A 461,373-nucleotide genomic window follows, 5' to 3' on the forward strand; every position below is an offset into this window, starting at 1 on the left:
GGCACAGGATTATATATCATTAAAGCTGAAAGTGCAGGTGCAAGCAAACTGTTCAAAGTTGTAAAAACAAACTAGAATTATAAAACAGTGTATTTGAAAGGGTTGCCATCAGGCAACCCTTTCTTTTTTCAGTACGTCGTCGTTTTTTAAAATAATTGTTAGTTATTCTTGTTTTTGTTTTATTAATTTTCTCCTGAATTAGATACTTTTGAATAAGCTTAGCTTAGGGGCAATTTTTACTAAATACATTCATGTAATATGAAAATACATTTTTCAGTTAACAGTGTTAAGTATGTTATATTATCAGTAATAATATCATCATCTCTGCTTCAGGCATGTAACAGCGATAAAATTGAAGAAAAAAGTTATTACACCTTCACAGGTGAGCTTGTGGGGCAGTATTTACAGGCACGTCCGGATGTTTATTCTGAATTTGTAAGGCTTCTGGATACAACAAAAGTAATGAGTTTATTGAATGCCTATGGTGAATATACCTGCTTTGCACCTGACAACGAAGCCATGTGGGCATTTTATAAGGAGAAAGGCCGAACAGATTTGTCTGAATTCCCATTGGATACCCTGACTAAAATAGCGTACGATCATATTATAAATGGTTTTGTTGTGCCTACCGATTTGTTCGTGGAAGGTCGCCTGACCCAGAAAACGATGAGTGACAGGTATATTTCAATTACCTACGCAAGCTTTAATACAGGTGATCTCACCATTAAGGTAAATAAAACATCACCTATCCTTCAGCCAGATATTGAACTTCATAATGGTGTGATTCACGAAATTGGGGAAGTGTTGAAGCCAAGTGAAAAAACGCTTGTTGAAGCCTTATCTTCAGATCCGAAATTCAAGTTGTTCTACGCGGCGCTGGTTGCCACAGGTCTGGATGAAAAACTTACTCCTGTGGAAGATGAATCATATGATCCGGATGCTTTTTATATTGATCAGTCAGCAGCAAATGTCCGGGTCCCTAAAACCAGGAAATATGGGTTTACAGCTATGGTGGAAAGTGATTCAACATATGCGACCTATGGAATTACAAATCTTGATGAACTCTCTGCATATGCAAAACAGATATATGATGTAGTATATCCCGGTGATGCCGGAATAACAGACATAACGGACCGTAGAAACAGTCTGAACCGGTTTGTGGCATACCATCTCATAAACAAGGAAATAAACTATGTAAATTTCATTATTCACTGGGATGAAACTGATCATTCCATTAAATCCTATAATATGTTCGAGTATATCGAAACCATGTGCCCGAATACATTGATGGAAGTACGGACTAACAGAGGGACAAGTGAAACGAACCTTTTCAATATGGTTGATCCGGACAATACACAAAGTGCTATACGACTTAATCCGAATAATTACGATAATGATGCGATAAACGGGGTGTATCATGAAATAGATAAAATTCTGGCCTATGACTTTCAGTTTGCCGGTTATATTTCCAGTAAGCGTCTGAGAATGGATGCGGCCAGTTTTTTCCCTGAATTCATGAATAATAATATCAGAGGGAAAGTGAATGTGGCCGGCATTAATTCTGAACTGTGGAAATTCCCACCGGGATATATTGAAAGGGTCCAGGTTTCCGAAGGAACCGAATTCGGGTATTTTAATGCCGACAACCGCTATCTCGATTATCAGGGTGATGAGGTTTATTTAAGAGGATTGTACGATTTTACGATTACTACACCATGTGTCCCCGCAGGAACGTATGAAGTGCGGTTTGGATGGAAAGTTGAAACCAAACGTGGTGCAGCTCAACTTTACTGGGATGGAATACCCTGTGGTATCCCACTTGATCTTAGGATATTCGCAACAGATCCGACCATCGGATATGAGCTGCCCGGATCAAATTCAGCTGATCCGCAGGGGTTTGAAAATGATAAGATGATGCGAAACAGGGGCTATATGAAAGGCCCTGCCAGTTTTCAGGCGGCAAATACGACATGGTTTACCGGAAACGCCCGTGTGAATGATGGGTATTTGAGAAGAATTCTTGGAATATATACCTTTAAAGAAGCAAGTACACATACATTTTCTGTTAAAGCTGCCCGTTCAGGAGAATTTATGTTCGACTTTCTTGAATTTGTTCCGGTTGAAGTGCTGGAAACAGAAGGAATTGATTAGGGTAATAATTGCTTTTATTTCCGGGGATCAGGGTAATGAAGTGTAATGTTGCGTGTAAGTTGCGCTAAACGTCTTATCATCACATAGTCCATTATCGATTCACAGGTATCATTAAAAACTAATAATAACTATATATGAAACTTAAATTTTTACGCAAAACTCTTGCGGCTGTATTAATGTTAACAGGTTTACTGTTAGCTGTAGATTCCGGCGCACAGGATAATTATGGCATTTATCTTCCCGGTGGAAACGGAACATCAAGCAACGTTGATATTTCAGGTCTGAATCTGACCACACTACCATTTACCGTTGAAATGTGGATAAAACCTGAAGGTACACAGGTCGCTTATGCCGGCCTGTTTTATCACAGAGGTGCCTCAAATGCCGGTCTTTACTATGCGGCAGACTGGGAAGGCGTTAATATGCTCAGACTGGATTATGGTGGCGATAAGGTTGTAACTCCAGCTATATCAACAGACGAATGGCATCATGTGGCTGTTGTTGTTACCTCCGGTTCAAAAACAATTTATGTGGACGGGGTGTCTCTTGCATCCAACACAACGGCAAATTCACCTTACGATTTTACCGGTGGTGAGCTTTACCTTGGGTATGATAAAGCCATAATAAGCAGAACCTTTAAAGGAATAATGGACGAAGTGAGGGTTTGGAATACTGAACGCACGCTTCAGGAACTTGAAGATAATAAAACCAGGACTCTTAATGGCGATGAACCGGGACTGGTTGCATATTATAACTTTAATGATCAGGCGGCTGAAGCAACAGACCTGACCGCCAGTCATAATAACGGGACCATAACCGGCGGTACCTATGTGCCATCACTGAGTCTGGCAGATGATGACGGGGATGGTATTCCGGCCTATCAGGATAACTGTCCGGATGTATATAATCCGGAACAGTTTGATTTCGATAATGACGGAATCGGTGATGAATGTGATGATGATCTGGATGGTGACGGTATTGTAAACGATCTAGATAATTGTGTGGATCTGCCTAATCCTGATCAAACCGATGTGGATGGTGATGGGATAGGTGACGATTGCGATCCGGTAGTTCCGGAAGGATTGAATTATGGCCTTACCTTCCCCGGTGATGGTAATGCAAACAGTAATGTTGATATGTCAGGATTCGATTTGAAAACCTTACCGTTTACGGTTGAAATGTGGTTCAAGCCTAATGGTAACCAGGTGGATAATGCCGGCCTGTTGTTTAATCGTCCCGGAAACTTCGGTTTACAGTATGCTTCCGGATGGCAGGGCTCCGGAAGAATTCGTTTTATAACCGGAGCGGATATGATCCCCGGAACTTCTGAAGTTGATTACGGCACAGTATCCGAAGCCACCGTTACACCAAATGAATGGCATCATGTAGCGTTTGTTCTGACTGATTCAACACGCCTGTTGTATCTGGATGGTGCTCTTGCTAAATCAACACGCGCAGGAACAGCGGATTCAAAATATACGCCCTTCGATTTTTCTACCGGAAATCTCTTTATGGGATGGGATAGTGATGTAGCCAGCCGAACATTTAAAGGCATGGTCGACGAGGTCAGGATTTGGAAGTCAGCCAGGACTCCGGAGGAAATTGAGGCCAATAAACTTGTAGTACTGAATGGCGATGAACCGGATTTGTTTGCTTACTATTCCTTTGATGACCGTGGTGGGATATTCGGGGCAAATATTACAGATGTAACTGCTAATGATAATACATTCGACAGAAGTGAAGCCACATTCTTTTCTCTGTCTGATCTGTTCAGTCAGATGGAATTCAAAAGTTCTGATGCTTCTCAGCCTGCTAAATACGTAAATACGGCTACACAGGATAATGTGGTGATGTGTGTAGAGGTTGTTACGCAAAATATGTTTAATCCGCTGTCTCTTGGTAAAATGTATCTTTCCACAACAGGCACGACATCTTTGTCAGATATTCAAAATGTGAAGATATACGCTACAGGAAATGATTCAACATTCAGTGCTGATGCATTGGTTGCAGAAACAGGTTCAGCACCGGGCACGTCTGTAGAACTTGTTGCTGATTATCAACTCGTAAAAGGTAATAACTACTTTTGGATCACTTATGATATCAGTTCATCGGCAAGCAAAGGTGATATTCTGGATGCAGTATGTGACTCCATACTGATTACCGGAGATGTTGAAGAAACGTATATTCCTGAAACAACAGATCCCGACGGCGCATTGGAGATTAATCCGGATATCTTTATTCATTTTGTGAAGGAGCCAATTGACGTGATCACAACCAATGGTTTTGTGACGGCTAACGGATCAAACTTCGTTTCATTTCAGCAGGATGCGGTTACAACGTATAAAGGTTATCAATATGTTGCTTACTGGAATAAAGCTAAACATGTATGCCTGGCACGCAAACAACTGCCTGATGGGAACTGGGAGGAAATTGATTTTACAGACTATACTTCAGGGCATGATTTAGGGGATAATCATTATACCATATCTTTCGGAATCTGTGAAAAGGATGGTTCCATTCATATTGCATTCGATCATCACAATGATGCACTTAAATACAGAGTGTCTGATCCGGGTTTGGCCAATGATCCGGAAACAGCAGACTGGAGTGCATCTTCATTTGGTTCCATTCAAAATTACCTCGTGAATGGACAACCGTTAACGGATGCGACATTTGCCGGTGCAGTCACCTATCCACGTTTTATTTCTGAACCAAATGGTGATCTGATGTTTGAGTGCCGAACCGGATGGAGCGGTGATGGAAATTCGCATCTTTGGGAATACAACGGAAGCTGGAGTTACATTGGTGAATATCTTCACGGAAGAGAAGATGGAATGCCTGCTGGTTATACAAGTAAATGTGGATATATAAACGGTTTGCATTACACACCGGGTGGCACACGATTGCACGTGTCGATGGTTTGGCGTGAAACACCGACAGCATCAACGAATCATGATGTTTCATATGCATATAGCGATGATAACGGACGTACGTGGTATAATGCAGAAGGCACAAAGATTGCAACAACCGGTACAGATCCGCTGAATTACAATAAATCAGGGTTTAAAGTTTACAATGTAGGTGAAAACAGGGGATTAATTAACCAGGAAGCTCAGGCAGTAGACAGTAAAGGCGGAATACATATTCTGCAATCCTATATGCTCGATTCTCAGCCGGATAACAGTGCATGGCCGGGATCACGGCAGCCTGCCTGGTTGCGTCATATTTACCAGGATGAATCCGGTGTTTGGCAAAGTGATCTTATTGCCTCAGTAATGGTTGACAGAAGTGATATTGCTGTGGATGCGAATGACAACCTATATGTGGTTACACCCGGGTATAGGGTCTATTTTGCTTCTGCTGCCGATAAGTGGCAGACATGGACCGAGTTTGACGTTTCAGAGAGTAACACCGCGACGGCTGAAGGCCTGATTGATCGTGAGTTATTGCTGAATCAGAATATACTCTCATTTGTTTTCGCACACAAGGATCTGGATGGAAAACTGATCATTCCGTATTATAAACTGGGAACAAACACATCGGTAGATAAGGTGTTTTCAGAAAAGAATCTCAATGTGAGGTGTTATCCCAATCCATCAGAATCAACCTTCAGTCTGGTGTTGAAAGGCGCTTTCACTTACCAGGTTTATGATATTAATTCACGATTGGTAGAGGATGCTGTAGCAAAAGATCAGTGTATTATTGGATCTGCCCTTGAAAAAGGACTCTATATTGTAAAAGTGGTTCAGGATAACCAATCCACAACTAAGATGATAATAAAGAATTAGGATAAAACAAACGGATATAAAAAAGGGATCTTCAAAAGCGAAGATCCCTTTTTTGCGTTATAATGTTTTGCTTAATCAAGCAGTTCATTTACTTTCCGTACACCTTCAGCAGAAGACGTCAGTTTTTCTTTCTCTGCTTCGGATAATTCGATTTCAACGATTTTTTCAATACCGTTTTTACCCAGTACACAAGGAACACCCAATGAAATGTCATTCAGTCCGAATTCGCCTTCAAGAAGAGCAGAGCACGGGAACATCTTTTTAGAATCCTGTGCAATGGCCCGTACCAGCTCTGATACTGCTGCTCCCGGGGCATACCAGGCACTTGTACCTAAAAGTTTGGTGAGCGTAGCGCCTCCGACTTTAGTCGCTTCAACAACTTCCGACTGAACATCTTCACTCAGGAATGCTGAAACAGGAATGCTGTTGCGTGTTGCTTTTTCAATTAATGGTACCATACCGGTATCACTGTGTCCGCCAATTACCATGCCTTCAACATCAGATGAAGGACAGTCAAGGGCTTCAGCCAGTCTGTATTTGAATCGGGCGCTGTCAAGAGCTCCTCCCATGCCGATAATTCTGTTTTTAGGTAATCCAGTAGCCTTATGCGTAAGGTAAGCCATGGTATCCATCGGGTTACTTACAACAATGATAATAACCTCCGGTGAAAACTTAATCAGGTTTTCAGCAACGGTTTTTACAATACCGGCGTTAATACCGATTAGTTCCTCCCTTGTCATGCCGGGTTTACGTGGAATACCACTTGTAATGACTGCTACATTACTTCCTGCTGTTGCCGAGTAATCATTGGTTACACCAGTTACCTTGGTGTCAAAACCATTCAACGATGCAGTCTGCATCAGATCCATGGCTTTACCTTCTGCAAAACCTTCCTTGATATCAACCAATACAACCTCTTCTGCGAAGTTTTTAATTGCAATGTACTCAGCGCAACTCGCACCAACGGCACCTGCACCTACTACTGTTACTTTCATCTTTTTTTAGTTTTTATAGTTTATTATTTTCGTTTGTTTTCAGGAGTCGCAAATATATAAATTATTTTAATTACAGAAATATTTCCTTAATTGGAAATCGCTCTGCAGGCTATTTTATAAACATTACAAATAAAACAACAAATGCTCCGTTAAGTTTCATCCTTATTCCTGTTTTATAACAGATTAGTGTGATCATTTAAACCAGATCGGAGGTTAAAATTACTAAGCCCTTTTAATTACTGCAAAATTGTTAACTATTTTAAGTATTCGTGTTAAAAAAAGATATGAAACACTACTTTTGCAAAAAAATTAATTCATAAAGGAATGGCATTACAGTGTGGAATTGTAGGATTACCGAATGTTGGGAAATCAACCCTGTTTAATTGTTTGTCGAGCGCAAAGGCTCAATCGGCAAATTTCCCGTTTTGTACCATTGAACCGAATGTTGGTGTTATTACGGTTCCTGATGAGCGGTTGAACAGACTTGCTGAACTGGTAAAACCGAAACAAATTGTTCCCGCAACAGTTGAAATTGTTGATATTGCAGGTTTGGTAAAAGGTGCAAGTAAAGGCGAAGGACTGGGCAACAAATTCCTGGCAAATATTCGTGAAACAGATGCTATTATCCATGTGTTGCGTTGCTTTGATAATGACAATATCGTTCATGTGGACGGTTCAATAAATCCGGTTCGCGATAAAGAAGTAATCGACACAGAACTGCAGTTAAAGGATCTTGAGACTGTTGAGAATCGCCTGCAAAAGACAGAAAAAATCGCCAAGGTTGGTAAGGATGCTGATGCAAAACGTCTGGTTGAGGTACTGAAAAGATATCAGTCAGCTTTGCTCGAAGGTAAATCTGCCAGGACTGTGGAACTATCAGATCCGGAAAAGGCAGTGGTGAAAGACCTGTATCTGTTGACGACAAAACCGGTTCTGTATGTCTGTAATGTAGATGAAACAGCGGTAAAAACCGGAAATAAATATGTAGAGGATATTAAAGAAGCCGTGAAAGATGAAAATGCGGAAGTTATGTTGATCGCTGCCGCAACAGAATCCGATATCGCAGAGCTGGAGGATTACGAGGAGAGAAAAATGTTTCTGGATGATCTCGGGCTGGACGAACCCGGTGTTTCCAAACTAATTAAAAAAGCCTATTCTTTGTTGAATCTGAAAACATATTTTACAGCAGGGGTCCAGGAGGTGAGAGCGTGGACATTCCACAACGGTGATAAAGCCCCCCAGGCAGCCGGCGTAATACATTCTGATTTCGAAAAGGGTTTCATCCGTGCTGAGGTCATAAAATATGAGGATTATGTCAGTCTGGGTTCGGAAGCAGCCTGCAAGGAAAAAGGGAAAATGGCCATCGAAGGAAAGGATTATGTCGTTCAGGATGGCGATGTGATGCATTTTCGGTTCAATGTTTAAATCTTTATTTAGAATTACTTACGGGTAAGAATGGAATAAAATGTCTGTTCAGTATGTCAAATAATGTTCAGGCATTGACAATTAAAGCTTTTTCGGCTGATACTTTTTGGTGTTGTTGAACGTTATAATTTAGAAAGACTTAGACTAAACAGAAATTTGATTTTTTTAAGAAATTTTAATAAATTACAGGTAAATTAATTAAACTTGAAACACGCGTTAAGAACCATATTACTGGCACTTATAGTCATCCTTTTTGCTTGTGAACGTGAAGATGTGAATCTGGATCCCAATGCCAGGTTACAGTTTTCCGTTGATACACTCTCTTTTGATACTGTGTTTACTACCGTAGGTTCAGTAACCCTGAATTTTCGCATATACAATCCTTATAATAAAGACCTTGAAATTTCAGAAGTTGCATTAAGCGGAGGTGAATTGTCGCCTTTCCGGATAAACGTTGATGGTTACGATGGTGGTATAGATCAAAAGGTGACCGATGTAATAATCCGTGCAAAGGACAGTATGTACGTATTTGTTGAAGCTACACTGGATGCAAATAATGGAAATCTTCCTTTGATTATTACCGACTCATTATCTTTTATTACCAATGGTAATCAGCAATTTGTTCAGCTGGTGGCTTACGGGCAGGATGTTCATCATTTAAACGTTGAAAATGCAGAACGTACCATCGATATCCGTTTGAATGATGTCGTAACCAAAGCAATTCTACTGAATACAACAGAACTGACGAATGACAAACCATATCTTGTTGAGGATCATATTGTGGTTGATTCCCTTGAAACACTCACTCTGAACGAAGGTGTAATATTGTACCTTGAGAAAAATGTAAGCATTTTTGTTAAAGGTACCTTTAAGGTTAAAGGAACCCTGGATAATCCGGTCCAGATCCGTGGTGCCAGGCTTGATGAATTATTTGAAGGACTGCCATATGAAAAGGTGCCCGGACAATGGGGCTATATTCATTTACTGGCTGGCAGTAAGGATAATGAAATTGATAATGCCAGAATCCGTAACGGAATCATTGGTATTCAGGTGGATTCCGTAGTTACACAAAACAAACCAACCCTGAAGATTTCTAATTCTGTAATCCAGAATATGACAGCAGCCGGAATTTATGGTTTAGGTTCTGTGATTGAAGCCAGTAACTGTGTGATTTCAAATTGTGGACAATTTAATGTCTATTTGGGTATTGGGGGAAGCTATAGTTTTCTGCAGTGTACCATAGGAAATTATTATACCTGGGGCAGAGATAAAACGCCTGCAGTCGTTTTGAAAAATTACTATGAATCTGCTGATAAACAGATTGTTGCAAGAGATTTGAAAAGGGCGGATTTCATTAACAGTATTATTTACGGGACTCTGCAAACGGAAGTCGCTTTGGTAAATACCTTTGATTATGAGCCTGTGGATGCGGAATTCAATTATCTTTTCGATTATTGTATTATTAAAGGTAAAACAGACCTGGATACCTTGGATGGTACTCATTTCAGACATGTTATGTGGGACAGGGATCCTATGTTTGTCAGTCCGTCAGAAAATTTTGATTTCAGTCTTGATTCCTTATCTCCCGCTGTCAATGCCGGTAATGCGGAGTTTTTGACTGAAGACACTGAATATGATATTTTTGGAAATTACCGCTTAAAAGATGAAGCACCCGACCTTGGAGCCATTGAATTTGTTCCTAAGTCCAAAAAGGAATAAAACCCTTTTACTGATCATTCTTTTTATTACTCCCGTTCTGGTAAATGCTCAGAATGAAAAGGAATGTAAAGTCATGTTTTATAATGTGGAAAACATGTTCGACCACATGAATGATTCCCTGACTAACGATGGAGAATTTACGCCTGAGGGGCAAAGACACTGGACGTCATATAAAGCAACACAAAAGATCAATAATATTGCCAGGGTAATAATTGCGGCCGGAGGTATGAATCCTGTGGATTTGGTAGGCCTGGCGGAAGTTGAAAACCGGTATGTTTTGGACAAACTGACCAGGTATTCTCCACTTCAGAATTTAAGGTATGCTGTTATACATAAGGAATCTCCTGACAGAAGGGGGATAGATGTGGCCTTGCTTTATAAGAAAACTTCTTACAGTCCTTTAATAAACAGGTACATTCCGGTCACTACTTCTGATCCGGAATTCAGAACACGGGACATCCTGTATTCCAAAGGAATACTTAACAGGGCAGACACAGTGCATATCTTTGTTAATCACTGGCCATCCCGCTATGGCGGCGTAGTTGCCTCAAGGCCTCTTAGATGTAAGGCTGCAACTATCTTAAAATCCATGACAGATTCCATCCTGAGCAGCAACCTTAACAGTAATATTATTATCATGGGCGATTTTAACGACTATCCCTGCGATGAAAGTATTACCAAATGTCTCGGTGCCGGTAAAAAGGGGAGGCTGGTTAACCTGGCCTTGTATTCCGATGATGACGGATCGTATAAATACCAGGGCAGGTGGGGCTTTTTGGATCAGTTTATAGTGAGCAGTTCCTTATATGAGCGCAAGTCCAACGGGCTGATATTGCTTAAGTATGAATCTGTAATCAGTTTTCCGTTTATGCTTGAAAAAGATGATAAATATACGGGAGATAAACCATTCAGAACCTTTAGCGGGTATCGGTATAACGGCGGATTTTCGGACCATCTTCCTGTGATGATAATTTTGAAATAAGCGCTTATTATCGTTATTTTACTTCATGTTTAGATTTCTGTGTATAAGTTTACTTGCATGTATTTTTCTGTCCTGTTCTGCACAGGACCTGGATGTTTATTATGCTGAAAACTCAGAAGAAATTCTGGATTCCATATTAGTCAATCAAACTTTTACTTCTCCGGAAGATGTTGCGCTTTCCTTGGTAGGAATGCCGTATAAATCGCATTCTTTAGAAGTTCAGGGAAAGGAACGGCTGGTGGTTGATTTAACCGGTTTCGATTGTGTTACTCTGGTGGAAAACAGCCTTGCACTTTATATGGCAAATGGATCAAAAGCATCTTTTTTAAAGAATTTACAAGGGTTAAGATATAGAAATGGTGAAATTATTGGCTATTTAAGCCGGCTTCATTATTATACCGACTGGATTTTAAATGCAGAAGAATCCGGAATTTTATATGATGTGACTGATAGATTAGGAGGCCTTGAGTATAGTCCATCCGTATTTTTTATGAGTTCACATCCTGATTTATATCCTAAACTACAACGATTAACACAGATAGATTCATTAAAACAGCGTGAACAGATTTTAAGTAATACACACCTGTTGTTTATACCAAAGCAGAGACTTACCCCGGTAGCCACCGGTATTAAAAACGGTGATGTAATTGCCATTGCAACTAATATAAAGGGACTGGATTTTACGCATGTTGGTTTTGCATTGCGCAGGAACAACAGTTTGTATTTTTTACATGCATCTTCACAACATCATAAAGTAATGGTGTCAGCCGAACCTTTATCTGCTTACCTCGGGCAACATAAGCACATGTTGGGGATTGTGGTTTTAAGATTGAATGATTAGAGGTTATATTTCTGTAAATAAAATCGCCAGTGTAAATATTTTATTAATATTATGTTAAAATCGATAAAAATTCGTAATTTGCACAAAAATTCTACCTATGCATAGAATGTACAGAGTATTAACGCTGGCCATACTTTTTGTATTCAGTGCTTATATTAAGGGTCAAACCGTTTCTGAAAATGATTCATTGGCTCTGGTTGCTTTGTATAACTCTACCGGTGGTGAGAACTGGGTGAAGTCGGATAATTGGTTGACCGGTAATGTTAATACATGGTACGGGATAGTCTGTGAAGACCAGAAAGTTAAAGCCATTAATCTGAGTGGAAATAATCTTAAAGGGATATTGCCTGATGAGATTTATGCCTTAACAGATTTACGATATATTTACATATCGTTTAATCAGGTGAGTGGAACACTAAAGGAGGATCTGGGTAATCTGAATATGCTTGAAGTGTTTTGGGCTTCAAATAATCAGTTGACAGGACATATTCCCGGCGGAATTGGATCTGTGGACAGTCTAAAAACCCTCTATCTGAATAATAATCAGTTTGATGGTTCTGTGCCTGCAACGATTGGATCACTGCAGAATCTGGAAAATATCAATCTTAGTACAAACAGTTTTTCCGGTGCTTTGCCTCATAGCCTGGGAGATCTGATAAACCTTCGGTATTTGATTCTGGATCATAATGCATTTACGGATTCTGTTCCTGATGAACTGGTTAATCTGACAAAGTTGAAAACATTAAAGCTTGATAATAATTATTTTACTTATGTGCCGGATCTCACCAGTCTTACAAGACTTGTAAATACGCCCTTGAATGTCGTTTTTACCTTGCACACCAATTATTTTTGTTTTGTAGATCTGAAAAAGAACCTTAGTATTTCGGGTGATGAATCCAACTATTATCCTCAAAGAATATTTCCGTTGACCACGCTTAAGAATTTACATCCCGGCGACTCAGTCTATGTAAACCTGCCGGCATTAAGCTTTGTTGATACCAGCGATAGCAAAACTACTTTCAGATATCTACGTGATAGTAAGCTAATACAAGACTGGTCCGCTAATAGCGGATATTCAGTTCATTCAGCTACTTATGCGGATAATGGTTCCTATGTTTGTGAGGTGCATCACGAGGATTTTCCTGATATGACACTAAAAATTAGCAATGTAAGACTTTTACCGCCTTCTGGCTATTCATGGCTGTCGTTCGGTGTAAAAATAGATGGTCCGTTACTGGATACCATTGATTACGACATTGTGGCATTGAAAAAAACAGATGGTGTGTTTAATTCTGTATCCGTTAAGGATACGACTATGAACCAGAGAAAGGAATTCTTAATACCTACCGGGACATATCTGTTTAACCTGATTCCAAAAGGTAATGACTCGGTGCTGATGACCCGCTATCATAAAAACAGCATTCGTTGGGTTAATAATCAGGAATCGGTACTGGGTAACCGTAAAGATTATGCATTTAATGTGAGTTTTATTCCTAAGATATACGCTCAGGGTATAGGATCAGTTGCGGGTACAGTGAATGAGATTGATGCGATGTCCTCTGATGCAGGCGCTTCGGGAAGAGCAGGAAAGTTGAATGCCATGGTATTGCTGTATTCGGTTACAGATGGCAGATGGATAAATCAGCAGCTTACAGATGTGAATGGTAACTACAGGTTTGCCGGTTTGGATGAAGGTGAATATTCAGTATATGTGGATTTTCCCGGATTCGCTCAGGACGAGGTATGGAAATATAATGTTACTGCGGAAAATCCTGATTTTGAAGGGATAAACTTTACGATGTATTTGCAGGATAATGTGATTACTGATATTATAGTACCTCAGTTTACCCAGTCTGATTTGAAAGATATTACTGTATTTACAGATAATTTGGGGCAGGTACATGTACAGTCTGGTTTACAGTCCGGCAAAAATGCAGCGGTGTATATTTTCGATTTATCAGGAAAAAAGATGTATGCGCAACACGGTGAATTGAGACATGAAACCATACTTCCGACTCAATTGGAAAAAGGCATATACATTTTACAGATCGTTTCAGGCGAAAATAAAACAGCCAAAAAATTTATGGTCAGATAAACTCTGAATGGAGCAACTGATTAAAAGATACTGGAAGTTCGGATATGTATGTCCGGACTTCTTTTGTTATGGGATGTTCAAACTGCAACGATGAGGCATGAAGCAACAGTCGGCTGATGCCTGTTTTTTCAGCGATAATCTTGTTCAGCATCCGGTCTCCATGGTTATTATCCCCGATAATATCGAACCGTGCCTGTGCAAAATGCTGCCTTATCTGGTGCCAGCGACCGGTTTCGGGTGTAACTTCAACCAGACTCAGAGAGACATTCTCAAATTCTTTGTAGCAGATAGTTGTGGAGACCGTTTTCATGGTATTGTAATGTGTGACAGCATTTTTTGAACCGCGTTTGCCCTGGTTTTTTACCTTGTTATCAAATGTTCCTGAACCCGGATTTTCCCTGACAATGGCATGATAAGTCTTGGTTATTTTCTTTTGTTCAAACAGCAGTGTTAATTCATGTGCAATTTCGGGACTTAATGCCAGTAGTACAATCCCTGAAGTTTTGGCATCCAAACGGTGCACATTATAGACAGAACAACCCAATTGTTTCCCGATAACTTTGGTCAGGTAATCCGCATCGTGAGGCATTCCCTGTGTCATATGTATGGGCAAACCTTCCGGTTTGTCGACAACGAGCAAATAATCGTCTTTATACAGAATATCAATATCCATAATTGGTACAAAAGAACATAAATTATATAGGTTCAGAAAGCTGAACCAAAAATCTTTTGTAAATTGCTTTTTTTAAGACGAAAGATATAAGACACAAGACAAAAGATTGTTCTATTTATTAAAATAGTGCGCTCTTAAGTCCTCCTTTTTTATCCCGAAGCTTCGGGAGAGGTTTCCTGACCGAAGCGTCAGTACGGAGGATTTCTCGAAAAATCTTGTGTCTTACGTCTTGATTCTTACATCTTTTAAATATAACCCAATGAAACGAAAAGGCTTAAAAATCACAGGTGCTATTATTTTACTGATCTTGGTAGTTTATGCATTTCTTCCCCGCTATGCACAAAGAGCATTAATCTATCTTACCGTAGATATTGATGATTATAAAATATTTAATAACAGGGAAGTGGTGGCAGCTGATCCGGAACCATGGGAGAAAGCTCCGTCGTATGGCGAGGTGAAAATTCCGGATAACTGGGTAGATAGCCTGGCTCAGTATAACACTGTAGCCTATGCCATCATTAAAGACAGTATGTTGTTTTTGGATGAATACTGGATGGGCTATTCTGATTCAAGTTATTCCAATTCTTTTTCTGCAGGAAAAACCATTGTCGGATTTTCAATATTGTCTGCTATTGATCACGGATTTATTGAATCACTTGATCAGCGGGTATCAGATTTTGTGCCGGAATATGATAATCCTGAGAACAAGGATCTGCGCATCAGGGATGTAATGACCATGTCGTCCGGATTGAACTGGGTAGAGAGTTATGGTGGTCTTTTTAATACAACCACGGAATCCTATTATGGATCAAACCTGATGAGTCTGATAACAGGCTTAAAAGTTGAGGAAGAGCCGGGAAAGGTATTTAAATATAAAAGTGGAAATACACAGTTGCTCTCGCTGGTACTGGAAAATGCAACTAATATGACCATGTCGGATTATGTGGGCAAGTATTTTTGGACACCTATGAATGCACAGTACGATGCCCTTTGGAGCCTGGATAAAAAGAACGGTGTTGAAAAAGCCTACTGCTGTTTTAATTCCAATGCAAAGGATTTTGCACGTTGGGGCGAGTTAATGTTGAGCAATGGCAACTGGAACGGGAAACAGTTGGTATCGAAAGAATTGATGACCGAAGCCATGACTCCGGCAACATATCTGGTTGGTGAAGATGGCGATCCGGTGGATTATTACGGCTATCAGTTATGGATCCTGAATTATAAGGGCATGCATATCCCTTATATGCGCGGTATTCTTGGCCAGTATGTGTTTGCTATTCCCGAAAAGAATATGGTGGTGGTGCGCCTGGGAGATAAACGCAGCAGAACATATATCAACCACCATCCTAAAGATGTGTATACCTACATTGATCTGGCATTGGAGCTGACAAAATAATTACCGTATACAAATCCGGTAGGACATTACATAAATTACCAGAAGCACTGAACATGATTTTTATGGAGATTCGTAGTGAATCTTTAAATGTGAATGTATGAAAAATTACCATGCTATTGTTTGTATTTTAATTCTATTCATTCAGTTATCTGCTGTAAAAGGACAAAATCAAAATAACCAGTTTAAACCCGGAGATTGGTTTGAATGTGAAATGGAATTTGAAGATGTACCTGTATTTCGTAATCATACGGTTCACCAGGGAAGTGAACCTAAAAACACCCAGTTAATTTCACTCCGTTTTACCTGTTCTGAGATTGAAGACGGACAACCGGTAAGGTGGAGCTACAAAGTATTGCGCTATAAAGAAGTTGGTCCTACTTTTAGAATGAAGAGATATAGAAAAATGGACAATGTTTTTGACTTTGACTCATGGTATCCTGATTTTTTTATGGAAGATATAGATAGTATTAGAAAATCATTAACTGGAACAATAAGCATAGATGATCATGGTACTATTCTTCATGATTATAGGTATGATGTTCAATTTAATCTAAGAAATTTTCTTCCTTATAAATCCGGTAGTAGGGGGTTAGTCTCCTATTATGTAACAAGAAGTATTCCAAATAACAACAATACATTCCCAATGTTGATCGAAAAGACCTCCAAAATTATTTTTAACGCTAAAAATTATAGAAAAGAAGTATCAGATACTTCAGGATTAAGACAGTTGGATTATCTCGGGAATGCTATAAACTCAGAAAGGAAATATTTCATTAGAGGCATGAAAGAGTTTGGTCGTACTGTTTGTACAGCCTATTTTTTATCCAATGATTTACCTTATGCGTTTATGGATCAACACCAGCATAAAGTATTTGCCATTACCAATGCCAGTTTCCCTGTACCCACGATGGCTAGGGTGAAAATAATTGATAAAAGAACAAAAGCATCTCAAAAACCCAACAGATTTAATAATGAGATTCATATAATTCCGGGAAACTCTGCATTTATAATGGATGAATCAGGAAATCCTGGAATGATTTTGCTAGATTCAACTGCAAGCGAAAAAACATATGCATTAAAATGTGGTATTGGCTTTATTTTTTACACCGGAAGTGGTCAGAATTTTAGATTATTTATTGAGCCGGGCGATTCTATCCAGGTAACACTTAGGGATGACAATGTTGTAATCGGTGGGAGTCAAAACAGCAGTTGGTGGAATGATAATTCAGAGTTAAATGTAAAGGTGATTGAAGCAGCAGCTATTGATGCCGAATTTAAAAGTTATTTGCAGCTTTTACTGCTGCTAAAAACGAGATATTTTGCGTTAGACAGTCTTGAACCAGAGCAGTTCAAAACATCTATTCTGGATTTTTTTACGTTGAAATCCTATTACTACACTGGCCTTCCCGGTCAAGGTATGCCGGGAATATTCCATTTAGTAAGGCAATATAATAAAAGAAAAGACTACCTGATTAATGCTGTAGGTTCACCAACAAAAAAGGGGTTTGATTACGAGTATTACAAAAGTATTATTCAAAATACAGATTTTCCGCTCTACTTCGAATTGTATAGAACTTTAACGCGTGACGATAGCTATAATCAAATTGGTAAGGATATAAAGAAGTACGAAAATTTTAAAACAGTATGTGGTGATACCATATTAAAGAAGTATATTACCCAAATTCTTAATGGATATAAGGCATTACAGGTTGGTGAGATGCTACCCTTTCAAGATGTATTAACAGAAAATAATCAGAAGATAAGCATCCTTCCTGCCAGAGGTAAGTACGGTCTCGTATTTTTATACAGAGAAACAGATAGGGTAGATGAGTTTAAACTGCTTGTGGATAGTATTCCGGATTTTGTGCAAACAGTCTCTTACCGTGTAAATCATGATCTGTTGAAATTTTCAGATGGACTTCTTTCTTATAAATCTTTGAATGACGCGGATCATCTGGAACTCTATGGACACCCTTCACAAACCCGAAAGCTTGATAAATATATTATCGAGTCCCAACGTCCGATGCTGCTACTTTATAATGATAAGGGCAGGATTCTGTTAAATGAAAGTTTTGAAAGGGTGTACGGAAATGATATAGGATCATACAAAACGAAAATAGTAAATGCTATTGATGACTATAAAGACCAGTCAAAAAATGAGACAGCAGGTATATTGCTATTGATTGGTTTATCGGTACTGGTAACCGGACTTCTGGTAATGATGATCTACCGGATAGGAATTAACCGATTGAAGAAGCGCAATGCACAACAACAATTACTTCAGGAGCTTAAATTAAAATCGGTTCAGTCGCAGTTAAATCCCCATTTTATTTTTAATGCACTGAACTCTATTCAGCAACTTATAAATTCAGCGCAATCTGAGCTTGCTAACCAATACCTGGTTGGTTTCTCAAACTTACTTCGCGGTGTGTTGAAGAATGCAGATAAGAAACTGGTACCATTATCTGATGAACTTGAAATGGTCAGGAGTTACATGGAACTTGAAAAATTAAGGCTTGATTTTAAATTCCGTATTGATGTGGATTCCGACGTTTCAACAGAGCTGACAGAAATTCCGTATATGTTGTTTCAACCCTTAATTGAAAACAGCGTTAAACACGGGATTTCTAAAATTCCGGAGAGAGGAGAGATCAGCGTAAAGATTGAGGAAATTGAATCTGATATTGTGATAAGAATCCAGGACAATGGTCCGGGATTTGGCCATTTAACTCTGGATCAGTGCACGGAAAAAGGGAAGGGCCTGGTTTTAATTCAGGAAAAAATTGACAATATTTACGGAAATGATGGTCGGCTTGAACTTTCTTCAGGAGAATCGGGGAAAGGGGCAGAGGTCATAATTACGCTTAAAATCGGTTAGGAAGCATGATACATTGCGTCATTATAGATGATGAGGTCAGGGGCAGGGAAAATCTTGTCACTCTGGTAAAATTACATTGTCCTGAAATAAGTGTTGCCGGAACTGCAGATGGTGTTTCTGACGGATTTGAACTTTTGAATCAGACAAAACCGCAGTTACTGTTTTTAGATATTGAAATGAAGGATGGAACCGGCTTTGATCTGTTAGCCAAATTTAAAAATCCGGCGTTTGAAGTCATATTTGTTACTGCATTCGACCACTATGGTTTAAATGCGGTAAAATTCAGTGCTGTTGATTATATTTTAAAACCCATTGAGTCGAATCAACTCGTTAAAGCAGTTGAAAAGGCTAAACAACGGATTCAGCTAAAAGAAGAAAATATACGTTTGCAGAATCTGTTGCATAATATCTCACAGCCTGACAGAAATAAGAGAATCGCTCTTCCATTTGTTGATCATATTGATTTTGTGGAGGTAAAGCATATCATACGTCTGGAAGCCGATGGGAGTTATACCAGATTTATCACAACAACGAATAAGGAACTTCTGGTGTCCGGGAGCCTGAAAGAATTTGATGAGATTCTCTCGGTGCATGGTTTTATACGCACACATCAGGCCCATCTGATTAATCCAGAATTTGTTAAGACTTTAATAAAATCGGACGGTGGTTACCTGATTATGATGAATGGGGATAATGTGCCGGTTTCCCGGCTGCGGAAAACAGATGTAATACAAAGTTTAAAAGGATAATTTGATTATAATCAATAGGAAATAAGCTGACGATGAAAATACACAAACATAAAACAGGTGAAGGACATATTGCTGAAGTCGAATCAGAAGGTATCGTAATTTATTCCGCTGAAGATGCACTGGATTTGCTTGGCAATATGTATTACCAGGGCATAGAAAAGATCATCCTGCATCAAAAGAATATTACCCATGAGTTCTTTAATCTGAGAAACGGGATGGCCGGGGAAATACTGCAGAAATTCTCAAATTACCGGATGCGGCTGGCCATAATTGGTGATTTTACCAAATATGATAGTAAGAGTCTGAACGATTTTATTCGCGAAAGCAACAAAAACAGACACATTAATTTTGTTGGTTCGCTGGATGATGCACTTTCGGTATTAAACTAAACAAACTTTTGAAGCACTGTTCCGATGACATTTTTAGTCCGCTGCGATGTAAGGTTATAAACTGAACAAACGGTTTATCATCTAACATCAAGGCTAATGAAATACTTAAAAGGTGAAAAGCGTCTTCTACTGCTGATTTCGGTAGTATTCATTTCAATAAACAGTCTGGCACAATACTGGAAAACAAGGGACCAGGCTCAGCTGAAAAATTCTGTCAATTTAGGACTGAATGGTTTTTATACATCCTCGCTGTATATTAATTATGGAAGGATGATATGGCCAAATCATGAAATAGTTATCGGTATTCCGCTCGTTTCAGTGCCTGATTATCCCGAAAAAGGGTTTTTTCTGAATTACCGCTATCATTTTAAACCTAAAGTCAATGCGCTGTTTGCAGGACTGTTTTATAATTATTCCCAAATTGATGGTATCGTCAACCATTCCACGTATAATGGTGATATCCTGACGTCGTCACATGATTATCCTCATGTGACTTCCAACAGATCTTTTGGCGTTAATGTCGGTAAAAAATGGGTAACCAAGCCCGGAATCTGTTTTACAGCGAGAATAGGTTATGGTTTTAATCAGTTTGAAGCGGAGTGGAGTGAAGGCTATCCTGATATTGAATTTATGAATGATACAGATAATACGATGAACGTTCTGGGGCACATTGATTTTGAGCTCTCTGTAGGGTATGCCTTTAATTTTGTGCGGAAATAATGTAAAGGTTATTCAGGACAAATAAAAATGGACGTCATTTTCTGATGACATTATCCCATGCTTTCGATGTAATGATGTAATCACTTAATTTTTTGTTATGAAACGCATTCAGTTTATACTTATATCAATCCTCGCGCTTCTTGCTGCATGTAATGGAGGCAGATCGCAGAATACTACAGAAAACGGAGCGGCAACAGAACAGTTTGGTTCAGATGCCAAAACAGAAAAAACAGGTTGGTTTTCCGGATCGAACAAAAAGCAGATTCATGAGTTTAAGGATGCCCGAACCGGACTGGTGGTTTATACCGAAGAGTTTCCATCAAAGTGGCAGGTGATCAGCAAGCCCAGTTATACCATGGATCAGAAATTGCCAATGTTTCTGCTGCAGATTCAGGGGCCTGATAATCTGAAAGTGTTTAATACGCCGGTTAAAATGTATTTTACGTACGATAATCCCCAGATGAACCAGTATCTGATGAATTCGGGAATGGCACAAATGGTAAGTCCCGAAGTATCCAATCAGCAGATTTTACAATATGAAGTTCAGGGAAGAATGCAGAAAAGTGGATTTACGTTTAAAGGAGAACGGAACCTGCCGGAGCTGGCATCTTTTATACAGGGAAAGCTAAGTGAAATGAACAATCCGAACTTTCATTATAAGCTTTTAAATACGGAGTGGACCAATAATAAGGGCGAAAAAGCATTGGTTATCATAACAAAATTTATCCTGAAGCAACCCGATCCGTATTCCGGAGGTTCTACCGTGTGGTACTACTCAACAGAGTATCTGTTTTCCAATGAAGCCGTTTATGAAGATGCTGTGAACCACCGGATTCGTTCTGCCATCAGTATGAAAGACAATCCAAAATGGGTGCAATACCGTAATTTATTGACCCAGCAACGTATGCAGGAATCCATGCGCCAACATCAGGCCAATATGCAAAGCAGGCAGGCTGCCTTTGAAGCCCATCAACGAAAGATGAAGGGCATCTATGCGGCACAGGATGCCAATCATAAATCATTTATGAACCGGAACTTTGGTAGCGGAAGCGATAATTCACAACGGCAGTATCTTAATATGATCAACGAACAGGAAACGGTTTATGATCCTTCATCTGGTAATAATTACCAGGTAGATGCCGGTTCCACGGAATACTGGATGGACAGCCAGGGCAATTATATTCAGAACGATGACCTGTTTTATAATCCTAACGGCGATATCAATCTGAATGACCGTGAATGGACAAAGGCTCAAATTGTTCCCTGATAAGTTGTCAAATGAAACAGATTTAGTTAAACATAAATAGCTTTCAATTTTATACCTGTTAGCCTGAATTATCTGATATAACACGTGATTTACACAGTGACTCATCCGGAACATACGTTTCGGATGAGTTTTTTAGGTCTGCAGGCTCCAAGGGGTGGTGAAACTGTTTCTTATTAGCGTTCCCGGGCTCTTTAAGAGTGAAAGGAATACAATTCGGATTGTCTCCCGTTGGTCGCTGATTTTCCGTGGGAGAGATGCTCAAACAAAATCCCTGATTCACCTTCGTGAATCTCATTTTATTTTGTGTGAAATGAATCATTCGCAAATAAGGTGAATGAAGTCCGAAGGACTGACATTTTTGTAGAACATAGTTTGTGTAAAAATCACAGAAACTCTGAAGGAGTGAAAGAATGTTTTACCGGATTACCTTCCGTTGGTCGGTCATCCGGTATTGGGAGAGATGCTCAAACAAAATCCCCGATTCACCTTCGTGAATCCCTTTTATTTTGTGTAAAATGAATAATTAGCAAATAAGGTGAATTAAGTCCGAAGGACTGGCATTTCTGTAGAACATCGTTTGTGCAATAATCACAGAAACTCTGAAGGAGTGAAAGAATTTATTTATCGGATTACCTCCCGCTGGTCGGTGATCCGGTAATGGGGTAGATGCTCAAACAAAATCCTGAATGCTACGCATTCTTTAATTTTTTATTTATCTCCTTCCTCAAATAAATTTGGGATGTAAATAAATAAAAAATCCTTTCGCATTGTGAAAGGATTTTGTTTGTCGGGGTGGCCGTCCCGACATGAAATGTCGGGAGAACCGACGACCTCGTCGTAATAAATAATAAAAAAGGTGATCCGTATTTTTGGATCACCTTTTAAGTCGGGGTGGCCGGATTCGAACCGACGACCTCGTCGTCCCGAACGACGCGCGCTACCGGGCTGCGCTACACCCCGTACTCTTTTCCGGGCGCAAATTTATAAAAAAATAGTTTGGTACGGATTTAAATTTCTGTTTTTTAAAATAAATATTCCCCAAATTTTAAATCTTAAGTCTTATGTCTTGCGTCTTGTGTCTTATGTCCTGATACCTGATACCTGATACCTGATACTTGTGTCTTATAAAATAACCATCGTTGCCCCAAACCCGTATTCCCTGAACGAGGCATCCTGGTGCCGCATTTTTTTGCGGTCCAGTTCTTTTCTTAATTCTGTTTTTAACGTGCCGTTACCGATGCCATGAATAAACACAATGCGTTTACCTCTTATATCTTTATTTGCTTCAAGCACTTCCCTGAATTTTGCCATCTGGTAATTCAGAATATCAGCGTTGCTTAATCCCGAAAGATCATCCAGCAATTCATTAATGTGCAGGTCAACTTCCAGGATGGCATTTTTATCCTGAACCGGCTTAGTTTCTTTCTTAGGTGTAAAATCTTTTTCCCGCTTTACATTTTCAATACTTTTTTCCGATAGCTGTTCCAAACCCTCATAAAAATCATTCTTAATAATCGGATTGATCACCGCAGGTTCATCAAAATAGTCATTTGGTTTAAACCGTTTCGGTTCAAATTTTTCCGGTTTCAGGGTGACCGCAAAATCAACAATCCGTTTCTTTTCAAAGGGCTTGTCAATCTTGAAAAACTGTCCGTTAATCCAAAGCCTTTGATGTTCAAGTAAAACCCGCTTTTCGTACGATTCCAGCAGAACCTTTGTGTTCGGTTCAATTACACCATGATCGACAAGATTTGATTTACTGCCCTTCGTCGTGGCGCAGGTAAACTGACAAAAATAATTGCTGTCGTTTACAAGATATAAATCAATGTCATCGATTTCAAGACTGTTCATATCTTCCGGGATCCATGCAAAAAGAAGGTTCAGTTGTTCACTTTCAGGAGAATTTATTTCAGTGTACTGGTACGTCTCTTTTTTGGGGGCCGGTGCCGGTTGACGGACCGGAGCTGCAGGTTCGGCAGACTCAACTTTTATACATTCATTTATCAGAACAGGTACCTCAAATCCATCATCCTGAAGGATGACCGCTATTTTTTTATCCCTGATTGCAATTACTTTTCCACCGCCAACATCGTTCAGATACTTGATCTCATCTCCAACTCGGATATTCATGATTAATATTTTAGACTATTTTTGTAGCAAAATTAAGATAAATGAGTGACCCGCAAAAAATAGATATCAACTTATTCGATTATATTCTTCCGGATGAAAAAATTCCAAAATATCCTTTGAAGGAAAGGGATTCTTCCAGACTATTGCTCTATAAGGGCGGACGAATATCAGAAACCGTTTTTAAGCAAATCGGAGAACATCTTTTACCCGGATCACTGTTGGTTTTCAATAATACAAAAGTTATTCATGCCAGGTTGCATTTTCGTAAAGCTACCGGAGCGCTTATCGAGGTTTTTTGTCTGGAACCTGTTCATCCTACCCAGCATCTTCTGGCCTTGCAGGCAACGGGAGAAGTAACGTGGAATTGCATTGTTGGGAACCTTAAAAAGTGGAAGTCCGGTGCATTGAAAATGGAACTTTCTGTTGAAGGAAAAGCAACAGAGTTGAATGCCGAAATTGTAGAGCGTAAAGAAGGCTCAGTTGATGTGAAATTCTGGTGGAACAACAATGTCGCTTTCTCCCAGATTCTGGAAGTGGCCGGTAATATTCCCATTCCACCTTATCTTAACCGTTCTTCTGAAGAATCGGACAAAAATACCTATCAAACCGTGTATGCAGAAATAGACGGCAGTGTGGCTGCTCCAACAGCGGGTTTGCATTTTACAAAAAATGTATTGAATGATCTTTCTAAAAGAGGATTTGAGCAGGCAGAGGTGACCTTACATGTGGGAGCCGGAACGTTTCAGCCAGTGAAAAGCGAAAAGATAGGCGATCATAAAATGCACAGGGAGACGATCTTTGTATCTAAAAATGTTATTGAAAAACTGATTAAAACCACAGGTCCTGTTATTGCTGTTGGTACAACTTCTGTCAGAACACTGGAGTCATTATACTGGCTCGGTGTAAAAGCCTTGAAAGAGCTGGATGTTGATGTGCTTGGCCAGTGGGAACCGTATGAACTGGATAATGAAATAACAGTGAACGAAGCATTATCCGCTTTATTAAACCATATGAAGTTAAATGATCAGGAGTTTATTTCGTCCTCAACCGGAATAATCATTGCGCCTGGTTACAACTTCAGAATTGTGCAGGGTATCGTGACTAATTTTCATCAGCCCCGCAGTACCTTATTACTTCTTATTTCCGCTTTTGTAGGTTCGGATTGGAAAAATATCTACGATTATGCCCTGAATCACGACTTCCGGTTTTTAAGTTATGGCGACAGTTCATTGCTGTTGAAATAATGTAAGAACTCCCTTCCCGGCGAATAGGTATCTTCTGTTTTCATCCTTATATTTGCTTTTTATCAAAAAATGGGGTTGAGAACGCAACATATAGATACAGATAACAAGGAGTTTCAACAGGCGCTTCAGATTATTGAAAAAAGCAGTCAAAGTCTTTTTTTAACGGGGAAAGCCGGTACAGGCAAATCCACGTTTCTGAAATATATATGCGAGAAAACCCGGAAGAAATATGTGGTTTTGGCACCTACCGGAATTGCTGCCATCAATGTCGGCGGTCAAACAATCCATTCTTTTTTTAAAGCACCTTTCAGGCCTGTATTGCCGGATGATCCGGACTTGTCGACTGTAAAGGGTCGGATTTTTGATTTTCTGCGGTACCGCAAAAAACATAAAAAACTTATTAAGGAACTGGAGCTGGTGATCATTGATGAGATTTCAATGGTTAGAGCAGATCTGGTGGATTTTATTGACAGGGTTCTGAGGGTCTATTCACAGAATATGCGGATTCCGTTTGGTGGCAAACAGGTCTTAATGGTTGGAGATGTATTTCAGCTTGAACCCGTTGTACGAAGGGACGACTGGAATATTCTCGGACGGTTTTATACCTCACCGTTTTTCTTTTCTGCCAATGTGTTCAGTCAGATTGACCTGGTATCGGTGGAATTGAAAAAGGTTTACCGTCAGAAGAATGAGAATTTTGTTAAACTTTTGGATTCTGTTCGGATTAACAATTTGTCAGAAGAAGCGCTTGCTGCACTGAATAAAAGGGTTAACAGCACGTTTGAGCCGGACGAACGGGCTAAGGAACTTTTTATTACACTGGCCACACGCAAGGATACCGTGGATTATATAAACGAGAAAAACCTGAAAGAACTGCCATCCGTAAGTTTTGAATATACAGGTAAAATTGAGGGTGAGTTTAACGAAAATAATCTGCCGACTTCACTGAACCTTGAGTTAAAAGCAGATGCGCAGGTGATGTTCATAAAAAACGATCCGGAAAAGAGGTGGGTAAACGGTTCGCTGGGCAAAATCACACATCTTGATAAGGAAGACATCGGGGTGTTGCTTGAAGACGGGAATGAAGTGTTGGTTGACAAAATGGTTTGGCGTAACATTAAATACGAATACAACGAAAAAGAAAAGAGAATTGAAGAGAAGGAGCTTGGACATTTTGTGCAGTTCCCGTTGCGTTTAGCCTGGGCAGTTACCGTACATAAGAGTCAGGGTCTTACCTTCGATCATGTAATTATTAATATGGGACAAGGTGCATTTGCTGCGGGACAGACATATGTGGCACTTAGCAGGTGTACATCACTGGAAGGGATCGTATTACGGCAGCAGCTGAAACGAAAGGACGTTTTTGTTAAAAAGGAAGTAGCCGACTTTTCCAGGCAATTCAATAATGAGCAGCTTATAAAGGGGAGCCTTAAAAAGGCAGAGTCCGTTGAGAATTATCTGAAAGCGCTGAACGCATTTGATGCCAATAAATTTCAGGAAGCATTCGAGTTGTTTCAAAAAGCTCAATCGCAAAACGATATTACACATCAGCCATTAATTAAACGATTTATAGCCATTAAACTCGCCGGACTTGCTGCATATAAAGAGAAGCTAAAAAAGGAAAGTCTGAAAAAAATGGATTTAATTTCTGACTTCTCGGCGATGGCGAAAGAGTTTTATGTGATGGGGAATGAATGTGCTGCAAAATTCAAAGATCACAAATCTGCTCTGGCTAATTATAACAAGGCTATAAAGCTGAATCCGGTGTTTTATGATGCATACATCCGTAGGGGAGATACTTACATAAGTTTAAAAGATGTCCACAGGGCGGAAGAAGACTTTTCAAAAGCCATTCATCTCAAGCGTAAGGAGTTTAAAGGATACTTTAACCGCGGGAAATTGTTTTTAAGCCAGAACAGATTCGATGCAGCCATAGATGATTTAAGAGAAGCCACATATCTTAAGCCTGATCACAGACAATCCTACAGGTTGTTGGGCGATGCATACGCCAAAAACGGCGATCCCGTATCGGCTGCAGAGGCCTGGCAGAAAGCTGAAAATTTATGATTGCATCTCCAAAACATGACAAATATCATTGAAATTTTATCTGTCTCTATGTTTTGACATTTTGATAGTTAAATTTCTATTTGTAAGTTTCTTTTATTTTAAAATTCGTTTATCTTTGACACATATAACAACATAAATGTTTGTTGTGATTTATAAGCTAAAATATAATTTTTAACAAATTTGGTTCTTAGTTAATATTTTTTAACTTTGCTTAATTAGGGTTCAAAATTTCAATGTTGATGTATTGTTTGGTTAGTTGATTAAAAATAGACATTAAAAGCTTTTCAAAATTTTAAAATTTACATATTCAGTGCAAGAAAATTTCAAACAATCTGTCCTGAAAAGATGTTAAAAAGAAATTGTTTTTAATCGTAATTTTTAAAACCAAACTGTCAAAATGTAAACACATGAGTTTCAGACAAGATTTTTACACAGTCTAATAATTTTATTTTTAGTAATTTAATAATTAAAATCAAGTTTTATGAGAAAGCTATTACTAATGTTTACCTGGTTGTTTTGTGTAGTGGCTCTGGTTAGTGCACAAACCAAACAGATTACAGGTACTGTTTATTCTTCTGAAGATGGCGGTACCCTTCCTGGTGTGACTATCCAGGTGAAAGGAACAACTTTAGGTACTATCTCTGATGCAGATGGTAAGTATTCTATTCAGGTTCCTGATGATGCCACAACCTTAACATTTTCATTCGTTGGAATGGAGACACAGGATGTTGAGATTGCTGGTCAAACCACAATTAATGTAACGATGCAGCCGGGATCATTATCGATCGATGAGTTGGTTGTTACAGCTCTGGGTACAAGCAGATCAAAAAAATCACTTGGATATGCTGCACAGGGTGTTGACAGCGAAGAGATAGCCGCTGCTAATCCTGTAAACCCGATCACCGCATTGTCAGGTAAAGTAGCTGGTCTGCAGATTTCAGGTCAGAACTTCTCTGGTTCACAGAATATCCTGATCCGTGGTGCGAGTTCATTCAGTCAGAATAACCAGCCACTGTTCGTTGTGGATGGTGTTCCGGTAAGTAATGAAAACTTTAATACGACTGATACTCAGACAGGTGGAGGTGGTTATGATTATGGTTCAATGATTAACGACCTTAACTCTTATGATATTGCAAGTATTGATGTATTAAAAGGTAGTGCTGCTTCTGCATTGTATGGTAGCAGGGGACAGAATGGTGTTATCATGATAACAACAAAATCTGGAAAAGCCGGTAAAAAATCATTTTCTATTGAGGTCAATACTGGTGTTAATTTCGAGAATGTTTCTATTCTTCCATTGCAACAGAACATGTATGGTGGTGGTTACGGCGATTTTGAAACTGCTACTATTGCAGGTCAGGAATATTTGATTCCGGCATTTGCGGTTGATGAAAGCTGGGGCCCAAAATATGAAGGACAGCAGGTTTTACAATGGTGGGGTGTATCTGATTATGAACAAGGTATTACTTCTACTCCACAGACCGGACCATGGCAGGCTCCTAAAAATGGAGTGAAGTCATTTTATGAAACTGGTGTTTCATATCAGAATTCAATAAATGTGATTTCCACAAGTGAAAATTCTTCATTAAGAGTTGGATATACCAATGTTAATATGACAGGTATTGTTCCGAATTCTCAACAGGATAAAAACAATTTTAATATTAACGGTAAAACCAATTTATTTGATGATGTAGTTGAATTAACGGCCAATGTAAATGTTGCACGGGAAGCCACAATGGGACGTCCACAATCCGGTTATGGTGATAATTCACAATCACAGAAATTCTTCCAGTGGGGACAACGTCAGTTGGACTTTGGTAAACTGAAAAATTATATCAATCCGGATGGTACACAAAGAGTATGGAACAGGACTTCTTTAACCAATCCAAGACCGATTTATTCTGATAACCCTTATTGGACTGCTTATAAAAATTATCAGGATGATGACAGAACGCGGATATTCGGTAAGTTTGGAATGAAAGTTAATTTCACTGATTATTTAAGTGCTTCAGGAAACCTGTATTACGATACATATACTTTCAATCAAAGAGAAAGGGTAGCCAAAGGATCTCAGGCTTTATCAAGTTACCTGCAGATCAACAGACAGGCTAGTGAAACCAACCTTGAAGGAAAAATCGACTTTAATCGTAATGTTAATGATTTCAGTATCCTGGCAATGTTGGGTGCAAATACGCGAATGAATGACTACGCCAGATTTCAGGGTGAAACCAACGGTGGACTGGTTGTTGACGGACTCTATAACCTGAATAACTCTGCTAATGCTCCGCTGTTGGATGATTTCAAACGATATGAAAAAGTTAACAGTTGGTTTGGTTCTGCCAGTGTTGGTTATAAGGATATGGTTTATGTAGATGGAACATACAGAAAAGATTATGATTCATCGCTTCCGACGGGCGAAAATGAATATTCATATTCTTCCTTCTCCGGTAGTTTCCTTGTGTCAGAGTTATTGGATGTAGCTATGCTGGATAACCTGAAGTTAAGGGCAAACTATGGTGAGACTGGTAACGGTACCGGTGCTTATCAGGTCTTCAATACCTATACTATCAGCGATCCATTTAACGGAAATCCTCAGTTTACAAATGATGTAAGGTTGAAAAATCAGGAGCTAAAACCTGAGATAACAAAGGAAATTGAGTTTGGTATTGAAGCTGCACTGTTTAATAACCGATTCGGTTTTGATGTAAGTTATTACAACAGAAATACAGAGAACCAGATTGTTCCTGTTGAGGTTAGTGGTGCCAGTGGTTATACAGAACGTGTGATCAATGCCGGTAAAATTAATAACAAAGGTATTGAAGTGCTGGTATATGGTACGCCTGTAAGAACCAAAGATTTCAGCTGGGATCTGACGTTTAATTTCGCAAAAAATACAAACGAAGTTTTGGATTTGCCAGAAGGACTTGATAAAATCCAGTTAGCCAGAGCACCATTTGGTGGAGCGTATATTAATGCTGTTCAGGGTGCGACTTTCCAGGAGATTTATGCATATGATTTTGTATATGATGATAATGGAAATAAAGTTGTAGGCGAAGACGGTATGTATATCACCAGTGGTGAGTTAAGTTCTGTAGGTTCTGTACTTCCTGATTATACAGGTGGTTTAAGAACTTCATTTAAATATAAGAGTATTGACCTGAGTGCTTTAATTGATTTTTCTAAAGGCGGTAAATACTATTCTTTAACTCATATGTGGGGAATGTATTCAGGTATGGATGCAGGAACAGCTATTCCAACTTCAAACGGGAATACAATAAGAGAAGATGGTATTGTACTCGATGGTGTGAATGCCGACGTAACGTATAATGATGATGGTACATATACTGTGACCAATGCAACCACAAATGATATTAATTTATCTGCAATTGATTGGGGTGAATTGCATTATCATGGTTATGGTACTCCAAGTGCAACCAGTATTTACGATGCATCTTATTATAAATTAAGAGAAGTAACCTTAGGCTACACATTGCCAAAATTAACAAACGCCATTGAAGCGATCAGACTGTCTGTTTACGGACGTAATCTGCTGGTTTGGGGACTTGATAATGAGGGTATTGATCCGGAAACTGTAGTAGGTGGTTCTGGTAATATTCAAGGACTTGAAGGTGGTATTATACCTGCAACCCGTTCTTATGGTTTCAATGTAAAAATTACTTTCTAATATTAAATTAATCAGAATATGAAGACAATTAAATATATCATTTTAATATTAGTTGGGGGAGTGTTTTTCGCTTCATGTCAGGTGGACTATTACAGTGACCCGAATAGTCCGGAGATAGCCCCGACTTACGGTATAATGAACCGAGTACAGAAAGAACTTATGGATAACACCCGTGATGAGTGGTTTTCCGGAAGACAGATGTTATTATGGGTTCAGTACTGGAATCAGGTTAACTACACAGAGGAGGACAGATTTCAATACAGAGAAACAGTTAATCAGAACGGATGGGATGATTTGTACAAGAATGCCCAGGATCTGGTAGATATTATTACCTTGAATACTGACGAAGCAACAAAAGGTGATATGGCTCAGTATGGTCCGAATGAAAATCAGATTGCTGCTGCCAGAATAATGTTGGTATACACTTATCTTCAGGCCGTGGAATTGTGGGGAGATGTTCCATATTATTCTTTTGGTAATGATAATGAGTCATTTCAGGCCAATAAGCTGAAATCCGATGGAATTGATAAACCCGCATATGCTTCTCAGCAGGACATATATGTCGATATGCTTAATGTATTGGATCAGGCTCAGCAAAATATTATCACAACTGAAAACATGATTGATGGTGATAATTTCTTTGATGGCGATGCTGTTAAATGGAAGAAATTTGCTAACTCTCTGAGACTGAGAATTGCAAACCGTATTAAGGATGTTTATTCAGGTGCTCAGGCGCATATTACAGCAGCTATTGCAGCTGGGGTAATGGAATCAAATGATGACAACGCTGGTGTAACTTACGAATCAAATGCGGTAAATGGTGCTCCTATGTACCGTGCATTTGTGGTTCAGGCCAGAAATGACTTCGCGCCATCGATGCAGTTTGTTGAATTACTGCAGGGTAAGCGCGGTCCATTTGGTGTTGTTGATCCACGTCTTGATATCTTCGTAGCAGATAATGAAGACGGAAATAAGGTAGGTGTACCTTTAACTGATGCCAATGGTACTGTAACAAAATTTACATGGGAATCTATGCCTGGTGATGCTATTCTGGCACCAAATTATACTGAATACTATATGGAGTATGCAGAAGTTTGTTTCATTCAGAGTGAATTAAATGGTTGGGATCAGACATGGTATGAAAATGGTGTAAAGGCTTCAATGGAAAAATGGGGTGTAGCCTCAGCTGATATTGATGCATATGTAGCCGGTTTACCTGCTGCAAGCGAAGAAACCGTAATGATGCAGAAATACATTGCGCTTTACATGCAACCAATGGAAGCCTGGAGTGAATACAGAAGAACAGGATATCCAAATACGATTGTTAGAGCTAATACACCTTACAACTATACATGGCCGATTGCCACTGGTGATACAACTGCTACTTTTGTTTTCAAACCAATTGGTGGATTGACCGATGTTCCCGGTCGTAATAAGTATTTGCTCAATGAAGCAAGTATTAATAAAGAAAATGTTAAAGCGGCAGCTCAGGCTATTGGTGGAGATGAACAGGATACCAAACTTTGGTGGGCTAAGTAAGTTATTAAATTAATATCCATATTTAAAACTGTCTGAAATTATTTCAGACAGTTTTTTTTGTTTTATACCAGTTTTTTTGGGTATTTAATTAATAATATGTTAAATCCTGCATATAACTTTCATAATTATGCTATGCAACATGGAGAATAACTAATTTTTATTAAATTTGCTTAAAGTCGTTTAACTAAACAAGGTAATTTATTAATTAAAATCAAGTTTTATGAGAAAGCTATTACTAATGTTTACCTGGTTGTTTTGTGTCGTGGCATTTGTAAATGCACAGACCAAACAAATTACAGGTACTGTTACATCCTCGGAGGATAATGCTCCTATACCCGGTGTAACTGTTTTGGTTAAAGGAACTACAATAGGTACGGTTACCGATCTTAACGGTAAATACGCTATCAATGTTCCTGAGGATGCAGCAACTCTTTCATTTACATTTGTTGGAATGCAGGCAATTGATGTTGCAATTACCTCAAACAAAATTGATGTTGAAATGAGTCCTTCTGACGTGGGACTGGAGGAGGTGATGGTTGTCGCCTATGGTACTTCCACGAGGGAGGCAAAAACTGGTTCGGTAACTCAGGTACAGGCCGAACAGCTTGCAGATGTGCCCGTTTCAAGTTTTGATAAAGTTTTAAGTGGTAAGCTTGCCGGTGTTTCTGTAACTGCAACTTCCGGTCAGCCTGGTGCTTCTTCACAAATCAGGATTAGAGGTATCAGTTCTATTAATGCAGGAAATGAACCACTTTATGTTATTGATGGTGTACCTGTAATGTCTGGTGATCAGAGTTATTTTACAAATACCAGTAACGCACTGTCAATGCTTAACCCCAATGATATTGAAACCGTAACAGTTCTTAAAGATGCTGCTGCTGCTTCAATTTATGGTTCCCGTGCAGCTAACGGTGTGATCCTGATTACGACGAAATCAGGAGGTAAAGGTCAGACAAAATTTACAGCAAGAGCAAAAATTGGTGTTTCGCAACTTGCCAATGATAATGGTTATGGAACAATGAATCCGCAGCAGTTGTGGACATATTTGCGTCAGGGTGCTATTAACGGAGGTTTTGATCCTGACGATCCAAATAATAATGGTGATGCTGCATACTTTCCAAAAGAAATTTTGTCACGTCCAATGACAAACTGGATGGATGAGTTTACACGATTAGGAAATACAGAAGAATATGAGATTTCTGCAACGGGCGGAAATGAAAAAACAAAGTATTTCGCATCTACATCATATCATAGTTCGGAAGGTGTTTTTTATGGTGTGAGTTTCGATAAATTACAGTTCAGAACCAATGTTGATCATAAGATTAATGATAAGCTGACATTTGGATCACGTGTAAATGCTGCTTATACTGAAAGTAACGACGTTGCCATGCAAAGTCTTTATTATGTTAACCCTGTTTTTGCAGGCGTTCTTATCCTTCCCTGGACTCCGTTATATGATGAAAACACCGGTTTGTATAATATTAATATAACAGAAAATGCACAAACAAACCCGAAGGCAACTGCGCTCTATGATGATCAGTGGGAAAAGCAGTACCGTTTTCTGGGAACAATGTATCTCAATTGGGAACTGGTAAAAGGTTTAACTTTCAAAACCACTAATTCTGCTGAGATTACTTCAGGTGAGGGTAGAAGATACTGGTCTCCGGAAGCACAGTACCAGGCTGATCCTGAAGATGTCAGATTGCAGGTTTCGTCAACTCTATATCGTCAGTTGACAACGTCAAATACATTGAATTATAATAATGTATTTAATGATGTTCACAGCCTTCGGCTTTTAGCTGGTCAGGAAGCAACAACGTATGACTACTGGTCTTACTATATAGATGCTCCTGGTGTTGATCCTGATATGCCTTATATTAATACAGCAACCTCAGACAATGACGATGCTGATTACAGTAATGCTGCATGGACCTTGTTATCATACTTTGGAATACTGGATTACAATTTTGATGGTAAATATTACCTGCAGGCCAGTTATCGTAGAGATGGAAGTTCAAGATTTGGTTCCGATACCAAATGGGGTAACTTTTATTCAGTTGGTGCATCATGGAACATACATGAAGAGAATTTCATGGATAATGTTGAATGGGTGGATCTGTTAAAACTTAGAGCAAGTTACGGTATAAACGGTAATAACAACATTGGTAATTACGATCAGTACGGTGTTTATGGTGCAAGACAGTATAACGGTGTTGCAGGTCTAGGCCCGGATAACCCTGCAAATCCTGATTTGAGCTGGGAGTTAAATACAGCTTATAACCTTGGACTTGACTTCAATATTTTCAGAAGATTATCTGGTAACATTGATGTTTATAAACGTATCACGTCAGATATGTTGCTGGATAAACCACTTTCCAGAACATCAGGATTCTCAAGCATAACTACCAATATTGGTGAAATTGCAAACAGAGGTATAGAATTACAACTGGAGGGCAATATCATTGAAGGTCCTTTTAAATGGAATATGAGTTTCAATATTGCGAAGAATATTTCTGAAGTACTCGACCTTGCAGGTAATGATCAGATTCAGTCTGATTATAGCAGCCGTCTGTTTTATGTAGTTGGTGAGAGACTGCTTACCTACTATCTGTATGATTATGCAGGAGTTGATCCTGTTGATGGTAATGCATTATGGTGGACCGAAGATGGAAAACTGACAAATAATTACAGTAATGCAAGAAGGTATTTCGCAGGAAGTCCTGAACCTGACTGGTACGGTGGTTTATCAACTAACCTGTCATGGAAAGGCTTAGCACTGAATGTTGCAATGGAATATAAGATTGGAAATGAGGTTCTGATTGAAGAAAACAGGTATGCAAACTCAGACGGTTATAACTGGGATAGTAACCAGGCAAATACCGCTTTGAATTACTGGACCACACCCGGTGAGGTTGCTGCCAATCCGAAACCAATTTACAATAACCCTACAAATTCAAGTGGATTCAGAAACACTCGCTGGATGCAAAGAGGGGATTATTTAAGACTTAAAGACGTAACACTTTCTTACACAATTCCTAAAATGCTTACAAGTAAATTAGGTATTGGTTCAGTTAAAGTTTATGGTAGTGGATATAATGTATACACATTCCACGATGTAGACTTCTGGGATCCGGAAAGAGGTGTAGACGGTATGGGATTTGGTATATATCCGATGACTAAGACATTCGTTTTGGGTCTTGATGTTATGTTTTAATCGAAAAAATATTGAATGATGAAAACAAAATTAATATATGTAGCTGGTTTGTTGCTTTTTTCTGTTGCATTTACTTCGTGTAACAAAGACTTCCTTACAGAAGAACCGATATTGCAACAAACAAACGAATTTACCCTTTCTACATTTAAGGGGTTAAATCAGGCAACATTGGGAGCATATACTCCTTTTGTAGATGTTGCTTGGTACGGAAGAAACTTTATCCTTGCATCTGATTTAAGAGGAGGTAACGCTAAAATCAGTCCTAAATCTTCAGGACGTTTCAGAACTGAATATCAGTGGGGTTATAATGAAGGTACTGCACCCGGATTATGGACAACTGCTTACGATGCCATTGCAAGAGCAAACAATGTAATTAATGCAATTGAAGATGGCTTTTCTGAAATTGAGGTTGAGCAACAGGAAATTGATAATGTAAAAGCTGAATGCTTGTTTATCAGAGCAATCGGACATTTTGATATGGTGAGACTTTATGCACAACCATATGCTTATGGTAAAACAAGCTTAGGTGTTCCTGTGATTTTGAAAACAGAAATGGGATTGCCGAAACGAAATACAGTTGAAGAAGTGTATGCACAGGTTGTTTCTGATTTACTGGAAGCTGAGTCGTTAATGTCTCCTTCTTATGTAAGAGATGGTGGAAATGATGAGAGAGCATTTGTTTCACTTCCTGCAGTACAGGCATTATTGGCAAGGGTTTATCTTTATATGGAAGACTGGCAGAATGCTGCAAATTATGCCACTAAAGTTATTAAAAGTGGAAAATTCCAGATGTACACTGCTGCTGAATATACTACGTATGACAATGGTGGTGTATTTGGTTTAGAGGCTGCTAAAGTTCCTGGAGAAGTAATCTTCGATGTTTACGGTTCTGAAGGAAATTCCGGTAATGAGGGATGGGATGTAATTTCATATATGCTTTCACCGGATGGATATGGTGACGTTGGTGCATCTATGGACCTGGTAACATTATATGAGGAAGGTGATGTAAGAGGAAATCTTTTTAGAACTCACCCTGATTATGGTGACGCCCTCTGGTCTTTAAAATACCCCGGTAAAAACGGAAACCTCAGAGAAGATAATGTTCCTGTATTAAGGTTGTCTGAAATGTATTTAATCAGAGCTGAAGCAATTCTGAAAGGAGCAATTGTTTCAGGTGTCACAGCTGTTGATGATTACAATATGATACGTACCAATCGCGGCTTAGCAGCGGCTTCAACAGTGTCAATACCTGATATTTATACTGAAAGAAGAAGGGAGCTTTGTTTTGAAGGTCACCAGTTTTTTGATCTTGCCAGAACTGAACGTAGCCTGGAAAGAACAGATTATGCTGGTTCTATCAACCAAAATGTTGCATTCCCGGATTATAAATGGGCAGCACCTATTCCGTTAGGAGAAATTGATGCCAATGAAAATATGGAACAAAATCCTGGATATTAATAATTAAATTAAGATATGATTATGAAGACTTTAATAAAATATATTTTAATGAGTTTGACAGGCATTGTTCTTTTATCTGCCTGTGAAAACCTTAATCAACCGGCGGAGATTAGTCAGGGAGATGCATTTGTGGCATTTACAATGACTTCTGCAGTGGTTAGCGAGGTTAACAGCGAAATAAATATTCCTGTTAAGGTTTCTGCGTTTAAAGGCGCACAATCAATTGAAGTAACGTTCGATTTTGATACTGCTGGTGTAGCTAATCCGGCTATTGAAGGTGAAGATTTTGTACTGCTGAACAGTTCAAAGAAGTTAACTGTCAGCGATGGATATGGATATGATACGATTAAAATCAAGACCATTGACAATGATCTTTTTACCGGACAGAAAACAGTTAAAATCAATCTTGTTTCCAATTCACTTGGTTATAATTTTGGTGCAGACGATGTACTGGAATTAGGTATCAGGGATGACGACCACCCACTGGGTTGGATGTTAGGTGACTATGATGTTGCTGTAACACAAACAGCAAATGGTAGTAACAGTTTTTCAGCTACAATTGTGCCTGTTGAAGGGGAAACATCGTTAGTTAAGATTTATGGTCTTTGCGGCCCTCCTTACGGACCAACGGCAGAACCTCCAAAAACTGCAGATGACTTTGATTATTCATTGCAGGGAACGGTGAGTGATGATTTTACAACTATTACAATTAAAACAGGTCAGGAATGGGATTCCTGGGGTTACGGTCCAACCAGTTTTACTGCATGGCAGGATGATAATGGTGAACTGGATGAAGTTGAAGAACTGGTAGGAACTATCAGTACTGATGCTGGTGTTGTTATTACATTCAGCCAACAGTTTACATTTATGATTACAAGTGGCAATAACGAAGGTCTTGGATTACAATGGGCATGGAATGATGATGCTGAAACCAACAGTCCTACTGCTATTCTGACATTGAAATAGTAAAACATTATGTTATTATTCAAAATGCAAACAATAAAAATGAACATGATGAAAAAAATATTTATAAATATAATGGCAGTTCTCTTCCTGGGTGTTTTATTTACCGGATGTGAGAACTGGGAACAATATGATAGCATATCTGTTACGCCAGCTCCATCATTATCACTGAACCTGGTTTCAGTAATGGACTCTAGTGTATCAGTTACAATGCAGTCGAGTGCTGCTGGCTATCTCACATTTTTGATAACCGCTGATACAGCAATGACTACCCCTGACGGAACTGATTTACTGGTTGGTAATTCTTCAGGTCTGGAGGAAATTAATGTAAAAGTGGCTGCTTCTCAGACAGTGGAATACACTTTTATGAGTGGTCTAGAACAAAATACACCATATTTGGTGTACGCAGTTTCATCAAATGCCGATGGTGTTGTTAGTGATGTGAAAAGGCTGGAAGTATTAACAGATGATAATTACAAACCTGTACTTGTTTCTGTTTCTCCATCAAGATCATCTACTGCAAGTCAGGAAAATTCATTTTCTGTTGATCTTACATTCTCAGAACCTGTGCAGCTGGTTGATGCTTCAAAATTCAGTTTCACATATTACTATGACGATACAGTGGTTACAGTGATGCCTGAAGATATTTCCGTTGATGGTGACGTTGTTACTGTATCTCAAAGCAGAACGCCTTATGATGGTGAATATGTTTTCCTTTCATGGGAAGCTGGAGCGGTATCCGATTTTCTTGCAGGATCACCCAATATGGTTGATGCCAGGGTAAGCGGCGTTATTGATGGAGAACTGGCCGGTTTATACTGGAGAGTTCAGCATGTTCCTTTCGATATGGGTAACGGCGGTTTTATTCCGGAAACAGGTACAGCAGTTACAGATAACGGTTTCGATATAATGTATGTATTCCCGTTTGAAGTTTCTCTTAGTGAAGACTATGAAGCAGGAATGGTAAATGTTACGTTCTGGAGAGAAGGTAAATCTGTAAATCTCGAAATTCCTGCGGATTATCTGGCCGTTGATGGTGATACCCTTTTCATTAGTCTGACTGAAGCAGCTGAATATGGCGACTGGGTGTCTGTTAATATGGAAGAAGGTGTTGTTCAGGATATGTATGGAAATCCAAATGCAGCATTTGAAAGCGGAAGTGATTTTGGTGGACACTGGTTGGTATCTTATGGCAGGGACATTAATGTTCTAGCGGGTTCTTATAAAGTTTCAGGTACAGAATATTTCTCTGACGCTGCTGAGGAATACGATGTAAAAATTGAGATTGATCTTGTAAATGCTGGTCAGGTACTGATAACAGGTTTATTCGGATCAACCGATACAATTGTTGGTACATTTAACTCGGATTTCTCAACACTGACTGTAATGGACGAGGAGAGTCTTGGGGAAGTTAATGGAGCCGGATCAGATGTCGTATTTGCAAATCCATTCGGAGATGGTATGTCTGTTGGTTTTGTTGATGCTTCCGGAAATACATCAATGCCTATCGGAGCTTATGATTATGCAGCAGGTGGATGGTTTAAAGCAATGCTTTCATCCACATGGACAAAACAGTAGTAAAATTTATTAATTAATATTAAAGGGACCCTGATTAATTTCTGGGTCCCTTATTATTTGAACAACTTTTTGTATATTGTTGTTAGAAAGAATTGTATGTCAGATATGAAGCGAGTATATTTAATATTATCAGGATTGTTAGTGCTTATCTCCGCATTTTCAGCGAAGGTAAACAGGGAAGTTGCATCTGATGTAGCCATGAAGTACATGACCGGAAAGTTTGGTTCAAACTTCCAGGTTGAGCGTATTTATGAAATAACAAATGAAAACAGTGCTACACAATATGTTATTAATCTGGCGCCGGAAGGATGGATTGTTATTGCCGCAGACGACAGAGTAAAACCGGTTTTGGCATATTCTGATGAAGGAACGTTTAATTTGTCTGATAACCTGTCTCCGGAAGTTAAATACTGGATGAATGAATATAAAGGTCAGATTACTTCTGTAATTCGGGATAACAGCAAACCTAAAAACGCTGAATGGGATAAATTACAGCATGATGGTTATTCAACAACCCGTTTGAAATCTGTTCAAACTGCTGTTTCCCCAATACTGGATATAAAATGGGATCAGGGAAGTGGTTGGAATGCTTTATGTCCGAAAGATGATGAGGGACCTGGTGGACACGCTTATGTAGGGTGTGTGGCTGTTGCCATGGCACAGGCCATGTACAGTGTGAAACTGGATGCCCCTTTGGCCGGTGAACACAGGTATACACACGATAAATATGGATCGATATATCTGAATTATGCAACGAAGGATCCATTTGACTGGGACGCGATGTCAAAAACTTCCGCTAACGCTGAAAATCAGAGATTACTTTATTACTGCGCTGTGGCTGTAAGCATGGATTTTGGTCCCGATGGATCCGGTTCATACTCAAACAGGATTGTTAGTGCGCTAAAGGAACATTTTGGTTACTCCGGGGATGTTAAGTATTATGAACGTTTTGATGATGATAATGAATGGAAAGATCTTATCAAATCGGAACTGGATAAGGGGCATGTACTTGTCTATGCCGGTGATCCCGGGACAGGTGAGGCAGGGCATTGTTTCAATATAGATGGATATGATATCAATGATTACTTTCATTTTAACTGGGGATGGAGCGGAAGATATAACGGTTATTATTCAATTGAAAACATAAACCCGGGTACGTATAAGTTTAATGTAAATCAGGATTTAATCGTTGGAATTGCCGAAACGTATTATGGACCTACGGATATTACGTTATCATCAAGTGAAGTTGATGAGGGCTTACCCGTTGGAAGTTTTGTTGGAAAAGTGACAGTTAAGGATAATTCTTCTATTGATTTGTTTACCTATACCCTTGATGGAGGACCTAAATTTCCATCCGGGGTCAAAGAAGCCGCTTTTTACATTGAAAATGATAGTCTTAAAACCAAACAGGAGTTTGATGCATCTGTTAAGAATGAATATATTCTGAATATTCATGTAAAGGATCTGCAACAGTACACCTATTCCAAGGAGTTTATTATTAAGGTTCTTCCTGCATCCAATACTGCAACACCAATTCAAAAAATCCCTTCAGATGATGTGAACGTTTATTACAGTAGTGTTCTTAAGAGTATTGTTGTTGAGAACCAGGATAATACAGGTCATGTTAAACTTGATATCTTTGATTTAAATGGGAAGATGATTCGTTCTGAAGAAATTACAGGAAGAGGAACTGTAGATGTTGGTTCCGGCTCCAGGGGTTTATATATTCTAAAAATAGCTTCTGATAACGGTAAGCCACTGTTTAAAAAAATACTTATTAATTAAGAGAATTGATAAAACTGAATAGTTTAATAAGATCCGGTTCATTTTTGAACCGGATCTTATTATTTTTAATATAAACTGCTACTGTTTTTTTGTTGTCTCTCAAATATCTGTTTAAAGCCCGTTTATTTAATGGTATCAGTGACTTACTGTTTTCCGGACCGGTAAAATAGAATCTTTTCAATATGCGAAAAGCTTTTCCATTTTCATCATTATCAAATGTGGTATAGGAATTATTTCTTCCCTGTACAATATTTATACCCGATGTATTTTGTTTAGAAGCGGATGATCCTGGTTTGCCATAATCATTTGCTGATTCAGATATATCAAAACTGTTTCCGTAGATTTTTTTATAGAGGTTAAACTTATTATGCCGGTTTAGCTGCATATAATATGCTTCATTAAAAGGAACAAAAGTGTATTTTTTAAATGACACTTTTACAATACTTTTTTTATTGACTAGCGTAAGAAGATTTTCGTTGTTAAGAAACTGGATTTCACCATTAAGAAGGTTGAAGTTTGCTGTGATCTTATTGGTTCCTGCAAAAGTTGATAATACAGAACATTCGCTGAATTCTTCAAAAAGAAATGGCCAGCCCGTGTCTGGTTTTTTATTTAGTTCCTGACCAGCAATACTTAATGAAAATAAGATTAACACAAGAGTCAGATCGATTCTTATATGCATCTTTATACCAGTTGTTTAATCTTTCTAATTTGCTAGTCCTTTACCATGGTATTGATGAATTTGCTAAATCGCTTTAAATCAGTATCATCTTTCAGACTTATTTTTTCTGATTTTAAATATGCCGATATCTCACCTTTATTTTTACTGAATGCCTTTAAGATATTTTTCTTTTTTAATGGAGTGAGTTCAGAATCATTTGCCTGTTTGAAATAATACTGCTCATTTACCCGGAATGTTTTTCCTTTATCTCTGTCAAGTGTCAGTTGTTGCATATTCATGTTGTTAACGCCTCCGATATTTAAGTCGGTTTGTTGTTTTACCGAAGCTGTTGTTGTTGATGAACCGTATGCACCTTTACTCTCCATAATATCATTAAAATTACCCTTTTCTTTTTTCAAAATTTTAAAATCCGAATTAGCATCACCAATTACGATCAGAAATCTTTTATCATCCGGAATTAATGTGTATGATTGAAATCTGACATGTAAAATATCATCAGGATTTGATAGCGTTTTAATCTGGTCTTTGTCCATAAATTGCAACTCTTCACTTAGTAAATTGTAATTTGCATTTACTTTACTGATATTACTATCCTTATGTGCAATAATACATTCAGAAAAATCATTGAACAGATAAGGCCAGTTTGAGTTAGGCGCGTTATTTAATTTTTGGGCTGTTAAGGAAACCGTAGCTATTAAGAGCATTGCTGAAATTATAACCTGCTTTTTCATATTATTCAAATTTTATATTAGTTTTTCCAATATTAAGTAGTCCATCGGTTATCTGTGGGTTTCTTCCTGCACTTTTAAAGTATACACCTGTATGAGGTCTCAGATTTTTACTTTTTGTCTCTGTTAAGGGTTCACCGGTAATTAGACTTACAGCTTTGGCAATCATCTGATCCCTGGTGTCTCCTAAAGGATACTCAATGTAATCTTTAATCTCATAATCCGGCGAAAGTCCATCTTCAAAATCTGTCAAACCATCTGCATTTGAGTATTTTAATACTATAGGTTGCAGTGCCCAGATTGAGTCATCATCAGGAATAGTTATAGAAGCTGCATATTTACCATGTGTACTCTCACCAATTGTTATAACATCCATATATGGTTCCAGTCCGGTAATGGTTAGCTCGCTGGCTGATGCTGTGCCCCGGGTCGTCAGAATATATATCCGGGGAAGGTTCATATTGATTTTTGTGTCATTGATGAAGTTGATGTATAAGTTATAATCTGCTTCTAAATCTGTGTATGCCTGCTGCACATAGCTATTCCAGTTAAAATTAACGAGTCTTTTACTACTTGTGACATCAGATTCAGGAACAATACTACTGCATAAATAATTTGCTGCACCAAGATCTCCTCCGGGATTGTAGCGTAAATCCAGAATTAATTCCTTAACATTATTCTCTTTGAATTTGGTGAAGACTTCATCCAGCTTATCGTTGAAATTACTAATAAAACCTACATAAGCAAGATAACCTATTGATTTACCTGAAAACGTATATATGGTATCTTTGACTACCGGATTTTCATCAATATACTGAGAACTAACACTTATTGTTTTTTCGGAATTTGTATATCCCGTACCTGTGTAATCCAAATATCCTAAGGTTTGATTATCCGTGTAGAATAATAAATCGATATAGTTATCATTGTTTAATACCTGTCCGTTCACACTTCCGATAATATCACCCCTTTTTATACCTGCACTTGCTGCAGGAGTATTAGGATATACAAATTCTACATATCCAACAACATCTTTCTGTTCAGCATCCTTGTAATAAAGAGCAAGAGAATAGCCCATTGCTTTTTCTCTCCCCTGAAAACTATTTATAAGCTCCCGGTAATTATCTGTGATAAAACTCCATTTATCTTTTGCTGTATATAAGAGCGAATTGAAATAGGTAGTGGGATCAATATCTGTTCTTTCATAGGAGGGCATATTACTGGTCCACAGATACCATGTGTTCATTTCTTGCCATATCCATTCATTTACAGAGGCTACCTTTTCGTCAAGTTTATTTTTATTACACGAGGTTGCCACAAATAATAATGATAAAACAGGTATTATAAAATATTTAATTTTCATGATTTAAAATTTTTCGCGAACTAAATTACAAAAAAAATGCAATTAACGAAGTTAAATAAGGTGAAGCAAAAGTCATGCCTGTTTGTAAGATTTATAAGGATGGTTAAATTTGTCACAATAATCTTAAAATAAGTTCTTTTCATGCAAGAACCGGTTATAGAATTCGCAAAAGAAATACGGAATGCTGTTCCTGATTTGATGTTGGGTGATATCGTATGTGCCGTAAAAAACACGGAGTTTAATCCCGAACTGTGGAACGAAATACAGGATTATGCTTCTGAGTTGAGAACAAGACTAAGAATAGAGGATGTGAAGAATATACCGTCAATTCATGCTACACGTTTTGCTTACAAAGCATGCGGCAAAGATCCCAACAGATACCGGCCATCTGCTGAACAGTTGCATCGCCGGATTCTACAGGGAAAGGACCTTTATCAGATTTCAACACTGGTGGACCTTATCAATATGGTTTCCCTCAAAACAGGCTATTCAATTGGTGGTTTTGATTATGATTCTGTTGCTGGTAAACTGCAATACGGTATCGGTATGCCGAATGAAAAGTATGAGGGAATTGGTAGGGGAGAACTTAATATTGAAGGTTTACCGGTATTAAGAGATGAACTTGGTGGAATAGGAACACCTACCAGTGATGAGATGAGAACCAGAATCAGGATTGATTCAAGGTATTTGCTCATGAACATTAATGCATTTGACGGGGATTCTGAGAAGTTAAAGAATGCTGTAGACTTATCAGTATCACTTCTGGAAAAATACGTATCTGCTGAAATATACTTTATAACGGTAAACCGTTAAAGCTTTCTAACTGAAGAAATAACGGAAAACAGGTATGTTCACTTTTATGGTTTTCCGTGAAAAATAATATAAAAAAAGGTTGTAAGTTTGGAATATCAATTAACACCAGATACCCTATACTTAAATGTAATAAAAGCGCCACCAGTAAGTGATGGCGTTTTTATTTTTATTCATAATGCTTAATTGCAGTCCTGATCGTATCCGTCACTATTCCAGCAATGCCAGTCTTCATCGTTAAAGAATGATGGTGATTTTACCTGACCATCAAATACGGAACGATTCCACCGAATGTTGACATCTACAAAATCTGATACCTGATCATTAAAAATATGGATGTCATAATAGGCGTTGTAGTATTCCTGTGTTCGGCCATGGTGTATATATGCTCCTGAATTCTTTTCCGGTTGTCTTTCATCATTTAATTCGCGTACAATGGTGAACTGTATGTCACCAACCTCATCGTCTTCGTATTTCCAGTCAATACGCAGCATCTTTTCAGGGAATTCATTATTCCGGTTTAAAACCCAATAGCCGCCGCTTCTGTCTGTTGCCGATTTTCCGCTGTACCACATAAATTCATTAAATGCACCGATTCCTGTTTTTGTAATATACATTTTCCACTCCACGGAATCCGTTATAATTTCTCCTGTTAACCTTGCGGTATACGCTCCGCTGAAGCCTTCAACAGTGTAAGTCCATTCCCACATTTTTTCACCTGTTTTGACTGGAATATGGCTGAATGCAGTTTTGAAAGACGCGACCGGCACGGCAAGATTTACATAAAGAACGGTGTTCCAGAATGCAATGTTTAATCCGGCATATGCATGATTTATAATTGTTCCTTCTGTTATTTCTGCTGATTTTGTTGATGTAAATGAACTGAAATCCATTTCCATACTATTTTCCGGTGGCAGAACCAAAGCATCTTCCTTTTTAGTACAGGATGCTATGATAAGCGCTAACAATAAAAGTAATGTTAATTTTTTCATGACACGACGTATTTATTGATATTAATTTAAACAAAATTAATAAATAATTTACAATAAAACTAGTGGTCTGTCAGAAAAGGTTCGCCGTTTATGGAGATCAGAGTTTTTAATTTAGTATCAATGATCTGGTTTTTTTGAGTTGCCCGTGCACTGATAACAGGAATGTAATGCTCTCCGTATCCATTAAATCCTTTATTTGAGCTTGTCTCTGTTAAAACTTTTTCTGTTTTGCCGATAAAACGTTTCAGGTAATTCAATTTGTTTTCATCGGATAAGTCACGAATAATCTTACTGCGTTCTTCTTTTAATTTTTCGTTAACATGATCCTCCATGCGATCCGCACGGGTTCCGGTCCGCCGGCTGTATTTAAAGGTGTGAATATGACTAAATTCTGCCTGACGGGCTACGGCGACTGTTTTTTGAAAATCTTCCTCATTTTCGCCTGGAAAGCCAACGATGATATCTGTCGTGAAATTGAAATCCGGATATTTTGTTTTAAACGATTCTATCACTCTCATATATGTGGATATATCGTACATTCTGCGCATCCTGAGTAAAACCTTATCTGAGCCACTTTGTAAGCAGAGATGGAGGTGGGGCATCAGTTTTTCGTGCTGGAACAGATTAGCAAACCGTTCTGTAAAGCCATCCGGTTCCAGTGATGAAATTCTGAGTCGAAAGTCTTCCGGCATATCCAGAATTTTTTCGATCAGATCTTCAAAGGTATTTCCTTCATATGAATATCGGCCAATATTGACGCCGGTCAGCACAATTTCTTTAAACCCGTTTTCCAGATTTTGTCTGATGTTATCAATAACTTTTTCAGGTGCGCGGCTTACAGCTCTTCCTCTTACCGCAGGAATGATACAAAAGGTACACATGTTGTCACATCCATCCTGTATTTTAATCATGCTTCTGGTGTGAAACATCTGTTGGGCTGAACCATATGAAAAGGTATCCGGTTTCAGGTATTGCTCAGGAAAGATTTCACCTCTGAAATGTGCATCAAGCAAATTGGGAATGCTGGTTTTATTTTCATTTTTAACCAGGTATGAAATTACATCTTTCTCTTTTAAGCGTTCTTCATGATTATTGACCATACATCCGGTTACTACCAGTACAGGCTTATTTTTGTGTTTGCCTGCACGATTAATGTAATAGCCTGATTTCTGGTCACTCTGCCCTGTTACAGTACATGTATTGATGACATAGGCATCTGCAGCATGATTAAAATCAACCACCTCATATCCTTTTTCATTGAATGCCGTGGCCAGTGCTTCTGTTTCATACTGATTCAGACGGCATCCAAGTGTTTTGAATGCTACTTTCTTCTGCATTGTGTTTGGTTTGATCCGGATGTCCTATCCGGCAATAAGTGCATTTATTAGTTCTCCTTCAATTGAGAAAGCCCTGGAAGATGTTACTTTAACGGTAACGATAGAACCGATCATTCCCGGATCATCTTCTTTTATCTGGACATTGATTTTTCCCTCTGTCAGTCCGGTCATGTATCCCTCCCTGCGATGTTTTCCGGTAATCAGAACATCAACAGATTTACCTTCAAGCGATTTATTGTACGTTTCACTTACCTGTTTCAAATCTTCAGATAACTGATGAAGTCTTTGTTTTTTTATATCAAGCGGGATGTCGTCCTGCCATCTGGAGCTAACAGCTCCCGGACGCGGTGAATACATGGCAATATAAGCCATGTTATATTGAAATTCTTTAAGAATTGCACGGGTGTTTTCAAACTGTTCATCTGTTTCACCCGTAAAGCCAACGATAATATCCGTAAATAATGTTGCCTGCGGGATAACCTTTTTTATTTCATTCACCAGTTTCCTGTATTCTTCCACACTGTGCTTTCGGTTCATTTTAATTAAAACCTTGTCATCGCCTGACTGGACCGGTAAATGTACCTGTTTGGCAAGACACTTATATCTGGCCATAACATGAAAAACATCAGCTTGCATATCCCTTGGATGCGGAGATGTAAAATAGACCCAGAATTTTTTGCCGGATGCATCTCCCATTTTACCAATTTCTTCCAGAAGCTGAGCAAAGGACAATTCATCTCCTTTTTTGTCAAGACCATATGAATTGACATTCTGTCCCAGAATTGTGATCGATTTGTAATTATGGTCTATTAAATATTTTACTTCATCGAGTATTTCCTGCGATGGTCTGGATACCTCCCGTCCCCGTGTATATGGTACAGCACAGAAAGTACAAAACTTGTCGCAGCCATTCTGAATCGGTACAAAGGCTTCATATGCAGACTTATAGTTCGGTTCGATATGCCAGAATGTGGAGAGATTGTTATTGACTTTGAATGCAAAGTTTGTATTTAAACTTGCAGGTGTAACAATTCCATATTGTGAAATAATTTCAGGAAGCTTTGGAAGCTCACTCATCTGGAAGACAATATCGAAAAGATTCAGGAATTTCTCCTTGTCAGAAGGAAGTATACAGCCTGATATAAAAGTGATCAGGTTTTTGTGGTTCTTCCACTTGTTCCATTTATGTATCCTTGAATAGACCTTGTCAATTGCTTTTTGTCTGACAGAACAGGCCAGAATTCCTATTACCTGGGCATCCTCTTCCTTATCCGTCCATTGATAGCCCATCTCCTCAAATACTGCCGTGACCCTTTCACCATCGGAAAGGTTCATCTGACAACCCAGCGTTTCTAAATGAAATTTCATTATACGTTAAAATAATCTGTAAAAGACACAGACGAAATTATTGGTGTTTGTTTTCTATGATAAATTAAAAAAGTGTTATCCGTCACCTCAGATCAAAAATACACTTCTGTGTGAATCTGTTCCTGGCTTACGCCCTTATCTTTAAGGATATCAAATACGTCGTAAATCATATTTGAATTGCCACATAAAAAGTATTCAGAGTTTTTATCTGCACCATGTCTGCTGAGGTAATCTGTTACCCGACCGTAAAAGTCCCCTTCAGATTCCCTTGATGTACATTGTATATAGCGGTAAGGATGATAAGCATGCCGGTCGAACGACTCAAAACTGTATTTTACGCCATGCAATACCATGTAATCCAGTTTGGGATTGCTCCTTATTAGACTGTGGCACGGTGAAATGCCGGTTCCCGATGCAATAAAAATTATTTTTTTGTCCCGGGGAGTGCCATTCAAAATGAAATGTCCATATGGTCCCTCTATCTCCACCTCATCTCCGGGCTTTAAGCGATGTAGTTTTTTTGACACATCGCCTTCGAGAACTTCTTTGACCAGAACTTCAAGGTATTCATCATTTTCACCACTGTAGATTGAGTATTCTCTTTTCTGAATGTCGTCTTTTTTGCCTAAAGCCAGATATTGTCCGGACTGAAATGTAAATCCGTTCCGTTCAACCCTTAAAACATAAACAGTATCAGTAATTTCCCTTACTTCAATTACGTTATGCAAACTCCCTTTGTTCATCTGTTTTTAATTATTATTTAGACTACATCTAAACATTTGGCAAAAGTAATTGTTCAGACTCATAAATGCAAGTTGAGTAGCATTTTAAACCAGTTTTAGAAAACAGAGATGAGCTTAAAAAACGATACAATACGCCTTCCAAGATGGATGAAGGTGCCTATGCCCAAAGGGACAAATTATTCTCAGGTAAAAAACCTGATTCGCGAACATGATTTACATACCATCTGTACCAGTGGTAATTGTCCCAATAAAGGTGAATGCTGGAATGCAGGAACTGCTACATTCATGATTCTTGGTGATAAATGTACCAGGAATTGCCGGTTTTGTTATGTGGACCTGCAAAAACCGGATGAGGTGGACTGGGCTGAGCCATTGCGTCTGGCAAAAAGTATTCAGACCCTAAAACTGAAGCATGCTGTTATTACTTCCGTAGCTCGGGATGATCTGAAGGATGGTGGCGCAGAGTTCTGGGCACAGACTATCCGTGCAGTGAAACATCATAATCCTGGTTTAACCATGGAGGTTCTCATTCCCGATTTTGATGCCAAACCGGAATTGCTTGATATTGTGATCAAAGAAAAACCGGAAGTTATATCCCATAATATAGAAACTGTTGAACGTATTTCTCCGCACATCAGAAGCAAAGCTACCTACGAAAGGAGTCTGCGCGTATTGCGGTATATCGCTGATTCGGGATTAATTGCAAAATCAGGCCTGATGCTAGGGCTTGGTGAGACCGAGGAAGAGGTTATGCAGGCATTGCATGACATGCGGGAGTCTGGTGTTAACGTTGTGACAATCGGACAGTATCTGCCGCCATCGGAAAGGAATACCAAGCTGGTGGAATATGTAACACCTGAGGTATTTAAACACTATGAAGAAGTTGGCCTGGCAATGGGTTTCAGACACGTGGAAAGCGGACCGCTGGTGCGCTCTTCCTATCATGCAGAAAAGCATGTTTTATAAAATCAGAAGCTGTATTTAAAGCGAATATTAACCAAGTGTCCGATATTACCGAATTCGGCATCTGATGCGCCGTCAAATAGCTGTCCGATAAAGGAAAAATCAACATTCTGTGCCATGTTCCATGTTACGGAGGGGCTAAGGAAGAATGAACCATCAATGGGATTGATCATCCCGGACAAATCTGCATTAACAATAGGCGATAGGGGATAGCTGACCTGTCCGAAAAGAGACCAGCGCGCAAAGGATAATGTTTTCGGTGATAAATCCGTATTCAGTAGATAGTTTATATCCCCAAAAGAGCCCGTCCTGCCTTTGGAATTGTATAACAGTGCGGTGTGTACATAGAGACTGTTCGAAAACATATAGTCCAGGCTTATTGATCCTACAAACTGTTGTGCTGCAGATCCTGCAGAGTCCGGAGTGTAAAAAAAAGTTCCTTCGCCACGAAAACCTGCACCGTTGATGTCACCTGACCAGCCTCCACCCAACACAAGGTCCTGTCGCATTTTACCACTCAGGATCTGGAAATCGTAATTTAAGGCATTGAACCGGTACAAACCGGCTATGGACATTTTTTTGAAATTCTCCTCCATTTGGTATACCAGTTCAATTGAAGAAGCATAGCTGGTATAGTACTGAACCCGAACGGCATCAATGCCCGGCCGCTCTTCATAATCAAAATCGAAAAACGAAAAGGCATTAAAAATATCGTTTGGATTCCATACCAGGTTAACACCCCAGTTAATACGCTGTCTGCCGACTGTTACCTGCCAGTTCCCCCGGGAGTAATCCAGGTATAGCCGGTCAAGTGTAGTGTTTAGTATAAAATCAGGTGACTGGTCAATAACATTCCATGACATTTTGAAATAACCGTTGTCAGCTTTCATGATATTGGCATAATTAAAGCCTGAACCTATGGCGTACGAATCCCCGAGTTTAAGGAAGTCTCCCCATGTAAGACGGTTACGCATACCGGCATGGATAGTGAGGTATTCGTTGGCATAATAGTTGAAATTCAGCCGGTTATGAATCAGGCTGTTGGAAATTAAAGGAATGTCTTTAACTTTCCACAGGGTCTGCATATCCTTCAGATAGCCGTTTACTGTAAATTGCTGTGCTTTAATGATGCTGAATGGCAGGATCATCAGCACAATTATTGGTATAATCCGGTTATTGAACGTTGTTTTCACAAACACCTGGTATTTTATTTTTCCATATAAGCACCGGCCATATCCATTACACACATATGTCCATAATATGGGTGTGGTCCGTAAGCCACTCCAATAGCTGAAAAAGCATCGTTCATAATGTTTTTTCGGTGACCCCGACCCGGAACACCATCATCAATAAGCAGGGAGAGGACGATCCATCTTGCCGTGTTGTTGCCATAATCCACATTTTCTGCTGCTGTTTTCTGCCATTCACCATAGCGTTTCATTCGTTCAAACGGATTTGTGCCATCCCCGCCGGTATGGCCTACCTTGCCGGATTTCCCCTGATCGCGCATCAGGTCCTGCGAGGATCGTGTAAGTCCTTTTGAAGGATAAAGAACATCAACGGAATCCGCTTCATTCAATGCGTCCACACAGTCCAGCAGGGCGGATTTTCCTTCGGCTGTTATGACCGGAACCTGTCCGGGATACCTGAAGTAGAGACCTTCGTAAAACTGTAATAACGGCTTTACATATATTTCTGCGTACTTCTTTGGGTGGGTCCTTACCATGTTAATTTCAAGGATCACTTCTTTTTCGAGCTCCGATAAGTATTTTGCCGGTTCAGCTGTGTTCAGCTTTTTGATATCCCAGGTTGCCCTGGAGTTAACCTGTGCAAAAAATGAATCGGAAGGCATTAAAATTGACATCATAATGATTAGGGTTTTTGTTATGTTACTTCTACTTTTTTTCATCGCTTACAATCTTCCCGTCGTCCAGAACAATAACACGCCGGGCTTTGTCAACCACACGCTGGTCGTGTGTACTGAATATAAACGTTATATTTTCATCTTTATTTAACTTTTCCATGATTTCCAGTAAATTTCTGGTGGATTCTGAATCGAGGTTCGCTGTTGGTTCATCCGCAAGTACAAATTTGGGTTTTGAAGCCAGGGCTCTGGCGACGGCTACACGTTGTTGCTGACCACCGGACAGCTTATTCGGTCTGCTATCCAGGCGATCACCGAGGCCAACGGCTGAAAGCAGTTCCTGTACTCTTTTGTCACGTTCCTCTTTGGGTTTCTTTTGCAGATGCATGACAAATTCGGTATTTTCTTTTGCGGTCAGAACCGGAATAAGATTGTATGCCTGGAACACAAAGCCAATATTACGTAACCTGAAATCCACCATTTGCGATGGTGACAGACTTCCAATATCAGTACCGCCAATTCTGATATTACCGCTTGTGGGTTTGTCAAGCCCTCCCAGCATGTTCAGAAAAGTGGTTTTTCCGGATCCGGAGGGCCCGACGATCGCTGTAAATTCACCTTCCTCAATCTCAAGGTCGACACCTCGTACGGCGTGAACCTTGATTTCTGAATCATTGTATATTTTTTCGAGTTTCTTTACTTCAATTACTTTCATGACCAGTGATTTAAAGGTGTTACATATCTATTCTTAAGGCATCTGCCGGTTTTAGCTTAAGGGCTTTGCGCGCAGGCATAACTGAAGAAAGGATTGCTGTAAGGATTACCATAAGGGTAATGCCAAAGAAAAAATGCCATTCAATGCCCGGATAAATGACTGCTGCCCAACCCATGGCCTCCATACCCTCACCAACACTGCTGAGATTGATGCCTGTTCTTCCTGTAATATAAATAACTACCGCTCCAAGGATCATTCCGGCGATGGCGCCTACCAGTGTTAGAAAGATGGTTTCCAGCATAATCATGCTGAATACTTTTCGTTTGTTCATTCCGATGGCCAGAAGCATACCCAGTTCTTTCAATCGCTCAAGTATGGCCATCAACATGGTATTAATGATGCCAAAGGCCAGGGCAAAAAGGATAAATCCCATAATTATGTAATAGTAAAAATTCATATACTGAGAAAGCATCCCTGCATCGGGCGCCAGTTCTTTCCAATCCAGAATGCTCAGATCACTGAATTTATCCGTTAATGCATTTTTAAACTGTTTCAGATCGTTACCATTGTTAAGTATAACGGCTGTCTCGTGAAAAACGTTACTGTTAAAACCTGCTAAATCTAAAAGATCGTCATACCGCACATAGGCATTCATCTGATCGAACATGGTGTTTGTGGTTTTGTAAATGCCGCAAACACGGAAAGCCTGATAAACCATCTGGCCATCTTCCCCTGTGAATGTGAATACAATTTTTGTTCTAAGCCTGTAATGCCGTGATGTTTCAGTAATAACCCTCCCGAATTTATTCTGATCCTTCTTTGATAAAATCTCTTCCAGCTTACTTTGAAACAGTTTTTTTGTATTATATCTGGTGCCTTTTATGGTTTCAAGAATTGAGATTGCAGATGGTGGTACCTCCAGTTTATTCAGGCTGTCAAGCACTTCATCTGTTACAGTATAGGTTTTAATCCTGAGCTGTTCAGCTGTTTTATCACTGATCACCACCCTGTTTTTCTGATCCGGTTGCAGAAATGTTCCGCCGTCAGGCTGAATTTTCTGGTAAATGTCTGATACAGCTTCCTCATCCCGGAGATGGACACCCTGAAGTTTTAACCCCGTATTTCCTAAAGAGGTGGAAGCCATAGCCATAATTTTTAATCTGTTGGAATAAGCTTTTACTTCCGGCGAATTCTGTAAAAACTGTATGAGCTTATCCGGATGAGGCACAGTGTATTTGAGTTCCTCATTGATGAGATAATTTTTATTGTGAATCTGAAGGTGTGAAACTTCAGTGAAGATGGCAGATTTGATGCGTTGGTCTACCCAGCCTTTCATCAGACCGGCAGTAAAAACGCCTGCGATGGTTCCGATGGTAACTGCAATGATGACTACCAGGCTTCTTCGCTTACTGCGCCATACGTTTTTCCATGCTATTGACCAGATCATCTTTTCCTGTTTAATTTCTTAATGCTTTTATGGTGTCCAGTTTTAGGATACTTCTTACCGGGAACCAGCATGCCAGAACTACCATAATTATGATAATGATGCCCTGCATGTAAAAGTATTGTCCAAACCATTCCATGGGCATCACCGGATCCCATCCCATATCCTCCAGCATTTTTGCCATATCACCTCCAAGTTGAACCGGATGGTAATAGCCGGTTAAAATAACCGGAATACTGGCCAGCATGCCGGATGCTGCACCAATAAATCCCAAAAATGCCATTTCGAAGGCCAGAATTCCCGCCAGTTTGGATCGTTTCATGCCAATGGCTACAAGCATGCCGAACTCCCGTTTGCGTTCAGCCACCATCATGAGTACCGTTCCGAAAATGCCAAAAAACACTATAGCATACAGAATGCCCAGCATGATCTGCCCGCTTACGTTGTCACCTTCTATCTGTTGCTTGATGACCGGTATGAGCTCTTCCCAGTTTTTAACCACATAATTCTTTTTACCAATTTTTTCCTGAATAGCCAGCTGAGTCTTCTTCATCTCATCAGGATCCTTTAGGTTGATCGCCAGTGATGTTATATTTCCCTGCATCCCGAGGAAAGAATTGGCCTCTTTAAGGCTCATGTAAATCAGTTTATTATCCAGATCGGGAGAGGGAATACTTACAATCCCGCGTACCGGATAGACGCCAGCGGCACTTACTCCGTGATAACCCTGACCAAGCAGTACAACGGTATCTCCAACAGTGGCCTTCAGGTATCTTGCTAATCTGTCTGAAAGTAAAACTCCATTGTCCTCCTCTGTCAGATAGGAAGATTTGAAAGCTGTGGTTCCGGTGATGATATGCAGGTACTTTTTGATGTCTTCCTTTGAAAGCTGAAGGTCAAGTTCAATTCTTGAGGTTGTGGCATAAGAGTGATTTTTAAATTTTGCAATGTTTTTTTTGAGGTTATCAGGGAGCTGTTCTGTTTGCATTAGTTTGTTTACGGCATCAGGGGTGAAGCGATAATGAACCAGTTTTTGTTTCGGATTCGATAGTAATAATTCCTTTTCTGGTGAAATACCGATCAGCATAACCCCTTTGGACTGTGTGCCGTTTGAGGCCAGTGCAAACGATTCAATACGCGGTACGGAGGTCTGAACGTTCTCTATGCGGTTGATTTCATCGGCCAGGGTATCGGTATAGGTAAAAGAGTGATTGATGTTTGGATCGTTGAAATATTCCGGCTGCTGTATCTGCAGATATCCGGAGAATGATTCAATGCTTTGCTTAATCATATGGCCGTAGGTTCCCAGCTGAAATGAACGCATTACAATGGCAATAAATATTGAAAAAAAGATGGATGTGGCAGTAATCATGGTCCGCCGTCTGTTTCGCCATAAATTTCGCCATGCCAGTTTTATTATGTCATTCATAAATGATCATTTTATAATGTCACCTGATGCGTTTCATGTTTTGCTGAGAGAAAAAGTTGTTTTGAATCGGAATGTTGAATTCAATTTTTGTCAGTTCGACTACGGTTTTCTGATTGTCCTTGTCGGCCGGAATAATCTCAAAGCGGGTTGGGATAATACGACCGTCCATTTCCTTAATGTCGTATGCCAGTTCACTTCTTACCAGGTAGTTGTCTTCATCAAAATACTCCGTTTTCATCTGCAGATATTCTTTTTTTGATATCCATTGTACTACTTTACCCCATACAACAGCCGCATCAGGATTTGGAATCATTTCTATCCTGTAGCAGGCATGATTGTCAATGGTATCTTCACCAATTATATTGTGGGAATAATCCACTACGATGGAGGATTCCTTTAATATATCATCATTCGTGTAATCAGATCCCATCCAGCCCTGCGACATCATGGATGGTGGCAGTTTAATTAAGCGGCTTATTTTAGGATTCCAACTCCACATCTCATTGCCTTTTTTCATAAAAGCCTGTCCTTTTTCCTGTGCCGGGCCGGTGATGTATGTCAGTGAATTCTCTGTCCCTTCTGTCCAGCTCTTAAATTCAATAGTGCGTTCATACGTTGGACGCTGAATGGTCATCTTCATTTCAATGTAACTGGATTTCTCCCCTTCCATTTTGTCGTTGGCCTTTTTTACAATCGCTTTGGCATCCTGCGAGAAACTGTTGATGCAAAGTGAGGCCAAAACCGGTATAATCAGAATGCTGTGTTTCATGATGCTGGCTTTTTGCAGTATTTTTGAATTATCTCTTCCACAATTTCATCAATAGGGAACATGGCGGGGTTAAGCACATAATTAAAGGTGATCCCATCCAGTAAAGACCCAAACATTACAGCTTCAACCTGCGGGTTTTTAAACCCCATATTATGAAAATACCTCATCAGGCTGTGCATAAAGGTGATGATCATTTCTTTCATCTTAACCTGCAGTTTGTCTATTACGTCGGGTTGGATACTGACCTGAAAATAAAGTTTCCAGAAATTTGTATTTGCTTTTATCCTGTTGAATATTTCACGGATAAAGTACTCCATTTCATGAATTTCAAGTTCGCCATCCTTGTTGAGGTCGTATATTTCATTGATTTCTTCAAAGCCGATCTGCAGAATGCTTTCAAGCAGCTCATCCTTACTTTCAAAATAGTTGTAGAGCAGTCCTTTGGATATTCCTGCTTTTTTTGCAATCATGCTGATGCTGGTGTTGGCATATCCTTTATCTGCAAAAAGTGTGAGAGCAGCTTCAGAAATCAGTTTTATTTTTTCTGAACGTATCTCTTTATATTGATCCGGTGTTCTTGGTGACATTATTTTATTGACTGAACGGTTGGTCAAAGGTAAAGGCAATTTTTAAGAATAACAAAAAATCAGGAATAATTCTGATTTTGAATAAGGAGTCACCTTTTCTCTAAATGGTTGTACCGGTCATGATTTTCGTACGGCAATTTAAAAAATACCGAAAAAAACAGGACTAAGTGACAGGTTGTGAGTTGAGATAGTGCCATAATGACATGTTTTCATGCTTATTATTGCAATTATTACCGGTTTTTTAATTTGGCGTCAGATTTGAAAAAGCTAAGACAAAACATTAAAACTGAATATAAACAAAAACAATAGGAGGATTAAATTATGACACTCGTAAGATTTAACAACAACCCGGTAAGAGCATCATTTCCTGATTTTTTTAGCGATGTAATGGAAAATATGTTCAACAGTAATGAAATGGATACACCTGCATTTACAAAACCTTTATGTAATGTAATGGAAGACAAGGAAGGTTTCAGTATTGAATTTGCACTGCCCGGTTTCAGTAAAAATGATGTAACAATCGATGTTGATAATAATGTACTGACTGTAGCCGGTAAAAAGGAAGAAAACAAAAAAGACAAAGAACAGAATTATACCAGAAGAGAATTCTCCTATGGTGAATTCAAACGATCGTTTACCTTACCTGAAACAGTGGATCAGGATAAGATTAAAGCAACATTCAGCGATGGAATTTTAAATGTTGAAATTCCTAAAAAACCGGAATTACAGCCAAAATCGCTGAAGATCAATATAAACTAATCAATAATCTGGTTGATTTACAAAAGGGTAGCTTAACGGTTACCCTTTTTTTTATTCGTGATCCATATCAATGTCGGGTATTATCACCGGCCGATGTTTTTGTATAACTGCCTTTTTTCGCCATGTGCCCATTCGATGATAGACCACAGAAAGGACCAGGCCGATGAACCAGGCAATTGGTATGGCCCACCAGATGCCTTTTGAGCCCCACATGCTGCTTAGCCACCAGGCTAGTGGAATGCGGGCAATCCACAATGATGCGAGGGTGATAAACATGGGAACAAGTGTGTCGCCTGCACCACGAAACAGGCCATGATAAGTAAACATGGTTGCAAATATGACATAAAACGAACAGACTATGCGTAGATATTCCTTCCCGGCCGTTACGACTTCCGGAGAATTTGTAAACAGTTGCATCAGCTGGTCATCAAAGAGAATAACCAGCAGCGAAACCCCGACAGATATGCCACCTGCCATAATCAAAGTCGTTACATGGCCCTTATTTACACGATCCATACTTCCGGCTCCCACATTCTGACCTACGAATGAAGAAAGTGCTGATCCGAAAATCATGGCCGGCATTGAGGCTATGGCATCAATGCGTCCGGCCACCGTGTAAGCCGCCAGAACACTTGTCCCGAACTGACTGACAATTGTAATTAACGCAGCCATCCCCAATGCGACAAAGGTCTGTTGGAAGCCTGTCGGCAAGCCAATTCGTAAACTCTGGCGGAACAGCAGTTTGTCGAAAACCATCTCCTTGATTTTGAATGAGATAAGCTCATGTTTCCGGTTCAGATAGATAGCCGCACTGATAAACGCCGTACCGTGTGCAATAATGGTTGCCAGTGCCACACCACTAACCCCCATTTTAAAAACTACAACAAAAAGAAGATCAAGTGTTATATTCACACCTGTGGCAAGAATTGTGAAAAAGAGCGGGGTTCTTGAGTCCCCGAGTCCTCTTAATACAGATGTGACCCCGTTGTAGCCAAAGAAAAACAGCTGGCCTGCAACATATATTCTGAAGTAAACGGTGGCGTCATCAAAAACATTATCCGGTACATTTATCAGTCTGAAGAGTGGTTTGCTGAGTAATATACCCAGAACAGAGACTATGATAGCGGCAAAAAACAGAAAAATAAAAATAGTGGAAACAGCTCTTTTTACCTGGTCATTCTCTTTGGCACCGAAATACTGGGAGATGACTACAGAAGCACCGCTTCCCACACCAATCACCATGGCTATTAAAACATATATTACAGGAAATGATGATCCAACGGCTGCAAGGGCTTCCTTTCCTATAAATTTACCAACAACAATACTGTCTACGATAGAGTAGAGTTGCTGGAAAACATTCCCCAGTACCATGGGGAGGGCGAACATAAAAATTTGTTTGCTCACAGAGCCTTTGGTGAGATCTCTCATAAATGAATCACTATTGCCTATGTCTGCAAAATTGCAAAGGTGTGAGTTTTCAGGAAAAGAATAAAATTAAGGCTGAAAAATTGACGTTATTTAATAGGTGGCTGTTTGCTGTAAGCCTCTTCCATTGAAATGATTGTTTCAGTTGACGATATCCCTTCGATATTCTGAAACTGATCGTGTATAATGCTTAGCAAATGGCGGTTATTTTTAGCATAAACTTTCAGGAACATGGCATATTTACCGGTTGTATAATGCACCTCAACAACTTCAGGAATTTTATTGAGTTCATCAACAACGCTGTGAAATAAAGATGCTTTTTTTAGAAACACGCCAACAAAACCGCAGGTTTCATAACCCAGAGATGCCGGATTGAGAATAAACTCAGATCCTTTAATGACCCCCATATTAATAAGGCGTTGAATACGTTGGTGAATGGCAGCACCTGAGACATCGCATTCCCTGGCAACTTCAAGAAAGGGAATACGTGCATTTTCACAGATAATAGATAATATTTTCTTGTCAAGTTCGTCTAATTCGCGGTGTGCCATAGTTTTATATGTGTTATGATATTGGATGGATATTCAACTCTCCAAACAACAAATCTAATATATTAATTATAATTTGTAAGCAAAAAGGCCAAAAAAATATCAGATTCTAAGGTTTTTAAAATCCGAACCGGTCGGAGCCTGGAATACCCTTAAGCCAAATTCAGGAATTATAGCCAGCACATGGTCAAAAATATCAGCCTGGATAGCTTCATAGTTTGCCCATGCCTGATCATTGCTGAATACATAAATTTCCAGGGGAATTCCTTTCTCATTAGGCTGAAGCTGTCTCACAAGGAACGTCATTTCCTGATGGATTTTAGGGTGTTGCTTCAGGTAGTTTTCCAGGTATTTTCTGAAGATACCAAGGTTGGTCATTCTGCGACCGTTGAAAACTTCATTTTCGCCAATATTCAGTTTTTTATTGTACTGCTCAATTTCTTTCTCTTTATCGTTCACATAGTCTTTGAGCAAATGGAATGTTTTAAACTTTTTAAGCATCTCAGGTGGTGCAAACATCACACTGCTCATGTCTATATTGATGGACCGCTTAATTCTTCTTCCGCCGGATTCACTCATGCCACGCCAGTTCTGAAAAGAATCAGAAACCAGGGCATAGGTAGGAATTGTTGATATGGTTTTATCCCAGTTCTGCACTTTTACGGTTGTCAGATTTATCTCTGTGACGTCGCCATCGGCATTATACTTGGGCATTGAAATCCAGTCGCCCGGCTTCACCATATCGTTTCCACTTAGCTGAACACTGGCAACAAGTCCCAGTATGGTGTCTTTAAAAACAAGGATAAGGACCGCAGCAAGAGCACCAATACCGGTAAATATCCGGGTCATATTTATGTTGAACAGGATGGATATGATGGCCAGGAAAGTGAAAATGTAAAATATGATTTTAAATAACTGTACATAACCTTTAATGGATCTGTTCTGAGAAATCGGAAACTGGTTATATATGTCGTGCAATGCATCAATAAAGGCAATCAGAACAAATAAGATGTTGAGTGCTATGAATATAAAACAGATATCTTCAAGGAATGACAGAAAGAGATTGGATCCCGGAAAAGCGGTCGGAAGCAGATAGTATACCACCAGGACAGGAGCAATATGGGCCAGCTTACTGAATACCTTTCGTTCCAGTAGAATATCATCGTATTTGTTTTTTGTTCTCTTAATGATCCGGGCAACAATAGAGATGATAATCTTTCTGAATACAAAATCGACAACAATACTCAGCAGGATGATCACCGCAATGATGCTGATTGTACGGAGGGTTTCTGCTGTGGTTTCAGCAATGCCATGACTGGTGAACCATGTGAGTATTGTGTTGCTGAGCTTCTGATAAAATTCAATATCCATTTGACTTAAAATTACTATTATTGTGAAAAACAAAATTATAATAAAGACAGATGAAAAAAAATGGTCTGATGGTACTCTTGTTATTATTCAGTGTAATTGTTTGTGCTGAAGTGAATTATAGCGAGTATTTTACCGGAAATGTTCTTCGTGTAGATGTATTACTGGCAGGTAACAGTTCTTCACAAAAGGCTTCTGTTTCTCAGATTTTTAAAGAAAAAGAGTGGGGAGGCAGAAAAAACAGGCTCGATGAATTCCAGGGCAAAGGTGCTTATAAATTCGAAATATATGATTTAAGTACCGGAAAACTGATCTACACGGATGGGTTTTGTACGCTTTTCCAGGAATGGCAGACTACTGAAGAAGCTGATAATATAGATCGCTCGTTTGAGAATACGCTTTATGCCCCAATGCCTAAAACAGATATCAGGTTTGTGCTTATTCACCGGAACGATGGTTTTCTTACAGATACGTTGCTTAATTTTAATCTGGATCCCAAAGGTGAAATTGTTCGTCCCTCTGAAACTCCGGATTCTGAAACACGCGATATTCTAATAAGCGGAAATACGGAAGCGTGTATTGATATAGTTCTTATTGCAGAAGGTTATACAGAAAATGATAAATCACTTTTTTTTAAGGATGCCCGGAATTTTGCGGATGGGTTGTTTACTTCAAAACCCTTCGCCGATAATAAGAGCAGGTTTAACATCCGTGCTGTAATGTCTTACTCAGAGGAGGCCGGAGCCGATGATCCGAGACAGGATGTCTATGTGAAGACGGCGCTTGATGCGTCCTATAATACGCTTTACAGTGATCGTTATCTGATGACAAATGATCTGTATGATGTCAGCAATTACGCCTCCCTTGTGCCACATGATCAGATTATTATTCTGGTAAATACGGAGAAATACGGTGGGGGCGGTATTTACAACTTTTACAGTATTAATTCAACAAGGGGGAGGAAAAACCAACAGGTGTTTATCCATGAATTCGGCCATTCTTTTGCCGGTTTGGGCGATGAATACTATACGTCAGATGTATCGTATAACGATTTTTATCCGACTGATATTGAACCATGGGAGCCGAATCTTACAACACTTGTAAATTTTGAAAGTAAATGGAAGGATATGCTTGATCCTGAAACCCCTGTGCCAACGCCTGCAAAGGAAAAGTACAATACCACTGTTGGTGTATTTGAAGGAGGAGGCTATGTTGCCAAAGGTGTTTACCGTCCGTATATTGACTGCAGGATGAAGACCAATGAGGCCGAAGATTTCTGTCCGGTCTGTGCAAGGGCCATAGTCCGCACCATTAATTTTTATACAGAGGCGGAATAAATTCTACCAGAAATTATCAGGAGATTCTGATTTTGTCCCGGTTTCATCCTGCGCAGGTACTGTGAATTTATCACAGTCCAGTTCTGTATTAAAGCCGGCCGGTTTTTCAAAGTCTTCCATGGGATCATAACCCAGTGTGGAATCGGCATATACACTCTTAAGATACAGCGCGAAAATAGGTAAGGCCATCTCAGCGCCCTGTCCATTTGTAATATTGTTGAATCGAATAGACCGTTCTTCTCCACCGACCCAAACTCCTGTTACCAGGTTAGGCAAGACACCCATGAACCAGCCATCGGACTGATCCTGTGTGGTTCCGGTTTTACCTCCGATAGGGCCTCTAAAATGATACTTAAACCTTAATCTGCCACCAGTACCACCGGGCGTATCAACAACACCCTGCAGAAGATTAAGCATCAGATATGCGGTATTTTCATGGATCACCTCTTTTTTATAAGGTGAGAAAGTGGCAATGATGTTGCCATCCTTATCTTCAATCCGGGTTACAAATACCGGATCGGTCATAACGCCATGGTTGGCAAATACTCCGTAAGCTTTAACCATTTCCTTAACAGAAAAATCCGGCGTTCCCAAACACATGGACGGTACGGCATCAATACTGCTTGTAATGCCCATGGAATGGATCAGATCTGCCAGTGTTTTAGGCTTAAACTCATTCATTAATCTGGCAGAGATAAAGTTGTTGGATTTAGCCAGACCCCACTTCAGGGTAACCATCTCGTTCAACCTGTCATCGTCACTGTTGTCCGGCGTCCATGGCCGGCCCAGATCATCATATATGGTTATTGGTGCATTTAGAAAACGGGAACATGGTGTGTAACCTTCCTGCATTGCCAGAGTGTAAAGGAAGGGTTTAATGGTTGAACCAACCTGACGATGGCCGAGTGATACCATATCATACTGAAAATAGGAATAATCAATGCCACCCACATAAACTTTTACATGGCCGTTCAGCGGATTCATAGACATCATGCCGGATCGCAGATAGTATTTCATGTAGCGTATGGAGTCCATAGGACTCATTACCGTATCAATGTCTCCGTTCCACGAGAACACGGTAGTACTTACCGGTGTATTAAAGATTTTAAGAATAGAATCCCTTTTAACACCTGCAGCTGTTAACCGGCGATACCTGTCGGTATTTTGCATGGCGCGTTCCAGAAATTCGTGCATCCGTTCTATTCGTTCTTTGTCACTGCTACCTATTTTACCGGAGTAGGGAGCATATGGACTGTTGGCTTCCTGTTTGAAGAATTTCGGCTGGACATCTTCCGATAAGTGTTTATACATGGCCTGCTGGGCATATTTCTGCATGCGCGAATCGATGGTTGTAAAGATTTTTAAGCCATCGGTATACAGGCTGTAATTTGATCCATCGGGTTTGAAATTTTTATTACACCAGCCATAAAGCGGATTTGTAGCCCAGGATATACTGTCGGCAAGGTATTTGCCGCTTCTGATATCCCATCCTCTGTAGTTCTTTTTAAGTGGCTTTTCAGCCGTCATAAACTGACGGATAAATTCTCTGAAATAGGGTATGGGCCCCACTTTGTGATCAACCTTATGATAATCCAGTACGATGGGTAAGGTCTTGAGTGAATCAAATTCTTCGGTCGAAATATAATCGGCATTTTTTAACTGCCCAAGTACTATATTTCTTCTTTTTTGTGTTTTTTCAGGAAAGCGTTTAGGATTGTACAGGGTGGGGTTTTGCAACATTCCCACAAGCATAGCTGCCTCCTCTATTTTCAGATCTTTGGGCGTGGTATTGAAATATACTCTTGCGGCCGTCTGAATACCCGTTGCATTATTGTTAAAATCGAACTTATTCAGATACATTGTCAGGATTTCCTCCTTGGTGTAGAAGCGTTCCAGCTGAACTGCGATCACATATTCATTCAGTTTCTGAAAAATACGTTTTATAAAACTCACATTGTAGGCATTTTCTGTGTACAACTGCTTTGCCAGCTGCTGTGTAATGGTACTGCCACCACCTGAATTTCTTCCTGTTACAACGCCTGTTACAGCACGTAATATTCCTTTGGCATCGATACCGGAATGCTTGGCAAATCGAATGTCCTCTGTTGATATAAGTGCATTGACGAGATATGGAGAAAGATCATTATAATTTATTTTTGTCCGGTTTTCCCCCTGGAAATAGATAGATCCAAGGACAACGTTATCGGATGATATCAGTTGTGTTTCATATTTGTTTTTCGGACTTTCAATTTCCTGGATTGGAGGAATATAACCAAGATATCCCTTTGATATTGCCCAGAACAGTGTGATAACCGCTGCAATACCCAGGATAAAAATCGACCAGAATAATAGTACGTATTTTTTGTAACTGGTTGGTTGTTTGGATTTTGTCTCCTTCATTAATGTGAATTTTAATGCTGATACAGATCAGTGCAAAGGTAAAATATACTTTCTAAATACCAATTTTATAAAAACGTTGTTGTTCTGTAATTATTGGCTCGGGATATTAATTTACCTTTGCAGCTGAATTTTTCAGATGGACAAAACTAAAGCACTCGAAAACGAAGCGATTGGCAAACTGATGTGGCGGTTTTTCGTGCCTGCATTCATTGGTGTAATTGCCAATGCACTGTATAATATTGTTGACAGGGTATTTATCGGACAGGGCGTAGGATCACTGGCACTATCCGCTATCGGGGTAATCTTTCCTGTAATGCTTATTGTAATGGGATTTGGTATGTTGATTGGCGTTGGTGCCGGCGTACTGGTCTCCATCCGTTTGGGAGAACGAAACAGAGAGGGTGCTGAGCAGGTCCTGGGGACAACCCTGCTATTGATTTTAATTGTTTCCACCTTTATCGTACTGGTTGTTTTTCTCATAAAGAAGCCCTTGCTGGAATCATTTGGCGCTACAGCCGAGACACTTGACTATGCCAACAGCTATCTGAATATAATATTGCTTGGAACCTTTTTTACCATGCCCGGATACTCTTTAAATAATATGATCCGGAGCGAGGGCAATGCAAGAATAGCCATGTATTCCATGTTGCTTAGTGCATCGGTGAATATTGTGTTGGATTACCTTTTTATTATGGTTTTTAAGTGGGGCGTTGAAGGGGCTGCATGGGCTACCGTTATTTCCATGTTTGTTTTATTTGCGTGGGTATTCATACACTTCAGAAGTTCCAGAAGTGTGATCAATTTCAGGCCGGAACTGGTGCGTTTCGACCGTACCATTGCAAAAAGCATTATTGCCATAGGAATGGCACCTTTTGCCATGCAGATTGCTTCCAGTGTGGTTCAGGGACTCGCCAACAAAATGCTGATAAAGTATGGCGGGGATATAGCCGTTGGTGCTTTAAGTATTGTTATCAGCGTGGTCAGTCTTGTGGTTATGTCTGTGATTGCAATCAACATGGCGGCTCAACCAATTATTGGCTTCAATTTCGGTGCGAAAGTTTTTTCACGGGTTAAAAAGACCCTCCGTATCGCACTGATCTCGGCCACACTGGTGAGTATATTTGCCTGGATATTTACCCAGTTTTTTCCGGAATATATTATTATGCTTTTTAATGATGAAGATCCCCTGTTGTTGGATATTACACTGAGGGCGATTAAGATCATCACGATGACCTTTCCCATTATTGGTTTTCAGATTGTAGCCGGTAATTATTTTCAGGCTGTTGGTAATGCAAAAACAGCAATTTTTCTGACCCTGCTTCGTCAGGTACTGGTGTTGATTCCATTGCTGTTTTTTCTACCCGGTTATTTTCAACTTGACGGTATCTGGTTCAGTTTTCCGGTTTCAGATGTGGTATCTGCACTTGTTGTGTTGGTTTTTATGATCAGGGAATGGCACAGGTTAACGCAACTTTCTGCTCCTGCCACTTCTCCTGAATCTATTCGTCTTTGAGCAGGTCAGGTCTGAGGCGTTTTGTGCGTTCCACAGACTGTTCAAATTCCCATTCACTTATTTTTGCTTCATGACCCGAAAGGAGGATATCCGGAACCTTCCATCCCCGGAATTCAGCAGGGCGTGTATAAACCGGTGGTGACAGCAGGTTATCCTGAAAACTGTCTGACAAAGCCGATTGTTCGTCAGAAATAACACCCGGTATCAGTCTTACCACCGCATCGGATATGATGGCCGCAGCCAGTTCACCACCTGTAAGGACATAATCACCGATGGAAATCTCGCGGGTAATAAAATGATCACGAATGCGTTGATCAATACCTTTATAATGGCCACAGAGAATAATGATATTTTCATATAACGACATGCTGTTAGCCATTCTCTGGTTCAGCAGTTCGCCATCGGGTGAAGTATAGATTATTTCATCGTATGTACGCTTTTCCTGAAGTTCTTCTATCGCTTTTGCAACAGGTTCAATCTGAATAACCATGCCTGCACTGCCCCCAAAGGCATAATCATCCACACGTTTGGTCTTGTTGGTTGAATAATTCCTTAGGTTCACCACATTGAATTCTACCAGACCTTTATCCTGTGCCCGCTTTAAAATTGAAGTGTGGAGCGGACTCTCCAGAAGTTCAGGCAGAACAGTAATGATATCTATCCTCATGATGTAGTTTTTGGCAAAAATAAAAAATACAAGTGGCAATGGACCCTAAATCTTTAAGATAATTTAAATTGATAGTAAAATTAAAAATGCGTAATTTTAATCTAAGTCTGAGAGCTTAAACGATAAAAGGACCATCATGAAAGATAAAATGATCACTGTAGCCACACATAGTTATGAAAAAGCCCAGTTCATAAAAATGGAACTCGAAAGGGAGAATATAGAATGCTATCTTAGTAATATAAACCTTATTCAGGGATCATTTTCAGGTGGCGTTAAGGTCAGGATTGACGAGGAGGATCTTGATAAAGCCCTGAAAATAATTGAACGTATTAATGAAGTATATTTTAAGGAAGAGAAATTACCAGAATTTCCCAACAGGGTACTGGTGCCTGTAGACTTTTCCGAATATTCCTATAATGCATGCGTATTTGCCATTAGTCTGGCCAAAACCATTGGCGCAGAGATTGATCTTATGCATACCTATTTTAGTCCGCTGATCAATACCTTGCCATATACCGAAACTTTCTCATACGATTTGAATGTAGATAAAACACTGAAGCAGATTGAGGATAAGGCAAAGACTGATATGGATAAGCTTCATGCAAGGCTGAAAAAGCAAATGAAGGAGGGAACTCTTCCAAATCTTAAAACAAAAACCATTTTAAACGAGGGTGTCCCGGAAGAGGAAATTCTGAGTTATGCTAAAAAATACCGTCCACAGATTATTGTGATGGGAACCCGGGGTAAAAACCGGAAGAATGATGATTTAATAGGGAGTGTAACTGCCGAGGTGATAGAGAGAGCCAAAGTTCCGGTTCTGGCTATCCCTGAGGATACCCCGTTTAACAATATCAGCCAGGTAAAAACACTGGCTTACGTTACCAGTTTTGCAGATAGCGATCTGGAAGCTATTGATAAGCTTATAAGGATCATTGGTAAAAATGATGTTAAACTGCATTGTGTTCATCTTGGACATGAAGGTGAAGACCCTTGGGATGAAGTCCAGTTGAATGGGTTGCAGGATTACCTGAACAAGAAGTATGCCGGTAAAAATATTGAATGCGAACTGATGGAAGGAGATGATTTACTGGTTTCAATGGATAAACTCATCAGAGAAAAGAATATTGATATCATAACATTAATAACCAAACGGCGTAACATTATAGCCAGAATGTTTAACCCGAGTATTGCCCGAAGAATGATCTTTCATACAGACACTCCATTGCTGGTATTTCATGCTTAATGCATTTTGTTGAAACCCACAAATAAAGGACTATGAACACCCTGACCTTTAAGGAAGTATATGATTATATACTGGATAACAAACTTTACAGGGACCCAACGCTCACACCATCACGGCTTGCGCATAAGCTTAATATGCCAACGACAGATCTGAAAAAACTGTGCGTTGAATATTGTGGAAATGACTTTACCCGGTTCATAACTGAGCTGCGTGTCAGGGAAGCTAAACGAATGATTGAAGAGAGTTGTTACAGCGGATTTTCCATTGATGCAATTGGCCGGATGGCAGGTTTTAACTCTAAAAATGAATTCGTGGCCAGCTTTAAAGAGTTGGTAGGACGCATGCCCTGTGACTACAAGGCAAGTTATAAGTATATATTCTGAATTGGATCCGTAAAGATTGGGAGCTGGCTGATTCGTGGATCAGGCTAAACAGGAGATTATTGGTCCTGATTAAAATGGGTTGTATTTCTTAAGTTTCTAATAGTGAGTTCTATATAAATTGAAATTCGCCGTAGTACAACAACTACGGCGAATTTTATTTGGACTTTATCAGCCCTTTTTATGATGAATATTGCTTCTAAAAGCCGGATTATTTATCACTTTTTTCAACCGGACAGGTCCTGTCGTATTTGCAACAAGCCGGCAGGTTATTATACGTTTCGTCCTTTGCCTTATGCTTTCCGGTATCATGTCCTGCTTTGGCTATGGCTGTCTGGATTTTATCCTTATCCGTTTTGCTGTCATCAAATTTGACTTCCATCATTTTGGTTTCCTTGTTCCAGTCTGCAGAAGTAACACCTTCCACTCCATTGGCTGCTTTTTCAATGCGTTTTTCACACATGCCACAATTCCCTGATACTTTAAATTTCTCTGATTTGTTTGCTGCAAATGATGTTAACGATACAGTCAACATCACTGCTACTAAAATTAAAAAGTTACGTTTCATATTAATTTGTTTTTATTGGTTATTAATATAGACCTATGACATAAGATATAAGACCCAAGACTTTTTTTCTTGTATCTTGATTCTTGTGTCCTGATTCTTGTGTCTAATAAATCATTGTTTTCTCAATCGTAATGCATTTGATATGACCGATACCGAACTGAAACTCATGGCGGTTGCAGCAATAACCGGCGACAGTAAAATACCGAAGAACGGGAAAAGAATTCCTGCGGCAATGGGAACACCCAAAGCATTGTAGACAAAGGCAAAGAACAAGTTCTGCTTAATGTTTCGCATGACTTTATGACTCAGTTCCCGTGCCCTGACAATACCGTTAAGATCACCTTTTACAAGGGTTATTTCAGCGCTCTGCATGGCAATGTCAGTTCCTGTTCCCATGGCAATACCGATGTTGGCCTGGGTCAGGGCAGGGGCATCGTTAATGCCATCTCCGGCCATGGCTACGATATGGCCCTGTTCCTGCAGTTCTTTCACCTTGTTGTATTTGTCATCCGGCAGACATTCGGCGGTATAGCTGTCCAGCTTAAGTTCTTCGGCAACGGTTTTGGCCGTAAACTGATTGTCACCGGTTAACATATGTATTTTAACACCCATTTGATGCAATGCTTTAATCGCTTTAGCCGTAGACTTTTTAATGGAGTCGGCAACACTTATGATGCCTTCAACGTTATGGTCTGTTACAAGGTACATCACTGTATGTCCTTCCGATTGCCATCTTTCCACAGTATCTTCAACTGTTTTGTCCGGTTCGACTCCAAATTCCTTAAGAAAACGTTGGTTACCTAAACCTGTTTTCTTCCCCTTATATACGGCATGAACGCCTTTTCCCGATACGGACTCAAATTTCCCGACTTCAAAAAGTTTTATGTTTTTGTCTTTTGCACCATTGACAATAGCATCTGCAAGTGGATGCTCACTGTTGGCATCTATAGAGGCTGCCAGCTGAAGAACATCTTCATCGCTGAGTTTGCCAAAAGATTTATACCGCTGCAGTTTGGGTTTTCCTTCAGTTAGCGTTCCTGTTTTATCCACAATCAGGGTATCCACTTTATTCATTTCTTCAATAGCCCGCGCATCTTTAACCAGAACACCGGATTGAGCTCCGCGTCCGGTTCCTACCATAACCGACATCGGAGTTGCCAGTCCCAAAGCGCAGGGACATGCAATAATCAATACGGAGACTGCATTGACAAAGGCATATACATAGGCCGGTTCAGGTCCCCATATGGCCCAAATGGCGAAGGTAATTAACGCCACAGCCACAATGATCTGCACAAAATACTTTGCAGCTATATCTGCTATATTCTGTATTGGTGCCCTTGTCCGGCTGGCCTGGTTGACCATATCAATAATTTGTGATAGCAGGGTGTCTGATCCCACTTTTTCAGCTTTCATCCGGAATGTGGTCTTCCCGTTGATTGTTCCACCCGTGACTTGATCATCCACTGATTTGTCTACCGGAATGGATTCTCCCGTAATCATGCTTTCATCAATTGTGGCTTCACCTTTGATGATGGTGCCGTCTACAGGAACCTTTTCACCCGGTTTTACAATTAAAACATCTCCGGCCTGAACCTCTTCAAGCGGAATCTCTTCTTCCTGATTCTGATGTAAGATGTGTGCAACCGGAGGCACCAGGTCAAGCAAGGATTTTAATGCCGAGTTGGTTTTATTATGGGCTCTCAGTTCCATCACCTGACCAATTAATACCAGGGTCAGTATCATGGCTGAAGCTTCGAAGTACACATGCACATTACCCTGATCATCTTTGAACTGATCCGGGAAGATTCCGGGCATAATCAGTGCAAGAACGCTAAAGATATAGGCAGCACCGACGCCGATGGAAATCAGGGTCCACATGTTGGGCGAACGTCTACGGATGGAACTGTAACCCCGCTTGAAGAAATCCCATCCTGCATAAAATACCACCGGTGAAGCCAGGGCAAATTCTATCCAGGACCACACTTTTTTCGATGCAAGGCTTTCCAGATTCAGAAAGCTAACCATGCCCGACATGGCAATGATAAAAACAGGAATGGTGAAAGCCAGTGCAATCCAGAACTTTCTGGCCATTTTAAGATAAGCCTTTTCAGTATCGCTTTTTTTCTGCTGTTTTTCAGGAACGAGATCCATCCCGCACTTAGGGCATGTCCCCGGATGATCCTGTTTTACCTTAGGATGCATCGGACAGGTATAAACCGTTTCAGTTTGCGTTGATTTTGAAGCCGATTCAATCTTATTCAGGTGCATGCCACAAACCGGGCAATCACCGGGCTTGTCGTAAGTTTTGTCTCCTTCGCACTGCATCGGACAATAATACTTTCCTGCATTGTCTTTTTTATGCACATGAGGTTTATGTTCCGGCATTTTCATTTCTTCGCCAACCGGAATCAGATGCATGCCACAAACGGGACAGTCGCCCGGTTCATTGTAGGTTTTATCGCCCTCACACTTCATTGGGCAGTAATAGTTCTGATGACTCGTATCTGCTTCCTTATGGATATGGTGCCGGTGTTCATGATGCGCATGAGCCCCGGAGTGAGAATGAGCATGTGCTTTGGATCCCACAGGAACTAGGTTCATGCCACATACAGGACATTTGCCTTTTTCGTTGTATGTTTTTTCACCTTCACACTTCATCGGACAGTACCATGCATTACCGTTATTTTGGGGCACCATGCTAAATGACGGTTTACCTTCGGATGAAGCTTCAGTTTTTGTTGCCTTCAGGTTCATACCGCATACAGGGCATTTCCCGGGTTCATCATATGTTTTGTCTCCTTCACATTTCATGGGGCAATACCAGGCTTTATCCTGATCCTTTGGAGCCATTACAAAGGCGTTTTTATGTGTATGCATTGCTGAATTTTGCGAATCCTTCTTAACAAGGTTCATTCCACAGACCGGACATTTTCCGGATGAACCATATGTTTTGTCTCCCTCGCATTTCATTGGACAAAACCAGGTGTCGTTGCTGTTGTTATGTGCGTGATGTTGCGCCTTACTTTGAACTTTTTGTTCAGCGCTGTCAGCGACAAGATGCATGCCACATACAGGACAGTCACCCGGACTATCATATGTTTTATCACCTTCACATTTCATCGGGCAATAATAGGTCTTAATATCTGTGTATTCCATATCCAGAATGTTTTAACGCTCCTTAATGCGTTTTGCTTTTTCTTCGTATTCTTTATCGTCTATTTCTCCCCTGGCATATCTTTCATTTAAAATATCCAGAGCTGATTTACTGCTTTGGGAAGTCATATTCGGGCCTCTGTTCACAGTTCTGGAAATGATCCAGATGATCAGGATCACCACTATGATCCCAATGATCCAGCCAAATCCCATTCCCCAATTCATTCCTCCATAACCGTGCATGATAAGTTGTTTTGTATTAAACTAAATTCTGTTTGTTCATATGCCAACTGAAAATCAGTTGCTTTGAGAGTTCATCTGCATATGATGATTCTGGTTCATCATCATGCCATTGCCGCCGTTACCCATGTGTCCCTGATGATTCATCATATACATCATTTGCGGATATTGCATCATCTGGTTGACCAGGTGCTGACTCATTACAGTATCAGTGGCACTTACATTCACCATATTTTTCATCATCAACTGCATCATTTGCGGATTATTATGCATTAAACTCATCATCTGGCTTCTGTTCATCATGTACTGCTGAGCAGAATCATTCATGGTCCCGTTCTGATGCATCATATGCTGTCCGTTCATGTTGCTGTTCTCATTGTCGCCGTTCATTTGTGCATTGTTCCACATCATCATGGCGTGCTGGTTGCCATGCATGTTCTGCATGAACTCTGACATGAGCTGATGATCGTTCTGTATGGCATTAAACAACTCCTGTTTGCTCTCTTTATTTTCAAGCAGTTTATTGATCGTTTTTGTCTGTCCGAAACTGTTCATTGTCATCAGGGCAAACATTGAAATTATTACCATTAATGTTTTCATGACATTGAATTTTTAAGATTAAAACTATTAAATCATCGTGTTGATACGATATATGTTATACTGTGCTTTCACACTTATAAGGGTGGTACATCTGTCAATTATTTTCAACATACCGATTTTCTGTTACTTCGATTGATCCTTGATCAATTCTGATTTTTTCTCAAACTCCCTGGTTCCGATTTCACCTTTGGCATACCTTTCTTTTAAGATGTCCAGGGCAGATTTCCTGTGCCTGCTTTGGGGATATGTTTCAGGTTCAATTACCCGGAATATAATCCATGCTAGGATGACCATCAGGATGACTCCGGCAATCCAACCGTATCCCATCATTCCCCAATACATTCCATTAAAACCGTACATTTTAACCTCCGTTTTTAATTATCATAAAGTTACGTCCCTTTAAGCCCGGAAACATTACACTATTTTTAGTTTGTGTTACATCATTTTCAGGTTTCCTGTTGCTCTTCAGGACATTCTGCTCCATCTGTAATATCACATTTATTGCAGTTCCCGCTGTCATCCATAGCACATGACCGGATATTGATTTTGGCATCTTTTCTAACAAACAGCTTAAAACTGAATAGCAACATTAAAACAGCCAGAAGCAAAACTGATAATATGATTGTTTTAAATATCATTTTAATATGCTTTGAATATTCAATGTCTTCATTATCAATAACATTATGAATGCTTAAATGCTTAGATATTTCACCTTATTTAGTGTAAAAAAGTTTAAAACTGAGTTTACACGAACAGTTCATACCTTATCAATGGATTGACGTTTCTGATCTCCCAGGTTTTTAAAATATGAAGGTGTAAACCCTGTAACTTTTTTAAACTGCCCGGAAAGATGTGCCACGCTGCTGTATCCCAGTTCAAAGGCTATCTCACTTAATGTCATTTCATCGTACACCAATAGTTCTTTCACCCGCTCAATTTTAAGACTGATCAGATGTTTTTCTATGGTGGTTCCTTCCACAGATGAGAAAAGCGAACTCAGATAATTATAATCCAGGTTTAGCTTATCTGCCAGGTAGTCAGAGAAATTCCGGGTTTTTTCGCCTGTTTCTTTATATACATATTCAATGGTCAGCTTTTTAATCTGTTCTATCAAACGGCTGCGTGCGTCACTAATCAGTTCAAAACCGGTTTCATTCAACGCTTTTTCAATGTCATGCATTTCTGCATCAGATATTTCTGAATCAATGGTCACTTTGCCCATTTCAACCCGGGCATTACCGTAACCTGCATCGGAAAAGATACCGGAAACAGCCATGATGCATCGGTTACAAACCATGTTTTTAATGTAGATTTTCATGGTATTTTATTTTAAAACTTCTTCTGTTGCCCCACAGGTCAGCATATCCTCACCAAAATAGGGATTTCGAATATCTTCTGAATTACTGAACCAGAAGGCGCCTTTGTCATTGTTGGCCATTGGACAAAACTGATAATAAGTTGTAATATCCTTTAAATCAAATGTTTTAACTGTTTTATAGAATGTTTCATTAAAACCAACGAATGCTGCACGCTGTTTCTCTAAATCATTTGAACCGGAAATGTCAGAAAGTTTCTGTTTCAAAACTTTTAGCTGATTCATCCACACCATATGGCTTTCACCTTTTAACAGTTCCATGTCAACCTTCCCCATGGCACTTATAACATCTGCAGCCTCTTTACTTATCAATCCAGGGTCTGATGCCACAAACGCATCTTTCATTTTCAGATATGAATGGTAAACTGTTATCAGTTGGGACTGAAACTCAGGATCAGTAGTTTGGGGCTGAATAACATTGTTATTCTCCTGGCTCTTCGTGAGGGTTTCACTTTTATTAAGGCCCTCACCCGTGCTTCCTGGATTCATCATGCTTTTTGCTCCCTGCAGCTGTGCCGCTGCATCAATTTTAAATACACCGTTCACCGCAATTTCTTCTCCGGCCGTCAGTCCACTGGCCACGACATAAAAATTACCCGCTTCCGGACCAAGGTCAATTTGCCGGTATAAAAAGGTTGGATTTTCACGCTCGGGCACTTTAACATAAACCACAGCTCTTTTACCGGTCCATAATACGGCAGATTTTGGAATCAGAAGGTCATTACTGCTGGCTGTAAACTCCGATTCCACTGTGCCGTTAACAAACATCTCGGGTTTTAATGCATCTTCCTTATTGTCAACATTGACCCTGACTCTGGCCACACGCGTTGAACTGCTGATAAACGGATCTATATAACTGACTTTTCCTTTATATGTCTTTCCGGGAAGGGCCTGAACCGTAAAATTAACCATATCACCTTCTTTAATCCACGGCAGATCGCTTTCATAGGCATCAAATACAACCCACAAATGTGAAAGATCTGCGATACGGAACAGTGGATTACCTTCCTTTACATAATCTCCAAGGGCCACATGCCGCATCATAACGGTTCCTGAAATAGGAGATAATACGTTGAAATTTAGCTGTGGTTCTCCTTTCTCCTCAATTGCCTGAATCTGATCATCGGTGAGATCCCACAGTTTTAGCTTTGACTTTGCCGCATGGTATATGGCAGGTCTCGATGTTTTAAAGCTAATGGCTTCCAGAAGTTCCCGTTGAGCAGCGATCAGTTCCGGCGAATAAATGGATGCCAGTTTTTCTCCCTTACGGACTTTCTGCCCTGTAAAGTTGATAAATAACTTTTCTATGCGTCCACCATAACGAGCGGTCAGCTCGGCAATATTGCGTTCATCCACCTGTATCTTGCCCTGAAGATAGATGGTTTTCTGAGGTGTTCCCCTGGTGACCGTCATGGTTTGAACATCGGCCAGCTTTATAGCAGATTCAGTCATGCTGATCTCATCAGGATTAACACTTTCGTCTGCCTGCAGAGAGCTGAGCGGAATAAGATCCATGCCACAGATTGGACATTGTCCCGGTTTGTCGCTCCTTACCTGAGGATGCATGGAACAGGTCCAGATGGTGGTCTCCTCTTTATGGGAATGTCCTTCGTGAATTTCCTGTCCGGCCGGTGCTGTACTTTGTTTATTTCCCTGATGGAAAAACAGCCACCCTATGAAGAGTCCTGCTATCAGGGTTCCTAAAATCAATTTGTAATTTTCCTGTATCTTTATAAATATCTGTTTCATGATTTCCGGTATTAATTGCCCATTAAATAGTTGATAAATGAAATCGATGCCTGTTTATCTGTTTTAGCCTTTTCCAGTTCAAGATTATAGGCCAGAACTTTGCGTTCCATGCGAAGGATTTCTTCAAAATTACGGTTACCCGTGGCATAGTCTGTTTCCAGCAGTGAAAGTGATTTGTGTGCAAGATCCAGCTGTGTACGATAAAGCTGAATGCGACGCTTAGCATCCCTGTAATCTTTCCAGCTGTTTTCAAATAGTACAGTTAACTGGTTCTTTTTTCCTTCTTTCTCACTTTCCTTAGCCGATTCCTGATAATTGACCTCTCTTATCATCGCTTTATACTTGCTGCGGTACAAAGGAATGCTTACACCAACAGTCGGAAACATAAATGCATCCGTGCCGGCAAGATTGTTTTCCCCCTTCCCGATTATGGTGTAGTCAAGCCCGATCTTAAAGGAGGGTTTACCCATATCTGAAGCTAATTCTTTCCGGTAGTCCAGCGCATTTTGTTCGTAGCTGATCGCGGATATCTGATGGTTGCGTGTCAGAACTGAATCCAGCGCTGTCTCACGACTCAGCGGGAAGTCATTCAGCCAAAGCGAATCCGGTACCTCAATTAAAAACGTACCTTCGTCATTAAGTAAGCTGTAAAACGTTGTTTCAAGAACATGTTGTTTATCATTTAACAGGGCCAGCTGATTTTCCAGATCATTGATCTCTATCGTAATCCGGTATTCATCGAGCGAAGAAACCAGCCCAGCCTCAACCTTTACGGTTGCAAGTTTTCTGAAGCTTTCCAGAATGCCGATGTTCTCTCTGGTAATGGCAATAGCCTTCCGGTTCAGATAGAGATTATAATAGGTATTCCGTACATCGTTAAATAATCCGGACTTCGCATCTTCAAAAGCCTCGTATTTTGATCTGGCTTTCTGTAGAGCCACATTTTCCCTGTTCCCTAATGTTCCGAACCACGGAAACATTTGCGAAGCAGACAGCTTTAAACGTTGTGGTCCCACCCGCGTTTCAACGGGTTGCACAAAGTAAGCGAAAGCCACCTGTGGATCAGGCAAAGCCTTTACCTGGGGAGCCACTTCAAGCGCCGCCATGTAAGCATTGAATTTCATCTTCAGATTCGGATTATTTTCAGCTGCCTTCTGCAGATATCCATTCAGTGCACTCTGGGCCCATACTCCTGAAGTAAGCATCAGGAAAAGGATTCCTAAAATGATTCTATGCTTCTTCATGTTTGTTGTGTTTTATTGATTTTAGTTCCTTTTTTACACGTTTTTCCTGCCACATGCTGTAGAATACCGGTACAACGAACATCGTCATTACCTGAATGATCATACCTCCAAACAGCGGTATAGCCATAGGGACCATGATATCGGATCCTTTACCTGTGGATGTCAGGACCGGTATCAGGGCTATAATGGTAGTCGCTGCAGTCATCATTGCGGGCCTTACCCGTTTGGATCCGGCTTCGAGTACCGACTTTCTCACTTCTGCAATGCTTAAGGGTTTGTTTTTTTCAAACACCTGTTTCAGGTAGGTTCCAACAATAACACCGTCATCAGTGGCTACTCCAAACAGGGCAATAAACCCTACCCAGACAGCCACACTCAGATTAATGGTCCCCATCTGAAAAAGCTCATGGATGTTGGTTCCGGCGATACTGAAATTCATAAACCAGGGCTGGCCGTAAAGCCAGATCATCATAAATCCACCGGAAAATGCCACCAGAATACCTGAAAATGTCATTAAAGAGACAATGACAGACCTGAACTGGAAGAATAAAATCAGGAAAATAATGACCAGCGAAACCGGCACAACAATCATTAAGCGTTTTGTCGCTCTGATCTGGTTTTCATAATTCCCGGTAAATACGTAGTTCACATTGGCAGGGATTTTCAATGATCTGCCGGAAATCAAGTTGTTGAGGTGTTTTTGTGCATTCTCAACCACATCTACTTCGGCATATCCCGGTTTTTTGTCAAAGATGACATACCCTACTAAAAAGGTGTTTTCACTTTTAATCATTTGAGGACCCCGGACGTATTTGATATGAACCAGTTGCCCCAAAGGTATTTGTGCCCCCGTGGGTGTCGGGATAAGAATTTTTTTCAGGTCCTCAGGATTGTCCCTGAATTCACGTGCATAGCGCATTCGTACAGCATACCGCTCACGACCTTCAACTGTAGAGGATAGTTTCATACCACCCACAGCGCCACTCAGTACGTTCTGGAGTTGTTGTATGCTGAGTCCGTACCTGGCTACAGCATCCCGGTCGATTTCCATCTCCAGGTAAGGCTTTCCAACCACACGGTCGGCGAAAACAGACATGGGTTCCACACCATCCACTTGCTTTAGTGCATGTTCCAGTTCCAATCCTGTTTTTTCGATGGTTTCCAGGTTTGGACCAAATACCTTAATTCCCATTGGTGCGCGCATACCGGTCTGTAGCATGATCAGCCGTGTTTGTATGGGCTGTAGCTTTGGTGCCGATGTTAATCCCGGAATAGTCGCTTTTTTTATGATTTCATTCCATATATCATCAGGTGTCCGGATTTCATCACGCCACTGTCTGAAATAGTCTCCGTGTTTATCCTGAATAAGCCGCGATTTATCAATGCTGCGAAAACCATCCCTGTCCTGTTTATAGGTTGAACCATCCTTCAAAATAAAGGCATCATCCTTGTCGGTTTTGAACCGCATCCGGTGTCCGTCCTCATTCAGAATATATTCCGGTTTGTAATTGATGATATTTTCGTACATAGAGGTTGGTGCCGGGTCAAGGGCTGAGTTTACTCGGCCCCATTTTCCGACAACATTTTCCACTTCAGGAATAGAATTGATTCGTTTATCAAGAAGGGCAATCACTTCCAGGTTTTCAGCTATTCCGGAATGAGGCATTGTAGTAGGCATTAACAGAAAAGAACCTTCATCAAGTGTGGGCATAAATTCTTTTCCAACACCGGGAAATGTGCTTTCTGCGGACTGCCATACGGACGTATTTTTTAATCCATCAGGCATGAAGCCGAATACTTTACCAAATCCCTGCCATACCATAATTCCGAATATGACCACCAAAACCGGTATGGATAGAAACTGCCACTTATGGCTCAGGCACCATTTCAGTATTACGGGGTAAAAATGAACAATGGACATAAGTGTGCCCAGGATGATCCCTACCAGCACAATGGCAAACAGATAGTTGACAAAGAAACTGGTCTGTGCACCAAGTGGCATCCAGATTTGTGTAAGATAATAGATGACGACGAACAGGGTAAGGATTACATTGATCAGGTTCACGTATTTGCGTTTATCTTCCGGCCAGCGGTTTTCATACAGATTATTTACTCCAACGGCCATAAGGATAAGCGCAATCAGATTTCCAGTAAAAACGGCCAGCAGTAAACCGGCTGCCGCCAGAATGATATTAAAGATAAACCGGATCTTCTTTTTATCGAACCGTATGGAAAAAATCATATTGGCCAACATCGGAATGAATACGATTCCGATGAAAAGTGCCGATAACATGGCAAAGGTTTTGGTGAACGCGAGGGGCCGAAACAGTTTACCCTCGGCCGCCTGCATGGCAAATACCGGTAAAAAACTGACTACAGTAGTCGCAAGCGCAGTGATAACGGCACCGGCTACCTCAACTGTAGCGTCGTAAACCACTGTGAGCAGTCTTCGTCCTTTAGCACCCTTATTCTCCGGCATGTCCAGATGCCGGATGATATTTTCAGTGAACACTACACCTACATCCACCATAACCCCAATGGCAATGGCTATTCCCGAAAGTGCCACGATATTGGCATCTACGCCAAAGCGACGCATAATGATAAAGGTCATCAGTACACCGATGGGCAGCAGACTGGAGATCAGAAAGGATGCCCTTAGGTTTAACACCAGCACAATCACTACAAGAATACTGATCAGAATTTCAAGGGAGAGCGCTTCTTCCAGTGTGCCCAGGGTTTCTTTTATCAGACCTGTGCGATCGTAAAACGGAACGATGGTTACTTTCGAAACGGTGCCGTCTGAAAGTGTTTTGGAAGGCAGACCCGGTGCAATTTCGGCGATCTTATCCTTTAGGTTTTCAATGGTTTTCATGGGATTAGCACCATACCTGGCAACAACAACACCACCGACCGCTTCGGCGCCTCCTTTATCGAGTCCTCCACGACGGGTTGCAGGTCCGTAATTGACTTTAGCCACATCTTTCAGACGAACCGGCACATTGTCCCTTGTGGTAACCACACTTTCCTCCAGATCATTAATATTCCTGATGTAACCCAGTACCCTGACAAGATATTCCACACGGTTGTATTCAATGGTCCGTGCACCGATATCCAGGTTGCTGTTTTTAACGGCTGCCATAATCTGGGCCACATTCACCCCATAAGCTTTCATGGCATTCGGGTCAATATCCACCTGGTATTCTTTTACAAAACCACCTATGGAAGCTACTTCGGAAACTCCTTTGGCTGAAGTAAGGCCGTAGCGGACGTAAAAATCCTGGATGGTACGCAGTTCCTGAGGGTCCCATCCACCTGCCGGATTTCCATCTTTATCGCGCCCTTCAAGGGTGTACCAAAACACCTGTCCCAGCGCAGTGGCATCCGGTCCCAGGGCAGGAGAGACATCCTGAGGCAGAGTACCCGCAGGCAATGAGTTCAGCTTTTCCAGTATCCTGGTCCTGCTCCAGTAAAAATCTACATCATCATCGAAAATGATGTAGATACTGGACAATCCGAAAATGGAATTACTTCGAATGGTTTTTACACCAGGAATGCCAAGCAGAGCCGTGGTAAGAGGATAGGAAATCTGGTCCTCAATATCCTGCGGTGAACGACCGGCCCACTCTGTATATACTATTTGCTGGTTCTCGCCGATATCCGGAATGGCATCTACGGGAACCGGATCGGAAGGGAGAATTCCTGTTTCCCAACCGAACGGAGAATTAATGATTCCCCAACTGATGAAAACAAGCAGTATTAAAAATGTAACCAGTTTGTTTTCAAGAAAAAAACGAATGATTTTATTAAGCATAATTTACCTGTTATTGTTCCGTAATGTGTTGGTTAACCCATTAAAACAATATGGTAAATCAAATAATGAAAGTCTGTAATTCAGAAAGTCTGGATATTGTTTTAGCCGGTGGTGGTCCGGTATCCAGTTCAGTGAAATAGTGTGATTCCGGTTCTGTTGATACTTTCTGTAAGAATAAAGCTGTATTGAGATATAACTGGATCACATTTAAAGGCAAGGATGCCATTACATCGGGTCCTAAAAAATTATCGGTAACCTTGTAAGAGGAAACTTCATCTTTACAGGAGTTGCAACCTGTATCACAGCATTTGTCAGAATGATGGTTAACAGAAACATCAACCAAATGGTTATGGCAGTAGTGTTTGGATATAGTAATTCCTGTTGTGGCAACTATCATCATCAGACTGACTGCTATGTTCACTATTAATCGCATACCCTTAAAACGTGCTGCAAAGTTAAATGTTTATTTATTATCAGGAACTTAAATAATCTAAAAAATGCTATTAAATTTATAGGATTGGTATTTTTAAATTCTTAAGTTTCTCTAATGCAGACCTGTAGCCGAGATTGAAAAGTTTATCTGTATCCTTAATCTGCAGGATGTCGTATTTGTTCAGTTCACTTGGCTCAATGATAACATCACAGGCTTTTTTACTCTCCCTGGTATTGGATTCCACACTTAAATGAAATGTTCTGACAGCAACCTGAAACAGATTCTCCAGTTTTTGTTTACTGATATGTGGTTCAAGATTTACAGCAATAATCTTTTTACAGTCATCTTTAATCGGGGCTACCGGTAAGTTATCATATAAACCGCCATCGACATATACAGCACCATTCAGCTTAACCGGTTCAAAAATAACAGGTATACTTGACGAAGCCATAACCAGTTGATAGATTGATCCTGTATTATAGTATTCAACTTTGCCTTCTGTTATATTGGATACGGCTATCCAGAAATCGATCGGGAGGTCTTCAATATTTTCCTGTTTGATCTCTTTTTTTAGAAGTTCAGCCAGTCCGGTCAGTTTGAAAAGTCCTGTTTTTGGTACAATTATTTTCGAGAATTTCAAAAATCCCCACTCTTTTATCAGTTCGTAAACATGTTCCGGATCCAGACCTGCAGCTAAAAAGGATCCTGCTATGGATCCTGCACTGACCCCGGAAATAACATCGGGTTTTAATCCCAGTTCATACATGGCTTTGGCAACACCCAGATGGGCGATCCCCCTGGCTCCACCACCACCTAAAACAAGGCCTATTTTGTACTTCTCAAACATAGTTTAAAATGTTAAACGAATTCCTGCCTGCATATTTCTGGGATCACCAGGATAATAATACCGTGGTTCATTGCCATTAAACGATGGTGCATTCACCAGTATCATAGATGCATAACGGGTATCTAATATGTTGTTTACGTGTCCAAATATAGTAATTTTCAGACGTATTTGCTGGTAGAGCAAACAGGATATTTGGGCATTTATTACCGAAAATCCGGCAGCTTTTCCTGCGTTATCGTCGTTAAGATACTGGGGCCCTGAAATGAACCAGTTTGAGCTTAGGGTCAAACGTTGCTTGTACGAAATTTTAAGTTTATTATCAGAAGTAAATCCCGGAATCCCCGGTAATTTATTTCCAGAATAATCCACATTGTCATCAGCAAAACTGGTAAAGTAATGATTGGATAAGGATAAACTACCGGTATAACTTATACCAAAACCATCTTTCTGATCCACTATCTTCTGGTGTAGCAAGAGTTCGATACCCTGATGTTCCGTTTTACCTGCATTCACGGCATAAAACACATCCTCGGTTTCACGTTTGATCACTAAGAGATTATTCAGATACACTTTATACACGGTAAGCTCTGCATATGTTAAACCGCGAAATAAATTCATGCGCAGACCGGCTTCTATATTGTAGCCCTGTTCCGGTTTAAGATTTGGATTAACCGTTCCTTCAGGAAGCAATGTTTCTTCGAGAGATGGATGTGAAAATCCGTGCCCGGCAGAGAGATAGAATGAAATTTCTTCAGATGTGGTATATGTCAATCCTATTTTCGGAGATAAAATGGGTCTATACGTATAATTTCCACTGACATCCATGTTGTCCTGAACGTAATTGTCTGTCAGGCTGTAATTCAGAATATTCAGATTCAATCCGGCATCAGCTTTTAAACCGGATAAAATATCATACGAAGCATAGGAGAAGAAATTAATGTATTGCCTGACTTCGTTATTTGAATTTTTTAATCCGTTTTGTTCTCCTTCATTCGTAAAAAAGAGGTCGTAGCCATATTTTTCTCCATAATATTCTGTGCCAAGCAATGCTTTAAACTTATTATTTTCATAGATAAGACGTTCCCTGAATCCCCAGAATACAGACTTATCACTTAAAATATCAAACGGACGTGATTCATACTGATTAAAAGTGCCGCCATATGCACTGGCTTTGTTTGTCCAGTGCTTACGTATGTTCGTTGTTGCTGATATCCCGCCAAGAAGTTTATGGTACTTTTCGTAACCTTTTACTGCCTGCCAGTTTGAAGCCGCTGTTTCAGGATGGTTTTTGTAATCTTCATACGTAAGGGAACTTGGAATCTGTGCATTGAGTTTAGTGTAAATCATATGCAGCGAAAGATGGGTTTTGCCGCCGTGGAAATTTGAATTCAGAAAAATATTGTGTCGTCTGTACTTATTATTCTCTCTAAAACCGTCAGAGGTGAGGTTGCTGTAATTAACCATTGTATTAAAAGTACCTTTGGAATAGCCTGCTGTTGCACTGTGTCGAAAGGTGTTAAAGGACGCGGCTGATGATTGCAGGTTAAGGCCGTTGTATCTGTTATTCTCAGGCACAATCCGGATGACTCCTCCCAGACCGGAACCGTAGATTGCTGATGCGGGACCTTTCAGGATTTCTATTCTGCTCATACCACTCAGATCCAGATCTTCGATAACAGAAACACCATCACCGTTTGAAAGAGGGATATCACCAAAATATGTTTTGATCCGGTTTGTGGCATAAGGCGTTCTGGAACCGATGCCACGAATGGTGATCCTGCTGGTATTTAAAGTTCCCTGCTGAACATAAATTCCCGGCACCTGATTAAGCAGACTGACCGATGATAAATCCGACTGTTTTTCAATGGTACTAACCGGAATAATGAAGTTACTGCCGGAAGTTTGTTTAAGTGGATCGTTAAAAGGGGTGATGCTTATCCTTATTTCAGGCAGGAAAGCAGGTTCAGCAGATAACGATATAACCAGGTTAGAAGCATTATTCTGTATAGCTACAATCTTATCCTGATAACCAATAAGACTTATTTTCAGCGTATCAGAGGAATTACTTAACGCAAAATAACCGTCCCGGTTTGTGGCAGTATACCGGGAACCGGAACCGACTATTGCACCTTCCAGTGGTTGTTGTGTATCTTCATCAATGACCAGACCAGTAACCTGTGCAAAAGTCAGATAAGGGAAAAGTATAAATAATGCGAGTAATAACTTCATGTTCAGAGCGTCATACTTTAATGTTCTGAGGTCAAATGTGCTAGTAAAACAGAATGTGTTCAATATTGGTTCAGGCAGGAGTTTAATCTTTTCAATAAAAAGCCCTCCTGAACAGATCAGGAAGGCTGAATAACTAAGCTGTATTAATGAAGAGAATTGCTGTTAACTCTGTGTGTTATTATTCCTCGTCTCCAAAAACCTCTTTTCGATCAAGGTAGCCATCGGCAATCACAGTCATTCTGATATTGCCTTTATGTACCTGTATCATTGATGGTAACAGTAACGCCGGGACCATAGCCTCCCCATTGTTCATCGTCACAAACGAATTGGGAACCGGTTCATCTTTGGCCATCAGCATAGCGATATTAGCTGTGGAATGGGCCAGTGATTCAATGTATTTGTACACTGTCATCGTTTGCTTCCCTTCGGCAATCCGTTTGCAGGCATCAGCCTGAGCATCCTGTCCTGACAGGAGTACGTTTCTGCACAAATCATGCTCTTCCAACGCTCGTGATGCACCCTTTGCTATTTCATCGCTTGACGCTATAATGGCGTCCAGTTCTTTGCCCTGATTGAGATAGTTGTTAATAATTTCGTAAGCATTGTCCGCATTCCAGTCGGCCACAAATTTATCCAGAACTATCGTAATGTCACCCTTGGTAATCAGCGGCTGAAGAATATTCATCTGGCCCAGTTTGAGTAGCTGGGAATTGTTGTCTTTAGGCGATCCGCCGAGTATGGCATATTTCCCTGTCGGTTTGATCCGGGTTAAATAGTCCGCCTGTAGTTCACCAACCTTAATGTTGTCGAAGGAAACATAAAAGTCGAGATCACAGTTTTTGATAATTCTGTCGTAGGCAATGACCTTCAGGTCCGGATATTGCTGCTTGGCCTCATTAACAATTACACCACAGGTTTCACTGTTTACCGGTGCAATAATGAGCACATCAATATTACTTTTTAACAAGTCCTCAATTTGTTCTGCCTGCACAGTTTCATCATTTTGAGCTTCTTTTACCAATACTTTGGCACCTGCATAATCCAATCGTTCAGTCATCAGATCCAGGTCTTTTTGCCATCGTTCCTGGTTAGGTCCTAAACTAATGCCTATTACCACATCTTTTTTCTGGGTACATCCAGCAAGAAAGATAACAGACATACTGAAAATAATAATTTTGCGTAAAGTAGTTTTCATACTTAATCTGTTTTGTTACAATCCCGAGATGTTTATGTACTAAATTTATAAAAAACAAGTGACTAATATGAAATATGAAAAGTAGTTGTTGGACATGTTTTTAGGGTGTAAATCATACATTTAATCCATTACATTTAGGTTGTACGTAAGTTTATGAAATCTGAAATTGAACTGCCGTTATTCGGATTCCTATAGTTTAAAGATTTTTTTGGTATTTACGGAATATTGCTATAATTTTACAAACCAAACGGTCGGTTTATGCAGGACACGAAATCATATATATTAAAAACTTCCCTGGTGTTGTTTCTTCAAAAAAGTTTTAAAGAGGTCACCATGAATGAAATTGTTGGTAAGACAGGTTTATCCAAAGGTGCCTTTTATCATTACTTTAAAAGCAAGGAGGAGTTGTATAAAGAGATTGTATCCATGTTTTTCAGTTTGGGATCTGTTGATTATGCTTCATTTGATCAGGGTTCTCTTTACCATTTCTGTACAGATTACATAGAGCATACAGAAGCATCATTTAAACAGATATATGCATTAACGGGAATTGTTGAAAAAGATGATGTAAACCTGAATTTCATGATGATTATGTTTGAAGCCATTAAGAAATTTCCCGAATTCCTTAAAATGGAATATGCGCTTTATGAAAAGAGTAGTGCGGCATGGATTACTGTTATTGATAAGGCTAAAAAAAGTGGTGAAATCAAATCGGATACGCCATCAAAAATTATTGCAGATACCTTCCTTTATCTCACTGACGGGGTTTTTATAAGGTTCATTAACAGTGATAAATTTGATAGCTATTCCGAAGGATTAAAAGAAGCTTTTAATGCGGTTTATGAAAATTTAAAGGCGTAAAAAATTTTACAAAACAACCGACCGAACGTTCGGTATAAATATTATGAGATGAAAAGTATCATTCAAACCGGTTCACTTGCAAAACGTTATAAGGATGTGGTTGCTGTATCAGAATTGGATCTGGATATAAAAAAGGGTGAGATTTTCGGCTTTCTGGGTTTAAACGGGGCTGGAAAAACAACTACGATCCGAATGCTGCTGGGATTAATTAGTCCTTCTTCGGGAAGCGTTTATTTAAAAGGACAAAGAATGCATCCCGGGTATGCCGAAGGTTTAAGGTTAACCGGCAGTCTGGTGGAGATGCCGCATGCGTATCCGAATCTTTCGGTCAGAGAGAATCTGGAGATTATTAGAAGACTGCGGTTCATAAAAGACAGAAAGGCAGTAGATGCCATATTGAAATTACTGGAACTGGAAAAATATGCCAACCGGAAAGTAAAGAATCTTTCTTTAGGCAATGCGCAGCGTTTGGGACTGGCAAAGGCACTGATTCATCAACCGGAAATACTGATACTGGATGAACCGGTCAACGGACTGGATCCGGAAGGCATTCATGATATTCGGGAAATGCTGAAGACTCTGGCAGCGGATCGTGGTGTAACCATCTTTATTTCAAGTCATATCCTGGGCGAAATTTCTTTAATGGCTAAGCGGATAGGAATTATTCACGAAGCAAGGCTGATCAGTGAATTCAAAACAGCTGAATTGAACCGGTTGTGTGAAAAATATATGAAGGTTCAGACGGCGGATAATGCGCTTGCGGTAAACATTCTGAAAAAAAATGGCATTCAAAAGTGTAAGCTTGCTGATGGAAGTATAAAAATAGAAGATCAAGGTGCCCTGGAATCACCATCAGATATTGCAGTAATTCTGGTAAATGCAGGTTTGCCTCCATCTTTGTTAAAAGTAGAAGAGGAGAACCTGGAATCCTATTTCTTAAGAACCATTAATGCAAAAGGAGGTCAGCAATGAAACAGTTTAAAGCAGTTTTTATTACAGAATGGTTGAAACTCCGGCATGCCAATTTATTTTGGATCACCATCTGTTTCTTTATTTTCATTCCCTGTATGATGGGTTTTATGATGTACCTGAGTCAGCATCCTGAGATTATTGCCAAAATGGGAATTGTAGGTGCCAAGGCTAAATTCTTTGAGGATAATTCGTGGCAGGGGTATTTTGATATTTTAAACCAGTCCGTGGCGGCCATAGGCCTGATCGGTTTCGGTTTTGTGATTTCATGGGTGTTTGGCAGGGAGTTCACGGAAAAAACAATAACCGATGTCATGGTGATGCCGGTCAACAGGGCATTGGTTGTGATGTCGAAATTTCTGGTTGCCATGCTTTGGAATCTGTTACTGATTATCGTGTTCTTTGCGGCATCCATTTTAATCGGACAGTGGATGAATCTGCCAGGATGGTCGGCACAGCTATTTAATTCAGCACTTTTAAAATTTACATTTACCGCACTGTTGACCTTAATGGTCACAACACCGGTGGCATTTATTGCCGCTGCCGGAAGAGGCATCGTTTTACCAATCGCCTTTGTTATTCTGGTGCTCATTCTCTCACAATTTCTGGCAATGGCAGGTTTCGGGCCTTATTTCCCGTGGGCCATTCCGGGTGTCTTTACCGTGTCAGATCCGGAACAGGGACTGGCGCTGGTAAATACAAGCTATGTTATTTTGTTCTTAACCTTTGTGCTGGGAATTACCGGAACTGTTTTGTGGTGGCGTTATGCAGATCAGAAGTAATTTTATTTTACTAGCACGCATATTTATCAGTGCATTTTTACCCTGTTTGATAAATGTGATTGATTCATTACTTTTGGGTATGAGTGACGTAGTTGAAAGTTACGCCTAACATGGCTAAATCTGAATAGGAATGAAGAATTTTACTTATTTAATATTATTATTGATTATATTTTCTTATTGCAAGAAAAAGGAGTCCGGTACAATTGAAACAAAATACTCCATAAAAATTGAATATAATAGCTTGCCGGTTTTTGACACCCGTAAAATGGTAGATGATTCATTAACAATTGTATTCCGAGGATCTTTTATTGAAGATACGTTTTCATTAGATATTAATCAAAACTATTCTAAAGATCTTATTCTGACAACAGATGAAAGAACTGGTTGGTCAGGTGATATTAAGCCAATGAAATATAAGGATGTCAAAAGTATTGAAATACGTATAAATAATGGTAACCTTATTTATATTGAACCTCCTTCAAGACATTATAATATTCAATTACTTTATATTGATAGTACAGCTACAGTTAGTTTTCATAGAAGGCTTCCTGCATAAAGTTAATATTAATGAACCAAATAAATAATATGCAAAGTTATATTTATAGTCTACTTTATGTTATTGCAATTCTAGGTATGATATTTAGTATTATTTTAAGTGAACATTTTGAAGGATTGATTGATATTTTATTATACCTGTATTGTATCCCATTTGTATTACTAAACTTATATAAAAATGTGAAAAAAATTCATTTGAATTGGTTGGTCAGCATTTCCATTGTTAAGTTTAAGAAATATAAACTAGAGGTTTTAAATGTGGATAAGTTATTTGGAGGTATTTTTTTTGGAGTTTTTATGATCGTGTATTATTATAACAGTTTGGATATTTATCAGTTAATCTCTCTTCTTTTTTTATCACTGTTATTGGTTAGTACTTTTCAAATAAATAGATTAAATTAAACCGGGAGAATAAAAACCCTTAAGTCGATATTTATTATGACATCTATGAATAAAGTAATATTATTCATTACATGGCTTAGATTTTGAGTAAATTGAAGATCCGTCTAAACCTATAATCTACCTCATCCTGAACATAATCCATGACTATAGAGTTCTATATGCAATTCACCGTTGGTTTTGGAAGAATTAGACAAAAAATATTTACGCTGGGTGCAGATGGTACAGTGGGAAGCATTTTCGTTGTACTGGATGTCGAACCTGATCCTGTGGTTTCCCTGGAGTTTTAGTCCGCATTTGGGAATGATACTGATGCTCACATTAGGAACGTTCATCTGGGCGTGGGGCGGATTTCATGCAATTAAACGGTTTCCCGGAGAATCACTGTACAAAGCAGCACTGATTGTGGCCATCCTGTTTGTCTCCATATCGGTGTTTATGGATTACATTTTCTTTGATGTGATCCGCAATGCTGCTGAAGATCTGTATCAGCCCACTACGTATTATGGTTATGCGTTTGTTGCAGCCATCCCTTTCCTTGAAGTTCTGATGCTTAATAAACACTTACAAGTTAAAAAACTCGTCCTTAAAAAAGGATTAATACTTTATGGTGTGCCTGGCATCATAAGCATTATACTTTTGGCACTGATTATCCTTCTGGATATTAAGCTATGATCTTGATCGTAATAAAATTTTTAGAAAGGCACAGATAAATATCTGAGCCATTAAGGATTTGGTATAGCATCACACTAAATGGTAAAATAAAACCAAGTTGGCGCGGATATTTATCCGCGCAATTATTCTCAGAAGTTATTAACTTTGTTAATATAACTACCTAAATATGAGCCGAAAGTATAAATTCCATAATCCTGAAGGTATTTATTTTGTGAGTTTTGCTGTACAGAACTGGATATATGCACTTACACGAGTTGAGTATAAAAATATAATTGTTGAAAGTTTACGTTTTTGCCAAAGGCATAAGGGACTGAAAATTTATGCCTGGGTAATTATGACAAACCACGTTCACCTGGTAATCAGTTCTGAAGGACAATTAACCTTATCAGAAATCTTACGTGATTTTAAGCGACATACAAGTAAACATATTATAAAGGCTATTCAGGACAATCCGGAAGAAAACCGCAAAGAGTGGATGCTCAGGCAATTCTCAACTGAAAAAGGTTGGCGATTTTGGAGAGGAGACAATCAACCAATTGAATTATGGAGTAACTCCGTTATTGATCAAAAGATAAACTATGTACATATGAATCCTGTCAAAGCCGGATTGGCTTTCGTACCGGAAGATTATATGTATAGTAGTGCCGTTAATTATGCGGGAGAAAAAGGATTGTTGGATGTAGAAGTTGTGCTTTAGCTTTTCGCGGATAAATATCCGCGCTAGTTTTAAAATAGAAATCTATGTAGATAAAGGAGTTAATTATGACGTAGGCTGTAGCTAACACCGAACTATATGTAGAAGTTGTTTTTTAATTTAGTGCAGATGAATATCTGCACTAACAAAGGATATAAAGATTTGATCGTGGACTAAACAAAAAAGCGGCAATTGCCGCTTTTTTATTATACTGTTAAAACTTCTTTTTCTTTCTTTTCAACCAGGGCATCTACCTCTTTGGAAAATTTATCGGTCAGTTTTTGAACCTGGGCTTCAGAATCCTTTTCTATATCTTCAGATAGGCCGTCTTTAACCAGTTTCTTCAAATGATCGTTGGCATCACGTCTGGCATTTCGAATGCTGATCTTAGCTTCTTCACCAGCATGCTTAACCTGTTTGACAAGATTATGACGTCTTTCTTCAGTCAAAGGTGGAATATTGATCCGGATCATTTCACCGTTGTTATCGGGATTGAATCCCAGATTAGCCACCATAATGGCTTTTTCAATGTCGTTAATTAAACTTTTCTCCCAGGGTTGAATAGCTATGGTTTTGGCGTCGGGAGTGGAAATGTTGGAAACCTGACTCAGCGGAGTCATCACACCATAGTACTCTACCATAACTGAATCCACCAGTCTGGTATCAGCTTTTCCGGCACGGATATGCACCAGTTCCTGATCAAGATGAGTTACGGCGTTTTGCATGCTTTCTTCAGCTTCCGCAATTATTAATTCTACATCGTCGTTCATGGCGATAAATTTTTTGTTTAAACAAAAATAATAAAAATTCAGAATATTCAGGGATGGACATAGGTCCCTATATTTTCTCCGGTAATTACCTTGTACAGGTTTCCGGGGGTGTCCATATTAAAAACTACGATCGGCAGATTGTTCTCCTTGCACATGGTTGTTGCAGTGAGATCCATCACTTTCAGGCCTTTATTATATATCTCATCATAAGATATGGCATCAAACTTCACCGCATCCGGATCTTTTTCAGGATCAGCGGTATAAATCCCGTCAACACGGGTTCCTTTGAGCATGACATCGGCTTCAATTTCAATTCCCCTCAGCGATGATCCTGTATCGGTAGTAAAATACGGATTACCTGTACCAGCAGAATAGATGGAAACATAACCGTTATTCAGGTATTCTATGGCTTTATCTTTAGAATAAAACTCCCCGACAGGTTCCATACGGATAGCAGTCAAAACTTTTGATGGAACGCCCATGGCCTGCAGCGCGGAATTCAGTGCCAGACTGTTGATCACCGTTGCCAGCATACCCATCTGATCACCTTTAACACGATCAAAGCCTTTGGCTGATCCGCTCAATCCACGAAAGATATTTCCCCCACCAATTACAATACCAACCTGAACCCCCAGATCGTGTATTTCCTTAATCTGCTTTGCATAGCTGTTCAAATGATCCGGATCAATACCATACTTCTGATCGCCCATCAAGGATTCCCCGCTCAGTTTCAGCAGGACCCGCTTATATTTACTGCTCATTGTCTGTTAACATTAGGTTTTTGCGGCACTAAAATACGAATAAATGACGGCTTTTGAAATATGACCAGGAATGAGTGTATAAAATACATGTTTTCTAACACCTCTTGAAAACGTTTACATCGTTGACTTTATCGGATGTTCTTCTTAAATTTGGATGACTTTCTAAGGTAATTTTTTCATAGGTTAAGGTTTAGGTTTATTAAGAGAGGATAATACCCGTTATCCTCTCTTGACTTTTTAAGGCCTTTGTTTAAAAGACTTTTAGCGTTATACTTATGTTGGTGAAACCACTTGAAAAATCCTCTAATTTAGTTTCATTATTCGTAAGGTTCGTATTACATTTGCAGCAATTCATTTTAATTAGATAAAAAATTCTTTAATTGAAATGATACACCTCTAATAATCGCAAATAACAAAAATTAAATACAGATGAAGACTATCAAATTTGTTTCACCGGAAGAAGCCGTAAAGGTTATTAAATCCGGAGACCGTGTTCATTTAAGCAGTGTGGCTGTTACACCTCATACGCTTATAAAACCAATGGTTGCGCGAGGAAGGAATGGCGAAATCTATGATGTTAAAATCCAGCATATTCATGTAGAAGGAGAGTTGGAATACGCCAATCCTGAATTTGAAGGAATATTCCTGGCCGAGCAGTTTTTTGTGGGTGGTAACCTAAGAAAACAGACTCAGGCAGGATATGCCGATTATATCCCTGTTTTCCTGAGTGAAACACAGAAACTTATTCGCGATGGTTATCTGAAGGTAAATGTTGCCATGGTGATGGTTTCTCCTCCTGATAAGCACGGATTTGTATCTCTTGGAACTTCTGTGGATGCCACCAAGGCAGCCATTGAGTGTGCTGATACTGTCATAGCGGCTGTAAACCCGAATGTGCCACGAGCATGGGGTGATGCACAGGTTCATGTTAATGATATCGACATTTTTGTAGAAGATGACATTCCGTTGTATACACACGATATGGGCGTTTTGTCTGACATTGATACGCAAATTGGTAAAAATGTAGCAGAGCTGGTTGAGGATGGTGCCTGTCTGCAAATGGGCATTGGAGGAATTCCAAATGCAGTGCTGGCTCAGTTAGGTAATCATAAAGATCTTGGTATTCACACCGAAATGTTTGCTGACGGTGTATTGCCACTTGTAGAAAAGGGTGTGATCACTGGTAAACATAAATCCATTGACCGGGGTAAAATGGTGGCGTCCTTTCTGATGGGGACACAGGAATTGTATGATTTTATCGATGATAACCCGATGGTGGCCATGATGGATGTTGCGCATACCAACGGCGTACATGTTATCCGTAAGCTGGACAAGGTAACAGCTATCAACTCTGCACTGGCGATCGATCTGACCGGTCAGGTTTGCGCCGACTCCATCGGAACAAAACACTATTCCGGTGTTGGTGGACAGATCGACTTTATTCGTGGTGCAGGTCATTCAAAGGGTGGTAAACCAATTATTGCCTTACCTTCGATAACTGCCAAAGGCGTCTCAAAAATATCGCCCATCCTGTTGCCGGGTTCCGGCGTGGTCAGTACACGTGCCAACATGCACTGGATTGTAACCGAATACGGCGCTGTTAACCTTTACGGTAAAACCATGCAGGAGCGGGCTAAACTGATTATATCCATCGCACATCCGGAGCACAGGGAGTCGCTTGACCGTGCTGCTTTTGAGCGCTTTGGGCCGCACTACCATTTTGTAAGCAAGAAATAGCAAAAGACCCTGTCTTTTACAACTCGTAGTTATTAACCCCGGCAGATGCCGGGGTTTTTTATTTTCAGTTTCTAATCGGGATTGCGTTTAATTACGCGTAAAAAGCTGGAAATGATATCGTATGTCTGTTGGAGGTCGTTAAAGTCACTTATTTCATCATTTCGTAACCTGAGGTATGAATGATTTTTTTATTTTTGTTAAAAACATAGAACATGCCCTTTATCAATTCTTTATTTTCATGGATCAATATCAAGCGATTGAACCAGATCGATGAAATGCGTAAGGACCCGGTGTTTTTTCAACACGAGGAATTCAACAAACTGATTAAAAAAGGAGAACGAACCCAGTTTGGTAAAACATACGATTTTGAATCCATCACCCACATTAAAACCTTTCAGGAGCGGGTACCCTTACATTCATACGATGACTTGAAACCATATATTGAGCGCATGATTAAAGGGGAGTCAAATGTGTTGTGGCCCAAAGAGGTTAAGTGGTATGCCAAGTCATCAGGAACAACAAGCGATAAAAGTAAATATATTCCCATAAGCAAGGATTCTCTGGAAGATTGCCATTTTAAGGCAGGTAAGGATATATTTGCGCTTTATACCAATTACCATCCTGACAGTAAAGTGTTCTCGGGTAAGAGCCTCACACTTGGCGGAAGTCACCAGGTGAGCCCTTTCAGCGATAAATCTCAGGTTGGCGATTTGTCTGCCATCTATATACAGCATGTGCCTTTCTTTTTTGATTTTCTAAGAACACCGGATGCTTCAATTGCACTGATTGATGAGTTTGAGGAGAAGATCAATAAAATTGCAGAGGTTTCCGTGGAGGAAAATGTAACCAGTATTGTGGGTGTTCCATCGTGGAACCTCATCATGTTGAAACATGTGCTGGAAGTAACCGGAAAATCGAATATTCTGGAAGTATGGCCTAATTTTGAGCTTTTTGTTCATGGCGGAATCAATTTTGAACCGTACCGCGAGCAGTTCCGCCGCATCATACCGAAAGATGATATGCACTATATGGAAACATATAATGCATCCGAAGGTTTTTTTGCCATACAGGATGACCTGAGTTCACCGGATATGTTGCTGATGATGGATTACGGTATCTTTTACGAGTTTATTCCAATGGAAGATATTGAGCTGGATAATCCAAGGGTATACACCGTTGATGAAGTTGAAACAAATAAGAACTATGCCGTTGTGATAAGTACAAACGGTGGCCTTTGGCGTTATGTCATTGGGGATACTGTTCAGTTTTCTTCCTTATATCCGCATAAGCTTCGCATCAGTGGAAGAACCAAGCATTATATCAATGCCTTTGGTGAAGAACTGATGGTTGACAATGCAGAAAAAGCGCTGAAGGAGGCCTGTGAAAAAACCGGAGCCATCGTACAGGAATATACAGTAGCTCCCGTGTTTATGGACGACAAAAGTAAAGGCCGGCATCAGTGGCTGATAGAGTTTGTACATGATCCGGAGAACATGAAATCATTTTCTGAAATTCTGGATCAGGCCCTGCAAAAAGTTAATTCCGATTATGAGGCCAAACGCCGGAAAAATGCCACACTGGAACCGCTGGAGCTGGTTGTGTCGCGTAAGGGCCTTTTTATGGAATGGATGAAGAAAAGAGGGAAGCTTGGGGGCCAGAATAAGGTACCCCGACTCGCCAATTCCCGCACTTATATGGACGAACTGCTTGCCATGAACCAATAGGGTTTTTGAAGCGTTTATTCATTGTTTTTTGCTATTTTTGATCCAATTATTCAAAACATAACGATATGCATATTGCTGTAGCCGGAAACATTGGAGCAGGAAAAACCACACTAACATCTTTACTGGCAAAACACTACGCCTGGACACCACATTATGAATCTGTGGATCAGAATCCTTATCTGGATGATTTTTATGAGGACATGAAACGCTGGTCCTTTAATCTGCAGGTTTACTTTTTAAATTCCCGTTTTGGTCAAATGCTGAAAATAAGGGAAACAGGAGAAGATGTAATTCAGGACAGGACAATTTATGAGGATGCCCATATATTTGCACCTAACCTCAGGGAAATGGGGTTAATGACAAATCGCGATTATGATAATTACGAATCATTGTTCCAGCTGATGGTAAAGCTGATCCAGCCACCGGACCTGTTGATTTACCTGAAAGCCTCGGTTCCAACGCTGGTGAATCAGATCCAGAAAAGAGGACGCGAGTTTGAAGCATCTATACGGCTTGATTATCTCAAAAGTCTCAACGAACGATATGAGGAGTGGATCAAGAACTACGATTATGGCAAGTTACTGGTTATTGATGTGGATAAGACCAATTTTGCCGAAAATACCACTGAGCTCAGGAGCGTTATCAATAAAATTGATGCAGACCTGCACGGCCTGTTTTAAGCTTTTTTCATGAAACACATTACAGTTGTAAAGGTAGGAGGGAAGGTAGTTGAGGATAATGACTCGCTGCAAAAACTGCTAAAGGGTTTCTGTGCCATTGAAGGTCATAAATTGCTGGTACATGGCGGCGGACGAATGGCGACTACCATTGGCGATCAGTTGGGGATTGAAAGCAAATATGTAAATGGCCGCCGTATTACAGATGAAGAAACACTTAAAGTGGTGACTATGGTTTATGGTGGTCTGGTCAATAAATCCATTGTGGCCCGGCTTCAGGCAATGGGTTGTAATGCCATCGGACTGACCGGAGCCGATATGAATGTAATAGAAGCGCACAAGCGTCCGGTTAAAGATATTGATTATGGTTACGCCGGTGATATCAACCGGGTGAATGCCGGATTACTGGCAGACCTGATTCATAAGGATGTGGTCCCGGTGATGGCCCCACTGACACACGATCTGAATGGTGGGATGCTGAATACCAATGCAGATACCATAGCATCGGAAGTGGCCAGGGCACTGACTGCCTATTACGACGTTTCTCTGGTTTACTGTTTTGAAAAAAAAGGAGTGCTCCTGGATGAACAGGATGACGATAGTGTCATTTCAAAGCTGACAAGGGATTTGTATAAACAGTATGTGGATGAAGGCCGGATATCAGGAGGAATGATTCCCAAACTGGATAATGCATATGCTTCGATCGATAAGGGCGTGAAAGAGGTCATTATAACGCGTTCAGATTTGTTGCATACGAATTCAGGAACTACAATTCTGTAATTATGAATGCAGAAAAAGCCATTGAGATTTTAAAGAAACTGATTTCGATTGAGTCATTCAGCAGGAACGAATCTGAAGCTGCTGATGGTCTTCAGGCAGAAATCGAAAAACTCGGATATGCGGTTGACAGACAGGATAAAAATCTTGTAGTCAGGTCGAAGCACTGGGCTGATGCCAAGCCGGTCCTGCTTTTTAATTCCCATATTGATACCGTAAAACCTTCGGATAAATGGACTAAGGATCCCTTTACACCGGTGGTGGAAAATGGTATACTTTACGGCTTGGGATCGAATGATGCAGGTGCCAGTGTGGTATCTCTGCTAATTTCTTTTATGATTCTTGATCAAAAGGAACAACCATACAATTTAATCTATGTGGCATCGGTTGAGGAGGAAATCTCAGGGCTGAATGGCATTGCCAGTTTGATTGAATATCTGCCCAAAGTAGATTTTGCAGTGGTAGGTGAACCAACCCAGATGCATATGGCTACGGCAGAAAAAGGACTGATGGTTCTGGATTGCACCGCTATGGGCAAATCGGGCCATGCGGCCAGAAAAGAAGGACTGAATGCCATCTATGAGGCTCTGCCTGATATTGAATGGTTCAGGACGCATGAATTTAGCAGGGTATCTGAATTTCTTGGTGAAGTAAAAATGACGGTGACGCAGATTGAAGCCGGAAGGCAGCATAACGTTGTTCCCGATAAGTGTACATTTGTGGTCGATATTAGGTCGAATGAGCTTTACAGTAACGAAGAACTGCATGAGATTATTCAGAGCCATGTAAAATGCGATGTTGCCCCACGTTCATACCGGTTGAACTCATCTTCCACACCAATGGATCATCCTGCAGTTGTAAAAGGGCAACAGATGGGACGTCAGACTTATGGAAGCCCGACCACCTCGGATCAGGCGGTGTTACCCTATTATTCTGTGAAAATGGGACCCGGAGATTCTGCTCGTTCACATACTGCCGATGAGTATATCTTACTCGATGAGATTCGCGAAGGCGTCAAGATCTATTGCGAATTATTTGATGGACTGGAAATCGGAAAATAAACATTAAATCACAAAACATTTTCCTGGTATTGGTTTTTAGCAACAAAAATCAGCGAGGCGATACCTTGTCCCGACATTGCAGTTTTTAAGTTTGCCTTGTTATTTGGCTCAGTTAAAAACACCTCACAAAGCGGCGCTGCGTTACCGAAGAGTTACGCAGATGAACATTACTCTGCGAAAATCAGCGAAAAAAATCTGCGGTAATCAGCGAGAACCACAACAGTATATGCAGGACTACGATGAACCAATTTTCTGACAGAGAATTTCATTATCTTTCAGGATTTCTGTTTAACCCAAATTAAGATTAATAGACAGTTTTTGTCTTCATTCAAAACCGGAAATTTCTAAATTGCTTTAAAATAACGTGATGATGTTGATCTCTGTTGTTATTCCGGCATATAACGAGGCTGATTATCTGGAGGAAACCATCCTGAATATTCAGGATAGGTTCACTAAACTTTTGCCCGAAAAAGGTCTATGGGAAATTATTGTATGCAATAATAATTCAACGGATCATACAGGTGAAGTTGCAAAGCGTCTTGGTATCCAGGTCGTTTTTGAACCTGTCAATCAGATTTCAAGGGCAAGAAATACCGGAGCGCATTCAGCCAAAGGGGAGTGGATTCTGTTTTTGGATGCAGATACGCACCCCGGAATGGAATTAATGAAAGATGTACTTGACATCATCCGAAGCGGACGTTATATTGGTTGTGGTGCCACGTTGCAAATTACCGGCGGAACAAAATTCAATAAACTGAGGTTGGAGCGGGTCAACCCGGTTATACGCTGGTTTAAACTTGCTGCAGGTTCATTTTTACTGTGTCGCAGGGATATGTTTGAAGAAACCGGAGGATTTAGTAAAGATTTATATGCCCTGGAAGAGATTGATTTTGTATTCCGGTTAAAACGTATCGGCAGGAGGGTGAATAAGAAATTCGGGGTGATTTATAAACATCCCGTGTCGACATCCGGTCGGAAAGATGAGTTATCTGTCTCATCAATGTTCAGACTGTTCTTTTCTAATTTTATGGCAATTTTTTTATTTGTACTACATTTTATTCTGCCATCAAAACTAAACAGGTTTTTGGGGACAAGGCTGTTGGGATACTGGTACAAAAGACGGAGCTGAGTCTGTTATTTTTCCACATAATGTTTAAAATTATTCAGTATGGCCTGCCAGCCTTGTCGTTGCATGTCAATGGGATTGGTTTCTTCGGCTTCAAAAGTCTCTATCACCGTTGTTCTGTCTTTGTGCGCCCTGAATTCCACAATCACCTTTCGGTCGTCATCAATGGTATAACTGATCAGCTTATTCGGCACAACTTCGGTGTACGTGCCGCTGAAATCAAAGCCTGCACTTTTATCTTTGGCTTCCATCCGGTAGACGAAACGACCGCCTGTTTTCAGATCATTTTTGGCCCGTGGTGTATGCCAGTCGTCACTCGCAGTATTCCATTGTTTAATATCTTCCGGTGTGGTCCAGTTTTTCCAGACGTCTTCCACCGGCACAAAAATTTCAGCCTGTACCGCTATCGTTGTTCCATCCATAACAGATTCTGTTTATTTTTTCTCAGCGCAGTTAAACATCCAGCAAATACCAAATTTATCAATGCATGTCCCAAAGTAATCACCCCAAAACATATCCTGTAACGGCTGGGTGACTTTCCCTCCTTCTGAGAGGGCCACAAAAAGCTTGTCCGTTTCAACCCTTGTTTCCGGTTCCAGGTTTATATTCATATTATTTCCTTTGGTAATGGTGAATCCAAGTGTTTCCGGAGCATCGGCACCCATTAGTTTGAATCCGTTCAGGATGGGAAGAGAAACGTGCATCACCAGATTTCCTTCCTTTTCTGGTAAGGATGGCATGTTCTCATCTTGTGGTACATCTTTGAACCGCATAATTCCGTCACCTTCAAATTCTGCACCAAATACACGCTTATAAAACGTAAATGCTTCTTCAGTCTGATCTCTGAAATTCAGATATAAACTTACGCCTGACATAGTATACGACTTTGTTATTTAGATTCAGAACAAACAGTTAGCTGGTTTTGTTTGATTATTGAATGAACAAAAACGTGAATTTAAAGGATTTAACACTTGATATCCTATAGCTCGGCCGGAACAATTTTGGCAAAGTCACTCCATGAATCAGAGTTGACAGAACCGGTATAATTAACGTTGTAGTAGATGTCCTGTTTCACATCCCGGTAGTCCTGTTCGGAGATGTTTTTTTCCTCAATCACAAAAAATTCGAAAGACTCGTTCTCCGTGAATTCAATGGTGAGATTCGATTTGATGTCTTCCAGTGTTTTATTGAATAATCTGCGTTCCCGTTTTTTAATGAATGCCAGTGGCCGGTTAATGGTAACATGAATATCAGATTGCTTCGAAAATTGTTTAAGCCGATAATTGTCACCGTTCTTCTCGAAATAGATCGATGCTTTGAACATATTTTCGGTGTACCCAACACCTAATAACTGAATTGACTTCCCCGTTTTACCGGGGGCATATTCATAATCTGCCCTGAGCAGGGCATAGGTGTCGGATGTAATATACATGCGTCCTTTGTATAATCCTCTCTTTTTGGGTGTAAAGCTTATGATATACGCATATTCATTGCCAATGACTGTTCCTCCCTCCAGTTTAAAATTATACTTCCCCGGATCGTATAAAAACTGCCAGAGATCTTTATCTGAGAAACCGGTATAGCCCAGGTTGAAGTTTATATTTTTAAGAAGCAGAACGAGTGGCTCCCTGCCCAGTGAATCATTGAGTCTGGTTTTTTTTACAGTGTCTCTCGGAACTGATTTTCGGTCATCTTTCAGTTCAATTCCGATTATACCCGTTCTCATTTTCCAGTATTCTTTGGTATCCACATCCAGAAAGGAGAGATTTGTGATGGAGTCTGCCACAAGATTTAGTGCATTCATATCGGGATTTAATCGCAAAGCATCCGTGGATTCCAGTTTGGTTTTCACTGTATCTTCCTTGTCTGCCGTTGTATAATAAGTGCCTGTAAAATCAGTATAGGAGATGAATTTCCGGTTCATCATCGTATTGATGTTTTTTGCAATTTGTTTTATCGGTTCTGCCGTTCTCTTTCTCAGATCAATATCAAAATCGTTAAAGTCGGTTACCGATCTTTGACGTACAAAAACCTTTTGTTCTGATGTTATTGCCTTATAGTTTAAGGCTTTGTTTTGCAGCACTTTTTCTACTATACTCCTGGGGTCAAATTTATCCGGAAATACCGTTACCTCACTGATGTTAAATGTATTACTTTCGAGATAAACATCAGGATGCCGAAGAAGTATGCGGAGAGGAATTCGTTTGGTTTTATACCCGATATGCCTGAAACAGATTGTGTCATCCGGTACTGCATTGAGTTCAGCCGGAGCATAGCGTCCCTGTTCGTTACTGATTATACCGTCATAGGTTCTTACTTCGAAAATATTGACATAGGGCAGGGGCTCCTTTGTTGTGGCATCTGAAACGGTTCCCTGGATCTTTATCCTATAAGATACGTCCTGATTATTCTGGGATGAAATGAGTTGCAGGCTGGAGGTAAAAAATAATAGAAACAAGATGGTTTTCATGCGCGGCATAGATAATCTGATGAATTGAAATTAGACCTTTCTTATAAAAACGGGACTAAGGTATTTTAGTTACTTTATAAACCTTATGTTGTCCCCGGGTTGTTACTTTCAGTATGTACATGCCATTGGCATAATCAGAAAGATCAATCTTTGAAATATTGTGATATGAAGCCAGTTTATCACCATTCGAACCATACAGCGCTGCATTAAATTCAATCGGCTCATTATGTTCAAGCTTTACTGCATCGTTTGTTGGATTTGGATAAACCCTGAACCCATTTATAGCGTCGATCTCATTTTTACTCAAAAATGACGTACAACCTTTAAAATTGATTACCTTGTCCCAGAAATCAGATTTTTCTGATCGCACACCACACTGACTGCCATTTGGCGTGGCTTTAATCTCCAGGTAACAATCTTCAGATGCAGCATATTCCGGCCAGGTGGTTAGGCCGTTTGTATTCGGGTTTCCGGTTCGTGCAAAATTGGTCCAGTAATGCAGCATGTTGTATTGCATACTGTCATCCTGCGGTTTAAATAAGAAACTGCTGCCCAGCGTTGCATTTTCCCAGTTATTGAACACGTAAAACAGTTCCATTCCGTGGTAGGAACCAAATGATGCAAGTTGCGCCACAGAGTGAGTGTATGTAAAAAAGTAGCGCCACACCGGTTCAGCCTGGTTCAGTTCGATGCATTGTGCCGTTCTTCGCACCGAAGCGGTGAACTGTGCATCTGTCAGGATCTGAACATAAGCGTTTCTGGCTTCATCCTGTGTCGACCCGGGCGGATAAAGCGACAGGGCTTCCGGCCTGAAAATTGCAGGAAGGTAAAGCGATACCAGGGCATTTACCATGGAAGGATAGACCACCAGTGGCGCGCTCAGGCTCATCTCATCAGAATTTGAACCGATGATTAACGGCATGTGGTTGAACCGGCCTGACTGTATGATGCTTTCCGGATTATCTGTAAATAACACATCATCAATTACAGGACGCCAGCTTTGCTGTACGATACCGCCGTTGATAGGTATATTCAGGGTTTCAGACAGGCTGTCTGCCGGAATCTTTCGCATGGCGGCTATTTTTTCTTCATCTGTACCGGAGCTGACAAAGCTGTTAACAAGGTTAGTACTCTTCTCAGTTGCCTCAGCATAATCCTCAAGACCCGGTATAGCACTTTGTATGATGGCTTTATGAAAGAGGTCTCCGGCTTCGTCCGTAAGAAGCAGGTTTCCTGTATTTACACCACCGGCACTTTCACCGAACAGCGTTACATTTGTTGGATCACCACCGAAGGCTGCAATGTTGTTTTGTATCCAGTGCAGGGCCAGAATCTGATCCAGTACACCATAATTCCCGGAGATACCTGCCGTATTTTCAGCTTCCAGTCCGGGATGAACCATATAACCCAGTATGCCCAGGCGATACTGGATGGTGACCACAACCACATCACCACGTTCGCTAAGGTTTTTACCATCGTACAGTTTTGTTCCACCTGTTTCCTGACCGGTTGAGCCCTGCTGGTTCCCGCCGCCATGAATGAACACCATCACCGGAAGCCCGCCGCTTAGGTCAGGACTCCAGACATTAAGATAAAGGCAGTCTTCATCTCCCATGATCGTAGCAGTAGTATCACCCTGTTCAAAGTTTTTCTGTGGGCAGGCCGGAGGATAATGCATAGCCCGCAAAGTATCGGTATGATTTTCAGGGGGAACCGGGGCCCGCCAGCGTAGTTCATCAACAGGAGGTGAGGCAAACGGAATGCCCAGAAATTCAAATACATTGTCGCTTTTATTGCCCGACACAGGTCCATATGCCGTTGTCACAACCTGCGACCTGAGGCAGTTGCTGTAAACAAATAAGATAAAAATGAAGAATATAATGCTTTTTAAGCGCATAAAATCTAATCCCTTTAATCTTTCGTATAACGAAATTCGCCACCTCCCTGTTTTAGTACCATGGACTTATTTTCAGGATCAAACTCCATGACAATGCCGGCCTGATCGAAGTGAAACACATTGGGTGCAGTTTGCTCCAGCGGAAAGGATGACTGTCCGGTTGCCTGTGCCTTTAGTTTATTTCCTTCGGTAAAAACCTTTATCTTCAGGGCAATCTGTGTGCTGGAGTATTCCCCGGTATATTTTTGCAGATCAGCTTCACTTGACTCAATGGTATTGAATTCGGGGATTCTGAAAGGTATGTTGTAATAGCTGTTCAGTACATCAATCATGATGGAATTCATATTGTAATTCATGCCGTTCGACGTCATGGCAATACTGACTTTATCCTCAGGAATATAACCTAAATTTGAACGGAAACCATCAATGCCTCCATTGTGGCCGTATCCTTTTTTGTCTCCGAACCCGTATTCAAACATGCCCATTCCATAGTTTTCTTTCATGGTTTTCATTTGATCCAGACTTTCCATCGAAATAATCTTCCCATCGAATAGTCCTGTAATAAAACGGCACAGATCAGACGGTGTTGAAACAAGGGCACCGGCTCCTACAGGTATTGACATGTCTGTCTCCGGGGCCTTAACCCAACCCTGGTCATAATGGTAGGAATAACTGTCCCCTTTTTTCGGGTCGGCCGGACCACCATATGCGGTGTGCTTCAATCCGAGCGGTTTTATAATATAGGTTTCAACCAGCTCTTTGTATGGTTTTTTATAGGCTTTTTCCAGAATAAAGCTTAGCAATACATAGTTTGAATTACTGTATTCTGCTTTGCTGTCAGGTTCAAAGTCGCTTTTAAATCCTGAAATCAGATCAATTAATTGCTGCTCGGTTCGAGGTTCTGTTTCCCATTCCTTGTAATCCGCTTCACCCGTAAAGTTATGGATGCCACTGCGATGGTTCAACAGGTAACGGATTTTTATCTTATCTGCATTGTCAAGTTTTGGGAAATATCCCTTTATAGTCTGATCCAAATCCAGAATGCCTTTCTCTGCAGCCTTAAAGGTGAGAGCGGCCGTAAACATTTTAGAGATGGAACCTATCCGGTATTCCGTTTCAGGAGTGGCTGCAATAGAATCTGTAAGATCGGCAAACCCGACTGCTTTGGTGTAAATAAGCGTTCCATCATGCGATACAGCGATGCTGCCCATGAATTTATCATTCTGTTCCAGAACAGTGAGAAGGCTGTCCAGTTTGGCGCTGTTCATCTGCTGCGCCGGTATTATTGGACTTAATGATACAAGGAACGTAAAAGCCAGTAAGATTCTTTTCATGATGTTTATTTTTTATTGGTAAATACGATGTCTTTTCCTTTTTTCAATGTGATCTCACCATGCCATTCGGTGTAAAGGTATTGTTTGTTGCTGTACCGGATTCCTGAGGCCGTGGTGTCCTGGTGTAACAAAAGGGTATCGCCGTTGTGAACCAGCTTGCATGTACCAGCCTGATTATCATATTTCAGTACCAGTGAATCTCCATCCAAATTAAATACGGTGGTTTTGACTTCCTGCCGGACGGGGTCTGTTTTTTTAGAGGCACATGCCGTAAATATCAGGATCAGAACAGGGATAACTAAAAACGGCTTGGAAATGGTTCTTATTTTATTTTTGCGCATTTTGACATGGTTTAAAATTGTTGCCAATTTACGAAAAGGCATAATGGATGTCAATTAATTCTTTTTAATAGATTAAAATGGGATAAGCATTTCCTTTTTAATCGGAAACCACTAATTTTAGCATCTGTTGTCAACGCTGGCAGTGTAAACTTTTTACAGATTAAGTTGTATTAATAGTATCATGTTGCATTTACTGGAAGAAATCAGGTCGTGGCTCGACACCGTACTTTTAACAGGCAAGGATTATACAATAACCATACTGAACCTGTTGATTGCCCTGCTAATTATCCTTATTACCCTAATCGCTTTAAGGTTAATTAAAAAAGGCTTTCGCCGCTATTTTAAAAAGAAAACGCCACAGGAAGCGTCCTCTTTCTGGTCTGTTTTTCTCATCATTAAATACTTTATCTGGGTTATTGTCATCATCCTTATTCTGGATTCATTTCACGTCAAGATTTCAGTCTTCCTGGCAAGTTTTGCCGCCTTACTGGTAGGTGTTGGACTTGGTATTCAACAGGTGTTCGGTGATGTGGCAGCCGGTATTATACTCATTATTGAACGCAACCTGATGATTAATGATGTGATTCAACTGGATGACGGAACCGTGGGAAAAGTGACAGAAATAGGACTGAGAACCTCCAAAATAAAAACCCGTGATGATATCATTACCATTGTACCGAATTCCAAGTTTGTAAACGATAAGATCATTAACTGGAGCCATATCGATTTTAAAACACGTTTCAGTGTGGGGGTAGGTGTCGCTTATGGTTCCGATGTGGAACTGGTAACCAATATTCTGCTGGATTGTGCCAATCAGGTCAGTCTTATTGCTGATGTTCCGAAACCGTTTGTCCGCTTTGAAAATTTCGGTGATTCATCGCTCGACTTTAAGGTCTATTTCTGGGTAAATGACTCTTTTCATGTGGAAAATGTTAAAAGCCAGATGCGCTATAATATCGACCGGGAATTCAGAGATAATAAAGTTACCATACCATTCCCACAGCGCGATGTTCATTTTTTTAATCCGGCCGCAAATGAAAAATAAGCTATTCATTCTTTTCTTCATTTTAACCATCACCCTGACGGGCCAGAATTTTACACCTGAGCAGGCTGAAGTGCTCTGTCAACCTGCATTAAAATGTATTCAGAAACTGTATCCCTACAAACCGGGTAAGGTGCTGGGTTCCGATGCTGATGTAGTGGCACCAAAGGTGGATCATCCAGCTTTTTACGGCTGTTTCGACTGGCACTCGTCGGTTCACGGACACTGGACATTGGTACGCTTGCTGAAATCCTATCCGGGTTTACCGGAAGCAAAACAGATCAGAACCATGTTCGAGGAGAACCTGACATCAGAACATATTCAAAAAGAGATCGCTTTTTTTGCTGATCCCAACAATAAAACATTCGAACGCACCTATGGTTGGGCATGGCTGCTGAAGCTGCAGATGGAACTGCGTACATGGGATGATCCGTTGGGAAAGCAACTGGCCGCAAACGTGCAACCGCTGGCTGATACAATTGTAAGTAAATACAGCCATTTCCTGGATAAGCTGAATTATCCCATTCGTGTGGGAGAACATACCAATACAGCATTCGGTCTCACCTTTGCCTGGGATTATGCCAACGCCTTTGGGGAGACTGTGTTGAAGAATAAGATAGAAGACAAAGCGCTGCAGTTTTATGAAAAGGATAAAGATTGTCCCATATCATGGGAACCGGGTGGATTCGATTTTCTCTCACCCTGTCTGATTGAAGCGGACCTTATGACCCGTGTAATGAATAAAGTGGATTATATGCTTTGGCTGCAGAGCTTTCTGCCCGGATTGGGCGATGATGAAGGCATAAAGCTCGAACCGGCTGTGGTTAGCGACCGTACGGACGGAAAACTGGTGCATCTTGATGGACTGAACCTGAGCCGTGCCTGGTGTCTGTTCAATATTGCACGTAAACTTCCCGGCGAGGATGAGGATATTATTGCCATGGCCAAACAGCACCTGAATGCTGCCCTGCCTCATGTGACCAGCGGCGCTTACGAAGGCGAACACTGGCTGGCCTCATTTGCCGTATATGCACTGATGTGTGAATAGTCTGTGAGCAATTCAGCAGATCAACAAAATTCTGTATGTTGATGTTTAAAGGTGAGCGGAGCTAAATCGTACGGAAATAAACAATTCCCAAAACAACAATAACATTTCACTTCATGAAAAACAGTGTCAGGGATCTGGAAGAACGTAAAGTATCCAATGAAATGAAATCATTTCTGATCTTAGATCGTGAAATACTAAGTTTTCAGAAGTTAAGGGATGATGTGGTGGCTCAGGAAATCCACATCAAGGCTGGTTATGAATTTATATCCGGAAAGTTTTTCAGACACGATATACCGACATATGATGAAACGGATTATGCTATTAATCATATTGAGGATCAGTTGATGATACATAAATCCCGTATCCAAAGCAGCAGGGTATTGTATACATCAGATGAAGCACTTAAAAATGTATTCAGAAAAAATGACCTTTATGAGAATTCGTACTCCCGCGAAAGTATTGAAAACCTATTTAGTAGTTATGCCCGCGTAATTATGGGTGCACCAATTTCAGAGCTAAAAGAAGGCATCGCTAAAAAAGATTATGCCATAGTTCTGCTGTTACGCGAAATAATGCACCACTTAGACTTTGAATTTTTAAACTTTGTGAATTAACATACTGTATATTAATATTATAGTATGTTTGACTGAATTGTTTGTTGGCGTTTCTCGATTCCTTATTCTATTGTTCCTCTAGTAATAATGAACACCCGCTGTCAAAAAGCGGTTATATGTTAACTGACAGCTAATTAAAGCATTTGTATTTTATAAATAAATGGCAGATTACCATAGATCTGACAAATTAAATTATGGTAATACTAAAATCATGACATCATGGGAATAGCAGCAGGTATAATGATCATTTTAATCAGTATTGCACACAACGTGTATGGTGAAAAGAAACAGGTCCCCGAACTTAAAAAGATAACCAGTAACCCTGTCATGATTGGTTCATTACGCATCATGATCTTCCAGGGAGGGCTGTTGTTACTGGCCGTCGGAATCATTCAGGTACTGGTTTCGGCCGGAATCGTTCACCTGCCAGGCATATCTGCCTATTTCCCTGCAGGAATTGTGCTCATCAATTTCATCACCAGTCTGGTCATAGCTGCGCTTATTCACAGGGAAGTTTTAAAAGTCGCCCTGCCACAGTTTGTGTTTTTTGCCGTCATCATTGTGCTGCAGTTTCTTTCGCTATCCTGAACCATATCATTTAGTTATTCGTGATTTTCCTTTGTGTTGCTTTGTGTTTTATTTTTACCACAAAGGGCACGAAGAAGGCACAAAGTTCACGGAGAATATACCTTTAAACGGACACAGGAAATCTTCAATCAGTATTAAGTTTCTTTTTGTCCCGTTAGGGACAAGATACAGGTAGAAAGAAACAAATAGAAGGTTAATGAGTGCCGTAGGTACGATATTAAAACTGCAATGTTTTGTAAAGACGTATACTCATTGTAGTGTTCTTAGTGTACTTAGTGAATTTCCTTTGTGTTGCTTTGTGTTTTATTTTTACCACAAAGGGCACAGAGAAGGCGCAGAGTTCACGGAGAATATACCTTTAAACAGATACAGGAAATCTTCAATCAATAATAGGTTTCTTACTGTCCCGTAGGGACAAGATACAGGAAGAAAGGATCGTATAGTTTAGAAATATGTGCCGTAGGTACGATATTAAAATTACAATGTTTTGTGAAGACGTATAATCATTGTAGTATTCTTAGCGCATTTAGTGATTTTCCTTAGTGTTGCTTTGTGTTTTATTTTTACCACAAAGGGCACGAAGGAGGCACAAAGTTCACGGAGAAAACACATTTAAACGGACACAGAAAATCTTCAATCAATAATAGGTTTCTTACTGTCCCGTAGGGACAACATACAGGTAGAAAGAAACATATAGATGGTTAATGAGTGCCGTAGGTACGATATTAAAACTGCAATGTTTTGTGAAGACGTATAATCATTGTAGTATTCTTAGCGCATTTAGTGATTTTCCTTAGTGTTGCTTTGTGTTTTATTTTTACCACAAAGGGCACGAAGGAGGCACAAAGTTCACGGAGAAAACACATTTAAACGGACACAGAAAATCTTCAATCAATAATAGGTTTCTTACTGTCCCGTAGGGACAACATACAGGTAGAAAGAAACATATAGATGGTTAATGAGTGCCGTAGGTACGATATTAAAATTACAATGTTTTGTAAAGACGTATAATCATTGTAGTGTTCTTCGTGATTTTCCTTTGTATTTGCTTTGTGGTTTATTTATTACATAGGGTACAAAGGATAGCAAGCATACTACAGCCTGAATTTTCAATGCTGCAGATGCGTTCCATATTTTAATGACGATCCTTGAGGCCGGATCACTATATAAGCTGACTAAATTCGTTTAATACTTTATTGACGTTTGGTAACTGAAATCTTATATGCGTTTTTGCCCTGACGAACAATGTAAACGCCGGTTGGCAGATGGACCGATGATAATCTGCCATATGCAACTCTAATTCCGGACAAATTGTACACCTCAGACACAGCGTTATAATCGATGCCGGCTTTAACGGATACATTTCCGATACCGGTAGAGGTTCCGTTTTTAACTTTGATGTTGTCAATGCCTATGGTTCCTGTACCACGACCGGCAAGAACCCAAAGCCCTTTAAGGATTCCATTCCCGTTTACTGCAGTAGTACCGCTGTAGATCGTGCTGCCGGAAGAACGGTTGATTACTGTGACATCGGCTGTCTTCGCGTTGACATCAACTTTGCCACTTATGGTGACCCAGGTGCCGGATGCGATAGAGAGGGCTGACGACGCTGAACCATTGACATACCAAATGCTACCATTGCTTCCGTTATAAGTCGGAGTTACAAGACGGAATATGTAGCCGGAATTTGTGAGGCCGTTGTTTGAATTGTTGTTGTCTGTACTTATCACTGCAACTTCACTCGCTGAACGATCAACCACATTGCCGGGAGTCAGTTGCACATCAAATGAGAAATGATAACTCTGAAGGTCGCTGACACCGCTGAATGTATTCATTGCACTGCGATTACCTGTACCACCGTTGGTACTTACTTCAACATAGTTGCTCTCCAGTGACTGGTCGTATAAGCTGGATACAGCGCCATTGGGACTTACCCAGGATGAGGCCAGACCGGCATAGTCATAGTCTTCATAGAATACATAGCCTGATAAATCGAGTGGTTCGTATGTTGACAGGTCAAGGTCGGCTGCATAGCCCAGGACGATATTCTTCACATCATAATCAAATACCAGTTTTTTATTGCGATAGTAGCTTAATACAGCAGATACAATCTCGGCAGGAGTTGTTCCTGATCCGTAGCTTGGCGTTACAGAGGCCGGGAATGTGAGCATCAACACCCCGTCTTTGTAATATGCAATGGTTCCGTCAGTATTGTACGATACTGTCACATAGCAACTGGTATTCAGAAAAATTCTCCAGGCCGTCGATGATGAATACCCTGCCGATATGGCTGCAGTTGATAAGGTGGCCTTAGCCTCATAGAAATCAGCACTGTTAAAGCGTAATACGGAAAGAAATAAACTGTACATGTTGTCCGTAGAATGGGCTATTAAATCCCAGTCGCTTGTAATGTTATCCAGATAAAAACTCAGCGACATACCTGTCCGGGAGTTGATACGGCTGCTTGGTGCTGCTGCATTATATTCGCCGATATCAGCATACGATTCCAGTATAGCTCCTTCTTCTATGGGAAGGATGTCAGCAATGTTATTGGCTGATAACTGAATAGATGATGTTCTGGTATAAACGTAATTGCCGCATGTTATGGTTAGTGTCAGAACCGTTGAGGTATTGGATGTCAGATCCTTCACTACACCTTCAGAACTGATCAAGGAGGTATCCCAGTTCCATGCATACGTGGCTCCGTAGTAACCTTCGGTAGGTAAGGAAAGTTGCGAACCACTGTAGGCTTCTGAGGGAACGGTACCATTCATATTCATTACATTGTAGGCGACCGTTGCATCTTCGGGAAACGGCTTTCCTTCTCCTGCCATCTTATAGCCCCACACTGACATGTCGCTGCCGACGGCACTGAAACACAGGGTGCTGTAATCCAGTCCTTCCATCTTTTGGGTCAGCAACACACCCTGAAATGTCACATTGTTGATGCTTATAGTAATATACGGACCATCTGATGCCTGTGACCATGAGCCGGTATAGGCTCCTGTAACGGAACCGTCTGAATTCAGTTTAATCTCTTTCTCTTTTACACATTCCAGGTTGGCATAATCGGTGCCGGAACCGTGATAAAGGATGCTGTAGCTTCCTGTTACATCATTTGCAGAATAAGGTTCTGTGGCGAGGGTTTCACCGGCATTCTGGAACGGTGCTGCCGTAATGTATCCGTTTTTAGTCTGGAAGAGTTGATGCACTCGTACCTGGTGGCCTTCTGTTCCGTTGTCGAAACGGGTGTGGTAGACAAGAAAGCTTTTCCCGTCTTTGTCGGTAAATGCTGAATTATGGCCCTGAGCAGTGTAGCCGTCATCCATCCAGCTCCACTTATAATACGACATCAGGCGCAGTCCTACCTGTCCGTTTACTTTTCCAACACCGGTGTTCGTTGAAGAGTAGCGGGCATCCTGTCCGGTCATATCAACATAAGGTCCGGTAGCCTGATCTGAGGCAAAAACACGCATGTTGTAACCACCTGCAGCGGTTAGGCCTCCGTTGGACATAAACAGGTAGTAGGTATCATTGATATACTGTATATATGAACCTTCACCGGATACATGATTGCCTCCGGCAACTTTGATGCCCTGGTATTCATCTGATTTGGCATTGGCGGCAGTCCCGTCGTTGGTGGTGTAAGTGTAGGTATAATCGCGCAAGCCGGTTTCAGCATCCAAACGCAGCATATAAATTCCACCGAACCATGATCCGTAAGACATCCACAGATTACCGTCTTCATCGTAAAATACACAGGGGTCAATGGCATTTACACCATAGGTGTGGTTACCATTACGGACGATGTTATAGCGTGATGGAAATCCCTCTGACGGGTTGATTACATCATAAAAATCGGTTTCAGCGGCCTCGCTCTGGTTTGTAAAACCTGAATATACCACCGGGCCTGCATAGGTCCAGTTACCATCGAGCGTGCTTGCCGTAAGTAAAACAATGGAACTGTACCAGCTTTCCCCATTGATACTCATATACATGCACCACTTCTGCATATCCTTGTTCCAGATAACATCGGGTGCCCACATGTTACCACTCACATTGTAGCTGTCGCTTCCTTTGGCAGACCAGGCAGCCGGTGTGGCAAACATAGTTGCATACGAATTGTTAATGTTGTTTCTGAATGTACTCCAGTTTTTCAGATCAGCTGAATGTGCCCAGGCTCTGTGTGAACCAAAAATATAATACACCTCAGTGGCATCTGCTGAATATTCACCGGAAATCGTGCTTCCCGTTTTATAGCCAACAACAACCGAAGGGTCATGTACGGACACATAATGGTACGATTCAGCATTAAAGTAGGTGTTGTATAACGATGTTATTTCACTGGTTGAGAGTGTATCCGAAGCAGTGGCATTAAAACTTAAAAAGGTAAGGACCGTAATCAGTACAGAAGTTGTCAGCTTTATTATTCTCATTAGTATTTAATTTGAAGCAGGATTCTACGTTTTTAATTCGTCATTAAAAATATACAAATATTCAACAAGGATACCTTTTATAGTCTAAATTATTGATTCTGCTGGTTTCGCTGCTGTATTTTTATAACAATATAAAGGAAGAAGATAATAGTTCGGCAATGTGTTTCAATAGGTAGAATGGTTGATATTTACAAGCAGGATCGTGTTGGCCAATATCCATCGTCACACTCACACTCCTTCATGCTATCATTGCAATCTGAAGCTTTATGCGAAAGATTGGGGTTATATTCGCTTCGCTCAATTAACCGGGGCTACAAATATATCAGCCCTACTGGGTTATGAAGATTTAATAGGGTTTTAAATGCAGGTTGGCAGTGTGATGAAGCAAGCTTTTTTATGTTACATTCTGTAACCAATCTCCAAAGAACACCTAAGGTTCTAAACAATGGTAGGCCGGTTAATAGGAAGACATTCAATGGACTAAGGAAGTTCAAATCAACGTCATACTCCCACTGTCTTTAAAAGTTTTGCAACGCTAATGCACAACCACCCGTTCGTGCCACATCTCTTGTTTACTCTGCAGGTTCAGGAGGTAAATCCCAGGTGCCAGATCTTCCGTATTGGTTTCGTTGGTGCCGTTTTTCAAATCTGGATAGCGCTTAACGACCTGCCCGGTAGAATTTATCAGTGTTGCATTTAAATCTGGATAAGGGTCGCTGTTAACCTGAATGAATAAGGTATTGCTGGCCGGGTTGGGCCAGATTTTGAAAAACACATTTGCTACGGGCTTATTATCAGACAGTGTCTCCTGGTAGGTGAACTTTAATATTGTGCCCGGATTTTGCATATCCCTTAAGGTGTTCATTCCCGATGCATCTGCTGTTTTACCGGTATTATCTGTAATTATGTAAAATGATTTTCCGTCGGGATCAATGGCGATATCGCGGTACCTGTTTGTGGTATAAAAATACGGTATTGGTTCTCCAATAACGCTGGTTCCGGTTTCATCCAGCTGTACTTTGTAAACCCTTCCCTTTTTCAGACTGGTGAGCAACAAGGCATTTTCCCAGCCCGGTATTTTATCGTTCTCATAGATGGCAATGCTGGATGGTGCAATGTTGGGACGGCACATCCATGCATCATTACAGGACGGCTCTTTTTCGGTATCAGGTGTAAACAAGGATAACAGTGGATCCTGATAGTTTGGATCTGTAAATGACGTTTCGTTGGAATGACAGCCATCATTGTCATACACCAGATTATCTTTGATGCCAGCCACATAAGGCCATCCGTAATTCTTTCCCGGATCAATAATATTGATCTCGTCATCCGAGCTGGGGCCATGTTCATCAGAATACAGGATTCCGTTGTTGCCAAACACCAACCCCTGGGGATTCCGGTGACCATATGAATACACGTGGCTTTTTACCCCGTCAATAACCGGGTTGTCTTCAGGAATGGAGCCATCTGTGTTCAGGCGTAGCACTTTTCCCGGATACCGGGACCAGTCATTATTATCAATCTGCTGTTGTGTTGGTAAAAATTGTGCCAGGTTATTGTCACAGACTTTTACTCCCTGGTCTCCAATAGTGTAATATAGTTTGTTGTCCGGTCCGTATAGGAGTCGCCCCGACTGATGGTCGTTTGATGACGGTAGCCCGTCCAGAAGCACCACAGGCGAGGATAGCGAACCATCATTTCCGTTAATACTATATGTAAAACGTACCAGTTTCTGTCTGCGTTCACCCGACAACAGATGCGTATACGATACGTATATATACGGACTATCACTCTGAAACTTTTCATGAAAGGCAAAACCCAGCAGGCCGTCCTGTCCACCGGAAGACGACAGGTCAGAGAGATGAATGAGTTCATCCCTTTCGGCTGTTTCGGGGTTGACCCGTAGTAGCACCCCGTCATGTTTTTCAGTGATCCATAAATACCCGTCAGGACCATATTGAAGATCCCATGGAGTATTCAGCAGATTATCGGGGCCGATCTGGTTCGTTATAAAGGACTCATCCTGTGCGCTGGCCAACCGGCTGAATTGGATAAGAACTAATATAGTAACCATGCATATGGTGGAAGAAAAATTCATTTATTACAGTTTTAGAATTGTTATGTAGCAATTGTTATATAAACAAACAATTATTGACTTGTTTTGATCAATAAAGGTGGGGTTAGATAACACAGATCACGCTTGCTATCGCACGCACGCTTACTCCAAAACTGTTGTGGGTACAAACTCAGCACAGTGTATTAAACAGTAACTCATTGATTGAAAATCAGTTTTACCCCGGCCCTAAGGGGAGTCTGATTTTCAAAAGGCATTACTTGCGGTTTAGAAATTCTTATTCACTGTCACTGTCACTCTCAAATTCCTTCATGCACTATCTGCCGGTTTTACATGCGGCCTTGATAAACTTACAACTTCGTAGCGGGGGTATTGATCCGGCCTTGATTTAGATGATGCTTAACTCCGGGTAACATTCGCTTCGCTCATCTACCCGGGGCTCAAATATACCACCCCTATGGGGTTGTTGTCATTCAGCATTGTTTTAAATGCGGTTAGGCCGCTCGAAAGTGCGCGGATTAAAGCAATGGAAATCTTACGTTATGAAAGTAGTGGGTGGGTTGTTGCGGTTCTTTCGGGCAAGCTTTTTTTTGTCTGCTTTTTGACGCATCAAAAAGTAGAAAAAGGATGAATTTTTAGCAAAGCGAAAAAGCAGGTGTTAAAACCCTCCATTCGACGCATTATCCTAAATAGCACCGTTGGAGTAACCTCAGGCCTAGCAATGTTCTCAAAAGTTCTGACGCAGGATAACTCTTACACCTCTTCTCTCACACTGTTGCTCACACTGCTTTTTATCCCCGATTGGCGTAGTTTTTTGCACCATTGCACTTAATGTATTTGTTTTATTAAAGCACCGTAGGTGCGAAACTATGGTAGCCCCGGCATTTATGCCGGGGTATATTGAATCGTGCAGATTCATGGCCGCGCAGTGGCGTTTACCATATGTGGAATGATCATATCGGCCATTGGAATAGCGTTCATCATAGAACCATCCGGCAGGACTTCGTTAACTAAGTAACTCATTGATTGAAAATCAGTTTTACTCCGGCCCTAAAGGGAGTCTGATTTTCAAAAGGCATTACTTGCGGTTTAGAAATTCATATTCACTCTCACTCTGTTGCTCACACTCATTTTTTTCGTATCCAAATTCTCAAGGAGTGGTTCAATATTTAGTACTTGACAGAAAAACGTTAACTTTAAACCTGTAACTGACAGATACATCAGATTTGAATTGATGGTAAAATGTCATGATGCCTGAATATCGGGTCACATTAAAAAGCTGTGGTAGACTTAAAATGGACATATTCAAAACATTTATAGAAAGACATACGCCTTTACCTGCGAAAGACTGGGAAACCATACAACGGGCTTTTACAAAAAAGGAAGTCTTAAAGAATGAACTGATCCTGAGCGAAGGTGAGATTTGTAGGAACTTTTACTTTTTAGAACGGGGTCTTCTGCGGTATTTTTACAATATCGATGGAAAGGAAGTGGTTAAAACTTTTACGATTCCGCCGTTCTGCTTTACCTCAAAAATCAGCTTCCGAAATCAACGTCCGGCGCAGGAAAGTATCCAGGCACTGGAGGACTCTGTGGTTTGGCAAACCAACTATGTACAGTACCGCGAACTTGAAAAGATGGAAACCTGGAATAACTTCATCAACAGCCTGCTTAATGAAATTGATGAATTCTCAGATATGATGATGATACAGTCCAAAACCTTAACGCCCGATCAACGCTACCAGTGGCTCACGAGAAATTTCCCGGCAAGCGTATTGCAACGTATTCCACAGAAAGACATCGCCTCATTCTTAGGCATCGCGCCGCAGTCTTTGAGCCGGATCAAACATAATATGCTTAAAAAAAGATGAGGTGCACCCTGTATCCGGATGCACCTCATTTAACCTAAAAGCTTAAAACTTTTTGCCGATATAAAAGGCATAGCCGTAGTACTGATTGTACTTTCGGTACAACGTTTCCTGGTGCCTTTCAGTGGCAATAAACCCTTCAGCAAAGGTATTGCCGGCATTGTTTTTCAGAAAGTTTTCCCTCGCCAGTACCTGCTGGTCGTAAAAGTGCTCTGTCCAGCAGTTGACAGGCAAAACAAAAGTTGCAATAGGGAGATACCCTGCCTTCTGCATTTGTGCCAACTTGTTAGGTATGGTGTCAATGCCCGGATAGGCATCCATCCAGAAGTCTTCAATTTCGGCCGGACGCTCGTCCGTGAACCAGCTTGCTTCTGAAACTACAACGTATCCATCGTTTTTAAGGAAGCTGCGCCAGTATTGAAGGCCCTTTTCAAAACCAATGTTGTAAATAGCCCCTTCCGACCAGATAAGATCGAGTGATTCCGGCTCAAATGAGAGGTCGTCCATTGAGCCGACAATGCCCTTTACCTGGTTCTGAAGATGCAATGTTTTGGCGTTCCGGTTAAACAGATCCACAAAGGTTGGAAACAGGTCAACGCCCGTTATCTTTCCATTGGTATGCTGTGCCAGAACCATGGTCTGTCCACCGGTGCCGCAGCCCAGGTCTGCAATGTCCGGCTTGTCAGGTAGATGTTCCAGAAAGCTGAGTGCTCTTAATGTCATCTCGGGACTGCCCGGTCCCTGGCGTTCTGTGCCTGAATAATACTCTACGATTAGGTTTACATCGAAATCGTGAATTGAATTTGTATCGTTACTCATGATGTTTAAATTTAATGTAAGGCCTGATTAGCGATTTAGTCACACTTTATCAAACCAGTTTGTACGTATATGTATGTGAAAATAACTCCGGCAGGAATCTGCCTGAGTGTGCTAAGGGATAATCAAAGTCCTGAAAGACTATGATTATTTACAATACCGAATCCAATTTTAATATAAACATCCAAAGATTTTACGGTTTCAAAAGTATATATATTTTAAAACAGAGGCGCAATTCTCTTCATATTTTCTAATAAAAATGAAAGAAATTAACATAGGTGAATTTTATTGCCGCTTAAAAGCTGAACCTTTGTTGAAATAATAAACGAAACCCAATGGCAGGTTTTAAAGCAAAAATCATCCTGTATCTTTTAAGACACAGGTATGTTTTAAAGGGAAAACTCAGACAGAAAGACTTTGAACAAAGTGTTGAGGCGGTATTGAAGTTCAGGGAAACATGTGAGCAAGGCGGCGAACGCTTTGGTAAATTACCGGCGAATGTAATGATAAAGCAGGAAATCATAAACCTGGTACGGACCGAATGGATTGTTCCGGATCATGCACCCAACCAGATGCTGTTGTTTTATGTGCATGGTGGAGGATACGTATCCGGTTCATGCAACGACCACCGTTCAATCGTGTCAAAGCTGACCATGAAAACGGGCATCACGGCAATATTGTATGAATATGGCCTGGCACCGGAACATCCATATCCGGCTGCACTGGAAGATTCCATCAGCACTTACCGCGAAATACTGAAAAAGGGATACAAACCGGAAAATATCGTTGTTGTAGGAGAGTCGGCAGGAGGCGGACTGGCCCTGGCTTTATTGCTGGCACTTCGTGATAAAAATATTGGTCTGCCCAAAGCAGCGGTAGCCATCTCGCCGTGGACAGACCTAAGCTGTTCCGCTTCATCATATAAAATAAAAGGCAAAGTCTCTCTGGCTCCGCCCAATAGCTGGAATGTATTCAGCCATTTTTATGTGGGAAAGTACGATGTGAATGATCCGTATATTTCGCCCTTAAACGGTAACATGGAAGGTCTGCCTCCAATATTTATAAATGCAGGAGACGCGGATGAGCTCTTCGATGATGGCCTGATGTTTTATGAAAAAGCCAAAGGTGCCGGAGTCGATATCACATTCAGGAACGGAAAAGGAATGGTGCACTGTTATCCGCTTATGGCACCGTTGTTTAAAGAAGCTACCGAGGCCCTGGATGAAATAGCAGAATTTATTAAATTAAAACTCATCCCCTTAAGATGACCACAAAGGAACTATACACAAAACTTACAGAGGCCTATTCCGATAAAAACCTGAACCGGATAACAGCGAAGCTCATATTGCTGTATAAAAACAGAAATTACGGCAAAATCAGCGAGATGGCGAATAAAATATCCCGGATCATTGCTATTGATGAAGAAAATGATGCGCGCTGCTTTTCAAGGCTCATTATGCTATACCATCCCGATAAGGGCGGGCAGATCAGAAGTGCGATAGAGCGCCAGTATGCGCAAAATGATGAAGCAGCATTGCGTGCCTTTTCGCATATCTTATTGCTGGGTGATCCGGACCTTGTTGTGGTCGAAGACGTAGCAGAAGATGTGGATTACCATCCGGAATACATGTGGGATGTGGACATGAAGGATGGATTTGGGTATGATGATCCTGATGGTGACGTTGAGGCATCCACTGAAGTGGATTATGAAAGATCATTTTACAACCTTATTAAGATATGGGAGTACGGGGATGTGAGCATTGAATTTCCGTCGTACTATCTGGAGGACTTTGAGGAGTTTGAAATGGCATACAGCGGACTGGAATCTCTGGATGGCGTGGAGTACTGCATTCATGCCAAAGTCCTTGATTTGTCGGATAACCGGATAAGCGATATTGGAAACCTGTGGAACCTGCAACATTTAGAGGAACTGTACCTGGGAAATAACCGGATTGGGTTTATCGACAGCTTAAGTAACCTGACCAGCCTGAGGGTGCTCGATCTGTCCGGAAACAGAATTGATGATGTTTCTCCCCTGATGAACCTGGAAAATCTTGAATTGGTTAACCTCATAGGTAATCCCGTTCCCGCGACCCAGATTAAACAATTAAATGCCAAAGGCATCATCGTTATGACCGGTAAGGTGTAGCCATGGGATAGTTTTTTATTCGTGCCTTGTTCTCCGAAGTCCTGATGAGGGAGAACCCATATACCTCGTCTTTTACACCTCTTCTCTCACACTGTTGCTCACACTTATTTTTCCCGGTGTTAATCCTCTAATATCTAATCTGAAAATCAGTTTTACCCCGGCCCTAAAGGGAGTCTGGTTTTCAATAAACGTTAGTTGCATTTTAGAAATTTGTATTCGCGCTCACTTTCACTCTCAAATTCCTTCATGCACTATCTGCCGGTTTTACATGCTGACATGATAAACTTACAGCTTTGCCGATGGATTATTTCTCCGACCTAGATTTACATGATGTTTTTTACCTTCATTGCAATCTAAAGCTTTATGCGAAAGAATGGGGTTACAAACATATCACTCCTACGGGGTTGTTGTAATTCAGTATTGTTTTAAATGCGTTTAGACTGCTCGAAAGAGTGCGGATTAAAGCTATGGAAATCTTACGATGTGAAAGGATCAGGAAGGTTGAGTCGGCGATTAGTTGCGTCTCTAATTTTCATTCAACCTGTTTGCATTTAATGTCTTAATTGTTAATTTTAATGCGTTGATAACCAGTCCGGAAAGCTTCTGGTTAATTGAGTCCATTGAATGTCAGTTTTTCATTTTAAAATCGATGATAAAGTGGAATAACATGCAATACATTAATTGCTAATCGTAAATAAACTTTTACCGGGAAATACTATAAATGACATGGAAGATTTTTGGGAATCGATGTTTAAAAAGGAAAAAACAACATGGGGATTTGAACCATCTGATTCCGCTATTTTATCAAAGGATTTCTTTCTGAAAAAAAGGGCAAAGGAAATCCTGATTCCCGGAATAGGATATGGGAGAAATGCCCGTATATTCTGTGAGAACGGAATTAATGTAACCGGAATAGAACTATCGGAAACAGCAATTGATTTGGCAAAGAGCACGAACAAACTCAATATAACAATCCACGAAGGTTCGGTAACAGATATGCCTTTTGATGCCAAAGTATATGATGGGATATTTTGTTACGCCTTGATTCATCTTTTAAATCAAAACGAGAGAAGAAAGTTTTTAAAGGACTGTTTTCTTCAACTGAAGCCAAACGGATATATGATTTTTACGGTTGTTTCAAAAAAGGCTTCAATGTATGGAAAAGGAAAACAATTAAGTAAAGATAGATTTGAAGTAATGAAAGGAGTAAGTGTGTTTTTTTATGATGCAGCTTCAGTAAACAGAGAATTTGGGAAATATGGACTGGTAGAATGCTCGGAAATTGATGAACCAATAAAACATATGGAAAATGAACCTGCATTAAAATGCATCTTAGTGAAATGTAAAAAATGCCTGCGACCGGTATGCTGATAGAGTATATTCCGTTGGTTTCAGGACTATACCATACCCTTATTCAAATTTTCGGCTCTTGCAACATCGCATGTAATGCCTCACCTTTAAAACAGCATCGCCAATGCAATTGAGAAATCTATTCTCACATTTGGTCTCGCGCTCAAACTCTTTTTCTTTTGTTTGATTAATCCCCTGAAATACTTACCTTTAACCCTTTGATAATCCGTGCAGTATATTCAGAAATTGTAATATATCCAAATACAGTTTATTTAAACCGACAAAATGTTTTCCAGAATCAAAAAACTGAAACCCACCGTTCCCGCAAAAATAGGACTGTCAATATTTTTATATTTCTTTATTATAATGATTTTAAATGTGTTGACATTCAGTAATATATGGATCGATTTTTTGTCACCATATCCACAACCACCGGGACATATAACCGGTGATTTATTTGTATACATAATCGGATTACTCTACATCCTTCTGGGAATTGCCGGCATGCTTGTCTTTTTTATTACTGAAAGAAATGCACCGTTTGTTTTACAACTGTTTCTGTTTTTTACGGGTTTAACCGGTTTGATTACAATTTTTGATATAAAATCAGCCGTTGGCAATCAGCTGATGTTTAAAGTGATGGACCTGGTATGGGCTCTTTTAAGTATCGCCGGCGTTGTTTTACTGCAATGGGATAATGGAAGAAAAAAACAGATCAAACCTTAATTAACTGAAGTTCATGAAGCTGGAATCACAACGATTACTCCTCAGGCCCGTAACTCCGGACGATAAAGAAGACCTGTTTGAATATCGACGGGATAAGGAGACAAATAAGTACCAGGGATGGATCCCTGAAACAATTGGGGATGTGGAAAATTTTATAGGCAGGCTGTCAACACAGATTAACGTTCCTCAATCCTGGTTTCAGTTTGCGATCATCGAAAAAACATCTTCGAAAATTGTGGGTGATTTAGGCATCCATTTTATGGATGTTGAAAATAAGCAGGCAGAAATTGGATGTACGCTGCATAAGAACTTTCATAACCGGGGGTATGCTACGGAATCTGTAAATTTGGTCATTGACTATCTGTTCAATGATTTAAATAAACACCGGATTATTACTTCAATTGATCCTGATAATATAAATTCTGTCAGGCTTGTTGAACGGATAGGATTCAGAAAAGAAGCTCATTTTGTAAAGAGTTTATGGCTTAACGGGGTGTGGTTAGATGACATGATATATGCAATGATTGAATCAGACTGGGAAAAGATAAAGGCATGATGGTTTGTCCCACTGCTTACAGAAACAAAAAAGATTGAAACCGGATGAAGTGATTTTGAGTAAGGGTCGTAAAAGAAGCAGACGATAATTTCATTAAATTGCAAAACAGGGCCAGGACATGTATTCGTCCCTTTATAAATACAGGTAATTTTGATGCCTGTAACCGGTGTCTGTCTGCGATTGTTTACTGTCGTATTGTATGAAAAATGTGGAAACAGGCTGATGGATTGCAGTGGTACGGTGTGATGAATGAGTAAAACTGAAATGCATAAAAATGAATGGATTAAATAACGAAGTCACTGGATTTCTCAATACCCTGGATCATCCTTTAAGAGAAGAAATAGAACGTTTAAGAGGGGTTATTCTGGATGTGGAAGAGGCATTGACAGAAAATGTAAAGTGGAACGGGCCTAACTATTGCTGTGGTGGGGCAGACCGGATAACCATGAGGATTCATCCACCCAAACAAATTCAGTTGATATTTCACCGGGGAGCCAAAAAGCAGGAGCAACCGAAAGAGAGGTTGATTCCCAATGCCGGAAGCTTGTTTGTGTGGAAAGAAAATGACAGGGCTGTCATCACATTTAAAACCATGCAGGATATAGATAACAATAAGGAGGAACTGCGGAGACTGGTAGTTGAATGGATAAAGGTGACAAAATGAACCTGTAAGTTGGCAATGAAAACGGTTAAGCCTGATGATAAAATACCGTTAATTCAGGCTGGTTAATACTTTGCGTTAATCTTAAACTATCGGTTAAATGGACAAACAGGAATATCGTATGAACCTAAAAGATTTAGGTTATGATGAAAAACTGGAGCGCTTTCGAAATGAGCAGGGATATGCATCATTCGGTGTTGGCCGTGTCATTTCCGAACATAAAGAAAGATATAAGGTTAAAACCGCTGATCATGAGTGTGATGCTGAGATTGTAGGAAATCTTCGTTTTTCTGCTCAAAGCAGATCCGATTTTCCAGCTGTTGGCGACTGGGTTGCTGTTTCGGAATATGATAACGATAAATTGTTGATTCATGCGGTTTTTCCGCGGAAAAATATGCTGGAACGGCAGGCTGTGGGGAAAAAGGGCGAAACTCAGATTATTGCAGCAAATATCGATTATGCATTTATCGTGCAGGCTGTAGACAGGGATTTTAACCTGAACAGAATAGAACGCTACCTTACCATTTGTAATACATCCGGTGTGCGTCCTGTCGTTGTTTTGAACAAAACTGATCTGTTGGACGAAACCGCAGTAACGAAGCTTATTTCTTTGGTCAGGGAACGCATTGCACTGGTTCCTGTGCTTGCCATAAGCAATGAAACACTGCAAGGCATCAAAGAATTAAAAGCAGGCATGGAGAAGGGGAAAACATATTGTCTGCTGGGTTCTTCAGGCGTAGGAAAGTCAACACTTTTAAATCAACTTGCAGGTCATAACCAGATGAAGACGGGTTCTATTAGTAGTAGCACCAGCAAGGGAAGACACATCACCAGTCACAGAGAACTGCATGTGCTTGAAAACGGTGGTATTCTGATCGATAATCCGGGGATGAGGGAGGTTGGGATGACAGATTCAACGCGGGGGCTGGAAATGACCTTTGACGATATCATACGCCTGTCAAAAGATTGTAAATATAAGGACTGTACACACACCACAGAAAAAGGTTGCGCAATTATTGCGGCTGTTGAAAATGAGGAGATTGACAGATCATCGTACGATAATTATATAAGAATGGAACGGGAGAAAGCGCATTTTGAATCCACTGTAGCAGAAAAACGTAAGAAAGATAAAGACCTGGGCAAAATAATCAGGGACTATAAGAAAAACAAAAAGATGCGGGGTCTTTAAATCTTCAAAGGATTTTTCCGCATTTTGTCCGCTGCTTATAACAGGAAGCAGGTCGGTATTGAGCATAGTTTTTATCAGCTTTGCTTACTGATGCTCTTATCTTATTAAATCCCCGGATGTGACGGTTTGGTTTTAATTATATAATTCGCTAATTTTAAGGCAATAATAGCTAAACTAAAAACCACCTGTATGCAGCATAATAAGAAGCAGGAAAAGCGTTTTATTGTTTCGGCAGTATGTGTCCTTTGCTTTGCAGAAGGTTTTGTGAAGTTACGACCAGTAGTATAAACAGATACGCTTGGAATGCCATTTGAGATTGACAGACAGACTATTCGTGATTTGGATATTTTTACCGGTGATGGAGGATCAAAAACAATAATTGACTACTTTGATTCAACAGTAACCCCGGGCGGTAAAAAGTATCTCTATAACCTTATGAATAATCCTGTCACTGATATACAGGCTATAAAAAAACGCACAGAGGCAATACAGTTTTTCCGGAATGAAAATACAGCTGTAAATCTCATACCAAGGCAGTTCTATTATATTGAATATTATTTAAAATTAACACGTTCTGTTTTGCATCCTAATGTGTTAGATGCATGGTACAATAAGATTTCATATTTTATAAAACCCGATAATGACTACTACTTAATCAAAACAGGAATTGAAAACTTAATTGATCTGTTCGTCAGTTTAGCAAAGTATATTACTGCTTCGGCGAAGCAAAATCCCCCTGAATACATAAAAAGTCAGTTGGATTATATTCAACGGTTTTTGGATATCCCTGAGCTGAAACCGATATTCAGCAGAAAGCCGGTTAAGGTATCCGCCTTCCGCTTAAACTGGCTGGACCATCGGTTTAGAAAGAAGTATGCCGAACAGGTTAAAAAAATAATTGAAATTCTCTATGCTTTCGATGTTTTTCTGGCACTGGGCAATACATCCAGAATAAACAACCTGTGTATTCCTGAATTTGTAGCGGTATCCACACCGGTATTACGGGTTGAAAATCTTTTTCATCCCCTGGTGAAAAATGCAGTATCTTATAATGTTAAAATTGATCAGTCAGCAAATCTCTGTTTTCTCACAGGTCCCAATATGGCAGGCAAATCCACTTTCCTCAAGTCCATAGGAATATCTGTTTATCTGGCTCACCTTGGATTTCCCGTACCGGCATCAAAGATGCAACTTACGCTTTTTAACGGGCTTATAACAACCATAAACCTTACAGATAATTTAAACAAGGGATACAGCCATTTTTACAGCGAAGTAAAACGGGTAAAGGAAACAGCTTTAAGTTTGAAAGAAAAGAGCAACCTGGTTGTGATTTTTGATGAATTGTTTCGGGGTACCAATGTTAAAGATGCCTACGATGCCTCTCTGTTTATTATAACTGCTTTTGCAAGAGCCAGGACCAGTTGTTTTTTTATATCAACACATATTACTGAAATTGCTGATGAACTTAAAAACATACAAAATGTACAGTATAAATACCTTGATTCAACCCTGGTCGATAACAGACCTGTATTTAACTATAAAATATTTGATGGTATTTCACATGAGAGACTTGGAATGCAAATTGTTAAAAATGAGGGGATAGAGGAAATTCTTAACTCAATATAAAATGGAAATAAATGAAGACAACATTAAGCAGTAAACGTATAAAAATGAGATCGGTTTATCGTGTTTTTAAATTTAAAATTATGAAGATTTTACCCGTTTTAGTTCTGATTTCTTTAGTCTCATGCCATATGCGTGAGGTAAAACCCAAAGATGGCGTAAAGCCTGTTGAGATCAGTGTGACAGATAATGGTGCCGTTTCACTCAATGGAACAGCTGTGGAAATTGACAGCATTGGGCCGTATGTTTCCAGATTATTTTCAACATATTCAGATGAACAGAGAAGTAAAGTGGTTGTAAACCTGACGATTGAAAAAAATGTAAAAGCAGGAGTCATCTCTGACATAAAATACCAGTTAAGAAAGGCTAAGGCTCTGAAAATGAATTATCGGGTTGAATAAAACAAGGATGCAGGTTTTCTTTTAAGCTTCTTTAGTATAGCTGGAATTTAACCATGAGAAGAGTTCTGATTTTAATAATTTCGGTTTTAATATATAACAGTGCTTTTTCAAATGATACGGAAATTGCTTTTGTTGATAGTATATTGAGGTCAGAGAGGTATTTTAATTTGATTACATACCATCTGAATTCTTTTTCAGATCTGAATCCGGTCGGATTTCTAGGCAATAAGAACTTCAGTGACTTTAAAGTTTTATGTTGTAAGGAAGAGAAGGATTCGAATGATTATACCGTTTTTGCTTTAGCCCAATGTGAAAATTACTATGTTATTGAAGATTCAATATTTCCGCAAAAGTCTAAAGTTGGTATTTTGGTAATTAATTTACAAAGGGGTTATTCTAAAGGATCTAAAGAATACAGGTATGGATTTCAAACCGAATGGATTCTATCAGTTGATAAAAATGAAATAAGTGCAAAAATAATATTAGATACCTTGGATAGTATCATATCCTGTAACATTATAACTATGCATATGATAACCGAACGTCTGGATAATTTAGATCATGATGTTTATCAGACCGCGTATAATTACTTTATCAATGAAAAATATATAGAGGAGAGTGGATATACTAAAAGATTTACAGTGAATGGGCCAAAGGTCTTTGTTGATATTGATTTTATCCAGATTATTGGTGGTGATATGGCATACAGAAAAGCAAAAGAAAAAGGCATAGATATAATGTATGACATGCTTATTCTCAATGAAAGCATGAAAATAAGGACGTATGAATTATCGGATACGGTAAAAATAAATTTGGTATATCCATATGGTCATGTTGAGCCGGCTGAGTTTAATTTAGAAGGATTTTTTAAAATCAAAGCTGATAATCCGGCATATAACAGGGATATACTTGCCAATTTCAAAATTAAAAATGGCATTGTGGTTCAAATAGATGAGATTTATACCCCTTAATATTCACACATGTGACAATGATATTTTGAACACTAATACTATTCAGAAGTCATCCAATCAATCTTAACCTCATTAATCATGGTGGTAGCGCCACCGTTATACTCGATCCCAAAACTTCCTTCCCGGGTAGGCGAAACAATTGCATTAAGATCCACATGATCTTTTACTATCGGTGGATAACCGGCTTTGTAATAGTCATTCAGACAGGACGCATGTACCGATAGCTGATCACCTTTTAGTTCAATGGTGATCCTGCACTGTGGTCTGAAACAACTTGTTGGCACAGCCTCTGTTATTGGGGTGACACTGCCATCTTTGTACTCAATCAAAGCGGCATCCACTGTATTCGCATACCTGGTTTTTCGGATGAACCGGACGCCATAACCTGTTTTTGTTTTTGGATTATATTTTATCAGTACATCCATGTAAAGTGGTGCTACACTAAATCCCTGCCCCGCTGTTTTGAAAGGCGTTACGGTAAGTTCAACGCGCATATCACCAAATGTCGGGCCAACAGGTGTGTAACTCATGGATGCATATCTGCCGGTTTGTAGTAATCCGGTCATGCCTTCAGAACCTCCGCTACCCTCGCCGACATACCAGGCATCACGTTTGGTATGTTCTGTGGCCGAAGTATCGAAAGGAGCAAAGCGCCAGAAACCCGGAATCACTTCCGGCTGGTTTTTTACGCAGATATTCATAAAATTAGTCTGCAATTCATCCGGATCAGATTTGACATCTTTCTGCCGTATTGGCTTCCGGAGTACATAAGATACAGGCTGACCTGCATCACTGCGCAAATGCCTGGGTGCTACTTTTACCTTGATAAAATATCCGATGTCACCTGCCGATAATTCGTACTGCTGCATAGGTATATTCATTCTCGAGACAGCAGTCTCTATGGGATGACTGCCATTTGCATCCGTACATCTGTACCAGCTCACCAACGATTGATCCTCGTATTTCATTTTTTCGAGCCTGTATTTTACAGATAATGTCCCGTTGGAATTCTTTTTAATTTCAGGCAAGGCCTCAAATTCCGGTGATGATAGCTTTTCCGGTTTAATATAGAGTCTGCATGCACCTTCCAGTCCCGAAGAGGTGGAGGCCGTCAATAAAACCTGTTGGGTACTGTCACTTTTATTTCCGGGAATGACATTGCAAATGCGTCCATTCTCCAGAATCTCGGTATGAATAAAAATGGTATCTCTGTCTGAAATCTTCCAGTTAACGGTTTCTTTTGAAGCGTCATAATTCCCGAATCGGAACAGGTCAGCTTTAAGTACAGAAGCATCTTTGCCGGTTTCAATAGTCACGGCCGTAGGTGTGATTTTAAGCTGAACCGGCAGACTGGTGTATTTTGTATGGTTAGTTTCTTCGGCCTTTAGTACAAGATGTTTTATGCCTTCCGGATCCCAGTCGTCATTACCTCTCAGCAGGTTATAGGTATTGTAGATAACCTTGCCCCGGTAATTGAATTTATAAGCCTTCAGCTCCGGTAAGTCTGTGATATCAACGGTACTTTCCGGATCATCTTTACTGATGGTAATAGGGTGTCCGTTGAGGGTAACATTGCTCTGGTAATTTTTTATGGATGGTGGCGGAAAATCGCGCCAGCCGATATATTCTACTGAGCTGGAATGAAAACGTGTATCGATAACCGCGACCTGTCCGTTCGCTTTTGTGAAGTATTGATTTCCACGTGTGAAAGACCGGATATCACAATTCAGAAAAACTGCGCCGGTTCCGGTGGTGTGATAAAAAGGTTTTGAACTGTAAAAATCAAAGGTACAGTTCTTATAAACACCTGTGCCACATAGTGCATCATCGGTACATTCCATATGGCACCTGTCGAAAAGGATGCGTTTGGCACCTACAAAATTACACAGGTTCAGGCGGCTTATAAACCGGGAATTTCGGGCCGTTATTTTGTCGCCGTTGCAATGAATCAGCTGAGCCTGAACAATAGCATCGGATCTTTTTTTTCTATTCAGTTCCGGATTTAGCGGATAGTCCAGATCCACGTTACAATAATTACCAAAGGTGATATTTTCAGAAGAAATTCCGTCTCCCATAATCAGAAACATGGTAAAATTACCTTTGGCACCAAGCGTTTGGCCGCGGTTACTGGCCAGAACAACATTTTCAGGATTCCGGTTCAAACCGTAAAATGATAACCATTTGCATTCAATGACCAGGCCGTAAGGTACAGAGCCATCACCCGGATTGCGGACTTCAGGATCATCCGGATCATCTATCCAGTACACCCAGGGTGCGATATATAGTACCATCGGATCAGTCTCACTACCGTTAGTGAGATGTTGTGCTGCCGTATTTATGCTGTTGAAAACAAAAGGATTATCCGCTATCTCGTCTGAATTAAACCGCCCGTCGATAAAAAATGCTTTTGGGCCGAGAATTATGGTGTCGTTGTGATATACGATATATTGACCGAAATACTGTATCGGGTCATTGGTGTCCAGAGGAGCGTAATTCTCACTTTGTACCTGTCTGCTCATGAAGAGGACCAGGAATAATATAAGTTTTGCGGGTTTCTTCATAACTGAACATTTGAAGATTAGTCATGTAAATATAGTTGAAAATGTGGGCTTTAGAGGTTTTATAAGCAGGTAAAAAAGCTTTAAAAGGGAATTAAAATTTATAATTGCTTTAATTTCAGCAGGTAAGGTGTTATATTTGTATCTGGTAAAGGTGATTGTGTTGTCTGGTGGATATTCTTTCCCTGCATTCACACATGAAGGAAATCTCAAAACAGGTTATTTAAAGATGAAAAAATACGTACTTATTTTGTCCATGCTATTGGTATCTTTTGTCAGTAATGTCTGGAGTCAGACCCATTGGGAAAGCATAGTAACTGAAGCGGATGCGTTTAAATACCTTGCGCCGGATGCAGCACCTTCCCAGGACTGGATCCAGCTGAACTATGACGATTCATCGTGGAGCAGTGGTCAGGGTGGTTTTGGTTTCGGGGACCAGGATGATAATACCATTATAGAAACCGGAACTTCGTTTTATCTCAGAAAAAAATTCACTCTGCCGGCAACAACAGAACTTTTCAATCTTTTATTCGATATTGATTATGATGATGCCTATGTGGCTTTTCTGAACGGAATTGAAATCGGGCGTTCTCCCAATTTGCCGGATGGTGCTATCGGACTTACCAGCAGTATGAGTACCGATCATGAGGCACAGCTCTATTCCGGAGGTATGCCGGAAAGGGTCACACTGAACCCGGATATTCTGGTTGATGGCGAAAATATACTGGCTGTCCAGATTATCAACTGGAGCACTTCCTCATCGGACATGTCGGCCAGGGTTTTTCTTAATGCAGAGATTAAGGGAGATGCCATACTTTTTCACCCGGTTCCTGACTGGTTTCAACCTCCAGTGGAACTGGCACAGAGTAATCTTCCACTGATAAAATTTGATACACAGGGCAACGCTATTCCGGATGAACCCAAAATAATGGCTGAAATGCAGGTCATTAACAATGCCAGCGGACTGAATAGTTTCAATGATACGAATTATGAATACAATGGCTGGGTCGGCATAGAGATCAGGGGAAATACGGCTCAGATGTTCCCTAAAAAAAGTTATACGGTTGAAACACGCCTGGAGGATGAATCCAATAACAATGTTGAACTGCTTGGCATGCCGGAGGAAAACGACTGGGTATTACATGCACCATATTCAGATAAAACACTGATGCGAAATGTTCTGGCCTATCATATCGGCAACAGCATGGGTAAATGGAATCCCCACACCAGGTTTGTGGAGGTAATGCTAAATGGCGAATACCGCGGTGTTTACGTTTTTGTTGAAAAAATAAAGATTGATAAAAACCGGGTTGATATTGCTACTCTGAAGCCGGAAGATATTACCGGGGATGAACTGACCGGAGGCTATATCATGAGTATTGACAGGAATCAGGATGGCAGTTTTGATTCACCGTATATCGGACGTACAGGTACCTATCCGGTTACCTTTTCTTATGTTGATCCCAAATATGATGAGATTAACGATACACAACGCAATTATATAAGAGATTACATCTTTAGTTTTGAGGATGCCCTGAAGAGTGACGATTTTAAAGATCCTGATATGGGTTACAGAAAATATATCGATGTAGTATCATTTATCGATTATTTTTTAATTACTGAATTGAGTAAAGATATTGACGGCTATCGTGTAAGTGTCTATTTTCATAAAGACAAGGATAGTAAGGGGGGCAAGCTTACCATGTCTCCTTTCTGGGATTATAATCTTTGTTTCGGGAATGCGAATTTTTACGGTGGCGACATTACCACCGGCTGGACATCGGATGACAAGCCAAATGGCATCGGTTCAGGTGACCAGGGGAATGAGATTCCTTTCTGGTGGGATCGGTTCAGGGAAGACCCTTATTTTGAAACCCTGCTGAAGTACCGCTGGGAAAAACTGAGAAAAGGTGTTTTAAACAAAGATTCACTTAATAATTTTCTGGACTCCTGTGCCTATGAATTAAGGGATGCCCAGGTACGGAATTTTATCAAATATCCTATTCTTGGCACTTATATTTGGCCAAATCCTTATGTCGGTGGAACCTATGAGAATGAGATAAGCCATCTTAAAACATGGCTAAGTGACCGGATTGACTGGTTGGATACGCAGATTAATGCCATTGAAGCGGCATTCCCAAATGGTATTGAAGAACAGTATGTACCTGAAAATAGTGTGGCGGTTTATCCGAATCCGTTTAAGGACAGATTTACTATTTCATTTGACTTGCAGTCTGGTGCTGATGCCGTCGTTGTGATCAGGAATATTCTTGGACAAGTCGTTTCAGAACAACGCAGATTCTGTACATCAGGGAAAAATGCATTTGATTTTTCAACTAAGAATCTGGGATCAGACGGTAATATTTTCTTTTATTCCATCAGGGTAGGAGACCAGATGCTTAAAACAGGTAAAATAATAAGGCAATAAAAAACCGGACAGATTTGTTTCTGATAGCAACAAACTGTCCGGCATATATTATACTGGAATTTATATACTTTTATCTCTTCGTTGTTTGCAGCTGTTTGGCCATCGCTGCACCAATCAAACTTTCCAGTGGTGTACCGCCTTTTGCATCACCGGCCATTATCATGGTTTCAGGAAATTTAATTTTTGCAATTTCAGCGGCAACCTTTACGTCCCGGTCCAGTTCCATCTGCAATTTGACTTCAGGTGTTATACCTGCACTTACTTTTCTGGAAATCTCGTAGGCTTCAGCATCCGCTTTGACTTTTATCTTCTGTGAAGCAAGTTTTTCTGTTTCAAGCTGAATAGCAGCCAGTTTTTTATTGGTTTCTTCCTGCTTCAGTTTTGTTTCAATGGCAATCAACGTTTTAACCTGCTCTTTTTCCTGTTTTACCCTTTCCTCAGCCTTGTCTCTTTCACCTTCAGCAATAATCCTGGCCTGGGCATCCTTAGCTGTTTTAATCTTCTGCTGTTCTAACTGTCTTTTAGCTGATTCATCTCTCTGTGCTTCCAGTCTTTGCTTAAATGTGGTTTCAAGGAAAATGTCATCGACAATAACCTGGGATACAATAATTCCGTTCTTTGTTATTTCGTTTGGTATTCTCTCAGGCACGCCATTCTTTAAAACTTTCTTAACTGTATAATTTGTTTTGATGCCCTGAATTACCCTGTTTTCCTCTGGTTTGTCTATATCGGCATAAATAGTATCGTACGACGTAATCTTATTTACTTTGTAAGAGCCGCCACTCAGCTGTTCTTCAAATGTAGTCCTGAAGTTCTGAGCTTCACCTGAGATATAGTCCTGGGCTGCAAACATATAACCGGTATTCGACATTACCTCTTTAACCGTCGGAATTAAAGTGGTTTGTATAAGATTGTCCAGACTTTTAAATTCAACGGCCAGCGAAATAAACTGCTCCGCTGATTTTGGAAGCTGAAACCTTGCAGATACCTTGGCTGTTGCTGTTACCTGGTCAATGAACCTGATGGGTATGGGTTGCATGATACCTTCAATAGCATCAATGTCTTTCATGTCAGATTTCTCATCTACGACTTTGACATCGATGTATTTATCCCATCTGTCTATTTTAGCAAAACCTCTCCATTTAATGCCCTGGTCCATTTCGGCATTCATTTTACCACTGGGATAAACCAATAAATAGTTGTAACCTCTGTCTGCAAAAAAGAAAAGGGATTTTAACAACATTAAAAAAATACCTGTGACAATAAGAAAATAAGCAGGTCCTTTCCTGATGCCTTTTAACCATCCCGGCAACTTTTCCTGCTTTTCAAGTTTTGAAAGTACCAGGGCGGACAGGCCAGCCACCAATACAATAAATCCTAAAAACGTGATCATAGTTAGTTAATTTGGTTAATAATAATATTTAGTTGATAGTTTTTAACAGGTTAAATATCATTCAACAGATAATCTTATCATTCGGTCACTAAAATAATCCAAATTTTATCAGGTGGTGACACGGATAAATAATTTATTCCCGTTTTAAATAAGTGGTTCTGTTCTTTGGCGTTTGCTCCGGGCAAGTGCGATATGAAATATGTTGTAAAAGTTCCTTAATGCTTTTTGATAGCCTGGTTTAAGATGCCGAGTTTGTAAAAATCAAAAAGAGTAAGACTGACATAACCATGGGTCAGTAAAAAACGGATAAGCGATTGGCTTATGGTGAAAAGCAGCGATATAAGGAAGCTGAACTTTTTCAGTTTTTCATATACGTTTAACAGTTTTATGTCCCTTATGAGTTCCGGATCGTTTTGGGTAAAGGCCATTACATGGATCAGATTTTGCACCGCTTTTTCTGTTTTATCAAGGTATTCCCGGTTATATTCAAGATCGTTATTCAATATGGCATTTTCAATATGTTTGATTTGAATCCCTCTTTTTTTCAGTTCAAAACCAAACAGGGTGTCTTCGTGCCCGTATTCCTTAAGTCTTTCATCAAATTGAATCTCCCGAAACAGCTTTCGGGTGATCACAAAATTATTGGTCATGAAAGATGCATTGGGATGCTCTGAACGGCTCGCTGCCGGTTTGCTCTCTTTTTTGATTCCGTATTTCCATCGCAACATTTTGGACCGGTCCGGTTTTTTATCGCCATACACACGTCCACCACAAATAATATCGGGATTGGAATGCTCAAATTCAGCTATATAGTTTTTTAGAAAATCATCTGAAATGATCATAGAATCACAATCCAGAAACAGCAGATATTCATTCTGCGCATGCTTAAGAAACAGGTTGCGTATGGCCGATCTGCCAACATTTTTTTCGAGCATAAGGTAGGTATGCTTGTTGCAGCATTTCCCGTTCTGCATCCGGAATATATCCGAAGAACAGTCATCAATCAGAATGAGCTCTGCGGGTACATCAAGTTGTTCCACCTGCACAGATAGTGTGCGTACCAGATCACACACATTAAAATTATATATGGGAATGCAAACCGAAAGCATGATACATAGAAAGTCCGAAAGATAAGGAATTATATCATGTGCATCATCACGATATGCTTACTTTGGGCTTATCGGGTTCCTTAGTGTAGGAGCCAAGCCCGATACCTTTTAAAATATAACCAATTATAGGTTTGTTGAGTAAGGCTTTCCGATCTGATATGTTCTCTGCTTCCAGCCATTCTCCAAGTATATCCATATCAGCACTTAAACAGGCTCTGTGTGTGTTGTAGGCAATGGATTGCTGATCATCAAGATACTGTATCCGGTCTTTTTTTTGCATTTTCCGGATATATCTTCTGTAGCGCAGAACAGGTCGTGCGTACTTAAACAGGTGCTTAACATTATCGGTATTAAATGCAAATTGTCCACAATCATCGCAAATGCCTGTTTTTATACCATGAAATTCCTTTTGTTTGGTTTTAATGGTCTTATCGCAGTGATTGCAATACAGAAATACAGTTTGATCTGCTGTTTTAAAGGATTCGCCGCTTAGTTTTACTCGGAACTCTGAAAACCCAAGTGCTGCCCTGAGTACCGTAAACTGTAAAATGACCAAAGCTATAAATATAAACCGGAAAAGGAAATTCAGTTCATGATGGAACAGTACGCCATCGTAGAAGCCATGAGCGAATGCAGCGACGATAACTGAAAAAATAATACCGGTGTAGTTTTTATGGATCCTTTTATGAATGTAAAAAGCAATGCCCATATAACCGGAAAAGGAAATATGACCAATAACCGCATATATTGATCGTTGGAATAAAATGGTAAATGGGGATTCATAGCTTAAAGCATACATAATATTCTCAATAATCGCAAATCCAAGCGATATTGCTGTTATGTAAATCAACCCGTCAACAATTTCGTTAAACTCCTTTTTTATAGCGAAATAAACAATGATAAGGGCTAATAATTTGGAGAGTTCCTCAATAATTCCGACTTTGAATATGGCGTCAAAGAAATTATATTGTACGGGTGTGAAACTGTAAAAAACAAATGAGCTGATAACAGCAATAAATCCCCCTGCGAACATCACGAGCAAAAGTTTTGAAAGGGGTTCCTTTTCATAAATGTCATAACTTCTTACCCGCAACAGGTATGCAATTCCAATGAGTGTGGCAAGTGCAATAATGGCAATGGTCTGGAGATTCATTACAGATTAAGGTTAAACATGGTTAAAGGGCTCAAGGTATTTATTTTTTGTCAATCAGTGCCGGAAAATCCTGAATTTTCTGGTTGAATGAGACAGATTAATCGTAAAGATGAGATCAAGAAACAGTAAGTGTGTGTAGTGTACATTAAACTCATGGCGATCCCAGTTAAACATTGAAGGGTAATAATTCAACCCGATATTAAAGTTTGGCGACATCCTGTAGTATCCGGTTAATGCGGGACCAATACTGTTTTGTCTTTCTATGTGGTATCCGTAATTGATCAGGTCAGGGGCAATTTCCACGATTTCACTGCGCCGGAAATAGGATTGAAAATAATGCATGCCGATTCCGTAATGGAGCCTGTAAAGATCTCTTGAAATGGTAAAATCGCTGAAAAAAGCGGAAACATGTTGTGTTGGCCCGTATTCGTCATAAGGAGCCGGGAAAGGTAATATAAAATCACCTAAAACTCCCACCTTAGCATTAACTGCTTGCTTGTCCCTGAAATAATATTCAAGTCCGAGTGATAATCCCAGGAAGCCTTTAAAGCTTTTGTAATCACTTCCGGAATAAACATAAAATAAATTTCCTTCAGGAACAGAAAGCAGGAAATTTAATTCATGCTTTTCAGGTTTATATAAAATGTGATAACCTTTCCCACCTGGTTTTTCCAGATCAATTAAGAGATGATCAAAATTAAACTTTGTATCAAAATCATCGTGTATTTTAATGTTTCTTTCTACAGAATCATCTTTTGCTGTTATGCGTAAGGGCGTTTTATGCCTGTTAAATTCAATAAAAGTTGGTGTTCTTTTCCAGTTTGAAGTATCGTTGTTCACCTTTATCCATATTGAATCAGGTTTTGACTCAACATTCATCAGGGTATAGCCATCAAACAGCAGACCCGCACAGGAGTTTAGCATTATGCCTGCTATGATGAAGAGTAAGGCTGTATTTTTCAAAACAAACAGTTTTAGAACAACAAAGGGACAGTTTTTATTGCCGTTGATTTACCCGCAATGGATCAGACTAAAAGTAATAATAAGATGCATCAGTTGCAAGTATATTTCATTTTGTGTGCTTTTAGCTACATTTCCAGGGTCACAATCCTACTTTGATTACTCTCCCTGCCGTACTTGTCGACAGCTGTGATGAAATAAAAATAAAGCACATCTTGTTTTACATTCTTATCCATAAAACTCAGCGTTTTGGAATCTGTCTCTTCCAGTATAAAAGGTTTGGTGTTTGTCTCATACCTGTAAATGCGATAGTGCTCAATGTCAGGATTGTTAACGGCTCCCCATGAAATTAAAATGGCATGATCACGGGTTTGCAATTCCGGCATGGAAGGAATTCCCGGTTTTACATCCCGGAATGTTGTTGTGGCTGAATTACTGTATGAACTGGTGGCACCAAAAAGATTGAACGCCTTAACCGCATAAGTATATTGATGACCCGGAATGACGGTTGTATCCATATAATAGTTCATTACGGTTCCTGGAGACTGTTTGTAAATCAATTTAAATTCTTTATTTAATGCGTCTTTTCTGAAGACCTCATAGCCGCCAAGCGCATTTTCACGCTGTGTAAGATCTTCCCAGCTGAGTGATATGCCATTTTTCATTTCACTTAACATCAATCTTCCCGGATTGGCTATGTGTGTCGGAATGCCCGGACGGACCATGATTTTTTCAGTAAATTCGCTGGTTTCATATACATCGTTTACACTTTTTACCGCATAGGTATAACTAAACTTCCCGGAAAGTGACCTGCTGCTGTCAATGTAAGTTGTGAATGAATCGGTTTTTAAAACCAGATCCGAAATTTGTTGCAGGGTATCCATATAGCCTGAAGCACGGTACACATAAAATCCACTCACATTTTCTTCATCGCTGGTAAAGAATAATTTGACACCTCTACTTACTGGTTCACCATAAAAAATCTGGGGAGGTAAAGGTATGTCGGAACCTTTGTACAGACCCGAAAACCTGATTCCGGGATGACTTTCGCCAATGGCGGTATTTACAGTAAGATAATAGTAATAGTTTTCCATAGCCGTTGTCACATAATCCGTATAACCGGTGTCCTGCACCGGTATTTCGGCTAGTCTTTCGTAGTTTCCATCGTAATCCTGACTTCTGTAAATGCAGATACTTCTGGCTAAAGGAACCGGATCGAGTTCCCAGCTCAGCCGTATGCCATATCCCTTTTTCAGGGAAACAGCCTCTAATTTCCGAAAGCTGATATCCGGTACTTTTTGAAAACTGTTGGCCATGACCGGCTTGCAGCTTTTCCCCGTTTTCCCGAATAGATCCACCGGAGCAACCGTATATTCATACATCGAATTGGGTACAATGCTTGTGTCAGTGAGTGTAACAAAAACGGTATCACCTTCTATGTTGCCTATTCCGGTTGTGCCCTGAACGGGAAGAAACTCACCCTTTCCGTAAATGCGCCTGAAGCTGTTAAGTTTGGCCATCTCGTTTTTATGTTGATCACGAAAAAAATACCAGGTTATTTCAATCCTGTCATCTGCTTCATTTATACCGTAATAGTTCAGGGAGACAAACTCCGGAACCTGTTTCGGATCAACCGAAGTGCTGGTTTTTGCTTCTTCTGAGTTTCCGTTTGTATCCTCGTAATGAACCCGGTAGCGGTATGATTTTCCTGGTTCAGTCTCAGCATCAAGAAATGCTACACCAAGGGTCAGCAATGCAGCAGGATAGACCTTATACCTGAACATTGAGATGTCGCTGTGTGTATCGGGATAGTTGAAGACGGAATCGCTGTATACCATTAAAATTTCCGAAAAAACGGGGAAAAGTGAGATATTCTCACGAAGTTTATCGTTTAAGTCCTGTCTGTTGCCTGAAAGTTGTACTTTCCCAATTGTTGTAAATCTTTCTTCGGTTCCTTTACTTCGTTCAACGATGTATTGCCCCTGAACCGGTATTTTATCGCCCAGAAAAATAAAATTTCCCTGTGGCGTTGGTGTGACAAAATCAGAGTCGGATTGTCCGTTCATGTACGAAAAGCTATTCATAATCAGCAGGACAAGCGTTAAAATAGAAACCTTCATTATTCTCAGCATTTTATAGTGTCTCATTTTCATGATGTTATATCGTTGAACTATTTGCAATTTCCCCTCTTCACATTATTACCGCTGCAGGAACCCCAGCCAAGGCTGTAGTCCGCTCCGGATCCTGAATTAAAACTGACATTGAGTTTTAGGGACTCTGAAATATCAATGTTCAGACAGGGATCTATACAAATCCCAACACCGAACTTTTTAGCCCCGGTACACTGGCTGACATGTGTATTCAGATTTAAACTGCCACAGCCATTGATGCCGAATGTGCCTGATCCGGTGTCAAACCAGCCGTCAACGCCCATTTCAGCAACGGTACAAAAACTCAGATCGGTGCACAACATGGAACTGGCCGTAAAATAAGCTTTGGCAAAAGCCATCACACCGGCTCCAAAGATCATATTATCATTAAAACTCATCCAGAGCCGTGCATCCAGTCCCGCTTTTGCGCCGAATGAAACAGATCCTACAAGTAGTTCAAGGTTGTATGACGGAATAGGTACCTGGATGGATTTCTGACCAGTGAAGAAGAACCCGTTTACACCATTTACAAGAGTGGACGGCAGATGTTTATTGTAGGCATACTGCATCAGGTTATCTTCCATAAGCGGGGTAAACTCAGCATAACTTCCGATGATCATTCCTGCTTTAATATTACCGATAGGTTCAGGAACACCGAAATCACCACCACCGGTGAAATACCATCCTTTGGAGTCTACCAGCATTTCGAAGTTGGCACTTTCAATCCCAAGTCCGCCAAATTTTTTACCTTTTACATTCAGGCTACCATGTAAGCGCGAGGCTTTAAAATCGTAGGTAATTTCAATATTCCCAAACGGGAGATCCATATTGCTGACACCCAGTTGCTGGTTGTCGGCTTTTACAGCGCCAAAAGCAGTAAAGGTGAGTCTTTTGTAGGCATCTGTAATTCCGGGTGTGCCTTCAAGATCTCCATTGAACGTAAAGTAGCCCCAATCCGTATTTGCCGCATTGACGTGCATATTCCCCAATACATCTTCAAGACGGGTTGTATTTCCGCTTCCTATGGCAAGCTGTTGCCCGGGAATCACATCAATCTTTGTGGTTGCACCTTTCTTTCTGTATATTTTGGCGTTCAGACTGAACAGTTCGGGATCTGTGACTTTACCGTCTGCGATAAAGCCGTTTTCATTCAGGGTCTGATTATTTCCTGCAATGAATTGTACATGTCCCTTGCCTTCGAAATAGAATGGGATAGGATGCAGGTTAAGTTTAATATCCGTTCCGGGTTTGGAAATATCCATGAGTGCTGTGTATCCTGTACTGAGTTTTGGAATACCCAGATTGACACTGCCGTTCAGCTGAAAGAAATTATCATAAACAGCAATGCCGATAGGCGTAAACTTAAATACATCATAAAAAATTACAGGATTTGTAGTCATTCCAAAACCCAGCATTTTTTCGCCATTACTCAACAGCTTAATGGACTGCAATGTAAATTTGTCATAAGGTTTCATGCCCGGGAGACCACCAAAGGTAGCAGCCGGTGCATCGTATTTCCCAATCAGACTCATAGCGTAGTGTCCGGTTTTATTTTCTCCCACACTGCCATCATAACCAAAATTAAAGTTAACAGTGTTGTTGTCGATGTTCAGGTTCACAACCTTGGATAAGGTGAAGTTATCAAGTACAGCCTGACCGATATCCAGTTGTCCGGGTTGTATCAGCAGATCTTCAACCGGAATATCCAAAATCTCCGCATTAATAATTCCTTTTGGGGCTGTTATTCCACCTGAGGAAGATGTAAAATACCATTTGTCAATTTTTAACTTCCATTTCTCAAGGGGTATTTCCAGCGGTGAGCTTCCATCCAGAGGGAAGATCTTTTCATGTGTCATTTTTAATTCTCCCAGGTCAATAGTCGGATTTCCGGATAAGGGAAGATTCAGTTTCATTTTTAAAGGCAACGTGATATGATCATCCAGGATAACAGATGTGGTATGATTGGCTGTCACATCAAATCCAAATAGTTTAAATGCCAAATCCTTATTATCCGCGGTTGCTAAACGGTATCCTTTTTTCTCCGGAGCTGCTGCATATTTTGAACGGAACATCCTGATGGTTTGGGAGGTCGATCCCTGGTTTCCCAACCATAAATTATCAGTAAAGTTTCCTTCAATATCTCCCTGGTCAAGACTAAAGGATTGTTTCAGTAATTTAACCTTACCGTCAATATACCCCAATCCTGTATTATCGGAGGATACTTTTACCAGGTTTCCGCTTACCGGTTTGCCAACACACATAAATGTGTGATAAAGATCGGTATACAATTCAGGCATTTTCGTATTTACCTGTCCGCCAACCGGTTTGGCATAGGGGATATTCAGGCTGTCCATCCTGGTATCCGGCATGAGTTTTGTCCACCCGAATGGTAATATTTCCGGATCATTACTAAAACTGAAATTATCATTTGAAGGCAACGAAATAAAATTGCCATGAACTTCAATCTGCGTTGGTGATAGCTCTTTAAGTTCCATGATCTCAACCGGAATGCCCAATATTTCAGTTATGTTCATGTTGTTATAAACTTTCAGGTTAAAGTTGACAGAATCGGTGTTCGGAATGCCAACCAGTTTATAATCGCCAACTGTGGTTACCAGTGCCGATGATTTTACGGCATTTACCTTAAGTTTATAATTGGAGTTATCTGGAATAAATACCGAATTGTATTGCGTATTGATCTGGGCAGGAACCGATAATTCCATAAATTCACTATTGCTGCTCTGTGTCTTCTCTTTATTTAAACTAACCTTTTTGGAATCAAGGTAATTCTGAAATGCGTTTTCAATTGAGATGATTTCACCTGTCTTTTCCGGGAAAAGAGGAACCTTAAGACTGTAAAGCCCTTCCGCGTTTGTGTAAGTCTGGTTCGGAATGCTGTTAGCCCCGTTATCTACAAATACCCTCGCTTCATTAACCGGACTCTTGTTTTTACCCAGGGTTACCTTCCCCTGAATACGGGTGGCTTCAGGGAGAATTTCCAGGTATGTTACATAATCCTTTGTACTGTTGTTGGAAAGATTTACTGTTTTTTGATATAACAACACATCTTCGGGAGGAACTATTTTTACCCCGAAATTATCATCAAGGTTTTTAAATTCATATTCTATATAGCCATATTGGTTGGTCACTAATGTTGTGCCGAGTATGGTAACTTTGGACCCGGGAACAGCCTTCAGGAAGTTCGTCGATTTACCGGTTACATAAATTCTCATCCTGTGTTTCAGACTATGAACTTTCAGTGGTTCCGGAAGATATGTGTCGTTGTTGTCTTTTACATTTAATTGGAAGACTTCAGTTGAGTAGGCATTCGTTTTTAAGGGTTGAACCGTAACTTCATTAAAACCGGAAGGAAGATAGACCGCGAATTCTTCACTCTGATGGAACTGGAAGGTTCCATTGTCTATCGTTCCGGAAATAACTGTTTTTGTCTGGGTTTCCACCTCTATACCATTGGGCGTTTTTATCCTGGCTTTTACGGGATTTCCTTTTTCATCCGTCACCTGTCCGTAAACAATTCCTTTAGGTTGAAGTTTAATACTACTCAATAGATCTAACTGATCACCTCGTTTCAAAATTAAATCATCATTTGATGCCGGATTGGTATAACTGTTATAGCCTGTTTTAAATACGAACAAACGTCTTTGTGGCCCAATTAGGGCATTCGCTTCATTTTCCTGTATGGGGAGATTGTTATACTCAAAGTACCCGTCCGCATCCGACGTCCGGGATTCATAAATTATCGTGAATTCCGGTTCATTTATATTATCCGTTACAAAATCGGCGACCTGCTCAATCCAGTTATCGGATGGTTCTTTTTCTGTTTTAAATTTCGAACGCAACACAATTCCGGCTCCTGGAATGGGCTGATCATAAACCGCATCCTGAACCCTGCCAATTATTCTTGGATTGTTAGGGATCAGATGAACCACAGAATTATATGCTTTAAGTGTATAATCACTGTTGGTAAGGTATTTGTCTGCAGGTACATCATGATTGATCTGATAAGCGGACTTATAGGTAAAAAATCCTTTATTGTCATTGGTCTGAACCCAAACGTAATACCGGTCTGTGTTTTTATCAGGACGGACCATTCTTCCAAACACAGTATAACCGTCTGCATTGGTAACTCCCTTTGAAATCACAGGGTATGTGCCAAATGAGGTTTGAACAGTTTTGTTCTTATTGGATTCGGCTGCTCCTTCGTCTTCAGGAATTTCATTATCACGGTCGTAACGCCTGAGTACGGTCACATTCACTCCGCCCATGGATTTTCCCTGTCCGGCGGCCTGATTGGCAATACTGTTAACAGACAACACCTTTACCTTGAGGTTATAACTCTGAACATAGGACACCAGTGTTCCGATATCAACAGATGAATTGGGCTGAACCTTGATGTTGACATCAGGACTGCAGTAATACGGACTTTCAACTACTAATCGTAATACCCGGTGTAAACGTCCCTTAAAAAGGGTTATGGACTGAGGAGGACTAAACTGATCCTGATTCGGTTTTAATACGGTAAATTCAAAGTTGTCGGTAACAATACCGGTCTCATCGGTATGAACAAAGGTAAAGGAGAAAGAACCGTCGGCATTCGTTGTAGTGGTTGCCAGGGTTTTGTTCAGGTTAGGGAAGAAGGTATTTCCCGCCTCCTTTGCAAAACCGGGAATATCATCGTTGGTTATTATCATATTGCCGGCTTCATATGATGTATTCCCGAGTGTGGCATCTTCAAGTAAATACATTTCTTTAAGGCTTATTTTAATGCCTCCCAGCGGTTTGGAATCATAGGTGTTCAGATAACCGTCGGTATATATCGCCGGATCAGTGGGCGGAAGACCCGGAATAAATACACCCGGTGTCTGACTGTATTGCAGGTTACTCTGATTAATCGTTTCAGAATAGGTAAGCGATGACGCATTATTTTGCCCGTAGATATCTTTGTAGTTGATGACTTCTTTAGAATCAGAAGGAATTTGTTTTTTTTCGGCACCCTGTTGTTGCTTACCTGCCATCACAGATGAGACATCAGCAGGTTGTGAAGTGCTCTGATCACCACCGCTTTGGATGTGCGGAACCAGTGAGTAGAATTTGTAATTTAACCGGCCGGAAACAGTGGCATATGGAACCTGTTGAAGATTGCCTGTAATGGGTTGTTTTTTCTTGACGTCAGGAACCTGATTCTGTGTTGCTATGATAATATCCGGATTGTAAAACAGTCCCTCTCCAGATTTCCCGTATATAAAGCTGCAGGGTTCACTGTGTCCGTTATTTTTGAATTTTGTTCCTGTTTCTTCGTCGTGTGCAATAACTTCCCAGGCATAATGTTTACCGGTTTCCAGTAAGGGTTGTGCCGGTCCGTAAAAAAAGGATGTCCCTGTGACTTCTGTTTCAAAGAATGGTGGTGTGGGAGCGCTTTGTAGTGCCTTTCCCGGTGCCATATTACCTGATAAAATCTCGGCAATCCGGAGGGTGTATTGTGTAAATGCCGGAGCACCGGGAGATGGTGTCCAGTTAAATACAATATTCTGTACCCCGTTATCCGGTATTGTATCATCACATAAAGGGCTGACAAGCTGTGGCGGTTCGGGGTATGCAATCGTAAAGTAGTTGCTGCATCCTGCCGGAAATGAGGATGATATCTGATTGCCCTCTTCATCATAAACATTGAAACAGACCCTGTAACTTCCTTCAGGCAGTCCCCTTGAATTTACCGCTAAGGCTGAAATTCCGGTGAAAGCAAGGTTGTTTGGATCAAAATATTCATACAGCTCACCCGATGTCAGAACTAACGGTATGTTGGCTGTGAGCTCTGCCAAAGAGGATGGTGTAAAATCAGGGCGGGTTGTGATCACAATGCCATTGTCACCTTCCAGTTGCATGCGCAGTTTTACCTCCACATTGGAAGTTGACTGAAGGGTTAGCATGGTTTTTTCTCCTATCGATGCGAGTTGGGGCGAGACCGAAGGCATAACCTGTGTAATGGCGGTGACATTGGGTGGCACTAATGTAAAACTGGTACAGCCAACCGGATCTTCACCGGTGGCAGGTTCACCAACATCATACCATAATCTGAAACACAGGGAATAATTTCCGGGAGGCAGACCACGCGTCATTGCTCTTTGGGAGGTTATACCTGAAAATGTAAGTGCTGTTTCTGAAAACAGGTTATTCAGATCAGCTCCGGTAATGACCTTGGGTATAAACCTGTTCAGACTGAAATAATCCGGCGTATTTTCTGTGGATTGAACAGAGATGCCATTATCGCCGCTGATTGAAAGGGTAAGAAAACAGCGCTCAACTTCTGCATTGGCATTTAGCGTTACCATAAGCTGATTCGTGATATCACTTAATGGTTTGTCGTAGGGTGCTGAAAAAGATGTTGTAATGTTTACAGTTCGTTCAGGTATGATAAATGTGGCGCATCCTGATGGTGGTTCTCCCGAAAGTGCCGGTCCGTCGTAAGTCCAGGCACGGAAGCAGAGCTGATAGGTGCCGGGAGGCAGACCATTATCGTAAACACTTCTTGAATAATCGTTGCTGAATTGCAGGTAACGTACAAAAAAAAGATTATCCAGGTCACCGTTCATCCCGTTCAGTGTGGAAGGATAATAGGTGTCTGATTTAACGGATGAGGTGATTCCGATGCCATTTTCCTCTGAGGTTAACGACATGTCGATGAGGCAATCGTTTGAACCGGCGGCGCTCAGATTAACCATGGTATGGGTCTTGATTTCCTCAATGGTCATATATGGAGAAAAAGGACCGGTCACGGTTGTGCTTACAGTTACCTGACCGTAGATTTGAGACACTGAAATAAGGATCCAGGTCAGTAGTAATGTGCTACGATAATTTATGTTGCCGAATAATCTAAAAACTGTAAACATAATTCAGTTCTCCTTTTGTTTCTTTAAATGATCCTGATCCGGACTGTAACGCCTTGTTGTTATGAAAGTAAAGTCGTGCACTCAGACGCTGATTTTTTTTAATCCTGTAGGTCAACCGTGTATTGAAGGTTGAAATTCTGTTGTTCTTATTGTCATCTATTTTAACCGTCATGACAGATTCTGACACAGACAGGTTCAGTTTATTTTTGGCAAAGGACCTGGAAAATGATATGGACGGACCATTATACACATTTTTCTGCAGGCTGTTGCTGAATGCCGTATGGATATAGTTAATGCCAGTGTTTATTCCTGTTTTTGTCAGTAAGAAGGTATAACCAAGGATAAAATTCGACGTGTTGAAATCTGTAAATGAGGAGGTGTTCACGTTATCATCGGTGAGTTGCTGGTAATTGTAATTCATTAAAAATGTATGAACCATGGTTTCTTTTTGAAGCATATAATTTTGGGTGATCCCAAGATTCTTTGTAGACTGTGAAACCTCCAGCATGGTATCCAGGGGAGAAAATCCTGATTTCTGTCCGATGCCGTAATTGGAATAAAAGGCCGATACCGAATAGTTTTTGGCCGGTAAAGCTGAAATATTCAGGGAACTTATGGTTCTTCTTGTGGTCACTTTTTTGGTGTCCTTCAGGTTATCGTGCTGAAACCCGAAACTGGCAGATATATTCAGTTTATTGCTGAATAACTTTACTTTAGGCTCCAGGGTTATATTCTGCAGGTCATTCAGAAAATAATAGGCTCCCATGCTTCTGAATCCCGGGTCAATCCGTTTAATCCGGAATTTTATCCCGTATTTTGCTTCCTGATAGGACAGGGAGGACTCAAATGCCGAACCAAATTCCGTGGTGGTTCTGTTGGAAAATAATCCCGATAATGAATTTACAATAAAACCACCCGATGTATCTTTTATGGCTGTTCTGAAGTCAGCGGTGTAACTGCTCTGCGCATATTCCAGTTCAAAAAACAGATGATCGCTTATTCTCTGATGCGTGGTCAGTCCTGCTACCATATTTTCCGATGGCAGAACATTGTAATTGGTTGGCACCGAATCCAGTGAGTTCAGTTTATCCGTAGCCCGTAAAAATAACAGATCCACAAAATTATCTTTGCTCCCGTAGCCAGCTTTGATTATGGTGCCGTTTCGTTTAAAGGAAGGTATCTGTACTTTACTGTTAAGGTCATCATCCGGTTTTTGTTCAATGGCCTTTAACAAGCGTCCATGTATAACAGCCAGACGAAATTTTCCGGGGGTCAGCTCAAGGCCAGCTCCACTGATGGAGTGGCCGGCAAGCGTATATTTTGACCAGTTCAGGCTTTGATAACCCAGGTAAAGTTTCGCCCATTTATAATACGGGGTGATGCCAAACTGATTCAATGGTTGACGAAATTCCCTTTGTTTGTCTGTAAGGAGAAATGATACCGGAGCTGAAATGCCAAATGCCGAAATTTCAAAATTTCCTCTGAAGAGGTAGGAAAAAGGTTCGAATGAAGCTGTTTTGCCATCAACATTGTAAAGGATGGCAGAGGCACCAAGTGAACCTTTGATGTCTATCGGCTTTTCGTTTTTAATATTCTGAAGGTCCTGAGCCTTTATAATCTGAATCGAATAAAAAAAAGCCAATAACAGCAGGCTGTCCGACAGCCTTAGGTTTTTAATCTTCATGTTATAAATAATTACAACATATCAGCATTAAATGCCGGATTTTAGGGGTATAGGTACAAGTAAATGGTTTTCAGATTGAAAATCCTTACGCTCATACCAGCCACTTTCTGATATAAATGTATGACATTTTAACCAAATTTAATACTTATTAATGAAAATGAAAAAACATGTTTACCGGGACATGGGGCAACTCAATGGATCGTAACCCGTTGTCTTAAGGTTTTATCAGATGTCGTTATTTCCCAGATATAAACACCCTGTTTAAAATGCATCCGGTAGGTTGAATTCGGGGCGTTTAATACATCCTTAAATACATTGACGCCCTGAAGATTATATATTCTTAATACTGCATCCGGCTCAAACTGATCATGAAGATCAATGGTTATGACATCTCTTGCAGGATTAGGGTATATATGGATACCTGTATTTTGGTATGGATTGCGAACTGAAACCGTTCTGCTGCAAATTGTATTGACATTGATGCTATGCTCAAAACTGACGTATGCAGGTGACATAGTCGTCAGTTCAGGATCATCAAGCTCCAGGGTGCTTTCATAACTTGTTGTGCTGAGATCACGGGTTTTAAATTCAACAGGTGATGTATTGCAGGATGAATTCCCTGCTGTGTCTGTAACAATAAAATAAGGACCTGTTGTGGCAGTTTTTCTCCCTGCCAGAAGATAGGTGTTTCTGCCGGTTTCCATTGGCATGGATAAGGAAGCAAACGGACCATTACCGTATTCTTTAGCCCAGATAATATTTCCGTTCACATCCAGTTTGAGTGTAAATGAACGGATATCCTCATAGTTCAGAATTCTGCCGGAGACTAAAATCTGGTTATTAAGAATAGCTGTGATGCCAAAGGCCTGCTGAATCTGGACGGGTTCCTGCTGTATTTCCTTCGTCCAGACCGGATCACCGTTAACAGCACTGACGCGCATGAAAACCATGTGGGTTGCATTGGTGGCTACTGAATCCGCAATATTTCCTGAAATTACCAGATCACCATTACCAAGCATTGCAATGTTGGTGGCTGAGGCATCAAGACCTTCGAAATCATATTCTTTGAACCAGTTATAACCCGTTGTTCCGGTACTCAGAATATAGGCGCCATATGCATTGGTTGTCGTGTTTCGGGTGTTTCCGCAGATGAAAAAGTTACCTGCTCCGTCGCTTACCACATCATCAGGAACAGGTCCACCGTTAAATTCCGGCTTAGCTATGCGGATCTGGTTTAGTATGCTTCCATCTGATTTGGTGTGGATAATTTTTGTGGGTTTCCCCGATACGCCATAGCGGATGATCAGGACCAGCGAATTATCAGACTGCTCAAAAACACCAAGGGTGGCATCATCATATGAATTATCGTATAGCATATGCCACAGCACATTCCCGTCACCATCAATTTTGTACATGCTGGCGCCGTAGTAAGTTGAAAAATCAGTTCTGGTTGTTCCCCCAACTATAAAATTGCCATCCTGTAGTTTGGTTAAAGTCCGGAAGTTATCCTTTTTCAACATGTTGTAGCTTTTACACCAAAGCGTATTCATTACGGAGTCCATTCTCAGCACTATGGCATAGGCCGTGTCGCTGGTAGCCGGTTGTGCATAACCGCAGGCCATGTAGCCCCTGTCCGGAAGCTGTACCATATCCGTCAGGTTGACCAATGATCGGGAATAAAGTTCTTTTTCGAAGAGGTGTTGTGCATTTAAAGTGAGTGGGAGCAATAATAAAAAGAGTAATTGCTTTTTCATAAGAATGCATTTTATGATGTCCACTGCCGGCTTTTGCGTTCAGCAGCCGGTAGTATTTAAACAATCAGGTTAACATATAGTTTGATGAAGCGTTTAAATGCGTTTCATTATGCACATACGGTTTGGTTTGAAAAACAAACATTTGGTGTATATTCCTGATGACCTTGTGTAACTTTGTTGGAGCAGGGTAGATATGTAATGGCCAGGACGAAAATTTCTGTAGCAAACGCTGAATCATTATTTAAGATACGATCAGACGCTATGACCAAAGTGTTAGAACGTATTTAATTTTTATCTTTTATCAAATTTAAGGTAAACTCTAATACTCTGTCTGTATGGTTTATATCATCTTCTATTGAGTTCCTTACTATAAAATCAGGTATTACGCCCCGTTGATTATCTGCACCACAAGCACCAAATGCCTGTTCCCATGAGGTCATAATTTTTAACCCTGTATCCGGAAGTCTGAATATGTGCACATCTCCAAAGTTCACGGTTGCGCCACCTGTTTCTTCTCCTATTATGGTGCCTTGTCCGTAACACCTGTATGCTGAAGCAAACCCCTGTGCAGCGGAAAATGTTCCGTTATTGGTTAATAAATATGTTTTCCCTTTGTATCGTAAAGGAAGTTCTTTTAACTGGCGCAATCCCGGAATTAGTGTGTAAGTTTCCCCTGCCTTAGCATCTTTAATATATGGTAACTTCTTTTTCACCTTTCCTGTAGCAATAAGCTCATTACTTACTTTTACAATTGCAGAATCAATATCATTATGCGGTTGGTTGAAAATATATTGTTCAAGCCATGCTGTTATAATATTATATCCTCCGCCATTGTCCCGTATATCGATGATTAAATGTTCAATCCCTTTATTTTTTAATTTGCTGAACGTTGTTTTGTAGAAGCTTTCATAGTTTTTTAAGTCCATACAGCTAAAAAAGCCAATATATCCTGTTTCAGGTGTCAATTCCCTGTAAATTAATTTTTGAGGTTTTTGAAATTTTGACTTAAAAAAATGAAACATATTTGAGGCAACACTTCCGTTCACTGTTTTTTCATGGATTTTTTTACTGTTATATTCAATGTATTTAATTTTAAAAGGCTTGAAATTATTCCATATACTGATGTTGACAGGTTTGGTTATCAGATAATTTCTAAAGGCTTCATTTTCATAGCTTACCAGCTTACTCCATTCATCAATGACCTGTTTAATGCCTTTATTATTGATCTCAATAATTTCTGAACCAGGCGGAACAGAGCTTAACAACGATAGATTAGTTGTCACAAAAAGTCTGTCATCTATAATTTTTGTTTTATAAGGGAAAGTTCTTCGAAACATAGATTTTGACGCTAGGAGATTTTCCATGGGTCTGGTATGACCGGTCCTGAAATGTGAGGTTAAGCGTGCACAAACTTTAAAAAATTCCAGTTCAGAAACCTTTTCCGGTAAATTATTTATTTCATTGCTGTATTCAATTAAGAAGGAATCTTTGGGTATCACATGGTAAATATCCGGATGAATATGTTCCAATGATCCAATCATATAATTCAAGTCATTGATGGCAGTTTTTTTTGAAATGGGCTTATCCTGCATATAATAGACCAGAAAGCCAAAGCAAAATAAAATTGTGAATAGATGCCCAAACACTTTACCTTTTAAGAAATCCTTAAATCGTATTTTCCTTCTGATGAAATATTCAATACTTATAACAATTATTGTAGGAATCAACACGAAGAGGTATAAAAAAATTATATCTGTGAGTGTAAACATTCCACTTGCTATCATATAAATAACGAGGAGACCAAGAATGATTGAGGTAATTCGGATTTTCCACTTCATTTTATAAAATTTAAGCTATTGAAGGTTAGTTGCGTTTTTCCATTTACTTCGTTAAAATAAACAGATTTAAAACTTCTGTTGTCCGGTAAAAGCTTCACAGATTCCTCGCTTCACCCGGAATGACAGGCAGTTGCTGGCTGTTAGGCTGGTGGATGGGTTGGTTTTCGAATCTGGAACAAACCAACCCATCCACCAGCCCCATTTGAACCTAAGATACTGTCATTCTGAGCGTAATAAAATGAAGCGAAGAATCTTTAATTAATATTGGTTTTTTAACCGGACAGTAATGATTACAAACTTTCTATTTTTACAAATAACGAAACTTTAGAATGAATATACGACTAAAATTTAGTTAATTCAACAATTGGTCTGAAGTACAACCTTGTCATATAATGACGATTAAATGCCGTTTAAATGTCTTTCATTTGGTACGGGATTCACCTTGTCGCTCCAAAGCCCCGGGGCGTACAAACCCAGCCATACCTTATACCACGTGTTGTTAGTTCGTACTTTTAGTTATTCTTCACTGATTCAAAAAAATTGACTATTTTCGGAAGAGCTGAGTCCCAAATACTAATATGGTCAGCATTTTCAAATTTCATAAAATTAAAGTCTTCAAATACGTTTTCGGCTAAATTTTTTGTCGTAATAATATTATTTAAAATATCCTGATGCTCATTAGAACCTGTAACAAGTAAAACAGGTAATTCAGTGTTGTTATTAATTTCATCTTTTGATAACCAAAGAGCAGTTCCCCCAATAGGAGCAATAGCTCTAAAGAATTTATGATATTTTAATCCGGTCTGCCATACTAAATCACCACTATTTCCACCACCTGTTAGGAAAATTTCACGATCATTTATGGAATATAATTTCTTAATCCTATCGATTGAGGTGAAAAGTTGCAAGTCACGATCCTCATTATTTCTGAAATTGCCCACACACAGGATAATCCAGTTTAATTCATCTGCTTTATTTTTCAGGAATTCCTGGTTGTTGAAAAAAGCATCAACCTCCATACCCATAGGGAAAACCGCAACTAAAGGATATTTTTTCTCAGGATGGTATTTTTCCGGAATATAAATTCGATAGTAGTTATCAATATTATCTATTGTAACAGATTGTTTTAAATCACCAGTCAATGTATATAATTTTACATTATTCTCAAGTAATGAAAGGTATTTCCGGATTAAATTAATATCATTTGGATAATTAATTTTCCCCATATAGTCTTGTTTGAACGCTCTGTTATCCCATACAAATAGCATTCTTGCAATAGCTGGAAAATTTCTGGCAAACCCTTCATAACCATTTTGTTCTTTTTTTAAACTATGCTGCATATAACTAAGTGATTCAATTACTGTTTTGTTTTGAGCGTCAGCATCGTTTAATTGTATCCGACTAAATTGAGTTTCAGTATTTGCATATAATTGATTGAGGTTTTTGACGGCCAAAAATGTATAAGGCGCTTCAGGAAGAGAATCTCCATCCGGGGTTATTAGTTTATAGCCAATGTAGTACAAACCTTCTTCTTTCAGTTTAACAGGGATATTAAGATTATAGTTTGTGATCTTGTCTATATTGAATTGAAATTTCTGAATGGCATTCCAGGCATTATCCCTTAAAATAAACCGGGCTTTATACGTCCCTGATAAAGGTTCCCCTAAATCAAAAATTGGCTCAATGTTTATCGTGATAGTATCTTCCAGATCCGATATTCCTTGTTGAGGCATTATTCGTAATGCGCCAGCAACTTCATAATCTTCAATTTTATAGTCACGGTAGTGTAATGCGATTGCCTTTAATGTATATCTGTAGGCAAGATATTTTTCATGATTCTTTTTTGCATTATTGGCCTGTTCCAATAGTTGTTGTACACGATCAGAAACGGCGACATTTTCGCTCATTAGCCGGTCAATGGTACGTGGAAAAGCGTTAACGATCGGGTTATAATCAATTGTTCTAAGTTCATTGAGTTGTTCACCCCTGATAACTAAACAGGAAGAGGTGTCCGCTATTTCCTGACCAAATATTCCATTGAATACAAGGAAAGAAAGTATTATTAGCATTGTAAACCTCATAATTAATATATTTTATATTGGTTTATTGAATTACCGAATTTATTTCAAATATCAAATTGACGAATTAGCCCAATGATCAATAAAAATATGCTGTTTTGTAGTTTGTTAGCATTAACCAGAACGTTGTAGTCAATCACTATTAGATATAATCAGTATATCATTTTGAATGTTGTTAACAATATTCCGGGGATATGCCATAATATTCGTATATTTTTAAGTTTTTCTTATAATTGATCATCAAATTTATCAAATCCTAAGTTCAATTTTAATAATCAGGTTTTATCTCAATCTATTGCTACAGCTTATGAGGTTTTTACCTTGGCTCTTTTTTAAGTGTTCGGTATTTATATTTTTGTTATTGATTCCATTGTTTTCAAGTCGAATATAAGAATTTCGTTTTTGTCAGTTTTGTCGTATTTCCCATTCGAGTTTGAATCATATTGCCCTGTTATTGTAATCGTTCCTGTTTTTTCATTGGTAGTCCATGTCCGAACAAAAAATCCATTGTCAGTCAATTGTGTTTTAGATTCTCCATCAGTTGAAAGTATAAAAATCTGCTGTGGGTCACTCCAATCAATTCCTTTATCACCGTCGAGGTTAATTGTCCTTGCAACTAAAATAATCTTGTTAATGTCAAGTTCTTCAATTTTTATTTGTTCAACTGACCGAATGTACGAGTCTTTTGGTAAATCAATCTGTTTAGTTTTTCCGTCTTTAGTGTTAATGAAAAGAAGATATTTGCTTTTAGTTTCAACTTTACCTCTGTTTTCAATTGAAGCGATTACGTATTCAGTCCCTTTTACTTCTGTTAATTTATCAAAGCTTACATAGTTGTATTTATCCTGTCCAAACGCAAATCCGGAAATTGAAACCAGTAAAAGAATCAGTAGTTTTTTCATTTTGTATCGGGTTTTGAATTATTTGTTTTTAAAAGTCGTTTCCTGAAAATCAGAAGAATCGTAATCAATAGAACACAAATCAGAATCCATATTTTCATTCTTGCTATTGATTCACATAAATCACTTCCAGTAACTAAAGAAATACAGTCTCCTGGATTATCAGTTTCATATTTGAGGCTGACTATTGTATTAACAATTCCCAAAATATTCAATAGAATTCCAAATACAAACAAAATCAGTGCGATATAGTAAATAGTTTTTCTCAAATCTTGCTTATTTATAACAGGTTCTTAGCTGACTCATAATTATAAATTGTGTAAGTATTGGTCCTGATTTATCGGAATGTGATACTTTTCTGCATCACCGTCACAAAGCTATGGCGGAGTGAGGTCAAACTGTAATATAGTGCGAACCGGACTACAGCCTTTGAATTTACTACTTTCTCGCCCATTTTGTATTTTCAATGTTATTGTGACTTGTTTCCTCTTTTAATATATTGTCAAAACATTTTTTGAGTATGGAAATGTTCTTATCAGGTCATTTTTATCTAATTCAATTTTTTTCTTTTTAAGTTTCTTTAAAAGTTTATCGTGAATATCAGGTTTGTCCAATTTTAGATGAAAAACGTTTTGACGTCCAGTTTCTCTGTTTCCAATAAAGTTTCCTAGGTAATAAGCTTTTCCTTGTTCAAACTCAAGTACACCAAAAAAATCAGACATTTCTTTTGACTGATTGATGTAAGTCGTGCTTCCCAACGGGATTTCAATTTTTGAAACGACATATTTCCCCGGTTTCAAATTCTTAAACATGCTGTGAGGGGAAATTGGTCCTAATGATTCTGATTTAAATGATTCGTTAGATTCAATGTTTTTCAATGTCATTATAATACCATATCCTTTTTGCATTGCACCGTGAGTTGTCATGGAAATTGATACAAATGCACTTCTTTGAATATTGTCTGGAGACCAAGATGTCAGTAGTATAAGAATTATTAATAGTCCTGAGATGTTATTGATTTGTTTTATCATCTGTTTTATTTTCTTATGGTTTGCGGTCATTAATTTTAATTCACTACAACGGACAAGTTTATGCAAATATAGACGATTGCAGGCTTCGGACCGATCGAACTTTTACTGAATTAAAGTGGGCTAATAACCTTAATTTTACTGCTTTCACGGCTATTGTTTTTAAACATTGTTTTGGGCTTTTTTTATCACTTCCGAAATTTTATTAACCCATTCTTTTTGTTTCGTGTAGTTCTGTGGTAATGGATGATAATACGCATATTCAAATCCCTTCTTTTTCAGTCCAATTGGTGTGATTTTTCCGATTTGGTTAACTGTCAATTTTGCTAATTCAAACAAGTTCTCATTAACACCCCAAGCAAAAATCACTGGTACATTTTTCATAAAATATTTTTCGTAATCGTGGTTTCTTTCCAAGTCAAAAATAGAATGAGATATCTTATGTCTTTTCAGTTCCTCAATCTTTTTATAAAAAATAGAGCTCTTCGGTTCTCTAAGGTCTGATAAGTTTAGAATACGTGCAAAATCAAAATTACAATTATTCATTACTCTCATAATTTGGTCTTGTGTATTGTCTGGAATTGCTTCTGTTTCATTATTATTGTTTTCATTTCCATTTAACGGTCTTGATGAACCTGGATTCATCATAACTACAATCAAATCAGGAATCACTTGGTCAGAATTTATTCTTGCAATATTTAAGAACTTACGAAAATTATAACCATTCTTTTGGTAAAATAGTCCCGTAATTTTGAAATTTTCTCTCATAAAAGATTAAATACAAATACGGATAGACAATTTTAATCTATCCGTATTTTACAGTTAGATACGTTACTTCTTGCCACCACCTTTAGAACTTCCGCTTGATTTTCCACCACCCGAAGACTTTCCTCCACCAGATGAGTTATTACTTCTGCCACCGCCAGATTTTCCTCCTGTTGTTGAGGGCCAACCACCAGCATTGCCTTGTCCTGATTGTCCAGTTTTTCCCATAATATTAAAATTAAGTTTAGTACCTACTTCTGTTTTAAGTCTCTTTTCGGTTTATTCCGACTATACATGTATTGGAGTTTAAATTGCCAAACGATTATTTGCAAGTCGTTGCGGACTTCGGAGCTCGTTCCTGTCCGGCAGGACGGAACGATGTTGCGAGAATCCAGCATACGATACCGCACGAACCCCGCAATGCAATTTACAATTTGTTAGGGGCTGGCTTTTTTTATTCATTTTGTTTTCCCTTAATTACTCTTTTCAGTTAAATGTTAATTCGTCTGTATTAGAAAAAATAACAAGTCTTTTACATGCTCTGGTAATTGCAACATAAAAATGCTTTTTGTTTTCAATTTTATGTGCATTTAAGATTGCAACAGTATCAAATTCTAGTCCTTTAGTTAATAAAGTAGTTCCAATACATTTCCCAATTATTTTTCTCCCAACTCTTCTTAATATATTTTTATGTCTAATCATAGCTTCATGGACACTTATATTTTCCGTCCCTGCAATGTCCAGTGCTTTACCGAGGGAGAATATCATGTCTTTACGATAGCATTTAACACCCGGAAGTTGCATGATTTTCATAATGATTATTCTCAGTTGAGAGTATTTATTTTGGGGGTGAATGCCATCAAGCAAAACTTGCAATTCTTCAATCAATTTTTTCGAAGCTATTTCGGTTTTTCTTTTAAAACCTTTCTCATTGAACCAGACATCAAGACCAGATTTATTAAAGAGGACATATGATAAATCCCTTACCAATAATATGTCTATTTCTTTGTCCCAATCATCAATACTTTGTGAAATTGAATATGAATCCTTTTCATCAATTGATTCAAGTAAACTAAGCCTATTATTAAACGACTGAACGATTTTTAAACGCGGTGCTATTGATGATGTTATTGGATGAATTATCAATAAGCTTTCTTCATCAAGTAGGTTCGACAACTTGTTTCGGTATTGTGTTCCTGGTTTAAACCAGTCATTTTCATTGCAAATGACTGATTCAATATTATTGTATTCTTTAAGTTTTATCGTTTCATCTTTTTCAAGCCTATTTCTAATATCTTTTAATTCTTCTCCTAATTGATTTTCATTGGCATTATTCCATCTCCAAGGTGTAGTTAATGGCTGAACTTTCTCAAATTCTTTTAAGTCATTGTCAAAATCTACTAAGTCTCCATTAAAATCAAAAATGCCTTGCAAGGGGTCGCCCAAAATATGAGTTGGAATTATAGAAGATAATTCGGCAATCATTTGATGTTGAACATCCGTACAGTCTTGATATTCATCAACAAATAATCCCTGATATGAATATCGTAATGTTTTTTGAATTGTTTCTATTTTAAACAATTCTGTTGCTTTTTCAACCACGAATGGGTAATATTCGTTTGAATCTTCTTGTTTTGGTATATCGTCATTACAATAAAATGATAAGGTGTATTTTTGTGCAAATCCAGTGATTGTTTCTAGTTGATATTTGGAAGTAGGAATTTTAAACTTCCTAATCTTCTCCTTTATTGACGCAATGCCTGCATGAGTATGTGTTAAAATAAGCTGCTTTTCATTTTCAGGAGTACCAACAAGGCATTCTGCTAATGAATGGGTTTTTCCAAAGCCAGCTGGAGCAATGAGTAAACTTTTCTCTTTTGATATGAATTCTTCGATACTCATTCGTTTATCCAATTTGAGAGATTATCATATTCTGTATTAAGAGTTGTTCCATCTAAATTGGGCAAAGATTTAAACCAATATTTTCCAATTATCTCACCGTGGTCAATACGCTTATACCAACCATGCTTTTTTGACTTTTTGCCAAGCAATAATCTTATCTCATCATTTTCTTCTCCAAGTAAGTCTTCAATTGTCTCTTTTCCTGTAACATCCAAAATACTTTGTTCCGATTTTTCCTTTATTGCATATTTAACGAGTTTCTTTATTTTGCTCCATGGGAGGTCTGAAAAGACTTGTTCTTCAATTGACTTATTTTCATCGCAATCAACAACAATTATCCCTTTATCTCGTAAGTCTTCCTTTTTATCATCAATCTCTTGTTTGTCAGAGTCACAAAAAGCACAAACATCAAAACCTGCTTTTTTAAACTTTAAACAATAATTAATAAAATTATCACCGTTCCCGTCAACATAAGCCACTCCTAATACTGAAAGGTTATCTTCATTATTCTTGATTCGATAATTGTTTAGTGCTCTACAAATTCCAACTTCTGTTGCTCCTTCGCAAACGATAACTCTTTTTGCAAAAAAAGCTTCTGGATTATTCCTTAAACATCCTTGAAAGTCTTTTTTGAAAGAATAAAGTTTTTCTGAATTGTTGTTTCTTAAAAAGATATGTTTTGCAGAAAGTTCGACTAAAACATTATTGGAATGTGTCGTAAAAAATACTTGCCCCTCATTATTATCTTTTAAATATTTTGCAAGGAATTTAGCCCTATCAGGTTCCAAACCTTGTTCAATTTCATCAATTAGAATTATTCCACCTTGCTTCGCTAATTCTAACTGAATGGCAATTGACAATAAGCGCTTAGTTCCCTTGCCTTTTAATCTAAAGGGAATATTTCCGTTATGAAGTGAAATGCTTCCCTCTTTTATTAAAGTGTTTTTAAAATCAACAAATGCTTCTAAGTCACCAGAGGATAAACCTAAGTTTGACGCAGCAGATTTAATATTATCGATAACTGTATCAAAAGAACTGAAAGACTCAGATTTTTTGATACTCTTTTTTGCTTTTCTATTGGCTTCCGTAATAATTTTATCGGTATCGATTTCAACCTCTAATTGTTTTAATAAGGAATAAAGAGGATTTCCTTTACTCCAACTGAAATGTCTGTCAAGATAATCTGAAACAATAAACACATTTAATCTTGCTCTATCATTTGCTCTAATTTCAACATCATCTTGCTCTCTTTTATTTGTTACATACCACCTTGGCTCTAAATCATTATTAACAACTAATTTAATTGTAAGTGCATCTTGGCTGTCTTCAATGTCTTCTGTTAGTATGTCATCAATTACTTTATTGTCCTTGTTTATTAGTCTTTTATATAGTCCAAACTTTGAATCAGATAATAATTCTGTTGGAAGGTCATACAGGGTGACTTCAATCTTAATTGAATTCTTTATTTTTCCATTATGGAAATCGGTATCATAAAAACTATGATTCCAATTCGGAGATAAAACCGTTGATATTGCATTTAAAATAGTTGTTTTTCCTGAATCGCCTCTGCCGATTAAGCATATTAAATCATCACTTTTAAAAACATGTTTGAATCTTTTCAGGCATCGAAAATTTTTAATCTTAAGAGTGTGGATTTTAGCCATTATCAGGTGTTTTTAATTATTTGTATGTCGATTCAGCTTTACTGTTTTTAAGCTTGCCCCTAACGGTCACTTGTAAGTTGTCGTTGCGGATTTCGAAGAGCGTTCCTGTCCGATAGGACGGAACTGCGATGCGAGAATCCAGCGTACGACACCGCACGAACCCCGCAATGCAATTTACAATTTGTTAGCGGGTCGGCCTTTTTTTGTTATCTATAAACATTTCGTGCTGATTCAGTTATGTCAATTGTCTTTCCTTTTTCTCTAAGCATTTGCCTTAACTGTGACCTATTAAGTTGTTTTTCTGCTCTCTTAGGTCCTAGCATTACTTCTTTTATTTTTAATGGAAATTCGTTTTTGCTCAAGTCAAATATGACCATTGGATTTACAATAGAATAAGGTTCGGCGATTATCCATTTTTTTTCTCTCTCTTCCTTTCTGTGTATGTATAAAAGTCGTATTTCACCTTCGTAATTGTATTCTCTTGGCTTGAAAAAATGTCTCCATACATATAGCAAAACAAACTTTATATCAAAAAAGAGTTCTTGCCTAACTCGTCTTATTATTTCCTTGATAAAAAGTAGTTCAGGATGTTGATTTTGTTCATTAGCATACTTTACCATACCTAAGTAAAATCTTTGACTAGTTTTCAATGTTGCTTTTGTTTCAAACTTTATACAAGCCCCTTTAGCGTCATCGCCATAGAGCCGCCATTGCATTAAATCGTCATAATGAATAGTGCAAGACATTATAAATCGTCTGTTTATGGCAGATATTGATTGTGGTGGTAAATCCCAAAAATTATCGTCCGTGTCATTTAAATAATTGTCAATATAGTTAGGTTCAGTTGTGTCATTCATACCTGGAAGTCCTAACATCGCAATAGTTCCGTCATTCAGAATTTGAAAAGCTCTATTAAAAGCACAATAACGATAAATTGTTTCAGGAACATCATTATCTAGAAGCTTTACAAAAAATTGATGTTCAAAACTGTCAATATCTGTTTTGCCGCCTTCAAAAAACAAAGCATAGTCAGAGGATAATTTTAACTCTCTTGTCACTCTATTAGAGTTGTTTTTGAATAAGTCAATTAGCTTTGGGAATTGATTATCCTTTTCTATTTGTTCTTCAATTATTTTTGCTACAGCCACTTTAAGTTTCCTTAGGCTGTCCATTGAAATCTGTCGAGTTAAACGAGTAACAAAACCCTTGGTATCGGTTTTAATTCTCTCTTTCGGATTTGTAAAACGGTCAAAGAAATAGAATGTTAACCCGTCAGTATAAATGAAATACCTTACTTTAAATAAAAAGTAAAAGTCAGTCGTAAAATTTGTAATTGCTCTATTTAATGAATTGGATGATTTGATTTCTATTGCAGCAATGTTTTTCTTTCCTGCTTTGATAATCAAGTCAGGTCTGTAACCGTCAAAACGTTTTTCAATAATAAATTCGAACGTTTCGTCACCATAACTTTTGTCACTTAAAAGTGATTTTAAAAGTTCGATTATTTCTTTTTCATTCATAGTTTATAGTTTTCTTTTAGGCTGCCCGCCAACGTTCCCGCAGTATGCTGTCGTGGCAGTTTCTTTCCGACGGGAAAGGAACTGTCAGGACGAAATAGCCCGACTGCGAATGTTGAAATATTTTATTTAAAAGTACTGCCATGCAGTATGACTGCGTGTTGTGTGCTGGGCTTTCTTCTTAATCATCGCTATATAACTTTTTAAATGTTTCAATATTCCAACCTGGATAACAAGGTGGTGAATTATTTTCTCTTTTTAATTTTCCATTTTTATATTTTCTATAAATTTTGGGATTAAAGTCTGAATCGAAAATAAACCAATCTCCATGCTTTTTACCATTCCGCCATGTTCCCTGACTTCGTATATATCCATAATATTTAAAATTAATTTCAATACCTTGCTTCTTCCCATTTTTATACTCAATAATTTGTTTTAGTCTTTTATTAGGATAGTAAAAGAGTTGTCTGCCATTAAATTGATTATCACCATTTTCATCAATAAAGTAGTTGATTTTATATTTTATGTCTCCATTTGGGTAATAGGCTTCTTGTCTATATAGACGTTTTACATAAACATATTTTGCTAGGTTTATTTTATCAAGATTTAAGGAGTCAATAATTCTAAAATATTCAATATTGTTTGACTCATTTAAAGTCACAATTATTGTGTCATTTGATACAGACCATTTCCCTTTTTCATATTCATAAGCTGATTCATAAATTGGAGTGTAATGCGCTGTCGAATCAGGAAAAAGTCTTAAAAAGTATCCATGAACAACGCCGCAAGTATGAGACCAATATTTACCGCTGAAGTCTGTTTGACTATAAGTGATATTTATTTTGCATAAGACAAATATGACAGATATAATAATTTTCTTCATTTAATTAAGATTTGATTACTAGTCTTCATAGCCTTGCACACAACTAGTATATATACCGACAATTATTCGGTTTTTTGTATGTATAGCGGGTATAAAACCGACAATTATCTGCTTTATTTTCTGTGATGTTTTCAAACAATCTTGCATGGCAGGTTATATCAGAGTGTATCCAAGAGATACAGGTTCTTTTCATTTTGGTGAGACTAAAATACATAAAAAAGCGATACAACAGACAAATTGGATGAGTAGAAAATAAAACATACCGGATCAGGTTTCCGGATTTGCTTTACGAACGTATTTAATGCATGGTTTAATGATGAATCACCTGATGTATAAGCACGCATGTAAAAAATGGCCCTGCATTGATTCAACATATCAAACTCTTTAGTACATTTGTACCAATGATTTACCTCAATTTACATATCATCCAGAATAATGCCAGCGGCAAAGGCCTCTTTGAATGCCGCATGTATTATAATCTCTGATAGCGTTCCCATCCGGAACATTTCCTCTTTTCCGTTTTCGATCTAATTCATAATTCGTAATTCATAATTCGTAATTAAATTGTCAGGTATTATTTATGATATAAAGCGTTTCGCTGTTCATGACGGACCCGGAATCCGCACTACCGTCTTTTTTAAAGGATGTCCGCTCCGCTGTGCATGGTGTCATAACCCCGAAAGCATTGATCCGAGACCTTTGGTGTCAGACAAAAAGATTATTGTGGACGGATGTGTGATGAATGAAACGGAGGAAACCGGCCGGACCTGGACGACAGAAGAGGTGATGCGTGTTCTGGAACGTGAAGCGGTGTTTATGGAGGAATCGGGTGGAGGTGTCACCTTCTCCGGAGGCGAACCCCTGCAGCAGACCGGTTTTCTGGAAGACCTGCTGATTCACAGCAAGAAAGAGGGCTATCATACGGTTGTGGATACATCGGGTCAGACAGCCTGGTCAAATTTTGAACGGATATTGCCCATGACCGACCTGTTTCTGTTCGATCTGAAACATGTGGATTCCGCAAAGCATGAAGCCTTTACAGGAATTCCCAACAGGCTGATATTAAAAAACCTGGAAAACCTGGCGGCGAACGGAAAAAGAATCAGGATCCGTGTGCCTGTTATTCCGGGATTTAACTATTCTGCAGAGGAGCAGGAAAAGATCGCATCGCATATTAAAAAGTTTAACGGCAGTGTGGAACAGGTGGATTTGCTGCCCTTTCACGCCATTGCAGCGCATAAATACAAACGATTTGGTATCGGGAACCGCATGGAAGGGATCAAATCGTTATACGAAGAAGATTTGACCGACATCGTCGGGATATACACAAAAGCAGGAATTTTAACCACTATTGGAGGATAGGCAAAATGAATGAACGCATTTCTAAATTACGCACACAAAGTCTGGATGCCGTAAACCGGCTTAATCCGGAAAGGGCGCTTTTAGTCACTGAATTTTATAAGAAACCGGACACAGAAAACCTGTCCGTTCCGGTTCAGCGGGGTAAATGTTTTAAATACATCGCTTCAAACAAACACCTTTGTATTAACGAAGGTGAACTTATCGTCGGAGAACGTGGTCCGGAACCAAAGGCTACACCAACGTATCCTGAGATCTCATTGCATTCGCAGGAGGATCTGGATATTCTGGATTCAAGGCCAAAGGTGTCATTTAAAGTAAGTGATGATACACGAAGAATTTACAGGGAAGTGATCACACCATTCTGGGAAGGCCGGACCAACCGTGACCGTATTATGAATGCCTTACCTGAAGAATGGCATGCGGCATATAAGGCCGGTATGTTTACTGAGTTTCAGGAACAGCGCGCACCGGGTCATACCGTAGCCGGCAAAAAAATATGGCAGAAAGGCATGCTGGATCTTATAGAAGATATCCGGCGTTCTGAAGAGAAATGGCAAACGTCTGATGATCCGGGTTCTGCAGAAAAGCTGGAAGAATTAAAGGGCATGAAACATGCAGCAGAGGGATTGATTGTCTGGGCGGAACGCTATGCCAATGACCTTAATGAACTGGCGCAAAAAGAAAAAAATGAGGCACGGAAAGCGGAACTGTTGGAAATGTCCCGCATCTGCAATAAGGTTCCGGCTCATGCTCCGGAAACCTTTCATGAAGCCTTACAGCATTACTGGTTTATTCATCTGGCGGTGATCACAGAGCTGAATCCCTGGGACTCGTTTAACCCCGGACGTCTGGATCAGCATTTGTTGCCCTTTTACGAAAAAGGCCTGGCAGACGGGTCACTTACCAAAGAACGGGCGATTGAACTGCTGCAGGCATTTTGGGTCAAATTCAACAATCATCCTTCGCCACCAAAAGTCGGGGTAACTGCCCAGGAAAGTAACACATACACCGATTTTTGTCTGATTAATGTGGGCGGTGTAAAGGAAGATGGTACCGATGCCGTAAATGAAATGTCGTATATCCTGCTGGATGTGATTGAGGAGATGCGCCTGCTGCAACCCAGTTCCATGGTGCAACTGAGCAAACTGAATCCGGATAAGTTCATTGAACGGGCTGTTAAGATCGTAAAAACCGGTTTTGGTCAACCTTCCATTTTTAATACGGATGCTATCGTGCAGGAACTTACCGCCCAGGGAAAATCGCTAATCGATGCCCGTAATGGTGGTGCCAGTGGCTGTGTGGAAAGTGGCGCGTTTGGAACAGAGGCTTATCTGCTGACCGGCTACTTTAATATTCCTAAGGTGCTGGAAGTAACACTGAATAACGGTGTGGATCCCAGAACCGGAAAAACAATCGGGCTGCAAACGGGCGATCCGAAACATTTTGCCACGTTTGATGATCTGATGGAAGCATTCACAAAGCAGCTGAATTACTTCACCGACATTAAAATTAAGGGCAATAACACCATTGAACAGGTCTTTATAAAACATATGCCTGTACCGTTTCTTTCACTGATTATCGACGATTGTATCGATAATGCCATGGATTATAATGCCGGCGGTGCACGATACAATACGTCATATATTCAGGGTGTGGGTATGGGAACCATCACCGATGCGCTGACGGCTCTGAAAGTGCATGTGTACGATAAACAGTCCCTGTCAATGGAAGCGTTCCTTGCGATACTGAAAGACAATTTTGAAGGCCATACAGAGTTTTTGTATGAACTGCTCTATAAAACACCAAAGTATGGCAACGATGACGATGCTGCCGATGATCAGTTGCGTGATGTATTCGAAATATATTATAGTGCGGTCAATGGGAAGTCCAACAGTCGCGGTGGTTATCACCGGGTGAACCTGTTGCCAACTACCTGTCACATCTATTTTGGTAGCGTGATCAAGGCACTGCCGGACGGACGTAAAGCGGGAGTGCCGCTTTCTGAAGGGATCAGTCCCGTTCAGGGCGCTGACCGCCAGGGACCAACATCCGTCATTCGCTCGGCAGCCAAGATTGATCATTTGAGAACCGGTGGTACATTGCTGAACCAGAAATTTGCACCGGCGTTCTTTAAAGATGATACGGCCATTTCTAAAGTGGCCGCTTTGGTGAGGAGTTACTTCAGGTTAAACGGTCACCATATTCAGTTTAATGTGGTGGATGCCGATACCCTGAGGGATGCACAGAAAAAGCCACAGGATTACCGCGATCTGATCGTACGCGTGGCGGGTTACAGCGATTATTTCAATGACCTGGGTTACGACCTTCAGGACGAAATTATCCGCCGCACAGCCCACGAAGGCGTTTAAGATGTTCTCCTTTTATAAAAGAAGATTCCGATGAACTTCGGTAGAGGTTTTAATATACGGCCCCTTGTTCCAGCGAGGGGCTTTTTTCGTTTTAGCGATAAGTGAGAATGATCATAGTTACACTTAACCAGGGTTTTCGATACCTGAATTTCTGATCCTTAAATACTATCACCCGTTCCGGGTTTTACTTTACGTCATATTCAGTTGCTTACAATAATGACATCCCGTTGGGATTCAGTTTAATATACCGATGGATTGTTGCGAAACAAGAAAACCCGAAGGGTTGATATTCCTGTAACTACCACCTTACGTTGATGAAAAGTAATCCTGAAAGGATGGCAGAATAAACCAAAGGATTTCAATATTATACTATCACCCGTTCCGGGTTTTACTTTACGTCATATTCAGTTGCTTACAATCATGACATCCCTTTGGGATTCAGTTTAATATACAGATGGATTGTTGCGAAACAAGAAAACCCGAAGGGTTGATAATCATGTCGCTGCCACCTTACGTTGATGAAAAGTAATCCTGAAAGGATGGCAGAATAAATCAAAGGATTTCAATATTATACTGTCACCCGTTCCGGGTTTTACTTTACGTTTAATTCGTTTGCTTACAAGCATGACATCCCGTAGGGATTCATCTCAATATACAGATGGATTGTTGCGAAACAAGAAAACCCGAAGGGTTGATATTCCTGTAACTACCACCTTACGTTGATGAAAAGTAATCCTGAAAGGATGGCAGAATAAACCAAAGGATTTCAATATTATACTATCACCCGTTCCGGGTTTTACTTTACGTTTAATTCGTTTGCTTACAATCATGACATCCCGTTGGGATTCAGTTTAATATACAGATGGATTGTTGCGAAACAAGAAAACCCGAAGGGTTGATATTCCTGTAACTACCACCTTACGTTGATGAAAAGTAATCCTGAAAGGATGGCAGAATAAACCAAAGGATTTCAATATTATACTATCACCCGTTCCGGGTTTTACTTTACGTTTAATTCGTTTGCTTACAATCATGACATCCCGTTGGGATTCAGTTTAATATACAGATGGATTGTTGCGAAACAAGAAAACCCGAAGGGTTGATATTCCTGTAACTACCACCTTACGTTGATGAAAAGTAATCCTGAAAGGATGGCAGAATAAATCAAAGGATTTGATTATTTCTATATTATTCGATCACCCGTTCCGGGTTTTACTTTACGTCATATTCAGTTGCTTACAATCATGACATCCCGTTGGGATTCAGTTCAATATACAGATGGATTGTTACGAAATAAGGAAACCCGAAGGGTTGATATTCCTGTAACTGCCACCTTACGTTGATGAAAGATAATCCTGAAAGGATGGCAGAATAAGCCAAAGGATTTTATTATACTATCACCCGTTCCGGGTTTTACTTTACGTCATATTCAGTTGCTTACAATCATGACATCCCGTTGGGATTCATCTCAATATACAGATGGATTGTTACGAAACAAGAAAACCCGAAGGGTTGATAATCATGTCGCTGCGATCATGTTATGATGAGTGTTAATCCTGAAAGGATGGCAGAATCATACATCGGCATCACGCCAGCCGTTTCCCGTCGAGTCCGCACATGGGTTTTACGGGCGTGATTACAATGGGCACATCGCACACCGGACAGAGGTAGCGCTCGCAACCGGTACAGGCAAAGCAGTTGGAGCAAATTACGGTCAGATCCTCCTTATGAAAAGAATTGCCGCACTGCGCGCATGTTATTTTTTCTTCAACCTTGTTCACTTTTTTACTGCATCAAAATCGGGGTAAAGTAAATACTTTTTCCGCATCAACAGATAAGCATTTAAATCAGCCTGCCAGCTTTCCGTTATTTGTGCTTCAGTTTGTCCTGCCTTGACCTTTTCAATAAAATCAGGATCACCCATCAGCATTTCAATCCATTCGGGGCGTTCGAGATAAGCTGTGCTGTCATTCGAGATTCTCAGATAATCAAAGAAGTAGTGCAGGGTAAACTTTGGCGGATCAATGTTTCGCAGATCCATCCCATAACACCGTTCGTTTTTGTGTTTAGGATTCATGGCCATGCCTTTAATGGATTCCGGTGTAAATGTGAACGATCCGTACGTTGAATCGGGATAACCAATCACCTGGAACGGAAACATGGTTCCGCGTCCGACACTCATATTGGTTCCTTCGAAGATGCAGAGCGAAGGGTATAAGCGTACTGACTGATAATTGGGCAGATTGGGTGATGGTTTTACAGGAAGTTCGTAGTGCGTATTATGATCCCAGTTTTTAATCCGGATCACCCGTAAATCGCACTGCAGATTGTCTTTCAACCAGCCTTCGCCGTTGATCATTCCGGCCAGTTCACCCATCGTAAGGCCGTAAACCACCGGTAAAGGTAATATTCCGACAAACGATTTAAGGTCCATATCCAGTACGGCACCGGCCACATAATCGCCATTGGGATTAGGCCGATCCAATACAATGATTGGAATATCATTTTCTGCACAGGCTTCCATTACATAATACAGTGTAGAGATATAGGTGAAAAACCGGACTCCAACATCCTGCAGATCAAATACCACAATGTCGATGTTTTCCAAATCTTCCGGTTGCGGTTTTTTATGCGATCCGTATAACGATACAACGGTCAGCCCGGTCCTCGGATCAACACCATCTTTTACCAACGCCCCTGCATCTTCATTTCCACGGAATCCATGTTCGGGACTGAAGATCTGTATTATATTGATATCCAGATCCAGCAGGGAATCCGCCAGATGCGTTTGGTCAATAAGCGATGTGTGGTTAACCACCAATGCTACAGATTTTCCTTGAAGTAGAGGCAGATATTCCAATGTCTGACAGGCACCGGGTCTGATCTCCATTTGTTGATCCCTGCAGGAACTCACAAAAGGGAATAAAAGCAACAGCATTGTTGTGATAATAATATTTTTTAATTCCCTGAAAGGATTATTTCCTGAGGGAAGACTTACCCCTTCCCCGCGTGTCGCAGAGGCTTTAGCGGAGGAACAAGGGGGCTGAGGGGCTGGAAGGCAATTGGTATTTGCTCCCTGAAAGTATATTATAATCAGTTTAAAAAATTTCATATCAGAATTTGAATGCTAAAAATAATGAAAAATTGCCAGCTGCTCAATCTTCCCAAAGGCTCTTTTGGCTTTTTATTTTACCTTTGCACACTGAATCTACAGGCTTTGAACAGATGATAGATACCTCTGTATTTCAGAAAAAAAGGGTAAAGTTTCATACACTTGGGTGCAAGCTCAACTTTTCAGAATCCTCAGCCATTGGTACCACTTTAAAGGATGCAGGCTTTTTAAGCGCTGCAAAGGGGGAGCCGGCTGATCTGGTCGTGATCAATACCTGTTCTGTAACAGAGCTGGCTGATAAGAAATGCCGCAATGCCATTCGTTCTGAAATCCGGAAAAATCCCGGTGCTTATGTAGTGGTAACGGGCTGTTATGCGCAGCTAAAACCGGAAGAAATAGCTCATATTGACGGTGTGGACCTGATCCTTGGATCTAACGAAAAATTCAGAATGCTGGATTTCATTGATCATATGGAGAAGGAAGAGCGGGCGATGGTTCATGTAAGTAAACTGAAGGATATTGAAGCATTTTATCCATCCTATTCCGGTTCGGACAGGACCCGGTGCTTTCTGAAGATTCAGGATGGTTGCGATTATTATTGTTCCTACTGCACCATTCCTTTTGCACGTGGACGCAGCCGGAGCAGTAGCGTGGCAGAAACCATAAAAACGGCTGAAGAAGCGATTCGTGAAGGAGCCAAAGAAATCATACTGACCGGTGTAAATATCGGAGATTTCGGAAAAGGGAGTGAAGAAAGCTTCTATGCCTTTTTAGTAGCTTTGGATAATATTGATGCGGATGTCCGCTTTCGGATTGGTTCGGTTGAACCCAACCTTTTGACTGATGAAATCATTGACCTGGTTGCCGGTTCAACACATATTGCCCCGCATTTTCATATTCCGCTGCAGTCCGGTTCAGATGACGTCCTTAAGCTGATGCGCCGCAAATATGATACGACGCTTTTTAAAAACAGGGTTGAAACGATTAAACGTAAGCTTCCGGATGCATTTATAGGTGTGGATGTGATTGTGGGCGTAAATGGCGAAACACAGCAGAATTTTGAAGAAGCCTACAGCTTTATTACTGATCTTGATGTTGCTCAACTGCACGTTTTTACCTATTCCGAAAGGGAAGGTACACAGGCATTAAAGATCGAAAATAAGGTGTCTTCAGCTGAAAAAAAAGTCAGAAGTCAGCGTTTACAAATGCTGTCAGATAAAAAGACGCAGGCGTTTTATGTGTCTCAGGCCGGAAAGGTAAAACCGGTTCTGTTTGAAAGCCAGAATAATGGTGGTGTGATGTTTGGATTCACCGATAATTATATAAAGGTGAGCTATCCTTACACTGCTGAACTGATTAATAAAATAATACATGTAAAATTAACCGGCATGGATCATATGCATGAGACGATGTCGTGCAAAACAATATAAACTATGGATTATAAAAGCTTATGTGACCAGGTAGTTGAACTTGTAAGAACAACGGGCAGTTTTATTATGGCTGAACGCAAATCGATGACCGGAGACGATATTGAGGCAAAAGGGAAAAACGACTTTGTAACCAGATTTGATAAACTTTCGGAAAAAAAGCTTGTCAGTGGACTCAGCGCTATCTTGCCTGAAGCCGGATTTATTGCCGAAGAAGGAACTTCGGATAAAAAGGGCGAGGTATTCAACTGGATCATTGATCCAATTGACGGAACCACAAACTTTATGCACGCTTCACCACCGTTCAGCATCAGCGTGGCCTTGCAGGAAAATGATGAAATAGTGATCGGTGTGGTGCTTGAGATGTTCAGCGATGAGTGTTTTTACAGTTGGAAGGGCGGCAAGGTTTATATTAATAATACAGAGGTTTCCGCATCAAAATGTACAAAACTCAGCGATGCACTGATTGCAACAGGTTTTCCTTATAAGGCCTTTGGATTGCTGGAAAATTTTATGGCTTCCCTGATCTTTTTTATGGAATACTCGCATGGCGTGCGCCGGCTTGGGTCTGCTGCCATGGATCTGGCTTATGTGGCAGCCGGCAGATACGATGCCTTTTATGAATACAACCTGAACCCATGGGATGTGGCAGCAGGAGCTTTCCTGGTTCAGCAGGCCGGAGGAAAAGTGTCGGATTTTAGAGGTACCGATGATTACCTGTTCGGGAAAGAGATGGTGGCTGCCACAAACGGTGTATATCCGGAGTTTTTTGAAGCCGTCAGTACTATCATGAATAAAAAATGAAAGCAGTAGGCTTTTATATCTATCTCATATTATTCCGGCCCTTTTTGTGGCTGCCGTTGCGGATGTGGTATATGCTTGCCGATGTACTGTATGTTGTAATGTTCTACGTTGCAGGATACCGTAAACGGGTGGTAGCTAAAAACCTTAAACGGTCTTTCCCCGAAAAAGATCCGGAATGGTTACATGCTGTAACGAAAAAGTATTACAGGCATCTGGCCGATTATTTCATTGAATCGCTTAAACTGGATGCATTCAGTAAACAGGCCCTGAAAAAAAGGTGCACATTTCAGAATCTGGAACTGATTTCAGATGCGAATAAAAAAGGAAAAGATGTGATTATTTTCCTGGGGCATTATGCCAACTGGGAATGGATAACATCCATGCCCTTATGGAATCAGAACCTGCATTGTTTTACGGTTTATAAACCCCTTAAGAATAAATATTTCGACCGCTATTTCCTGAAGATCAGGCAGCGTTTCGGGGTGACTCCGATTCCGATGAAACGGTCGGCCCGCGAAATCATTAAGTTTCATAACGAGGGAAAGCGCAGTGTATCGGGACTGATAGCGGACCAGAATCCGGGTAGTTTTGATGTGCGGTACTGGGTGAAATTTCTGAATCAGGACACAGCCGTTTTTGAGGGAGGAGAGAAAATTGCCCGGAAAATAAAGGCGACAGTTGTTTATATGAAGATGAAAAAAGTTCGTCGTGGTTATTACGAGACAGAAATTATGCCTATGTTTGACGATGCATCACAAACAGCGCCGCATCAGATAACCAGAAAATATTTTGAATTGCTGGAAAACGATATAAAGGAGAGACCAGAACTCTGGTTGTGGTCCCATAAACGCTGGAAACGTAAAAAACCGGAAGAGGTGATAGCGGAGACCTTAGAACAAGTAAAAAGTCCCGAAAAATAAAATTTGTAATTATCGGGATAAAAAGTCAAAAGTTAAAAGTGGTGTGCTTAATTAATAATAGAAATTTGAAATTTAATGTTGTTTTGTAAAACAAATCCCCCATCCGTCGATGACGGACACCCCCTTTTTTAAAGGGGGACGAAGAAGCCTGCAAATTCGTGTGGAGTGTCCTCCTTTCTAAAGGAGGTATCCCGATTTATCGGGATGGAGGATTTAATTCGTAATTAATATTGAAAATTGCTGTTGTCATATTAAACTGGAACGGAAGGGCCTTGCTGGAGCAGTTTCTGCCCTCCGTAACACAATATTCTGCCGATAAGGATACTGTTGTTGTTGTAGCTGATAATGGTTCAACGGATGACTCGGTTGACTTTGTAAAAAAGACATATCCCACGGTTCAGATTTTACAGCTGGAAGAAAATTACGGATTTGCTCTAGGCTATAACAAAGCGCTCGAACAGATAGATGCGGAGTATTATGTATTGCTCAACTCCGATGTTGAAGTGACAGAAGGTTGGCTCAAACCACTAATAGCTTATCTGGATGCACATCCGGATGTAGCAGCCTGCGGACCTAAAATTCTGGATTATAAGGATAAAACAAAATTTGAATATGCCGGGGCTGCCGGTGGCTTTATCGATAAATATGCATACCCGTATTGCCGTGGCAGAATGTTTAATACCGTTGAGGCAGATAATGGGCAATACGATACCATTACAGATTGCCTGTGGGTAAGCGGAGCCTGTCTTATGGTAAGAGCAGCTGTTTACCGGCAGCATGCTGGTCTCGATGAACGTTTTTTCGCTCACATGGAGGAGATAGATTTTTGCTGGCGATTAAACAACAGTGGTTTAAAGGTGGTGAATATACCGCAGTCTGTTATTTATCATGTGGGGGGTGCTTCACTTGCCATGGGAAACCCGAGAAAAACATTTTTAAATTTTCGCAACAGTCTGCTTTGCCTTTATAAAAATACAGAAAAGGAAAAACTGAGTTATATTTTATTCAGACGATTGATCCTGGATGGCATTGCTGCAGTGAAGTTTCTCTTAACGGATAGTCCGGCACATTTTATGGCGGTCTACAGGGCGCATCGCGCGTTTTTTAAACTGAAGAAATTCTATGGGCCACTTGAGGCTTCAGTTCCGGTGTTTGCCGGAAAAAAACTGGTATGGCAGGGATCAATTGTTATTGCTTATTACTTTAAAAAAGTACACAAATACACATCGCTTACAAAATATTCAGAACAATATAAGTAACGAGTGGTTTTATTAGTAGCTTAATAAAAGCTTATGGATGAGAAGGAAAAACATTTGTTTATAGCAGCCGGACCTAATGGTTCCGGGAAAAGTACGTTTGCACGCCAGTTTTTAAAGCAGAACGATTATATTTTTATCAATGCTGATGAGATTGCGCGCGAGCTGAATCCAACGGAAATGGAGTCTGCCAAATTATCTGCCGGACGGGTGTTTTTTCAGCGCTTATATGGAAATATCGAGAAGGGAAATGACATCCTGATTGAGAGTACGCTTTCAGGATCTTACTTTCACAGATATTGGCCAAAGATCCGTGAAAACGGATATAAAATTACCATCATTTTTGTTTTTTTAGAGCATCCGCGAATTTGTATTGAACGAATTAAGGAGAGAGTTATCAAAGGCGGACACTATGTGCCCGATGCCGATGTGGTGCGCCGGTTCTACCGTAGTAAGCGGAATTTCTGGAATCAGTACCGTAATGAAGTAGACAACTGGTACATGTTTTTTAACTCGGATGACAAGTTCATGGAAGTGGCTTTTGGGAAAAAAAATGACTACATCGTCAAAAACAATGAGATTTTTGATTTATATTTGCAGGACGTAATGTAATGTATTTTTTTATGAGGTTTGAAAAAATGGATGATTTGGAAGTCTTCCAAATTGGCGTTGAGATTGAAAAAATCGGAAACGAAGCCATTAAAACTGTAAAAAAAGAAAACCGTAAAATGGGTATCCCATTGGTTTTCTCGAGAAACGGGGAAATTTATTATGAATTACCCGATGGTTCAGTAACTAAAGAAAGCCCATTCAGAAAAAATTAAAACGAACGAAGGGACAAAAAAAACCGGATAAGCTTATCCGGTTTTTTTTATGTCCTTTTTGTCATATCTTTAGAGATCAAGAAAGCTGTTTATCCTGATTGAACGTATTTATTAATGCACACTTATGTGCCTTAAAATATTAAATGATGAAAACATTACTGGTGCCTGTCGATTTCTCTGAAGATTCTATGGCTGCGGTGAAGCAGGCTTTAGAGCTGGCTAATGCCGTAGGGTTGTCTATCCGGTTGATCCATGTGAAAAAGAAGAAAACTTATTACTTTGGATTTTCAACATCCAATGAAGAACAGTTTCCGGATGACGAGATTAAAGCACATCTTCAGAGTGTTGTCAATAATTTTAAGCCCGGATATACAGCTGGCGGGACATTTGATTTTATAATCCGACATGGCAGTATAACGCACGAAATAATAGCGGAAAGTGAAGCCGTTGAGGTATATGCCATTTTAACCGGTTTGCAGGGAAATACTTCGTTGAGGGATTATCTTGTGGGGAGTAATGCTTACAGAATTGTTGCTGCAGCCCAAAAACCTGTATTTGCGGTGCGAAAAAGTATGCCGGTCAAACCCGTGCGGAGAATACTTCTTCCGATTGAGGATAAACAGGATACCAGAATAAAGGTTCCCGTTGTCGCTGCACTTGCAAAAGAACTGGATGCCGAAATTCTGGTGCTGGGAATTACCGACAGCCCTTATGAAGAGATGATTGCCAAAGTGCAGATTTATGTCAGACAAACACTGGATTATTTTAAAGAAAGAAATCTGAAGTGTTCCTCAAAGGAACTCATTTCAGTTGAGGTGCCACAAAAAATTGTGGAGGTTGCAAAAGAGGAAAATGTGGATCTGATTGCATTTGTTTCCGATATGACAGATGATATACTGGGGCAGATGTTATCGGTATCAGTTAAATATATACTACACCAGTCTGAATGTCCGTTATTATGTGTACCGGTTAACATTTTAGATTAATTATTAAAACTTTTTATTCTGAAACATCATTTTAATTGTCTATTTTTGCAGCTCAAATTCAGGGATATTATGTTAAAGGGTTTTTTAGCATTCTTTTTGTTCTTCTCAACTGTATTTGTGGCTGCAGGTCAGGCAAATAACGTTGCAACAAACCCTGAACCCAATCAGACCGTAAACACGGATTCCACCAGATTTATTTATTCTTCAACAGATGATGGCGGTGTTGTTCACTATTACAGGGACAAACGGCTGGATAAGATATTTGATATACAAAAAGATATCAATAAGCGAAAAGAGGGAATACCGGGTTTCAGGGTACAGCTCTACCGCGGTAATTCGCAAAAACTCTCAAAAGACAAGGCATTCAGGATTGAAGCGATGGTGTATCAGAAGTTCGGAGCTGATGCAGATGTGGAAGTGCTGTTTAAGACGCCATACTGGAGGGTGCAGGCGGGTAATTTCAGGACGCAGAGTGAGGCCATGAAGATGGAAGCAAAGTATAAAAAGGCATTTCCTGATATGGCGGATGACATATCGGTTGTGCCGTCCATGATCAAATTTCCCGAATTAAAGCGGAATACAGATAAAGAATATAATAAAGGGCAGTAGTGGATACTGCCTTTTTTGATTGATATAAAGCAACTTAAGTTCAATGAGCGATCAGATTAAACATGAATGTGGAATTGCACTGATCCGTTTACTCAAACCCATTGAGTACTACAAGGAGAAGTATGGTTCGTGGATGTATGGCCTGAACAGGCTATATCTTATGATGGAAAAACAGCATAATCGCGGACAGGATGGTGCTGGTGTGGTGAGTGTTAAAATTGATCAAAGGCCGGGAACAGAATATATTTTCAGGGAACGTTCCATAAAACAGAATCCGATTCAGGCCATCTTTAAAAATATTTACGGTTCATTCGATGAATTTGTGTCTGATGATACCTCCAGGTACCAGGACACAGCCTGGGTGAAAGACAACCTGCCCTTCATCGGTGATGTGTATCTTGGCCATTTACGCTATGGTACGTTTGGTCGTAATTCGGTTGATTTCTGTCATCCGGTAATGCGGAACAATAACTGGAAATCGCGTAACCTGGCTTTGGCAGGGAACTTTAATATGACCAATGTGGATGAGATTTTTAATCATCTGATTGAATTAGGTCAGCATCCCAAAAGTTATACCGACACGGAAACCGTGCTTGAAAATATCGGACATTTTCTGGATGAAGAAAATCAGTTTCTTTTCCGTAAATTCAAGAATGAGCGTTACACCAACAGGGAAATTTCAACCCTGATTGAAAAAAACATTGATCTGGCAAAAATACTGGAACAATCCAGTAAACGATGGGATGGTGGTTATGTCATTGCAGGGATTATAGGACACGGTGATGCCTTTGTTGCACGCGATCCCTGGGGAATACGACCTGCCTTCTATTATAAAAATGATGAAGTTGTTGTTGTGGCTTCGGAACGACCGGTTATACAGACCGCATTCAACATACGCTGGAACGAAGTGAATGAAGTACAACCGGGACATGCTTTAATTATTAAAAAGGACGGATCGGTTAGCGAAGAAGTTGTTCGTGTACCCCATAAGCGTCAGTCGTGCTCGTTTGAACGAATCTATTTCTCGCGTGGCAGCGATAAAATGATCTACACAGAGCGGAAGCGCCTGGGAGAACTTCTTATTCCACAGGTTATGGATGCCGTGGATCATGATATTGAGAATACCGTTTTTTCATATATTCCGAATACTGCCGAGACGGCTTTCCTGGGAATGATGCGCGGACTGGAAAAACAGCTGAATGAATGGAAAATAGACAAACTGAAAGAGCTGGGTCCTGATGCGGATGAAAAGGAAATTCATAAGATACTGTCCATGACGCATCGCTCAGAAAAGATCGCTGTTAAGGATGTGAAGATGCGTACCTTTATTACCGATGATGATAACCGGGACGAAATGGTAGCCCATGTGTATGATGTTACCTATGGTATAGTACAGAACCAGAAAGATAACCTGGTGATCATTGATGATTCCATCGTGAGAGGTACAACATTAAAGCAGAGTATCCTGAAGATTCTCGACCGCCTGCATCCCAAGAAGATTGTTATTGTCTCTTCAGCTCCGCAGATCCGTTATCCGGATTGCTACGGTATTGACATGGCAAAGCTTGGTGATTTCTGTGCTTTCAGTGCTGCCATTCAGCTGCTAAAGGATCAGGGAAAGCAAAAGGTTATCGATGAGGTTTACGAAAAATGTAAAGCACAGCAGTATCTGCCTAAAGAAGAAATTGTAAATTACGTCAGGGAGATATATGACGGGTTTACCGATGAAGAAGTCTCTGCTAAAATAGCAGAAATGCTTACACCGGAGGATATGAAGGCTGAAGTTCAGATTGTTTACCAGACCGTGGAGAACCTGCATGAAGCATGTCCCAATGACAGGGGGGACTGGTATTTTACCGGAGATTACCCGACTCCTGGGGGAAATAAAGTGGTGAACACTGCATTTATCAATTACATCGAAGGTAAAAACCAGCGGGCATACTGATAAATGTTATGAAAATATGTGAGCACTTTTCTGGTTTTCAGAGGAGTGTTTTTTATTTACACTATAATATTGGGTATTTACTTCAAGGTGTTATGAGTGCCGTCACAAAATGGTGGCGTTGAAGTTTGCTTACACATGCAGAATGCCACTTTTTTGGTTTCTTCAGCTTTAAATACAACCGGTGTAAATTCTGTAACCTTGTGTGACCCGTCACAAAACGGCTGGTTTCCTGAGCGACCGCATCTGCACCATGCATAGGTTTTATCTTTTTCAATCTCCGTAATTCTGGGAGCCCTGCCGGCAATTTGTCCCTTTTTCATGTGTTATATTTTTTAGTTTATGCTTTAAAACACATTGGCAGCATCAAAAGTTTATTAAATTCATGGCTTTTAACGCTGTTTCACAATCTGTTGAACGGCAACCAGGCCTGTATTGTCAGGTTTGCTTAAATGACGTATTTTTACCGAAATAACCGGATTATGGCAAAGTCTCTTGTAAATAAAAATGCCACCTTTGGCACCTGGCCTGTATTTCTTACAGCAATATCTACCATTCTTGGTGCTATACTATTTCTGCGATTCGGCTATGCCGTTGGAAACCTGGGACTAATCGGAGTCCTGACAATTATATTAATAGGCCATCTGGTAACGATCCCCACAGCTTTGGCTGTGGCTGAAATAGCCACTAATCAACGGGTGCAGGGAGGAGGAGCCTATTATATAATATCCCGGTCCTTCGGATTAAACATCGGTGGAGCCGTGGGATTCTCGCTCTATTTGTCACAGGCCATTAGTGTGGCATTTTATATCATTGCTTTTGGTGAAGCCTTTCATCCCTTATTGAATTATCTGGCAGAATCAACAGGCGTGGTTATACATGTTCAGTGGATTAAAATTGTCACCATGGCTATTTTGTCTGTCCTTATTCTGACAAAAGGCGCCAATCTTGGTGTGAAAGCTCTTTATTTTGTTGTTGCAATCCTGTTTGTGGCGTTGGGTATGTTTTTCCTGGGCCACTCCATCAAGCCGGGCACTGACTTTAATCCCAACGAGCACATCCTTGCACCGGACAGTTTCTTTTATGTGTTCACGATAATATTTCCGGCTTTTACCGGACTTGCAGCCGGTATTGGTCTTTCGGGTGATCTGAAAGATCCGCAGCGGTCCATTCCAAAAGGGACCATTTGGGCAACAGTTATCGGGATGCTTATATATATAGGTGTGGCCTATAAACTGTCTGTCAGTGCATCCGCTGAGGACCTTGCTTCTAACCAGCTGATTATGCAGGATATTGCCTTATGGGGACCGATTATTCCTATTGGACTGGCTGCTGCATCGCTCTCCTCTGCGCTGGGATCCATAATGATTGCACCACGAACCCTTCAGGCCATCGGATACGATAATGTATTTCCAAAAACCTGGTTCAATAACTGGCTTTCAAAAGGCCGTGAAACGGATAATGAGCCGATAAACGGTTCAGTAATTACTATTGTAATTGCCTTTGTGTTTGTGGTAATGGGGGATGTGGATTTTGTTGCAAAAGTGATCTCAATGTTTTTTATGGTGACCTATGGTGCCATTTGCCTGATTTCATTTATGGAGCACTTTGCTGCCGATCCTTCATACCGTCCCACTTTTAAACATAACAGATGGTACTATTCCTTAATCGGCGGCTTGTTGTCTTTCTGGCTTATGTTTAAGATGAACCTGCCTTATGCTGTTCTTTCCTTGTTGCTTATGGCCTTGTTTTACCATTGGGTGAGCATCAACAATAAGGAGAAAAAAGGATTGCAGAAGTTGTTTAAGGGTGTGGTTTTTCAAATGAGCCGTTCTTTGCAGGTTTTTGCGCAACGTGCGAATAAGGAAGACAGGGAAGTGAGCTGGAGGCCTTTTCTGATCTGTATTTCTGAGGATACCTTTAAACGGCGCAGCGCTTTCGATCTGGTCCGCTGGATCTCCTATAAATATGGTTTCGGAACCTATATTCATTATATCAAAGGTTTGTTGAACCGTAAAACCAGCAACGCATCAAAGGTGGTGCTGGAGCGCCTGATTAAACTGGCAAGCGGAAGTAAAAACAGGGTATATCTTGATACAATTATCAGTCCGTCCTATACCTCAGCCATTGCCCAGGTTATTCAGCTGAACAGCATCTCTGGAAAGGGGAACAATATGATCCTGTTTGAATTTTCACATACCGAACCGGATTCACTGAAGAATGCATTGGACAATTACAGTTTAATTCAATCGGGAGCATTTGATGTGTGCATTCTGAATACAACATATAAAGGATTTGGGTATCACCAGACCATCCACATCTGGATCAGTGAGAAGGATTATGATAACTCGAACCTGATGATTCTGCTGGCTTATATTATTCTGGGTCATCCGGACTGGAAAAACGGGGTCATCAAGATTTTTTCGCTGACACCACAGGAGGATGTGGAGCATAAAAAAGCTGCATTGATGGAACTGATTAAGTCGGGACGTTTGCCGATTTCACCTTCTAATGTAGAGCTGATCCCTTTTGAAAACGGTAAGGATCCGCACCGCATTATATCGCGCTACTCCGAGGATGCCGATTTAACAATCGTTGGGTTTACCACTGACGACCTGAAACTGGGTCTGGACTATTTTACATCTTTCAACGATACGTCTAATATTCTGTTTGTAAATGCCTATAAGGATAAGGAGATTGTATAGACACACTAATAGCGTGTCTATACAATCTATATATCTTTCATCGCAATACGCTGATGTATTTCAGGCAGTTCCTGTATGGCTGCTGATCCGTACCATGGGTGCAGTTCCATAATTAATCTTCCCGCTTTTACCGCCGGATCTGTCTCTGTTAATTCCCTGGCAGCTTCAATGGACTCCACATTAAAGATGTAGATGCCCCTTAATTCGCCATCATCCAGAAAAGGTCCGGCCATGACCAGAACACCCTTTTCTGCCAGTCGTTTAATGTTGTCAAGGTGGGCACGCTGAATTGCTTTGGCTTCATCGTCAGACTGGCTTCTGTTTGGACCTGACTTTAAAAATGCCATTACATATTGCTTCATGCCATAATCATCAGCCTGGAGTTTTTTAGCGAGTACCGAGTCTTTTGCAACCACTTCGCTTTCACTGTTTGCGCTGTTTTTTGAGGTGTTATTGCACGAACTTATAAAAATTGTTAAAATCAAGGCGTTGATTGTGAGGAGGATAGATTTTATTTTCATCATATACAGTTTTTTATATAAAAACAATTACTACTTTTAAATGTTCTTACTGTGTTTGGGTTCGCCCACGATTGATGTGTTTAAGAACTTTGGGACAGAACAATTATATTAATCAGATGTTTTACTCTAAGGTAATTCTAAAGACTACCGGTAGATAGAGATCGTCTTTAAAAATCGATATATGGACATAAAGAAAGTCTTAATTGCTAACCGGGGGGAAATTGCAGTTCGAATTATCCGTTCATGCAGAGAGATGGGGATTAAAACAGTGGCTGTGTATTCTGAAGCAGACCGCAACTCATTACATGTCAGGTATGCAGACTATGCATATTTTTTAGGCCCGTCACCCTCAAACGAGAGTTATTTATCCATCACCAAAATTTTACAGGTTGCCAAAGACTCCGGTGCTGATGCTGTTCATCCGGGTTATGGTTTTTTGTCTGAAAATGCAGAGTTTGCCAAGCGATGCAGAAAGCAGGGGATTATTTTTATTGGTCCTTCGGCACAGGCTATCTCAACCATGGGGGATAAAATAACTGCCCGTCAGACCATGATCAATGCAGGTGTTCCTGTTGTGCCGGGAACCCAGAAAAAGATCGTGGGTGAAAAAGATGTACATAAAGTAGTTCAGGAAATAGGTTTCCCGGTGATGGTAAAAGCGTCTGCCGGTGGAGGTGGAAAAGGAATGCGTCTGGTACGAAAAGCCGAAGATCTGCTTTCAGGTATAAATGCGGCACGATCAGAAGCCAGCGCTGCTTTCGGAGATGATGCGGTTTACATTGAGAAATATATTGAATCGCCACATCACATAGAGTTCCAGGTTATGGCCGACAGCCACGGCAATGCCATTCATCTCTGTGAAAGGGAATGTTCGGTGCAACGCCGACATCAGAAAGTGGTAGAGGAAACGCCTTCACCGTTAATGACACCTGAGTTGCGCGCTCAGATGGGGGAAGCCGCAGTTGCAGCAGCCAAGGCTGTTTCTTATGAGGGAGCCGGAACCATTGAGTTTCTGGTAGATAACAGCGGAAATTACTATTTCCTGGAAATGAATACCCGTTTACAGGTTGAACATCCGATTACAGAACGTGTGGTTGGTGTGGATCTGGTAAAACTTCAGATTCTGGTGGCACAGGGTGAAAAACTACCATATACTCAGAACGATATTAAACAAACAGGACATGCCATTGAGTGCCGTATTTATGCCGAGGATCCGGATAATAATTTTATGCCGAGTCCGGGATTGATTAAGCATATTACCGAACCAAAAGGTTTGGGAGTACGTACCGATGGTTATGTATACGAAGGATACGAAATACCCCTTTTTTATGACCCGATGATCTCTAAACTGATCGTTTGGGACAGAACTCGTGAAGATGCTATAGCCCGTATGAAACGGGCTCTTCACGAGTATAAAATTACCGGGGTAAAAACCTCAATTGGTTTTCTTAAACGCATTATGAACCATGATGATTTTAAGAAAGGAAATTATGATACCCACTTTATTGATAACAACATGGACCAGCTGATGCAATCAGAAAGCGGAAGCCATGAAAGATGCAGAGACATAGCTGCCATTGTTTCACTGATTGATTATCACCGTAATCTTGCGACTTCAGAAAACAAACTGAAGGATGATACAACGAAAAAGTGGATTGAATTCGGACGTAAAATGGGTGTTATTCGCCTCTAAAAAGCTGGTTATGGAAGTAAAGATCAATAATGAAATATTGGATGTTAAAATATTAAGCATCAAAGGTAATATGGCCACGATCTCTGTGGATGACCGGGAATATGAAATTGATATTACCATGGTGGAACGCGGTGTTTACTCACTTCTTCATAAGAATAATTCATATAACGTTGAACTGATTCATGGTAATGAGTCCCGGAAATACATGGTAAATACGCAGCATAAGTCCTATAATGTGGAGATTGTGGATGCTCAAACCAAGTACAGGGAAAACCGCAATAATAACCAGGGAATAGATGGTGCCGGTTCGGTCTCTTCTCCAATGCCGGGACGCGTTGTCAGGCTGCTTGTGAAAAAAGGTGATAAGGTGAAGGTTGGTCAGCCTGTGATCATTGTTTCTGCGATGAAAATGGAAAGTGAGTATAAATCGGGCATCGATGGTGAAGTGAAAAAAATTCTGGTAAAGGAAGGACAGACGATAGAAGGTCATCAGACTTTGCTGGAAATAGAGTAGTGCTTTGTCCTGCTAAGGAGGCGTAGTTAAAAGTAGAAAGTAAAAAGTAAAGGTCAGTCGCAGGCGAAATACAGAGGGCAGATCCTTGTGCCTGGTCACTGATTCAAAAAATAACATAAAATCAGATTATGTCAGAACTTGAAAAGAAATTCAAAGAGTTTGAAAAGCGTAGTGCAGAGGCTGATTTAGGCGGAGGTGTTGAACGCATAGAAAAACAGCATGAGGGCGGCAAAAAAACAGCCCGCGAAAGGCTGGAGGACCTTCTGGACCCCGGAACCTTTGTTGAAATTGATAAGCTGGTAACCCACCGCTGTGCCCAGTTCGGGATGGATAAAAATAAAATCCCTTCTGATGGTGTTGTTACGGGATATGGAAAAATTGACGGACGTTTGGTGTATGTGTTTGCTCAGGATTTTACCGCATTTGGTGGTACCCTCAGCCGTGCCAACGCTGATAAAATTGTTAAACTGCAAAAAATGGCCCTTAAAATGGGGGCACCACTGCTGGGCTTAAATGATTCCGGCGGGGCGCGTATTCAGGAAGGTGTCCAGAGTCTTGCCGGCTATGCTGATATTTTTCAGTTAAATGTAAAGGCTTCAGGCGTTATCCCGCAGATATCGGCCATTATGGGACCTTGTGCGGGCGGTGCAGTTTACTCTCCGGCGCTAACCGATTTTATTATGATGGTTCGGAATACCAGTTATATGTTTGTAACCGGTCCTGATGTAATCAAAACGGTAACACACGAGGAAGTTACCAAGGAAGATCTGGGTGGAGCCATGGCTCATAACAGCAAAAGCGGTGTGGCTCATCTTATGGCTGAAGACGATGAACAGGCCATGATGTTGTTACGCGATCTGATGAGTTTTATACCCTCCAATAACATGGAGGAAGCTCCGGTGGTTCCAACACTTGATCCGCTTGACAGGGAAAGTGAGATGTTACAGTCACTTATTCCGGCTGATCCGAACAAGCCATATGATATTAAAGAACTGATTACCGAGGTTGTTGATGAAAAGAATTTTCTGGAAATACAACCACATTATGCCCAGAATATCGTCATCGGATTTGCACGTTTCAATGGTCGCAGTGTAGGTATTGTAGCTAATCAGCCAGCACATCTTGCAGGTGTGCTCGACATCGATTCATCCGTAAAAGGTGCACGTTTTGTCCGCTTCTGTGACGCATTTAATATTCCTATCGTCACATTTGTGGATGTTCCCGGATTCCTTCCCGGAATGTTGCAGGAGTTTGGCGGGATCATCAAACATGGGGCAAAGCTGTTGTATGCATTTGCTGAAGCTACTGTGCCCAAAATTACGGTTATTACCCGTAAAGCATACGGAGGTGCTTATGATGTGATGGCCAGTAAGCATATTGGCGCAGATGTGAATTATGCGTATCCCACCGCTGAAATTGCCGTGATGGGAGCAGATGGTGCAATCAATATCCTGTACCGGAATAAAATTAAGACCAATGAAGACCGGGAAAAAGCAGTAAAAGAGTATAAGGATGCGTTTGCCAATCCTTATAAAGCTGCAGAACTGGGCTATGTGGATGAAATTATTCTTCCCCGGGATACCCGTTTAAAACTGATTCAGGCCCTGGATATGACGAAAACTAAAAGCGATGGTAATCCACCTAAAAAACATGGTAATATTCCATTGTAGTTTTACCGTTAATGATATGAAAAGCTGTTCCAGGGAACAGCTTTTTTATTTGGCGTGGAGCTATTAATTTGAGTACTCAGGAACAGTCCATTGTTGTATTCGGTTGAATACATTTAATATTGTCCTCCTTTTTTCAAAATGAGGTGTCCGTCAAATGACGCGCAGAGGTTTTTGATATACCTAATATTTCTGTTTTATAATCTCCTAATCTCCACTTTAAATCTTCTTATAAGGCACAAAAAAAGGCTGACCGTCGGTCAACCTTGGAAGTCCTTTTATATTTGGATCAATAATATTAAGCAAGCTTTACATTAACTGCATTTAATCCTTTTCTTCCTTCCTGAAGATCAAATGTTACTTCATCATTTTCTCCAACCTGATCAACCAGGCCAGATACGTGTACAAAATACTCTTTGTTTGTTTCTTCATCTTTAATAAATCCATAACCTTTAGAGTCATTAAAGAATTTTACAATACCTTTATTCATTACTTATTTTAATTAAAATTTAGGCAAAGGTAGGATTAAAAACCGGTTATAAAAGAAAAAAATACGATTATTTGAAAAAAATCTAAAAAAAATAATTCTCAAGTAATCAGTTTGCTTTCAATAATTTAAAGAAATCAACTTAATTCAAATATGGCCTGACCAATCAGATAACCATCGGCAAATACGTCAACACGGTATTCTCCTTCGAATAAAAATTCTTCAATTTTCCAGTATCCACATACCTGCATGGCTTCACTTTCGTATTCTATAACCCGCATTATGGAGTAGAGAATGTCCTTATCCTGATACTTAAAGGTGTTATTTGAATCTTTTATAAGGACCTCATTATTGGGAGCCGTAATTCTTAAGTACACAGGTTTTTCCCCAACCGGTGTGGTAATGTTTTTACTCAGATTAAAACAAATTTCAATTTTTACGGCTTTGCTTAGTCTCCTTGTCGTCCTTCCGCGATCGTTAAGCATGTCAATTTTAAAATCCGAAGCTTCAAGCTGGGAGGCTATTTCCACTTTTTTTACCAGCGTTTCCTTTTCCTCCTGTAATTTATTGACCGTCTGCGAGGCTTCTTCGTAACGCTGAGCCACTTTTTTGTTTTCTTCTCTCAATTCCTGGTTTACCTGGCTCAATGAGTCTATCTGAAATACATAGTGTTTCATCACTTTGCGCATGGTGGAGAGTTCCTTTTTATATTCCCTTATTTTATAGGCATTTGTCGCTTTTACGGTTTCGAGTTCTTCCATGAGTTGAACCACCTTTTGCCGTTCAATATCCAGCCGAAGGATCATGGAATCTGTTTGTGGCATCAGCGAATCATACTGAAAAGCCAGCTCGCGGTAATCACCCAACAGGGAATCCTTTTCAATATTAAAAGATTCTTCCATTTGATTCATGGTGTTGTTCTGTATAAAAAACAGCACCAGAACACTTGTCATAACAATGGAAATGACGATGATTAAAGTGAGCACAAATCTCTTATCCGTTAAGCTTATTTTCATTCGTTTTTAGTTTTTAAAGTATCACGTATCAGGATTCGGGTTAAGGATTTACTTAAACCGTAGATCATTCATTGAATATTTATAAGTCTAAATAATTATGTCTTCGTCTAGATACCTGTTACCTGTGTCCTGCTACTTATTATTTTTCACAAAAATATACCTTTAAATCTGTTTTTGAAACGGAATCTGCTTATAATAATTGTAATGCAATCCTGAATTTTCTAATTTGAAGAGTTTAATCGCGACAAGTGATCAGTTAACCGTACGGTAGCACTTAAATATTCAGGTCAGGGACTCATATGATCGCTTAAGTACTTGGCATAAAGGGCCTGATAAAAATCATTCAGAATGCCTGTTGATTTTCGTTCATTTATATGAATGTAAATCAATAACTATGAACACTGTACAAGTTTTAAAGAACCTCGTTGAGAACAATCCGGGTGAGCTTGAGTTTCATCAGGCAGTACGCGAAGTACTGGAGTCTATTGAAGAAGTGTATAACAAAAATCCCCGTTACGAAGCAGCCAATATTATTGAACGGATTACAGAGCCGGACAGGATTCTGATGTTTCGTGTGCCCTGGCAGGACGATCGTGGAAAAATTCATGTGAACCGCGGTTACCGTATTGAGTTTAACAGTGCGCTGGGACCTTATAAGGGAGGTCTCCGTTTTCACCCTGAAGTAAGCCTTGGGACCTTTAAATTTCTGGGTTTTGAACAGATATTTAAAAATGCTTTGACCACACTTCCCATGGGCGGTGGAAAAGGCGGTTCAGACTTTGACCCCAAGGGCAAATCGGATAATGAAGTGATGCGCTTTTGCCAAAGTTTTATGACAGAACTGTACCGGCATATCGGTCCGAATACAGATGTTCCGGCTGGCGATATAGGTGTTGGCGGTCGCGAGATTGGTTTTTTGTTCGGACAGTATCGCCGTCTTGTCAACCGATTTGAAGGTGTTTTGACAGGGAAAGGAACGCACTGGGGAGGAAGCTGGATCAGAAAGGAAGCAACCGGTTACGGACTTGTCTACATCACACAGAAATTCCTTGAAGAGCATGGTACAACAATTAAGGATAAAATTGTGACTATCTCGGGGGCCGGTAATGTAGCTATTTATGCTGCCGAAAAGGTGCAGCAGCTAGGTGGAAAAGTGGTGACCATGTCCGATTCAAACGGATGTATTATCGATAAGGATGGTATTGATCTTGAGCTGGTTAAGGAAATAAAGGAAATACGTCGCGGAAGAATAAGAGAATACTGTGATATCAAAAGCCATGCTGAATTCAGTGAAGACAGAAATGATGTATGGAAAATTAATACGGATGTGGCTCTACCGTGCGCAACACAAAATGAGCTGGATCTGGAATCGGCCAAAATTCTGGTTAAAAATAACTGTACCATTGTGGCAGAAGGCGCCAATATGCCGACAACTCTGGACGCAACGAAATATTTTCTGGAAAACAGGGTTGGTTTTATTCCGGGCAAAGCGGCCAATGCCGGTGGAGTAGCCGTATCTGGACTGGAAATGTCGCAAAATGCCATGAAACTGATGTGGATGCCGGAAGAGGTGGATAACCGCCTGAAACAGATTATGCTGAACATTCATAATGCCTGCGTGCAATACGGAAAACAAAGCGATGGTTATATTGACTACGTCAAAGGTGCTAACGTGGCCGGTTTTTTCAAGGTAGCCAATGCCATGCTGGATCATGGGCTGGTGTAATCCAGCATCGCGTTCCGCTTCGTTGGACAAGCTCTGTGTAATCAGTCAGTGAAACTGTCGATTCAGAATCAATACTTATAATGTTCTGAATTGATCCCGACAATGTAGATCATCGGGATATTATTAAATACACAATAATTTGCTTGGCATAGCTTCCAAGCTACGTCATTTTAAACAACTAAGCTCATGACGCAGGCTGGAGCCGAACCTACGCCAGACTGTGGGTTGTGAAGTGGCCAATTCAAATCATTACATTTTTTTGTGAGAAGACTCCGTAGGAGTCAAATATAGGTAGACCGGGGTAACACCCCGGGATTAAAAGATCATGTAAATCAAGGCCGGAGAATGTAACTTCAAATGAAATGAGAACCCGTCAAGGCCGCATATATTCTGTTAATGGAATTTTATTTTGTATATTTATGTAATTTGTTGAATATTTTATTACCCATTAGCTGTGTCAAATATTATTATACCACTTGAAACAATAGCCAGTAAAATACTATTATTGAGGGACGAAAAGGTTATTTTGGATATTCATTTATCAGATCTGTATGATGTTGAAACAAGAGTCTTAAAACAAGCTGTAAGAAGAAATATTGAACGATTCCCCTTAGATTTTATGTTTGAATTAGAAGATGATGAAATTGATTTACTGGTATCACAAAATGTGATACTTTCCAAAAAGATACTTGGCGGGGCAAGGCCGTTTGCATTTACCGAAACAGGTGTCGCAATGCTATCCTGTGTTTTAAAAAACAAAAAGGCTATAGATATTAACATTGCCATAATGAGGACTTTTATAAAATTGAGGAAAGCATTAAATGATAATACAAAACTTATGAGACGACTGGACGACATTGAGTACAAGTCTGCTGATCACAACAAAAAAATAATGCTGATATTTGAATATTTAAAACAGTTTGAAGAAGCAAAACAAAAAGAAATAAATATTTCCAAAAGGAAACGCATTGGGTTTAAAACATATGATAGTCAGGAAGAATAAGCGAATAGTAAATCTGCACCTGACTTGAGAATACGAAAGATTAACGTAATTTTTCAGATCTTAATTGTAAAAAGACTCCGTAGGAGTTAAATATTGGTAGCCCGGGATAAGACCCCGTGATTAAAAGATCATGTAATTTAAGGCCTGAGAATGTAACTTCAAATGAAATGAGAACCCGTCAAGGCCGCATAAAGTTCTGACATATGAAATGTTGAAATATTGGGTTGTTTTTGTATATTTACTTTGTTGTTGAATAATAAAAGTCTCTGAAAGGACATTATGAAGTATTCTTAAAATTATTAATGTGAAAAGAATTGCACCCATTATTACGCTCGTATTGTTATTTGGAATTCTGAATAATGCAAGTGCTCAGAAATCAGAAAAGCATCTGAAAATAAATAAAATAAAGGAAATTGATTCAATTAATAATTATATAGTTCATAATAATATTATTGACTATACAGATATAGCATTACTATCAAAAGATGAAAAGAATCATTTAAAAAGTGCATCCTTAAATGATGTTTATATAAGGAGTTTTAATACTAAAAAAATATCTCCTGATAATAACTGTTTTGTGGCTTATTTCGAAGGAGAAGCTCCCTCAAAATATATCGGTTTTTTTAATAAGGATGGGGATATACTACATATCAGCGAAGTAAATATTGAACCTGTTGTCAATTTCTCATCTAATAGTAACTTTTTGGTTGTTTTCAGTTTTTATCAAAATGTCTTTTTTTGTTTCACCAATAAAGGGGAGCTTATATTTAAAGGTTTATTTGACCAAATTTTACCTGATGCTGATATCATTCATAATGCTTTTGTTGATGATACGGGTAGATATTTGCTGGTTAGTTCATCATATATGTTGCATATGATAGATCTGTCAAAAGGAGAAATTAAATGGGAAATAAAAACAAAGTCCAGAAGAGTAATAAATTGTCATTTTAATTCAAAACTTGGTATTGTTGCTACAACTGCACTATTAGCTGATAAAGACATGATAAATGAAGAGGATATTTTAAACCTTGAGTTTAGGTCAATAAAATATGGGACCGAAAAGGGCAGAATTCCAAATGTCTCCAAAACTATCGTAAAAGGTAAGCATATTCTGGCCAGATCTAATAATAAATGGTATGAGTATGAAGTGACATGGGATACTGATGAAATGATCAAATGAGCTATTACATTGTATATATTCTATGTTGTTGAAAATCAACTTATGAAACATTCAAATATTTTTATTCTGTTAGTCTTTTTTAGCGTTCATAGTTTTGGAACTATCCCGGTAAAGGTTTGTTGCATGGATACCATATTCTCTGATAATAATGATTGTAAGGCTATAGTTAAGCCTCTGGGCTGCAGTTTTGGTGGATGTTTTGATACTGAATATTATGAGCAACATGAAGACAGTTTATTGTCAAGATTTCCTGAAATTAATAAACAATTTATTGTACTGTTAAAATCCGGAAAGGACGGTTTATATGAGGATATCAAACAAGTTGAAATTGATCCCCCGGATGTTTATCTGCTAAGTAATATATATGCTACATCATATTTTATAACAAATAATGCGAAATATTTTGTTGTAGAAAAAGTGATGAATCATGGGGCGTATTTAAATATTGTTTGGTACGTATTTGAAACGAATGGTGCAAAAGCTAAACTTTGTTCAGTTAATAATGGGGATTTTTCATTTATGCTCCATAATCTGATATCAGTAATGCCATACGATCAAAAACGATTCTATCAGGATTACAATTTAAAATATAATAAAAATGAAAATTTGCCTTTTATAATTCAGACAAGGGTAAAGAACGAAATGACATTCAAGGTGAAATTCTATGATTCTCAAAAGAAAAGATATGTAAAAAGAAAGGCTGTAATTCACTTTGAAGATTTTTAAGGTTTTAAAGAATAGATAATTTAGATAGTGAAATTTATGTGGCTTAAAAAAATTATTAAGAATCGGAGAAAAATAAGCTTCACATTGGCGGTATTGACATTATTGTATTTCTTTTTTACTCTGGATGAATTTAAGCGAAAAAACTGTGAGCATGTTTATAACGCATTTTTGGAATCTGAAATAACAGGTGTAGTTATAAAAAAGTATATAGATTATAAAAATCATTCTTTTCCTGTGATAGACATAAAAAGTAATGGTTCTGTTTATTCATTTTCACTACCTATGGATAGGAGTGGATTTTATGAATTCATATTTAAAGGTGACACAATAAATAAGGATAAATATGATAATAAAATCATAGTTAAAAACCCTGAAATGGATACATGTTTTATCATTAAAAACTTTTGTGATAGCTTAAATTAGGTTGGTGTAAAGGGTATCTTAATCAAGGCCGGAGAATATCTCCATGTGAAACAAAAGTCTATCAAGGGAATTTGGAGAAACTTGGATAAGGGAAGTGAAAGATGTTTCATTGAAAAACACATATTATTGTGAAAATGGTATTAGTTATTGATGGTTATGATTGGATTTTTTAGCGCTATAATATCCTTATTTATAGTTTTAGGCTCAATTAATAAAATGAAAGAGCATCTGAAAGATGATATTGATGAAAAAAGTCTAAAAAGAATTATTCCTAATCAGAATGATATAAAAATTGTATTTATTTTCCTTGGTAAGATTAGTAATACAACTGATATAAAATTAAAAAGGCAATATCGATGGACTTTCATGCTTTTTTTAATAGGGTTTTTAGGTTTTATTTTTAGTATTTACTTCAATATAAAGTCTTTCTAAAAGCAAGATGCAAGTGGTTTTAATAGTTAGGCAAAGCTTCTAAACTACGTCGTTTTAAACAACTAAGCTCGCGTTATGAGTTAAGTTGGAGTCTATTAAACTGAAAATATTTAAAGCGAAGAAAATGACTAAGTTATTTTTAATGGGATTCTTGATAGCTTATGCAGCTATTACCCTTATTTCATGTGGTCATAGAACATGCAGTGATAGTGAATTAAGATTCGTAAAACAGGATTCAGAAGGTGATGATTTATTATTTTTGATTAAAAAATTGCAAATTAATTCTGATTATGGATTTGGATATGTACCCCTTGTTTTTGTTCTTGAAGTGCATAATAACTTGAATCATGACCTAAATGTCAGTGAATATTATTATAAGTATTACATTGAAATTGACACAAATTCATTGGAGCTGCGCTATTTTGATTCTGATACCATTATGTTAGACGCTAATGCTAAAAGGTTTTTTAGAGTTGCATTAAAATATGGTTATATGCCTGATTATGTCGAAGACATAAAAAAGCAATTAAATGATCCCAGAAAATTTAAACTTTTTGGAGTAACGGAAAGGGATACTGTCATAATCGAAAAATCATCAGATTTTGTTCTTTGTAAATGATTAAATATGACGTAGGCTGGTGCCTGCGCCGAACATTAGGAGAAGGCAATAAGTTTAATAAAAATTAAATTCATAGTGTTTAATATATTTGTAATTATATTTTTTTGCGTTGGCTTTGCAAGTCTTTTTACGCAAATTAAAATGAAAAGTGTACTAAAGAAAAATGGCTATGGAATAGACCTTACAAATAGCTCCGATTTAAGAAATTTCAGGAAACTTATTAAAAAGGAAAAAAGTGAGAGTAAAAAAAGGTTTTATAAAAAACTGCTTTGGGCACAATTTTTACTAATATTTGCAACTATCATTACTTTTTTCTTAATCATTTATAATAATGTAAAATGATTTCCTTGTTGTTAACGGTGTAAGCTTCCCCTCTTGTTCGGCATAACTTCTAAGCTACGTCGTTTTAACAACTAAGCTCATGACGTAGGCTGGAGCCGAACCTACGCCAGACTGTGGGTTGTGAAGTGGCCAATTCAAATAATGACATTTTTTTGTGAGAAGACTCCGTAGGAGTCAAATATTGGTTGCCCGGGGTAACACCCCGTGATTAAAAGATCTTATGTAAATCAAGGCCGGAGAATGCAACTTCAAATGAAATGAGAACCCGTCAAGGCCGCATGTTCTGGCGAATTTTTGAAATAATGACTAATGTGTATTCTGAATATTATTGATTTTCAATAATGAAACTAATTACCCTTCATACATTGCATTCCGTCGTTCCCTGATTTTCTCATCAGCCAGATAATCTTCAAAATCCATGTATTTGTCGATAATACCGGTGGGTGTTAATTCAATAACCCGGTTACACACGCTTCGGATAAATTCATGGTCGTGCGATGCCATCAGGATGTGGCCCGGATAGGTCTTCATATTATTATTAAAGGCCTGAATCGATTCCAGATCAAGGTGGTTGGTCGGATGATCCAGGATAACCAAATTGGGTTGTTGCAACATCATGCGTGAGATCATACAACGCATCTTTTCTCCACCGGAAAGTACGGTACAGCTTTTGGTAATCTCATCCCGGTTAAACAGCATTTTACCCAGATAACCCCTCAGGTAGCTCTCGTCGGTATTGGATGAAAACTGACCAAGCCAGTCCATTAGATTAAGATTTTTTTCAAAGAAAGCCGTGTTATCCTGTGGCAGGTAGGCTGTTTTAATGGTCTGACCCCATTCCACCTGATCAGGCTTTGTTTTTATTTCTCCCAGAATCATTTTAAAGAACGCAGTAACCGCACGGTTATCCCTGGAGATAAGCACAATTTTATCATCCTTTTCTACCGTAAAACTGACATCTTTAAACAATGTTGCGCCTTCCAGTTCATATTTCAGTCCTGTGACTGTCAGAATCCGGTCACCTGCAGGACGTTCCGGTTGAAAAATAATTCCCGGATAGCGTCGGGTTGAGGGTTGAATTTCATCTATCTTCAGTTTTTCCAGCATCTTTTTCCGGCTGGTGGTCTGTTTCGATTTGGCTACATTGGCGCTGAACCTTGATATAAATTCCTGTAGTTCTTTCTTCTTCTCTTCAGCTTTCTTATTCTGATTGGCCTGCTGCCTTAGCGCCAGCTGGCTGGACTCATACCAGAAGGTATAGTTGCCGGAAAATGTTTTGATCTTTCCATAGTCAATATCCACAATGTCGGTACAAACATTATCCAGGAAGTGACGGTCATGTGAGACAACAATCACCGTATTCTCAAAATTTGCGAGGTAGTTTTCAAGCCAAAGTACAGTGTCAAGGTCAAGGTCGTTGGTCGGCTCATCCAGCAACAGATTATCAGGATTGCCAAACAAAGCCTGGGCCAACAAAACTTTAACCTTCAGCTTTGCGTCAATATCTCTCATCAGCTGATAGTGCAATGCTTCCTTAACTCCAAGGCCGCTTAAAAGCATGGCGGCATCACTCTCAGCGTTCCAGCCATCCATTGAGGCAAAGTCATCTTCAAGTTTCGCTGCTTTAAAACCGTCTGCTTCCGAAAAATCGGGCTTTGCATAAAGGGCATCTTTTTCCTGCATAATCCGGAATAGCTCTTCATGTCCACGCAATACAGTTTCAAGAACAGGGTATTCATCAAATGCGTTATGGTCCTGTTTTAATACAGAAAGACGTTCACCGGGTCCCAAAGAAACAGAACCACTGGTGGAGTCCAGTTCTCCTGATATTATTCGGAGAAACGTTGACTTTCCAGCTCCGTTGGCACCAATGACACCATAGCAGTTGCCAGGCATGAATTTAAGGTTGACATCGGAGAAAAGAGGGGTTTTATCGAATTGAATGGCCAGATCTGAAACTGTTATCATACTATTTTTTTGTGCTGAGTTATTATCGAATCAATTGAGCGCGCAAAAGTAATCAATAAAACCGGAACAAAAAGTTAAATTGAAAGAGCGTTTTATGGAGCCGTAACTTTCAGGTATAATTTACTGTTTTTAGAATAAAAAAGGGGTAAAGCCTGAAAGCAATACCCCTTCTGCATATCATTTTAAATCGTTACTGTACGATAAATTTACCGGTAACAGTTTGATTGTCAACAGTTGCTTTAACCAGGTAAACACCTTTGTTAAGGTTTGAAACTTCAGCAGTGTGGTTCGAAACAACAGGTTTATTAACGAGCTGTCCGCTTAATGTATATACATTTACATCGCTGAGCTTGTTATTCGAAATACGAACGGTTCCGTTGTAGTTTACAATTAAAAGCTGTGCAGCTTCAGTTTTTGTGCCTGCAATACTGGTTGCCTGATCGGCCATGTATGCCACAAGGTTAATGAAAACTTTTGCACCATCTTCTGCATAATTCCAGTACGTGGCAGGTTCAACATTGTCCTGTCCGTTACCCATGTATGCACGAGGTCCTAAAGGTGTGCGACCGCTGGCAGGAAGTGTAACATTTGCATCATGCAGAATCAAAAGAATACGATCATCATCTGTTTTTGCCAGTGTGGTTCCGCCTGCATCACCTGTTTCAGGAGTCAGGTTACTGGTATAACCAATGGTCCAGTCAATAGTAGAATTTGTGATTCCATCGAATACAGGGCTTGACAAATCCTGAATCTGAGCCTGAACAACTTTGGCATCATCAGTATTCTGATGTTCTGTACCTCCGGTTACATAGCCCAATCTGTCACCTCTGATCACCCAGGGACTTGTGTGAATAACAGGAGCTGTAATTTTTCTGTAGATTTCTGACTGTGGATCGTTGATTACATCACCACTGTTCACAGAACGGCCTACAATCACAACATCGGCTGCATTGAGCGTAGTCAGTACATCTTCGCTTGTAATTGATGAAGCATCAAAAGGTGTAACAGTGAAGTAGTCCCCACCTTTTCCGGCTTTAATTGCATCAATCACGGGTTGTTCTGACTCAATGGCATCACCTGAAGCCAGGTCCGTAACACAAATGTATACAACATTTTTTTGAGCATTAATTGTAGCATATGCCACAATAAAAAATACGATAAGAGTAAAAAACTTTTTCATAAAATTAGAATGTTTTAGTGATTAGTTAGAATTAGTTAGTGGGCTAATATATGAAAAAAACCTTGCTTGCAGAAATTTTTTGAAGCTTTTCGATGCTTTTGAAGTGAATTTTGGCAATCGATTGCAATAATTTATGGTTTTGAACATAAAAACCACATTTATATAGCTTTTAGAGTTAAAACTCAAGGCTTGATCAAAAGGAATTGAGGCATATTAATGCACCTTTATTTTGACCAGATAAACAAAAATTTAAATACATTGAAAGAGTATGTCTATATGAGTATTTTTACACTTTACCACAGTTTTAAAACGTATGAATTTTAATCGGTTTTGAATATTTTACATGATGTCAAATGGAGCCTTTACATTTAAGATTTTTATTTTGAGATGAAACAAAAATGAATTCTCTGAGACATCTGACCTGTTTTTATTATTTTTACGCTGTTGATATTGAACCTATATGAATACGTATTTATTTAAACGATTCCACATCAGTAACATTTTTGTTCTGTTGTATCGTTTCGTTATATTACTTTTTTTATATGCCATTTGCAGGGTATTGTTTTACCTGTTTAATACAGATATGTTTCAGAATGTCACTTTAACAGGATTTGGCAGGATGATGCTTGGGGGCCTTAAATTCGACATCAGTGCTGTTTTTTACCTTAACAGTATTTGGTTTGTTTTAGCTATTATTCCTTTCCCCGGTATGAACAGCCAGGGATACAGACAATTTCTGAAGTGGCTGTTTGTGATGATAAATGCCTTTGGTTTAGCTTTAAATGTAATCGACTTTGAATATTATCCGTTCATTCTTAAACGTACCACCTTTAACATTATAGGCAGTTTTAAACACGAAGTCAATCTGACTGAACTCGCCGGCCGCTTTTTACTTGACTACTGGTTTGCTTTTGTCGTTTGGATTGTTTTAATCTTTTTACTGGTATTTTTATATAACAGGGTACAGTCTAAGCCCATCACATTTAAACGGAAATGGATGCGCTATCCTGTAGGTTTTTTAGGGCTGTTATTATATGTTGCAATAGCGGTAATCGGGATGCGCGGGGGGTGGCGTCACAGTACTCGTCCTATAACATTAAGTAATGCAGGGGATTATGTCAGCTCACCGGAAGAGGTGGCAATTGTGTTGAATACGCCTTTCAGCATCATCAGGACATTCGGTAAAGCAACCTATACCCACAAGGATTATTTTACATCCGATGATAAAATGACCGCATATTTCAATCCCGTTTATCCTGCCAATGATTCATTGAAAATATCCGGTAAAAATGTGATGGTGATTATTCTGGAAAGCTTTTCAAGGGAACACTTTGGTTGTTTTAATGATTCCCTTGGGGGTGAACCGTATAAAGGTTATACTCCGTTTCTGGATTCACTGGCTGGTGAAAGTCTGGTATTTCCCAATGCTTTTGCCAATGGCAGAAAATCCATTGACGCTCTTCCGTCCATTGTCTCAGGCTTACCTGCACTGGTTTTGCCCTTTGTACTTTCTGAATACTCATCGGACGAAGTAAGCAGTATGGCCGGATTACTGAGCAGTGAAGGCTATAATACAACATTCTGGCATGGGGCACCAAACGGTTCAATGGGTTTTTCAGCTTTCACTAAAATGGTTGGATTTGAGCACTATATGGGTAAAAATGAATTCAATGATGACCGGTATTTTGATGGTATCTGGGGAATCTGGGATGAACCTTTTCTGCAGTTTATCGCAGAGAATACCGCTAAGGATAATAAGCCCTTTTTGAACGTCTTTTTCTCCCTTTCATCCCATCATCCTTACAAAGTGCCTGAAAAATATGAAGGCGTTTTTCCGGTTGGAGATATGCCTTTGCACAAATGTGTGGGCTATACCGATAATGCCTTGAGACTGTTTTTTAAACGCATATCCAAAGAGTCCTGGTTTAAAAATACCTTGTTTGTCATAACTGCAGATCACAGCACAACTCCGGTTCACAGGGAATATAAAACCAATGTAAATGCATTTGCCATTCCCCTGATATTTTATACCCCCGATGGTAGCTTAAAGGGTGTGGATGAGCGACTGGCACAGCAGACCGATATCATGCCATCTGTGTTGCATTATCTTCATTATCCGGGTTGCTATGTAGCATTCGGGGATAATTTATTGGATAAACAAAGCAAAACATATGTTTTGAATTATATCGGTGACAACTATCAGTATATGGAAGGTGATCTGGTTATTTATTTCAATGGTACAAAAATTACATCCGTATTCAATTATAAAAACGATCCCTTGCTGAAACACAATATTATATCTACAGTTGATATCATCCAACAGGAGCAGAAACTAAAAGCCGTTATTCAGCAGTACAGTAACAGGATTATCAGTAATGATCTGATTTGCAGGTGAAAATGAATTCGTGAATACATTAAATACACTGCAGATGATCCGTATTTGGGTTATGCAGTGACTGAGATTCTACCGGTTTAAGTTGTATGTCGTATCTCATTCCAAATGATATTTCCCGTCCGCTTTTATGAACTGTTAATGTGTTTTTCCTGTTTTGGTACTAAACATAGTTCTCAGCATGAAAAGTGTATTTGAAGAAGTAAAAAACGCATTGGGAAAACCTTATTACGATCTGAACTATCTCCTTGAATGTGTGAAAGAAGTACTGGAGGAGAGTGGAAAACACGAACTTGTTCCCTATATTCCATGGATCAGTCCAAACAACAAGCCTCCTGAAGAAGTACTGCTTAGTAACGATTATATTCACTTATTGTCATTAAGTTTTCAGCTACTTAACCTGGTTGAAGTGAATGGCGCGGTGCAGAGCCGCAGAGCAAAAGAAGAGAAGGAGATGGCTGGCGTAAACGGACTATGGGCATCAAACTTTAAATTGTTAAAGGAAAACGGGATTACGGAAGATCAGATACTGGAAGTTTTACCCGATATCCTGATTGAACCGGTACTGACAGCACATCCAACAGAGGCCAAACGGACTGTTGTTTTAAAGGAATACCGAAAACTATACCTGTTGCTGGTAAAGCGTGAAAACAAGATGTATACGCACATTGAACAGGAGGACATACGCGATGAAATTAAGCACATCCTGCACCGGCTGTGGAATAACGATGAGATTTACATCAGAAAACCAAGAGTAGAATCTGAACTGGATAACATCCTGCATTACCTGACAAAAGTATTTCCCGATGTGGTTATTCTTTTGGATAAACGTTTGAGGCTTGCATGGAAAGAGGTGGGATTTGATCCTGAAAAATTAAAAAACAATGATTTATTTCCCGGCTTGTCATTTGGCAACTGGGTGGGCGGTGATCGTGACGGCCATCCTTTGGTAACACCTGAAATAACCAGGCTTACACTGAACCGTTTGAGGATTCATGCCTTTATTATCATAAAAAAAGAGTTAATAATGCTGGCTGGAAAACTCAGTATTTACCAGGAAATTGATGGTGTGAGTGAGCAGTTTGCAGAACGGATTCATGCATTGGTTCAGGAACTTGATGCAGATGGTGTGATGGTTCTGAAGGAAAACAGTTCTGAAATTTTTAAGGCTTATGTCTTGCTTATGCTGTATAAGCTCCCGATTGACGTGGTGCATGAGCACAATATTGATTTACAGGACCGGGATAATGCATACAGTCATTCAGGACAGCTACTGAATGATATTGACTTATTGTACAGGGAACTGATAGCGTATGGAATTCCGGAAGTGGCCCATGTGGATGTCGGAAGGTTCAGGCGTATTTTAAAGATTTTTGGTTTTCATCTGGCTCAGCTGGATATCCGTCAGAACAGTGCGTATCATGAAAAAGCACTCTACCAGATTATTTCTGCATCCATTGATAAGGAAAAGGCTGAGTCGGTAATGAAGGATGAGGCCGGAAAAAGAGCGTTTCTTGCAGAAGAACTGACCATCAACAGGCCATTTCTTGTTTCACATTCTGAGGCAGGAACAGAAGCCATGAACGTGATCGATACACTGAAAGTGGTCAGCGAACATGTGCAACACTATACCAACCGTTCCATCGGTAAACTTATTGTCAGCATGACCCGCAATGCCGGCGATCTGCTCACAGTTTATCTTTTTTTACGTGAAGCAGGGCTGACTCAGAAAACGGATACCGGACTGGCTACGGTTCTGCCCGTTGTGCCTTTGTTTGAAACCATCGATGACCTTGTTGACAGTGCAGATATTCTGGACGATTACCTCAGCCAGGAGATTGTGAAAAACAGTTTGAAACTACAGGCTGGTGATAAAGGTGTACCGATACAGGATGTGATGATCGGTTACAGCGACAGCAACAAGGATGGTGGAATTCTTGCCAGTTCATGGTTCCTGAATCAGGCACAACGCAAACTGGCAGAAACAGGGATGAAACATGGAGTGGTCATTCGCTTTTTCCATGGTAAGGGAGGAACAATCAGTCGTGGATCAGGGCCGATACACTGGTTCATTAAGGCATTACCGCACAATTCCATCCAGGGAAAATTCAGGGTGACTGAGCAGGGTGAAACCATTGAACGAAAATACGCCAACATGGTGAATGCGTCCTACAATCTTGAGTTAATGTTGGCCACTGTTTCGGCTCAGACGATATTGCATAAGTATACACCCGAAAAACCGGATGAAATATCAGAATTATTCAGACATCTGGGAGAGCGTGGAAGCTATTATTATCATCAGCTCTTATCTGATCCCGACTTCCTTCAGTTTTTTTCCGAAGCCACACCTATCGATGTTATTGAATCGAGTAAAATAGGATCACGTCCGGCACGCCGGACAGGTAAACGTTCTATGGATGATCTTCGGGCCATTCCCTGGGTTTTCAGCTGGGCACAAACGCGATTTAATATTACAAGTTGGTATGGGGTAGGTTCAACTCTGGATGAACTGCAAAAAGCTGATCCTGAAGTTTTCTTAAAACTTAAACGTTTGGCCAGGTATGAACCGTTTGTAAGGTATGTGCTTACAAATCTGGATTCCAGCCTGGCTGCCACCGATGAAGAAGTCATGAAAAAATATGCCGCATTGGTGGAGGATGAGATGGTAAAACAGAACATAATGGGTAAGATCACGGGTGAATTATATTTGACGCGTAAGATGCTGTCGGAACTGCTTGGCAGACCCATAAGTGAACGCCGGATGAACCATTTCTACTCTACTCAGTTAAGGGCAGATGCCTTAAATTCACTGCACGATGCGCAGGTTCAGCTGATCAGAAAATGGCGGAATATCAAAGGTGAAAATACAGCAGAAGAAAATGATCTGTTATTTGCCTTGTTACAGTGCGTGAACGCCATTGCAAATGCCCTGGGGTCAACGGGTTAATTAAAAGATATTCTGTTACCTGCAATCAAAGTTAGGTAATGATCCCTAGCTATTTGAAATTATATAAAATCATAAAAGCTTTATTCCAAACGATTTATATGCATCCTTAGTTTCTGACAGGAGAAAATATGGTGATCAGAATGTTCGCGTTTTTCGTTTCGGCAGGTTTTTTGCTTATATGAAAAATGATTGTAACGTCGGACATTAAAATTAAAACCATGAAAAAACTTATTCTTCTTGCTCCGTTACTTAGCATTTTATGGAGTTGTGATACTTATTACAGTTATAAAACGTATCACTCCTATATAGATGGTCCCAGTTTTGACGTGTATGTGGATAGTTACGGAAACGATACGGTTTGTATTGGAAAATCCTGTGTTCTGGTTCCTGAAGATACGAGTATAATACCCTATGATTTGCAGTACCTGGAATTTTACAACCAACTGTTAACGGTTTTTACTGACAAAGGATATCAAATGGTTAAACAGATAAAAGATGCAGATTATGTCATCTATTTTAAATATGGTATTGAATTACCGCATTTTGATGTTACTGAAGAACGACTGCCGGTTTGGGCACCAACAGGAGAAATAAACTCTGATGGAGAGGAAGAGATGGAAGTTGCAGGTTATCAGACTGTTCACAGGACGAAAATAAATTACAAACGGTATTTGTACCTGACAACTTATGATATTAATTATTCGAACCTCCATCTGGAACCAAAGGTAATCTGGCAGGCAGAAATTGAGAGTACCGGCGAGACAAATGATTTCAGAAGAATTTTTCCGGTACTTCTGGCCGGGTCAGAAAAATTTATGGGAAGAAACAGTGGTCAGAAACAAAAGGTTCTGGTTTACGAGAAATCTCAACGTGTGCAGGAACTGAGAGCAGATTGAGTTACAAAAGTGCTGTTCAGACAAGTTCCGGACATTTTTACACGGCTGTTTAATCATTATGTGTTCATACTGATAGATTACATTCGGACAGATCAATAACCGGCAGCCTGTCCGTCTTTTCTGGATTCTGAGGCACCATAATATACACCTTTTTCAGCATCGTACATTATAGCCTGATAACCGCCGTAAATGCCATCGTCAAAACCCACATGATGTCCCATACGCATCAGTTCCCTGATGACAAGCTGAGAAAAACCGCTCTCCAGCGTAATTTCGCCGGTATCTTCTGCTTTTATTCCTGTTGGTGTGGATGACCCGTTATGATTGATGCGCGGTGCGTCGCCTGCCTCCTGGAGGTTCATTTTAAAGTCGATCAGGTTCATCACAATCTGCACATGTCCCTGGGGCTGAAAATCGCCACCCATTACACCAAAACTGATATATGGTTTGCCGTCTTTCGTGATAAATGCCGGGATGATGGTATGAAAAGGCCGCTTTCCCGGTTCATATGCATTGGCATCCTCAGGATTAAGACTGAACAGTTCACCACGGTCCTGTAGCATAAAACCCAGGCCCGGAGGAACCATTCCGCTGCCCATACCACGGTAATTACTTTGAATCATGGAGATCATATTTCCATCCTTATCTGCAACTGTAAAATACACCGTTTCGCCTTTGCTGATCTCTCCTGCATTGTATTTTCCGGCTCTGTGCAGATCAATTTCTGCTCTTCGTTTATCAGCATATTTTTTCGATATCAGGTACTCAACCGGAACGGTTGCAAAATCCATGTCTGCATAATATTTAGCACGATCTTCAAATGCCAGCTTCTTGGCTTCAGTGACAAGATGAATATGGCGGGCAGATCCGTAATCTTCTGGAGAAAAGTCATACCCTTCCAGGATATTCAGCATTTCAAGTGCCGTGATGCCCTGTCCGTTTGGTGGCAACTCCCATACATCGTAACCCCGGTAATTTGTAGATACCGGTTCCACCCATTCAGAATGGTGTTTGGCCAGATCCTCTACGGATAGAAAGCCTCCCTGCTCACGGATGAAGTCTGAAATCGTTTCGGCAACAACGCCTTTATAAAAACCATCACGACCTTCTTTGGCAATCAATCTGTAGGTATCAGCCAGAGCAGGATTACTGAATATATCACCTTTCTCCGGTGCTTTTCCGTTTATAGTGTAAGTTTCTTCAATATTTGGGAAACCTTTGGATATGTAATACGGAACAGATCTTTGCAGATAATAACCTATGAGTTCCGTTACCGGAAATCCTTTATCTGCATAGTCAATAGCAGGTTGCAGAATTTCTTTCATTGGTAGTTTCCCAAACTTTTTGTGCAGTGTAAACCAGCCATCCACACATCCGGGAACATTTACCGGGAGGGGACCTAAGGGTGGAATTTGCTCATATCCTTTTAATTTTAAGTAGTCCAACGTTAGCTTTTCAGGAGACCGCCCGCTACCGTTTAATCCGTACAGTTTTTGTGTTTTGGCATCCCAAACAATGGCAAATACATCTCCACCGATGCCGCTGCCGGTTGGTTCCATCAGGCCTAAAGCTGCATTAACAGCAATCGCGGCATCCACGGCAGTACCTCCCTTTTTCAGAATGTCAAGACCGATTTGTGTAGCAAGCGGATGGCTGGTTGCTACCATTCCATGCTGTCCCAGTACTTCAGAACGCGTGGCAAACATTTTACCTGTAACACGATCCTGAGCATATAAAGTCGTGACTATTAATATATACAGAGCGACAACAGCTGTTTTTTGTTTCATGATATTCTGTTTTGTGCCCTAAAGGTAATAAGCTTTTATTTGAAATCATATGCAAACAACGCAGGTAATTTGTTGTTAATACAATTGGGACCTGTAAATAATTTTATATTTGTATAAACAGCTGATATTATGAAGACCCTCGGAATAAAAGAAAAATCGGTTCACATAAACCTGGATTCACATTATTATGGAACAATAGCTGAAATTGGAGGAGGCCAGGAAACGGCGCGACATCTGTTTCAGGCAGGAGGAGCTTCAAATACAGTAGCCAAATCCATTTCTGCCTATGACAAGCTGTTTAGTGATCATTTTTATAACGACGGGCAGCCTTCGCGTTATGTCGCCCAGGATCGTTTAAGAAAAATGGTGACGTATGAATACAATGAACTCATAAAGATACTGGATAAAAAGAATGATCAGAAGTTCTTTGCCTTTGCCAATACGGTTGAAACACTGAATTATCATAAAACCAATAACGGGCACGGTTGGCTGGGAATGGCTGTGGAAGGAAATCAGCGGTATGAACCGAATCATATCTATATTCATGTCAAACTGCTTGAGAATGACACGCTTTTGCAGCAATATACCCTGGGTACACTGGGAGTCAATTTAATTTATGGCGGTTTGTTTATGTGGGAAGATCCGCGTAAAATTCTGCAGGGCCTGCTGGATAATCTGGATAACGACAGGGTAGAGGTGGATTATGTTTATGTGGAAGGACCCGATATGGATTGGGTGGATAACCGGTTACTTAATCTGATGTTGGTCAGAACCAATATGACACCGGCAATTATGTTTGACCAGGAGGGCCAGGTAGAACAACCCGGCGATATGTTGTACCGGAAAAATGCCTTGGTCTTTCGCGGTTATTTCAGGCCGATTAATAAGCTGGGGATGGATTTCATTCAGGACAGTATGGAGATCTTTGAACGCGATGAGGACTACAAACCGGATAATACCATTTCCTTTTGCGAAATTTCACTGAATTACCTTATCCAGGATGCTAACCTGGATGAAAAAGATTTTCTTCACAGGGTCGATTTGCTGAATATTATGGGACAGAGTGTAATGGTGTCCAAATTTAACCGGTTCTTCCAGCTGGTCGATTATTTTGGTCAGTTTAAAATGATCAAGCTTAGAATTGTGGTAGGTTTGCCGACTTTTGAAAAAATTCTGGACAGCACATATTACCAGGATTTAAGGGGAGGCCTGCTTGAAGCCATGGGGGCACTTTTCCAGGAGAATGTAAAAATGTATCTCTATCCGTCGCTCGATCATAAAACAGGGGAGGTCATCTATCCTGAGGATATTGAATTTACAGAAGAGAATAATCTGCTTTGGAAGTATCTGAATGCAACCAGAAAAATATTGATTCTCAGGGATATCTCACCGGAGCATCTCGGAATAACCACGGAACATGTAACCCGGTTAATTGAAACGGGAGATGAAAAGTTATGCGAATACATACCTGAAGAGGTGATGGAGCATATTGCTAAACATCACCTGTTCGGTTATAAAGGAAAACATTGTTAGTTTTTTCTGCAGGACGCTTCGAGTTCGCTGAGAATAGTTAATGCTTCGGTTCTGTTTTGGCCACATACCAGTTCTTCAGCCATAAATCCGGCACATACTTTCGGCCTGTCAGCTCTGTTAAATATACCGCACCTGAAATCTTCAGTGAGATGAATACACCTTTCCCCGGCCTTTTTACCGTTAGGCATTCCCGGAATTGGTGATGATATAGATGGTGCAATGCAACACGCACCGCAATTTTCCCTGCATTTCATGAGGGACAAAAATAATGGAAAATATTTATCCGGTTGGTTTTTCAGATGCGTTTCATGTGGGTTGATTCAATAAATGAGATTTGCGAAGCGGGGGATAGAAACCTTATTCCTGATTTCTGGCGTCATTCAAGATACTGCAGGGCATCTGCAATAAGAAAAATACTTCCTGTTATGATAATCACATCATCGGGTTCTGCCACTCTTTTAGCCGCTTCAATGGCTTCATCAACTTTGGGATATGTTTCACCATGCAAGGCAAATCTTTGCGCATGGTTTTTCAGATCTGCTTCAGGCATGGCACGCTCAATATGTGCCTTTGTGAAATAGTATGACGCAGCGGGTGGGAGCAAAGGCAGAATGGCATTGGGGTCTTTATCATTCACCATACCGGTTATGATGTGGATATGCCGTGAACCGAAAAACTGGAGTTGTTGCACCATCTCCCTGATTCCTGCTTCGTTGTGACTTGTCTCGCAGATCACCGTTGGTTCTTCACTGATCACATCCCATCTGCCTCTTAGTCCGGTGCTTGTTTTTACCGTTAGTAAGGCGCTTTTTATAAGCTCTATATTCAGTTTACAGGTTATTTTTAACTGCTCAAGGGTAAACAATGCTGTGTTAATATTCTTTCGCTGGTAAACTCCGGTGAGATCTGTTACATATATTTCTTCACCTATTTTTATGGTTTGAGTAAAGGGTGTTCTGTCAATGATCTCAGCATTGAAATTTTTGTCGGCAAACATTATGGCGGAACCTGTTTCACTGGCTTTGGCTCTGAAAACATGTTCGGTTTCAACCTGTGATTCACCAATAATTACCGGAATGCCAGGCTTTATTATACCTGCTTTTTCGCCTGCAATGGCTTCAAGGGTTGAACCTAAAAACTGGGTATGGTCATAGCCGATATTGGTTATGACTGATACCATGGGTGAAATAATATTTGTTGAATCAAGTCTTCCTCCCATCCCGGTTTCTATGATGGCAATATCAACTTTTTCCTCCTGAAACACCTTAAATGCCATTGCTACTGTCATTTCAAAAAACGATGGTTGTAGCTTTTCAAACAAGGTTTTATGTTCAGCAACAAAATCAATAACCACATCCTGGCTCACCGGTTCACCGTTTATTTTTATTCGTTCTCTGAAGTCAAAGAGGTGAGGAGAGGTATAAAGTCCGGTTTTGTAACCATGTTTCTGAAAAACAGCTGCCAGGATATGTGAAACGGTTCCTTTGCCGTTTGTTCCTGCTACGTGTATGGTTTTAAAATCGTTATGCGGATGACCGAAACAGGCATCCATTTTAAGGGTATTGTCAAGATTAGCCTTGTAGGCTGCTTTACCTACACGCTGATACATCGGCAGGCTGTTGAATAAATATTGTAGTGTCTCGTTGTAGTTCATTTATTGTTGATAAAATAAACCCTCATTTTAAGTTTTGATTTACAGCTTTTAACCTAATTTATGGTAAGCGAACCGCGTGCAAAATTGCGGATAAAAAACGGGGTAAAAAATTCGGGTTCGATATTTTTTTATCTTTAAACCAATACAATATTAAACATATGCCTAAAGTAAAAAAATCTTTTGTTCTGGACACCAATGTTATCCTGCACGATTTTGAATGTATTTATCAGTTTCAGGAGAATGACATCTATCTTCCTATACATGTGCTGGAAGAACTGGATCGGTTTAAGAAGGGAAATGATCAGATTAATTTTAATGCCCGTGAGTTTACCCGCGAGCTGGACAAAATTGCCGGTGACGAACTTTTTACCAAAGGTGTAAGCCTGGGAAGGGGAAAAGGTCGGTTATTTGTAGTTTCAGGGAAACCATTTCCTGAATCCATGAAGGAATCTTTTTTTGAGATGACACCGGACCACCGGATCATTGCCATCGCCGACTGGATAAAAAATAACAATCCCAAACAACCAACAATCTTCGTATCCAAAGATATCAATCTACGTCTGAAAGCCAAATCTATCGGCATTATGGCCCAGGACTACCGGACCGATAAAGTGAAGGACCCGGATGTCATTCATAAACAGATTAAGATTCACGAAGGTTACGACAGCGATTTAATAGCAAAGTTATATAAGGAGCACGAGGGAATGCCACTGGAGGATTTCAGTTTTGAAGAACCGGTTACTCCGAATGACTGCTTCATATTAAAAAACCACTCCAGCAGCGTTTTAGCAAGGTATGATGCGTTTAGTGGTCATATTAAAAAGGTGATGAAGGAAAAATGTTTTGGTATTGAAGCACGCAATGCCGAACAGGCCTTTTCGCTCGATGTGTTGATGAATCAGGATATTAAGCTGGTTGCACTGACAGGCCGTGCGGGAACAGGAAAAACATTGCTGGCACTTGCCGCAGCTTTGGCTCAGCACCAGAGCTATAACCAGATTCTCCTGGCAAGGCCGATTGTTCCTCTCGCTAACCGTGATCTTGGATTTCTGCCCGGTGATGAAAAACAGAAGATTATGCCTTATATGCAACCCTTGTTTGATAACCTGAATGTGATTAAACATCAGTTTACTCCGGCATCAAAAGAGGTGAAGGAAATAGAAATTCTATCAGAAGAAGAACGGTTGATGATCACTCCGTTGGCTTATATCCGGGGACGAAGCCTTTCGGACACATATTTTATTATTGATGAGGCACAGAACCTGACTCCGCACGAAGTAAAAACGATAATTACGCGTGCAGGTGAAGGAACAAAAATGGTATTTACCGGTGACATACAGCAGATAGACTCTCCATATTTGGATGAACATTCCAACGGACTGGCTTATCTTGCGGACAGAATGAAAGGACAGGATTTATTCGCTCATATTAACCTGGTTAAAGGTGAACGTTCTTACCTGTCCGAGCTGGCCAGTATGTTGCTTTAAATTTGGCTCTTTAGTTTCAATTTTCAATAAACGGGGAGGTTCTTTGCGGCTTCCCTTTTTTTGTTTTTGCGGTTGGAACATTCAGGATGCTATCGTAATGATCCTTTCTTTTGTAACTTTGTTTGTAAGTTTGTACGATGTTTAAGAACCTGCTGTTAATATTGATTTTATTTGGTCTGACCCAGAATTTTATGGGTCAGAAAAAGAAATACCTGGTATGGCTTAGCGATAAGGATAATACCGAATTTTCTCTGGATCATCCTGAAAAGTTCCTGACGCAAAGAGCCATTCAACGCAGGCTGAACCAGGGAATTAAAATTGATTCTCTGGATATTCCGGTTCAGCACTATTATTTGGATACCATCAGAATGCATGATGTTGATATCCGTTGTACCAGCAGATGGCTCAATACTGTGACTATAATGACAGATGATTCTTTGCTGGTGGAGGAGATCAGGAATCTTCGTTTTGTTGACTCCGTTAATCTGACCTGGATTGAGCCGCAGTTAAAATCGGCTAAGATGAAATTCGAAACCCTTAATGCTGCTGTCCCTGACTATGGTGGCTCTCTGGATCAGATAGCTATCCATAACGGACAGGAGATGCATGCGATGGGATTTACAGGGAAGGGAAAACGTATTGCTGTTCTGGATGCTGGTTTTTATCATGTTGATTCGCTTCCTGCTTTTGATTCGTTGTGGATGAAAAACCAGATTTTACTGACCAGGGATTTTGTAAACCCCGGTGGAGATATTTTCGACACACATACACATGGCATGGCTGTGTTAAGCATAATGGGGGGCAATGTGCCGGGTTACCTGGTAGGTTCAGCACCCGACGCTGATTATATGCTGATCCATACTGAAGATGCGGCATCAGAGTATCCCGTTGAAATGGACTACTGGATTGCAGGTGCAGAATTCGCCGATAGCATGGGGGCAGATATCATCAATTCGTCACTGGGTTATTCTGTTTTTGATGATCCGTCAATGAGTTATACCCAGGCGGACCTGAACGGTAGAAAAATAAGGGTCACGCAGGGAGCCAATATTGCGGCATCCAAAGGAATGCTGGTTGTAAACAGTGCTGGAAATGAGGGGAATAAATCATGGCAGACGATTATTGGACCAGCAGATTCAAAGAAAGTACTGGCGGTTGGTTCAGTGAATAAGGACAGTACTTACACCTATTTCAGTTCGCGTGGTCCTACAGCAGATGGCAGGATCAAACCCGATGTGGCATCGAATGGCTATCACACAGTTATTCAGTTGCCGAACGGTAATATCGGAACCGGAAACGGTACCTCATTTTCATCTCCGGTGATGGCAGGTATGAGTGCCTGTCTGTGGCAGGCTTTTCCACGAAAAACCGCCATGGAAATCAGAGAGCTTATATTGTCGTACAGCAACAGGTATAAGAATCCGAATGACAGCATTGGTTATGGGATTCCGGATATTTATCAGGCCTGGCTGGAGGAATCAAAAAAGAATACCGAACGCTCTACTGTTATTAAGGTGTATCCAAATCCGGCCAGTACTGCATTTATTGTGGAAACTCCTCCGGGTGAAACCCTATCCGTTCTTACCTTATATTCTATGGAAGGGAAAATTGTGGAAGTCCGCCATTTAAATAATGAGTTTATACAGAAAGTTTATCTTCCTGATGGCATCGCTCCGGGAATGTACATAATGAATATTGTGACAAACAAACGGAACTTAAGTCAAAAGATAAGTGTATTATAATGCATAACGGCGGACAGAAACAAATAACACTATCTGAACTATCTTCAGTTATCAAAGAGACACTTGATGAACATCTTGAAATATCGTATTGGGTTATTGCTGAAATTGCTGAGTATAAAGTAAATTCCTTTTCAGGGCATTGTTATCTCGAGTTGGTTGAAAAAGAAGAAGGGGCCAATACCATCAATGCACGGATGAGAGCTACCATATGGTCTGCCGCATTCAGAATGTTAAAACCTTTTTTTGAGACCAGTACCGGTATAGAACTGGGAACGGGTTTAAAGGTCATGGTAAGGGGTGTAGTGGAGTACCACGAGGTATATGGAATAAGTCTGAATATCCGTGATATTGATCCTGCTTATACGGTCGGCGAGATGGCCATGAGGATGCAGCAAACCATCGACCTGCTGACAAAGGACGGTGTGATTGATATGAACAGGGAACTGGAACTGCCGCTTCTTCCCAAAACCGTTGCTGTTATTTCATCATCGGGTGCTGCCGGATTACAGGATTTTATGAATCAGCTTGAGCATAATACCTATGGATATCATTTCCAGGTTAAGCTTTTTGAAGCGGTGATGCAAGGCGAAAAGGCACCCGGGTCCATAATGGATGCATTACACCGGGTATTTGAATATGCCGGTTTGTTTGATGCGGTTCTTGTATTGAGAGGGGGAGGTGCGGTGCTGGACCTGAACTGTTTTAATGATTATGAATTATGTTTCATGGCTGCTCAGTTTCCCATCCCACTTTTAACCGGAATAGGACACGATAAGGATGAAACCGTGCTGGATCTTGTGGCTCATACAAAATTAAAGACGCCTACTGCAGTGGCTGAATACCTGGTCGGCTGTTTTACAGAATTCGATGCAAAACTGAATCAACTGGCTGATGGAATATTTTCGGGTACAGAAGACATACTGATCGAAAACAGGAACAGATTAATGCAGGTTATTACACAGTTAAAACCGGTAACCCAGCAACGTCTGCGAAATGAAAAGTTCGGTATTGAGTCACTTACAAAGGAAATGCATGGTGAAATCCATTTCAGGTTGGCTGAACAGAAGAGTTTATTGCAAACTTATTCGAGGGATCTGAACAAGGGATCACTGCATTTTGCCAAAAACAAAGCAGATAATCTGGCCAAGATCACTGATCGTCTGCAAACTTCTGCAAGACGAAAGATTGAATCTTCATCAGAGTTGCTTGAAAGATATACCCTGAAGATTGAGTATCAGGACCCGGTAAAAATCCTTGAAAAGGGGTATTCCATTACAACCAGAAACGGAGCAGTTGTAACCAGGGTGAGCGATCTGCGCAAGGGTGATAAAATAATCACCGTTCTATCTGACGGAAAAAAACAAAGTACGGTGGATTAACCTAAAGTTTTCCGCTCAGGACGTCGTTCAGAATTTCTTCTATTTCAGGAATACAGGTACCACAAACGCTGCCGGCATCTGTTTCATCAAGTACTTCATCAAGTGTTGTCAGATTCTTTTCTTTTATTACCTGTATAAATTCATCCTTCGAAATACCCAGATGATTGCATATTATATCGCTCATAAAAAAATCAAATTAAAAAGCCGACTATAAATAATCGGCCATTGTATCAAGTAAAAGTTTTGATTTTATGGGTTTGGACACATGAGCGTTGAAACCATAGTTTCGTATTTTTTCCTCGTCCTCTCTCATGGCATATGCTGTTAGTGCTATAACCGGAATTTCCCGGTTCTCAGCTTTTAGTTTCTCCATGACCTCGTATCCATCCATTTCAGGCATTCTGATATCCAAAAGTAACAGATCAGGTTTTAATCCATTTTCCAGTTGTTCAAAAACACCCAGTCCATTGGTAACCCATGTTATATTGATCTTTGTCTTTTTTAAAATCGCCTGAACAAGTAAGAAGTTGGTTTCTACATCTTCAGCAACCAAAACCTTTTTATCGTCCCATTGGTAGGTATCCATAAAACTTTTTAATTCAAAAACCAGCCGTAATATTAATAAAAAATTAACAGACTAAAAAAAATAATTTAGAATTTCTTAATTTTAAAAAAATCATTCTGTTATTTTGCAAACCCACAATATAACCTACTCGTTGGCATACTTTTTCATTATACCTTTCCAGCTGTCATACAATTGGTTCACGCTTACATTCTCATTTCCTGCACGCGGTGCAAATGTAATGTTTTCACCACCGATAACATATACGGTATGATCCGGTGTCATTATGACGTTTTGTTTCGCCCGTGCTAAATAACCTGATCCAGGGAAAAGGTTACCTTCAACTTCATCTTCTTCAGTCTTAAAGGTTAATCCCCCATCCAATGAAATCTGCACAGTATGATTTGTAATCCCTGCTTCATTTACACCTCCGAACAGCCATAAGTTGCGATCGAACGATAGCAGGGTTGCATAGGAAAAGGTTTCCAGCTCTGACTTTGGAAAATTAAGCCAGTTGGCATTATCTTCCAGAGACCAGAATAGTCCTGAATTGCTTCCGTCTGCAAGTTCACCTCCATATACCAGTCCGTGATCTTCAAATACGCAGGAGGTACTGAATCGAACAGCCATTTCGTTTGGCATATCAGCACCCTGAATCCATACGCTGCCATTAAAATACCAGACAGTATAATCCGGTTCAGGAACTGTTCCTGAAACCGTATATGGCATAGCCTCTAAGGTTGATGAAGAGGCATTCAGTGAACTCCCACCCCAGACAACGAGCTCGTTATTGAAAACGCCGGCATTTTTAAAAACGGAATGCATACCCACAGGATAATCCGATTTTGTCCAGTTTAATCCGTCTGATGAACTCCATATTTCTTCTTTTGCCGTAAAACTTTTCGATCCGCTATCCCAGCCAATGTAACCAATAATATACGCTTTCCCGTTAAATACCTTTACTGTGTGATATACGCCATTGGGAAAGTCTCCACGGATACTCACATTTATCCAGGTGTTCCCATCTTCTGAGGAATACAGGGTTGAATAAACCTCATCAGTCTCAGGATCAATGTTACCCGATAACAGATACATTTTGCCATTAAGATAAAATGTTTCAGAATAAGGAGTGAGTCCGGTTTGAATACTATCAGACAATTGTGTCCAGGTTACAGAGCCGGGATAAATTGTATCAGCATTAATTTCAACATAATACGGTGTAAGACGATTACCGTCTTCGGACAATACTTTGAGTAAAACTTTATCTGAAAAATCGATTGAAGTGCTACCTGAAGTTACAGGAACTGAAAAAACAGAGTCGATTTTTGTGACACTGTCAATCTCAACCGAGTCATGATATTCCCAGTATATACCCGCTTGTCCTTCAGCAGAAAAAACAGGTTTAAGGGGATCTTTTAAAGAACCGTAGGGGAAAATTTCAAACAGATTTGTTATTAATCCGGTATCTCCCTCTGCCACCGGCTGAGTTATTGTAAATTCAATATTCGATACTTCAAGTGCATTGCGCTGATCCGGTATATAGAAAGTTGTCAGTTCACCTTTGTTGGAATAGGTGACTGTATCGAAGCAGGATGTTAAAGTAATTGTGACTGCTGTCATAAGCAGAAGTGTCCAAAGTTTAGTGTTTGTCATTTTATCGTATTTGTTTGCAAACCTATTAATAATTTTAATTCTACAAAAATAACTGTTTTATGCTTATAATATTTTGTTGATTAAATATTAAAAACACACAGTGCCATTATGTTGGGATTGCGTTCTGAATTTCAGAAATTTGCTAAAAATTCAACTGATATGTTACGCAGAATCATCTACTTCGTTTCCGTTATACTGTTAGCTCTCGTCATTACCCTGTTTTATAAACGTTTAAATGAAAAACCAGTAAAAGAAACGGACAGTAAGATGTTTCAGGCTATACCGTCTGATGCCGCATTTATTATTACGTCTGAATCAATGATTAGTTTCATCGCTGAGTTGCAAAACCAGAATTTAGTGTGGAAGGATCTTGTTAAAACACCCATGCTGAATACAATATCAGCTGAATTAACGGCACTGGATTCCATTCTCAGTAGCAAATCAGAGTTGAGAGCTGGTCTTGACAGAAGTCAGATTGCCATATCATTTCAGGTAACCGGTAAAGATGATGTTGTGCCACTGGTTATAATACCCGTTTCTGACAGATTGCCCGGCATGACGTTTAAAAGTCTGGTGAATGACAATTCAAAAGGAGAAAAAACAGTAAAAAAGTACGACGATATAACCATTTACAATTATACTGACAGTACCACATATTCAGGATATTATGTTTATGATAATTTGCTGGTCTGGAGCTCTTCGGATATAGCCCTTGAACGTAGTGCACGTGAATTTCAGAATAAAGCAGGAGTAACCATTAAACCCGGTTTTAATGATATCCTGAACACCAAAGGATCTAATGCGCTTGCAACGTTGTTTATTAACACGGATGACCTGATTGACATGTTAAGACCAATGGCATCCAAACAGCTGATGGATAAAATAACATTAATTGCCGGCGATAATAGCTGGTTTGGAGTTGACGTTGCACTGCAAAGCAACCTGTTGTCCTGCATGGGCTTTTATACCGTAAATAGCAGTAACTATATTTCGGCATTCAGCGGTCAGAAGCCAGCCGAAATGGAAATTCTTAATGCTGTTCCGGTTGGAGCTCAGCAGTTTTCGTCTATTAATATTACAGACTTAAATCTTTTCAGAACCAATTACAAAAAGTATCTTGAGGCTCAGAATAAACTCGATGCCTATCATATATGGTTAAATAAAGCCGGAGATATGCTCGGACAGAATCCTGAGCTTTTTGGGGATGATTTTTTCAGCGGGGAATTTTTAAAGGTTACGTATGCAGGCTACTCCAACAATAAAAGAAATTCCTACCTGATTGCCAGAGTAAACGGAAACAGTATGGCTGAAAATGCACTTAAAGGCAAGATAAAACATTTTGCCGGTAAGGAACGGAAGAAAGAAGAATCATATACTGATGTTCTTAAAATAGATAAGGATATGAAGTTTACCTGTTATGAATTTAATCTGTCAGAAATGATTGGTATTCTATACGGGAATATCCTTAAAAGTGATGATCTGAAATACTGGGCACTCTATGATAACTATCTTTTTGCTGCTCCGGATAAAAGGGTACTAAAGGATATAATGTATGCGAATGTTTTGGGTAAAACGCTTGCCCGTCAGTCTTATTTTGATGATTTTTCCAGCAACCTCTCAGAAACGTACAATGTACTGTTTTACCAGGACAGTCGGTCAGTACCTGTGACTTCAAAAGACTCCTGGGATGCTGAATTTTATAAGGATTTTCCCGGTAATAATGATGTTTTCTCAAATCTGAATGGCATTGGGATGCAGATTGACGCTTCCGGAAAATATCCATATGTCAATATGGTGATGGATTATTCAGGACAACAGAAATCTGATGCTGAAACCATATGGCAAAGCCTGCTGGATACCAGCTTTACAATGAAACCTGCTTTAGTGCTTAATCACTATACCAAGGAAAACGAGATTTTTGTTCAGGATTTGAAACATACAATATATCTCATTAATCCTTCAGGGAGGATTTTATGGAAGAAAGCACTGGATGAAGAGATAATCAGTGACATTTACCAGGTTGATTGCTATAAAAACGGCAAACTACAGTTGCTTTTTAATACTCCGACAAGACTGTTCTTGCTGGACAGAAACGGAAATTATGTAGATCGTTTTCCTGTAAAATTACCATCTGAAGCAACTACCGGTCTGGGCCTGGCAGATTATGATAACAGCAGGGATTACAGGATTTTTATTCCGGTTAAGGATCGAAGAATACTGCTGTATGCTGTGGACGGAAACCGGGTAAAAGGATGGGATTTCGGCAAAACAGACCATGCTGTGAATCGTCCTGTTCAGCACATCCGGTTTGGCCGGAAGGATTATATACTATGTGCAGATAAAAACCGTGTTTATATCCTTGATCGCCAGGGAAGGGAACGGGTGACTCTACCGGATCAGTTCAGTAAAAATGAAAATGTGGATTTCTATCCACTTAGTTCAGGTCCGGGCGGTTCTGATGTTATTTTAACCGGTGATACAGATGGTAATCTTATTACAGTTATGTTGTCCGGAGTGGTGAGTAAACGTAAACTGCCTTTAAAGACAAAGGATTATCAAATGGCTATTGAGAATATTGATGGAACAGGTAGTGTTGAAGTGATCACCATTGAAGGAAAATCAATGAAAGTTTTCGACTACATGGGGAACCTGCTGTTTGAGCGCGTTTTTCCGGATGATATTACTGATAGTCCTTATATTTACCGGTTTTCGGCAAGGGATTATAAAATTGGCGTAGTAGACAGGGCGCAGCAGAGTATATATTTATTCAATAATGACGGTTCTGAAAAAAGTGGTTTCCCATTAACCGGAAATACACCATTTTCCATAGGTTTTCTGAAATCCACTTCCGGTAGTTTTAATCTGATTGTTGGCGGAAGGGATAACTATCTTTACAATTACATTGTGAAATAGGCCGTTAATATATTTCATTTAATGCCGTGTTCCCAATTGCATTTATGGGAATTTATGCGTACTTTTCACTTGTAAAATCCCATGATGATGAAAAAGAAACTGAACAAAATCTTTAGTAATACCCTGAGATATAACTGGAGCCTAAATGCTTTTTCTGACTATGAAGGTTCAACCTATACCTATAGTGATGTTGCAAAACATATGGCGCTGTTCCATAAGGTGTTTGAGGAAGCCGGCATAAAACCGGGTGATAAAATTGTTTTGCTGGGACGTAATACGGCAAACTGGGCAATATCATATATTACCATTGTTTCATATGGTGCGGTGGTTGTTCCTATATTACCGGATTTTAAACCCGATGATGTACACTACATTGTCAATCATTCAGAGGCCGTGTTACTGATTGCTTCAGATGCACTGGCCAAACCGTTGGATACAGCTCAGATGAAAACACTGAAAACGACATTTTCTCTGGATTCTTTTGAAGTGACATGGGAACGACGCGGGAAAAAAGTTGAACGCCTGCTGGCAGAGAAAAGAACGGCTAATGAAGGGGAAGATGTTACACAACGCAATATTAAGCTTGATGAATTTCCGGTAAATGATCTGGCTGTTTTATCCTATACATCAGGAACAACAGGGTTTTCCAAAGGTGTAATGATAAGTAGAAACAGTTTGGTTTCAAACATCATCTTTGCACAGGAACATATGCCACTGGAAGCGGGAAACAGGATATGTTCCTTTTTACCCATGGCCCATATTTACGGTCAGCTATTTGAATTCCTTTTTCCGTTCAGTCTGGGCTGCCATACCACATTTATCGACAGAATGCCTTCACCGCAAATGGTAACAAAAGCGTTTGGTGAGATTAAACCGCACCTTATTCTTTCTGTTCCCCTGGTACTGGAAAAGGTCTATAAAAAACGGATTGCTCCTGCTCTTGAAAAGGGTGCCGTTAAGTTTATGCTCAAAGTACCCGGACTTAATAAAGTGGTGTATAATAAAGTCAAGAAACAGCTGACTGAGAGTTTTGGTGGGAATTTTTATGAGATTGTTATCGGTGGAGCTCCGATGAATCGGGAGATTGAAGATTTCTTACGCCGCATTAAATTTCGTTTCACCATTGGCTATGGTATGACGGAGTGTGGACCATTAATCAGTTATGATGCCTGGGACAGCACACAGCCTTATTCAGCAGGACGTGTTGTTGATCGGATGCAGGTTAAAATCGATTCAGATGATCCGTATAATATAGTAGGGGAAATTCTTACCAAAGGAGAAAACGTAATGTTGGGGTATTACAAGGATGAGAAAAGTACAAAAGCTGCTATTGACAATGAAGGATGGCTGCATACCGGCGATCTGGGCGTAATTGATAGAAACGATTATGTTTATATCAGGGGCAGAAGCAAGAATATGATTCTGGGCGCCAACGGCAAAAATATTTATCCTGAAGAAATTGAAAACAGGATAAACAACATGCCTCTGGTTCTGGAAAGCCTGGTGGTAGAGCGTAAAAACCAGTTGGTAGCTCTCGTATTTCCTGATCCGGATGTGCTTAAAAATGAAGGGATTACTGCAGATGCTCTTCCCGGAAAAATGGAGGAGATGCGTAAGGAGGTCAATAAATCATTGCCCAAATACGAACAGCTGCAAAAAGTTGAAATTCAAAAGGAAGAATTCGAAAAGACGCCCAAAAGAAGCATAAAACGGTTTATGTACAATTAAACTCTTACTCACCGGGTGAATATTTCCGATAGTGCAAGATTCACCCGGTGAATATAGATACATGTTGCCATGCACTATCAAAACATATTATAGCCAGTGTTTTGTTTTTAACTTTTGTAAATCAAATTCATCTCTGATAATTCTTGTCCAATTTGATGAATCCCGCTTAATATTTTATCAGTTTGGGTTTCAGATGGTTTTTTATGTCCCTGTACATACTGGGATAATAAAGTTGGGTTCATTCCAATTTTTTCTGCAAGAAATTTTGAATTCAACACTTTGTAATATTGGAAGAATTGTGCAAAATCAATCTCAAACTTTAAATTTTCATGTGTAATAATAAATTCATCCTCAAAATATAGCTGAGTTGCTTCGAGTACATTATTTATAAGTTCGGGGATAGTTCTGCCTGTCGTAGATATTGAATATTCATCTGAATAAGCTGAAAAACCAGTCTTTGTTTTTTCAACTATTATTTTAATTTTTTTCTTATAGTTCTTCATAATTCTTGTTTTTAAAGTGTTATTCCGGCATCTCTCAAAATTTTTTTCTCAAGTCCTTTACCAACTTCCTGGCTTCCATGATTTGGGAAAATTATTATTCCTTCTTTCCGGTCATGTTTTAATTTAACATGCGATCCTTTTGTGAAATTGGATACCAACCATCTTTTTTCAATAGTCGGAATAGTTCAGAACATTTCATGTATTTGTTTCTTAACTAAGTTCAAAGGTAAATAATAATTTACTTTTTAACAAGAGAATATTTTCGGTATTTGCATGATTCACCCGGTGACTAGCGAAAGAATTAATTGTCTTCTTCAAGTTGCCTGAATCCTTCACCCAGAATTTCTCTTGTATCAATTACGGTGACAAAAGCTGTTTTATCAATCTGGTTGATCCAGTTCTTAAGGATGGTAAGTTCACGGCGGGAAACAACCACAAATATTACGTTCTTTTCCTTGCCGGTATACATGCCTTCACCTTTCAGAAAGGTGCCACCTCGTTCAAGTCCGTTAATGATTTTATCCTTAATTTCTTCGTGTTTTTCCGATACTATCATCAGGGCATTATCATAGCTGATACCTTTAAGGACGATATCAATAACCTGTCCGGTTATGTATATCACCAGCCATGAATAAAGGGGGATTTTCCAGTCTTTGAATACCAGTAAACCAACAAGTACGATGGTGGAGTCAATAATTATCAGCAGCTGGCCAACAGGGAGATTAGAGAATTTTGCAAAGATCATAGCCACAATATCCGAGCCTCCTGATGTCGCTCTGGACCTGAAGATTAATCCTAGTCCAACACCAAGAAGTATGGCTCCGAAAATTGATGCTAGTAATAGATCATCAGCCAATTTTAATGGATCGTTTTCGCCTATAAAATAGGTTAGTCCATCCATAAATGCTGAAGTCAGCACCATGCCCAAAACAGTCTTAATTCCAAATTTGGGCCCCAGAATACGAATGCCGATGAGTGTAAGCGGTATGTTGAGTGCGAGTCCAAAGGTACCAATAGGAACGGCAGGTATCAGATGGTGAACAACAATACCAATACCGAATACGCCACCGGGTACAATATTGTATGGATTGATAAAAAATACAAAACCGGCTGCCAGTATGAATGCACCCAGTACGATCATGCCATATTCTAAAATGCGTTTTTTAAGCGATACTTTGGTTTTCATGCCAATTCTGTTTTAAATTCAGGCTATTCTGCCGCAAAAATCCATTATCCTGTGAGAGTTAAAAATGATAATTATCATTCGCTGAACTGCTTTATAATCACTTTGTTTGGAATTGATAAAATGTTTAACGCTTAACGGGAGTTGATAAATTTTGTTTAAATTTATGCAAAAGCTCAGAAATGAAAAAAGACAAACTGAATATATGTGGTTATCAGGGTGAAATTGTATGGGAAGATTCTGAAGCCAATCTTAGACAAAACAAGCAGCTTATTGAAAATATGGAAGTCAGGCCCGATATATTTATCTTTCCTGAGACCTTTTCTTCCGGCTTTTCAAATAATGTGGAATCCATAGCAGAAACTATGACAGGTCCGACGGTTAGTGCGTTAAAAGAGTTGAGTGCCAGATACGAAATGGCCATAGGTGGATCCATGGTGATCCGTGACCATGGGAAATTTTATAACCGCTTCTTGTTTATTCATCCTGATGGAACGGTGGATTTTTATGACAAGCGACATCTGTTTACAATGAGTGGTGAACACGAAGCCTATTCAAAAGGAGTGGAGCGAAAAATCGTTTTATTCAGAGGGTGGCGTATTTTACTCCAGGTTTGTTATGATTTACGCTTTCCGGTATGGAGCCGGAACCAGAATGATTATGAATTGATTATTTATACAGCCAACTGGCCGAAACAACGCCAATATGTTTGGGATATTTTATTAAAGGCCCGGGCCATAGAAAACCAAACTTATGTTTTCGGTCTGAATCGCACCGGATCAGATGCGAACAATATTGGATATGTTGGTGGTTCTGTTTTTGTTGACCCCAAAGGCCAGGTAATGAATACACCACATGGTGAGACCGCAAGCATTAATATGGAGCTGTCGATGACTGAGTTGCTGGAATTCAGACGAAAGTTTCCGGTATTAAATGATAAGGATAAATTTACCCTGAAAACTTAATCTGCCGTCAAAGGGTTTTCCTGAAACTGAATAAAAACTCCAGTCCGCCATCAGCTCTGTTTTTAACGGTGATCTCACCACCAAGGAGACTGACTGCGTTTTTTACAATAGCGAGCCCGAGACCTGTACCTCCCATTTTTCTGGATCGCCCGGAATCAACACGATAAAAGCGCTCGAAAAGTCTGGATAGATGTTCCTCCTTTACACCGCTTCCGGTATCGTAAAACCTGAAATAATAAAACCGTTCATCCTGTCTGTAACAACTTGCCATCAGCGATATGTTTTCCCCGGCATATGTAATGGCATTGTCCACAAGGTTTCTGAAGATTGAATACACCAAAGACTGATTTCCGTTCATGACCATATCGTCATTAATATCTACCGTATGCCTGATGTTTTTTTCTTCCAACTTAAGGTGAACGTCCAGAAATACGTTGGTGACGACTTCCCTGAGGTTTATTTTCTCCCGTTCAAAGACAGAGCTCGCTTCTTCAATTTTGTTCAGAAACGAAATATCGTTTATCAGATCAGTTAGCCTTTGTGTTTGTGCGTAAGAGCGTTCAATGAAAAAGCGCTGTTTCTCTTTGTCCAGGTTTTCGTTAAGGACAATCGTTTCCAGGTAGCCGCGTATGGAGCTAACCGGTGTTTTCAGTTCATGCGCAATGTTGCTGGTTAACTCCCGTTTCAGTATCTTTTCACGCTCGCGCATGGTAATATCTGTAATGGAAATTTCAAAGCTTTTATCCTGAAAAATTATACAGTAAACCTGAAAGTACCGTCCGTTTTTCGTGATGTTCATCTCTTCACGAACAGAACCGTTCAGCATTTTTTTATCTTTCGATAACTCAAAATCAATAAAATCGCTTATTGGTTTGAACTCCTTCAGTCCGAATACCTCATCAGACCACACAATCTGTTGATCAGCAATGACATTTGCAAACTGAATAAAATGGTTGTTAGCCAGAATCTCTTTTTTATATTTTGAAAAAATAGCCAGACCTTCCTGTGAGGTATGGAGGTGCTTTATCAGTTTTTCTTTTTCATTTGAAAGGGCATTCTGTGTCTTCTTCAGGCTTTTGTATATATTGACGATCTCGCGTCCAATGGTTCCCAGTTCGTTATTTGGAAACTGTACCTGAACATCGATCGGTTCATTATTCGCCGCTTTTTTTGCAAACAACTCCAGTTTGGAGATGGCTTTACCCATACGGTCTGCCACATAAATTAAAGAGACAGATGAAATAAAGAATAAGATGATGATAAAGAATATGAAGACATTATCAGCCCTCAGCAGTTTTTTGACCTCAATATTATATGGAAGTGCGGTTCTTACAATATATTCAGGATATTTGTAGGCGTAATAATAATAATCTCTTTTGGTTGAGTTTGAAAATCTGATACGGCTGCCGCTGGTACCTGTATGCAGTGCTTCCTGTACTTCGGGCCGGTATAAATGATTTTCAAGGTCTTCATAATCTTCAACAAAAGAGTCGTAAATGACGACGCCATCAAATTTTATAATCGTAATCCTTAAATTGGAATCAGGGAAATAAGATATGATGCTTCCTGAACCTGTAATAGAGTCAGGATTGGCCCTCAGATAGTTGTGCACCATCTGATTGTAAGTAAATAATGTCGTTTCAAGTGTTTCGGTTTTTGATTGCTTTTCGCGTTCAAATTGAAAAACACCGACAGCCACAGAAAATATAGCGAAAATGACAAAAAAGTAAAAAAACAGCTTTCTGTTGTAGCTGTTCAGAATTCGAAACTTCATTATTGTTGTTGCTATGCAGTATTAATTTATTTCAAAACAATAGCCGTACCCCAGCCTGGTGACGATGTTTTTACCGTATTCCCCGATTTTTTTTCTTAGCCGGGTGATGTTTACATCAATGGTCCGGTCCAGAACATACGATTCATTTTTCCATACTCTGTTCAGAATCTCGTCACGCGAGAAAACCCTTCCCTGGTTTTCCAGAAACAGCTTCAGTATTTCAAATTCCTTTTTAGTGAGTTTTACGGCATCGCCGTCCAGCTTGACCTTCTTTTCATTTATATTCATTTCCAGCCCTTCGTAAACAACCACTTCCTCAGGTGCTTCTTCAGCTTCTTTTACGCGGCGAAGAACGGCTTTTACCCTTGCTACAACTTCCTTAATGGAAAAGGGTTTCGAGATGTAATCATCGGCTCCGAGAGTAAAACCGGTTAGTGTATCGTTTTCTGAGTCTTTAGCAGTAAGAAAAATAATTGGAACTTTTTTCGTCTTAGGATCTTTTCGCAATATACTGGCCATTTTAAAGCCTGATATATTACCCATCATCACATCGAGTAAAATGAGGTCGAAACCGGCAATTTCTTTGTCCAGGGCTTCTTCGGCGGAAAATGCAGTCTCAACATAAAAACCTTCACTTTCCAGGTTAAATTGTAAGATTTCACATAAATCTTCTTCGTCGTCAACGACAAGTATTTTATAATCCTCCATATCAACACTTGTTAATGTACAAATATAATTAAATTTAAGAAGACATCCCCCGCAGGGGATGTCCTGATTGCTACGCTGTAGCAATCCAGCAACTTAAAACAACAATGAAGAGAACAGTTAAACAAGCTCCTGCTTTCAGGAGCACTGTTTAACCTTTCATCTTTTAAATTATTCTTTGATCCATCCTGCTGTCCAGTCAGATCCGGCACCTATTTTATCGTCTGAAGTGAACCAGTTGTCTAATGTTGCAGCATCTTTGCCACCGGTGTAGGTAGTTGTCATGTCAACACCCGTGGTTAAGTCCATCAGATGGATATTAGCTGAGTTTTCAAAATAATGATCTGCTAAATTGGCTGGTTTTTCATGTACGCCAATTACATTACCATTTTCATCTACATCCTCTGAAGCAGAATATTTAATGGCTACATCAGTTACATTATTATTTACATATCCGTAGTCAACCATCAGTGAACCATCTACAACATTTAATAATGTCTGATCGTGTTCTACGTGAATACTTCGTTTATCAAAGTTGGTTACGATAAAGTTGTAGATCTGACCTTTGGTTCCTTCACGCAGTTTCATGCCGTAACCGCTGTTTGTGTTGTCACCAATAAGTGTAACCTGTGAAAACATTGGGTTTGCATAAGGCGTAGCTGTGTTGTTTGATCCAAGGTTATCACCTTCAAAACCACGGTCACCATCAGGAGTCTGTACTGCAATCAGGTACTGGCCTTTTCCTCTCCAACCTTCAGTCCAGTCAAAACTGTCATCCTGAGCACCGTAAACATACACATGTTTGATCCCAACTGTTCCGCCAAAAAATTCGATACCATCATCCGCACCTACATAAATCTGAACATGATCAACGGTAGTACCGCTACCAACACCATAGAATGAAATACCATTGGCTTCATGTTCTGCATCCAGAATTGTACCGGAATATTCAACGCGAACATATTTTAGTGTTCCTGAATTATCCGTATCCAGATTGCCTCCATAAGTGGCATTTCCGATTTCGGAGAGTCCGGTTGCACCTGAATTAATGCTTGCCTTACCACAGATGTGAAGACCACCCCATGCTCCTGCTTCATGCAGGTTGGAGGTAAATACAATTGGCTCGCTTTCTGTTCCTTCAGCAATAATTTTACCACCCTGTTTAACTAAAAGGTATGATAAATCGGATGCATTTGCCACAATGGTTACACCTTTCTTGATTGTCAGGGTAACTCCATCTTCAACTGTGACAGCACCATCAAGGTTTACATCAGTTGAAATGGTCCGGTCTTCTGTAATTGATCCGGTTAAATCGGTTGAGGTAGTTTCACCTTTGTTATCATCCGGATTACACGAAACGAAGATAAGGCTGAATCCAAAAAGGATTGCATACAAGTAGTTTAAAGTTTGTTTTTTCATTTTTAGATAAGTTTGATTATACATTTGTTTAAAATTTATACGATATTCCTATGCCTGCAGTTATACCTTTTTTATATCTGTATACTACAGTTTGTCCGGTTTTTACATCCGGTTGTGACAGGTCTGAATAAATATCCTGCTTATATTCTGTTGTCGAATTGAGAATATTTTTGACCGTCAGATTAATTTCAAGTTTCTGATTTATGGTGTTCTTTAAAACAAAATCCAATGCATTAAAAGGTAGTTCATACTGGTTCCCGATTCCATCCGATGCTACAGCATACAGTCGTTCTCCAAAGGAATTAAATACAACTCCGACGTACGAAATGTTGCTTTTGTTTTTCCCGTATCTCAGGTTGTAACCCAGGTCGGCATTGATAATATAGGGTGATGCACCCTGCAGCGGACGTTCTTTGTTAAGCTCATCAAAACTATCCGGAATTTTGATGTTGGTATAAATGTACGCTGCATTCAATCCTGCAAATACATTGTTAAAACGTTTTTTTAATTCAAACTCCGCACCGGCTGCAGTCGCATTTTCAGGCGTACTTACAAAGGTTTTGATAAAATCTGTTCCTCCGGTTGAAGCGAGTTTTTGTTCGATTGGTTGAATAATATTTTTATAGTAAGCACTAATGGAGATCAACTCGTTTCGCTTTGGGAAAATTTCATATTTAATATCGATGTTATTACTGTATGAGTTTTCAAGATACCCATAAGCCGTAGGGTTATCTTTTGTTCCCGGATTGCCAACTGTTAACCTCTCTCCAAGTTCAGGAATCATCTGAGCCGGCGATTTTTCATAAAAGCTTGGCCTTGTGACCGTACGGCTCACTGCCAGACGGAGGTTGGATTTGTCATTGACGCTGTATTTCAGGTTTACCACCGGAAACAAATCAAGATTATCGAATGAATAGGATGTTTCGTTATTGTTGATCTTATTGGTATTTGAAATAATCTCCATGGAAGAATATTCAGTTCTTAAACCGGCATTCAGGGTCAATCGGTTCAGGTTATACACAAAATCCACAAAGCCTGAATAGATATACAAATTCCCGTCATAACCCATTCCATCATTTGTATTTGACTTTACTCTGTCGAATATTTGCGAGCCGAAATAAGCATCAGGATTTGAAATGTCTACTGCATAATTTTCGAGATTCGCCTGGTTAAAAAGGTATCCGAACATGTAGGAGTTATAGGTTTGATTTTTTAGACGATAGTAAGCGCCAACAGCTATGTTTCCTTTTTCGTCATCCAATGCATAATCTAAACTGGCAGTGGCGTTGTATTCCATGGAATTTTGCTGAATGATTACTCTTTTTGTATCGTTACCGTTATTCAGTGCAAAATAGGTCCAGGCCAGATCAGGATTCTGTTGGTAGACAATCTCCCTGCGATCCGGAATATCATACATTACATCCATCACGCTACCGTTCCAGTTGAAAACCAATTTGTCGTTCACCTTATGCTTCCCTTTGATCTGGTTGCTTAACAGACGGTATTTTATGTATTCAGCATTCCGGATCAATGCAGTATCTTCTTCACCCCAGTCGGGAGATAAGCCTTTTTTCTGTTTAAACCCGTCTTCTCCGTTATTCAGATAGACCATATTATAGGTGATGCTGTGTCTGTCGCTGTTTACAAATGATAAACTGAGAAGGGACGTGAAATAAGTGTTGTATGAATAAATCTGACTGACATAATTTCCATCAATATTGCCTTGTTTGTTCGAAATATTAAGATCAATCACATCCGGGCTGTATTCATATTCGTTGTCAAACGATACGCTGGCCAGAACACCGATTTTACTTGCGCCGTTCAGATCGAACAGTTTTCCGCCTTTTATGGAAAAACTACTGTTTGGATTGGCGTTATTGGTCGTAAAACCGAAGGAAGCAGGGTGGAAATCCTCACCGATATTCATGATCCGATTTACCTGAAGATAATTTGTCGGCGTGAGTTTTCGTCGTGCATTCACATCAAAACCGAAGTATTTATTGCCTTCGGACTGTATCATGTAAAATGGTTTACCGGTACTGTTGGAGTTATATTTTCCACCAATGCTGACTGAAAGAAAAGGCTCAGTCGGATAATCCTTGGTTTCAATATTAATGAGTGCGCCTGTGTAATCGGCGTAGTTTTTGGCATTAAACACCTTGTTGACTTCAAGTAACTTTACGATATCCGCCTGAAACATGTCAAGCTTTACAACTTTTTTTGTCGGATCCGGTGACGTTATTGGAAGGCCGTTGAGTTCAGCGCTGTTGTAACGGTCGCCAAGACCTCTGACGAACAGCTGCTTAGATCCCATCATGGAGACTCCTGTGACCTTTTTAACGCCTGCCGCTACATCCGATACTGCCTTACGGGACATTTCTTTGGCTCCGATAGCTTCCACAGCAACAACCGCTTTTTTCTGTTCCAGCATCAGCATGTTCTCAGATTCGCGATTGGCTTTTCCTGCAACTTCGACTTCCTGAAGTTTTTGACCTTCTCCGGATTTGAGAGTTGTATTAACTTCTATGGCTGTTTCACCGTCTGCTGTAATCTCTTTTGATACTTTATCGTAACCAATAAAACTGATGGATATGGTATAGGTGCCGGGTTCAACTTTCAATTCGTAGTAACCATCTAAATTTGTTGTTGTTCCAATTGTTGTTCCTTCCAGATAAACATTCGCAAATGGTAGTGGTACTTCTTTATCTCCCTGTACTTCCTTAACAATTCCCTTCACAACTGTTTGTGCACTTATTGAAAATGATAAAATAAGCAGTGCAAAAACAAGGGTTAAATTTCTCTTCATTATAAAATTTGTTGTTGTTTATAAATTACGTTGCAAGTTTAGGTGTGCTTTGTTACAGTGAAACTAAGCATCAGTTACAACAGAGAGAAATATATGTTTCAGAAATATTACAAAATAACGGGTAGCCGATTTAGTAATGAATGAGGTCTAAGTCGTTGATGTATAGTTGTTAATGGGTTTTTGTTTTGGTTTTGTAACAGTTCTGAAGTACAATTTTCTAAAGAAAAACAGCCAGTAATGTTTTTATTCCTGTGATTTTAAAAGCGCATTTCCAATAATAAAATCGAAAGGAGTGGTAAGTTTTATGTTTTCACGGTTACCTTCTATCAGATAAATTTTATATCCTGCACGCTCAACTACGGATGCATCATCAGTGAATTCAGGTATATAGGGTTTGGAATAGGCTTCTTTAATTATTTTGGTTTTAAAAACCTGGGGTGTCTGCACCACTTTCAGATGATCGCGGTTTACAGCATAATTTGTGTTTTGATCCGAAAATCTGAGTGATTCTTCCATGTCACGGATAGGAATAACAGCTCCTACATTCGCTGCTTTTTGATATGCATGTTTGATGGTATCCAATGATACAAATGGTCGAACACCATCGTGAATTCCAACAATGCCATCTTCGGTAATGAGATTAAGACCGTTCCTTACCGATTCAAAACGTACCGGACCACCATTGGTAATTTTTACATTTGCCGTATATTTATAAGTGGTGCATAGGGAGTGCCAGTAATCAATTTGGTTCTCAGGCAGGACAAGAATTACAGTAATATCCGGATCAAACTTTAAAAACTGATCAATAGTATGCATCAGAACCGGTTTTCCATGCAGAACCATAAATTGTTTTGGAACGGATGATTGCATCCGTTTACCGCTGCCCCCTGCTACTATGATGACGTGGTTTTTCAAATTTATTTGGTATATAAGTAGCGTTTGATACTCTTCTTTGGTGTTTTTTCAAATTCTGAAGGGAACAGCGTAATTTTAGATATATTCATGTAACCCGGCAATATTTCATTCAGCAGTTTCCTATGACCCTGAATGGCATCTTCAACCTCCTGAATAGTCATACCTGCTGCATCTGTAGCTTCAAAGTCAGGATACACCAAAGCCTCCAGTTTACCATTGCTGTCTTTTACAAGGCTTTCCATTACATAAGGCATATTATTGATTACAGCTTCAATTTCTTCAGGATAAATATTCTGTCCACTTGGCCCCAGTATCATGTTTTTACTCCGGCCTTTGATGTAGATAAAATTCTCCTCATCTATCACGCCCAGGTCTCCCGTTTTGAGCCAACCATCATCTGTAAATACTTCTTTGGTTGCCTGTGGGTTTTTGTAATATCCTACCATCACATTTTTCCCCCTGACCAGAATCTCACCAGGAATCCTGCGTGGATCCTCAGAATCAACTTTTACTTCCATTCCGGGGACAACTCTTCCCGCAGCTTCCGGTTTATGATTCTGCCAGTTCCTGTAACTGATCAGCGGACCGCATTCTGTCATCCCATATCCAACAGAGAATTTAAAACCGATGCGTTTCAGAAATTTCTCCACATCTTTATTAAAGGCAGCACCACCAATTACCACATCATTAAATTCTCCTCCAAATACAGAGGTCAGTTTATCATTTATTTTTTTGAATATTGATTTATTAACCAGCGGTACTTTCATGATGAGTTTCATGGTGGACTTATCTATTGCCGGCAGGATGTTCTTTTTATAAATCTTTTCAATAATCAACGGAACAGCCAGAATCATGTTGGGCTTTATTTCCCTGAAAGCTTTCGTCACCACCTGTGGTGAAGGTGTTCTGGTGAGAAAGGTGATGTGGCAACCATATATGAAGGGTGTCAGAAATTCGAATAAACAACCGTAGGCATGAGCCAGAGGTAAAAACGAAACAATACGGTCTCCCTCATGAAGGTTTATTTCATCGTCAAAAACAATTCGGGCATTATTCCATAAACTTCGGTTGGGCAGAACAACTCCCTTGGAAAAACCGGATGTTCCGGATGTGTAGGAAATAACGGCAATATCATCGAGTGATGCTTCGGGAAGTTTGAAGCTTTCCCGGGTCGCATCGACTTGAATTTCATCTAATGTTTCCAGTGCTTTTCGTACTGTACATTTTTCATTCTCATGCACAATATGGAAATCACTTAAGGAAACGATGCCTTTAAGATGAGGCATTTTTGTTTCATCTATTTTTTCAAAAATATTATCTGAGATAAAAAGAATCAGGGAATCAGAATGCGTAACGATATGATGGATATCACTGGTTTTGAAATCCGGTAAAATTGGTACGATGACTGCACCATAGCTGACAGCAGCAAGATATACCACACCCCAGTTTGCCTGATTTCTACCTACAAGGGAGATTTTGTCATTTTTTTTGAGTCCGCATTTTTCAAACACTTTGTGGAGCTTCAGGATTTTAGTCCCAACTTCACTGTATGTTAATGTCTGGCCTTCATAGTCAGAAAATGCCGGTGAATTCCAGTATTTCTTAATGGCATTTTCAATAAGTGTGATAAACGTTTCAGTATGTCCCATGACCAATCAGTTTCAATTCACAAATGTGTGTATTTTAAAACAAATTTGAAAATTATTAAAGCTGCTAAAGAGCTATTTTTTACTTTACCATCCCTTGCTGTGCTCTGGTTTAAGAAATCCCGCTACAGCAACACCAACAGCATAAAAAGGATAAAGTATTGAGAGGGGAATAAGCAGCCATAATAGTGATAGTTCTGATTTCTTAAGAAGTGGTAGAATAACAAGGGTGTCAGACAGAATTTTGATAGAAAAAAGGATCAGAAAGACTGATGCTAAACTGTTTGCGAAAAAAGAAGCTGTAAATGTCGCCGGGATTAACAGATTCATTAACATCACCAGCAGTCCTGTTACTAATATCATAAAATCGTTGTATCCTTTGGCCTTTTCACTCCAGCGTATCCTCTGTTGCAGAAATTTGTTAAATGGTTCTGTTTTAATCCGGACTACAGAATGGTTTATGCATATTTTTTTTCTTTCCGATTTAAAATGGTGTAATAAAAACATGTCATCACCGGAACGGTAATTCAGATTTAAGGCTTTCCTGATGTCACTCACAGCGCTTCTTCTGAAAGAGAGGTTCGCTGCACTGCACATAACAGGTAGATTTAATGTACCCAGACCAACCGTGACTGCCTGGATAGATTTGTATTCAAGAACCTGTAAATGATGCCATATTTTATGTTTTAGCGGAAGCATTTCCACTGGACCTATAAGCATATCTGTTTCTGGATCGTACTGCCGGATGTGCGATTGAATCCAGTCAGAGCTAATAATCGTATCCGCATCGGTTAACAGAATTACCTCACCTCGGGAAGCATTAAAACCGGTTATCAGTGCAGATTTTTTACCAGAACCTGAGTTTTCAAGCAGGTGAATATCCGGAGATTTTTGCTGATACTGCATGATAATCCTCACACTGTTATCTGAGGAGTGATCGTTGATAAAGTATATAGAGATTTTATTGCTTGCATCTTTTTGATCCAAAAGTGAATCAAGCAGCTCCGGAAGATTTTCGGCTTCATCCTTAAAAGGGATCAGAATGTCAACAGAAATATCAGATCTTTTTTCAGCCTGGGGTTTATGTTTTAATATTAAGCCCAGAAAAACAAGCAGCGTAAACAGTACATAAGCTGCCGGAATAAGCCAGAATAGAATCATGGTTAAAACGCAGCCAGTAATAAACCAATATCTTTAGATGGGATATTATACAGCTGTCCGATGTAATGATTGGTGAGTATTCCCTGGTAAATGTAGACCCCGTTGCAGAATCCGTTGTCCGATTTAATGTGTTCCATTATGCCACCGCGTTCACCCATATCCAGTAATATCGGGCTTATAACATTGCTGAATGCGATGGATGCCGTTCTGGGAACCAGTACCGACAAGCCGGGGAGGCAAATATGTTTGACGCCGTGATCTTCGAACATCGGACTTTTGAGCGTTGTACATTTTGAGGTTTCAAAACAACCACCCTGATCCACACTCAGGTCTACAATAACAGTCCCCGGTTTCATTAACCGAATTAGTTCTTCAGTAACCATAAAACGCCTTGAACCATATAGGAACCGTAATGTGCCAATGACAACATCGGCGGATTTAAGTGACTTGGAAAGCACACTTGGATGCAGATTGGATGTAAAAATACGTTGTCCGAGATTGTGTTCCAGTTCCCGTAATTTTGCAATGGAGTAATCGAATACTTTTACTACGGCGCCCATGCCTAGTGCTGTTTTAGCTGCAAAGGTACCTGCTGTACCGGCACCAAGAATAACAACTTCTGTCGGAGAAATACCTGTTACACCACCCAGGAGTACACCCTTCCCACCATGAATAGTGCTAAGATGCTGGGATGCCAGTGTGATGGACAGGTTTCCTTCAATTTCGCTCAGTGAGCGTACGATTGGAAATGCCCCGTTTTCGTCCAGAAGAAGATCCAGTGCGATGGCGGTCAGCTTTTTATCCATGATTCGTTTAACCATGGTTATATCCATGCCCAAAAGATTGAGGGTGGAGAAGAGTATGCCACGCTCTTTCATCATCCCGATTTCATCTTCAGTCGGCAGGGTTACTTTTATGACAATATCTTTTGTAAATACTTCGCTTCGTGTTTCTGTGATGAACGCACCTACTTCGCTGAAGTCCGTGTCTTTAAAGTTGGCAGCTTTACCTGCACCGGACTCAATAAATACTTCATGTCCGTTGTCAACCAGTAATCCTATGCCCTGAGGGGTAAGCGGGATACGGGTTTCAGTATTATGATTCTCTTTGGGAATTCCTATGGAAAACCGTTTGTTGTTATCTTTAATATCAAGCAGCTGCTCCTGTGGATACAGGGCTTCCCTTCCAATGCCGTAAAAGTTTTTTGGTGGTAGATTACTCTCTTTCATAACACTTAAGCTTATCCCTTTCTTCTAATATCTTCAAATTTAAAAAAAACAATGTAATAACCTTCTATGTTGTAATCCAAAACTAGGTTTAATACCTGTATTATACAATATTTGGTTATTTTTGTTTAAAACTTAATATATGGCAAGTATTCTGGTAATTGATGATGAAAGAAGCATCAGGAACTCCCTTAAAGATATTATTGAATATGAAAATCACGCCGTTGATGTAGCTGAGAATGGTGTTGAAGGTTTAAAGCTGGTACAGGCCGGCACTTACGATATTATCTTTTGTGACATCAAAATGCCTGAGATAGATGGTATGGAAGTTCTTGAAAAGATTAAGGCTCAGAATGAGGAACAACAGGTGGTGATGATTTCAGGCCATGGCGACATCGATACGGCTGTGGAAGCAATAAAAAAAGGAGCATTTGATTTTATTCAAAAACCGATTGATTTAAACCGTTTACTTGTTACCATAAAAAATGCACTGGAGAGAAATACGCTGGTTACCGAGACAAAAGCTTTAAAGAAAAAGCTTTCCGGTTCAATGAAGATGGTGGGTGAATCGGACGAGATTAACCGTATTAAAGACATGATAAAACGGGTGGCTCCGTCAGACGCACGTGTTCTGATAACCGGAGAAAACGGGACGGGTAAGGAGGTCGTAGCCCGTTTGTTACATGAGAACAGTTTACGAAGTAAGGAACCATTTGTAGAGGTGAATTGTGCTGCTATTCCTTCAGAGCTAATAGAAAGTGAGTTGTTTGGTCATGAAAAAGGAGCTTTTACCTCAGCAATAAAACAGCGCAAAGGAAAATTTGAGCAGGCCGACGGCGGTACAATCTTCCTGGATGAAATTGGGGATATGAGTGCTTCAGCACAGGCAAAAGTGTTAAGGGCCTTACAGGAGAACGTGATTACCCGGGTTGGAAGTGATAAAAACATTAAGATAAATGTAAGGGTTATTGCGGCTACAAATAAAAACCTGAAGGAAGAGATTGAAAAGGGCAATTTCAGGGAAGATTTATATCATAGACTGAGTGTAATTATTATTCATGTTCCGGCTCTGAAAGAACGTAAGGAAGATATACCAATGTTAGTTGAGCATTTCAATCAGTTGTTGTCCCAGGAACTGGGCATTGCAACCAAAAAATTTGCGGATAGTGCTATAAGGGAGCTTCAAAACTTGCCCTGGACAGGAAATATTCGTGAACTCAGGAATGTAGTGGAAAGGGTTTTAATTTTATGTGATCTTGAAATTACAGATAAAGATATCAGAACCTATGCCATGCCATTGGAATAGGTAAAAGATATTATTATAATGCTATGCAAAAGGGGCGCTGATTTAATATCAGCGCCCCTTTTCGTATTTTTATTACATCAATTATTGGTTATCTACCAGTAGTGCAGGTAATTTATCTGCTTTTTTAAGTTTTGGAACATTCTTATTCAGCTTTTCATTTTCCTTGTATACAACAAGAGCCTGCCCGGCCTTAAGGTTCTTATCTTCCATATTGTTCCATTTCATAATATCATAAAGGGTACAATTACTGTTCATGGCTATCTGGTGAAAATACTCGCCTCGCTGAACAAAATGTATGGTTTTATATTTCCCTTCAATACCTCCGGCCTCAGCCCGTAAATCATTGTAGTCTTTGGCTTGCAGCTGATATGCATATATTTTGTCTTCATTCAGAATAAACGGTTTTACTGCTCTTTTAGGCAGGTTTATTTTTACTGCATTTTCATATACAGGAATATAGTCCTGTTTATAAACCGGATTAAGCATGCGTAAATCTGTTTCGTTTACGCCGATAACCTTGGATATTTGCTTGTACCATATGGACTGTTTTACTTCAACAGTTTCGACTTCATCATAGTTATATTCAAATTTCGATGATTTAATACCATGGTTGTCATGGAATGACGTAATATAGCATGCAGCTACAAATTTAGGGTAGTAATCTCTAGCTTCTGCTGAAAGATATTGTCTTATGTCCCAGTAATTTGTACTGCCGTCAGCTTTTTCAATCGCTTTTTCAATCATTCCGGGTCCGCAGTTGTAAGCGGTAATTGCCAATTGCCAGTCGTTAAATATCCGGTATAAATAAGACAGGAATTCACACGCTGCTTCGGTTGATTTTACAGGGTCCCTTCTTTCGTCCACATAAGAGTCAATATTAAGATGGAACATTCTGCTGGTGTGAAATAAAAACTGCCATAGTCCTGTTGCTCCCGACCTGGATACAGCGAAAGGATTTAATGCTGATTCCACAACTGAAAGGTTTTTTAGTTCCAGGGGAAGATTGTGTCTGGCAAGTACATCATCGAAAATCGGATAATAATATTCGCTTCTTCCTGCTATGATCGATAACATTTCCGGATTATCAAGAATATAAAAGTCGATATACTTTTTAACATCCCTGCTGTATTCCAGTTTTACAGGCGTGCGTTTATCCAGGTATTCAATATTTGCAGGGTATATCTGATCCCTGTTCTTTTCGAGTAAGGCCATAGCATTTACAGGACTGCTCTCGCTTCTGTTACCACTACCAAGCATGTCAAAACCTGGCTGTATGACCATGAATATGCTTAAAAATATTGTTGTAATTAATATTCTCATAAATTCTAAAGTAGATTATTTCATCCTGTAGGCCGTTACAATAATACGATGAGGAATTGGTTTGAGCAAAAAAAAAGCATTATTTTTTAATTGTAACTGTCACTTAATCAAAAAGTTAAATAAATGTGTTTTTTGTGATACCTCTGTATTTATTAATTATTATTTATTTGAAAACTTAACCTTTATTTGATACGTGTAAGTTAGTTTGATTGTATATTTGAAAAGTACCTGAAGCGAAATAATATGATGCATAAATTTCAAGAAACTACCGGAATATTAAAAATATTACTCCTTTCCGGATTCCTTATTTTAGTGGGATTTGGGAGTTTTTCGCAAAAAAAGGATCAAAACATGATCGAGGTTTTTGGTCAGCTGACCAGTGATTTGGGAACGTTAACAAATGCGGAAATAAAAATTAAGGAAGATGACTTTGACTGGCTTAATGTTAAGTTTAATAAACGTAGTGGAGAGTTTAATTTAGCATTACCTGTTGGACATACCTTTTTATTTCGTTTTACCCAGGATGGTACAATAGCTAAACAAATCTCATTTTCGACCCACACTCCTGAGGAATATCAAAATGTTGAGTTTGATCCTTTCTTCTTTATGGTTCATTTAGAAGACTATACAAATACCCCTGAAATTGATACATTGTTTTACCGGGAGCCTGTTGGTAAAATATTTTTCTCGGAGGAGTTTATCAAATTCGATTATGACAGGGATTACAATCTTTACGTGAAGAATAAAATAGCGCAGGTCAGGGAAGAGGTCCAGTTAAAGCAGCAGTTACTGGCTCAAAAAGCTGAGCAGAGGCGACTTGATTCAATTGCAAGGGCAAATCTGCTTGCTACGACTAAAACGCTCAGGGATACGCTGATTATGGATGAATTAACGGATTTGGATATTCCTGAGGATTCACTGGAACTTGCTGTGGTGGACGAGCCGGTGGATACTGTGGCAGAGGCTTTGTCCGGATCAACGGTTCAAACCATTCAGGATGATACAGTCCTGATAGCTTCGGTTGAACCTGACGAAATAGCCGGAAGTGAGTCAGAGGTGGTCGTCGAAATAAATGAAACACCTGAAAAGTCCGAAGAGACGGTTGTTGAGATATTACCGGAGAAGAATGCAGATGAAACACAACCAGAGAGATCAGAAAGGGTATCTGTTCAGGAGAGAACGGAAAGCAAACCGGAACCTGTCCCTGTTCCTATGGGAAAGTCAAATGGTAATGAGTATGAGTTTTTTGAATACGATAATGCACAGGTAACCAAGATATATGTGACCAGATCGAAGAAAACCATCATATTTTCTATGTATCAGTATAACAACGGAAGTACAAAGTATTATAAACAGCAACCCTTAACAAATGATTCTGTACAGATAAACAGGGATATTTTTACACGCTCAATAAGATAGGAGTACTAAATGACTCGATATTTGATTTTTATTTCTAAATTTACAGTGTGTTATGAATACACAGAATGTTTGTTGATGAATTTAGCGATCTCTTTATTTAGAATGTCAGATGAAGTTAATTGCGCAAAATCTACTATATGGGAGTTTCAGAATCTAAGTACGCAGGTAAGCTTATGTATGTAGCTGAGGATGATGAATATTCATTTATCCTGATTAAGGAGTTTCTTTCCGGCACCGGTTTTCAGATTGAGCATGCGGTAAATGGTGAAATACTCGTTAACCTGGTGAAGAAAAAAGTTCCGGATGTTATTTTGTTGGATATTAATATGCCACAGAAAAACGGGCTTAATGCCTTGAAGGAAATTCGCGCTATGGGTATTAAAGTGCCGGTTATAGCCGAGACCGCTTATGCCATGCCTGATGAACGTCAGCTGATATTGGATTCAGGATGTGACGAATATATTTCCAAACCTATCTATAAATCACAAATGATGAACCTGATTGATAAGGTTCTGCAAAAATAAACTGAAACATGTTCATAAAAAAGGTCCTGGACAGTTTTAGATATGCATTTCATGGGATCTTTTCATTATTTCGTAATGAACGCAATGCACAGATCCAGCTCATCGTGTTTCTGGTCGTCTGCAGCGCAGGTTTCTATTTCTTAATAACAACAACGGAATGGATGATTATCTGTTTATTCAGTGCCCTTGTGTTTGGACTTGAAGCTGTCAATACTTCCATTGAGGGCTTGTCCGATGTGCTTTCCCCCGGATATGATAAAAGGATTAAAAGGATTAAAGATATCGCTGCAGGTGCGGTTCTGATTGCTGCTCTTTTTGCAGTAATAGCCGGTGTGATTATTTTTCTGCCCTATATTTTGCGCTTGTTTAAATGATTCCTCAGGAGCCTGAGCCCGATTATAATAAAAAAACAGGCTGCCATTTCTGACAGCCTGCCTTTATAAGTTTCAAATAGAATATTTTAATACCTGTAATGATCCGGTTTATATGGTCCTTCAACCGGTACACCAAGGTAATCAGCCTGATCCTTTGAAAGTTTTGTCAGTTTAACACCGATTTTTTCCAGGTGCAGGCGCGCTACCTCTTCGTCAAGATGCTTCGGTAAACGGTATACATCCACTTCATAATTGTCTTTATTATCCCAAAGATCGATTTGTGCGAGTGTCTGGTTTGTAAATGAGTTACTCATAACAAATGAAGGGTGACCGGTAGCACAACCCAGATTAACCAGGCGACCTTCAGCTAAAAGGAATATAGAGTGGCCATCAGGATATTTGTATTCATCAACCTGTGGTTTTATGTTGATTTTTTGGATGCCATCCCAGGCTTCCAGTTCGGCAACCTGAATTTCGTTATCAAAATGGCCGATATTGCATACGATAGCCTGATCTTTCATGGCAGCCATGTGTTCAGCCGTGATAATATCTTTGTTACCGGTTGTGGTTACAAATACATTGCCTTCCTTCAGGGCTTCTTCCATGGTGGTTACCTCAAATCCTTCCATTGCAGCCTGCAGCGCGCAGATCGGGTCAATTTCGGTCACGATTACGCGGGAACCATAGGTACGCATGGAGTGAGCACATCCTTTACCAACATCGCCGTAACCTGCAACAACCACAACCTTGCCGGCCAGCATGACATCCGTTGCACGTTTAATACCGTCAGCCAAAGATTCGCGACAACCATAGAGGTTATCAAATTTTGACTTTGTAACGGAGTCGTTAACATTGATAGCGGGGATGAGAAGTTTCCCCTGTTCTTTCATCTGGTATAACCTGTGAACTCCGGTTGTGGTTTCTTCTGATACTCCTCTCCATTCTGCAACTGCTCTGTGCCATTTCTGGGCATCTTCAGCAAGTGTTTCCTTAAGGAGGTTAAGAATGACCTGTTCTTCTTTACTTTTCGCTTTTACATCCAGTACCGAAGCGTTGTTTTCTGCTTCATATCCTTTATGAATCAAAAGTGTGGCATCTCCACCATCATCAACAATAAGTTGTGGGCCTTTGCCTGCAGGAAAGGATAAAGCCATTTTTGTACACCACCAGTATTCTTCCAGGGTTTCTCCTTTCCATGCAAAAACCGGAATGCCAGCTTTAGCAATAGCAGCAGCGGCATGATCCTGTGTTGAGAATATATTGCAGCTCGCCCAGCGAACATCGGCTCCTAAAGCAACCAGTGTTTCAATGAGCACGGCCGTTTGAATGGTCATGTGGAGTGACCCCATGATGCGTACACCTTTTAAGGGTAATGATGACGCATATTTCTCTCTGATCGACATTAAACCGGGCATTTCCTGCTCAGCAATCTCTATCTCTTTTCTTCCAAATTCAGCTAAAGAAATATCTTTAACTTTATAAGGCATAGTTGCGGTTAATGTTTCTAGCATAGTAATGTTTCTTGATTTTAATTCAGGATGCAAATATAAATGTTTTATACCCAACTGTCAAGCAACAAAATGAATCATAAGTTATATTGTGTTAACGCTCAAAATTGTAAGGGGAATTGAGGAATGTGCATCAGCCATAATGCATATTCCGGTATGGTTAAACATTTGTTACATCCCTCTGTTATTAAAAATGACCAATTGATAATTATGGACAGATTAGTAAAGATTAACACAGCAGAAGATATTTTCCCTGAATACCGGAATACACCGATCGGGGATTTAATTGAATATCAGAATCTGGGGAAAAAACATGAAAGTTTTGATTCGGCCCAATTGCTTGTGGGAATGTGTATGGACAACCGGAAACATCTCATCATCCCGGAGAATTTCGCATATATTATTCGATCAGGTGGTGCAAATTTAAGGTACAGTGAGTTTAAGGTATCCTATGCCATTGCAGTAGGCGGTGTAAATCACATTGCTTTAATCGGGCATAACCACTGTGGCATGGTCAATCTTGCAGCCCGAAAGGAACTGTTTATTGAAGGCCTTGTTGACCGGGCCGGCTGGGAAAAAGAAGTGGCAGAAGACCATTTCAATAATTTTGCACCATTGTTTGAGATTGTTAATGAGGTGGATTTTGTGTTGAGTGAAGCCAAACGGTTAAGAAGCAAATATCCCAACATTACTATTGCACCAATGTTATACCTGGTGGAGGATAACAGGCTGTATCTGATCAAAGAGCAATAAATAAACTATTTAGATAGCTGAACCAGGGCTTTCTTCTCGTCGTTATGGAGTTGCCGTATAAGGGCATTGAGGTTTGGGAAAGCCATTTCATTTCTTAAATGTCCAACCAGATGCAGACGGATGGGGGCATCATAAATATCCTTGTCAAAATTCAGAATATTAGCTTCAATGGTTACGTCATCCTTATTTTTGTTTAGTGTAGGACGATAGCCGATGTTAAGCATTGCCGGATACTTTAAGCCCTCAAGCTCTGCCCAGCATGAATAAACACCCTGTGCCGGAATAAGTTTTAAAGGATCATCAAGCTGAATATTGGCAGTGGGATATCCCAGCTTACGGCCTATCTGAACCCCTTTAACAACTTTTCCGCTGAGCATGTATTCATAGCCGAGCATGCGGTTTGCTTTTTTAATATTTCCAACACGCAGATTATCCCTGATCAGGGACGAGGATACAATTTTATTCTCTTCAAAATGTGCCTGAACCCTTTCAATGCCAATGCCATGCGTTTCACATATTGTTTTGTAACTTTCAAAGCCTTTCTCCCGGTCTTTGCCAAAACGATGATCATAGCCAATGATGAAATGCGCCATATTCAGTTTATGGATCAGGTAATGATTCAAAAATTCCGTAGCAGATTGTTTGGCAAATTCTTTTGTAAACTCAAGCACAATTACAGCATCAATGCCGGATTCTTCAAAACGTTTGATTCGTTCATCATAAGATGTGAGCAGTTCTATGCCGGGCTCTTTGTGCAACACTATACGCGGATGAGGCTTATAGGTTACAATAACAGACGGTCGATCCATTTCATGTGCCCTGACAATGGTTCTGCTGAGCAAAATCTGATGTCCGCTATGAACTCCGTCAAACATTCCGGAGGTTACTACCGGATCTTTCAGACCTGTATTTTCTACACTGTAAAATAGCTTCACGACAAGAATTTGATTCAAATATACATGATTTTTTTATGTTGCGAAACTTCAATTTGGTCATGAAAGCTCTATTTTTGTGGAAACGAATTAATTATGATTAAAGCTATAATCGATATAGGTTCCAATACCATTAACCTTTTAATTGCAGAACTACATGAGGGCAGGTTTAAAGTCCTTGAAGATCGAAAGATTCATGCGAAACTGGCACGGGGAGGTATCAATAACAGCACAATTGCACCAGATGCCTTTCAAAGAGGCCTCAATGCCCTGCGCGAACACAGATCACGTTGTGATGAATATGGTTTGGCGGACAATGATATTGTAACATATGCAACAGCTTCTGTACGTGCAGCTTCGAATGGTGATGGATTTGCTGTTGAGGCACTGAACCGCTTTGGTTTAACTGTGCATACCATCGATGGAGAAACTGAAGCTATGTTGATTCATGCCGGAATTAAACACGGCTTTCCTCTGAGTGATGAAAAAATTCTGATTATGGATATTGGCGGTGGCAGCGTGGAGTTTATTATAACTGATCGTACCCATATTTACTGGAAAGAGAGTTTTTATCTGGGAGTAACAAAGTTGCTTGATCGCTTTAATCCTTCGGATCCTCCGTTAAAAGACGAACTGGACAACATTAAGACTTTTGCAGAATCAGAGTTGAACAAACTGTTTTCATCTTTATCAGATTTTAAACCGGTCAGTCTGGTTGGTTCATCCGGTTCCTTTGATACCATCCGTGCCATGATAGAGAACGGCTCATTTACAACCTCAGAAAAACATTCAGCCTCCGCTTTAAAGACATGGTTCAGTATTGACCCGGCAGTACTTCTGAAAATGGCCGATGATTTGTCTTCAATGACAACGGAACAACGGAAGATAGTACCCGGAATGGATGAGATGCGTGCTGAGTATTTTCCTCTGGCTTTTATTCTAATACGGATCGTACTTGAACAAATGCCAAAAACATCCATTTATCAATGTAGTTACGCTCTGAAAGAAGGTGCGTTTTTTTATCATTTTGCATAAATATCTTATGTCTTACGTCTTTTATCTTAAATCTGTTAGAATATGAAAGCAGTTGCTCTTACCAATATAAAAACCCTTGAGGTGGTTGAAATTCCGGAGATTAATGATCCTGCCAATGGTGAAGTTTTGATTAAGGTTAAGTCCGTAGGTGTTTGCGGTTCGGATATGCATTATTACAGGACCGGAAGAATCGGATCACAGGTAGTGGCCTATCCTTTTGTGCTGGGACATGAATTTGCCGGCGAAATAGTCAAAGCGGGAGGGGGAGTTACGAATGTAAGGCCGGGTTCCAGAGTTGCCGTTGATCCGGCCATGTCTTGTGGTGAATGCGATCAATGCAGGGCTGGCAGGGAGCATACCTGCAGAAATCTTACCTTTCTGGGTAATCCCGGACAAGCGGACGGATGCATGAAGGAATACATTATTATGCCTGCAAATACTTGTTTTGAACTGCCGGATAATTTATCATTCGATGATGGGATGTTATGCGAACCATTTTCAATCGGTATTTATGCCGTTAAAAGTTTTGGAAATGTTTCACGTCTGGATATTGGTATTTTAGGTTTTGGTCCCATAGGCATGAGCGTTTTAAGTGCACTGAAACCGAACAAACCTTCATCCGTCATTGTATCTGAAAAACTGGATTACCGTTTAAGAATTGCATCGGGTTTTGGTGCAGATATGGCGGTGAATCCGTTAAAGGAGGATCTTGTAGCTAAAGTAAATGAGGGATATAAAAATCAGTTGGACGTGGTCTTTGAATGTTGCGGACAACAGGATGCGGTGCATCAGGCCATTGAAATGCTGAAGCCCGGAGGTACCCTGATGATTGTCGGGATTCCCGAATTTGATGTATGGCACCTTCCGGTTGATCAGCTGCGCCGCAAGGAAATTACCATCAAAAATGTACGGAGACAGAACCATTGTATGCAGGATGCCATAGATATGCTGACTGAAGTATCATCCGATTTGAAACAAATGATCACCCACAGGGTAGATTATACCAAATCGCAGGAGGTTTATGATCTGGTGGAGGCCTACGAAGACAATGTGATGAAAGCCGTGGTGACTTTCTAAGGCATTTATATATTGAAATATCTTATTAGACAAGCTTCTAATATTCACTAAGTGTTAAATAACATTTATTGAATTTGTCAATTTTAATAAATTATTTGTTATTTTGTAATACCCTGAATTGATAACCACTGACCAGATTATTAATCAATTCAACTTAGTGATTATTATATAAAGTAAAAGGGCAGTACTTTATATTAAAAAAAATACTGCCCTAAATTAACCGGGATTTTCATCCCTTAAACCAATACAAAAATGGAAAAATATTTTATTAATTTTTATGTGGAGTCGTTTTATTCACGGGATGTGAAAAACGCGAGAGTTTACAAAAAGAAATTAGGGAAAGTGTTTTGTTAACAAAGGAACAAGATTTGCTCCTTAAAAAGATGGATGATGCATCAAAAGTATTAGCAAGTATGGCTGATAATAAAGATGTAACTGATGAAATTTCTTTTATTATAAGCAAACACATGTATTCTGATGACTTCGTTTTTTTCAGGGATTTATTTAATCCGGAAGATAACAAAGTATTGAAAAGTGCTGGATTTAATCAATCAGTATTTGAATCTGAATTTGATAGGGCTTTAGATCAAATGAAGTTAAAATCAACTGGTTTTGATGATTTAAAGCAATTTCTTATTGATAACAATCTGGCGCTTTATGTTCCTTATCCGCTTGAAGAATATAATGAAAATAATCGGATCCCAACCATTTCTTTCCATCCATTAGTCAATGATAGCATTAATTGCGGGTATGAATATAAATCTGAAACTGGTTTGAAATCAACGGAAATACTTTCTGATCCTTATGAGATTGTTACAGTGAATGAAGAATATGCAGAAGAAAAACCGGTATATTTAATTGTTCCTAAAGAAATTGAAGAACCTACAGTACCGACTATTGATCCAATTGATCCGGTTGCAACAAATGAAATTAATGAGGTAAAAGTTGGCTGGGTTTATTTAACAAAACAATTAGATGGATTATTTGATGGTGGTTCAGAATTAAGATTTGAACAAGGTGCTGTAAATGTGGGAACTGATGGTCATGTAACAGGAACATTTACCACATATATATCATGTGATATATCCAGATGGCGTATTGGAAAAGCCATGGGTGGTTATGAGTCTGGATTTGTTTCATTAAGTGTTCCATGGGATACAAACTGGAAACCAGAAGAAACAGAAAATATTTTTGGAGTTTGGGAGGAAGACAAGAAATCTGAATTAACCTTTGGATCGACAGCAAAGTTTACATTTGGTCAGGATGTTAAAGATACAACCACAGGTATTGAGTATAAAAAAGGTCAGGAAATCTCTATGTCTATTTCAAAGAAAATCTATTCGCAGGATCAAATAATTTATGTTATGCCTTGGGATAGAAACTGGTATTTTGCTACCAATAAGGCGAATAATGGATGGTCATTTAATGGATCATATTTAAAAGATGGATTTGCTTTCAGAAGATTAAGTAATTATTTGATAATTACAACACCTCACCGTGTTTTAAATTATTGATTACAAGATGGGGGTGCAATTATTTTGCCCCCCCTAATAAATTCAGCAGAAATGAAAAAAATACTTGTATCAATAGCTGTTGTTGTTTGTTTTCAATTTGTTAAAGCACAACCATTTAATATTATTTTTTATTCTGGATATTCTACAGATGGGAAGCATTATTCAGATATCCCGTTAGGAGTTGGAGTAGAATATTTCCCGGTTGAGTGGTTTTCAGTTTTTGCCGGATATGAAAAGTTTAGTTCTGCCTACAATGAATTTGATAATCCCCGGTATGCATTTTATGGGATTGGGTTTAATTCTCAGTTTTCGTATAGTCTTCCTAAATTAGGGTTTAATTATTACCCTTTAATAAATGGGCGAAGTAAAGTTGCCATTGGCACTTTTGTTGGTCGTGGAACTGTGTCACGAAATTCCACACCGTTTATTAGTTATTTAGACAGCCGTGAGTCTGAAGGTAGTGAGAAAATCTATGAAATAGCTATTGTTTCCGGTGATTATAAAAAGAATCTGACAGCCTATGGCGTTCAGTTTATGTATATGTATGAACTTTTAAAGGATCAATTAGACCTGGGATTAAAGATTGATTATACCGGGTTTAAATTTATGGATACGTTTAAATGTTATGTGCCCGATGTAATAGGTGTTAAGTTAAGTGTTGGAATTTTATTAAATAAACCTGAGTAATATGAAATGAGAATAAAATTTTTTAAGCTTACCATAAGTGAATGCTTAAAATAAGTTTTTTTGAATTCCTGAATGTATTGCAAATTTTTTGCAGATCTTCTGCAAAGCAAAAAATTTTAAACAGATGAAAAAGATTAGTTTAATTATTGTTTTGTGTGGTGTTATTGGTTTTCAATTATTTTCACAGGAAAATCAGAACGTAAAATTTTCCGGGAAATCGGGCTATGGATATTTTACAAATATATTTGGCCTTTTTGATGATGATGAGTACTATATACCGGGTAATGAACCCGGACAGCCCGGGCGAATGTTGTGGATGGAATATCAGTACCATTACAAAGATAATATGTCTGTTGGATTATTGTTTGGATCCGGAATTGTAAAGTTTACACACGGCGATATTTTTGATCAAGATATTCTAAATTCAAGGGTGAATGATGAATACTGGATGTTTGGTTTTAACTTTTACAGGTATTTGAATTTCAAAAACTCAAATTTGAGTGTTGGCGTAGGACCTGTTTATATTGATATGAAATCACCTCAGATTAGCTATATGATAGAGCCGGCATATGTTAATGGTGAAGCTGGTTATGTATATTCAAATTTAAAAATGGATTATTATAAAGATCAGATGTTAGGAGTCAATCTGGATATCAATTTTTCGTATAAGGTTTATAAGGGATTATATACCGGATTAAAATGTAATACTTCGGTTGTAATGTATTATGGTTTAGAGAGCTTTCTATTATCGCCTTATCTGGAATTCAGGTTTTAATTTATACCATTTAGTATTATACCATATAGTATAAAATTCAGTTTACATCGCCCGGAATCAGTTTTTCAGGTTTATATTCCGGCCGGGGTTTCCGGTCCCTTGACAAATTCCACGAAACACCCATTGTCACCAGTCCGAGATTGCCGGTTCCGAATTCAAAGTTCATGGCAAAGGCATCTGTGATATAGTAGCGAACTCCGGCGATCGGGCCAAAGGAAAAATCCACGGTTGTATCATCATATTTCTCAGGAAGTTCATTCTGATGATGATAGTTTTCGCGGATGGTCGTATTGGTAACCACCCAGTTTAATCCCAGGGTGACATAAAGATCAAAATCATTGAACCGGACCCTTTTGTTCGTTATTTCTTCAAGCCAGTTTCCATAATGGAAGGATGCCAGGGCTCCAAAACCAATGTTGAAATCCCTGTGAAAGTTAGTGGATAGTGTATCGTTCGTATATTTATTCCTGTAAAACCCAAGTAAAACACCATAGGTGAAGTAATCATTAATAAACCTTTCAACCTGGAATGCAAGTGGTGGTATTTTGTTCATGGAATAACCTTCCCACTGACTTTTGTTGGAAAAATCGGCAAATGAAATGCGGGGTGAGATAAGAAAACTGTCCCTTTTGGTCTGTGCATGAAGGAAAACAGGAATGAATACGAGTAAAATAATTATCAGTCTCTTCATTGAAGTATGGTATTCATATCCGGTATATCGGATAAAAATGTAAACGCGTTGTTGTGCTTGTCAATTTTTCCACAAAAATGCTGCAATCCGTTCGAAATAACAAAATATGTCACATTCAATTTAAGATTGTAATTGCATATCTGATCCATGGTTTTCTGACTGATCTTTATTTCCGGTGCCTTGAATTCAAGAATCATAACCGGTTTCCCTTGTTTGTTGTAAACCACTGCATCACACCGGCGCGACAGACCATTGATTTTTATTTCAGTTTCAACGGCAATCAGTCCTCTCTGATAATTTTTGTAGTTAAGTAAATATGCCAAAAAGTACTGACGGACATGCTCTTCCGGTGTCAGAACCACAAATCGTTTTCTGAAAACATCAAAAATAAGGTTTTTTTCACCTTCTTTTTTTATATTAAACGGATGATCCGGAAGATTTAATCGGGTCATTTTTACTATTTTTGAACATTCGGATAAAAACCGGGTTAAAAATAATGTTCCTATGTTGAAAACCAAAAAAGATATTGTAGAGAATTGGTTACCAAGGTACACCAAACGTAAACTGGAGGATTTTTCCAAATTCATCCTGCTTACCAATTTTAATCATTACGTGGAGTTGTTTTCAAAATGGTATGATGTACCAATAGTTGGAAAGGAAGGCAATATGCCTAACGCCTCAAATGGTGAGATAACCATTATAAACTTCGGAATGGGAAGTGCCAATGCGGCCACTATTATGGATTTATTGCAGGCCATTATGCCAAAAGCAGTGCTTTTCCTGGGAAAATGTGGCGGATTGAAAAAACGGAACAATCTTGGAGATCTCATTCTGCCTATTGCAGCTATCAGGGGGGAGGGAACCAGTAACGACTATCTGCCGCCTGTTGTTCCGGCATTACCTGCGTTTACCCTGCAGCGTGCCGTATCGTCTGCCATACGTGATTTTGAACGTGATTACTGGTCAGGGACTGTTTATACCACCAACAGGAGAGTTTGGGAATACGATAATGAATTTAAAAAATACCTGATTTCAACCCGTGCCATGGCAGTGGATATGGAAACAGCTACTTTATTTACAGTCGGTTTTGCCAACCATATTCCAACCGGCTCTTTATTACTGGTTTCGGATCAGCCTATGATATCAGAGGGTATAAAAACAGATAAAAGCGATACCATTGTTACCCGTGACTATGTGGAAGATCACCTTAAGATCGGGATTGAGTCATTGCGGGAGATTATCATAAACGGACGTTCTGTTAAACACCTGAAATACGACTAATTCAAATGGATCATATCTCTGTTTTAAACGACTTAAAGAACCGGAAATTTAAGCCAGTCTATTTTCTGATGGGTGAGGAGCCTTATTACATTGATCTAATCAGCGATTACATTGAGGATAATGTATTAAGTGAGATGGAGAAGGAATTCAACCAGACGGTTATGTACGGACGGGACGTGGATACGGCTTCTGTTATCAATGCTGCAAAACGGTTTCCGATGATGGCTCCCATGCAGGTTGTAATTGTCAAAGAAGCACAAAACCTTGGTAACATTGACCAGCTGGAACATTACCTGAGACAACCCCAACCTTCCACACTGCTTGTTATTTGTTATAAGTACGGAAAACTCGACAAGCGCAAAAAAGTATATAAAATGCTTGGTGATGTTGGTGTGGTATTTACTTCAGATAAGGTAAGGGATTATAAAATGGGGGATTGGATTACCGATTACTGCAGAAATAACGGTTTATCTATAACACCGAAGTCATCGCAGATGCTGGCTGAATTTTTGGGAACTGACCTGAGTAAGGTTGTTAACGAGATTGACAAACTTAAGCTGGTAATGCCCAAAGACACAAATGAGATTACACCAAAGCTGATTGAAGAGTATATTGGTGTTTCAAAGGACTATAATGCATTTGAGTTACAGGAGGCACTCGCAACACGAAATATATTAAAAGCCAATCGCATCGTTAATTATTTTGCAGCAAATCAGAAAAACTATCCGATGCAGATGGTCATGGTTCCGGTTTTTAATTTTTTCAGTAACCTGATGATCTTTCATTACCTGAAGGATAAGTCAGATGGATCTGTTTCAAAAGCACTGGGGATTAATCCGTTTTTCGTAAACCAGTATAAAACTGCTGCAAGAGTATATAATGCCTGGAAGGTTATGGAGGTGGTATCTTTGCTGCGTGAATACGATGCTAAAAGTAAGGGGTTCGGAAATGTATCGTCTTCTCAGGGTGATTTACTGAAAGAATTGGCCTTTAAAATTATGCACTGAACGTTATACCTCATTTTCATTTAATTTATTATGGCAATACCGGTGATGTTGACTCAGTCCCTGTGGCAGAGGCTGATGAGCTGAGGGTTTATTGATTTCCGGAGGGATAAAAAAGAAAAAGGTAGGCCACTTATCCAAAGCACCGCCTACCTCTTTTGCTAACCTTAAATCTAATACTATGAAAAAAATCCCACAACAAAAGTACACAAATAATTATGTTGGACAACATGTTCGAGCATTAAAATATGTTAAAATAATGCTGTATAACATAAAAATATGTTATCATTTTTTCTGAAATGCCCGGCATCAGAGGCGTGTAGACGAAATTAATTGTTAAAAATACACTTAAAAATAACTTTAAAACGTATAATAGTATTATATTATCCACGGAAGGAACAAATTCTGAATGGATAAAACGGCAATAGAATAGCCATATCAACATTCCTGATTAGAACATGTTAATGTTTAAACTGCGCAAATTGGTCTGAAAATAAGGAAATCTTTGAGAAATCCCGGCTGGTTATTAAAAATGGTTTTAGTTTTACAGGATATGAATACGAGAGAACTTAAAATTGTACAAACCGGAGATAATTCAGGAACATTATTTGTCCCTGAATTAAATGAGCATTACCATTCCTACAAAGGTGCTGTGAGAGAATCACTCCACGTGTTTATTAAGAATGGGCTTGATGAAATTCAAAAGAAGAAAGAAGATATTCAGATTCTTGAAGTTGGATTCGGAACCGGTCTCAATGCGTTGTTGTCGATGGAATATGTAATGAAGCACCCCGAACTTACCTTGAGGTATACCGCGCTTGAGAAATATCCGCTGGACTACAATCTTATAATTCAATTAAAATATACCGAAAATGCAAACAATACGGTAAAGGAGTTGTTTTCTGATATACATCGTGCTCCATGGAATACGGTTTCGGACATAACAGAGCGGTTTTCTCTTTTAAAGATGGAAGTGGATTTAACCGGACTGAGCCGGATGGAAAGCTGTGATTTGGTATATTTTGATGCCTTTGCCCCGGAAAAACAACCGGAGATGTGGGAAGAATCAATCTTTAAAACCATGTATGAAGCAATGAATGTAGGTGGAATCCTTGTAACCTATTGCGCAAAGGGAGAAGTGAGAAGGCGGTTACAACGGGCCGGTTTTACGGTTGAAAGACTGCCGGGACCACCAGGAAAAAGAGAAATGCTCAGGGCAATAAAATGAAACATATAATCTATAAACTTTTTTCAGTTCGGATTCTGGCTTTGCTGGGACTGATTTTTGCCATTGCTATAGCAGTGGCAACATTTATTGAGTATTACCAGGGGCTTGATGAAGCCTGGTATCTTATTTACGATGCAATATGGTTTGAATTTCTGCTCGCCTACATAGCTGTAGGTTCAGTTGTCAATATTTTTTATTCAAAGCTCTACAGAAAAGGGAAGATTGGAATCATGTTGTTTCACCTTTCAATTGCAGTTATTATTATCGGAGCCGGAATAACCCGTTTTACCGGCGAAACAGGTAATGTAGGAATACGGGAAGGAAGTTCATCAGATACGCTGCAGCTTGCTGAAACTGTTTTGAACCTGCAGGTTATTAAGGATGGATCTGTAATCTTTGAGGACCACAAATCGGTTCGGCCAAATAAGTTTAATCAGGATTACTATGATAAAACTGTGAATATCGATGGTAACGAACTAAAGGTTCAGTCTGAAGTATATGCAAAAGGCGAGATGCAGTACCCGGTAACAAAGTTCAGGATAAGTGATCATGGTGAGGTGGCAGAAGCTTTTGTATATCATTATGCACCAAAGTCACCAACGCAGGTAAACTTCAACGATGTTTCAGTTCTATTATCTGTTGATAAAAAGAAGGTCATCCTTCCCTTTAAGATTATGCTTGACAGCTTTATTGTGGAACATTATCCCGGATCACAAAGTCCTTCATCCTTTATAAGTTATGTAAGGGTTAATGATCCTGAAAGAAATAACAGTTTTGATTATTCCATCTATATGAACCATATATTAAAATACAGAGGATACAGGTTTTTCCAGGCTTCATACGATGAGGATGAGTTAGGGACGGTACTGGCGGTCAACCACGATCCTGTTGGTTCTACCGTTACGTATCTGGGGTATTTGCTTCTTGCCCTTGGAATGTTGAAAGCCCTTACAGATAAGAAAAGTCGTTTCCTGAAATACCTTGGAAAGGTTAGAAATACCCAGATCATTTTAATTGGTTTGCTTCTTTCTGCTTTACCTCTATCAGCTAAAGCTGAATCACAGATTACACCTGAAGTCGCAAAAATGTTTGGAAAGGTCTGGGTACAGACCAATGAAGGAAGAATAAAACCAATGAATACTTTTGCCGGTGATCTGTTACGAAAAGTGAGTAGAAAAAGTGAAGAAAAGAACCGGAAGGCTGAAGGCATAATTCTGGAAATTATCAGGAACCCTTCAGCGAGTTCAGCGATACCGTTTATTTACAAGAGCGAAACAGGAATTCCTTTTCTTGATAATAATCCGGAGAACCATATTGCGTATAACGACCTGTTTACTAATGACGGTAAATATATCCTGCAAACCGTTGTTCAGAATATTTATCGAAAACAAGCATCCGAGCGGACTAAAACGGAGAACAATATCCTTGCACTGGATGAGCGCGCGAATATTTTTAACATGCTGCGTCAGGGCAGATTAATAAATTTGTTCCCGCTTCCCGGAAAAGCAGCGGACCAATGGGTTGATCTGAGGTCGGTGCCTGATCTCCTCATGTCTGCGGATAGCCTGGCCGGTAATGCGTTTTCAGCATTCTATATGAATTTTTTCAGTAATGATCCGGAAAAGTTTAAACAGGCCATGGACTTTGTGGATAGCTGGCAAAAACAGTTTGCATCAGATATTTTGCCTTCAGACCGAATGCGTAACATCGAATTGCTGTATAACAAGCTGAATGTGTTTGAGCGCTTGTCGCTGTTTTACGGGCTTATCAGTTTTGTGTTTCTTATTGTTGCCATTGTTGCACAGGTGAATCGCAATAAACTTTCCCGTTATTTGTCCACAGGATTAGGCGTTCTGCTGATTGCAGCGGCCGTTTTTCATGGATTTGGTTTATTGCTTCGGGGAATAATGACCGGACATGTTCCGGTAAGTAACGGTTATGAAACTATGATTTTTATATCCTGGATCAGTATGCTTATTGGAATTTACTTCTTCAGAAAATCTGATATAACATTTGCCCTGCTTGGCCTTTTGTCTGCTTCTGCACTCATGGTGGCTCATCTTAGTTTTATGAATCCTCAGATTACACCTCTGGTTCCTGTATTGAAATCCGTCTGGCTTAATATCCATGTAACCGTAATTACGTCAAGTTATGCATTTTTGGGAGGTAGCGCTATGCTGGGTTTAATAACGCTTTTGTTAATGTCTGTGCTTACAGAAAAAAATGCACCACGAATTTCGGGAACGATTCGTCAACTGATTGTGATTAACCGCATGATCCTGATTCCAGGGCTTTATCTGATTACCATTGGCTGTTTTCTTGGTGGGGTATGGGCAAATCAATCCTGGGGAAAATACTGGGGATGGGATCCGAAAGAAACCTGGTGCCTCGTCTCTGTTCTGGTGTACAGTCTGGTAGCGCACTTTAATCACCTTCCCGGTTTAAAGGGAAGTTTTTATTACGTTGCAGGATCATTACTGGCATTTTCCACCATCCTTATGACATACTTTGGAGTGAATTATTTTCTGGGAGGCATGCACTCCTATGCTGGTGGCGGTAGTATTTATACCCTTCCATCCTGGATATTTTATGTGGTGATTTTGCTGATAGTACTACTCATTTTATCCTATAACCGTTATAAAAAGGTGTATGCCGAAGTGGGGTGTTAATAACTTTTTAAAATATTAACATACTTAATGGGTGGCTTAACACACAGTTTTTGAGTGCTTTAATAGTTTTATCGCTGTGATTTTTAAAAATTATGGCAATTACCTATTGTCACAGCCAAAATATCTTACAAAATTTGTTCAAAATAGCATATATGCATCAAAAACAGTTTAATCAGGACGGAAATCACAACAATGATGTTGTAAGTCGTTATGAGGATATGCTTTTCCAGCAAAAGATTGGATATTTTGATGTTGAAGAGTTTGAAAGTCTGACAGAATACTATCTTAATCATATGAAGGTTAAGAAGAGCCTGATTGTTGTTGAAGAAGGGTTAAAACAGCATCCCGGATCAACAAGCTTATTTTTGTGGAAAGCACGTGTTCTGCATAAAATGGGGAAATACAATACTGCCCTGGGAATCATCGAAAAACTTAGCTTTAAAATTTATGATGAAGAGGTTCTTATGCTTGAAGGAGAGCTGCTTCTGCGCATGGATAAATTTCAGGCGGCGAATGATGTTTTTGAAAATCTGCTAAAAACAAGCGATGATGAAATAGACAGAATGTGCCTGGATATCGCTTTTCTGTATATGGGGATACAGCAACCCAATGTGGCACTGTACTATCTGAAGAAGGGATTAATGCATAATCCGTTTAATATAGATCTTCTGTTTGAACTGGCACTGAATTCTGAAGAAAACGGAAAGTCGGATCTGGCCATAACCTATCTCAATCAGTTGCTGGATGTAGATCCGTATAATGAAGAAGCTTGGTATAACATGGGAATGTCGCATAATTCCAATGAAGATTATGATAAGGCTGTTGAGGCCTTTGATTATGCACTGGTTATTGATCCGGGCTTTTACAACGCCATATTTCAAAAGGGCATCGCCTTACTCAGACAGGACAAATATCAGGAAGCACTTGATTCCTTTCAGCAATTTCTGAAAACCGAAACCCATAACGAGGAAGTATTGATTTATCTGGCAGAGTGTTATGAAGGTTTGGGGGATTATGTTTCTGCGGAACAAACCTATTATTCAATTCTGGAAGCTGAACCCGAAGTTTATGATGCCTGGATTGGTCTGGGCTTTTGCAAACAATCTACAAAGGATTACATAGAAAGTGTAAATTGTTTTAAAAAAGCTCTGGAAATGGATGAAACTGATGACGAGGCATGGACGGGAATGGCAGAAAGCTATTTTTATTCTGGTTTTAAAAGAGAAGCATCAGAAGCCTTTACCCGTTCACTAAAGCTAAATCCTGAACAGGAAGATGTGTGGGTTATGCTTATTGCTCTGCGTATTGAAAATAATGAATTGGAGGAAGCACGTTCTGCCTTGAGCATGGCAATATCTATCATCGGTGATAATGAAAGTTTACTGGAATTGAAACGGTTGCTGGATATTCTGGTTAATGGTGAATATGCAAAAATACAGGTTGCCACAGAATCAGGAGCTGATCTTAAATTTAAAGGAGACCGGTTCAATATGGTTGATCTCAGTAAATTTATTGATCCTGATCAGTTAAAGAACTAGGCTGTCTTCACAGACTTTTGTAAACGAAATTGTCAAAAGACGTTTGTCCGTCTCCAAAACAATATATCCCCGGTCTTAGACTCATAAATCCTCCGAATACATTATGATTAAATCCGGTAGCATCGATGCTGCGTTCCAGTTTTCGCCAGTTTGTTCCGTTATCACTGTAATAAAAGCTTATTTCATTTTCATCGTTTAGTATTTTCAGATATCCGTGATCTCCGAAAGCATTTGATTCCCTTATCTTGGCATTATTCCGGTTAAATACAGTGAACCTTGATTTACTGACTTCGATTCTCATATTACCTTCATCGTTATAAAAAAGGCACAGACCTGATGTAACGTCTCCCTTTAAGCTATACTCTACTGATACTTCATATTTACGGTCTCCGGCATTCACCAGAAGGGGCGTTGTTGACTTAAAGGAGTTGCCATTGGCATTCATAATCAGTTTGCCGTCTTCTATACGGGTTCTGTTCGCGTCATAATCGCGAAAATACTGCCATTGCAGGCCGGGTTCATCACCCGAAAAATCATCGGATAAACTGCCGGATAATTTGATTGGACTGCCGGAAGGAGACTTAATTTTATCAAAGCTTTTTATACCATCCGGAACCTTAAACCAGAGATCTTCGGTCCATTCAATGGGTAACAACAGCGTCTGCCGTCCAAGGGTTTGAAAACACTTTTCATAGCCATGATACATGATCCACCAGTTTCCTTCCGTATCATCAACCAGGGTCCCATGGCCCTGGCACCACCATCGTTCTTCCCGGCTCTCTGTGTGGATTACCGGATTGTAAGGTGAGTTTTCAAACGGACCCAAAGGTGATTTGGATCGTGCCGAAACAACCATGTGTGCTGTTGCAGGTCCTGCTGTTCCTCCTTCAGCAACTGTAAGGTAGTAAATACCATCTTTTACCGTCATTTTAGGTGATTCCAGACAAAAACACTCAGTGCTCCATTCTTTAGGATATTGCCAGCCATCGTATACATGTTCCGGTTCACCCTGAACGGACAAGCCATCTTCCGAGAGTCTGACGATAAACCCCTTAGACAGGTAGAGATAACGGTTCCCCTCGATATCTGTCATGTGTCCGGGATCGATAAACCCTCTAAGATTCAGATCAATGGGATCGGACCACGGACCTGCCGGAGAATCTGCAGTGACAACCCAGTTTGTGCCGCCTGCAGGAAAGTAGATAAAGTAGCGGTTATTGTATTTTATAAAATCAGGTGCCCATACAGATCCGACATAGCGGTGCAACGCATGCGAAATCCTTTCCCAGTGTATCAGGTCTTTGGAATGCCATATCAGTAATCCGGGATAGTACTCAAACGAGGAGTGCGTCATATAATAATCTTCTCCATCGCGAAATACTGACGGGTCGGGGTAATCTCCTCCCAATACCGGGTTTTCAAAATATGACCCGGTCTCCTGGTGCGAAGGATCAGCTTTTTCAGTGGAAAGATTACATGAACTCAGGACTAATACAGCTATGACAGACCATAATATACTATTCTTCATTTTTTGTTTTTTTTAGGTAATTTATCAAGGTCAGCATATTTCTTATGTACTGCGATGTGGAGATATATTCCTGATCGGACGGATCACGGTATGGTGAAGTATCGGTTTCATCTCCAACAAAGGTTGTGGCATATTCATCTGTTTCTGTTTGATCTTTGCCGTCTCCTATATACGGATGACTGGTCATTGCATGTTTGATTAACCATCTGTGTTGATCGTCAAGCGCATTAATAATTTCAATGACCTGTGCTTTGTCCGGGCTGAATCGATATCCAAAACGGTTAAGATTGTAATATTTTTGGGGTGTTCCTTCATGCATAAAGGGGGCAGGCGTTATGGGAGAATCTTTGAGAAGCTCACTTACAGGCATTTTAGCGATACGGCTATATTCTTTTTTTAATTGTTCCAATGGAACCCTGCTTTTACCGTAATAGTGGGATGGAAGGTTCTTGTCATTTTCATCTGTATAGTAACGTCCATATTTTTCATTCGATCCTCTCCGGTGAACATAAACAGGTGCATTCGTTTTAACATTTACAAATGTTGGATGGGTCCGTTCACCCTCCGTTTTATCCTCCGGAAGTTTGGTCGCTTCAAGCCAACTGATTGCTTTGGGTACACCATTGAGAAATTTTCTGTTCCCTGTATACTGGTAAAAACGAAGAAGTAGAAATGCGTTTTCACATGTTGTTGAAGGTAAGTAGGCTAATGGCTCAAAAGTACGTGCACTGGCGGGTTTCATATCCATATCCAATTGTTGTGCCCATGCACCACAACTATCCTGTGATTGCAGGTAAAAATCCATACCTTTCCTGATGGGCTCAAGAAAACGTTCTTCGCCGAGGGTCAGATAACACTGGATCAGGAAATGAATATTCTCCCAGGTTACATCGTCATTAAAGGTGTAATATGAAGTATAGTCAGGAAATCCCTGTTTTATAAAATCTTCTTTATGCGGATACCGTTGAGGCCATCCACCCGCAGGATACTGGCTTTCCAGTATGAAATTTATGGCTTTATCCAGTGATGGTTTGTATTTTGGATCCAGTTTCTCAAGATATAACTGCAGCAAAAAGCGGGCAGCATCACTTGAAACATCATCATCGAATGTGGAGTTGCCATAGTAATGCTGAAATTCTTCCAGTCGCCAACCGTTTTTTCCAATGGTTTTGTACCAGTATTTTAGCGATTTGTCTCCTGCAAAATCCACCATGTAATTCCATCCACCTTCAGGATTCTGTCCCCAGATAATCGCTGCAGCTGCTTTTTCTGCTGCTTTGTAATAATATTCGTTACCGGTTGTATGATATGCTTCCATAAAGATATGCCCCATGCTGACCGTTCCGGGATGCTGAAGCCATATCATGGTAGGGTAGGCCTCCATTTCGCCCCAGCGTCTCGACATATCCGGCAGGTAATTCCAGAGATATCCTCCATTTGTACTGACGCTGTCCACCATAAACCGTGTGGCATTATACATGGTCTCCTTAATCCTTTCGTTTAAGGTATCTTTTGTCTGACCCAAAAGAATCTCCGCAGAGCAAATAGAAATGCCCAGAATTCCCAGGAATAGAAGTGTGGTCTTTTTCATCATGATATGGGTTGGAAGTTAAATTTCTATAGTAAAGAACAAAAAGGGAAGCCCATACGGACCTCCCTTTAGTTATTTTGATTTTAACTTTTATTGCTGTGGAAAACCATAACCATTGGTGATTTTACCTTCTGAAGTTGATATGGTTTGTGCAGTTAAAGGATACATGTAAATTGGTGCTATCCCCTGTTGATATCCACGGAATACATATGTGGAATATTCGTCTGAGAAATCGGTAAATTCACCTGTCTCATCCGACAGTTTGTATCCAACTATGTCGGCTCCCCAGCGTGTTCTTACATATCCCTCAGCCTCGAGTTGTGCAGCTTCGGCACTTTTAGGATCAATGTACCTGAATAATCCTTTGATTGCTGTGTTGGTATTGTAATCACCATTATATTTGGCACCTATACCTGCACCACCAACATTTTCCCAATCGTTGTACTGGCCTCTCCAACCCGGGAATAATAACGGATTGGATTCATCGGTACACTGAGTAGTTAAGCGGTAACCCAGTTCGGAACCTGCATCAACTTCTTTGGTCCATACATAACAGGGAAATTGATTTCCATTCGGGAATGTATAATACCCGTTTGTTTTAAGACCTTCTACCATAGCAGATAGATTTGCTTTAAGTGTTTCAATCATCTCCGGTAATTTACCGTTACGAATCATGTCCCATTTACGAATTCCTTCACCTGCAAGTTCAAATTTTCTTTCTGTAAGTATTCCATCAAGAAGAGCATCTCCCGATTTACTGTTGATATAATTATCGACTTTTTCAGACTGCATATCTGAAGGGAATGCACGGCTTCTGACCTTTTTCCAGTTTTCTTTAGCACCGGCCTCGTCACCTAAAACAGCGTCTACTTCTGCCAGCATTAGAATAACATCGGACATATGCATATATGGATTGTTTACCCCGGATGCCCTTTGTTTTTGATAATACGGAGGATTCATGCGGTTTTCATCCCATTTATTGTTACCAAAACCACCATTGGTTTTGTTACCCGGACTCAGGTTTAACAGCGTTTCTCTTCCATTACCCTGACTACATGTTACAGCTACTGTTGCATCACGTCTCATATCATCCGGATCAAAATCGCCATAATAAAACGTAGGTTGCATCCTGCTTTGTCCATAACTTTTACATGGGAATGCATTGGATCCACCTCCACCGGAAGGACGACCAAAGGCATAAGGCCTTTCGGAGTATACACCCTGAGTTTCAGGTATCTCATAAACGGATTCTGTTGATATATCAAGATCAAGCATCTGTTGAAACTTATACTGGAACGGGTTTCCGAAAGCTTCCCCATTGGCACCTGTACCTCTTGGATCAGAAGTGATTAACTCTGCTCCACCCGGGTTGTTAACCAGATCAGTAAGATATTTTTTAGCTTTTTCGTAGAATTTCATATAATCTGTACGACGCTCATAAATACCACCATTATTTTCAGCACCCATTGTTTCAAACGAAATGGTATTGCCATCCAGATCGTGGTAGAAATCAGCCCCCATATCTGTTCTACGTGTGGAGTATCCTCCTGCAAAAAGACATAATCTTGCTACAAGTCCTTCTGCATATGTACGTGTCATTCTTGTTTTTACGGATTGTTCATTTTCACCGGCACGGTACATCAGCGGGATCACTTTTTCAACCTCTTTAATATGGTATTCCCATATGTAGTCACGACCGGTTAAAAAAGAGTCAACTTCCAGACTGGAAACCTGGTTAACAATATCTCCAAAATACCGGGTTAATTCATAATAAATGGTTGCACGAAGTGTAACAGCCTGACCATAAATATTGGAAAGATCTGTTGGCGTTCCATTGGTGATCCATTCCTGATATAAATCGGTGGCTTCATAGTTTGTGATGAGCTGATTACAGGTTGAAATCACACTATAACCTCTTTCCCATCCTGTTTGACCGATATCAATATTTGCCCATGCTGACGTTCCTCCGTAATATAAATTTTCAGGAATATGGCGTTCCTGATCCGCATATTTCTCAGGATGACGTTCTGCATCTGAACTACATACACTCAGTTCGTAAAACATACCGTTTGAGTGAATTCTACTGTCTCTCCATACATCATAAGCTCCGTCCAGTAAAGCCATTGCACTTGAAGGATCAGAAAGTACATCGCCCAGCGTTGTGTCTGAAGGTGATGATTGCTCAAGAAAATCCTTACAAGAAGTACTGATGAGTACTGCTCCTATGATCGTTAAAATATATACTATCCTTTTCATATGTATTAAATTATTCTCTGTTAAAATTAAAAATCAACATTTAACCCAAAAGTATATGTTCTGGCTCTTGGATATGCGCCAAAGTTAAGCCCTGGAGTCGCATATTCTCCTTTGCCTTCGTTTGTACTGACCTCCGGATCAAGACCTGAAAAGCTTGTAATAGTAAGCAGATTACCTCCGGTAAAATACAAACGAATTCTGTCAATTGATATTTTACTGGTTAACTGTTTCGGTAACGAATACCCAACAGTTAAGGTATTCATACGTAGATAATCTGATTTCTCAAACCATTCAGAAAGTACCAGACCAAATTCCTGATAAGGTGTGTGGTATCTTGCATTCATATTTATTGCATTCAGTTGATCAGGATTTGTTACAGCTACGAGATCACCGGATTCATTAATGTTGTAATACTTGTACGAATCTTTTATGAAACTTAAACTGTTTGATCCAAAAGTGTAGTCTTTTCTTCCTGTAGTATTCAGGAGTTTTGCGATGTTATAAACATGTCCACCCAATGCATAGGCGAAGCTTGTGCTAAGGTCAATACCCTTAAAGTAAACATTTAAACCAAAACCACCGGTATGACGGGGAATGACCTCTCCAAGTGTAGTTGCATCATCTGAAGTAATCTTTCCATCACCATTGGTATCCTTAATTTTTAATGCACCCGGGAATATTTGTGTCGATACATCAACAGCAGTTCCTGTAGAGTCCATACGTACAACATTGAACGGGTTAGGATAGTTACCTATTTCATTGAAATTATCGTAATAAGGCACACCATCCTTTAAAGTGTATTGTCCGGAATTACTGTCATAATTGAAGTCGCTGGTATTATAATAGCCTTCATATACATAACCTTGTACAGTTCCAACAGGAGTTCCTTCTTTGAACAGGAATTCTTTTCTTGGATAAGTTGACGTTGAATTCCAATCCGTTCCGTAGGCGGTAATTATACCTTCTTTCAGTTTTTCAATATTATTCTTGTTATAGTTATAAGTTGCATTAAAGCTGACAGTGAAGTCTTTTTTACGAATAATATCAGCATTAAATGCAACTTCAATCCCTTTATTGGACGTTTTACCTATATTTTCAAATTTGGTTGTGAAACCACTTGCCGGTAATGTTGGAATTTCTCCCAATAGGTCTTTCGTATAATTTGAGTACAATTCAAATGAACCGTAAATTCTTCCGTTGAATACACTATAATCCAACCCAATGTTTCTTGATACGGTTGTTTCCCATTTAAGGTCGGGATTAGGATATACACCGATAGCATCGTATGTAATAACACCATTATCAGAGAAGTTTACAGAGTATAATGCATTCCAAGCACTGTAAGGGATATTATCAGAACCTGCGGATCCTACAGATAATCGTAGTTTTAAATTATCAAGCCATCCCTGCGTATTCTCCATAAAAGTTTCATCGGATACACGCCATCCCAAAGCACCTGAAGGGAAATATCCCCAACGTTTGTTAGGTGCAAATTTTGATGATCCATCAGCTCTCATTGTTGCGGTTAATAAGTAACGGCCTTTAAATCCGTAATTTAAACGTCCAAAATAAGAGTTTGTAGTGGAAGCAACACCAATGTCGTTATAGAAATCAAAATTCAGTTTTTTGATCGGGTATAATCCTGATTCTTCGTCGAATGTTGAAATCTCAGCAAATTGTATTTTTGCAATGGCAGTTTCAAAATCAAAGTTTGCAGGATAGCTCTGTCCGAATATTCTGGATGTTGTTCCCTGTGATTTCGTAAACTCCATACCACCAAGAATGCTAAGATCATGTTCCCCAAGGCCCTGTACTTTCCAGAATGCTGTAGTTGTTGAACGGTATGAATATCCTCTGCCAAGGTCTATTCTGGCTCTTCTGTCAGATACCCTGTTGTTTGCATCAGGTAACGCAATACCCGCATTATAGTATTGATTCTCATTATATCGACGGCTACCTCCAATTTCAGTTCTCAGTGTAAGCCCTTTAACCACCTCCCAGTTAATATAACCTAAGCCTCTGAATCTTTGAAGATATCTTATGTCTTCAATATTAATAGTTTCCTGATACGGATCATATGTCATATCCACATTTACGTCACCATTACCAAAACCGGAAGGAATCGGATCATACTGACCAAGAGGATTATCAATAGGTCTGAACCGGTAGGCAGAAGATAAGATTGAACCTACACCATTCGATGTACTTTCGTTACCTTCATTACGACTTTGAATATAATTCAGGTTTAAACCGATTTTAAAATTCTTATACAATTCGTGATCCAGTTTAAACTGAAGATTATGACGCTTATAACCTGATTTGATTTTAATACCATCATCTGTAATTGTATTTGCGTTAATCGCAAACATGGTTTTTTCCGTTGCTGTTGATACGCTGATATTGTGTTCACTTGATAACCAGCCACTACGTAATAAATCATCTGTGTAATTATGAATCGGAACACTCGCGTAATCATTCCATGCATCCATTCCTGAATGACCCAAAGCGTTTACATTCGCTGTTCCAAGTCCGTAGTACAAAGCAAAATCATCACCCCAGCTTTGTTGCATGGCAGTCATGTAACTCCAGCCATGTAAAAGATAGTCCTGGGTATTCAGTGGTTCAAGCGTTTTGGCTATTTCTTTTGACTGCATGTATGTACTGTAAGATACTTTGGTGGTACCTTTCGGATTATTCAATCCTTTTGTGGTGACAAGAATAACACCGTTTGCTCCTCTTGCACCGTATATTGCTGTTGAAGATGCATCCTTTAGTACATCAATTGATTCAATCTGATCTGCCGGGATTTCGCTCAGTGAAACACCTTGTATACCGTCAACCACAACCAGAGGATCATTAGATTGTGTTATAGAACCTCCACCACGGATACGAATTTTGATATCAGCACCCGGTCGGCCGTCCTGGGCGCTTACTGTAACACCCGATAACTTACCCTGCATTGCCTGAGCAACGTTTGCTACAGGGGTCTGTACCAGTTCATCTGTTTTGATTGAAGAAACAGCACCGGTTAAATCGCGTTTGGTTGTCACACCATAACCAATGGCAACAACTTCGTCCAGACCTATGCTTGATTCTTCCAGTTTTACATTAATGGTTGACTGACCTGTAAATGGAATTTCTACAGTCTGCATACCAATAAAAGAGTAGACGATAACCGCTGTTCCATCCGGAACATTGAATGTATAGTTACCATCAATGTCGGTAATTACACCTGTTGCAGTTCCTTTGGCTACGACATTTACTCCCGGAAGTGGATCTCCGGTTTTAGAGTCTGTAACTTTACCTTTTACTGTTTGAGTTTGTGCAAAAACGCCAAACGTTGTAATTAAAAGTGCTGCAATTGTTACTGCAACCTTTCGGGAAATATAAAACCCGGGTTGCAAAAGGGATTTTTTCATAAAATTTGCCATACTTTTTTAGTTAAGTAAATTATAATTGTTTCAATCTGTTTATAAAATTTCGCTATGCGTAAAGTCTTTGAGGTTTTAATTCACATGTTGATTCAAAGCATGTGGTTTTTTTATCTTGTTCTCATCAATAGCGACTTTTCAATATACGAAATTGTTAAAAATAATTAACAATCAATAGTCTTTTTATATCAATTATGGGGATTATTTTCCCAAAAAGCGGGATGGGTATAACGGTATCCTGCCATATTCAGCACGCTAAGGCACTTATAATGGCAGCCTTAAATTTTATGTGTCGTATATTCAGTGTGTTAATAAAATTTATCGTTCTGAGGACATTTTTAAGTAATGTTTACAGAATGTGTTATACAAATGAAACCACAGGTCTTTTTAATATTAAGTTTAAACCGCACTTTCCCTTATTATACCTCGAAATACAACCCGCTATGGGTTCAGGTGTATTCAGTGCTCGCTCTTATTCTGTTAAAAATAATCAGTGTATTTCACTTCTTAACTCAGGTCAATGACATTGGAATGCTAAGCCGATAATTTTGTTTTCCATGGTATATTCTTTTCTTCATTTTTATTTTCTCATTTCAGTGATTGACTGAAAGTGCTAACAGGATTCCAGTCATAACCAACAAAATTTCACCGATGGCGTACCGCAGGTAAGCGGCAACCCTGTTTTGAGCAGCCAGTTTTTGCCTGATATTTCTGAAGATTGAAATCATTTGGTGTACTTTAGCTATTCTAATTTCTTTAATTCCTTATCTATATCTTTAATCAAAGCATTTGCATCTTTATCAACTTTTTTCAAATTCCGTTCAATCATCCAGTAATATTGATTTTTTAAACTTCTTAAAAAATAGAGAAACACTTTGTCATGTTTCAACCCGTCATAATCATTCGGAATCATACGTGGGTTTAAATCGATTACATTTCCGGTCTGTTCAAATTTCTGTTGGTCTCCATTCCATAACGCATTAAATCGTGTATTGAAAATAGTTTTACTGGCGTCTTCAATAATTGAAAAATATCTGCTTACATCAGTTTTAAGATAATTGTCCGAGTAAGCGTAATATCCTACAATTTCATAGCGTAGTTTCTCATTTGAGATAAGGTTTAAGTTGTATGACTTTAACGTTTCAAATACTTCGTTGTTGGTTGCGAGCCTCCAGGTTTGGGTTATCCGGCCAAAATGCAAGGAAAGAGAGTCATTGTAGGGCAAATCTCGTTCAAAACCTGATAAAAGAATGTTAATCGATTCCCCGGATAACTCATATTGCTTCTGCATCCAATTTGAGTTTTCTAAATCTTCATTTAAGGTCCGCTTAAAACCTTTCAGGAACTGTATTTCTTCATGTTTATGTTTTCTTTGTTCATTCCGGTTGTTTACCTGCAAGGCAATTAAAATTCCAATTACGACCAACAGAATTTCACCAATGGCATAACGAATATAGCTTCCTGCCTTATTTTCGGCGGCCAGATTTCGACGGATGTTTTTAAAGAAGCGGAACATATATGACCCCTTAAAAGATTAATAATTATGATCCTCAAGATAGTGTTCTTTCAGGATGTCTTCCCCGAAATCATTGCCTTTCTCCCGCCATATCGAATGTATGTGGTTTCCGTTCTGCTGAAACCCCATGTTATCGAATTCAATGATAAAGCCCGGGCTGTTGATCACATAATAATGAGCCTTCTGAGCCACGTAGCTTCCAATCCATGCAAAATAGATGCTGTCCAAATCTGTCTTGTAAAATTTATCCAGGTATTCACGAGCCTTGTCATGCTCCAGATTATTTATGTATTCTGTAACAATGTACTTCAAGTATTCCTGTTGATCCGGCGTCAGTTCACTCGCTTTAATCCCTTCGTAAGTTGTCAAGCGCTGTGAACTGTTAGGACTGGTGATAATATCTGCCGGAACATCCCGGCTTAGGGTCGCAATGGCCTGCTGACCTTCTGACAGGGCATTGATCAGCTGAAAACCATAGTCCTCCTCCTTGCTTAATATTTGCAGACCGGCATATTTGGTTGTATGAACCTCGGCAGGATCGGTACCCAGAAAAAATGGCGTAACCGAAAAATGATCACCAAGGGCAGAGACGTTGATGGAAATATGATGGCCTGTAAACTGAAATCCCCACGGTTTAGTTCCGCCCGGTTGGCCCCAGATGGCGATGTAATAATTGCCATACTTCCAGTTCAAGTCCCTCAGATACTTCATTGCTTCATCGTTGATCTCCTTCTTTTTGTAGGCCGTCTCATACACTTCATTTAAAATATCATCCAGCATCATGATGCCCGTGGTCTTTAAATAACCCTGTGAACTTAACAGGGTTGTCAGCACATGATGAAACTGAATCTTGCTCTGTTCTGACAAATCACCATACCGGATGCCCGGCCGTTTTGCAAGGCCGACAGGCAGGTTTGTCCATTTTGTCCGCGATGTGTCGCTAAACTGATAACTGACCTTTTGTAGCTGATCAGCATTCAGGGTATGCATGAACGCCACCAGTTGTTGCCCGATTTTTTGGCTGCTTTGACCACTGATTCCGCTGGTTGCAATCAGAAAGATCACGATTAAAATTCCTGTTCTTTTCATTAGACAGACTTTTTTGAATATTTGGAATACTATTTTAATTCATTGTTGTCCGGTTAAACATCAATATTACTTAAAGATTCTTCGCTTCATTTTATTACGCTCAGAATGACAGTCTCTTAGGTTCATATGGGGCTGGAGGATGGGTTGGTTTGCTTCAGATTCGAAAAACACCCCATCCTCCAGCCCAAGGGCCAGCAACTGCCGGTCATTCCGGGTGGGTGAAGCGAGGAATCTCTGAAGCTTTAACCTGACAACAGAATCTTTAATTCATCGATTAAATTTTGTGTTTTTTCTTTTTGGTTTAATAGAAACGCGTAATGAATATTTGCCGTTATGTATCTGTAATTGATTAAGTTTATCATAATCAGTTGATTGGCCGGATTTTCCAGTTGGGAAGCGGTAATCGCTTTTAAATTTTTTTCGTTCAACCGGACGTAGTTCTCCAGCGAATCTTTTACTTGTTGGCTCAGTAAATTCGACGTTAACAGGTCATCATAAACAGAAGAGGTTTGAAGTTCACTCAATCTCATCACACCGGGTACAAAAACGGCATCCGTAAATAAATTGTTATTTTTATTGATTATCAGCTCTAAACGTTCTAATTCCTGGTAGTAGTTTATGAGTTCACCTTTAAATTTATTATTGCTGATAATGTCTACATTTCCGGAGGAGAGCAGTTCAGTGTAAGTCGGATTGATTTTTACAAAAGTTCTTCGGTCGCATAAGCCTCCAATTGCTGATGTAAAAGAACTATCAACCTTGAATTTATGATATGCTTTATAATACGTTAAAATTGATTTTGCCATTTGTGAAAAAACTAATTCAGTCTTCAGCTGATCATCAATTGATTTACGCTGTTCTATTAAGTCCCGTTCAATATTTCTGAGATAAACAGATTCCTTATTTTTTTCTATTCTGATGGAGTTCCAGTTATTAACCTGAAGGGCGATGAGGATTCCAATGACCACCAACAGAATTTCGCCAATGGCATAACGCAGGTAGGCAGCAACTTTGTTTTGGGCGGCCAGTTTTTGCCGGATGTTTCTGAAAATCCTGGTCATTGTAAATTGAAAATTGTGTTAATGAAGTTCATTGTCAATAAGTTGAATTACATATTGAGTTGTTTCCTGTTGTTCATGACAAAGCCTGTAAATATTTTCTGATACCGTTTTTCTTACCTGTAGCTGGTTTTTTAGTTGTAACCGTTTTTCGGTTGTGAGTTTCTGTTTATTATCAATTTTTCCATCTTCAGTTAATTTGATATTTAAAGAATTACTGGAAAAAAATGTGCCAAACTGTCTGTCGATAATAAATAGATTATTATTATTTATTACCTGTGTCATGTAATCCAGTTGTTGATAATAACGCGCTATTGCGTTTTGCAGTCCGGAATTTCTGAAAAGCTTTTTGTCTCCGTTTTTATTCATGCCGGTATAGCTTGTTTTATTTGCAATAAAAGTCCGTCGTTCGGATAATTTTTCCAGGAGGGAATTGAGTTTTTCCAATGGTAATGAAGATGACAAATACAGGGAAGCAGTGTCGGTTTTAGCAATCATAAGTTTTTCAAAATGAAGTTGTTCGTTTATTACTTCCTGCTGTAAAACCAAATCCGACCTTATGTTTTCCAACGTGTTCCTTTCGAGCTCAATATTTTTTATGTCTTCTTTCCAGTTATTCACCTGCAGCGCTATTAAAATTCCTATAACAACCAGTAAAATTTCACCAATGGCGTAGCGTAAATAAGCTGTGATTTTTTGCTCGGCAGCCAGTTTTTTACGGATATTTCTAAAGATTGTGATCATGTATAGTACATATCCAAATAAGGACGCACAGGGAAAATTCCCCGGTTCATTCATTAATAAGTTTTCGTTGTGAGGTTATTACCGGATCTTGCGAACGCCATGCCAGTGTGTTAGCATCGTACCGACGCATGACTGTTAATATATGCAAACATCCGGGAGAAAGGGGTCTTTCTGAATAATGTTACTAAGTTACATAAAAAATGACAACTTTAGTCACCCTGTGTAAAATGTTGAGATTTTGCGAATTACTGCAGGTTCAATTGCCACGACACGCCAAACTGATCGATTACCCATCCAAATTTCTGGCTGAACCCATAATTATCCGGTGGCATGGTGACTGTTCCATTATCCGAGAGTTTTAAAAACAGCCTGTCAATCTCTGCCTCATCTTCACACTCCACATAATTTGAAACAGCCGGTGTAAAAGTCCAGGCATGGACAGGCGGACTGTCACTGCACATAAATGTTCTTCCGTTTAAATCAAAGGTGGCTTTCATAATAGCGCCTTCTTTTACAGGGCCATCTTTTCCCCAACGTTGGATATCAATAATTTTGGAATTGTCGAATAAGGCCACGTAAAAGTTCATGGCCTGTTCTGCATTGTTTTCCTGAAAGGTCAGAAAAGTTATTATCTGTTGTTTCATCGGTTTTGTAAATTTTTGGTGATTACGAATCAATTTTGATATTTCTGTATTTACATGTTGTATTATACCAGCGGGACCTGTTTTATTAATTATTTGAAACCCGTTTAATTCCCTGAGTTATTCCTGATTTAATCATGTTTCCATACCCATCATCCGGTAAAAAACCTGCATAGGAGAGGGCCAGATCATAATTTTTCCTGGCACTGTCAACGTCGTTCAGATCTTCGTAACATTTGCCAATATTTAAATATAAGGAAGGATAAACTTCTTTTACGGTTTCATCATTTATTTTGAGAGCCAGTTGTAAAGCAGTCTCGTCCCATTTCAACTTATCTTCAATCGTTTTCTGGCGTCGTGCTATATAATGTGCGGATATGAATCTTTCAACGTCATCCGATGCTTCATTCCAGGCTTGTGTAAAAAGATGAAGTGCTTCATCATGTTGTCCCAGGCCTTCCCTGTCCATGCCTTCAGCACAGAGCTTTACAATTTTGTTATTCTCATCAAACTGCATGGTATTCATTTTATTTGTGAACCATGAATAAAGTTTCTGCAGGACCTTCGCATCACTACAGATCAAAAAATATTCACTTGATTTTTACCTGCTTACCACTTCCTGCCTTATACCGAAATGAATTATGATTCCATAATGATGCGTATTCCGCACGCCTTACTGTTTAGGTGCACAAAACAGGACATTTGGATTCAAGCCATGGAATGAATCCCGATCATATTGCCTTCGGTATCAATAGCAAGCACCATGGATCCATAATCTCCGAGCGACATTTTCGGTTTAAAAACCGTACCTCCTGCATTGGCAATCCGTGCTTCTTCTATGCTGCAGTCCTCACTCATAAAGTAGACGATGGTGCTGTTTCCACCTGCTTCAAATCCCTCCATTTTTATCAGTGCGCCTGATGCCCTGTTTTTGGACTCCATGTCGGCCGGAAAAAACAACATCTGCATGTTTTCACCTGTATCAGGCATGGGCATTTCACTCAGTTTTAAGTTAAATACTGTTTCGTAAAACGTTTTGGCCCTGTTCAGGTCATTGACGTAAATTTCGAACCAAACCACCGGATTTTCATTTTTCATATCTGTTTATTTTATGTTTCCTGATTAATTCTTTTTTCCTTTAAAGAGGGCATAAATAGCCATGGCGTGGCCATGTCCGAGTTCAAAATCATCTTTGAGCCACTGTACAATCTGTCCGGCTTTTACATCGGATTTTAGCTTGCCATTCTCCAGAAATCCTTTCTGAGTGGCTAAGTTTTTAAAGTCTTCAGGTGATTTTCCCGTTTTTGTCTGAATATTGTCTAAGTACGCTTGAAATGACATGGTTGTAATCTTTAATGGTGTTGTTATGATGCTTACGTTATTCTGATTTTGTAAGTATACGGGGGAGAGAGAGGCTATTCTTTTTGGTTTGACCAAGATAAGTAAAAAATGATAATATTAACCATTCCTATAAATTATTGGCGTCTGAAAAACGGATTACCTTACAGCACCGATGCTGTTTTGAGGAGGTCCCGACAGATAAAGACATACATCCATTACCATTGGCAGATATGTAATTCCCTGTTCTTCCTGTATTTCACCGGACGCTTTAAATCCTAACCGTTCGTAAACCGGAATGGAAAAGGGAGAGGCATGTACATAAAATGTATCCAGATCCTTATCTCTGGAAAGACACATCTGTAATGCTGATCTGAATAATGCTCCTGCCATACCTTTCCCATGGTATTTTTTATCCACAAAAAGCAAGGTCACATTCCGGTTATCTCTTATCTCAATCATCCCTGCTATTACCGTACCGATGGATGCAACGAGCAGGTTTATCTGATCTTTCTGTCTTTTCGCAATCTTCTCAGGCGCTATCCAGTCATAAAAGATCGTATTCCCGTTTTCTGTATAATCCGGAGCCACAAATTCATCGTATACCTTCCTGATCAGTCTGCTGATTTCCTGTTCCTGTCCTTTTCTGTAGGGCTGAATGGTATAATCCATATGGTTGCGTATAAAAGGTTATTTTAATTGATCTGAAATGGTTTCATAAAAGCAATTCCGTTCACCGTTGAGCCAATAAAACAAGCGCTCAGAAACCCGGCAAACAACCGCTGTGTATTCAGAATCAATTTGCTGGTCCTGTTGGTTTTGGTTCGTTTCGCTCCGGCTATTAAAACCCCATGGCTTTTTTTACGACCAGCATGTCTTCTTCCGAAGTCAGTTGCCTTAATAATTCAAATGCCACATATGGTGCAGTTTCAGGACAATACGAGGTAATCACATTGCCATCAACTACCACCGGTTCATTTACAATTTGTACATCAAAGGCCTTTAGCTTCTTTTGCAGGAATCCGTTTTTCAGATGGTATGTCGTTGCTTTCCGGTTCTTTAATACACCGCTTTTCCCAACGGGCATTGCCCCTGAGCAAACTGTGGCAATGATCCTGCCTTTCGCATTAAATTCCCGGATCAGATCCAGAAACCGTTCGTCATACGCTTCTTCGTAATAGCCAAATTCACCGAAACCGCCCGGTATGGCCAGCGCGTCATAATCGTCAGCGCTTATTTCATCAATGGTTTTATCCACGGTCACCGTTACATTAAATGTACTCACAACAGTTTTGGTAAAACCACAGGTATGAACCTTTAACGGGTGACCGTAATCATTCCGCGCCCAGCCGGGCACATCGATAAACGCACTGAATTCCATGGTTTCAAATGCTTTCAGAAGAAATACAAGGACCTTTTTATTTTGCTTCATATCATCGTTATTCATTCGTTTAACCCGATCACCAGTTAATTATTTCCCTAAACTTTGGCAACGGTTGTAACTCTTGTTGATTCGAACCGACCCGGATAAATGTTAAGCTAGTATTCCTTTTTTGCTTTAGGCAGAACCCGGTTACGATCCCGTTATCATCTTTTTCAAAGTCAAAACGGCCAAGTAACGGTTTAGCTGAACGGAATGAATCGTGGCTTTCCGTATTCGGGCTCAGCAGTATTTGTTCCGTAGAGTTCACCGCAAACAGGGCATCACCTTTCCGGCATATTTTGTAGCATATCAGCAAGTCCTTGTTAAGGTAAATGCCTTCATATGCCGTTAAATCCAGTGCCTGCACTGGTTCTTTTTCAGGTTTTGCTACCGGTTGAGGTTCATTGCGGAATTTAGCTTTAAAGGCATCAAGCTCATTGTGCGGGACGGTGTCAGACAGATACATGCGGGCAACCGTGAATGCAGACCGTACGATGTTATCCGAGCCGGAATTGCTTAACAGGACCAGGGCAAAATCTGCATCGGGGTTCATTATGGTGACCACCCGGAATCCCTGAAAATACCCGTCGTGCCAGTACAGATCATTCCCTCTTTTCATCAGTCCGAAGGCATACGGAACAGCATTCCCGTTGTTCAGTTTTCCGGTTTGCAGCAGGTATGGCAGAAACGATGAATTTCCGCCTAACAGATACTGCATCCATTTTGCCATATCCTCAATGGTAGAATACATAAATCCCGATCCGACGGGGCTCAGGTTGTTGGCCGTTCTTTCGTATTTTCCCTGCTTGTACAGGTATCCATCTGCCCGGTTTCTGATGATATCGCCGTGATCCTTCTGAAAAAACGTGTGGGTCATGCCTGCCGGATCAAGGACAGTGGTGTGCATCCGATCGTAGTAATCCATATCCGTCGTTCTCCTGATAATTTCACCCAACAGCACGTAATTCGAGGAGGTATACTGAAACCGGCTTCCTGCCGGAAAGCTTAGTGTTGGCTGACTCCTGATGATCTGAAAAATTCCGGAACCGGTTAACACGTCATCGAGACTGTGACCCGCTGCCAGAAACAGGTACGGCCAGTCCCAAATCCCTGAGGTATGATGGATAAGGTCTTTCACCCTAACACTATCCCAAAGGGCATTTTCTTCAGGCAGATAGCGACTTACCGGGGCATTATAGTCAAGGGTTCCTTTCCGGATCATTCCGGCAATGGCATACCCTGTAAACTGCTTTGATACCGAAGCTAAAAAGAATGCCGTAGAGTCCGAAATGCTGATGCCATGTTCAAGATCAGCCAATCCGAAACAATTCTGATAGACCTTTTGGCCATCTTTAATGACCGCTATGGCACACCCCGGCCTGTTCCCGGAATCGAATACCGAATATAAATCATCGGTAGCTTTATTAAGCTCTTCCGGGTTAACCTGTGCCGCTATGCCCTGAACTATGAACAGGAAAAACAGCGCTGCTACGGATCGAATAAAATGTTTCATTGGTTAGAGCCTGTTTGATGAAGAACCACTAACCGGGATATCCGGAGTCGTGCAATCTTGTGCTACTAAAGTAATTAAAAAACAGCAGCCATGAAACAGGCATTTAAATTACAGCAGGCAATTACCGGTCTTCATCATCGTTGGAGATCCCGGATAAAAGATGGAAATGGGTATTTCGCAGACACAAGATGATATACTGGTGATATTTCAGGCGTGATAAGCCTCGTACGCTCTGTTTTATTTATACTTGATATTAATAAGGAAATGTCCTAATTTTATAGTTCAACAATTTTCCTTATACAGACTTTGCCGCATAGCAAATCTGCGGTTTTAAACGTACCCGTGTTTATTCCCTTACTCTCCATTGAATTGACATAAATGAATACCGGATCAGGTATCCAGGTTCTTTCAGGACCAAACGCTGGGATTGGTCGTATCTGCAACTGTATCATCTTAAATAAAAAAGAAATGTTATGAGCTTATCTTACACAAGAATCCTGTTGCTGTTCATTTTTACCCTTTTATTGTTTCTTAAACCGCCGTTAATTGCAAATGATGAAAGCCGCATTCAGGATCTTTCACAAAGGAATGTATACCGATGGAATACCGATCAGGAAAACTGGGTCATAAAACGGGCCTCAGTATTTACATTTATGGATACCGGAAGAAGTGTAAAGACCGAATTATTTAACGATCTGGGCGAGAAACAACATGATGAAGAAACGCTGTACAGCTACGATGAACTGGGACGGATAAAACATGTGGAAACCTGGACCAATGAGTATGGCGAAGACTACCGGTTTATGAAACGGCGGCATGAAATTTCATATTTAAATGATACCAGGATCATAAAGAAACAACTGGAATATGTGAAATGGGACCTCAACCTGGATGAAACGTTAATGCGGAGTACGCTGCGTAAATTTGATGACCAGGATAACATAACCCTGTTTCTGCATAAGGGACCGAACCCTCTTGAAGACAATGACTCTATTGTTTATACGTATGATGAGCAGGGAAGGTTAGTTTCTGAAACACAGTTCAACTGGAACCTGGTTGATTGCTGTACCTATGGTTTTACAACGTATTTTCGCTTTACTTACAGCTACGATGGCGATCAGTTACAAGCGGTGGAAGGGGAGTACTGGAATAAGTTCCCGGGGGAATGGGTGCCTGTTTATCTTATCAATAATTTTACCGGTTCAGTCATTAGTGAAAATAACCCGGATATGTTGGCGCCTAAAAGCCAGGTGTTGCTTGAGGTATCTGTTGAGGAGATAAAAGAAGCGATGAATAAAATTAAGCCTGTTTCTTTTTTACCGGAGTGGCCACGTAAAATTATAGGCCAAAATTGTTCAGTTCAAAAGTGGGATCCGGAGAATGAATATTATCATGCATTTATCGAAATAAGGAATGAGATAAATTCCGATGGTTTTGCTATATCGATAGAAGAGAAGGGGTCTGCATTTGATGAATTCACAGCAATCCACAGACAACTGCAACTTATTGCAAAGAATCAGCTCAATTATAACGATCCGGATGCGTATATGGAGCTTGAGCAATTGATTGAAATAGGTGGTATTATGTTGTATTCAGGTAACGGTGTCAGCGAGGAAGAGGCTGTTGGTTTTGTAAATGATGCGAAAGCACTGCTTAAAAGCATGCATATTCGCTATGACGATCAAACTGACTCAGGTTTCGATCTGTCCGAAATTAAAGATGTGGAAGTTAATATACCGGAGTCTGCATCCGTCATTGAAAAACAGACAACTATGCTGCGGAATCTTTCCTTAACCTATCAGCAGTATGATGCCCTGTCAGACGGGTATGTAAACTGGTTAAAACAGGAATTTATCTATAATGGTGATCGTATTTACAATTTACTGGAAGAGAAAACAACTGATGGTAATTTGGTGGTTTATCCCAATCCGGTAAGGGGAAATCTGCAATTTGCATTACGTAACTATTCGGGTGCGGTAAAGGTAGAACTGATAAATGCCACAGGACAAACGGTTTTAAGGGAAAAACTCAGCCTACCTGCTTCCGGATTTCAGTTCACCAGAAACGTTCAACATCTGCAAAACGGGGTGTATATTCTGAGGTTATCACATAAAGACGGCATCATCAGTAAGAAGGTCCTTCTGGAATAACAAATTTAATGTGAATACAGGTGCCGGAATTTTGTACACGGATAAATGATTATTTATTGTCCGTGCATTGGCATCCTTTCCCGTTTTTAACGATAGATCCTATGTGGGTTGTACAGGCAGTGCTTTTAAAACCCTATCCCTTAAGGTATGTGTCCGAAAACAGGCGGAGGTACTATGACTTTGCCACTGTATAATTCAGTTCCGTCACCCCATTGGTAAATCGCTGCGTACTCACCAGATTCAGCATTATTTTCGCTTTGATATCTGCAAACAGGGGAATGCCCCTGCCCAGGATAATTGGGTTGACAAACAACCAGAAGCCGTCAATTAAGCCCAGTTGCATCAGCGCATGCGTGGCTGACGGACTTCCGAAGATCAGGATCTCGCTACCATCTCCCGAATCCGGACCGGACTGTTTCAAAGCTGTAATCTGCTCCTCAAGGTTGTCGCTGATTACCGTTGTGCCGGGAAGTGCTGAACCGGACAGTGTGTTGGACAGCACCACCTTGTGTACGGTTTTGTACCAGGCCGAATGTTCAATGTCGTGCCGGCTGGCATTGGGCTGATCGGCTGCCGTGGGCCAGTAATCTTCCATCATCCGGTAGGTGGCCCGCCCGTAAAGGGCCGTATTGGTTTTACTTATCCGCTTACCGACAAAATCAAATATTTCTTCATCCACTGTAATCCAGTCCATCTCACCCTTAGGTCCTGCAACAAAGCCATCCAGAGAGATGTGCATAAAAGAAATCAGTTTTCTCATGGTATATGTTTTTATATGTTTGCCTGTTCCGGACCGAAAGCGTTACTCCAGGCTCCGGGTGTTGGCAACTTCGCGGTGAAGCTTCCATACGCCATCCCGCTTGTCCTTTTTAAGCACGGCCAGGAAGGTGGCCTTTAACTCTACGGATTCTCCCTTTGCGTTGGTGTAGTAGGTGGAGCTCATGCCAAAATCGTAGGCCACACTGTCGCTCACCAGCACCGTTTCGGTGGGCCGCATCACCAGGCTGTCGTAATGAAATTTACCCTGTGGATTGGCCCGCTGTGTCTTATAGATTCCCCAGTCGCCGCAATCGGGGGTAAGCGACTTTACATCCGGTGTGGCATACTTGCGTAAATCGCCGTACCGGCCCTCTTTAATGGCCAGCTGAAAGGCGGCCCTGGTCTGTTCAATGGAAGCCAGTTCGGCCTGAACATCCGGTTTGGGTGACGCCTGTGTTTCTGCTTCTTTTGGTTTCATCTGACACGAAAATAAACTGATCACGAGCATTAAAAGCACTACCTGTTTCATCTGTATATCATTTTAAAGGTTATTCGTGTTATTCAATGGCCTGCATCACAGATTCCTGCAACGGACCGGCAGCAGACCGGGAGTTTTTTATACGTGTGACAAGTGGAGCAGATTTACCCGGGGTTGGGCTGGTACAATACTAACGCTGTAAACGTGCGTATTGTTTAATGTTGTGGAGGGATTGGATTCTGAATTGTAAACGGCAGTAAAAAACAAAAGGCGGTTACAAAGGGGCTGGCAAGTTTAATAGCCCGGGGAAACGCCTGAAATTTAAGGCGTATTTATGTTAAGCATACCCGTCGTTTTTCTGCGGTTTATTTCGTGTTCGCATGGGTAAGTTTTTCAATTCCAATATTCGAAATAGTTCAGTATTTGTTCAATCTGGTTTTCTGGTTGCAGATAAAAATCAGGTGCAATCCCTCGTGAATCAACACCATTTATTTTGAAATCATACACATTAGTTGTTGGATAAACAATATAGAGTGAGTCTTTAATGATTTCATTCACACAGACATCTCCAAAATCAACGGCTCCGGCTGTATTTTCTCCAAAGATTTTAACTTTAAAACTTTGTTTAGCACACAGAACAAATTTTTCCGCAGAACTGCCTGTATTTCTGTCAACAAGAACAGCTACTCTTTTGGGATACGGGTTAACCCCCGATGCGCTATATTCAGTAATGAAGTTATGATGGCTTTTTTGCCAGGGTGCATCTATAATTTTGTTTTCTTCCTTTTCAGTAAGGGTTCCCATTTTATTCCGTGTTTGATGAGACGCCCAGTTTTCTTTTGTTGCCAATAATTCATACCTGCGCGTATACATATCATTTGTAGCAATTAACGGGAGCAGACGTCTGTAAAATAAATTTTTACCCCCGCCATTTCTTCTCAGGTCAATGACAAGGTTTTCAAAAAGTAACATAGAATCCCTTTCTATGGCACAGTTTAAGAGGCTGTCTAATGCTGCCTGGTTATCGAAATCCGGAATCTTCAGATAGTAGGTATGGGTATCAATGGATGCGCATTTAAACGTGTCAGTTGCTATGGGAGCGTTTTTGTAAAAATCGGAGATCGTCAGATACAGGTGTCTGTCTTCAAAAAAATCCATGTAAAGCTGAATGTTTTGTGCTAAATCAGAGATCGAATTCAGATAGGTGTTTAACAGGTTTGTTTTGAAATAGGTGTAGTAATCCAGCTTTCCATTGCTTATATAGTGATATCCGATATAATTCTTTTCAATGATTGATACGGTCTCTTTAAAATATGCATCGTAATTGCTTTGCGGGAAGCCGGAAAGGTGAATGACAAGGAATATAACCAGTAAAAAATATCTCATATGTTTTTGATTTTATGCCTGCTAACGATCACCTGTATATGGTGTAACCGATTGCGGGCTACTTTCCTGTCAAACTGCAAGAAAGTTGAAGCGGGCTAAAAACCTTGATATTTAAGACATTGCCTGCCATTACTTTTACAAAATGTTGTGCGTTCGTGCTTTATTTTCAATTAAATATAATATCTAAAAGGCAATGCTGGTCTTAAATCATCAATTTTTCCAGCTGTAAGGATTTCTCCAATCACATTTGCAAATTTTAATGTAACTGGTAATCCATCACCATATTTACAAGTATTGTAATTTAACTTAGTTAATGCCAAAATATCAGAACAAACAGTTTCAATTTTAATATTTCCTTTTCCTCGAACTAATTTAATAGTCAAAGGATTTGGAGTTTCCATACCTAAAGGTTGTTGTATTCTCGGAATAAAACCTTTTGTCCATAAATATGCATTATTTCTATTTTTCACATAAAAACTTCCTCGTAAGATTGGGAAATTTTTATCACGATAAAGCTTAAATACTTTTTCATCTTTTATTGTTACACCAACAAGCGAAATATTATGATTATCAACTGCCTCACAAAATCCATCCCATTCTTCATTGTCAAATTGAGTCTTCCCATGAATAAAAATTTCTTTTGGCAAATTCTTGTCATTCGAATTGGTAAATGCTTTTAATGCTTTGGTTAAAAGGTCAAAAGCAGCATCCTTTGTTAGATGATATTCTTTTGTGTCTTCATTATACCATGGTCCGACTGCTCCTTTAAAAACCATTCCATCTCCACTATCTAAAAACATTTGAGCAGCGCAGCACGCATATTTACTATTTATTTGCCTTTCATCAATTTTGAACACTAAACCAATATAACAGACATTTTTTCTTATACTTCCCAATTTCCAAGGCAAACCACCAACTTTATAGTAAACCGATGTTGCAATATTCCATGCAATATCTGTCTCCATTGTAGATAAATCTCTTTTGGGCTTTCCATTTTTGTTTAAGTAGGGATACTCATTATAAGCAATTGTTGACTCTCTTATTATTTGTGTTAGAATTTCGTGTTTTAGCAATTTTAATTTCAATTGATTATGAAAATGATTTTCGTAATCATAGCATTCTTTTAATTTCACATAGTCAGGGTCAATGTCATCAAATAAACCTTTATTTTTTTGTGCATACTTGTCTTTTATCCCAATTTTAATTGTATCAGCAGCTGACTTTGATTTTATACGCCCATATAAATAAACGTCATCAGGGATGACTACAAACCAGAGGTTTACAGGCGGTCTATCATCATCATGCCTATAATCGACTAAACTATTTACATATAAATCAACCATGTTTGCGACTCTAACATGTTTGTCTGAATACCTATAAAAAAGCTTTAACTTTTCTTCTTCAACTTCTAATTCTATGGTTGAATTTAGATTTATAGTAATTCCAAAAATTGACTCAAAACCAGGATAAATTGGTTTTGAAACATCTTTCTTTAAAGGAAAGATTGGTTTCATGAATTTACCAATCCAAGTTCTCATTCTTTTAATGCCTATAGGAGTACCAATTATTCCAATCGTAAAGTTATTTATCTTGTCTTTATTAAACGGTCCAAATAAAGAAAGACCATCACGAGGGTCAACTACTTTTTGATTATAGTTAAACAACAAAAAAGGTTCTTTTATGTGGCTAAGTTTAGGCATCGTCAGTTGCATTATCTAATTCTTGATAATATTCTTCTTCATCAAGATAACTATCAATTGGCATTAATCTTTTTTCATCATTTGGCTCTTCATAACCAAAGTTAGCGTTGAAGAGTATTGGAGTTGTTGAAAGTTCAATTGTTTCTGATTCTGCAACAATTACGGACATTTTAGAATTATCAGTATTTGAAAGTGATGATAAGAAGGCTAAAAGCTTATTTCGCCATTCCTTATTATACATGGTTTTTCCTTTCCTTCTTCTTGCACTGTGCATTTTTTTATTATCATCCCATGCTTTTTCCCCATCTGAAGTAAAAATGATATGATTTTTTAAACTTATGCAAAACTCGGGGCTAAGTAATGTTTTAAAGCTAATTGCAAAATGCCAGAAATCTTCATAATATTTGCCTGTCACGCCAATATTATGTGTATTTGCACCAACGTTAAATGAGCCTTTAACTCTTTCTTCTTCTTTATGCTCAAAATAATAGCATTTTGAATTTGATAATTCGTACTCTTGTAAATCCAAGCTTTGTAAATACATGTCAAAACATGTGTTCACAAGTCTTACAAGTAATCTCCTAAAATCATGATAGGTTGGAAATTCATCATCTTCGTACCAGTCGAACGCATCACTTGTGTTCTTTTGGATTATTTCAGATGGAGTTACTTCAAAACCTTTATCTGTTAGATAATAATCAAGACTTTTTTGAAATGAAACAATTATATTTCCATGCCTGTAAGCTGGATAAACCATGTTGTTTTTCAACACCTCTGCAGCTTGTTTTTCGTTCTGGAATTTATAAAAATAAATTGTCGAAGGTAGTCGTGGGATTTTAATCCAGTTAGAATAAAAAGTGTCATTTAATTTTTTATCAATACCTGACCAGTTTGTGTAAACATTTTCATACCAGTCAGATAGAGGCGTTGCACTTTCATTATTTTTAGGAACATTATCGTTCCCAAGTTTTTTTAGAAGTCTTTTTAAACCTGTTGCCCAATTATTTTCAAAAATTACAATGTTTCTTCGGTTAAGTCCTATTCTGGCATTGAAAGGTGCTTTGTCTATTTTGACAGGAATAATAAAATCTTTTAGGTTTAATTGTTTCTCAATGCTCTTGCATTGTTCCCACTCATCTAAAACTCCTGCTTTTTCAAAAGTGATATCTGAAACTACAAGTATGTATTTAATTGTTTGTTTTTCAAGAAAATCTTGCAAACTTTTCCAATAATCAGCTTCGCCACCAATAAGAAAAGATAAATCACATTCACATTTATAACCTTCGCCAATTAATTTCGACTGTAACCATAAAGTAAACTCATTATCCTCAGGTGTGGCATGTCCAATAAATATTGTATCTCGATTACTCAATTTTCTTGTTCTTTATTTACTGTTTAAATTTAGCAGAAATGTTTTTTTGCATGACGTACAACGGTTGGTGTAAGTTTTTGTAGCGGATTCTCGGAGTGATTTCCAGTCCGGCAGGACGGAAATTGATGCGAGAATCTGCACCCCGCACACCACCGAACCCGCTATAAAATTTACACATTGTTGGCAGCAGTTTTTTTCATTTCCAAAAAATAATAAATGTTATCATGCTTAATAAAATCCATATAATTTGCCATTTAAAAGATATCCATGAAAATCGTCCAAGGATAAGCGCTCTTTCTCTTAATTTTAAGAATTTTTCATGCCTCTTTTCTTTGTTTTCTATATCTACGTTGTCTAAGAAATAGTTTTCATTGGTAATGGTCACTAAAAATGTAAGAAGTAAATTGAAATGGAATTTTGGAAATTTCATTTTTTTCTTGATGTCAATGTAATCGTCAGGTAGTTCATCGTCATAATTGTGTTTCAGAGAATATGCTTTAATCCTGACAGTATTAATGTGTCTTGTTAATCTAAGGTCGTAAAGTCTTGACAACATTGTCAGAGTCCCAGAAAACAATGATAAAAATGCAAAGATTAAGGAGATTACTAAAGTCGTTGGTTTTATTTGTATTTGTCTCCAATCAAGTGTGAAATGTAATTCGGAATATAAGTCAATTTCCTTAACAAGGTATCCAAAAATAGCAAAGCCAATTAATATGAAGAAATTGTTCGCATTTCCAAATTGAGATAATGTTTGACCTGCCCAGAAACGGTGTCGTTCTCGATAATCAATTTTCTTATAATTGATTTCGTCTTTGTTCGGAGAATTTATAGTGTCTTCAGTTTCCATTTTTTCAAAATTGCTGCCAACTAGCATATATACCGTCAATTCTTCGGCTTATTGTATGTATTTGGGGTGTAAAACCGACGGTTATCTGATCTGTTTTTAGTATTATTTTCAAAAAATTTTGCATGTCAGGTTATATCAGAGCGTATCAAAAGGATACAGGTTCTTTTCAATTTTGGTGAGACTAAAATACATAAAAAAGTGATACAAAGGACAAAAGGGTGAGGCAAATATTAAACATACCCGGTAAAGGTTGTTTTTGGTATTTATAAGCAACTTTAAATGGCAATGCCGGAAATGCCACCCAGCAGCGCGATATGAAATTTGAAGAACTGGTGGAGTGGGTAACAGACGATGTGGTCATCGCCGGTATTGCACCGGCCGGTCAGTCCCGGCTTCCTGAAAAACCTGGCATTGTATTTCCGTCGTAGGGTAGACGTGTTATTTTGATTTACGACAAACCGGTTTTCCTTAGGAAAGGCCGGTTTGTTTTTGGGGCGAAACAGTTATATCCAATGTAAAGGGTTGTGGTTTTCCAACTTACCTGGCGGTATCTGAAAAAATCTCAATAATTTCATTTTTTTTGTTTATGCACCATTTTATCTTTTGAGCATATATTTTTACTAATTAATTTTATTTTTCAATAACTCGCTTACATTCAATTTGTTTTCCGAATTGATAAAGTACTAGCTTATCAATTTTTTGATGAATATTTTCCTTAAACTCTATAGCAGCATCAACACCATTTACTTTGAAAAGGACATCAGTCTTTGGGATAAGTTCATATTGATTTTGTCCGGTAACCTGAAGTAAAAGTTTCCCGGAGTTTGTCGTAATTGTTATAAAGGTTTGTTGGTTAAGTTGATAATCGCCTTCATATAATTTCAATATTTCTGGTTTAACAGAAATAGCAGGCATTGTTTCTATCGGAGCATTTTTTTCCAATATTATTTTTGATGTACCGTCCATTTTTGATTCTACCATTTTTTCAATTTCAAGTTTTTTATTCCGCATGAAACTAATGGAAACATCCAAACCACTTATGTAAAAACTATCAATAGCATATGGAACAAGTTCAAAGGTATTTCCAACAGTTTTTGCAAATAATTTTCCCTCATTTTCATCGATTTCAAGTACTGTTTTTTCGTTTTTATATACCCCTTCATATTCTTCTAAAGCAACCTTTTCCACATTGATAGCTTTTATTTTTTCAAATGGTTTACCAAGTACTGTTGCCGCAATATTCCTCGATAATACAGCAGAATGTGTCCCTTCAACATTTGAAAGAACACAAACAAATATTTTTTCACCTGGGATATACTGTATAGATGATGAGTATCCATTTATCCCACCGGTATGTCCTACAGCTTTTGCACCCTGTATTTCGTTAATGAAAAATCCCAGTCCATACTGACAGGGTTCACCTGTTTTTAATATAGTTGGCTGACACATCATTTCCAACGTTTCAGGATTTATAAATTCAGTATTAAATAGTTTGGCATAAAAATTATGTAAATCTGCGGTTGTTGAATAAATTGCACCGACAGAATATGCAAGAGACATGCTAATGTAATCCGCATAGATTATTGTATTATTATCAATTTTATAGCCTGTCGCTTTTTTCTTAATTATTTCAGCATTACTACCGTAATATGTGTGCTTTAAACCAAAGGGCTCAAAAATATTTTCTTCTAAAAATTTTTGATATGTTTTTTGTGTTACCTGTTGAATAATATAGCCCAGTATGAAATACCCTGAGTTGCTATAACTCCATTGTGTGCCTGGTTCAAATTCAAGTGGTGCTTTTTTTATTTCCTCAATTACTTCGTTTGGGGTATAATCTTTATACTTTCCATTTTTACCACTAAATTTCTGTAACTTTTCAAAACTGATAATGCCGGACGTGTGTCGTAGGAGATTTTCGATTGTAATATTATCACCTTGAGGATAGTCTTTAATATATTTTGAAATTTTATCGTCTAAAGAAACCCTTCCTTCTTCTATTAATTTTATTATTGAAATGGCGGTGAACTGTTTTGTAATTGAACCAATTCCAAGTATTATATCGTTTTGCATTGGAACTTCAAATTCAACATTGGCAAGTCCAAAAGCATTTTGATATATGATTTCCCCTGCTTTAGCGACCAAAATTGAGCTTCCGATATTTTTATCGGGAACATATTCTGAATAATTGCTTGCAATTTTGTCAGAAAGTGTGGACTCTTTTTGATTTTTTAATTCCTGTGCATATAGTTTAAAACTATAATTTAATACACAAAGAATGAGTAGTATTTGAGAAACAAAATTTTTCGTTTTTTTATTGGCTATTTTAATCACGTTTATATTGTTTAAAATATTCATCAATTGAATTGACGTAAATCTCATAGGCATCAACACCCTTTTGGGTAATCCCGCAGGTAGTCAAAGGATAATTTCCTTTAAATGATTTCTTCACCTCAATATATCCAGCCTCTTTTAACTTGCTCATTTGAAAGCTTAGATTTCCTTTTGTGGTATTAATATTTTCAAGTAAATAACTAAAATCAGCATTTTTTACTCCTATCAAGATGGACATAATCGCTAATCTGACCTGTGAATGTAAAAGTGGGTCTAAATCTTTGAACATAATTTCTGTTTTTCACGCTGAGCATATATAATGTGTCCCGGAATAATAAAGGCTATCACCCATGCAATAGATTCAATCAATAACTGTTCCTGAAGTTTGAAATACGACGCCAAATAAGCTAAAGCAGCAAAGACGATCCCACCTATAACAATTAGTCTATAACGTAGGATCCCTCCAGTGATTGTTACCGCAAATGCAATAAATACCATAAATACAGGATGTTGTAGTTCATAATTTATGCTTTTCAGTACATTAAACTGGATGAGGTTTACTAATACCATACTTAGAAAAAGAGAGACCCATACATACCTCAAGGATATTCCTATATAAGTTTGAACTTTCTTTCGCTGTAGAAAAATGTAATATGCACTGTATGCGATACCGGATACTGGCAATAGAATCCTTAAAACATGAACAATTTGCATCAGCTGATGAGGTATTATCAAAACACGTGTCAAATAATTCAAAAAGAAATAATTTAAAAATAGTATCCATCCCCAAACAATGAATAATATTCCATCTCGTTTGAATTTGTTTTTTGAGACCTGTATCATTTCTTTAATTACAAGAAGGGATTGAGCTTCATCTAATGAGTCCGGTGAATGTTTATTTGTATTCATGATAAAAAAATTTGTAAATCAAACTAGTTTGCATTACAAACTTAATTAAATTTGAAATACAAACTAACATACAAATCAACTTTTTCTGATTCTTTTTGAAATGGGAGTGAATTTATTTTAGTCTGATTAATTGGATAGCACCTATTTTTCAGTCTTGCTCATTACCAATATTTATCCCTGCAATTCTTCGGTTTATTGTAGGGATTTGGGGGGTATAGCCGACGGTTATCGGTGCTTTATGTTTAGTCGTGTTTTATAACAACTTCGCATTTCGGGTTATATCAGATCGTATCAAAAGGATACAGGTTTTTTTTTATTTGGAGAGACTAAAATACATAATGCAGCAATAGAAAAGATCAAAGGGGAGTGGCAAAAATTTAACATGCCCCTGACCGGTTGTCTTTGGTATATGAAAAAAACTTTTAATGGTGATGCCGGAAATGCAATCCATTAGTGCGATATGAAATTTGAAGAACTGGTGGAGTGGGTAACAGACGATGTGGTCATCGCCGTTATTGCACCGGCCGGTCAGTCCCGGCTTCCTGAAAAACCTGGCATTGTATTTCCGTTGTAGGGTAGGCGTGTTATTTTGATTACCGACAAACCGGTTTTCCTAAGGGAGCCGGTTCGCTTTTGGGGCGTACGGTCCCGCGGTATAGTGTCGCGGCAGTTTCAATCCGCCTCGCCTTGCGAAGCTTCGGCGGAGCAAGGTAGGATAGGAATTGTCAGGACGAAAAGAGCTGGTAGCGAACGTTGATACATTTTGTTTAAAAGTACTTCCATGCAGTACGACCGTGTGTTAGGGCTGTGTGGCTTCTTATTTATTTCTAATAATCACTTCAAGCCACTCGATCAATTCATCCATGTAAGATTCTATTATTGACCAAACAATCTCATAATCAACTCCAAAATATTCATGGATAATTCTATTTCTAAATCCACGAATTCTATTCCATTCAACTTCAGGATTATTATCTCTAAAATCTTGATCAATACGATTTGCAGCTTCTCCAATTATTTCAAAATTTCTAACCACTGCATCAATAGTCATATCGCTTGAAATGAAGTCTTCATAGTTAAGATGATTTGTATACTTCTTAATCTTCTTTGAAGACTGAAGCATATCATCCAGGAGTAAATAAATGTCACGTTTAGACATAAATTAAATCTGAGTCAATTGATCTTAAATATTTCTCTTTAATCCCTTTCTTAGAAACCAAGTCAACTTTAAATCCAACAATTTTTTCTAAGTCTTCTGCTAAGTCAACAAAACGGATTCCAACGCGATCTGAGAACTCGACAAGAATATCTAAATCACTGTCATCATTTTGTTCTTTTCTAGCGTAAGAACCAAATATTGCCAATGATTTAATTGGATAATCACGAAGAAGTCTGGTTTTGTGATTACTCAATACTTTCTCTATTTCATTCAATGTTCTCATATTTCAAAAATAGTATATTTTAAACAAATAAGTTAAAACTTATTTGTTTGTCTTTGAATAGTGCCGTTTTTCTTCCATTAGCCCTAACGTTCCCGCGGTGTGGTGTCGTGTGGTTGTCCCGATTGCTATCGGGATCCCATGGAGTGGAGACTGTCAAGCCGAAAAATGACGGCATACGATAAATGGGTTTAGCAGATTAAATTAAACAAGATGCACTATGACCGTGCATTGTACTGTGTAATTCTTTATTCAAGGTTAGTCATAATGAAATCTACAGGCATAGATTAATATTTCATCGTTAACAACTTGATAGACAAGTCTATGTTCATGGTCAATCCGTCTGGACCAAAATCCTGAGAGATCATACTTAAGAGCTTCAGGTTTACCTATCCCATCAAATGGACTTCTTTTTATATCTTTGATAAGAGCATTGATTTTTTTAAGAATTTTCTTATCGAAAGTTTGCCAATAGAGGTAATCTTGCCAGGCATTTTCGGAGAAGGAAATGACCATAGTTTAGTCCTCAATATTATGGTTAATTGTTTTCCCTTCTTTCATTTGTTTTATGGATTCATAAAGTCTGTCAGAATTCTTTTTAGAACTCAACAAATGCAATGTTTCCATGATTGAGTTGTATTCATCAAGGGAAATCATAACTGCCCCTTTACCCGTTTTTCTCTTAATTATTAGAGTTTCATTATCATCTTCAACACTATCCAGAAAACGTTTCAGTTCAGAACGAAATTCAGAAAAATTAGCTGCTATCATAATCGATAAATCTTGAAGTTCTTATATAGGTACAAATATAAGTACTTTATATGGGTTTTGTGAATCATTTTAATAAAATTTAGCGTCCCACTTTATGCAGTACAACGGCGTCATACGGAATGTGAAATTGCAGGTTAAAATTAAAACGTATGCACTATGACCGCGTGTTAGTATGCGTACTTTATTAGCATCAGTTTAGATCAATATTTTTCTCTCTTTCAGGATTCCGTAAAATTTGACTTTATAACTATCAGAAATTGGTATCAAATCGCTTCCGATTCGGATTCTATTTCTCTCAATATTCTCAATTTTTGAAATCGAAACGATATATGAATTATGAACTCTTTGAAAATCAGCCCGGGGTAATATTTCTAATACGTTTTTGAATGTTTGCAAAGTCATAATCTTTCTGTCAGTTATATGAATCTGCAAATAGTCTTTCATACCTTGAATGTACAAAATATCTTTAATCAGAATTTTCTCAATACGATATTCTGTTTTCACAAAAATATATTCATTGGAATTATCATTCTGTGATGTATTTAACTGATTATAAACTTTATCTACTGACTTTATAAATCGTTCAAATGTGAACGGTTTTAATAAATAGTCAGCTACATCTAATTCATATCCTTTTAGTGCGTATTCATCATATGCAGAAGTAATGATTACTTTTGGTTTGATTTGCAATGATTCCAGAAACTGTATCCCGGATAATTTTTTCATCCGAATGTCAAGGAATATCAAATCAACGGAATTCCTCTTTAAAAATCCAACTGCATCAATTGCGTTGTCAAATCCCTCCAGTAAATTGAGGAAATCAACCTGCTCAATAAACTCCTTAATCTTTTTTAAGGCAAGTGGCTCATCTTCTATGGCAATGCAATTAATTTTCATATAGCTCTAATTCCAGATTAACCTTAAATACTGAATCCTCCGGATTAATTGATAATTTGTGTTTATCCTTATACATCAAATCTAATCGTTTTTTTACTGTTTCTAAGCCTATTCCATGAACTTTATCCTTATCTCTTTCGGTTTTGTCATATTGATTATTACAAACAAAGATTAATTTCTTGTTTTCTACTATAATCTTAATAACTATACCATTCTCAATGTTCGAATCAATGCAATGTTTAAAAGCATTCTCCACAAAAGGAATCATAATCATTGGAGCAACCTTTATTCCATTTGAATCACCTTTTATCGTAAAATCAAGAAACTTTTCATTTTTAAGTCTGAGTTTTTCAAGAGATAAGTAGCTTTCTAAATGTTCAATTTCTTTAGCTAATTCAACAAAATCCAATTTAGCATCTTTTAGCATGTATCGCATAATGTCAGAAAGTTTCACCAACGATTTCGAAGCCTTGTCCTGATTGTCATAAATTAAAGTGTCTATATTATGCAATGTATTGAACAGGAAATGAGGATTGATTTGAGAACGAAGCAAAGCGAAATTGCTCTCATAATTTTTACGTTCAAGTTCTGTTTTTAATCTGTTTTTCTTGAACCAATCTGTGAAAAACTGAAATAAGCCACCCAAAAAACCAAATAACAGTATAACCACTAAAGTCATCAAGGCGTCCATATACTTGTAAGAATTATTTTCTCCCCAAATTACATGTCCAATGAAAAAAGGTGCGATTAACAAAAGCGGATAGACCAGGAATTTTACATTTTTTATGATCAGCTTAGTGTAAAAGAAAAAAATATAAAATGGAACCGAAAGTATACCAACAGTAAGTGCAGCACTTGTATATGCCTCCCAGTTAGTGAGTGGGTTAAAATCTCCGGAAGGCAATAACATCGGAATCAGGTTCATAATTGTGAAGATTAGAAACCAAATCATTAACCAAAATCCAATGTGCAATAACATAATAACTGACTTTTTCATTTTTCTAAATTTTAGTTAAACATGAGTTCAAAAGTCAGATTTTACACCTTGTTTTAAAAATTCAATATATCCTTGCTGCAGTTTTATCGACACCTTCTCTGTTTTAATCTATTCTTTCACGTGCAATATCCCTCTGAGTATGCATGCTACCGGTAAATTCTATGCATATTGGCAGACCCGATAGCTGTCGGGTGCCTGATGGTTTCCTGTAGCACCTTCCCGAGGCTGCGGCGGAGTAAGGTTAAACTACGATGCAGTTTGAGCGGGCTACAAACCCTGATATTTACGAATCGACAGCCATTACTTATATAAAACGTTGTGCGGTCGTACTATTAATTTCTCCCCGTAGCATTCAAAAAATTTAAGACCTCCGCATTAAAAAAAGCTGTATTTGTCCATATTAACGGATGGCCTCCTTTGTCAGACAGTACAAACCTGCAATCTGATATTTGACTGGTTAACCGTTTAAAATCCTGTTCAATATTTGGAATAAAACTATCCTCCCGGCTTCCTGACAAAAGGACTGGACATTTTACCCTTTGAGGAGCGTCTTCTAACCAGTAACCTCCATTTTCAACGATTCTTTTAATGTTTTCGGTATCCAGTTTTATGATGCTTTCCCAATCATTACCATGACAATACGTCCAAAATTGTTTTTGTGCATCGTTTGGATTACTTCTTTCTCTTATCACGTTGTTTTCAAGCATTTCAGCCGTGAATTCTACACTAAAACTGTCCAAGATAAGATGACTGACCTTTTCCGGAAAATCAGCAGCTAAAAACATTGCGACAATTGAACCTCCACTTGAACCAACTATTATTGCCTTGTTGTATCCTAAATGTTCTATTAATGCATTTATTTGTGTTGCAGAAAATCTCCACCAATTTTCTTTTATATCTGAAATTCTATCCGATTTACCTGTCCCTAAAAAATCAACAGAAACAGCTAAATAATACTTTGAAAAGAAATCAATCTGAGGTTGATAAACAATTGAAGAAGCAGTATTTCCTGGTAGAAAAATTATTAATTCTCCATCCCCTTGACTTCTGTAAGTTATTGTTTTTGAATCAAAAATAAACTGTTCCATAATTTATCTTACCTTTCATTTGTATGCCGCACAACCACTAAATACACCGATAATGATCTTCTTTATATTTGGTGGTGTTTTCAAACAATTTGGCATGCCAGGTTATATCAGAGCGTATCAAAAGGATACAGGTTCTTTTCAATTTTGGTGAGACTAAATTACGTAAAAAAAGGGACACGAACGACAAAAGGGGAGAGGCAAAAAATAAACATGCCCCTGACCGGTTGTCTTTGGTTTTAAAAAACAACTTAAAATGGCCATGCCGAAAACGCAATCCGGCAGAGTGATATAAAATTGAAGAACTGGTGGAGTGGTTAACAGACGATGAAGTCATAGCCGGTAATGTACCGGTCGGCCCCGGCTTCCTGAATAACCTGGCATTGTAGTTCCGTAGTAGGGTAGACGTGTTACTTGTAACAGATAATTATTGAACGCCGTGATGTAGCCACTGCATTATTTCAATACTTCTCTTTGGCTTTGTTGCCGGGCATTATTGATGCCTTTTTCAAATTCGGTAGCATTGGTAGTCCAATCCATAACTAAATCAACCAGGAACATACTTACGATGCCCAGCAGAAAAAACACAACATCCCGTTTTGATACTTTTGTTTTCATGATTGTTTATATTTAGGGTTTGTAATTAAAGTTTTATGTTTAGCGTATTGGTAAGCAACGGATTACTATGATAATAAAACTCAACAGGATTCAGCGTAATATCATGATGAACACCATTATAATAAACGAAACTAATGGTGAGCTTAACGGTATTGGAACTTTTCCCGTTTTGAATTTGATATTGATTGCTTGAGATCGTTATCAGTTCTTCCAGGTATGTTTCCCGCTTATACGTTGAGATTGCCTTAGACTTTAATGAATCACTTTCTATGTAAGCAATAATGTCATAGATGTATCCCGGTATCTTCTGGTAAAATGTCATCTCACCCTTCAACTGATTATAAATACCGGCTTTTAATGTGTCAATGTAATGATAGTTATCCGTTTTCTGTTTTGGATTGTTTTGTTGATCCGACATTGGAACTTCAAAATTAATTTCAAAGCTTAGCGTTGAAGTTGAGTCATTCCGGTTGAGTAGTTTATAGTCAATTTTGGCAATATTCTGCCCAAAACCGGTTAGACCATACACGAAAAACAGGATAGATAAAATTGTTTTCATAAGATTACTTTTCAATACAGAATTTTCTGATTAATTAGTGTTAAACAAGGGCTGTACGTTCTTTCACATTTGTATCGATACAGTTTCTGTCACCAGTGAATGAAAAGGTCAGAACAAAAGGTCCTGAACGTGCATGTTATACTATTTTATTGAGATTTAAATTCAGTTTTAGTTACAGACCCCGTTTCAGTTTTCATCGTCATTAGCGCAATATCTACAAATATTAATACAAGAAAAGCAATTAAAGAAGCAATCCATATTCTTCTTTTTTTTATTATAATTCCTGTCCAAAAAGCAATAAAGAAAATGGCAGTCAGGCTTAGTAACAGATAGTTTAAAATCATGGTTATTTTTTTTAGATTAATTTATATGTACTGTGTTGTCACAATTGTTGTATTATTAATGATCCTCTCACCGTTGTTCTGGTTTTTAAACGTACTGCCAGGCATTAGGTTCCCATGTTTCAGGCAGTGGGTTTTATTTTGTCAGGGTTAATAAACTTTCTTTCAATCTTAAAACGACGACATCCGGAATGTGGGTTGCAGGTTAAAACAAAACTGCATGCACTATGACCGAGTGTTAGTGTGCTTTAATTCTTCATGATATGATTTTGACTCCTTTAATTTACCATCTTCATAGTATTCGTATGATTCAACTAATTTTAAATTCATGCTTTTGTCAATAGCAATCATGCCAATTTCTTTGTCGTTCTCGTAAAAGGTTTTTATAATTTTATTTCCATAATCATATATTTCAGTTGAATTAGTGCGGTGTTCATCATTAAAATCACTAATACCCAAATCAATAGTGTCATTATGAGAATCCAAGGAATAGAAGTCAGGATAAATGCCTGATTTTGAATAATCATAGTATTTCATCTTTTCAGAAGCTTCAATGTCCTTAAAATAAATTGTATGCTTTTCCTTCATCAACCTATCAGCTTGATAATTAAAATTTATGGTATGTATTAGTTGGTTCTTTTTATTATATTGCTTTTGCATAAGACACGAATTACCGTTGTAATTGAATTTGTTAACATAAATTGTTGTATCATACTTTCTATTTCTTCGAATTTGCAGTAAATCCTGATTAGTGTCAAAACTTGTCATTAATAATCTCGAAAAAATAGTTCTCTTTCCGTCAGGAAAATAGTTGTAGACCTCCCAAAAAATTGTATCATTTTCAGAATTTATTGAAATCGTACTAATCAAAGAATCATTTTTATCGTAATCATAGATTTTGATAGTTGGTTTTTCGTCAAAGTCAGTTTGAGAGATCTCCTTAGTCAGCAATCCTCTTTCATTATATTCAAAGTCTATATGGGTTATCATGGAGTCAACAACTTGTCCAAACATAATAGTGTATGTTTTCTCTGTTTGACCAGATAATTTATCAGAATCGTATTTGTAAAAATAGTGAGTGTTATTTGACAATTTTGAAGCATTAAATATGAAATTTGCAACCTTTTCTTTTTGCTGTTTACAACCAATCAGAATAAAAATTCCAATAAGTAAAATCATGTTTCTTTTCATGTACAAAGTTCTTTTTAATTCACACTAACTGGTATATACCGATATTTATTAGGTATATCAATTCAAATTGATCGATAATGCTTAGCTTTTAACGGATTTATTTTTTTAAAGATAAGCAAAATCAGATGTCATTATTTGTTTGAACAGACACACGATAAGGTGAAGATTGTCAATAAAAAAACAGACGTTTTATTACCGCTTCGCCCTCCCGGTCACATTCAGCATAATGGATAGGATATACAGCAAAACTGCGAACACCATTTGGTGATTCAGCAGCTAATTGTTTAATATTCATCCTTAAAACCGGCGCAGGTATTTTCCCCGTTTTAAAAGTAATAAATAGTTTTTCATTTTCAATATTTTGTGCCTGAAAATTAAATTACTGTGTATTTCCCAATACGGGTTTAACTGCTTTAATTTTATTGAGATCCGGATGTAAAATTGTGTTGATTGCTTAAGTTCACCATGCGAAGTATGGCAACATTATATCCGTATTATAAAGAACAAGGGGAAATATTGAAATGAAGGTAGGCGACGATAACCAGGCTGCCATAATGGTGTCTTTCTATAAAATTATGGGTTCAAAATTGGGTTTAAAACATAAATGCCCCTTAAAATTAAATCATGACAGATGGGTATGCCGGATTCAAATGTAGAATACTTTGCTGTTTGGGTTGCCGGTTATCGGGGAAATTTGGTTGCTAAAAATACAAAAGCCTGTAAATTAAAAATTTACAGGCTTTTGAGCGGTCTGGACGGGACTCGAACCCGCGACCCCATGCGTGACAGGCATGTATTCTAACCAACTGAACTACCAGACCTTAAAATTTTGATCAATCGCTGTATTGATCAGCCTTAATTGTCAAAGGCGGTGCAAATATACAACAAGAATTTATTTTTGCAATGGTTCAAAAAAAAAAATCAAAACTTTTTTCAAAATGAAAGGAGTCGTACTGAAATTTGCCCGCAGGCACAAAAAAATTAAGGGGTGGTGGCCCACCCCTTAACCATAACCTATTAACCTAATATAACCTTATGAAAAAGCCTAATTGTGCTTTTGCTCTACAAAGATAAAGGATGATTGCGTTAAAAAATAATCATTCATTTTAATAATTATTAATTTGTGTTTTTCGGTTAATATTTCTGAGTTTCCCCGTTTAAATAGATCCTCCAGCTCCATATGAACCGGAAGTACTGTCATTCTTAGGGTAGTAAAATGAAGTGAAGTACTTTAGGTAATACTGTTTTTTAGCCGAACCATGATATTTAATCCCTGCAGCAGGAATTTTGTTAATAAGTATGCAGAAACGATTTTGTCATCCAACTGCAGAGGTATTAAATTTGAGGTTTTAAACCTGTATAGTGAAAGATTTTTTAAACGAATTAAACAGTGCTCAGAAGGATGCAGTTGTAAATACTGATGGTCCGTCCCTGGTATTGGCCGGAGCCGGTTCAGGAAAGACAAGGGTACTGACGTATCGCATAGCCAACCTCCTGGATAAAGGCATTCATCCCGGTTCAGTGCTGGCCCTTACATTTACCAATAAGGCTGCAAGGGAGATGAAGGATCGTATTGCCAGAATCGCCGGTTACCAGGTCGCCCGTTATTTGTGGATGGGAACATTTCATTCGGTCTTCTCAAGAATATTGCGAAAAGAGAGTGAGCTTCTGGGGTTTCCGGCTACTTTTACAATTTACGATACCGCCGATTCAAAATCTCTCATTAAAACCATTATAAAGGAATTAAAACTCGATGATAAAGTCTATAAGCCTGGCTATGTGCAATCCAGGATTTCGCTGGCCAAAAATAATTTAATAACGCCGGCATCTTACGAGTCCAATGCCCAGCTGGTTCAGACAGATGGCATGAATAAAATGCCGCAGATCAGTTTGATATATAAAATTTATGCGAACCGGTGCAAAAGGGCAGGAGCCATGGATTTTGATGATCTGTTGCTTTTTACCAATATCCTTTTCAGGGATCATCCCGAGGCCCTGGCAAAATACCAGGATCAGTTCAGGTATGTGCTTGTGGATGAGTATCAGGATACCAATATGGCTCAGTATCTCATTATTAAGAAGCTGTCGGAAAAACACCGGAATATCTGTGTGGTTGGTGATGATGCACAAAGTATTTACAGTTTTCGCGGAGCCAAAGTGGATAACATATTAAGGTTTCCAAAAGATTTTCCCGGGTGTAAGGTGTATAAGCTGGAACAAAATTACAGATCAACCCAAACTATTGTGTTGGCCGCAAACAGCCTCATCGACAAAAATAAAGAGCAGTATAAAAAGAATATATTCTCTGAAAACGACGCAGGGAGCAAGATCAATTTTATCAACGCCTACAGTGATGTCGAAGAAGGCGTATTGGTGGTGAACCGTTTGAATGAGCTTCGACTGCGCGATCATTTCGATTATCAGGATTTTGCCATTCTGTATCGCACGAATGCACAGTCGAGGGTGTTTGAAGAGGCACTGAGAAAACGAAATGTTCCGTATAAAATTTACGGAGGCCTTTCGTTTTATCAGCGGAAGGAAATTAAAGACCTGCTCGCGTATTTCCGGCTGATCATCAATCCGGCAGATGATGAAGCCTTGAAACGGGTGATTAATTTTCCGGCCAGGGGAATCGGGAAAACAACCCTTGATAAGTTAACAGATCTGGTTGCCCTTAATCAGGAACCCATGTTAAAGGTTTGTCTTGATCCTTTGCGGTATAACCTGAACGTTAACTCCGGTACGGCCAATAAACTGATCCGGTTCGGAAACCTGATCGTACAGATGAGAACGGTGGCCGAAGAAGGAAATGCTTACGAGTTGGCATATGAGGTAGCGCACAAATCCGGATTGGTAAAGGAACTCAAATCGGATAATTCACCTGAAAGCGTAAGCCGGCTTGAGAACATTGAAGAACTGTTGAACGCCATCAGGGATTTTACAGATTCTGCACGCGAGGAAGGAACAACTGACAGCATGGAGTATTTTCTGCAGGAAGTGTCACTTCTGACGGATCAGGATAGTGAGAAGGAAGAAGACCGGAATAAGGTAACCTTAATGACAGTTCATGCTTCTAAAGGGCTTGAGTTTAAGAATGTGTTTGTTACCGGCCTTGAAGAGGAACTGTTTCCCTCTGCCAGAGCTATGGATAATCCAAAGGACATGGAGGAGGAGCGACGCTTGTTTTATGTGGCGGTAACCCGGGCCGAAGTTAACTGCACGGTATCTTATGCAAAATCCCGGTACCGCTACGGAACACCTGTTTTTTGTAAACCGAGCAGGTTCTTAAAAGATATTGACCTTGAGTATTATGATAATCCGCAGTCTGTTAGTCTGTTGCTTGGGAACGGTTCTTTGGGTTCGGCCCGGGCCGGAAAGGCAAACTTTGTGAACAGACGGAAGACGGAATCTGCCGTTGGTGCACGTTTCAGAAAACCGGAAAACAAGACACCCGTAAGGGATGCAGCAGATTTTAAGGCTGATCCGGTTGATAAGATCCGAAGCGGAGACATGGTGGAACATATCCGGTTCGGGAAAGGCACTGTTGTTAGTTTGCAGGGTGAAAAAGCTGTTGTTGACTTCGAAACTGCAGGTAAAAAAACCTTGCTACTTAAATTTGCAAGGTTAAAAATATTATAAACACTATTTTTAGCTCAATTTTTATTTTTTGCCTTTTGTTTTAGGTGTCGTCTTTGGTTTTGCAGCTGATTTAGCTTTTGTGGTTTTCGTTGCTGTTGATTTTGGCGCAGATTTCACAGCAGCCGGTTTTGTTGCAATTGCCTTTTTTACAGCCGGTTTAACTTCGCTTCTGGCTTCAATCTTGGTCTGAACGGATTTTAACTGTTTCCTGGTCTCTTCCAGTTCTTTTTCGAGTGAGGCAATCTTTAGCGTTTTTTCATCCATCCCTTTTGTTGCTTCCTTCAATTGCAGTTCAAAGTCGCTGAGCACATTCATATAGTTCATGAAGGCATCGTAAGGTGAATCATAAGGATTGAAATAGGCGTGAACCTCACCATCAGAGAAGAACTTGGTACACATGTAATAAAAATGGTCGCTGCACTGCAGATACTGCCAGTTCTTTTTCAACACAAAATCATCTACCTTGTCGACCAGATGTTTCAGTTTGTAGAGTTTATTAAAGGCTTCATCCTGCAGCTCATTTCCTAACCACGCAGTTAAATCTCTCTCTTCATCTGCCCATGAAATAGGATACGGAACATGAATGGCAGAAATCGGATTGAACGATTTGGCTACTTCAGAAGGTGTTGCAAATTTGAATTTATTTTTAATTGCTACCTCGGGCAGGGATTTTATAAAATCAAATATGCCTGTATCCGATTTCTGGTGTTCACCAAATGTTTCATAGTCCATAAATATATTAAAGACTTCCTCTTTACTATCGTGTGAATTTATCCACCCAACATATTTATCTGCAGTTAACGGATATTCACTCCAGGCAGAATTTGAAAAGCGGAAGGCTATGTCATCACTCAGTTTATAATTTCTGAGCAGCACCTTAAGTTTTGGATTGAGACTGTTGCAGTACATAAAATTCGGACTTTTCCATCCCAATACATGTTTTGCACCTTCCGTCAGCATAGCTTTAAAACCAAGTTCAGAAATGGTAAGACCCATTTCATCCGAATAGATGAGTTCGGTATTTCTGAATACAGTTGGTTTTTGTCCGAATAATTCTTCTATTTTTTCACTGTGTTTTTCTATTTGCTGCTTAAAGCCGCTTTTTGTTTTTAAGGCAGCCAGTGAATGGGCGTATGTTTCAGCCAGGAATTCAACCTGACCCGTGGCTGCCAGTTCTTTAAAACTTTCCAGCACTTCGGGAGCGTACAATTCAAAATGCTCCAGGGCAAGACCTGAAATGGAGTAGGCCACCTTAAACGCACCTTTGTGTTTTTTTATTAAGCTAAGGATTAATTTATTTGCCGGGAGATATGAGTTGCCGGCTACCTTTGTTGTTATAGATTCATTGGTGTAGTCATCATAGTAGTAATGATCGTTACCAATATCGAAAAAACGATACCTTTTTAATCTGAAAGGTTGGTGAACCTGGAAATAGAAACAAATCGTTTTCATATAGGATTATTTTGGACTGTAAACTGAGTTATATACTTCTCTAACCTTAAGCGCTGCATTTTCCCATTTAAGGTTATCCACTTCAATCCGCCCCATTTTTTTAAACATAGAACTTAAAGCAGGATATTTTAGTAACCCATAAATCATATCTGCTGTAGCATCAATATCCCAGTAGTCAACCTTAAAGGCATGAGTTAAAATTTCAGCCACGCCTGATTGCTTTGAAATAATGACGGGTACATTGGACTGCATTGCCTCAAGAGGCGAAATGCCAAAGGGTTCAGAAACGGATGGCATGATGTACACATCACTGACTTTAAGCATCTCAAATACCTGATCTCCTTTCAGAAAACCGGTAAAATGAAACCTGTCAGCAATTTTGCGTGTTGCAGCCATCGAGATCATTTTTCTCATCATATCGCCGGAACCTGCCATAACAAATCTTACATTGTTCATCTTCTGTAAAACTCTGTAAGCAGCTTCAACAAAATATTCCGGGCCTTTTTGCATGGTGATCCTGCCTAAAAAGGTAACCACTTTATCATCAATACCCTTCTTGATTTTTAATTTGTCGATGTTGCTTATTGGCTCAACAGCATTGTATACTGTTGTTACTTTTGCCGGGTCAACAAAGTATTTTTCTATAACTGTGTTACGGGTTAGATTACTCACTGAGATGATTTTGTCGGCATAATCCATCCCTTCCTTTTCCATCCTGTAAACTTCAGGGTTTACATTCCCGCGACTCCGGTCAAAATCGGTGGCATGAACATGGATCACAAGTGGTTTGCCTGAAACCCTTTTTGCCGCCATACCCGCCGGATAAGCCAGCCAGTCATGCGCGTGAATCACGTCAAAATCGTAGTCGCGGGCAATGACTTCTGCTACCAGTGAATAATTATATATTTCTTCCAGAAGATTGGCACCATATTTTCCACTGAATTCAATAGTGCCATCATCTTTAGTCTGTACTGTTTTATATTCTGTGGACACATTGTAGTCGAGAAGCTTCCAGTATTCGTCCGGATCAACATAAGGTACAATGCGGGACGAAACCTCGAGGTATTCAATCCGTGTATTGTTTTCTTTTATTTCAACTTTTGTCCTGGTAATCGGAATTTTATTGGCCCCAATAAGGCTCATGCGTGATGTGTCCTCGTCGCCGTAGGCTTTTGGTACAACAAAGATTATATCAAGGTCTTTCTGTGCGGAAAGTCCTCGTGTTAATCCGTAGCTTGCTGTTCCCAGACCGCCTGATATATGGGGTGGAAATTCCCACCCAAACATGAGTACCTTCATAGAGTTTTATTTTTTTCTAAATCCTGTAATTTCATTGCAATTCTTAACAGTTCAGCAACATTTATCGCTGAAGAAATGGCGCCATGTCCTTCGTGAGGTGGATTTCCGTTATAATATTCCGAAACAGAACCGATGCAGTTATGGGTCATAACATGGTCAAATTCGTTTAAGATGGATTGCAGGTAATGAACGCCACTGTTTTTGTAAATTTTTAAATACGCATCTGTAAAGGAACCAAGTAACCAGGGCCACACCGAACCATTAAAATAGTACTTATCTCTGAAGTGCTGATTCCCATGGAGGTCGCCAACAAAATCAGGTTCACGCGGAGAAAGCGAACGAAGTCCGCGTGGTGTCAACAAATTTTTTTCAATAACATCAAGAACTTTCTTCTGCAGGTCTTTTTCTATGGGTGAATAATCCAGCGATACTGCAAAAAGCATATTCGGCCTGATGGTTTTGCACCTGTAATTGTTATCAGGATCAACAAAATCATACAACCCACTGCTGTCTCCATTCTTAAAGACGCTGCAAAAATTGCCTTCAATTTTGGCAATAATCTCTTTTATCTGTTTTTTCTGTTTGCATTTAGGTGAACAGTGATCTCTGTAGTAGCACAGGGCGTTGTACCAGAGTGCATTTAATTCAACCAGATAACCACTGCGGTAAACTGAAGGTTTGCCATCTGTTACAGCATTCATCCATGAGGCAGGAATATGTTTCCCGTCAACATGCAGTAAACCGTTTTCGTGTAAGTTGAGCCGTTTGACATTGCCGTCAATTATATATTTAATGGCTTTGCCGTATACCGTTTCGTAATTGCTGAATTCAAGCCCGATGGTACTGGTGAGTTTTTGTAAGGACCACGCTGCCCATAATAAAACATCCGGTGCATCATAATCCTGAATACCGGGGGGCAGGATATGTTGGTCAAGATACAGATTCATGTCAGAAATGACATTTTTAAATGTGGATCTGAAAGGCTGCGTCCCGCCTATGCTAAGCGACAGACCGGGCATCGCAATAAAAGAATCTCTGCCCCGGATAGGAAGCCACGGGAAACCCGCTTTGATATCTGCTCTGTTTTCCTTGTATACAATAAACTGATGTGCTGAATTCTTCAGACAGTTTATAAAATTGTTTCGTGGTGAGCGGCCTTTTACTTCTGCAGTAAACTTTTGTTTAAGGCCTTTGGTGTTGATTTCACTGGTGCCGGCAGAAAAGACAATGCTTTCTCCTTTTTTTATGTTCAGTTCAAAATAACCGGGCGCAAAAAGATCTTCCTTAAAATCATAGCCTCTTTGCTGCTCTTTAATATACTCCACACCATAGTACCAGTGCGGCACCGGAACATAATCTACATCTTTCGAAAATTGCATGGAGAGTTCAGGATAGCCATCATACATTCTGGTGGCAATACCGTTTTCGATTTCCCTGTGATTATGGTTGACATTCATGTTTGAACCACTCAGGGCATGATAGTTTCTGAATGCCAGTAAGGGCTTAAACTTCATGGTGACCGGTGAATGTGCATCTATTAAGGTATATTTTATAAGCACACGATCTTCACCAGAGATAAATACCTTCTCTTTGGTCAGAATTACACCTCCTACACGATAAGTCACCTTTGGGATTGTCTCACATTCAAACTCTCTGATGTATTTGTGTCCTTTGGGAGAGTAGTGTTCATGATCAAATTTATGAAGGGCAAGATTAAATTCTGAGTCATGCTGAACAACGGTTTCATCCAGTGATGAAAGCAGCACATGCGGGTCGCTGTCAAGCCCTGGCACAGGACACACCAGTAAACCATGGTATTTTCTGGTGTTACAACCACTGATGGTAGAACAACTGTACGCACCGGTACGACTTGTTCGTAAAAGTTCTTTGTCTAATGAGATTTCAAGATTAATGAGATCTTGCTTCTCGAATTGGAGATAACTCATCGTTTTAATATTTTAGCTCCTTAAATATAGTAGAAATTTTGAAAGATACCTATAATTCAGGTAACAGGTTTTCTAATTTCATGCTTCTGGAACCCTTTAACAAGATGTAAGAATCTGTTATGGGTTTTAAAGCAATTTGTTCCAACGCCACTTCAGTCGCAGGATAAAATTCAATTTTGGGATATTCAGTGCTGAATTTCATAAATTCTTCACCTATGCAAATTAAGCGAGAAAAAAGTTTTCTTTCAAACAATTCCAGAATTGTTTTATGTTCTTTTTCAGCATATTCTCCAAGCTCTTTCATATCACCTAATATAGCTACTTTATGCGCTGAATCTGATGCCTGAAATTCAGTAATTGCTGCCGCCATGCTGGTTGGATTGGCGTTGTACATATCCAGTATAAGTGTGTTGGTCTTCGTACGGACGACCTGAGATCTGTTGTTGTTGGGTTTGTACTTTTCAATTGCCCTGATGATCTTTTCATCCGTTACACCAAAATAGCTTCCGATACAGATGGCTGCCTGAATATTTTCCAGGTTATATTTTCCTGTTATTTGTGTGTGAACCACCTCGCGGGTATGGTTACTTGTATAGCGCAGTTCGAGGAAGGGGGTGCTTCGATCCGGTTCCAAGGTTATTTTGTCATCTCCGTATAAAATGCGTTCTGTTCCCTCCGAAAGGCTGAGAAGGAGGTTGTTGGATGAATTTACAAACAACTTACCTCCGGTATCTTTAATAAAATCGTAAAGTTCTTTTTTTGTATCAATAACGGCTTCGTATGATCCGAATCCTTCAAGGTGGGCTTTGCCTATATTAGTGATGATCCCAAAACCGGGTTCAGCTATTTTACTCAACTCCCCAATTTCACCGGGGTGATTTGCACCCATTTCTATCACCGCCATTTCATGGTTTTGGTTCATCAGGAGCAGGGTTAACGGAACACCAATGTGATTATTGAAATTCCCTTTTGTGAAGTGAGTGTTAAATTTTTGTGAAAGTACAGTTGAAATTAACTCTTTGGTGGTTGTTTTTCCATTTGTACCTGTTATGCCTATAACCGGAATTGAAAATTGCCTCCGGTGATATCTGGCCAGCTTTTGAAGGGTATCCAGCACATTATCTACCAGGATGTACTGGTGTTCTGCCTTATAATATGCGCGTTCATCTATTACCGCAATACGGCAGCCTTTTTCCAGTGCTGCCGCAGCAAATCGGTTTCCGTTAAAGCTTTCTCCTTTTAATGCAAAGAAAATGCTGTCCTTTGGACAGTTTCTGCTGTCGGTAGTAATAAGCGGATAGGTGTTAAAGATTTCGTAAAGCTTTTCAATTCCGGGGTTGATCATACAATTGAAATAAAAAACCCCGGCAAATGCCAGGGTTTATATGTTTTACATATCTGTTCCTAAATAAGTCATAGCACAGCGGAATCCCAAATCGTCCCTGGCTTTACCCTGATCCAGGAAGCGCCGTGTTGCCGGTTGCAACCAGTAAGGCCTGTCGCGCCATCCTCCTCCTTTGAATACTCTTACATCATTGGATACACGGGATGCCAGTATCTTTTCTTCGTTGGTTGTTCCTCCGTACATTTTGTCTGTGGCCTTTTCAGGAGAAATCTGTGCAGTCCAGTCTTCCAGATGTGATGCTGGATCACCATCTTTGGCGTTCCTTACATCATCTAGACTGTCAAGCAGTACATATTTTACTCTTCCAAGAGAATCGGAGGCAGGAATTCTAACCGTACTGCCGTCAATGTCTTTATATTCCCACTCAATCTCTTTGAATTCATTTCCCCTGTACGGGTTATATTCCTCAACAAATTTATAACTCTGTGTTCTGTAAACATCGGCTACCCATTCGTTTACGTTGCCGGCCATGTTAAACAGGCCATAATCGTTGGGCTGGAAATAGTCAACCGGTGCGGTAGCTGTAAAGCCATCGTTTGGCCTGCTCGACATACCACCCATATCACCGCGTCCTCTTGCGAAGTTAGCCAGCATTAATCCTCTGAATTCTTTGGCAGGATTTCTGAGACTGTGACCGTCCCAAGGGAATATTCTGCGCTGACCATAGTTTTCTTCACCTTCAATACCTATCATGCCATAGGCGGCATATTCCCATTCTGCCTCAAACGGTAATCTGTATTCCGGCAAAAGATGACCTTCGTCCCAGTTGGTTTTGGTAACGCTGTTACCTTTTCTGTCCAAAGGTCTGTATGTTGAATTAAACAGGTATTTAGATGTATTGAACACCATCTCATCGTTGATGGAATCCTGACTTTCCATTGATTTGATCTTTTCAAAATCAGGTAGCATCAGGTATCCGCGGTCCGCCAGAATTTTTTCGTTCACCCTGTCGGTTCTCCAGCGGCAGAATTCATCAGCCTGTTCCCAGCTTATGCCTACCACTGGATAATTATTGTATGCCACATGGCGGAAATAACCGGCAACATATGGTTCGTTATATGCCAGTTCTCTCCTCCAGACCGTTGTATCCGGTAAAGCGCTTTTGGCAACGCCCGGCATATTATGGTATACAATACCCAGCCAGTGCAGGTACTCTCTCCATTGCAGGTTGCTGATCTCAAACTGATCCATGTAAAAGCTTGATACCGTTACCCTGCGGGGCATGTTGTTGGCATCGGTCAGTACATCGCCGGATATACGGCCCATCGTAAATGTACCGCCTTTAATATATATCATGCCCGGGGGCATCACACGGTTGTTGTAAAACTGACGTTCGTCGGTTACTTCAAAACCTCCGTATTTATCATCGTTGTAAACCCAGCCTGTTGTTCCGGATTCGTTTTTTCCTCCTGAACCTGCTCCACAGGAAGACAGAACAGTAGCAATAATGGTATAATACAAAATGGTCTTCAGCTTCATAGCTTTATAAAAATTATGTATCTAATCGTTGCAAATATAACTATTTAAACCAAACCTTATTGTTTAAAGAATTATTTTTTTAATAATTTATTTACAAACACAATGTTAAAGTTTAATTTTTTTAGACTTTAATTAATGTTTCCTACTTTAATTAAAACACCTATTTTTGTAAAAAATTATATCAAATTCTAATTTGTGGCTAAAGTTTTCAGAAAACAAAACCATTTGAATATAAACGGATCCCTTTATTCCATAGAGGATCCGGTCGTTATGGGTATACTGAATATAACCCCTGATTCTTTTTTTGACGGCGGTAAATTCTTTAGTCCCGATAATGCCCTTGCAAGGGTGACTGCAATGGTTGAGGAAGGTGCTGATATTGTTGATGTTGGAGCCTGGTCGTCACGTCCCGGTTCAAAGCTTATTAGTGAACAGGAAGAACTCAACAGGTTACTGCCGGTTTTGGAAGAAATACGGCTTACGCATCCCGATGTTGTATTGTCGGTTGACACATTCCGGTCTGGGGTGGCCCGTAAAGTTGTGAATGAATTTAATGTTAACATCATAAACGATATCTCTGCCGGAAACATGGATTCCAACATGTTTGAGACTATTGCAGAACTTCAGGTTCCCTACATCATGATGCATATGAAAGGAACACCCGAAACCATGCAGGTTGAACCGTTTTATGAGAATCTTTTTCGTGAGATTGTAAAGTATTTTTCCGAGCGGGTGGATAAACTGAGGATACTGGGGGTTAATGATATCATCCTGGATCCCGGCTTTGGTTTTGGTAAAACACTGGAACATAATTTCGAACTGCTCGCCAGACTGGATGAGTTCAAGGTGTTTGAACTGCCTGTTTTAGCAGGTCTTTCAAGGAAATCGATGATTTACAGAACTATTGAGTCGACCCAGGAACATAGCCTGGAAGGAACGGTTGCAGCAAATATTATTGCCCTGCAGAATGGCGCCGATATTCTTCGTGTTCATGATGTGAAGGCAGCAAAAGAGTGTATCCGGATCTATGTAAATACACATTCATAATTTATTTTCATGTTTTTAGAACTCAGACCCATTGATATTCTTGATATTACGCTGGTAGCCTTGTTGCTGTTTCAGTTATACAAGCTTATCAGGGGTACCGTTGCACTGAAGATCTTTTTTGGACTGTTTTCGTTTATCGTTTTCTGGTTGCTGGTAAAGGCCCTTGAAATGGAACTTTTGGGATCGATACTCGATGCTCTTGTCAGTGTTGGTGTTATTGCTCTTATCGTACTGTTTCAGGAAGAGATCCGGAAATTTCTGTTGTTGCTGGGATCACGTTATAAATTTGATAAGTGGTTTTCGTGGGAAAAGGTCATGGCCACCAATAAAAGTGGTATGATGAATATTTACATCAACCCGATTGTACAGGCCTGCGAAAGTATGGCAAAATCAAAAACAGGGGCCCTGATTATTATCACAAATCAGTCTGAACTGGTCGATATCACTAAAACCGGGGAATTGTTGAATGCCAATATTTCGGCATCGCTTATTCAGAGTATTTTTTATAAAAACAGTCCGTTGCACGATGGTGCGGTTATCATTAACCGGAATAAGATAAAGGCAGCCAGTTGTATATTACCCATTTCGCACAATACCGATATCTCAAAAAACCTTGGATTGAGACACCGTGCAGGACTTGGTGTGGCACAGTCCACCGACGCACAGGTCATCATTGTATCCGAAGAAACCGGGGCTATTTCCTATGCGCATGAAGGTAAACTGACGCATGATATAACGAAGGATGAGCTGCGTCATTATCTTACTAAAGCCTGATCTTACAATATGTTAACCTTCTGAAAATATACTTAACCATTAATTTTTTTTAACAATGGTTAAATCAATTTTATAGTGTTATCATTTACTTTTGGTGCTGCCTTACTAAAGGCATTAATAATGAAAAGACAGATAAAAACCTTATAGCATGGAGCAAACAGTTGATATTAGAGCATTGAATGAGCGCATTGAAAAGGAGAGTGCGTTTGTTGAAACCATTATGATTGGCATGAACAAAGTTATTGTCGGTCAGAAACATCTTGTTGAATCCTTACTCATCGGTCTCTTGTCAGATGGTCACGTACTGCTTGAGGGTGTACCCGGATTGGCCAAGACTTTGGCCATCAATACACTGGCTCACGTCGTAGACGCTGATTTCAGCCGAATTCAGTTTACCCCGGATCTCTTGCCGGCTGACGTTATCGGTACTATGATTTACAGTCAGAAGAAGGAAGAGTTTATAGTGAAACACGGGCCGATTTTTGCCAATTTTATTTTGGCGGATGAGATCAACCGCGCACCTGCAAAAGTACAGAGTGCTCTGCTGGAAGCTATGCAGGAGCGACAGGTTACCATTGGGGAAAAGACATATCCGTTGCCAAAGCCATTTCTGGTGATGGCGACACAGAATCCGATTGAACAGGAGGGAACTTATCCGTTGCCGGAAGCCCAGGTTGACCGGTTTATGCTGAAGGTTGTTATTGACTATCCTAAGAAGGATGAGGAGAAACTGATAATCAGACAAAATATATCTAAGGTATTTCCGACGGCACAGGCGGTATTAACACCCAAAGACATCATAAATGCCCGTGAAGTGGTGAAGGATGTTTATATGGACGAAAAGATTGAACGATACATTGTGGATATTGTTTTTGCAACCCGTTATCCACAGGAATATGGTTTGTCAAATCTTCAGAATATGATCGCCTTTGGTGGTTCACCGCGTGCGTCCATTTCACTGGCAACCGCTGCCCGCTCATATGCCTTTATTAAACGCAGAGGGTATGTTATTCCTGAAGATGTTCGTGCGGTCTGCCATGATGTGTTGCGACACAGAATTGGTTTAACTTACGAAGCAGAGGCAAATAACCTGACTTCTGATGAGATTATCAGTGAAATTTTAAATAAAGTTGAAGTGCCGTAGAAGGGTAAATAAACTCCTGATTTTATGGAAACAAGCGATCTGCTTAAACGCGTACGTCAGATTGAAATAAAAACCCGTGGCCTATCACGGAACATCTTTGCCGGGGAGTACCATTCCGCATTTAAAGGACGGGGTATGACTTTCAGCGAAGTTCGTGAATACCAGTTCGGAGATGATATCCGTAACATCGACTGGAATGTAACAGCGCGCTTCAACCACCCCTTTGTAAAGATATTTGAAGAGGAAAGGGAATTGACCGTTGTTTTGATGATCGATGTATCCGGAAGCCGCGAGTTTGGTACTGTTTCAAAACAGAAAAAAAATATGATTACGGAGCTGGCTGCCACGCTTGCTTTTTCCGCCATTCAGAATAATGATAAAATCGGGGTCATCTTTTTTTCTGATCGTATCGAGAAATTTATCCCGCCACAAAAGGGGCGTAAACATATTCTTCACATTATCAGGGAGCTTATTGATTTTGAGCCGGAACACCGGCAGACAAATCTGAGCGAGACACTGAAGTATCTCACCAATGCCATAAAAAAGAGGTGTACTGCTTTTGTGATATCTGACTTTATTGATGAATCATTCGAAGATTCCATGATGATTGCTTCCAGGAAGCATGACATGGTTGCTATTCAGGTGTATGATAAGCGTGAAGCAGAAATGCCGAATGCAGGTCTGGTACGGTTTAAGGATGCCGAAACAGGAAAAGATATCTGGATTGATACTTCGGATCCTAAAGTTAGAAACAGCTATGCCGAAGACTGGAAGAACCGGCAGCTGCAGTTGGAACAGTCGTTTAAAAAAACCGGTGTTGATGCCGTGTCTGTGAGAACGGATGAAGATTATGTAAAAGCGCTGATGGCACTTTTTAAGAAAAGAGCATAACGTAAAATGAACAGAATTAAACTGAATATTTCACTTGTTGCCGGTTTGTTAATTTGGTTTGGTGTTGTAGCGGACATCTCTTCACAGGAGATTAAAGCCAGGGCATCGCTTGATTCAGTTACGATGCTGATTGGGAATCAAAACCATCTGAGGATAGAGGTAAGGCAACCCAAAGACGTCATATTAAATTTTCCGGAGTTTACAGATAGTACGCTTCAGAGCGGAATTGATATTCTGAACAGCAGTGCTGTGGACACATCTTCTCTGGATGCCGATAATATCCTGCTGAAAAAGAGTTATCTCATTACTTCTTTTGACAGTGGGCATTATATGATCCCGCCGGTCCGGATCAACATTGATAAGCAAAGTGGTGGTGGCTACGTTCAAACCAATCCTCTGGCATTAAAAGTTTTTACGTTCGATGTGGATACCACACAGGCCATTTTCGATATTAAAGGCGTTGAGGATGTACCGTATACATTCAGGGAAATGTTGCCGTGGCTGGTTGGCGGAGTACTCATCATAGCATTTGTACTTCTTTTTATCTGGCTGTTCAGACGGATAAAACGGAAAGAACCCGTTTTTTCGCTGCGCAGGGAAAAACCAAAGCGGCCACCGCATGTTGTGGCACTTGAAAACCTGGAAAACCTTAAAAAAGAAAAACTCTGGCAGACAGACCGGATTAAGGAATTTTATACCCGGTTGACGGAAATTCTAAGGGTTTATATCGAAGACCGGTTTGAGGTTAAAGCCATGGAACAGACTTCGGATGAGATCCTTGAGGCCATGAAGAAGGCTGAGCTTGAAGGGGATGCAGTACTCGATAATCTGCGGCAGATACTTAAACTTGCAGATCTTGTAAAATTTGCAAAAATGAATCCGCTGCCGGATGAGAATGATCTGAGTATGATGAACGCATTCTTTTTTGTGAACCAGACAAAAATTGAGGAAGTGAAGCCTATAGAAGAGATCACAAAGGAGAGTGAAGATAATAACGATGAAAAACAGAAATAGGTTATGGGTCATTTAATATTTGCAAATCCGCATTATCTGTTTTTGTTGCTGTTGATCTTACCGGCAGTAGCCTGGTATGTGTTGAATCTGAAAAAAGATACAGCTACGCTGCAGGTTTCATCACTGCGCGGTTTCGGACAGATTAAAAAGAGCTATAAGTATTACCTTCGTCATGTACCTTTTATTCTGCGGATGCTCGCTGTGGCTTCAATTATTATTGTTATAGCAAGACCACAAAGCACTAACAGCTGGCAGGAAACAAACACCGAAGGGATAGATATTGTATTGTCTATGGATATTTCGGGTAGTATGCTTGCGGAAGATTTAAAACCAAACCGTCTGGAGGCTTCCATCGATGTGGCTACCCAGTTTATAAACGGCAGGCCGGATGATAACATTGGTTTGGTTGTGTTTGCAGGAGAAGCATTTACACAATGTCCGCTGACAACAGATCATGCTGTACTGATAAATCTGTTTAAAGATATTCCTTCCATACAGCTGGAACAGGGAACAGCTATAGGAATGGGGCTTGCCACTGCTGTAGCCAGAATAAAAGATGGCAAGGCGAAATCAAAAGTAGTTATTTTGTTGACCGATGGTGAAAATAACGCCGGAGAAGTACCACCGCAAACAGCCGCAGAAATGGCAAACACTTATGGAATCAGGGTGTATACTATTGGTGTAGGGACTCGCGGTAAAGCCAGGGTTCCGGTTCAGACACCATACGGAACGACCCAGTACAGGGAGATGGATGTTAATATTGATGAAAACCTGCTGAGAAATATTGCATCAACAACAGGAGGTAAATATTTCAGGGCAACTGATAATGAGAGCCTGAAAGCCATTTACAACGAAATCGATCAACTGGAAAAGACAAAGCTGGATGTGAAGCAGTTTAATAAACGTACGGAAGAATTCTTCTTTTTTGCTATGCTGGCAGCTATCTTTATTCTGGCAGAGATTTTGTTAAGATTAACCGTTTTAAGAACCATGCCATAACAAAAGTATTATGTTCAGATTTGCAAATCCCGATATATTATATGCACTGGTTTTAATACCTGCTTTATGGCTGTTTTTCCTCGCAAACCGGAAAAACCGCAAACGAAAACTGAATGAATTCGGCGATCCGGAGCTCATGAAGGATTTGATGCCGGATGTATCGCAGTCCAGACCGGTATGGAAATACAATTTGCTGCTGTTTTCACTTTTTGTTTTGATATTTGTTCTGGCCAGACCCCAGTTCGGATCAAAATTGCAAACGGTGAAACGGAAGGGCGTGGAGATTGTGATAGCACTGGACGTGTCTAATTCCATGCTGGCCCAGGATATTAAACCTAACCGCCTGGAGAGTGCCAAACAGGCGATATCCAGATTACTTGATAAACTGCATGATGACAAAATAGGATTGATCGTTTTTGCCGGTGATGCATATACACAGTTACCGGTAACCACTGATTATGTGTCGGCAAAAATGTTTTTGTCAACTATTAATACCAATTCAGTTCCTGTACAGGGTACAGCCATCGGAAAGGCAATTGAGCTTGGTATTAAATCATTTGGCCCGGAAAATGGAGCCGGAAGAGCAATCATTGTTATAACCGATGGCGAAAATCATGAAGATAATGCCGTTGCAGCGGCCAGGGAAGCCAGGGAGAGTGGTATTGTGGTGTATACAATCGGTATGGGACTTGCACAGGGAGCACCTATCCCAATTCCGGGCACCAATGATTTCAGAAAAGACAGAGAAGGTAATGTGGTGGTTTCCAAGCTCGACTGGAACATGTTAAAGGAAATAGCTTCAGCCGGAGGTGGAAATTCATACAGAGCTACCAATGGTAATGTTGGATTGAATAATCTTTATGATGATATTAATAAACTGGATAAAGCAGAGATGGAATCAAGGGTTTACAGCGATTACGAAGAACAGTTCGACTGGCTGGCCTGGATTGTTTTAGCCGTTTTGTTTTTTGAAATTTTTATTCTGGAAAGAAAAAACAGGTTGTTCAGTGGAATTAATTTGTTTAAAGAAGACACAAGACGTAAGACGTAAGACATAAGACGTAAGACATAAGACGTAAGACATAAGACGTAAGACATAAGACGTAAGACATAAGACGTAAGACATAAGACGTAAGACATAAGACGTAAGACATAAGACGTAAGACATAAGACGTAAGACATAAGACATAAGACATAAGACGTAAGACATAAGACATAAGATACAAGAATCAGGATTGAGGATTAAAGGATTTAAAGTGAGTATAATAGAAATATGATGAGATCAGTTATCAGTATATTAATTTTGTTTTTTACGGTATCTGTTTTTGCACAGCAGGAGAGGCAGCAGATTCGTAAAGGGAACGAATTATATAAGGACAAAAAATATACAGAAGCGGAAGTAGCTTACAGAAAAAGCCTGGAAGGTAAGGATCAGTTGTACCAGGGAAAATTTAACCTGGGTAATGCAATGCTTAAGCAAAAAAAATACGATGAGGCCATTCAGCAGTTTCAGATTCTGGCTCAGACAACTGAAGATAAGAAGGAACTGGCAAAAGTATATCATAATCTGGGTAATGCGTACCTTGAGACCAAAAAGTATGATAAGGGGGTTGAAGCATACAAAAATTCCCTTATTAATGATCCTTCTGATAATGAAACCCGGTATAATCTTGCATATGCACAGGCTATGTTAAAACAGGAACAGCAGCAACAGCAACAGCAAAATCAGGACCGACCTGAACCTTCGGAGTATGCAAAAAAACTCAAAAAACAGGCAGATGATCTTGTAAGTCGGTATTTATTCAGGGATGCATTAAATGTTATGGAGGAAGGATTGAAAGTGGATAAAACGGTTGCAGCCTATAATGATTTTATTGAGAGATTACGTAAAGTGACAGGAATATCAGAATAAAAATATGATGGGAAAAATAGTAACGATAATAGCGATGATGCTCCTGGTTAGTATGGTTTCGAAAGCACAGGCCATTGAAGAGTATTTTGATCAGGGAGCTGCATCATATGTTAACGGAAAAACAGATGAAGCAAAATCAATCGTCATGGCAGGATTGAATAAATATCCCGGAAATATAGAGCTGACCAAGCTGAGGAAGCTCCTGGATGAAGAAAATAATAAAAATCAGGATCAGAAGAACCAGGATCAGAACAAAGATCAGGATAAAGACAAGCAGGACCAGAATAAAGATCAGCAGCAAAAGGATAAACAAGATCAGCAAAAACAACAGCAGGATCAGCAAAAACAGCAACAGGACAAGGATCAGCAAAAGGAGAATCAGGATCAGCAGCAACAGCAGAAAGAGGGGCAAATGAGCAAGCAAAATGTGGAACAGATCCTTAATGCGTTGCAACAGGACGAAAAGGAAGTTCAGGATAAAGTGAAGTTGCAGAAGGCTAAAGCCGCCAAATCAAAACGGGTTGAAAAAGATTGGTGATTGTAAATCTGCGTTATTACATTTGTGGACACAATGAAAGCATATAAAATGAATAAAATATTAATCCTGTTCCTGATGGCATTTACAGCACTGCGCATGAGTGCTGAAGATACAAAATTTGAGGCTAAATCAAGTGGCGTGGCTGTCGTTGGGGATCCATTTTATCTGCAGTATGAACTGAATAAGCAGGGAACCAATTTACGGCCACCGGCATTTGATGGTTTTCAGCAAAAGGCCGGGCCAACAATGCAGCAGAGCTCAAGCTATCAGTTTATAAACGGAAAATCTTCCAGAACCCAATCCTTCATTTACACTTATGTTCTGGTTGCTCAAAAAGAGGGAACCTACACCATACCTCCTGCCACAATTGAGGTTGATGGAAAAAAACTGACATCCAATTCACTGACCATTAAAGTTGTTGCAGCAAATCAGCAAACAGGACAGGGATCATCTTCACAGGCGGGGATATCAAACCGGGATATCTTTATCCGTACCACGGTCAACAAATCCAATCCCTACCAGCAGGATGCGGTGTTGTTTACCCTGAAACTATACACACGTGTTGATGTTTCCAATATTACCAATGCAGATATTCCTGAATTTAATGGTTTTCTGACCCAGGATATTGAAAATAAATCCGGTTCACTGGTTCAGAATGTAGAAACCTACAACGGTTTGACCTACAAAACATATGTGATTCAACAGAAAGTATTGTTTCCGCAGCGATCAGGTGAAATTACCATTAAGCCGGTAAAAGTCAATCTGAATATCCGGATGCGGACGCAACGAAGAAGTTATAATATATTTGATGATTTATTTGATTCTTACCAGGATGTCAGCAAACAGCTTTCATCCAATGAGGTAACGCTTAATGTTAAACCACTGCCGTCTCCACAGCCTGCAGGTTTCAGAAATCTCGTGGGAGATTTTTCACTGAAGTCCTCCATCACATCAGAAGATGTTAAGGAAAATGACCCGGTAACGGTAAAACTGGTTCTTTCAGGAGAAGGTAACCTTAAGATGCTGCCGACACCTGATGTGGAGTTTCCTGAGGATTTTGAAAAGTTTAATCCCAAGATATCCAACAATCTCAATACAACGGCAGCCGGGGTAAACGGTTCAAGAACATTTGAATACCTTGTCATTCCACGTTTTGGAGGTGACTTTATAATACCGGCGGTTAAAATTCCCTATTTTGATCCCCAAACAGGGAGATATAAAACTCTGAGCTCCCAGGAGTTTAACATTCATGTAGAGAAAGGGGATGGAACGACAACGCCCGGCGTGAATCAGCGATATACATCAAAGGAAGATGTTAAATACCTTGGGACTGATATCCGGTATATCAAAACAAGCAATCTTAAATTAAGGGCCAAAGGTGATTTTTTGTTTGGATCAGCATCATTCTGGTTGTGGCTAGGTATTCCTGTAGTTCTTTACATAATTATTTTTATCGTTTACAGAAAACAGGCCAGACAGAGGGCTAATGTAGCGCTCGTGAAAAATAAACGCGCTAACAAGGTGGCCAGAAAACGTTTAAAAGCAGCGGCGGATTACATGAAGAAAGAGGATAAGGAGGCGTTTTATGAAGAAGTACTCAGAGCCATGTGGGGATATACCAGCGATAAACTCAATATACCGTTGTCAAGATTGAATAAGGATAATATCGAAGATATTCTCAGGGGGAAAGGCATTTCAGAAGAGCGGGTAAAGGAGTTTATCGAACTGCTGAATACCTGCGAATATGCCCGTTATGCACCTTCTGCAGTCGCCGGAGGAATGGATGAGACGTATAAAAATGCCGTTTCAGTAATCAGTAATCTGGACAATAAGTTGTAATTGCGAATTAGGAATTACGAATAGGTACAGGAAAGGAGATTGTATACCATCAAAACGATTTATAACAGACAGAGCATGAAACAATTGATTATAGCATTAAGTCTGATTTTGATTTTTGTCGCTAATGTGATGGGACAAAGTGATCAAATGCAAAAAGCAAACGATTTGTATGCCAAAGGGGATTATGAAAATGCTATCCCTGTGTATGAATCGTTGGTGGATACAGGTTTGGTGTCAGGTCCATTATTTTTTAATCTGGGGAACGCGTATTACAAAACAGGGCAGTTGGCTAATGCCATATTAAACTATGAAAGAGCCAGACTTTATATGCCGAAAGATAAAGATTTGGATTATAACCTGCAGATGGCTCAGAATATGGTTGTAGATAAAATTGACAAGGTAGATGTGTTTTTTCTGAAACGCTGGGTGATTGCTGCTGGTAATAATCTGAGTTCAGATCAATGGGCTTATGCTGGTATTGCGGCATTTATCCTGTTGATTTTAAGTATTGCGGTTTATACCTTCGCCGGAAAGTCAGGCATTAAAAGACTGGGGTTTTATTTTGGGATCCTGATGATCATCGCCTCATCCATCGCCTTTGCCTATTCGGGAGCTCAGAAAAATAAAATAACCAAACGTAACGGAGCTGTAGTATTCAGTCCGACTGTAACGGTTAAAGGTTCGCCTGATGATAGCGGGACAGAACTGTTTATTTTACATGAAGGAACCAGGGTTAACGTAACCGACAGCATTGGTGACTGGAATGAGATTATTCTGGGTGATGGCAGTGTTGGCTGGCTAAAAAAATCAACCATAAAAAAGATATAAGTCAGGACGTGTGTCTTATGTCTTGTATCTGATATCTATAAAATGAAAATATACCTCATAGCCGGGGAAGCATCAGGCGATCTGCATGCCTCCAATCTGATAAAATCATTAAAACGAATTTACCCTGATGCTGAATTTAGAGGATGGGGTGGCGATATGATGCAGAAAGCAGGGATGGAACTGGTAAAGCATTACAGAGATACTGCGGTGATGGGGTTGATCAATGTGATTTTAAAACTGAGATCCATTGGGCGTAATATTCAGGCCTGCAGAAAAGATATCGAAAACTGGAAACCTGATCTGATGATTTTTGTGGATTATCCCGGTTTTAATCTCAGAATTGCTTCGTATACAAAGGCTGCCGGAATTCCGAATTACTACTATATCGCACCCAAAGTTTGGGCCTCAAGGGAAAAAAGAGTTGAAAAGATTAAAGCATATATCGACAAAATCTTCGCTATTCTGCCTTTCGAAGAGAAATACTTTTCAAAGCATGGCATAACTGTTGATTATGTAGGAAGTCCGGTGGTGGATGCACTGGATAACAGGACATGCAAAAATGAAAGCAGGGCTTCTTTTATCAAGCGATCAGGTCTGCAGGATAAACCGATGGTAGCCTTACTGGCCGGAAGTCGTCACCATGAAGTAACACAGATTCTGCCTTTCTTTATAAGGATAGCAGAAAAATATCCGCAGTATCAGTATGTTGTTGCCGGGGTTTCTGTACTGGATCGGTCGGTATATGAACATTTACTTGATGGCAAGGATATAAAACTGGTTTTTGATGAAACCTATGCGCTGTTACAGCATGCAGAAGCAGCAATGGTGGCTTCGGGTACAGCAACACTTGAAACAGCACTCTTAAATGTTCCGCAGGTGGTATGCTACCGGTTATGGGGTAATAATATCACCCAGTTTGTGATGAACCGGATCGTTAAGGTGCCCTGGGTTTCCCTGGTTAACCTTATTATGGAAAAGGAAGTGGTTAAGGAACTGATCCAGAAGAAACTGACAGATGAGGCCCTGCAAAAGGAATTTGAAAACCTGATGCAGCAGCCGGCATACAGAAATAAAATGCTGGAAGAGTATCACATTTTACACCGGATAATCGGTGGCCCGGGTGCTTCCGACAAGGCAGCTGAAAGGATTTCAGCGACCTTTGAGGTGAGCCTGAAGGGTTAGGTATAAAATAGTATATTTGCAACTTAAAAATAAGAATCAAGACATATGAATCAAGACACAGGATTTCAATCCTGATACCTGATTCTTGATACCTGATATTAAAAGAAATGAAAATAGCATTAATAGGATACGGAAAGATGGGCCACGAGATTGAAAAAATCGCCATCGACAGAGGACATGAAGTATGCGCTGCCATTGACGCAGACAACCAGGATGATTTTGAATCGGAGGCCTTTAAAAGTGCCGATGTGGCCATTGAGTTCACTGTACCAGCGGTTGCTTACCAGAACTATCAGAAGTGCTTTAAACATAATGTTCCGGTGGTGTCGGGAACAACAGGGTGGCTTGATAAGATTGATGAAATTAAAACACAGTGTGCTGCAGGGCAAACCTTCTTTTATGCTTCAAATTTTAGTTTGGGGGTAAATATATTTTTTGCGGTCAACAAGTATCTGGCGAATATAATGAACGGCTTTCCTCAATATGATGTATCCATGGTTGAGGTTCATCATACACAGAAACTGGATGCACCGAGCGGAACCGGGATCTCATTGGCTGAGGATATCATTGACCGGATCGACAGGAAAGAAAAATGGATCAATACACCTGGTGAAGATAAGATGGGCCTTTTAATTGAAAGTGTACGTGAAGGACAGGTGCCGGGGATTCATACCATAAAATATGATTCTGATGTGGATGAAATTGTCATTCATCACAGTGCAAAAAACAGAAAGGGTTTTGCATTGGGAGCAGTTATTGCAGCCGAATTTGTTAAAGATAAAAAAGGATTCCTCGGAATGGAGGACATGTTAAAGTTTTAATTTTAAGCTAATAACCAGATGAAAAAAAGTGTATCAAATTTCGTGCCCGCTGATTTTAGAGAGAGACAGGTGTCAAACGTAATCGACCTGGCACTGTTCATATTATATATATTACTCATAACATATCAGGAGAACCTGGGAGGTATCGTAAAAGTTATTCTTTCAAGTTTATATTTGGTTTTGTATTTACCTGTTGCTTATGTTCTGGGAGGGACCTTGGGACAAAGGTTTTCCGGACTTAGAATGAGAAAATATAATGATTATAGCAGTAGTATTGGAATATTTTCTGCCTATAAACGAATAATATTATTAGTAATTGGCAATTGGTTTGGTTTGCTATATTTCTCAAAAGATAGAAGGTTCACTTATGAAAAACTCAGTAATACGATTTTACTAAAATCAGAAGATGATGACATGAAAAAGAAGGTTGGTCTGATTAAGTTTGTATTCTGGGGAACAATTTATATCCTGTTCTGTATCTGGGTACAGAATCTCTGGTTGTTACCGGGAGTACTTATTATTTTTGATATGTATGTATCAAAAAAAGTACCCTGGGACTTTTATAAGAAGACCAGGAGTGGCAAAAAACCTCACTGGATCGTGGAATGGTTTGATGCCATCATCTTCGCGTTAATTGCCGTTGGTTTGATCAATATTTACCTGTTTCAGAATTATAAAATACCTACATCTTCTCTGGAAAAGACATTGCTGGTTGGAGACCACCTGTTTGTGAGTAAGGTGGCATACGGACCAAGAAATCCCATGACGCCGCTCTCATTTCCTTTGGCTCAGCATACCCTACCAATCATAAATACAAAGTCATACTTTGAAAAACCTCAGTGGAAGTACAAGCGCCTTGCGGGTTTCGGACATGTGAAGCACGATGATATTGTTGTGTTTAACTTTCCAACAGGAGATACCGTATGTACAAAGGTGCCCAACCCTGACTATTATGAACTCTGCCGGGAATATGGCCGTGAAAAGGTGCGCAATAATACCGTGCCAGGCATAGATTTCGGTGAGATCGTCTGGAGACCGGTAGACAGGAGAGAGAATTATGTAAAACGATGCGTGGCATTACCCGGCGATTCGTTGCAGGTTAAAAACGGTCGTCTACTGATAAACGGTGTTCCACAGAAAGCCCATAAAGGGATACAGTTTAACTATATGGTCGTTACCAACGGAACCCAGATCAATCCTAAAATTTTTGAAAAACTGGGCATTGCCAAAGAAGATCAGCACTATGCGGGAAATTATAATGTGTACCATCATATGCCATTGACAGACGAAAATGTTAAAGCCTTACAGGAGCTGTCAAATGTGGTTTCGGTGAACCCGATGAAAAAGATGCCGGGTGAACGGGATCCGCAGGTTTTTCCGCATTCTGACCTGTATGACTGGAATGCCGATTTCTTTGGTCCTTTATGGATCCCTAAAAAGGGAGAAACAGTTGAGCTGACAAAAACGAATATCCCTGTTTATAAGCGCATCATTCAGACTTATGAATCCAACGAGTTTAAATCTGTTGGTGATAGCATTTTCTACATCAATGGAGAAAAAACTGATACTTACACATTTAAAATGGACTACTACTTTATGATGGGCGACAACCGTGATAATTCTGTGGATTCACGCTTCTGGGGTTTTGTGCCTGAAGACCATGTGGTGGGAAAACCGATATTGGTCTGGTTATCTCTTGACAAGGATAAATCATTTCCTGCCAATATCCGCTGGAACCGTTTTTTTAAGATTGCCGGTAAAGATTAAATATGGCTGAAATAACATATCAGAGTGCACTTTCAAGAGCTGCAGCGTTATGCAGCAAGTCTGAGAAATGCATTGCTGATATCCGGAAGAAACTGTACGATTGGAAGTTAAATCCTGCCGATCATGATAAACTGATCAGTTATCTGGTATCAGAGAAATACATTGATGAAGAGCGCTTTACACGATTTTATGTGCGTGATAAATTCCGGTTTAATCAATGGGGGAAAGTTAAAATCAGATACCAGTTGTATGGGAAAGGAATTCCTGAGCATTTGATAGATGCAGCTCTTGAAGATGAAATAGAAGTGGAGGGATACCAGAATCTGGCATACGATCTGGCCAAAACAAAATTAAAATACATTAAAGCCGAAAGCGAATTTGAACGCAAAGGGAAGCTGATGCGTTTTTTAAGCGGTAAAGGCTTTGAACCTGACCTGATCAACCAGATTGCGGATAAATTATTATGATTTCGTCCCTACGGGACTTCGTTTACATCTTTACATTTAACGTCTATCCATATTTAAGCACTGACGGGCTTAATTTTAATTGACCTTACCGGACAGGCAAATTACTATTCTAAGGATTTTTTTTCAAATCTAATGTCACGGAGCGGAAGTATATAGGTAGAAATGATCTATGAATGAAACAAAGTGCCGTAGGTGTGTAATGAATTTTGCCTCAGAAACTTAAGCAAGATTAACATTGTTATCAATATTCAGGTAGGTCCCGTAGGGACAAAATATAGATAAAAAAGATCACCAGAAGAATACAGAAGTGCCGTAGGTACGTTATATTTCTTATTGAATTTCATGAAAGATATATTGATGATCAAAATCAATTTCAAAATCTTCCAGAAATTCCAGATATTCTTCTTTGAATGATTTTCGTTTATGATGTTCTTTTTGATTTTGAATGTAATTTATTATTCCCGGTAATTGAGACTTACTATATGAAAATGCACCGTAACCTTCCTGCCAGGAAAATCTTCCATTAACAAATTTTCGCTCATTAATCCATTTTGATGAGCTACCTTTTATATCCTGCATTAATTCTGAAAGTGATTGCAAAGGCCGCATCCCAAACAATATATGAACATGATCAGGCATACCATTTATTTGCAGTACTTTATGTTCATAGTTTTGAATTATGCCCGTAATATATCGGTAGAGTTCATCACGCCAATGTTGTTGTATTAATGATAATCGGTTTTGTACACTAAAAACTGCATGAATGTGGATTTGTGTGTAAGTGTTAGCCATGGTATTGGTTTTTAAGGTAATTTCGTCCCTAGGGGACTTTATTGCTTCCTAAGTTATGGTTTTTTACCGATATGGAAGCCCTAACGGGCTTATTTTATGGTTAAAATAAAAATTTGGAGTGAATTTAATTCTGCCTCAAATCCATAAGTAAGATTAACATTGTTATCAATAATCAGGTAGGTCCCGTAGGGACAAAATATAGATAAAAAAGATCACCAGAAGAATACAGAAGTGCCGTAGGTACGTTATATTTCTTATTGAATTTCATGAAAGATATATTGATGATCAAAATCAATTTCAAAATCTTCCAGAAATTCCAGATATTCTTCTTTGAATGATTTTCGTTTATGATGTTCTTTTTGATTTTGAATGTAATTTATTATTCCCGGTAATTGAGACTTACTATATGAAAATGCACCGTAACCTTCCTGCCAGGAAAATCTTCCATTAACAAATTTTCGCTCATTAATCCATTTTGATGAGCTACCTTTTATATCCTGCATTAATTCTGAAAGTGATTGCAAAGGCCGCATCCCAAACAATATATGAACATGATCAGGCATACCATTTATTTGCAGTACTTTATGTTCATAGTTTTGAATTATGCCCGTAATATATCGGTAGAGTTCATCACGCCAATGTTGTTGTATTAATGATAATCGGTTTTGTACACTAAAAACTGCATGAATGTGGATTTGTGTGTAAGTGTTAGCCATGGTATTGGTTTTTAAGGTAATTTCGTCCCTAGGGGACTTTATTGCTTCCTAAGTTATGGTTTTTTACCGATATGGAAGCCCTAACGGGCTTATTTTATGGTTAAAATAAAAATTTGGAGTGAATTTAATTCTGCCTCAAATCCATAAGTAAGATTAACATTGTTATCAATAATCAGGTAGTCCCGTAGGGACTAAATATAGGTAAAAAAGATCACCAGAAGAATACAGAAGTGCCGTAGGTACGTAATTTAGTACAGTACACATAACGAAATTCACATGATCCGAAATTTCGTCCCTAAGGGTATTCATTTTTATTTCCCAACCGAACATTTTTAAATTACCTTCTATACCCTGTTCCTTTAGAATCAAAGGCGGGTATATTTTTTGACCTATATTATTTAGAAGGAAACTAAATTTTTTCAATAGATCATCTTTTATTAAGTTATCTCTTATTCATTTTGTAACTTGCTAACTTTCTCATTTATAATAAGCAACTAGACTTGATTTGAGAAAGAATGTTTTTATAATTCCTGATCTTCTGTGAAACAAATAAATTATTACGATGAAAAAAATTACATCCCCAAAGATTTTCAGGGTTTTTTTCCTGAGTATGGTATTATGTATGGTAACAACAGTATCATCTCAGATACCTAAGGAAGCATTTGATTTAACGAATTCACTTTCTGATTTATGGCACAAGGGAGAGACTGAAAAGGCTGTGCAAAGTTCTGTTCGGTTATACGAATTATATCCGGCTTTCCTGGTTGACAGAATACATAATTCATTGTCACAAAGCATTAATGACAATGCCCATAGGCAAAATGGTATGGCTTATCTGGAGGCTATAATGAAGCAAAATAACCCCAAAATCAATGAACTGGTTCTTCCGATATACACCTGGGGCAAATTGTATCAGACTGATGATATTGAAGAGATAAAAGATAACCTTGTTGTTTTAAAAGATTGTTTTACGGATAGTTCCTTTTTCAAATCAAGGCCTGAACGGTATTGTTTGCTTGCTTTAAAAGTGCTGGAACAAAAAGCCGGTATCGACGAAAATCTTAAGCTTGACCTTCTAATGGCTGTCATGTCTCAATTGGAAAAGTATTCTTTTTTACAAGCTGTAGTCACAGACAGAAAATTAACTGAAGAACGTGCGTGGAACAGGTATTTACTGGCATACAGTAACTATTACATGTTTTCAAATTTTGACAAAAATGCGATGTTTATTCAAAGAGCATCTGAATACAGCCCGGACAAATATGATATTCTGAGAAAATATGCTTACTCTTATGATGCATTTCTGTTGACCGGAAGACCAACAAGATATAGTTTTCAAAAAGATTATTTTAAGTATTTACATGATAATAAAAATTTCAGCAAGGCTTTGAATCTGCTTACTGAAATCACATTCGGAGAACCTTCTGATAATAATCTGAACGGGTTGCAGCATTATTATTCTGAACAAAAGTTGGAAAAACCGTTTAAAACCTACTGGACAGATTATATCAATACGCAAAGTTCAAAGGTGCCGGATATTACAATAAATTTTCCTGGCGAGAAACTGGATTTGAAAAAGAAGCCTGGCTGTTGGATTTATATTGATATATGGGGTACATGGTGTAGTCCATGTAAAAAAGAACTTCCTGATTTACAGGAATTGTATGTCAAAAACAGTGAGAACAAGCAATCTAATCTGAAAATATACACTTTTTCATATGCCTCACAGAATCTTGAAGAATTTATGAAGGAAAATAAATATGTTTTCCCGGTAAGTGAGGTTGATAATCATGTGACCCAATTATTTAATGTGACAGGCTATCCAACCAAAATTCTGATTACACCCGAAGGAAATTATCTTACTATTCCTTTTAACTCAGACTGGAGAACATATATTAAAAATTATGCCTTGATGTAACTGTGCTTTTGAAATAGCTTCAACATACTTTCATTTTAAAAACGGTCTTCATGTTATTATATATGCTAAATTTGCCGTAGTAATTGCTTGGTACTAACTATACTTGAAAAATACGTAATGATGGTAAAAAGATTTATGATGCTTGTTGGCATTGTGCTGACTACTGTATCGATGTTGGCACAATCCGTAACTGTTGATGACGCAGCCGGCTGGCTGGAATCTGCATATGTAAAATGGCAACCTGTTGAAAACGCTGATAGCTACAATGTATATTATTCCGGTGAAGGAATAACTGATCAACAAATCGATCCTCAGCTGATCCGTGATTATGGTTCGTATTTTCGTGCGGATGTGCCGGGGCTTAAAGCCGGTAGCTATTCTCTTAAAATTGTTCCGGTGATTTCTGATGCAGAAGGCGAAGCAACAGAGACTGCGGCACTCACTGTATTGGCTCACGACAGAACGGGTTTTTCGTTCTCAAACGGTAGGGTTCCCGGAGCCTATAAAGCCGACGGAACGTTGAAAGATAATGCGGTTGTTCTGTATATTACAGAGAACACAAAAGATAAAGTGTCACTGGAAGTGACTGGTGCAAATGAGAATCCGTGTGTTGGTCTGGAAACGATTCTGGAAGGGTTCAAAAAAGGGGATGATAACCGTCCGCTGGTGTTGCGTTTGGTTGGTCAGATCACAGATCCGGAATACCTGGATAAAGGCGATATCGTGATAGAAAATGACAATAATGCAGCTGGTTATATCACCCTGGAAGGTGTTGGAGATGATGCTGTGGCAGACGGTTGGGGAATCCGGGTCAAAAATGCATCGAATATTGAGATTCGGAACATTGGTCTGATGAATTGTAACAGCAATGAAGGTGATGACATTGGTTTGCAGCAGGACAATGAATATGTGTGGGTACATCACTGTGACTTTTTTTACGGGGATGCCGGAAGTGATTCGGATCAGGCCAAAGGAGATGGTGCACTGGATTGTAAAAAGTCCACCTATGTGACATTTTCGTACAACCACTTCTGGGATACCGGTAAAAGTAATCTGTTGGGCCTGAGTGAAGGAACCACTGAAGGACTGTTTATCACCTATCATCACAACTGGTACGACCATTCCGATTCCCGTCACCCGCGTGTGCGTTATTATTCGGCTCATGTGTATAACAACTATTACGATGGGATCGCAAAATACGGTGTTGGCTCAACACTGGGATCGTCTGTGTTTGTGGAAGGCAACTATTTCCGCCATTGCAAGTACCCGATGCTGACATCCATGCAGGGGTCGGATGTGTACGACGAAAGCACACAGAGCAATGACTATTCCGATATGCCAACATTCTCGAAGGAGGATGGGGGAACGATCAAGGCGTTTAATAACTACATGGAAGGACAACGCCGCTTTGTGCCTTATGGTGATGCCGGATATCCAAACCCGACCGTTGACTTTGACGCGTATGTGGCAACTACTCGTGATGAAACTGTTCCTGCAACAGTAAAATCGTCTTATGGCAGCAATACGTATAATAATTTTGATACCAATGCATCTGTGATGTATGCCTACACCGCAGAAACTCCGGCTGATGCCAGAAACACGGTGATGCTGTGGGCAGGCCGTGTAAATGGCGGTGATTTTAAATGGACGTTTAATAATGCCGCGGATGATCAGTCGTATGCAGTTAATACTGCATTAAAAGCAGCTTTAACAGGTTACGAAACCACACTGGTTGCGGTTCAGGGCGATAGCGTAGCGACTGGTGGCGGAACCGGAGGAGGCACTGGCGGTGGTACCGGTGAGATAACCGGCGATGTGGTGCATAACTTCACTTTATCAGGTTTATCAAGTGAGTTCTTCGATATAACAGGGAACCTATCGGATTCTAAAGGTACGGTAACGTATGGTGGTTTAACGTTGACCCAGTGTCTGAAAATTGAATCCAGCACCAGTGTTTCGTTTACAACTGCCGAAGATGCTACATTAGTTCTGGTATTTAACGAAGGTTTTTCTGGTGAGATCAATATTAACGGAATAGCTCATACGATCAGCAGTGGTGTGCTGACCGCGACCTTGACTGCCGGTACATACGAGATCACCAAGGTTGATGTGGCTAATCTTTACCTGATAAGTCTTGAATTTGCCAGCGCCATTCATCATCCAAATGCAGTACACGTGCAGTTGTATCCAAACCCGATAAGCACAACGCTTAACATTGCAACCGAAACAGATGTTCAAAATGTTGAGATTTACAGCTTGAGCGGACAGTTAATCAGTGGCATTAGGGGTAATTTACGAACTGTTGATCTGAGCCAATTGGGCCAGGGAATTTACCTGATAAAAGTTTACACCGAAAAAGGTGTTTGCAAGCAAACCATCCTTAAGAAATAAAGATTAAAATTTACACTGATCTGATGACTTAAAGTCATCGGATCAGTAACAAACCATAAATTGCCTGAAAGGCAATAATTATAATAGCCCCGGGTAACACCCGGGGTTTTTGTTGTAACTAAAATTGGCCGTGCAGAAAGCATGAGCAATGAGATATTGCGCTTGCCGGCCATTTGCAGAAAGCTGAATTTTTACAATGCATCATTGATCAGCATCCTGAATAAAACCGACAAATGCTGCATCAGGATTAATGGCGCTATTGCCCGGTTTATTAATTCCCGATACATCAATAAACCCGGAGTTTCACTCCGGGCTATTGCTGTGTTTGCCCTTCAGGCAAAATCGCCGTCTGCCGATTTAAGATTCGCAATATTGGCCAAAGGTCAATAAGTATATAGCACAGGGTGAAGCCCTGTGATTATAACGTCATGTAAATCCATGGCCAGGCAGAAAGGATGAGCAATGAGATATTGCGCTTGCCGGCCATTTGCAGAAAGCCGATTATCTTTAACCAAAATCAGTTTGTATTTAAATTTGCAATTCGCGAATTAATATGAAAACTCTATAAATTGCTTTGAAGTACTAAACAACCTGGTATATCAGGTGTTTTTTATTAAATCAAACGTTCTGCATTATGGCAACATTATTCAAATCCGATCAAAGAGATTTCCAGCCACATCCCCGAAGAATAGATAATTACAGGTTGTTCACAGATATGTCAATAGCAAAAAAAGGTGTAAATCCTGAAAACCTGAATTTTGACCTGCGGCAGCTAAATCCCGGAGAGTATTCTGCACCGTATCATTCCCACCGGTATGCCGAAGAACTGTTTATGATTGTTTCCGGTTCAGCGACGCTCAGAACAACCGAAGGTCTGGAAATTGTAAACTCAGGTGATCTGATGTTCTTTGAAAAAGGAGATACCGGCGCTCACCAGTTATTCAACCATACCACAGAACCCTGTGTTTATCTCGACATCAGAACATTCCTGGGGCATGATGTAGTGGATTATCCTGATTCCAATAAAATTTTGCTGGCTCCTTCATTTGAGATCTTTCATAAAGACTCACAGGCAAAATACTTTGATGGAGAAGAGGATATAAGGATTAAATGGAAGGAACTGGAGTTGAACCGAAGAAACACGGATAAATAAATTAAGAATTTTCTCCGTATTATTTAATGGTTTTTCAATTATAAGTGATGACTCTGTTTTACATTGTCCCTATGAAGCAGAATTTGAATTGTGCGCTTATTTACCTATTTTTAAAACTTCAATTGTAATGGGCCTGTTTGTGCGGAAATCAGACTATGAAAAATTTGGTATCCACAAAAGGTAAAGTAAATACAATATAAAGGATTTATAATCAGATGCTTATTGTGATTTGTCCTGTTTAGCTAAAGTATTTGTAGTTTAAACGCTTGAAAAATAAGTATATACAAATGTTCTCTTTTTATGAAAAAGACACTGTTAACCCTTATAATGTCACTGCTTGTTCTTACTGGCTTTGCACAAAAGAAAATTCTGTTTGATAATACTAAAAACGAAACTGCAGGTAATGCCGACTGGATAATTGATGATAATCAGCCAGTCCCGGTACCGGCTCAAACAGGAATAATCTCTTCTACGCCTGAAAACTACTGGCAGGGTGCTCTGTCAAGTTGGGGTATTGAAATGGTAAAACGTGGGTTTTATGTTGAAACCTTACCCGGTAGCGGTTCCATTACGTATAATAATTCATCCAACACACAGGATCTGTCAAATTATGACATCTTTGTGGTGTGTGAACCTAATAATCCATTCAGCAGCACTGAGAAACAGGCTATGATCAGCTTTGTAGAAAATGGTGGTGGCTTATTTATCATCGCAGATCATGCCATAGCCGACCGGGATGGTGATGGTTGGGATGCACTTGAAGTGTGGAATGACTTTTTTATGTCGTACAGCAATCCGTTTGGTTTTACTTTAGATGCCGGTAGTAATATAAGTAAAGATCCTGCAACCAATGTAGCAGATTTGCCGTCAAATACTATCCTTCACGGACCAGCAGGTGATGTGGATGGCCTGGCTTTTTACAACGGTGCAACGTTTACCATAGACCAGGCCGCCAACTCAACTGCCTTAGGCCTGGTTTTTTATGAAGGGTATTCAAATACAGGTACCAGAGGTGTCATGGCTGTTTGTGCAAGTTTTGGCAAGGGCAGGGTTGTCGGACTTGGGGATAGTTCTGTGGCAGAAGACGAAACGGCTCACGACGGTTCGAATACCTATCCCGGATGGTCTCAACCGTTGAATGCCGGAGATGCTACCGGAGATGATGGTGTATTTATGACCAATGCGACATTGTGGCTCAGCGAATCGGATAATAATACGAATAGTGATGCCGAAATACTGCGGGAAGATTTTTCTGCCTGTCCGGCTTCAGGCTGGACAACTTATTCAGTTACCAGTAATGTTGACTGGACATGCAACAACCAGGCTCTGTCCGTTAATGGGTATAATGGTGATGCTGCATCAAACGACTGGATAATATCTCCGGTTATGGATTTTTCAGGATATTCCGGGATCACCCTGAGTTTTGATTTGTGGACCAGGTATACCGACAATGGAATCACTGATCCGGAAGTACGGGTAAAATATTCGGTAGATTATCCGGGTAGCGGAAATCCTGAAAACTTTACCTGGACAGGTCTACCCTTCACTTATCCGGTTGAGAATTCTCAAACCTGGATAAATTCAGGTGCTATCGATTTATCCGCAATTTCAGGAACCAATGTTTATATTGCTTTTCAGTACAAATCTTCGGGAACAGGAGCGGGTACGTCGTCATGGTGGCAGCTTGATAATGTAGATATATCAGGAACGACAGCCATTTATCAGCATACAATAACTACCTCGGTAAATCCTGCAAATTCGGGCATGACAATCGGTTCAGGCAGCTATGATGATGGTGAGACTGTTACACTGAGTGCCACTGCAAACGGTGGTTACATATTCACTAACTGGACACTAAACGGAAGTGTAGTTTCTTCTAACGCTATATTTGCATTCACTGCTACAGAAGATATGAATCTTATTGCAAATTTTGACGAGATTACAGATATCACCCTTAATACAATTCAAAGCCGGATAAAGGTATTTCCTAATCCGGCAGGGTATGATTTAAATATCCATGGTTTACCGGTTGATGAAAATCTTGACATATCTGTTGTAAGCCTTAACGGAAAAGAACAGATGCAGTGCATGAGCAACCTGAGATCAGAGGTAATCCTGGATGTAAGCAGGTTAGACGCTGGGCTGTATTTTATGAGAATTTCGGGAAGAGGATTGAACGAAATATTTAAAATTAGTCATATAAAATAAAAATGGAAAATTGAATCCTAATCGCAAGCACATTTCCGAAAATCAGGATTACATTGTTCTGAAGGTCCCTGACTCCCAGCTGGTTTTTATTGCTGATTTTGTTGAATTAGTTACCTTTATCCTTTAATAAATTGATTACTATCCTTTTTAGATCAGACTTTGAATGAAATAAACACTGAATCATGAAATTGCCTGGCAACAGAAATAAACCATAGTGTGTATGCTTTATAGCTTAAAAGCCGACACAGTGAAATTAAGGCCTGCCTGTTTCATACGAGTTGAGTTTTAAAGGTTTAAACTGGAAATTATGATGTATAATTAAGTGGTATGATGCTTAAGCGAACATATGGTGAGCGTAAATAAACGTGCTATGAAAGAAGTTATTCGAAGGATTTTTATCTTATATCTCTTATTACAAATAAGTAATATTAACACTTTCGGTCAATACCAGTTTGTTGATTATATGCCCGGATACTATATTACAAATACTAATGATACGATTAGAGGGTACATTGGTCTTCCATCTTTTCCGGACAGCAGCACAATAATTCTGTTTAAATCTGATCAATCTTCACAAACAGAATTTATAAAAGCCTCTGAAACAAAGTCATATAAAAGAGATAATTCTGTGTATATTACAAAAGAATTTAAACTCACCAATAAAGTTGATTCATTCTTTGTAAAACCAATTATTGAAGACAGACTATCGCTTTACAGACTTTGGATTCATGTGTATGATATACCTGATTACAAAGATAAACGATACCTTTATCTTTCAGATAGAGAAGGGTATAGTGTGAGCTTAAATGATATTCCTAATTACTTTAAGAAAATAACCATTTTAAAGTTGGAAAATTCAGATTACTTAGTTTTACCTGAAAGGCAATCTAATTATATATTAAGTAAATATCTTTCGGAATATCCTGGTTTTGCTCTTAAAATAATAGATAATGATTTTGGTAAAGGTGATATTGAACTTTTAGTAAATGAGTTCAATAAAAAGTATTCGAACGATTTGTGTATAGAAAAGCAGGATAGTATCGCAGCACATCTATTAGAAAAAAGATTAAATAAATATTCTGATAGCCGATTATCTTTTGAGATATCTGTTGCATATAATTTAATAAAGTATAAGTATTTAAATATAAGGGGTATAGATGATTTGAATCTCCATTCTGTTAACTTGCAGAATGATATAAGTTATGGTATTGGATTAAAATATTCTGTCCTCAATTCATTTAAGATAAAAGTTGGTTGGCAGACGGATCGAACAGTTTGTAATCTTGATTATGCAATAGCAAATACAGATCGATTTTTTTATACTGTTAAGGAAACATTTGGAATAAGAAGACATACAGGTAATATCTCATTAATGAATGAAGGTAGATTTCATTTTATTGCTGGTGGCATAGAACTTGAAAAATATAAAATTAATAGTGTAAGTAGAATAGTCAATTACTTAAACCCACCAGATTCCTTTGACCATCCACTTCCTGATATATTTTTTGAAGCGTATACAAATGTAAATTTCCAATTATTTGCAGGTTTAAAGGTTTATACCAATTCAGGACTAAGAATGAATCCATATATTAGTTTTAGCTATCCATCACGCAGGGATAGTGAATTATCTTCAACCATTAATCTAATGGAAATATCTGTGGGGCTTATCCTGGAATTTAAAATCTTAAAGCTTGATTAGTTGTTAATTTATACATCATTATCAGGAAGTTATATAATTTAACCGGAACAATATATTGCTGTAATGATAACTTTTTAGAACGTAAGCAGTGGTATTATTGTCGATCTCTGTACATCCGTTAGAAGATAGTCTGTGTTTTTTGTTTTCGGGCATGTAGCATTTCATGCTCACCAAATTTAAAAGCAGGTTAACACAAGTATAAATTGGGTGCAATGTAATACCCCTGGTGGCAAATTCATTTGAATTCTGAATTGATGTATTTTATCTGCTTCTGTTTTCATTTCACTCCACGATTTATGCATTTGGGTAATAAGCTTCCTGTTGTATTGCATTTCAGTGCCAGACCTTCTTTAATTTTGTAATGAGTTTTCCATTTAGTAGAAATATAAACCAGAGTTAATGGTACGTAGAAGTATATTATTAAATGCCGCTATATGTCTTGTTATGGCGGCATTTTTTTTGTTGACCTCATGTGGCAAAAAAAATGAAGGTTCAGATGGGTATTTAAAATTGGTGAAGACCGCAAAAGCTGTTGAAATCCCATCCGATAGAACAGAGCAGTTTCCCGGAGTTATAGAAGAACTTGATCAGGTAAACCTGGCATTTCGTGTGGCAGGCCCCATTCAGAAGATTTATGTAAAAGAAGGGGACTATGTTCAGAAAGGACAACTGGTTGCTCAGATGGATCCCCGTGATTATGAGATTCAGAAAAATGCTGTTGCAACGCAGGTAAATCAACTCCGTAAAGAGTATGAACGCATTGCAGAGTTGAAAAAAAGAGGAAGTGTGGCAGAAAACGATTATGAGAAAATGAAAGCCGGAAAGGAGATGGCTGAAGTAAAGTTGAAAAATGCCAACGACCAGTTGAAAGATACCAAATTGTATGCACCTTTCTCCGGTTATATTTCAGATGTAATGTTCGATGAAGGAGAACTGGTAAATCATGGAACACCAATCGCTTCACTCATTAATACCAGTTCATTTAAGGTTGATATTAATGTACCTGCCGAGCTGTACATCAAGAGAGACAGAATAAATAACATCTGGTGCACTCAGGAAGATATCCCTGATCAGTCTTTTCCTCTTTCACTTTCAGGTTTTAATAAGAAGGCCAATAACAGTGGCTTGTATAAAATGTATCTCTATTTTACACCGGAAGGCGAAACACCTCTTGCCTCCGGCATGAACGTATCAGTTTATCTTACGTATCAGGCTAAAGATACGAGTATGATTACTATTCCTTTAAGCGCCGTATTTGAAAGAAGCAGTGAAAGTTATGTTTGGATCATTCATGATTCACTGGTTCATGCCAGAAAAATTAACATTAACAGTAGGGTGCAGGATGGTAATATCGGTGTGCGTTCCGGATTAAAACCTGGTGATGAAGTCATTAGGGGAGGACTGAACCTGTTGAAGGAAGGTGAAAAAGTCCGGATTGTGGCTCCTGAAAGTAAAACTAATATAGGTAACCTGCTTTAAACCCTGCATCATGCATATTTCTGAACTGGTATTTAAGAAGAAAAAGATCTTCTGGTTTATCCTTGTCGCATTGATTTTTGGTGGTATTTTTTCGTACCAACGACTCGGTAAACTTGAAGATCCTGAGATTACAGTCATGGTTGCAAGTGTGGTGACTGTATATCCGGGGGCCTCTGCCCACGAAGTGGAGCTTAAGGTGACCGATGTTCTGGAAAAGGAACTATCTGAACTGTCCGACCTGAATAAACTCATATCCCGATCGGAAGCCAATGTGTCGATCATCCAGGTAGAACTGAAAATGACAGTTCCGCAAAAAGAGATTCCGCAGCGGTGGGATTTTTTGCGCCATAAACTGGATATGGCCATGACCAAACTGCCGGATGGTGTTCAGACACCAATGGTTTATGATGATAAGGGAGATGTTTATGGTATGTTCTATGCCATGATAGCCGATAATGGTTACTCGTACCAGGATATGAGCAATTATGCCTCTTTCATTGAAAAAAATATGTCTGATGTCAAAGGGGTTCGTAAGATCAGTATTTACGGAGAGCAGAAACCGGTGATGAATATTACCCTTACCGCAGATAAAATGAGCGAAATGGGTATTTTACCGATACAGATCTTTGCTGCACTTGGTGATCATACCAGCGAACTCTATGCCGGTGAGCTGCTTAGCGGGACGGAAAAACTCAGGGTAAAGGTTGACCGGAATGCTTCTGACAGGGAGGATCTCGAAAATATACTGATTAAAACAGCAACAGGTGAATCTGTGAGATTGGGTGACATTGCTGCAATTGAAAAGGGCTACAGTGAACCGATGCGAAACACCATGTTTGTCAATAACCGGAAAGCCATCGGTATTGGTTTGTCCATGGAAAGCGGCGATAATATTCTGGTTGTTGGGAAAAGGGTGGAGGACAGGATGGCTGAGCTGAAAAAACAAATTCCTGCCGGTATAACTTTTCAGAAGGTCTTCTTTCAACCCGAAAAAGTGAATAATGCCATAAACGGCTTTATGTGGAACCTGGTCTTTTCAGTGATCATTGTTATACTCGTACTGATGTTTACCATGGGGTTACGGGGGGGAATCATCATAGGTGTCGGGTTAATCCTGACCATTCTTGCAACATTCCCCTTTCTGTTGACCGCAAACGGTACCCTGCAACGCATCTCTCTCGGCGCTTTTATTGTGGCAATGGGGATGCTGGTGGACAATGCCATTGTGGTACTCGATGGCATACTGGTAGGGCTGAAACAGGGCAAAAAAGGAAAGAGTGCATATACCAGACCTGCTAAACAAACCGCAATACCGCTGCTTGGGGCTACACTGATAGCCATTGCGGCATTTTTCCCGGTTTATCTGTCGCCGGATACCGCCGGAACATACGTGCGGGACCTGTTTCTGGTTTTAGCCATATCCTTATCCATTAGCTGGGTGCTGGCGTTGACCCAGGTTCCTTTATTCACAGCTGTTTTCTTTAAGAAACGTAAAAAAGCCCTGCGAAAGGAAGCTGCTGTTTCGGATCCTTTCAATAAACCGCTCTATCTGGGTATGAAACGGTTCCTGGAATTTGCCATGCATCATCGTACAGGAACAATAGTGGTGACCTTTGTTTTGCTGGCCCTTGCCATCTGGAATTTTTCAAGAGTGGATAACACATTTTTCCCTGACTTCAATTACAACCAGTTTTATATAGAGTTTACTCTTCCCAAAGGCAGTACCCCGGACGAGGTGAATGAGAAGCTGAAGGAAATTACAGATCATTTTAGTGCTTATGATGAAGTGGATATGGTGGTAACCAGTCAGGGTATGACACCTATGCATTATGCGCTTGTGCGTGCTATGATGACTGAAAATGCAGATAACTATGGGGAACTGATAGTGAATTTTAAGGATTATGAAACTATGCTGAGAATGCGGCCGGTTTTCAGTAAGTATCTGAGGACACATTTCCCTGAAGCACAGTCCAGGATCCGGAAGTATAACCTTTCGATTAAAGCATCGCATACCATTGAAGCCCAGTTTACAGGACCTGATCCTGCTGTCTTAAAACGGCTAAGTGAGGAGGCCAAGGCTATCATGCTTCAGAATGCAGATGTGGATAAATATACCCTGAACGATGACTGGAGTCCGAAAGCAAAGACGGTCAGTGCTCTGTATAATCCTGTTGCGGCCAACAGAGTATCGGTTACCCGAAATGATATCAGCAATGCCTTACTGGCAGCCACGGACGGATTGCCGGTCGCTAAGGTGTACGAAGGGGAAACCCCATTACAGGTTATTTTCAGGGTTCGTGATAAGGATGGTAACAGATTTGAGGATCTCAACAACATTCCGGTCTGGAGTACGATACCGAATATCGGTGCAGGACTGAATATGAATACAATAATGGGGTTGTATTCCGGTTCATCCAATGTGAATGATATTCTGAAGGAGACCTTAACTGCAGTTCCTTTAAGCGCCGTTACCAATGGGGTAAAAATGGGCTATGAGGAACCGGTGGTCAGACGACTGAATGGCAAAAGGGTGATACAGGCCCAATGCGATCCGCTGGAAGGGCACAGTCCGGCCGAAGTGCAGGCTGAACTTGATCCACTGATCCGGAAAATAAACCTGCCCGAAGGATATGAGTTCGCCTGGGTAGGTGAATCGGAATTAAAAACAGATGCCATGAAGGAAATTCTGAGCTATGTTCCCCTGGCAGCCGGCATCATAATTCTTATTCTCCTGCTTCTGTTTAACGACTATCGCCGGCCGCTGATTATAATACTGTGTCTCCCGATGTCAGTTATCGGTATTGTTCCGGGACTTCTGCTGACCGGACAACCGTTTTCATTCATTGCCATAGTAGGTGTCATTGGATTATCGGGTATGATTATTAAAAATGCGATCGTGCTGCTTGATGAGATACAGGTGAGGTTAAAAACTACGACTCACGCGTATCAGGCCGTGGTTGATGCGACCATCTCGAGAGTACGTCCCGTTATTATGGCATCTCTCACTACCATTCTTGGTATGATTCCATTGTTGACCGATCCGATGTATGCTTCTATGGCCGTTGCAATTATAGCAGGTCTGATTGTAGGAACAATGATTACTTTGATTTTTGTTCCAATACTATATTCTGTATTCTTCAGGGTTAATATCCATAATGCATTCAAAGAATCCTGAACCATTTAAATTGAAATTCAGATGAACAAGATAAAACTAGCAATCCTGGTATTCCTTTTTTCAACAGCTCTGATGGCCCAGGATACCTTACAGCTGAGTCTTGAACAGTGTCATGCCATGGCGCTTGAAAACAGCAAAACATTAAAAATTGCAGATCAGAATATCAGAAAGGCTCATGGTGAAAAAACAGCAGCCAGATCAGCGTGGTTTCCCAATATTTCTGCTTCAGCCACAGGAATGTACTCAAAACATGAACTCCGGACAGAACTAACCCTTCCGACAAAAACATTCGATATGGCCAGTGGTGAACTGAAGCCCAATATCGCAGTGAATCCGGTGACGGGTCAACCAATAACAGGCCCTGACGGGAATCCGGTTTTTAATACCTATGCCTTTCTTCCTCTGGATATTACATTATACGGAGGAGCGATGGCAGGGATCTCTGCCCGTCAGCCCATTTATGCCGGAGGTAAAATTATTGCCGGAAACAAAATGGCCGGAATTGCCGAGAATCTGGCTTCTGATAATAAACAGTTAAAGGAAGATGAGGTCATTTTTGAAACCGATAAAATGTTTTACACATATTTGTCGGTTCAGGAAAAACTTAAACTTGCAAAAAAATACCAGGCCTTGCTGAAAGAAGTGGTTAAGGTGGTGAACGACAGTTATGAAACCGGTATGGTGAACCGGAATGAGCTGCTGAAAGTACAGGTGCGATATAACGATGCCACACTTCAGGTTCAGAAAGCTGCCAGCGGCCTTACCTTGTCTCGCATGGCCCTTTGCCGTGTAATCGGAGTTGATCTGTTTACATCCGTCCAAATAAACGACAGCATTGCGAATGTTTCTTTTGATCCTGTAAACCTTAGTGGTGGAACATATGCAGAGAGGGAAGAATACAAGTTACTCCTGGGGCAGGTGGATTTGGCTGAACAACAGGTGAAGCTGGTCAGAGGGGATTATCTGCCGACTGTAGGTGTATCGGCAGGCTATAATTATTTTAATGTTGGACTGGAAAATATGGATAATTATGATTCATATGGATTCAGCGCTATTGCCAATGTGAAAATTCCAATTACCACCTTCGGAGAACGAAAAGGTAAAATGGCTTCAGCAAAAGCAGATTATACCATTAAACAGCTGGAGTTGCAACAGGCACAGGAATTTCTTCAGTTGGAAATTGAGCAGGCGAGGTTAAACTGCAGTGATGCCTGGACAAGAGTTGAACTGACACAAAAGGCATTGGATCAGGCAAATGAAAATATGAAAGTGTGCGATGATAACTACCGTCTGGGAATGGAAACAGTGGTTAATGTACTTGAAGCCAAAGCACAGTGGCAAAAAGCTTACAGCGAAAAAATCGATGCTCTGACAGAATATAAAATCCAGGAGAGCAGGTTTTATAAGGTGACTAACCAGTCAGAGTAAAAGACGGTAAGCAGCTGCAGGTAACGAAACAGAACAAAGTAGTTTAATGTTTAATTTTTAGAAGTTCGGGCTCAAGGGACCAATTGTTTACCCGGATAAGAGGAAATGAATTTTATTATATCTTTAGACTATTAAAGTGATACCCACTTAATGCGTAATGATAATAAAAGGAATATAAGGTTACTCATTATAGAAGATGAGGCGCACAACAGCAGGATGTTGAAGGATATGATTGAAAATCTTCGGCCTGCCTGGAACATTGAAGCGATACTTGAAAGTGTTGAGGATAGTGTGTCCTGGTTCAGGAATCATTTGCTTCCGGATCTTATACTGATGGATATCCAGTTGTCCGACGGCATCTGTTTTTCAATATTCAAAGCCTATGAGGGCGAGATCACCAGCCGGATTATTTTTACAACGGCTTACGATGAGTATGCCATCCGTGCTTTTAAGGTAAACAGCATCGACTATCTTTTAAAACCTGTGAATGCCGGTGAACTGGATCAGGCATTTCTTAAATTTGAAAAACTGATCGCAACAGAAAGACCGGATATGTTTAGTGTTCAGGAAGAAAAGGAGTACATTTCCAACCTTTTCAAATCAATTGTAAGTGGAAAAAGAGAGCACAGAACCCGGTTTTTAATTTCAGGAATACAGGGGTATCAAAAGCTCGAAGCAAAAGATATTGCATATATCTACAGTGATAACAAACTTTCATTTGCTGTGGATTTCAGTAAAAAAGAGTATACTCTGGACTATACACTTGAGCAGGTGGAATCTGAACTGGATCCGGATCGCTTTTTCAGAGCGAACCGGAAATGTATTGTCAGCATTGATGCTGTAAAGAAGATCACAAACGATCTGGGCGGGAAGCTCATCGCAGAGCTGTCGCCACCTGCCCCTTTTGAAGTCTCAGTGAGCCGGCTTAAAGCCGGCGAGTTTAAAATTTGGATGGGTAAATAAAACGTCATGTTAAATACGGGTAATTTCGAATTTTTCGTCAATATAGGTACATACAAGGCAAAATATGTGCTGACCCGTTTGCTTATTACCACGGTTTCCGCCATTGTTCTTATCTATATTACAGGCGTAATGACCCGTTGGGCTATGCTCCCGTCAGAACTGAAACTGACCATATATGCTGTTTCTGTTCTGGCATTTAACAGTGTAACCGAAATAAACCTGTTCATAATCAGACTGTTTAAGCGATGGAAACGCCTGGGTGATAGCCTTTATATTCAAATACTTACTGTTTTGGTCACGACCCTTGGCGTTGTGTATTTCTGGGTTGAACTGGCCGAAAAACTGCTTGGCGAGGTTAACCTGTTAAACCTGCATGTTACCCAGATTGTCCTTATAGTTGGTCTTTTAATTATTATAATTCATATTCTGATTATCGTTTTGTCAAATCTGACGCGTGATTATCTGAACAGCCGCAGGGAGATCGATGAACTCACACAGGCCAAACTGGTTGGTGACTATAACCAGCTACGAGACAGGCTTAACCCTCATTTTCTTTTCAATAATCTCAGTGTACTGAAATCGCTGATCCATTATAGTCCTGAGGATGCCGAAGTCTTTACCGATAATTTTACAAATGTGTATCGTTACATGCTGAAGTGTCATGATCAGAAAACGGTTCTTTTACAGGAAGAGCTTAAGTTTCTGAATGCATATATCGCACTGCACAAGGAACGAATCGGCGAGGGTTTGCGGGTAAATATTGACATAAATGATGCTGATTACCAGAAGGAAATCCCTCCGATGGCCTTACAGTTGCTGGTGGAAAATGCCATTAAACACAATGCTGTCAACAGGAATCATCCCCTTTTTATTGACATTGTTTCTGATAATAAGGAGATCTCTGTTAAAAACAACCTGAATAAAAAAGATACGACCTATTCCACCCAAACCGGATTGAAAACACTGGAAGCACAATATAGAATGTTGGTAGGTAAGTCTATAACAGTGCTTGAAGATGGAGGGACATTCATGGTCGTCCTGCCGTTATTGTAGATCATCACCGGAATGCAGTTTATTAAGCAATAAAATACTGGCATAATACTTGCTTTTATCCGGTATGTTAAAGCGATGATGCTTACAGAATAAAAAACTACATAACCCCGCTAATTGGTTAACCGGATTGGTATTATGAAGACAGCGTTACTTTTTATGCTCCTTTTTGCCTTACATTTAGAGAGTTACAGTATAGAAATAACAGGCAGAATAACTGATGTTGAAACCGGAAACCCCGTAGAATATACTGCCGTTTATATAAATGGTTCTACCATTGGTACCACTACCGATACCTTAGGACGTTTCAGTCTTGCCTATAATTTTGATCATTGCAGAATTGTGATTAATCATGTGAGCTACAAATCTGCCGTTCTGGATATTTCCCCGGAAGTTCATCGTAATCTGGACATAAAACTGGAACCGAAAAATATTGAAATGACGCAGGTGCTGGTCCAGAGTCAGAATCTGAGGAAAAAAAGTATGGCGTACTTTAAGAAGAACTTTCTGGGAAATAATTTCTGGGGCGAAAATGCTGAAATTCTAAATGATAGTGTGTTGTTTTTTCATACAGAATATTTTGGGGCAGATGCCCCGGATTCTGCTTTGGTGGGTAAACGCAGGTATTTCGTTGTTCAGGCAACAGCACCCCTGCTCATAGATTTACCCAAACTGGGATATCTCCTTCAATATGATATGGTGCAGTTTGTTGAAGCCTATGATTCTATTTATAAGCAGTCAGTAATAAAAAATCTGGGTTACACCTATTTCAGGGAGTATGATGATGTTTCCAGACTTCAGGAGCTGCGGTTCAGACGAAACAGGTATAAAGTATATTATCATTCTGTGATGCATTTTGTCAGGTCGCTTTATGAAAATAAACTGGAACAGAACGGATATGATGTTTATGTTATAACCAGAGATTCAAATACCACACATTACAATTTGTTTTATGCAGATTCCATTGATATCAGTTTTAAAAATGATGAAGCGGCAATCATGAATTTACAGGGTACCGAACTTCTTATTCAGTATTATACCAATAATTTTAAACCCATAAATCTGGAGCGATACGAAGGTGATGACAACTGGAGAATACTAGCAGGAATGTCACCGGCTGCCTATTCTGTTCTATATATTGAAAAAGATACATGCATCTTACGTAAAGACGGCACGTTACCCGGCGGGGAGCTTCTTTTTGACGGGGACATAGCAGACAAACGTTACGGAGCTATTCTTCCCAGCGACTTTAAGCCTTGAGTTGTGGCATAAAAAAATCCGCCCGGAATGGACGGATTTTTTTATGTGTAGAATATAATTTTCTATTTCAGTGCACCAAGTGCAGCTTCGTAATTTGGTTCATCAACGATTTCAGGAACCTGTTCTGTGTACAATACCTTTCCGTTTTCATCCGCAACAATTACAGCTCTTGAATGAAGTGCTACAAGTGGCGAATCAATAATTTCAACTCCATAGTCTTTTCCAAATTTACCAGTGGCATAATCCGAAAGAGTCACGACATTATCAATGCCTTCGGCACCACAAAAACGGCCCTGGGCAAAAGGCAGGTCTTTGGAAATACAAAGCACTTTTACATTATTCAGCTCCGCAGCTTCTTTATTGAATCTGCGGACAGATGCTGCACATGTACTGGTATCAAGGCTCGGGAAAATATTGAGTACAAGCTTACTGCCTTTAAAATCGGACAATGTAGCCTTAGACAAATCTCCTTTGGTCAATTCAAAATCTTTTATTGTATCTCCAACTTTTGGTAATTCCCCTATAGTGTTAACAGGGCTTCCTTTTAATGTGATTTTACTCATTTTCTTTTGGTTTTATATTTTCAATGTATATAATACAATTATCGTATGCTTTGTTCAACTGTTCCGTTCATTTTAGCTAAATTTTAAGAACAGTGTCCTGCCGTGTTTTATTCTTTAATAAATGAAATCTGATCCTGTCCTGACTTTAGTACATACATTCCCTGGGGTAAGCCGCCAACATTAATACTGAATTCAGGTGTTGATTTAATATTCCCTTCCTGAACTGTTTTACCTTCAATGGATACAATCCGGTAGCTTGATTCCGGTTCAACCGATTTAAAGTGTAACCTGTCCGTTACCGGATTAGGATAAACCTGCAGCGTACCGGATGTCGTTTTCTGAGTGGATGCAATTGTGCTGAAGTGCGCAGTTACAGATTTACTGGCATCCATCTTTACATAAATTACAGAATCCGTATCCGTGACATCGCCGGTCCAGCCATCAAATTCATAACCTGTTTCCGGTCGGGCAGTCAGTTTGATGTATTCTCCAGGCATGTAGGCCGTGCTTTTATACGGATTGATTACCTTTCCTTTGCTGACAATATCCACGTTCAGATTGTATACTCTCTCCTTTGGCCACTCCATAACTGATGCCAGTGAAAGAATAGCACAGTAACCGTGTGGATGCGCTGAAGGCGGTGCACTTACGGTTGACTCTCCAACATAAGATGAATAATTATCTTTTATCCCCATTCCACCAACAAACCCATTTATTACCGGCATTTTTTTGCTGTCCAGTGTAATTTTATTTTGCATGCCTTCCCAGCCTTTCGCAATAACAGCATCATAGCTGTCATCGATATATCCGTTGTCTCTGGCCTTTTTCAGCATGTAAATAAACATTGCACTTCCGGAAGTCTCTATCCAGTTTGAAGAGAGATTACCCTTGTCAACTACCTGGTACCATAACCCGGTGGATGCATCCTGGTTTTCTTTTATGCCCTGAGCCAAACCCTGAACCAGGGACAGAAATTCTTCATATTTGGGATCGTCGACAGGGAGCAGGTCCATCATATCCACCAGAGCCATACAATACCAGCCCATTCCTCTCGACCAGACCTCCGGCGATCTGCCGTTAGCATCAGCCCATGGTGCTTCTTTGGTCTCATCCCAGCCATGGTAGATTAAATGGTTGCTCTCATCGTATGCATGCGCTGCTAACAGGGTGGTCTGTTTTGTTGCTTCACTGGTGGCATATTCCATGTCGTTGAACATTGATCCATATTCCAGTAAAAATGGCTCCGCCATATAAATGCCGTCAGCCCACATCTGGTTAGGATAACGCTGCTTATGCCAGAATCCGCCGGAAGGATTTCGCGGTTGTTTGTCAAATTCACTGCGAATGATATCTGCGGCTTTTTTATATTTCTCTATACCGGTTTCCCTGTACAGATAATTTAACAGTAAACCGGGATGGAGATGATCCAGGTTATTGGCACTGGAATCAAAACTGATGTTGCCTGATGCACTTACAAAATCATCCACATATTTTTTTACATATTCCAAATACGCCGGGTTATGGGTGTAGTTGTATATTTTTATCATTCCATATAGCACAATACTGTTAGAGTATTCCCAGCCCTTGTGTGTCATGTCATTGATCGTGTTGGGATGACGGTACATGATGGCCTCTGAAAACTCTACGCCCCAGTTAGTCTCCTGGGCAGATGTACTGATCAAATTTAAAGCACAAATTGTTAAAAGTATAAACGTTAATTTTTTCATCATTATATGGTTAGCTGAATTAAAAAACAAAGAAAACAAAAATTGGTCTGCATAAAAAATGAAAAACCTCGCAAACACAATAATAATGGGTTTACATCAGGCTAAATTCAAGGTTGTATACGTTTATCCTACAATATCACGGGTTTATTGCTGAAAGTTTTTATCTTTTTTATAACTTAGAGACCCGGTTTAATTTGTGAAATAACGTAGAAAAATATAGTGTAATGAAATATTTAAATTTAATAATTCTGACTTTCTTAAGTCTGTTTTCATCCCTAGGATCTGCTGGTGTAAAAATTACAGCGACTCAAAGCACTGTTGGTGAAAATTTGATGAGCGGAGATGATCTGATCGCCACCGAATATACATTTCCGGGTGTAATACAAAAGGCTTATCTCGATACCTTTACCAATACGATGACAGTTGTTCAGCAAAGAAAGAGCAATTGGGGTAACTGGCTTAAAAGCAGGGGAGATCTCGCGCTTTTCAGTTTGCCGGATCAAAAGATTAGCTGGAGCAAAAGAATAGATTATGAAAACAGCAAGGTGCTGCAGTATAATGATAATATTTTTCTGGAATCAGATAATATGCTAAACTGTCTGGATATAATGGACGGAGAAGAATTATGGGATGCAAAAGTGAATCTGAAATATATTGATCCTTTAATGAATATTGGAATAGGATATACATACCGCTCTGCTATAGGAGTTACCAATACCTTAAAGGGTGTTGATCTGAAGACCGGGGAAATTATCTGGAAAAGAGAAATAAACCAGGATTATAACTGGAGTAATCAGATCATTCATGTTAATGACTCAGTTATCCTTATTGTTGCAGCAGGTTTACATACCATCAATCTGAAAACAGGTGAAGGTTGGGACTATGATATGATTACGGGTGAAAACGAAATTAATATTGTCAATAGCGATGTTTATCATATAAAAGATGTTTATGCCTTCACTAAATATTCAGGTGTTTTTCTGAAGAACAAGGTTATTTCCAGTGTTGGATCCAATCTTTTGAGTGAAAACGGATACATCTACTTTGCATCCAAAGAGTTACTTATTAAAACGGATCTTGAAGGTAATGTACAGTGGACCTTCCCAATACCATCAGGCAAGGCAAGCAGTTCTGAACTTTTCCTGAAGAATAACAAATTGTATCTGCTCAATAAAGGTTATGCCTACTATAACGAATCGATGGTGGGGCCACTTGATCCAAACGAATATGATCCGAGTGTAAAAGGGAAGGTGAAAGATGAGAAAATATCGTATGGCAAACCGTATTTCACAGCTTTTAACCCGGCAACGGGAGAACAGCTGTTTATGAAAGAAATAGAATCAGATGATCAGATCATACAGGACTCAAAAGTTGAGGAAGAAAGATTGATATTAATGTACCAGGATAGAATAAAAGCATTGTCTTTAGCCGATGGAACCCTGAGTACGGATAAGTCGTTTCTGATTAATGTGCTGGATCCTTTCAATGCTTTGATTCGTGATAAAGTATACCTGAAAAGCAGTAGTGTTGATGGTCGAAAAGTTTTAGATCCTTTGCATTATTATCTTATCCGGACCAAAGATGACAACCTGATCCTCATCGATCATAATTTTGAGTTTGTGGAAAACCTCGTCCTCTTCGATAACTATCTTCAGTATAACAGCAGCACGAATGGTTATGATGTATACTCCAATGCTTCAGAATCAGTTATTTTGAATAAGGCCGGTAAGAAGGTGGCCAATCTGTCTGTTTCCGGTAATCAGATAATTGTAGATAAGGTATTATATGAAATTAAAACCAGCAGTTTTGTGATTGTTGATCTGAACGCTGTTCTGACCGATTAACTAGAGTTCATCCATCAGTAACTCGGCTTTGTAAACTCTGTCAGTTTCTTTTATATTTAGTTTGTAATGGCCGGAATAGAGTAAGTCGAGCCTCTTTTGCATATTGGAGAGGCCAATACCTTTTTTCACTTCAGTAACAGCCTGGGAATTTCCGGGTTTACTGTTTTCTGCAATAAACAGGAGCTTTTCTCCTTTACGTTCAAAATATAATTTTATCCACGGAATACCAGGGTCAGCACCACTTCCGTGCTTGAAGCAGTTTTCAACAAAAGTAAACAGTATCATTGGAGCTATCCTGAAATTGTCTACACCCACATCGCTCTGGATGGAATAATCCAGCCTGTCTCCATAGCGGAGCTGCTGAAGCTTAACATAGTTATTAATCAGGTTCATCTCCTTTTTCAGGGTAATAACCGGAGCATTGCATTCGTAAAGGATAAACTGAAACATATCGGATAAGCGGGAAATCATTTCCGGTGTTTTATCCGATTTCATGAGTGCCAGCGTATACAGATTATTCAGCGTATTAAATAAAAAATGGGGATTCAGCTGATTTTTAAGCATTTTTAGCTCCGTCTCCAGGTTTTCTTTTTCAAGCTCGGTTTTAGCCTTGGATTCCTTCAGCCATTCAGCCGTGAATTTCCGGGCAACAAGGAACATGGTAGGTATCCAAATGGGGAGCAAAGACTGGATGAACAGATTTAATGAGAACCATTTTTCAGGCGCCAGTGCCCGTGGCCAGAATAAACCGTAAAAAACAAAATGGTTCAGAACAAGATAGAGTATGACAGCCGCTACCGTACTTGCAAGCACGATGAGTGAAACACCCGTATAATTTCGGTTCTTGGTTAGCAGCGCCGGGACAAAAAACAACAGCATAGTGTAGGCATATAGGGCAAAGGCAGGTATTCCGGAAAGGTAATGTGTAAATACAAACCAAAAGGGTTGCTGTCCGTTTGCACCGATAAGCGAAGCCATAAACAGACAGTATACCAACCAGAATAAACTGTGGTATACAACGGTTAAAAAACTACTGTATTTTTTTACTGCCATAATTCCCCGATTATGTCATAATTATTTGTACAGGTTGCTGATATACCCGGGTGTAAAATCCCGTCCCGTGGCATCTTTTATGATGTCTCTCCAGCATCTTGAATCACCAAACCTGAATATATTCTCAGTCATCCACCGGCCGTAATCATCACGCTGCTTAACATTTTCAAGTAGCATACTGCCAATGGCTGCAGCGTAAATATAGGCCTGATAAATACCTGAATTGTGAATAATATGTGTATCCTGAATCCAGAGTGGCACTTTGTCAATATCCGGTTGATCATAGAAAAAATACTTTTTCTTTAGTGCCCAGAACAGTTTATTTATATCCTGATCCGGATTTTGAATGATCTCTTTTTCAAGTTCCGCACGAACCAGCAGATCCCTTGTCATAAAAAGCATAAACGGTATCTTCAGGTGGCGGAAGATGTTGGGTTCCTCAGCAGACATTCCCAACCGTTCACCCAGTTCCGGATCGGTAATAAACAGGGATTGAAATACAAAACCAGTTGCTTCATTCATAGCAAGATTTGGTTCGCGCAACATAAAAGGAATATTCGCATCTACACTTCTAAAATAAAACGCATGTCCTGTTTCATGCAAAAGATTAACCATGTCCCAGTAGTAAGGTTTAAAGTAACCATAAATGCGCACATCCTGTCTGTTGTCCATATTAATCACAAAACTACCTCTTGCTTTGTCTTCTCTGTACCAAATGTCGCTGGTACTGTAAATATTGTCTGCATTGAAACCTTTTTCCTTAAAATAGTTTATAAGAGTGTTTTTAATGGAATCTTTACTCATATTAATTTTAAACTCCAACGGATATGCATAGTTGTGCACCTGAAGGTAAAAGTCGGAGTATGTAATTTCTTCCGGTTTTTTTCCTTTTTTATTCAGAATAATGCTGTCTATAGTGTGTTTAAAAGCAAGGTAATCCTCCCGGGTGAGGCTGTCAATGTCTGAAATTATTTGCTCCTGTTCTTCACTGGAAAGTTCATTTTTGTCGAGCCAGTAACTCCAGTAGTTTTTAAAGCCAGCCTTTTTAGCTGCAGCATTTTTTTCGCGGATTATTGTTTTATAGTCCTCAATAAGTTCATTCCTGCGTTTATCGTATGTCAGCATCGAATCAGTGCCCAGATATTGAATGTCTTCATCGCCTGGTTTGCTTCTCTGCAGATCGTAGAATTTATTGGCCAGTTGAGCCTGTTTATCGTTAAGTGTATAAAAATCAAGTCTGGCCCATGCATACTGCTCATACAGTTTTCCAAGTTCACGCTTCAGTTCCGGATCTTCAATGAGTCCGGAATTTTGAAGTCTGTGTAGAAAATCGTATTCAGAAATATTGTTGTACACTGCTCTTATGTTTAGCTCTGCTTCGGTTCTGTTATTAAAGATTTTATGTATGCTGTCAGCTTTGTAATAGTAGTTTTCCGGGTACTTATTGCGTGTGTAATTTTCCCATAGTACCCGTGAATTTTCCCTGTGCAACTGTTCAAGTCCCTTTTCATGTGTTGATATAAAGTGTCTTAACAGGTATTCAGCTTTCTTTTGATCTGAACAACCGGATAAAACCAGCAGAAGAATTAATATAGGGATAGTTCTTTTCATACTAAAAGCATGGTGGCTAAATATTCCGGTATCAAAAATACCGAATATTATGGCTGCTTGTTACATTAAAGATATAAATCTAAAGTGATGGCTTGTAAAACGTGTTAATTTTCAGTCAACTGTAACGTTTTGTTTGTGCTGAACGTATAGTATACATGCAATCAGTCTGTTATGAGGTGACAGTAACAGGGGATATAAGCAAACGAATTTTACACGGCATACAATGCAGTTCACCCGCCGGAAATGGTCGTTAATTGATAAATATGGGTAAGAACTCTGTAATCAATAAATTTGTAACTTTACAACTGATACCTGAAAAATTGAGTAGAATGAACCTACTGTACTCAGATATTTTACGTGGAAATCACAGGGGAAATACTGCATCTTTTTGTTTATTCATCCATTATTATTTTTTATTATGAAAAACAAATGCATTATAGTCGATGACGAACCATTGGCGCAGGCGCTGATGAAAGATCATGTATCAAAACTGGAAGACTTTGAACTTGTTGCTGTTTGCAGTAACGCCATGGAAGCCATGACTGCACTCCATAACAATAAAGTGGACCTGATGTTTCTCGATATTCATATGCCGCAAATCAGCGGAATAGAGTTTTTGAAAATTCTCAAGAATCCACCGAAAGTTATTTTTACAACGGCTTACAGAGAGCATGCCCTGGAAGGTTTTGAGCTGGATGTAGTGGATTATTTACTGAAGCCTATCACTTTTGAGCGATTTTTGAAATCTGTAAATAAATTTTATCAGACCAAAAGTGATACCATCCAGGTTAATGAAGGAATAAAAGGACCCGATGATGCCTATATCTATGTAAAAGAGAATAAAATGGTTAAGAAGATACAGCTGAAAGATATATTGTATATCGAAGGCTACAGCGAATATGTACGGATTTACATGCCGGATAAAAGAATTATAACCAAAGCCAGTCTGACAGAACTTGAAAATAAGCTGCCGGCAGAAGACTTTTTAAGGATACATAAGTCATATATTGTATCTGTTCCTCATATTACGGCTTTCAGTGCCAGCATTATTGAGATAAAGGAGAAAGAACTGCCGATAGGAAGGAATTATAAAAATTCGGTGATGAAAGCGCTGAATTATAATGGCTCCGTTAATGTGACCTGAGTCAGCGTTTGTGTGCAATTGTAGCGTAGAACCAATCACCTAAAACCATTATTTCCTTGGAGCTTACGGCTTCTGTGTTAATATATTCATTCAGTTTTTCGGGTTCAATACGAATTTCAGCGGGTGGACCAGAAGGTGTTTCGGTAACCTGCCATTCCACGATGACCACCCGGCCTCCCGGTTTGGTAATTCGTAGCATTTCATTAATGAATCCTGCAGCATCCGGTACTTCATGAACAACAAAGGAACAAAATGTATAGTCAAATGAAGCGTCAGGTAATGGAATTACCATCGGATCCATCCTTACAATGTCAATGTTGCTTATTTTCTCATCAATCAAACGGCCGTTGACAAAGTTTAGCATCTCAGCTGAGATGTCTGCTGCAGCAACTTTATTGGGCTTTACATAATTTGCTGCCGGAATGCTGAAGAAGCCCGTTCCGCATCCGATATCCGCAACCGTGTATTCTGGTTTAAGGCCTGTTTTTAGCAAAGTCTCTTTCGGAGGAACCGCTTTATAGCGGTCCTCCGATTCAAGCTTCAAAAGTTTTTTTGGATCAAATACGTTTGACATTCCTTTACGCTTTCTTTTTTTGTGTACTGATTCCAAAAGGTAAATAGAGCGGGCAGGTTCCTACAAGACTGGTAAGCAGAAATATAACGCCTACAGCAAGCAGTACAATTCCCAAGGTACCTGTAATTACATTTGTAAAATAAAGTACACCAATAGTCAAGGCTATAAGAACTCTTAAAACCTTATCTGTGGCACCCATGTTCTTTTTCATGACTTTACGATTTTGATGAATAATACGTATAACAAATGGGTATGCCATTAGTTTAATCTGCGTTTTTACAACGGGAACGGCATATTCTTAAAAAAAGATAAACAACCGGGGTTTAAAAGCAGATGTTATTGACCCTGTGGAGTTTATCGTTTGTGCGTAGCATCATGCCGTCTGCTGAAAATAAGCGTAACCGTATGGGAATGCTTTATACATTTGAATCAGAATTTTAAATTAAATGCCATGAAAACAAAACTTATAATGTTAGTAGGAGTGCTTTGTCTGGCTGTTGCAGCACAGGCCACTGAAAAGAAAATGTTGAAGGGACAAACATTCACTTCAATGGGAGATTATCAGGTGTTTAAAGATCTGGATAAATCAACAGATGCTTACAAAATATTTGTGATCAAATATGAAAATACGGATGAAACATTCGTTGTAAGAGTATGTGAAGGTGATAAGTGCCATAACTATGTGGTATATGGTAAGGACCTTGAGTTACAGTACAAGGCAAAAAAGAACAATGTGTTCGGACTGACAAAAATGGATAAGGAATTCAGAAATCTGGATAAGGACCTTGTTGCAAAGCGAATTGACAGGGAACAAATGTTCAGGCAAAAGGTAATCTCAACAACGGCAAAATCAGAAAAAGAATACCTAGGTTTGATTGCCTGTTATCTGCCGCAATTGGTAAAATAAAGGTTTTAGACAGCACGGTTTTATCTCATGTTGTCACACTTGCGATTAAAAAATAAAAATGCCCGGCTGATCTCAGCCGGGCATTTTTAAATATTTGGTTTAAACTTATCTTTTTCGTAAAAAAGGATAGAGTTTACATGCAACACAATAGGAAAATGCAGATTCAAGAAGTGCAAAGAATACCAGGATGCCTGCAAAATAACAACCTATCGTACTAAAGCCTGTAACTGCGCAAAACAGAACTGCTCCTGAAATAAAGGTTCCAACCTGGGCTGCAAAGATCTTGGGGCCTGCATTAATCATTTTCGGTTTGATCTGAAAATTACTTAATATGTATTTACTGGTCCTTGCTACAGGACTGTAAGCCGGTTCCCAGAATCCCCGTACCAGAAAATCCAGAAAAATAAACGCAATAACAACAGGACTTCCTGTTGCAAAGAACAGTGCGAATAAAACGATAATAATCGATGAATTTAACCGGGCAACATGATTATCCACACTTTTAAATGTTATCGGACATAACTTCTCCATCTTACTTCTTATTTCAATTTGATTTAAATAACAATAAGAAGTGCTAAATGTTCTGATTTTATTAAAAATTAGTAACGTTCAGTTTCTGAAAAGAAGAATGCAGCTTCAATTAAAGCATTTTCATCACTGTCGGAACCATGTACGGCATTGTGAGACATGGATTCTGCAAACAACTTCCTGATGGTTCCTTCTTCGGCTTCGTCGGGATTTGTGGCACCTATTAATTTGCGAAACTCTGCTACCGCATTATCATGTTCCAGAAGTGCTGCCACGATGGGGCCCGATGACATAAAATCTGTAAGTGTCTCATAAAAAGGCTTGCCTTTATGTACGGCATAGAATTGTTCCGCGCGTGCTTTGGAAAGGCGCGTAAATTTCATTGCCTTAATTTTAAACCCATGTTCATTAATAATACCTAATATCGGGCCAATATGGTTTTTTTCGACTGCCCTTGGCTTAATCATTGTTAATGTTAAATTTCCTGCCATAGTAAAAATTGTAAAGATTAAGGTTAAACATATACATACAATCATTTTAATAACCCAAAACTGTATGATAAAGTTTGAAAATCATAAAATTATATTTATTTTTTTATCAGCCGTCAGGAAATAACGTTTTTTTCTTACATCTACAAACATATATTCTTAAATGTTTAGCTTTTTTTCATTTTCAGTACGCTGATTATTATTATTTTTGCCGACTTTGAAGAAATACACAAACACACAAATGAAAAAGTTTTTATTCACACTGTTAGCACTATTAGTTACCTGCGGTAATCTGGTTAAGGCAGATGAGGGCATGTGGATGTTGCCCTACATTAAAGATCTTAATATTAAAACCATGCAGGAGATGGGTCTTAAGCTTGACGCGGATAAGATCTATAGTATTAATCATTCCAGTATAAAGGATGCCGTAGTTATTTTTGGTCGGGGTTGTACCGGTGAAATCATCTCAGATCAGGGATTGATTCTGACCAATCACCATTGTGGCTATTCTTCTATTCAGAGCCATAGTTCTGTGGAACACAACTATCTGGAGAATGGGTTTTGGGCAGAACAGTTGTCTGATGAAATTCCAACCCCCGGACTTTCGGTAAAGTTTCTGAACAGAATTGAGGATGTCACAGACCGTGTTCTTGATGCCGTTAATCCTGATATGCAGGAAGAAAAAAGAGAGCATAAAATTGATTCCGTTTTGATCGCTATTGCCGGTGAAGTACCGGATACACTGGGATATGTTCCCGTAGTCAAGCCTTTTTATTCCGGTAACAGCTTTTATCTTTATGTTTACCAGGAATATCCCGACGTGCGATTTGTGGGTGCACCGCCTTCTTCCATTGGTAAATTCGGCGCCGACACCGACAACTGGATGTGGCCACGGCACACCGGAGATTTCAGCATGTTTCGCGTATATTCCGATTCACTGGGTAATCCCGCAGAATATTCCGAGCATAATATTCCGATGAAGCCCAAATACCATCTCCCGGTCTCATTAAAAGGAAATCAACCCGGTGATTTTGCTATGATCCTTGGTTTTCCGGGAAGTACGGATCGTTATCTTACTTCATGGGGGATAGAAGAGCGTATGGATATCATAAATATGGCCAGAATACAGGTTAGGGAGATCAAACAGAAAATATGGCTTAAGGATATGCAGGCCAGTGAAAAGGTTCGGATTCAATATGCTACCAAGTATGCTCACAGTTCCAACTATTATAAAAACAGCATAGGAATGAATATGGGATTGAATAATCTCCATGTGCTGCAGAAAAAAAGAGAACTCGAAAATAAATTTACATTCTGGGTTAACCGTAACGAAGAGCGAAAGGAAAAATATGGTGAAGCTCTGCCATTGCTGGAGGAAGCCTATACCCGGAGAGCACCCCAGAACAAAGCCAGGAATTATCTTCGTGAATCATTGATATCCGGTACGGAAATCTATTTGTTTGCCTACAGGGCAAAACGGCTTGCAGATGTCATGCTGAGTGGTAACGATGAACTTCTGAAGATCACAGTGGAGCGCATGCGTGAAGACGGTGAGGCATTTTTTAAGGATTATAATCCCTCAACGGATCAAAAGGTACTGGAAGCCATGCTTAAGGTTTATGCTCAGGAAATTTCCAATAGCTATTATCCTTCGGTATACCGCGAAATAAAATCAAAGTACAAAGGTAACTATGCAAAATATGCGGCTAAGCTGTTCCGTAAATCAATATTTGCAGACAAGGATCGGTACATGGCCTTTCTGAATAAGCCAAGTCTTAAATTGCTTAAGAAAGACATGGCGTTCAGTGGTGGTGTATCAGTAATGAATGAATACCGTTTACTGGTAGATCTGATGAGGCAGCAGGATTTTAATATCGAAAAAGGGAAACGTCTTTTTGAGGCCGGATTGCATGCGATGGAACCGAATAAGGTATTTTATCCCGATGCTAATTTCACCATGCGTTTAACTTATGGTCAGGTTGAAGACTATATGGCACGTGATGCGGTTCACTATTTATATTATACCACCCTGGAAGGTGTAATGGAGAAAGAAGATCCGGACAACTGGGAATTTGTGGTCCCGCAAAAACTGAAAGAATTGTATTTAACCCGTGACTATGGCAGATACGCCGATAAGGATGGAACCATGCACGTTAATTTCCTGACCAATAATGATATTACAGGGGGAAATTCAGGAAGTCCGGTTATCAACGCTGACGGTGAATTGTTTGGTCTGGCATTCGATGGTAACTGGGAAGCAATGAGTGGTGATATCGCCTTCGAACCTGAACTGCAACGTACGATTAATGTGGATATTCGGTATGTATTATTCATAATTGATAAATACGCCGGTGCTGAACGGTTGATTAACGAAATGACAATTGTACAATAATAACGCTTGAATGATATAACTGAAAGTGCTGCAACTTTGATGTGGCACTTTTTGTTTTGTCAGAGCTGAACAGCTATCATTCAGGAAGGGAGTAATGTATCCCTGCTCCCGGACCTAGAGGTAATCCGGCCAGAAGCCATACAACGAGTAAAATGATCCAGGCCAGCATAAAAATCACGGAGTAGGGAACCATGGTTGCAATTATTGTTCCTATTCCGGCTTTTGGATCATACTTCTGCACAAAGGCTATTATCAGAGCAAAGAAACTCATCATGGGTGATATTACATTTGTGACGCTGTCACCAATGCGATAAACCACCTGCGACAGCTCCGGTGAATATCCCATAAGCATGAACATCGGGATAAAAATGGGTGCCAGGATGGCCCACTTGGCTGAGGCACTTCCCATCAACATATTAATGGCAGCCGAAAGCAGAATGAAAAGAATCATTAAGGGAATAAGTCCAATGTTTGCCGACATCAGAACATCAGCTCCTTTAATGGCCAGAATAAGTCCAAGGTTACTCCATTTGAAAAAGGCAACAAACTGGGCGGCAAAAAATACCAGCACAAGATAAGTAGCCAGGGTTTTCATGGATTTGGCCATACCATCCATTACATCTGCATCGTTTCTGAACTTTTTAGTTACAAATCCATACGCCAACCCCATCGATCCTGCCGTAATAAAAAGCATGGCAACCACTCCTTTAATAAGAGGAGAACTAAGGATTCCTCCGTCTTTACCTCTGAAAAATCCCTGGACGGGAATTATACCGATAAGCGTGATCACCACAATTGCAGCAAGCGTTATAAGAGCTGCCCGGATGCCTTTCTTTTCTATTGGAGTTAACCTGTTGAATGATTGTTCTGATTCATCAACCTCACCGGTAAATTTTCCAAGTCTTGGTTCTACAATTTTGTCTGTAACAAATGTTCCTGTAAACGCAATGACAAATGTGGAGACAAACATGAAATAATAATTTGCAGTGGCATTGACGGTATAAGCCGGATCAAGTATTCTGGCCGCTTCCTGAGACAGGCCAGCGAGCAGGGGGTCAACAGTTCCGATCACAAGGTTTGCACTGAAACCGCCGGAAACACCGGCAAAAGCTGCTGCCATACCTGCAATCGGGTGACGTCCCACAGCATAGAAAATAACACCGGCAAGAGGTATTAAAAGTACGTAACCCACATCTGAAGCCAGGTTTGACATGATTCCGCTGAAGACCAGGACAAACGTAAGCAGGTGTTTGGGAGAATTCAGAACCAGCATACGGATAAGGGCATTGATAAGACCACTCTGTTCTGCAATGCCAATTCCCAGCATGGCTACCAAAACAATTCCCAGTGGGGCAAAACCGGTGAAATTATCTACCATTTCCAGTAATATTCTGTGTATCCCGTCGTGAGAAAGCAGATTAACCGTATGGATGGTTTCACCAGTTCCCGGATGTACAGCCTGCCAGTTAAGCAAATAACCCAGAGTTGAAAAGAGCAAGGCTGCCAGGGCAAACAGTGCAAATAATGTAGCAGGATGAGGCAGAGCATTTCCGGCTTTTTCTGTCCAGTTTAATATACGTTTAAAAAATCCTGCTTTTTTCTTTACCCTGACCATTCATTCTGTGTTTAATTGTTCGTGTTTCGTTCGATTTCTCCTGCTTTAGTCAGAAAATACTTGGAAAGTACCGGACCTATTATCTCATGCACTATGGTAGCTCCTATGACAATGCTAATGATCATATCGGCAATCTGAGAGAAGATATCATTTTGTTTTATCATCAGGGCAAGTCCGATAACAATCCCACCCTGTGGCAGCAGGCCTCCGGCTGTAAAATGTCTGACTTTGGGATCAGCCTTTACCATGATAGCTCCGCTGAAGGTGCCAAGAAATTTTCCTATAGCTCTCAGAATAATAAAAAGAATTATAAGCCAGTACGAGCTTGAAACCACGGAAAAGTTAAGGTGCATAGATGAAATAACAAAGAAGAGTACGAATATCAGTTCTTCAGTATAGCCTTCGAGTATTTTAAAGATACGTTCTTCTTTTTTGTTGAAGTTGGCAATGGCAATGCCCATTACCATAGTAGCCAGTAACTCATCCACTTTGATAAGTTCAGCAAGACCAAATGCAAGCATCAGAAATCCGAAAGTCATCAGGATTAAAACACCATCTGTCAGTTTTTTTGAGAAACGCGTTGTAAGATTGAAAATGGTACCTGTAACAATGCCTAGTATAATGGATCCTCCAATGATATATGCCGGTTCCATAAATGCTTTTTCAAATGAGAAAGTTTCTCCGGTCATCATAGTCGCAGCCAGAACAATAAAAATACTGTAATTCAGTATTCCTGCAATATCATCAAAAGCAGCAACGCCAAGTATGGTTGAAGATACTTCACCACGTGCGTTGTACTCATGTGTAACAGCTAATGTCGCAGATGGATCGGTAGGGCATGCCAAAGCCCCAAGGATCAAACCAATGGGTAAGGAAAAAATAGCAAGGCTTGAGTCTATGCCCATGTAAGGGAACAGGAAATAAAAGCCCAGTGAAACCATGATAAACGCAACTTCTGCTTCCATAACAGTGATGAAAAGAATGGTTTTGCCCATTTTTCTGAGTTTGCTCAGTTTTAGCGTTCCGCCAACTGACAGCGTGATAAAAGCGAGGCTGATATTCGTTACAAAATCAGTTTGATCAACAAAGTTCTCCGGTATGATGGAAGTGATCTGGGGATTGAGGAGCAATCCAACAAGTAAATATCCTGTTACCCTTGGAAGGCCTGCTTTCTGAGCGCCAACTCCTGCAATGTATCCCGCAATAATGATGATGCCGTAAATGAGTATCGGATGCATAGGTTACCAATTATCATATACAGTAAAAACCACTCTTTCTGTTAAAAGTTTAGTTGACGGAAAACAAAAAATATTTGCACTGGTAGTGTCTGGTAAGTTTTCAGGAGTGACCGCGAACTACAATGCGCATAATTTTGTAGTTCAGTCTGAAAAATTTATATACCTGGTACAAGAAATTTGTTCTCCAGAATTTTGTTGCTTTTGTAGGTACCGGAGGATAGAATTCATCTTTGTATCCTCTTATTTCTCTTTTCGTTTCCATATGCATTTTTTTATTCCGGCAGTAACCACCAGAAGGGATAACCTTTAGCCTTGTGTATAAACATGTAGTGTAAAAATAGCTTGATCCAGTGTCCGGATAGTCCTACTTCTCCTACTGTGGCCTTTATATCACGGCCCCAGTCAGGATATTTTTCCCAGTCAGGAACAACCGGTGAAACCGTCATGGTGGCACCAAGTCCTTTGGTGAGGCTATAACCGGCTGATACAATACAGGCCGCACCCATACGTCCCATGTTGGCAGTATGTTTATGTTCTGTACTACCTGTTTTGATAAAGTGAGCAATGTTCTGGGCTACAATTTTTCCCATAACGCCCGATGGCATTCCCGTTCTTGGCGGGGCTGGTGTAATGGCCATGCCCGACGTGCTTTTCATCGGTTTTGATATGCTGTGTGGAGGTGCAAATGCAATTCCTGGTGCATAAATATTTGTATAGTCCGGATTCTGATAGGTTTCCGGCCAATCCCTGATGCTCCATTCTTCGAACGGTTTTGGCGTATAATCGGCATCAACTTTCATAAAGCCGTTGGGTGCAAACAGTTTATCGGTGATATCTTTTCCTGTTTTATCGAATGCTTTTATGTTCTGACCCTTAAATGCCGGTATGAGCATGGCAAAATCAAATGCAATCTCGTGTTTTTCACCGTCAAGGGTCTCATAATGTACAAGCCCTTCATCGACAGCTGTTACACCGGCCCGTTTTATCCATTTCACATTATTTTCTGTCAGAACAGATTCTGTAAAAACTTTGGTTGGCGTGATATAGCCCCCACGACGGATAAAGGCACCACCCATACCAAAATCACCAAGTTCATATTCATTGGTTATCCAGGTGATATCGGCCATATGCGTCAGGTTTCTTCTTTTGAGTTCAAAAGCAATATTAAGTGTATACTCAAATGCTGCTCCCTGGCAGGTGGCCATAGGATGTCCGGTTCCGATAAGAAGACGTTGTTTTTTGCCCTCTTTCATCAGTTCGATTGATTTTTGCAGGGCCTCCCATGCATGTGCAGCATGATCGTATGAACATACAGAATAGGTATGTTTGTCAGGTCCAAGGCCTGGGGTGGCTCCAAAGTTAAGTTGTGGCCCTGTGGCATTGACAAGGTAATCGTAATAAACTTTTTCTTTTGATCCTCTTTTTTCATCAGATACATATTCAACGGTCACAAATGGCTTTTCATCATTCATGTCACCTTCCGGATGTATGGATGTTGCTTTGGCCTGTTTATAAATAATACCCCAGCGTTTGTATACGTTTTCAAGTTTAAACCGAACCTGGTCAACCTGCATCCTGCCCACACCGACCCAGATATTTGATGGTACCCACTGGTAATATCTGCCAGGAGATATAACTGTAACTTCGTGTTTTTTACCCAGCATTTTCTTCAGAAAAGAGGCCGCTGTGTGACCGGCTATTCCGGCTCCTAGAACCACAACTTTAGACATACTCAGGAAATTTTCATATTAACATATATAAATATATGCAATATTATAAATAATATACTACATCAAGGTAGTATATTTATATGTTTTATAAGTATGTTTAACGAATTTTTCTTCCCTTTAAACCTATTCCCTGGTAATAAGGTGCTGATATTTGGATTCGGTTTTTTCCTGATTGGTTTTGCTGTAATCGTAATTCCACAGAGCTTTATCGAAGCTTCCATAGGTAGGATTGGGAAGAATAAACCAGTCTTTCCCCCAATGGTCCTTCTGTTTAAGTGCAAGTTGTTTTCTTTCGTCCGGATCCGGTTTCCCCAGGAACGTAAAGTCATTATAGTCGTCACCGATAAGTAACAGAATTCTGTATGATTCTGCAATAACGGCACGCCTGGATGTTTTGTCCGAACTCCAGTCTGGTTTTTCATTTTTACACAGTACATCGTCTGCCGTTATATCCCGGAAGAATACCTGCTGCAGGTTTTCTACCGTAGGATCCTGAAGTACACGGTTAGTCACAAAGAATATTTTTACACCTTTTGCACGTGCTTTTTCCAGAAATTCTTTTGCACCGGGTATCGGAACTGCTTTTTTCTCATTTACCCATTCTTTCCATAATTCTTCGGAATAGGGTTGATCTTGTTTTATCAGTCTTGCCTGAAAAGGAGAGTTGTCGAGAACGGTTTCGTCAATGTCAAGAATAACAGCAGGTGGTAATTTGGAATACTCATTTGTTTGTTCCGCAGCTGCTGTACAGGATGGGTCATTTAAGGCAAGGTCAAGGTTTAAAGATGCAAATTTGTAGGTTTGTGTACAAAGCATTTCGTACTCAGCCGAAGTCTGCATCCACAAGGTGGCATTCAGGTTTTCATTTGTTATGGCACCGGTTTGTTCTTTGCCTGTGCATCCATTTAAAGTTATCTGCGTCAGTATGATACTTAGGGAAATATAAATTGATAATCTCATTTTTCGGGTGTTTTTGTTTACGGTCCCAAAATTACCAAATTCCGTATGAAGTATAGCACTGAATTCGTAAATAAAGATAAAGTTTAATCATCAGTTATCGCAACCAGTTATAAGCTGCGTTGGATGTAGAGAATATCTCTACCCGGAATTCCGGTATTTTCTGGATTTCCTTTTTTACCAGCATCGACATGACAGTACTTTGTGGATTATCCACAATGACAGCCTCTTTTTTACCTTTGAGAATATCCTTTATTGTCAGCAAAAAATCCAGAACGACGTTCGTTTCTTTAAATTCAAAATTAAACTTTGCATTTCTGTAATCGGCCAGTAAATTATAATCTCCCTGGGAAAACATATTGATATTGAGGATTTCAAGCCAGGCAGATTGCAGATCTCCCAAATTAATTGTCCCGTAATGTTTATATATAATGATTTTTCTTTTATGATCTGTCGTAATGTGGTGCATCCGTTTTGAGTTTGTTGCAAAGATATTTAATTAAACCTTTTGAACTGAATATTTAACTTTGTGGAACTGGAAATAAACAATTGCTAAATGGTTAATGGTCAATTGTTTTTGTCAGCCAGAACTTTACACTAAATTTAAAGAATAAAGGGAATAAACCGCCTGGTTTTCTTCATATAGGTTTTATACTTTTCACCAAAATACTTAATGGATTCTTTTTCCTCGAATAATGTAGTGATATACATAAATACGGTTGCTGCAACAGCTATTAATAATAAGGGCATCGTTATGTTCTTCAGCAATAGACCCCAGGTAAGGTAAACCAGTGAGGCATAGAGTGGATGCCGGATGTATTTAAATACACCATGATCAATAAGATGCGTTGTTTTTTCAAAATGAAAAAGCTCTTTATCTTTCCTTTCTTCAGAGGGCTTACCTGCGTTTCGCATGACAAGGTAACCGGCAATAACAAGATATGCTGCAAGGCCTAATAGAAACCATGAAATTAATTGTTGCAGACCGAATGGATTTTTGAACCAGAAGTGATAGTTAACGGCAAACAACCAGGCGATCCCTTCCCATCCAAAAAACCTGTAAAATCCATGACTATTTATGTTCTGTAAGGGATGCCATGAGACAATTACCATTGGAATACTTATCACTATAAATACAATTAATGTATGATTCATACTGCTAATTATAAGTCAGAGTGGTTAAAAATAAGGCATTTATGTCAAAAAATAAGATTTTAACTGTGATTAATTCAGGAAACAGATTATCTTAGCTTTTTGTTTTGGAAATTTAATTGGTACTATGAATTTAATCTTTACTGCTAACCGTGTGTTTAAATGTATTTTTATTGCCCTGACTTTTTGGGGCTTTGGTTCCGGCATGTTTGCTCAAACACTGAGAATAAATGAATTTCTGGCTTTGAACCAAACTTCAATAACTGATGAAGACGGAGATTTTTCAGATTGGATTGAGATATATAATCCATCTGCAGAAGCTGTTAATTTACAGGAATGGGCCCTGACAGATGAATCTGCAGATCTCAGAAAGTGGATTTTTCCTGATTATACGCTGGAACCGGATGACTATCTGGTTGTTTTCGCATCGGGTAAAGACCGGAGAGATCCTTCCGGAGAACTGCATACAAATTTCAAGCTGAGTGGCAGTGGTGAATACCTTGCTTTGGTTAATCCGTCCGGTGTCCCTGTCACTGTATTTGATCCGTTTTTCCCGGAACAGGAAACGGATATTTCATTTGGATATCTTGATGGAGGATATGTTCCATTTACGGTTACATCGGCCGGTTATGAGAACCCGGGTTCAGGGAGCAGTATTATTCCAGAACCTGAATTCAGTAAAAAGCATGGTTTTTATGATTCAGCTTTTGATTTGACTATCAGCAGCAATGTAAGCTCTGCGAAAATATACTATACTACAGATGGCAGTGAACCCGATGAAACCAATGGTACGCTTTATTCAGGCCCATTGCAGATAACAACCACAACGGTGTTGAGAGCTGCAGCATTTGTCAGTGGTCAGTCAGCAAGTAAAATTACAACACAGACTTATCTTTTTGTAAATGATATTATTCATCAGCCCAATGATCCTGCAGGATATCCGGATGAATGGGGGCCTTTCCAGACCTTATCGGGAAATGCACCTGCAGATTATGAAGTAGATCCTGAGCTTGTTGCAGACGCAGGATTTGCTGAATCCATGAAAACGGCGTTAAAAGATCTTCCTGCAATTTCCATTGTCACTAAAAAAGACAATTTTTTTTCTCATGATTATGATGAGCTTACAGGTGGTATTTACATCTACACCGGCTTTATTTTTACAGATAACCCGCTTGGACGAGACTGGGAACGTCCTGTTTCTTTTGAATTATTCGACAATAAAGATTCACTTTCACTGCAGGTGGATTGCGGAATAACCATAAACGGGGGACACAGCCGCCTGGCAACGAAAAACCCAAAGCATTCTTTCCGTCTGAAGTTTAAAAGCGAATACGGTCCTTCCCGCCTGAACTTTCCGGTTTTTGGTGATGATGCAGATGACAGTTTCAACACGTTGATCCTGCGCGGGGGATTTAATAATACATGGGTACATGGAGATTACACACAACGCGAAAGGGCTACCTATCACAGGGATACCTGGGGAAAAGATATGCAGCGCGCCATGGGGCATCCTTCAAGTCATGCATTATACACCCATCTGTTTATAAATGGGTTGTATTGGGGAATATATACCATTGCTGAACGAATGGATAAGGATTTTGCTGCTTCATATATGAAAGGCAAGGAAGATGAATTTGATGTGATAAAGGATTATTCTGAGGTCATGGATGGTAACGGTGACGCGTGGGATGAACTAATCAGTGCTGTTAATACCGGTACAGTGAGTAATGATACCTATCAGAAACTTCAGGGCAATAACCCTGACGGAACGGTCAACTATGCCTACAAGCCATTACTGGACATGGATAATTTTATTGATTACATGCTCATCAATTTATACGGTGCGAATTCAGACTGGGACCATCATAACTGGGCAGCCATTTATAACAGAGTAGATCGTGGTCCGGGTTATAAATTTCTGGTTTGGGATGCTGAGCATATTCTTGAAGGAGTGAATGATAATGTCACCGGAGAATTTAACAGTGGTTGTCCGAGCAACATCTTCCAGAACTTGATGAATAATGAACTGTTTAAGCGCCGTTTTGCTGACAGGGCATACAAATATCTTTTCAATGACGGATTGCTTACACCCGACCGGACGCTTGAACTCTGGATGAAACGGTATGTTCAGATTGACGATGCCATTGTAGCTGAATCTGCCCGATGGGGAGATTACAGGCGTGATGTGCATTCATGGAGTTCATCACCGTATTTATTAAATACCAAAAGCAGCTGGCTCTCTGCCGAGGACTATATGCAGAATACGTATTTCCCTCAACGTACGGGGAGGCTGCTGCAGCAACTCAAAAATGCGGGTTTCTATCCGGATGTAAATGCACCGGATCTTTACCTTAATAACAGCAAAACCACAGGACAAATTATAAACCGGGGAGACGTTCTGACTATGCAGGCTTCAAATGGCGAAATCTACTATACCATGGATGGTTCAGATCCGGCAAAAGGAGACGTTTCCAATCTTACCAACCTGGCACTTATTGCTGAAACCGGTGTGAAGCAGGCCTTTGTCCCGGAAGCTGGTTTTAGCGATAATACCTGGAATACTGCATCATACAATGCTTCAGCCTGGACAAGTACGACCGGAAACAGCGGAGGAATCGGTTATGAAAGAGGATCAGGTTATGAATCCATTATTGCCATTGATGTGGCTGATAAAATGTCTGACGAGGTGGCTCAGAATCCAAATACTACCTGTCTGGTCCGGTTTCCGTTTACCATTAGTGATCTTAATTCCGGTCAGATGGTAGCCCTGACACTGGCTGTAAGATATGATGACGGTTTTGTTGCTTACCTGAATGGTCAGAAAGTGGCTGGAGCCAATGCACCATCAACCTTGACTTTTACCAGTGCAGCTTCCGGATCGCATGAAGCAGATGCCTTTGAAACGTTTAATATTACCCAGAATATTAATCTTTTAAAACAGGGTGATAACGTACTTGCCATACAAGGATTAAATCAAAACACTTCCAGCTCCGATTTTCTGATCAATGCGATCCTGACTGCCGGGATCAGAGAATCTGATAACAATACAGATAAAGCAACGGTATATAGTAGTCCGCTTACTTTATCCGGATCTACACATGTTAAAGCCAGAACGTTTTATAATAATGAATGGAGTGCCCTGTCTGAAGCATTTTTCGGTGTTTCAACCGATATGAATGCACTTAGAATTACAGAAATACATTATCATCCGGAACCTATGGATACAGTGGATGGTGATAAATTCGAGTTTCTGGAACTGAAAAATACAGGAAGTTTCACGATTGATTTAAGTGGTGTACAGATAATCAAAGGGATTAGTTTTGTTTTTTCTGAAGGAACTTATCTGAAACCGGGAGAATTTATTGTTCTGGCTTCAGATGATAAAGACTTTTTTACACGTTACGGTTTTATGCCTTTTGGTGAGTATAACGGGCAGCTGGATAACAATGGTGAGCGCATTATTGTAGCTACTGCAGATAATGATACCATATGTAATGTGCGGTATTTCGATGATTATCCCTGGCCGGTTGAGCCGGACGGATACGGAAATTCTTTGGTTCCGGTTCAGCGCAATCCATTATCCAACCAGGATAGCTCTGTTTACTGGACCATATCATCTTTGGTTAATGGTTCACCCGGTAAAGATGATGCCATGTCATTGGCTAAGCAAACAATCAGACAGGCGGATGAACTGCTTACGAACTGTTATCCGAATCCATTTAATGACAGAACATCGATCAGTTTCGAACTGCATACACATGCTACTGTTCAGTTAAGCATCCGAAGTGTTACCGGACAGGTTGTGAATATGCTTACCACAGGATCGTATGCGGCAGGAACACATGTAGTTGATTGGAATGGCAAAACGCAAAGCGGAAATGAACTGCCTGATGGTCTGTACTTTTATGAACTGAAAGTCACAGATGCCACAGGTACACAGCTTAAGACCGGTAAGGTTATACGGATCAGGTAGATTTTATGAAGAGGATTTGCCAGCATTTCAGGATCCCTTTATCTGGTGAAATGCGTTTAACTGGTGAGAAATTCATTTCTTTCCGGGCTTCGTTTACCTGGTAAAGCGTTGGTATAAAGGCAGCAGACTTATATTTCTGATGAAGTTTATATGCTGTTAGTAATGTTGTTCCTTTAAACCGGAGGGTATACATTCCTGTGCGTGACGGATGAATATGAATATAGCGTTCCTGATCATCACCTTTCCGCAGTATCCATTCAGACCGATCGCTTAACGTCATTATTTTATAGGGGTGCGGTGTTTGGACCCAATGTAGAAACTGCTTTTTTGTCAGAATACCCTTTTCGGAAATCAGACTCATAATTTCTTCACAAATGAGTTCAGGGTTTAATATTCCTGTATAAATATCAATATAATTAGACTGTACCAGTTCTGCCCATATTTTCATGGTTTCATTTGATGCTGTTTTAATAAATTCCAGAATATTAATCCTGTGATGTTTTAATGGATTATAGCGAAATGGACGTGGTATGTTATATTCAGGTAGCAAGGTATCCTTTATTATGGTTTGATTTTAACCATAAAGTTGAAAATAAATTTCTCTTTCTGTTCAAAACTTAACATAAAAAGTATTGTTTTAAATGTATACAAGGTGTATATTTGTGTATGTTTTTGGAATTATCAAATAAAGAAACAGCCTTGCTGGAAGCCTTGAGAAGTCATTTGTTGCTCTATGGCAAAATGCCGAGTACCAGGAACTTAATGCGCGATCTGAATTACAAATCACCACGTTCAGTGACTGTGCTTCTGCAACAACTGACTGATAAAGGTGCCTTAATACGTAAAACAGACGGAAGCCTGGTATTGGAGGAATTTACATTCGAAGATAGTGGTGACAGGGCGTTAACTGTTAAAGTGCCCTTGCTGGGATCTGTATCATGCGGTTTACCGATGCTGGCAGATGAGAATATTGAAGCGCGGATTTCAGTTTCAGTCGATCTGATTGAAAAGGATAAACGCTATTTTTTTCTCAGGGCATCGGGTGATTCCATGAATCAGAAGGGTATTGATGATGGAGATCTGGTTTTAGTGCGTCAGGAACACGGGGCTGATTCAGGTGATTTGGTTGTTGCTTTAATTGACGATGATGCTACCATAAAACAACTTTATTTGAATCAGGATCATATTGTATTACGTCCCTGTTCCGATAATCCGGTTCATCAGCCCATTATTCTGACCCGAAACTTCAGGATACAGGGGGTGGTGGTTTCGGTGATTAAAGTGAGCTAAGGTTTTCACATCGGCTACCTCTCAACTCTAGCTCACTTTCAACTTTAGTCACTTATAATTCTATTCCACTCGTAACTTAAAAAATGGAAAAATCAATCGTTCATATCGATCTGGACACATTTTTTGTGTCCTGTGAACGGCTTCTGAATCCGGAGCTGAATAACAAACCTGTACTGGTTGGTGGTACCAGTGGAAGAGGAGTTGTGGCAGCCTGCAGTTACGAAGCGCGCACCTATGGTATTCATTCAGCCATGCCCATGCGGATGGCTCAGATGTTATGCCCTGAAGCCATTGTGATACGGGGCAACAGTTCCATTTATGGTAAATTTTCAGATACCATCACTGAAATTATCAAGGAACGTTCTCCCTTATATGAAAAATCATCAATAGATGAGTTTTACATTGATATGACTGGTATGGAACGTTTTCATGGCACTTACAAATGGGCCATCGATTTAAGAGAACGAATCATTAAAGAAACCCGGTTGCCGATCTCATTTGCATTATCAACCAATAAAACGGTCTCAAAAGTTGGTACCGGAGAAGCAAAACCCAATAATCATATGCGAATAGAAAACGGACAAGAGAAGACATTTCTGGCTCCACTGCCTGTTAAGAAAATTCCTATGGTGGGAGATAAAACCAACAAAACGCTGGTTGGACTGGGTATAAAATACATCAAAACACTCCAGGAGATGCCACTGGAACTTCTGGAACGGGTACTGGGTAAAAATGGTGTGGTACTTTGGAAGAAAGCCCAGGGAATAGATAATACACCTGTAGAGCCGTATCATGAACGAAAATCCATTTCATCATCGCTCACCCTTGGAAAAGATACGATAGATGTACGGCAACTGAAAAGTATTCTGACAGCCATGGCTGAAAAGCTGGCCTTTTACCTTAGAAACGGGAATAAGGTAACATCCTGTGTTACGGTTACGGTACGTTATTCTGACTTTGATACCCGGACACGCCAAAAACGAATAAGCTACACCTCACTGGACCATACTTTGATACAAACTGTGATGGAATTATTCGATCAGCTCTATGACAGACGTGTCCTGGTCAGGTTGGTTGGAGTGCGTTACAGTCACCTGCTGGGTGGAGGTTACCAGATGAGCCTGTTTGAAGATAATGAACGGTATGTGAAACTTTATCAGGCCATGGACAAAATCAGAAACCGCTTTGGTCAGAACAGTGTGCTGCGAAGTGTAACAATGGATACCAGTGGTGTAGGTATGATGAGTAATCCCTTTAATGGTGAACCACCGGTTATTCCGGCTCACAGAAGGATGTAAGAGTGTGACTAAAGTTGAAAGTGACTAAGGTGAGTTTAAGTTATAAGTGAACTGAAGTGAATTAAAGTCTAAAACTTGAGTACAACTAACATTAGTGTTGTTTCAAGTATAAAATATCAGATATCATATGCCTTTACTCACCCCGGTACCCTTGTTCCTCCGCTATAACTTCGGTGACTCGCGGAAAGGAGAAATCTATCCCGTGGGGCGGTTCTCTTCTTCGCCTTCGCAAAGCTACAGCAGAGAGAGGTAGGGAATTAGATGGTAAGCGCAGGAAAAAAAAATGCGCCATTTCATCATAGAGACAACTCTGGCTCACTTTTAACTTAAGTCACTTGTAAATCAAACGCATGTTATTGAACAATCATACATATTTCAGCTATAAGTTTGGAACACTTTCGATAGAACAGTTACTTGAAGAGGCGCAATCCAAAGGACATAAAGCTCTGGCACTAACCGACGTTAACAGTACCTCTGCTGTATTCGATTTTATCCGTCTGGGTAAACAGGCTTCTGTTCATACAGTTATTGGCATAGATTTCAGAAACAGCGCGGAACAAAAATATATTGGGATAGCTAAAAATAATGAAGGTTTCAGGGAATTGAATGAACATCTGACCCAACATTTGCATACCGGTGTGAAATTTTCTGATCAGGCTCCGGATTTTATGAATTCATATGTTATCTATCCATTTGAGAAAACAGCTTGCCGTGAATTGAAATCCAATGAGTTTATAGGTGTACGTCCTTATGATCTTCCTAAGATGATCTTTTCTGAATGGCGTCACTATCCGGACAAACTTGTAGCCCAGACTCCTGTTACCTTCAGGCATAAAAGGGACTTTAATGTACACCGTTTGCTTCGAACCATAGATAATAATACCCTGCTGAGTAAACTGCCAAAGTCTGAAGAAGCATCACAGGATGAAATTATGATGTCGCCGGAAAAAATAAAAACCGTTTATGAAGACTATTCCTTTATGGTAGATAATGCTGAAAAGCTGATCGGTAACTGCTCCATAAGCTTCGAATATAAAACATCAAAAAATAAAAAATGTTATACCGGTTCACCTGAAGAGGATTATCAACTCATAGTTGAGGAGTGCAAAAAAGGATTGCAGTACCGCTTTGGGGAACATCCTTCACAACAGGTTATTGAAAGGACTGAACATGAACTCAAGGTAATTAAAGAGCTGAATTTCTGTTCATATTTTCTGATAAACTGGGATATGGTAAACTTTGCCAGGAGAAGGGGATTTTATTACATTGGCCGGGGAAGCGGAGCAAACAGTATGGTGGCATATCTGCTGCGTATTACCGATGTGGATCCTATTGAACTGGACCTGTATTTTGAACGTTTCATTAATCCTTCAAGAACATCTCCGCCCGATTTTGATATTGATTTCTCTTCGTGGGATCGCAATGAGGTGACTCAGTATTTATTTGACCGACATGGATGGGACAGAACGGCTCTTGTTGGAGCATACAGTACTTTTCAGTACAAATCAGTGGTTCGTGAACTTGGTAAATCGTTTGGATTGCCTGCTGCTGACATCGAAAAACTGCAGGAGGCTAAAGGGAAGGAGTCGTTTGATGAAATAGGGCAACTGGTACTTAAATACAGTAAACTTATAGAGGGATTTCCCAGTCATCTTACTGTGCATTCCAGCGGTATTATAATTTCGGATGAACCATTGAGCAATTATACTGCTACCATCATGCCGCCTAAAGGTTTTCCCACCGTCTTTTTCAGTATGATTGAAGCCGAAGATATCGGCTTTTCAAAATTTGATGTCCTTGGGCAGCGTGGTCTGAGTAAGATAAAGGATACTCTTGAGATCGTGTATAATAACAAGGGTGTAGAGTTTGATATTCATGACATAAAACGGTTTAAAGAAGATCCGGTGATCCGGAGTCTGCTAAAGACCGGCCAAACCATTGGATGTTTTTACATTGAGTCGCCAGCCATGCGTATGTTGCTGCAAAAACTTGAGGCTGATGACTATCTGCGTCTTGTTGCAGCCAGTTCAATCATCCGGCCGGGAGTGGCAAAAAGTGGCATGATGCAGGAATATGTGTTACGGTACAGGCATCCTGAAATGCGTGAGCTGGCACGAAAAGAAATGCCGGAACTGTATGACCTTCTGAAAGAGACCTATGGTGTGATGGTTTACCAGGAGGATGTACTGAAGGTGGCTCATGTGTTTGCCGGGCTGACACTGGCGGAAGCTGATATTCTGCGCAGAGGCATGTCATGGAAATTTAAACAGAGAAATGAATTTGATAAGGTAAGGGATAAGTTTTTTCTGAACTGCCGTGAAAGAAGCTATCCTGAATATATTATTGAAAGAGTCTGGAAACAGATTGAAAGCTTTGCTAATTATGCATTTGCCAAAGGACACTCTGCATCATATGCTGTGGAAAGTTTCCAGGCTTTGTTTTTAAAAGCCTATTATCCCTTAGAGTATCTTGTTGCAACAATTAACAATGGAGGTGGGTTTTACAGAATTGAATTATACATCCACGAAGCCCGCATGCATGGTGCAAAAATTGAAGCACCATGTGTAAACCGGAGTGATGATATCACCGTCCTTTGTGATGATACCATATTCCTTGGATTTGCGATCATGAGGAACCTGGATTATTCAACACAACAACAGATTTTATTAAAGCGGTATCAGTATGGTTATTATAAAAATCTGCAGGATTTCATAAAAAAGGTTCCCATCTCACTGGAGCAGATTACCTTACTCATCCGTATTGGTGCATTCAGGTTTACCGGAAAATCAGTTAAGGAACTGTTATGGGACGCCCATTTTATTCTGGTGAAAAGTAAAAAAACGGTGCCCTCAAATACTCTGTTCGAGGAGAAGGTAAAGGAATTTAAATTGCCTGCTCTTTATCATCACCAGCTGGAACAGGCATATAATGAATTAGAACTGTTGGGATTTCTGGTCACATTTACGCCATTTCAGCTGGTGGAAAGTATGCCGCTTAGATCGGTAAAAGCCCTGCAACTTCGGTTTTTGGTGGATTACCAGGTTCAGATCATTGGCTACCTTGTTCATGTTAAAAAAACCAGGACACATGATGGCAAAATAATGAGTTTCGGGGTTTTTGTTGATGTGGAAGGTCACTGGATAGATACCGTTCAGTTTCCTCAGGTGGCAAACGATTTTCCATTCAGAGGTCCCGGCTGCTATTTGATCCGGGGAATTGTAATGAATGAACTGGGTTTTGTGAGCATCCGTACGACGGAGCTTTATAAGTTAGCCAATACGAATATAGAGGAAGAATCTACCCGTTTGAAACAAATGAAAAGATAAAAGCCGTCCCCTAAAATGGGAAACGGCTTTAAAAAGTATGGAAAATCAAATTGCATGTATACTGTTAATGTGTTTCTATTTCATCCATTTAATCATTTTTGATTTTACATCTCTGGAGTTACTACCTGCCATAATCTCAAATTCACCGGGTTCCCAGTCGTAAACAAGATCATAATTGTAAAATTTCAAATCATCCGGTGTCACAGTGAACCGGATGTTCTTTGTTTCTCCTGCTTTAATCATCACTTTTTGAAAGCCTTTCAGTTCTTTTACAGGTCGGGTAACTGAACCTACCATATCGCGGATATAGAGTTGAACCACTTCTTTTCCATCTCTGTTACCTGTATTGGTTACCGGTACGGTGACAGTAAGTGATTCATTGCCTTTTAAATGATCTGAACTCAGGCTTATTTCTCCGTATTTAAATGTGGTATAGCTCAAGCCGTAACCAAAGGGGTACAGCGGATCGTTGGATACATCCAGATAATTTGACCTGAATTTTTCGAACCATCCATTTTGCAATGGTCGGCCGGTATTTTTATGATTGTAAAAAAGAGGTACCTGTCCCAGGTTTTGAGGGAATGTGGCTGTTAGTTTGCCGGATGGATTAACATCTCCAAAAAGAACATCGGCAATGGCATTTCCGCCTTCTGTTCCACCAAACCAGACCTGCAGAATGGAATGAAAGTTTTCATCTTCCCATTTTAATACCAATGGTCTGCCAGAGAATACCACCACGACAACCGGTTTACCTGTATTTTTCAGTGCTTTAAGCAATTCTATCTGCGTCTCAGGAATAGAAATATCTGAACGGCTGGCTGATTCGCCACTCATCTCGGCTGATTCTCCGACCACAGCCACCACGACATCTGCTTTTTTTGCTGTATTGACGGCTTCCCTGATAATGACTGAAGCCGGCCGGTTATCTCTGTAGGTTGGTTTCCCAAATACGCTGATGCGCTTTTCGAGTTCCGGGTCAGCCACAAAATTTGCCCCTTTGGCGTACAAAACGGTCGCCTTGTTCCCTACAGCTTCTTCAACACCCTTCATAACAGATATTGACTTTTCAAAGTCTCCGGCAACACTCCATGTTCCGGGCATATTTTCTGTATTGTCTGCCATTGGTCCGATAAGGGCGATGGTTCCTTGCTTTTTCAGCGGTAACAGTTGAGTGTCATTTTTTAGAAGAACAAAGGATTGCGCTGCAATACTACGGGCTCTGGAGCGATTTTCCGTGGTGAAAATCTCTTTTTCGGCCCTCTCTGCATCACAGTAGCGGTAAGGATCCTCAAATAATCCAAGTTTGTATTTCGCTTCCAGAATTCTTCGGCAGGCAGTATTAATCTGCTGTTCAGTTACTTTCCCTTCATTCAGCGATTTTTTAAGCGTTTTAAGGAAGCCTTCTCCAACCATATCCATGTCTATACCGGCATTTAAGGCCAGTGCAGAAACCGTTTGCAAGTCACCCATGCCATGTGCAATCATTTCATTTATGGCTGTGTAATCGGTAACAATAAAACCATCAAAACCCCATTGGTCCCGTAACACATCGGTCATAAGCCACTTATTGGCAGAAGCCGGGATACCATCCACTTCATTAAAAGAAGACATCACACTTCCAACACCGGCGTCAATAGCTGCTTTGTAAGGAGGAAAGTATTCGTTATACATTCTTATCCGGCTCATGTCTGTCGTATTGTAATCTCTTCCTGCCTCAGCAGCGCCATACAAAGCAAAGTGTTTAACACATGCCATCATGGTATTATCGGCCATAAGATTTTTTCCCTGATAACCCTTCACCATGGCTTTGGCAACTTCGGAGCCAAGATAAGGGTCTTCACCACTGCCTTCTGCCATTCTTCCCCATCTTGGATCGCGCGAAATGTCAACCATAGGAGAGAATGTCCAGCATATTCCGTCGGCTGTAGCTTCCTGTGCTGATACGCGGGCAACTTCCTCTATCAGACTCATATCCCAGGTACACGATAGACCCAGTGGAATCGGGAAAACCGTTTTATATCCGTGGATTACATCCATTCCGAATATCAGTGGGATTTTCAAGCGGCTTTCTTCTACCGCGATCCGTTGAACTTCGCGAATTTTCTCAGCTGTTTTTATGTTGAATAATCCACCAACCTCTCCGTCTTTAATTTTTTGTGCTATATCAGAACTTGCTGCCTGGCCTGTTGTGATATCGCCTGCACCCGGCAGATTAAGTTGTCCTATTTTTTCTTCAATGGTCATTTTTACCATGAGAGCTTCAATGGTAACATCCATAGCGGATTGATCCTGTCCTTCAGTTGCGGTACACGAAAAAAGCAGTATCGTAAGCATAAAACCCAAAATAACTTTGCCTTTCTGTCTGTGATTCTCCTCCTTTATGATCTTAGCGATAGTATTCATGATTTATAGTTTATATTCTGTACAATAAGTTATCTCCGATGAGAAAAGATCCAATTCAATAATTCCGGTTCAGCAAATGCCGAATCCCAACTGTTGTGGTTGGCATTGGGGTATAACGTAAATTTAGCATCACCGCCGTTCTTTCTGATGGCGTCAAACATCTTCTGTGATTTTTCGTATGGAACGATATCGTCCTTCTTTCCGTGAAAAATCCAGAATGCAGTGTTTTTAGCATAATTTGATGCAGCACCGGGATAACCACCACCGCATATTGGAAAAGCTGCAGCAAAAGTATTTGGATTTCTGGCCACTATTTCAAAAGTCCCCATGCCACCCATGGATAGTCCTCCAACATAAATGCGTGACGGATCAACAAATTTTTCAGCTTTTAACGCAGATAGCAGATCAATAGCCAGTTGCATGGAAAGGGTTGGATTTGTAGTATCCGGGTCCGTAAAATTAAATGTCCTTTTACCATTTTCTTCCCTTTTTTTGATGACGTTTGACCAGTATGAGTCTTTAGGACATTGCGGAAATACGACGATAGCCGGATATTTTTCACGGTTGGCAGAATCCAGAAATAGTTTTGATCCGTGAACGAGTTGTGACTGATTATCATTCCCTCTTTCTCCCGCACCATGTAAAAAGAATACCAGGGGATATTGTTGGTGTTTATCAAATTGCCGGGGATATAATATTCTGTACAATAACGTATCACCGTTTTTTATAAATTGTCGTTCCTGGAATGTATTTTCCGGTTCAAGGGCAGAAACAGATACGGAAGGAGTAAGTCCAAGAATAATCAATGTTAATATGGATTTATACCTGTGTATTCTGTACCTAACCAGGGAGAATTTATACGGTTTCTGAACCTTCTTTTTATTCTCTTTAATCTCTTTGTTTTTTTGAATTTCTTCCATTTTTATCTTTATCTTCCGGCATGAATAACTTCATCTTTCCACGTATCGTAGGGCGGTTCCTTATATTTATCCATTAAATCTTTCAGCTGTATTCTGAGTTCAGCTTCCACATGATCATATTCAGGATCATCGATCAGATTATTCATTTCATGTGGATCGAGTTCAAGATCATAGAGCTCCCATTTATCAATATCATTGTAAAAGTGTATCAGTTTATAACGCTCCGTGCGTATCCCATAGTGCCGCTTGACCATATGGAAGGCCGGATATTCATAATAGTGATAGTATAAAGATTTGCGCCAGTTATCGGGAGAACGCCCCTCAAGAACAGGACGCAGCGATCTGCCTTGCATGTCATTGGGTACGTCCAGACCGGCAAAGTCTAAAAAAGTTTCTGCAAAATCAATATTCTGTGTCAGATCATTGCTGATACTGCCTTCGGGAATGTGTCCGGGATAACTTACGATTAAAGGCATACGGAATGATTCTTCGTACATAAAACGTTTGTCAAACCATCCGTGTTCCCCCAGGTAAAATCCCTGATCTGATGTATAGACTACGATTGTATTTTTATCAAGTCCATTGGCTTTCAGGTAATCCAGTATTTTTCCAACACTTTCATCAACTGAGGCAATACAAGCCATATAATCCTGCATGTACCGTTGATATTTCCAAAGATCAATACCTTTCTTATCCAAATGTGCATCATAAAATGCATCATTTTTCGGCCGGTATGCTGCTTTCCAGATGCTGTCCTGCCGGTGATTCATGCGTGTGAATTCGCCCGGCCAGCGGTTATAACGTAAACTGTCTGATCCTTTGGCAACACTCATTTTCAGATCGTGACCTTCATACATATCCCTGTAAATATTCATTTCCTGCTCTGCAGCAGCCTGCCTTCCTTTATAATCATCAAAATAGTTGGATGGAACCGGAAACTTTACATGATCATACCTATTGATGTGCCTTAAGGCCGGCATCCAGTTTCTGTGAGGTGCTTTATGTTGCATCATCAGACAGAAGGGCTTACTTTTGTCACGTTTTTCTTTTAACCAGTTGAGGGTATAATCTGTAATCAGATCGGTGGCATAGCCCGTTTCGCGAACGGTGTCTTCTTTTGTGATAAAGTCAGGGTTATAATATGACCCCTGATCATTCAGGATTTTCCAGTAATCAAAACCTGTCGGTTCACCCGCAAGGTGCCACTTTCCGATTAAAGCAGTCTGGTAACCATTTTTATGCAATATTTTGGGAAATGTGGGCTGGCTGCCATCAAATTTTTTACCGTTATGCGTAAACCCGTTAATGTGGCTGAATTTTCCTGTTATTATAGTCGCTCTGCTTGGGCCGCAAATGGAATTGGCACAGAAATTATTAGTAAATAACATGCCATGTTTTGCTATCCTGTCGATGTTGGGTGTTGGGGCAACCTGTCCAATAGGATGACCATAAGCACTTATAGCCTGCCATGCATGATCATCAGACATAATGAACACAATATTCGGGCGTTCGTTTTGAGTATGTGCAGCTCTGTTTCCCTGACAGGATGAAAGTGTTGCTGCAACACCCGTTAATGCTAGTATGGAAGTGATCTTATTCATGCTGTTCTCAATTTATACCGTCCGATTCTTTCTGCTGATTTACAGCGTTATTATTCTGAAATCAACAGTTTTAAAGAAGTAACAATATTCCCGTCATCAATTTTAAGGATGTATAATCCACTTTTATATTCAGAATAATCCATCACCTGAGTGGCATTGCTTATACGGATTACCTGTTCGTTCATTAATCTGCCATCATTGCGGTATAATTTCAGGGTTACCTTCTGATTGATAGTTGCTGCTGTCTGTATGTTAATAATCCCGTTTCCCGGATTCGGATAGAGCATTATACGCTCTGATGTCCTGTTTTCTTTAACGCCGGTAGGATCCTGGTATTCAATACCCAGTTTGTTGAGTCCAGCCTGAACATCGGGATCGCGCATCACATATTTCCATAAAAGTTTACTACGGTAATTCTCAATCATTACCACAATTGGTCCCTGGTCAATGCCAAGGTAGGCCTCCTTCACCCAGTTCCTTTCATCATTGAATGCATCGTAAGTTCCGTAGATGCCAAAAAGTTCGGCACCACGTTCCCTGTAAAAGTATTTTAATGCTTTCATCGATTCTAAAGGAGTATAGGGCATGCTTGCCAGAGCTGCTGTTGGGCTGATTGTGCCATTGTCATTTTCCATTGGTCTGTGAGCAGTATAGCCATCAGGATCATCACTGGCAGTGAGCCCCCAGTTTTTGTCACTGTAATTGGTATGCCCCAGTGGATTTGCCACTGCATAAGCGTGATGTATTTTTGCCGTATTCATATTTTCCTGCCAGTAATCTGCATATTTATCTTTAAGTCCTTCCGGATTAATGCCCAGAAAAGAGTAGTGGATAAAGAAGAGAGGTCCTCCCCAGTCAGGGGATAATTTGATTGGATAATTATAGAAAGTTCTTGGATTGACCATGGATCCGTTTCCGGCCCAACCCTGATCATAAACGGTTTTTGTTATGGAATGCGTAGGAGAGGAGGCTGCCATGATATAGGTGACCATACATTCATTCCATCCACTAACCTTCATGTTCATGTCAAAATTATAGTTTGGCGACCAGTGCCAGTATAACACATTTTGGTCGTTCCGGCGATACCAGTCCCATTCTATGCCTTCGAAAAGGGTTGTTGCTTTATTGCGGATCTGAACTGATTTTGAATCTGTTCCGGAAAAGTAATTACGCAGACCGATTAAGCCTTGCGCCACATAGGATGTTTCCACCAGATCTCCGCCATCATCTTTGGCACTGAATGGTTGTGTTTTCTTTGTGTCTGCATTGTACCAGTGTGACCATGCTCCATGATGGCGGTCACAGGTTTCAAGAAAATTCAGGATCAACAGGATTCTGTCCTTTATTTCTTCCCTGGGTTCGTATTCCCTTTCGTAAGCTGCAATCATAGCCAAAAGTCCCATGCCCGTGGCGCCAGATGCGGCTGTTGTTCCACTGCCGTTGGTGCGTTCCAGGGCCATTCCTGTTGCCTGATGTGCACCTTCCCAGAAGTACCGGAATGTATAGCGTTCAACCAAATCCAGCAATTCGTCATCCGAAAAATCCCGGATTGTTGCTTCTGTGAATACTGCTTGTGATGTCGATTCCTGGGAAACTGTAACAAGCTTGTAATGTATGGTTGAATTTCGTGCAGATTCAGGAACAAAATCCAGAAAGTAGTTCTGTTCTGTTTCTATTCTTTCTTCCCAGTCTGAACCGTTATCGAACGATGCAAAAATGCGGTATTTCAATGCCGGATTGGTGTGTGACCAGTTAAGTTCAACATGACTGTCGTAGCCATGTGAAGTTAGATTTGTTACCGAAGGTAGGGTTGAGATGCTCTTAAATGCTGTGATCTCGTCTACGTAAAATATTCTGGAGGCATCATTCATTTCAGACTGGCTGAATATTATGCCTTTGGCTTTGGTGAAATCCAGACTGTTATTATCCGGGTCATTTGAGATGGTACTTAAAGGAAAGGAAATGCGGTTCCATTTTCCGGCGGAAAGATCAGAATTATAATCACCCAGTTTGTAATTTGTGGATGATATTTCTCCTGAACCACTGATGTTAATGGTCCGGATCCCGATATATGGTAAAGCTGTTGCTGCAAGGTCCGTTTCTGTATAGATGTACATCGAAAGAGAATCCATTCCTGAAATATCACCGGTTCCCCAGCCGCTGATAAATATACTGGCTCTCCAGTTTCCTTCAGGCGATGAGGTATAACTGAATTTCATGGATGATGTTCCTTTATACGCTAAGGATGAACATGGAACCTTGTCGTTATACTGAGGTGCACCGGGAGGATAGGTATGTTCGAATGTGCTTGATCCAAGCTCATTGATGTTTACAATCCCCTGGTCATAATATGTAGTGGTAGTCCCATCGCTGAAAAATGTAAATTCCTGGGCGTAGCTGTTGTGAGCTGCAACAACTGTGTAAAGCACTAAGAAAATATATTTGATGGTTTTTAGCATTTTGAAAGGATTCATTATTTAACTTCGATCGTTTTATACTTTTCGGATACGCCATTTTCATTGACTGATTCAATGGTAAAGTAATATGTCTTTCGGCTGTCCATGGATTTGAACCAGTATTCATTATCGTCGTACACCATAAAACAGGTATATAACCTGTTGGGATCGGTTCCATAGTAAATATTGTATGCATAGGCATTATTCACCGGGTTCCATTTAATCCAGGCACTGCGTTTGTCTTTTTCGGTTCTTAAAACGATAAAGGATTCAACAGTATCCGGTTTTTTACCCTGGCCTTTACCAAAAACACGCAATCCGCTTATGGCAAATTTACCGGTTGGCATATGAATATTTTCCAGCTTTAAATAGCGGGTTTGGTAAGGTTGATCCAACTCAATGTAATCATGTGGTACATCTGTCTTGTTTTTACTTTTATCTACCAGAACATGCCACTTTTTACCATTGCCGGAAGCATATATAATGTACTGGTGATACTGCGCACCATCGTTGATTTTGCCCAGATGGTCATCAGCTACATCCTGATCCGCATAATTGATTTGAATGGCATTTACGGTACTGATATCTCCCAAATCGGTCATGATCCATTCCCCTTTATCCCCTGTTTTGGCGCTCCAGTACGTTTTAATATCTTCATTATTCGCATTATTGGCATGAAAACCACCCAGTGTGGATGATACCTGTATAGGTTTGTTGTAGTTCAGCAACATCCATCCGGTAAAACCATCACCGTAATTTAATGGTTGGTCTTCAATGGCATAAGGCAATTTATGTGGGTAATCGCCAAAAGCGGTATTGCACCACATCACATCATCCTGATCGAAACCTGCCGGCCAGATCCCTATACGGCGTTCAAAGTTGTTTTTTACTGAAATTCTGATGGTGCTCACATGCCACCAGTTTCCGTTATTATCCTGAAAAGTGGAACCATGGCCTGCTCCCTTGGCATATCCACCCATTTTCAGACTTAAGGGATCGGATTGATCCTGAAAATTGCCTAAGGGTGTCCCCAGTGGACCATCAGCTACAGCAACGCCGTCAGCATATCCACTGAACTCCGTACCGGGAGCACCATACTGCAAATAGTATAATCCGTTGTGTTTGGTCATCCAGGCTCCTTCCATAAAGGGATCCAGGAAAGTGTTATCCAGATGTTCCCCGAATCTTTGCCAACCGTAGCGCCAGGGCTTTAATAAATGTATTTCTTTACGGGTTCCGATGGGCTGCATCGTTTTTCTGTTCAGTTCTATGCCATACAGAGGATATACATTACTGCTGCCGTTATACATGTAAAACTTACCATCGTCATCTGTGAAAAATGCAGGGTCCCATCCGCCAATGTCAAAGGAATCCACCAAAACTTTCCAATCGTTTTCTTTTGGATTTGTACTCATCCAGATGGAAAACGTACGGGTGTAGGTTGACCCGAACACAATCATCGTATCACCGATTATACCAACACCCGGCGCACACAAATCATCATAGGTTCCGGTATTCCATGAACGTAGAAATTTGCGGGATTTGAAATGCCAGTTATACATATCGTTGCTCCACCAGTAACCCCATTGATTGGTGCTGAACAGATAAAAATCGCCTTTGTAATTTACGATTACCGGATCAGCCGTAGCACGGTGTTTCCCGGATGATGTCATTCCTGGAATAGGAGTGTAGCCATAATCTATATTTACCGGGTTGCAATACGTTGAAGGGGCCTGCCCTGATGAACTGAATGCGGTCAGCCATACAACCATTATTTTAATGATGCTGATGATTTTCCGGTACATAAGCTATAGCTTTTATTCTTCTTCTGTTTTAAATCCTAATCGTTTCAGACCATTCTGAACATCTTTGTTTTGCATGAACAGGTGCCAAAGCATGCCTGAACGGTAATTCTCTATCATTACCGGAATGGGACCCTGATCAATAGCCAGATAGCGTGGAGTATACCAGGAATCAGTCACGCTGTAAGCATCGTACGGACCGTATTTCCCGACTAAGGTATCTGCTTTGAAATAAAGATATTTCAGAAATTGCATGGATTCTTTCGGCGTATATGGAAATGAAGATAATGCTGCCGTTGGCGATATCACGCCAAGGTCTGATTTCCCGGGATGATGACCGGCATAGCCTTTTATGGAATAACTGGATGTCAGGCCCCACTGTTCTTCACCATATCCTTTAAAATGTTTTGGATTATCCAAAGCATACCGGTAATGGATGAGCGCATGGTTTTTATTCAGTTCCCAGTAATTCCCGTATTTGTCTGATAATCCGCGTGGATCAAGTCCCAGATATGAATAATGTGCCCAGAATAACGGTCCTACAGGATCATCATTATGTTCATAATGATCCAGAACAGTATGAAGTCCGTAATAAACGGTATCATTAGCAATATCACCGTTTCTTGCCCAGCCGTTATTATATACGCTGGGTTTTATTGGATAAGTCGGTGAGGAGGCAGCCAGCACATACATAATGAGACATTCGTTATATCCGCCTACAGGAAAATTCATATCCCAGCCATAATCCGGTGACCAGTGCCAGTACAGCACATCTTCACCACCCTTGGTATACCAGGTCCAGTCAATTTCTCTCCAAAGCCTGTTGATAGCTTCTGTCAGTTGTTTTTCAGCTTCGTTTCCATCTTTAAAATATTCTGCAACGGTAAGCAGCCCTTCCATCATGAATGCTGTTTCAACCAGGTCGCCTCCGTCATCTTTTTTACTGAAAGGTTTTACCTTTCCCGTTTCTCCGTTCAGCCAGTGCGGCCATGCACCATGAAACCGGTCTGCTTTATCCAGAAATGATACAATCTTCTGAAACCTTTTCAGAGCCTGTTCACGCGTAATGAAGCCTCTTTTTATACCTACCAGTATGGCCATAACACCAAATCCTGAGCCACCCAGGGTGACAATATTCTGATCGTTCTGAGGATAAATGCCATCCATATGGATCCGTTCCCTTGCCATGCCTGAATTTGGTTCTGCACCCTCCCAGAAATATTCAAATGTTTGATGCTGTACGGTATCCAGTAACTGAGCATCAGTTAAGGGAGCGTACCGGGATTTCTGTGTTTCCCCGGCTGTTTTGTTTTTCTTATTTGTACATCCTGAAAATCCATATGAGAGAATAAACAGGAAAAAGTATATTATTAATCGTTGCATTCCCAATATTTTTAAATGCCAGTGTTTACAGGGTTATAAAGGCTGCCCGGAGATAAACCAGGCAGCCTGAATGACTGTCAGAAGAACCTGATTAAACTGAGTTTAACTATCTGATTCACCAAATAAGATTTGAGATGGAACAACTTTTGCGTTGTACCTCGCTCAGAAAATCTGTTGAATTATTGCTAACCATTTTTATGATGCATTCTTCTGACATTTTATGTGTTAATTGTCATTATTCATTATTGCCTGTACCTCAGTGGCCGTAAGCGCAATATTATAGAAACGTAATTCATCAATTTCACTGTTGTCGGATAAATGACCCCAGTATGTAAATGTAGGTTCACCTGATCCAATGGTAAACTGACTACAACCTGTCCAGTCTATTTCATTTGCCATATCAGCGGTATTTACTGCAACGCCGTTAAGATAAATAACTGTCTTTGCATCTGATATTGTAAATGCAACATGAACCCAGTCTCCTGTTGTGGCATCAATTACGTCGCCATCGTTCCAGCTTTCACCATCACCGGTTCCAACATTAAGCTTAAAGCGCATGCTTGCTGCACTTCCTTCCCTAAAGAATCTGAGGCCGTTTTTGCGTCCGGCGTCATCATTGGTTGAGCCAATGGTGATGATACCTGCACGATCAGGTACGGCATTTACTTTCATCCAGAACGTTGCACTGAACTGTGAAGACATCAGTCCATCGGCAGGGAAGGTCAGATATGAATCCGTAGCTCCCAGATATGCTTTGCCTGATTTACCATCGTCGGCAAAGCCCGGTGTACCTACTGCAGTTGCCGCAGTGAGACTGATCTGATCGGTATAATTATCATCAAAAGGCATGTATAAGGTATTCGTAAATTCCTTACCGGTTTCCTGTGATATGATCGCTTTGATTTCATCCTGGGTTAATGCCTTGTCAAAAAAGCGGACTTCGTCAATTTCGCTTAAGTCGGAAAGGTGGTCCCAATAGGTAAAAGTTGGTGCACCGGATCCAATGGTCAGGAAATCACAACCAGTCCAGTCGATTGGTGCCGACATTGCTGACGTTCTTACAGGTAAGCCATCGAAATAGATCGTGTTTTCGGTATCAGAAATGGTAACGGCTACACAAACCCATTCCCCAAGTGAAGGATTAACCACGTCGCCATCATTCCAGCTTTCGCCGGCACCTGTACCAACATTCAGTTTAATCCTCATGCTGTTGGCATCGCCTTCCCTGAATAATCGGAACCCGTTTTTACGCCCTGCATCATCGTTGGTTGAGCCAACAGTCATGATACCGGCGCGGTTAGGATCCGGATTAATTTTAATCCAGAATACCATACTTAATTCCGAACTCTGAATATCTGCCAGAGGATACTGAATATAGGAATCGGCAGCTCCTTCGTAGGATTTTGAACTCGCAATTCCTTCATCTGCAAACCCCGGAGTTCCGGTTACTATCGCCGTGTCAAATCTGATCATATTCATATAATCCCCATTAAAGGGAAGATAGAATATTTCACCATCGTACCTGGCCGAGTATGGAGGAGATTTCTGAAAGTTAGCAGTTGAAGTACTCGTTTTTCCTGCTTTATCCTTAGCTTCAACCGTAACACTGTGATCTCCAAACAGTACTTTATTGTAAGTTACTGTTTCCAGCGCTCTTCTGTAATCTTTGAAATCAGAGAATGCAGCAATCTGTGTCCCATCGTATTTTATGGTTACAGAAGCCAGTTCTATGTCGTCAGTTACCTCAACATCAATGGTAACGGACGAAGTGTCTTCCGGTAGTTTAATCTGACCACCTTCAACAGGTTTTTTAATGGTTATTACCGGTGCTTCAGTATCAGATCCCGGGCTAACGCTCGATATGGGATCAATATAATCCTGATTACATGCACTTACTGCAATAACAGTCAGTACAAGAATTATGAGTCTGTAATATGTTTTCATTGTCATCTAGTTTTATTGAATTCCATCTTTCAGTTGCGGTAGTTCAGAAACCTGATCTGCCGGGAACGGATAATATGCTTTGTCCATGGTAAATGTTTTACCGGGTTGTGTCAGTTCTCCGGTGTTTTTTGTACGAACCATATCATAATATCGTTTTCCCCATTCCATTGCCAGTTCTGCAAATTTTTCATCCAGTACAGTCTGTGTTGTAACTGAGTTCAACTGATCCAATCCGGCACGAACACGTACTTCATTTACTGCCTGTACATCCGTCATTGCAATATTGCTGGCAGCACCTCTGGTCAGCGCTTCAGCATACATTAAGAGGATTTCGGCATAGCGGATTACAATAAAGTTCTTATTGCTGCCCATAGCAGATCTGCCGGGAATTAACTCTGTTGAAGGCTGTATGTGTTTGCCACTGCCAAATTTTAACCTGACGTTATTATTAAATACATCGCCCTCACGATTTGTATTGCTTATCCAGGAAGGTATAGTCCCTGAATAGTCATTCTGTAAAGCTGTAATACCATCGGGAGTGAAGATTACACTTGTTTCCAGACGAATAGAATCGCCTCTGCCAAGCATAAATTCTATGTATTTCATGGTTGGTTCATAAAATCCCCATCCACCGTCAGCACCATCTACAACCGGGGTCCATCCTCCGATACCAAATGGAGCAAACTGAAACGCAAAACGGTCTCCTTCTCCGGCTCCAAAGTCTGAATACTGGAATTCCAGAATGTTTTCATCATTCAGTTTTCCGGCAGTTTTAAACAGATAATAGTAATCGGGATAGAGTTGGAACCTGCCGGAACCAATAATGGCAGCTGTTGCATCAGCAACACCCTGGTAGTTTTCCATCTCCTGGTAGGCAATAGCCTGAATGGCATATGCAGTAAAACGGGTCATTCCTCCTTTAATATCTGTTCGTTCATTTGGTCTTACTGCAGGAAGATCAGGAATGGCTTCATTCATCTGATCCACAATATATTGCATAACCTGTGACTTATTACTCACCGGTGTATTCTGTATATCGGCAAGATCATCAATAACGATACAACCACCAAATGTTCTGGCAAGGTTCAGATACAGATATGCCCGTATTACTTTGCACTCTGCAATATACTGGTCTGCCAGAGCATCATCATTAGCATAGGGGCGGTATTTATTAATTTCTTCAATAGATGTAAAGACATTAATAATATCGTTGTAATGTAGCTGCCAAACAGAATTCAGATTCCACTGACTAGCCTGGTATTTAAAAGCATCCTGTTCCTGCATCGGAACCTGATCACCTGCTGCATTTACATCATCACCCCTGATACCCAGTGTTATTGGTTCTTCCCAGGCCCGGGTATAAAGTCCGTAATATGCGCCTAACAGCGGAAGGATCATGTCTTCACCCTGAGTGTAATCCACATCGCTGGTCAGGGCAATGTCCTCAAAGGGTGCATCCAGTTTATCGGTACATCCGTAAACCAATACTAATAACAACCCGGTAAAAAATACAGGCCTTATGTTATATATTATCTTTTTAATATTCATCGTTTCAGTATTTAGAATTTAAGATTTAATCCCACTGTATAAATAGCAGGTACCGGATAAAACTGTCGATCAATACCGTCCGGTACTTCAGGTGTAAATCCATTGTATTTAAACAGGGTTAAGGGTTTCTCTGCTGATACGTATATTTTAGCATTTGGCATCCCTTTAAAAAGTGTTGAGCCTTTCAGATTATACGCCAGCTGGACATTTTGAATCCTGAAGAATGCTCCGTCTTCCAGGAAGAAATCACTGAAATTCTGGTTCCATCCTCTTCTCAGTCCTGAAGCTGAAGGATAGCGGTCAGAAGTACCTTCACCATTCCATAAGCCACTGGCCAGTTCTTCATCAATATTGGTATCATTGGTCCAGATAATTTCACCGCGTTTCCGGTTCAGTATTTTATTTCCGCTCTGGCCCATTACATTCACTGAGAAATCAATGTTTTTATAGGTAAGACCCAGATTTCCGCCATAGGTCAGATTCGGAAAGTAGGACCCCAGAAATACTTTGTCGTTATCATCAATAATACCATCACTGTTTTGATCCTTAAACATAAGATCACCGGGAACCAGTTCATTATCCACTGCGATCTGGCTGGCCTGAATTTGACCATCATTCTGATATACTCCGGCTACTTCATAGCCATAGAACGAGAGAAGTGGTTCACCTACCTGGGTGCGTTGACGAAATTCTGCCATTCCACCGTTAATGTATTCCTGTCCGTAAAGGTCGAGGACTTCATTTTTAAGTGTTGCAACATTTACACCTATGTTATATTTTAAATCTTTCGAGATTTTACCGTCCCAGTTGAGTACGATTTCCAACCCTGAGTTTCTGATAACACCAGCATTTTTCAATACACTACCGGACTGTAATTTAAGGCTGACCGGGATGGCAGCATTTTCTGTATCCCTGATGTAGTAATCGGCATCAATGTGCAGTCTGCTGTTGAGCATATTTGCTGTGATACCAATGTTGGTTCCGGTGACTGTTTCCCAGCCAAGGTAACCGAACGTACTGGTTGTTGTGGTGGCATCCACCTGCTTATCATCAATAGCCAGGTATTGAGGATTTGTGGTATACGCACCGGTCTGCCTTGGTATTTTATCATTACCCAGTTTTCCCCAGCCTCCGCGCAGTTTCAGGTAATCAAAGAAATTAATATCCTTAAAAAAGCTTTCTTCCGAAAGAACCCAACCTAATCCAAATGCCGGGAAAGTTCCCCAATGTTCCTGATATTTCTGGGTTCCTTCCTCTCTTAAGGTAAAATAGGCAATATATCGGTTGTCGAAATTATACGACAAACGACCGAAGTAGGATACACCGTAAAGCCTTGAAGCTGATTCACTGGCATCTTTGGATGTTTCCGAATTGGAAAGATTGATGTACCATGAATTTTCTGCTAATGGAATATCTTCCGCATATCCATACAAATAGTCATATGATTCATCTCTGAATGACATCCCTACCATAGCAGTCAGGTTATGTTTGCCAAAACTATTGGTATATGTCAGGGTGTTATCCCAGAACTGATTTATATCTGTTGTTCTTGAAGAGGCAATGTTGGATAGTTTTACCTCGGTATCATTCGTAATAAAATACGGGAAACCAACATTTTTAGCTTTTAAAAACATCATAGAGATGTTATAGGTTGATTTGAATTTCAGCTGATCAGGGATCAGGTCTATCTCTGCGTAAACTCCGGTTAAGAACTTCCGGATATCCTGTCGGTTATTGTTAAATGCAAGACTGATAAAAGGATTTTGTGATCCTCTGTAACCAACAAGCTCCGCGCTGGAATAGCGACTTGCTGTTGTTACGCCTTCAGCAATCAGGGCGTTATAGTTTGCATCATCATATACAGGAAGAATGGGTACAGCATGATACGCACTGAACCAGGCAGCATCGTTACCGATATATCTTACAGCATTACTGAAATTAAAATTAATGCCGGCTTTGAACCAGTTATTAACCTGCTGATCAATTTTTGATCGGATGTTCATACGGCTGTAAGAATTATCTGTTTCCAGTAAACCCTCCTGATCAAAATAGCTCATGCCAATGGAATAGCTGGTTTTATCGGAGCCTCCCATTACAGTAAGCGAATGATTTTGCTGTGGTGCATAAGGTTTCATGATTTCAGCATACCAGTCTGTATTTACGTTGGGAAAATTAGGATTTATTCGGCTCCTTTCATAACGCTGCATAGCATTCAGAATATATTGCATATCTGCCGTAGAACCTGTTTGATCAATATAGTTTACAAACTGTTCCGAATTTGCCATTTTAAGAACATTTTGAGGCACCTGTACACCATAATAGCCTTCATAGGTAATGGTGGACTTGGAATTCAGGTTACCTTTCTTAGTGGTAACCAACACAACTCCGTTTGCTGCTCTTACACCATAAATAGCAGAAGCAGAGGCATCTTTCAGTACAGAGACTGATTCAATGTCTGACGGATTCAAAAAATCGATGTTATCGAAGTACATTCCGTCAACTACATACAAGGGTGAAGCATCACTACTTCCCGGAAATGAACCAATACCTCTGATTCTGACAGTTGGATTTCCACCTGGTGAGCCCGAGTTTACGATCTGAACACCAGCAATCTTACCCTGAAGAGCCTGCATGGGCTGACTGGACGGTGTTTTTAGAAGTTCATCAGATTTAACGGTAACAATAGATGAGGTGAGATCCTTGACTTTCATCTCTCCATAACCTACCACAACCACCTCATCAACATTGTAAACATCTTCCTCTAATGTTACATTGATTACTTTACGGCCGTTAACAGGAATATCAACTGTTTTAAAGCCGATAAATCTGAATGTCAGTGTTGCCTGATCCGAAGCCATGATGGAATAATTCCCGTCCAGGTCAGTGATGGTTCCCTGCGTTGTGCCAGTGATAACGACCGAGACACCGGGTATAGCATCATTATTGGCATCAGTCACTTTTCCTGTCACCTGTATTTGCTGCTGGGCAAACAGGAATGCTGACATGCACGATAAATAAATGACAATTAGAATTTTTCTCATAATATATAAAAATAAAGATTTAACGAAGAATAAATTTAAGGAAGCAGGGTTAAAAAAATTAACAAACTGACACACTTATAATTCACTGTGTTGAATAACATAAAATGATGTTGCATAATTACCTCATCATAAATAAAAATATTAGTGTAATATGCATTAAAAAAGATAGATACAATATTTTAGATATAATATTGTATATTTATAAAATAGAAAAATACACTCAATAATGAGGTAAAATAAGGTATTTGTTTTCCGGTTTTATTTGTTTCTTCATCGTACAGATTCACTAAAAAATATCTTATTTTTACAATTATTAATCATTCTGTCAGCAAATACATGAAATTTTAAAAAGAATCTTATGCTGTGTATGGATAAAAACAGGGGTATAATTAAAAATAACACCTTGTGGTATCAGGCAAGATGGGCTATATTTTTGTTTTTTCTCTTATTTCAGATTTCGATGGTAGCTGAGGTGCGTCCGTTTAAAATTATTAATTTTAATAAGAACGAATACAAAGCGGGCAGCCAGAACTGGAGCATAGCTTTTGATTCTGATGGATATACGTATATTGGTAATACGCTGGGTTTGCTTGAATTCGATGGCGTTACCTGGCATTTATATCATTCTCCCAATGGTTCAATCATAAGAACAGTTGCTGTTGATAAAAACAACAGGGTTTACAGTGGTGGATACCGTGAACTCGGGTACTGGGAGCGCAATGACTCTGGTCAGCTTATATACACTTCGCTTACCTCATCGGTAGAGAAATACTTTCCGGCAAATGAAGAGTTCTGGAATATTCTGGTAGTTGATGGGAAAGTGTATTTTCATTCATTTTCAGGTATATATATATATCAAGATGGCAATTTTACGGTGTTGAACAATTATGGGTATATCAATTTTGCCACCTCATCAAAGGATGAGATTTACTGTTCTGTCAAAAACGTCGGTATTTTTCGCGTAGGCGATAAAGAACTCATCCCGGTCACTAAATCTACTTTTTTGCGAAATAAAAATATAAGGTTTATTTACAGGAAAGATTCAGTGCATTACCTCATTGGAACAGAATCACATGGAATTTATCTGTACAGTACAACTGAAAATTCATTTGTTGATTTTGCACCGCAATTGAGAACATATCTTAGTCAGACTACTTTGAATCATGGTATTGTGACCAGTAATGGAAATATTCTTATCGGTACTATTGTCGATGGCCTTGCGGTCCTTGATGATACCGGTAAATTGCGCTACAGGATCAGCAAGGAATCCGGTTTACAGAACAATACGGTGCTGGGTATTTCAACAGATAAAAATGGTAACATCTGGCTGGCACTGGACAATGGCATAGGCTTTATTTCTTTTCCTGATGTCCGGTCGCATGTGTATGTACATTTAAATGAAATGGGTGCCATATATACTTCAACACTATATAATGGAAATTTGTACCTGGGAACAAATCAGGGATTGTTTGCCAAGCCTCAGGATGCTGTAAATGAAAAGTTTACCCTTGTTCCGGGGACGCAGGATCAGGTATGGGATTGTAAAATTATAGACCAGAAATTGTTTGTAGGACATAACTCCGGTACCTATATTGTTAATGGTTTAAATGCAGAGAAGATATCGGCCAATGCAGGTGGATATTCCATCATTCGTTATCCTCAGAATCCTGACCTGCTGTTGCAGTGTACATATTCAAACCTCGTATTTTTAAGAAAGGTAAAGGGCAGGTGGCAATATTCTCACACCGTTGAAGGCTTTAATAACCTCATACGTTTCATAGAATTTGATCATTTGAATAATTTATGGGCAAGCCACTTATACCAGGGGATTTATAAAATCAGGTTATCAGAAAAACTGGATTCTGTTGTTTCTGTTGAATACTTTGACAGGAACTCTGTACTGGGCAAAGAAGGCCATAATGCGCATGTTTTTAAAATAGAAAACCGGATTGTTTTTACGGGTTATGACAGGCTATACACTTATGATGATCTGAATGATTCAATTGTTCCTTTTCAATCACTGAATGAACAACTTGGTAAATTTGCTGTGGCAAACAGAATTATCGCCGGACCGGAACACAGATACTGGTTTGTTAATAAGTCAGGTATTGCCTGTTTTGAGATTATTATGAATAATGTGACACTGCTGAGGGAGTTTCCGATTGCACTGTTCAATAATCAGTTGATCCCAGGTTACGAGAATATAGTCCCGCTGGATAAGGAATCGGCGATGGTTTGTATGGAGGATGGATATACGATTATAAATACACGGTTTTCTGATGAAGGTTTTGCAATTGAAAAAAATGAGATTAAACTCAGGGAGGCACAAGTTTTTGATAAAAACGGGGATGGTGAGAACATCCTGTTAAGAGGTAATAGAATAAGATTACCATTTAATAAAAACAGCCTTTTTCTGCGGTTTTCGTTTCCTTTTATCAGTGCAGAGAAACTCACCTATGTATACGAGGTGGATGGACTAACAGAACGGTGGTCTGATCCAATGGACGAACCGGTCATTAATCTTAACCGTATTCCACCCGGAGATTATACTCTTCATATAAAGGCCATTAACGGATGGGGCAGGTCATCGCCTGTCTTAAGTCAGAAAATTACGGTTGATAAGCCATTTTATCAATCCATATACGCTATCTTTTTCTACATCACAGTGATGGGCATATTGTTATTTGTCACCAGGAGCATGACCATAAAAAGAGTACAATTGCATGAACGAAGAAAACGTGATGAGAAAGAAAAGGAACTGATACAGTTGAGAAATGAAAAGTTGCAGGCTGAATTGTCCTTTAAAAGTGAACAACTCGCCAATTCCACTATGGGAATCATCAAAAAGAATGAATTTCTGATGTCTATAAAACGAAAGCTTAAACGACAGAAGGAGCAATTGGGGAACAGGTTTCCGGAAAAATATTACAAGGATTTGATGGACAAGATTGATCAGAATATCTCGGGTCATGATGACTGGAAGTTATTTGAGCACAATTTTGAGAAAGCACATGAGGCGTTTCTTAAAACCCTGAAAGCCAATTATCCGGATCTGACACCCGGCGATCTGCGCCTCTGTGCCTATCTGAAACTGAATCTTTCATCAAAGGAAATAGCACCACTCCTGGGTGTCTCTGTCAGGGGAGTTGAAAATCACCGTTACCGGTTAAGGAAAAAGTTTAACTTAAGCAAAGAAGCAAACCTGACAGAATTCATTCTGGCGATGTAAGTATTTCAGGTTTTCCATGTATTATTTTTAAGCATTAGCAAGATGAAAAAAGCGTATTTAATAGTTGCAATATTTGTTATTGGTTTGTGTCAAATTTCAGCTCAGTCGTTTAATGTAATGACTTACAATATAAAATATGATAATCCGGGTGACTCACTTAACAACTGGGATCATCGTAAAGATATGGTTGTTGGTTTGATCCGGTTTCATAAGGCTGATATTTTTGGAATTCAGGAAGGGCTGCATCATCAGGTTGAGTATCTTGTTCAACATTTGCCGGGTTTTCATTACGAGGGTGTAGGCAGAGACAATGGCAGACAAAAGGGAGAATATTCGGCTGTATTTTATAATGCAAAGCGGTTTACCCGTATAAGCGGAGGTACATTCTGGCTTTCGGATACTCCGGAGAAACCAAGTGTGGGCTGGGATGCAGCTTTGGAAAGGATATGTTCCTATGTTTGCCTGAACGATGAAGTATCCGGTGTTAGGTTCTGGGTTTTTAATGCCCACCTGGATCATATCGGACAAACAGCAAGACTTGAATCGCTGAAACTTATTCATGAAAAAATTAAAGAACTAAAGGATGAAGGAGATATGGTTATTGTAATGGGAGACTTTAATGCTACACCCTCAGAATCTCCTATTGAATTTATGTCAAAACATTATTCCGAAGCCAGATTAATAAGTAAAGAAGCTCCCTATGGACCGGAAGCCACCTTTAACGGATTCAGTTTTCATCAAATACCTCAGAATCATATTGATTATATTTTTGTGAACGATAGAATTAAACATGTGTTACGTTATGGTGTTTTAACAGATTCAAAACAATGTCGTTATCCTTCTGATCACTTTCCGGTTCTGGCCGAGATTAAACTGAAATAAGAATAAAAAAGCAGAACCGAAATTATCAGTCCTGCTTTTTCTCTTATGGCAATTATGTCTTACTTTTTTAATTTAACCACAACCAGACTTTTGGCTCCAATGTCAAGTTTAAGCTCTTTTCCATTGGTTTTTAAAATGCTTTCTTCGGGATAAATTTCCCGTGGATTATCCAGCGTATTCATGTCATCAGGAGAGGTTCCTGTCAGTGTGGTAACGCTTACCTTTTTCCCAAACTTTTTCAGACCTTCAAAATCAAAGGAAAGACTTTTATCGCTATCTGACGCATTAACCAGTTTAAGGATGATTTCGTTGGTGGAATTTTTAACAGATGCAGTCGCATATAAACCATCCTGACCTGTAAGATCATTTCCGTTCAGTTGAATGGGCACCACATCATCACCGGTGTTGGTGGAGAACATTTTTTGTACATAATAATTCGCTGATCCCATAGACCTGAGATTGTCAAACCAAATCAAATCCGGTGTCCACTGCCATCCATCAATATGTGCGAAGAGAGGCGCATATGAAGTCATGACAACGAGGTCGGCATTACGTTCCATACCTGTAATAAACGCTGCTTCTGACAACGCACAATCCCAGTTGTTTTTATTTTCGGGACTGGCGATCGCTACACTCTGAGCAGCATATTCACCGGCAAATACTTTGGGTCCGCTTCTGTCGTATTCATCATAACGGGTCGCATTATCAAGAAACCACTGTGGTGGACGGTAATAGTGTTCATCCACAATTTCGGCATGAAGTTTTTTAAGCTGTTCCCAGCCGTAATCAAAATATTCGCCATCAGGAAATGGTCCGCTTCCGGAAACCACCACGATATCGGGATATTTTTCTTTTATGGCTTTATCAAATATTTTGTATCTGGCAAAGTATTCCGGTCCCCATTGTTCGTTTCCAATTCCTAAGTACTTTAAATTAAACGGCTCAGGATGTCCCATATCCGCTCTTACTTTTCCCCATTCTGTTGACGGATCTCCGTTGGCAAATTCTATTAAATCCAGGGCATCATCAACATACGGATCAAGTTCTTCAAGCGGAACAAGTTCACCTGTATTAAACTGACAGGCCATTCCACAGCTCAATATTGGCAGTGGCTGTGCACCTAAATCTTCAGCCAGCTGGAAATATTCAAAGAATCCAAGACCAAAGCTTTGGTAGTAATCGGGTGTAGGTCGATGTGTAAATTCCGTATTCCACCGGTTAACCAGGTTTTCACGTTCATCAATAGGTCCCACCGTTTTTTTCCACTGATACCTGCGGTCCAGTGTTCGGCCTTCAACGATACAACCGCCTGGGAATCTGAGGAAACCTGGCTGCATGTCAGCCAGAAGCTGCACAAGATCCTTTCTGAGACCTTTGGGTCTTCCTTTCCATGTATCTTCAGGGAACATGGAAATCATGTCCATATCGATGGTTCCGCTTTCAGAAAAAGTGATTTTAAGCTTTGCCTTTGGGCATGTTTTTGTTGCTTTAATAGATGTGGCATAATTTTTCCAGTTGTTTCCGCTCACGGTTACAGTATCCGCTCCTATTGTGCTTCCGTCCTGGGCGAGCAAACTGAAAATGACATGTTTTATTCCGCTTTCCTGGCTTGCCATAAATGTAAGATTGTAGGTATCATCCTTTTTAATACCCATACCTCGGAATCCCTCATTGATGATGGAATAGCCGTTCGGATCGTTGACTTCTACTTTAATGAAATGTTGATTCTTCTCATCACTACTGCGTTTAATGGGTGTAGCTTTCCCCGATTTCAAATTCAGGGAATGTCTGTCTGAATTTGGTTCGAGCCATCCCATCATAGGTTCAAAAAACTCAAAAGACCTGTTCTTAACCAGTTCTGCATAAATACCACCATCTGCAGCAAAATTGATATCCTCGAAAAAGATACCGTACATCGTTGGCTGGATTTCAGCGATAGTTTCATTGGGTTTAACCACAAGCCTGGTTTGCCCTGTGAGGTTTGTTGCCAGGACAATCAAAACGATTGCCAGAATGTTACGTGTCATAATGTTGTGAATTATTTGTGTTATTGTATTTCTTTTGATGCTTTATCAGTTTTGGTTTGTAAATATACCAAAATTCATAAAATGTTTCTGTAAATGCGTATGGACCTGAACGTATTTTTTTAAGAGACACTCATGAAACAGGGTTTTAATTTTTTTCATTTATTAATCCGGGTGCTGAATCCTTTTATTCCGTTGTAACGCAGATTATCATGTTTATCAACGGTACAAATATTAAAGTACCTTAAGTCTTGCACTGTTTTTACGTTTTAATTGTTAATCAAGAAAATAAAAGCTATGAAATTCAGGACAGAACATGATGCAATGGGAGATGTCAGGGTCCCTGCAGACAAATACTGGGGTTCCCAAACGGAAAGAAGTCTGAATAATTTCAGGATTGGTCCGGCTGCAAGCATGCCCGGCGAGATTATTTACGCGTTTGCTGTAGTTAAAAAAGCAGCAGCTTCGGTTAACAAAGATCTGGAAGTTCTTGCACCCGATAAGGCAGAACTGATTTCTATGGTCTGTGAAGAAATTCTGGAGAAGAAACTTGATGATCAGTTTCCTCTGGTCATTTGGCAGACGGGAAGTGGCACTCAAACCAATATGAATATAAATGAAGTTATCGCTAACCGTGGTCATGTCCTGAATGGTGGAAAACTGACAGATGAACGAAAATTTTTGAGTCCGGTTGATGATGTCAATAAAAGTCAGAGTAGTAATGATACCTTTCCTACAGCTTTGCACATTGCAGTATACGGTATGACCGCAAGCAAAACGCTGCCCGGATTAAAAAAACTGAGGGATGAGCTTCAGAAAAAAGCGGAAGAATTCTCTGATGTGGTAAAACTAGGCCGTACCCATTTTATGGATGCTACTCCCGTAACGCTGGGCCAGGAATTCAGCGCTTATGTACAACAGCTTGAAAATGGTATTGATGCTGTTGAACATGCCCTAAAGAAAGTTTCATTGCTTGCGCTGGGTGGTACAGCTGTAGGAACAGGTTTGAACGCACCCGAAAAGTTTGATGAACTGGTGGCACTCCGGATTGCCGAGTTTACGGGGTATCCTTTTGCCACAGCACCCAATAAATTTGAAGCACTTGCCGGCAACGATGCCATTGTTGAACTCAGTGGTGCCTTTAAACGTATTGCTGTCAGTCTGATGAAGATTGGAAATGATATACGAATGTTAAGCAGTGGTCCGCGTGGAGGAATAGGTGAAATTATAATTCCTGCTAACGAACCAGGTTCGAGTATTATGCCCGGGAAAGTAAATCCAACACAGGCAGAAGCATTGACAATGGTTGCAGCACAGGTTATGGGAAATGATGTGACCATTGGTATTGCAGGTAGTAACGGACAGTTTGAGCTTAATGTTTTTCGTCCGGTTGTTGCCGTTAATATTTTGCAAAGCGCCGGGCTCCTCGGTGATGCCTCTTTTAGTTTTGCAGAACATTGTATAGCAGGTGTGCAGGCCAATTTAGCACGAATTGAAGCACATCTGAATCATTCCTTAATGTTGGTCACAAGTCTGAATCCACATATTGGATATTATAAATCAGCCGAAATAGCCATGAAGGCATACAACGAAAATACCACCTTAAAAGATGCAGCAATGGCTTTAGGATATGTTACAGAAAAAGAATTTGACGAATGGGTAGATCCTTCAAAAATGGTATAAACAAGGATCAGGCTCTCAATTACTGGGTATAATATCGTCCAGAATTACTGCTCCGGCATCATACATTTCCTTCCATGCATTTTCTTCATCACCTGGCTTTGCCTTTACACCAGCGGTTGCAGTTTTGATCACAAACGTTTTAAATTTGTTTTTAATGGCATCGAGTACGGTTTGCTTTACACAGTATTCTGTTGTTAAACCACATACATATAATTCAGAAACTTCCCGTTCATGCAGAACGTCTGTCAGACTAACATTGGTAGCTTCGAATGCAGAATAACCATCATCAGTATTTTCGGTACCTTTTCTCAGTACCAGGTCAATGTTTTTCGATTTCAGTGCAATTGGGAATTTAGATCCCAGTGATCCTTTGACGCAATGAGAAGGCCACTTTTCGAAGTGGACCGTTTCCTCAGGATGCCAGTCTTTGGAGGCAATCACAAAGTGAAAATCTTCCATCAGTGTGTTTACAACCGGTATAATTTTGTTTCCATCCGGTGCAGGCAAAGCACCACCGGGTAAAAAGTCATTTTGTAAATCTACAATTAATAAAGCTTTCATACCTTTCCTGTTTTAATAATGAATTAAAGAGTCAGGGGAAATCTATTCACGATTGGTTAGCTTGTTCCGGATCTGCAATAGTTTATCACTGATACCGGTTTTATAAACGTGCGGATTTAAAAAACGTTTATATTCTTCAGGCAACTTATTTAACCTGTTTTTTGTAAATATAGCAATTTCTGCTGATTGTGTATTATTATTCAGAAAATTACCATGCTTAACGACCATCGTCATCAGTTCCTCCCGTTTAAAAGATGCAAGGTTTAAATGTTTCCCCGGTTCAACCGGATGATGCATGCGTTGAATGTCTTTCTCATCATTAAGCACAATGGCATCACATTTAAATAAGCCATCGTTATCGTAATACCGCCAAATTTTCTTTTTCCCCGGTAAGGTCATTTTTGAAATATTTTCTGAGAATTTCATTGTTGGTGTTCCATCCAGTTCTGCAAGTTTGTATACACCATCCAGGGCAGCATCGTCTTTTCCGGTAACGAGTGCTGTACCAATACCGAAAGAGTCAACCGGTGCACCCTGTGTCAGAAGGCTTTGAATAATATATTCATCAAGCTGATTGGATGCCACAATTTTGACCTCAGGAAAGCCTGCGTAGTCAAGCATTTTACGGGACTGCTTACTCAGGTAGGTAAGGTCCCCGCTGTCAAGGCGTATTCCTGAAAGGCCTTTGCCGATGTTTTTAAGCTCTTCAGCAATTTTTATGGCATTCGGTACACCGCTTTTAAGGGTATTATAGGTGTCAACCAGCAATATGCAGTTATCAGGAAAAATACGCGCATAAGTCCGGAAAGCTTCCAGTTCATCGTTGAAACTCTGTATCCATGAATGTGCCATGGTGCCGGTACTGGGTACTTCATGTAATCTGGCCCCCATAACATTTGAAGTGGCATCAAATCCGCCATTCATTGCAGCTTTAGTCGCAAGAATCCCACCAAATCCCTGGGCACGCCGTAATCCAAATTCCAGCAGCAAGCGTTCACCGGCCACCATGCGCATTCTGTTGGCTTTTGTTGCGATCAGCGATTCAAAATTAAGCACGTTGAGAAGCAACGTTTCTATGAGTTGTGTTTCAGCCAGATTACCTTCAATTCTAACCACTGGTTCATTGGGAAAGATGACTTCACCTTCATTTACTGACCATATGTCCCCTGAAAAGGAGAAAGTTTCAAGATACTTTACAAATTCTGAGTTGAAACCAACAGAAAGAAGGTAGTTGCAGTCATCCTTACTGAAGCGGAAGTCCTTTAGCAATTCAAGAAACGTGGATAGCCCGGAAAAGGAAACGAAGCCACCATTAAATGGATTTTTGCGGTAAAAATAATCGAATGAAGCCCGTTGCCTGTATTTGCCACTAAGAAAATACCCCTGTGCCATGGTAAGTTCATAGTGATCAGTGTATAGTCCATTGGCCTGATTGTGTATTAACATGGATATTTATATTGGGATTGAACATATACAAAATACGAAAAATGACAGGCTTGAGAAAACAATTTTTGCTAATACAGCTTAAATTTTGACATAATACGTTAAAGGAATTACCAGGTATACTCCTGCCATAAATCAGGTCTGTAGTATTTTAGTATCCTCATCATTCTCAGTGTATTCCAGCCTGATGGCTGACCACTTTTTTCCATTTCAAAATGTGTTTTACCTGCATACGCTGCATTCAGGTTCCATGTATATTGTTTATTGCGTTTACCAATGAGATAACTGATTGCTTCTTCCATTCTGGCATCCCATGGAGTCAGGGAATACTGAAAATAGTCCAGTGCTTTTAGGATATCGTATTTCCAGCGGCAGGGGTACGGTATCCTTAAAAAATCCTTTTTGATGATTTCACCGGTTTTATCCGATTTGAAAAGATGGTGCTGCAAAATGAATTCCTTCGATGAGTTTTCAGCTTTCGTAAGTTCATCCAGTTTATAGGTATAACCATTTTTTCGGTATTCATCAATGCCTTCCAGTACCGAAAGGGTAGTGTGAAGAGAACTATGCGTTGCCCCTGAGCGGTTCGACCTGCAATTGAATCCACCATCTGGCATCACCTGCGATAATAAAAAGTCGACAACAGAATGCATTCCGTTGGCATCGGCTTTAAAATAGCAGGCGTAATTCAGGAACATTCCATTGATACATACATCAATTACGCTTATTGTTCCTATTGGATTAATACCTCCATCAGAGGCTTTGTTTTCAAGTAGAAGTTTTTTAAGTATGAAGTCTACGTTGCCACTTGTGTTATCCATTGCAAGATTTTTTAAATCCAAAAGCGTGTAATGCGTTGAAATCCATTTGGGCTGGTAAAAACCTGCACCCCAGTGGCCGTCAGATTTTTGTTTAGAAAGAAAAGTTTTACCCCAGCCTTCCATTGCAATGCGGTTTTTTAAATCTTTACGGTCAGAACCTAAAAGATCACGATGTACCTGATATTGTATGGATACATCCATATTTAATAACCAATCTATCACTTTTTTTGGGTCCATGATGTAATCTGCAGTTTAAATATGGTTATAATTTTAAGCGTAATACCAGTTTGTGCATCAGAAAAAGATTACCGGCAGCGCTTAACGTAACTATAATGGTGTTTGTAAAGAATGCAGAAGGATCAAAGTAAACGGAGCTGATATAAAAATGGATGACGTATGTCCCATACACCACCGTTAATAGTGATGTTACAAGGGCCGGGATGTAGGACCGAAGTACGATAGCCTGTCCGATATGCACAAACAAATGCAGCGAATAGACAAGGACTAACGACATGAAAAGTGTGTAACTGGCAGTAAAATAGGTCATGATGGTTAAAGCAGTCACCAAAAGAAATTCTTCAGCAACAATAAAAGCAAAACCCGCCGTGGATAATGCTTTCTGACGGCGAATTATCATACTACCCAGGTTGGGTAACCTGGATGTAATTTTAGGTTCAGCCCTTTTAACCCATGATTGCATAAAAATAATTTCCTCGAATTCGTGTATCATGAATACTGCAGGAAATATCAGCACAATAAAAAGAATATCCATTAGGGTTATGATTGTGAATACTGCTTCACAATTTAAGAATAAAAGCTTAAAATAAAGTTGTTTATAATAATTATTCCTGTTGGACTGAAGGAAGTATACAGCTTACTCTTGTGCCTTTTCCCACCTGGGATTTAAGAATTATTTCACCTCCCATGGCTTCAATATATGATTTAGAGATGGAAAGGCCAACGCCTAAACCCCCGTATTTCCTGGTTTTGGTATCATCGACCTGCCTGAATCTGTCAAAAATAAAAACTTTATCTTCATCAGAAATACCGATGCCGGTATCTTCAATAAAAAATTCAAACAATGAATCCCGTTGCTGTACGCCAAAAGATACCTCTCCCTTTTTTGTGAACTTTAAAGCATTATCAATCAGGTTTGATAATACCTGATTGAGTTTGGTTTCATCAGCATAAATGGTTGTTGCAGTTGGTAATAACCTGGCAGTCAATTTCAGCTTTTTTGTGGAAGCCAGTTTTTCGAAAGTAGCCTGCTGGTATTTCAGTACCTCATTTACATAAATGGTTTTGGGTTTTAAGGTTAATTTGTTTGCTTCAATTTTGGAAATATCAATTATGCTGTTGATGATATTCAATAATTGCGAACTTGCCCTTTGAATAATTTCGATGTATTTAAGCTTAAGATCCTGATCATCTTCATCCTCCAGTAATGCACTGAATCCCATTATACTGTTCATCGGAGTTCGTATTTCATGACTCAGATTGGCGAGAAATGATGTTTTTAAACGGTCACTCTCTTCGGCTTTTTCCACAGCCAGTAAGAGTTCCTGATTTTGCTTCCTTAGATTGGCTTGTGCTTCTGCCAGCTTTTTTTCTTCTCTGGCCTCTTTTAATGCTCTTCTAACCGAAGGAATTAGACGGGTAAGCCTGTCTTTCAGTACATAATCCGTGGCGCCTTTTTTTAAAAGGTCCACTGCTTTATCTTCACCTATGGTTCCCGAAACAACAATGAATGGAGTAGAAGGGTAGGTGTTTTGTGTCATCTCCAATGCAGCAAAAGCATCGAACGAGGGCAGACTGAAATCTGATAATACAATGTCGAATGGACCCTTGTTTTGTAAGGCTTCAATAAATGTTTCGCTGTTTATGGCATGTGTAAAATCAAGTTTAAACTCAGATTCAATCATATTTTTAATGATTTCAAAATCAAAGTTTGAGTCTTCCAGAAAAAGCACTTTTAATATGTCAGGTTTTATCGTATACATCTTTATTTGTTTAGCGGTGAATTTATATCTGTTGTCATTCCGGTTTTAATCCTTCAGGAATCAGTTCCTTTATAGTTGATAGATAATAAATTCAGAATTCACACAAGGGGCTTAGCTTATAACCGGATTGGACGCATTGTTTTATAAGGTGAATATAACCACCGGTAATTTCGGACTATCCGGTTAAGGCATATTGAAATCCGGATAATGACAGTCTGAGATACATCATCCCTGTGTTTAAAATCTTCAAATTTTGTTAAGTAATCTTAGCTACTCCGTTTTAAATCATTTTACGTGAACAGTAAGTATTCAGCTTTCTTCATTATTCATTTTCTATCCGGAATCATTGTTATCATCGTTTAATCTGCCGGACTTTCTTTTACCTGAATTTTAATATCCTGCGGCAGATTAAAGTAAAATGTTGCACCATTTCCCGGGTTACTTTCGGCCCAGACTTTACCACCGTGCCGGGTAATAATTCGTTTCACTATGGCTAGACCAATACCCGATCCTTCAAACTCTTCTTTATCGTGCAAACGCTGGAATGTACCAAAAAGCTTTTGACTGTAATCCATGTCAAATCCAATGCCATTATCCTTAACAAATATGGTAATGCTTTGGTTTTCAGGAATTGCTCTGATTTTTATCAGGCTTTTCTTTTTGTTTTGGGAGTATTTTACGGCATTATGCATAAGATTAATCATAACCTGTCGCATAAGGGCATAATCACACTTTAACAGGGGAAGCTGATCCACAACCCAGCTGACAGAATGATCTTTAAAATCTTCAGTTACTATTGGTTTTATTTCATCTATAACCTGGTTAAGATCAACCTCAGTCAGGTTTAACTGATTGCGTCCTACCCTTGATAAGCGCAGCAGATCATCAATAAGTTTTCTCATTTCTGTTGCAGCATCTTTTACAATATTAAGATAATAATGACCTTTTTCGTTTAGTTCATCCTTATTTGTTTTAAACGCCAGGTCAATAAAGCCAATAATATGTCTTAAAGGTGCTCTGAGATCATGTGATACAGAGTAGGAAAATGCCTCAAGCTCTTCATTTACAGAAATTAATGCATTGTTTTTTGACGTTAACTGTCTGGTTCTGACTTCAACCTTATGCTCAAGTTCCTGATTTAAATCCTTCAATTCTCTGATGAGCAGGATTTCCTTCAATCTTGCCCTGCTAATAAAAAAAGCAAGCACTATCAGTACTGGGAAAAGAATAATAAGACTGATGATAAATAATTTTGTCAGGTATTTTATACTGTTTATATCGGTATACTTAACATGGATCAAAAAATGCCACTGGTTATCGGTATCATTAACAAGACTATTCAGGTTTTTATTATTTAATATCTTATATCTGTCAAAAATACTGGCATTGTTATAGAAGAAAAAATCACCCCGGTTAACTCTTATTCCCTTAATTGAATCGGAAATGTGGCTCCATGTTTCGGGATAATACTTCCCAAATGTTTCATCCTTAAAATCATTGAACATAAAACCAAAAGTTTTAAACCTGTCCGGTGCAAGCAGAAAGTAACCTTCAGAATTTAAAAGATACTGTTCACAGGCTTTATCTTTGAGAACATTTTTCAGTTCATTAAAGAAATTGTTGAGATACTGATTAATGACGATAATTCCTGCTGTTTTCCCTTTTTTGTCCAGCACAGGACTGCCGAATCTTATTACGGTTTCGTGCGGCTCCTCAACCATCCCGTTTTCCATATTCAGGTCTATCGGAGATATATAAATTTCATTCTCACTCATTTTCATCGTCTCCCTGAAATAGTACCGGTTTTTTTTATTTTGTAAATCCCTGCCGGGAACCAGTACAATTGAGTCATTAATCCAGTTAATTCTAATTCTTTCCATTCCATTACTGTCAATGTACCTTACCTGTTTGTAATCAAGGTTACTGCGGGCAAACAACTCAAGATCTTCAACTGCTATCCTGTTGTTTTGGGGATTTGTCAGATAGTCACGAATGTTTTTCTTATGCGTCAGATAGAACATATCTGATATGGATGGATAAATGGTTGAAAATAAAAGTTCCTTTTGCTGTTCAATAATATTGGTGTAGTAGGTTTTTATTTCATTCAGGTTTATTTTTTTCTGCTGATAATATAAATAATAAACAACGCTTCCCGATAAAATATAAAGAACCACAAATAGTGGAATAAAATACGACAGAAATATTTTGGTATTAAACTGTTTCATTTCTCTTCAACAAGGAAATCAATAAAAAACGCAACAAGGCAGATAATTTTATAAACTTACAATAAAGCTACAAAAAAAGTTTATAGATTGAAATATTATAGAAGTCATTTTTAACGGAGCCCTCTTGTTACAGGGCTTTAAGTTAAATAGAGATTTGTATTTAGATTTTATAAAAATAACATTAGTGGTAATAACAGGACTTATATACCAGAATTTCTACGTCGTTTTTTTTAGATTATCTTTCTGAACCAGTTTATGATAATAACTGTCCAGATGATGTGAACCGTAGGACGAAGCAACTGCATCATCTGCCATAAGGGTCAGAAAAAATTCTATGGGGCCATACGTTTTTGAAGATGTAAATGTTCGAGCCGACCAGAGTGCAAGTTTTCTTATCCAGTCTGGCAAATGTATGATCTTAACCGGCTTGTTTAATGCTCGCAGGGCTAATTCTCCAATCTGATTCTGAGAGAGCACGTCAGGACCTCCGACTTCAATTTCGTTTTTATTTGAATTAAGAGCCCTGATAAATACTTCTGCCAGATCCTGTCCGTGTATCGGGTTTAGTTTATATTCGCCTGATCCAAACAAATATATCCTGCCACTCTTTGCCATATTAAAGAAATCTGTCATATCGGAAAAGAAACCGTTAGGACGCATTACGGTATAAGATAGCCCCGAGTTTTTAAGGGCATCCACAAATTTTTCTTTCGCTTCAAATATTTTCAGGTATCTGTACTGGTCACCTTTTATTGCCGAGGTATAAATGAATTTTTTAACACCGGCCTGTTTAGCTTCATTAAGGAGATTCATGTTTGCCTGATAGTCAACATCCATATAGGTAAGGCCATCTTTTTGTCTGGTGATCCCAACAGTTGAGATGACGTATTTCACACCTTTAAAGCAGTTTTTCAGGGTTGAGGGAGCTGTTACATCGGCTTTCGTTATTTTCAGATTGGGGTGAGGCAAATCCTTAAGTTTAGAGGGACTTCTTGCAATGGCGAGAACCTGGTAACCGTTTTTAAGCAGTGTTTTAACGATGTATTTTCCAAGATATCCGGTTGACCCGGCTACAGCTATTGTTTCCATATTTACTATTTAAAATCCAGAACTGAAAAGGTTCCTCGCACCTCTAATTCCACATTTCTGATACTGATTGTATGCCTGAGCCGCTCTTTCCTTTATCTGTTCTCCGCTTTCATTTTTTATCCAGCCGTCAATGGCAGCTTTCAGCGTGTAAGCCTCAGGGGCCATTAGATGATTTGTCCATAATACAGGATTTGCCTCAGCCATATTGATGAATGGCTTAAAATATTGTTTGCTATAGCAGGCCAGTATCATAATATCATTTGACTCGTAATTCATATGATTGAAATTTGCTTCAATATCAAAATCCATCAAACCATTATGGCCGACATAAACAACTAAATCTGATGACCCTCCAAAATGCAGTATTGTATCAGAATTTACAGTGCATTCAAAGTTTTGGTTTGCCGAATTCAGGAAATTCAGGATGCAACTGTCAATGAATTCACCATCATATGCATCAGCTAAAAGATAGATGTCTTCCGTTCTATGCTTAAATAATATGCTTTCGAGAATGATTGGACTTTCCTGTTTTATGGATTGAATTAGTTTCCAGTCCTCGGCTTTATATCTGAAAAATGTTTTTATGCCATAGGCCGCACCCCAGTATAAATTTGTTTTCGGGTTCTGACCATTTCCAAGATTTTCAGGAACAGGAACAATACCCTGATACTTATTATCGCATAGTGCTACAAATACGTGTATGGTTTTGGGCTCAGCGCTTACTGAAACAAAAACTGGTAGCAGAAAAATAATAAAAAGCAAAGGTTTCATACATGTGATAATTACAGGGTATAGCCCAGTATTAAAGCTATACTGCTCGCTCTGAAAGGGATACCCTTGTATTTAGCAAAATCAAAATCGTGGTTAAAAAAGCGGCATTCTACGTTGTATTTATCTTTAATCTTAACCGATGTTCCTATATACTGGTAATTTGAAAACATTCTGCCAGTTCCGGTATTTGAAAAAAAAGTGAAATTATCAGAAGGAATAATGTTTTCAATGCCCATACCTATACCCAGGTTTAATGATATTAACGTATTGTCTTTTATTTTAATATACTGTTTAAGTGCCGGAACCAGATAAACAGAAAAATATTTCAGATCAATGAATCTGTGTATGTAATTTGAATAGGTGGTACCATAAAAGTAACCTGTGAAAAGTTCAGCTGAAATAACAAAAGGGTTACTCTTCCTGCCTAACATATATTCAGTTTCAAAACCTAACTGAATGACATTATCGGCTTTGTTGCTGTATTTGCTTTCCTCATAAAGTGCGAATCCGGTCCCCAGACGCAAATTGTATTTAACCGGCTTGAAAACGTCTTTTGTTTCAGCATTATAAATCTGATACCTATCTTTTCTGCATCCGTAAACTTCTGTCATCAGTTTAATAAGGCTCTTTTCATTATATCTGATTTGACTGAACCTGGAACTATCCATTTCATCGCAGGCCAGAATTTCTCTCAGTCGTTCTTCATTATTGTTGTCAGAATCTGAAAAAGCGCTGCCCGGATTTTTCTGTTCCGGGTTCAATACAATACGGTCTTTATCGGGTAATTCAACCAAAAATATTTTATGGCCGCCATGATAACTCATCAGGAGACTATAATCGCTTCTGCTTAGAATTCTGAAATATTCAGATGCATTTGGTTTGTTAGGATCAGTTCTATATCCGGCATCAGGTAATTTCTTAAAATAGTAGCCAGAAACAAAAAATTCTTTAATGCTATCTGTCCGGATTTTTTGAACCTTAGACAGATCATTCATTTTATATTTTAGTTTTTCAGGAATGGCTTTATCCAGATTTCGGTTATCAATCAGACAGTTTATCCGTGTCCCATGGCTGTTTATGTAGTAACCTGTTTTAAAAGCTGATTGACCGTTTGCCGAATACAGGAACATCAGCATTGCAACAACAGGTATCCAAAATTTCATATTAGATCTTATTTAAAAAGATTATATCCCAGTATAACTGAAAAACCTGAAAGATCAGTCTGCCAGTAGACTTCCCTTGGAAACAGCTCCTTCTGAAAATTGTAGCGTAGTTCAACATTGAATTTTGTATTCCAGCAATAGCCAATACCGAAATAATACGAGTAAATTGCATTATTCAGATCATAAGGTTCTACGTTGCCGAATATGTCGCGATACTCAATATCAGAATTGAAACCAAAATCGACAAGATAAGCCACATCAGCAAAGAGTTCTGATTTAGGTGAAAGCGTAAGATACTGACGGATTCCCAATGGTATTTCTACCGACGTATAATGCACATTTGAGTAAATGGAATTTTCAACCTTCTCCGCCTGAAAATAGTTGAATGATGGATCTATAATCAGTGCAGTACGGTTGTTAATGATATTCATGTTAAATTCGGCTTCCAGGCCAAATCGCCATGTTGGTTTATGACCAAAATGAATTGAAAACGGCATATCCTCCCTCATATATACAACCTGTAATGATTGATAACTGAATCCGGGTTTTATATACAGATTAAAAAAGTCATATTCCTTCTTATTACGTATGTTGACATAACCGGATTGCTGACAGACATTATACCGGATAAAAAGGGTCATGAGTTTCCCGTCAGAATAGGTTAAACCAGAGTAGTCTGCATCTATCAGATCATTACAGCTCAAATTGTTTTTTAAAATAGTGATAAATTCCGGTTGTTTATTTCCATTTTCCGGTGGTGGAAGATATAACGCTGTGCTGTCCTTAATCTGAAAGTAATATTCTACAGATTTTCCATTGTCGTATTTGTAAAGTGACCCTTTGCCTGATACAAGAACATTTAAAAAAAGTCTGTCGCTTTGAAGGTTGTTAACAGAAATATCCACCCACTTGTACCTGATGCCGTCTGTAATCTGTACATCTTTTACAGAATCGACTACTAATCTGTGGGTATAAGATGATGCCGAAAGTTTATAGTTAAACGATTCCGGCGTATTTTTTAAATCTGATTCCTTTATCAGACAGTTGACACGCTTTCCGTTATTCAAAATATAAAATCCTGATTTATAAATGTTCTGAGCGCTCACGGTAATGCCCAGAAGAAATATCAGCAACGATAACCTGTATTTTAGGCGAATCATATGGTGGGTTTAAAATGTTAATAATGCAAAACTCAATTACGGACTAAAATAATACTTTTATTCCGATTTGTCCTGAATAAACCTATTTTATAGTTCACTGAAAAGCTTCAGATTAACTTTAGAATTCTGATTCACATATGCCTTTTTAATCTTCTAAGGAATACAGGTAATCCTATCCGGCAAGTCTTGGCATATTAAAACAATTTGTTTTTATGTTTATAAAACAGTGCCCATGACTGTTCATATATGTTTAACAATTATTTAGGTGTTTATGCCATCCGGAATAAAAACAAAAGGGGTATTATGTTGTTTTAAATAGAGTTTAAAACTGACTGATTAGCAGCCATTAATAAATATCATCATGACAGATAATTTTGCCGCAAAGGCCGCAGGTTGGGATAGTCCTGAAAAAATTAAAATGACTGACACTTTTGTAAATGAGGTAAAAAAACGGGTCAGACCAGACAAAACCATGAAGGTACTCGAGGTAGGGGCAGGAACAGGCCTTGTCGGTCTGAAATTATTACCTGATGTAAATTTGGTGGTTTTTGTTGATACTTCAGAAGCCATGTTGAAGGTACTTAAATCAAAAACTTCAGCAAAAGATAATATAGAGATTGTACATGGTGAAGTACTGGATTATTTAAAAAATAATATTGATCTTATTGTCTCTAACATGGCATTCCACCATATTCCTGATATTGAAGGGACATTAGAGCATCTGTATAAAATATGCAATGCCAATGCAAAAATTATAGTTTCAGATTTGATGTCAGAAGATGGCTCATTTCATAACTATGAAGCCGTACCACATCAGGGTTTTGATCCGGAAAAACTATCTGAGACATTCAGGAAGGTGGGATTTACGAAAGTAGAAAATTATGTTTACAATACGCTGAAAAGAGAGAAGCATGATGGTAAAATGCACCATTATGATCAGTTTATTTTGTTTGCTACCAGGTAATTCTGTGGTATAAATTCATAATTCTATTTTCTTTTGTCCGGTAAAAGCTTCAGAGATTCCCCACTTCAACCGGAATGACAGGCATGTGAACCCAAAGCCTGTTATTCTGCGCGTAAATAAATGAAGCAAAGAATATTTTATTGATATTGATTTTTACCGGTCAACAAATTTTCATTCATTACTTTAATGCCTTACTTCGTTTGTCCTACCTGACTTTTATATCACATTTTTCGTAGCTGGATTCTAAATATTTGGCTGAATTTCAATAGTATAAACGGATTTAGTTGTAAATTGCAGAAAGAAATGTAATGTTTAGCTGAAGGTTTAATGATGTTTGATAATAACCAATTACTAATCTTTAATACATATTACTATGAAGAACCTAATTTTACTTATTTTTCTTTGTATACCGGTACTGAGTTTTGCACAGGTCGATTTAACTACCGGTTTAGTAGCTCATTATTCCTTTAATGGTGATTATACCGATGCCACTGCCAACGGTCATAACGGAACAGCTATTGGTGCACCGGAGTTCACTGAAGGAGTAGAAGGGCAGGGTGTAATGTTTCATGGTCTTGAAACAGGTACCACTGATGCTGTTTTAACGGATATACAGTTTGCACCTGAGGGAAGTTTTTCTTTTTCCCTGTTTTTTAAATTGAACAAGTTTGAAGTTGATGCAAAATTCGACAATGTTCTCATTGGTGACCGGGGAGAAGATGGAGCCGGTTTTCAGATTCGTCAATATGCCAATGCCGAAACTTATCCTGATATAACGGCCGAAAATGGTGGGTTTTTATGCTTTACATCCCGCGGTATTGCAAGTGATAAAGATTTTGACCCCAGAAATGGACTGGAATCAACAGAGATTAAGTATCCGTCCGATATGCCATATATGCAACCAATTTATCCGGATGGCTTTGTTCATTGTGTTTGCATAGTGGACGTGGAAAACCAGAAAAAACAAATCTGGATTAATAAGCAGTTAGTCGTTGATGGGGCATTCACAGATCCGGGTGTTTATGTTCCTGCAAATGCCGGGGATTTTATTATGATTGGTGCCCGGAATGACGGTTCCGGTACGCAGACACCGGAGGAAGGTTCATTTAATGGTGTTATTGATGAAGTCCGGATTTATGATAAGGCTCTTAGTCAGGAGGAGATAACAGCAATTTATGAGGCTGCAGGTTTTACACCTGTCCATAGTGTTAACAAGAATTCCGGTAATCTGATTGTTACTCAGTATAACAGGAGTTTGTCATGTGAGTTGACTTTAGATGCTGCTGGCGGGGTTCAGACAAAAATATTTGATATGGCGGGCAGAATGGTTGTGGAAAAAGATTTTACTGGTGTCGCAGGGAAAAACATTTTTAGTCTACCATCGGAAAATTTAAATAAAGGCGCATATATCATAAAAGTTTCAACAAAAGGATATAACCTGACTCAAAAAATTGCCTTGCAATAGCATAGGATGCGGTATTAAAAGGACTGTCAGCAACTTGCTGACAGTCCTTTTTTGTGCCTGAAATAATTGGCAGATTTACCGATTAAATGTACATTTGATTAACCTTAAACCAAACTGTATGATTTATTCAATCAACCATTTACAGACAGAATTAAAAAGTGTTTTGACTGTTGTAACAGAGGGCAATTACCAGAATCAAACGCTTGAAATTATTAAGAGAATGAAAGATGTTAAAGCGGATGCGAAATGCTATGTTAAGGGTATATTATTGATTGACATTTTGCTGATGAATTCTCTGGTGCTGCAGGTTACAAAAGCAAATCACCACATTCTCTGGCATACACAGATAACTTCTCCGGATGAAGCCGCTGAATTCAAAAAGGTAAAGGAAGAGTGTTTGCTTGCTATGAGACGATTTTTGAGGGATATGGATCAAAAGTTTAAAACCAAAGCCTATATCGTTCTTGAAGAAAATCAGTATCAGTAAACAGATAATTCATTCATTTAATATGCGTTTTAATTTGCAGAAACCATTGAAATAATGTACTATTCAGTGTATTTTCAACTTAAAAACTACTGATATGCTTGTCTCACCGGATGATATGCAGGATGTTCTGTTCCGGCTGTTTCTTAAAAAAGGGTTTTCCACAATTAAAGCAACGGTACTGGCTGAAGTTTATACTTCCAATACTGTGGATGGCGTGAATTCGCATGGGATCAATCGTGTTAAACAGTTTCTGGACTATGTTGAGTGGGGATTGGTTGAACCGGATGCTGAAGCCCGTATTGCAGGATCGTTCGGAACAATGGAACGCTGGGATGGTAACCTGGGACCTGGAATTATAAATGCTGCCATTTGTACCAATAGGGCAGTTGAACTGGCTAAAATGCATGGTATGGGTCTGGTTGCTCTTCGCAACACCAATCACTGGATGCGTGGAGGAACATATGGCTGGCAGGCAGCTGATGCCGGTTGTATGGCCATAATGTTTACCAATACCAAACCCAATATGCCGGCATGGGGAGGAAAGGAGAGTAGAATTGGCAATAATCCGTTTGTGATTGCCATTCCACGAAAACAGGGACATGTTGTACTTGATATGGCTCTGTCACAGTTTTCTTTTGGTAAAATAAATTCATACCGTTTAAAAGGTGAAAAACTACCATATCCCGGTGGTTGGGATCCTGCTGATCATTTGTCAGATGATCCGGAAAAAATACTGGTAAAAGAGCGGGGTCTTCCCATAGGTTACTGGAAGGGATCTGCTTTATCAATGGTGCTGGATATGCTGGCTACATTGCTTTCAGCTGGTGATTCAACATTCAGGGTAGGGCAGAAAGCACATGAGTCCGGCGTCTCGCAGATTTTTATGTGTGTATACCCTGAACGTTTTGGCGATGACAGTTTACAGGATAAACTACTTGATGAAATCATCCGCTATACGCACGATGTTGAACCCATGAAGTATGGAGACAGAACCTATTATCCGGGTGAGCGTACGTTAATAACCCGAAAAAACAACCTTAAGAACGGCGTTCCGGTAGAGGAATCGATCTGGATGGGTATACTGAATCTGCTGAAAAAAGATAGTTAATTTATTGGCTAATGATAAATACGTTTGCAATTCACGAGGATTTAGATTAATATGCGTAAAATTTGTGCCAATGCGTTACCTCATTGTTTGGTTTTTTATTTTAACGCCATTCCTTTATTCACAAACCAACTGGGAATCGATCGTACTTGAAGGAGATACATGGAAATATCTTCCGGCAACTTCAGAACCATCTTCAGACTGGTACAAAGCAGCATTCGATGATAAATCCTGGACCTATGGTTCGGGAGGTTTTGGCTATGCTGATAATGATGATGTAATCATACTCAGCAATGTGAATTCCGTTTATCTGAGGAAAACCTTTAACGTGAATTCCACAGATGTTATCAAGCAGCTGGTTCTTGATATTGATTACGATGATGCATTTGTCTGTTTTCTGAACGGGACTGAAGTGGCGCGTTCTTCCAATTTAACAGACCCGACGCCGGTGTACAATTCAAATCTTACGATAGACCATGAGGCTTTAATGTACCAGGGAGAGCTGCCGGAACGTCATTTTATTAATCCGGATTTGCTGAAAACAGGAACCAATATTCTAGCGGTACAGGTTATAAATGTAAGCCTTTCTTCAAGTGATATGAGTGCACGGGTATTTCTGACTGCAGGCCTTCAGGGAGTCATAGGTTTATACCAGTCTGTGCCAACCTGGTTTATTCCTCCTGAAGAAACACAGAAGAGTAATTTGCCTCTTATTTTAATTAATACTAATGGTCAGACCATTCATGATGAACCTAAAATAACGGTTGGTTTAAAGGTGCTCAATAATCCTGCAGGTACGAATTCAATTTCGGATACGGATTTTGAATACGACGGTTTGGCCGGAATTGAGATTCGGGGATCCTCGTCGCAGCAATTTGATAAAAAGAGCTATACGTTTGAAACACGGACGGATTCAGGAACCAATAACAATGTTAGTCTTCTGGGCTTACCGGAGGAAAATGACTGGGTACTGCATGGACCATATTCAGATAAATCACTGATGCGAAATGCCCTGGCTTACCATTTAGGGAATGCAACCGGTCCCTGGTCACCCCGAACCCGTTTTTGTGAGGTGTATATCAACAACGATTATCGCGGCGTATATCAGCTGACGGAAAAAATTAAAAAGGATGGTGAACGGGTGAACATTGCCACCCTCAATCCTGATGAGATTAGTGGCGATGACCTAACCGGAGGATATATTCTTAAAATTGACCGTCCGGATTTCGGTGCCTGGACATCTCCTTATAAAGACAGAGGAGGACATTTTGATATTCCAATCAGCTATGTTTATCCTGATTATGAAGACATGCCACAGGTTCAGCGTGATTATATTAGATCTTACGTGACCGGTTTTGAAGATGCCCTCCATGGTTCAGATTTTAAAGATCCGGAAAATGGTTACAGACCATTTGTCAATGTAACTTCCTTTATCGACTTTTATCTGGTTAATGAGCTAGGCCGAAATGTTGATGGATACCGTCTGAGCACATACTTTTATAAGGATAAAGACAGCAAGGGAGGACGGCTGACAATGGGCCCTTTATGGGACTTTAATCTGGCCTTTGGAAATGCGGATTATTATGCCGGAGGAAGTGTAAGCGGATGGGTTGTAGATGGTGTAAGTGAATGGGATGCCCTGGCAATTCCGTTCTGGTGGGACCGGTTGAGACAGGATCCCTGGTTTGAATCTCTATTGAAAAAACGCTGGATTGAGTTGAGATCTGATGCATTTAGCAACTCCGAAATCATGAATTATATTGATTCATGTGCGATGCTTTTACAGGATGCTCAGGAACGTAATTTTGATCGCTTTGATATATTGAGTAGTTACATCTGGCCCAATTATTATATCGGACATACCTATCAGAATGAAGTGGATTTCCTTAAAAACTGGACGACAGAACGATTGGTATGGATGGACAACCAGATTGATATGATTGCTACATCAAATTACGGGTTGACTTCAACGGGGTTGAGAATATTTCCGAATCCATTCAAAGATAATGTTACGTTTCAGTTTACGCTGCCTGAAAAAGCGGAAGTTGAATTAAGGATTCAAACCATAACAGGAATGGAAATTTATCACCGGATTGTTACCTGTAATTCCGGTACTCATCAGATTAACCTGAATGAAGATGTAACGGGTTCAGGTCCAAACCTGTTTATATATTCATTAAAAGTAAACGGTGAATCCATATCATCGGGTAAACTGCTGAAAAATTAGGAGGATTTTTCTATCTAAATATTATTCTATAAGCTGCATGGGACAGTGTTTGTACTATTCGAAGCATGTTGATATTTGTCGATGTATTTGAGTAGACATTTTTTAATTACCTTTATAACAGATTACTAATTACGATATAAATACCGTGAAAAAATTTTTAATTCTTTTTGTCATTCTTTTTATTACTTCCGTTAGTTGTAGTCCTTCAGGAAAAACAGTAAAGATACCTGAAAGTATCCAGGGGAATTATTTTGATATAAATGCTGATGATTTCTGGGTTTATTCCATTCAGGAGGATTTTGTTATTAGTGATTGTAAATTCTGGGAAATTAAAAAAGTAGTTGACAAAAAAAAGTTCATTAAGATTGTTCTGGTGAATAATAATACGCAAAAGAATTTGGTTGTTAGCAAAATTTCGGATAATGCATTTCAATTCAAAGATGATAATGCAAGCAGAATTTGTAAAACAAGTAATGACAGATCGGGAAGAATTGCCCGAAATCTGCCATTTACTCTACAACCTGGTTCGGTTACTATTTTAGGTTTTATAAAAAACTATGAGAAGTATAAAACGGAATATCCGGTAATTGAGTTTACTTATAATAATTATGTATTAACTAAGGAAAACTCAGAGTATGCTAAAATTGATAGTTTGGGTAGGTTTGCATTGAGAATGGAATTATTGTCAGCACAGGATATTATGTATAAGTTTAAGAATGAGCTTCATAATCTGTTTGTTTCACCGGGTGATAGCATCATGCTTTATTTTGATCCCGACGGTGAGGAAAACACGAATTATCAGGGAGACCATTCTGATGTATGTTATGACATGCAGGAAACCTATAATACAAGGTGTATATTAAACGATGCAAGGGAAGATAATCGTCAGTTTGGAAAACCTTTTAATGAATACAAACGGTACAGAGAAACAGTAAGAAATAACGAACTGGATTATCTACAGCAATATTCAGAAAAGCCATATTGTACCGAAATATTTAAAATCTGGTATGACAAGACTTCTTATCTGGGTTATATTGAGGGATTACTCAAATGTAATCTCAAATATCATAATCTGGGCGATAAGAATTCAGAAAAGAGAGCCTTCGATAACTTTGTGAGCAACTTTAAAGCGGAAGTGAACATGAATGATACATTGGCAGCACTATCAGGATTATATTTCTTTTATGCGCTATCCGTAAGTGAACTATTATATGATTTTAGAAATGCCTATAAAGAAGCACATCTGCAAAACAAAAAATATATTAGTGAAAATGAATCTCTTAACAATAATGAAAAGCTTAAACTACTGGATGAAACTGCATATAAAATTATGGCAAATAATGTATTGAGTATGTCACCTGGAAGATTTAGAGATATTGCATGTTCAAATTTGGTTGCCAAAGTTTTAGATAACCGTCAAACAGATAATGTTGAGTATGTTTATACTTTGGTTAAAGATAAGATTGATTATATTCCATATCTGGACATTCTTACCGGTCATATTAATGATTTTCAGGGAAAAGAGAAAGCATTTACTGCATTTCCTGTGAACCAGTGGCATTCCGGTGAAAGTGGGGAAGTTCTATTAAAATCAATCGTTAATAAGGATAAAGGGAAAAATATAATTCTTGACTTCTGGTTCACGGGTTGTGGCGCGTGCAGAATAGGTTTCAAAGCAATTAATGTCTTTAAAAAAGAAGTGGAATCGGAAGCTAATGTGGTATTTGTTTATTTATGTTTTAATTCAAGTGAAAAAGATTGGAAATTTGTATCCAACGAGTTTGATCTGCTTGATCGTAATTATTTGCTAAATTCTGATCAGACTGCGTTTTTTAAAAAGAACTTTTCCTTATCAGGCGCACCCCGGTATATTCTGATTAATTCCGACGGAAAGATAGTGGATGTTAACTTTAAATTTCCAAAAGAAAAAGCACAATTTGTTCATGACCTGAAGAGTAGCTTACAGCTTGATTAAATTTACAGAGAAACACATCTACTTATGATTTACAAAAAACATAGGCAGTACCCTTTAATTTTAAGATACTGCCTATGATATGAATATTGTAAAAGTGTTACTTCGTTTCTAGGGTTGTTACAGCTTTCTTCAACCCTTCAGTGCTTGCTTCTACAGTTATTTTTCCAGGCTCAAAACCGGATTGAACAATCAACATGGCTTTACCGTAAAACAAATCTACAGAGTTGGACTGAAAACGATTAAACGACTGTGGATTACCATTCCCAACACATGCAATCTTCCCATTACCTTTGATTAAAATGTTGATTTTGTTATCCGCCAGTGGACATACATTCCCGTCTTTATCAACGGCTTCAATCAGAATAAATGAGAGGTCTGAGTCATCAGCCTTAATCGTCTTTCTATCGGGTGATATCCTTAGTTTCACCGGATCTCCTGTTGTATTCAGTGTCTGTTCCCCTATCTTCTCTCCATGCATATAGGCTATAACTTTCAATTCGCCCGGTTCATATTTTACATCGTCCCACATCAGGCGAAAGCGATCAACAGAATTTCGCGAATCAGGTTTTTTACACTGTTTGCCCAGAGATTTTCCGTTTAAAAACAGTTCAGCACAATCACCATTAGTATAGACAAATACAGGAGTTTCTTCTCCTTCACGTCCTTCCCAGTTCCAGTGGGGTAATATATGAAGCATGTTCTCATCCGGTTTCCAGAAACTTTTATACAGATAATACCGGTCCTTGGGTATGCCACACAGATCCACAATACCAAAATAGGAACTTCTGGATGCTGCCTCATCAGTCATGCCATGTTCATGAGCCCAGCGGTTATCGTAAGGGGTGGGTTCACCAATATAATCGAAACCTGTCCAGACAAACTCACCGGCCACATAGGGTTCTTCCTGCTGCCATTTAAAGTCATCATCAGGAATTTCAGCCCAGTAAGGTGCATTCAGATCGTATGATGATACCTGGAGGGAGTTGGTAAAATCGGCAGGCTTAGCCGGTAACGGGAATTCGTAAAAGCCCCGGGTACTAACAGTTGAAGCTGACTCAGAAACAATGACGGCCTTTTCCGGTTCCAGCTGCCTGGCCAGCATATATCGGCGTTGATAATTCCATGAATGAACATCGTAAAAATCGAAATGACGGTTTGCAGCCTGACCTGTCATGTCGCACGCCATGGTAACAGGACGGGTGGGATCATATTTACGCACATAATTTACCATGGTATGCAGACGCCAAAGTCCATTATTACTGTTGGTTTGGACATCGTGCATTTCGTTGCCGACGCTCCATATAAAAATACAGGGATGATTGCGGTCTCGTTTTACGAAATTTCCAATATTGCGTTTCGCAAAAGCATCAAAATCTGTGGTATCAGTAATATCTGCTTTGCGGTCGTATTTATCGAATGCCTCATTATAGACCAGCAAGCCCATGCTGTCACAAAGTTCAAGCAGTTCGGGTGCCGGCACGTTATGGCTTGTTCTGATGGCATTGCATCCCATATCCTTCATGATTTCCAGTTGGCGTTCCATAGCCCGTTTATTGAAGGCCATACCCAATGGACCTAAATCACTGTGCAGGTTGACCCCTTTCAATTGAACGCGGCGATTATTCAGATAAAATCCGTGATCGGCTGTAAAACGCATTTCACGAACGCCAAACGATGAATGATAAGTATCAACCAGATTGTCTTCATGGTAAATCCTGGTTATAACCGTATATAAATACGGATGATCGATATCCCATCTGTCCGGATCACCCAGGGTGAGTGTAGTTTCAAGTCGTTCACTCTTTCCTGATTTTACCCTGCCTTTTACTGACCTTTCAGCAAGCAGTTCTTTTTTATGGTTGTAAATGCTTTGAATAACGACAACATCTGCATCTGCAGGTAATGAATTTGTAACCATTGTACCAATGCGTACATCTGCATAATTCGGTTGTACAACCGGGGTGGTTATTTGTGTTCCCCATATATCCACATGAATCGGATTTACCGTTATCAGTTTTATTTTTCTGAAGATTCCTCCACCCGGATACCAGCGGCTGTCATGATTTCTGGTATCTGCATGGATTGCCAGTACGTTTTCGGTATCAGCATTTATTAAATCTGTAATATTGAGGTAAAAGGAATTATATCCATAGTCCCATTTTCCGGCAAGTTTGCCATTGACATAAATTTCAGGAAATGCCATGATGCCATCGCAAAGCAGGATAACCTCTTTGTTTTTTATATCTCCTGTGATCTTCAGGGTTTTTCTGTACCATCCTTCAGCTTTCCAGGGAAGTTTTCCGGTGCTGCCGTCGCCATCTTTAATAAATGGTTCAGAAACAGCCCAGTCATGTGGCACAGAAACACTTTCCCACTGACTGTCATCAAAGTCTTTTTTGAAAGCCTCAACGGCTTCACCTTTATGGAATTTCCATCCGTTTTGCAATACTGTCTCACTGCGTTGCTGAGATTTAACTGTGGAAAAGATGCCGGTGAATATGAGGATTACCGCTAATAAGTTAAGTTTCATAAAATATAAAGGTTAATTAGTTTGTTGTTTAATCCATTTTGTCATTATTTCGAGTGCTTCCGGTGCAAATGTCTCTTCGATATTTCCATAATCTGCAGGGTTTCCTGTTTTTGAATGTTGAAACAAATGGTTCAAACCCGGAAGTTTTTTAACTGTTACATCTGTGTTTCCACCATTTTCTAAAGCGGTTTTAATCGCCTTCAGGTTGTCATCAGGAGGAACCTGCAAATCATTTTCACCATTTAATGCAAGAACAGGACATTTAACCTTTTCCAGTGCGGGTACAGGATCATACTTAATAAAATTCAACATCCATGGCGTGGTTACTGCATCAACCTGCATTGTGATAAACTTATTTCTGTTCATCCCTTTAGGTAACATATCTTCTGGATTGCTGTCAACTGCTTCTGTAAGGAGTTTACTTATTTCTTTTTTCAAACCAACAGTATCCCTGGAATGAAGAATAAGATCGTAAATCTTTTTGTTGTTTTTCTGTTGTATTGCAATGATACTGTCGCTAATGCCCGAGGCTTTTAAGATTAGATTCTGCTGTTCCAGGAGTATTTTATCTCCCCGTAAACCGGGACCGGCCAGCAGGACAATAAAATCCACATCTTTTCTTTCTGAAGCTACAATCGGGGCTATCAGTCCACCTTCACTGTGTCCGACCAGTCCGATTTTATCCGGTGCTATGTTGTCCTGTGTTTTGAGAAAATCAAGGGCACTTTCCACATCTTTAACAAAATCGTTGCTTGTAGCAGCTTGAAAATCACCTGTTGATTTGCCTACACCGCGATCGTCGTAACGCAATACCGCAATGCCGTGCCTCGTAAGATAATCCGCTATAACCAGAAATGGCTTGTGTCCGAATACCTCTTCATTTCTATCCTGTGGTCCGCTTCCTGTTATCATGATAACAGCAGGATATTTCCCTTCTGCAGAGGGTAGTGTTAATGTTCCGCCCAGGGTTATGTGATCCTTTTTATTTTCAAAAGTCACCTCTTTTTCGCTGTATGGGTAGGGTGAAACAGGTTCCTGAGGTCTGACAACAGGTTCTTTTTTAACTTCTTCCTGTTTTAATACAAGCGGAACAGATTGTCCCATCTGGGTAAATGTGCCGACAATAGAATCCGTCATAAAAGTCCCGGTGTATTTAAGGCCAATCCTGTCCATTGTAATCGTCAAATCAGAATTGCTATATTCAATACCGGAAACCGGAAGTCCATACGCACCCTGGTCCGGACTATCCATTGTGGCCACAAGACCCGAATCGGATGAACTGATATTAAAGGCAAGTCTGAGCTGAATGCCCTGAACTTTGAGTAAACCATTCCATTTGCCTGTTATATCCTGCGAAAACAAGGATGTTGACAGCAACATGATACAAAAAGTAACTACATATTTTTTCATGGTATTTATTTTAAAGACTCCTCCGATGACTTTAAGTCATCGGAGGAGTATCAGCTGTAAAGTTACCTTATATTTCAAATTTTAACAATAGTCAGTTGCTGAGTCGATATCCTGATTTTGACTGAAACCCTTGGTTATGCCTTAAATTCGAGGGATAAAGTTTCATTGTTTGGATAAAAATGGTTATAATTGCAGCCGAAAATACTTTCTGTATATATAAGACATGATGCACGCTATGTTAAACACAACAACAATGACAACAACCCCCTGGGGGGGTAGATAATATAATTGTGTGTATACAACGTGTTCTTTAATGGTCTTATTAATTTCCAATCTTCAAAAAAATTATGCGAGTATTAAAATTTGGCGGTACTTCTGTAGGATCTGCTGAAAATATATTACGGGTCAAAAAGATAGTTGAAGCCCGTTCTGAAAAAACAGTAGTTGTGGTCTCTGCGATTGGCGGAGTGACGGACCTTCTTCTTGAAACGGCAACTTATGCACAAAAGGGTGATGATAAATACCTTGAATATTTCGATAAACTCAGAATCAGGCATCAGATTATAATTGATGAACTGTTGTCAAACGGACTTCATCAGGATGTAAAGAGTCAGATCGATAAATTACTGGATGAACTTAAAAATATTTATACTGGTGTTTACCTGATCCAGGAACTGTCAGAACGTACTTCAGATATCATTGTATCTTACGGTGAAAGAATGTCATCCATAATTCTGGCCAGTGTGTTGGGAGGAGTGCCCAATAAAGATGCCCGGAAATTTATTAAAACACGTCCGTCGTTTGGAAAGAATGTTGTGGATTTTGAAGTAACGGATGAACTGATCAGTGCCGCATTTACTGCAATGCCTCAGCTATCGGTTGTGCCGGGATTTATTGCCAGCAACACTAAGGGTGAGATTACAACATTGGGACGTGGAGGTTCAGATTATACGGCTGCTATTATTGCTGCTGCACTTGAGGCTGATATGCTTGAAATCTGGACCGACGTAGATGGCTTTATGACTGCGGATCCGCGTGTAATAAAAAATGCCTATCCCATAGAAAAACTAAGTTATTCAGAGGCTATGGAATTGTCCCATTTCGGGGCTAAGGTGATCTATCCGCCAACAATTTATCCTGTGTTGCTTAAAGAGATTCCGGTGTTTATTAAAAATACAATGAATCCTGATGCGCCTGGAACCCTAATAAGCAAGGAACGGGATTCCGGTAAAGCCATTAAAGGGATTTCATCTATAAATGACACCTGTCTGATAACCATTCAGGGCATTGGGATGGTTGGCGTGATCGGAATAAACCATCGATTATTTGAAGCCCTGGCTAAAGCAAATATCAGCGTATTTCTGGTATCACAGGCCTCATCAGAAAACTCAACATCGTTTGCCATAAAAAATGCTGATGCGGAGAAAGCGGAACGTGCTATCCGGATGGAGTTTGCCAAGGAGTTTGAGTTCGGAGATATTAATCATATCATCATTGAAAAGGATCTGGCAACCATAGCTATCGTTGGTGAGAATATGAAACATACCCCCGGTATAGCCGGAAAACTGTTTCAGACCCTTGGAAAAAACGGTATAAATGTTATTGCCTGTGCACAGGGGGCATCTGAGCTGAATATCTCTTTTGTGATCAAACTGGAAAGCCTGCGTAAAGCACTTAATGTTATTCACGAATCGTTTTTCCTTTCAGAATATATCGAGTTGAACCTGTTTATGGTTGGAGTAGGAACCGTTGGAAGTGATTTACTGCAACAACTGGCCAAACAACAAAAGAAACTGATGGAGGAACATCAGCTCAGGATCAGACTCGTAGGAATATCAAATTCAAAACGTTATGTACTCGATCGTGATGGTATTGACATATCAGACTATAAACAGCTTTTGCACGAATCGCCCAGGATAAGCAACCTGGAAGAGTATCAGAAGTCCATCATAGAACTGAATATGTTCAATTCCGTGTTTGTGGATTGCACAGCCAGTGAATCGGTTTCACGACTATACAACGACCTGTTGAAACACAACGTTCATGTGGTTACTGCAAACAAGGTAGCAGCATCTTCATCATACGACAATTACAGGGAACTGAAGTTTATTGCACAGAAACGTGGTGTTAAGTTTTTATTCGAAACCAATGTAGGGGCAGGCCTTCCCATTATCAATACTATGAATGCATTGATGAAAAGCGGGGACAAAATTGTGAAACTGGAAGCAGTCCTTTCCGGCACGTTAAACTTTATCTTCAATACCCTCAGCGCAGATGTACCGCTTAGCAAGGCCATTATGTTGGCCAAACAGGCAGGGTATTCAGAACCTGATCCGAGAATTGACCTCAGTGGTGTTGATGTAATCAGAAAACTGGTTATTCTGTCCCGTGAAGCAGGTTATAAAGTAGAACAGAATGATGTAAGGATGAAACCTTTTATTCCTCAGGATTGTTTTGAAGGAAAACCGGAAGAATTCTGGGAAAAAGTGAGCCGGCTGGATGCAGATTTTGAAGAAAAAAGAAAAGTGCTGGATAGTGAAAATAAAAAATGGCGCTATGTGGCAACAATGGAAAACGGTTCATGCAGTGTTGAGTTAAAGGAAGTGGGAGCCAAGCATCCGTTTTATGATCTGGAAGGAAGTAATAATATTATACTCATTACAACAGAAAGGTACAATGAATATCCTATGATGATTAAAGGGTATGGTGCCGGAGCCAGTGTGACAGCTGCAGGCGTATTTGCAGATATTATCAGTATTGCAAATCCATAGAAGGAATAAGTTTTTTAGTCGTAAGTTAAATAGTAGTAAGTAGTAAGTGAAAAGTAGTAAGTGAAAAGTAGAAAGCAAAAGAGTTATGAGTCAGTCACAAGTCACACGGTAACCCGTAACTTATGACCTGTCTTGATACCAGATGCTTGATACATGATACCGATAAAATAAATGAAATATATAGTCATATTAGGAGATGGCATGGCGGACCATCGCGAACCGGAACTTGACAATAAAACGCCGTTAATGGTCGCAGATACACCATGGATTGATTTAGTTGCAAAAGCAGGCCAAAGTGGTATGCTGCATACCGTACCGGATAATTTTCATCCGGGAAGTGAAATTGCAAATCTTTCGGTGATGGGGTATAATGTAGCCGAGGTTTTTGAAGGAAGGGGATCACTCGAAGCTGCCAGCATGGGGGTCGAACTTAAAGAAGGTGATCTGGCTCTGCGATGTAACCTGATTTGCGTGGATGGAGACATCTTAAAAAACCATTCTGCCGGACATATCAGTGATAAAGAAGCAGCAGAACTTGTTAGTTATCTGAATGAAAACCTTTGTCCTGAAGGTGTTACCATTTATCCGGGGGTTAGTTATCGTCACCTCATGGTGATTAAAAACGGTAGCAAGGAGGTAAGTTGTACACCTCCTCACGATGTGCCGGGAACTCCTTTTGAAAAAGTACTGCCAAATGCTAAAAGCGATGAGGGGAAAGACACTGCAGATTTAATCCGTTCCCTGATTGTGAAATCGCAGAAACTACTGGAGAACCATCCGGTAAATATTTCCAGAAAAGATGCCGGAAAAGATCCTGCTAATTCCATTTGGCCATGGTCGCCCGGTTTCAGACCAGCAATGAAGACCATGAAGGAGTTGTACGGTGTAAAGAGTTCCGCTGTTATCTCTGCGGTTGATCTTATCCGCGGTATAGGTGTATATGCAGGTATGGAAGTAATTATGGTGGAAGGTGCCACAGGGTTGTATGATACCAATTATGAGGGTAAAGCACAGGCTGCATTGGATGCATTAAAGCGCCATGATTTTGTATATCTGCATATTGAAGCCAGCGATGAAGCAGGGCATGAGGGCGACTATAAGCTAAAAACAAGGACCATTGAATATCTTGATTCCCGGGTTGTAAAAACCATTTGGGAAGAAACTCAGAAATGGGATGAGGATGTAGCTATTGCCATTCTTCCCGATCATCCTACGCCGTGGAAAATCAAAACGCATACCCGCGAAGCAATACCTTTTATTATTTATAAACCGGGCTCAAAACCTGATGAGGTAGATAGATACGATGAGGATGCCTGTAAAACAGGTTCAATCGGTGAAATTTCAGGTAATGAATTCATGAAACGCTTTTTAAAATAAGAATGAAGTATTACAGCACGAACCATATTGCTCCCGAAGCAACCTTGCAAACAGCCGTAACCAAAGGCCTGGCACCGGATAAAGGTCTGTATATGCCGGAACGGATCAATGCGTTTGATCCAGCTTTTTTTGATGAAATGACAGGTTTATCCCTTCAGGAGGTTTCATACCGGGTAGCGGATAAATTTTTCGGTGAGGACATTGACAGGGATACCCTTAAAGCACTGGTTTATGATACCATGGCTTTTGATATACCACTGGTAAAAGTGACTGATACTATATGGTCGCTTGAGCTTTTTCATGGACCAACACTGGCATTTAAAGACGTAGGAGCACGTTTTATGGCCCGTTTACTTTCGCATTTTATCAGGAAAGAAGGTGAAGGCGAGGTCAATGTTTTAGTGGCTACCTCCGGTGATACAGGAAGTGCGGTGGCTAATGGTTTTCTTGATGTTGAAGGAATCAATGTTTTTGTACTCTATCCCAAAGGTCTGGTGAGTGAAATCCAGGAAAAACAGTTTACTACACTTGGCAAAAATATAACAGCCATAGAAATTGATGGTACCTTCGATGATTGTCAGCGCCTGGTGAAGCAAGCATTTTTAGACGAAGATATTACAGTTAAACTCACGTTGACATCTGCTAACTCAATTAATGTAGCGCGTTTTCTTCCCCAGTCGTTTTACTATTTCTGGGGTGTTGCCCAACTGAAAAACAGGGGTGTTACCGATCGTATTGTATGCAGTGTTCCAAGTGGAAACTTTGGAAACATAACAGCAGGTCTTTTTGGTCAGAAAATGGGATTGCCTGTTTCAAGGTTTATTGCAGCAAATAACAGGAACGACATTTTCTACAATTACCTGAAATCGGGAAGTTATGAACCCAAACCCTCTGTGGCAACCATTGCCAATGCCATGGATGTAGGTGATCCAAGTAATTTCGCCCGCGTCCTTGATCTTTACAGCTCATCTTACGGCAGCATCAAAGAGAATATTACAGCATATACCTATACCGACAGTCAGATAAGTGAGACCTTAAGAACGGTATGGCAGGAAAATAAGTATTTGCTTGATCCACATGGAGCTACAGGTTACAGAGCATTGCAGGAAGGATTAAAAGACGGGGAGACAGGCTTCTTTATTGAGACGGCTCATCCGGCCAAGTTCCTTCAAACCGTTGAAGGCATCATAACGGAAAAGTTTGAGATTCCCGATAAATTGCAGGAATTTATGAAGGGGGAAAAAAAGGTTGTAGCTTTATCATCAGAATTTGGTGATTTTAAATCCTTTTTATTAGACTGATAAAAAACAAATAATTGATTCCCAAAGCAATATTTTTTGTTTTTTGTTAGTTTTGTAAATAGAACTCAGTCACTCAACTAAACAAGTATACCATGAAATATCTTAAATTATTCGCCGGCGTATTTTCATTATTAGTCTTAGTTTCCTGTGGAAATTCAACTGTAACGACGCTTCCAACACCCAGCGGACGTCCGGGAGATTTACTTATTATTATTGATCAGGATGTGTGGAAATCCCCGGGTGGTGATACGCTTAAAAACTTATTTCAACAGGATATTGTAGGACTTCCCTGGGAAGAGACGATGTTTGATATTTCTCATACAGATCATGAAAACTTTATACGTATACTTCATACGGCAAGGAGTATTATTGATGTGGATGTGAGTAAAACTTACTCTCAGCCAAAGGTGGTTTATCAAACCGATCTTTATTCCAGAACTCAGCGCTTTATTAAAATTCAGCTTCCTTCTGTAAAAGATTTAAAACCTGTGGTAGAGAAAGAAGGAATGAAGATGTTATCATTTATTTATCAGGGAGAACGGGAACGGTTTCTTGCAAATTACCGCAAGTTTAATAACCCCGATCTGATGAAAATGGTAAAGGACAGTATTGGTGTCGATATGATTATTCCGAGTGATTTTACCCGCTACAGTTTTCATGATAATTTTGTGTGGATGCTTGCCAAGAGCAACGATTATATGAAGTATCTGGCCATATATACCTATGATTATAAATCACAGAGCCAGCTGACCAAGAAAAATCTTGTAGCAATGCGTGACTCAGTAATGCGGGTCAATATTCCGGGTTCACGTCCGGGATCATACATGTCAACCGGTATGTTTTATCCACCTGTGCTGACCCAGTTTATGGATCATGGAAAATATGTGGCAGAACTCAGAGGTATCTGGGAAACTGAAGGCGATATGATGGGAGGCCCTTTTGTGAGCCAGACCCGGATAGATGAAGCCTCAAACAGGGTGGTTACGGTGGAGGTTTTCCTGTATGCACCACACAAGAATAAAAGAAACACAATGCGCGAACTGGAATCGCTGCTATATACAGTAAAACTCTCTGATGAAGAGAAACCTCAGGGAACTCAAAACAAGGAAGATGAAGAATGATAAGATCGTTGTAGGCATAACGCATGGTGACATAAACGGAATCGGTTATGAAGTCATCATAAAACTTTTAAGTGATAACAGGCTCTTTGAGTTGTGTACGCCTGTTATCTATGGCTCACCTAAAGTTATGGCTTACCATAAAAAAGCTACGGATTCTGAAAATATAAACTTTAATAACATCAACCATGCCCGCGAAGCCAGGGATAACCGTGCTAACATTGTAAACTGTGTCAGTGACGATGTAAAGGTAGAACTTGGTCAGCTGACAACTGAAGCCGGCAAAGCATCCTACGATGCACTGAATTCAGCTGTTAAAGATTTAAAGGGGGGTGAGATTGATGTACTGGTTACGGCACCTATTAATAAAGAAAGCATTACTCAGGCAGGTTTCGAGTTTCCCGGACATACGGAGTATCTGGAGAGTAATTTTAACGGGGAGGCTTTGATGCTCATGGTGAGTGATAACCTTAAAGTGGCCGTTGTAACAGGACATATTCCGTTAGGAGAGGTTAAAAACAGCATTACAGCTGAACTGATTGAGAAAAAACTACGTATACTGAACAGATCACTTATTACGGATTTTAATATCCGCAAACCAAGAATAGCTGTCATGGGACTTAATCCGCATGCAGGCGATAATGGTGTGATTGGCGATGAAGAAAAAGAGATGATTGAGCCACTGCTGAATAAGATGAGAGATAGTGGTATGCTGGTATTTGGTCCGTTCCCGGCCGATGGTTTTTTTGGAGCGAAGCGTGAATACAAGTATGATGCTGTTTTAGCCATGTATCACGATCAGGGGCTTATTCCCTTTAAGGTACTTAGTATGGAACATGGAGTGAATTATACAGCCGGACTGGACATTATCAGAACAAGTCCGGCACATGGTACTGCATTTGATCTGGCAGGTAAAGGTGAAGCAAGTGAGGAAAGTCTTCGTGAAGCAGTCTACCTGGCTCTGGATACATTCAGGAACCGGCAGAGTTATGATCAGGCGAATAAAAACCCGTTGAAGAAGCAGGTACTTCCGGGACAGTTTTCCGGTCCCGACTTATCGGTTGATCAGCTGGATGATGTTGAAAAAGAAGTTGACGATTAAACGTAATTACAGAATACCATAAAAGGGGACCGTTAAGTCCCCTTTTTCGTTTGAATATGGCATAAAAAAAGCGCTCTGAAGAGCGCTTTTTTTATTGAAAATATCCTCGTATAATACCGCGTTTTGCGTTTCGGATGAAAAGAATGATTTCATCCCTTTCTTTTGTTGCAGGTAGTTCTGCTTCAATCAAATCACAGGCATCGGTATTGTTTAATCCCTTTTGATAAATATAGCGATAGATTTCCTGTATATCCCTGATCTGGTCATTATCATATCCGCGACGACGAAGTCCTATTGAATTTACTCCGGCATAGGAGAGCGGTTCACGCGCTGCCTTAATAAATGGTGGTACATCTTTACGTACCAGTGATCCACCCGATATCATAACATGTGAACCAATATGACAAAACTGATGAACAGCTACAAGTCCACTCATGATGGCCCAGTCGTCTACAATAACTTCTCCGGCCAGCTGAGTGGCATTTCCCAGGATAACATTATCACCTACATAACAATCATGTGCAACATGAACATATGCCATGATGAGGCAGTTACTTCCTACTACTGTTTTACCTCTGGCGACCGTACCTCGGTTTACAGTAACACACTCGCGGATGGTGGTGTTATCTCCAATTTCAGCAGTCGTTTCTTCACCCCGGAATTTTAAATCCTGGGGAATAGCAGAGATAACAGCTCCCGGAAATATATTACAGTTTTTCCCAATTCTTGCGCCTTCAAGAATAGTTGCTCCGGAACCGATACGTGTTCCTTCTTTTATAACTACGTTTTTATCAATAGAAACGAAAGGTTCTATAACCACGTTCGGAGCAATTTTTGCTTCCGGGTGTACATACGCTAATGGTTGCTTCATTTGTTTCTTCGTGTTAGGTTTTATTTGTTTTTAATAATTTGTGCCATAAATTCCGCTTCGGCCACTACTTTGTCACCAACAAAAGCAAGTCCTCTGGCACTGGCAATACCTCTACGTATCGGAGATGTGAGTTCTAATTTAAAAATAACAGTATCTCCGGGTACTACTTTTCTTCTGAATTTTACGTTATCTATTTTTAGGAAATATGTTGAATATCTATCCGGTTCATCAACCTCGCTTAATACAAGTATTCCCATGGTCTGAGCCATAGCTTCTACCAGCAATACGCCAGGCATTACAGGTTCTTCGGGAAAGTGGCCACGGAAAAAATCCTCGTTCATTGAAACGTTCTTAAGCCCGATAATGGTTTCTGAATCTTCGATTCTGAGAATTTTGTCAATCATTAAAAAGGGTGGCCGGTGCGGCAACAATGTTTTGATCTGATTAACATCCATAAAAGGTTCAACTGTAGGATCATAGGAAGGGACCTGTTCCGGGTTTCGCTTTATTGCTTTCCGGATCAACTTGGCTGTCTCTGTATTAACATGGTGACCGGGTTTGGTAGCTATAACTTTACCTTCTATTCTGCAGCCAATGAGAGACAGATCGCCGATAACATCAAGAATTTTGTGCCGTGCGGGTTCATTGGTATAAGTCAGCTCAGTGTTACTGAGATAGCCATTGGATTCTACATTCACATGTTCATGGTTGAACAAATCAGCCAACCGATCCAGTTCTTCCTGACTCACTTCCTTATCAACAATTACAAGGGCATTGTCGAGGTTTCCACCTCTTACCTGGTTGTTTTTTAACAGCGGTTCAAGTTCATGAAGAAACACAAATGTTTTACATGCAGCAACCTCGGCTTCGTAGTTGTCGAGAGAATCCATGTTTGCATATTGGTTTGAAAGCAGATTTGAGCCCTCAAATGAAAGCAGGGTGCTTACACTGAATTTATCATCCGGCAAAATAACGATGCTGCTTCCTGAATTTTCATCCGTATATTCAATTTTTGATGTTGGTTTAAAGACAAATGCTTTCTTATCCTGCTCTTCAATACCAACGGCTTTTATTTTATCAATAAAAGGCCTGGCACTACCTTCCATAATGGGCATCTCAGGTCCGTTTATCTCAATGAGGCAGTTGTCAATACCTGATGCATATAAGGCAGATAAAGCATGTTCAATGGTTGAAACGGTTGCTTCACCTTTCCCGATAACTGTGCTTCTGGTTGTGTTGACCACATTCTCAGCTACGGCATCAAAAACCGGTGCATTCTCAAGGTCAATACGCTTAATCTGGTATCCTGAGTCAACTGGTGCTGGTTTGAAAGTCGCTTTTACTTTAGCTCCGGTATGAAGCCCCTGACCCTCTAATGCAAACTCGGCAGCCAGTGTTTTCTGAAAAATACTCATATTTTTTATTATTTATCTTTTTCTGTATTATCTTTTATTGCCTGCAAGTCGCGGTTCATCTGATACACCAGTCGCTGAATATCCGGTAGATTTTTAAATACAGCATAGGCCTTTCTGTAGTCCAGTATATCAATAGCTGGTGAACCGAGTAATATCCGTCCTTCACCTTTAACGGTGTTGGCAACACCGGCTTGTGCAGCCAGTTTTGTATTATCGGGTATGTTGATGTGTCCTGCAAATCCAACCTGTCCGCCAACCATGCAGTTTTTACCAATTTTGGTTGATCCGGCTATACCCGACTGTGCAGCGATAACTGTATTCTCACCGATTTCCACATTATGCGCGACCTGTATCAGGTTGTCCAGTTTCACACCCTTACGGATAATGGTTGATCCCATTGTTGCCCGGTCAATAGTTGTATTGGCTCCTATTTCAACATAATCTTCGATAATTACATTCCCAATCTGCGGTATTTTAGCATAATCACCGGATTGTGGTGCAAAGCCGAATCCATCGGATCCTATAACACTACCGGCATGCAAAACACAGTTACTACCTATTCTACACCCGTCGTAAACTTTTACACCGGCATAAAGGACGGTATCTTCACCTATAGTAACATTATCGCCGATGGAGCAGTTGGCATTGATTTCGACACCGCTGTGTATTTTAACATTTTTGCCTATAGAAACAAAGGCATCAATGAAAACTGTTTCTGGTATCTGGGCTGTTTTATCTATAGCCGTATTGGTATGAATACCAATCTTAACCGGTTTTGAATTTTCATAAAGTGTTAATAATCGTGCTATGGACTGGTAAGGATCCGAAACACGTATTAAGGTGGCTCCGGTCTCCTGTTTCAGTTCGAGATCACGTTTTACCAATACAATAGACGCATTGGTGCTGTATAAATAAGGTTCGTATTTTGGATTCGCTAAAAAACTTAAAGTGCCTGGTTTTCCTTCCTCAATTTTGGAAAAATCAGAAACAGTAATATTTTGATTTCCATCTACTTCTCCCTCAAGATATTCGGCTATTTGTTTAGCTGAAAACTCCATAAAAAAAAATTTGTGGCAAAATTAAAGATTTCTCTCTAAAAACCCTGTTTTGTTCAAATTTTGTTGTCAATTTCTTATGTAACAGAAGAAAAACTTTTCTTCACTTGTTATATGTTGCGATATTCTGATAATTTCAGACGCCTCATCAACGCTGACAACCTCACCGTTTTTGTAGAGAATTTTTATCTTCTCAACATCGGGTGTGTAGAGCTCTGAAGAGGTGGTTCCCTGGAAAACAAAGTAATCCAGCTGTTCCGATTTCAGCCCGTGCCTTTGTGAGATTTCCTGTTTCTTTTTAAGCATATAGGACGCATCAAAAGGAGAGGTGCTGATTTCTGTTTTATATAATTTTCTGTTGATCAGACCATCCGATAGAATGGAAAGTATCATATCTTCATTGTCTATCCAGTATTTCAGGCAGGTCAGGATATCTGTGTCGTCCAGCCGGATAAAATTCTGCAGAGCCTGATTGTTTGTTTTTAGCTCCTGTACAGTTAAACTGTGGTTGAAGAAATATTCCAGCGCCGGTGTGAGATAAAGTGTTTTTCCCTGTTGGTGGAGTTCGCGGGCTCTTCTCAGCACATTTATCAGCATCTTTTCTGACGCAAGGGCTGTCTTGTGCAAATATACCTGCCAGTACATCAGCCTGCGGGCCAAAAGAAATTTTTCTATGGAATAAATGCCCTTGGCTTCAAGCACAAGCTGATCGTCTACAACATTAAGCATTTTAATTATACGGGCTGATCCGATGGTTCCCTCGGTTACACCAGTATAAAAGCTGTCTCTTCGCAGGTAGTCCATCCGGTCCATGTCGAGCTGACCCGATACAAGCTGATGAAGGAATTTTTTAGGGTAAATGCCCTTGAATATCTGAATGGCCAGATCCAGACTGTGGTCAAACTCCGTGTTGAGCATTTCCATCAGTACGAGCGAAATGGCTTCATGATTGATATGGACGATGGTGTCTTCCAAGACATGGGAAAAAGGACCATGTCCGATGTCGTGCAGTAAAATGGCAACCAGAACAGCTTCTTCTTCCGCTTTTGAAATGTGCTGATCCTTCGAACGAAGAACGTACACCGCTTCCTGTGTAAGATGCATGGCACCCAGGGCATGTTGAAAACGCGTGTGCTGCGCTCCCGGATATACATTGGAACTGAGCCCAAGCTGCCTGATGCGTTTTAATCTTTGGAAAACCGGATGTTCAATCAGCCGGAATATGAGGTTATGGTTGATTTGAATAAATCCAAAAACGGGATCGTTAATGATTTTATGGCTATTTACTGGCCTGTCTGTCATTCAGTAATTTTAATCGTAAACATTCCCGATTTTAATCAGTTTAGGAATGTTGATTAACTTAATCCGTCTTCCCTGGAGTTCAATAAGGTTATCTGCTTTAAATTCAGACAATAATCTTATAACTGATTCTGTGGCGGTACCAACCATATTGGCCAGTTCCTCACGGGTTAAAGATATATTAAGGTAGTTATCCTTGTCAAGGTCAAATGAATCCATCAGCAACAAAAGTACTTCAGCCAGACGTTCACGTACAGTTTTTTGTGCTATATCGGTTATGTATTTATTGGATTCTCCCAGTTCCTTGCATGCCATGCGCATCAGGGCCATGGAGAATTCAGAATTTTGTTTAAGCATGTCAAGCAGATGGACCCCCTGTATATAAAGCAGCTGTGCGTTATCGATAACCTTTGCAGTTGTACAGGCCAGTTCTGAATTAATCACCGAGCGAAAACCAATAAGGTCACCTTCCTTGGCAAACCGGATGATCTGTTCTTTACCATCTATACCTGTTTTGAATATCTTAACTATGCCTTTTTCAACGAAATAACATCCGTTAATGCGATGATCTTCTTCATAAAGAAGTTTCCCCCTGGGAAAAACATGGGTTTCAATGTCGATGTTCAGCGAGGCAATCTCGTCGTCCTTCAGGGAATCAAAAATTGTATATTTTCTAAGATTGATATTTTTATCGATATCTTCACCTTGCACTTTACGCATAGTCCAAAATTATTACAGTTTAAGCCATATCCGCAATATAGTAAAATCTATTAATATGTAGATTCAAATTGCTTAAGAAATCTTATATCATTTTCAAAGTAAAGCCTTAAGTCCCGGATACCGTATTTTAGCATGGCGATACGTTCAATTCCCATGCCCAATGCAAAGCCGGAATATTCCTTTGAATTAATGCCTGCACTCTCCAGGACATTCGGATCAACCATGCCACAGCCAAGTATTTCCAGCCAACCTGTATATTTACAGACATTACAGCCTTTACCGTGACATAGTGAACATGAAACATCCATTTCTGCAGAAGGTTCAGTAAAAGGGAAAAAAGAGGGACGCAGACGAATTTCAGTTTCCGGTCCAAACAGCTCTTTGGCGAAATAGAGCAGGGTTTGTTTCAGATCGGCAAACGAAACTTCCTTATCGATATACAATGCTTCAATCTGATGAAATATACAGTGTGCACGGGCAGAAATTGCTTCATTTCTGAATACACGACCCGGTGCCAGAATTCTTATCGGTGGCTTGCTGTTTTCGGTTACCCTGACCTGGATGGATGAGGTATGTGTACGTAACAATACATCCGGATCTTTTTTAATGAAAAAAGTGTCCTGCATGTCCCTGGCCGGATGTTCAGGAGGAAAATTTAGCGCTGAAAAAACATGCCAGTCGTCCTCTATTTCAGGTCCTTCAGCAATGGTAAATCCCAATCTTTTAAAGATTTCGATAATCTCATTTTTAACAACAGACAGGGGATGTCTTGCTCCACCTGCAATAGGCGAACCCGGCATGGTCAGGTCCATATCGTTCCCGCTTTCTGACGCGGATTCCAGGGCTTCCTTAAGTTGATTGATTTTTTCCTGTGCTTTGTTTTTCAGCTCATTGAGCAAAAGACCGATCTCCCTCTTCTGTTCGTTTGGTACTGTCTTGAAATCGTTAAAAAGCTGTGAAACAAGACCTTTTTTACTGATATACTTAATGCGCAGATTCTCGACCTCATCAAGGGTTGTTGCCTGCAGATTTTTTATCTCATCACCTAACTGTTTAATCCTTTCAATCATGCTCAAAAATTTATTCCTGTTGCACACTAATAAGGGCTGTTTTAAGACCGGTTCATGTTGTTTGTTCAAAAATAATATTGATACCCGTTTCTCTTATTGGATACCATAAAAAAATAATGCCCACAAAGGTAATAAATTGTTCTTTTTTACACGTTTTTAATCTGTTTTTTATACGGTATTCAAAAGTCCGGTTCATACCTTAAAAAATGTAAAAGTAAAGGGGCGGGATTAAAGACATTTTTCCATAATTTGCTATATTTGTGAGCCCTTTTTAGAATTAAATTTTAAAAATAAAATATATGTTAAACATTGATTCTTACAATTTTGCAGGAAAAAAGGCCATCGTTCGGGTGGACTTTAACGTGCCTCTTGACAAAGAAACATTAGAAGTTACTGATGATACCCGTATTGTTGGTGCACTTCCTACGATTAAGAAAATACTATCAGATGGCGGTTGTGCGGTGTTAATGTCGCATCTTGGACGTCCAACTGATGGTCCGGAAGATAAGTTTTCATTGCGTCATGTTGTTCCTGCGCTGTCAAAGCTGCTGGGTCAGGAAGTGAAATTTATTGACGACTGCATCGGAGATAAAGTTCTTGCTGCCAAAGCAGCGCTTAAGCCGGGAGAGGTTCTGGTACTTGAAAACCTGCGTTTTTATAAAGCTGAACACAAAGATAAGGAGGCAATGCCTGAGTTTGCCAAGAAACTGGCAGAAGGATGCGATGTTTACGTAAATGATGCATTCGGAACTGCTCACCGTGCCCACGCATCTACAGCTATTATTGCGAAATTCATGGATGATAAAATGGCTGGCTATTTGCTTGAAAAGGAAATTAAATTTCTGGGTGAAACAGTGGCAAAACCTGAAAGACCATTTGTTGCCATTGTAGGTGGAGCTAAGGTTTCAGGTAAACTGGAAGTATTACAGTCATTCATCGAGAAGGTTGACACAATCCTGATTGGTGGAGGTATGGCTTATACGTTTTATAAAGCACAGGGACATGCCATCGGTAACTCTCTCGTAGAAGAGGATCTGGTCGGTACAGCAAAGGAAATCCTGGAAAAAGCTGATGCTAAAGGTGTTAAGTTTCTTTTGCCAGTTGATAACCTGGCAGCAGATAAATTCGATAATGCAGCCGATATTGAAGTGGTGGGTGTTGAAATTCCTGAGGGCCGCATGGCTTTGGATGTAGGTCCGGAAACTGTAAAACTGTACGCCGAAGAAATTGCAAAAGCTAAAACAGTGGTTTGGAACGGACCTATGGGATGTTTTGAAATGCCTAATTTCGCTAAAGGAACCTTTGGCGTTTGTGAGTCTGTTGCTGCTTCTTCTGCTGTGTCAATTATTGGTGGTGGCGACTCAGTAGCTGCTGTAAACCAGAGTGGTTTAGCAGATAAAATGAGCCACATCTCAACCGGTGGTGGTGCATCGCTGGAGTTCCTCGAAGGTAAAGTGTTACCGGGAATCAAAGCTGTAACGGAATAACAGAACGATTTTAAAATAGCTTAAGCCGGGTCTCTTGATCCGGCTTTTTTATTTTGCTTCCGGCGTTGAAGATGCTTTGAATAAAACTTACTTATAGATACGCATACTGTTTAGCTTTTTCTGGTATTCACGCGCATATTTTTTATGTTCAGAGAAGGTCTCTGAGAAATGGTGTTCCCCTGAAAAATCTGCTTTAGCACACATATACAGGTATTTATGTTTTTTATAATTCAAAACTGCATCAATAGCTGTTTTGGTCGGGATGCGGATAGGACCGGGTGGCAACCCTTTAAATTTGTACGTGTTATATGGAGAGTCAATTTCCTTATCCTCGTTAATCACTCTTTTCTTCTCAAAATCATTGAGCGCAAATTTTAAGGTGGGATCCGCCTGAAGAAGGTATCCTCTTTTTATACGGTTAATATAAAGCCCTGCAATGATAGGTTGTTCATCTTTAAAATTACTCTCTTCATTAACGATGGATGCCAGGGTAACCACTTCCTCAGGTGTCATTCCAATAGCTTTGGCTTTATTCAAACGGTTCTGATTCCAGAACTTATTATATTCATATACCATGCGTTCGTACAGATCCTTTGGAGTGATTGTCCAGTATACTTCGTAACTGTCTGGTAAAAAGGGACAGACAGCGGTATAGGTATTAAATCCCTGAGATGCCAGGAAACTGCTGTTATTCAAAACACTCAGTAATTCAACTGAATCCGCCAGTAATTGCTTTCCCAGGTTTCCTGAAAGATCATTTTTTGTTCTGATATTATTGAACGTAAGTGTTATAGGATTCTGGTTCCCGGACCGGAAAATATTAATCAGTTCGTTGTTCGACATGCCTTCTTTGATGATATATTTCCCTGGTTTTACGTAGCCTGAAAACCGTTTAAGTTTGGCCGTTAACAAGATAGTCTTTTTATGATTAATAACTTTTCCGAGCGGTAATGAATCATTTAATAAACTGTCAAGCGTTACATTCTCGCCAACAAATAATTCAGTAAATCCGGTTTTTGTCTCCTTAATATTTGAACCCAATACTGTAGTGTACAGTATTATGGCAAGCGGAATTATAATGATTAAGATTATTATTGACACATACTTAACTAATTTCTTCATGCATTAATTCCTTTATTTATGTAAATGGTTTTAACTGTTGTATTAACGGTGTAAAATTAAAATTTATATGTACGTCGGTTAAATTTTAAACGTCAAACTTAATATACAAACGTTGAATACACTCTTTTAGTTTTGTACCTGAAAGCTGATTAATGCAGTGATGGTTATGTATGGTTTATTCTGAAAAGCTTTTTGGCATTTAATTATCAGTTAATACGACATACCGAAATACCGTTTGTATAGGTGTATTGAATTAAACCGGTTTTCTTAACAAGATATATTTCATTGATCGTAAGGTCTTTCCATACTTCAGTAAAGTCACGTAAAGTAAAATGCAGAACATTATGGTAGGTGACCTGATTTACCATAAAGGAATCTATAAATTCAACCGTTGAATATATGCTGTCATCCTGTATATTGTATCCATCGGAGGTGGACTGTAACGCTTTATATTTATTATCGTAGTCAACATTACAAACGATGTTTTTCTCCAGGTCATATTTGAACCTGACCTCACCCAGTCTGCAATCCAGACAATCACCGTTTGGATCAAACGAAGCACCTAAACTGAGGCTGTAATGTAAGCCATATGTGGAAGTATAACTTTCGTAATATTCTTCCCGATAGGACATGTGAGTGTTGATGCCGATAACGGTGGTCCAGCTTTTATCATATTCATGGTATTGATCACTTAAGCCAAATCTGGATGAAATAGCATTATTGTCGATCATGGAAAAATCTCTTTGCAGTTCATAAAAGTTTATCCACTCTGAATTTTCACTATTTACATTATAGATATCCTTTTTGAGAGCCGCATTTTCAGTGCAGGATATAAATGAAAGGAAAACAAGAAGCAGTTCAATGATATATTTTATAGTATTCACCATTTGTCATAAAGATTTTAATAAGTCCAACATCATAATTAAAGTAAATGCTGTCAATATTTTTGAGTTGGAATTCTCCTGTATAAACAAATATGTCATTCCTGAAAATCATGATGTAATCATAGAAGACCGAATCAACAATCACGGAGTCAAGATATTGTTTTTCTGCATTTGTATCGTAAGAAGGAAAATCAAAGTTCTGTTTTAACTGAGAAGTATCCAGTACATACTCAAAAGCTGAATTTCCTATATGACAGTAGGAATCATACTGTTGTTGTCCCCAAACCGGCACTAAAAAGGGATCTTCTTTTACAGGGAATAATGGTATCCACCGGAGAACAATATCAATATCAAATACCGGATAGTCAGGTGATAAATGTGTTTTATTTTCCTGATAATCAAATGTGTATTGGCATTCTGTGTAGTCATGGTAAGATAAAACAGACGTGGTTCTGCTTGCAGTAAAGTTTATTATTTTACCACCGGAATGCTTAAACTGGTACACTTTACCATCCTCATAGGGAACTTTATTCACTATTTCATCCGGAATAACTTCCATATCCAGATGTATTGGATTACACGATGGTTTACAGCTATATAAAAGACCGATTATGCATGAGATGTAAATCCATGATCTATTGGAAATCTTCAGGTTCATGTTAAAGCAAAACATATTAATTCTTTCAACAACAAAACAGTTCAACGAATATATCTATTTCATTTTATATTTGCCATAATTCTTTTATTCAAAATGCAGGATAAGCAAAGTTGTAAATTCCGGAGCCCAGTTTAAGGGTCACACCTTCGGATGCTGTTACAGCACTTTGACGCATACTGCCGGTTAATTCCCGCTTATTTAGCTTCACCTGATTCAGATCAGCATGGGGAAGTGTGACAGTTGCCGTGGTATTAGCAGGTATTTCAATGGTGTAAACAAACTGATTCTCTTCATTACGCCATTCCGAGCGGATCAAACCATACATGGATTTATATGACCCGGTCGCACTGGTGAGGCCACCACCAACATGAGGTGAGAGGAAAAAATGCCTGTACCCCGGGTGTTCCGGATCCGGACGAATGCCGGCGACATATGTATAAAGCCATTCCCCGATGGCGCCATAAGCATAATGGTTGAAACTGTTCATGCCTGCATCCTGAAAAATGAACCGTCGGGTTTTTGTCCGTCCCAGCGTTCCCATATTGTAGTCGCACCCTGAGTGATAGGATAAAGCCAGGATGGATAATCTTTCCGCATCAGCAACATAAAGGCAAGATCATCTCTTCCGGTTGAAGACAAAGAACTGCAAAGCAGGGGTGTGCCCACAAATCCTGTAGTGAGATGACCAAATTTTCTGACATCATTAGCCAGGTATTCAGCTGCATGATCATATAAATTTTCCGGCAAGAGATGAAAGGACAGGGCCAATGCATATGCTGTCTGGGTATGTGAAACCAGCCTGCCGTTGGGCGTCACAAATTCTGCATTAAAAGCAGTTTTTATCTGATCCGATAAATCACGGTATTTTATTTCATCTTCTGTATAGCCCAGTATACCGGCAATTTTACTGAGTAACCCACTGGAATAGCAAAAGTATGCGGTGGCTATCAGGTCTCTTTCAGTTGTGGCTCCCGGATAATCTGACCATGTAGTGGCAAAAGCCAGCCAGTCACCAAAATGATAGTCACCGGTCCACAGATGATCATCTCCTGCGCGCTTATTCATATATTCAACCCAGCCTTTCATGCTATTGTACTGCTCTTTAAGGATACGGGTATCATCATATACATTGTAAACAGTCCAGGGAATGATAACTGAAGCGTCTGCCCATGCCGTGGCACCACCACCACCGTTTAGAACATCCGGTATCACGTTGGGCACTTTACCATCCGGCAACTGATCTGCTGCCAGATCTTTCAGCCATTTGGTGTAGAACGCAGCCACGTTGAAATTGTATGCTGCAGTCATGCTAAACACCTGTGCATCACCGGTCCATCCCAGCCGTTCATCACGTTGCGGACAGTCAGTCGGGACATCCAGGAAATTGCCTTTCTGTCCCCATTGGATGTTGTGCTGCAGTTGATTGATCATTGGATCAGAACAGGAAAAAGACCCGTTGGGTTCCATATCCGAGTGAATTACAATACCGGTTATAGTATTCAGATCAGGTATTCCGGGAAACCCAACCACCTTTACATACCGAAATCCATGAAAGGTAAAATGAGGTTCAAATATTTCTTCACCTTTCCCATTTAACGTATAGGTGTCTGTAGCTTTGGCAGCTCTCAGGTTGGCTGTATAAAAGTTTCCATCCTTATCCAGCACTTCGGCGAATTTAAGGGTCACCTTATCTCCTTTGGAACCCTTTACTTTCAGCCGGACCCAACCAACCATGTTCTGACCCATATCAAAAACGGTTTCACCATTCGGCGTTATAATTTTTCTCAAAGGTTTTATTTCTGATATAGCCCGGACCGGAACACCCTGAGGCGCAACCAAATTTGAATTGGAAAGATGTTGTATTACAACATCTTTCCATGCTTTGTCATCGAATCCTGGCATATTCCATCCCTGCTGTTCCAGGCGGGCATCATAGTTTTCCCCGTTATAAATGTCAGATGACAGAAGAGGACCGGTATTCCATTTCCAGGTGTTGTCGCTAACAATTCTATTTCTTGTACCATCGGTGTATATGATTTCAAGTTGTGCCAACAGGGCCAGTTTATCACCATAGTAATTCTGCCTGTTATTAAAACCGATGTATCCACGATACCAGCCATCACCTAAAACAGCAGCCAGGGTGTTTTCAGATTGTATCATGTCCGTTACATTATATGTCTGGTACTGAATCCGGTTTTTATAGCTGGTCCAGCCAGGTGTAAACAGATCAGTACTGACCTTTATTCCATTGATAAAAAGCTGATATAATCCTTTGGATGTTACATAAACTCTTGCCGAAGCAATCTTTTTGTCATTTTTAAAATCTTTTCTGAAATATGGACTGGGCTTTGATCCCTTGGTTTCAGTTTCTGTAGATGCGCTTATCCATTCTGCATCCCAGAATTCGGGTTCCAGAATTCCCATTTCCCAACTTGCTTTATCACTCCATTTTGTAGGTTTATCGTTTTGATCCCATATTCTTATCTGCCAGTAAACAAGATCTCCTGTTTTAAGCGGTTCACCTGCATAATCAACATTAACAGCCTGAGAACTGCTTATCTTTCCCGTAGACCATAACAAATGCTTGCTGTTTTCTGCCCCTTTTATTTTATACACCTTAAGTTCATATGCTGTCTGAAAAACATCCTGTTCAGACGATTCGATCTGCCAGCTCAGGCGTGGCTGTAAAATGTCAATGCCTACTGGATTTGTTTTGTATTCACAAACCAGGTTTGTCACCTTTGTTTTTGCCGAAACCATGGAAGAGTATACCAATAGTGTTACAATTGAGAAAAACAGAATTCTTGATTTTAAGGATTGCATGGGATATATTTTAAGGATTAACTACGACCGGATCAATTAGAATATGTTCGCATTTTCAAACTGGAGGGATGAAAGATTTTTAGTTCCACGTCTGTTTTGTCAAGCATTCCGGACTCCGGATCTCTTTTTAAAACCACAATGTTGTTGCTGAACTGATTTGCTGTAATCAGATAATTGCCATCGGGGGAGAGCACAAAACTACGGGGATGATTTCCAAAAACAGGGTAGACCTGAATCCGATTCAGTTTTCCCGTTTTTTTATTGATGCTGAAAACCGATATGGTGTTTTCATCAGTCCGGTTCGAAGCATATAAAAACCTGCCGTCCTGGGATATGTGAATATCAGCAGATGCATAATTGCCTGAATTGCTTTCGTAGGATTTACAGGACTCAATTTTTTTAAGTGTACCATCTTCATAAGCGTATACCGTGACAGATCCGCTTAATTCATCTACGCAGTAGCCAAATTTACCATTGGGATGAAAAGTGAAATGTCTTGGGCCATTACCGGGACTTACCTTAATATCAGGATGATCCGGATCTTTAATCAATGTTCCGTCTTTTAACTTCAGAACCCGGATCTGGTCAGTTCCCAGATCAGGTGAAAAAATATATTTGTTGTCAGGGGTGAAAATGGATGAATGGATATGCGATTCATCCTGTCTGCCTTTTACAATGCTGCTGCCGGAATACCTGTAAATAGCTTTTGCAGGCTGAAGGCTCCCGTCTGTATTACAGCTGTAAAAACTAACCGAAGGATCTGTGTAATTGGAGTTAACAACATACTTATTATCGGCGCTTACAATAACATGAACCGGATTTCTTCCTCCGGCATCCTGTTTATTAATGAAGGTTAGTTTTCCGTGAACCGAATCAATGCGGTATGCAGAAACAGCACCGTGTTTATCCAACTGACTTTCATTACTTGCGTATAAATATTTGCCATTTGGTGACAAGGTCAGAAAGGAAGGATTTGTAACATGGCTTACCCTGCCGGATTCAGTAAGTTCACCCGTTGAAGGATTGAATTTGTAAATGTAGATGCCGTCGGCTGGAGCACCATCTGTATAGGACCCAATAAAGAGGTATGTAACCTGATTGTTCTGTTGGGCACAGCCTAAAGTAAAGAATCCTGTAAAAAGAATGGAAATGTATAATAAAATTACCCGGTACATATTGTTTAAATCAGATGATGTAAATTTGATTAATAAAAATACAGTTTCAGAGGGTAATCTGCAAGAAGAAATTCAATATAAGTGTTTTGGTAAACCAGTTTAAGTATCTAAAGGTTCCAGTCGGGAAAATTTCCATGGACATCTGAATATTTTCTGATAAGTAAATCTGCAATTTTTTCAGGCTCATCATCTGTAGTTTTGTACCAGTGAAAATTCAATCCTTCAGCGTTACTTTCAATCAAATTCATGTAAAAGTATAGTTTTCCGGGAACTCCATTGTAATCTGGTGCATGAACGATCTTTTCAAATAATCCGGGTTTACATGAAGCGGATGACGTTTTGTTGGATGACCCGATATAAACCAGTCTGGAGTTTTTCTCATTTAATTTGTAAATCAGAAAAATACCACAACTCTCTTTTGGTGCATTGCAGACTTCTTCCAGCAAATCGCATGGGCGAAAAATAAACTGATCGGATGGATATTGACTTAATTCCTCAAACATGGTCAAAACGGCTTCCTGATTAATCTATACCTTATTCGACTAAGGTAAAAGTAATTTGTGTATTTACAAATAGAATTCGTAAACAGAATGACAGGCCACAACGGCAGCCGTTTCTGTTCTGAGGCGACTGTTTCCAAGTGAAAGCGGGGAGAAGCCGCATTTTAAGGACTGTTCTACTTCTTCCGGTGAAAAATCACCTTCAGGGCCAATCAGAATGGTAATGGTATTACCCCTGGCCGGGATGAGGGTTTTGATGGTATCTCGTTCAGTTTCGTAACAATGGGCAATCATCAGGTTTTCTGATGGCCTGGCCTGTGAAATGAATTCCTGGAATGGCATCATATCATTCTGCTTCGGCAGGTACGATTTAAGGGATTGTTTCATGGCAGAAACCAGGATGCGTTCAACGCGGTCTGGCTTTACTATTTTACGTTCCGAATGTTCGCATAGCAATGGTGTGATTTCATCAACACCAATTTCAGTCGCTTTTTCAAGGAACCATTCAAAACGGTCAATATTTTTTGTCGGAGCAACAGCCATGTGCAATCTGTATGGACGGATCTGTTGATCCTGAATTGGTGCTTTAAGTTCAATCCTGCAGGCTTTGGCATTGGCGCTCACAATAACTGCATTATAAAAACCGCCGTTGCCGTCAACCACCTGGATTACATCACCTTCGTTCAGACGCAGCACCTTAACCGCATGGTGAGATTCCAGCTGAGAAAGCGTTTGTGTTTGTATGATATCCGGTGTGTAAAACAGTTGCATGCGTCAGAATTTTGCCGTGATGCTGAAATTAAACCTGCGACCTGTCAGATAATTGGGAACTGCATAAACATTGCCGTAATTATCCGGTACCCAATAATATGAATTTACATTGTTAATATCAAACATATTGAATACATCCAGACCAAGCCATAATTCCTTGAAATGGCGCAGAAAGTTCTTTTGATTTTCACCAACAATTAACCGGGATGCACCCATATCAACCCTGGTATAGGGTGAAGAACGTCCTGTCATCTGATATTTCTGACCGTTAGGTGGTCCAAAAGGAAGAGGGGCAGCATAAACGCCTTTCAGGTGAACCTTGTAATTTGGATTTCCCGGAAAATAATCCTGGAAGAAAATAGATAAGTTGTAGGCCTGATCCGTTGGACGCGGCACATAATCTACGGGACCCATACCTATTTGGACGCCATTTTCATATAACGGTTGCATATCGTTCAGCAGGTCTTCTCTGGTTCTTAACAGAGATAAGCTGATCCAGGAATCCACGCCAGGAACAAATTCACCAAAGATTCTGAAATCCAGTCCGGCAGCGTAGCCAACAGCCAGATTTTCTCCGTAATACCTGATCTGAACATTTTTAATATCATAAGGTATCAGGTTAGACATGTTTTTATAATAAGCTTCCACGGACAGCTTGAATGGCCGTTCCCATTTCCGGAAATAGTAATCCATGCCAAGGACGTAATGAACGGATTTCTGCGATTTAATATGGGTGTTGATTTCTCCTGTTCTGCTTCTGATCTCTTTGTAGAACGGTGCCTGATAGTAAATACCCGTAGCCCCTTTAAAGGCAAAGTTTCGTTTCCATTTTGGGGTATATAATGCAGAGAATCTCGGACTGAACAGGGTTTCATTGTTAAAACTCCAGTAACTTAAGCGGGTTCCCCCGGTCAGGATCAAACCGATATCAGAAAAGTTATAGCTGTCCTGTAAATACAGATTAACCCTGTTACTCGAAATGGAATTGAGCGTATGGTAATGGTTGTAAAGAACTACACCCTGTTCGCTGTAAGGCCATGAATAGCCTGCGGAGTCGCGCATTTCCCACTCGTTGATTTTATCAGTGATCATCTCTTTCTGCACCGTGGCACCCCATTGCAGGGTGTGATTTTGTAACGCGTGTGTCCCGCGCAGAGAGACTGAAGCAACAGAGGCAGTAAGGTGATTTCTGGTATGTTCCAGAGCTCCACCGACACCTATGTTTTCAATGCTGTCCCCATAGTTTTTAGAACCCATTTGATTGTCCAGTTCATTCAACCAGTATTCCGACAGAATATCATTTGCTTCATCTTCAACCGTGCTGTAGTACGATCCGGTAAGCTTTATCATATTGTTGTCATTGACCCGGTATGAAAGACTGGCTGCTCCGGTTCCGGCCATGAATACATCGTTTTCCCAGCCGTCGAAATAAACCATCAATGATCGGGCAATGCTGTAGGTGCCAAATTTGGTTTCCCTGTTTTGGGGCCTGAATTCGTATCTGTTTTTGCTGATATTGCCCAGAACAGAAAGCTCAATTCTGTCAGTAAGCATATACGTAATATAGGTCTGATAATCCAGAAAACTTGGATTATACTCTGCTTTTGTATCCAGGGTACCCAGCAGGTAAGCTGATGTTTTATACCGGATGCCATGCATTTGGGTAAACCGGCCATTCTTTGTGGTGTGTTCTGCAAATAAACTGGCCCCAAGAAGACTGGCGGAAAGTGATGCATTGTTTCCGGTCGGTTTTCTGTATTTGATATCCAGAACTGATGACATCTTGTCTCCGTATTTGGCATCAAAACCACCCGATGAAAATGATATGGAGGAGACCATGTCGGAGTTAATGAAGCTTAAGCCTTCCTGCTGACCCGAACGGATAAGTAAAGGACGGTAAATTTCTATGTCATTCACATAAACGAGGTTTTCATCAAAGTTTCCACCCCGAACCGAATACTGTGAACTTAATTCATTGTTATTGAAAACGCCCGGAAGGGTCATGATCAGCTCTTCCACTTTATTACCGGAAGCACTCGGAATGTCTTCCACATATTTGGAATCGATGCGTTGCATGGTGGCTGATTGCGTTTTTCTGTCAGACACCGAAATCTCAGTCATGGTCGTAACCGCATCAGACATAACAATATTGAGTTCGTAACTGTCGCTGGTTGGATAGATTACCTTTTCAATGGTTTCGCTACCCAGACGTGAGAAAATTATAGTTACTGAATCTTTTCTTGGAAAAGAAATTTCATAGTTGCCGTTGGAATCGGTGGTGGTTCCTTTTAAGGTAAATTTCTGCTGAATACTTACCAGTTCAAGCGGATTGCCAATTGAGTCCGTTACTTTACCGAAAATGACATATCGTGTCTGGGCATTCAACGGAAGCAAACAGAGCAAAATGAGTGGTATTATCAGGAAAAGTCTACGCATGTTCGTTTCTACACTACCCAAAACTTTATAATCTCCGAATTATTGTGTTTACCGGATTATTTTCATCTCGTCAAGCAGATATCCGGCGGCTGCAAATTTATCAATAATAAAGAGAATATACCTGATGTCGACCGTAATATTACGGCAGATCTCCGGATTATAGTAAAGATCGCTCATAACACCATCCCAGGCCCTGTCGAAATTTAGACCAATAAGTTCACCGTTAGCATTAAATACCGGGCTGCCTGAATTACCACCCGTGGTATGATTTGTTGCCACAAAATCAATGTGGAGCTGTCCGTTCTCACCATAGGCGCCAAAATCACCTTCTTTTAAAAGCCTGCGTAATCTGTCCGGCACGTTGTAGTCATAAATTTCAGGATCATCTTTTTGCAGGATTCCCTCTGAAGTTGTGTAATATTTGTAATGGACCCCATCTTTGGGATCATATCCCTTGACTTTTCCATAGGAAACCCGCATGGTGGAATTGGCATCAGGAAAAAATACCTTATCGGGTTCATAAGCCATAAGTGCTTTCATGTAAATTCGGTCAAGACTGTCTAAGGAAGCTTTCATAGACCTTACTTCAGGCAACAGCTGATCGTAATATATGCCGGAATACTCTGAGTAGGCTATTCTGAAGGGATCTTTTTCAAGTTTACGGATCACTTTATCACTGCCATTGGAATAGGCAGCGATCCAGAGCGTATCATCAATTATACTTTGCTTGTAGAGATAATCTGTTATTTTATCAATGTCACCTTTTTTTCTGTTGTAAACGGATTTTAGCGTTGCCGGAACAATGCCCTGATTGGGATATTTATACAGGTAAGTCAATAAATGTTTTGTCAGGTCCCGGTCCACTGCAACGTCATAATCTTTGTAAAACTCCCTGAGTTCCTTATCAGAAGCTCTTGTGTTACCCTTTTCTGCCTTTATCAGCAGGGTTTGAATGGCGTTTGCTTTACTGAAGCATTCCATACTGTTTCTCCCAAACAGTTCACGCAATACATTGGCATCAGTATTTATCGATTCATATGCAGCGTAATATGTTTTGTACTGATCCAGTATAGTTTTGTATGCTGCTGTATTGTCTGCCCAGCTTTGAAATCCTTTTTCAAACTCTTCTTTTTTATGAATAACATCAAACCGGTCTAATCCGTTTATTTCTCCTCGCCAGCGTTTCCAGGAATTGCTCAGGCTGGCTTCCTTGTCAGCGTATTTAATTCGTCGTGCCGGATCAAAATCCATATGGTAGTTAATCACCTCCAGTTTGCGGTCCCTGACCTCAATTAACTTTGGATAGAGCTGGTCGTGAAGCATCTTCAGGTGATAGGATGTTTTATATTCCTGCGTTGTGCCGGGGTAACCGAAAACCATGGTAAAATCATCTTCATGCACCCCTTTCAATGAAACAGGGAAGGAGTAAGCCGGTCTATATGGCACATTGTCATCCGAATAATCTTTCGGGCTATTATTGGCATCTGCATATATTCTGAACACACTGAAATCACCACCGTGCCGTGGCCACATCCAGTTATCTGTATTTCCTCCAAAACCTCCAACTGAGGAGGGAGGTGCGCCAACAAGACGGACATCGGTATACACTTCATAAATAAACAGGAAAAACTGATTACCTTCAAAAAATGCATTGACATCGGCTTTGTAATGCGAACCTTTTACTGCCCTGTTAATCAGGGTGTCACTGTTTGTCTTTATAATTTTATCGCGTGTATCTGGGGTCATATTATTTTCCACACCCCGGAGCACATCCGCTGTTACATCGCGCATTTCCTTTAAGAAAGTGACCGAAAGGCCAGGATTCGGTAGTTCTTCATCACGACTCATTGCCCAGAAACCATCGGTCAGATAGTCGTGTTCAACCGTGCTGTGCCGTTGTATATATTTAAAACCGCAATGGTGATTTGTAAATACAAGTCCTTCAGCAGAGACCACTACACCACTGCAGCCGCCTCCGAATTTGACCACACCGTCTTTCATCGATGCCTGATTCACACTGTAAACGTCCTCTGCCGTGAGTTTAAAGCCATCGGCCTGCATCTCACCGATATTATATTGTTCAATGAGTAATGGAAGCCACATGCCTTCTTTGGCAATGGCAGAAAACGATAAAGTTGTTGCAAGAAATAAAAGTAAGATGTGTTTCATCTGGAATTAGAATTTTTTAAGTTCCTGATAGAGTTTTTGAACCGGGAGTCCCATCACATTATAGAATGATCCGTTAATTTTTTCGACGCCTATAAAACCTATCCATTCCTGAATGCCGTATGCACCGGCCTTATCAAATGGACGAAAGTTATCAACGTAGTAGGTTGTTTCCTGGGGTGTTAATCTGCAAAATGTGACATCAGAAACACTGGAGAAAGCCACTTGTTTATGTTTTGTGGTCAGGCAAACCCCGGTAATGACCTCGTGTGTTTTACCCGATAAAAGCGTGAGCATATCTATGGCGTCCTGTCTGTCTGTCGGTTTGTTGAGTATGTCTGAACCGGAAATAACAACCGTGTCCGCTGTTATGATCAGTTCATTATCGGCCATGCTTTTTCTGTAATGCGCTGCTTTTTTTTGAGCCAGAAATTCGGCAACGCTGGCCGGATGAAGATCATGTGGAAACGATTCATCCAAATCATGGTCGGCTCTCGTGTTAAATATAATTCCAAGTCCTTTCAATAACTCCTTTCGGCGAGGAGAACCGGATGCAAGAATAATCTGATATTTTTCAAGATTAATTAAGGGTGAACTCATTGAATCATCAGGTTAAAAAACGGAATAGCAAATTCTTTGGCTATTAAAAGATAGACAGGGATGGTAAACATGGTTCCGGCAAACATAATAAATTTCATAATATTGCCTGCCAGACGAAATTCACCGGGTTTGTGAGCCTTGTAAAATGTGATGGCAAAATACAGGAAGGGAAATATTAATGCCAGGAAGAAGTAAAACAGAACAAATTTATTCTCGATTGTTACCTGATACTGACTGAATTTATAAATCATGTATCCGGCGGTTAATGAGGTTAATGCCAATACTATGATTTTAGTCCAGAATTGTCCCAGTACAATGGGTACGGTATTACATTCCAGTTCGCGGTCGCCTTCCTCGTCTTCCATATCTTTCACAAGTTCCCGGATCAAAGTGGTAAAAAAGGCAAAAAGACTAAAGATAACCCCCCAGTTAAAAATAAGTCGGATCAGTCCGTTTTCGATGTACTCTGTACCGAATTTAAACCGCAGGAAGTAAACTTCGAAAAGTACTATGGTCATGGGAACCAGTGCGCTGCAAAGCGATACTATGATATTCCCGATGAGAAACTGCCGTTTGTAAACCGATGAATAAAACCACAACAGACCCGGAATAAACAGAAAGATAACCGCAATGGCATAACTGTGAGCCCGCCAGCTGAGCAGGAGGCCTATGGCAACACCAACACCTGTAAGTACCTGGTGCAGGGTCATGGCAAGTTTCCTGGAAATTACCTTTCCCACAATGACCTCATCAGGTTTGTTGATTTCGTCAATGCGCGTATCGAAGTAATCGTTGATGATGTAACCACCGGCAGCAATGAACACTGTAGCTGCAACCAATAACCCGAAATAGATATTGCCCGTTGCCAGATCAGTCTTAAAAATAGCCAGCAGCGGATAGAGGATGGCATATCGTACAATCACCTGAATAAGAATGATGAATGCCAGATTCTTAACGCGTATAAGTTTTAAAAAATTCATTGGGTATCAAAAGTAAGAAATTAAACCAAATCCGAAAATGATTGGATTGCTTTTAAATCATTTTAAAGATTGTATTGCTTATCAAGTTGCTGTTTATTCACCTGTTGATTTTATTAAATTTGACATTGCGTGTTCGCAATGCGTAACGGAACCACCGAGAAACCTGAATAAATCTAAAAACGCATACACGAAGTTACCTTATTTGGTAACTTTATATTATCTTTGTAATGCATGAGAATAATAAAGGAAAAAACTTTAACAGAATATTGCAGGCTTAGTAGATATAATCAGGCGGAAGAATCTATAAGATCCTGGATTTATGAGGTTCGGTTCTCGACATGGAACAATGCTAACGAACTAAAATTGAAATACCACAATGCCAGTATAATAAGTTCAAAAAGGGTTGTGTTTAATATTAAAGGCAATGATTTTCGGTTAATTGTTGATATTGAATATAAATTAAAGATTGTGTTTGTGGTTTGGTTTGGAACTCATGCGGAGTATGATAAAATAGATGTAAAAACGATAAGTTATGAAAACTAAAATATTAAAAACAGAGCAGGAATATAATGAGGCTTGTGCACGTATATATGCGTTAATCAATAGTTCTGAAAATGCCATTGATCCGTATAGCCCGGAAGGTGAAGAGATGGAGCTCTTATCCTTGCTTGTGGAGAAATATGAGCAGGAACATTATTCAATAGAAGCACCAAATCCTATAGAAGCAATTAAGTTCAGAATGGAACAAATGAACTTAAAACAGGCAGACATTGCACCTTTGTTTGGTGGAAAAACGAGAGTTTCAGAAGTTTTAAGAGGGAAGCGGCCTTTAACCTTGAAAATGATAACTTTATTAAATCGGTATTTGGAAATACCCTTAGAATCATTGATTAGTGGTAAAAGTGTAAAACTTGAGCCTGAAAAAAGAGAAAAACTCTTGAATACTCCTTCTATTAAAGAATATTTTTCCGGAAGGGGTAACCCAGCAATAGGTTAATCGAAGTGGCTTTAATGGTTATACTTAAGCTGTAATTAAATTTGACATAGCGAGGGCGCTTTGCTTAATGAGGGAGTAAAAAATGGTCAAATTATTAGATATAAAAAAGTTAAGATTGTAACAGGAGAGATAACGAATGTCAATAAACCACTTAAATAAAAGTGATTATTTAAACATAATTAATAAAGTAATTGGTATTTTATCAATTCTACTTGGATTAATAATATTATCGCTTTTTATCTATATTTTCATTAAAGATATTCTTTCCCCGCCGGGTCGTATGGGAATTCTAGGATTTGCAAGTGATATGTATTTAGCATCCTGGGTGTATTCGGCAATTTTAGTTTATGCTGGTTTACTATTACTGAAAAGAAAGATAAAAGCTATTTATCTTTATCAATTTGTATTTATGGGATTAATAATAGAATATGTATGCTACAAATTAGTCTTAGTCTTTCCACTTATTGATAGTCCATTTATATTGATTGTTTATTTGGGATTTTTTATTTATTTCAAGTTACCTGGTGCAATAAAAGTGATGGACGGTAATGTCATAAGAAATAATTATAAAGTTTTTGGGTTACAAGTTTTAATTAATGTTGGTCTGGTTGGTCTAGCTATTTTATATGATATGATAAAACACTAGCAGATTGTTTTTTTGTTGAATGTAGTGATAATTTGTTTTTACTCAGGGTTTGCACTTAGTTCGACCTAATGTCTCCTTAAGTCCTAAGGAAAATCACTAATATTACAATTCACGAACAACGCCTAACGTCTCACGATTTACGTCTCACGATGTCACCTGTAACCCGTCACCCGTCACCTGTAACCCGTCACTTCCCAACTTCCCATCCGTAATCCACGTATTCCCAGGTAAATCTGTCCCCATCCACTTTAAACAGTGCAAATCCTTCTTCCGTATCGCGGTTCGGGCCATTCCACCAGGCACCACAGATGGCACCGCCGGTAATATAATGGATGCCGTCAATATATACATCTTCAGCTATGTGCGTATCTCCCTGCATTACCAGTTTCAGGTTATGGCCTTTAAACAGGTCAAGAATATCTTTTGAGTTGGCTACCACAAGGGATGAGTCGTTTCCTAAGGTACTGCCGTAATAAACCTGATTAAAAGTAGTTATAAAAGGAATATGCGTGGTAATGGCGATGGGTGTGTCTTTATCGGTTTTTGACAACTCTTTTTTGATCCATTCTTTTTGCTGGTCATCAATCCATCCAATATAACAGCCGTTATCATCCTTTTCCACAGAATTCAGAATAAAGAATTTCCAACCGTTGTAACGGAATGTATAATAGGAATCACCAAGCCTTTTTTCGAACATTTTTTCGTTGTATTCCGGGTTTTGGCTTAGGTCAGTTTTTGTATTGCAGATACCGAATATTTCGTGATTGCCCATGGTATTATGAACCGGCATATTCAATTCGCGGCTTACACTTATATAAAGTTTATACAGTGAATCGGCTCTGCCATATGATTGCTTCAATGCATCCATGATCAGATCGCCACCTGTAATTACAAAATCCGGTTGCAGATCATTAATTTCTGTAATAGCTTTTTCGAAACCTTCCACCGCATGCTTCTCCGGTTGAAGATGAATGTCGGTCATAAAGACGAAACTGAACGGTTTGTTTTGCGATAAAACAGAATGGGAGATGATGAGTAACAGCGTAATGACCGTAAACAATTTAGTAGACAGGTGTGCTTTCATATTAAGATATCTAATTTATACTAAATGTATTAAAATGATTTTTCAAAACGGAAAAGTTTAAATTAAATTTTGATGACAGTTTATAAACCATCACTTCGTTTGCGTTTCCACCGACGATGTGACCAAAGCCAGTACTCCGGTTTTTCACGGATTGTTTTTTCCAGACGGTTCATATAACGTCTGGTAATTTCTCCATCTTCAAGAGTCGAAGGATCACTCACCAGTTCTTCTGTCCGTAATTCATAATATCCCCGTTTTATTTTCATAATCTCCAGGTAAATAACCGGAAGGTTATATTTACGGGCATATTTCTCAGGTCCGTGTAAACAAGGTGTTTCCTGATTCAGAAAATTTATCCAGTAGGCCTGATCCATGTGTTTAATTCCCGGACTCTGATCTGCTACAAGGATAAATGCTGCATGTTTATCGCAGTAATGCTGAAATATGTCTGAGGTATTTTTAATCTGATCCAGAACAGTGCCGTAACGGCTTCGGTTTTTGTGAATAAATACATCGATGTGTGGATTCTTGATACGTTTGTTGATGGCTACAAATTTAAAGCCGGCTTGAAGAGGTGCTGATAGTGCACCCCATTCCCAGTTACCGTAATGGCCGGTAACCACTAATATGGATTGATTTGTGGATTCGTATGTTGAGAAACTTTCAGAATGTATCAGATGGTGTCTTTGGGTTATCGCTGCCGGGTTCATCCCAAAGGCTTTAAAACTTTCTACAAAGATGTCAGCCAGGTGATGATAGAATCGTTTTTCAATTCGTAGTCGTTCTTCATCTGTTTTCTCAGGAAATGAAGCGGCCAGGTTTGACCGTACAATATTTCTTCTGTATTTAAATCCATAATACAGAAAAACATATATTACATCTGCAAATGCATAAAATAAGGCAAATGGTATAAAAGATGTGAGTTTGGCAAAGATTTTCAACAATATATAAACCAGTCTACCCAATGCAGTAACATTAATTAATGAAGACGCCAGGTCAATACATTTCCGGTAATCCTTACTTTATTGCTTTTTTTAATGAAACGATTTTATTCCCCTCAAAAGTAATGACCTGCGCAGACGGATATATTGACCTGATTTCCGAAGCTGCATCAACTGCAGCACCATAATCTTTATAGTTTCCAATGGAATAGTAATAAATGCCCTTTTGCTTATGCTCATTTACAACCGTTGGATCTGTGAAATTACTTTTGTCAAGAGTTACCGGATTGGATGTCTGTTTAACCAGAACAGAAAAATAGGTGTTGTCATCAATCTTTTTAGTTACTCCATTCTCATCAACATAAACATCTTTTCCCCAGTCTATAAGCGACAGATGAACATATTTTGATGGTTGTTGCTCCAGGTCGTTCAGAAGTTTATCCAGTGATACGGCAGTCGCATTCAGATTTTCATACAATGCCTTGTCATTGACCAGATTACCCAATGTGCCTTCGTTGTTATCCACTTTGGTTAAAATGGAACTCAGACTGGTTACAGCAGTGTCGATGCGCGAAATAGCAAGTTTAAGATTTGATGAGGCCAGTGAATCTGTAATGGCATTCACGTTGGCTAAGGTTGCTTTTAAACCTGTTTCACTGTTGTTCAGATCATGAGTAAGTCGTCTGAGGTTTCTTATGGTTGCTGTCAGGTCACCAGTTTCACCCAGCTGATTTTTAATGGACGTTGTTGTTGCATCCAGATTTTTAACAGATGCATTAAGATGATTTATTGTACTGTCTGAAATAAGATGATCCAGCTTTTGTATATATTCAGATATTTTATCCTTTACCGGTCCAAGCTGATCTTCAAGGCTACCCAGCATTCCTTTGTCAATGGCACTTGGAATGGTATCTCCATTGGTGTAGTAAGAACTGCGGGCGGGAACAAGTTCAAGTTTTACAGCTTTGGTTCCCAGTAAATCCAGATCATAAAGCACTGCTTTGGATCCTTTGGGGATTTTAAGTTTCTCATCATCAAGAACCATGGTAACAATGAGCATACTGTTGTCATCGTTGAGCTCAATATTTTCAATGAGTCCTACTTTATACCCTCTGACCATTACAAAATTGGACTCCATCAGTCCTCCCACATCCTCAAATTCACAATAATAGTAATTGGCCGGAGTAAGCAGGTTGCGGCCTTTAAGGAAATTAAAACCCCAGAAAGCCAGGAGCAATACAACAGCAATTAATAAACCAATCTGTGCTTCTCTCGATTTGAGAATTTTCAACTTCATACTTTCAAATTATGGTGCAAAAGTAGGAATTACTTTCGAGAGTCCCTCACAATTTTTTTAGCTTCAAGTACAGGAATTCTCTCATTATTGTTAAAGGCGATGATAAAAGCCTCAGGATAACGTGCTAAAATACCATCTAAAATTACTTTTGCTGCTTTAAAATCTGGTGCATCTCCGGCTGTGTATTTATAAAATCCGCCTTCCTGATAAAATGATACATCAGATATCCCTTCTAATTTCGGATCGTTAACACCCAGTTCTTTCTTTGACATTACAAACTGTACTTTAAATGAGATGCCTGATGCATCAATCTTTTGGACTTTTTCCGATGGTTTAATTTGTTCCTGCACTTTTTTAACCGGCTCAGTTTTTGTAGCTACCGTGGTTGATGTTGTTACAGGTTTCTCAACGGGTTCTTTTTTTGTTTCGGACCGGGTTTTTATGTCGGATTCTGTTTTTTCTTTTACAGCAGGAGATTCTGTGTCTTCAATCATGACGTCTTTTAACGCAGTAATGTTTTCCGGTATTTCATAGTTTTTAAGGACGGGTTTTAATAAGTGTTTTTCAACGGTTATAGTTACGGTATCGGTTAAAGCTATACCGCTGGTCAAAACATTCATGTCCGCTGATTTCTTAAATACTATGGTAATAATGTACTTATCACTTTTGTGATCATATTCTATCCCCTCTACAACACCCAGTTTATTGGTTTTGCCTGCAAGCATTTCCAGTTTTTCCTTTTTTGATGTTGTACTTCGTTTAACGATGTTGAAACCAATAATAATTACAACGATAGCAAGCACAATAATAGCTCCGGTACGGGCTTCTTTGGACTTTAAAAAACTCAGATTTACCACAGTCAGGTTATTTTAGTTAATTTTTAGCATTGATAAGCCGTTTGGCTTCAGATATCGAAATGCGCTCCCCGTCCTTAAAAGCTGCTATAAAAGCATCAGGATATCTGTCCTTAATATTGTTTTGTATGTCTTTAATATCACTCAAATCGCTTGAACTCCCCGTTGTATATTTATAAAAAGCTCCATCCTTGTATTTCCAGATCGCAAGCAATCCATTAAATGCAGGGTCGTCAGGTGCAAGTTCAGTTTTAGAAATCAAAAATTGAACTTTGTAGGTTACACCATGATCCTCCGCTACGGAAGTTGTGCTCTCAGGCTCATTCTGATTGGCTAAGATAACTGTTTTTTTGTTTTTTGCCTCAATTTGCTGTTTATATGATCTCACAGACCTGAAAATAGCTGATGCCATGTATTCCTGTCCTTCCTGTGACATCAGGAATCTCTCCTCGGTTGGATTGGTGATAAACCCCAGCTCAATAAGCACGGAAGGCATGGTGGTACGGTGCAGCACAAGGAATGGTCCCTGGTGAATACCATAGTTGCGTCTGCCAACACGGTTTTTAAACTGGTCCTGTATTTCCTGAGCGAGGTTAAGGCTCTGATCAAAATATGCCTTTGTGGAATTGAAGTTGAAAATAATATATGATTCATCCTTATTGGGATCAAAGCCCTGATAAACTTCCTCATAATTATCCTCCATCTCTATTACTGAGTTCTCCAGTTTTGCCAGCTCAAGGTTTGACTGGTATTTTCCAACCCCTAACAGCCAGCTCGAGGCACCGGTTACCCTTGAATTCGAAACCGCATTTACATGTATGGATAAAAACAGGTCTGCATGGTTTCTGTTGGCAATATTGGCCCGTTCATGCAATTCAATAAACTCATCGGTTTTACGTGTGTAAATTACTTTTACATCCGGCATGTACTTTTCAATATATTGCCCGGTCAGTAATGCAACAGCAAGGTTTATATCCTTTTCTTTCCCCTTCCTGCCAATAGCGCCAGGATCTTTCCCGCCATGTCCGGCATCGATAACAATGGTCTTAATCTGATACGCCTGAGCGTTTGAATTCAGTGGTATAAATAAGATCAGAGTTAAAACAAAAATAACTTTCAGCCCCCCGGCAATCTTTTTCCAAAGCAACGTCATCATATTTAACCTTGTTATGTTTGTTTAACGTTAAAAATTGTTTTTGGCTGCTATAATTTTAATGTTTTTAGATAGCTTTGCCGTTTTTAATACCAGTTTGAATTTAACAGACACAAAAATAATTGATTAAAGTTGTTAAAAAAATTTAGAACATATCTTTTTAACCGCAATTTTTTAATCATTCCAGTGATTTTATGCCTTTTTAGCGGATTAAACTTGTCGGCTCAGAATGCTGCTGGGGATACGCTTGTGCTTTCGAAAGATTCTCTCGTGAGAATTCCGCCACAGGCTGTTGCCGACAGCACGGATCAGGATACCGCAGTTGTAATTACCCAGGAAGAACGAATTGCCATGATCAGTCCTGCAAAATCATTGTTCGCAGCAAATGTGGATTACAATGCTGATTCTATTATAATGATCGGAACGAGTGAGGTGGAAATGTTTGGGAATGCCAGTGTTGTGTATGGCGAAACAGATTTAAAGGCCTATTACATATGGATGAATCTTGACAGCAGCCTGATTTATGCCAGGGGACGCCTCGACAGCACAAATACACTGATTGAAACACCTGAGTTCACAGATGATGGAACAACCTATAAACAGGAAGAATTAACATATAATTATAATACAGGTAAGGCACTCATAAAAAATGTGGTGACCGAACAGGGCGAGGGCTTTGTGACGAGTGAAACGACAAAACGCATTAATGATGATGCATTTTGCATGAAGAACGGTGAATATACGACATGTTCAAATCATGAACATCCGCACTTCTATCTCAAGATGACCAAGGCTAAAGTAAGACCGGGAAAAAATATTGTAACGGGACCAGCCTACATGGTCATGGAAGATGTTCCAATCTATCCCCTGTTTATTCCTTTTGGATTTTTTCCTTTCACAAAAAGTTATTCATCGGGTTTTGTAATGCCGTCGTATGGTGAGGAGAATAACCGCGGATTTTATCTGAGGGATGGTGGTTATTATTTTGCACTGAACGATTATTTTGATCTTTCCACAACAGGCGATATTTACTCCAAAGGTTCATGGGCATTGCGTGGCCGATCCAATTACCGTTTAAAATACCGGTTTAATGGTAGCGTAAATGTATCTTACATCAATAACGTTGTTGGCGAAAAAGCCTTACCAGGAGATTACAGTGCAACAAAGGACTTTTCAATCCGCTGGACGCATTCCCAGGATAGCAAGGCTGCAGCCTATTCTAATTTTTCTGCCAGCGTGGATTTTACCTCAACCTCTTTTGAAAAGAACAGTATTGGAGTGGAATCCGCTGTTTACAATCCGAATTATCTGTCCAGAAATCAAAAAAGTTCAAGTGTATCTTATTCCAGAACGTTCCCGGGAACACCTTTTTCAATGTCATCCACATTGCTGGCTTCCCAGAATGCAGCGGATTCATCTTTAAATCTGACCCTTCCGCAGCTCAACCTGAATATGTCAAGAATTTATCCCTTTAAAAGAAAGACGAAGATAGGGAAGGACAGGTGGTACGAGAAAATCGGGATGTCCTACTCCGCAACACTCAGCAATAGTGTGACCGATAAGCAGAATGCTATTTTAAACGGTGATCCTTCTGTGCATTGGAGAAATGGTGTGAGGCACTCTATCCCGGTATCCACATCTTTTAATGTTCTGAAAAATATTTCCATATCACCAAGTGTAAGTTATACCGAACGTTGGTATACCGAAAGTATAGATAAAACGGTGGACACACTCGATAATATGACAACCCGTGTTCTGACAGATACAACCAGTGGATTTTACAGGGTGTATGATTACAGTGCATCGGTAAGTGCTTCGACAAAATTATATGGGTTTTATACGCCATTCCGCAAACTTTTTGGGAATAAAGTAGACCAGATCCGTCATGTGATGACGCCATCGGTAAGCCTTAGTTATCGCCCGGATTTCGGACAGGAAAAATGGGGCTATTATGATACCTATACAGAGTATAGTGCGGCTACGGATGAGTGGCTGACCCGTGAATATTCACATTTTCAGGGTTCCCTTTACGGGACGCCGGGAAGTGGAAAATATGGTGCAGCCAGTTTTTCTGTGGGAAATAATGTGGAGATGAAAGTTCGAAATGACGCTGATACAACAGGTGGAAATGCGTTTAAAAAGATTAAGTTGATAGAGAGCCTGAATTTTGCAACCAGTTATAATATGGCTATCGACTCTATGCGGTGGTCAGATATTTCAGTCAGGGGGCGAACAAAACTTTTTAAAGGTTTGTCAATCAATGCCGGTGCTACATTCGATCCGTATGTGACAACCGTCAACAGCAATGGTCGTGTCATCCGGATCAATCAAACCTATTGGGAGCGGGACAGAAGTATTGGTAAACTGAAGAATCTGACCTTATCAACTGGGTATTCATTTAACAATGAAAAGCTGAAATCTTTTCTTAAAGGTTTCAGTGGAGGAAGCGATGAAGCAGCAGAGGTCCCGGAAGGAGCGGATGAGGAAAAACCTTCAGATGGCAAATCAAAATCAGATTCGAAATACGATGAAGATGGCTACCTGCAGTTTAAAATTCCATGGAATGTTTCGTTTAGCTATTCCTATTCACTCAGAGGTGCTTACGATAAGGAACTTGATGATTTTAAATATACGGGTGTGTCAAACTTTCGTTTTAATGGTAGTCTGACCCTGACGGATAAGTGGTCCATGAATTTTTCTTCAGGTTATGATTTTAATCGCAATGAAATCACTTCTACCAATCTTTCAATAAACAGGAACCTGCACTGCTGGTCGATGAGTTTTAATGCGGTTCCTTTTGGACGGTATAAAACCTATAATTTCACGATTCATGTCAATTCATCCATGCTTCAGGATCTGAAATATGAGAAACGGAGTTCTCCGTGGGACAATCCGGGCTGGAATCAATAATCAGTTGGAAAACCGGGGAAACTCTTTCACCATGAGGTAATACAAACTTTTTTTATTCAAAACCACTGGCTCGTCGTATGTTGGTGACAGATCTGCAGAAGTAAATGTTTTTAATGTCCATATGCCATTTGTGTATTCTGCTGATGTGCAGTGTTCAACCCAGTCACCACAGTTTAAATACCTAAGGGTTCCGTTTTTATCCTGTATCGTTTTGCTGACCGGAGTATGGGTGTGACCGCAAATTACGGTACCATAACCTTTGCGCCTGGCGTTGGTTATAATTTTTTCCTCAAATGCAGAAAGCTTGTCCGGATGTGTTTTAATCTTCTCTTTAATTGTTTTGTAAATAATTACGGGACCCTTGCCAAAGGGTGAAAGGAGTTTGTTGATGGCTTTATTGGTTACAGTCATAAGTCCGTACAAAGCAGCTCCTGTTCTGGCCAGCCATTTGTACCGGTGGATGATCCTGTCATAAAAATCACCATGAAAAATCCATGTTTTTATTCCGTTAAGGTTGAGTTCAAGCTGGTTTACTATTTTAAGGTTTTGAAATGAAACACCGGAAAGGTTGCGCATTACCTCATCGTGATTTCCCGTGATGTAAATTACTTCGGTTCCATTTTCCAGAAACTTAATGAGCAGGCGAATGATTTTTAGATGGGTTTTAGGGAAATAACTCCGGCTGAACCGCCAGGAATCAATAATGTCTCCGTTTAAAATCAGTTTTGCCGGTTTAATGCTTTTCAGATAGCTGATGAGCTCCCTGGCTTTGCAGGCATGCGTTCCCAGATGAATATCAGATATAACAGCAATTTCGATATCGCGTGGAATGTGCATCGGGTTTTTTGTAAAGGTCATAAATGCATATTATAAAAGCATTAATTTGCTGTGAAAAAAATATGACCAAAGATAAGAGATTTTTCTAACGTTCGTCTGCCCCGATATCAGACATATAAGCCATCCTTCTGTCACCATCCTTGTCAATGGAGACATCGTCGAGTGTGATGGCTGTATTAACCACTTCCGTTACATTTTTTGCAAGATGAAGATTTCCCTGTGACGCATTTTTAAACCAGTTTTCTTCTGCATGGGTAATGTTGTTTTCCACCCGTGCTGTGGATTGATTTTTGGAACTTATATTTTTGTTGGTGAGATTGTTGATGATTTCAATGTTACCTTCTTCGTCAAAACATTCTATGGAGTTGGGGTAATCGGAAGAACTAAAGATGGTATTGTTGTATACTTTTACATCTTTGGCATTACAAATGTATATCCCCGATTCTCTGGTCACATAGATCATATTATTGCGTATGATCCCACCTGTATGTGCTTCGTTGTTGGTTCCGAACAAAATGCCGCGATCGCAGTTTATAATGACATTGTTTTCTGCCGTGCATTTTTCTGAAGCTTTTCTGAAGCGGATTGCACCGGATGATTCTTTGTGATCTGCAGTATTAATATTTTTAAATGTACAATTACTGATGCGCCAGTTACTGCCACTGTATATATCAACACCACCACTGATACCCGCAGGTGTTTTATGGTTGGTATGTTCAAACAAGCAGTCCTCAATCGTACCAAAATCAGCGTGATCATCCGAGTAATCCTCATCACAACTGGCCAGGATCATCTGGTTTCTCGTGTTATAGAACCGCACATTCTGAACGTAAATACTATCGGTATTTTTTTCTCCATGAATGACGATTCCGCTTCCACTGACCTCGCCCAGACTGATATCTTTTAATCCGAATGTTTTTCCGCTTACGGTGAAGATCTGAGTGATATTCCCGGTAATGCCTTTCCCTTTTATAATAACCCTGTCACGGTTTTCTGATTCACTCCTGTAGATGATGCCATCTCCGGAAATCCGGATTGGTTCTGATATTTCATATTCACCATCTTTTATGATTACAACCTTATTGCCTTCTTTCGTTAACCTGGTCGTTGCCATCAGTTCCGGTACGTTAGCTACATATATTACATCCTTGCCTGTTTCCTTTGGAAAAAGGTCCGGAAAATCAATGTTTTCGTTTATATCAGATTCATTGTTGTTCTCACATGAAAAATATACCAGTGAAAGCAAAACAACGAGTGCGGCAAGTAGTGAATATTTCATAACTCTTAAGTTTAACTAAATGTTAATATTAACATTTGATTCATATCTGAGACTTAAAAGTGGGCTAACTAAATTAAAGACATGTATGAACGTGCTTACACGTACAAAAATATTAATAAATTGTTAATATTACCAAATAAATTTGTAAAAAAGTGAAATATAAAGGGTTTGGGTTACATTTAGAAAATGAAAAATAAATAAATAGTTTATTCGTAAAGCCGCTTCACATTTAGTATTCCACGCACAGATCTGATCTTTTTAAGGATGTTATTTAGATTTGAAATATCAGATACAGAGAGTGTTAGGGTGCCATTAAATACCCCGTCACCCGAGTCAATGTTAATTGAACGTAACTTAACCTTGAGATCATTCGCAATTACCGATGAAAGATTGCTGACAATTCCAATATCATCTTCACCGGTGACCTGCAAGGTGACATCGTATTTTGTACCTGCTTTTCCTGACCATTGTGCTTTCACAATCCGGTACCCGAAGCGGTTAATCAACTGTGGTGCGTTGGGGCAATCCCTTCGGTGGATTTTAATACCTCCTGACGAGCCTACAAACCCAAAAATATCGTCGCCGTAAATGGGCTTGCAACATTTTGCCAGTGTGAATTCGATATTCTTAAGATGTTCATCTATGGTCAATATGTCTTCGCCTTCCTGTCTGGCATCTGACTGAAGATTATAATTTTCAGCTGTTTTTATTTCAGGACTGTCAGGTACTGATGTGGTCTCTTTACGCTCCAGCTCCAGGTAAGTTTCTCTTATAAATGCCAGTTCAATTTCTTCTTTGGCTATGGCGCAATAAAAGTCTGTTGTTGTGCTGAATTTCAGGTGATGAACCATGCGCTGAAACCGGCCGTCATCCATATTGATTTTCCAGTTTCTAAACCGGCGGCGTAGCATCTCACGCCCCAATTCAGCTTCTTTAAACTGTGCCTCTTTCAGCGCCTGTTTAATTTTGGTTTTAGCTTTTGATGTTGTTACAATCTGTAGCCAGCTCTGCTTGGGTTTCTGATTATTGCTGGTCAGGATTTCTACCTGATCACCGTTATTCAATTGGTGACGGATGGGAACATTCTTTCCGTTTACTTTGGCACCCACGCACTTACTTCCGATTGCAGTATGAATATCAAATGCAAAATCCAGCACAGTTGCCCTTAACGGCAGTTTTTTCAGGTCTCCTTTCGGGGTGAACACAAAAACTTCTTTTTCGTACAGGCCCAGTTTAAAGTCATCAATAAAGTCAACAGCATTCTTTTCGGGATTTTCGAGGATTTCCCTGATGTTCATAAGCCACTCATCAAGTCCTTTCTCGCTTTTAATCCCTTTATAACGCCAATGGGCAGCCAGTCCTTTTTCTGCTATTTCATTCATCCTGACCGTTCTGATCTGAACTTCAACCCATTTTCCATCAGGTCCCATTACGGTTGTGTGTAACGATTCATATCCGTTGCTTTTGGGTATGGAGAGCCAGTCACGTAAGCGTTTTGGGTTTGGCGAATACATATCGGTAATAATGGAATACACCCGCCAGCAATCAGATTTCTCTTTTTTAAGTTTGGTATCAAGGATGATCCGAATGGCAAAAAGATCATAAATATCTTCAAATGGTGTATTCTTACTCATTTTATTCAGAATACTGAAGATGGTTTTTGTCCGGCCTTTAATTTCAAATTTGAATCCTTCCTTTTCCAGTTTTTCCTTAATAGGAGCTATAAAATTTGCAATATACGCTTCACGGGCACGTTTTGTCTCATTCAGCTTATTGGCAATCTCCTTATATAGCTCCCTGTTTGTGTATTTGAGAGAAAGGTCTTCGAGTTCTGATTTTATCGTGTAAAGACCCAGGCGATGTGCCAGGGGAGCATAAAGGTAGCTG

General features: G+C 39.6%; 361 protein-coding genes, 2 tRNA genes and 1 pseudogene (1 of these 364 only partly in view). 159 read left to right on the forward strand and 205 right to left on the reverse strand.

All coding sequences use genetic code 11. The features are described from left to right. The first annotated feature begins 258 nt into the window (after positions 1–258). The gene (locus ACE1EF_RS08070; protein WP_375720134.1) at positions 259–2,151 is read left to right on the forward strand and encodes a fasciclin domain-containing protein; all 1,893 of its coding nucleotides are present in this window, start codon (positions 259–261) and stop codon (positions 2,149–2,151) included. A gap of 134 nt (positions 2,152–2,285) precedes the next feature. Further along, the gene (locus ACE1EF_RS08075) at positions 2,286–5,939 is read left to right on the forward strand and encodes a BNR-4 repeat-containing protein (RefSeq protein ID WP_375720135.1); all 3,654 of its coding nucleotides are present in this window, start codon (positions 2,286–2,288) and stop codon (positions 5,937–5,939) included. 71 nt (positions 5,940–6,010) lie between these two features. Here ACE1EF_RS08075 and ACE1EF_RS08080 read toward each other — a convergent pair whose 3' ends face one another. After that, on the reverse strand, positions 6,011–6,934 hold the full coding sequence (locus ACE1EF_RS08080; protein ID WP_375720136.1) for a malate dehydrogenase: 924 nt from the start codon (positions 6,932–6,934) through the stop codon (positions 6,011–6,013). Positions 6,935–7,258: 324 nt separating this feature from the next. Here ACE1EF_RS08080 and ychF point away from each other — a divergent pair, with 324 nt between their 5' ends. The 5 genes from ychF (at position 7,259) to ACE1EF_RS08105 (ending at position 13,996) form a co-directional block, all read left to right on the forward strand. Next, positions 7,259–8,359, forward strand: coding sequence for a redox-regulated ATPase YchF (ychF, locus tag ACE1EF_RS08085; protein ID WP_375720137.1), 1,101 nt, complete (start codon positions 7,259–7,261; stop codon positions 8,357–8,359). Between the two features lie 204 nt (positions 8,360–8,563). After that, on the forward strand, positions 8,564–10,078 hold the full coding sequence (locus ACE1EF_RS08090; RefSeq protein WP_375720138.1) for a right-handed parallel beta-helix repeat-containing protein: 1,515 nt from the start codon (positions 8,564–8,566) through the stop codon (positions 10,076–10,078). Next, on the forward strand, positions 10,023–11,060 hold the full coding sequence (locus ACE1EF_RS08095) for an endonuclease/exonuclease/phosphatase family protein (RefSeq protein WP_375720139.1): 1,038 nt from the start codon (positions 10,023–10,025) through the stop codon (positions 11,058–11,060). The genes ACE1EF_RS08090 and ACE1EF_RS08095 overlap by 56 nt, the downstream gene beginning before the upstream one ends. Positions 11,061–11,085: 25 nt before the next feature. Beyond that, positions 11,086–11,901 (forward strand): N-acetylmuramoyl-L-alanine amidase-like domain-containing protein, encoded by an 816-nt coding sequence (locus tag ACE1EF_RS08100; protein WP_375720140.1) that lies wholly within the window; start codon positions 11,086–11,088, stop codon positions 11,899–11,901. 97 nt (positions 11,902–11,998) lie between these two features. Beyond that, complete coding sequence (locus ACE1EF_RS08105; RefSeq protein WP_375720141.1) at positions 11,999–13,996, forward strand: T9SS type A sorting domain-containing protein; 1,998 nt, start codon at positions 11,999–12,001, stop codon at positions 13,994–13,996. On the opposite strand, the gene ACE1EF_RS08110 is transcribed toward ACE1EF_RS08105, so the two are convergent. Further along, the gene (locus tag ACE1EF_RS08110; protein WP_375720142.1) at positions 13,989–14,669 is read right to left on the reverse strand and encodes a pseudouridine synthase; all 681 of its coding nucleotides are present in this window, start codon (positions 14,667–14,669) and stop codon (positions 13,989–13,991) included. The genes ACE1EF_RS08105 and ACE1EF_RS08110 overlap by 8 nt on opposite strands. 259 nt (positions 14,670–14,928) lie before the next feature. Here ACE1EF_RS08110 and ACE1EF_RS08115 point away from each other — a divergent pair, with 259 nt between their 5' ends. The 6 genes from ACE1EF_RS08115 to ACE1EF_RS08140 all read left to right on the forward strand — a co-directional run bounded on the left by ACE1EF_RS08115 (position 14,929) and on the right by ACE1EF_RS08140 (position 22,068). Beyond that, entirely contained in the window at positions 14,929–16,065 is a 1,137-nt protein-coding gene (locus ACE1EF_RS08115; protein ID WP_375720143.1) for a serine hydrolase domain-containing protein, read from the forward strand. Between the two features lie 97 nt (positions 16,066–16,162). Then, a complete protein-coding gene (locus ACE1EF_RS08120) occupies positions 16,163–18,943 on the forward strand; it encodes a sensor histidine kinase (protein ID WP_375720144.1) in 2,781 nt (926 codons plus the stop codon). Positions 18,944–18,948: 5 nt separating this feature from the next. After that, a complete protein-coding gene (locus ACE1EF_RS08125) occupies positions 18,949–19,692 on the forward strand; it encodes a LytR/AlgR family response regulator transcription factor (RefSeq protein ID WP_375720145.1) in 744 nt (247 codons plus the stop codon). 32 nt (positions 19,693–19,724) lie between these two features. After that, a complete protein-coding gene (locus tag ACE1EF_RS08130) occupies positions 19,725–20,081 on the forward strand; it encodes a DUF4180 domain-containing protein (RefSeq protein ID WP_375720146.1) in 357 nt (118 codons plus the stop codon). A 96-nt stretch (positions 20,082–20,177) separates the two neighbouring features. Beyond that, positions 20,178–20,801, forward strand: a complete 624-nt coding sequence (locus ACE1EF_RS08135; protein ID WP_375720147.1) for a hypothetical protein — start codon at positions 20,178–20,180, stop codon at positions 20,799–20,801. 97 nt (positions 20,802–20,898) lie between these two features. Beyond that, complete coding sequence (locus ACE1EF_RS08140; RefSeq protein ID WP_375720148.1) at positions 20,899–22,068, forward strand: hypothetical protein; 1,170 nt, start codon at positions 20,899–20,901, stop codon at positions 22,066–22,068. An 886-nt stretch (positions 22,069–22,954) separates the two neighbouring features. On the opposite strand, the gene ACE1EF_RS08145 is transcribed toward ACE1EF_RS08140, so the two are convergent. Together ACE1EF_RS08145 and ACE1EF_RS08150 are read right to left on the reverse strand one after the other, a co-directional pair. Next, positions 22,955–23,028, reverse strand: a tRNA-Pro gene (locus ACE1EF_RS08145). Positions 23,029–23,190: 162 nt separating this feature from the next. Next, complete coding sequence (locus ACE1EF_RS08150) at positions 23,191–24,198, reverse strand: DUF2027 domain-containing protein (RefSeq protein ID WP_375720149.1); 1,008 nt, start codon at positions 24,196–24,198, stop codon at positions 23,191–23,193. A gap of 41 nt (positions 24,199–24,239) precedes the next feature. Between ACE1EF_RS08150 and ACE1EF_RS08155 the strand changes: the two genes are divergently transcribed. The 9 genes from ACE1EF_RS08155 to ACE1EF_RS08195 all read left to right on the forward strand — a co-directional run bounded on the left by ACE1EF_RS08155 (position 24,240) and on the right by ACE1EF_RS08195 (position 41,731). After that, positions 24,240–25,442, forward strand: a complete 1,203-nt coding sequence (locus ACE1EF_RS08155) for an S-adenosylmethionine:tRNA ribosyltransferase-isomerase (protein ID WP_375720150.1) — start codon at positions 24,240–24,242, stop codon at positions 25,440–25,442. Positions 25,443–25,511: 69 nt separating this feature from the next. Continuing rightward, a complete protein-coding gene (locus tag ACE1EF_RS08160) occupies positions 25,512–27,509 on the forward strand; it encodes a tetratricopeptide repeat protein (protein WP_375720151.1) in 1,998 nt (665 codons plus the stop codon). Positions 27,510–27,990: 481 nt separating this feature from the next. Beyond that, on the forward strand, positions 27,991–31,194 hold the full coding sequence (locus tag ACE1EF_RS08165; RefSeq protein WP_375720152.1) for a SusC/RagA family TonB-linked outer membrane protein: 3,204 nt from the start codon (positions 27,991–27,993) through the stop codon (positions 31,192–31,194). 18 nt (positions 31,195–31,212) lie between these two features. Next, positions 31,213–32,733, forward strand: a complete 1,521-nt coding sequence (locus tag ACE1EF_RS08170; protein WP_375720153.1) for a SusD/RagB family nutrient-binding outer membrane lipoprotein — start codon at positions 31,213–31,215, stop codon at positions 32,731–32,733. 220 nt (positions 32,734–32,953) lie between these two features. Then, a complete protein-coding gene (locus ACE1EF_RS08175; RefSeq protein WP_375720154.1) occupies positions 32,954–35,947 on the forward strand; it encodes a SusC/RagA family TonB-linked outer membrane protein in 2,994 nt (997 codons plus the stop codon). Between the two features lie 15 nt (positions 35,948–35,962). Then, on the forward strand, positions 35,963–37,405 hold the full coding sequence (locus ACE1EF_RS08180; RefSeq protein ID WP_375720155.1) for a RagB/SusD family nutrient uptake outer membrane protein: 1,443 nt from the start codon (positions 35,963–35,965) through the stop codon (positions 37,403–37,405). 48 nt (positions 37,406–37,453) lie between these two features. Further along, a complete protein-coding gene (locus ACE1EF_RS08185) occupies positions 37,454–38,371 on the forward strand; it encodes a hypothetical protein (RefSeq protein WP_375720156.1) in 918 nt (305 codons plus the stop codon). A 45-nt stretch (positions 38,372–38,416) separates the two neighbouring features. After that, positions 38,417–39,946, forward strand: coding sequence for a hypothetical protein (locus ACE1EF_RS08190; RefSeq protein ID WP_375720157.1), 1,530 nt, complete (start codon positions 38,417–38,419; stop codon positions 39,944–39,946). A 105-nt stretch (positions 39,947–40,051) separates the two neighbouring features. Continuing rightward, entirely contained in the window at positions 40,052–41,731 is a 1,680-nt protein-coding gene (locus ACE1EF_RS08195; RefSeq protein ID WP_375720158.1) for a thiol protease/hemagglutinin PrtT, read from the forward strand. On the opposite strand, the gene ACE1EF_RS08200 is transcribed toward ACE1EF_RS08195, so the two are convergent. Genes ACE1EF_RS08200 through ACE1EF_RS08210 form a run of 3 tightly spaced genes read right to left on the reverse strand, consistent with a single transcriptional unit; the run spans position 41,724 to position 44,504 of the window. Then, a complete protein-coding gene (locus ACE1EF_RS08200; protein WP_375720159.1) occupies positions 41,724–42,413 on the reverse strand; it encodes a hypothetical protein in 690 nt (229 codons plus the stop codon). The two genes, ACE1EF_RS08195 and ACE1EF_RS08200, sit on opposite strands and share 8 nt — an antisense overlap. Positions 42,414–42,445: 32 nt before the next feature. Then, positions 42,446–43,144 carry a hypothetical protein gene (locus ACE1EF_RS08205; protein ID WP_375720160.1) on the reverse strand — a complete coding sequence of 233 codons (699 nt, stop codon included), beginning with the start codon at positions 43,142–43,144 and terminating at the stop codon, positions 42,446–42,448. A gap of 1 nt (position 43,145) precedes the next feature. After that, positions 43,146–44,504, reverse strand: coding sequence for a S41 family peptidase (locus ACE1EF_RS08210; RefSeq protein WP_375720161.1), 1,359 nt, complete (start codon positions 44,502–44,504; stop codon positions 43,146–43,148). Positions 44,505–44,645: 141 nt separating this feature from the next. Between ACE1EF_RS08210 and ACE1EF_RS08215 the strand changes: the two genes are divergently transcribed. Further along, on the forward strand, positions 44,646–45,317 hold the full coding sequence (locus ACE1EF_RS08215; protein ID WP_375720162.1) for a B3/B4 domain-containing protein: 672 nt from the start codon (positions 44,646–44,648) through the stop codon (positions 45,315–45,317). Between the two features lie 179 nt (positions 45,318–45,496). Here the strand turns inward: ACE1EF_RS08215 and ACE1EF_RS08220 are convergent, their stop codons facing one another. The 4 genes from ACE1EF_RS08220 to ACE1EF_RS08235 all read right to left on the reverse strand — a co-directional run bounded on the left by ACE1EF_RS08220 (position 45,497) and on the right by ACE1EF_RS08235 (position 49,754). Then, positions 45,497–46,306, reverse strand: coding sequence for a hypothetical protein (locus ACE1EF_RS08220; RefSeq protein WP_375720163.1), 810 nt, complete (start codon positions 46,304–46,306; stop codon positions 45,497–45,499). Between the two features lie 59 nt (positions 46,307–46,365). Continuing rightward, positions 46,366–47,643, reverse strand: a complete 1,278-nt coding sequence (gene mtaB, locus ACE1EF_RS08225) for a tRNA (N(6)-L-threonylcarbamoyladenosine(37)-C(2))-methylthiotransferase MtaB (RefSeq protein ID WP_375720164.1) — start codon at positions 47,641–47,643, stop codon at positions 46,366–46,368. A gap of 24 nt (positions 47,644–47,667) precedes the next feature. Continuing rightward, on the reverse strand, positions 47,668–49,011 hold the full coding sequence (gene miaB, locus ACE1EF_RS08230; protein WP_375720165.1) for a tRNA (N6-isopentenyl adenosine(37)-C2)-methylthiotransferase MiaB: 1,344 nt from the start codon (positions 49,009–49,011) through the stop codon (positions 47,668–47,670). 92 nt (positions 49,012–49,103) lie between these two features. Then, positions 49,104–49,754: an FAD-binding oxidoreductase gene (locus ACE1EF_RS08235; RefSeq protein WP_375720166.1), complete on the reverse strand. Its 651-nt coding sequence runs from the start codon at positions 49,752–49,754 to the stop codon at positions 49,104–49,106. Between the two features lie 108 nt (positions 49,755–49,862). On the opposite strand from ACE1EF_RS08235, the gene lipA reads away from it, so the two are divergent. After that, complete coding sequence (lipA, locus tag ACE1EF_RS08240) at positions 49,863–50,720, forward strand: lipoyl synthase (RefSeq protein WP_375720167.1); 858 nt, start codon at positions 49,863–49,865, stop codon at positions 50,718–50,720. Between the two features lie 2 nt (positions 50,721–50,722). Here the strand turns inward: lipA and ACE1EF_RS08245 are convergent, their stop codons facing one another. Genes ACE1EF_RS08245 through ACE1EF_RS08275 form a run of 7 tightly spaced genes read right to left on the reverse strand, consistent with a single transcriptional unit; the run spans position 50,723 to position 57,525 of the window. Continuing rightward, positions 50,723–51,910, reverse strand: coding sequence for a hypothetical protein (locus ACE1EF_RS08245; protein WP_375720168.1), 1,188 nt, complete (start codon positions 51,908–51,910; stop codon positions 50,723–50,725). Positions 51,911–51,924: 14 nt separating this feature from the next. Then, positions 51,925–52,584: a CAP domain-containing protein gene (locus ACE1EF_RS08250; protein WP_375720169.1), complete on the reverse strand. Its 660-nt coding sequence runs from the start codon at positions 52,582–52,584 to the stop codon at positions 51,925–51,927. Positions 52,585–52,612: 28 nt separating this feature from the next. Continuing rightward, positions 52,613–53,296: an ABC transporter ATP-binding protein gene (locus ACE1EF_RS08255; RefSeq protein WP_375720170.1), complete on the reverse strand. Its 684-nt coding sequence runs from the start codon at positions 53,294–53,296 to the stop codon at positions 52,613–52,615. Between the two features lie 19 nt (positions 53,297–53,315). Next, the gene (locus ACE1EF_RS08260) at positions 53,316–54,743 is read right to left on the reverse strand and encodes an ABC transporter permease (protein WP_375720171.1); all 1,428 of its coding nucleotides are present in this window, start codon (positions 54,741–54,743) and stop codon (positions 53,316–53,318) included. Positions 54,744–54,753: 10 nt separating this feature from the next. Beyond that, positions 54,754–56,169, reverse strand: a complete 1,416-nt coding sequence (locus ACE1EF_RS08265; protein WP_375720172.1) for an ABC transporter permease — start codon at positions 56,167–56,169, stop codon at positions 54,754–54,756. Between the two features lie 19 nt (positions 56,170–56,188). Continuing rightward, positions 56,189–56,938 (reverse strand): outer membrane lipoprotein-sorting protein, encoded by a 750-nt coding sequence (locus ACE1EF_RS08270; RefSeq protein ID WP_375720173.1) that lies wholly within the window; start codon positions 56,936–56,938, stop codon positions 56,189–56,191. Further along, positions 56,935–57,525: a TetR/AcrR family transcriptional regulator gene (locus tag ACE1EF_RS08275; protein ID WP_375720174.1), complete on the reverse strand. Its 591-nt coding sequence runs from the start codon at positions 57,523–57,525 to the stop codon at positions 56,935–56,937. Before ACE1EF_RS08275 ends, ACE1EF_RS08270 begins: the two co-directional genes overlap by 4 nt. Before the next feature lie 321 nt (positions 57,526–57,846). On the opposite strand from ACE1EF_RS08275, the gene ACE1EF_RS08280 reads away from it, so the two are divergent. Then, on the forward strand, positions 57,847–58,284 hold the full coding sequence (locus tag ACE1EF_RS08280) for an Hsp20/alpha crystallin family protein (RefSeq protein WP_375720175.1): 438 nt from the start codon (positions 57,847–57,849) through the stop codon (positions 58,282–58,284). 51 nt (positions 58,285–58,335) lie between these two features. Here the strand turns inward: ACE1EF_RS08280 and ACE1EF_RS08285 are convergent, their stop codons facing one another. From ACE1EF_RS08285 to ACE1EF_RS08295, 3 genes are all read right to left on the reverse strand, one after another. Next, entirely contained in the window at positions 58,336–59,712 is a 1,377-nt protein-coding gene (locus ACE1EF_RS08285) for an MATE family efflux transporter (protein WP_375720176.1), read from the reverse strand. An 86-nt stretch (positions 59,713–59,798) separates the two neighbouring features. Continuing rightward, a complete protein-coding gene (locus tag ACE1EF_RS08290; RefSeq protein ID WP_375720177.1) occupies positions 59,799–60,260 on the reverse strand; it encodes an Lrp/AsnC ligand binding domain-containing protein in 462 nt (153 codons plus the stop codon). Positions 60,261–60,359: 99 nt separating this feature from the next. Continuing rightward, positions 60,360–61,628 carry a mechanosensitive ion channel family protein gene (locus ACE1EF_RS08295; RefSeq protein ID WP_375720178.1) on the reverse strand — a complete coding sequence of 423 codons (1,269 nt, stop codon included), beginning with the start codon at positions 61,626–61,628 and terminating at the stop codon, positions 60,360–60,362. 50 nt (positions 61,629–61,678) lie between these two features. On the opposite strand from ACE1EF_RS08295, the gene ACE1EF_RS08300 reads away from it, so the two are divergent. Next, positions 61,679–62,962, forward strand: a complete 1,284-nt coding sequence (locus ACE1EF_RS08300; RefSeq protein WP_375720179.1) for a M64 family metallopeptidase — start codon at positions 61,679–61,681, stop codon at positions 62,960–62,962. 3 nt (positions 62,963–62,965) lie between these two features. Here ACE1EF_RS08300 and ACE1EF_RS08305 read toward each other — a convergent pair whose 3' ends face one another. After that, complete coding sequence (locus tag ACE1EF_RS08305) at positions 62,966–65,362, reverse strand: transglycosylase domain-containing protein (RefSeq protein ID WP_375720180.1); 2,397 nt, start codon at positions 65,360–65,362, stop codon at positions 62,966–62,968. 136 nt (positions 65,363–65,498) lie between these two features. On the opposite strand from ACE1EF_RS08305, the gene ACE1EF_RS08310 reads away from it, so the two are divergent. Next, on the forward strand, positions 65,499–66,875 hold the full coding sequence (locus tag ACE1EF_RS08310; RefSeq protein ID WP_375720181.1) for an MATE family efflux transporter: 1,377 nt from the start codon (positions 65,499–65,501) through the stop codon (positions 66,873–66,875). Here the strand turns inward: ACE1EF_RS08310 and trmD are convergent. Then, entirely contained in the window at positions 66,862–67,542 is a 681-nt protein-coding gene (trmD, locus tag ACE1EF_RS08315; protein ID WP_375720182.1) for a tRNA (guanosine(37)-N1)-methyltransferase TrmD, read from the reverse strand. The two genes, ACE1EF_RS08310 and trmD, sit on opposite strands and share 14 nt — an antisense overlap. A 136-nt stretch (positions 67,543–67,678) precedes the next feature. On the opposite strand from trmD, the gene ACE1EF_RS08320 reads away from it, so the two are divergent. Further along, the gene (locus ACE1EF_RS08320) at positions 67,679–68,785 is read left to right on the forward strand and encodes a universal stress protein (RefSeq protein ID WP_375720183.1); all 1,107 of its coding nucleotides are present in this window, start codon (positions 67,679–67,681) and stop codon (positions 68,783–68,785) included. Positions 68,786–68,817: 32 nt separating this feature from the next. Further along, positions 68,818–69,168 carry a helix-turn-helix domain-containing protein gene (locus ACE1EF_RS08325; protein WP_375720184.1) on the forward strand — a complete coding sequence of 117 codons (351 nt, stop codon included), beginning with the start codon at positions 68,818–68,820 and terminating at the stop codon, positions 69,166–69,168. Positions 69,169–69,376: 208 nt separating this feature from the next. Here the strand turns inward: ACE1EF_RS08325 and ACE1EF_RS08330 are convergent, their stop codons facing one another. The 14 genes from ACE1EF_RS08330 to ACE1EF_RS08395 form a co-directional block, all read right to left on the reverse strand. After that, a complete protein-coding gene (locus ACE1EF_RS08330) occupies positions 69,377–69,733 on the reverse strand; it encodes a heavy-metal-associated domain-containing protein (protein ID WP_375720185.1) in 357 nt (118 codons plus the stop codon). A gap of 111 nt (positions 69,734–69,844) precedes the next feature. Then, complete coding sequence (locus ACE1EF_RS08335; protein ID WP_375720186.1) at positions 69,845–72,889, reverse strand: copper-transporting P-type ATPase; 3,045 nt, start codon at positions 72,887–72,889, stop codon at positions 69,845–69,847. 12 nt (positions 72,890–72,901) lie between these two features. Continuing rightward, entirely contained in the window at positions 72,902–73,129 is a 228-nt protein-coding gene (locus tag ACE1EF_RS08340; protein ID WP_375720187.1) for an SHOCT domain-containing protein, read from the reverse strand. Between the two features lie 54 nt (positions 73,130–73,183). Continuing rightward, complete coding sequence (locus tag ACE1EF_RS08345) at positions 73,184–73,726, reverse strand: hypothetical protein (protein WP_375720188.1); 543 nt, start codon at positions 73,724–73,726, stop codon at positions 73,184–73,186. Positions 73,727–73,849: 123 nt separating this feature from the next. After that, positions 73,850–74,086 (reverse strand): SHOCT domain-containing protein, encoded by a 237-nt coding sequence (locus ACE1EF_RS08350; RefSeq protein ID WP_375720189.1) that lies wholly within the window; start codon positions 74,084–74,086, stop codon positions 73,850–73,852. 86 nt (positions 74,087–74,172) lie between these two features. Beyond that, positions 74,173–74,364, reverse strand: a complete 192-nt coding sequence (locus ACE1EF_RS08355; RefSeq protein ID WP_375720190.1) for a hypothetical protein — start codon at positions 74,362–74,364, stop codon at positions 74,173–74,175. A 119-nt stretch (positions 74,365–74,483) separates the two neighbouring features. Beyond that, positions 74,484–75,044 (reverse strand): helix-turn-helix domain-containing protein, encoded by a 561-nt coding sequence (locus tag ACE1EF_RS08360; protein ID WP_375720191.1) that lies wholly within the window; start codon positions 75,042–75,044, stop codon positions 74,484–74,486. A gap of 6 nt (positions 75,045–75,050) precedes the next feature. Then, entirely contained in the window at positions 75,051–76,850 is a 1,800-nt protein-coding gene (locus ACE1EF_RS08365) for an efflux RND transporter periplasmic adaptor subunit (protein WP_375720192.1), read from the reverse strand. Between the two features lie 11 nt (positions 76,851–76,861). Next, a complete protein-coding gene (locus ACE1EF_RS08370; protein WP_375720193.1) occupies positions 76,862–78,094 on the reverse strand; it encodes a TolC family protein in 1,233 nt (410 codons plus the stop codon). Next, entirely contained in the window at positions 78,081–81,905 is a 3,825-nt protein-coding gene (locus ACE1EF_RS08375; RefSeq protein WP_375720194.1) for an efflux RND transporter permease subunit, read from the reverse strand. Before ACE1EF_RS08375 ends, ACE1EF_RS08370 begins: the two co-directional genes overlap by 14 nt. Positions 81,906–81,963: 58 nt before the next feature. Then, entirely contained in the window at positions 81,964–82,338 is a 375-nt protein-coding gene (locus tag ACE1EF_RS08380) for an HYC_CC_PP family protein (RefSeq protein WP_375720195.1), read from the reverse strand. 76 nt (positions 82,339–82,414) lie between these two features. Next, on the reverse strand, positions 82,415–83,185 hold the full coding sequence (locus ACE1EF_RS08385) for a patatin-like phospholipase family protein (protein WP_375720196.1): 771 nt from the start codon (positions 83,183–83,185) through the stop codon (positions 82,415–82,417). A 3-nt stretch (positions 83,186–83,188) separates the two neighbouring features. Then, the gene (locus ACE1EF_RS08390) at positions 83,189–85,414 is read right to left on the reverse strand and encodes a TonB-dependent receptor (protein WP_375720197.1); all 2,226 of its coding nucleotides are present in this window, start codon (positions 85,412–85,414) and stop codon (positions 83,189–83,191) included. A 178-nt stretch (positions 85,415–85,592) separates the two neighbouring features. Next, entirely contained in the window at positions 85,593–86,609 is a 1,017-nt protein-coding gene (locus ACE1EF_RS08395; RefSeq protein ID WP_375720198.1) for a sugar ABC transporter substrate-binding protein, read from the reverse strand. 258 nt (positions 86,610–86,867) lie between these two features. Here ACE1EF_RS08395 and ACE1EF_RS08400 point away from each other — a divergent pair, with 258 nt between their 5' ends. The 6 genes from ACE1EF_RS08400 to ACE1EF_RS08425 all read left to right on the forward strand — a co-directional run bounded on the left by ACE1EF_RS08400 (position 86,868) and on the right by ACE1EF_RS08425 (position 91,547). Then, positions 86,868–87,470 (forward strand): TetR/AcrR family transcriptional regulator, encoded by a 603-nt coding sequence (locus ACE1EF_RS08400; RefSeq protein WP_375720199.1) that lies wholly within the window; start codon positions 86,868–86,870, stop codon positions 87,468–87,470. Positions 87,471–87,518: 48 nt separating this feature from the next. After that, positions 87,519–88,442, forward strand: a complete 924-nt coding sequence (locus tag ACE1EF_RS08405; protein ID WP_375720200.1) for an ABC transporter ATP-binding protein — start codon at positions 87,519–87,521, stop codon at positions 88,440–88,442. Continuing rightward, a complete protein-coding gene (locus ACE1EF_RS08410) occupies positions 88,439–89,221 on the forward strand; it encodes an ABC transporter permease (protein ID WP_375720201.1) in 783 nt (260 codons plus the stop codon). The genes ACE1EF_RS08405 and ACE1EF_RS08410 overlap by 4 nt, the downstream gene beginning before the upstream one ends. Positions 89,222–89,351: 130 nt before the next feature. After that, positions 89,352–89,777 carry a hypothetical protein gene (locus ACE1EF_RS08415; RefSeq protein WP_375720202.1) on the forward strand — a complete coding sequence of 142 codons (426 nt, stop codon included), beginning with the start codon at positions 89,352–89,354 and terminating at the stop codon, positions 89,775–89,777. Positions 89,778–90,355: 578 nt separating this feature from the next. Further along, a complete protein-coding gene (locus tag ACE1EF_RS08420) occupies positions 90,356–90,850 on the forward strand; it encodes a hypothetical protein (RefSeq protein WP_375720203.1) in 495 nt (164 codons plus the stop codon). A 166-nt stretch (positions 90,851–91,016) separates the two neighbouring features. Further along, positions 91,017–91,547 carry an REP-associated tyrosine transposase gene (locus tag ACE1EF_RS08425; RefSeq protein WP_375720204.1) on the forward strand — a complete coding sequence of 177 codons (531 nt, stop codon included), beginning with the start codon at positions 91,017–91,019 and terminating at the stop codon, positions 91,545–91,547. A 203-nt stretch (positions 91,548–91,750) separates the two neighbouring features. Here the strand turns inward: ACE1EF_RS08425 and frr are convergent, their stop codons facing one another. Together frr and pyrH are read right to left on the reverse strand one after the other, a co-directional pair. Further along, entirely contained in the window at positions 91,751–92,314 is a 564-nt protein-coding gene (gene frr / locus ACE1EF_RS08430; RefSeq protein ID WP_375720205.1) for a ribosome recycling factor, read from the reverse strand. A 47-nt stretch (positions 92,315–92,361) separates the two neighbouring features. Next, on the reverse strand, positions 92,362–93,075 hold the full coding sequence (gene pyrH / locus ACE1EF_RS08435) for a UMP kinase (protein ID WP_375720206.1): 714 nt from the start codon (positions 93,073–93,075) through the stop codon (positions 92,362–92,364). Positions 93,076–93,504: 429 nt separating this feature from the next. Here pyrH and ACE1EF_RS08440 point away from each other — a divergent pair, with 429 nt between their 5' ends. From ACE1EF_RS08440 to ACE1EF_RS08465, 6 genes are all read left to right on the forward strand, one after another. Beyond that, complete coding sequence (locus ACE1EF_RS08440; protein WP_375720207.1) at positions 93,505–94,812, forward strand: acetyl-CoA hydrolase/transferase family protein; 1,308 nt, start codon at positions 93,505–93,507, stop codon at positions 94,810–94,812. A gap of 212 nt (positions 94,813–95,024) precedes the next feature. Continuing rightward, positions 95,025–96,536: a GH3 auxin-responsive promoter family protein gene (locus ACE1EF_RS08445; protein WP_375720208.1), complete on the forward strand. Its 1,512-nt coding sequence runs from the start codon at positions 95,025–95,027 to the stop codon at positions 96,534–96,536. A 65-nt stretch (positions 96,537–96,601) separates the two neighbouring features. Then, a complete protein-coding gene (locus ACE1EF_RS08450) occupies positions 96,602–97,216 on the forward strand; it encodes a deoxynucleoside kinase (RefSeq protein ID WP_375720209.1) in 615 nt (204 codons plus the stop codon). Positions 97,217–97,225: 9 nt separating this feature from the next. Then, positions 97,226–97,993 (forward strand): acetylglutamate kinase, encoded by a 768-nt coding sequence (gene argB / locus ACE1EF_RS08455; RefSeq protein ID WP_375720210.1) that lies wholly within the window; start codon positions 97,226–97,228, stop codon positions 97,991–97,993. Positions 97,994–97,995: 2 nt separating this feature from the next. Then, positions 97,996–99,051, forward strand: coding sequence for a M20 family metallo-hydrolase (locus ACE1EF_RS08460; protein ID WP_375720211.1), 1,056 nt, complete (start codon positions 97,996–97,998; stop codon positions 99,049–99,051). Between the two features lie 367 nt (positions 99,052–99,418). Beyond that, positions 99,419–100,180, forward strand: coding sequence for a glycosyltransferase (locus ACE1EF_RS08465; RefSeq protein ID WP_375720212.1), 762 nt, complete (start codon positions 99,419–99,421; stop codon positions 100,178–100,180). A 5-nt stretch (positions 100,181–100,185) separates the two neighbouring features. On the opposite strand, the gene ACE1EF_RS08470 is transcribed toward ACE1EF_RS08465, so the two are convergent. From ACE1EF_RS08470 to ACE1EF_RS08495, 6 genes are all read right to left on the reverse strand, one after another. Continuing rightward, positions 100,186–100,599 (reverse strand): SRPBCC family protein, encoded by a 414-nt coding sequence (locus ACE1EF_RS08470; RefSeq protein ID WP_375720213.1) that lies wholly within the window; start codon positions 100,597–100,599, stop codon positions 100,186–100,188. A gap of 12 nt (positions 100,600–100,611) precedes the next feature. After that, on the reverse strand, positions 100,612–101,052 hold the full coding sequence (locus ACE1EF_RS08475) for a VOC family protein (RefSeq protein WP_375720214.1): 441 nt from the start codon (positions 101,050–101,052) through the stop codon (positions 100,612–100,614). A gap of 104 nt (positions 101,053–101,156) precedes the next feature. Next, the gene (locus ACE1EF_RS08480; RefSeq protein ID WP_375720215.1) at positions 101,157–102,647 is read right to left on the reverse strand and encodes a carboxypeptidase-like regulatory domain-containing protein; all 1,491 of its coding nucleotides are present in this window, start codon (positions 102,645–102,647) and stop codon (positions 101,157–101,159) included. Positions 102,648–102,702: 55 nt separating this feature from the next. Beyond that, positions 102,703–104,544: a carboxylesterase family protein gene (locus ACE1EF_RS08485; protein ID WP_375720216.1), complete on the reverse strand. Its 1,842-nt coding sequence runs from the start codon at positions 104,542–104,544 to the stop codon at positions 102,703–102,705. Between the two features lie 14 nt (positions 104,545–104,558). Continuing rightward, on the reverse strand, positions 104,559–105,878 hold the full coding sequence (locus ACE1EF_RS08490) for a serine hydrolase domain-containing protein (RefSeq protein ID WP_375720217.1): 1,320 nt from the start codon (positions 105,876–105,878) through the stop codon (positions 104,559–104,561). A gap of 5 nt (positions 105,879–105,883) precedes the next feature. Beyond that, the gene (locus tag ACE1EF_RS08495) at positions 105,884–106,219 is read right to left on the reverse strand and encodes an MliC family protein (RefSeq protein WP_375720218.1); all 336 of its coding nucleotides are present in this window, start codon (positions 106,217–106,219) and stop codon (positions 105,884–105,886) included. Positions 106,220–106,400: 181 nt separating this feature from the next. Here ACE1EF_RS08495 and ACE1EF_RS08500 point away from each other — a divergent pair, with 181 nt between their 5' ends. From ACE1EF_RS08500 to ACE1EF_RS08515, 4 genes are all read left to right on the forward strand, one after another. After that, on the forward strand, positions 106,401–107,264 hold the full coding sequence (locus tag ACE1EF_RS08500; protein ID WP_375720219.1) for a mechanosensitive ion channel family protein: 864 nt from the start codon (positions 106,401–106,403) through the stop codon (positions 107,262–107,264). Next, positions 107,254–108,309, forward strand: coding sequence for a DUF2891 domain-containing protein (locus tag ACE1EF_RS08505; protein ID WP_375720220.1), 1,056 nt, complete (start codon positions 107,254–107,256; stop codon positions 108,307–108,309). Before ACE1EF_RS08500 ends, ACE1EF_RS08505 begins: the two co-directional genes overlap by 11 nt. Before the next feature lie 113 nt (positions 108,310–108,422). Then, positions 108,423–108,923 (forward strand): hypothetical protein, encoded by a 501-nt coding sequence (locus ACE1EF_RS08510; protein WP_375720221.1) that lies wholly within the window; start codon positions 108,423–108,425, stop codon positions 108,921–108,923. Between the two features lie 219 nt (positions 108,924–109,142). Further along, complete coding sequence (locus ACE1EF_RS08515; protein ID WP_375720222.1) at positions 109,143–109,511, forward strand: hypothetical protein; 369 nt, start codon at positions 109,143–109,145, stop codon at positions 109,509–109,511. 1,193 nt (positions 109,512–110,704) lie between these two features. On the opposite strand, the gene ACE1EF_RS20095 is transcribed toward ACE1EF_RS08515, so the two are convergent. The 3 genes and pseudogenes from ACE1EF_RS20095 to ACE1EF_RS08525 all read right to left on the reverse strand — a co-directional run bounded on the left by ACE1EF_RS20095 (position 110,705) and on the right by ACE1EF_RS08525 (position 116,045). Beyond that, positions 110,705–112,723: a lipocalin-like domain-containing protein gene (locus ACE1EF_RS20095; protein WP_473774488.1), complete on the reverse strand. Its 2,019-nt coding sequence runs from the start codon at positions 112,721–112,723 to the stop codon at positions 110,705–110,707. Between the two features lie 15 nt (positions 112,724–112,738). Beyond that, positions 112,739–113,287 (reverse strand): annotated as a pseudogene (locus ACE1EF_RS20100) (family 43 glycosylhydrolase); the annotation flags it as partial. A 1,195-nt stretch (positions 113,288–114,482) separates the two neighbouring features. Further along, positions 114,483–116,045 carry a PQQ-dependent sugar dehydrogenase gene (locus ACE1EF_RS08525; RefSeq protein ID WP_375720224.1) on the reverse strand — a complete coding sequence of 521 codons (1,563 nt, stop codon included), beginning with the start codon at positions 116,043–116,045 and terminating at the stop codon, positions 114,483–114,485. A 1,271-nt stretch (positions 116,046–117,316) separates the two neighbouring features. Between ACE1EF_RS08525 and ACE1EF_RS08530 the strand changes: the two genes are divergently transcribed. Continuing rightward, positions 117,317–117,892 (forward strand): Crp/Fnr family transcriptional regulator, encoded by a 576-nt coding sequence (locus tag ACE1EF_RS08530; protein ID WP_375720225.1) that lies wholly within the window; start codon positions 117,317–117,319, stop codon positions 117,890–117,892. 42 nt (positions 117,893–117,934) lie between these two features. Here the strand turns inward: ACE1EF_RS08530 and ACE1EF_RS08535 are convergent, their stop codons facing one another. Then, positions 117,935–118,708, reverse strand: coding sequence for a class I SAM-dependent methyltransferase (locus ACE1EF_RS08535; RefSeq protein ID WP_375720226.1), 774 nt, complete (start codon positions 118,706–118,708; stop codon positions 117,935–117,937). A gap of 332 nt (positions 118,709–119,040) precedes the next feature. Between ACE1EF_RS08535 and ACE1EF_RS08540 the strand changes: the two genes are divergently transcribed. The 10 genes from ACE1EF_RS08540 to ACE1EF_RS08585 all read left to right on the forward strand — a co-directional run bounded on the left by ACE1EF_RS08540 (position 119,041) and on the right by ACE1EF_RS08585 (position 128,331). Beyond that, positions 119,041–119,973: an alpha/beta hydrolase gene (locus ACE1EF_RS08540; protein ID WP_375720227.1), complete on the forward strand. Its 933-nt coding sequence runs from the start codon at positions 119,041–119,043 to the stop codon at positions 119,971–119,973. Next, on the forward strand, positions 119,970–120,854 hold the full coding sequence (locus ACE1EF_RS08545) for a leucine-rich repeat domain-containing protein (RefSeq protein ID WP_375720228.1): 885 nt from the start codon (positions 119,970–119,972) through the stop codon (positions 120,852–120,854). Before ACE1EF_RS08540 ends, ACE1EF_RS08545 begins: the two co-directional genes overlap by 4 nt. Positions 120,855–121,580: 726 nt before the next feature. Further along, positions 121,581–122,225, forward strand: coding sequence for a class I SAM-dependent methyltransferase (locus ACE1EF_RS08550; RefSeq protein WP_375720229.1), 645 nt, complete (start codon positions 121,581–121,583; stop codon positions 122,223–122,225). 264 nt (positions 122,226–122,489) lie between these two features. Beyond that, on the forward strand, positions 122,490–122,930 hold the full coding sequence (locus tag ACE1EF_RS08555; protein WP_375720230.1) for a hypothetical protein: 441 nt from the start codon (positions 122,490–122,492) through the stop codon (positions 122,928–122,930). 13 nt (positions 122,931–122,943) lie between these two features. Continuing rightward, the gene (locus tag ACE1EF_RS08560) at positions 122,944–123,486 is read left to right on the forward strand and encodes a GNAT family N-acetyltransferase (protein ID WP_375720231.1); all 543 of its coding nucleotides are present in this window, start codon (positions 122,944–122,946) and stop codon (positions 123,484–123,486) included. A 274-nt stretch (positions 123,487–123,760) separates the two neighbouring features. Then, complete coding sequence (locus ACE1EF_RS08565) at positions 123,761–124,150, forward strand: DUF1801 domain-containing protein (protein ID WP_375720232.1); 390 nt, start codon at positions 123,761–123,763, stop codon at positions 124,148–124,150. A gap of 97 nt (positions 124,151–124,247) precedes the next feature. Then, complete coding sequence (gene rsgA / locus ACE1EF_RS08570; protein ID WP_375720233.1) at positions 124,248–125,336, forward strand: ribosome small subunit-dependent GTPase A; 1,089 nt, start codon at positions 124,248–124,250, stop codon at positions 125,334–125,336. Between the two features lie 303 nt (positions 125,337–125,639). After that, complete coding sequence (locus ACE1EF_RS08575) at positions 125,640–126,962, forward strand: MutS-related protein (protein WP_375720234.1); 1,323 nt, start codon at positions 125,640–125,642, stop codon at positions 126,960–126,962. Positions 126,963–127,042: 80 nt separating this feature from the next. Next, positions 127,043–127,360 carry an ExbD/TolR family protein gene (locus ACE1EF_RS08580; protein ID WP_375720235.1) on the forward strand — a complete coding sequence of 106 codons (318 nt, stop codon included), beginning with the start codon at positions 127,043–127,045 and terminating at the stop codon, positions 127,358–127,360. A gap of 53 nt (positions 127,361–127,413) precedes the next feature. After that, complete coding sequence (locus tag ACE1EF_RS08585) at positions 127,414–128,331, forward strand: hypothetical protein (RefSeq protein ID WP_375720236.1); 918 nt, start codon at positions 127,414–127,416, stop codon at positions 128,329–128,331. A gap of 38 nt (positions 128,332–128,369) precedes the next feature. Here ACE1EF_RS08585 and ACE1EF_RS08590 read toward each other — a convergent pair whose 3' ends face one another. Beyond that, positions 128,370–130,892, reverse strand: a complete 2,523-nt coding sequence (locus ACE1EF_RS08590; protein ID WP_375720237.1) for a pectinesterase — start codon at positions 130,890–130,892, stop codon at positions 128,370–128,372. A 226-nt stretch (positions 130,893–131,118) separates the two neighbouring features. On the opposite strand from ACE1EF_RS08590, the gene ACE1EF_RS08595 reads away from it, so the two are divergent. Further along, positions 131,119–133,317, forward strand: a complete 2,199-nt coding sequence (locus tag ACE1EF_RS08595) for a CotH kinase family protein (RefSeq protein ID WP_375720238.1) — start codon at positions 131,119–131,121, stop codon at positions 133,315–133,317. 70 nt (positions 133,318–133,387) lie between these two features. On the opposite strand, the gene ACE1EF_RS08600 is transcribed toward ACE1EF_RS08595, so the two are convergent. The 19 genes from ACE1EF_RS08600 to ACE1EF_RS08690 all read right to left on the reverse strand — a co-directional run bounded on the left by ACE1EF_RS08600 (position 133,388) and on the right by ACE1EF_RS08690 (position 163,002). Beyond that, entirely contained in the window at positions 133,388–134,710 is a 1,323-nt protein-coding gene (locus ACE1EF_RS08600) for an SPFH domain-containing protein (RefSeq protein ID WP_375720239.1), read from the reverse strand. Between the two features lie 215 nt (positions 134,711–134,925). Next, the gene (locus tag ACE1EF_RS08605; RefSeq protein ID WP_375720240.1) at positions 134,926–135,819 is read right to left on the reverse strand and encodes a glycosyltransferase family 2 protein; all 894 of its coding nucleotides are present in this window, start codon (positions 135,817–135,819) and stop codon (positions 134,926–134,928) included. Between the two features lie 46 nt (positions 135,820–135,865). Next, the gene (locus tag ACE1EF_RS08610; protein ID WP_375720241.1) at positions 135,866–136,972 is read right to left on the reverse strand and encodes a PrsW family intramembrane metalloprotease; all 1,107 of its coding nucleotides are present in this window, start codon (positions 136,970–136,972) and stop codon (positions 135,866–135,868) included. A gap of 54 nt (positions 136,973–137,026) precedes the next feature. Further along, entirely contained in the window at positions 137,027–137,935 is a 909-nt protein-coding gene (locus tag ACE1EF_RS08615; RefSeq protein WP_375720242.1) for a hypothetical protein, read from the reverse strand. A 125-nt stretch (positions 137,936–138,060) separates the two neighbouring features. Next, a complete protein-coding gene (locus tag ACE1EF_RS08620; RefSeq protein ID WP_375720243.1) occupies positions 138,061–140,079 on the reverse strand; it encodes a fibronectin type III domain-containing protein in 2,019 nt (672 codons plus the stop codon). Between the two features lie 23 nt (positions 140,080–140,102). Continuing rightward, positions 140,103–146,915: a hypothetical protein gene (locus tag ACE1EF_RS08625; protein WP_375720244.1), complete on the reverse strand. Its 6,813-nt coding sequence runs from the start codon at positions 146,913–146,915 to the stop codon at positions 140,103–140,105. A gap of 58 nt (positions 146,916–146,973) precedes the next feature. Then, positions 146,974–148,674 (reverse strand): hypothetical protein, encoded by a 1,701-nt coding sequence (locus ACE1EF_RS08630; RefSeq protein WP_375720245.1) that lies wholly within the window; start codon positions 148,672–148,674, stop codon positions 146,974–146,976. A gap of 191 nt (positions 148,675–148,865) precedes the next feature. Continuing rightward, complete coding sequence (locus ACE1EF_RS08635; protein ID WP_375720246.1) at positions 148,866–150,428, reverse strand: T9SS type A sorting domain-containing protein; 1,563 nt, start codon at positions 150,426–150,428, stop codon at positions 148,866–148,868. A 284-nt stretch (positions 150,429–150,712) separates the two neighbouring features. After that, complete coding sequence (locus ACE1EF_RS08640; RefSeq protein WP_375720247.1) at positions 150,713–152,266, reverse strand: S41 family peptidase; 1,554 nt, start codon at positions 152,264–152,266, stop codon at positions 150,713–150,715. A 512-nt stretch (positions 152,267–152,778) separates the two neighbouring features. Further along, entirely contained in the window at positions 152,779–154,347 is a 1,569-nt protein-coding gene (locus ACE1EF_RS08645) for a hypothetical protein (protein ID WP_375720248.1), read from the reverse strand. Positions 154,348–154,691: 344 nt separating this feature from the next. Beyond that, positions 154,692–155,246, reverse strand: a complete 555-nt coding sequence (locus tag ACE1EF_RS08650) for a hypothetical protein (protein WP_375720249.1) — start codon at positions 155,244–155,246, stop codon at positions 154,692–154,694. Further along, complete coding sequence (locus tag ACE1EF_RS08655; protein ID WP_375720250.1) at positions 155,243–155,512, reverse strand: hypothetical protein; 270 nt, start codon at positions 155,510–155,512, stop codon at positions 155,243–155,245. The genes ACE1EF_RS08650 and ACE1EF_RS08655 overlap by 4 nt, the downstream gene beginning before the upstream one ends. Positions 155,513–155,734: 222 nt before the next feature. Further along, the gene (locus ACE1EF_RS08660; protein ID WP_375720251.1) at positions 155,735–156,304 is read right to left on the reverse strand and encodes a hypothetical protein; all 570 of its coding nucleotides are present in this window, start codon (positions 156,302–156,304) and stop codon (positions 155,735–155,737) included. 129 nt (positions 156,305–156,433) lie between these two features. Further along, entirely contained in the window at positions 156,434–157,039 is a 606-nt protein-coding gene (locus tag ACE1EF_RS08665) for a DUF1643 domain-containing protein (protein WP_375720252.1), read from the reverse strand. A 63-nt stretch (positions 157,040–157,102) separates the two neighbouring features. After that, entirely contained in the window at positions 157,103–157,264 is a 162-nt protein-coding gene (locus tag ACE1EF_RS08670) for a hypothetical protein (protein ID WP_375720253.1), read from the reverse strand. A 258-nt stretch (positions 157,265–157,522) separates the two neighbouring features. Then, positions 157,523–158,938 (reverse strand): UvrD-helicase domain-containing protein, encoded by a 1,416-nt coding sequence (locus ACE1EF_RS08675; protein WP_375720254.1) that lies wholly within the window; start codon positions 158,936–158,938, stop codon positions 157,523–157,525. Continuing rightward, positions 158,935–160,602, reverse strand: coding sequence for an ATP-dependent nuclease (locus ACE1EF_RS08680; RefSeq protein WP_375720255.1), 1,668 nt, complete (start codon positions 160,600–160,602; stop codon positions 158,935–158,937). The genes ACE1EF_RS08675 and ACE1EF_RS08680 overlap by 4 nt, the downstream gene beginning before the upstream one ends. Positions 160,603–160,808: 206 nt before the next feature. Then, positions 160,809–162,122 (reverse strand): DUF2971 domain-containing protein, encoded by a 1,314-nt coding sequence (locus ACE1EF_RS08685; protein ID WP_375720256.1) that lies wholly within the window; start codon positions 162,120–162,122, stop codon positions 160,809–160,811. A 178-nt stretch (positions 162,123–162,300) separates the two neighbouring features. Then, a complete protein-coding gene (locus ACE1EF_RS08690; protein WP_375720257.1) occupies positions 162,301–163,002 on the reverse strand; it encodes a toxin-antitoxin system YwqK family antitoxin in 702 nt (233 codons plus the stop codon). 564 nt (positions 163,003–163,566) lie between these two features. Between ACE1EF_RS08690 and ACE1EF_RS08695 the strand changes: the two genes are divergently transcribed. Further along, positions 163,567–164,364, forward strand: a complete 798-nt coding sequence (locus ACE1EF_RS08695; RefSeq protein WP_375720258.1) for a glycyl-radical enzyme activating protein — start codon at positions 163,567–163,569, stop codon at positions 164,362–164,364. Positions 164,365–164,369: 5 nt separating this feature from the next. Then, complete coding sequence (hypD, locus tag ACE1EF_RS08700) at positions 164,370–166,733, forward strand: trans-4-hydroxy-L-proline dehydratase (RefSeq protein ID WP_375720259.1); 2,364 nt, start codon at positions 164,370–164,372, stop codon at positions 166,731–166,733. Positions 166,734–168,510: 1,777 nt separating this feature from the next. Here hypD and ACE1EF_RS08705 read toward each other — a convergent pair. Further along, positions 168,511–169,845, reverse strand: coding sequence for an exo-beta-N-acetylmuramidase NamZ family protein (locus ACE1EF_RS08705; RefSeq protein ID WP_375720260.1), 1,335 nt, complete (start codon positions 169,843–169,845; stop codon positions 168,511–168,513). Between the two features lie 113 nt (positions 169,846–169,958). On the opposite strand from ACE1EF_RS08705, the gene mtaB (ACE1EF_RS08710) reads away from it, so the two are divergent. The 9 genes from mtaB (ACE1EF_RS08710) (at position 169,959) to ACE1EF_RS08750 (ending at position 178,616) form a co-directional block, all read left to right on the forward strand. After that, positions 169,959–171,275, forward strand: a complete 1,317-nt coding sequence (gene mtaB / locus ACE1EF_RS08710; RefSeq protein WP_375720261.1) for a tRNA (N(6)-L-threonylcarbamoyladenosine(37)-C(2))-methylthiotransferase MtaB — start codon at positions 169,959–169,961, stop codon at positions 171,273–171,275. A gap of 3 nt (positions 171,276–171,278) precedes the next feature. Beyond that, positions 171,279–172,076, forward strand: a complete 798-nt coding sequence (locus ACE1EF_RS08715) for an inositol monophosphatase family protein (RefSeq protein WP_375720262.1) — start codon at positions 171,279–171,281, stop codon at positions 172,074–172,076. After that, positions 172,073–172,996 (forward strand): lysophospholipid acyltransferase family protein, encoded by a 924-nt coding sequence (locus ACE1EF_RS08720; RefSeq protein WP_375720263.1) that lies wholly within the window; start codon positions 172,073–172,075, stop codon positions 172,994–172,996. Before ACE1EF_RS08715 ends, ACE1EF_RS08720 begins: the two co-directional genes overlap by 4 nt. 230 nt (positions 172,997–173,226) lie before the next feature. Further along, on the forward strand, positions 173,227–174,255 hold the full coding sequence (locus ACE1EF_RS08725) for a glycosyltransferase family 2 protein (RefSeq protein ID WP_375720264.1): 1,029 nt from the start codon (positions 173,227–173,229) through the stop codon (positions 174,253–174,255). Between the two features lie 33 nt (positions 174,256–174,288). Beyond that, positions 174,289–174,864, forward strand: a complete 576-nt coding sequence (locus ACE1EF_RS08730; RefSeq protein WP_375720265.1) for an ATPase — start codon at positions 174,289–174,291, stop codon at positions 174,862–174,864. 11 nt (positions 174,865–174,875) lie between these two features. Then, a complete protein-coding gene (locus ACE1EF_RS08735; protein ID WP_375720266.1) occupies positions 174,876–175,076 on the forward strand; it encodes a hypothetical protein in 201 nt (66 codons plus the stop codon). A 143-nt stretch (positions 175,077–175,219) separates the two neighbouring features. Continuing rightward, positions 175,220–176,062, forward strand: coding sequence for a universal stress protein (locus tag ACE1EF_RS08740; protein ID WP_375720267.1), 843 nt, complete (start codon positions 175,220–175,222; stop codon positions 176,060–176,062). A gap of 69 nt (positions 176,063–176,131) precedes the next feature. Further along, positions 176,132–176,671 (forward strand): hypothetical protein, encoded by a 540-nt coding sequence (locus ACE1EF_RS08745; protein ID WP_375720268.1) that lies wholly within the window; start codon positions 176,132–176,134, stop codon positions 176,669–176,671. Positions 176,672–176,714: 43 nt separating this feature from the next. Next, on the forward strand, positions 176,715–178,616 hold the full coding sequence (locus ACE1EF_RS08750; RefSeq protein ID WP_375720269.1) for an amidophosphoribosyltransferase: 1,902 nt from the start codon (positions 176,715–176,717) through the stop codon (positions 178,614–178,616). 77 nt (positions 178,617–178,693) lie between these two features. Here the strand turns inward: ACE1EF_RS08750 and ACE1EF_RS08755 are convergent, their stop codons facing one another. Continuing rightward, on the reverse strand, positions 178,694–178,936 hold the full coding sequence (locus ACE1EF_RS08755) for a CDGSH iron-sulfur domain-containing protein (RefSeq protein WP_375720270.1): 243 nt from the start codon (positions 178,934–178,936) through the stop codon (positions 178,694–178,696). 159 nt (positions 178,937–179,095) lie between these two features. Here ACE1EF_RS08755 and ACE1EF_RS08760 point away from each other — a divergent pair, with 159 nt between their 5' ends. Then, positions 179,096–181,318, forward strand: a complete 2,223-nt coding sequence (locus ACE1EF_RS08760; protein WP_375720271.1) for an APC family permease — start codon at positions 179,096–179,098, stop codon at positions 181,316–181,318. 26 nt (positions 181,319–181,344) lie between these two features. Here the strand turns inward: ACE1EF_RS08760 and ACE1EF_RS08765 are convergent, their stop codons facing one another. Then, positions 181,345–181,842: a YciI family protein gene (locus ACE1EF_RS08765; RefSeq protein WP_375720272.1), complete on the reverse strand. Its 498-nt coding sequence runs from the start codon at positions 181,840–181,842 to the stop codon at positions 181,345–181,347. 178 nt (positions 181,843–182,020) lie between these two features. Here ACE1EF_RS08765 and accC point away from each other — a divergent pair, with 178 nt between their 5' ends. The 3 genes from accC (at position 182,021) to ACE1EF_RS08780 (ending at position 185,716) form a co-directional block, all read left to right on the forward strand. Next, entirely contained in the window at positions 182,021–183,532 is a 1,512-nt protein-coding gene (accC, locus tag ACE1EF_RS08770; protein ID WP_375720273.1) for an acetyl-CoA carboxylase biotin carboxylase subunit, read from the forward strand. 10 nt (positions 183,533–183,542) lie between these two features. Continuing rightward, on the forward strand, positions 183,543–184,046 hold the full coding sequence (locus ACE1EF_RS08775) for a biotin/lipoyl-containing protein (RefSeq protein WP_375720274.1): 504 nt from the start codon (positions 183,543–183,545) through the stop codon (positions 184,044–184,046). A 128-nt stretch (positions 184,047–184,174) separates the two neighbouring features. After that, positions 184,175–185,716, forward strand: a complete 1,542-nt coding sequence (locus tag ACE1EF_RS08780) for an acyl-CoA carboxylase subunit beta (protein WP_375720275.1) — start codon at positions 184,175–184,177, stop codon at positions 185,714–185,716. Positions 185,717–186,011: 295 nt separating this feature from the next. Here the strand turns inward: ACE1EF_RS08780 and ACE1EF_RS08785 are convergent, their stop codons facing one another. Then, complete coding sequence (locus ACE1EF_RS08785; protein ID WP_375720276.1) at positions 186,012–186,203, reverse strand: cold-shock protein; 192 nt, start codon at positions 186,201–186,203, stop codon at positions 186,012–186,014. A 134-nt stretch (positions 186,204–186,337) separates the two neighbouring features. After that, positions 186,338–187,216, reverse strand: coding sequence for a hypothetical protein (locus ACE1EF_RS08790; RefSeq protein WP_375720277.1), 879 nt, complete (start codon positions 187,214–187,216; stop codon positions 186,338–186,340). 394 nt (positions 187,217–187,610) lie between these two features. Between ACE1EF_RS08790 and gdhA the strand changes: the two genes are divergently transcribed. From gdhA to ACE1EF_RS08820, 6 genes are all read left to right on the forward strand, one after another. Beyond that, the gene (gene gdhA, locus ACE1EF_RS08795; protein WP_375720278.1) at positions 187,611–188,942 is read left to right on the forward strand and encodes an NADP-specific glutamate dehydrogenase; all 1,332 of its coding nucleotides are present in this window, start codon (positions 187,611–187,613) and stop codon (positions 188,940–188,942) included. 505 nt (positions 188,943–189,447) lie between these two features. Continuing rightward, positions 189,448–189,945: an ORF6N domain-containing protein gene (locus tag ACE1EF_RS08800; RefSeq protein WP_473774486.1), complete on the forward strand. Its 498-nt coding sequence runs from the start codon at positions 189,448–189,450 to the stop codon at positions 189,943–189,945. Between the two features lie 304 nt (positions 189,946–190,249). Beyond that, positions 190,250–191,125 carry a hypothetical protein gene (locus ACE1EF_RS08805; RefSeq protein WP_375720280.1) on the forward strand — a complete coding sequence of 292 codons (876 nt, stop codon included), beginning with the start codon at positions 190,250–190,252 and terminating at the stop codon, positions 191,123–191,125. Between the two features lie 123 nt (positions 191,126–191,248). Continuing rightward, positions 191,249–191,851 carry a hypothetical protein gene (locus ACE1EF_RS08810; RefSeq protein ID WP_375720281.1) on the forward strand — a complete coding sequence of 201 codons (603 nt, stop codon included), beginning with the start codon at positions 191,249–191,251 and terminating at the stop codon, positions 191,849–191,851. A 36-nt stretch (positions 191,852–191,887) separates the two neighbouring features. Further along, positions 191,888–192,274, forward strand: a complete 387-nt coding sequence (locus tag ACE1EF_RS08815) for a hypothetical protein (protein ID WP_375720282.1) — start codon at positions 191,888–191,890, stop codon at positions 192,272–192,274. Between the two features lie 556 nt (positions 192,275–192,830). Next, positions 192,831–193,325: a hypothetical protein gene (locus ACE1EF_RS08820; RefSeq protein WP_375720283.1), complete on the forward strand. Its 495-nt coding sequence runs from the start codon at positions 192,831–192,833 to the stop codon at positions 193,323–193,325. 693 nt (positions 193,326–194,018) lie between these two features. On the opposite strand, the gene ACE1EF_RS08825 is transcribed toward ACE1EF_RS08820, so the two are convergent. Both ACE1EF_RS08825 and ACE1EF_RS08830 read right to left on the reverse strand, forming a co-directional pair. Next, the gene (locus ACE1EF_RS08825) at positions 194,019–195,635 is read right to left on the reverse strand and encodes an ABC-F family ATP-binding cassette domain-containing protein (RefSeq protein WP_375720284.1); all 1,617 of its coding nucleotides are present in this window, start codon (positions 195,633–195,635) and stop codon (positions 194,019–194,021) included. A gap of 190 nt (positions 195,636–195,825) precedes the next feature. Further along, entirely contained in the window at positions 195,826–196,815 is a 990-nt protein-coding gene (locus tag ACE1EF_RS08830) for a T9SS type A sorting domain-containing protein (RefSeq protein WP_375720285.1), read from the reverse strand. A gap of 460 nt (positions 196,816–197,275) precedes the next feature. On the opposite strand from ACE1EF_RS08830, the gene ACE1EF_RS08835 reads away from it, so the two are divergent. From ACE1EF_RS08835 to ACE1EF_RS08845, 3 genes are all read left to right on the forward strand, one after another. Continuing rightward, positions 197,276–199,210 carry an LTA synthase family protein gene (locus tag ACE1EF_RS08835; RefSeq protein ID WP_375720286.1) on the forward strand — a complete coding sequence of 645 codons (1,935 nt, stop codon included), beginning with the start codon at positions 197,276–197,278 and terminating at the stop codon, positions 199,208–199,210. A 178-nt stretch (positions 199,211–199,388) separates the two neighbouring features. After that, positions 199,389–202,154 carry a phosphoenolpyruvate carboxylase gene (locus tag ACE1EF_RS08840; protein WP_375720287.1) on the forward strand — a complete coding sequence of 922 codons (2,766 nt, stop codon included), beginning with the start codon at positions 199,389–199,391 and terminating at the stop codon, positions 202,152–202,154. 218 nt (positions 202,155–202,372) lie between these two features. Further along, a complete protein-coding gene (locus ACE1EF_RS08845; RefSeq protein ID WP_375720288.1) occupies positions 202,373–203,050 on the forward strand; it encodes a hypothetical protein in 678 nt (225 codons plus the stop codon). Between the two features lie 92 nt (positions 203,051–203,142). Here ACE1EF_RS08845 and ggt read toward each other — a convergent pair whose 3' ends face one another. After that, complete coding sequence (gene ggt, locus ACE1EF_RS08850) at positions 203,143–204,837, reverse strand: gamma-glutamyltransferase (RefSeq protein ID WP_375720289.1); 1,695 nt, start codon at positions 204,835–204,837, stop codon at positions 203,143–203,145. A gap of 129 nt (positions 204,838–204,966) precedes the next feature. Here ggt and ACE1EF_RS08855 point away from each other — a divergent pair, with 129 nt between their 5' ends. Further along, on the forward strand, positions 204,967–206,370 hold the full coding sequence (locus tag ACE1EF_RS08855; RefSeq protein WP_375720290.1) for a hypothetical protein: 1,404 nt from the start codon (positions 204,967–204,969) through the stop codon (positions 206,368–206,370). Here ACE1EF_RS08855 and ACE1EF_RS08860 read toward each other — a convergent pair. Beyond that, a complete protein-coding gene (locus ACE1EF_RS08860) occupies positions 206,367–206,624 on the reverse strand; it encodes a YkgJ family cysteine cluster protein (RefSeq protein WP_375720291.1) in 258 nt (85 codons plus the stop codon). The two genes, ACE1EF_RS08855 and ACE1EF_RS08860, sit on opposite strands and share 4 nt — an antisense overlap. A 122-nt stretch (positions 206,625–206,746) precedes the next feature. Continuing rightward, positions 206,747–208,024, reverse strand: coding sequence for a bifunctional folylpolyglutamate synthase/dihydrofolate synthase (locus tag ACE1EF_RS08865; protein WP_375720292.1), 1,278 nt, complete (start codon positions 208,022–208,024; stop codon positions 206,747–206,749). A gap of 158 nt (positions 208,025–208,182) precedes the next feature. Here ACE1EF_RS08865 and ACE1EF_RS08870 point away from each other — a divergent pair, with 158 nt between their 5' ends. The 3 genes from ACE1EF_RS08870 to xseA all read left to right on the forward strand — a co-directional run bounded on the left by ACE1EF_RS08870 (position 208,183) and on the right by xseA (position 212,632). After that, entirely contained in the window at positions 208,183–209,511 is a 1,329-nt protein-coding gene (locus ACE1EF_RS08870; protein ID WP_375720293.1) for a PhoH family protein, read from the forward strand. A gap of 137 nt (positions 209,512–209,648) precedes the next feature. Next, positions 209,649–211,253, forward strand: coding sequence for a S8 family serine peptidase (locus ACE1EF_RS08875; protein WP_375720294.1), 1,605 nt, complete (start codon positions 209,649–209,651; stop codon positions 211,251–211,253). Next, on the forward strand, positions 211,253–212,632 hold the full coding sequence (gene xseA, locus ACE1EF_RS08880) for an exodeoxyribonuclease VII large subunit (RefSeq protein WP_375720295.1): 1,380 nt from the start codon (positions 211,253–211,255) through the stop codon (positions 212,630–212,632). Before ACE1EF_RS08875 ends, xseA begins: the two co-directional genes overlap by 1 nt. Before the next feature lies 1 nt (position 212,633). Here xseA and ACE1EF_RS08885 read toward each other — a convergent pair whose 3' ends face one another. From ACE1EF_RS08885 to ACE1EF_RS08895, 3 genes are all read right to left on the reverse strand, one after another. Continuing rightward, positions 212,634–212,816, reverse strand: coding sequence for a (2Fe-2S)-binding protein (locus ACE1EF_RS08885; RefSeq protein ID WP_375720296.1), 183 nt, complete (start codon positions 212,814–212,816; stop codon positions 212,634–212,636). Between the two features lie 24 nt (positions 212,817–212,840). After that, positions 212,841–213,218 carry a response regulator gene (locus tag ACE1EF_RS08890; RefSeq protein ID WP_375720297.1) on the reverse strand — a complete coding sequence of 126 codons (378 nt, stop codon included), beginning with the start codon at positions 213,216–213,218 and terminating at the stop codon, positions 212,841–212,843. 123 nt (positions 213,219–213,341) lie between these two features. Beyond that, positions 213,342–214,847 (reverse strand): DUF6242 domain-containing protein, encoded by a 1,506-nt coding sequence (locus ACE1EF_RS08895; protein ID WP_375720298.1) that lies wholly within the window; start codon positions 214,845–214,847, stop codon positions 213,342–213,344. A 159-nt stretch (positions 214,848–215,006) separates the two neighbouring features. Between ACE1EF_RS08895 and ACE1EF_RS08900 the strand changes: the two genes are divergently transcribed. Continuing rightward, the gene (locus ACE1EF_RS08900) at positions 215,007–217,760 is read left to right on the forward strand and encodes a hypothetical protein (protein WP_375720299.1); all 2,754 of its coding nucleotides are present in this window, start codon (positions 215,007–215,009) and stop codon (positions 217,758–217,760) included. 87 nt (positions 217,761–217,847) lie between these two features. After that, positions 217,848–219,488 (forward strand): AMP-binding protein, encoded by a 1,641-nt coding sequence (locus ACE1EF_RS08905; protein WP_375720300.1) that lies wholly within the window; start codon positions 217,848–217,850, stop codon positions 219,486–219,488. 107 nt (positions 219,489–219,595) lie between these two features. Here ACE1EF_RS08905 and ACE1EF_RS08910 read toward each other — a convergent pair whose 3' ends face one another. The 3 genes from ACE1EF_RS08910 to ACE1EF_RS08920 form a co-directional block, all read right to left on the reverse strand. Then, the gene (locus ACE1EF_RS08910; RefSeq protein WP_375720301.1) at positions 219,596–219,991 is read right to left on the reverse strand and encodes a helix-turn-helix domain-containing protein; all 396 of its coding nucleotides are present in this window, start codon (positions 219,989–219,991) and stop codon (positions 219,596–219,598) included. Positions 219,992–220,002: 11 nt separating this feature from the next. Beyond that, positions 220,003–220,149, reverse strand: a complete 147-nt coding sequence (locus ACE1EF_RS08915; protein WP_375720302.1) for a type II toxin-antitoxin system HicA family toxin — start codon at positions 220,147–220,149, stop codon at positions 220,003–220,005. A 143-nt stretch (positions 220,150–220,292) separates the two neighbouring features. Continuing rightward, positions 220,293–221,177, reverse strand: coding sequence for a YitT family protein (locus tag ACE1EF_RS08920; protein WP_375720303.1), 885 nt, complete (start codon positions 221,175–221,177; stop codon positions 220,293–220,295). A 179-nt stretch (positions 221,178–221,356) separates the two neighbouring features. Between ACE1EF_RS08920 and ACE1EF_RS08925 the strand changes: the two genes are divergently transcribed. Next, complete coding sequence (locus ACE1EF_RS08925) at positions 221,357–222,139, forward strand: amidohydrolase (RefSeq protein WP_375720304.1); 783 nt, start codon at positions 221,357–221,359, stop codon at positions 222,137–222,139. Positions 222,140–222,146: 7 nt separating this feature from the next. Here the strand turns inward: ACE1EF_RS08925 and ACE1EF_RS08930 are convergent, their stop codons facing one another. The 8 genes from ACE1EF_RS08930 to ACE1EF_RS08965 form a co-directional block, all read right to left on the reverse strand. Continuing rightward, positions 222,147–223,913 carry a sensor histidine kinase gene (locus tag ACE1EF_RS08930; protein WP_375720305.1) on the reverse strand — a complete coding sequence of 589 codons (1,767 nt, stop codon included), beginning with the start codon at positions 223,911–223,913 and terminating at the stop codon, positions 222,147–222,149. Positions 223,914–223,934: 21 nt separating this feature from the next. Continuing rightward, positions 223,935–224,621: a response regulator transcription factor gene (locus tag ACE1EF_RS08935; protein ID WP_375720306.1), complete on the reverse strand. Its 687-nt coding sequence runs from the start codon at positions 224,619–224,621 to the stop codon at positions 223,935–223,937. Positions 224,622–224,789: 168 nt separating this feature from the next. After that, positions 224,790–226,037, reverse strand: a complete 1,248-nt coding sequence (locus tag ACE1EF_RS08940) for a hypothetical protein (protein WP_375720307.1) — start codon at positions 226,035–226,037, stop codon at positions 224,790–224,792. A 28-nt stretch (positions 226,038–226,065) separates the two neighbouring features. After that, positions 226,066–228,843, reverse strand: coding sequence for a TonB-dependent receptor (locus tag ACE1EF_RS08945; protein ID WP_375720308.1), 2,778 nt, complete (start codon positions 228,841–228,843; stop codon positions 226,066–226,068). A 243-nt stretch (positions 228,844–229,086) separates the two neighbouring features. Beyond that, the gene (locus ACE1EF_RS08950; RefSeq protein WP_375720309.1) at positions 229,087–229,758 is read right to left on the reverse strand and encodes a 2-C-methyl-D-erythritol 4-phosphate cytidylyltransferase; all 672 of its coding nucleotides are present in this window, start codon (positions 229,756–229,758) and stop codon (positions 229,087–229,089) included. 2 nt (positions 229,759–229,760) lie between these two features. Further along, entirely contained in the window at positions 229,761–231,407 is a 1,647-nt protein-coding gene (locus ACE1EF_RS08955; protein WP_375720310.1) for an AMP-binding protein, read from the reverse strand. 84 nt (positions 231,408–231,491) lie between these two features. Then, positions 231,492–232,565, reverse strand: a complete 1,074-nt coding sequence (locus tag ACE1EF_RS08960) for a glycosyltransferase (protein WP_375720311.1) — start codon at positions 232,563–232,565, stop codon at positions 231,492–231,494. Positions 232,566–232,567: 2 nt separating this feature from the next. Continuing rightward, positions 232,568–233,794 (reverse strand): alanine dehydrogenase, encoded by a 1,227-nt coding sequence (locus tag ACE1EF_RS08965; protein ID WP_375720312.1) that lies wholly within the window; start codon positions 233,792–233,794, stop codon positions 232,568–232,570. 139 nt (positions 233,795–233,933) lie between these two features. On the opposite strand from ACE1EF_RS08965, the gene ACE1EF_RS08970 reads away from it, so the two are divergent. Continuing rightward, positions 233,934–235,097, forward strand: coding sequence for a sigma-54-dependent transcriptional regulator (locus tag ACE1EF_RS08970; RefSeq protein WP_375720313.1), 1,164 nt, complete (start codon positions 233,934–233,936; stop codon positions 235,095–235,097). An 81-nt stretch (positions 235,098–235,178) separates the two neighbouring features. Here ACE1EF_RS08970 and ACE1EF_RS08975 read toward each other — a convergent pair whose 3' ends face one another. Beyond that, on the reverse strand, positions 235,179–236,417 hold the full coding sequence (locus ACE1EF_RS08975; protein ID WP_375720314.1) for a lytic transglycosylase domain-containing protein: 1,239 nt from the start codon (positions 236,415–236,417) through the stop codon (positions 235,179–235,181). A gap of 351 nt (positions 236,418–236,768) precedes the next feature. On the opposite strand from ACE1EF_RS08975, the gene ACE1EF_RS08980 reads away from it, so the two are divergent. The 3 genes from ACE1EF_RS08980 to ACE1EF_RS08990 all read left to right on the forward strand — a co-directional run bounded on the left by ACE1EF_RS08980 (position 236,769) and on the right by ACE1EF_RS08990 (position 238,734). Beyond that, positions 236,769–237,836 carry a hypothetical protein gene (locus ACE1EF_RS08980; protein ID WP_375720315.1) on the forward strand — a complete coding sequence of 356 codons (1,068 nt, stop codon included), beginning with the start codon at positions 236,769–236,771 and terminating at the stop codon, positions 237,834–237,836. A 137-nt stretch (positions 237,837–237,973) separates the two neighbouring features. Next, positions 237,974–238,360 (forward strand): response regulator, encoded by a 387-nt coding sequence (locus tag ACE1EF_RS08985; protein WP_375720316.1) that lies wholly within the window; start codon positions 237,974–237,976, stop codon positions 238,358–238,360. 8 nt (positions 238,361–238,368) lie between these two features. Then, positions 238,369–238,734 (forward strand): diacylglycerol kinase family protein, encoded by a 366-nt coding sequence (locus ACE1EF_RS08990; RefSeq protein ID WP_375720317.1) that lies wholly within the window; start codon positions 238,369–238,371, stop codon positions 238,732–238,734. Positions 238,735–238,820: 86 nt separating this feature from the next. On the opposite strand, the gene ahcY is transcribed toward ACE1EF_RS08990, so the two are convergent. Next, on the reverse strand, positions 238,821–240,221 hold the full coding sequence (gene ahcY / locus ACE1EF_RS08995; RefSeq protein ID WP_473774489.1) for an adenosylhomocysteinase: 1,401 nt from the start codon (positions 240,219–240,221) through the stop codon (positions 238,821–238,823). Between the two features lie 231 nt (positions 240,222–240,452). Between ahcY and ACE1EF_RS09000 the strand changes: the two genes are divergently transcribed. After that, positions 240,453–240,995, forward strand: coding sequence for a carbonic anhydrase (locus ACE1EF_RS09000; protein WP_375720319.1), 543 nt, complete (start codon positions 240,453–240,455; stop codon positions 240,993–240,995). Positions 240,996–241,000: 5 nt separating this feature from the next. Here ACE1EF_RS09000 and ACE1EF_RS09005 read toward each other — a convergent pair whose 3' ends face one another. Then, positions 241,001–241,930, reverse strand: a complete 930-nt coding sequence (locus ACE1EF_RS09005; RefSeq protein WP_375720320.1) for a bifunctional riboflavin kinase/FAD synthetase — start codon at positions 241,928–241,930, stop codon at positions 241,001–241,003. 93 nt (positions 241,931–242,023) lie between these two features. Between ACE1EF_RS09005 and ACE1EF_RS09010 the strand changes: the two genes are divergently transcribed. The 5 genes from ACE1EF_RS09010 (at position 242,024) to ACE1EF_RS09030 (ending at position 247,015) form a co-directional block, all read left to right on the forward strand. Beyond that, entirely contained in the window at positions 242,024–242,962 is a 939-nt protein-coding gene (locus tag ACE1EF_RS09010; protein WP_375720321.1) for a Ppx/GppA phosphatase family protein, read from the forward strand. A 42-nt stretch (positions 242,963–243,004) separates the two neighbouring features. Next, complete coding sequence (locus tag ACE1EF_RS09015) at positions 243,005–244,039, forward strand: zinc-dependent alcohol dehydrogenase (RefSeq protein WP_375720322.1); 1,035 nt, start codon at positions 243,005–243,007, stop codon at positions 244,037–244,039. A gap of 383 nt (positions 244,040–244,422) precedes the next feature. Next, a complete protein-coding gene (locus ACE1EF_RS09020; protein WP_375720323.1) occupies positions 244,423–245,553 on the forward strand; it encodes a hypothetical protein in 1,131 nt (376 codons plus the stop codon). Between the two features lie 51 nt (positions 245,554–245,604). Further along, positions 245,605–246,240, forward strand: coding sequence for a hypothetical protein (locus tag ACE1EF_RS09025; RefSeq protein ID WP_375720324.1), 636 nt, complete (start codon positions 245,605–245,607; stop codon positions 246,238–246,240). A gap of 124 nt (positions 246,241–246,364) precedes the next feature. Next, a complete protein-coding gene (locus ACE1EF_RS09030; RefSeq protein ID WP_375720325.1) occupies positions 246,365–247,015 on the forward strand; it encodes a hypothetical protein in 651 nt (216 codons plus the stop codon). 37 nt (positions 247,016–247,052) lie between these two features. On the opposite strand, the gene ACE1EF_RS09035 is transcribed toward ACE1EF_RS09030, so the two are convergent. Then, on the reverse strand, positions 247,053–247,706 hold the full coding sequence (locus ACE1EF_RS09035; protein WP_375720326.1) for an outer membrane beta-barrel protein: 654 nt from the start codon (positions 247,704–247,706) through the stop codon (positions 247,053–247,055). Continuing rightward, on the reverse strand, positions 247,703–248,158 hold the full coding sequence (locus ACE1EF_RS09040; RefSeq protein WP_375720327.1) for a type I restriction enzyme HsdR N-terminal domain-containing protein: 456 nt from the start codon (positions 248,156–248,158) through the stop codon (positions 247,703–247,705). Before ACE1EF_RS09040 ends, ACE1EF_RS09035 begins: the two co-directional genes overlap by 4 nt. A gap of 52 nt (positions 248,159–248,210) precedes the next feature. Here ACE1EF_RS09040 and ACE1EF_RS09045 point away from each other — a divergent pair, with 52 nt between their 5' ends. The 5 genes from ACE1EF_RS09045 to ACE1EF_RS09065 all read left to right on the forward strand — a co-directional run bounded on the left by ACE1EF_RS09045 (position 248,211) and on the right by ACE1EF_RS09065 (position 255,426). After that, positions 248,211–248,987: an AMP nucleosidase gene (locus ACE1EF_RS09045; RefSeq protein ID WP_375720328.1), complete on the forward strand. Its 777-nt coding sequence runs from the start codon at positions 248,211–248,213 to the stop codon at positions 248,985–248,987. Positions 248,988–248,992: 5 nt separating this feature from the next. Beyond that, positions 248,993–249,994: a DNA polymerase III subunit delta gene (gene holA / locus ACE1EF_RS09050; protein WP_375720329.1), complete on the forward strand. Its 1,002-nt coding sequence runs from the start codon at positions 248,993–248,995 to the stop codon at positions 249,992–249,994. A 529-nt stretch (positions 249,995–250,523) separates the two neighbouring features. Continuing rightward, the gene (mnmC2, locus tag ACE1EF_RS09055) at positions 250,524–251,219 is read left to right on the forward strand and encodes a tRNA (5-methylaminomethyl-2-thiouridine)(34)-methyltransferase MnmC2 (RefSeq protein WP_375720330.1); all 696 of its coding nucleotides are present in this window, start codon (positions 250,524–250,526) and stop codon (positions 251,217–251,219) included. After that, positions 251,216–253,888, forward strand: coding sequence for a cytochrome c biogenesis protein (locus ACE1EF_RS09060; protein WP_375720331.1), 2,673 nt, complete (start codon positions 251,216–251,218; stop codon positions 253,886–253,888). The genes mnmC2 and ACE1EF_RS09060 overlap by 4 nt, the downstream gene beginning before the upstream one ends. 152 nt (positions 253,889–254,040) lie before the next feature. Next, a complete protein-coding gene (locus ACE1EF_RS09065) occupies positions 254,041–255,426 on the forward strand; it encodes a tetratricopeptide repeat protein (RefSeq protein ID WP_375720332.1) in 1,386 nt (461 codons plus the stop codon). Between the two features lie 7 nt (positions 255,427–255,433). Here the strand turns inward: ACE1EF_RS09065 and ACE1EF_RS09070 are convergent, their stop codons facing one another. From ACE1EF_RS09070 to ACE1EF_RS09140, 15 genes are all read right to left on the reverse strand, one after another. Then, complete coding sequence (locus ACE1EF_RS09070; protein WP_375720333.1) at positions 255,434–256,954, reverse strand: family 43 glycosylhydrolase; 1,521 nt, start codon at positions 256,952–256,954, stop codon at positions 255,434–255,436. Then, positions 256,944–258,548: a pectate lyase gene (locus ACE1EF_RS09075; RefSeq protein WP_375720334.1), complete on the reverse strand. Its 1,605-nt coding sequence runs from the start codon at positions 258,546–258,548 to the stop codon at positions 256,944–256,946. The genes ACE1EF_RS09070 and ACE1EF_RS09075 overlap by 11 nt, the downstream gene beginning before the upstream one ends. A gap of 87 nt (positions 258,549–258,635) precedes the next feature. Further along, entirely contained in the window at positions 258,636–260,801 is a 2,166-nt protein-coding gene (locus ACE1EF_RS09080; protein ID WP_375720335.1) for a RagB/SusD family nutrient uptake outer membrane protein, read from the reverse strand. 26 nt (positions 260,802–260,827) lie between these two features. Next, positions 260,828–264,220 (reverse strand): SusC/RagA family TonB-linked outer membrane protein, encoded by a 3,393-nt coding sequence (locus ACE1EF_RS09085; protein ID WP_375720336.1) that lies wholly within the window; start codon positions 264,218–264,220, stop codon positions 260,828–260,830. 754 nt (positions 264,221–264,974) lie between these two features. After that, on the reverse strand, positions 264,975–265,748 hold the full coding sequence (locus ACE1EF_RS09090; RefSeq protein ID WP_375720337.1) for a DUF6090 family protein: 774 nt from the start codon (positions 265,746–265,748) through the stop codon (positions 264,975–264,977). An 18-nt stretch (positions 265,749–265,766) separates the two neighbouring features. Further along, complete coding sequence (locus tag ACE1EF_RS09095) at positions 265,767–266,837, reverse strand: DUF3500 domain-containing protein (protein ID WP_375720338.1); 1,071 nt, start codon at positions 266,835–266,837, stop codon at positions 265,767–265,769. A 242-nt stretch (positions 266,838–267,079) separates the two neighbouring features. Then, positions 267,080–267,898, reverse strand: a complete 819-nt coding sequence (locus tag ACE1EF_RS09100; RefSeq protein ID WP_375720339.1) for a DUF6090 family protein — start codon at positions 267,896–267,898, stop codon at positions 267,080–267,082. An 18-nt stretch (positions 267,899–267,916) separates the two neighbouring features. Continuing rightward, entirely contained in the window at positions 267,917–268,639 is a 723-nt protein-coding gene (locus tag ACE1EF_RS09105) for a DUF6090 family protein (RefSeq protein ID WP_375720340.1), read from the reverse strand. 245 nt (positions 268,640–268,884) lie between these two features. Then, the gene (locus ACE1EF_RS09110) at positions 268,885–269,283 is read right to left on the reverse strand and encodes a VOC family protein (RefSeq protein WP_375720341.1); all 399 of its coding nucleotides are present in this window, start codon (positions 269,281–269,283) and stop codon (positions 268,885–268,887) included. A gap of 85 nt (positions 269,284–269,368) precedes the next feature. After that, a complete protein-coding gene (locus ACE1EF_RS09115; protein WP_375720342.1) occupies positions 269,369–269,797 on the reverse strand; it encodes a hypothetical protein in 429 nt (142 codons plus the stop codon). Between the two features lie 191 nt (positions 269,798–269,988). Then, positions 269,989–270,378 (reverse strand): VOC family protein, encoded by a 390-nt coding sequence (locus ACE1EF_RS09120; protein ID WP_375720343.1) that lies wholly within the window; start codon positions 270,376–270,378, stop codon positions 269,989–269,991. A 24-nt stretch (positions 270,379–270,402) separates the two neighbouring features. Further along, positions 270,403–270,621 carry a DUF4287 domain-containing protein gene (locus tag ACE1EF_RS09125; RefSeq protein WP_375720344.1) on the reverse strand — a complete coding sequence of 73 codons (219 nt, stop codon included), beginning with the start codon at positions 270,619–270,621 and terminating at the stop codon, positions 270,403–270,405. A 156-nt stretch (positions 270,622–270,777) separates the two neighbouring features. Continuing rightward, positions 270,778–271,290, reverse strand: a complete 513-nt coding sequence (locus tag ACE1EF_RS09130) for a GNAT family N-acetyltransferase (RefSeq protein ID WP_375720345.1) — start codon at positions 271,288–271,290, stop codon at positions 270,778–270,780. A gap of 169 nt (positions 271,291–271,459) precedes the next feature. Next, positions 271,460–272,065 (reverse strand): DJ-1/PfpI family protein, encoded by a 606-nt coding sequence (locus tag ACE1EF_RS09135; RefSeq protein WP_375720346.1) that lies wholly within the window; start codon positions 272,063–272,065, stop codon positions 271,460–271,462. A gap of 13 nt (positions 272,066–272,078) precedes the next feature. After that, positions 272,079–273,554, reverse strand: a complete 1,476-nt coding sequence (locus ACE1EF_RS09140) for a serine hydrolase domain-containing protein (protein ID WP_375720347.1) — start codon at positions 273,552–273,554, stop codon at positions 272,079–272,081. A gap of 473 nt (positions 273,555–274,027) precedes the next feature. Between ACE1EF_RS09140 and ACE1EF_RS09145 the strand changes: the two genes are divergently transcribed. Beyond that, on the forward strand, positions 274,028–275,704 hold the full coding sequence (locus ACE1EF_RS09145; protein ID WP_375720348.1) for a T9SS type A sorting domain-containing protein: 1,677 nt from the start codon (positions 274,028–274,030) through the stop codon (positions 275,702–275,704). A 172-nt stretch (positions 275,705–275,876) separates the two neighbouring features. Here ACE1EF_RS09145 and ACE1EF_RS09150 read toward each other — a convergent pair whose 3' ends face one another. The 21 genes from ACE1EF_RS09150 to ACE1EF_RS09250 form a co-directional block, all read right to left on the reverse strand. Then, positions 275,877–276,464, reverse strand: coding sequence for a dihydrofolate reductase family protein (locus tag ACE1EF_RS09150; protein WP_375720349.1), 588 nt, complete (start codon positions 276,462–276,464; stop codon positions 275,877–275,879). Positions 276,465–276,506: 42 nt separating this feature from the next. Further along, positions 276,507–276,992, reverse strand: coding sequence for a DUF4440 domain-containing protein (locus ACE1EF_RS09155; RefSeq protein ID WP_375720350.1), 486 nt, complete (start codon positions 276,990–276,992; stop codon positions 276,507–276,509). Positions 276,993–277,334: 342 nt separating this feature from the next. Then, positions 277,335–278,327 carry a S41 family peptidase gene (locus ACE1EF_RS09160; RefSeq protein WP_375720351.1) on the reverse strand — a complete coding sequence of 331 codons (993 nt, stop codon included), beginning with the start codon at positions 278,325–278,327 and terminating at the stop codon, positions 277,335–277,337. A gap of 170 nt (positions 278,328–278,497) precedes the next feature. After that, the gene (locus ACE1EF_RS09165) at positions 278,498–280,027 is read right to left on the reverse strand and encodes an argonaute/piwi family protein (protein ID WP_375720352.1); all 1,530 of its coding nucleotides are present in this window, start codon (positions 280,025–280,027) and stop codon (positions 278,498–278,500) included. Continuing rightward, complete coding sequence (locus tag ACE1EF_RS09170; protein ID WP_375720353.1) at positions 280,020–281,399, reverse strand: TIR domain-containing protein; 1,380 nt, start codon at positions 281,397–281,399, stop codon at positions 280,020–280,022. The genes ACE1EF_RS09165 and ACE1EF_RS09170 overlap by 8 nt, the downstream gene beginning before the upstream one ends. A 196-nt stretch (positions 281,400–281,595) precedes the next feature. Next, on the reverse strand, positions 281,596–282,249 hold the full coding sequence (locus ACE1EF_RS09175) for a hypothetical protein (RefSeq protein WP_375720354.1): 654 nt from the start codon (positions 282,247–282,249) through the stop codon (positions 281,596–281,598). A gap of 630 nt (positions 282,250–282,879) precedes the next feature. Continuing rightward, the gene (locus tag ACE1EF_RS09180) at positions 282,880–284,583 is read right to left on the reverse strand and encodes a serine hydrolase domain-containing protein (protein WP_375720355.1); all 1,704 of its coding nucleotides are present in this window, start codon (positions 284,581–284,583) and stop codon (positions 282,880–282,882) included. Beyond that, positions 284,576–284,872, reverse strand: a complete 297-nt coding sequence (locus ACE1EF_RS09185) for a winged helix-turn-helix domain-containing protein (RefSeq protein WP_375720356.1) — start codon at positions 284,870–284,872, stop codon at positions 284,576–284,578. The genes ACE1EF_RS09180 and ACE1EF_RS09185 overlap by 8 nt, the downstream gene beginning before the upstream one ends. Then, positions 284,857–285,492: a hypothetical protein gene (locus ACE1EF_RS09190; RefSeq protein WP_375720357.1), complete on the reverse strand. Its 636-nt coding sequence runs from the start codon at positions 285,490–285,492 to the stop codon at positions 284,857–284,859. The genes ACE1EF_RS09185 and ACE1EF_RS09190 overlap by 16 nt, the downstream gene beginning before the upstream one ends. An 817-nt stretch (positions 285,493–286,309) precedes the next feature. Then, a complete protein-coding gene (locus ACE1EF_RS09195) occupies positions 286,310–286,651 on the reverse strand; it encodes a HepT-like ribonuclease domain-containing protein (protein ID WP_375720358.1) in 342 nt (113 codons plus the stop codon). Then, entirely contained in the window at positions 286,644–286,934 is a 291-nt protein-coding gene (locus ACE1EF_RS09200) for a nucleotidyltransferase family protein (protein ID WP_375720359.1), read from the reverse strand. Before ACE1EF_RS09200 ends, ACE1EF_RS09195 begins: the two co-directional genes overlap by 8 nt. A 255-nt stretch (positions 286,935–287,189) precedes the next feature. Continuing rightward, positions 287,190–287,447, reverse strand: coding sequence for a Txe/YoeB family addiction module toxin (locus tag ACE1EF_RS09205; protein WP_375720360.1), 258 nt, complete (start codon positions 287,445–287,447; stop codon positions 287,190–287,192). Positions 287,448–287,450: 3 nt separating this feature from the next. After that, positions 287,451–287,702 (reverse strand): type II toxin-antitoxin system Phd/YefM family antitoxin, encoded by a 252-nt coding sequence (locus tag ACE1EF_RS09210; protein WP_375720361.1) that lies wholly within the window; start codon positions 287,700–287,702, stop codon positions 287,451–287,453. A 195-nt stretch (positions 287,703–287,897) separates the two neighbouring features. Continuing rightward, complete coding sequence (locus ACE1EF_RS09215) at positions 287,898–288,599, reverse strand: LytR/AlgR family response regulator transcription factor (RefSeq protein WP_375720362.1); 702 nt, start codon at positions 288,597–288,599, stop codon at positions 287,898–287,900. Next, positions 288,589–289,596, reverse strand: coding sequence for a sensor histidine kinase (locus ACE1EF_RS09220; RefSeq protein ID WP_375720363.1), 1,008 nt, complete (start codon positions 289,594–289,596; stop codon positions 288,589–288,591). Before ACE1EF_RS09220 ends, ACE1EF_RS09215 begins: the two co-directional genes overlap by 11 nt. A gap of 332 nt (positions 289,597–289,928) precedes the next feature. Further along, on the reverse strand, positions 289,929–290,684 hold the full coding sequence (locus ACE1EF_RS09225) for an alpha/beta fold hydrolase (RefSeq protein ID WP_375720364.1): 756 nt from the start codon (positions 290,682–290,684) through the stop codon (positions 289,929–289,931). Between the two features lie 453 nt (positions 290,685–291,137). Continuing rightward, positions 291,138–291,299: a hypothetical protein gene (locus ACE1EF_RS09230; protein WP_375720365.1), complete on the reverse strand. Its 162-nt coding sequence runs from the start codon at positions 291,297–291,299 to the stop codon at positions 291,138–291,140. A gap of 25 nt (positions 291,300–291,324) precedes the next feature. Continuing rightward, a complete protein-coding gene (locus tag ACE1EF_RS09235; RefSeq protein WP_375720366.1) occupies positions 291,325–291,858 on the reverse strand; it encodes a hypothetical protein in 534 nt (177 codons plus the stop codon). 146 nt (positions 291,859–292,004) lie between these two features. Further along, on the reverse strand, positions 292,005–292,202 hold the full coding sequence (locus ACE1EF_RS09240) for a hypothetical protein (protein ID WP_375720367.1): 198 nt from the start codon (positions 292,200–292,202) through the stop codon (positions 292,005–292,007). A 222-nt stretch (positions 292,203–292,424) separates the two neighbouring features. Further along, entirely contained in the window at positions 292,425–293,390 is a 966-nt protein-coding gene (locus tag ACE1EF_RS09245; RefSeq protein WP_375720368.1) for a hypothetical protein, read from the reverse strand. A gap of 747 nt (positions 293,391–294,137) precedes the next feature. After that, a tRNA-Asp gene (locus tag ACE1EF_RS09250) sits at positions 294,138–294,211 on the reverse strand. A gap of 541 nt (positions 294,212–294,752) precedes the next feature. On the opposite strand from ACE1EF_RS09250, the gene ACE1EF_RS09255 reads away from it, so the two are divergent. After that, on the forward strand, positions 294,753–297,029 hold the full coding sequence (locus ACE1EF_RS09255; RefSeq protein WP_375720369.1) for an ATP-dependent helicase: 2,277 nt from the start codon (positions 294,753–294,755) through the stop codon (positions 297,027–297,029). A 21-nt stretch (positions 297,030–297,050) separates the two neighbouring features. On the opposite strand, the gene ACE1EF_RS09260 is transcribed toward ACE1EF_RS09255, so the two are convergent. Genes ACE1EF_RS09260 through ACE1EF_RS09280 form a run of 5 tightly spaced genes read right to left on the reverse strand, consistent with a single transcriptional unit; the run spans position 297,051 to position 304,610 of the window. Then, positions 297,051–298,481: a glycoside hydrolase family 57 protein gene (locus tag ACE1EF_RS09260; protein ID WP_375720370.1), complete on the reverse strand. Its 1,431-nt coding sequence runs from the start codon at positions 298,479–298,481 to the stop codon at positions 297,051–297,053. A 6-nt stretch (positions 298,482–298,487) separates the two neighbouring features. Further along, complete coding sequence (locus tag ACE1EF_RS09265) at positions 298,488–299,780, reverse strand: glycosyltransferase family 4 protein (RefSeq protein WP_375720371.1); 1,293 nt, start codon at positions 299,778–299,780, stop codon at positions 298,488–298,490. Then, positions 299,777–301,726, reverse strand: coding sequence for a glycogen debranching enzyme N-terminal domain-containing protein (locus ACE1EF_RS09270; RefSeq protein WP_375720372.1), 1,950 nt, complete (start codon positions 301,724–301,726; stop codon positions 299,777–299,779). The genes ACE1EF_RS09265 and ACE1EF_RS09270 overlap by 4 nt, the downstream gene beginning before the upstream one ends. A 49-nt stretch (positions 301,727–301,775) precedes the next feature. After that, the gene (locus ACE1EF_RS09275) at positions 301,776–303,071 is read right to left on the reverse strand and encodes a UDP-N-acetylmuramoyl-tripeptide--D-alanyl-D-alanine ligase (protein ID WP_375720373.1); all 1,296 of its coding nucleotides are present in this window, start codon (positions 303,069–303,071) and stop codon (positions 301,776–301,778) included. A 45-nt stretch (positions 303,072–303,116) separates the two neighbouring features. Further along, entirely contained in the window at positions 303,117–304,610 is a 1,494-nt protein-coding gene (locus ACE1EF_RS09280) for an SUMF1/EgtB/PvdO family nonheme iron enzyme (RefSeq protein WP_375720374.1), read from the reverse strand. 195 nt (positions 304,611–304,805) lie between these two features. Here ACE1EF_RS09280 and folP point away from each other — a divergent pair, with 195 nt between their 5' ends. From folP to ACE1EF_RS09355, 15 genes are all read left to right on the forward strand, one after another. Next, positions 304,806–305,657 (forward strand): dihydropteroate synthase, encoded by an 852-nt coding sequence (folP, locus tag ACE1EF_RS09285; protein WP_375720375.1) that lies wholly within the window; start codon positions 304,806–304,808, stop codon positions 305,655–305,657. Between the two features lie 9 nt (positions 305,658–305,666). Continuing rightward, positions 305,667–306,431, forward strand: a complete 765-nt coding sequence (gene cdaA, locus ACE1EF_RS09290) for a diadenylate cyclase CdaA (protein ID WP_375720376.1) — start codon at positions 305,667–305,669, stop codon at positions 306,429–306,431. A gap of 148 nt (positions 306,432–306,579) precedes the next feature. Further along, on the forward strand, positions 306,580–307,575 hold the full coding sequence (locus ACE1EF_RS09295; protein WP_473774487.1) for an AAA family ATPase: 996 nt from the start codon (positions 306,580–306,582) through the stop codon (positions 307,573–307,575). Positions 307,576–307,599: 24 nt separating this feature from the next. Continuing rightward, complete coding sequence (locus ACE1EF_RS09300) at positions 307,600–308,466, forward strand: DUF58 domain-containing protein (protein ID WP_375720377.1); 867 nt, start codon at positions 307,600–307,602, stop codon at positions 308,464–308,466. Positions 308,467–308,472: 6 nt separating this feature from the next. Further along, complete coding sequence (locus ACE1EF_RS09305) at positions 308,473–309,480, forward strand: hypothetical protein (protein ID WP_375720378.1); 1,008 nt, start codon at positions 308,473–308,475, stop codon at positions 309,478–309,480. A gap of 3 nt (positions 309,481–309,483) precedes the next feature. Continuing rightward, positions 309,484–310,479 carry a vWA domain-containing protein gene (locus ACE1EF_RS09310; protein WP_375720379.1) on the forward strand — a complete coding sequence of 332 codons (996 nt, stop codon included), beginning with the start codon at positions 309,484–309,486 and terminating at the stop codon, positions 310,477–310,479. A 10-nt stretch (positions 310,480–310,489) separates the two neighbouring features. Beyond that, positions 310,490–311,530 carry a vWA domain-containing protein gene (locus ACE1EF_RS09315; RefSeq protein ID WP_375720380.1) on the forward strand — a complete coding sequence of 347 codons (1,041 nt, stop codon included), beginning with the start codon at positions 310,490–310,492 and terminating at the stop codon, positions 311,528–311,530. Between the two features lie 222 nt (positions 311,531–311,752). After that, complete coding sequence (locus tag ACE1EF_RS09320; RefSeq protein ID WP_375720381.1) at positions 311,753–312,391, forward strand: tetratricopeptide repeat protein; 639 nt, start codon at positions 311,753–311,755, stop codon at positions 312,389–312,391. A gap of 4 nt (positions 312,392–312,395) precedes the next feature. Continuing rightward, positions 312,396–312,929, forward strand: coding sequence for a hypothetical protein (locus tag ACE1EF_RS09325; RefSeq protein WP_375720382.1), 534 nt, complete (start codon positions 312,396–312,398; stop codon positions 312,927–312,929). A 48-nt stretch (positions 312,930–312,977) separates the two neighbouring features. Next, a complete protein-coding gene (locus ACE1EF_RS09330; protein ID WP_375720383.1) occupies positions 312,978–314,768 on the forward strand; it encodes a BatD family protein in 1,791 nt (596 codons plus the stop codon). Between the two features lie 75 nt (positions 314,769–314,843). Continuing rightward, positions 314,844–315,596, forward strand: a complete 753-nt coding sequence (locus tag ACE1EF_RS09335; protein ID WP_375720384.1) for a tetratricopeptide repeat protein — start codon at positions 314,844–314,846, stop codon at positions 315,594–315,596. A 42-nt stretch (positions 315,597–315,638) separates the two neighbouring features. Continuing rightward, positions 315,639–316,778 carry a lipid-A-disaccharide synthase gene (lpxB, locus tag ACE1EF_RS09340; RefSeq protein ID WP_375720385.1) on the forward strand — a complete coding sequence of 380 codons (1,140 nt, stop codon included), beginning with the start codon at positions 315,639–315,641 and terminating at the stop codon, positions 316,776–316,778. A 107-nt stretch (positions 316,779–316,885) separates the two neighbouring features. After that, positions 316,886–317,599, forward strand: coding sequence for a 4-hydroxy-tetrahydrodipicolinate reductase (gene dapB / locus ACE1EF_RS09345; protein WP_375720386.1), 714 nt, complete (start codon positions 316,886–316,888; stop codon positions 317,597–317,599). Between the two features lie 18 nt (positions 317,600–317,617). Next, positions 317,618–319,366 (forward strand): signal peptidase I, encoded by a 1,749-nt coding sequence (gene lepB, locus ACE1EF_RS09350; protein WP_375720387.1) that lies wholly within the window; start codon positions 317,618–317,620, stop codon positions 319,364–319,366. Between the two features lie 2 nt (positions 319,367–319,368). Then, positions 319,369–319,833 carry a regulatory protein RecX gene (locus ACE1EF_RS09355; RefSeq protein WP_375720388.1) on the forward strand — a complete coding sequence of 155 codons (465 nt, stop codon included), beginning with the start codon at positions 319,369–319,371 and terminating at the stop codon, positions 319,831–319,833. Between the two features lie 330 nt (positions 319,834–320,163). Here the strand turns inward: ACE1EF_RS09355 and tnpA (ACE1EF_RS09360) are convergent, their stop codons facing one another. Further along, positions 320,164–320,625: an IS200/IS605 family transposase gene (tnpA, locus tag ACE1EF_RS09360; protein WP_375720389.1), complete on the reverse strand. Its 462-nt coding sequence runs from the start codon at positions 320,623–320,625 to the stop codon at positions 320,164–320,166. 254 nt (positions 320,626–320,879) lie between these two features. Beyond that, positions 320,880–321,341, reverse strand: a complete 462-nt coding sequence (gene tnpA / locus ACE1EF_RS09365; protein ID WP_375720389.1) for an IS200/IS605 family transposase — start codon at positions 321,339–321,341, stop codon at positions 320,880–320,882. Positions 321,342–321,903: 562 nt separating this feature from the next. On the opposite strand from tnpA (ACE1EF_RS09365), the gene ACE1EF_RS09370 reads away from it, so the two are divergent. The 12 genes from ACE1EF_RS09370 to ACE1EF_RS09425 all read left to right on the forward strand — a co-directional run bounded on the left by ACE1EF_RS09370 (position 321,904) and on the right by ACE1EF_RS09425 (position 340,065). Next, entirely contained in the window at positions 321,904–323,259 is a 1,356-nt protein-coding gene (locus tag ACE1EF_RS09370) for a TlpA family protein disulfide reductase (RefSeq protein WP_375720390.1), read from the forward strand. Positions 323,260–323,376: 117 nt separating this feature from the next. After that, on the forward strand, positions 323,377–325,650 hold the full coding sequence (locus tag ACE1EF_RS09375) for a pectate lyase family protein (RefSeq protein ID WP_375720391.1): 2,274 nt from the start codon (positions 323,377–323,379) through the stop codon (positions 325,648–325,650). A 141-nt stretch (positions 325,651–325,791) separates the two neighbouring features. Continuing rightward, positions 325,792–326,040 carry a hypothetical protein gene (locus ACE1EF_RS09380; RefSeq protein WP_375720392.1) on the forward strand — a complete coding sequence of 83 codons (249 nt, stop codon included), beginning with the start codon at positions 325,792–325,794 and terminating at the stop codon, positions 326,038–326,040. Between the two features lie 244 nt (positions 326,041–326,284). Continuing rightward, a complete protein-coding gene (locus ACE1EF_RS09385; protein WP_375720393.1) occupies positions 326,285–326,803 on the forward strand; it encodes a cupin domain-containing protein in 519 nt (172 codons plus the stop codon). Positions 326,804–327,103: 300 nt separating this feature from the next. Then, positions 327,104–329,011, forward strand: coding sequence for a choice-of-anchor J domain-containing protein (locus tag ACE1EF_RS09390; RefSeq protein ID WP_375720394.1), 1,908 nt, complete (start codon positions 327,104–327,106; stop codon positions 329,009–329,011). A 370-nt stretch (positions 329,012–329,381) separates the two neighbouring features. Continuing rightward, a complete protein-coding gene (locus ACE1EF_RS09395; protein WP_375720395.1) occupies positions 329,382–330,710 on the forward strand; it encodes a hypothetical protein in 1,329 nt (442 codons plus the stop codon). A 399-nt stretch (positions 330,711–331,109) separates the two neighbouring features. Further along, positions 331,110–332,189, forward strand: a complete 1,080-nt coding sequence (locus ACE1EF_RS09400; protein WP_375720396.1) for an efflux RND transporter periplasmic adaptor subunit — start codon at positions 331,110–331,112, stop codon at positions 332,187–332,189. 10 nt (positions 332,190–332,199) lie between these two features. Then, a complete protein-coding gene (locus ACE1EF_RS09405; RefSeq protein ID WP_375720397.1) occupies positions 332,200–335,364 on the forward strand; it encodes an efflux RND transporter permease subunit in 3,165 nt (1,054 codons plus the stop codon). A gap of 21 nt (positions 335,365–335,385) precedes the next feature. Next, the gene (locus ACE1EF_RS09410; RefSeq protein ID WP_375720398.1) at positions 335,386–336,792 is read left to right on the forward strand and encodes a TolC family protein; all 1,407 of its coding nucleotides are present in this window, start codon (positions 335,386–335,388) and stop codon (positions 336,790–336,792) included. 150 nt (positions 336,793–336,942) lie between these two features. Beyond that, positions 336,943–337,755 carry a LytR/AlgR family response regulator transcription factor gene (locus ACE1EF_RS09415; protein WP_375720399.1) on the forward strand — a complete coding sequence of 271 codons (813 nt, stop codon included), beginning with the start codon at positions 336,943–336,945 and terminating at the stop codon, positions 337,753–337,755. Between the two features lie 6 nt (positions 337,756–337,761). Next, positions 337,762–338,808, forward strand: a complete 1,047-nt coding sequence (locus ACE1EF_RS09420) for a sensor histidine kinase (protein ID WP_375720400.1) — start codon at positions 337,762–337,764, stop codon at positions 338,806–338,808. A gap of 135 nt (positions 338,809–338,943) precedes the next feature. Continuing rightward, on the forward strand, positions 338,944–340,065 hold the full coding sequence (locus ACE1EF_RS09425) for a carboxypeptidase-like regulatory domain-containing protein (RefSeq protein WP_375720401.1): 1,122 nt from the start codon (positions 338,944–338,946) through the stop codon (positions 340,063–340,065). A gap of 62 nt (positions 340,066–340,127) precedes the next feature. Here the strand turns inward: ACE1EF_RS09425 and tpx are convergent, their stop codons facing one another. Continuing rightward, positions 340,128–340,628: a thiol peroxidase gene (gene tpx / locus ACE1EF_RS09430; RefSeq protein ID WP_375720402.1), complete on the reverse strand. Its 501-nt coding sequence runs from the start codon at positions 340,626–340,628 to the stop codon at positions 340,128–340,130. Between the two features lie 107 nt (positions 340,629–340,735). Further along, positions 340,736–342,358 (reverse strand): glycoside hydrolase family 88 protein, encoded by a 1,623-nt coding sequence (locus tag ACE1EF_RS09435; protein WP_375720403.1) that lies wholly within the window; start codon positions 342,356–342,358, stop codon positions 340,736–340,738. A gap of 221 nt (positions 342,359–342,579) precedes the next feature. Here ACE1EF_RS09435 and ACE1EF_RS09440 point away from each other — a divergent pair, with 221 nt between their 5' ends. After that, the gene (locus ACE1EF_RS09440) at positions 342,580–344,199 is read left to right on the forward strand and encodes an outer membrane protein assembly factor BamB family protein (protein ID WP_375720404.1); all 1,620 of its coding nucleotides are present in this window, start codon (positions 342,580–342,582) and stop codon (positions 344,197–344,199) included. Here ACE1EF_RS09440 and ACE1EF_RS09445 read toward each other — a convergent pair whose 3' ends face one another. Together ACE1EF_RS09445 and ACE1EF_RS09450 are read right to left on the reverse strand one after the other, a co-directional pair. After that, the gene (locus ACE1EF_RS09445) at positions 344,200–345,252 is read right to left on the reverse strand and encodes a sensor histidine kinase (protein ID WP_375720405.1); all 1,053 of its coding nucleotides are present in this window, start codon (positions 345,250–345,252) and stop codon (positions 344,200–344,202) included. Between the two features lie 21 nt (positions 345,253–345,273). Continuing rightward, positions 345,274–346,863, reverse strand: a complete 1,590-nt coding sequence (locus tag ACE1EF_RS09450; protein ID WP_375720406.1) for a gluzincin family metallopeptidase — start codon at positions 346,861–346,863, stop codon at positions 345,274–345,276. Positions 346,864–347,281: 418 nt separating this feature from the next. Here ACE1EF_RS09450 and ACE1EF_RS09455 point away from each other — a divergent pair, with 418 nt between their 5' ends. Further along, on the forward strand, positions 347,282–348,007 hold the full coding sequence (locus ACE1EF_RS09455) for a LytR/AlgR family response regulator transcription factor (RefSeq protein WP_375720407.1): 726 nt from the start codon (positions 347,282–347,284) through the stop codon (positions 348,005–348,007). 1 nt (position 348,008) lies between these two features. Here ACE1EF_RS09455 and ACE1EF_RS09460 read toward each other — a convergent pair whose 3' ends face one another. Beyond that, positions 348,009–348,581 (reverse strand): class I SAM-dependent methyltransferase, encoded by a 573-nt coding sequence (locus ACE1EF_RS09460; protein WP_375720408.1) that lies wholly within the window; start codon positions 348,579–348,581, stop codon positions 348,009–348,011. 4 nt (positions 348,582–348,585) lie between these two features. After that, positions 348,586–348,792 carry a YgaP family membrane protein gene (locus ACE1EF_RS09465; protein WP_375720409.1) on the reverse strand — a complete coding sequence of 69 codons (207 nt, stop codon included), beginning with the start codon at positions 348,790–348,792 and terminating at the stop codon, positions 348,586–348,588. 240 nt (positions 348,793–349,032) lie between these two features. Here ACE1EF_RS09465 and ACE1EF_RS09470 point away from each other — a divergent pair, with 240 nt between their 5' ends. Next, positions 349,033–349,488 (forward strand): hypothetical protein, encoded by a 456-nt coding sequence (locus ACE1EF_RS09470; protein WP_375720410.1) that lies wholly within the window; start codon positions 349,033–349,035, stop codon positions 349,486–349,488. Between the two features lie 105 nt (positions 349,489–349,593). On the opposite strand, the gene ACE1EF_RS09475 is transcribed toward ACE1EF_RS09470, so the two are convergent. Then, the gene (locus ACE1EF_RS09475; RefSeq protein WP_375720411.1) at positions 349,594–350,019 is read right to left on the reverse strand and encodes a DUF4395 domain-containing protein; all 426 of its coding nucleotides are present in this window, start codon (positions 350,017–350,019) and stop codon (positions 349,594–349,596) included. Between the two features lie 68 nt (positions 350,020–350,087). Then, entirely contained in the window at positions 350,088–350,507 is a 420-nt protein-coding gene (gene ndk, locus ACE1EF_RS09480) for a nucleoside-diphosphate kinase (RefSeq protein ID WP_375720412.1), read from the reverse strand. A 238-nt stretch (positions 350,508–350,745) separates the two neighbouring features. On the opposite strand from ndk, the gene ACE1EF_RS09485 reads away from it, so the two are divergent. Then, positions 350,746–352,896 carry a S46 family peptidase gene (locus ACE1EF_RS09485; protein WP_375720413.1) on the forward strand — a complete coding sequence of 717 codons (2,151 nt, stop codon included), beginning with the start codon at positions 350,746–350,748 and terminating at the stop codon, positions 352,894–352,896. Between the two features lie 76 nt (positions 352,897–352,972). On the opposite strand, the gene ACE1EF_RS09490 is transcribed toward ACE1EF_RS09485, so the two are convergent. The 7 genes from ACE1EF_RS09490 to ACE1EF_RS09520 form a co-directional block, all read right to left on the reverse strand. Then, the gene (locus ACE1EF_RS09490; RefSeq protein WP_375720414.1) at positions 352,973–354,511 is read right to left on the reverse strand and encodes an AbgT family transporter; all 1,539 of its coding nucleotides are present in this window, start codon (positions 354,509–354,511) and stop codon (positions 352,973–352,975) included. A gap of 11 nt (positions 354,512–354,522) precedes the next feature. Further along, positions 354,523–355,749: a cation:proton antiporter gene (locus ACE1EF_RS09495; protein WP_375720415.1), complete on the reverse strand. Its 1,227-nt coding sequence runs from the start codon at positions 355,747–355,749 to the stop codon at positions 354,523–354,525. Between the two features lie 100 nt (positions 355,750–355,849). Beyond that, a complete protein-coding gene (locus ACE1EF_RS09500; RefSeq protein ID WP_375720416.1) occupies positions 355,850–356,011 on the reverse strand; it encodes a hypothetical protein in 162 nt (53 codons plus the stop codon). Between the two features lie 10 nt (positions 356,012–356,021). Next, on the reverse strand, positions 356,022–357,479 hold the full coding sequence (locus ACE1EF_RS09505) for an NAD(P)/FAD-dependent oxidoreductase (protein ID WP_375720417.1): 1,458 nt from the start codon (positions 357,477–357,479) through the stop codon (positions 356,022–356,024). 123 nt (positions 357,480–357,602) lie between these two features. Then, positions 357,603–358,439 carry a 5'-nucleotidase, lipoprotein e(P4) family gene (locus ACE1EF_RS09510; RefSeq protein WP_375720418.1) on the reverse strand — a complete coding sequence of 279 codons (837 nt, stop codon included), beginning with the start codon at positions 358,437–358,439 and terminating at the stop codon, positions 357,603–357,605. Positions 358,440–358,533: 94 nt separating this feature from the next. Beyond that, positions 358,534–358,905 (reverse strand): hypothetical protein, encoded by a 372-nt coding sequence (locus ACE1EF_RS09515; protein ID WP_375720419.1) that lies wholly within the window; start codon positions 358,903–358,905, stop codon positions 358,534–358,536. A 134-nt stretch (positions 358,906–359,039) separates the two neighbouring features. Next, positions 359,040–359,591, reverse strand: a complete 552-nt coding sequence (locus ACE1EF_RS09520; protein WP_375720420.1) for a methyltransferase family protein — start codon at positions 359,589–359,591, stop codon at positions 359,040–359,042. Positions 359,592–359,715: 124 nt separating this feature from the next. Between ACE1EF_RS09520 and ACE1EF_RS09525 the strand changes: the two genes are divergently transcribed. Then, positions 359,716–363,561 carry a lamin tail domain-containing protein gene (locus ACE1EF_RS09525; RefSeq protein WP_375720421.1) on the forward strand — a complete coding sequence of 1,282 codons (3,846 nt, stop codon included), beginning with the start codon at positions 359,716–359,718 and terminating at the stop codon, positions 363,559–363,561. Here ACE1EF_RS09525 and ACE1EF_RS09530 read toward each other — a convergent pair. After that, positions 363,554–364,111 carry a hypothetical protein gene (locus tag ACE1EF_RS09530; protein WP_375720422.1) on the reverse strand — a complete coding sequence of 186 codons (558 nt, stop codon included), beginning with the start codon at positions 364,109–364,111 and terminating at the stop codon, positions 363,554–363,556. The two genes, ACE1EF_RS09525 and ACE1EF_RS09530, sit on opposite strands and share 8 nt — an antisense overlap. A gap of 116 nt (positions 364,112–364,227) precedes the next feature. Between ACE1EF_RS09530 and lexA the strand changes: the two genes are divergently transcribed. The 3 genes from lexA to ACE1EF_RS09545 all read left to right on the forward strand — a co-directional run bounded on the left by lexA (position 364,228) and on the right by ACE1EF_RS09545 (position 369,475). After that, positions 364,228–364,851 carry a transcriptional repressor LexA gene (lexA, locus tag ACE1EF_RS09535; protein ID WP_375720423.1) on the forward strand — a complete coding sequence of 208 codons (624 nt, stop codon included), beginning with the start codon at positions 364,228–364,230 and terminating at the stop codon, positions 364,849–364,851. Positions 364,852–364,934: 83 nt separating this feature from the next. Further along, a complete protein-coding gene (gene dinB / locus ACE1EF_RS09540) occupies positions 364,935–366,149 on the forward strand; it encodes a DNA polymerase IV (protein WP_375720424.1) in 1,215 nt (404 codons plus the stop codon). A 350-nt stretch (positions 366,150–366,499) separates the two neighbouring features. Further along, complete coding sequence (locus tag ACE1EF_RS09545; protein ID WP_375720425.1) at positions 366,500–369,475, forward strand: DNA polymerase III subunit alpha; 2,976 nt, start codon at positions 366,500–366,502, stop codon at positions 369,473–369,475. A gap of 75 nt (positions 369,476–369,550) precedes the next feature. On the opposite strand, the gene bglX is transcribed toward ACE1EF_RS09545, so the two are convergent. From bglX to ACE1EF_RS09590, 9 genes are all read right to left on the reverse strand, one after another. Then, complete coding sequence (gene bglX, locus ACE1EF_RS09550) at positions 369,551–371,878, reverse strand: beta-glucosidase BglX (protein WP_375720426.1); 2,328 nt, start codon at positions 371,876–371,878, stop codon at positions 369,551–369,553. Positions 371,879–371,907: 29 nt separating this feature from the next. Next, a complete protein-coding gene (locus tag ACE1EF_RS09555) occupies positions 371,908–372,798 on the reverse strand; it encodes a carboxylesterase family protein (RefSeq protein ID WP_375720427.1) in 891 nt (296 codons plus the stop codon). 8 nt (positions 372,799–372,806) lie between these two features. After that, positions 372,807–374,399, reverse strand: coding sequence for a sulfatase family protein (locus tag ACE1EF_RS09560; RefSeq protein ID WP_375720428.1), 1,593 nt, complete (start codon positions 374,397–374,399; stop codon positions 372,807–372,809). 50 nt (positions 374,400–374,449) lie between these two features. Then, complete coding sequence (locus ACE1EF_RS09565; protein ID WP_375720429.1) at positions 374,450–376,873, reverse strand: glucoamylase family protein; 2,424 nt, start codon at positions 376,871–376,873, stop codon at positions 374,450–374,452. Then, positions 376,873–378,660, reverse strand: coding sequence for a family 43 glycosylhydrolase (locus tag ACE1EF_RS09570; protein ID WP_375720430.1), 1,788 nt, complete (start codon positions 378,658–378,660; stop codon positions 376,873–376,875). The genes ACE1EF_RS09565 and ACE1EF_RS09570 overlap by 1 nt, the downstream gene beginning before the upstream one ends. A gap of 12 nt (positions 378,661–378,672) precedes the next feature. Continuing rightward, positions 378,673–380,040 carry a glucoamylase family protein gene (locus ACE1EF_RS09575; protein WP_375720431.1) on the reverse strand — a complete coding sequence of 456 codons (1,368 nt, stop codon included), beginning with the start codon at positions 380,038–380,040 and terminating at the stop codon, positions 378,673–378,675. 225 nt (positions 380,041–380,265) lie between these two features. After that, on the reverse strand, positions 380,266–381,984 hold the full coding sequence (locus tag ACE1EF_RS09580) for a LamG domain-containing protein (protein ID WP_375720432.1): 1,719 nt from the start codon (positions 381,982–381,984) through the stop codon (positions 380,266–380,268). A 12-nt stretch (positions 381,985–381,996) separates the two neighbouring features. After that, positions 381,997–383,532, reverse strand: a complete 1,536-nt coding sequence (locus ACE1EF_RS09585; protein ID WP_375720433.1) for a RagB/SusD family nutrient uptake outer membrane protein — start codon at positions 383,530–383,532, stop codon at positions 381,997–381,999. A gap of 11 nt (positions 383,533–383,543) precedes the next feature. Continuing rightward, on the reverse strand, positions 383,544–386,573 hold the full coding sequence (locus tag ACE1EF_RS09590) for a SusC/RagA family TonB-linked outer membrane protein (RefSeq protein WP_375720434.1): 3,030 nt from the start codon (positions 386,571–386,573) through the stop codon (positions 383,544–383,546). A 367-nt stretch (positions 386,574–386,940) separates the two neighbouring features. On the opposite strand from ACE1EF_RS09590, the gene ACE1EF_RS09595 reads away from it, so the two are divergent. Together ACE1EF_RS09595 and ACE1EF_RS09600 are read left to right on the forward strand one after the other, a co-directional pair. Then, entirely contained in the window at positions 386,941–389,802 is a 2,862-nt protein-coding gene (locus ACE1EF_RS09595; RefSeq protein ID WP_375720435.1) for a regulator, read from the forward strand. Positions 389,803–389,844: 42 nt separating this feature from the next. Next, the gene (locus tag ACE1EF_RS09600) at positions 389,845–390,684 is read left to right on the forward strand and encodes an endonuclease/exonuclease/phosphatase family protein (protein ID WP_375720436.1); all 840 of its coding nucleotides are present in this window, start codon (positions 389,845–389,847) and stop codon (positions 390,682–390,684) included. A 59-nt stretch (positions 390,685–390,743) separates the two neighbouring features. Here the strand turns inward: ACE1EF_RS09600 and ACE1EF_RS09605 are convergent, their stop codons facing one another. After that, a complete protein-coding gene (locus ACE1EF_RS09605) occupies positions 390,744–392,711 on the reverse strand; it encodes an alpha-L-arabinofuranosidase C-terminal domain-containing protein (protein ID WP_375720437.1) in 1,968 nt (655 codons plus the stop codon). Between the two features lie 294 nt (positions 392,712–393,005). Between ACE1EF_RS09605 and fumC the strand changes: the two genes are divergently transcribed. Further along, a complete protein-coding gene (gene fumC / locus ACE1EF_RS09610) occupies positions 393,006–394,391 on the forward strand; it encodes a class II fumarate hydratase (protein WP_375720438.1) in 1,386 nt (461 codons plus the stop codon). Positions 394,392–394,406: 15 nt separating this feature from the next. On the opposite strand, the gene ACE1EF_RS09615 is transcribed toward fumC, so the two are convergent. The 10 genes from ACE1EF_RS09615 to ACE1EF_RS09660 all read right to left on the reverse strand — a co-directional run bounded on the left by ACE1EF_RS09615 (position 394,407) and on the right by ACE1EF_RS09660 (position 405,624). Next, a complete protein-coding gene (locus ACE1EF_RS09615; RefSeq protein ID WP_375720439.1) occupies positions 394,407–394,952 on the reverse strand; it encodes an isochorismatase family protein in 546 nt (181 codons plus the stop codon). Between the two features lie 42 nt (positions 394,953–394,994). Beyond that, entirely contained in the window at positions 394,995–396,398 is a 1,404-nt protein-coding gene (locus ACE1EF_RS09620; RefSeq protein ID WP_375720440.1) for a nicotinate phosphoribosyltransferase, read from the reverse strand. A gap of 107 nt (positions 396,399–396,505) precedes the next feature. Then, positions 396,506–397,453 (reverse strand): hypothetical protein, encoded by a 948-nt coding sequence (locus ACE1EF_RS09625; protein ID WP_375720441.1) that lies wholly within the window; start codon positions 397,451–397,453, stop codon positions 396,506–396,508. Between the two features lie 25 nt (positions 397,454–397,478). Continuing rightward, complete coding sequence (locus ACE1EF_RS09630) at positions 397,479–397,988, reverse strand: HXXEE domain-containing protein (RefSeq protein WP_375720442.1); 510 nt, start codon at positions 397,986–397,988, stop codon at positions 397,479–397,481. Between the two features lie 70 nt (positions 397,989–398,058). Next, positions 398,059–399,216 carry an ATP-binding response regulator gene (locus ACE1EF_RS09635; RefSeq protein WP_375720443.1) on the reverse strand — a complete coding sequence of 386 codons (1,158 nt, stop codon included), beginning with the start codon at positions 399,214–399,216 and terminating at the stop codon, positions 398,059–398,061. A gap of 359 nt (positions 399,217–399,575) precedes the next feature. Continuing rightward, on the reverse strand, positions 399,576–401,441 hold the full coding sequence (locus ACE1EF_RS09640) for a sensor histidine kinase (protein WP_375720444.1): 1,866 nt from the start codon (positions 401,439–401,441) through the stop codon (positions 399,576–399,578). 216 nt (positions 401,442–401,657) lie between these two features. Beyond that, entirely contained in the window at positions 401,658–402,530 is an 873-nt protein-coding gene (locus tag ACE1EF_RS09645) for an SDR family oxidoreductase (protein ID WP_375720445.1), read from the reverse strand. Between the two features lie 9 nt (positions 402,531–402,539). Next, positions 402,540–403,301, reverse strand: coding sequence for a hypothetical protein (locus ACE1EF_RS09650; protein WP_375720446.1), 762 nt, complete (start codon positions 403,299–403,301; stop codon positions 402,540–402,542). A gap of 11 nt (positions 403,302–403,312) precedes the next feature. Next, complete coding sequence (locus ACE1EF_RS09655; protein ID WP_375720447.1) at positions 403,313–404,464, reverse strand: hypothetical protein; 1,152 nt, start codon at positions 404,462–404,464, stop codon at positions 403,313–403,315. A gap of 8 nt (positions 404,465–404,472) precedes the next feature. Beyond that, positions 404,473–405,624 (reverse strand): hypothetical protein, encoded by a 1,152-nt coding sequence (locus tag ACE1EF_RS09660; protein ID WP_375720448.1) that lies wholly within the window; start codon positions 405,622–405,624, stop codon positions 404,473–404,475. A 361-nt stretch (positions 405,625–405,985) separates the two neighbouring features. Between ACE1EF_RS09660 and ACE1EF_RS09665 the strand changes: the two genes are divergently transcribed. The 6 genes from ACE1EF_RS09665 to ACE1EF_RS09690 all read left to right on the forward strand — a co-directional run bounded on the left by ACE1EF_RS09665 (position 405,986) and on the right by ACE1EF_RS09690 (position 413,847). After that, complete coding sequence (locus ACE1EF_RS09665) at positions 405,986–406,588, forward strand: class I SAM-dependent methyltransferase (RefSeq protein WP_375720449.1); 603 nt, start codon at positions 405,986–405,988, stop codon at positions 406,586–406,588. A gap of 373 nt (positions 406,589–406,961) precedes the next feature. Further along, complete coding sequence (locus ACE1EF_RS09670) at positions 406,962–408,053, forward strand: LamG-like jellyroll fold domain-containing protein (RefSeq protein ID WP_375720450.1); 1,092 nt, start codon at positions 406,962–406,964, stop codon at positions 408,051–408,053. Positions 408,054–408,171: 118 nt separating this feature from the next. Next, a complete protein-coding gene (locus ACE1EF_RS09675) occupies positions 408,172–408,540 on the forward strand; it encodes a hypothetical protein (protein WP_375720451.1) in 369 nt (122 codons plus the stop codon). A 94-nt stretch (positions 408,541–408,634) separates the two neighbouring features. Next, on the forward strand, positions 408,635–409,648 hold the full coding sequence (gene yiaK / locus ACE1EF_RS09680; protein WP_375720452.1) for a 3-dehydro-L-gulonate 2-dehydrogenase: 1,014 nt from the start codon (positions 408,635–408,637) through the stop codon (positions 409,646–409,648). Positions 409,649–409,718: 70 nt separating this feature from the next. Continuing rightward, positions 409,719–411,872 (forward strand): CotH kinase family protein, encoded by a 2,154-nt coding sequence (locus ACE1EF_RS09685; RefSeq protein WP_375720453.1) that lies wholly within the window; start codon positions 409,719–409,721, stop codon positions 411,870–411,872. 145 nt (positions 411,873–412,017) lie between these two features. Continuing rightward, complete coding sequence (locus tag ACE1EF_RS09690; protein WP_375720454.1) at positions 412,018–413,847, forward strand: TlpA family protein disulfide reductase; 1,830 nt, start codon at positions 412,018–412,020, stop codon at positions 413,845–413,847. A 97-nt stretch (positions 413,848–413,944) separates the two neighbouring features. Here the strand turns inward: ACE1EF_RS09690 and ACE1EF_RS09695 are convergent, their stop codons facing one another. Then, complete coding sequence (locus ACE1EF_RS09695; protein WP_375720455.1) at positions 413,945–416,377, reverse strand: glycoside hydrolase family 2 TIM barrel-domain containing protein; 2,433 nt, start codon at positions 416,375–416,377, stop codon at positions 413,945–413,947. Between the two features lie 12 nt (positions 416,378–416,389). Then, positions 416,390–417,787, reverse strand: a complete 1,398-nt coding sequence (locus ACE1EF_RS09700) for an alpha/beta hydrolase family protein (RefSeq protein ID WP_375720456.1) — start codon at positions 417,785–417,787, stop codon at positions 416,390–416,392. 347 nt (positions 417,788–418,134) lie between these two features. Between ACE1EF_RS09700 and thrA the strand changes: the two genes are divergently transcribed. From thrA to pdxA, 5 genes are all read left to right on the forward strand, one after another. Then, positions 418,135–420,558 (forward strand): bifunctional aspartate kinase/homoserine dehydrogenase I, encoded by a 2,424-nt coding sequence (gene thrA, locus ACE1EF_RS09705; RefSeq protein WP_375720457.1) that lies wholly within the window; start codon positions 418,135–418,137, stop codon positions 420,556–420,558. Positions 420,559–420,729: 171 nt separating this feature from the next. Beyond that, complete coding sequence (locus ACE1EF_RS09710; protein ID WP_375720458.1) at positions 420,730–421,935, forward strand: cofactor-independent phosphoglycerate mutase; 1,206 nt, start codon at positions 420,730–420,732, stop codon at positions 421,933–421,935. A 2-nt stretch (positions 421,936–421,937) separates the two neighbouring features. Continuing rightward, positions 421,938–423,236 (forward strand): threonine synthase, encoded by a 1,299-nt coding sequence (gene thrC, locus ACE1EF_RS09715; protein WP_375720459.1) that lies wholly within the window; start codon positions 421,938–421,940, stop codon positions 423,234–423,236. Between the two features lie 92 nt (positions 423,237–423,328). After that, positions 423,329–424,357, forward strand: a complete 1,029-nt coding sequence (locus ACE1EF_RS09720) for a DUF4837 family protein (RefSeq protein WP_375720460.1) — start codon at positions 423,329–423,331, stop codon at positions 424,355–424,357. Continuing rightward, positions 424,347–425,456 carry a 4-hydroxythreonine-4-phosphate dehydrogenase PdxA gene (gene pdxA / locus ACE1EF_RS09725; RefSeq protein WP_375720461.1) on the forward strand — a complete coding sequence of 370 codons (1,110 nt, stop codon included), beginning with the start codon at positions 424,347–424,349 and terminating at the stop codon, positions 425,454–425,456. The genes ACE1EF_RS09720 and pdxA overlap by 11 nt, the downstream gene beginning before the upstream one ends. Positions 425,457–425,547: 91 nt before the next feature. Here pdxA and lpxA read toward each other — a convergent pair whose 3' ends face one another. The 6 genes from lpxA to pheS all read right to left on the reverse strand — a co-directional run bounded on the left by lpxA (position 425,548) and on the right by pheS (position 431,886). Further along, positions 425,548–426,327 (reverse strand): acyl-ACP--UDP-N-acetylglucosamine O-acyltransferase, encoded by a 780-nt coding sequence (gene lpxA, locus ACE1EF_RS09730; RefSeq protein WP_375720462.1) that lies wholly within the window; start codon positions 426,325–426,327, stop codon positions 425,548–425,550. A gap of 20 nt (positions 426,328–426,347) precedes the next feature. Continuing rightward, positions 426,348–427,742, reverse strand: a complete 1,395-nt coding sequence (locus ACE1EF_RS09735; RefSeq protein ID WP_375720463.1) for a bifunctional UDP-3-O-[3-hydroxymyristoyl] N-acetylglucosamine deacetylase/3-hydroxyacyl-ACP dehydratase — start codon at positions 427,740–427,742, stop codon at positions 426,348–426,350. 8 nt (positions 427,743–427,750) lie between these two features. After that, positions 427,751–428,800 (reverse strand): UDP-3-O-(3-hydroxymyristoyl)glucosamine N-acyltransferase, encoded by a 1,050-nt coding sequence (gene lpxD / locus ACE1EF_RS09740; protein ID WP_375720464.1) that lies wholly within the window; start codon positions 428,798–428,800, stop codon positions 427,751–427,753. Between the two features lie 66 nt (positions 428,801–428,866). Beyond that, on the reverse strand, positions 428,867–430,099 hold the full coding sequence (locus ACE1EF_RS09745) for an HD domain-containing protein (protein WP_375720465.1): 1,233 nt from the start codon (positions 430,097–430,099) through the stop codon (positions 428,867–428,869). Positions 430,100–430,108: 9 nt separating this feature from the next. Further along, entirely contained in the window at positions 430,109–430,816 is a 708-nt protein-coding gene (locus ACE1EF_RS09750; protein ID WP_375720466.1) for a Crp/Fnr family transcriptional regulator, read from the reverse strand. A gap of 50 nt (positions 430,817–430,866) precedes the next feature. Further along, the gene (gene pheS / locus ACE1EF_RS09755) at positions 430,867–431,886 is read right to left on the reverse strand and encodes a phenylalanine--tRNA ligase subunit alpha (RefSeq protein WP_375720467.1); all 1,020 of its coding nucleotides are present in this window, start codon (positions 431,884–431,886) and stop codon (positions 430,867–430,869) included. A 299-nt stretch (positions 431,887–432,185) separates the two neighbouring features. Here pheS and ACE1EF_RS09760 point away from each other — a divergent pair, with 299 nt between their 5' ends. Next, positions 432,186–433,373 (forward strand): phosphoglycerate kinase, encoded by a 1,188-nt coding sequence (locus ACE1EF_RS09760; protein WP_375720468.1) that lies wholly within the window; start codon positions 432,186–432,188, stop codon positions 433,371–433,373. 87 nt (positions 433,374–433,460) lie between these two features. Here the strand turns inward: ACE1EF_RS09760 and mltG are convergent, their stop codons facing one another. The 12 genes from mltG to ACE1EF_RS09820 all read right to left on the reverse strand — a co-directional run bounded on the left by mltG (position 433,461) and on the right by ACE1EF_RS09820 (position 447,488). Continuing rightward, on the reverse strand, positions 433,461–434,495 hold the full coding sequence (gene mltG, locus ACE1EF_RS09765) for an endolytic transglycosylase MltG (protein WP_375720469.1): 1,035 nt from the start codon (positions 434,493–434,495) through the stop codon (positions 433,461–433,463). 206 nt (positions 434,496–434,701) lie between these two features. Then, positions 434,702–435,382, reverse strand: coding sequence for a hypothetical protein (locus ACE1EF_RS09770; protein WP_375720470.1), 681 nt, complete (start codon positions 435,380–435,382; stop codon positions 434,702–434,704). Further along, positions 435,354–436,037: a hypothetical protein gene (locus ACE1EF_RS09775; RefSeq protein ID WP_375720471.1), complete on the reverse strand. Its 684-nt coding sequence runs from the start codon at positions 436,035–436,037 to the stop codon at positions 435,354–435,356. Before ACE1EF_RS09775 ends, ACE1EF_RS09770 begins: the two co-directional genes overlap by 29 nt. A gap of 88 nt (positions 436,038–436,125) precedes the next feature. Next, positions 436,126–436,524, reverse strand: coding sequence for an alpha-L-rhamnosidase C-terminal domain-containing protein (locus ACE1EF_RS09780; protein WP_375720472.1), 399 nt, complete (start codon positions 436,522–436,524; stop codon positions 436,126–436,128). After that, positions 436,521–438,860, reverse strand: coding sequence for a family 78 glycoside hydrolase catalytic domain (locus tag ACE1EF_RS09785; RefSeq protein WP_375720473.1), 2,340 nt, complete (start codon positions 438,858–438,860; stop codon positions 436,521–436,523). Before ACE1EF_RS09785 ends, ACE1EF_RS09780 begins: the two co-directional genes overlap by 4 nt. A 32-nt stretch (positions 438,861–438,892) precedes the next feature. Further along, positions 438,893–440,035: a lactonase family protein gene (locus ACE1EF_RS09790; protein WP_375720474.1), complete on the reverse strand. Its 1,143-nt coding sequence runs from the start codon at positions 440,033–440,035 to the stop codon at positions 438,893–438,895. Between the two features lie 107 nt (positions 440,036–440,142). Next, a complete protein-coding gene (locus ACE1EF_RS09795) occupies positions 440,143–440,538 on the reverse strand; it encodes a hypothetical protein (RefSeq protein WP_375720475.1) in 396 nt (131 codons plus the stop codon). A 63-nt stretch (positions 440,539–440,601) separates the two neighbouring features. After that, complete coding sequence (locus ACE1EF_RS09800; protein ID WP_375720476.1) at positions 440,602–441,306, reverse strand: 16S rRNA (uracil(1498)-N(3))-methyltransferase; 705 nt, start codon at positions 441,304–441,306, stop codon at positions 440,602–440,604. A 3-nt stretch (positions 441,307–441,309) separates the two neighbouring features. Next, a complete protein-coding gene (locus ACE1EF_RS09805) occupies positions 441,310–443,742 on the reverse strand; it encodes a TonB-dependent receptor (protein WP_375720477.1) in 2,433 nt (810 codons plus the stop codon). 48 nt (positions 443,743–443,790) lie between these two features. Next, positions 443,791–445,911: a S46 family peptidase gene (locus ACE1EF_RS09810; RefSeq protein ID WP_375720478.1), complete on the reverse strand. Its 2,121-nt coding sequence runs from the start codon at positions 445,909–445,911 to the stop codon at positions 443,791–443,793. 6 nt (positions 445,912–445,917) lie between these two features. Beyond that, on the reverse strand, positions 445,918–446,508 hold the full coding sequence (locus tag ACE1EF_RS09815; protein ID WP_375720479.1) for a Maf-like protein: 591 nt from the start codon (positions 446,506–446,508) through the stop codon (positions 445,918–445,920). Then, positions 446,505–447,488: a geranylgeranylglycerol-phosphate geranylgeranyltransferase gene (locus ACE1EF_RS09820; protein ID WP_375720480.1), complete on the reverse strand. Its 984-nt coding sequence runs from the start codon at positions 447,486–447,488 to the stop codon at positions 446,505–446,507. Before ACE1EF_RS09820 ends, ACE1EF_RS09815 begins: the two co-directional genes overlap by 4 nt. 231 nt (positions 447,489–447,719) lie before the next feature. Between ACE1EF_RS09820 and ACE1EF_RS09825 the strand changes: the two genes are divergently transcribed. The 3 genes from ACE1EF_RS09825 to ACE1EF_RS09835 all read left to right on the forward strand — a co-directional run bounded on the left by ACE1EF_RS09825 (position 447,720) and on the right by ACE1EF_RS09835 (position 449,131). Further along, on the forward strand, positions 447,720–448,031 hold the full coding sequence (locus ACE1EF_RS09825) for a type II toxin-antitoxin system HigB family toxin (RefSeq protein ID WP_375720481.1): 312 nt from the start codon (positions 447,720–447,722) through the stop codon (positions 448,029–448,031). Further along, positions 448,021–448,485, forward strand: a complete 465-nt coding sequence (locus ACE1EF_RS09830) for a helix-turn-helix domain-containing protein (protein WP_375720482.1) — start codon at positions 448,021–448,023, stop codon at positions 448,483–448,485. The genes ACE1EF_RS09825 and ACE1EF_RS09830 overlap by 11 nt, the downstream gene beginning before the upstream one ends. A 136-nt stretch (positions 448,486–448,621) precedes the next feature. Then, entirely contained in the window at positions 448,622–449,131 is a 510-nt protein-coding gene (locus ACE1EF_RS09835) for a hypothetical protein (RefSeq protein WP_375720483.1), read from the forward strand. A gap of 187 nt (positions 449,132–449,318) precedes the next feature. On the opposite strand, the gene ACE1EF_RS09840 is transcribed toward ACE1EF_RS09835, so the two are convergent. The 5 genes from ACE1EF_RS09840 to ACE1EF_RS09860 form a co-directional block, all read right to left on the reverse strand. Beyond that, complete coding sequence (locus ACE1EF_RS09840) at positions 449,319–450,215, reverse strand: metallophosphoesterase family protein (RefSeq protein ID WP_375720484.1); 897 nt, start codon at positions 450,213–450,215, stop codon at positions 449,319–449,321. Between the two features lie 80 nt (positions 450,216–450,295). Continuing rightward, on the reverse strand, positions 450,296–451,180 hold the full coding sequence (locus ACE1EF_RS09845; RefSeq protein ID WP_375720485.1) for a lysophospholipid acyltransferase family protein: 885 nt from the start codon (positions 451,178–451,180) through the stop codon (positions 450,296–450,298). 52 nt (positions 451,181–451,232) lie between these two features. Beyond that, positions 451,233–452,453 (reverse strand): MlaD family protein, encoded by a 1,221-nt coding sequence (locus tag ACE1EF_RS09850; protein ID WP_375720486.1) that lies wholly within the window; start codon positions 452,451–452,453, stop codon positions 451,233–451,235. A 29-nt stretch (positions 452,454–452,482) separates the two neighbouring features. Next, positions 452,483–453,310, reverse strand: a complete 828-nt coding sequence (locus ACE1EF_RS09855; protein ID WP_375720487.1) for a hypothetical protein — start codon at positions 453,308–453,310, stop codon at positions 452,483–452,485. Between the two features lie 16 nt (positions 453,311–453,326). Continuing rightward, positions 453,327–454,463, reverse strand: a complete 1,137-nt coding sequence (locus tag ACE1EF_RS09860) for an N-acetylmuramoyl-L-alanine amidase family protein (protein ID WP_375720488.1) — start codon at positions 454,461–454,463, stop codon at positions 453,327–453,329. A 183-nt stretch (positions 454,464–454,646) separates the two neighbouring features. Here ACE1EF_RS09860 and ACE1EF_RS09865 point away from each other — a divergent pair, with 183 nt between their 5' ends. Then, positions 454,647–457,370 carry a putative LPS assembly protein LptD gene (locus ACE1EF_RS09865; protein WP_375720489.1) on the forward strand — a complete coding sequence of 908 codons (2,724 nt, stop codon included), beginning with the start codon at positions 454,647–454,649 and terminating at the stop codon, positions 457,368–457,370. Here the strand turns inward: ACE1EF_RS09865 and ACE1EF_RS09870 are convergent, their stop codons facing one another. The 3 genes from ACE1EF_RS09870 to ACE1EF_RS09880 form a co-directional block, all read right to left on the reverse strand. Continuing rightward, positions 457,371–458,228, reverse strand: coding sequence for a UDP-2,3-diacylglucosamine diphosphatase (locus ACE1EF_RS09870; protein WP_375720490.1), 858 nt, complete (start codon positions 458,226–458,228; stop codon positions 457,371–457,373). Between the two features lie 64 nt (positions 458,229–458,292). Continuing rightward, entirely contained in the window at positions 458,293–459,486 is a 1,194-nt protein-coding gene (locus tag ACE1EF_RS09875; protein ID WP_375720491.1) for a right-handed parallel beta-helix repeat-containing protein, read from the reverse strand. A gap of 206 nt (positions 459,487–459,692) precedes the next feature. Further along, on the reverse strand, positions 459,693–461,373 hold the 3' portion of the coding sequence (locus tag ACE1EF_RS09880; RefSeq protein ID WP_375720492.1) for a RelA/SpoT family protein. 530 nt of this gene lie beyond the right edge of the window; 1,681 of the gene's 2,211 nt are visible here — the last part of the coding sequence; its start codon lies off the right edge, out of view; the stop codon is at positions 459,693–459,695.

The sequence above is a fragment of the Quyinboa sediminis genome, from assembly GCF_042219855.1.
Classification (GTDB): Bacteria; Bacteroidota; Bacteroidia; order Bacteroidales; family UBA5342; genus JBHJHP01.

What these genes read in the sequence shown, in the direction of transcription:
- ACE1EF_RS08070 (WP_375720134.1), top strand. Translation starts at nt 259, where the DNA reads ATGAAAATACATTTTTCAGTTAACAGTGTTAAGTATGTTATATTATCA.
- ACE1EF_RS08075 (WP_375720135.1), top strand. Translation starts at nt 2,286, where the DNA reads ATGAAACTTAAATTTTTACGCAAAACTCTTGCGGCTGTATTAATGTTA.
- ACE1EF_RS08080 (WP_375720136.1), bottom strand. Translation starts at nt 6,934, where the DNA reads ATGAAAGTAACAGTAGTAGGTGCAGGTGCCGTTGGTGCGAGTTGCGCT.
- ychF (WP_375720137.1), top strand. Translation starts at nt 7,259, where the DNA reads ATGGCATTACAGTGTGGAATTGTAGGATTACCGAATGTTGGGAAATCA.
- ACE1EF_RS08095 (WP_375720139.1), top strand. Translation starts at nt 10,023, where the DNA reads ATGAAGCACCCGACCTTGGAGCCATTGAATTTGTTCCTAAGTCCAAAA.
- ACE1EF_RS08100 (WP_375720140.1), top strand. Translation starts at nt 11,086, where the DNA reads ATGTTTAGATTTCTGTGTATAAGTTTACTTGCATGTATTTTTCTGTCC.
- ACE1EF_RS08105 (WP_375720141.1), top strand. Translation starts at nt 11,999, where the DNA reads ATGCATAGAATGTACAGAGTATTAACGCTGGCCATACTTTTTGTATTC.
- ACE1EF_RS08110 (WP_375720142.1), bottom strand. Translation starts at nt 14,669, where the DNA reads ATGGATATTGATATTCTGTATAAAGACGATTATTTGCTCGTTGTCGAC.
- ACE1EF_RS08115 (WP_375720143.1), top strand. Translation starts at nt 14,929, where the DNA reads ATGAAACGAAAAGGCTTAAAAATCACAGGTGCTATTATTTTACTGATC.
- ACE1EF_RS08120 (WP_375720144.1), top strand. Translation starts at nt 16,163, where the DNA reads ATGAAAAATTACCATGCTATTGTTTGTATTTTAATTCTATTCATTCAG.
- ACE1EF_RS08125 (WP_375720145.1), top strand. Translation starts at nt 18,949, where the DNA reads ATGATACATTGCGTCATTATAGATGATGAGGTCAGGGGCAGGGAAAAT.
- ACE1EF_RS08130 (WP_375720146.1), top strand. Translation starts at nt 19,725, where the DNA reads ATGAAAATACACAAACATAAAACAGGTGAAGGACATATTGCTGAAGTC.
- ACE1EF_RS08135 (WP_375720147.1), top strand. Translation starts at nt 20,178, where the DNA reads ATGAAATACTTAAAAGGTGAAAAGCGTCTTCTACTGCTGATTTCGGTA.
- ACE1EF_RS08140 (WP_375720148.1), top strand. Translation starts at nt 20,899, where the DNA reads ATGAAACGCATTCAGTTTATACTTATATCAATCCTCGCGCTTCTTGCT.
- ACE1EF_RS08150 (WP_375720149.1), bottom strand. Translation starts at nt 24,198, where the DNA reads ATGAATATCCGAGTTGGAGATGAGATCAAGTATCTGAACGATGTTGGC.
- ACE1EF_RS08155 (WP_375720150.1), top strand. Translation starts at nt 24,240, where the DNA reads ATGAGTGACCCGCAAAAAATAGATATCAACTTATTCGATTATATTCTT.
- ACE1EF_RS08160 (WP_375720151.1), top strand. Translation starts at nt 25,512, where the DNA reads ATGGGGTTGAGAACGCAACATATAGATACAGATAACAAGGAGTTTCAA.
- ACE1EF_RS08165 (WP_375720152.1), top strand. Translation starts at nt 27,991, where the DNA reads ATGAGAAAGCTATTACTAATGTTTACCTGGTTGTTTTGTGTAGTGGCT.
- ACE1EF_RS08170 (WP_375720153.1), top strand. Translation starts at nt 31,213, where the DNA reads ATGAAGACAATTAAATATATCATTTTAATATTAGTTGGGGGAGTGTTT.
- ACE1EF_RS08175 (WP_375720154.1), top strand. Translation starts at nt 32,954, where the DNA reads ATGAGAAAGCTATTACTAATGTTTACCTGGTTGTTTTGTGTCGTGGCA.
- ACE1EF_RS08180 (WP_375720155.1), top strand. Translation starts at nt 35,963, where the DNA reads ATGATGAAAACAAAATTAATATATGTAGCTGGTTTGTTGCTTTTTTCT.
- ACE1EF_RS08185 (WP_375720156.1), top strand. Translation starts at nt 37,454, where the DNA reads ATGAGTTTGACAGGCATTGTTCTTTTATCTGCCTGTGAAAACCTTAAT.
- ACE1EF_RS08190 (WP_375720157.1), top strand. Translation starts at nt 38,417, where the DNA reads ATGATGAAAAAAATATTTATAAATATAATGGCAGTTCTCTTCCTGGGT.
- ACE1EF_RS08195 (WP_375720158.1), top strand. Translation starts at nt 40,052, where the DNA reads ATGAAGCGAGTATATTTAATATTATCAGGATTGTTAGTGCTTATCTCC.
- ACE1EF_RS08200 (WP_375720159.1), bottom strand. Translation starts at nt 42,413, where the DNA reads ATGCATATAAGAATCGATCTGACTCTTGTGTTAATCTTATTTTCATTA.
- ACE1EF_RS08205 (WP_375720160.1), bottom strand. Translation starts at nt 43,144, where the DNA reads ATGAAAAAGCAGGTTATAATTTCAGCAATGCTCTTAATAGCTACGGTT.
- ACE1EF_RS08210 (WP_375720161.1), bottom strand. Translation starts at nt 44,504, where the DNA reads ATGAAAATTAAATATTTTATAATACCTGTTTTATCATTATTATTTGTG.
- ACE1EF_RS08215 (WP_375720162.1), top strand. Translation starts at nt 44,646, where the DNA reads ATGCAAGAACCGGTTATAGAATTCGCAAAAGAAATACGGAATGCTGTT.
- ACE1EF_RS08220 (WP_375720163.1), bottom strand. Translation starts at nt 46,306, where the DNA reads ATGAAAAAATTAACATTACTTTTATTGTTAGCGCTTATCATAGCATCC.
- mtaB (WP_375720164.1), bottom strand. Translation starts at nt 47,643, where the DNA reads ATGCAGAAGAAAGTAGCATTCAAAACACTTGGATGCCGTCTGAATCAG.
- miaB (WP_375720165.1), bottom strand. Translation starts at nt 49,011, where the DNA reads ATGAAATTTCATTTAGAAACGCTGGGTTGTCAGATGAACCTTTCCGAT.
- ACE1EF_RS08235 (WP_375720166.1), bottom strand. Translation starts at nt 49,754, where the DNA reads ATGAACAAAGGGAGTTTGCATAACGTAATTGAAGTAAGGGAAATTACT.
- lipA (WP_375720167.1), top strand. Translation starts at nt 49,863, where the DNA reads ATGAGCTTAAAAAACGATACAATACGCCTTCCAAGATGGATGAAGGTG.
- ACE1EF_RS08250 (WP_375720169.1), bottom strand. Translation starts at nt 52,584, where the DNA reads ATGATGTCAATTTTAATGCCTTCCGATTCATTTTTTGCACAGGTTAAC.
- ACE1EF_RS08255 (WP_375720170.1), bottom strand. Translation starts at nt 53,296, where the DNA reads ATGAAAGTAATTGAAGTAAAGAAACTCGAAAAAATATACAATGATTCA.
- ACE1EF_RS08260 (WP_375720171.1), bottom strand. Translation starts at nt 54,743, where the DNA reads ATGATCTGGTCAATAGCATGGAAAAACGTATGGCGCAGTAAGCGAAGA.
- ACE1EF_RS08265 (WP_375720172.1), bottom strand. Translation starts at nt 56,169, where the DNA reads ATGAATGACATAATAAAACTGGCATGGCGAAATTTATGGCGAAACAGA.
- ACE1EF_RS08270 (WP_375720173.1), bottom strand. Translation starts at nt 56,938, where the DNA reads ATGAAACACAGCATTCTGATTATACCGGTTTTGGCCTCACTTTGCATC.
- ACE1EF_RS08275 (WP_375720174.1), bottom strand. Translation starts at nt 57,525, where the DNA reads ATGTCACCAAGAACACCGGATCAATATAAAGAGATACGTTCAGAAAAA.
- ACE1EF_RS08280 (WP_375720175.1), top strand. Translation starts at nt 57,847, where the DNA reads ATGACACTCGTAAGATTTAACAACAACCCGGTAAGAGCATCATTTCCT.
- ACE1EF_RS08285 (WP_375720176.1), bottom strand. Translation starts at nt 59,712, where the DNA reads ATGAGAGATCTCACCAAAGGCTCTGTGAGCAAACAAATTTTTATGTTC.
- ACE1EF_RS08290 (WP_375720177.1), bottom strand. Translation starts at nt 60,260, where the DNA reads ATGGCACACCGCGAATTAGACGAACTTGACAAGAAAATATTATCTATT.
- ACE1EF_RS08295 (WP_375720178.1), bottom strand. Translation starts at nt 61,628, where the DNA reads ATGGATATTGAATTTTATCAGAAGCTCAGCAACACAATACTCACATGG.
- ACE1EF_RS08300 (WP_375720179.1), top strand. Translation starts at nt 61,679, where the DNA reads ATGAAAAAAAATGGTCTGATGGTACTCTTGTTATTATTCAGTGTAATT.
- ACE1EF_RS08305 (WP_375720180.1), bottom strand. Translation starts at nt 65,362, where the DNA reads ATGAAGGAGACAAAATCCAAACAACCAACCAGTTACAAAAAATACGTA.
- ACE1EF_RS08310 (WP_375720181.1), top strand. Translation starts at nt 65,499, where the DNA reads ATGGACAAAACTAAAGCACTCGAAAACGAAGCGATTGGCAAACTGATG.
- trmD (WP_375720182.1), bottom strand. Translation starts at nt 67,542, where the DNA reads ATGAGGATAGATATCATTACTGTTCTGCCTGAACTTCTGGAGAGTCCG.
- ACE1EF_RS08320 (WP_375720183.1), top strand. Translation starts at nt 67,679, where the DNA reads ATGAAAGATAAAATGATCACTGTAGCCACACATAGTTATGAAAAAGCC.
- ACE1EF_RS08325 (WP_375720184.1), top strand. Translation starts at nt 68,818, where the DNA reads ATGAACACCCTGACCTTTAAGGAAGTATATGATTATATACTGGATAAC.
- ACE1EF_RS08330 (WP_375720185.1), bottom strand. Translation starts at nt 69,733, where the DNA reads ATGAAACGTAACTTTTTAATTTTAGTAGCAGTGATGTTGACTGTATCG.
- ACE1EF_RS08335 (WP_375720186.1), bottom strand. Translation starts at nt 72,889, where the DNA reads ATGGAATACACAGATATTAAGACCTATTATTGCCCGATGAAATGTGAA.
- ACE1EF_RS08340 (WP_375720187.1), bottom strand. Translation starts at nt 73,129, where the DNA reads ATGCACGGTTATGGAGGAATGAATTGGGGAATGGGATTTGGCTGGATC.
- ACE1EF_RS08345 (WP_375720188.1), bottom strand. Translation starts at nt 73,726, where the DNA reads ATGAAAACATTAATGGTAATAATTTCAATGTTTGCCCTGATGACAATG.
- ACE1EF_RS08350 (WP_375720189.1), bottom strand. Translation starts at nt 74,086, where the DNA reads ATGTACGGTTTTAATGGAATGTATTGGGGAATGATGGGATACGGTTGG.
- ACE1EF_RS08355 (WP_375720190.1), bottom strand. Translation starts at nt 74,364, where the DNA reads ATGATATTTAAAACAATCATATTATCAGTTTTGCTTCTGGCTGTTTTA.
- ACE1EF_RS08360 (WP_375720191.1), bottom strand. Translation starts at nt 75,044, where the DNA reads ATGAAAATCTACATTAAAAACATGGTTTGTAACCGATGCATCATGGCT.
- ACE1EF_RS08365 (WP_375720192.1), bottom strand. Translation starts at nt 76,850, where the DNA reads ATGAAACAGATATTTATAAAGATACAGGAAAATTACAAATTGATTTTA.
- ACE1EF_RS08370 (WP_375720193.1), bottom strand. Translation starts at nt 78,094, where the DNA reads ATGAAGAAGCATAGAATCATTTTAGGAATCCTTTTCCTGATGCTTACT.
- ACE1EF_RS08375 (WP_375720194.1), bottom strand. Translation starts at nt 81,905, where the DNA reads ATGCTTAATAAAATCATTCGTTTTTTTCTTGAAAACAAACTGGTTACA.
- ACE1EF_RS08380 (WP_375720195.1), bottom strand. Translation starts at nt 82,338, where the DNA reads ATGCGATTAATAGTGAACATAGCAGTCAGTCTGATGATGATAGTTGCC.
- ACE1EF_RS08385 (WP_375720196.1), bottom strand. Translation starts at nt 83,185, where the DNA reads ATGTTTGAGAAGTACAAAATAGGCCTTGTTTTAGGTGGTGGTGGAGCC.
- ACE1EF_RS08390 (WP_375720197.1), bottom strand. Translation starts at nt 85,414, where the DNA reads ATGAAGTTATTACTCGCATTATTTATACTTTTCCCTTATCTGACTTTT.
- ACE1EF_RS08395 (WP_375720198.1), bottom strand. Translation starts at nt 86,609, where the DNA reads ATGAAAACTACTTTACGCAAAATTATTATTTTCAGTATGTCTGTTATC.
- ACE1EF_RS08400 (WP_375720199.1), top strand. Translation starts at nt 86,868, where the DNA reads ATGCAGGACACGAAATCATATATATTAAAAACTTCCCTGGTGTTGTTT.
- ACE1EF_RS08405 (WP_375720200.1), top strand. Translation starts at nt 87,519, where the DNA reads ATGAAAAGTATCATTCAAACCGGTTCACTTGCAAAACGTTATAAGGAT.
- ACE1EF_RS08410 (WP_375720201.1), top strand. Translation starts at nt 88,439, where the DNA reads ATGAAACAGTTTAAAGCAGTTTTTATTACAGAATGGTTGAAACTCCGG.
- ACE1EF_RS08415 (WP_375720202.1), top strand. Translation starts at nt 89,352, where the DNA reads ATGAAGAATTTTACTTATTTAATATTATTATTGATTATATTTTCTTAT.
- ACE1EF_RS08425 (WP_375720204.1), top strand. Translation starts at nt 91,017, where the DNA reads ATGAGCCGAAAGTATAAATTCCATAATCCTGAAGGTATTTATTTTGTG.
- frr (WP_375720205.1), bottom strand. Translation starts at nt 92,314, where the DNA reads ATGAACGACGATGTAGAATTAATAATTGCGGAAGCTGAAGAAAGCATG.
- pyrH (WP_375720206.1), bottom strand. Translation starts at nt 93,075, where the DNA reads ATGAGCAGTAAATATAAGCGGGTCCTGCTGAAACTGAGCGGGGAATCC.
- ACE1EF_RS08440 (WP_375720207.1), top strand. Translation starts at nt 93,505, where the DNA reads ATGAAGACTATCAAATTTGTTTCACCGGAAGAAGCCGTAAAGGTTATT.
- ACE1EF_RS08445 (WP_375720208.1), top strand. Translation starts at nt 95,025, where the DNA reads ATGCCCTTTATCAATTCTTTATTTTCATGGATCAATATCAAGCGATTG.
- ACE1EF_RS08450 (WP_375720209.1), top strand. Translation starts at nt 96,602, where the DNA reads ATGCATATTGCTGTAGCCGGAAACATTGGAGCAGGAAAAACCACACTA.
- argB (WP_375720210.1), top strand. Translation starts at nt 97,226, where the DNA reads ATGAAACACATTACAGTTGTAAAGGTAGGAGGGAAGGTAGTTGAGGAT.
- ACE1EF_RS08460 (WP_375720211.1), top strand. Translation starts at nt 97,996, where the DNA reads ATGAATGCAGAAAAAGCCATTGAGATTTTAAAGAAACTGATTTCGATT.
- ACE1EF_RS08465 (WP_375720212.1), top strand. Translation starts at nt 99,419, where the DNA reads ATGATGTTGATCTCTGTTGTTATTCCGGCATATAACGAGGCTGATTAT.
- ACE1EF_RS08470 (WP_375720213.1), bottom strand. Translation starts at nt 100,599, where the DNA reads ATGGATGGAACAACGATAGCGGTACAGGCTGAAATTTTTGTGCCGGTG.
- ACE1EF_RS08475 (WP_375720214.1), bottom strand. Translation starts at nt 101,052, where the DNA reads ATGTCAGGCGTAAGTTTATATCTGAATTTCAGAGATCAGACTGAAGAA.
- ACE1EF_RS08480 (WP_375720215.1), bottom strand. Translation starts at nt 102,647, where the DNA reads ATGAAAACCATCTTGTTTCTATTATTTTTTACCTCCAGCCTGCAACTC.
- ACE1EF_RS08485 (WP_375720216.1), bottom strand. Translation starts at nt 104,544, where the DNA reads ATGCGCTTAAAAAGCATTATATTCTTCATTTTTATCTTATTTGTTTAC.
- ACE1EF_RS08490 (WP_375720217.1), bottom strand. Translation starts at nt 105,878, where the DNA reads ATGAAAAGAATCTTACTGGCTTTTACGTTCCTTGTATCATTAAGTCCA.
- ACE1EF_RS08495 (WP_375720218.1), bottom strand. Translation starts at nt 106,219, where the DNA reads ATGCGCAAAAATAAAATAAGAACCATTTCCAAGCCGTTTTTAGTTATC.
- ACE1EF_RS08500 (WP_375720219.1), top strand. Translation starts at nt 106,401, where the DNA reads ATGTTGCATTTACTGGAAGAAATCAGGTCGTGGCTCGACACCGTACTT.
- ACE1EF_RS08505 (WP_375720220.1), top strand. Translation starts at nt 107,254, where the DNA reads ATGAAAAATAAGCTATTCATTCTTTTCTTCATTTTAACCATCACCCTG.
- ACE1EF_RS08510 (WP_375720221.1), top strand. Translation starts at nt 108,423, where the DNA reads ATGAAAAACAGTGTCAGGGATCTGGAAGAACGTAAAGTATCCAATGAA.
- ACE1EF_RS08515 (WP_375720222.1), top strand. Translation starts at nt 109,143, where the DNA reads ATGGGAATAGCAGCAGGTATAATGATCATTTTAATCAGTATTGCACAC.
- ACE1EF_RS08525 (WP_375720224.1), bottom strand. Translation starts at nt 116,045, where the DNA reads ATGAATTTTTCTTCCACCATATGCATGGTTACTATATTAGTTCTTATC.
- ACE1EF_RS08530 (WP_375720225.1), top strand. Translation starts at nt 117,317, where the DNA reads ATGGACATATTCAAAACATTTATAGAAAGACATACGCCTTTACCTGCG.
- ACE1EF_RS08535 (WP_375720226.1), bottom strand. Translation starts at nt 118,708, where the DNA reads ATGAGTAACGATACAAATTCAATTCACGATTTCGATGTAAACCTAATC.
- ACE1EF_RS08540 (WP_375720227.1), top strand. Translation starts at nt 119,041, where the DNA reads ATGGCAGGTTTTAAAGCAAAAATCATCCTGTATCTTTTAAGACACAGG.
- ACE1EF_RS08545 (WP_375720228.1), top strand. Translation starts at nt 119,970, where the DNA reads ATGACCACAAAGGAACTATACACAAAACTTACAGAGGCCTATTCCGAT.
- ACE1EF_RS08550 (WP_375720229.1), top strand. Translation starts at nt 121,581, where the DNA reads ATGGAAGATTTTTGGGAATCGATGTTTAAAAAGGAAAAAACAACATGG.
- ACE1EF_RS08555 (WP_375720230.1), top strand. Translation starts at nt 122,490, where the DNA reads ATGTTTTCCAGAATCAAAAAACTGAAACCCACCGTTCCCGCAAAAATA.
- ACE1EF_RS08560 (WP_375720231.1), top strand. Translation starts at nt 122,944, where the DNA reads ATGAAGCTGGAATCACAACGATTACTCCTCAGGCCCGTAACTCCGGAC.
- ACE1EF_RS08565 (WP_375720232.1), top strand. Translation starts at nt 123,761, where the DNA reads ATGAATGGATTAAATAACGAAGTCACTGGATTTCTCAATACCCTGGAT.
- rsgA (WP_375720233.1), top strand. Translation starts at nt 124,248, where the DNA reads ATGGACAAACAGGAATATCGTATGAACCTAAAAGATTTAGGTTATGAT.
- ACE1EF_RS08575 (WP_375720234.1), top strand. Translation starts at nt 125,640, where the DNA reads ATGCCATTTGAGATTGACAGACAGACTATTCGTGATTTGGATATTTTT.
- ACE1EF_RS08580 (WP_375720235.1), top strand. Translation starts at nt 127,043, where the DNA reads ATGAAGATTTTACCCGTTTTAGTTCTGATTTCTTTAGTCTCATGCCAT.
- ACE1EF_RS08585 (WP_375720236.1), top strand. Translation starts at nt 127,414, where the DNA reads ATGAGAAGAGTTCTGATTTTAATAATTTCGGTTTTAATATATAACAGT.
- ACE1EF_RS08590 (WP_375720237.1), bottom strand. Translation starts at nt 130,892, where the DNA reads ATGAAGAAACCCGCAAAACTTATATTATTCCTGGTCCTCTTCATGAGC.
- ACE1EF_RS08595 (WP_375720238.1), top strand. Translation starts at nt 131,119, where the DNA reads ATGAAAAAATACGTACTTATTTTGTCCATGCTATTGGTATCTTTTGTC.
- ACE1EF_RS08600 (WP_375720239.1), bottom strand. Translation starts at nt 134,710, where the DNA reads ATGATCACGTTTTTAGGATTTATTGTATTGGTGGCTGGCCTGTCCGCC.
- ACE1EF_RS08605 (WP_375720240.1), bottom strand. Translation starts at nt 135,819, where the DNA reads ATGCTTTCGGTTTGCATTCCCATATATAATTTTAATGTGTGTGATCTG.
- ACE1EF_RS08610 (WP_375720241.1), bottom strand. Translation starts at nt 136,972, where the DNA reads ATGAATCTCCAGACCATTGCCATTATTGCACTTGCCACACTCATTGGA.
- ACE1EF_RS08620 (WP_375720243.1), bottom strand. Translation starts at nt 140,079, where the DNA reads ATGAGACACTATAAAATGCTGAGAATAATGAAGGTTTCTATTTTAACG.
- ACE1EF_RS08630 (WP_375720245.1), bottom strand. Translation starts at nt 148,674, where the DNA reads ATGAAGATTAAAAACCTAAGGCTGTCGGACAGCCTGCTGTTATTGGCT.
- ACE1EF_RS08635 (WP_375720246.1), bottom strand. Translation starts at nt 150,428, where the DNA reads ATGAAAAAGCAATTACTCTTTTTATTATTGCTCCCACTCACTTTAAAT.
- ACE1EF_RS08640 (WP_375720247.1), bottom strand. Translation starts at nt 152,266, where the DNA reads ATGAAGTGGAAAATCCGAATTACCTCAATCATTCTTGGTCTCCTCGTT.
- ACE1EF_RS08645 (WP_375720248.1), bottom strand. Translation starts at nt 154,347, where the DNA reads ATGAGGTTTACAATGCTAATAATACTTTCTTTCCTTGTATTCAATGGA.
- ACE1EF_RS08650 (WP_375720249.1), bottom strand. Translation starts at nt 155,246, where the DNA reads ATGAAAAAACTACTGATTCTTTTACTGGTTTCAATTTCCGGATTTGCG.
- ACE1EF_RS08660 (WP_375720251.1), bottom strand. Translation starts at nt 156,304, where the DNA reads ATGACCGCAAACCATAAGAAAATAAAACAGATGATAAAACAAATCAAT.
- ACE1EF_RS08665 (WP_375720252.1), bottom strand. Translation starts at nt 157,039, where the DNA reads ATGAGAGAAAATTTCAAAATTACGGGACTATTTTACCAAAAGAATGGT.
- ACE1EF_RS08670 (WP_375720253.1), bottom strand. Translation starts at nt 157,264, where the DNA reads ATGGGAAAAACTGGACAATCAGGACAAGGCAATGCTGGTGGTTGGCCC.
- ACE1EF_RS08675 (WP_375720254.1), bottom strand. Translation starts at nt 158,938, where the DNA reads ATGAGTATCGAAGAATTCATATCAAAAGAGAAAAGTTTACTCATTGCT.
- ACE1EF_RS08680 (WP_375720255.1), bottom strand. Translation starts at nt 160,602, where the DNA reads ATGGCTAAAATCCACACTCTTAAGATTAAAAATTTTCGATGCCTGAAA.
- ACE1EF_RS08685 (WP_375720256.1), bottom strand. Translation starts at nt 162,122, where the DNA reads ATGAATGAAAAAGAAATAATCGAACTTTTAAAATCACTTTTAAGTGAC.
- ACE1EF_RS08690 (WP_375720257.1), bottom strand. Translation starts at nt 163,002, where the DNA reads ATGAAGAAAATTATTATATCTGTCATATTTGTCTTATGCAAAATAAAT.
- hypD (WP_375720259.1), top strand. Translation starts at nt 164,370, where the DNA reads ATGAATGAACGCATTTCTAAATTACGCACACAAAGTCTGGATGCCGTA.
- ACE1EF_RS08705 (WP_375720260.1), bottom strand. Translation starts at nt 169,845, where the DNA reads ATGAAATTTTTTAAACTGATTATAATATACTTTCAGGGAGCAAATACC.
- mtaB (WP_375720261.1), top strand. Translation starts at nt 169,959, where the DNA reads ATGATAGATACCTCTGTATTTCAGAAAAAAAGGGTAAAGTTTCATACA.
- ACE1EF_RS08715 (WP_375720262.1), top strand. Translation starts at nt 171,279, where the DNA reads ATGGATTATAAAAGCTTATGTGACCAGGTAGTTGAACTTGTAAGAACA.
- ACE1EF_RS08720 (WP_375720263.1), top strand. Translation starts at nt 172,073, where the DNA reads ATGAAAGCAGTAGGCTTTTATATCTATCTCATATTATTCCGGCCCTTT.
- ACE1EF_RS08730 (WP_375720265.1), top strand. Translation starts at nt 174,289, where the DNA reads ATGGATGAGAAGGAAAAACATTTGTTTATAGCAGCCGGACCTAATGGT.
- ACE1EF_RS08735 (WP_375720266.1), top strand. Translation starts at nt 174,876, where the DNA reads ATGAGGTTTGAAAAAATGGATGATTTGGAAGTCTTCCAAATTGGCGTT.
- ACE1EF_RS08740 (WP_375720267.1), top strand. Translation starts at nt 175,220, where the DNA reads ATGATGAAAACATTACTGGTGCCTGTCGATTTCTCTGAAGATTCTATG.
- ACE1EF_RS08745 (WP_375720268.1), top strand. Translation starts at nt 176,132, where the DNA reads ATGTTAAAGGGTTTTTTAGCATTCTTTTTGTTCTTCTCAACTGTATTT.
- ACE1EF_RS08750 (WP_375720269.1), top strand. Translation starts at nt 176,715, where the DNA reads ATGAGCGATCAGATTAAACATGAATGTGGAATTGCACTGATCCGTTTA.
- ACE1EF_RS08755 (WP_375720270.1), bottom strand. Translation starts at nt 178,936, where the DNA reads ATGAAAAAGGGACAAATTGCCGGCAGGGCTCCCAGAATTACGGAGATT.
- ACE1EF_RS08760 (WP_375720271.1), top strand. Translation starts at nt 179,096, where the DNA reads ATGGCAAAGTCTCTTGTAAATAAAAATGCCACCTTTGGCACCTGGCCT.
- ACE1EF_RS08765 (WP_375720272.1), bottom strand. Translation starts at nt 181,842, where the DNA reads ATGATGAAAATAAAATCTATCCTCCTCACAATCAACGCCTTGATTTTA.
- accC (WP_375720273.1), top strand. Translation starts at nt 182,021, where the DNA reads ATGGACATAAAGAAAGTCTTAATTGCTAACCGGGGGGAAATTGCAGTT.
- ACE1EF_RS08775 (WP_375720274.1), top strand. Translation starts at nt 183,543, where the DNA reads ATGGAAGTAAAGATCAATAATGAAATATTGGATGTTAAAATATTAAGC.
- ACE1EF_RS08780 (WP_375720275.1), top strand. Translation starts at nt 184,175, where the DNA reads ATGTCAGAACTTGAAAAGAAATTCAAAGAGTTTGAAAAGCGTAGTGCA.
- ACE1EF_RS08785 (WP_375720276.1), bottom strand. Translation starts at nt 186,203, where the DNA reads ATGAATAAAGGTATTGTAAAATTCTTTAATGACTCTAAAGGTTATGGA.
- ACE1EF_RS08790 (WP_375720277.1), bottom strand. Translation starts at nt 187,216, where the DNA reads ATGAAAATAAGCTTAACGGATAAGAGATTTGTGCTCACTTTAATCATC.
- gdhA (WP_375720278.1), top strand. Translation starts at nt 187,611, where the DNA reads ATGAACACTGTACAAGTTTTAAAGAACCTCGTTGAGAACAATCCGGGT.
- ACE1EF_RS08810 (WP_375720281.1), top strand. Translation starts at nt 191,249, where the DNA reads ATGGATACCATATTCTCTGATAATAATGATTGTAAGGCTATAGTTAAG.
- ACE1EF_RS08815 (WP_375720282.1), top strand. Translation starts at nt 191,888, where the DNA reads ATGTGGCTTAAAAAAATTATTAAGAATCGGAGAAAAATAAGCTTCACA.
- ACE1EF_RS08820 (WP_375720283.1), top strand. Translation starts at nt 192,831, where the DNA reads ATGACTAAGTTATTTTTAATGGGATTCTTGATAGCTTATGCAGCTATT.
- ACE1EF_RS08825 (WP_375720284.1), bottom strand. Translation starts at nt 195,635, where the DNA reads ATGATAACAGTTTCAGATCTGGCCATTCAATTCGATAAAACCCCTCTT.
- ACE1EF_RS08830 (WP_375720285.1), bottom strand. Translation starts at nt 196,815, where the DNA reads ATGAAAAAGTTTTTTACTCTTATCGTATTTTTTATTGTGGCATATGCT.
- ACE1EF_RS08835 (WP_375720286.1), top strand. Translation starts at nt 197,276, where the DNA reads ATGAATACGTATTTATTTAAACGATTCCACATCAGTAACATTTTTGTT.
- ACE1EF_RS08840 (WP_375720287.1), top strand. Translation starts at nt 199,389, where the DNA reads ATGAAAAGTGTATTTGAAGAAGTAAAAAACGCATTGGGAAAACCTTAT.
- ACE1EF_RS08845 (WP_375720288.1), top strand. Translation starts at nt 202,373, where the DNA reads ATGAAAAAACTTATTCTTCTTGCTCCGTTACTTAGCATTTTATGGAGT.
- ggt (WP_375720289.1), bottom strand. Translation starts at nt 204,837, where the DNA reads ATGAAACAAAAAACAGCTGTTGTCGCTCTGTATATATTAATAGTCACG.
- ACE1EF_RS08855 (WP_375720290.1), top strand. Translation starts at nt 204,967, where the DNA reads ATGAAGACCCTCGGAATAAAAGAAAAATCGGTTCACATAAACCTGGAT.
- ACE1EF_RS08860 (WP_375720291.1), bottom strand. Translation starts at nt 206,624, where the DNA reads ATGAAATGCAGGGAAAATTGCGGTGCGTGTTGCATTGCACCATCTATA.
- ACE1EF_RS08865 (WP_375720292.1), bottom strand. Translation starts at nt 208,024, where the DNA reads ATGAACTACAACGAGACACTACAATATTTATTCAACAGCCTGCCGATG.
- ACE1EF_RS08870 (WP_375720293.1), top strand. Translation starts at nt 208,183, where the DNA reads ATGCCTAAAGTAAAAAAATCTTTTGTTCTGGACACCAATGTTATCCTG.
- ACE1EF_RS08875 (WP_375720294.1), top strand. Translation starts at nt 209,649, where the DNA reads ATGTTTAAGAACCTGCTGTTAATATTGATTTTATTTGGTCTGACCCAG.
- xseA (WP_375720295.1), top strand. Translation starts at nt 211,253, where the DNA reads ATGCATAACGGCGGACAGAAACAAATAACACTATCTGAACTATCTTCA.
- ACE1EF_RS08885 (WP_375720296.1), bottom strand. Translation starts at nt 212,816, where the DNA reads ATGAGCGATATAATATGCAATCATCTGGGTATTTCGAAGGATGAATTT.
- ACE1EF_RS08890 (WP_375720297.1), bottom strand. Translation starts at nt 213,218, where the DNA reads ATGGATACCTACCAATGGGACGATAAAAAGGTTTTGGTTGCTGAAGAT.
- ACE1EF_RS08895 (WP_375720298.1), bottom strand. Translation starts at nt 214,847, where the DNA reads ATGACAAACACTAAACTTTGGACACTTCTGCTTATGACAGCAGTCACA.
- ACE1EF_RS08900 (WP_375720299.1), top strand. Translation starts at nt 215,007, where the DNA reads ATGTTACGCAGAATCATCTACTTCGTTTCCGTTATACTGTTAGCTCTC.
- ACE1EF_RS08905 (WP_375720300.1), top strand. Translation starts at nt 217,848, where the DNA reads ATGAAAAAGAAACTGAACAAAATCTTTAGTAATACCCTGAGATATAAC.
- ACE1EF_RS08910 (WP_375720301.1), bottom strand. Translation starts at nt 219,991, where the DNA reads ATGAAGAACTATAAGAAAAAAATTAAAATAATAGTTGAAAAAACAAAG.
- ACE1EF_RS08920 (WP_375720303.1), bottom strand. Translation starts at nt 221,177, where the DNA reads ATGAAAACCAAAGTATCGCTTAAAAAACGCATTTTAGAATATGGCATG.
- ACE1EF_RS08925 (WP_375720304.1), top strand. Translation starts at nt 221,357, where the DNA reads ATGAAAAAAGACAAACTGAATATATGTGGTTATCAGGGTGAAATTGTA.
- ACE1EF_RS08930 (WP_375720305.1), bottom strand. Translation starts at nt 223,913, where the DNA reads ATGAAGTTTCGAATTCTGAACAGCTACAACAGAAAGCTGTTTTTTTAC.
- ACE1EF_RS08935 (WP_375720306.1), bottom strand. Translation starts at nt 224,621, where the DNA reads ATGGAGGATTATAAAATACTTGTCGTTGACGACGAAGAAGATTTATGT.
- ACE1EF_RS08940 (WP_375720307.1), bottom strand. Translation starts at nt 226,037, where the DNA reads ATGAAAAAACAAACTTTAAACTACTTGTATGCAATCCTTTTTGGATTC.
- ACE1EF_RS08945 (WP_375720308.1), bottom strand. Translation starts at nt 228,843, where the DNA reads ATGAAGAGAAATTTAACCCTTGTTTTTGCACTGCTTATTTTATCATTT.
- ACE1EF_RS08955 (WP_375720310.1), bottom strand. Translation starts at nt 231,407, where the DNA reads ATGGGACATACTGAAACGTTTATCACACTTATTGAAAATGCCATTAAG.
- ACE1EF_RS08960 (WP_375720311.1), bottom strand. Translation starts at nt 232,565, where the DNA reads ATGATTCTATTCTGGCTTATTCCGGCAGCTTATGTACTGTTTACGCTG.
- ACE1EF_RS08965 (WP_375720312.1), bottom strand. Translation starts at nt 233,794, where the DNA reads ATGAAAGAGAGTAATCTACCACCAAAAAACTTTTACGGCATTGGAAGG.
- ACE1EF_RS08970 (WP_375720313.1), top strand. Translation starts at nt 233,934, where the DNA reads ATGGCAAGTATTCTGGTAATTGATGATGAAAGAAGCATCAGGAACTCC.
- ACE1EF_RS08975 (WP_375720314.1), bottom strand. Translation starts at nt 236,417, where the DNA reads ATGAGAATATTAATTACAACAATATTTTTAAGCATATTCATGGTCATA.
- ACE1EF_RS08980 (WP_375720315.1), top strand. Translation starts at nt 236,769, where the DNA reads ATGATCGAGGTTTTTGGTCAGCTGACCAGTGATTTGGGAACGTTAACA.
- ACE1EF_RS08985 (WP_375720316.1), top strand. Translation starts at nt 237,974, where the DNA reads ATGGGAGTTTCAGAATCTAAGTACGCAGGTAAGCTTATGTATGTAGCT.
- ACE1EF_RS08990 (WP_375720317.1), top strand. Translation starts at nt 238,369, where the DNA reads ATGTTCATAAAAAAGGTCCTGGACAGTTTTAGATATGCATTTCATGGG.
- ahcY (WP_473774489.1), bottom strand. Translation starts at nt 240,221, where the DNA reads ATGCCTTATAAAGTTAAAGATATTTCTTTAGCTGAATTTGGAAGAAAA.
- ACE1EF_RS09000 (WP_375720319.1), top strand. Translation starts at nt 240,453, where the DNA reads ATGGACAGATTAGTAAAGATTAACACAGCAGAAGATATTTTCCCTGAA.
- ACE1EF_RS09010 (WP_375720321.1), top strand. Translation starts at nt 242,024, where the DNA reads ATGATTAAAGCTATAATCGATATAGGTTCCAATACCATTAACCTTTTA.
- ACE1EF_RS09015 (WP_375720322.1), top strand. Translation starts at nt 243,005, where the DNA reads ATGAAAGCAGTTGCTCTTACCAATATAAAAACCCTTGAGGTGGTTGAA.
- ACE1EF_RS09020 (WP_375720323.1), top strand. Translation starts at nt 244,423, where the DNA reads ATGGATGATGCATCAAAAGTATTAGCAAGTATGGCTGATAATAAAGAT.
- ACE1EF_RS09025 (WP_375720324.1), top strand. Translation starts at nt 245,605, where the DNA reads ATGAAAAAAATACTTGTATCAATAGCTGTTGTTGTTTGTTTTCAATTT.
- ACE1EF_RS09030 (WP_375720325.1), top strand. Translation starts at nt 246,365, where the DNA reads ATGAAAAAGATTAGTTTAATTATTGTTTTGTGTGGTGTTATTGGTTTT.
- ACE1EF_RS09035 (WP_375720326.1), bottom strand. Translation starts at nt 247,706, where the DNA reads ATGAAGAGACTGATAATTATTTTACTCGTATTCATTCCTGTTTTCCTT.
- ACE1EF_RS09040 (WP_375720327.1), bottom strand. Translation starts at nt 248,158, where the DNA reads ATGACCCGATTAAATCTTCCGGATCATCCGTTTAATATAAAAAAAGAA.
- ACE1EF_RS09045 (WP_375720328.1), top strand. Translation starts at nt 248,211, where the DNA reads ATGTTGAAAACCAAAAAAGATATTGTAGAGAATTGGTTACCAAGGTAC.
- holA (WP_375720329.1), top strand. Translation starts at nt 248,993, where the DNA reads ATGGATCATATCTCTGTTTTAAACGACTTAAAGAACCGGAAATTTAAG.
- mnmC2 (WP_375720330.1), top strand. Translation starts at nt 250,524, where the DNA reads ATGGTTTTAGTTTTACAGGATATGAATACGAGAGAACTTAAAATTGTA.
- ACE1EF_RS09060 (WP_375720331.1), top strand. Translation starts at nt 251,216, where the DNA reads ATGAAACATATAATCTATAAACTTTTTTCAGTTCGGATTCTGGCTTTG.
- ACE1EF_RS09065 (WP_375720332.1), top strand. Translation starts at nt 254,041, where the DNA reads ATGCATCAAAAACAGTTTAATCAGGACGGAAATCACAACAATGATGTT.
- ACE1EF_RS09070 (WP_375720333.1), bottom strand. Translation starts at nt 256,954, where the DNA reads ATGAAGAATAGTATATTATGGTCTGTCATAGCTGTATTAGTCCTGAGT.
- ACE1EF_RS09075 (WP_375720334.1), bottom strand. Translation starts at nt 258,548, where the DNA reads ATGATGAAAAAGACCACACTTCTATTCCTGGGAATTCTGGGCATTTCT.
- ACE1EF_RS09080 (WP_375720335.1), bottom strand. Translation starts at nt 260,801, where the DNA reads ATGAAAAGGATAGTATATATTTTAACGATCATAGGAGCAGTACTCATC.
- ACE1EF_RS09085 (WP_375720336.1), bottom strand. Translation starts at nt 264,220, where the DNA reads ATGAAAAAATCCCTTTTGCAACCCGGGTTTTATATTTCCCGAAAGGTT.
- ACE1EF_RS09090 (WP_375720337.1), bottom strand. Translation starts at nt 265,748, where the DNA reads ATGTTCCGCTTCTTTAAAAACATCCGTCGAAATCTGGCCGCCGAAAAT.
- ACE1EF_RS09095 (WP_375720338.1), bottom strand. Translation starts at nt 266,837, where the DNA reads ATGAAAAGAACAGGAATTTTAATCGTGATCTTTCTGATTGCAACCAGC.
- ACE1EF_RS09100 (WP_375720339.1), bottom strand. Translation starts at nt 267,898, where the DNA reads ATGACCAGGATTTTCAGAAACATCCGGCAAAAACTGGCCGCCCAAAAC.
- ACE1EF_RS09105 (WP_375720340.1), bottom strand. Translation starts at nt 268,639, where the DNA reads ATGATCACAATCTTTAGAAATATCCGTAAAAAACTGGCTGCCGAGCAA.
- ACE1EF_RS09110 (WP_375720341.1), bottom strand. Translation starts at nt 269,283, where the DNA reads ATGAAACAACAGATAATAACTTTTCTGACCTTTCAGGAAAACAATGCA.
- ACE1EF_RS09115 (WP_375720342.1), bottom strand. Translation starts at nt 269,797, where the DNA reads ATGCAGTTTGATGAGAATAACAAAATTGTAAAGCTCTGTGCTGAAGGC.
- ACE1EF_RS09120 (WP_375720343.1), bottom strand. Translation starts at nt 270,378, where the DNA reads ATGAAAAATGAAAATCCGGTGGTTTGGTTCGAAATTTACGTCAATGAC.
- ACE1EF_RS09125 (WP_375720344.1), bottom strand. Translation starts at nt 270,621, where the DNA reads ATGTCATTTCAAGCGTACTTAGACAATATTCAGACAAAAACGGGAAAA.
- ACE1EF_RS09130 (WP_375720345.1), bottom strand. Translation starts at nt 271,290, where the DNA reads ATGGATTATACCATTCAGCCCTACAGAAAAGGACAGGAACAGGAAATC.
- ACE1EF_RS09135 (WP_375720346.1), bottom strand. Translation starts at nt 272,065, where the DNA reads ATGAATAACGATGATATGAAGCAAAATAAAAAGGTCCTTGTATTTCTT.
- ACE1EF_RS09140 (WP_375720347.1), bottom strand. Translation starts at nt 273,554, where the DNA reads ATGAAACATTTTATTCGATCCGTAGCAGCGCTGTTTTTCCTGTTCATA.
- ACE1EF_RS09145 (WP_375720348.1), top strand. Translation starts at nt 274,028, where the DNA reads ATGAGCTTATCTTACACAAGAATCCTGTTGCTGTTCATTTTTACCCTT.
- ACE1EF_RS09150 (WP_375720349.1), bottom strand. Translation starts at nt 276,464, where the DNA reads ATGAGAAAACTGATTTCTTTTATGCACATCTCTCTGGATGGCTTTGTT.
- ACE1EF_RS09155 (WP_375720350.1), bottom strand. Translation starts at nt 276,992, where the DNA reads ATGAAACAGGTAGTGCTTTTAATGCTCGTGATCAGTTTATTTTCGTGT.
- ACE1EF_RS09160 (WP_375720351.1), bottom strand. Translation starts at nt 278,327, where the DNA reads ATGAGATATTTTTTACTGGTTATATTCCTTGTCATTCACCTTTCCGGC.
- ACE1EF_RS09165 (WP_375720352.1), bottom strand. Translation starts at nt 280,027, where the DNA reads ATGCCTAAACTTAGCCACATAAAAGAACCTTTTTTGTTGTTTAACTAT.
- ACE1EF_RS09175 (WP_375720354.1), bottom strand. Translation starts at nt 282,249, where the DNA reads ATGGAAACTGAAGACACTATAAATTCTCCGAACAAAGACGAAATCAAT.
- ACE1EF_RS09185 (WP_375720356.1), bottom strand. Translation starts at nt 284,872, where the DNA reads ATGTTCAAAGATTTAGACCCACTTTTACATTCACAGGTCAGATTAGCG.
- ACE1EF_RS09190 (WP_375720357.1), bottom strand. Translation starts at nt 285,492, where the DNA reads ATGAATACAAATAAACATTCACCGGACTCATTAGATGAAGCTCAATCC.
- ACE1EF_RS09195 (WP_375720358.1), bottom strand. Translation starts at nt 286,651, where the DNA reads ATGTCTAAACGTGACATTTATTTACTCCTGGATGATATGCTTCAGTCT.
- ACE1EF_RS09200 (WP_375720359.1), bottom strand. Translation starts at nt 286,934, where the DNA reads ATGAGAACATTGAATGAAATAGAGAAAGTATTGAGTAATCACAAAACC.
- ACE1EF_RS09205 (WP_375720360.1), bottom strand. Translation starts at nt 287,447, where the DNA reads ATGGTCATTTCCTTCTCCGAAAATGCCTGGCAAGATTACCTCTATTGG.
- ACE1EF_RS09210 (WP_375720361.1), bottom strand. Translation starts at nt 287,702, where the DNA reads ATGATAGCAGCTAATTTTTCTGAATTTCGTTCTGAACTGAAACGTTTT.
- ACE1EF_RS09215 (WP_375720362.1), bottom strand. Translation starts at nt 288,599, where the DNA reads ATGAAAATTAATTGCATTGCCATAGAAGATGAGCCACTTGCCTTAAAA.
- ACE1EF_RS09220 (WP_375720363.1), bottom strand. Translation starts at nt 289,596, where the DNA reads ATGAAAAAGTCAGTTATTATGTTATTGCACATTGGATTTTGGTTAATG.
- ACE1EF_RS09225 (WP_375720364.1), bottom strand. Translation starts at nt 290,684, where the DNA reads ATGGAACAGTTTATTTTTGATTCAAAAACAATAACTTACAGAAGTCAA.
- ACE1EF_RS09230 (WP_375720365.1), bottom strand. Translation starts at nt 291,299, where the DNA reads ATGAAAACAAAAGTATCAAAACGGGATGTTGTGTTTTTTCTGCTGGGC.
- ACE1EF_RS09235 (WP_375720366.1), bottom strand. Translation starts at nt 291,858, where the DNA reads ATGAAAACAATTTTATCTATCCTGTTTTTCGTGTATGGTCTAACCGGT.
- ACE1EF_RS09240 (WP_375720367.1), bottom strand. Translation starts at nt 292,202, where the DNA reads ATGATTTTAAACTATCTGTTACTAAGCCTGACTGCCATTTTCTTTATT.
- ACE1EF_RS09245 (WP_375720368.1), bottom strand. Translation starts at nt 293,390, where the DNA reads ATGAAAAGAAACATGATTTTACTTATTGGAATTTTTATTCTGATTGGT.
- ACE1EF_RS09260 (WP_375720370.1), bottom strand. Translation starts at nt 298,481, where the DNA reads ATGAAAACGATTTGTTTCTATTTCCAGGTTCACCAACCTTTCAGATTA.
- ACE1EF_RS09265 (WP_375720371.1), bottom strand. Translation starts at nt 299,780, where the DNA reads ATGAAGGTACTCATGTTTGGGTGGGAATTTCCACCCCATATATCAGGC.
- ACE1EF_RS09270 (WP_375720372.1), bottom strand. Translation starts at nt 301,726, where the DNA reads ATGAGTTATCTCCAATTCGAGAAGCAAGATCTCATTAATCTTGAAATC.
- ACE1EF_RS09275 (WP_375720373.1), bottom strand. Translation starts at nt 303,071, where the DNA reads ATGATCAACCCCGGAATTGAAAAGCTTTACGAAATCTTTAACACCTAT.
- ACE1EF_RS09280 (WP_375720374.1), bottom strand. Translation starts at nt 304,610, where the DNA reads ATGAAGCTGAAGACCATTTTGTATTATACCATTATTGCTACTGTTCTG.
- cdaA (WP_375720376.1), top strand. Translation starts at nt 305,667, where the DNA reads ATGTTTTTAGAACTCAGACCCATTGATATTCTTGATATTACGCTGGTA.
- ACE1EF_RS09295 (WP_473774487.1), top strand. Translation starts at nt 306,580, where the DNA reads ATGGAGCAAACAGTTGATATTAGAGCATTGAATGAGCGCATTGAAAAG.
- ACE1EF_RS09300 (WP_375720377.1), top strand. Translation starts at nt 307,600, where the DNA reads ATGGAAACAAGCGATCTGCTTAAACGCGTACGTCAGATTGAAATAAAA.
- ACE1EF_RS09305 (WP_375720378.1), top strand. Translation starts at nt 308,473, where the DNA reads ATGAACAGAATTAAACTGAATATTTCACTTGTTGCCGGTTTGTTAATT.
- ACE1EF_RS09310 (WP_375720379.1), top strand. Translation starts at nt 309,484, where the DNA reads ATGGGTCATTTAATATTTGCAAATCCGCATTATCTGTTTTTGTTGCTG.
- ACE1EF_RS09315 (WP_375720380.1), top strand. Translation starts at nt 310,490, where the DNA reads ATGTTCAGATTTGCAAATCCCGATATATTATATGCACTGGTTTTAATA.
- ACE1EF_RS09320 (WP_375720381.1), top strand. Translation starts at nt 311,753, where the DNA reads ATGATGAGATCAGTTATCAGTATATTAATTTTGTTTTTTACGGTATCT.
- ACE1EF_RS09325 (WP_375720382.1), top strand. Translation starts at nt 312,396, where the DNA reads ATGATGGGAAAAATAGTAACGATAATAGCGATGATGCTCCTGGTTAGT.
- ACE1EF_RS09330 (WP_375720383.1), top strand. Translation starts at nt 312,978, where the DNA reads ATGAATAAAATATTAATCCTGTTCCTGATGGCATTTACAGCACTGCGC.
- ACE1EF_RS09335 (WP_375720384.1), top strand. Translation starts at nt 314,844, where the DNA reads ATGAAACAATTGATTATAGCATTAAGTCTGATTTTGATTTTTGTCGCT.
- lpxB (WP_375720385.1), top strand. Translation starts at nt 315,639, where the DNA reads ATGAAAATATACCTCATAGCCGGGGAAGCATCAGGCGATCTGCATGCC.
- dapB (WP_375720386.1), top strand. Translation starts at nt 316,886, where the DNA reads ATGAAAATAGCATTAATAGGATACGGAAAGATGGGCCACGAGATTGAA.
- lepB (WP_375720387.1), top strand. Translation starts at nt 317,618, where the DNA reads ATGAAAAAAAGTGTATCAAATTTCGTGCCCGCTGATTTTAGAGAGAGA.
- ACE1EF_RS09355 (WP_375720388.1), top strand. Translation starts at nt 319,369, where the DNA reads ATGGCTGAAATAACATATCAGAGTGCACTTTCAAGAGCTGCAGCGTTA.
- tnpA (WP_375720389.1), bottom strand. Translation starts at nt 320,625, where the DNA reads ATGGCTAACACTTACACACAAATCCACATTCATGCAGTTTTTAGTGTA.
- tnpA (WP_375720389.1), bottom strand. Translation starts at nt 321,341, where the DNA reads ATGGCTAACACTTACACACAAATCCACATTCATGCAGTTTTTAGTGTA.
- ACE1EF_RS09370 (WP_375720390.1), top strand. Translation starts at nt 321,904, where the DNA reads ATGAAAAAAATTACATCCCCAAAGATTTTCAGGGTTTTTTTCCTGAGT.
- ACE1EF_RS09375 (WP_375720391.1), top strand. Translation starts at nt 323,377, where the DNA reads ATGATGGTAAAAAGATTTATGATGCTTGTTGGCATTGTGCTGACTACT.
- ACE1EF_RS09380 (WP_375720392.1), top strand. Translation starts at nt 325,792, where the DNA reads ATGAGCAATGAGATATTGCGCTTGCCGGCCATTTGCAGAAAGCTGAAT.
- ACE1EF_RS09385 (WP_375720393.1), top strand. Translation starts at nt 326,285, where the DNA reads ATGGCAACATTATTCAAATCCGATCAAAGAGATTTCCAGCCACATCCC.
- ACE1EF_RS09390 (WP_375720394.1), top strand. Translation starts at nt 327,104, where the DNA reads ATGAAAAAGACACTGTTAACCCTTATAATGTCACTGCTTGTTCTTACT.
- ACE1EF_RS09395 (WP_375720395.1), top strand. Translation starts at nt 329,382, where the DNA reads ATGAAAGAAGTTATTCGAAGGATTTTTATCTTATATCTCTTATTACAA.
- ACE1EF_RS09400 (WP_375720396.1), top strand. Translation starts at nt 331,110, where the DNA reads ATGGTACGTAGAAGTATATTATTAAATGCCGCTATATGTCTTGTTATG.
- ACE1EF_RS09405 (WP_375720397.1), top strand. Translation starts at nt 332,200, where the DNA reads ATGCATATTTCTGAACTGGTATTTAAGAAGAAAAAGATCTTCTGGTTT.
- ACE1EF_RS09410 (WP_375720398.1), top strand. Translation starts at nt 335,386, where the DNA reads ATGAACAAGATAAAACTAGCAATCCTGGTATTCCTTTTTTCAACAGCT.
- ACE1EF_RS09415 (WP_375720399.1), top strand. Translation starts at nt 336,943, where the DNA reads ATGCGTAATGATAATAAAAGGAATATAAGGTTACTCATTATAGAAGAT.
- ACE1EF_RS09420 (WP_375720400.1), top strand. Translation starts at nt 337,762, where the DNA reads ATGTTAAATACGGGTAATTTCGAATTTTTCGTCAATATAGGTACATAC.
- ACE1EF_RS09425 (WP_375720401.1), top strand. Translation starts at nt 338,944, where the DNA reads ATGAAGACAGCGTTACTTTTTATGCTCCTTTTTGCCTTACATTTAGAG.
- tpx (WP_375720402.1), bottom strand. Translation starts at nt 340,628, where the DNA reads ATGAGTAAAATCACATTAAAAGGAAGCCCTGTTAACACTATAGGGGAA.
- ACE1EF_RS09435 (WP_375720403.1), bottom strand. Translation starts at nt 342,358, where the DNA reads ATGATGAAAAAATTAACGTTTATACTTTTAACAATTTGTGCTTTAAAT.
- ACE1EF_RS09440 (WP_375720404.1), top strand. Translation starts at nt 342,580, where the DNA reads ATGAAATATTTAAATTTAATAATTCTGACTTTCTTAAGTCTGTTTTCA.
- ACE1EF_RS09445 (WP_375720405.1), bottom strand. Translation starts at nt 345,252, where the DNA reads ATGGCAGTAAAAAAATACAGTAGTTTTTTAACCGTTGTATACCACAGT.
- ACE1EF_RS09450 (WP_375720406.1), bottom strand. Translation starts at nt 346,863, where the DNA reads ATGAAAAGAACTATCCCTATATTAATTCTTCTGCTGGTTTTATCCGGT.
- ACE1EF_RS09455 (WP_375720407.1), top strand. Translation starts at nt 347,282, where the DNA reads ATGAAAAACAAATGCATTATAGTCGATGACGAACCATTGGCGCAGGCG.
- ACE1EF_RS09460 (WP_375720408.1), bottom strand. Translation starts at nt 348,581, where the DNA reads ATGTCAAACGTATTTGATCCAAAAAAACTTTTGAAGCTTGAATCGGAG.
- ACE1EF_RS09465 (WP_375720409.1), bottom strand. Translation starts at nt 348,792, where the DNA reads ATGAAAAAGAACATGGGTGCCACAGATAAGGTTTTAAGAGTTCTTATA.
- ACE1EF_RS09470 (WP_375720410.1), top strand. Translation starts at nt 349,033, where the DNA reads ATGAAAACAAAACTTATAATGTTAGTAGGAGTGCTTTGTCTGGCTGTT.
- ACE1EF_RS09475 (WP_375720411.1), bottom strand. Translation starts at nt 350,019, where the DNA reads ATGGAGAAGTTATGTCCGATAACATTTAAAAGTGTGGATAATCATGTT.
- ndk (WP_375720412.1), bottom strand. Translation starts at nt 350,507, where the DNA reads ATGGCAGGAAATTTAACATTAACAATGATTAAGCCAAGGGCAGTCGAA.
- ACE1EF_RS09485 (WP_375720413.1), top strand. Translation starts at nt 350,746, where the DNA reads ATGAAAAAGTTTTTATTCACACTGTTAGCACTATTAGTTACCTGCGGT.
- ACE1EF_RS09490 (WP_375720414.1), bottom strand. Translation starts at nt 354,511, where the DNA reads ATGGTCAGGGTAAAGAAAAAAGCAGGATTTTTTAAACGTATATTAAAC.
- ACE1EF_RS09495 (WP_375720415.1), bottom strand. Translation starts at nt 355,749, where the DNA reads ATGCATCCGATACTCATTTACGGCATCATCATTATTGCGGGATACATT.
- ACE1EF_RS09500 (WP_375720416.1), bottom strand. Translation starts at nt 356,011, where the DNA reads ATGGAAACGAAAAGAGAAATAAGAGGATACAAAGATGAATTCTATCCT.
- ACE1EF_RS09505 (WP_375720417.1), bottom strand. Translation starts at nt 357,479, where the DNA reads ATGTCTAAAGTTGTGGTTCTAGGAGCCGGAATAGCCGGTCACACAGCG.
- ACE1EF_RS09510 (WP_375720418.1), bottom strand. Translation starts at nt 358,439, where the DNA reads ATGAGATTATCAATTTATATTTCCCTAAGTATCATACTGACGCAGATA.
- ACE1EF_RS09515 (WP_375720419.1), bottom strand. Translation starts at nt 358,905, where the DNA reads ATGCACCACATTACGACAGATCATAAAAGAAAAATCATTATATATAAA.
- ACE1EF_RS09520 (WP_375720420.1), bottom strand. Translation starts at nt 359,591, where the DNA reads ATGAATCATACATTAATTGTATTTATAGTGATAAGTATTCCAATGGTA.
- ACE1EF_RS09525 (WP_375720421.1), top strand. Translation starts at nt 359,716, where the DNA reads ATGAATTTAATCTTTACTGCTAACCGTGTGTTTAAATGTATTTTTATT.
- lexA (WP_375720423.1), top strand. Translation starts at nt 364,228, where the DNA reads ATGTTTTTGGAATTATCAAATAAAGAAACAGCCTTGCTGGAAGCCTTG.
- dinB (WP_375720424.1), top strand. Translation starts at nt 364,935, where the DNA reads ATGGAAAAATCAATCGTTCATATCGATCTGGACACATTTTTTGTGTCC.
- ACE1EF_RS09545 (WP_375720425.1), top strand. Translation starts at nt 366,500, where the DNA reads ATGTTATTGAACAATCATACATATTTCAGCTATAAGTTTGGAACACTT.
- bglX (WP_375720426.1), bottom strand. Translation starts at nt 371,878, where the DNA reads ATGAATACTATCGCTAAGATCATAAAGGAGGAGAATCACAGACAGAAA.
- ACE1EF_RS09555 (WP_375720427.1), bottom strand. Translation starts at nt 372,798, where the DNA reads ATGGAAGAAATTCAAAAAAACAAAGAGATTAAAGAGAATAAAAAGAAG.
- ACE1EF_RS09560 (WP_375720428.1), bottom strand. Translation starts at nt 374,399, where the DNA reads ATGAATAAGATCACTTCCATACTAGCATTAACGGGTGTTGCAGCAACA.
- ACE1EF_RS09565 (WP_375720429.1), bottom strand. Translation starts at nt 376,873, where the DNA reads ATGAATCCTTTCAAAATGCTAAAAACCATCAAATATATTTTCTTAGTG.
- ACE1EF_RS09570 (WP_375720430.1), bottom strand. Translation starts at nt 378,660, where the DNA reads ATGTACCGGAAAATCATCAGCATCATTAAAATAATGGTTGTATGGCTG.
- ACE1EF_RS09575 (WP_375720431.1), bottom strand. Translation starts at nt 380,040, where the DNA reads ATGCAACGATTAATAATATACTTTTTCCTGTTTATTCTCTCATATGGA.
- ACE1EF_RS09580 (WP_375720432.1), bottom strand. Translation starts at nt 381,984, where the DNA reads ATGAAAACATATTACAGACTCATAATTCTTGTACTGACTGTTATTGCA.
- ACE1EF_RS09585 (WP_375720433.1), bottom strand. Translation starts at nt 383,532, where the DNA reads ATGAATATTAAAAAGATAATATATAACATAAGGCCTGTATTTTTTACC.
- ACE1EF_RS09590 (WP_375720434.1), bottom strand. Translation starts at nt 386,573, where the DNA reads ATGAGAAAAATTCTAATTGTCATTTATTTATCGTGCATGTCAGCATTC.
- ACE1EF_RS09595 (WP_375720435.1), top strand. Translation starts at nt 386,941, where the DNA reads ATGGATAAAAACAGGGGTATAATTAAAAATAACACCTTGTGGTATCAG.
- ACE1EF_RS09600 (WP_375720436.1), top strand. Translation starts at nt 389,845, where the DNA reads ATGAAAAAAGCGTATTTAATAGTTGCAATATTTGTTATTGGTTTGTGT.
- ACE1EF_RS09605 (WP_375720437.1), bottom strand. Translation starts at nt 392,711, where the DNA reads ATGACACGTAACATTCTGGCAATCGTTTTGATTGTCCTGGCAACAAAC.
- fumC (WP_375720438.1), top strand. Translation starts at nt 393,006, where the DNA reads ATGAAATTCAGGACAGAACATGATGCAATGGGAGATGTCAGGGTCCCT.
- ACE1EF_RS09615 (WP_375720439.1), bottom strand. Translation starts at nt 394,952, where the DNA reads ATGAAAGCTTTATTAATTGTAGATTTACAAAATGACTTTTTACCCGGT.
- ACE1EF_RS09620 (WP_375720440.1), bottom strand. Translation starts at nt 396,398, where the DNA reads ATGTTAATACACAATCAGGCCAATGGACTATACACTGATCACTATGAA.
- ACE1EF_RS09625 (WP_375720441.1), bottom strand. Translation starts at nt 397,453, where the DNA reads ATGGACCCAAAAAAAGTGATAGATTGGTTATTAAATATGGATGTATCC.
- ACE1EF_RS09630 (WP_375720442.1), bottom strand. Translation starts at nt 397,988, where the DNA reads ATGGATATTCTTTTTATTGTGCTGATATTTCCTGCAGTATTCATGATA.
- ACE1EF_RS09635 (WP_375720443.1), bottom strand. Translation starts at nt 399,216, where the DNA reads ATGTATACGATAAAACCTGACATATTAAAAGTGCTTTTTCTGGAAGAC.
- ACE1EF_RS09640 (WP_375720444.1), bottom strand. Translation starts at nt 401,441, where the DNA reads ATGAAACAGTTTAATACCAAAATATTTCTGTCGTATTTTATTCCACTA.
- ACE1EF_RS09645 (WP_375720445.1), bottom strand. Translation starts at nt 402,530, where the DNA reads ATGGAAACAATAGCTGTAGCCGGGTCAACCGGATATCTTGGAAAATAC.
- ACE1EF_RS09650 (WP_375720446.1), bottom strand. Translation starts at nt 403,301, where the DNA reads ATGAAACCTTTGCTTTTTATTATTTTTCTGCTACCAGTTTTTGTTTCA.
- ACE1EF_RS09655 (WP_375720447.1), bottom strand. Translation starts at nt 404,464, where the DNA reads ATGAAATTTTGGATACCTGTTGTTGCAATGCTGATGTTCCTGTATTCG.
- ACE1EF_RS09660 (WP_375720448.1), bottom strand. Translation starts at nt 405,624, where the DNA reads ATGATTCGCCTAAAATACAGGTTATCGTTGCTGATATTTCTTCTGGGC.
- ACE1EF_RS09665 (WP_375720449.1), top strand. Translation starts at nt 405,986, where the DNA reads ATGACAGATAATTTTGCCGCAAAGGCCGCAGGTTGGGATAGTCCTGAA.
- ACE1EF_RS09670 (WP_375720450.1), top strand. Translation starts at nt 406,962, where the DNA reads ATGAAGAACCTAATTTTACTTATTTTTCTTTGTATACCGGTACTGAGT.
- ACE1EF_RS09675 (WP_375720451.1), top strand. Translation starts at nt 408,172, where the DNA reads ATGATTTATTCAATCAACCATTTACAGACAGAATTAAAAAGTGTTTTG.
- yiaK (WP_375720452.1), top strand. Translation starts at nt 408,635, where the DNA reads ATGCTTGTCTCACCGGATGATATGCAGGATGTTCTGTTCCGGCTGTTT.
- ACE1EF_RS09685 (WP_375720453.1), top strand. Translation starts at nt 409,719, where the DNA reads ATGCGTTACCTCATTGTTTGGTTTTTTATTTTAACGCCATTCCTTTAT.
- ACE1EF_RS09695 (WP_375720455.1), bottom strand. Translation starts at nt 416,377, where the DNA reads ATGAAACTTAACTTATTAGCGGTAATCCTCATATTCACCGGCATCTTT.
- ACE1EF_RS09700 (WP_375720456.1), bottom strand. Translation starts at nt 417,787, where the DNA reads ATGAAAAAATATGTAGTTACTTTTTGTATCATGTTGCTGTCAACATCC.
- thrA (WP_375720457.1), top strand. Translation starts at nt 418,135, where the DNA reads ATGCGAGTATTAAAATTTGGCGGTACTTCTGTAGGATCTGCTGAAAAT.
- ACE1EF_RS09710 (WP_375720458.1), top strand. Translation starts at nt 420,730, where the DNA reads ATGAAATATATAGTCATATTAGGAGATGGCATGGCGGACCATCGCGAA.
- thrC (WP_375720459.1), top strand. Translation starts at nt 421,938, where the DNA reads ATGAAGTATTACAGCACGAACCATATTGCTCCCGAAGCAACCTTGCAA.
- ACE1EF_RS09720 (WP_375720460.1), top strand. Translation starts at nt 423,329, where the DNA reads ATGAAATATCTTAAATTATTCGCCGGCGTATTTTCATTATTAGTCTTA.
- pdxA (WP_375720461.1), top strand. Translation starts at nt 424,347, where the DNA reads ATGAAGAATGATAAGATCGTTGTAGGCATAACGCATGGTGACATAAAC.
- lpxA (WP_375720462.1), bottom strand. Translation starts at nt 426,327, where the DNA reads ATGAAGCAACCATTAGCGTATGTACACCCGGAAGCAAAAATTGCTCCG.
- ACE1EF_RS09735 (WP_375720463.1), bottom strand. Translation starts at nt 427,742, where the DNA reads ATGAGTATTTTTCAGAAAACACTGGCTGCCGAGTTTGCATTAGAGGGT.
- lpxD (WP_375720464.1), bottom strand. Translation starts at nt 428,800, where the DNA reads ATGGAGTTTTCAGCTAAACAAATAGCCGAATATCTTGAGGGAGAAGTA.
- ACE1EF_RS09745 (WP_375720465.1), bottom strand. Translation starts at nt 430,099, where the DNA reads ATGACAGACAGGCCAGTAAATAGCCATAAAATCATTAACGATCCCGTT.
- ACE1EF_RS09750 (WP_375720466.1), bottom strand. Translation starts at nt 430,816, where the DNA reads ATGCGTAAAGTGCAAGGTGAAGATATCGATAAAAATATCAATCTTAGA.
- pheS (WP_375720467.1), bottom strand. Translation starts at nt 431,886, where the DNA reads ATGATTGAAAGGATTAAACAGTTAGGTGATGAGATAAAAAATCTGCAG.
- ACE1EF_RS09760 (WP_375720468.1), top strand. Translation starts at nt 432,186, where the DNA reads ATGTTAAACATTGATTCTTACAATTTTGCAGGAAAAAAGGCCATCGTT.
- mltG (WP_375720469.1), bottom strand. Translation starts at nt 434,495, where the DNA reads ATGAAGAAATTAGTTAAGTATGTGTCAATAATAATCTTAATCATTATA.
- ACE1EF_RS09770 (WP_375720470.1), bottom strand. Translation starts at nt 435,382, where the DNA reads ATGGTGAATACTATAAAATATATCATTGAACTGCTTCTTGTTTTCCTT.
- ACE1EF_RS09775 (WP_375720471.1), bottom strand. Translation starts at nt 436,037, where the DNA reads ATGAACCTGAAGATTTCCAATAGATCATGGATTTACATCTCATGCATA.
- ACE1EF_RS09780 (WP_375720472.1), bottom strand. Translation starts at nt 436,524, where the DNA reads ATGAACAGTTTCAACCATTATGCTTATGGCGCCATCGGGGAATGGCTT.
- ACE1EF_RS09785 (WP_375720473.1), bottom strand. Translation starts at nt 438,860, where the DNA reads ATGCAATCCTTAAAATCAAGAATTCTGTTTTTCTCAATTGTAACACTA.
- ACE1EF_RS09790 (WP_375720474.1), bottom strand. Translation starts at nt 440,035, where the DNA reads ATGTACCGGGTAATTTTATTATACATTTCCATTCTTTTTACAGGATTC.
- ACE1EF_RS09795 (WP_375720475.1), bottom strand. Translation starts at nt 440,538, where the DNA reads ATGTTTGAGGAATTAAGTCAATATCCATCCGATCAGTTTATTTTTCGC.
- ACE1EF_RS09800 (WP_375720476.1), bottom strand. Translation starts at nt 441,306, where the DNA reads ATGCAACTGTTTTACACACCGGATATCATACAAACACAAACGCTTTCT.
- ACE1EF_RS09805 (WP_375720477.1), bottom strand. Translation starts at nt 443,742, where the DNA reads ATGCGTAGACTTTTCCTGATAATACCACTCATTTTGCTCTGTTTGCTT.
- ACE1EF_RS09810 (WP_375720478.1), bottom strand. Translation starts at nt 445,911, where the DNA reads ATGAAACACATCTTACTTTTATTTCTTGCAACAACTTTATCGTTTTCT.
- ACE1EF_RS09815 (WP_375720479.1), bottom strand. Translation starts at nt 446,508, where the DNA reads ATGAGTTCACCCTTAATTAATCTTGAAAAATATCAGATTATTCTTGCA.
- ACE1EF_RS09820 (WP_375720480.1), bottom strand. Translation starts at nt 447,488, where the DNA reads ATGAATTTTTTAAAACTTATACGCGTTAAGAATCTGGCATTCATCATT.
- ACE1EF_RS09825 (WP_375720481.1), top strand. Translation starts at nt 447,720, where the DNA reads ATGAGAATAATAAAGGAAAAAACTTTAACAGAATATTGCAGGCTTAGT.
- ACE1EF_RS09830 (WP_375720482.1), top strand. Translation starts at nt 448,021, where the DNA reads ATGAAAACTAAAATATTAAAAACAGAGCAGGAATATAATGAGGCTTGT.
- ACE1EF_RS09835 (WP_375720483.1), top strand. Translation starts at nt 448,622, where the DNA reads ATGTCAATAAACCACTTAAATAAAAGTGATTATTTAAACATAATTAAT.
- ACE1EF_RS09840 (WP_375720484.1), bottom strand. Translation starts at nt 450,215, where the DNA reads ATGAAAGCACACCTGTCTACTAAATTGTTTACGGTCATTACGCTGTTA.
- ACE1EF_RS09850 (WP_375720486.1), bottom strand. Translation starts at nt 452,453, where the DNA reads ATGAAGTTGAAAATTCTCAAATCGAGAGAAGCACAGATTGGTTTATTA.
- ACE1EF_RS09860 (WP_375720488.1), bottom strand. Translation starts at nt 454,463, where the DNA reads ATGATGACGTTGCTTTGGAAAAAGATTGCCGGGGGGCTGAAAGTTATT.
- ACE1EF_RS09870 (WP_375720490.1), bottom strand. Translation starts at nt 458,228, where the DNA reads ATGACCTTTACAAAAAACCCGATGCACATTCCACGCGATATCGAAATT.
- ACE1EF_RS09875 (WP_375720491.1), bottom strand. Translation starts at nt 459,486, where the DNA reads ATGAAATATTCACTACTTGCCGCACTCGTTGTTTTGCTTTCACTGGTA.